General features: G+C 41.7%; 390 protein-coding genes, 2 tRNA genes, 1 rRNA gene, 1 other RNA gene, 12 pseudogenes and 2 riboswitches (1 of these 408 only partly in view). Of the genes and pseudogenes, 101 read left to right on the top strand and 305 right to left on the bottom strand.

Features of this window, described 5'->3' with window-relative positions:
- Together BQ4305_RS16450 and BQ4305_RS16445 are read right to left on the bottom strand one after the other, a co-directional pair.
- Nucleotides 1–217 (bottom strand): 16S ribosomal RNA (locus BQ4305_RS16450); the annotation flags it as partial.
- A 443-nt stretch (nucleotides 218–660) separates the two neighbouring features.
- A complete protein-coding gene (locus BQ4305_RS16445; protein ID WP_110928780.1) occupies nucleotides 661–1,572 on the bottom strand; it encodes a DMT family transporter in 912 nt (303 codons plus the stop codon).
- 132 nt (nucleotides 1,573–1,704) lie between these two features.
- Here BQ4305_RS16445 and BQ4305_RS16440 point away from each other — a divergent pair, with 132 nt between their 5' ends.
- The 3 genes from BQ4305_RS16440 to BQ4305_RS16430 all read left to right on the top strand — a co-directional run bounded on the left by BQ4305_RS16440 (nucleotide 1,705) and on the right by BQ4305_RS16430 (nucleotide 3,782).
- Nucleotides 1,705–2,412 carry an MgtC/SapB family protein gene (locus tag BQ4305_RS16440; RefSeq protein ID WP_110928779.1) on the top strand — a complete coding sequence of 236 codons (708 nt, stop codon included), beginning with the start codon at nucleotides 1,705–1,707 and terminating at the stop codon, nucleotides 2,410–2,412.
- A 124-nt stretch (nucleotides 2,413–2,536) separates the two neighbouring features.
- Nucleotides 2,537–2,609: transfer RNA gene (locus BQ4305_RS16435), tRNA-Ala, on the top strand.
- 132 nt (nucleotides 2,610–2,741) lie between these two features.
- Nucleotides 2,742–3,782 (top strand): tyrosine-type recombinase/integrase, encoded by a 1,041-nt coding sequence (locus BQ4305_RS16430; protein ID WP_110928778.1) that lies wholly within the window; start codon nucleotides 2,742–2,744, stop codon nucleotides 3,780–3,782.
- 35 nt (nucleotides 3,783–3,817) lie between these two features.
- Here BQ4305_RS16430 and BQ4305_RS16425 read toward each other — a convergent pair whose 3' ends face one another.
- The 20 genes from BQ4305_RS16425 to BQ4305_RS16325 all read right to left on the bottom strand — a co-directional run bounded on the left by BQ4305_RS16425 (nucleotide 3,818) and on the right by BQ4305_RS16325 (nucleotide 14,636).
- A complete protein-coding gene (locus tag BQ4305_RS16425; RefSeq protein WP_110928777.1) occupies nucleotides 3,818–4,057 on the bottom strand; it encodes a YolD-like family protein in 240 nt (79 codons plus the stop codon).
- A 60-nt stretch (nucleotides 4,058–4,117) separates the two neighbouring features.
- Nucleotides 4,118–5,041 carry a tyrosine-type recombinase/integrase gene (locus BQ4305_RS16420; RefSeq protein ID WP_110928776.1) on the bottom strand — a complete coding sequence of 308 codons (924 nt, stop codon included), beginning with the start codon at nucleotides 5,039–5,041 and terminating at the stop codon, nucleotides 4,118–4,120.
- A 705-nt stretch (nucleotides 5,042–5,746) separates the two neighbouring features.
- Nucleotides 5,747–6,046, bottom strand: a complete 300-nt coding sequence (locus tag BQ4305_RS16415) for an HU family DNA-binding protein (RefSeq protein WP_110928775.1) — start codon at nucleotides 6,044–6,046, stop codon at nucleotides 5,747–5,749.
- 46 nt (nucleotides 6,047–6,092) lie between these two features.
- Nucleotides 6,093–6,374, bottom strand: a complete 282-nt coding sequence (locus BQ4305_RS16410) for a hypothetical protein (protein WP_110928774.1) — start codon at nucleotides 6,372–6,374, stop codon at nucleotides 6,093–6,095.
- Nucleotides 6,374–8,056 (bottom strand): hypothetical protein, encoded by a 1,683-nt coding sequence (locus tag BQ4305_RS16405; RefSeq protein ID WP_110928773.1) that lies wholly within the window; start codon nucleotides 8,054–8,056, stop codon nucleotides 6,374–6,376. Before BQ4305_RS16405 ends, BQ4305_RS16410 begins: the two co-directional genes overlap by 1 nt.
- Before the next feature lie 358 nt (nucleotides 8,057–8,414).
- Nucleotides 8,415–8,645 (bottom strand): hypothetical protein, encoded by a 231-nt coding sequence (locus BQ4305_RS16395; protein WP_110928771.1) that lies wholly within the window; start codon nucleotides 8,643–8,645, stop codon nucleotides 8,415–8,417.
- Entirely contained in the window at nucleotides 8,642–9,100 is a 459-nt protein-coding gene (locus tag BQ4305_RS16390) for a hypothetical protein (protein WP_110928770.1), read from the bottom strand. Before BQ4305_RS16390 ends, BQ4305_RS16395 begins: the two co-directional genes overlap by 4 nt.
- Nucleotides 9,100–9,711, bottom strand: a complete 612-nt coding sequence (locus BQ4305_RS16385) for a hypothetical protein (RefSeq protein ID WP_110928769.1) — start codon at nucleotides 9,709–9,711, stop codon at nucleotides 9,100–9,102. Before BQ4305_RS16385 ends, BQ4305_RS16390 begins: the two co-directional genes overlap by 1 nt.
- Nucleotide 9,712: 1 nt before the next feature.
- Nucleotides 9,713–9,913: a hypothetical protein gene (locus BQ4305_RS16380; protein WP_110928768.1), complete on the bottom strand. Its 201-nt coding sequence runs from the start codon at nucleotides 9,911–9,913 to the stop codon at nucleotides 9,713–9,715.
- On the bottom strand, nucleotides 9,906–10,334 hold the full coding sequence (locus BQ4305_RS16375) for a hypothetical protein (RefSeq protein ID WP_199880718.1): 429 nt from the start codon (nucleotides 10,332–10,334) through the stop codon (nucleotides 9,906–9,908). The genes BQ4305_RS16380 and BQ4305_RS16375 overlap by 8 nt, the downstream gene beginning before the upstream one ends.
- Before the next feature lie 40 nt (nucleotides 10,335–10,374).
- A complete protein-coding gene (locus BQ4305_RS16370; protein WP_110928766.1) occupies nucleotides 10,375–10,554 on the bottom strand; it encodes a hypothetical protein in 180 nt (59 codons plus the stop codon).
- The gene (locus BQ4305_RS16365; protein WP_110928765.1) at nucleotides 10,548–10,757 is read right to left on the bottom strand and encodes a hypothetical protein; all 210 of its coding nucleotides are present in this window, start codon (nucleotides 10,755–10,757) and stop codon (nucleotides 10,548–10,550) included. Before BQ4305_RS16365 ends, BQ4305_RS16370 begins: the two co-directional genes overlap by 7 nt.
- 114 nt (nucleotides 10,758–10,871) lie before the next feature.
- Nucleotides 10,872–11,270, bottom strand: a complete 399-nt coding sequence (locus BQ4305_RS16360) for a cysteine-rich VLP protein (RefSeq protein ID WP_199880717.1) — start codon at nucleotides 11,268–11,270, stop codon at nucleotides 10,872–10,874.
- A 47-nt stretch (nucleotides 11,271–11,317) separates the two neighbouring features.
- Nucleotides 11,318–11,533, bottom strand: a complete 216-nt coding sequence (locus BQ4305_RS16355) for a helix-turn-helix domain-containing protein (RefSeq protein WP_110928763.1) — start codon at nucleotides 11,531–11,533, stop codon at nucleotides 11,318–11,320.
- 64 nt (nucleotides 11,534–11,597) lie between these two features.
- On the bottom strand, nucleotides 11,598–12,254 hold the full coding sequence (locus tag BQ4305_RS16350; RefSeq protein WP_199880716.1) for a hypothetical protein: 657 nt from the start codon (nucleotides 12,252–12,254) through the stop codon (nucleotides 11,598–11,600).
- Between the two features lie 250 nt (nucleotides 12,255–12,504).
- A complete protein-coding gene (locus BQ4305_RS16345; RefSeq protein ID WP_110928762.1) occupies nucleotides 12,505–12,993 on the bottom strand; it encodes a helix-turn-helix domain-containing protein in 489 nt (162 codons plus the stop codon).
- Between the two features lie 15 nt (nucleotides 12,994–13,008).
- Complete coding sequence (locus tag BQ4305_RS22315; RefSeq protein WP_110928761.1) at nucleotides 13,009–13,221, bottom strand: helix-turn-helix domain-containing protein; 213 nt, start codon at nucleotides 13,219–13,221, stop codon at nucleotides 13,009–13,011.
- A 305-nt stretch (nucleotides 13,222–13,526) separates the two neighbouring features.
- Nucleotides 13,527–13,850: a DUF3102 domain-containing protein gene (locus BQ4305_RS16335; protein ID WP_110928760.1), complete on the bottom strand. Its 324-nt coding sequence runs from the start codon at nucleotides 13,848–13,850 to the stop codon at nucleotides 13,527–13,529.
- A 197-nt stretch (nucleotides 13,851–14,047) separates the two neighbouring features.
- Nucleotides 14,048–14,290 carry a hypothetical protein gene (locus tag BQ4305_RS16330; RefSeq protein ID WP_110928759.1) on the bottom strand — a complete coding sequence of 81 codons (243 nt, stop codon included), beginning with the start codon at nucleotides 14,288–14,290 and terminating at the stop codon, nucleotides 14,048–14,050.
- A 64-nt stretch (nucleotides 14,291–14,354) separates the two neighbouring features.
- Complete coding sequence (locus tag BQ4305_RS16325; RefSeq protein ID WP_110928758.1) at nucleotides 14,355–14,636, bottom strand: hypothetical protein; 282 nt, start codon at nucleotides 14,634–14,636, stop codon at nucleotides 14,355–14,357.
- A 245-nt stretch (nucleotides 14,637–14,881) separates the two neighbouring features.
- Here BQ4305_RS16325 and BQ4305_RS16320 point away from each other — a divergent pair, with 245 nt between their 5' ends.
- Nucleotides 14,882–15,097 carry a helix-turn-helix domain-containing protein gene (locus tag BQ4305_RS16320; protein WP_110928757.1) on the top strand — a complete coding sequence of 72 codons (216 nt, stop codon included), beginning with the start codon at nucleotides 14,882–14,884 and terminating at the stop codon, nucleotides 15,095–15,097.
- Between the two features lie 16 nt (nucleotides 15,098–15,113).
- On the opposite strand, the gene BQ4305_RS16315 is transcribed toward BQ4305_RS16320, so the two are convergent.
- The 3 genes from BQ4305_RS16315 to BQ4305_RS21600 are packed head-to-tail and all read right to left on the bottom strand — an operon-like array spanning nucleotide 15,114 to nucleotide 17,037.
- Entirely contained in the window at nucleotides 15,114–15,767 is a 654-nt protein-coding gene (locus tag BQ4305_RS16315) for a replication-relaxation family protein (protein ID WP_110928756.1), read from the bottom strand.
- Entirely contained in the window at nucleotides 15,764–16,867 is a 1,104-nt protein-coding gene (locus tag BQ4305_RS16310; protein ID WP_199880715.1) for an FtsK/SpoIIIE domain-containing protein, read from the bottom strand. Before BQ4305_RS16310 ends, BQ4305_RS16315 begins: the two co-directional genes overlap by 4 nt.
- Nucleotides 16,864–17,037, bottom strand: a complete 174-nt coding sequence (locus BQ4305_RS21600) for a hypothetical protein (protein WP_199880714.1) — start codon at nucleotides 17,035–17,037, stop codon at nucleotides 16,864–16,866. The genes BQ4305_RS16310 and BQ4305_RS21600 overlap by 4 nt, the downstream gene beginning before the upstream one ends.
- A 210-nt stretch (nucleotides 17,038–17,247) precedes the next feature.
- Here BQ4305_RS21600 and BQ4305_RS16305 point away from each other — a divergent pair, with 210 nt between their 5' ends.
- Nucleotides 17,248–17,487 carry a helix-turn-helix domain-containing protein gene (locus BQ4305_RS16305; protein ID WP_110928754.1) on the top strand — a complete coding sequence of 80 codons (240 nt, stop codon included), beginning with the start codon at nucleotides 17,248–17,250 and terminating at the stop codon, nucleotides 17,485–17,487.
- A gap of 36 nt (nucleotides 17,488–17,523) precedes the next feature.
- Here BQ4305_RS16305 and BQ4305_RS16300 read toward each other — a convergent pair whose 3' ends face one another.
- From BQ4305_RS16300 to BQ4305_RS16275, 6 genes are all read right to left on the bottom strand, one after another.
- On the bottom strand, nucleotides 17,524–18,072 hold the full coding sequence (locus BQ4305_RS16300) for a hypothetical protein (RefSeq protein ID WP_110928753.1): 549 nt from the start codon (nucleotides 18,070–18,072) through the stop codon (nucleotides 17,524–17,526).
- A 660-nt stretch (nucleotides 18,073–18,732) separates the two neighbouring features.
- The gene (locus tag BQ4305_RS16295; protein WP_199880713.1) at nucleotides 18,733–19,068 is read right to left on the bottom strand and encodes a phBC6A51 family helix-turn-helix protein; all 336 of its coding nucleotides are present in this window, start codon (nucleotides 19,066–19,068) and stop codon (nucleotides 18,733–18,735) included.
- A 443-nt stretch (nucleotides 19,069–19,511) separates the two neighbouring features.
- Nucleotides 19,512–19,937 carry an endonuclease domain-containing protein gene (locus tag BQ4305_RS16290; RefSeq protein ID WP_110928751.1) on the bottom strand — a complete coding sequence of 142 codons (426 nt, stop codon included), beginning with the start codon at nucleotides 19,935–19,937 and terminating at the stop codon, nucleotides 19,512–19,514.
- A gap of 149 nt (nucleotides 19,938–20,086) precedes the next feature.
- Nucleotides 20,087–21,370: an FtsW/RodA/SpoVE family cell cycle protein gene (locus tag BQ4305_RS16285; protein ID WP_110928750.1), complete on the bottom strand. Its 1,284-nt coding sequence runs from the start codon at nucleotides 21,368–21,370 to the stop codon at nucleotides 20,087–20,089.
- Nucleotides 21,367–21,783 carry a PadR family transcriptional regulator gene (locus BQ4305_RS16280; RefSeq protein WP_110928749.1) on the bottom strand — a complete coding sequence of 139 codons (417 nt, stop codon included), beginning with the start codon at nucleotides 21,781–21,783 and terminating at the stop codon, nucleotides 21,367–21,369. The genes BQ4305_RS16285 and BQ4305_RS16280 overlap by 4 nt, the downstream gene beginning before the upstream one ends.
- Entirely contained in the window at nucleotides 21,773–22,315 is a 543-nt protein-coding gene (locus BQ4305_RS16275; protein WP_110928849.1) for a sigma-70 family RNA polymerase sigma factor, read from the bottom strand. The genes BQ4305_RS16280 and BQ4305_RS16275 overlap by 11 nt, the downstream gene beginning before the upstream one ends.
- A gap of 907 nt (nucleotides 22,316–23,222) precedes the next feature.
- On the opposite strand from BQ4305_RS16275, the gene BQ4305_RS16270 reads away from it, so the two are divergent.
- Nucleotides 23,223–23,369 (top strand): BH0509 family protein, encoded by a 147-nt coding sequence (locus BQ4305_RS16270; RefSeq protein ID WP_110928748.1) that lies wholly within the window; start codon nucleotides 23,223–23,225, stop codon nucleotides 23,367–23,369.
- A gap of 272 nt (nucleotides 23,370–23,641) precedes the next feature.
- On the opposite strand, the gene BQ4305_RS16265 is transcribed toward BQ4305_RS16270, so the two are convergent.
- Genes BQ4305_RS16265 through BQ4305_RS16255 form a run of 3 tightly spaced genes read right to left on the bottom strand, consistent with a single transcriptional unit; the run spans nucleotide 23,642 to nucleotide 27,375 of the window.
- On the bottom strand, nucleotides 23,642–24,988 hold the full coding sequence (locus BQ4305_RS16265) for a glycoside-pentoside-hexuronide (GPH):cation symporter (RefSeq protein ID WP_110928747.1): 1,347 nt from the start codon (nucleotides 24,986–24,988) through the stop codon (nucleotides 23,642–23,644).
- A gap of 51 nt (nucleotides 24,989–25,039) precedes the next feature.
- Nucleotides 25,040–26,566 (bottom strand): FGGY-family carbohydrate kinase, encoded by a 1,527-nt coding sequence (locus BQ4305_RS16260; protein ID WP_110928746.1) that lies wholly within the window; start codon nucleotides 26,564–26,566, stop codon nucleotides 25,040–25,042.
- 32 nt (nucleotides 26,567–26,598) lie between these two features.
- Nucleotides 26,599–27,375, bottom strand: coding sequence for an SDR family oxidoreductase (locus BQ4305_RS16255; protein WP_110928745.1), 777 nt, complete (start codon nucleotides 27,373–27,375; stop codon nucleotides 26,599–26,601).
- 216 nt (nucleotides 27,376–27,591) lie between these two features.
- Between BQ4305_RS16255 and BQ4305_RS16250 the strand changes: the two genes are divergently transcribed.
- Nucleotides 27,592–28,716, top strand: coding sequence for an ROK family transcriptional regulator (locus BQ4305_RS16250; RefSeq protein WP_110928744.1), 1,125 nt, complete (start codon nucleotides 27,592–27,594; stop codon nucleotides 28,714–28,716).
- A gap of 404 nt (nucleotides 28,717–29,120) precedes the next feature.
- On the opposite strand, the gene glpX is transcribed toward BQ4305_RS16250, so the two are convergent.
- The 6 genes from glpX to BQ4305_RS16220 form a co-directional block, all read right to left on the bottom strand.
- Nucleotides 29,121–30,089, bottom strand: coding sequence for a class II fructose-bisphosphatase (glpX, locus tag BQ4305_RS16245; protein WP_110928743.1), 969 nt, complete (start codon nucleotides 30,087–30,089; stop codon nucleotides 29,121–29,123).
- Nucleotides 30,090–30,306: 217 nt separating this feature from the next.
- Nucleotides 30,307–30,957, bottom strand: a complete 651-nt coding sequence (gene dhaL / locus BQ4305_RS16240) for a dihydroxyacetone kinase subunit DhaL (protein WP_110928742.1) — start codon at nucleotides 30,955–30,957, stop codon at nucleotides 30,307–30,309.
- A gap of 14 nt (nucleotides 30,958–30,971) precedes the next feature.
- On the bottom strand, nucleotides 30,972–31,976 hold the full coding sequence (locus BQ4305_RS16235) for a dihydroxyacetone kinase subunit DhaK (protein WP_110928741.1): 1,005 nt from the start codon (nucleotides 31,974–31,976) through the stop codon (nucleotides 30,972–30,974).
- On the bottom strand, nucleotides 31,973–32,443 hold the full coding sequence (rpiB, locus tag BQ4305_RS16230; protein WP_110928740.1) for a ribose 5-phosphate isomerase B: 471 nt from the start codon (nucleotides 32,441–32,443) through the stop codon (nucleotides 31,973–31,975). Before rpiB ends, BQ4305_RS16235 begins: the two co-directional genes overlap by 4 nt.
- Nucleotides 32,444–32,655: 212 nt before the next feature.
- Nucleotides 32,656–33,987, bottom strand: a complete 1,332-nt coding sequence (locus BQ4305_RS16225; protein ID WP_234396977.1) for an MFS transporter — start codon at nucleotides 33,985–33,987, stop codon at nucleotides 32,656–32,658.
- Nucleotides 33,988–34,024: 37 nt separating this feature from the next.
- The gene (locus tag BQ4305_RS16220) at nucleotides 34,025–35,140 is read right to left on the bottom strand and encodes an MDR/zinc-dependent alcohol dehydrogenase-like family protein (protein ID WP_110928739.1); all 1,116 of its coding nucleotides are present in this window, start codon (nucleotides 35,138–35,140) and stop codon (nucleotides 34,025–34,027) included.
- Between the two features lie 464 nt (nucleotides 35,141–35,604).
- Here BQ4305_RS16220 and BQ4305_RS16215 point away from each other — a divergent pair, with 464 nt between their 5' ends.
- Together BQ4305_RS16215 and BQ4305_RS16210 are read left to right on the top strand one after the other, a co-directional pair.
- Nucleotides 35,605–36,399, top strand: a complete 795-nt coding sequence (locus BQ4305_RS16215; protein ID WP_110928738.1) for a DeoR/GlpR family DNA-binding transcription regulator — start codon at nucleotides 35,605–35,607, stop codon at nucleotides 36,397–36,399.
- Nucleotides 36,400–36,752: 353 nt separating this feature from the next.
- Nucleotides 36,753–37,520 carry an SDR family oxidoreductase gene (locus tag BQ4305_RS16210; protein WP_110928737.1) on the top strand — a complete coding sequence of 256 codons (768 nt, stop codon included), beginning with the start codon at nucleotides 36,753–36,755 and terminating at the stop codon, nucleotides 37,518–37,520.
- A 204-nt stretch (nucleotides 37,521–37,724) separates the two neighbouring features.
- Here BQ4305_RS16210 and BQ4305_RS16205 read toward each other — a convergent pair whose 3' ends face one another.
- The 3 genes from BQ4305_RS16205 to BQ4305_RS16195 are packed head-to-tail and all read right to left on the bottom strand — an operon-like array spanning nucleotide 37,725 to nucleotide 40,619.
- Nucleotides 37,725–39,152 carry an amidohydrolase gene (locus tag BQ4305_RS16205; protein WP_110928736.1) on the bottom strand — a complete coding sequence of 476 codons (1,428 nt, stop codon included), beginning with the start codon at nucleotides 39,150–39,152 and terminating at the stop codon, nucleotides 37,725–37,727.
- Nucleotides 39,153–39,164: 12 nt separating this feature from the next.
- Entirely contained in the window at nucleotides 39,165–39,890 is a 726-nt protein-coding gene (locus BQ4305_RS16200) for a small-conductance mechanosensitive channel (protein WP_110928735.1), read from the bottom strand.
- Nucleotides 39,891–39,911: 21 nt separating this feature from the next.
- The gene (locus tag BQ4305_RS16195) at nucleotides 39,912–40,619 is read right to left on the bottom strand and encodes a DUF5058 family protein (protein WP_110928734.1); all 708 of its coding nucleotides are present in this window, start codon (nucleotides 40,617–40,619) and stop codon (nucleotides 39,912–39,914) included.
- 449 nt (nucleotides 40,620–41,068) lie between these two features.
- Here BQ4305_RS16195 and BQ4305_RS16190 point away from each other — a divergent pair, with 449 nt between their 5' ends.
- Both BQ4305_RS16190 and BQ4305_RS16185 read left to right on the top strand, forming a co-directional pair.
- Nucleotides 41,069–41,530 (top strand): DUF2243 domain-containing protein, encoded by a 462-nt coding sequence (locus BQ4305_RS16190; protein WP_110928733.1) that lies wholly within the window; start codon nucleotides 41,069–41,071, stop codon nucleotides 41,528–41,530.
- A 19-nt stretch (nucleotides 41,531–41,549) separates the two neighbouring features.
- Nucleotides 41,550–42,362, top strand: coding sequence for a cytochrome c oxidase assembly protein (locus BQ4305_RS16185; RefSeq protein WP_110928732.1), 813 nt, complete (start codon nucleotides 41,550–41,552; stop codon nucleotides 42,360–42,362).
- A gap of 94 nt (nucleotides 42,363–42,456) precedes the next feature.
- Here the strand turns inward: BQ4305_RS16185 and BQ4305_RS16180 are convergent, their stop codons facing one another.
- Nucleotides 42,457–42,666 carry a Fur-regulated basic protein FbpA gene (locus BQ4305_RS16180; RefSeq protein WP_110928731.1) on the bottom strand — a complete coding sequence of 70 codons (210 nt, stop codon included), beginning with the start codon at nucleotides 42,664–42,666 and terminating at the stop codon, nucleotides 42,457–42,459.
- A gap of 292 nt (nucleotides 42,667–42,958) precedes the next feature.
- Between BQ4305_RS16180 and BQ4305_RS21595 the strand changes: the two genes are divergently transcribed.
- Nucleotides 42,959–43,114: a hypothetical protein gene (locus tag BQ4305_RS21595; RefSeq protein WP_199880712.1), complete on the top strand. Its 156-nt coding sequence runs from the start codon at nucleotides 42,959–42,961 to the stop codon at nucleotides 43,112–43,114.
- An 86-nt stretch (nucleotides 43,115–43,200) separates the two neighbouring features.
- Here the strand turns inward: BQ4305_RS21595 and wrbA are convergent, their stop codons facing one another.
- The 16 genes from wrbA to BQ4305_RS16100 all read right to left on the bottom strand — a co-directional run bounded on the left by wrbA (nucleotide 43,201) and on the right by BQ4305_RS16100 (nucleotide 56,574).
- Nucleotides 43,201–43,866 carry an NAD(P)H:quinone oxidoreductase gene (gene wrbA, locus BQ4305_RS16175; RefSeq protein ID WP_110928730.1) on the bottom strand — a complete coding sequence of 222 codons (666 nt, stop codon included), beginning with the start codon at nucleotides 43,864–43,866 and terminating at the stop codon, nucleotides 43,201–43,203.
- Between the two features lie 205 nt (nucleotides 43,867–44,071).
- Nucleotides 44,072–45,019: a ring-cleaving dioxygenase gene (locus BQ4305_RS16170; RefSeq protein WP_110928847.1), complete on the bottom strand. Its 948-nt coding sequence runs from the start codon at nucleotides 45,017–45,019 to the stop codon at nucleotides 44,072–44,074.
- A gap of 29 nt (nucleotides 45,020–45,048) precedes the next feature.
- Nucleotides 45,049–45,657, bottom strand: coding sequence for a flavin reductase family protein (locus tag BQ4305_RS16165; protein ID WP_110928729.1), 609 nt, complete (start codon nucleotides 45,655–45,657; stop codon nucleotides 45,049–45,051).
- 20 nt (nucleotides 45,658–45,677) lie between these two features.
- Complete coding sequence (locus tag BQ4305_RS16160) at nucleotides 45,678–46,613, bottom strand: ring-cleaving dioxygenase (RefSeq protein ID WP_110928728.1); 936 nt, start codon at nucleotides 46,611–46,613, stop codon at nucleotides 45,678–45,680.
- A 22-nt stretch (nucleotides 46,614–46,635) separates the two neighbouring features.
- Nucleotides 46,636–47,256, bottom strand: a complete 621-nt coding sequence (locus BQ4305_RS16155; RefSeq protein ID WP_110928727.1) for a nitroreductase family protein — start codon at nucleotides 47,254–47,256, stop codon at nucleotides 46,636–46,638.
- Nucleotides 47,257–47,302: 46 nt separating this feature from the next.
- Nucleotides 47,303–47,701, bottom strand: coding sequence for a DoxX family protein (locus BQ4305_RS16150; protein ID WP_110928726.1), 399 nt, complete (start codon nucleotides 47,699–47,701; stop codon nucleotides 47,303–47,305).
- Nucleotides 47,702–48,359: 658 nt separating this feature from the next.
- A complete protein-coding gene (locus tag BQ4305_RS16145) occupies nucleotides 48,360–48,527 on the bottom strand; it encodes a Fur-regulated basic protein FbpA (protein ID WP_110928725.1) in 168 nt (55 codons plus the stop codon).
- 112 nt (nucleotides 48,528–48,639) lie between these two features.
- Nucleotides 48,640–49,191, bottom strand: coding sequence for an NADPH-dependent FMN reductase (gene ssuE / locus BQ4305_RS16140; protein ID WP_110928724.1), 552 nt, complete (start codon nucleotides 49,189–49,191; stop codon nucleotides 48,640–48,642).
- Nucleotides 49,192–49,371: 180 nt separating this feature from the next.
- On the bottom strand, nucleotides 49,372–50,133 hold the full coding sequence (locus BQ4305_RS16135) for an ATP-binding cassette domain-containing protein (RefSeq protein WP_110928723.1): 762 nt from the start codon (nucleotides 50,131–50,133) through the stop codon (nucleotides 49,372–49,374).
- A 10-nt stretch (nucleotides 50,134–50,143) separates the two neighbouring features.
- Nucleotides 50,144–50,908, bottom strand: a complete 765-nt coding sequence (gene ssuC, locus BQ4305_RS16130; RefSeq protein WP_110928722.1) for an aliphatic sulfonate ABC transporter permease SsuC — start codon at nucleotides 50,906–50,908, stop codon at nucleotides 50,144–50,146.
- 5 nt (nucleotides 50,909–50,913) lie between these two features.
- Nucleotides 50,914–52,059 carry an FMNH2-dependent alkanesulfonate monooxygenase gene (gene ssuD / locus BQ4305_RS16125; RefSeq protein ID WP_110928721.1) on the bottom strand — a complete coding sequence of 382 codons (1,146 nt, stop codon included), beginning with the start codon at nucleotides 52,057–52,059 and terminating at the stop codon, nucleotides 50,914–50,916.
- Nucleotides 52,060–52,083: 24 nt separating this feature from the next.
- Entirely contained in the window at nucleotides 52,084–53,058 is a 975-nt protein-coding gene (locus BQ4305_RS16120) for a sulfonate ABC transporter substrate-binding protein (RefSeq protein ID WP_110928720.1), read from the bottom strand.
- A 128-nt stretch (nucleotides 53,059–53,186) separates the two neighbouring features.
- Nucleotides 53,187–54,080 (bottom strand): sulfite exporter TauE/SafE family protein, encoded by an 894-nt coding sequence (locus BQ4305_RS16115; RefSeq protein ID WP_110928719.1) that lies wholly within the window; start codon nucleotides 54,078–54,080, stop codon nucleotides 53,187–53,189.
- Nucleotides 54,081–54,340: 260 nt separating this feature from the next.
- The gene (locus BQ4305_RS16110) at nucleotides 54,341–54,877 is read right to left on the bottom strand and encodes an NADPH-dependent FMN reductase (protein ID WP_110928718.1); all 537 of its coding nucleotides are present in this window, start codon (nucleotides 54,875–54,877) and stop codon (nucleotides 54,341–54,343) included.
- A gap of 13 nt (nucleotides 54,878–54,890) precedes the next feature.
- Entirely contained in the window at nucleotides 54,891–55,877 is a 987-nt protein-coding gene (locus BQ4305_RS16105) for an NAD(P)/FAD-dependent oxidoreductase (protein WP_110928717.1), read from the bottom strand.
- A 73-nt stretch (nucleotides 55,878–55,950) separates the two neighbouring features.
- Nucleotides 55,951–56,574 carry a superoxide dismutase gene (locus tag BQ4305_RS16100; protein ID WP_110928716.1) on the bottom strand — a complete coding sequence of 208 codons (624 nt, stop codon included), beginning with the start codon at nucleotides 56,572–56,574 and terminating at the stop codon, nucleotides 55,951–55,953.
- Between the two features lie 249 nt (nucleotides 56,575–56,823).
- Here BQ4305_RS16100 and BQ4305_RS16095 point away from each other — a divergent pair, with 249 nt between their 5' ends.
- Complete coding sequence (locus BQ4305_RS16095) at nucleotides 56,824–57,456, top strand: helix-turn-helix transcriptional regulator (protein WP_110928715.1); 633 nt, start codon at nucleotides 56,824–56,826, stop codon at nucleotides 57,454–57,456.
- 152 nt (nucleotides 57,457–57,608) lie between these two features.
- On the opposite strand, the gene BQ4305_RS16090 is transcribed toward BQ4305_RS16095, so the two are convergent.
- A complete protein-coding gene (locus BQ4305_RS16090) occupies nucleotides 57,609–58,463 on the bottom strand; it encodes a pirin family protein (protein ID WP_110928714.1) in 855 nt (284 codons plus the stop codon).
- A 53-nt stretch (nucleotides 58,464–58,516) separates the two neighbouring features.
- Nucleotides 58,517–58,762, bottom strand: a complete 246-nt coding sequence (locus BQ4305_RS16085; protein WP_110928713.1) for a YuzB family protein — start codon at nucleotides 58,760–58,762, stop codon at nucleotides 58,517–58,519.
- Nucleotides 58,763–59,060: 298 nt separating this feature from the next.
- Between BQ4305_RS16085 and BQ4305_RS16080 the strand changes: the two genes are divergently transcribed.
- From BQ4305_RS16080 to BQ4305_RS16070, 3 genes are all read left to right on the top strand, one after another.
- The gene (locus tag BQ4305_RS16080) at nucleotides 59,061–60,791 is read left to right on the top strand and encodes a methyl-accepting chemotaxis protein (RefSeq protein ID WP_110928712.1); all 1,731 of its coding nucleotides are present in this window, start codon (nucleotides 59,061–59,063) and stop codon (nucleotides 60,789–60,791) included.
- A 175-nt stretch (nucleotides 60,792–60,966) separates the two neighbouring features.
- Nucleotides 60,967–61,311 carry a hypothetical protein gene (locus BQ4305_RS16075; RefSeq protein WP_110928711.1) on the top strand — a complete coding sequence of 115 codons (345 nt, stop codon included), beginning with the start codon at nucleotides 60,967–60,969 and terminating at the stop codon, nucleotides 61,309–61,311.
- Nucleotides 61,312–61,380: 69 nt separating this feature from the next.
- Complete coding sequence (locus BQ4305_RS16070; RefSeq protein ID WP_110928710.1) at nucleotides 61,381–62,370, top strand: 3-oxoacyl-[acyl-carrier-protein] synthase III C-terminal domain-containing protein; 990 nt, start codon at nucleotides 61,381–61,383, stop codon at nucleotides 62,368–62,370.
- Nucleotides 62,371–62,614: 244 nt separating this feature from the next.
- On the opposite strand, the gene cysI is transcribed toward BQ4305_RS16070, so the two are convergent.
- From cysI to BQ4305_RS16055, 3 genes are all read right to left on the bottom strand, one after another.
- Complete coding sequence (gene cysI, locus BQ4305_RS16065; RefSeq protein ID WP_110928709.1) at nucleotides 62,615–64,333, bottom strand: assimilatory sulfite reductase (NADPH) hemoprotein subunit; 1,719 nt, start codon at nucleotides 64,331–64,333, stop codon at nucleotides 62,615–62,617.
- 25 nt (nucleotides 64,334–64,358) lie between these two features.
- Nucleotides 64,359–66,176: an assimilatory sulfite reductase (NADPH) flavoprotein subunit gene (locus tag BQ4305_RS16060; protein WP_110928708.1), complete on the bottom strand. Its 1,818-nt coding sequence runs from the start codon at nucleotides 66,174–66,176 to the stop codon at nucleotides 64,359–64,361.
- Nucleotides 66,177–66,426: 250 nt separating this feature from the next.
- Nucleotides 66,427–66,624, bottom strand: coding sequence for a YezD family protein (locus tag BQ4305_RS16055; protein WP_110928707.1), 198 nt, complete (start codon nucleotides 66,622–66,624; stop codon nucleotides 66,427–66,429).
- A gap of 292 nt (nucleotides 66,625–66,916) precedes the next feature.
- On the opposite strand from BQ4305_RS16055, the gene BQ4305_RS16050 reads away from it, so the two are divergent.
- Nucleotides 66,917–67,996 (top strand): inorganic phosphate transporter, encoded by a 1,080-nt coding sequence (locus BQ4305_RS16050; RefSeq protein ID WP_110928706.1) that lies wholly within the window; start codon nucleotides 66,917–66,919, stop codon nucleotides 67,994–67,996.
- A 271-nt stretch (nucleotides 67,997–68,267) separates the two neighbouring features.
- Here the strand turns inward: BQ4305_RS16050 and BQ4305_RS16045 are convergent.
- The 4 genes and pseudogenes from BQ4305_RS16045 to BQ4305_RS16025 all read right to left on the bottom strand — a co-directional run.
- Nucleotides 68,268–68,915: pseudogene (locus BQ4305_RS16045) on the bottom strand (transposase); the annotation flags it as partial.
- Nucleotides 68,916–69,431: 516 nt separating this feature from the next.
- The gene (locus BQ4305_RS16035) at nucleotides 69,432–70,997 is read right to left on the bottom strand and encodes a BCCT family transporter (RefSeq protein ID WP_110928704.1); all 1,566 of its coding nucleotides are present in this window, start codon (nucleotides 70,995–70,997) and stop codon (nucleotides 69,432–69,434) included.
- Nucleotides 70,998–71,170: 173 nt separating this feature from the next.
- Nucleotides 71,171–72,799, bottom strand: coding sequence for a zinc ribbon domain-containing protein (locus BQ4305_RS16030; RefSeq protein ID WP_110928703.1), 1,629 nt, complete (start codon nucleotides 72,797–72,799; stop codon nucleotides 71,171–71,173).
- Between the two features lie 18 nt (nucleotides 72,800–72,817).
- Nucleotides 72,818–73,303, bottom strand: a complete 486-nt coding sequence (locus tag BQ4305_RS16025) for a zinc ribbon domain-containing protein (RefSeq protein WP_110928702.1) — start codon at nucleotides 73,301–73,303, stop codon at nucleotides 72,818–72,820.
- Nucleotides 73,304–73,646: 343 nt separating this feature from the next.
- Here BQ4305_RS16025 and BQ4305_RS16020 point away from each other — a divergent pair, with 343 nt between their 5' ends.
- The 3 genes from BQ4305_RS16020 (at nucleotide 73,647) to BQ4305_RS21590 (ending at nucleotide 76,499) form a co-directional block, all read left to right on the top strand.
- Entirely contained in the window at nucleotides 73,647–74,900 is a 1,254-nt protein-coding gene (locus BQ4305_RS16020; RefSeq protein ID WP_199880711.1) for a TcaA 3rd/4th domain-containing protein, read from the top strand.
- The gene (nagZ, locus tag BQ4305_RS16015; protein WP_110928700.1) at nucleotides 74,900–76,207 is read left to right on the top strand and encodes a beta-N-acetylhexosaminidase; all 1,308 of its coding nucleotides are present in this window, start codon (nucleotides 74,900–74,902) and stop codon (nucleotides 76,205–76,207) included. The genes BQ4305_RS16020 and nagZ overlap by 1 nt, the downstream gene beginning before the upstream one ends.
- Before the next feature lie 148 nt (nucleotides 76,208–76,355).
- Complete coding sequence (locus BQ4305_RS21590; RefSeq protein WP_199880710.1) at nucleotides 76,356–76,499, top strand: hypothetical protein; 144 nt, start codon at nucleotides 76,356–76,358, stop codon at nucleotides 76,497–76,499.
- A gap of 164 nt (nucleotides 76,500–76,663) precedes the next feature.
- On the opposite strand, the gene BQ4305_RS16010 is transcribed toward BQ4305_RS21590, so the two are convergent.
- On the bottom strand, nucleotides 76,664–76,843 hold the full coding sequence (locus tag BQ4305_RS16010; RefSeq protein ID WP_110928699.1) for a hypothetical protein: 180 nt from the start codon (nucleotides 76,841–76,843) through the stop codon (nucleotides 76,664–76,666).
- A gap of 252 nt (nucleotides 76,844–77,095) precedes the next feature.
- A complete protein-coding gene (locus BQ4305_RS16005; RefSeq protein WP_110928698.1) occupies nucleotides 77,096–78,556 on the bottom strand; it encodes an aldehyde dehydrogenase family protein in 1,461 nt (486 codons plus the stop codon).
- 169 nt (nucleotides 78,557–78,725) lie between these two features.
- On the opposite strand from BQ4305_RS16005, the gene BQ4305_RS16000 reads away from it, so the two are divergent.
- Nucleotides 78,726–79,619 carry a LysR family transcriptional regulator gene (locus BQ4305_RS16000; protein ID WP_110928697.1) on the top strand — a complete coding sequence of 298 codons (894 nt, stop codon included), beginning with the start codon at nucleotides 78,726–78,728 and terminating at the stop codon, nucleotides 79,617–79,619.
- 128 nt (nucleotides 79,620–79,747) lie between these two features.
- Here BQ4305_RS16000 and BQ4305_RS15995 read toward each other — a convergent pair whose 3' ends face one another.
- Both BQ4305_RS15995 and BQ4305_RS15990 read right to left on the bottom strand, forming a co-directional pair.
- On the bottom strand, nucleotides 79,748–80,026 hold the full coding sequence (locus BQ4305_RS15995) for an IDEAL domain-containing protein (protein ID WP_110928696.1): 279 nt from the start codon (nucleotides 80,024–80,026) through the stop codon (nucleotides 79,748–79,750).
- A 523-nt stretch (nucleotides 80,027–80,549) separates the two neighbouring features.
- The gene (locus BQ4305_RS15990) at nucleotides 80,550–80,987 is read right to left on the bottom strand and encodes a peptidylprolyl isomerase (RefSeq protein WP_110928695.1); all 438 of its coding nucleotides are present in this window, start codon (nucleotides 80,985–80,987) and stop codon (nucleotides 80,550–80,552) included.
- 258 nt (nucleotides 80,988–81,245) lie between these two features.
- Between BQ4305_RS15990 and BQ4305_RS15985 the strand changes: the two genes are divergently transcribed.
- The 5 genes from BQ4305_RS15985 (at nucleotide 81,246) to BQ4305_RS15965 (ending at nucleotide 85,387) form a co-directional block, all read left to right on the top strand.
- Nucleotides 81,246–82,058, top strand: a complete 813-nt coding sequence (locus tag BQ4305_RS15985; RefSeq protein ID WP_110928694.1) for an amino acid ABC transporter substrate-binding protein — start codon at nucleotides 81,246–81,248, stop codon at nucleotides 82,056–82,058.
- On the top strand, nucleotides 82,042–82,746 hold the full coding sequence (locus BQ4305_RS15980) for an amino acid ABC transporter permease (protein WP_110928846.1): 705 nt from the start codon (nucleotides 82,042–82,044) through the stop codon (nucleotides 82,744–82,746). The genes BQ4305_RS15985 and BQ4305_RS15980 overlap by 17 nt, the downstream gene beginning before the upstream one ends.
- A gap of 28 nt (nucleotides 82,747–82,774) precedes the next feature.
- Nucleotides 82,775–83,509, top strand: coding sequence for an amino acid ABC transporter ATP-binding protein (locus tag BQ4305_RS15975; RefSeq protein ID WP_110928693.1), 735 nt, complete (start codon nucleotides 82,775–82,777; stop codon nucleotides 83,507–83,509).
- Nucleotides 83,510–83,682: 173 nt separating this feature from the next.
- Entirely contained in the window at nucleotides 83,683–84,237 is a 555-nt protein-coding gene (locus tag BQ4305_RS15970) for a shikimate kinase (protein ID WP_110928692.1), read from the top strand.
- A gap of 154 nt (nucleotides 84,238–84,391) precedes the next feature.
- The gene (locus tag BQ4305_RS15965) at nucleotides 84,392–85,387 is read left to right on the top strand and encodes an NADPH:quinone oxidoreductase family protein (protein WP_110928691.1); all 996 of its coding nucleotides are present in this window, start codon (nucleotides 84,392–84,394) and stop codon (nucleotides 85,385–85,387) included.
- A gap of 105 nt (nucleotides 85,388–85,492) precedes the next feature.
- Here BQ4305_RS15965 and BQ4305_RS15960 read toward each other — a convergent pair whose 3' ends face one another.
- From BQ4305_RS15960 to BQ4305_RS15950, 3 genes are all read right to left on the bottom strand, one after another.
- Nucleotides 85,493–85,921 (bottom strand): cell wall hydrolase, encoded by a 429-nt coding sequence (locus BQ4305_RS15960; RefSeq protein WP_110928690.1) that lies wholly within the window; start codon nucleotides 85,919–85,921, stop codon nucleotides 85,493–85,495.
- A 221-nt stretch (nucleotides 85,922–86,142) separates the two neighbouring features.
- The gene (locus BQ4305_RS15955; RefSeq protein ID WP_110928689.1) at nucleotides 86,143–86,448 is read right to left on the bottom strand and encodes a DUF3243 domain-containing protein; all 306 of its coding nucleotides are present in this window, start codon (nucleotides 86,446–86,448) and stop codon (nucleotides 86,143–86,145) included.
- Nucleotides 86,449–86,554: 106 nt separating this feature from the next.
- Nucleotides 86,555–86,818, bottom strand: a complete 264-nt coding sequence (locus BQ4305_RS15950; protein ID WP_110928688.1) for a DUF1292 domain-containing protein — start codon at nucleotides 86,816–86,818, stop codon at nucleotides 86,555–86,557.
- A gap of 502 nt (nucleotides 86,819–87,320) precedes the next feature.
- Here BQ4305_RS15950 and BQ4305_RS15945 point away from each other — a divergent pair.
- The gene (locus tag BQ4305_RS15945) at nucleotides 87,321–87,737 is read left to right on the top strand and encodes a helical membrane plugin domain-containing protein (protein ID WP_110928687.1); all 417 of its coding nucleotides are present in this window, start codon (nucleotides 87,321–87,323) and stop codon (nucleotides 87,735–87,737) included.
- A gap of 38 nt (nucleotides 87,738–87,775) precedes the next feature.
- Nucleotides 87,776–88,957 carry an NAD(P)/FAD-dependent oxidoreductase gene (locus BQ4305_RS15940; protein ID WP_110928686.1) on the top strand — a complete coding sequence of 394 codons (1,182 nt, stop codon included), beginning with the start codon at nucleotides 87,776–87,778 and terminating at the stop codon, nucleotides 88,955–88,957.
- Nucleotides 88,958–89,193: 236 nt separating this feature from the next.
- Here the strand turns inward: BQ4305_RS15940 and BQ4305_RS15935 are convergent, their stop codons facing one another.
- The 3 genes from BQ4305_RS15935 to BQ4305_RS15925 form a co-directional block, all read right to left on the bottom strand.
- The gene (locus tag BQ4305_RS15935; protein ID WP_110928685.1) at nucleotides 89,194–90,015 is read right to left on the bottom strand and encodes an STAS domain-containing protein; all 822 of its coding nucleotides are present in this window, start codon (nucleotides 90,013–90,015) and stop codon (nucleotides 89,194–89,196) included.
- Between the two features lie 251 nt (nucleotides 90,016–90,266).
- Nucleotides 90,267–90,647 (bottom strand): nucleotide excision repair endonuclease, encoded by a 381-nt coding sequence (locus tag BQ4305_RS15930; protein WP_234396993.1) that lies wholly within the window; start codon nucleotides 90,645–90,647, stop codon nucleotides 90,267–90,269.
- A 91-nt stretch (nucleotides 90,648–90,738) separates the two neighbouring features.
- Nucleotides 90,739–90,891 carry a YpzG family protein gene (locus tag BQ4305_RS15925; RefSeq protein ID WP_110928683.1) on the bottom strand — a complete coding sequence of 51 codons (153 nt, stop codon included), beginning with the start codon at nucleotides 90,889–90,891 and terminating at the stop codon, nucleotides 90,739–90,741.
- Between the two features lie 153 nt (nucleotides 90,892–91,044).
- Here BQ4305_RS15925 and BQ4305_RS15920 point away from each other — a divergent pair.
- Nucleotides 91,045–92,435, top strand: a pseudogene (locus tag BQ4305_RS15920) (amino acid permease).
- A 185-nt stretch (nucleotides 92,436–92,620) separates the two neighbouring features.
- On the opposite strand, the gene purT reads toward BQ4305_RS15920, so the two are convergent.
- The 4 genes from purT to BQ4305_RS15900 form a co-directional block, all read right to left on the bottom strand.
- Nucleotides 92,621–93,778 carry a phosphoribosylglycinamide formyltransferase 2 gene (gene purT / locus BQ4305_RS15915; protein WP_110928682.1) on the bottom strand — a complete coding sequence of 386 codons (1,158 nt, stop codon included), beginning with the start codon at nucleotides 93,776–93,778 and terminating at the stop codon, nucleotides 92,621–92,623.
- 148 nt (nucleotides 93,779–93,926) lie between these two features.
- Nucleotides 93,927–95,117: a M14 family metallopeptidase gene (locus BQ4305_RS15910; protein ID WP_110928681.1), complete on the bottom strand. Its 1,191-nt coding sequence runs from the start codon at nucleotides 95,115–95,117 to the stop codon at nucleotides 93,927–93,929.
- 240 nt (nucleotides 95,118–95,357) lie between these two features.
- A complete protein-coding gene (katA, locus tag BQ4305_RS15905; RefSeq protein ID WP_110928680.1) occupies nucleotides 95,358–96,812 on the bottom strand; it encodes a catalase KatA in 1,455 nt (484 codons plus the stop codon).
- Nucleotides 96,813–97,342: 530 nt separating this feature from the next.
- Nucleotides 97,343–98,848 carry a DHA2 family efflux MFS transporter permease subunit gene (locus BQ4305_RS15900; RefSeq protein WP_110928679.1) on the bottom strand — a complete coding sequence of 502 codons (1,506 nt, stop codon included), beginning with the start codon at nucleotides 98,846–98,848 and terminating at the stop codon, nucleotides 97,343–97,345.
- A gap of 179 nt (nucleotides 98,849–99,027) precedes the next feature.
- On the opposite strand from BQ4305_RS15900, the gene BQ4305_RS15895 reads away from it, so the two are divergent.
- The 5 genes and pseudogenes from BQ4305_RS15895 to BQ4305_RS15880 all read left to right on the top strand — a co-directional run bounded on the left by BQ4305_RS15895 (nucleotide 99,028) and on the right by BQ4305_RS15880 (nucleotide 105,105).
- On the top strand, nucleotides 99,028–99,924 hold the full coding sequence (locus BQ4305_RS15895; protein ID WP_110928678.1) for a TetR/AcrR family transcriptional regulator: 897 nt from the start codon (nucleotides 99,028–99,030) through the stop codon (nucleotides 99,922–99,924).
- Nucleotides 99,925–100,077: 153 nt separating this feature from the next.
- Nucleotides 100,078–100,221: a hypothetical protein gene (locus BQ4305_RS21585; protein ID WP_199880709.1), complete on the top strand. Its 144-nt coding sequence runs from the start codon at nucleotides 100,078–100,080 to the stop codon at nucleotides 100,219–100,221.
- 617 nt (nucleotides 100,222–100,838) lie between these two features.
- Entirely contained in the window at nucleotides 100,839–102,206 is a 1,368-nt protein-coding gene (locus tag BQ4305_RS15890; RefSeq protein ID WP_110928677.1) for an amino acid permease, read from the top strand.
- Nucleotides 102,207–102,317: 111 nt separating this feature from the next.
- A complete protein-coding gene (locus BQ4305_RS15885; protein WP_110928676.1) occupies nucleotides 102,318–103,646 on the top strand; it encodes an IS3 family transposase in 1,329 nt (442 codons plus the stop codon).
- Between the two features lie 114 nt (nucleotides 103,647–103,760).
- Nucleotides 103,761–105,105: pseudogene (locus BQ4305_RS15880) on the top strand (IS3 family transposase).
- Nucleotides 105,106–105,166: 61 nt separating this feature from the next.
- On the opposite strand, the gene BQ4305_RS15875 reads toward BQ4305_RS15880, so the two are convergent.
- The 4 genes from BQ4305_RS15875 to BQ4305_RS22040 form a co-directional block, all read right to left on the bottom strand.
- Nucleotides 105,167–106,006 (bottom strand): GNAT family N-acetyltransferase, encoded by an 840-nt coding sequence (locus BQ4305_RS15875; RefSeq protein ID WP_110928845.1) that lies wholly within the window; start codon nucleotides 106,004–106,006, stop codon nucleotides 105,167–105,169.
- A 95-nt stretch (nucleotides 106,007–106,101) separates the two neighbouring features.
- A complete protein-coding gene (locus BQ4305_RS15870) occupies nucleotides 106,102–106,422 on the bottom strand; it encodes a YnfA family protein (RefSeq protein WP_110928675.1) in 321 nt (106 codons plus the stop codon).
- A gap of 45 nt (nucleotides 106,423–106,467) precedes the next feature.
- Nucleotides 106,468–109,647, bottom strand: coding sequence for a DEAD/DEAH box helicase (locus BQ4305_RS15865; protein WP_110928674.1), 3,180 nt, complete (start codon nucleotides 109,645–109,647; stop codon nucleotides 106,468–106,470).
- Nucleotides 109,628–109,753: a hypothetical protein gene (locus BQ4305_RS22040; protein ID WP_267888117.1), complete on the bottom strand. Its 126-nt coding sequence runs from the start codon at nucleotides 109,751–109,753 to the stop codon at nucleotides 109,628–109,630. The genes BQ4305_RS15865 and BQ4305_RS22040 overlap by 20 nt, the downstream gene beginning before the upstream one ends.
- 100 nt (nucleotides 109,754–109,853) lie before the next feature.
- Here BQ4305_RS22040 and BQ4305_RS15860 point away from each other — a divergent pair, with 100 nt between their 5' ends.
- Entirely contained in the window at nucleotides 109,854–110,555 is a 702-nt protein-coding gene (locus BQ4305_RS15860) for a Na-translocating system protein MpsC family protein (protein ID WP_110928673.1), read from the top strand.
- 658 nt (nucleotides 110,556–111,213) lie between these two features.
- Nucleotides 111,214–112,434, top strand: coding sequence for an ISL3 family transposase (locus tag BQ4305_RS15855; protein WP_199880708.1), 1,221 nt, complete (start codon nucleotides 111,214–111,216; stop codon nucleotides 112,432–112,434).
- Between the two features lie 384 nt (nucleotides 112,435–112,818).
- On the opposite strand, the gene BQ4305_RS15845 is transcribed toward BQ4305_RS15855, so the two are convergent.
- Nucleotides 112,819–112,977: a YvrJ family protein gene (locus BQ4305_RS15845; protein ID WP_110928670.1), complete on the bottom strand. Its 159-nt coding sequence runs from the start codon at nucleotides 112,975–112,977 to the stop codon at nucleotides 112,819–112,821.
- A gap of 159 nt (nucleotides 112,978–113,136) precedes the next feature.
- Between BQ4305_RS15845 and BQ4305_RS15840 the strand changes: the two genes are divergently transcribed.
- Nucleotides 113,137–113,760 (top strand): sigma-70 family RNA polymerase sigma factor, encoded by a 624-nt coding sequence (locus BQ4305_RS15840; RefSeq protein WP_110928669.1) that lies wholly within the window; start codon nucleotides 113,137–113,139, stop codon nucleotides 113,758–113,760.
- Nucleotides 113,753–113,974 carry a hypothetical protein gene (locus tag BQ4305_RS15835; RefSeq protein ID WP_234396976.1) on the top strand — a complete coding sequence of 74 codons (222 nt, stop codon included), beginning with the start codon at nucleotides 113,753–113,755 and terminating at the stop codon, nucleotides 113,972–113,974. The genes BQ4305_RS15840 and BQ4305_RS15835 overlap by 8 nt, the downstream gene beginning before the upstream one ends.
- A 104-nt stretch (nucleotides 113,975–114,078) precedes the next feature.
- Here the strand turns inward: BQ4305_RS15835 and BQ4305_RS15830 are convergent, their stop codons facing one another.
- Nucleotides 114,079–114,945 carry an STAS domain-containing protein gene (locus BQ4305_RS15830; RefSeq protein WP_110928668.1) on the bottom strand — a complete coding sequence of 289 codons (867 nt, stop codon included), beginning with the start codon at nucleotides 114,943–114,945 and terminating at the stop codon, nucleotides 114,079–114,081.
- A gap of 162 nt (nucleotides 114,946–115,107) precedes the next feature.
- On the opposite strand from BQ4305_RS15830, the gene BQ4305_RS21580 reads away from it, so the two are divergent.
- A complete protein-coding gene (locus BQ4305_RS21580; protein WP_199880707.1) occupies nucleotides 115,108–115,275 on the top strand; it encodes a hypothetical protein in 168 nt (55 codons plus the stop codon).
- 65 nt (nucleotides 115,276–115,340) lie between these two features.
- On the opposite strand, the gene BQ4305_RS15825 is transcribed toward BQ4305_RS21580, so the two are convergent.
- The 4 genes from BQ4305_RS15825 to BQ4305_RS15810 form a co-directional block, all read right to left on the bottom strand.
- A complete protein-coding gene (locus BQ4305_RS15825; protein ID WP_110928667.1) occupies nucleotides 115,341–115,709 on the bottom strand; it encodes a DUF2512 family protein in 369 nt (122 codons plus the stop codon).
- 259 nt (nucleotides 115,710–115,968) lie between these two features.
- Nucleotides 115,969–116,295: a hypothetical protein gene (locus tag BQ4305_RS15820; protein ID WP_110928666.1), complete on the bottom strand. Its 327-nt coding sequence runs from the start codon at nucleotides 116,293–116,295 to the stop codon at nucleotides 115,969–115,971.
- Nucleotides 116,296–116,390: 95 nt separating this feature from the next.
- Nucleotides 116,391–117,584, bottom strand: a complete 1,194-nt coding sequence (locus tag BQ4305_RS15815) for an MFS transporter (RefSeq protein ID WP_324611593.1) — start codon at nucleotides 117,582–117,584, stop codon at nucleotides 116,391–116,393.
- A gap of 110 nt (nucleotides 117,585–117,694) precedes the next feature.
- Nucleotides 117,695–118,519: an undecaprenyl-diphosphate phosphatase gene (locus BQ4305_RS15810; protein ID WP_110928665.1), complete on the bottom strand. Its 825-nt coding sequence runs from the start codon at nucleotides 118,517–118,519 to the stop codon at nucleotides 117,695–117,697.
- A 155-nt stretch (nucleotides 118,520–118,674) separates the two neighbouring features.
- Between BQ4305_RS15810 and BQ4305_RS15805 the strand changes: the two genes are divergently transcribed.
- Nucleotides 118,675–119,412: a glycerophosphodiester phosphodiesterase gene (locus tag BQ4305_RS15805; protein ID WP_110928664.1), complete on the top strand. Its 738-nt coding sequence runs from the start codon at nucleotides 118,675–118,677 to the stop codon at nucleotides 119,410–119,412.
- Between the two features lie 41 nt (nucleotides 119,413–119,453).
- On the opposite strand, the gene BQ4305_RS15800 is transcribed toward BQ4305_RS15805, so the two are convergent.
- Nucleotides 119,454–119,663 (bottom strand): alpha/beta-type small acid-soluble spore protein, encoded by a 210-nt coding sequence (locus BQ4305_RS15800; RefSeq protein WP_110928663.1) that lies wholly within the window; start codon nucleotides 119,661–119,663, stop codon nucleotides 119,454–119,456.
- A 162-nt stretch (nucleotides 119,664–119,825) separates the two neighbouring features.
- Here BQ4305_RS15800 and BQ4305_RS15795 point away from each other — a divergent pair, with 162 nt between their 5' ends.
- Both BQ4305_RS15795 and BQ4305_RS15790 read left to right on the top strand, forming a co-directional pair.
- Complete coding sequence (locus BQ4305_RS15795; protein WP_110928842.1) at nucleotides 119,826–121,112, top strand: glycoside hydrolase family 18 protein; 1,287 nt, start codon at nucleotides 119,826–119,828, stop codon at nucleotides 121,110–121,112.
- A gap of 199 nt (nucleotides 121,113–121,311) precedes the next feature.
- On the top strand, nucleotides 121,312–122,301 hold the full coding sequence (locus BQ4305_RS15790; protein WP_110928841.1) for a potassium channel family protein: 990 nt from the start codon (nucleotides 121,312–121,314) through the stop codon (nucleotides 122,299–122,301).
- 102 nt (nucleotides 122,302–122,403) lie between these two features.
- Here BQ4305_RS15790 and BQ4305_RS15785 read toward each other — a convergent pair whose 3' ends face one another.
- Both BQ4305_RS15785 and BQ4305_RS15780 read right to left on the bottom strand, forming a co-directional pair.
- Nucleotides 122,404–123,750, bottom strand: coding sequence for a glucose-6-phosphate isomerase (locus BQ4305_RS15785; RefSeq protein WP_110928662.1), 1,347 nt, complete (start codon nucleotides 123,748–123,750; stop codon nucleotides 122,404–122,406).
- 80 nt (nucleotides 123,751–123,830) lie between these two features.
- On the bottom strand, nucleotides 123,831–124,994 hold the full coding sequence (locus BQ4305_RS15780) for an iron-containing alcohol dehydrogenase (RefSeq protein WP_110928661.1): 1,164 nt from the start codon (nucleotides 124,992–124,994) through the stop codon (nucleotides 123,831–123,833).
- A 145-nt stretch (nucleotides 124,995–125,139) separates the two neighbouring features.
- Between BQ4305_RS15780 and BQ4305_RS15775 the strand changes: the two genes are divergently transcribed.
- Nucleotides 125,140–125,373 (top strand): DUF378 domain-containing protein, encoded by a 234-nt coding sequence (locus BQ4305_RS15775; protein WP_110928660.1) that lies wholly within the window; start codon nucleotides 125,140–125,142, stop codon nucleotides 125,371–125,373.
- A gap of 79 nt (nucleotides 125,374–125,452) precedes the next feature.
- On the opposite strand, the gene BQ4305_RS15770 is transcribed toward BQ4305_RS15775, so the two are convergent.
- Together BQ4305_RS15770 and yugI are read right to left on the bottom strand one after the other, a co-directional pair.
- Entirely contained in the window at nucleotides 125,453–126,649 is a 1,197-nt protein-coding gene (locus BQ4305_RS15770) for an ornithine--oxo-acid transaminase (RefSeq protein ID WP_110928659.1), read from the bottom strand.
- A gap of 194 nt (nucleotides 126,650–126,843) precedes the next feature.
- A complete protein-coding gene (gene yugI / locus BQ4305_RS15765) occupies nucleotides 126,844–127,254 on the bottom strand; it encodes a S1 domain-containing post-transcriptional regulator GSP13 (RefSeq protein ID WP_110928658.1) in 411 nt (136 codons plus the stop codon).
- 321 nt (nucleotides 127,255–127,575) lie between these two features.
- On the opposite strand from yugI, the gene BQ4305_RS15760 reads away from it, so the two are divergent.
- A complete protein-coding gene (locus BQ4305_RS15760; RefSeq protein WP_110928657.1) occupies nucleotides 127,576–128,919 on the top strand; it encodes a sodium-dependent transporter in 1,344 nt (447 codons plus the stop codon).
- A gap of 484 nt (nucleotides 128,920–129,403) precedes the next feature.
- On the opposite strand, the gene BQ4305_RS15755 is transcribed toward BQ4305_RS15760, so the two are convergent.
- Nucleotides 129,404–130,570: an aminotransferase gene (locus BQ4305_RS15755; RefSeq protein ID WP_110928656.1), complete on the bottom strand. Its 1,167-nt coding sequence runs from the start codon at nucleotides 130,568–130,570 to the stop codon at nucleotides 129,404–129,406.
- A complete protein-coding gene (locus BQ4305_RS15750; RefSeq protein ID WP_110928655.1) occupies nucleotides 130,567–131,067 on the bottom strand; it encodes an Lrp/AsnC family transcriptional regulator in 501 nt (166 codons plus the stop codon). Before BQ4305_RS15750 ends, BQ4305_RS15755 begins: the two co-directional genes overlap by 4 nt.
- Nucleotides 131,068–131,288: 221 nt before the next feature.
- Between BQ4305_RS15750 and BQ4305_RS15745 the strand changes: the two genes are divergently transcribed.
- Nucleotides 131,289–132,134, top strand: a complete 846-nt coding sequence (locus BQ4305_RS15745; protein ID WP_110928654.1) for an alpha/beta fold hydrolase — start codon at nucleotides 131,289–131,291, stop codon at nucleotides 132,132–132,134.
- A gap of 32 nt (nucleotides 132,135–132,166) precedes the next feature.
- On the opposite strand, the gene BQ4305_RS15740 is transcribed toward BQ4305_RS15745, so the two are convergent.
- Nucleotides 132,167–132,427 carry a DUF1871 family protein gene (locus BQ4305_RS15740; RefSeq protein WP_110928653.1) on the bottom strand — a complete coding sequence of 87 codons (261 nt, stop codon included), beginning with the start codon at nucleotides 132,425–132,427 and terminating at the stop codon, nucleotides 132,167–132,169.
- 76 nt (nucleotides 132,428–132,503) lie between these two features.
- Here BQ4305_RS15740 and BQ4305_RS15735 point away from each other — a divergent pair, with 76 nt between their 5' ends.
- A complete protein-coding gene (locus tag BQ4305_RS15735) occupies nucleotides 132,504–133,670 on the top strand; it encodes a MalY/PatB family protein (RefSeq protein ID WP_110928652.1) in 1,167 nt (388 codons plus the stop codon).
- Between the two features lie 60 nt (nucleotides 133,671–133,730).
- Here the strand turns inward: BQ4305_RS15735 and BQ4305_RS15730 are convergent, their stop codons facing one another.
- Complete coding sequence (locus BQ4305_RS15730) at nucleotides 133,731–134,489, bottom strand: TraR/DksA C4-type zinc finger protein (protein WP_110928651.1); 759 nt, start codon at nucleotides 134,487–134,489, stop codon at nucleotides 133,731–133,733.
- A gap of 141 nt (nucleotides 134,490–134,630) precedes the next feature.
- Between BQ4305_RS15730 and BQ4305_RS15725 the strand changes: the two genes are divergently transcribed.
- Nucleotides 134,631–135,488, top strand: coding sequence for a manganese catalase family protein (locus BQ4305_RS15725; protein ID WP_110928650.1), 858 nt, complete (start codon nucleotides 134,631–134,633; stop codon nucleotides 135,486–135,488).
- A 371-nt stretch (nucleotides 135,489–135,859) separates the two neighbouring features.
- Here BQ4305_RS15725 and BQ4305_RS15720 read toward each other — a convergent pair whose 3' ends face one another.
- The 7 genes from BQ4305_RS15720 to BQ4305_RS15690 all read right to left on the bottom strand — a co-directional run bounded on the left by BQ4305_RS15720 (nucleotide 135,860) and on the right by BQ4305_RS15690 (nucleotide 142,133).
- On the bottom strand, nucleotides 135,860–136,474 hold the full coding sequence (locus BQ4305_RS15720; protein ID WP_110928649.1) for a PH domain-containing protein: 615 nt from the start codon (nucleotides 136,472–136,474) through the stop codon (nucleotides 135,860–135,862).
- 35 nt (nucleotides 136,475–136,509) lie between these two features.
- Nucleotides 136,510–136,986 (bottom strand): GNAT family N-acetyltransferase, encoded by a 477-nt coding sequence (locus tag BQ4305_RS15715; RefSeq protein ID WP_110928648.1) that lies wholly within the window; start codon nucleotides 136,984–136,986, stop codon nucleotides 136,510–136,512.
- A 300-nt stretch (nucleotides 136,987–137,286) separates the two neighbouring features.
- Entirely contained in the window at nucleotides 137,287–138,579 is a 1,293-nt protein-coding gene (locus BQ4305_RS15710; RefSeq protein ID WP_110928647.1) for a CitMHS family transporter, read from the bottom strand.
- A gap of 138 nt (nucleotides 138,580–138,717) precedes the next feature.
- Nucleotides 138,718–139,410, bottom strand: a complete 693-nt coding sequence (locus BQ4305_RS15705; protein WP_110928646.1) for a response regulator — start codon at nucleotides 139,408–139,410, stop codon at nucleotides 138,718–138,720.
- Nucleotides 139,382–141,013, bottom strand: coding sequence for an ATP-binding protein (locus tag BQ4305_RS15700; protein WP_110928645.1), 1,632 nt, complete (start codon nucleotides 141,011–141,013; stop codon nucleotides 139,382–139,384). The genes BQ4305_RS15705 and BQ4305_RS15700 overlap by 29 nt, the downstream gene beginning before the upstream one ends.
- Nucleotides 141,014–141,212: 199 nt before the next feature.
- Nucleotides 141,213–141,431 (bottom strand): hypothetical protein, encoded by a 219-nt coding sequence (locus BQ4305_RS15695; protein WP_110928644.1) that lies wholly within the window; start codon nucleotides 141,429–141,431, stop codon nucleotides 141,213–141,215.
- A 111-nt stretch (nucleotides 141,432–141,542) separates the two neighbouring features.
- On the bottom strand, nucleotides 141,543–142,133 hold the full coding sequence (locus BQ4305_RS15690; protein WP_110928643.1) for a peptidylprolyl isomerase: 591 nt from the start codon (nucleotides 142,131–142,133) through the stop codon (nucleotides 141,543–141,545).
- A 173-nt stretch (nucleotides 142,134–142,306) separates the two neighbouring features.
- Here BQ4305_RS15690 and BQ4305_RS15685 point away from each other — a divergent pair, with 173 nt between their 5' ends.
- The gene (locus BQ4305_RS15685) at nucleotides 142,307–142,693 is read left to right on the top strand and encodes a kinase-associated lipoprotein KapB (RefSeq protein ID WP_110928642.1); all 387 of its coding nucleotides are present in this window, start codon (nucleotides 142,307–142,309) and stop codon (nucleotides 142,691–142,693) included.
- A gap of 40 nt (nucleotides 142,694–142,733) precedes the next feature.
- Here BQ4305_RS15685 and kapD read toward each other — a convergent pair whose 3' ends face one another.
- Nucleotides 142,734–143,354 (bottom strand): 3'-5' exonuclease KapD, encoded by a 621-nt coding sequence (gene kapD, locus BQ4305_RS15680; RefSeq protein ID WP_110928641.1) that lies wholly within the window; start codon nucleotides 143,352–143,354, stop codon nucleotides 142,734–142,736.
- A gap of 236 nt (nucleotides 143,355–143,590) precedes the next feature.
- On the opposite strand from kapD, the gene BQ4305_RS15675 reads away from it, so the two are divergent.
- Nucleotides 143,591–145,453 (top strand): transglycosylase domain-containing protein, encoded by a 1,863-nt coding sequence (locus BQ4305_RS15675; protein WP_110928640.1) that lies wholly within the window; start codon nucleotides 143,591–143,593, stop codon nucleotides 145,451–145,453.
- Between the two features lie 426 nt (nucleotides 145,454–145,879).
- On the opposite strand, the gene BQ4305_RS15665 is transcribed toward BQ4305_RS15675, so the two are convergent.
- Nucleotides 145,880–146,437 (bottom strand): DUF5366 family protein, encoded by a 558-nt coding sequence (locus tag BQ4305_RS15665; RefSeq protein ID WP_110928638.1) that lies wholly within the window; start codon nucleotides 146,435–146,437, stop codon nucleotides 145,880–145,882.
- A 494-nt stretch (nucleotides 146,438–146,931) separates the two neighbouring features.
- Between BQ4305_RS15665 and BQ4305_RS15660 the strand changes: the two genes are divergently transcribed.
- Genes BQ4305_RS15660 through mnhG form a run of 7 tightly spaced genes read left to right on the top strand, consistent with a single transcriptional unit; the run spans nucleotide 146,932 to nucleotide 152,667 of the window.
- Nucleotides 146,932–149,325 carry a Na+/H+ antiporter subunit A gene (locus BQ4305_RS15660; protein ID WP_110928637.1) on the top strand — a complete coding sequence of 798 codons (2,394 nt, stop codon included), beginning with the start codon at nucleotides 146,932–146,934 and terminating at the stop codon, nucleotides 149,323–149,325.
- A gap of 2 nt (nucleotides 149,326–149,327) precedes the next feature.
- Entirely contained in the window at nucleotides 149,328–149,753 is a 426-nt protein-coding gene (locus tag BQ4305_RS15655; RefSeq protein WP_110928636.1) for a Na(+)/H(+) antiporter subunit B, read from the top strand.
- Nucleotides 149,753–150,094 carry a Na(+)/H(+) antiporter subunit C gene (locus BQ4305_RS15650; protein ID WP_110928635.1) on the top strand — a complete coding sequence of 114 codons (342 nt, stop codon included), beginning with the start codon at nucleotides 149,753–149,755 and terminating at the stop codon, nucleotides 150,092–150,094. Before BQ4305_RS15655 ends, BQ4305_RS15650 begins: the two co-directional genes overlap by 1 nt.
- Nucleotides 150,087–151,568: a Na+/H+ antiporter subunit D gene (locus BQ4305_RS15645; RefSeq protein ID WP_110928634.1), complete on the top strand. Its 1,482-nt coding sequence runs from the start codon at nucleotides 150,087–150,089 to the stop codon at nucleotides 151,566–151,568. Before BQ4305_RS15650 ends, BQ4305_RS15645 begins: the two co-directional genes overlap by 8 nt.
- A 4-nt stretch (nucleotides 151,569–151,572) precedes the next feature.
- A complete protein-coding gene (locus BQ4305_RS15640) occupies nucleotides 151,573–152,049 on the top strand; it encodes a Na+/H+ antiporter subunit E (RefSeq protein WP_110928633.1) in 477 nt (158 codons plus the stop codon).
- Nucleotides 152,049–152,333 (top strand): Na(+)/H(+) antiporter subunit F1, encoded by a 285-nt coding sequence (locus BQ4305_RS15635; protein ID WP_110928632.1) that lies wholly within the window; start codon nucleotides 152,049–152,051, stop codon nucleotides 152,331–152,333. Before BQ4305_RS15640 ends, BQ4305_RS15635 begins: the two co-directional genes overlap by 1 nt.
- Nucleotides 152,317–152,667, top strand: coding sequence for a monovalent cation/H(+) antiporter subunit G (mnhG, locus tag BQ4305_RS15630; RefSeq protein WP_110928631.1), 351 nt, complete (start codon nucleotides 152,317–152,319; stop codon nucleotides 152,665–152,667). Before BQ4305_RS15635 ends, mnhG begins: the two co-directional genes overlap by 17 nt.
- A 63-nt stretch (nucleotides 152,668–152,730) precedes the next feature.
- Here mnhG and BQ4305_RS15625 read toward each other — a convergent pair whose 3' ends face one another.
- From BQ4305_RS15625 to pxpA, 5 genes are all read right to left on the bottom strand, one after another.
- Nucleotides 152,731–153,114: a hotdog fold thioesterase gene (locus tag BQ4305_RS15625; RefSeq protein ID WP_407640169.1), complete on the bottom strand. Its 384-nt coding sequence runs from the start codon at nucleotides 153,112–153,114 to the stop codon at nucleotides 152,731–152,733.
- A 115-nt stretch (nucleotides 153,115–153,229) separates the two neighbouring features.
- On the bottom strand, nucleotides 153,230–154,222 hold the full coding sequence (locus BQ4305_RS15620; protein WP_110928629.1) for a 5-oxoprolinase subunit C family protein: 993 nt from the start codon (nucleotides 154,220–154,222) through the stop codon (nucleotides 153,230–153,232).
- Nucleotides 154,219–154,962, bottom strand: coding sequence for a 5-oxoprolinase subunit PxpB (gene pxpB / locus BQ4305_RS15615; protein WP_110928628.1), 744 nt, complete (start codon nucleotides 154,960–154,962; stop codon nucleotides 154,219–154,221). The genes BQ4305_RS15620 and pxpB overlap by 4 nt, the downstream gene beginning before the upstream one ends.
- A 33-nt stretch (nucleotides 154,963–154,995) precedes the next feature.
- Nucleotides 154,996–156,138: an NRAMP family divalent metal transporter gene (locus BQ4305_RS15610; RefSeq protein WP_110928840.1), complete on the bottom strand. Its 1,143-nt coding sequence runs from the start codon at nucleotides 156,136–156,138 to the stop codon at nucleotides 154,996–154,998.
- Between the two features lie 84 nt (nucleotides 156,139–156,222).
- Nucleotides 156,223–156,990 carry a 5-oxoprolinase subunit PxpA gene (gene pxpA, locus BQ4305_RS15605; protein ID WP_110928627.1) on the bottom strand — a complete coding sequence of 256 codons (768 nt, stop codon included), beginning with the start codon at nucleotides 156,988–156,990 and terminating at the stop codon, nucleotides 156,223–156,225.
- Between the two features lie 359 nt (nucleotides 156,991–157,349).
- Here pxpA and BQ4305_RS15600 point away from each other — a divergent pair, with 359 nt between their 5' ends.
- Nucleotides 157,350–157,820 (top strand): DinB family protein, encoded by a 471-nt coding sequence (locus BQ4305_RS15600; RefSeq protein ID WP_110928626.1) that lies wholly within the window; start codon nucleotides 157,350–157,352, stop codon nucleotides 157,818–157,820.
- Here the strand turns inward: BQ4305_RS15600 and BQ4305_RS15595 are convergent.
- The 6 genes from BQ4305_RS15595 to BQ4305_RS15570 all read right to left on the bottom strand — a co-directional run bounded on the left by BQ4305_RS15595 (nucleotide 157,806) and on the right by BQ4305_RS15570 (nucleotide 162,076).
- Nucleotides 157,806–158,030, bottom strand: coding sequence for a hypothetical protein (locus BQ4305_RS15595; RefSeq protein WP_110928625.1), 225 nt, complete (start codon nucleotides 158,028–158,030; stop codon nucleotides 157,806–157,808). The two genes, BQ4305_RS15600 and BQ4305_RS15595, sit on opposite strands and share 15 nt — an antisense overlap.
- Before the next feature lie 94 nt (nucleotides 158,031–158,124).
- A complete protein-coding gene (locus tag BQ4305_RS15590) occupies nucleotides 158,125–158,532 on the bottom strand; it encodes a GNAT family N-acetyltransferase (protein ID WP_110928624.1) in 408 nt (135 codons plus the stop codon).
- Entirely contained in the window at nucleotides 158,529–159,302 is a 774-nt protein-coding gene (locus BQ4305_RS15585) for an IclR family transcriptional regulator (protein ID WP_110928623.1), read from the bottom strand. The genes BQ4305_RS15590 and BQ4305_RS15585 overlap by 4 nt, the downstream gene beginning before the upstream one ends.
- 315 nt (nucleotides 159,303–159,617) lie before the next feature.
- Entirely contained in the window at nucleotides 159,618–160,202 is a 585-nt protein-coding gene (locus BQ4305_RS15580; RefSeq protein WP_110928622.1) for a 5' nucleotidase, NT5C type, read from the bottom strand.
- Nucleotides 160,202–161,329: a bifunctional diaminohydroxyphosphoribosylaminopyrimidine deaminase/5-amino-6-(5-phosphoribosylamino)uracil reductase RibD gene (gene ribD, locus BQ4305_RS15575; protein WP_110928621.1), complete on the bottom strand. Its 1,128-nt coding sequence runs from the start codon at nucleotides 161,327–161,329 to the stop codon at nucleotides 160,202–160,204. Before ribD ends, BQ4305_RS15580 begins: the two co-directional genes overlap by 1 nt.
- A 12-nt stretch (nucleotides 161,330–161,341) precedes the next feature.
- Nucleotides 161,342–162,076: a GTP cyclohydrolase II gene (locus BQ4305_RS15570; RefSeq protein ID WP_110928620.1), complete on the bottom strand. Its 735-nt coding sequence runs from the start codon at nucleotides 162,074–162,076 to the stop codon at nucleotides 161,342–161,344.
- A 193-nt stretch (nucleotides 162,077–162,269) separates the two neighbouring features.
- Between BQ4305_RS15570 and BQ4305_RS15565 the strand changes: the two genes are divergently transcribed.
- Entirely contained in the window at nucleotides 162,270–162,647 is a 378-nt protein-coding gene (locus BQ4305_RS15565; RefSeq protein ID WP_110928619.1) for a YuzC family spore coat inner layer protein, read from the top strand.
- 60 nt (nucleotides 162,648–162,707) lie between these two features.
- On the opposite strand, the gene BQ4305_RS15560 is transcribed toward BQ4305_RS15565, so the two are convergent.
- Nucleotides 162,708–164,210 carry a leucyl aminopeptidase gene (locus BQ4305_RS15560; RefSeq protein ID WP_110928618.1) on the bottom strand — a complete coding sequence of 501 codons (1,503 nt, stop codon included), beginning with the start codon at nucleotides 164,208–164,210 and terminating at the stop codon, nucleotides 162,708–162,710.
- 208 nt (nucleotides 164,211–164,418) lie between these two features.
- Here BQ4305_RS15560 and BQ4305_RS15555 point away from each other — a divergent pair, with 208 nt between their 5' ends.
- Both BQ4305_RS15555 and BQ4305_RS15550 read left to right on the top strand, forming a co-directional pair.
- The gene (locus BQ4305_RS15555) at nucleotides 164,419–164,901 is read left to right on the top strand and encodes a divergent PAP2 family protein (RefSeq protein ID WP_110928839.1); all 483 of its coding nucleotides are present in this window, start codon (nucleotides 164,419–164,421) and stop codon (nucleotides 164,899–164,901) included.
- A gap of 7 nt (nucleotides 164,902–164,908) precedes the next feature.
- Nucleotides 164,909–165,709 (top strand): cobalamin-binding protein, encoded by an 801-nt coding sequence (locus BQ4305_RS15550; protein ID WP_110928617.1) that lies wholly within the window; start codon nucleotides 164,909–164,911, stop codon nucleotides 165,707–165,709.
- Between the two features lie 113 nt (nucleotides 165,710–165,822).
- Here the strand turns inward: BQ4305_RS15550 and BQ4305_RS15545 are convergent, their stop codons facing one another.
- The 4 genes from BQ4305_RS15545 to BQ4305_RS15530 all read right to left on the bottom strand — a co-directional run bounded on the left by BQ4305_RS15545 (nucleotide 165,823) and on the right by BQ4305_RS15530 (nucleotide 169,373).
- Nucleotides 165,823–166,479: a 3D domain-containing protein gene (locus BQ4305_RS15545; protein ID WP_407640160.1), complete on the bottom strand. Its 657-nt coding sequence runs from the start codon at nucleotides 166,477–166,479 to the stop codon at nucleotides 165,823–165,825.
- Between the two features lie 111 nt (nucleotides 166,480–166,590).
- Nucleotides 166,591–166,908, bottom strand: a complete 318-nt coding sequence (locus tag BQ4305_RS15540) for a YuiB family protein (protein WP_110928616.1) — start codon at nucleotides 166,906–166,908, stop codon at nucleotides 166,591–166,593.
- Between the two features lie 227 nt (nucleotides 166,909–167,135).
- On the bottom strand, nucleotides 167,136–167,543 hold the full coding sequence (locus BQ4305_RS22310; protein ID WP_407640168.1) for a methyl-accepting chemotaxis protein: 408 nt from the start codon (nucleotides 167,541–167,543) through the stop codon (nucleotides 167,136–167,138).
- Nucleotides 167,544–168,155: 612 nt separating this feature from the next.
- A complete protein-coding gene (locus tag BQ4305_RS15530) occupies nucleotides 168,156–169,373 on the bottom strand; it encodes an NAD(P)/FAD-dependent oxidoreductase (RefSeq protein ID WP_110928614.1) in 1,218 nt (405 codons plus the stop codon).
- A 401-nt stretch (nucleotides 169,374–169,774) separates the two neighbouring features.
- On the opposite strand from BQ4305_RS15530, the gene BQ4305_RS15525 reads away from it, so the two are divergent.
- Entirely contained in the window at nucleotides 169,775–170,773 is a 999-nt protein-coding gene (locus BQ4305_RS15525) for an NAD(P)/FAD-dependent oxidoreductase (protein WP_110928613.1), read from the top strand.
- A gap of 168 nt (nucleotides 170,774–170,941) precedes the next feature.
- Here the strand turns inward: BQ4305_RS15525 and BQ4305_RS15520 are convergent, their stop codons facing one another.
- The 3 genes from BQ4305_RS15520 to BQ4305_RS15510 all read right to left on the bottom strand — a co-directional run bounded on the left by BQ4305_RS15520 (nucleotide 170,942) and on the right by BQ4305_RS15510 (nucleotide 172,264).
- Nucleotides 170,942–171,367: a MaoC family dehydratase gene (locus tag BQ4305_RS15520; RefSeq protein ID WP_110928612.1), complete on the bottom strand. Its 426-nt coding sequence runs from the start codon at nucleotides 171,365–171,367 to the stop codon at nucleotides 170,942–170,944.
- Nucleotides 171,368–171,530: 163 nt separating this feature from the next.
- The gene (locus tag BQ4305_RS15515; protein WP_110928611.1) at nucleotides 171,531–171,893 is read right to left on the bottom strand and encodes a HesB/IscA family protein; all 363 of its coding nucleotides are present in this window, start codon (nucleotides 171,891–171,893) and stop codon (nucleotides 171,531–171,533) included.
- A 134-nt stretch (nucleotides 171,894–172,027) separates the two neighbouring features.
- Nucleotides 172,028–172,264, bottom strand: a complete 237-nt coding sequence (locus BQ4305_RS15510) for a YuzB family protein (RefSeq protein ID WP_110928610.1) — start codon at nucleotides 172,262–172,264, stop codon at nucleotides 172,028–172,030.
- Nucleotides 172,265–172,559: 295 nt separating this feature from the next.
- Here BQ4305_RS15510 and BQ4305_RS15505 point away from each other — a divergent pair, with 295 nt between their 5' ends.
- The 3 genes from BQ4305_RS15505 (at nucleotide 172,560) to BQ4305_RS15495 (ending at nucleotide 175,779) form a co-directional block, all read left to right on the top strand.
- On the top strand, nucleotides 172,560–173,627 hold the full coding sequence (locus BQ4305_RS15505) for an NAD(P)/FAD-dependent oxidoreductase (RefSeq protein WP_110928609.1): 1,068 nt from the start codon (nucleotides 172,560–172,562) through the stop codon (nucleotides 173,625–173,627).
- A 219-nt stretch (nucleotides 173,628–173,846) separates the two neighbouring features.
- Nucleotides 173,847–175,067, top strand: a complete 1,221-nt coding sequence (locus BQ4305_RS15500) for an ISL3 family transposase (protein WP_199880705.1) — start codon at nucleotides 173,847–173,849, stop codon at nucleotides 175,065–175,067.
- A 217-nt stretch (nucleotides 175,068–175,284) separates the two neighbouring features.
- Nucleotides 175,285–175,779, top strand: coding sequence for a hypothetical protein (locus BQ4305_RS15495; protein WP_110928607.1), 495 nt, complete (start codon nucleotides 175,285–175,287; stop codon nucleotides 175,777–175,779).
- 143 nt (nucleotides 175,780–175,922) lie between these two features.
- Here BQ4305_RS15495 and BQ4305_RS15490 read toward each other — a convergent pair whose 3' ends face one another.
- Nucleotides 175,923–176,249: a YuzD family protein gene (locus tag BQ4305_RS15490; RefSeq protein ID WP_110928606.1), complete on the bottom strand. Its 327-nt coding sequence runs from the start codon at nucleotides 176,247–176,249 to the stop codon at nucleotides 175,923–175,925.
- A 151-nt stretch (nucleotides 176,250–176,400) separates the two neighbouring features.
- Between BQ4305_RS15490 and BQ4305_RS15485 the strand changes: the two genes are divergently transcribed.
- Complete coding sequence (locus BQ4305_RS15485) at nucleotides 176,401–176,637, top strand: NifU family protein (protein WP_110928605.1); 237 nt, start codon at nucleotides 176,401–176,403, stop codon at nucleotides 176,635–176,637.
- Between the two features lie 80 nt (nucleotides 176,638–176,717).
- On the opposite strand, the gene thrB is transcribed toward BQ4305_RS15485, so the two are convergent.
- The 4 genes from thrB to yutH form a co-directional block, all read right to left on the bottom strand.
- Complete coding sequence (gene thrB, locus BQ4305_RS15480; protein WP_110928837.1) at nucleotides 176,718–177,662, bottom strand: homoserine kinase; 945 nt, start codon at nucleotides 177,660–177,662, stop codon at nucleotides 176,718–176,720.
- Nucleotides 177,662–178,723, bottom strand: a complete 1,062-nt coding sequence (thrC, locus tag BQ4305_RS15475; RefSeq protein ID WP_110928604.1) for a threonine synthase — start codon at nucleotides 178,721–178,723, stop codon at nucleotides 177,662–177,664. The genes thrB and thrC overlap by 1 nt, the downstream gene beginning before the upstream one ends.
- Nucleotides 178,720–180,018 carry a homoserine dehydrogenase gene (locus BQ4305_RS15470; protein ID WP_110928603.1) on the bottom strand — a complete coding sequence of 433 codons (1,299 nt, stop codon included), beginning with the start codon at nucleotides 180,016–180,018 and terminating at the stop codon, nucleotides 178,720–178,722. Before BQ4305_RS15470 ends, thrC begins: the two co-directional genes overlap by 4 nt.
- 242 nt (nucleotides 180,019–180,260) lie before the next feature.
- A complete protein-coding gene (gene yutH, locus BQ4305_RS15465) occupies nucleotides 180,261–181,262 on the bottom strand; it encodes a spore coat putative kinase YutH (RefSeq protein WP_110928602.1) in 1,002 nt (333 codons plus the stop codon).
- Nucleotides 181,263–181,453: 191 nt separating this feature from the next.
- On the opposite strand from yutH, the gene BQ4305_RS15460 reads away from it, so the two are divergent.
- Nucleotides 181,454–181,951 carry a phosphatidylglycerophosphatase A family protein gene (locus BQ4305_RS15460; RefSeq protein ID WP_407640159.1) on the top strand — a complete coding sequence of 166 codons (498 nt, stop codon included), beginning with the start codon at nucleotides 181,454–181,456 and terminating at the stop codon, nucleotides 181,949–181,951.
- A gap of 68 nt (nucleotides 181,952–182,019) precedes the next feature.
- Here the strand turns inward: BQ4305_RS15460 and BQ4305_RS15455 are convergent, their stop codons facing one another.
- The 3 genes from BQ4305_RS15455 to BQ4305_RS15445 form a co-directional block, all read right to left on the bottom strand.
- The gene (locus tag BQ4305_RS15455) at nucleotides 182,020–182,787 is read right to left on the bottom strand and encodes a TIGR01457 family HAD-type hydrolase (protein WP_110928601.1); all 768 of its coding nucleotides are present in this window, start codon (nucleotides 182,785–182,787) and stop codon (nucleotides 182,020–182,022) included.
- 120 nt (nucleotides 182,788–182,907) lie between these two features.
- Nucleotides 182,908–183,342 (bottom strand): DUF86 domain-containing protein, encoded by a 435-nt coding sequence (locus BQ4305_RS15450; protein WP_110928600.1) that lies wholly within the window; start codon nucleotides 183,340–183,342, stop codon nucleotides 182,908–182,910.
- Nucleotides 183,330–184,634: an EAL domain-containing protein gene (locus BQ4305_RS15445; RefSeq protein ID WP_199880704.1), complete on the bottom strand. Its 1,305-nt coding sequence runs from the start codon at nucleotides 184,632–184,634 to the stop codon at nucleotides 183,330–183,332. The genes BQ4305_RS15450 and BQ4305_RS15445 overlap by 13 nt, the downstream gene beginning before the upstream one ends.
- A gap of 248 nt (nucleotides 184,635–184,882) precedes the next feature.
- On the opposite strand from BQ4305_RS15445, the gene BQ4305_RS15440 reads away from it, so the two are divergent.
- Nucleotides 184,883–185,149, top strand: coding sequence for a DUF3055 domain-containing protein (locus tag BQ4305_RS15440; RefSeq protein ID WP_110928598.1), 267 nt, complete (start codon nucleotides 184,883–184,885; stop codon nucleotides 185,147–185,149).
- Between the two features lie 65 nt (nucleotides 185,150–185,214).
- Nucleotides 185,215–185,505 carry a cytosolic protein gene (locus BQ4305_RS15435; RefSeq protein WP_110928597.1) on the top strand — a complete coding sequence of 97 codons (291 nt, stop codon included), beginning with the start codon at nucleotides 185,215–185,217 and terminating at the stop codon, nucleotides 185,503–185,505.
- Between the two features lie 101 nt (nucleotides 185,506–185,606).
- Here BQ4305_RS15435 and BQ4305_RS15430 read toward each other — a convergent pair whose 3' ends face one another.
- Complete coding sequence (locus BQ4305_RS15430; RefSeq protein ID WP_110928596.1) at nucleotides 185,607–185,882, bottom strand: YutD family protein; 276 nt, start codon at nucleotides 185,880–185,882, stop codon at nucleotides 185,607–185,609.
- Nucleotides 185,883–185,993: 111 nt separating this feature from the next.
- On the opposite strand from BQ4305_RS15430, the gene BQ4305_RS15425 reads away from it, so the two are divergent.
- A complete protein-coding gene (locus tag BQ4305_RS15425; RefSeq protein ID WP_110928595.1) occupies nucleotides 185,994–186,647 on the top strand; it encodes a YhcN/YlaJ family sporulation lipoprotein in 654 nt (217 codons plus the stop codon).
- 165 nt (nucleotides 186,648–186,812) lie between these two features.
- Nucleotides 186,813–187,805 (top strand): M23 family metallopeptidase, encoded by a 993-nt coding sequence (locus tag BQ4305_RS15420; RefSeq protein WP_407640158.1) that lies wholly within the window; start codon nucleotides 186,813–186,815, stop codon nucleotides 187,803–187,805.
- Nucleotides 187,806–187,811: 6 nt separating this feature from the next.
- On the opposite strand, the gene BQ4305_RS15415 is transcribed toward BQ4305_RS15420, so the two are convergent.
- From BQ4305_RS15415 to BQ4305_RS15395, 5 genes are all read right to left on the bottom strand, one after another.
- Nucleotides 187,812–188,690 carry an HD-GYP domain-containing protein gene (locus tag BQ4305_RS15415; protein WP_199880703.1) on the bottom strand — a complete coding sequence of 293 codons (879 nt, stop codon included), beginning with the start codon at nucleotides 188,688–188,690 and terminating at the stop codon, nucleotides 187,812–187,814.
- Nucleotides 188,691–188,934: 244 nt separating this feature from the next.
- Complete coding sequence (locus tag BQ4305_RS15410) at nucleotides 188,935–189,228, bottom strand: YunC family protein (RefSeq protein WP_407640167.1); 294 nt, start codon at nucleotides 189,226–189,228, stop codon at nucleotides 188,935–188,937.
- Between the two features lie 69 nt (nucleotides 189,229–189,297).
- Nucleotides 189,298–190,686 carry a bifunctional metallophosphatase/5'-nucleotidase gene (locus tag BQ4305_RS15405; RefSeq protein ID WP_110928592.1) on the bottom strand — a complete coding sequence of 463 codons (1,389 nt, stop codon included), beginning with the start codon at nucleotides 190,684–190,686 and terminating at the stop codon, nucleotides 189,298–189,300.
- Between the two features lie 14 nt (nucleotides 190,687–190,700).
- Nucleotides 190,701–191,531 (bottom strand): sulfite exporter TauE/SafE family protein, encoded by an 831-nt coding sequence (locus tag BQ4305_RS15400; RefSeq protein WP_110928591.1) that lies wholly within the window; start codon nucleotides 191,529–191,531, stop codon nucleotides 190,701–190,703.
- Nucleotides 191,532–191,563: 32 nt separating this feature from the next.
- On the bottom strand, nucleotides 191,564–192,409 hold the full coding sequence (locus tag BQ4305_RS15395; RefSeq protein ID WP_110928590.1) for a DUF72 domain-containing protein: 846 nt from the start codon (nucleotides 192,407–192,409) through the stop codon (nucleotides 191,564–191,566).
- 383 nt (nucleotides 192,410–192,792) lie between these two features.
- Here BQ4305_RS15395 and BQ4305_RS15390 point away from each other — a divergent pair, with 383 nt between their 5' ends.
- The gene (locus tag BQ4305_RS15390) at nucleotides 192,793–193,860 is read left to right on the top strand and encodes an acetamidase/formamidase family protein (protein ID WP_110928589.1); all 1,068 of its coding nucleotides are present in this window, start codon (nucleotides 192,793–192,795) and stop codon (nucleotides 193,858–193,860) included.
- A gap of 100 nt (nucleotides 193,861–193,960) precedes the next feature.
- On the opposite strand, the pseudogene BQ4305_RS15385 reads toward BQ4305_RS15390, so the two are convergent.
- From BQ4305_RS15385 to BQ4305_RS15305, 17 genes and pseudogenes are all read right to left on the bottom strand, one after another.
- Nucleotides 193,961–195,268: pseudogene (locus BQ4305_RS15385) on the bottom strand (MFS transporter).
- Nucleotides 195,269–195,382: 114 nt separating this feature from the next.
- Nucleotides 195,383–196,526, bottom strand: a pseudogene (locus tag BQ4305_RS15380) (aminotransferase-like domain-containing protein).
- A gap of 175 nt (nucleotides 196,527–196,701) precedes the next feature.
- Nucleotides 196,702–198,099 (bottom strand): Fe-S cluster assembly protein SufB, encoded by a 1,398-nt coding sequence (gene sufB, locus BQ4305_RS15375; protein WP_110928588.1) that lies wholly within the window; start codon nucleotides 198,097–198,099, stop codon nucleotides 196,702–196,704.
- A 54-nt stretch (nucleotides 198,100–198,153) separates the two neighbouring features.
- Nucleotides 198,154–198,582 (bottom strand): Fe-S cluster assembly sulfur transfer protein SufU, encoded by a 429-nt coding sequence (gene sufU, locus BQ4305_RS15370; RefSeq protein ID WP_110928587.1) that lies wholly within the window; start codon nucleotides 198,580–198,582, stop codon nucleotides 198,154–198,156.
- The gene (locus BQ4305_RS15365; RefSeq protein ID WP_110928586.1) at nucleotides 198,572–199,801 is read right to left on the bottom strand and encodes a cysteine desulfurase; all 1,230 of its coding nucleotides are present in this window, start codon (nucleotides 199,799–199,801) and stop codon (nucleotides 198,572–198,574) included. The genes sufU and BQ4305_RS15365 overlap by 11 nt, the downstream gene beginning before the upstream one ends.
- Complete coding sequence (gene sufD, locus BQ4305_RS15360) at nucleotides 199,801–201,108, bottom strand: Fe-S cluster assembly protein SufD (protein WP_110928585.1); 1,308 nt, start codon at nucleotides 201,106–201,108, stop codon at nucleotides 199,801–199,803. The genes BQ4305_RS15365 and sufD overlap by 1 nt, the downstream gene beginning before the upstream one ends.
- A gap of 15 nt (nucleotides 201,109–201,123) precedes the next feature.
- Nucleotides 201,124–201,909: a Fe-S cluster assembly ATPase SufC gene (sufC, locus tag BQ4305_RS15355; RefSeq protein ID WP_110928584.1), complete on the bottom strand. Its 786-nt coding sequence runs from the start codon at nucleotides 201,907–201,909 to the stop codon at nucleotides 201,124–201,126.
- Between the two features lie 731 nt (nucleotides 201,910–202,640).
- A complete protein-coding gene (locus tag BQ4305_RS15350; protein ID WP_110928583.1) occupies nucleotides 202,641–203,474 on the bottom strand; it encodes a MetQ/NlpA family ABC transporter substrate-binding protein in 834 nt (277 codons plus the stop codon).
- Between the two features lie 18 nt (nucleotides 203,475–203,492).
- Nucleotides 203,493–204,161, bottom strand: a complete 669-nt coding sequence (locus BQ4305_RS15345; protein ID WP_110928582.1) for a methionine ABC transporter permease — start codon at nucleotides 204,159–204,161, stop codon at nucleotides 203,493–203,495.
- A complete protein-coding gene (locus BQ4305_RS15340; RefSeq protein WP_110928581.1) occupies nucleotides 204,154–205,188 on the bottom strand; it encodes a methionine ABC transporter ATP-binding protein in 1,035 nt (344 codons plus the stop codon). The genes BQ4305_RS15345 and BQ4305_RS15340 overlap by 8 nt, the downstream gene beginning before the upstream one ends.
- A 143-nt stretch (nucleotides 205,189–205,331) precedes the next feature.
- A riboswitch (SAM riboswitch) is annotated at nucleotides 205,332–205,444 on the bottom strand.
- Between the two features lie 151 nt (nucleotides 205,445–205,595).
- Nucleotides 205,596–205,907, bottom strand: coding sequence for a thioredoxin family protein (locus BQ4305_RS15335; RefSeq protein WP_110928580.1), 312 nt, complete (start codon nucleotides 205,905–205,907; stop codon nucleotides 205,596–205,598).
- A 3-nt stretch (nucleotides 205,908–205,910) separates the two neighbouring features.
- Complete coding sequence (locus BQ4305_RS15330; RefSeq protein ID WP_407640157.1) at nucleotides 205,911–206,279, bottom strand: toprim domain-containing protein; 369 nt, start codon at nucleotides 206,277–206,279, stop codon at nucleotides 205,911–205,913.
- Nucleotides 206,280–206,380: 101 nt separating this feature from the next.
- Nucleotides 206,381–206,764 carry a glycine cleavage system protein GcvH gene (gcvH, locus tag BQ4305_RS15325; protein WP_110928578.1) on the bottom strand — a complete coding sequence of 128 codons (384 nt, stop codon included), beginning with the start codon at nucleotides 206,762–206,764 and terminating at the stop codon, nucleotides 206,381–206,383.
- A gap of 99 nt (nucleotides 206,765–206,863) precedes the next feature.
- Complete coding sequence (locus tag BQ4305_RS15320) at nucleotides 206,864–207,220, bottom strand: arsenate reductase family protein (protein WP_110928577.1); 357 nt, start codon at nucleotides 207,218–207,220, stop codon at nucleotides 206,864–206,866.
- A 295-nt stretch (nucleotides 207,221–207,515) separates the two neighbouring features.
- A complete protein-coding gene (locus tag BQ4305_RS15315) occupies nucleotides 207,516–209,300 on the bottom strand; it encodes an acyl-CoA dehydrogenase family protein (RefSeq protein ID WP_110928576.1) in 1,785 nt (594 codons plus the stop codon).
- A 63-nt stretch (nucleotides 209,301–209,363) separates the two neighbouring features.
- On the bottom strand, nucleotides 209,364–210,542 hold the full coding sequence (locus BQ4305_RS15310) for an acetyl-CoA C-acetyltransferase (protein ID WP_110928575.1): 1,179 nt from the start codon (nucleotides 210,540–210,542) through the stop codon (nucleotides 209,364–209,366).
- Between the two features lie 64 nt (nucleotides 210,543–210,606).
- Nucleotides 210,607–212,994 (bottom strand): 3-hydroxyacyl-CoA dehydrogenase/enoyl-CoA hydratase family protein, encoded by a 2,388-nt coding sequence (locus tag BQ4305_RS15305; protein WP_110928574.1) that lies wholly within the window; start codon nucleotides 212,992–212,994, stop codon nucleotides 210,607–210,609.
- Nucleotides 212,995–213,193: 199 nt separating this feature from the next.
- On the opposite strand from BQ4305_RS15305, the gene BQ4305_RS15300 reads away from it, so the two are divergent.
- The gene (locus tag BQ4305_RS15300; RefSeq protein ID WP_110928573.1) at nucleotides 213,194–213,322 is read left to right on the top strand and encodes a YuzL family protein; all 129 of its coding nucleotides are present in this window, start codon (nucleotides 213,194–213,196) and stop codon (nucleotides 213,320–213,322) included.
- An 88-nt stretch (nucleotides 213,323–213,410) separates the two neighbouring features.
- On the opposite strand, the gene BQ4305_RS15295 is transcribed toward BQ4305_RS15300, so the two are convergent.
- Nucleotides 213,411–214,328: a proline dehydrogenase family protein gene (locus BQ4305_RS15295; protein WP_110928572.1), complete on the bottom strand. Its 918-nt coding sequence runs from the start codon at nucleotides 214,326–214,328 to the stop codon at nucleotides 213,411–213,413.
- Nucleotides 214,329–214,500: 172 nt separating this feature from the next.
- On the opposite strand from BQ4305_RS15295, the gene BQ4305_RS15290 reads away from it, so the two are divergent.
- Both BQ4305_RS15290 and BQ4305_RS15285 read left to right on the top strand, forming a co-directional pair.
- A complete protein-coding gene (locus tag BQ4305_RS15290) occupies nucleotides 214,501–214,776 on the top strand; it encodes a hypothetical protein (protein ID WP_110928571.1) in 276 nt (91 codons plus the stop codon).
- Nucleotides 214,777–214,789: 13 nt separating this feature from the next.
- Complete coding sequence (locus tag BQ4305_RS15285; protein WP_110928570.1) at nucleotides 214,790–215,125, top strand: spore coat protein; 336 nt, start codon at nucleotides 214,790–214,792, stop codon at nucleotides 215,123–215,125.
- A gap of 197 nt (nucleotides 215,126–215,322) precedes the next feature.
- On the opposite strand, the gene BQ4305_RS15280 is transcribed toward BQ4305_RS15285, so the two are convergent.
- The 3 genes from BQ4305_RS15280 to BQ4305_RS15270 form a co-directional block, all read right to left on the bottom strand.
- Nucleotides 215,323–216,507 carry an FtsW/RodA/SpoVE family cell cycle protein gene (locus BQ4305_RS15280; RefSeq protein ID WP_110928569.1) on the bottom strand — a complete coding sequence of 395 codons (1,185 nt, stop codon included), beginning with the start codon at nucleotides 216,505–216,507 and terminating at the stop codon, nucleotides 215,323–215,325.
- Between the two features lie 114 nt (nucleotides 216,508–216,621).
- Nucleotides 216,622–216,978 carry a metal ABC transporter permease gene (locus BQ4305_RS15275; protein ID WP_324611591.1) on the bottom strand — a complete coding sequence of 119 codons (357 nt, stop codon included), beginning with the start codon at nucleotides 216,976–216,978 and terminating at the stop codon, nucleotides 216,622–216,624.
- 205 nt (nucleotides 216,979–217,183) lie between these two features.
- Nucleotides 217,184–218,281 carry a mechanosensitive ion channel family protein gene (locus BQ4305_RS15270; protein WP_110928567.1) on the bottom strand — a complete coding sequence of 366 codons (1,098 nt, stop codon included), beginning with the start codon at nucleotides 218,279–218,281 and terminating at the stop codon, nucleotides 217,184–217,186.
- 472 nt (nucleotides 218,282–218,753) lie between these two features.
- Between BQ4305_RS15270 and BQ4305_RS15265 the strand changes: the two genes are divergently transcribed.
- Both BQ4305_RS15265 and BQ4305_RS15260 read left to right on the top strand, forming a co-directional pair.
- Nucleotides 218,754–219,725 carry a LacI family DNA-binding transcriptional regulator gene (locus tag BQ4305_RS15265; RefSeq protein WP_199880702.1) on the top strand — a complete coding sequence of 324 codons (972 nt, stop codon included), beginning with the start codon at nucleotides 218,754–218,756 and terminating at the stop codon, nucleotides 219,723–219,725.
- 133 nt (nucleotides 219,726–219,858) lie between these two features.
- Nucleotides 219,859–220,040, top strand: a riboswitch (Lysine riboswitch).
- A 101-nt stretch (nucleotides 220,041–220,141) separates the two neighbouring features.
- Nucleotides 220,142–221,620, top strand: a complete 1,479-nt coding sequence (locus BQ4305_RS15260; RefSeq protein WP_234396990.1) for an amino acid permease — start codon at nucleotides 220,142–220,144, stop codon at nucleotides 221,618–221,620.
- A gap of 138 nt (nucleotides 221,621–221,758) precedes the next feature.
- Here BQ4305_RS15260 and BQ4305_RS15255 read toward each other — a convergent pair whose 3' ends face one another.
- From BQ4305_RS15255 to BQ4305_RS15210, 10 genes are all read right to left on the bottom strand, one after another.
- Entirely contained in the window at nucleotides 221,759–223,438 is a 1,680-nt protein-coding gene (locus BQ4305_RS15255; protein ID WP_110928833.1) for a glycoside hydrolase family 13 protein, read from the bottom strand.
- 76 nt (nucleotides 223,439–223,514) lie between these two features.
- Nucleotides 223,515–224,600: a Ger(x)C family spore germination protein gene (locus BQ4305_RS15250; protein WP_110928565.1), complete on the bottom strand. Its 1,086-nt coding sequence runs from the start codon at nucleotides 224,598–224,600 to the stop codon at nucleotides 223,515–223,517.
- On the bottom strand, nucleotides 224,597–225,700 hold the full coding sequence (locus BQ4305_RS15245) for a GerAB/ArcD/ProY family transporter (protein ID WP_110928564.1): 1,104 nt from the start codon (nucleotides 225,698–225,700) through the stop codon (nucleotides 224,597–224,599). Before BQ4305_RS15245 ends, BQ4305_RS15250 begins: the two co-directional genes overlap by 4 nt.
- An 18-nt stretch (nucleotides 225,701–225,718) precedes the next feature.
- Nucleotides 225,719–227,236: a spore germination protein gene (locus tag BQ4305_RS15240; protein WP_110928563.1), complete on the bottom strand. Its 1,518-nt coding sequence runs from the start codon at nucleotides 227,234–227,236 to the stop codon at nucleotides 225,719–225,721.
- A gap of 195 nt (nucleotides 227,237–227,431) precedes the next feature.
- Nucleotides 227,432–228,697: a glutamate-5-semialdehyde dehydrogenase gene (locus BQ4305_RS15235; RefSeq protein ID WP_110928562.1), complete on the bottom strand. Its 1,266-nt coding sequence runs from the start codon at nucleotides 228,695–228,697 to the stop codon at nucleotides 227,432–227,434.
- Nucleotides 228,698–228,723: 26 nt separating this feature from the next.
- Nucleotides 228,724–229,842 carry a glutamate 5-kinase gene (gene proB / locus BQ4305_RS15230; protein ID WP_110928561.1) on the bottom strand — a complete coding sequence of 373 codons (1,119 nt, stop codon included), beginning with the start codon at nucleotides 229,840–229,842 and terminating at the stop codon, nucleotides 228,724–228,726.
- A 41-nt stretch (nucleotides 229,843–229,883) separates the two neighbouring features.
- Entirely contained in the window at nucleotides 229,884–230,726 is an 843-nt protein-coding gene (gene proC, locus BQ4305_RS15225; RefSeq protein ID WP_110928560.1) for a pyrroline-5-carboxylate reductase, read from the bottom strand.
- A gap of 298 nt (nucleotides 230,727–231,024) precedes the next feature.
- Nucleotides 231,025–231,531 (bottom strand): YhcN/YlaJ family sporulation lipoprotein, encoded by a 507-nt coding sequence (locus BQ4305_RS15220; protein ID WP_110928559.1) that lies wholly within the window; start codon nucleotides 231,529–231,531, stop codon nucleotides 231,025–231,027.
- A 111-nt stretch (nucleotides 231,532–231,642) separates the two neighbouring features.
- Nucleotides 231,643–231,972 carry a DUF948 domain-containing protein gene (locus tag BQ4305_RS15215; protein WP_110928558.1) on the bottom strand — a complete coding sequence of 110 codons (330 nt, stop codon included), beginning with the start codon at nucleotides 231,970–231,972 and terminating at the stop codon, nucleotides 231,643–231,645.
- 163 nt (nucleotides 231,973–232,135) lie between these two features.
- A complete protein-coding gene (locus tag BQ4305_RS15210) occupies nucleotides 232,136–232,978 on the bottom strand; it encodes a manganese catalase (RefSeq protein WP_110928557.1) in 843 nt (280 codons plus the stop codon).
- Between the two features lie 153 nt (nucleotides 232,979–233,131).
- Here BQ4305_RS15210 and BQ4305_RS15205 point away from each other — a divergent pair, with 153 nt between their 5' ends.
- A complete protein-coding gene (locus BQ4305_RS15205) occupies nucleotides 233,132–233,758 on the top strand; it encodes an RraA family protein (RefSeq protein ID WP_110928556.1) in 627 nt (208 codons plus the stop codon).
- A gap of 73 nt (nucleotides 233,759–233,831) precedes the next feature.
- On the opposite strand, the gene ltrA (BQ4305_RS15200) is transcribed toward BQ4305_RS15205, so the two are convergent.
- The 9 genes from ltrA (BQ4305_RS15200) to BQ4305_RS15160 form a co-directional block, all read right to left on the bottom strand.
- Nucleotides 233,832–235,091 (bottom strand): group II intron reverse transcriptase/maturase, encoded by a 1,260-nt coding sequence (gene ltrA, locus BQ4305_RS15200; protein WP_110926455.1) that lies wholly within the window; start codon nucleotides 235,089–235,091, stop codon nucleotides 233,832–233,834.
- Between the two features lie 158 nt (nucleotides 235,092–235,249).
- Entirely contained in the window at nucleotides 235,250–235,420 is a 171-nt protein-coding gene (locus tag BQ4305_RS21575; RefSeq protein WP_199880500.1) for a hypothetical protein, read from the bottom strand.
- A gap of 296 nt (nucleotides 235,421–235,716) precedes the next feature.
- Nucleotides 235,717–236,976: a group II intron reverse transcriptase/maturase gene (ltrA, locus tag BQ4305_RS15190; RefSeq protein ID WP_110926134.1), complete on the bottom strand. Its 1,260-nt coding sequence runs from the start codon at nucleotides 236,974–236,976 to the stop codon at nucleotides 235,717–235,719.
- Nucleotides 236,977–237,134: 158 nt separating this feature from the next.
- Nucleotides 237,135–237,305, bottom strand: coding sequence for a hypothetical protein (locus BQ4305_RS21570; protein WP_199880500.1), 171 nt, complete (start codon nucleotides 237,303–237,305; stop codon nucleotides 237,135–237,137).
- Nucleotides 237,306–237,568: 263 nt separating this feature from the next.
- Entirely contained in the window at nucleotides 237,569–239,503 is a 1,935-nt protein-coding gene (locus BQ4305_RS15180; protein ID WP_110928555.1) for a lipoteichoic acid synthase, read from the bottom strand.
- Nucleotides 239,504–240,164: 661 nt separating this feature from the next.
- Nucleotides 240,165–241,118, bottom strand: a complete 954-nt coding sequence (locus tag BQ4305_RS15175) for a siderophore ABC transporter substrate-binding protein (protein WP_110928554.1) — start codon at nucleotides 241,116–241,118, stop codon at nucleotides 240,165–240,167.
- Between the two features lie 200 nt (nucleotides 241,119–241,318).
- Nucleotides 241,319–242,077, bottom strand: a complete 759-nt coding sequence (locus BQ4305_RS15170) for an iron ABC transporter ATP-binding protein (RefSeq protein WP_110928553.1) — start codon at nucleotides 242,075–242,077, stop codon at nucleotides 241,319–241,321.
- Nucleotides 242,071–243,018 carry an iron chelate uptake ABC transporter family permease subunit gene (locus tag BQ4305_RS15165; protein ID WP_110928552.1) on the bottom strand — a complete coding sequence of 316 codons (948 nt, stop codon included), beginning with the start codon at nucleotides 243,016–243,018 and terminating at the stop codon, nucleotides 242,071–242,073. Before BQ4305_RS15165 ends, BQ4305_RS15170 begins: the two co-directional genes overlap by 7 nt.
- The gene (locus BQ4305_RS15160; RefSeq protein WP_110928551.1) at nucleotides 243,011–243,961 is read right to left on the bottom strand and encodes an ABC transporter permease; all 951 of its coding nucleotides are present in this window, start codon (nucleotides 243,959–243,961) and stop codon (nucleotides 243,011–243,013) included. The genes BQ4305_RS15165 and BQ4305_RS15160 overlap by 8 nt, the downstream gene beginning before the upstream one ends.
- A 334-nt stretch (nucleotides 243,962–244,295) precedes the next feature.
- Between BQ4305_RS15160 and BQ4305_RS22305 the strand changes: the two genes are divergently transcribed.
- The 3 genes from BQ4305_RS22305 to putP all read left to right on the top strand — a co-directional run bounded on the left by BQ4305_RS22305 (nucleotide 244,296) and on the right by putP (nucleotide 248,562).
- A complete protein-coding gene (locus BQ4305_RS22305; RefSeq protein ID WP_110928550.1) occupies nucleotides 244,296–244,568 on the top strand; it encodes a DUF1450 domain-containing protein in 273 nt (90 codons plus the stop codon).
- Nucleotides 244,569–244,690: 122 nt separating this feature from the next.
- Nucleotides 244,691–246,661: a squalene--hopene cyclase gene (gene shc / locus BQ4305_RS15150; RefSeq protein ID WP_324611590.1), complete on the top strand. Its 1,971-nt coding sequence runs from the start codon at nucleotides 244,691–244,693 to the stop codon at nucleotides 246,659–246,661.
- Between the two features lie 416 nt (nucleotides 246,662–247,077).
- The gene (gene putP / locus BQ4305_RS15145) at nucleotides 247,078–248,562 is read left to right on the top strand and encodes a sodium/proline symporter PutP (RefSeq protein WP_110928548.1); all 1,485 of its coding nucleotides are present in this window, start codon (nucleotides 247,078–247,080) and stop codon (nucleotides 248,560–248,562) included.
- A gap of 42 nt (nucleotides 248,563–248,604) precedes the next feature.
- On the opposite strand, the gene BQ4305_RS15140 is transcribed toward putP, so the two are convergent.
- From BQ4305_RS15140 to BQ4305_RS15075, 14 genes and pseudogenes are all read right to left on the bottom strand, one after another.
- The gene (locus tag BQ4305_RS15140) at nucleotides 248,605–249,084 is read right to left on the bottom strand and encodes a tetratricopeptide repeat protein (protein ID WP_110928547.1); all 480 of its coding nucleotides are present in this window, start codon (nucleotides 249,082–249,084) and stop codon (nucleotides 248,605–248,607) included.
- Nucleotides 249,085–249,332: 248 nt separating this feature from the next.
- Complete coding sequence (locus BQ4305_RS15135) at nucleotides 249,333–249,860, bottom strand: PepSY domain-containing protein (RefSeq protein ID WP_110928546.1); 528 nt, start codon at nucleotides 249,858–249,860, stop codon at nucleotides 249,333–249,335.
- A gap of 91 nt (nucleotides 249,861–249,951) precedes the next feature.
- On the bottom strand, nucleotides 249,952–251,286 hold the full coding sequence (locus tag BQ4305_RS15130) for a sensor histidine kinase (protein ID WP_110928545.1): 1,335 nt from the start codon (nucleotides 251,284–251,286) through the stop codon (nucleotides 249,952–249,954).
- A complete protein-coding gene (locus tag BQ4305_RS15125; RefSeq protein WP_110928544.1) occupies nucleotides 251,283–251,975 on the bottom strand; it encodes a response regulator transcription factor in 693 nt (230 codons plus the stop codon). Before BQ4305_RS15125 ends, BQ4305_RS15130 begins: the two co-directional genes overlap by 4 nt.
- A 240-nt stretch (nucleotides 251,976–252,215) precedes the next feature.
- Nucleotides 252,216–252,734, bottom strand: coding sequence for a peptide-methionine (S)-S-oxide reductase MsrA (gene msrA, locus BQ4305_RS15120; RefSeq protein WP_110928543.1), 519 nt, complete (start codon nucleotides 252,732–252,734; stop codon nucleotides 252,216–252,218).
- 77 nt (nucleotides 252,735–252,811) lie between these two features.
- The gene (locus BQ4305_RS15115; protein WP_110928542.1) at nucleotides 252,812–253,738 is read right to left on the bottom strand and encodes an alpha/beta hydrolase; all 927 of its coding nucleotides are present in this window, start codon (nucleotides 253,736–253,738) and stop codon (nucleotides 252,812–252,814) included.
- Between the two features lie 123 nt (nucleotides 253,739–253,861).
- Entirely contained in the window at nucleotides 253,862–254,461 is a 600-nt protein-coding gene (locus tag BQ4305_RS15110; RefSeq protein WP_110928541.1) for a response regulator transcription factor, read from the bottom strand.
- Entirely contained in the window at nucleotides 254,458–255,585 is a 1,128-nt protein-coding gene (locus BQ4305_RS15105; protein WP_110928540.1) for a sensor histidine kinase, read from the bottom strand. The genes BQ4305_RS15110 and BQ4305_RS15105 overlap by 4 nt, the downstream gene beginning before the upstream one ends.
- 184 nt (nucleotides 255,586–255,769) lie before the next feature.
- A complete protein-coding gene (locus tag BQ4305_RS15100; protein ID WP_110928539.1) occupies nucleotides 255,770–256,828 on the bottom strand; it encodes a Delta(5) desaturase DesA in 1,059 nt (352 codons plus the stop codon).
- Between the two features lie 114 nt (nucleotides 256,829–256,942).
- Nucleotides 256,943–257,347: pseudogene (locus BQ4305_RS15095) on the bottom strand (cytidine deaminase).
- A gap of 287 nt (nucleotides 257,348–257,634) precedes the next feature.
- Entirely contained in the window at nucleotides 257,635–257,943 is a 309-nt protein-coding gene (locus tag BQ4305_RS15090; protein ID WP_110928538.1) for an iron-sulfur cluster biosynthesis family protein, read from the bottom strand.
- A 54-nt stretch (nucleotides 257,944–257,997) separates the two neighbouring features.
- The gene (gene moaA, locus BQ4305_RS15085; protein WP_110928537.1) at nucleotides 257,998–259,017 is read right to left on the bottom strand and encodes a GTP 3',8-cyclase MoaA; all 1,020 of its coding nucleotides are present in this window, start codon (nucleotides 259,015–259,017) and stop codon (nucleotides 257,998–258,000) included.
- A 39-nt stretch (nucleotides 259,018–259,056) separates the two neighbouring features.
- Entirely contained in the window at nucleotides 259,057–259,854 is a 798-nt protein-coding gene (fdhD, locus tag BQ4305_RS15080; protein ID WP_110928536.1) for a formate dehydrogenase accessory sulfurtransferase FdhD, read from the bottom strand.
- 81 nt (nucleotides 259,855–259,935) lie between these two features.
- Entirely contained in the window at nucleotides 259,936–260,280 is a 345-nt protein-coding gene (locus BQ4305_RS15075) for a Na-translocating system protein MpsC family protein (protein ID WP_110928535.1), read from the bottom strand.
- Nucleotides 260,281–260,628: 348 nt separating this feature from the next.
- Here BQ4305_RS15075 and fdhF point away from each other — a divergent pair, with 348 nt between their 5' ends.
- From fdhF to BQ4305_RS15060, 3 genes are all read left to right on the top strand, one after another.
- Nucleotides 260,629–263,571, top strand: coding sequence for a formate dehydrogenase subunit alpha (gene fdhF / locus BQ4305_RS15070; protein ID WP_110928534.1), 2,943 nt, complete (start codon nucleotides 260,629–260,631; stop codon nucleotides 263,569–263,571).
- 15 nt (nucleotides 263,572–263,586) lie between these two features.
- Entirely contained in the window at nucleotides 263,587–264,087 is a 501-nt protein-coding gene (locus BQ4305_RS15065) for a helical membrane plugin domain-containing protein (protein ID WP_110928533.1), read from the top strand.
- Nucleotides 264,088–264,178: 91 nt separating this feature from the next.
- On the top strand, nucleotides 264,179–265,228 hold the full coding sequence (locus BQ4305_RS15060) for a P-loop NTPase (protein WP_110928832.1): 1,050 nt from the start codon (nucleotides 264,179–264,181) through the stop codon (nucleotides 265,226–265,228).
- Nucleotides 265,229–265,362: 134 nt separating this feature from the next.
- Here BQ4305_RS15060 and speB read toward each other — a convergent pair whose 3' ends face one another.
- The 6 genes and pseudogenes from speB to BQ4305_RS15025 form a co-directional block, all read right to left on the bottom strand.
- Complete coding sequence (gene speB, locus BQ4305_RS15055; RefSeq protein ID WP_110928532.1) at nucleotides 265,363–266,358, bottom strand: agmatinase; 996 nt, start codon at nucleotides 266,356–266,358, stop codon at nucleotides 265,363–265,365.
- 109 nt (nucleotides 266,359–266,467) lie between these two features.
- Nucleotides 266,468–267,841: a sigma-54 interaction domain-containing protein gene (locus tag BQ4305_RS15050; protein WP_110928531.1), complete on the bottom strand. Its 1,374-nt coding sequence runs from the start codon at nucleotides 267,839–267,841 to the stop codon at nucleotides 266,468–266,470.
- A 174-nt stretch (nucleotides 267,842–268,015) separates the two neighbouring features.
- On the bottom strand, nucleotides 268,016–268,666 hold the full coding sequence (locus tag BQ4305_RS15045) for a cyclase family protein (protein ID WP_110928530.1): 651 nt from the start codon (nucleotides 268,664–268,666) through the stop codon (nucleotides 268,016–268,018).
- Nucleotides 268,667–268,702: 36 nt separating this feature from the next.
- Nucleotides 268,703–270,076, bottom strand: coding sequence for a purine-cytosine permease family protein (locus BQ4305_RS15040; protein ID WP_110928529.1), 1,374 nt, complete (start codon nucleotides 270,074–270,076; stop codon nucleotides 268,703–268,705).
- A 22-nt stretch (nucleotides 270,077–270,098) separates the two neighbouring features.
- The gene (locus tag BQ4305_RS15035) at nucleotides 270,099–271,550 is read right to left on the bottom strand and encodes an aldehyde dehydrogenase family protein (RefSeq protein WP_110928528.1); all 1,452 of its coding nucleotides are present in this window, start codon (nucleotides 271,548–271,550) and stop codon (nucleotides 270,099–270,101) included.
- Between the two features lie 523 nt (nucleotides 271,551–272,073).
- Nucleotides 272,074–273,275, bottom strand: a pseudogene (locus tag BQ4305_RS15025) (MFS transporter).
- 269 nt (nucleotides 273,276–273,544) lie between these two features.
- On the opposite strand from BQ4305_RS15025, the gene BQ4305_RS15020 reads away from it, so the two are divergent.
- Nucleotides 273,545–274,174: a LysE family translocator gene (locus BQ4305_RS15020; RefSeq protein ID WP_110928527.1), complete on the top strand. Its 630-nt coding sequence runs from the start codon at nucleotides 273,545–273,547 to the stop codon at nucleotides 274,172–274,174.
- Between the two features lie 91 nt (nucleotides 274,175–274,265).
- Here BQ4305_RS15020 and BQ4305_RS15015 read toward each other — a convergent pair whose 3' ends face one another.
- Together BQ4305_RS15015 and BQ4305_RS15010 are read right to left on the bottom strand one after the other, a co-directional pair.
- Entirely contained in the window at nucleotides 274,266–276,383 is a 2,118-nt protein-coding gene (locus BQ4305_RS15015; protein WP_110928526.1) for an MMPL family transporter, read from the bottom strand.
- A gap of 113 nt (nucleotides 276,384–276,496) precedes the next feature.
- Nucleotides 276,497–277,072 (bottom strand): TetR/AcrR family transcriptional regulator, encoded by a 576-nt coding sequence (locus tag BQ4305_RS15010; RefSeq protein WP_110928525.1) that lies wholly within the window; start codon nucleotides 277,070–277,072, stop codon nucleotides 276,497–276,499.
- A 392-nt stretch (nucleotides 277,073–277,464) separates the two neighbouring features.
- On the opposite strand from BQ4305_RS15010, the gene BQ4305_RS15005 reads away from it, so the two are divergent.
- Nucleotides 277,465–278,823, top strand: a complete 1,359-nt coding sequence (locus tag BQ4305_RS15005; RefSeq protein ID WP_110928831.1) for an IS1182 family transposase — start codon at nucleotides 277,465–277,467, stop codon at nucleotides 278,821–278,823.
- Between the two features lie 132 nt (nucleotides 278,824–278,955).
- On the opposite strand, the gene ltrA (BQ4305_RS15000) is transcribed toward BQ4305_RS15005, so the two are convergent.
- The 7 genes from ltrA (BQ4305_RS15000) to secG all read right to left on the bottom strand — a co-directional run bounded on the left by ltrA (BQ4305_RS15000) (nucleotide 278,956) and on the right by secG (nucleotide 285,470).
- A complete protein-coding gene (ltrA, locus tag BQ4305_RS15000; protein WP_110926047.1) occupies nucleotides 278,956–280,215 on the bottom strand; it encodes a group II intron reverse transcriptase/maturase in 1,260 nt (419 codons plus the stop codon).
- A gap of 158 nt (nucleotides 280,216–280,373) precedes the next feature.
- Nucleotides 280,374–280,544, bottom strand: coding sequence for a hypothetical protein (locus BQ4305_RS21565; RefSeq protein ID WP_199880500.1), 171 nt, complete (start codon nucleotides 280,542–280,544; stop codon nucleotides 280,374–280,376).
- A 313-nt stretch (nucleotides 280,545–280,857) separates the two neighbouring features.
- Nucleotides 280,858–281,219, bottom strand: a transfer-messenger RNA (tmRNA) gene (gene ssrA / locus BQ4305_RS14990).
- Nucleotides 281,220–281,341: 122 nt separating this feature from the next.
- Nucleotides 281,342–281,809, bottom strand: coding sequence for an SsrA-binding protein SmpB (smpB, locus tag BQ4305_RS14985; RefSeq protein WP_110928524.1), 468 nt, complete (start codon nucleotides 281,807–281,809; stop codon nucleotides 281,342–281,344).
- A 60-nt stretch (nucleotides 281,810–281,869) separates the two neighbouring features.
- Nucleotides 281,870–284,224 carry a ribonuclease R gene (gene rnr / locus BQ4305_RS14980; protein WP_110928523.1) on the bottom strand — a complete coding sequence of 785 codons (2,355 nt, stop codon included), beginning with the start codon at nucleotides 284,222–284,224 and terminating at the stop codon, nucleotides 281,870–281,872.
- A 49-nt stretch (nucleotides 284,225–284,273) separates the two neighbouring features.
- Entirely contained in the window at nucleotides 284,274–285,020 is a 747-nt protein-coding gene (locus BQ4305_RS14975; RefSeq protein WP_110928522.1) for an alpha/beta hydrolase, read from the bottom strand.
- A gap of 216 nt (nucleotides 285,021–285,236) precedes the next feature.
- Entirely contained in the window at nucleotides 285,237–285,470 is a 234-nt protein-coding gene (gene secG / locus BQ4305_RS14970) for a preprotein translocase subunit SecG (RefSeq protein ID WP_110928521.1), read from the bottom strand.
- Between the two features lie 142 nt (nucleotides 285,471–285,612).
- On the opposite strand from secG, the gene BQ4305_RS14965 reads away from it, so the two are divergent.
- Complete coding sequence (locus BQ4305_RS14965) at nucleotides 285,613–286,161, top strand: hypothetical protein (protein ID WP_110928520.1); 549 nt, start codon at nucleotides 285,613–285,615, stop codon at nucleotides 286,159–286,161.
- A gap of 101 nt (nucleotides 286,162–286,262) precedes the next feature.
- Nucleotides 286,263–287,087, top strand: coding sequence for a M15 family metallopeptidase (locus BQ4305_RS14960; RefSeq protein ID WP_110928519.1), 825 nt, complete (start codon nucleotides 286,263–286,265; stop codon nucleotides 287,085–287,087).
- Nucleotides 287,088–287,148: 61 nt separating this feature from the next.
- On the opposite strand, the gene BQ4305_RS14955 is transcribed toward BQ4305_RS14960, so the two are convergent.
- Together BQ4305_RS14955 and BQ4305_RS14950 are read right to left on the bottom strand one after the other, a co-directional pair.
- Nucleotides 287,149–287,754 carry a nitroreductase family protein gene (locus tag BQ4305_RS14955; protein WP_110928518.1) on the bottom strand — a complete coding sequence of 202 codons (606 nt, stop codon included), beginning with the start codon at nucleotides 287,752–287,754 and terminating at the stop codon, nucleotides 287,149–287,151.
- Between the two features lie 131 nt (nucleotides 287,755–287,885).
- Nucleotides 287,886–288,737: a VOC family protein gene (locus tag BQ4305_RS14950; protein ID WP_110928517.1), complete on the bottom strand. Its 852-nt coding sequence runs from the start codon at nucleotides 288,735–288,737 to the stop codon at nucleotides 287,886–287,888.
- 357 nt (nucleotides 288,738–289,094) lie between these two features.
- On the opposite strand from BQ4305_RS14950, the gene BQ4305_RS14945 reads away from it, so the two are divergent.
- Nucleotides 289,095–289,664: a hypothetical protein gene (locus tag BQ4305_RS14945; protein ID WP_110928516.1), complete on the top strand. Its 570-nt coding sequence runs from the start codon at nucleotides 289,095–289,097 to the stop codon at nucleotides 289,662–289,664.
- Nucleotides 289,665–289,834: 170 nt separating this feature from the next.
- Here BQ4305_RS14945 and eno read toward each other — a convergent pair whose 3' ends face one another.
- From eno to rpoN, 8 genes are all read right to left on the bottom strand, one after another.
- Nucleotides 289,835–291,130 carry a phosphopyruvate hydratase gene (gene eno, locus BQ4305_RS14940; protein ID WP_110928515.1) on the bottom strand — a complete coding sequence of 432 codons (1,296 nt, stop codon included), beginning with the start codon at nucleotides 291,128–291,130 and terminating at the stop codon, nucleotides 289,835–289,837.
- Nucleotides 291,131–291,157: 27 nt separating this feature from the next.
- Nucleotides 291,158–292,690 (bottom strand): 2,3-bisphosphoglycerate-independent phosphoglycerate mutase, encoded by a 1,533-nt coding sequence (gene gpmI, locus BQ4305_RS14935; RefSeq protein ID WP_110928514.1) that lies wholly within the window; start codon nucleotides 292,688–292,690, stop codon nucleotides 291,158–291,160.
- Complete coding sequence (tpiA, locus tag BQ4305_RS14930) at nucleotides 292,683–293,444, bottom strand: triose-phosphate isomerase (protein WP_110928513.1); 762 nt, start codon at nucleotides 293,442–293,444, stop codon at nucleotides 292,683–292,685. Before tpiA ends, gpmI begins: the two co-directional genes overlap by 8 nt.
- Before the next feature lie 46 nt (nucleotides 293,445–293,490).
- A complete protein-coding gene (locus BQ4305_RS14925) occupies nucleotides 293,491–294,675 on the bottom strand; it encodes a phosphoglycerate kinase (RefSeq protein WP_110928512.1) in 1,185 nt (394 codons plus the stop codon).
- Nucleotides 294,676–294,964: 289 nt separating this feature from the next.
- Nucleotides 294,965–295,972 carry a type I glyceraldehyde-3-phosphate dehydrogenase gene (gene gap, locus BQ4305_RS14920; protein WP_110928511.1) on the bottom strand — a complete coding sequence of 336 codons (1,008 nt, stop codon included), beginning with the start codon at nucleotides 295,970–295,972 and terminating at the stop codon, nucleotides 294,965–294,967.
- A gap of 29 nt (nucleotides 295,973–296,001) precedes the next feature.
- A complete protein-coding gene (locus BQ4305_RS14915; protein ID WP_110928510.1) occupies nucleotides 296,002–297,033 on the bottom strand; it encodes a sugar-binding transcriptional regulator in 1,032 nt (343 codons plus the stop codon).
- A 139-nt stretch (nucleotides 297,034–297,172) separates the two neighbouring features.
- On the bottom strand, nucleotides 297,173–297,415 hold the full coding sequence (locus BQ4305_RS14910) for a glutaredoxin family protein (RefSeq protein ID WP_324611595.1): 243 nt from the start codon (nucleotides 297,413–297,415) through the stop codon (nucleotides 297,173–297,175).
- A gap of 5 nt (nucleotides 297,416–297,420) precedes the next feature.
- Entirely contained in the window at nucleotides 297,421–298,740 is a 1,320-nt protein-coding gene (gene rpoN, locus BQ4305_RS14905) for an RNA polymerase factor sigma-54 (RefSeq protein ID WP_234396988.1), read from the bottom strand.
- Between the two features lie 583 nt (nucleotides 298,741–299,323).
- Between rpoN and BQ4305_RS14900 the strand changes: the two genes are divergently transcribed.
- Nucleotides 299,324–300,967, top strand: a complete 1,644-nt coding sequence (locus tag BQ4305_RS14900; protein ID WP_110928508.1) for a catalase — start codon at nucleotides 299,324–299,326, stop codon at nucleotides 300,965–300,967.
- 164 nt (nucleotides 300,968–301,131) lie between these two features.
- Here the strand turns inward: BQ4305_RS14900 and BQ4305_RS14895 are convergent, their stop codons facing one another.
- From BQ4305_RS14895 to BQ4305_RS14890, 4 genes and pseudogenes are all read right to left on the bottom strand, one after another.
- Nucleotides 301,132–302,490: an IS1182 family transposase gene (locus BQ4305_RS14895; protein WP_110928829.1), complete on the bottom strand. Its 1,359-nt coding sequence runs from the start codon at nucleotides 302,488–302,490 to the stop codon at nucleotides 301,132–301,134.
- Nucleotides 302,491–302,655: 165 nt separating this feature from the next.
- Nucleotides 302,656–302,793 (bottom strand): annotated as a pseudogene (locus tag BQ4305_RS22300) (DUF6241 domain-containing protein); the annotation flags it as partial.
- Nucleotides 302,794–302,803: 10 nt separating this feature from the next.
- Nucleotides 302,804–302,980: a DUF6241 domain-containing protein gene (locus tag BQ4305_RS22030; protein WP_199880701.1), complete on the bottom strand. Its 177-nt coding sequence runs from the start codon at nucleotides 302,978–302,980 to the stop codon at nucleotides 302,804–302,806.
- Nucleotides 302,971–303,162, bottom strand: coding sequence for a hypothetical protein (locus tag BQ4305_RS14890; RefSeq protein WP_110928507.1), 192 nt, complete (start codon nucleotides 303,160–303,162; stop codon nucleotides 302,971–302,973). Before BQ4305_RS14890 ends, BQ4305_RS22030 begins: the two co-directional genes overlap by 10 nt.
- A 329-nt stretch (nucleotides 303,163–303,491) precedes the next feature.
- On the opposite strand from BQ4305_RS14890, the gene BQ4305_RS14885 reads away from it, so the two are divergent.
- Nucleotides 303,492–304,250: a PAS domain S-box protein gene (locus BQ4305_RS14885; protein ID WP_110928506.1), complete on the top strand. Its 759-nt coding sequence runs from the start codon at nucleotides 303,492–303,494 to the stop codon at nucleotides 304,248–304,250.
- 166 nt (nucleotides 304,251–304,416) lie between these two features.
- Here the strand turns inward: BQ4305_RS14885 and BQ4305_RS14880 are convergent.
- Nucleotides 304,417–304,488, bottom strand: a tRNA-Arg gene (locus BQ4305_RS14880).
- Between the two features lie 257 nt (nucleotides 304,489–304,745).
- Between BQ4305_RS14880 and clpP the strand changes: the two genes are divergently transcribed.
- Nucleotides 304,746–305,348, top strand: coding sequence for an ATP-dependent Clp endopeptidase proteolytic subunit ClpP (gene clpP, locus BQ4305_RS14875; protein WP_110928505.1), 603 nt, complete (start codon nucleotides 304,746–304,748; stop codon nucleotides 305,346–305,348).
- A gap of 41 nt (nucleotides 305,349–305,389) precedes the next feature.
- Here clpP and BQ4305_RS14870 read toward each other — a convergent pair whose 3' ends face one another.
- From BQ4305_RS14870 to BQ4305_RS14800, 15 genes are all read right to left on the bottom strand, one after another.
- Nucleotides 305,390–305,647: an HPr family phosphocarrier protein gene (locus tag BQ4305_RS14870; RefSeq protein WP_110928504.1), complete on the bottom strand. Its 258-nt coding sequence runs from the start codon at nucleotides 305,645–305,647 to the stop codon at nucleotides 305,390–305,392.
- A gap of 21 nt (nucleotides 305,648–305,668) precedes the next feature.
- The gene (gene whiA, locus BQ4305_RS14865; RefSeq protein WP_110928503.1) at nucleotides 305,669–306,622 is read right to left on the bottom strand and encodes a DNA-binding protein WhiA; all 954 of its coding nucleotides are present in this window, start codon (nucleotides 306,620–306,622) and stop codon (nucleotides 305,669–305,671) included.
- 48 nt (nucleotides 306,623–306,670) lie between these two features.
- A complete protein-coding gene (locus BQ4305_RS14860; protein WP_110928502.1) occupies nucleotides 306,671–307,633 on the bottom strand; it encodes a gluconeogenesis factor YvcK family protein in 963 nt (320 codons plus the stop codon).
- Entirely contained in the window at nucleotides 307,623–308,519 is an 897-nt protein-coding gene (rapZ, locus tag BQ4305_RS14855) for an RNase adapter RapZ (protein ID WP_110928501.1), read from the bottom strand. Before rapZ ends, BQ4305_RS14860 begins: the two co-directional genes overlap by 11 nt.
- 39 nt (nucleotides 308,520–308,558) lie before the next feature.
- The gene (locus tag BQ4305_RS14850; RefSeq protein WP_110928500.1) at nucleotides 308,559–309,017 is read right to left on the bottom strand and encodes an NUDIX hydrolase; all 459 of its coding nucleotides are present in this window, start codon (nucleotides 309,015–309,017) and stop codon (nucleotides 308,559–308,561) included.
- A 319-nt stretch (nucleotides 309,018–309,336) separates the two neighbouring features.
- Nucleotides 309,337–310,287 (bottom strand): thioredoxin-disulfide reductase, encoded by a 951-nt coding sequence (trxB, locus tag BQ4305_RS14845; RefSeq protein WP_110928499.1) that lies wholly within the window; start codon nucleotides 310,285–310,287, stop codon nucleotides 309,337–309,339.
- A gap of 90 nt (nucleotides 310,288–310,377) precedes the next feature.
- Nucleotides 310,378–311,880, bottom strand: a complete 1,503-nt coding sequence (locus tag BQ4305_RS14840; RefSeq protein WP_110928498.1) for a tetratricopeptide repeat protein — start codon at nucleotides 311,878–311,880, stop codon at nucleotides 310,378–310,380.
- A 374-nt stretch (nucleotides 311,881–312,254) separates the two neighbouring features.
- Nucleotides 312,255–312,899 (bottom strand): bifunctional phosphoribosyl-AMP cyclohydrolase/phosphoribosyl-ATP diphosphatase HisIE, encoded by a 645-nt coding sequence (hisIE, locus tag BQ4305_RS14835; protein WP_110928497.1) that lies wholly within the window; start codon nucleotides 312,897–312,899, stop codon nucleotides 312,255–312,257.
- Nucleotides 312,896–313,654: an imidazole glycerol phosphate synthase subunit HisF gene (hisF, locus tag BQ4305_RS14830; protein WP_110928496.1), complete on the bottom strand. Its 759-nt coding sequence runs from the start codon at nucleotides 313,652–313,654 to the stop codon at nucleotides 312,896–312,898. The genes hisIE and hisF overlap by 4 nt, the downstream gene beginning before the upstream one ends.
- Entirely contained in the window at nucleotides 313,655–314,389 is a 735-nt protein-coding gene (gene hisA / locus BQ4305_RS14825; RefSeq protein ID WP_110928495.1) for a 1-(5-phosphoribosyl)-5-[(5-phosphoribosylamino)methylideneamino]imidazole-4-carboxamide isomerase, read from the bottom strand. It lies immediately after the preceding gene.
- Complete coding sequence (gene hisH / locus BQ4305_RS14820; RefSeq protein WP_110928494.1) at nucleotides 314,386–315,018, bottom strand: imidazole glycerol phosphate synthase subunit HisH; 633 nt, start codon at nucleotides 315,016–315,018, stop codon at nucleotides 314,386–314,388. The genes hisA and hisH overlap by 4 nt, the downstream gene beginning before the upstream one ends.
- Entirely contained in the window at nucleotides 315,019–315,606 is a 588-nt protein-coding gene (hisB, locus tag BQ4305_RS14815; protein ID WP_110928493.1) for an imidazoleglycerol-phosphate dehydratase HisB, read from the bottom strand. It abuts the gene before it with no gap.
- A 27-nt stretch (nucleotides 315,607–315,633) separates the two neighbouring features.
- Nucleotides 315,634–316,899: a histidinol dehydrogenase gene (gene hisD, locus BQ4305_RS14810; RefSeq protein WP_110928492.1), complete on the bottom strand. Its 1,266-nt coding sequence runs from the start codon at nucleotides 316,897–316,899 to the stop codon at nucleotides 315,634–315,636.
- Nucleotides 316,900–316,918: 19 nt separating this feature from the next.
- On the bottom strand, nucleotides 316,919–317,551 hold the full coding sequence (gene hisG / locus BQ4305_RS14805; RefSeq protein WP_110928491.1) for an ATP phosphoribosyltransferase: 633 nt from the start codon (nucleotides 317,549–317,551) through the stop codon (nucleotides 316,919–316,921).
- Nucleotides 317,544–318,728, bottom strand: a complete 1,185-nt coding sequence (locus tag BQ4305_RS14800; RefSeq protein ID WP_110928490.1) for an ATP phosphoribosyltransferase regulatory subunit — start codon at nucleotides 318,726–318,728, stop codon at nucleotides 317,544–317,546. The genes hisG and BQ4305_RS14800 overlap by 8 nt, the downstream gene beginning before the upstream one ends.
- Before the next feature lie 464 nt (nucleotides 318,729–319,192).
- Between BQ4305_RS14800 and BQ4305_RS21555 the strand changes: the two genes are divergently transcribed.
- The gene (locus BQ4305_RS21555) at nucleotides 319,193–319,336 is read left to right on the top strand and encodes a hypothetical protein (RefSeq protein ID WP_199880700.1); all 144 of its coding nucleotides are present in this window, start codon (nucleotides 319,193–319,195) and stop codon (nucleotides 319,334–319,336) included.
- Between the two features lie 34 nt (nucleotides 319,337–319,370).
- Here the strand turns inward: BQ4305_RS21555 and BQ4305_RS14795 are convergent, their stop codons facing one another.
- The 5 genes from BQ4305_RS14795 to hprK form a co-directional block, all read right to left on the bottom strand.
- Nucleotides 319,371–319,886: an acyltransferase gene (locus BQ4305_RS14795; RefSeq protein ID WP_110928489.1), complete on the bottom strand. Its 516-nt coding sequence runs from the start codon at nucleotides 319,884–319,886 to the stop codon at nucleotides 319,371–319,373.
- Nucleotides 319,883–320,536: a pyrophosphatase PpaX gene (gene ppaX / locus BQ4305_RS14790; RefSeq protein ID WP_110928488.1), complete on the bottom strand. Its 654-nt coding sequence runs from the start codon at nucleotides 320,534–320,536 to the stop codon at nucleotides 319,883–319,885. Before ppaX ends, BQ4305_RS14795 begins: the two co-directional genes overlap by 4 nt.
- Complete coding sequence (locus tag BQ4305_RS14785) at nucleotides 320,526–321,470, bottom strand: nucleoside recognition domain-containing protein (RefSeq protein WP_110928487.1); 945 nt, start codon at nucleotides 321,468–321,470, stop codon at nucleotides 320,526–320,528. The genes ppaX and BQ4305_RS14785 overlap by 11 nt, the downstream gene beginning before the upstream one ends.
- A gap of 31 nt (nucleotides 321,471–321,501) precedes the next feature.
- Nucleotides 321,502–322,314, bottom strand: a complete 813-nt coding sequence (gene lgt / locus BQ4305_RS14780) for a prolipoprotein diacylglyceryl transferase (protein ID WP_110928486.1) — start codon at nucleotides 322,312–322,314, stop codon at nucleotides 321,502–321,504.
- 100 nt (nucleotides 322,315–322,414) lie between these two features.
- On the bottom strand, nucleotides 322,415–323,350 hold the full coding sequence (gene hprK / locus BQ4305_RS14775; protein WP_110928485.1) for an HPr(Ser) kinase/phosphatase: 936 nt from the start codon (nucleotides 323,348–323,350) through the stop codon (nucleotides 322,415–322,417).
- A gap of 189 nt (nucleotides 323,351–323,539) precedes the next feature.
- Here hprK and BQ4305_RS14770 point away from each other — a divergent pair, with 189 nt between their 5' ends.
- Nucleotides 323,540–324,220: an N-acetylmuramoyl-L-alanine amidase gene (locus tag BQ4305_RS14770; protein WP_110928484.1), complete on the top strand. Its 681-nt coding sequence runs from the start codon at nucleotides 323,540–323,542 to the stop codon at nucleotides 324,218–324,220.
- A gap of 35 nt (nucleotides 324,221–324,255) precedes the next feature.
- Here the strand turns inward: BQ4305_RS14770 and BQ4305_RS14765 are convergent, their stop codons facing one another.
- The 4 genes from BQ4305_RS14765 to BQ4305_RS14750 all read right to left on the bottom strand — a co-directional run bounded on the left by BQ4305_RS14765 (nucleotide 324,256) and on the right by BQ4305_RS14750 (nucleotide 331,013).
- On the bottom strand, nucleotides 324,256–325,356 hold the full coding sequence (locus BQ4305_RS14765) for a DUF4097 family beta strand repeat-containing protein (protein WP_110928483.1): 1,101 nt from the start codon (nucleotides 325,354–325,356) through the stop codon (nucleotides 324,256–324,258).
- Between the two features lie 374 nt (nucleotides 325,357–325,730).
- Nucleotides 325,731–328,601 carry an excinuclease ABC subunit UvrA gene (gene uvrA, locus BQ4305_RS14760; protein WP_110928482.1) on the bottom strand — a complete coding sequence of 957 codons (2,871 nt, stop codon included), beginning with the start codon at nucleotides 328,599–328,601 and terminating at the stop codon, nucleotides 325,731–325,733.
- A 7-nt stretch (nucleotides 328,602–328,608) separates the two neighbouring features.
- Nucleotides 328,609–330,597 (bottom strand): excinuclease ABC subunit UvrB, encoded by a 1,989-nt coding sequence (gene uvrB / locus BQ4305_RS14755; RefSeq protein ID WP_110928481.1) that lies wholly within the window; start codon nucleotides 330,595–330,597, stop codon nucleotides 328,609–328,611.
- 176 nt (nucleotides 330,598–330,773) lie between these two features.
- Entirely contained in the window at nucleotides 330,774–331,013 is a 240-nt protein-coding gene (locus tag BQ4305_RS14750) for a CsbA family protein (RefSeq protein ID WP_110928828.1), read from the bottom strand.
- A 465-nt stretch (nucleotides 331,014–331,478) separates the two neighbouring features.
- On the opposite strand from BQ4305_RS14750, the gene BQ4305_RS14745 reads away from it, so the two are divergent.
- Nucleotides 331,479–332,984 carry an N-acetylmuramoyl-L-alanine amidase family protein gene (locus BQ4305_RS14745; RefSeq protein ID WP_110928480.1) on the top strand — a complete coding sequence of 502 codons (1,506 nt, stop codon included), beginning with the start codon at nucleotides 331,479–331,481 and terminating at the stop codon, nucleotides 332,982–332,984.
- Between the two features lie 385 nt (nucleotides 332,985–333,369).
- Nucleotides 333,370–333,903 (top strand): YceI family protein, encoded by a 534-nt coding sequence (locus BQ4305_RS14740; RefSeq protein WP_110928479.1) that lies wholly within the window; start codon nucleotides 333,370–333,372, stop codon nucleotides 333,901–333,903.
- 56 nt (nucleotides 333,904–333,959) lie between these two features.
- Here the strand turns inward: BQ4305_RS14740 and BQ4305_RS14735 are convergent, their stop codons facing one another.
- From BQ4305_RS14735 to secA, 11 genes are all read right to left on the bottom strand, one after another.
- Nucleotides 333,960–334,337 (bottom strand): hypothetical protein, encoded by a 378-nt coding sequence (locus BQ4305_RS14735; RefSeq protein WP_110928478.1) that lies wholly within the window; start codon nucleotides 334,335–334,337, stop codon nucleotides 333,960–333,962.
- An 87-nt stretch (nucleotides 334,338–334,424) separates the two neighbouring features.
- A complete protein-coding gene (locus BQ4305_RS14730; RefSeq protein ID WP_110928477.1) occupies nucleotides 334,425–335,621 on the bottom strand; it encodes a PDZ domain-containing protein in 1,197 nt (398 codons plus the stop codon).
- 231 nt (nucleotides 335,622–335,852) lie between these two features.
- Nucleotides 335,853–337,277: a S41 family peptidase gene (locus BQ4305_RS14725; RefSeq protein WP_407640166.1), complete on the bottom strand. Its 1,425-nt coding sequence runs from the start codon at nucleotides 337,275–337,277 to the stop codon at nucleotides 335,853–335,855.
- A 196-nt stretch (nucleotides 337,278–337,473) separates the two neighbouring features.
- The gene (locus BQ4305_RS14720; protein WP_199880690.1) at nucleotides 337,474–338,694 is read right to left on the bottom strand and encodes an ISL3 family transposase; all 1,221 of its coding nucleotides are present in this window, start codon (nucleotides 338,692–338,694) and stop codon (nucleotides 337,474–337,476) included.
- A 161-nt stretch (nucleotides 338,695–338,855) separates the two neighbouring features.
- Nucleotides 338,856–340,202, bottom strand: a complete 1,347-nt coding sequence (locus BQ4305_RS14715; protein ID WP_110928475.1) for a murein hydrolase activator EnvC family protein — start codon at nucleotides 340,200–340,202, stop codon at nucleotides 338,856–338,858.
- A gap of 146 nt (nucleotides 340,203–340,348) precedes the next feature.
- On the bottom strand, nucleotides 340,349–341,242 hold the full coding sequence (gene ftsX / locus BQ4305_RS14710) for a permease-like cell division protein FtsX (RefSeq protein ID WP_110928474.1): 894 nt from the start codon (nucleotides 341,240–341,242) through the stop codon (nucleotides 340,349–340,351).
- Nucleotides 341,232–341,918 carry a cell division ATP-binding protein FtsE gene (ftsE, locus tag BQ4305_RS14705; protein WP_110928473.1) on the bottom strand — a complete coding sequence of 229 codons (687 nt, stop codon included), beginning with the start codon at nucleotides 341,916–341,918 and terminating at the stop codon, nucleotides 341,232–341,234. The genes ftsX and ftsE overlap by 11 nt, the downstream gene beginning before the upstream one ends.
- A 276-nt stretch (nucleotides 341,919–342,194) precedes the next feature.
- Complete coding sequence (cccB, locus tag BQ4305_RS14700) at nucleotides 342,195–342,539, bottom strand: cytochrome c551 (protein WP_110928472.1); 345 nt, start codon at nucleotides 342,537–342,539, stop codon at nucleotides 342,195–342,197.
- Nucleotides 342,540–342,598: 59 nt separating this feature from the next.
- Entirely contained in the window at nucleotides 342,599–343,462 is an 864-nt protein-coding gene (locus BQ4305_RS14695) for a YitT family protein (protein ID WP_110928471.1), read from the bottom strand.
- Nucleotides 343,463–343,820: 358 nt separating this feature from the next.
- Nucleotides 343,821–344,919 (bottom strand): peptide chain release factor 2 gene (gene prfB, locus BQ4305_RS14690; RefSeq protein ID WP_234396975.1). Its coding sequence is split into 2 segments (ribosomal slippage): nucleotides 343,821–344,855 and nucleotides 344,857–344,919, totalling 1,098 coding nucleotides; the frame shifts between segments, so codons are not numbered across the junction.
- A 245-nt stretch (nucleotides 344,920–345,164) separates the two neighbouring features.
- Complete coding sequence (gene secA, locus BQ4305_RS14685) at nucleotides 345,165–347,678, bottom strand: preprotein translocase subunit SecA (RefSeq protein WP_110928469.1); 2,514 nt, start codon at nucleotides 347,676–347,678, stop codon at nucleotides 345,165–345,167.
- Nucleotides 347,679–347,990: 312 nt separating this feature from the next.
- Here secA and BQ4305_RS14680 point away from each other — a divergent pair, with 312 nt between their 5' ends.
- Nucleotides 347,991–348,314, top strand: coding sequence for a helix-turn-helix domain-containing protein (locus BQ4305_RS14680; RefSeq protein WP_110928468.1), 324 nt, complete (start codon nucleotides 347,991–347,993; stop codon nucleotides 348,312–348,314).
- Between the two features lie 70 nt (nucleotides 348,315–348,384).
- Here BQ4305_RS14680 and BQ4305_RS14675 read toward each other — a convergent pair whose 3' ends face one another.
- The 12 genes from BQ4305_RS14675 to tcuA form a co-directional block, all read right to left on the bottom strand.
- Nucleotides 348,385–348,516 (bottom strand): anti-repressor SinI family protein, encoded by a 132-nt coding sequence (locus tag BQ4305_RS14675; protein WP_110928467.1) that lies wholly within the window; start codon nucleotides 348,514–348,516, stop codon nucleotides 348,385–348,387.
- Nucleotides 348,517–349,146: 630 nt separating this feature from the next.
- On the bottom strand, nucleotides 349,147–350,757 hold the full coding sequence (locus BQ4305_RS14665; protein ID WP_110928465.1) for a gamma-glutamyltransferase family protein: 1,611 nt from the start codon (nucleotides 350,755–350,757) through the stop codon (nucleotides 349,147–349,149).
- Between the two features lie 109 nt (nucleotides 350,758–350,866).
- Nucleotides 350,867–351,421 carry a ribosome hibernation-promoting factor, HPF/YfiA family gene (hpf, locus tag BQ4305_RS14660; protein ID WP_110928464.1) on the bottom strand — a complete coding sequence of 185 codons (555 nt, stop codon included), beginning with the start codon at nucleotides 351,419–351,421 and terminating at the stop codon, nucleotides 350,867–350,869.
- Nucleotides 351,422–352,021: 600 nt separating this feature from the next.
- A complete protein-coding gene (locus BQ4305_RS14650; RefSeq protein WP_110928462.1) occupies nucleotides 352,022–352,393 on the bottom strand; it encodes a DUF8042 domain-containing protein in 372 nt (123 codons plus the stop codon).
- 8 nt (nucleotides 352,394–352,401) lie between these two features.
- Entirely contained in the window at nucleotides 352,402–352,740 is a 339-nt protein-coding gene (locus BQ4305_RS14645) for a flagellar protein FliT (RefSeq protein ID WP_110928461.1), read from the bottom strand.
- Nucleotide 352,741: 1 nt separating this feature from the next.
- Nucleotides 352,742–353,143 (bottom strand): flagellar export chaperone FliS, encoded by a 402-nt coding sequence (gene fliS / locus BQ4305_RS14640; protein ID WP_110928460.1) that lies wholly within the window; start codon nucleotides 353,141–353,143, stop codon nucleotides 352,742–352,744.
- A 24-nt stretch (nucleotides 353,144–353,167) separates the two neighbouring features.
- Nucleotides 353,168–354,643: a flagellar hook-associated protein 2 gene (locus BQ4305_RS14635; protein WP_110928459.1), complete on the bottom strand. Its 1,476-nt coding sequence runs from the start codon at nucleotides 354,641–354,643 to the stop codon at nucleotides 353,168–353,170.
- Between the two features lie 12 nt (nucleotides 354,644–354,655).
- Nucleotides 354,656–355,009 carry a flagellar protein FlaG gene (flaG, locus tag BQ4305_RS14630; protein ID WP_110928458.1) on the bottom strand — a complete coding sequence of 118 codons (354 nt, stop codon included), beginning with the start codon at nucleotides 355,007–355,009 and terminating at the stop codon, nucleotides 354,656–354,658.
- A gap of 102 nt (nucleotides 355,010–355,111) precedes the next feature.
- The gene (locus tag BQ4305_RS14625; protein ID WP_110928457.1) at nucleotides 355,112–355,549 is read right to left on the bottom strand and encodes a YaaR family protein; all 438 of its coding nucleotides are present in this window, start codon (nucleotides 355,547–355,549) and stop codon (nucleotides 355,112–355,114) included.
- Between the two features lie 38 nt (nucleotides 355,550–355,587).
- The gene (locus tag BQ4305_RS14620) at nucleotides 355,588–355,884 is read right to left on the bottom strand and encodes an EscU/YscU/HrcU family type III secretion system export apparatus switch protein (protein WP_110928456.1); all 297 of its coding nucleotides are present in this window, start codon (nucleotides 355,882–355,884) and stop codon (nucleotides 355,588–355,590) included.
- Nucleotides 355,881–358,373, bottom strand: coding sequence for a hypothetical protein (locus BQ4305_RS14615; RefSeq protein ID WP_110928455.1), 2,493 nt, complete (start codon nucleotides 358,371–358,373; stop codon nucleotides 355,881–355,883). The genes BQ4305_RS14620 and BQ4305_RS14615 overlap by 4 nt, the downstream gene beginning before the upstream one ends.
- A gap of 185 nt (nucleotides 358,374–358,558) precedes the next feature.
- Nucleotides 358,559–360,070 (bottom strand): FAD-dependent tricarballylate dehydrogenase TcuA, encoded by a 1,512-nt coding sequence (tcuA, locus tag BQ4305_RS14610; protein WP_110928454.1) that lies wholly within the window; start codon nucleotides 360,068–360,070, stop codon nucleotides 358,559–358,561.
- Nucleotides 360,071–360,243: 173 nt separating this feature from the next.
- On the opposite strand from tcuA, the gene BQ4305_RS14605 reads away from it, so the two are divergent.
- The gene (locus tag BQ4305_RS14605; protein WP_110928453.1) at nucleotides 360,244–361,128 is read left to right on the top strand and encodes a LysR family transcriptional regulator; all 885 of its coding nucleotides are present in this window, start codon (nucleotides 360,244–360,246) and stop codon (nucleotides 361,126–361,128) included.
- A gap of 14 nt (nucleotides 361,129–361,142) precedes the next feature.
- Here BQ4305_RS14605 and BQ4305_RS14600 read toward each other — a convergent pair whose 3' ends face one another.
- The 4 genes from BQ4305_RS14600 to BQ4305_RS14585 are packed head-to-tail and all read right to left on the bottom strand — an operon-like array spanning nucleotide 361,143 to nucleotide 365,120.
- A complete protein-coding gene (locus tag BQ4305_RS14600) occupies nucleotides 361,143–362,219 on the bottom strand; it encodes an isocitrate/isopropylmalate dehydrogenase family protein (protein ID WP_110928452.1) in 1,077 nt (358 codons plus the stop codon).
- Between the two features lie 17 nt (nucleotides 362,220–362,236).
- Nucleotides 362,237–363,520, bottom strand: coding sequence for a TRAP transporter large permease (locus BQ4305_RS14595; RefSeq protein ID WP_110928451.1), 1,284 nt, complete (start codon nucleotides 363,518–363,520; stop codon nucleotides 362,237–362,239).
- Complete coding sequence (locus BQ4305_RS14590; protein ID WP_110928450.1) at nucleotides 363,498–364,037, bottom strand: TRAP transporter small permease; 540 nt, start codon at nucleotides 364,035–364,037, stop codon at nucleotides 363,498–363,500. Before BQ4305_RS14590 ends, BQ4305_RS14595 begins: the two co-directional genes overlap by 23 nt.
- A 36-nt stretch (nucleotides 364,038–364,073) precedes the next feature.
- Entirely contained in the window at nucleotides 364,074–365,120 is a 1,047-nt protein-coding gene (locus BQ4305_RS14585; protein ID WP_110928449.1) for a DctP family TRAP transporter solute-binding subunit, read from the bottom strand.
- A 313-nt stretch (nucleotides 365,121–365,433) separates the two neighbouring features.
- Here BQ4305_RS14585 and BQ4305_RS14580 point away from each other — a divergent pair, with 313 nt between their 5' ends.
- Complete coding sequence (locus BQ4305_RS14580; RefSeq protein ID WP_110928448.1) at nucleotides 365,434–366,642, top strand: 2-methylaconitate cis-trans isomerase PrpF family protein; 1,209 nt, start codon at nucleotides 365,434–365,436, stop codon at nucleotides 366,640–366,642.
- A gap of 251 nt (nucleotides 366,643–366,893) precedes the next feature.
- Here the strand turns inward: BQ4305_RS14580 and BQ4305_RS14575 are convergent, their stop codons facing one another.
- From BQ4305_RS14575 to BQ4305_RS14550, 6 genes and pseudogenes are all read right to left on the bottom strand, one after another.
- A complete protein-coding gene (locus tag BQ4305_RS14575) occupies nucleotides 366,894–367,337 on the bottom strand; it encodes a site-specific integrase (RefSeq protein WP_234396974.1) in 444 nt (147 codons plus the stop codon).
- Nucleotides 367,338–367,765: 428 nt separating this feature from the next.
- The gene (locus tag BQ4305_RS21920; RefSeq protein ID WP_234396973.1) at nucleotides 367,766–367,903 is read right to left on the bottom strand and encodes a hypothetical protein; all 138 of its coding nucleotides are present in this window, start codon (nucleotides 367,901–367,903) and stop codon (nucleotides 367,766–367,768) included.
- A 14-nt stretch (nucleotides 367,904–367,917) separates the two neighbouring features.
- Nucleotides 367,918–368,374 (bottom strand): annotated as a pseudogene (locus BQ4305_RS14565) (JAB domain-containing protein).
- 216 nt (nucleotides 368,375–368,590) lie between these two features.
- Nucleotides 368,591–369,229, bottom strand: a complete 639-nt coding sequence (locus BQ4305_RS14560) for a hypothetical protein (protein WP_110928447.1) — start codon at nucleotides 369,227–369,229, stop codon at nucleotides 368,591–368,593.
- A 69-nt stretch (nucleotides 369,230–369,298) separates the two neighbouring features.
- A pseudogene (locus tag BQ4305_RS14555) lies at nucleotides 369,299–369,415 on the bottom strand (flagellin); the annotation flags it as partial.
- A 343-nt stretch (nucleotides 369,416–369,758) separates the two neighbouring features.
- Nucleotides 369,759–370,871, bottom strand: a complete 1,113-nt coding sequence (locus BQ4305_RS14550; RefSeq protein WP_234396972.1) for a flagellin N-terminal helical domain-containing protein — start codon at nucleotides 370,869–370,871, stop codon at nucleotides 369,759–369,761.
- Between the two features lie 250 nt (nucleotides 370,872–371,121).
- On the opposite strand from BQ4305_RS14550, the gene BQ4305_RS14545 reads away from it, so the two are divergent.
- A complete protein-coding gene (locus BQ4305_RS14545; protein WP_110928446.1) occupies nucleotides 371,122–371,925 on the top strand; it encodes a S1 family peptidase in 804 nt (267 codons plus the stop codon).
- A 141-nt stretch (nucleotides 371,926–372,066) separates the two neighbouring features.
- Here the strand turns inward: BQ4305_RS14545 and BQ4305_RS14540 are convergent, their stop codons facing one another.
- The 7 genes from BQ4305_RS14540 to BQ4305_RS14515 all read right to left on the bottom strand — a co-directional run bounded on the left by BQ4305_RS14540 (nucleotide 372,067) and on the right by BQ4305_RS14515 (nucleotide 379,111).
- Nucleotides 372,067–372,837 carry a hypothetical protein gene (locus tag BQ4305_RS14540; RefSeq protein ID WP_110928445.1) on the bottom strand — a complete coding sequence of 257 codons (771 nt, stop codon included), beginning with the start codon at nucleotides 372,835–372,837 and terminating at the stop codon, nucleotides 372,067–372,069.
- Between the two features lie 16 nt (nucleotides 372,838–372,853).
- A complete protein-coding gene (locus BQ4305_RS14535) occupies nucleotides 372,854–373,711 on the bottom strand; it encodes a tyrosine-type recombinase/integrase (protein ID WP_110928444.1) in 858 nt (285 codons plus the stop codon).
- Nucleotides 373,712–373,851: 140 nt separating this feature from the next.
- The gene (locus tag BQ4305_RS14530; protein ID WP_110928443.1) at nucleotides 373,852–376,419 is read right to left on the bottom strand and encodes a hypothetical protein; all 2,568 of its coding nucleotides are present in this window, start codon (nucleotides 376,417–376,419) and stop codon (nucleotides 373,852–373,854) included.
- A gap of 97 nt (nucleotides 376,420–376,516) precedes the next feature.
- Nucleotides 376,517–376,993, bottom strand: a complete 477-nt coding sequence (locus BQ4305_RS14525; RefSeq protein ID WP_110928442.1) for a hypothetical protein — start codon at nucleotides 376,991–376,993, stop codon at nucleotides 376,517–376,519.
- 631 nt (nucleotides 376,994–377,624) lie between these two features.
- Nucleotides 377,625–378,218 carry a tyrosine-type recombinase/integrase gene (locus BQ4305_RS22100; RefSeq protein WP_324611589.1) on the bottom strand — a complete coding sequence of 198 codons (594 nt, stop codon included), beginning with the start codon at nucleotides 378,216–378,218 and terminating at the stop codon, nucleotides 377,625–377,627.
- Between the two features lie 56 nt (nucleotides 378,219–378,274).
- A complete protein-coding gene (locus BQ4305_RS22095) occupies nucleotides 378,275–378,493 on the bottom strand; it encodes a site-specific integrase (RefSeq protein ID WP_324611588.1) in 219 nt (72 codons plus the stop codon).
- 249 nt (nucleotides 378,494–378,742) lie between these two features.
- Nucleotides 378,743–379,111 (bottom strand): hypothetical protein, encoded by a 369-nt coding sequence (locus BQ4305_RS14515; RefSeq protein WP_234396971.1) that lies wholly within the window; start codon nucleotides 379,109–379,111, stop codon nucleotides 378,743–378,745.
- Between the two features lie 278 nt (nucleotides 379,112–379,389).
- Here BQ4305_RS14515 and istA point away from each other — a divergent pair, with 278 nt between their 5' ends.
- Nucleotides 379,390–380,913 (top strand): IS21 family transposase, encoded by a 1,524-nt coding sequence (gene istA / locus BQ4305_RS14505; protein WP_234396927.1) that lies wholly within the window; start codon nucleotides 379,390–379,392, stop codon nucleotides 380,911–380,913.
- Nucleotides 380,910–381,668 (top strand): IS21-like element helper ATPase IstB, encoded by a 759-nt coding sequence (istB, locus tag BQ4305_RS14500; protein WP_110927700.1) that lies wholly within the window; start codon nucleotides 380,910–380,912, stop codon nucleotides 381,666–381,668. Before istA ends, istB begins: the two co-directional genes overlap by 4 nt.
- Nucleotides 381,669–381,860: 192 nt before the next feature.
- Here the strand turns inward: istB and BQ4305_RS14495 are convergent, their stop codons facing one another.
- The 13 genes and pseudogenes from BQ4305_RS14495 to BQ4305_RS14440 form a co-directional block, all read right to left on the bottom strand.
- Complete coding sequence (locus tag BQ4305_RS14495; RefSeq protein WP_110928441.1) at nucleotides 381,861–383,405, bottom strand: protein kinase domain-containing protein; 1,545 nt, start codon at nucleotides 383,403–383,405, stop codon at nucleotides 381,861–381,863.
- A 473-nt stretch (nucleotides 383,406–383,878) separates the two neighbouring features.
- A pseudogene (locus BQ4305_RS22295) lies at nucleotides 383,879–384,181 on the bottom strand (flagellin); the annotation flags it as partial.
- Between the two features lie 876 nt (nucleotides 384,182–385,057).
- A pseudogene (locus tag BQ4305_RS22290) lies at nucleotides 385,058–385,414 on the bottom strand (flagellin N-terminal helical domain-containing protein); the annotation flags it as partial.
- 149 nt (nucleotides 385,415–385,563) lie between these two features.
- Nucleotides 385,564–385,797: a carbon storage regulator CsrA gene (gene csrA, locus BQ4305_RS14485; protein WP_110928439.1), complete on the bottom strand. Its 234-nt coding sequence runs from the start codon at nucleotides 385,795–385,797 to the stop codon at nucleotides 385,564–385,566.
- Complete coding sequence (gene fliW / locus BQ4305_RS14480) at nucleotides 385,797–386,240, bottom strand: flagellar assembly protein FliW (RefSeq protein WP_110928438.1); 444 nt, start codon at nucleotides 386,238–386,240, stop codon at nucleotides 385,797–385,799. The genes csrA and fliW overlap by 1 nt, the downstream gene beginning before the upstream one ends.
- Before the next feature lie 7 nt (nucleotides 386,241–386,247).
- Nucleotides 386,248–386,823, bottom strand: a complete 576-nt coding sequence (locus BQ4305_RS14475; RefSeq protein ID WP_110928437.1) for a DUF6470 family protein — start codon at nucleotides 386,821–386,823, stop codon at nucleotides 386,248–386,250.
- 45 nt (nucleotides 386,824–386,868) lie between these two features.
- Complete coding sequence (flgL, locus tag BQ4305_RS14470; protein WP_110928436.1) at nucleotides 386,869–387,750, bottom strand: flagellar hook-associated protein FlgL; 882 nt, start codon at nucleotides 387,748–387,750, stop codon at nucleotides 386,869–386,871.
- 23 nt (nucleotides 387,751–387,773) lie between these two features.
- Entirely contained in the window at nucleotides 387,774–389,333 is a 1,560-nt protein-coding gene (flgK, locus tag BQ4305_RS14465; protein WP_110928435.1) for a flagellar hook-associated protein FlgK, read from the bottom strand.
- A gap of 21 nt (nucleotides 389,334–389,354) precedes the next feature.
- Nucleotides 389,355–389,843, bottom strand: a complete 489-nt coding sequence (locus BQ4305_RS14460) for a flagellar protein FlgN (RefSeq protein WP_110928434.1) — start codon at nucleotides 389,841–389,843, stop codon at nucleotides 389,355–389,357.
- Nucleotides 389,844–389,982: 139 nt separating this feature from the next.
- Nucleotides 389,983–390,261 (bottom strand): flagellar biosynthesis anti-sigma factor FlgM, encoded by a 279-nt coding sequence (flgM, locus tag BQ4305_RS14455; protein ID WP_110928433.1) that lies wholly within the window; start codon nucleotides 390,259–390,261, stop codon nucleotides 389,983–389,985.
- Nucleotides 390,262–390,393: 132 nt separating this feature from the next.
- Entirely contained in the window at nucleotides 390,394–390,804 is a 411-nt protein-coding gene (locus BQ4305_RS14450) for a TIGR03826 family flagellar region protein (protein WP_110928432.1), read from the bottom strand.
- A gap of 67 nt (nucleotides 390,805–390,871) precedes the next feature.
- On the bottom strand, nucleotides 390,872–391,564 hold the full coding sequence (locus BQ4305_RS14445; protein WP_110928431.1) for a ComF family protein: 693 nt from the start codon (nucleotides 391,562–391,564) through the stop codon (nucleotides 390,872–390,874).
- Nucleotides 391,557–392,002, bottom strand: the final stretch of a protein-coding gene (locus BQ4305_RS14440) for a helicase-related protein (RefSeq protein WP_110928430.1). 511 nt of this gene lie beyond the right edge of the window; only the last 446 of its 957 coding nucleotides appear in the window; the start codon falls outside the window, past its right edge; its stop codon occupies nucleotides 391,557–391,559. Before BQ4305_RS14440 ends, BQ4305_RS14445 begins: the two co-directional genes overlap by 8 nt.

Genomic DNA, 392,002 nt, shown 5'->3' with positions numbered 1-392,002 from the left:
AGACCGTCTTTCCATCTTCCCTCATGAGAGGGAAGAAACTATCCGGTATTAGCTCCGGTTTCCCGAAGTTATCCCAGTCTTACAGGCAGGTTGCCCACGTGTTACTCACCCGTCCGCCGCTAATCTCCGGGAGCAAGCTCCCTTTGATTCGCTCGACTTGCATGTATTAGGCACGCCGCCAGCGTTCGTCCTGAGCCAGGATCAAACTCTCCGAAGAATGTTTGACTTGCTCATAGAAGTGCCGGCATTGATATTAATCAATGGTCAGCATTACTTTTTTTTGAATAGTGTTAGTTCACTATATATCGTACGTTTACGCTTTGTTTTGTTCAGTTTTCAAAGAGCAATTTCGATGTCGTTTCTTGCCGAAGCGACTCGTTTAATATATCATATCCTCTTAATCTTCGTCAACTATTTTTTTGAAATAATTTTTGAAGCAGTGATTCAGGAGGATTCTCAAGTCGTTTTAACGACAAGAAATAATATACCATGATTAAAATATGATTGCAATATATTTTAATCATTTTTTTATAAGGATTAAATTTCTTATTCACAGCTTTCTATCTTCATATAAATTTAACATATTTTTCATTGATTTGTATAGGCTGGACGGTAGAACTCTGCCTGCCGATTTGATGGTCAAAAAACAAAGCAGCAAACTTAAACGTTTGCTGCTTTGTCTGTTACATTATTGATACGCTGTTTCTTTCCATCCATAAGAAATAAGAACAGCCCCATGAAGATGATCATTCCTCCTGCAGCCTGAGCCCATGTGATAAACTCACCAAAAATGAAATAGGCCAGGATTGTAGCCCCTACAGGTTCTAAAAGAATAGCCATCGATAAGGTTGTTGTACTGATAAACTTCAGGGACCAATTGAATAATGAATGGCCTAGTAAATTTGGAAAGACTGCAAGCAAAAGAAAATAAAGCCAGTCCGATGCCGGGAAAGGACCGAACGACTCTCCCGCTAACCATACATAAAAAAATAATGTGACTGTACAAAAACTGTATACAATAAAAGTATACGTTATAGAAGAAACCCGTTTTCTCACGTCCTGACCAAATAATAAGTAACCTGTAACTAAGGCACAGGCAATAAGTGCAAGAATATCCCCCCAAAGAGCCATTCCGCTTATTCGAAAATCTCCCCAGCTAATCACCAGGCTGCCTCCGATAGCAATTAAACTGCTGAAGATCGCTTTCAGTGAAAATCTTTCTTTAAAAAACAGAAAAGCACCCGCAAATGCAAACAAAGGCTGCAGCGTCACTAAAACAGTTGAGCTCGCAACTGACGTGTAATGAAGTGACTCAAACCATAAGATAAAATGAAAAGCCAAAAATACTCCTGCAAGTAAGGAAAAACAAAGATCTTTCCCCTTAACAGCCTTCCATTCGTGGCGATACTTTCTAAAAAAAACGGGAGCCATCAGAAGAACAGTAAAAAACAAACGGTAGAAGGCAATCGTTCCCGAAGGCGCTGAAGACAGCTTCACAAGAATGGCAGAGACTGAAACAGAAGCCACTCCAACAGCCAAAACTAAATAAGGATTGCTTTTTATTAATTTCATAAGGTACCTCTCTATTTCAGTAATTCAGTACTATTGTACCGTATAATCCCTGTTATAATGGTGAACATATAAACTTTTCTAAAGGGATAGGCCAAAAATTCTTTACATATAATAAATCAGGTGGTGAAACAGATGGAATGGAACTTTGACCTTCAAACAGAAATACCTATTCTCATTAAACTGGGAATATCAGCATTATTAGGACTTATAATTGGATTAGAAAGAGAAATGAAAAGAAAGCCTGTTGGACTGAAAACGAGTTTAGTTATTTCTATTGTCAGCTGCCTTTTGACTGTCGTTTCGATGGAGTCAGCTTATAAATCTCCCGGAAGTGAATACGTAAATATCACAATGGATCCTTTACGTCTTGCCGCTCAGATTGTTTCCGGTGTTGGTTTTATTGGAGCAGGAGTCATCCTGCAGCGCAATAACAACAGTATCTCAGGTTTAACGACTGCAGCCATTATTTGGGGAGCAGCCGGCATCGGAGTGGCTGTGGGGGCAGGCTTTTACATAGAAGCATTTGTTGGAGTTGTACTATTAATTACAAGTGTGGAATTAATCCCCTATCTTTTCACTATCATCGGCCCTAAGTCTTTGAGGCAAAAAGAAATCATCCTTAAATTGCTGATTACCGAAAAAAACGATATACAGCTCGTGCTGAAAAAAATCAAAGACGACAATATAGTAGTTAAAAATCTAAGAATTAAAGATCTAGAGGAAAATCTGCATCATCTCACTCTTAAAATCCTCGTAGATCAAAAAAGGAAAACATCCGAAGTTTATTACTCTCTGTCACACATCCAGGAAATCTCAAAAATTGAAATTGAAAATGTCTAACCAACAGAAAAACCCCATGATTTTGAGGTCCTCTCATTATGGGGTTTTTCTATGTGTATTATTTTCAAAAAAATATTATTGACTTTTCATGAAATTTCGCTAAAATATTTCTTGTACCTATTTCGGGGCATTAGCTCAGCTGGGAGAGCGCTACGCTGGCAGCGTAGAGGTCAGCGGTTCGATCCCGCTATGCTCCATACCGCGTTATATCAACGTTCCTTTGCCGGTGACTTCCCGGTGACGCAACGCTCCTATATCGCACAGAGTAACGCTTCCTTTTTCCGGACACTTTACGGTGACTTATTCGGAAATTGGAGGCGTTTTTTGTTATGCATTCGGAAAACAGACGAGGTAAAAAAATAAAAGGGACGCGGACTGCCGCCGCCAAACGCTCACGGCCGTATTCCCTCGAAGTATTGACGGAGAAAGTAAAAAGCGCCAAGCGAGCGAAAGGCTTAGCGGAAAGTACATTGTGGCGTTATCAGCACGCCTTCAACTTATTGACGGAGTTCTTAGAGAGCGACGATGCCCGCAAGTTATCCATAGAGGTTTGCCGCGACTTCTCTTCGTGGCTCCTTCATGATCGCATCAAGTTCAACGGTCACAAATATAAGAAGGGCGAAGATAAGACACCCGGATTATCTCCGCGAACAGCAAACGATATTCTAAAATTACTCAGGACATCTTTCCGCTTCCTCGTTAACGAAGGGCTGGTCGTTGAGAACCCTTTCGAACAGGTCGAAAGCATTAAGCAACATGAAAAGGTTATCGAAATACTGAGCGTCGACGAATTAAAGGCATTATTAAATGCTCCGAACCAACGCGATTACGCAGACTTTCGTGATTACGTACTAATGAACGTACTAATCGATACGATGGCCCGCATTAATGAAATACTTTCGCTGACCACTTCGGACATTGATCTAGCCAGTCGGACGATCACCCTTCGTCCAGAAATAACAAAGACGCGTAAAGGCCGCTTTCTTAATATATCGAAGCTAACGGCGCGTTTGCTGCGGGAATTAATGTCTGAGGTGGCTGAATTTGAGACGGAATACATATTCCTCGCAAACTATGGCGAGCCATTGACGTCCAATAATTTTCGTAATCGCCTAATCAATTTCGCCACAAAGGCCGGTATTACTAAGAGAGTCCATCCGCACTTATTTCGTCACACTGCCGCTACCCTTTTCCTAGAGAACGGCGGAGATATTCGTAGCCTGCAGATCATACTCGGCCATAGTGACTTACGGATGACGATGAAATATACGCATCTTTCCCATAAAGCAATTACGGTGCAGCATGAGCAATTTTCCGCATTGAATCTCGTCATGGACAAGCTGAATAAACCTCGTAAGATTAAGCGTTAAACAGCGGGCGGCCATTACGGTCGCCTCTTTTCGGATTACCCGACAACCTCAACGCCAACCAGCGACGCAAACTCTACACGCGCCACCTCTCCCGTCTCCGCCAACACCAGGCGCAGCTCCTTCGTAATCTCGTCGATATAATGTATGTATCCGAATATGTCCGTGCTCGGTCCGTTGTCGTACGTCGTCAGCACGACCGGCTTGTTCTCCGCAATGGCAAAGTGTAGCTTCGCTTCAAACTCCGCAAGCTGGTATTCGTCAATAAGCGTAATCATTTAAGTCATCCCTTTCAGTGAGATAACTACATTATATACGAACTAATGTTCTATATCTATTTAAATTTCTATATCGTTTAGCGGATTATACTTTTCGTTCTTTTCTCTAAGATCGGAGCCCCACATATTTACATAGCGCTCAGTCATCTGCGTAGATTCGTGACGAAGCATCCGCTGCAATGTTATAGTGTCCATTCCTTTCTTTATAGCGCGTGAGGCGAATGTATGACGGAAAGTATGGGCGGATAAACGAACGTCATCAAAATTCATTTTCTTACTGAGACGCTTAAATACAGAGCCGATGGTGTCTGCCGTTATCTGCTCTTTACTTGTGCTGCAGAACACATACGGTCCTGGCTCACCGTCGAAGAATTCCTTTAGATATACGTAGTAAGCTACAAGCTCATCGCTCAATTTATTAGCAATCGGAATACTTAGCACCTTGCGCTTTTTTCCGAATACGCAAATTAATCGATTTTGAAAATCGACGTCTTCCCAACGCAAATTCGATAACTCTCCACGCCGCAGGCCAGCAGACAGCATGGTTAACGTTAGAATTTTATTCCGATATGCATGAAAAGGCTTATTGCGGGATTCTTTATCGAAATATTTAAGTATCTGTTGGAGATGTTTATCCGAAAACGTACTGATTCTGTCGTCAATTTTGGCGTATCTGATATTCTTAAATATATTTCCTTCAGCTTCGTACATATCTTCTGCAACAGCGTAATTAAAAAACACTTTCAAAATGCGCAACTTGGAGTTTATCGTTCGAGGTCCGTTATTTTTAGACGATCGCAAGTAATTCAAATAGCGCTTTATGATGTCTCGATTAACCCTACTAATGTCAGCAATCCCCTCAATATTAATGCAGTAATCTACGAATCTTATCAAAATTCTTTTGTAGGTTTTTATGGTGTAGGGTGATAAGTTTGCATGTTTTCGTTCTTCTAAAAAGTCGTTAACAGCAATCTTTATTATCATTTATTTAACCACCATTCTTAAATAAATAAAAACCCCGACATAATGTCGGGGCCTGTTGTTATTTTTTCTATTCAAGTTGAATTTAAATACAATCTAAAAAATAACAAAATAAAAAAGACGAAATTGTTGCACATTTCACCCAAATATGTTATTCTTTTCATAGGGCGAGTTTTGTCTACAAGTTAAGACCTTTCTCGCTTGCTGCTTCTTGATGATATTGGTAGTATCATCTTTAGCATTTGTTTCAATTTCTATACTTATGCGTTTACTTGTCTGGTTTTTTTAAACTTTGCATTTTGAATTATACTAGACTGCAGTAATCAATGCAAGCCCGAGTTTGCATTTTGAATATAAATTTTAACATTGCGGAAACAGCACGGTAGGTTTCGGACAATCCCTCGCCCGAGTAATTTCGGGAAGGAGGGAACGCACAGTGTGTAAACTAACGCCTCATTTGCGTAAGGGTCATATGGTTCGCGGACATTTCCGTAAGGGAAGATGGATACCTGAACATTTCCGTTCAGCTACAATCGTGAACGACCATTGTATATTGGAAGATTAACTTCCTTGTGTTGAAAAGTAACTAATGCCACGTGATTTTGTGTAAGGGTTAGAGTTTATCTCTACCCTTCTTTTTTTACCATTAAACGGACAACCTACCGCACAATCAATTCTAATTCGCTCAGAATCGCCCTCAGCAACATCCTATTTTTGGAAATCCTCGTATTTCAATCCGCCGACAGCATCCTTCAGGCTTTTTCCCGGAGTAATCGCCACGCCAACCTTAGCCGGAATGTCAACCAGTATTCCCTTTCCCGGGTTTCGTCCTTTTCTCGCAGCCTTAGCGACTGGCTTGGCTGTCATGAATCCGATCAGTTGAACCTCTTCTCCCGACTCTAACGTTTCAACAAACGTCTTTTCTAGCGAAGCTAGTACCTTACCAACGTCTTTCTGCGTAAGCCCTGCGTCCTTTGCAACTGCTTTAATTAGTCCCGATTTAAACATCTTGCTTCCTCCTCAAAGTAAAAAGCCCGCCGAAGCGAGCCCAATTTTAATGTGCGGTGTCCATTACGTAAAACACCACATCTTCGTCCGAAATAAGGATAACCTTCTCACCAACTGACGGATTATCCTTTAAAACAGTTCCCGAAACGTAGAAATCATCCCGATCAAGCGTAAGGTCTTCGTGTTGGATTTTTAGAGTCATATCCGGAAGTGGCGAAATAACCGTAGCAACTTCAATCGTTAAATCTTTGCTATATCCGTATTTTCTCATTAATTGGACCATTTTAGAGGCCGGCGTCCCCTCTATTCCAAGTCTTTTTTCTACCATTAAGCACCGCCCTCCCCGGCCGCCATTACTTTCCGCGTAATAATTTCCAGGAATTTATCCGCAGACTTTTCCATATTTCCAGCAACGTCGTGAAGATGAATCCCGCCGTTAATAACCACGGTCCCTCTTCCTCCTCCGCCTCCCTTATAGCGACGCGCTTCTTCGCTAGTCAGTACGCGTTCCCCTTTATGGAGTGACATCGGATAAGAATCGTAAGGGACGTATTTTAGACCCGAAGATGCCGCACGTCTTGGCGCAGGAGCTACGCTCGTATTCGACTTCGATGACGACTTACTTCCGCTACTTTTCTTTCCTGACGATTTAGAGGAAGACTTAAATATTCCCGTAAATCCATCCCATAGTTTCATCCCGTATTTAATCGTAGGCATCCCCGGAAGATTCCATAGCGAGGCGGTTAACAACTCCTTACTAGCGTTACTAGCCATTGCTTTTCCTATAGCTATCCCAATATTTGCCGCCGCTTCAACGAGCGGCCCCTGTGCATCTGATAGGGCAGACGCTCCAACATCAATGACAAATTTCATCGCTTTCTCCAGCTGATCCCGGCCGGTCGTATTCATCCAGCCGCTAAATCTATTAAATAAGTCCTCGATGACAAACTTAACTTGTGCAGATAAAGACGTCTTGGACTTAAACTCTTCGGAAGCGGTCAATGCGTCAAACCAGTCGTAAACACGCATAGACTCATTCGTCAGTCCAGTCAGTATCGACTGAATCCAGCGCGCGCCAACGTTAGCGAATCGATTAAGTTCTCCGTTTTGAAGTTTATCGAGTATATTCACTAAAAAATTTTTAACAATTTTTAATGAGGGTTCGCCCATACCGGCAAGCACTAGCTGGAATTTCTCTTGCACTTGCGCCCATAATCCGAGTGCCGAACCGCCCATTTCGTCAATCAATTTTGTCGTCATGCCTATACTGTTGAAGTATTTGTCCAATCGCGTTAATTGCTGATCCAAAGGTAACTTCTTAATTTCGTTCATGATTTTCCGTGGCATCTCGAAACGCTCGACCATCGAGACAGCATCACCAGAGAATAGTTCACGCAAAGCGAAAACAGAACCTTCAACACCTTGTACCGGATCGATTGCAGCCATTCGCTCTGTTAGTGACCACATCTTTTCAAGTTGCTTAACATTTTTTGACACGGTAATGAACGACTTAGAGTTCCCGTACATATCTTGCGAGTTCATGACCGGAGAATCCGAACTGAATCTATCCAACATGTTTGTATACTGCTTCGTCAATTTCTTATCATCGAACATCGCGCCGATAATAACATTGCTTTGTTCCCGACGGGCTGCGTTTAGAACCGTAGCATCGAAGATTTTCTTCGCACCCTCAACGCCCAGATAGGCCGCTGTTACTCCGCCGATGGCTCCCGCAAGTAGGCCGAACCCTTTAATCGCCGAGCCGAAGCCTTTGCCCGCGCTTCCCAACGAGCGTGTGAACGAACTATTAGAACGCGAGGCAACGTCCGCCTGACTCGCATAACGGCCCATCGAATCGCGAAGGCGCCCCTGGCTGTCACGGAATAAGTTTGCCTGCCTGTTCGCCCGTTCAATTTCACGCTGCATTCGTCGAGTGGCGTTTTCAGCTCGCTGCGCACCTCGGGTGAAGCCTCGGTCCTCCATGCGGAGTATCGCGCGTAAATCAATCAATTTTTGTCATCCCCCTTTCTGTTATCGAGTAGGAATTTAAGCGATTCTCGTAGAAACCCAATTCCCCCCAATATAAATTCAACTTTCTCAACTCCTCCATGCCCCCTACTATTGAAGCAAGCAAGTAACGCCTCACAATATTCCGCTACCAGACTTAGATTTTCGTGCGACTTAGCGCGACCGATGGTAATACGGTACCGATTCAGCCTATACCGCTCTTCCTGCGTATATATTCCGCTTTGTCTGGAGGCTACGACGAAAGTTAGTTCGTTTGCAAAGTCGATCAACTGATATAGCAGCTTTTTCTCTGAATTTGTCATTATTCCGCTCTCCTTCCGTATAAAAATAAAAAGACGCTCTACTTTGAGAACGTCTCGAGATATTTCTGCTTCATGAGCGCATACCGCTTGATATTCGGCTCATCTTTCCTAGCTTCCGCGATCAGGAAGAGTGTCGCCAAGCTGTCGGCACATATCCGATAATCAGATACGCTGATACCGGCTAAGCTCGGATTAGCCTCGATTTTCTTTAAAAGAGCCTCGTCGCCGCTGATTACAATTTTCCCGTCTTCTCTAGTGTTCATATTCATTCCACATTACCTCCAGTTTCTATGTGTCGCTTGATAGTCGAATACAGCACCATATTTTCAGGGCTCCCGTTCTGCCTTGCGAGTTTCTCCGCGGATATTAAATCCGATTTAGAAAGGCTGCCTTCACTTAGCTTCAGAAACAAGTCACTTTTCAATACTCGCCGATCTATGTGCGCCGTCTTTTCAACCTCTCGGACTGCGTCCCGTTCTTTTTGAAGCATGTAACGGACCTGGGCACTTTCATCATCTGGATTTTCTTCTGCATAAGCTTTAAGTGATTTCAGATATTCTGGCTTGAATGATCTAAGGAAAGGAAATTGCTCACCAAAATGCTCTTCAATCAGTGATTTTAATTCATGATTCTTCACGGCCACTTCCGCCAGTTTCATTGGATTACCCGAAGCCATCAACTTCATATCTTCAAGATTGGCGAGCTGTTTAAAGTTATATTCCATCACTTAAACTCCTCCGGCTTTACGTATTGAATACTCTGCAAAGGCTGTCCACCTCTTAAATCGAACAAATCACTTTCAGTTATGAAGTACCGTTCGTGTTCTTGACGAGTCTGTAGATCCGCATCGTTTAATTTATAGTAATAATGATCCGATAGTTCACTTCGGGCAGCCGTTCTCACGTCCTCGAATTCACTTATCGCCGATTTATAATCAAGCACAGCCTGTTCATATTCCTTCTTCGCCTGTAACAAACGCTTAAGCACTGCATCAAAACGCTCCGTCCTAAATTGCTGAATTATCTCCGAATTAAATGATTTCACTACGTCCTCTGAAGATATTTTGGCGAGTGGCTGGACTGCGGAATAAATATGATATTCTTTGGATCGGCGCTCTACAGCTGCCTTGGCTTCCTGAATTTCTATGTCTAGTCTATCTAACGCTTCTGTCATGTCCTTTCCGTCAATAACTCCTTGTGTTACCACCTTCTCATATTCAGCCAATTTTGCATGATAGACTTCTTTCGCAGCAATTTCGCGTTGACGCATCTCGGCGCTCGCAGTTTCGATAGCCTCTCTTTGCTCAATTAGCTGATCTAAGATTTCAAATTTCATATCATCGCTCCTCCCTGTCTTTTAGCCATTGGTCGTATTTAACGATTTTATCTTCGAACGCTTTCTCTTCTTCGCGTAATCTTTGTAACGATATTCGGAAAAATACACTGTAATCCTCTGCTTCTTTTTCCATATCAGCGATTTCTCTTTTCTTTTTGAAATAATCTTGTCTGGGGTCGTGTAAAAATGTATCTTTAACCATATATTCCATCTCCTTTTAATTTGTTTGCTAAATTTTGAATCAAACCAAAAAGCCATCGACGCCATTTCGGTAAGAGAGGCAAAGGCTCTCTTAGTGGTATTTCGTATATTTCCCTCAGTACATCTTCCACCTGTTCAATAGCTCGTTTTGTATCTGAAGTTTGGTCCCGGTGTTTTAATGAGGCAAACACACCTGGTACTGCAATTAACTCACCAAATAGCTTCGGCTCAGATGTCCAGGCATCGAAATGAATCTTATTAATCACGTACATCTCATCCCGTATCAATTCGACGGTCTGCCGGTAACTTTCAAATGGTTTGATCGTTTGCTCCACTAACTGGCCGGAATCATCGTAGATATTCAGTACGATAAAATCCACTGTTTCCAATCGCTCAACGTTTGCGGATATTAAATATGTCATAGCCAATAGCCTGCCTTTCTGACGTATTTTAAGAAAAGCGTCATTCCAATCTTCCTTTCATTTTGCTTATTTTCCGCTCATATCGATCAATTTTCTTGCGTTGCTTTTCGTACCACTCTTCGTCCTTTTTCCAACCGTTTATGGCATCAAGCTGCGTCTGCCCTTCGATCATATCCTTTGTAATAGCAATCATTTCACCGTAATACTCCGCCGTCAGCATGCCTTTTTACCTCGGTTGTATTTCCGCCCGAATTGCTCACTGACGAGGGTTGGTAACAAGTGCTCGATTCGCTTACGAGTTACATATGGGCCGATAGTAAATTCAGCCGTCTTCCCGTCGTCAAATATGACTCGAATAGTTTGAGGCGACCGGGCTGCCGTTCCTTTGATAATTTCGTATTTATACGCTGGTGTTCTGCTCATCGGTAACTCCTCCTTGTCACGCAATAAACGTGCATATTTTAGCCAACGAAGGTGAAAGGTGCGCCCCATCGTTTTTTGCATTTAAAAACCTTATATATCAACGTTTCCAAGCATCTAATTCCGTGACATTCCTCTCCGCTCTTTCTGCTTCCTCGCCCTTGCTTTATCCCGTTCTGTTATCCGCCTGCAATCATCGCAATACTTGGCCGCATTTCCTCGTTTTTCGAATGGATCGCCGCATCTCTTGCAATCAGACAGCTTCGGCTTTTTCTTCCGGAGTATATGGCCTTTCGGAAATGTTTCTGCATATTCCGACTGCAACGATAGATCAGCTGGCAGTACGTGGCGCATGAAGTAAGGACAAACATTTCCCGGCAGCGTGACCGTTTCGATAGTAACGACACACTGTCCGCAACTTTGAATCGGGCAGGAACCTTCGTTATAATTTGTGCATTTATTGCGGGCCAGCCTTCCTAACTTACTTCGAATAGATTTAACTTTGCGTTGGTTCATTTCATATTGACTCCCTCCCAAAATTGACATATGATTATATTGGATATTTACATGCTTACTTTGAATTTATCATGAAAAATATTAAACTCTTCCGGTAACTCCGATTCAAGACGAACCAGCTTAGCCCGTACATAATCTGTTATCTCACGTTGCTTTTTTTCTATTGCGCAAATTGTAGATGCAGAAACACCGATCCTCTTCGCAAAATTTTGTTGGGACTCTCCGATAAAGTATCGAATAGCTTTCGCTTTTATAGCATCCAATCGTATAGCCTCCTTTTTATCCCGTTTTAGTCCTAAAAAATATACGAGCCTGCAGTGGCTCTTCCTATATATACTCTTTTTTACTGCGCCTAAAATGTTCAGCTCTCCTTCGCTCTAGTTGCAGATGTCTTTCGCTATACTTACTTTTGAAATAACCTTCTTCCAATCTCGAAACTCCTACCGGCCCATACGCATGTTTATGACCAAGTCCCTTTACGAATACTCTACCGGATCCATCCGTCGGCGTTCCGGCTGACTTCCGCTTATATCCTCTCTGAGTAGCCGCGTCAATTAGCGCTAACTTGTCCGGTGAAAACGGCGATTCCCAGCGATGCGCACGCTTAAGCATGTAATGTTCACTTAGATAAAACGGATATTCTAAGTGATCAGCATAATAAGTGTATTGATTACGCTCAAATGACATGGGCTTCGGATTCGTCAGCGCCGTTTCCGCCTTCTTAACAGCCTTAGCGAAATTATCCTTCGCATATTTGCAGCCCGGCGAACATGTTTTTGAATTGTTCGGCTTCGTTTTATCTCTATACGGATATGCACACCAGCCGCAACGTTTAATTCTTTTATCCGCAATGTCGTATAATTTTCCGGCCAATATGTCAGCAATGACCGGTAGGGCTTGCACCTCGCTAAGATTAATCGTAAACTGACTTGCGAACTCAACTGCACCAGCCCCAGGATTTCTATATCCGCGCTTCTCCTCCATCTTTATTCCCCCATGTTATAAAATTGGTATACGTATCATTTTGAACCGTAGCAGTTATTTTATATTGTTCTTTGAACTTCTCTCTCTTCGAATAAGATATATAAATACAGCCGTTGTTGGCGCCGTTCTTTGGCGCAAATGTATATTTCTTTCGGTAAATTTATTTCGGTAAATTTCTATAACGTATCAAATCGACACGTATCCACGTATCAATATGAACTGTATATACATATCAAAATGATCTGTAGGATTAAAACCAATTTTCTAAATCCCCCGTCTCACCTGTCTTCACTTTCCCAGGGACCTCATCGCTTTGTTTGTTGCCCCACCTAGACCTACTTTTCATTTCACTATCATCAATTATTTTTCTCCGTTTTTTGTCATGCTCTTCTACCTCGGGAAATTTTTTTTTCAATTCTTCAACCGTTTCTACCGGCCTCTTAAACTTATATACATTGTTATTCGCCACTTCCGAACGCTCTTTCTTAATTAGATCCAACTGAACTAAGGTGACTATGCAACGCTTAACAGTTGACTCCCCTAGTCCACTGTCCCTTGCTAAATCCCAAATTGTCGGAAAGGCATATCCATAGTTAGGATTCCAGTAATCGAATAAAAGCTCATAAATAAGCAGCACATTACCGTTGTACTTCGGATGTTGAGTATATATACGCCTAAGACTATTTGGACTCGGGATGTAGTGCTCCTTAATTTGGTACGGATATTGATTTTCTCCCATGTTTTTGCCTCCAATTTAATTTCTTATTTCACTAAGGAATGACCGGCAAGTTTCGATGTAACCCCCGCCAAATTCTTGAATGACTTTTAACCTCACTTTTTCGCTAACTGGCTTGTAATTGATTTCTATCAAACTAATTAGTGTCTTACTAACTCCTAACACTTCCGCAAACTGCCTTTGCGTCAATCCTTTCGACTGACGTATCGTACGGAATAAAACAGAATCCATTTTCTCAACTCCCGGTTAATATTTGCCTACCCCCACATTAAAAAAAGAGGCGAAACATGGGGAAATCGCCTTCCTATATATAAATAAATTAACTGTGGCTAAATCCACTCACTTGTTTGCCGCTTTACAACTCAATAACGCGCATAAGTTATGACGTCTCTATATAATATCTGACGTTTGAGCAGCCTTTTTCGGACGCTAAAAAATTTCTTTTCTACATAAAAATAAGATCTAGGAGTACTAACCGCGCACATTTTACGCAAATAAAAAAAGCCGGGTTTCCACCAACCAAGCCATTTACTCTTCTACAGTTCGACTGTCTTCGTTTCTCCGGTTGAAGGGACGGTGTGATGTCGTAGAATAAATTCCTGACGATCAACCTCCGCGGGGAGCGAGAGCATCTCGAATACTTTACCTGCGGGCAAACCCGACGACGTCGTCGTATTTCCGAACTGCTCGTGCGCTTGCATAAATCGTTGGGCCGTTCTTTCAGCCAGATCAACAGTTCTTAGCCACTTCCCGAACTCACCGTGCGCCAGGTCATGCTCCTTGACGTGCTTCAGTCTGCGGCCGATTTCGAAAATTGCCTCGCCCGCAACGCGCTGGTATGCGTTAATCTCTGCTGTGATGACGTGTAAGTCCTGGTCCGGTTGCCGCCGGCCAGACTAGTACATATTCGTCCATTTTTCGTAGCATGCCGATAGCCAACGGCGCCGTACACAACGAACTGGTTGCCGCCAGGGTTCGCTCCATAAGGCGTCGCCTATCTCTGATGTCCGGATAGATGCGGCTGCCTAAACCGCACCTATTTTTCGGACTTACACGCTTAGGCGATTAAATCGATGACCGACGTGACTCCAACAAGATAATCCTTGTCATTCTCGTCCAAGTTGACGATATATACGTTTGGATCTTCGGTCGGCGTCGCTTGGTAAAGGCCGAGGCTTTCCCTTGCGACCAGGACTTTATTGCCGGAAAGAAGAAGGCCGGGTTCGTTTTCGGATTCAAACATTTTTCCTTCGAAGATGTATTTGACGGTTACTTTTCTTAGATTTGATTTTAATGACATGATATAATCATCCTCCGCATGTTTTGTATTTTGCTCGCCAAGTGTTGTAGCACCCGCGGGCTTTTTACTTTGTCGCCAATTTTTCTACGATTTCCTTGAACGTCGCGTCCATCAGCCAGTCCAGATTAATTTTGTAGCTCCACGCTAGATAAAACGCATAACAATCACCAACATTTACGACAAGCGTTCCATCTGAAAGTTCTCCGGTAATTTTCCGGAAAGTGACTTCTCCACATGTTTCTTCGAAAATCCATTCTCCGTTATAGACGGGAACTTCTCGAGAGTAATCTTCGCCCCATTCAGGATCCTCTGGATTAGTGTAAAGTACGTTTATTATTTTCCACATTGCGACTCGTCCCCCTCGCTTTCCGCCATTATCATGACTGGAATAAATGCGACGATACCGGCCGCCATAAACCAAACACAAGCTACAATGTAACCCATCTATATTTTCCTCCTCGTTTGTTTCTTTTGCTTGTACTAATACTACATTATGCAATAGTGCATAGTCAATACCTAATACCGAATTTTTTTTAGTTATTGCATATTCATTATTTATTAGTGCATAATTTGTTTAAGGAGGGGAACTGAATGTATGAAGTAAAAGCACGGCTAGGAGAAATACTTAAAGAAAGAAATATGACCCAAATTGTTCTAGCAAATAAAGCTAATGTGCCACAATCAGCAATATCACGCTTTGATAGAAACGAACAGCACAAGGACGTTCACTTAGTTTCAATTAGCAAGGCTTTAAATTTACAAATTGAGGACTTATTTCATATAACAAAAAAGGAGGACGCGGAATAAACCGACGTCCTTTTTTTCATCCTATTTTTATCCGGATTCCCCCTACTTTCTTCTTCTGAAGCGGAGCAGGCACACTCATCGTCCGCATAAACTCGTCGATACTGGCCGCTTGTATGATCGGAAATTTATCGCTTTTGACCGCGTATCGAGTCTGCGTAATCAGGAGAACGCCCGGAAATACTTTGCGATCCTTCGGTTGCCAACCTTCGCTTTGGATCACCCCGGAGAGAAAGAGCGTTTCATACCGAGCAATCTTCTCCGCCATCACTTTCTCCGAATAGACGGACCTCTGGACTTCAATAAATAGCGGGCTTCCTTTAAATATCGTAAAAGCATCCGGTTCCGCCATCCCTTTTCCATACTTTGGCTCTACAACGAATATGCTCGGCTTCTCAAAGCGGCAGAGGTCGATATAAGCATCAGCAATCGCTAGGAAATGCGGTATCTTGGCCGAGTCCTTCTTTATCGTCCCTTCCGTCGGAAAGTAGAGGTACGGCTGATACTTCGCGGACCGTTCCAACATGCCCTGACGGTACAAACGAAGCAAGGCCGAATTAGCGGCTGTGACCGGATTCTTTACATTGGCAAAGTGTAAAGCGGCAACCTGATCCCGCGTTAGTACCCGAAAACGCTGTAGGTCTGCGGTGATGTCACGGTCCCGCTGTCTCATTCCGACACCTCCTCGTCCAGCTGCCCGAAAGCGAATTGTGTCTCGGTTGATTCAACTTCCTTTTTATCGATGATTCGAACCTTTAACGGCTGTAGCAAACGTTTGGCCTCTCCGTAATCCAGCGACGGTGCCTGCACCTGCTCCGGTTCATCCATAACAAGCACCATCCGCCCCTTCTCCGACTTCTTGATAAATTCTGCGCCAGGCACGCCAGCCACCTTTGCGTTTGTCTTATCGGACTGCCGGCCGGAGATTCGTACGGTTAGATTGTTTTTAAGACGCCCCTCCAGTAGCTTCGAGTCCGGCCGCTGCATTGATAAGATTAATAGAACGCCCAGGCTCCGACCCACGCTCGAAATGTCTTCAATAATCGCCATGCTCTGCTTATCAGACCGCAATAACGCCACTTCATCTATAGCGACAACGATAAACGGCAAGGGATCCGCCAGCTCGCTAATATGCGTGGCCTCGTTTTTATCAAGCAGATCCCCGCGCCTCTCCATCTCCGTCTTCACATTCTTCAGTGCTAGGAATAGGGCCGCAGGTTCTACATATACACCGTCAACATGCTCGATACTACGAAGCAGCCCGAATTCGCTACGTTTCAGGTCTCCTAAGACAAATCGCACTTTCTCCGGCGGCAAGGTTAACATTTGCGTCGTAAGGACGGCCCTCAGCAATGATGATTTACCGGATCCAGTTTCACCGGATAACAGAACGTGAGGGTGTACTGCCATATCAAAGGTCACCGGCTCATTATGCCTGTTTCGTCCAACGATAAACGGAAGGTCCATGCCGGCCATGCTCTCGCTCCAGTCCGCTAGTTTGTAAGGAACCTTTTTCGGAAGGACCTTCTGATAGACCGTCAGCTTGAAGCGCTTGGAATCGCCGGTCAGTTCAATATTTTCGGAGAACACTTGCTTAAAAACGAAGATATTGTCGTGTAAGATGGCGGGATTAGTGCCGTTTGGAAGAGTAAATACGTAGCTGGTTTCGTTAGAGGAAATAAAGACGGATCGAATACGAGGAATCTTATCGGTCATCATCCGGAAAGCATAAACGAATTTCTTGCGGGCCCTATACTGCGCTAACATACTCATAGTAAAAACCCCGTGGCACATGACGCAAGAAACCAGGCAATCGTTCCGGCAGCCACAACCGCCATCCCCCCGCGAACGATCATTCCTATCGCCGGATTGCCTGAATCCTCTGCTATCTTATCGACGATCGATGCCAACATTACCCCGCCCGCTCCTATTACGAATATCATTCTTCTTCCTCCTTTTATAAACACTTCCGCCCTTTCCCGCTGCGCACACGGTTATGTCCGGAATACTCTAGTAAGGCTACTGCAGTAGTTACTTGCTAATAGCCTATTACATACTGTTTGTCCGTGATACCAAGTTTTTGGGAAAGTTTCGTATATTTTTGCGAAAGATGGACGAGACTGCTAGTACAATAATTGATAGGAGGATCCGTCATGTTCAGTATTTTCGGATTTGGGAGCAGTAAAAAGCGCAGCAAAGTCGGGAAGCTAATCGATAAGCACGGATATACGCAGGAGGAACTCGTTGAGGCTTCCGGAGTCAGTCGGAACACAGTCAGCAAGGTATGCAATGATCCGGACTATGTTCCGTCGCCTAACGTATTAAAGAAGCTGATGAAAGCGATCAGAAGTATCGATGCCAATGCGAAGGCTGACGACTATTTCAACATATAAAAACGCCCTAGCTCATCGTCCGGGGCGCTATTTTATTTAATCCCATTCATTAGGAAATCGTTTAATATTATCGGTTAGGAAACGCTCATCAAAGTTGATTTCGTATCCTATTCGAGTTGGATCTATCCGTATATCGTCCGTAAATGTTATTCCTATTTCCTTCTCAACATCTTCGATTGATTTCGTCGATTCAATTTTTAAATTTACTAATTTGCCTTCATAAAAAATTGCTGAAGCATAATCAAACGCTTCTAAACCTAAGTATTGAATGTAATCAGCATTTACTTTTGAATCATCTTTTAAAAGAAATAAGCCATCCATGTATGATTCAGATTCAGAATCCCTTTTATACTTAGCATCGAACTGTGAGAATGTTATGGTTGTCGTTTTAGCTGGAGTATTCTCGTTGGTCGGCTTCGAAATTTCTATATATTCAACTTCAAATGCTTCCTCCGTATTGTCCCCTTCAATATTTGCGACTTCTTTCGGCTCCGACTTCTTCTGGTCTGTAGTTTCCCCACTGCATGCCGCTAAACTAACAGCCGAGATAATACCGATTAGTAGCTTTATTATTTTCCCCACCATTTCGCCCCCTCCCTTTTCATAAGTATAGCGGCTATCTAGCGAGTTATGATAGGTTTTTTTTCCAAAATAATCCAACGTTATAGTTTCGTCAGACCTGCGTAAAACAACGCAAAGTCAAAGTGATTTTTTAATACGGAGATTCTCTCGTCACCAAATTCGGCTATTTCGAGATGTGGGCTTGGGGGCTGGCGGATACTGTGATTACTTATTCATTTTAACTAATTATTATACAATATTTATATACATAATTACGCATAAACACAACATTTCTAGTTTACATAATAGACACTATAGGAAGTAACCACCTCCGAATAACCCCTCCGTATCAACGTTTTTATAACTTCCGTTTTTATCTGTTATACACGAATTCATACATCGTTGATTTATCGGGCTTTCTGATCGCCCTTCTTACGTACACCTGCGCCCAATACTGCATACTCCTTTCCGCCCCAACGACTCTGTATTATGCAACAAATATACCCGCCTCCCCAAAATGTTTTAGGCCCGTGTCCATCCGAAGCATCGTGCTGGTAAAAAGTTCAGAAAAGTCGCCTTTTGTAACACCCCTTCGCTTGCTGTCAAACGTTGATATAGCGCGGTGTAGAGGCGTTTCCAGGCTACTTTCCATGTTTCGGTACTCATTGGACTCTCTTTACACGACTAGCCATTAAAATGAGCATTAATAATTCGTACAGTGGCCGCCAAATCACCCCCTAGTGCTCTCTTTATATATGTGTCTTTACCACGACGACTAGCTAACGATTTTCTTAGGCGTTTCTCATGTTCCTTCTGATAGTCCTTCCGCTGTTCCCAACGATATAATGTCATGCGAGATACCCCGATCATATCCGCAATCTCTTGGCGAGTAAGCCACCGTTTACGCCCGTATTTCTCATCGTAGTAAGGTCTGATTTTCAATTCTATCGACATGTAATGTAGTTCATTCAGCGGTGGCACTTGCGAAGGTTGTTTGCTGCGTTTCTTTTTACGAGTCATTCCGGACTCCCCTTTCATATATAAATAATCGCCACCCTTTTGAGTGACGTATGTATACCGCTGCTCCATTAATTTCCGGACGGCGTAACGCGATATTAACTTGTATCGTAGCGCTCCTGTGGCGTATAATAACATTTATAATCGTATATGTACGGAATCAGGAAAGCGTTCGAACCCTTTTGAACGCATGACTTTACGGTGACTTTCCGTCTGACTTAACCAATGTCTGGCGTAATTGAGTACGCTGGCAGCGTAGAGGTCAGCGGTTCGATCCCGCTATGCTCCATACCAAAACTCTTAGAGGCACTTGGCTTCTAGGAGTTTTTTTCTTTATAATTCTGAATATGGGATTAATGTAAAAAATCATCTTTTCCACTAAATATCTAAACTAAAAGCATTCCCTATTACAAACAAACTTTAAAAGAATCCAGTTATCTTAAACTCTATACACCCTTCTCCTTTTCAATTTTAGCTAATACTATATCTAACTTTCCATTTATAGATGAACCAGTAAATCTTAATACTTTCCATCCCTTCTTTCTTAAATATAAATTCTTTCTCCTATCGTATGCCTTTTGATCCTCAGAAGAATGATAGGCTTTGCCATCACACTCAATAGCTATCCTGTATTTTCTTAGAACTAAGTCAATACGGTAAAAACCACACGACACCTGTGCTTCAACTTTTTCCCCTCTCAATACCAACGCTCTATATAACCGACTTTCTATGGGAGATTCACACTTTTGATACTCAAACTTTGGTGGTATTTGTTGATTTGTTTTCCTTACCCTTATTTCATTTAGAATGTAAAAAAGTATTCCTACAAAACACAATGAAAAAAAGACTATATACTCAATTAACAAAAACACCACCTCCTTTAATGTGTTTTAAATTAAGCACAGTCTCTCCTCATTGGAAAGATTACATACTTCATCACAAAGAAAAGAATCCATCCGGATTAAACTTGTTCCAAAATGGATTCTTCTTACCACTCTATATTTAGATCCCCTACCAAGGTTCATTTTGCTTCTATCTTCTTAATCCGGATTATGTTCTTTTTGCGGTAAACACTTAAGATCAATCCAAATAAGAAGGCATTGATCATTACTGGTAAAGTGCCGTAGCTCATAAATGGCAGGGATACGCTTACGATCGGCAATACACCGAGAGACATGCCGATGCTGATTGTTACCTGTGCGGTGAATAGAGCAAAACTGCCAAAAATCAGCATTTTTCCAAATGGGTCGATTACTGTTGTGAAAATACGGGAAATTCGCCAGATGATCCATAGAAACAACAGACCTGCAAAGATCGCTCCGGCCCAGCCAAATGCATAGGTGATGGAGACAAAGATAAAGTCTGTCATCATTTCATTATAAAGATCAGCCAATTCAAGAGAATGAATATGCCCAAACCAGCCGGCACCCTCCACCAGCCTTTCTAACTTCAAGTACATATATCCAGACGTCTCGCTGTTTTTTTCAGGCATAAGGAATCCATACAGTCTTTCTAATTGATAGGTCTTTATACCATCCCGAAAGATAAACAGCAGGGATACGCACACAGCAAGCATGGCAAAAGCTGTCTTAATGATTTTCTTTTTATTCAGCCCGCTCTTCCAAACCATTGCAGCAACCATTAATGAATAGAGACCAAAGGCCGTCCAATTGCTAGAATACATCAGTAAAAAGACAGACCCTATGTATAAAATGGCAGCCAAATACACATTCATCCTTTTGGACTGGAGCATGCCAGCCCATGCAAGCAGGAATAGAGGCAGAACAATCGTAGAATCAGCCGAAAACAGACCAAAAATATTGATTTGAGGCTGCCCGTTGATTATTAGGCCGGAAAAGGGGAACTGAACAAGAATCAGGCATCCGATCGTGAAGAAAACCCAGCCCCATTTCTGTAATTTTCGATAATCGAAGAAAAGAAGGAGGAACGTTACAATAATGCTGCCTGTTACAGAATACACCTGCTTCAGCACTGAAAAGGAATTGCCATCCTTAAAGAAGAACCAAAACAGCAATAAACCGCTCACTGACATGAATAGATACATACTCATTAATGTCCAGTCAATCTTTGGTCTGTGCAGCCTGTCCATTTTTCGGCCGATATCAAATGGGCTTCCCATATTGCGGACAGCTAGTTCCTCTGCTTCATCCTCTTTATATCCTTTTTTCATCCATTCTTTTTTCGTCTGATTTAAATGAGCCTTTAATTCGATTTCAACATATTCTTTTGCTTCTTTTGAACGAATGCAGGATATAACCTCTTCTAAAAAGTGATGGCTTTTCAATCGTTACTTCCTCCTTCAAAGGCTGTCCGCCAATATGAAGCTGAATCACCGGCAGATTCCATTTTCTTCAGCCACTTTTTCGCCCGTTCATCCAAGGAATAGACCTTCCTCTCTCCCGCCTCCCAAAAAGTCTGCAGGTATCCTTCCTGTTCAAGTTCATGCAGGACAGCATACAAAGCCCCTTCGTTAGATTCAAATTTCCGGATGCCTTTCTGATAAAGAGATTCGCTGATTTCATAGCCGCTTTTTTCCTTATCCAAGGATCTAAAAATACCAATTAAAATATCTTCCCTGCTTACATTTTGTTTTTCAATAGCTGAATGAATGGCCTTTTTATGAGCTTCCGTGAAGGTCAAATCAAGAAATGTATGCTTTTTCATCGCCGATTTCAATCGTTTTAATTTATCTTCCATCGGTGGATTCCTCCAAATAGGTTTTTAATCTTTTTTTCGCCTGGCGTATCCGGGTCTTGACTGTTCCAAGTTTGACCCCGGTGACTTCAGAAATTTCCTTAAGCTTCATTTCCTGAAAATAATGAAGGTAAATGAGCTCTCGGTATTGAATCGGTAAAGCCATGACAGCATCAGCGAGCTGCCTTTCTTCGTCCTGCTGCACAATCTCATTTTCTACATCATTGGCAGAAATCCACTCCTGCTCCTCTTCTGCAGCTGAAACTTTTCGGAAGTACCAGCTCTTCCTGTAATCTTTACAATGATTAATCGCAATTTTCCAAAGCCATGTCCTCATATTTGATTGTTGGTTGTACCCGGGCAGCGCTTTATAGCATTTAATAAAAATCTCCTGTGTCAAATCCTCTGCTGTCGCTGTCTCTTTTACATACGAATAGACCAATTGCAAGATATCCTGACCGTATATGGACATGATTTCATCTAATAGGGATTCATCATCTTTCACATGCGGCCGTTTCAGCACAAACTCTTCCAAAACCACTCACACTTCCTTTCCTAGATATATAGACGACAGTATGTATCAAAAGGTTTTCTTTTCTGATGACTTATTGTGTGAGACCTAATTCTTCTATACTTTAAAAATCCAAGATCTATTATACCAACATTTACTGATTTTTTAGAGACCTCCCCTTTTTATGAGGAAACGACTTAACAAATTCGTATTGGTAAACCAATAGGATGGTTTTCATTTTTAGGAAGGAAATCGGCTACCTTCATAGAAGTGGTAATATATCACAAAGATCACTTTGCCCGGTTTGAGGAGGATCGCCAATTCTGCTTGTTTTCAAGCAGACATGCAGTATATAAGGAGAGTCTTCATATAGGAAAGCTGCACAAAATTTAATTTTTCTTATATTCACTTGATTATGACAGTCTTGTTATTTTCAACTAAGTTTACAGAGAAGGACAAGGTTCTTTTCATAACGATTGCTTGCTCGTCAATTTTGCTTGTTTTTCCAACGAGTATTTCTTAATAAAACACTGCGAAAAAAATCCGCATAATAGAAATACAGGATATCTGCTATTTGTTATTTTTAGATACTATTTTTAATAAGGATTCTAAAGCGGCAAACGATAAGGATAAATATACAGAGGAGTATCCAGAGGATTTTCGCATCTAGATTTTAAACGCTGTTGGAGCTCACCCGGAGTGTTCCCCAACAGGCTAATGCCTTTGTACCCAAATATCGAATCACCTTTCTCCCCCTTTAACTGTTCCAGCATCATGATAAATAACATTTCTATATTATTTCTCGAAAAATCATCTAATTTTGATATTTGTTTAATTACATATTGAGATATATAATAGAAACAAGAAATAAGAAAACGCTTTCAAATTACAAAAATACTTATTACTTCTTATCTTATAGGGAGGGTTTAACATGAGCCGAGCAGAAAGAAATTTCAAAGCGCAGAAATTAATTGAACAGCAAAAATTTAATGAAAAAGAAATTTCCAAGATGACAGATCCACAGATTGAATATTACCACTGGCTCTATTTTGATGATTCCATTTATGATCATATGTAACCAAAAAATTATAAGATAACAAGCGGGGAAAACATTGTTTATTCAAGGTTTTCCCCTTTTACTTTCCAGCCGTTTTCAGTCCCTTTCCCCCTTTATATCTCATAACCCTATTACTTGATCCTCCTCTCAAAAAGAATTCATGGACGCTGACACTATTTCCCCAATGTTCAGGCGATGCTCGCCTATCTGTAATTAAAAACCTTCATTATATATAAAAAGACTGCCGGCAAATTTGCCGGCAGCCTGCCAATCTTATAGCGAAATCTTTCTCTCTAAATATTAATCACCTTTTGGTCAGCTATTGTACGGCGGCGTTCAAGCTCGACATCCATCGCTGCCCGTTTACCGTCAAGGTTATAGAACCATATGGTAACACCAATGAGTAAACAAATAGCCAATGGCACCCAGATAAAGGTCATTTCAATATAAGATAATGACTTGGCTGATTGTACGGCATTCGGTACATACCCGCCCATTTTGAGGATGACCCCGATCAGCGCACTTCCCAGTCCAAGACTCACTTTTACAAAGAATCCTTGAAAAGCAGCAATCATTCCTGCAATACTTTTACGATTTTTATACTCTGAATAATCAATGACATCTGGCTGGATTGCAAATGTAGTGCCAAAGATGCCGTAAATTCCAAGTCCTGTTATGGCCAGGCCGGCAATAACTAATGGCGCAGAAGATTTACCGAAATAGATCAGTAAATCACCGGCAATATAGATGGCGGTACTAAAGAGCAATACATTTTTCTTCGTCATCTTATTTTGAAGCCAAGGCAAGATTAATAACATCGGCAGCCCTGAAAGAATCCCGAACAGCCCGACAAATGTCAGCCAGTCTTCCCGTCCAAGGTTATACGTAAAATAATAGATGACCGTCGTATTTCTGATTACAAAAAGGCCAAAGTAAAGAAAATTCAAGATAAAGAAGATTACGGCTTGGTCTGTCAGTCCTTTAAAGTCTTCTTTAAAAGAGCGTTTCCCCTCTTGAACTGCAGGCGGTACAACCTCTTTTGTATTCATAAAGGTAATCACAAATATTATGACAGCTGCAACACCATAAATGCTCATGGTAATCAGAAAACCTTTTTGTGTATCGCCCTGCCCGAAAAAATTTACTAACGGTGTGGTAATGGACATGACTAAAGCTGTTCCGATTAATGCGCAAATCATCCTGGTCGACACTAAACAGTTTCGTTCATGATTATCTGAAGTCAGTCTCGGTACGATTGTATTTAATGGGATATTGACCACTGTATAAGCAATATTTAATAAACAGTACGTAATATAAGCCCAAATGACTTTTCCTGTCATATCGAAATCAGGAACAATAAATGTCATCACCGTGAAGATAGCAAAAGGGATGGCTCCGATAAGGAAATATGGCCGTCCCTGCCCCCATCTTGTCTTGGTTCGGTCTACCAGAAGTCCCATTCCGGTATCGGCAAAAGCATCAATAATTTTAGTGACTAACATTAGCGTTCCGGCCACAGCTGCTGTGATGCCAAATACATCTGTGTAAAAGAACAAAAGGTAAGATGCCATCGTGCTGAACACTAGATTGCACCCTAAATCTCCAACACCATATCCGATTCTTTTTTTCCATTTATCCATGTACATTACCTCACAATTTTAAATTGTTATTTGTAGTACACGTGCTGCAGATTACATAGAAAGCCTTGTTAACGTTTTCATATCTTCCTTTAAATTTTTGTAGATAGATTTGTAAACTTTGTAGTATTCATTATATTTTTCATGATTTTGCTTATTGGGCATGATCTTCTGATCTAACACTTGCCACTTCTTTACTTCTTCATAAGATAGCAGCCCTGTTCCGATACCAGCCAGCATAACGTCTCCCATATTGGCTTCGGCATCATGTACGGGGCAGACGACTGAATAACCCGTCACATCAGCAAAAATTTGTCTCCATAACTTCGACTTTGTCACACCGCCGGCAATTAAAATCGATTCTCCAATTTGGTTCCCAGTTGCTTCAATTGCATCCCGGAGAGAGAATGCGACCGCTTCCAAAAAGGCACGGTAGATATGAGCCTTTGTATGGGCTAATGAAAGGCCGACAATCGTACCTTTTGCATCCGAATCCCAAACAGGGCTTCTTTCACCCATAAAGTAGGGGAGGACAACAAGCCCTTCACTTCCAGCCGGAATCTCTTCAGCAAGCCGATTTAACACATCATAGGCATTTTCCCCGCCAGCTTTTTCAGCTTCAATTTCGAATTCGCACATCGTCTGCCTGAACCATTTGACAATGGCACCTGCCGTATTCCCTCCGGCAAAATAATAGGACAATCTTTTTGCATCATACAGATACGGCCAGACAATCAAGCCATCACCTTTGACTGGTTCGTCTGAAATAAGCGCTGCACACATCGAAGTTCCTATCGCCGCTGCATAAATACCAGATTCCAGTACACCAAGTCCAATATTGGCAGCACCGCAGTCAATGCCGCTGGCGATGACAGGCATTCCTTCAGAAAGACCTAATTCTTCCGCGGATGCTGTAGTCAGTCCGCCGACCACTTCGGTGGATTCAACGATTTTCTCCGGCATCATCGAAAGAGGGATTCCCAGGGCATCCATCATCTCTTTAGACCACGTTCTGTTATTCATATCAAAAATCCCGCCGATATTTCCTGCTGAAGAGTAGTCAATCGCGATTTCCCCCGTCAGTTTATAAATGACATAATCATTTGGAGGCAAAAAGAGTTTCGTCTTTCTCCAGTTTTCCGGTTCATGATTTTTCATCCATAAAATCTTCGTATATCCGTAATATGGATCAGCGCCATTATGAGTAATGTCTAAAAGCTTTTCTTCCCCAATATTCTCCAAAACCCATTTAGTTTCTTTTTCGGCTCTCCGGTCCATCCAAATCATGCACGGCCTGACAGGTTCCATATTTTCATCTAACGGAATACCTGAACCTCCATATAAGCCGCTAATGGCCAGTCCGCGTATTTGCTCTCCTAGAATTCCTGACTTCTGCACCGTATTCTTGATAGAAGCCTTCGCAGCATTAAGCCATACCTCTGGCCATTGTTCAGCCCACAGCGGTTTTGGTGTGAGTACATCATATTCCTGTAAATCTTGAGCGATGAGATTTCCTTCCGTATCCATCAGAATTGTTTTTGTACCCGACGTTCCAATATCTGTACCGAGTAAATAATTCATCGACAGTCCTCCAATCCAAATCTCTCAGTCTATTAGATGCAAGTAAAAGCTCCGTCTATCACAAAGTCTGATCCGGTCGTAAAACTGCTTGTATCTCCCGCAAGATAGACACAAATGGACTGAAGTTCTTCCGGTCTGCCCATTCTCTTAAGAGGTGCCATCTGATTCCATTGTTCAATCAGCGGCTGCAGGCTTGGAGAATTTAATGTCAGTTCAGTCCCCATATATCCTGGACTGATGCAATTCACACGGACATTTTTCTGAGCCCATTCCACAGCCAGAGATTTTGTCAGCTGGATTACACCTGCTTTAGAAGCATTATACGAACACTGCGGCTGCGGGACATTTACAATGTGTCCGGACATGGAAGCGGTGTTAATAATAGAGCCGCCGCCTTGCTTAATCATTACTTTTCCAGCTGCCTGAGCTGTTAAAAATACACCTGTAAGATTAATATCAATGACTTTCTTCCATTGTTCAAAAGTCATTTCTTCTGCGGGAACATTCAAACAGATCCCGGCATTGCAGAAAGCTACATCAATACGTCCAAATGCTTTCAGTATTTGATCAATCATCCCATTCACATCTTCTGGTTTCGTTACGTCTGCTTTAATAGCAATCGCTTGAACACCATGATTTTCCTTTAGTTCTTCTGCCGTCTTTTGTGCTTCTTCAATATCTAAGTCAACAATGGCTACATCTGCTCCAGCCTCACAGAAAGCGGTTGCAACACTCTTTCCAATTCCCCGCGCTCCGCCCGTGACAAAAATCTTCTTTTCATCCAATCTCATTTTCTCAATGATTCCCATATTTTCAGTCATCTCCATTATGAAAATTGATTTTGTAAAATGCTTTTATAAAATTAATTTATATATTATAGCGTTTTCATACAGCCGTCAATAAAATAATCAAAAAAATAGAATTTTCATACTTTTCATGAAATTTGTTTCAAACATAATCCCTGTGATATATTGAGATTAAATAAAATAATTTTATAAAATTTATTTATATAACGAGGTTTTTCTATGGAAAATAATATTACATTTAAGGATATTAAAAATAGCAACTATTCCGCAATCTATCATCTTGTTTATCAAAATGAGAGAATCTCCAAACAGGAAATTGCCAACCAGCTGAATTTGAGCCTGCCGACTGTCACTCAAAATCTAGTGCGTTTAGAACAGGAATACTTGATCAAGAAGAGCGGACAATTTGAATCCTCTGTCGGCAGACGGGCAGCAGCTTATACCATATGCCCGCAGGCCCGTGTCAGTATCGGTGTAGAAATTCTAAAAAACGCCGTATCTATTTTAGCGATTGATTTGCTCGGCCATACATTTGAAAAATCGGTGCTAACCATCAAATATTCCAATACAGATTATTATTTCAAAGAGGTAAGCCGCGCTGTTGATACCTTCATCTCCTCGCTTCATCTAAAAAAAGAACAAGTACTTGGAATTGGTTTTGCCGTTCAGGCTTTGACGTCCACAGACGGCCAATATATCACTTATGGAAAAATATTAAACTCTACTGGCTTAAACATTCAGGTCTTCTCACAACATCTTGATTATCCCTGTATGTTTTTGCATGATGCAAAATGTGCCGCAACCGCAGAGCTATGGATGAGAAAAGATATTGGAGATGCTGTCTATCTGTCGATTGGCACACATCTCGGCGGGGCACTCATAATCAATGATCAAATTTATATGGGCGATGAAGGGCATAGCGGTACAGTCGAACATATGACAGTAGATCCCAACGGCGCGCCTTGCTATTGCGGTAAAAAAGGCTGTATGGAAACGTTTTGTTCGGTCAGTGCCCTTCTTAAAGAAGAGGAATCATTAGATTTTTTCTTCCAGGAGTTACGTTCTGAAGCTCCGTCCTATGTAAAGCTATGGAATACTTTTTTGGATAACTTAGCTTTCTCCATCAATAACATTAATCTTGTGATTAACCGTGAATTTATTTTAGGCGGCCACATCTCCGCTTACTTAAAAAAAGCAGATCTTGATATTATCCATCAAAAGGTATATGACAAAACGGCCTTTCCTAATAATAAACCATTTATTCATATTAGCCGTTCACCTGGAAATGGAGTTCCCAAAGGTGCCGCTATCCCATTTATCCAAACATTTTTGAATGATATTTAATCGTAAGCGGTATTAGGAATACAATCAAAAAAGAACCTTGCTATTTAGAAGCACGGTTCTTTTTAATAGTTTGGCATCAAAATAATAAAAGCTGCTTTTGGAAATGTGAAATTACATTTTCAACGGTGAAACCGTTTCTCGAATGCTCCTTATGACCAGAACCTAAGCTCTAAATTGATCAATATCAAAGATATCTCCATTGTCACCACGAATCTATTCCAGCCTAAAGATAATCCCATTTCAATTCCCAAACAAGGCTTTTTATGTTGAGGGGGTATACGTTCTTTGTAACCTTGAGGTTGTTTTCAAAACGAGCCTAGTTTACGCGGGTTCCTTCAAGTTTGCCGGTTAGGCTTCCAGATATTTATCCCATTACTTTTCTCTAAAAATATAAATTATCAATATTAATGACGGGACTCAATAAACTGAAAGTTATTTATTTTACCGCCAATTGCAACAAAAGAATGGGTAAACAGGCACCTTTCCTTTCTTTTAACACCCTTTAAAAGGGTCCCGTCTGTAATTCCTGTTGCCACAAAGAAACAGTCCCTGGTCTTAACTATTTCATCTATAGTTAAAGCCTTTTCAGGAACCGTTATCCCCATTTCCTTGCAGCGATTATATTCATCTTGATTTTGAGGAAGCAGTTTAGCCTGAAAATCTCCGCCCAGACACTTTAGAGCAGCCGCCGCAATTACCCCTTCGGGAGCACCGCCTGTTCCTGCTAATATATCAATTTCTAATTCATCAATCGCTGTAGCAATCGCACCGGTAATATCTACATCAGAAAATAATTTAACTTTCGCTCCGATCTCGAATACTTGTTTTATTAATTCGGTGTGACGCGGGCGATCCTGAATCATGACCGTTAATTCCTTTACATCTTTTCCTAATGCTTTCGCAACTAATTTCATGTTATCCTTCAAAGAAAGATTAATATCTATGCTTCCTTTTGCTTTAGGGCCTACAGCTATCTTTTGCATATACATATCAGGGGCGTGAAGTAAACTTCCCTTTTCGGCAACTGCAATAACGGCTAAGGAATTATCCTGGCCTTTTGCCATTAAACTTGTCCCTTCCACTGGGTCAACTGCAATATCTACCTGCGGACCTTCTCCGGTTCCCAGTGCTTCACCAATATAAAGCATAGGAGCCTCATCCATTTCTCCTTCTCCAATAACTACTAATCCCTTCATGTTAATAAGATTCATCTGATTTCTCATGGCTTGTGTGCCCGCTTCGTCTGCTTCATTTTTATTTCCCTTTCCTATCCACGGATAAGAAGCAATGGCAGCCTGCTGGGCTACTGTAAGAAAATCCATTGCAAGCGTTTGGATATAATCGCGATAAACAACGTCTGATTTTGCGTTCATATATTCCTCTCCTTAAAAGATCGAATAGTATAAATATTGATAAATTAGTATAAATATGCATATTCTTCGTTGGAGTGGCCAAAATCTCCTCAAATTTTGCAGAAATATAGAAAATCTTTTTAAATAAGAAAGTCCATCTAACTATTAAACTGATATTTTACTTTTTAACAGCAGATGAACTTTTCAATTCTTATTTATTTTTTCCCGTTAATATTTATCAAACTGTTTGAACAGCATTAATTGTCGTTAAGAATGAAGAGAGGATTAAAAATGCGGATGTAGCTCCTGGATCTTGATAGCCTAAGGATCTTTCGCCTAATCGACTGGATCTTCCTCTTTTAGAAAGTAAATCTTTGGTGGATATCATGCCTTTTTCCCCTTCCGAAACCGCTTGCAAAAAGGATGATTGAAAATCATTTGTTTTAGAAAAATGACTCTTCAAGCTGTCTAATGCAGGCTGAAGTGTATCAATCATTGTTTTATCTCCAACCTCAGCTTTTCCTCGCTCTTTAACCCCTTCGATAAACGCAATCCAGAAATCAGTTAAATCCTTATCTGTTAATTCTGATTTATTTTGAAAAACTTTTGCCCCTCTTAAAAAACCTGTTGCATATAATGGACCGACTGATGAGCCTACCGCACTTAAAAATGTACGGCCTGCAGTTATACAAATTTTTCCGCAATCCTGTTCACTTTGCAATTCACCATGCAACTTTTCATTAATGGCTTGCCAGCCAAGCGACATTGTCACCCCATGATCGCCATCTCCCAATTTACGATCAAGATCTGATAAATACTCTTTATTTTCTTCGATCACATTAACAACATCTTTAAGAAAAGTCTTTAAATCTTCAGCCGTAAATTTCATGGTCAACCTCCTCCTTATTTCTGAACATACATTGGACAATCTGCTGGATGATCAACAAGCTCCATCAGTTCATCATCTAATTTCATTAATGTAACTGAGCATCCGCCCATTTCTAATGATGTACTATAATCCCCTACATATGAAAAATGAATTTGTATTCCTTTTTCATTAAGGATTTGCTCCACTCTTCTAAACATAATATATAATTCCATTCGTGTTGTAGAGCCTAGACCATTTACCAGAACTGCTACTTTTTCTCCCTTTTCAATAGGCATATCAGCCAAAATATCATTTACCAAACGGTCCGTTACCTGATCGGCTGATTGAAGTTCACCTTTTTCTACTCCCGGTTCCCCATGGTGGCCAAGCCCAATTTCCATTTCATTTTCTGCAAGCTCAAAACTTGGCTTTCCGGTTTGAGGCAAGGAACAAGGGGTTAAGCCTACTCCCATTGAACGCGTGTGATCATTTGCTTTTTTAGCCACTCTTACTACATCTTCTAAATTGTATCCTTTTTCTGCAGCTGCACCTGCCGCTTTCGTTACGAAAAATTCTCCTGCAATTCCCCTGCGTTTTTCCTTTTCTTCTTTGGGAGCTGAGGCTACATCATCAGTTACCAGTACCATCCCTACTTGTGTACCATACTCTAATTCTGCCAGTTCTGCTGCCATCCCAAAATTCATTACGTCGCCAGCATAATTGCCATACACATAAACTACACCAGCTCCTTTATCGATAACTCGTGTTACTTCTACAATGGGGTCTGGCGGAGGGGATGCAAAAATGTTTCCTATTGCAACTCCATCTGCCATGCCATTTCCCACATATCCCATAAAAGCAGGTTCATGTCCCGAACCTCCTCCAATTAATATTCCAACTTTTCCTTCAGGATGTTCTTTTGCAGTAACAAGAGATCTTTTATTTTCAGGTAATTGTTTTACATATTGAGGATGAGCTTTAATATAGCCTTCTATCATTTCATCTACAACATGATTAGGATTATTCATTAGTTTTTTCATAGTAAACTACCTGCTCCTTTTAAAAATTCTTGTTCTTTATCAATAATCTGCTGCACCTTTCTAGCAGAATTACCGCCAGGAAAACTAGATTCTAAGTAAGCCTTTACAATATGTTTCGCAGGTTCAATGCCAATAACTTGTGCACCCATTGTCAGAACTTGTGCATTATTACTTTTTTGGGCACGTTCAGCAGAATATGTATCATGGCATAACGCCGCTCGAATACCGGGGACTTTTCCAGCTGCAATAGCTACTCCAATCCCTGTACCGCAAACTAAAATCCCTCGATCCAGCTTTTCTTCCTTTATATCTCCCGCTACACGAAAGGCTACTTCAGGGTAATCCACCTCAGTGCAAGAATCTGTACATCCATAATCATACACTGCGTGGCCTAATTCTTTAATATATTTTTTTAAATTTTCTTTCATTTCAAAAGCGTTGTGATCTGAACCTAAACCAATCTTCATTATAACCCCACCTTTATTTTATTATTTTTGCACCCCAAAAAATTTTCGTTATTTTTCATTTATAGTATCATTTTTCCATCATTATTATTTTTTGTCAATTATTTATTTTTGTTTGTTTTTATTTTCTTTCATTTAACTTCATTCTCTGTATGTTTCTTGTAAAAAAGAACATCCTTAAAGGACGTTCTTCTCTAACAATTCCAATTAAAAGATTAATTAACAGCCTCAAGATTTTCTTTACCAACAGATGTACTTTTTGCATGCTGTTCAGGCAATTTAACAAATTTCATTAAGAAAGCGCTAAATAAGTATAATGCTGTATATATCCAAATGATTCCTACGGTTCCTACAGACCCAATGAAAGCGCCTACAATAGCAGGTCCCACAAAAGTACTTAAGCCTGCTCCCAGATTTAGAATAGACATAGCAGCCCCTTTATTCTCTGGAGCCAACGATGGAATTAAAGCAGATAGAGGCACATATCCTGCTAAACATGCTCCAAACCCTGCTGCTACTGCAGTTGCCACCCAATAATTAGGTCCGGCTATTAATGGAATATAATAGAATGCTGCCGTAAATACTGCACAGCCAATTCCTCCAAACCACATTACTGTATTGCGCCAGCCAAGTTTATCTCCAACGATTCCAAAAATAAGATTAAAAATAAGATTACTTGTCCAAAGAGAACCATAAATTTGCAGCCACTCTGTTCTTGAGAAACCAATTTCCATCATGAATGCTGGCATAAATACTACGAAGCCATATGCTGCAGATGTATTTATTGTTCTAACAATACCGCCAAGTCCGATTTTTGGCCGTTCAAACGCAATAGTTATTCCTTTTATTAAGTATTTCATTGCTTCTTGTTTACTTTGAAATTTTTGATTATGTGTATCTTCCTTATTAAGAAAAATAGCCACTGCTGCACCTATAGTCACAAAAAGTATAGCACTCCACAAAGTCCCCATTTCACCTAAAATTGGCAGTGCAAAACTAGAATAATAGGCACCTAAAACACTTAATCCCCCGCTATAAGCGAACCAGAACCAGCCTACAGCCGTACCAAGCTTATCACTAGGTGCATAGTATGTTAACCAGACTAAGAATGAATAAGCAAAAAGCGGATAACCTAATCCTCTCAAAGAGTATGTCGGAATCATTATAGCAAGATTCATAGTTGGCAAACCGACAGTTAAAAAGATGGCGGATCCGATAATAAATAAAGAAAATCCTAATATCATCGCTTTTCGAGGGCCCAAAATTTCTGCCAGCACTCCAGAAAGCCAAGCTGCAATAGCCGCTGCTAAACCATAAACCGAAAATAACAGAGCTGATTGCTGTACGGATAAACCATGATCCATTAAATAAGAAGAAAGCCACCCTTGTTCAAGTCCGTCTCCCATCATAAAAATTAGAACACCGCAGTAACCTAATGCCATCTTGGAATCCATTCCCAGTTTACCTAATAATCCTTGCTTCACTCTTTTTCCCCCTTTTAATTTCGCCATTAACATACAAGAAATAGGTTCTTGATCTTTAAACAAGAACCTATAATTCTAATTGATTGTACTGACAGTTTACTTACAAATTAGGGTTAAGAACGACTTTCAATGATTCCGCTCCATTTTTCACAAGCTGGAATCCTTTTTCAAACTCTTCTAATGGTAACTGGTGAGTAACGACTCCTTCCGTTGGAAGATCACCGTTTGAAATCCCTTTAATTACAGGTTCATAGCAATAAGGTCCTAAATGTGAACCTAATACATCAAGCTCTTTCCGGTCGCTGATAATACTCCAGTCAACTGTAACAGGTTCTTTAAAAACACTGAATTCTACGAATGTACCCAGTTTTCGTATCATCGTTAACCCTTGTTCAACGGATTTTTGAGCCCCCGTCGCTTCAATATAAACATCACATCCATAGCCATCTGTCAGGTCTTTTACGATGGAAATGACATCTTCTTTTGCAGGATTTAGAACCATATCAGCACCAAACTTTTTAGCCAATTCCAAACGATCATCAAACAAGTCTAATACAATTAATTTTCCAGGGCCTGACTTTTTAATAGCGCCAATCATTCCAAGACCCAAAGTACCTGCTCCCGCTAATACAACTACATCTTCAAGTTTAATATTGGCCCGTTCGACAGCATGATAAGAACAAGCATATGGCTCAATTAAGATTGCTCTCTCAATCGGCAAGTCATCCGGCACCTTATAGTTAATTCCTTCTTTTGGAAATTTCATATATTCAGCCATTCCGCCATTTACGTTATTTTGGAATCCATATAAATCATGCTTTTCACACATCCAATATTGACCACGCTTACAAAAACGACATTTTTCACAGGGTACAATTTGCTCAGAAATGATGCGATCACCAATCTCAAAACCCTCTACCCCTTCTCCTAAAGCGACAACATGACCAATGAATTCATGACCGGGAATCATCGGAGCTTTAATATAAGCCGGCTGAGTTTCATCTCCCCAGAAACTAGGTGCCCCGTCAAACGCTTTCAAATCTCCTGCACAAATTCCGCAAGCTTCTACCTTTACTAAAATTTCACCTTCGCTAATCTCAGGAACAGGCACTTCTTCTAAACGATAATCTCCAGGCTCATAAGCAACCACTGCTTTCATCGTTTTAGGAATACTTACCTTTTCAGTTTTTTGAATTGTATTAGTATTAGTAGACATAAATTACTCTCTCCTTATCCTATATAATAAAAGCTTCTTCGTTTAGATCTATGTAACCCATCTTTTCGAATGATGGATAACAATACTAAATAATGATCTAACAGTTTATTTAACCTTCCCAAATTAATATAGCGCTTACATGAAGTTGATGGAGAAATAAAAAATTCAATAAAACTCTAAACTGCTAAGCAGAGGTGCTTTGTTATGATTTCTCGCGAGAATCAATTGATTTTTTTCATTGTATTACGTTTTCTATCGATTATTCAATTTATATTTTTGTTTTTTATTTATTTTATTTTCATTTATTTTTGTTTAGCAAATATCTCACATTAATTTTAAAAATGATGTAAGATTACTATAATAAATAATATTTTTTTGTTTTTCTGTTTATTCTTTCGAAAACTTTAACTTTTAAGTATAAAATAGTTAAAACAATAAAAAAACTGAAACATGTAGGTGATAATATGGAAAAAATGTTTGCTCCGGAAAGAAGAAAAATAATATTAGAAAAATTAAATGAAAAACAAAGAGTTACAATAAAAGAACTTTCTAAAGAAATTAAAGTATCAGAGGCTACCTTACGGACTGATTTAACGAAGATGGAAGGAGAAGGTTTACTCCAGCGAACACATGGCGGAGCAATGCTCTTGGAAAATTCCGACACTGAAACAAGCTTTTCAACTAGAGAAAGAAAGAATAAAAATGAAAAATATTCGATTGCTAAAAAAGCGGTAGAGTTAATCTCAGATGGGCAATGTATCACACTGGATGCCAGTTCCACAGCTCTAGAACTGGCACGGATTTTAAAAGAAACGCAAATTCGTTTAACAGTGGTTACAAGCGGGATTAATACTGCTCTTGAATTACATGACCATCCTGATATTACTGTAATCCTGCTGGGAGGAATCGTCAAAAGAGGCTCCTATTCTCTAGAAGGAAGCCTAGGAATAAACATTTTGAACCAAATTCATATTGATTTAATGTTTACCTCGGCTAATGGCTTTTCCCTTGAATCTGGATTAACAGATTTTAGTGTATATGAAGTAGAACTAAAAAAAGCAATGGTTAATGCTTCAAATAAGGTCGTTGCTTTGCTTGATCATAGTAAAATTCATAAAAATTCTATTGCTTCTTTCGCTTCATTAGATCAGATTGACACAATAATAACAAATTATGTTTTTGAAGATACTGATGCGGAAAAGTTAGCGGAAAAAGAAATCAAAACAATATCTGTCTCAACTGATGAAAATATTTTTTAACTGATACTCAAAAGGGCGCAATAAATGCGTCCTTTTAAGTATTTCTCAAACTTATCAAACCAAGAATATAATACATTTAGAACGGCCTATACTACATCATTACATTATTAAAACAAACAGAGAATCTACCTTGTTCTCATAGATATACATAACTTTACTCAAATACCTTTTATCCAAAAATCCATCCATTCTTTCTCTTATCTCCTAATTTAAAATAAAAATACAAAAAGAAATAAAAGAAAATAAAAAAAACCAATAATATCAATATTGCGAAAATGATTGTATTTTATTAAAATAAATATCACAACTTGTAAATGAATGCGTTTTCAATAAATTAAAGGGAGATGTATTAAATGACGTTTCAAGGGTTCGATAAGAATTTTAACATTACAAATAAGGTAGCCATTATTACAGGCGGGGCAAGCGGGATTGGCAAAGCTATAGCAGAATTATATTTGGAAAAAGGCGCTAAGGTCGCTATCTTCGATCAAAAGGATTTTGTACAAGAAGTGGCTAAAGAGCTTAGTAATGAAAATGCTATTGGCTTACAATGTGATGTTACCAAAAGTGAAAGTATGGACAACGCAATCCAGAATACTAGGGAGTATTTTGGGAAAATTGATATTTTAGTTAACTGTGCCGGTATTGCATTACTAGATGATGCAGAAAATATCTCTGATGAGTACTGGGAAAAAACTATTGATATTAATTTGACCGGGTCTTTTAAAATGTGTCAGAAAGTAGGATCAGTAATGATTGAGCAAGGAGTTGGAGGAAAGATTATTAATCTAGCATCCCAAGCAGCCCTGATTGCGCTAGATAATCATGTGGCTTATGCTGCAAGTAAAGCAGGAATTCTTGGAATGACTAAAGTGCTTGCCTATGAATGGGCACAATTTGACATTAAAGTGAATGCTATCTCTCCAACTGTCATTTTAACTGAATTAGGGGAAAAAGCTTGGGCGGGAGAAAAAGGAGAAAAAGCAAAAAAAGAAATCCCGCTTGGACGTTTTGGTTATCCTGAAGAAGTTGCGGCTATTGCATTATTCTTGGCCAGTGATGCAACAAATTTAATCACAGGGGAGAATATGGTGATTGATGGCGGCAATACGATAAAATGAGAGTTTATTATAACTGCTAATGTAAGCTGTTCTCTTATGGCTGCTACCTCCTCTTAAAAACTTGAGCAGTGAGCAATACCAAGAGACATTTACCTCTGTTTAGACAGAAATGATAGATTTGCTGTATCCTGCCTTCAAAAAAGGGAGAAACATTGCGAATCAATGTTTCTCCCCTTTTTTATAAGTTGGTCAATTTTCATTCCATTAAACAATAGGCTTCAGACCTTCAGGGAGCGGAGAACGGTATTCACCTCTTACGTTGATTTCTTTTGATAATTCTTCTTTTGCTTCTTGTACGAACTGAGAGTTTTCCATTAAATCAATCACGCTTAAACCTAATATTTTTGTTGCCATCAGCATGCCTTTTTGACCAATCTCAGAGCCGACAGATACAACATTTTGCCAGGAATGACCCGGTGTTCCAATTGGAGCGCAGGCCGTTGTAAACTGAGCGGTTGGTATATTCCACGATACATCCGCAACATCAGTAGAGCCTGACATACACTTCTCTTCATCGTATGGAGCAATCACCTCATCATGCAATGTTTTATCAGCAAGACTGCTTGGGGCACCTGATGCCTTTAACACGACTTCCTTTATACCTGGATCAAAAGTTTTAGTAAGCTCAGCAGCTAATGCATGATCCTTCTCATCAAAATTCGGAGAACCTACCTTCTTCATATTCTCTAGTAAGACATTGCCCAAAATTTTATTTGGAATCATGTCATAGCAGCCTGTAATAAATTCAATTTCATAATCAGTTCCAGTCATTAGTGAAGCACCTTTAGCAATATTGATCAGTTTTTGATAGGTTTCTTCTACTTCAGATCGCCTCGGGGCTCTTATGTAGTACCAAATCTGAGCTTCATCCGGAACGACATTCGGTCCCCCTCCTCCGTTAGGAATGGTGGAATGAATTCTGATTTGATCAATTAAGTGCTCTCTTAAAAAGTTGACTCCGATATCCATCAGCTGCGCAGCCTTAAGTGCGCTTTTTCCTGCCTCTGGATTGGCCGCTGCATGGGCCGACTGCCCAAAAAAGTTAAACTTCACAGAGTTCATAGCCAATGAACTGCTGGCCCATAAGGAATTGATACTGTTCGGATGCCATGTTAAGCACACATCAGCATCATCAAAAACTCCTTCACGGACCATAAATACTTTTCCCACTAGAATTTCCTCAGCAGGACAGCCGTAAAACTTAATCGTACCTGGTATTCCTTCTTCTTCCATCATCTTTTTTGCTGCAATGGCTCCTCCCGCTGCTGCAACGCCGTAAATGTTATGACCGCATCCATGTCCGCTTCCGCCTGCTGTGATTGGCTCTTTCTTCGGTTTAAGTTTCTGGGAAAGTCCCGGCAAGGCATCATATTCTCCCAATATTCCAATGACCGGCTTGCCGGTTCCCCAAGTAGCGACAAATGCTGTCGGCATATCCGCCACACCCATCTCGATTGTAAAACCTTCTCTTTCCAGCTCATCCGCTAATAGTTTAGAAGATTTATATTCCTGCAGCCCAAGTTCTGAAAACTCCCATATTCTTTTCGACCAATCAATGAGCTTTTCCTGATTATCGTTCACCCAATCCAGTACTCTGCTTTCTGTTTTTTCCTTTTCGATAAAATTTGCCATTCTCCCATCTCCTTAGTTTTTTTGTAATAGAACTTCTTCCGTGACAGCCTGCTTAGAATCTTTGTATTTTTCATAGAAGTATGTCATGGCAATGGTTCCCCCAACACATAAAATGACTTTTATAAAACTAGGTATTGGCAATAACGTAATGACAATACCTAAGGAGATCCCTATTACTCCATAAACGGGGCGCTTCATCGCAAATTGAGCGGTAACGCCGCCAAAGATAGCAGGAAGAACAAATTGGAAAGCTGTTTGAACCGCAGGAGGCAAAACTGAGACAATGAAGGCTCCTCCCAATATAACGGGAACCAGAACAATAATATGAACTAATGAAGCTGCAGCAATACCAAGTGTTGCTGCCAGCTCTGCTTTTTTCGAACCTGGTTCTGCACCGATTGCATTTTGAGCAGCAGCCGAGCAAGGAAGACACATATTGGAAATATTGCCTACAAGAAAACTCATGTAGGTTCCGGAAATACCGAGGCTCGGGAAATATGAAATAGGTTCCAGAAACCACATAATCCCTACAAAAGCAGCTACACCTATAACAGCTGTTGCTATAATACCCCATCCCGGGTGATACCCCAATCCGAATGATAAATATAAAGGAGGAATTAAGGTAATCAGAATAACCGTCCAAAGGGTTAAGCGTCCCCAAAAATGGGCTTTCCGATGAAACCCAGCCATATCATTGCTTTCTTGTGCCGCTCCCATTGCTTTTTCATTCATAGACATCTCATCTCTCCCATCTTTTATTTATAGGACAGTCGTTAAATAGCCTACTGACATCCCTACAACAAGAGTAATCCCTAGCGCCCATTCCTTTAACCAATTCATCTTCCACTTTTCTGCTGCCACCATAAGGATGATAATGGTCAAAGCGGATATCAGAACTACCATGGTTTCACTCATGCCTAATACAATTTGTCCTGCCGCAAAATAGCCAAAAGCCCCCATCATGGCTGCCGTAGAGATTAATGCCATAAGCTTAGCATTCCGAGACCGAATCTTCCCCTGAGCTTTTCCTAAAGATTTTGTAAATAACGCTGCAGATAATAACCAGCCCAATCCGCCAATACACATGGCCCATACAGCAGTGGTAAAAGCGTTAAGATTATAGCCTGCCTTTCCCAGTTCGACGCCGTATGCTTTGGCCCCTATTCCGGCGGCCGTTAACTCATAGGCAGCCGACCCAATAATTCCTATTCTCATTAATGTTAAGGGCGCGCCTATTAAGGTAATCAAAGATACAGCTACAATAATAATTCCCAATGAAGGTCCTAAAGCACTGATTACACCGGTTCGTAAAGCCCTGCTCACTTCATCCCGGCTCATTTCTGCCTGAGGAGCTTGTTTATTCACAAGACGAATAAAAACAAAAGCCTGGAAAACTACCACGGAAATGACAATCATAGAGAAAATCCAGAATGCAGGACTGTTCGCCACTGTTAATATTTGATCCAACCGTATCCTCACCCTTTCCTTAACAAAAATATAATTTTAATTTTCTGATGTTTTGTAAGATATTCTTACACACTATAGAGTAAATAAAACTATCAGCCTCCTTTTAAGAGTAAAATCGTGAATAAACATTATGATTTATTACATTGTGAAGAGATATAAGATAACAATGTAACAATACCACACTTGAAATTTCTGGGAAAACAGTGAATAGGAGAAAGAAAGCGTTTAAATTGTTGATTTTCTTTAAATTATTCCTTTTTCTTTCAATTTTCATTATTTTTCTAAAAATTCAAACTTTTTAACGCGCGGCTATATCACTGTATATATAACCAACAAAGACAAAAGGAGACAAAATCCAGCTTGCCCTAATCTTTCTCCATCACTTGTTTTCTTTAAGGGTTTTAAAGGAATAATAGAACAACAGGCTTCTTAAAAGGAGGGGAATTTCAATGAAAACGAAATGCTCTGTCTATTCAGGACGGAACTTACTGTCAGGGGCTCTATTTGGTATCGGCCTGGCTGCTTTTATTGATGAAACCATTTTCCATCAATTATTGCGCTGGCATCATTTTTACGACAAGTCCACTACGGATATAGGACTGATTTCAGACGGACTGTTTCACGCTTTCAGTTGGTTTGCTACCATTGCCAGTTTATTTCTTCTCGCCGATCTCAGAAGAAGAAATGCTCTATGGCACAAGCGCTGGTGGGGAGGAATGCTCCTTGGGGCAGGAGGATTTCAATTATACGATGGGATCATCCAGCACAAGCTGATGAAGCTGCATCAGATCCGTTATGTGGATAACGTTTTCGTTTACGATATGATCTGGAATATTGCAGCCTTTATTATAGTGGCTGCCGGCCTCATCCTCATTGTCCAAACAAGAAGAAAAGGTAACGCTCCACACTAAACGAAAAGAGCTGGCTAATATGAATGTTTATTTTTATCATGCAGGCGAAACACACATTCACTCTGGAAGCGAAATGTTGACACAGCTAATTTTATCGGGACCGTTTGCGTTGGCATTCGTTCTATATTTTCTTGCTGCAGTTCTTTCAAGCAGAAAGTATAGACCATGGCCAATCTATCGGACGGTTTGCTGGACTTTTGGCCTGTTTTTGGCTGTTTTAGCCGTTGCCGGGCCAGTGGCCGATGCTGCTCATGCAGATTTTACTGTGCACATGCTCGGCCATTTATTGTTAGGAATGGCTTCCCCTTTACTTATGGTACTCGGTGCTCCAATGACCCTGCTAATGCGGTCGCTCCGTACATCGGCAGCAAGAAAGGTTTCAATGTTTTTAAGGACCTGGCCGTTTGTTTTATTATCTAACCCGATTATAGCCTCCATCTTGAACATCGGAGGGCTTTGGTTATTGTACACCACGAGTCTCTTTTCACTTATACATACGTTTCCTCTCGTGCATCTGCTCGTCCATTTCCATGTCTTCCTTGCGGGCTATTTGTTTACCATGTCGATGATTTATATAGATCCCGTACATCGCCGTTTTTCTTTTTTGTTCCGTTCCCTAGTCCTTATTGTCGCTTTGGCCGGACATGGGATTCTCTCTAAGTACATTTATGCTCATCCGCCTGACAGAGTCCCCACAGGACAAGCACAGACTGGAGCTATGCTTATGTATTATGGCGGTGATCTGATTGACATCGCTCTAATCAGCATTCTTTGTTTCCACTGGTTTAAAGCATCCAGGCCCAGATCAGCGGCAGCAGAAACTTCTTCATAACCTTTTAAAAGGCTCACGTAAAAAGATTTCTTCTGCAGGCGGAACCCCAGGATGACCCAAGGGTTCCTTCTTCCTGCCTCTTTTCTGTCCTAATTTAACATTTTCTGCTTATCCATCTCAGAGAATCCAAGCTATCATGCGGATGACTTTCGGAAAGAAACTTTCGATATTCGATTTCTGCTTGCTTTAACGTTAAATCATTAAAAGAAATAAAACCGTCTTTCTTAAACCAGTTACATGCAATTAATTGATTTACTAATGAGTTCCGCTTATCTTCCACACCCTTCCACTCCTTTTCCTCCATGAGCACCTCTCCTTTCTTTTCAATCACAAATAAAAAGGCCCTTTATCGAGGTGAAAAAACACCTTAATAAAGAGCCTCCAAAAGCCTTATTGACATTCCAATTAGTTACTATTTATTATAGCCAAAAGTAAACGAATCTCGCTGCCGACAATATAGAAGGCAAACGGAAGGATTGCAGAAATATTCCTCTTTTCTTCACTAATCCTTCTATATATAGCGTGGTGTCTTTGAATAAATCGATTCTTTTTGCGGAAAATAAAAGCAAACGATTCCTTACTCGAGGAGGTTACGTATGCAGCAGGACGAACAAGCTAAAAGGACTTCAGGCACTTTGAAATCAGAAGATCTTACAGCCCACGCCAAAAAAGTAAAACAGGAAATTCAAAAAGATGTAAGCGAAGGCCGGGGGGCCATGACTTCCCGGGAGGCAGGTGCCATGAGAGAGTAAACACCTTATGTTGTGTTTTTTATTTGCCGCTTCAACGAAAGCAATAAAAAAGAGCCAATCCCTATAATGATTGGCTCTGGAAACGATTATTGATTTCCTTTTTTCACCCATTCAGCCACTGTAACAGTGCGTTTAGCCTGATGCTTAACAGCAGCTTCTACGTCTTCGACCATTTTTCCGTCTTGGCCAACAGTAACACTTGTGCCATAAGGGTTGCCGCCTGCTCCAAATGTAACCGGATCTGTATAGCCGGGAGTCGCAACGATAGCACCCCAATGGTACATCGTTGTATATAGAGATAAGATAGTGGCTTCTTGTCCGCCATGTGGATTTTGGGCAGAAGTCATCGCACTGACAACTTTATTGACAAGTTTCCCATTAAACCAAAGTCCGCCGGTTGTATCTAAAAATTGTTTCATCTGGGATGGCATATTTCCAAAGCGGGTCGGGACACTGAAAATAATGGCATCTGCCCACTCCAGATCCTCTAATTTCACTTCTGGCACATCTTTTGTAGCCTCCACATGCTCTTTCCAGGCCGGGTTTCCATCAATGGCTGACTGCGGGGCAAGTTCAGGCACTTTTAATACTTTTACTTCAGCCCCTAATTCTTTTGCACCTTCTTCAGCCCATTTAGATAATTGATAATTTGTGCCGCCCATACTATAATATATGACCGCCAGATTAATATTTCCCATTTTTTCAGTCTCCTTTATAGTTGATTTTCCGAACCACTTATTCAAAAAGCCCATCATTAAGCACCCCTGCATTTTCTGTCATCCTATGTTTTCCCTATCACTCCTTCCAGAGAACTCCTACATATAATGCCCGAACAGTCTGTATTAGAAACATAGCTTAATGGTTCAAGTGTCTCTAAAGGATTCCCTCAAAAAGGGGTAGGTCATCTGTTACCCAATAGGAAAACGTTAGTAGGATTAATAAATTTAAGATTTTTTCTCATTTCCTCAATGTCTTCTGACCGTGGGCTTTTATGCTTGGGAGACTGGCCTCCAATTCGTCCCTTTTAGACTCAAGCCACGATGGCAGCATAAGCTTCTCTCCAAGTTCATCAAGCGGTTCATCCACGGTAAATCCCGGCAAATCGGTTGCGATTTCAAAGAGGATTCCTCCGCCTTCATGGAAATAGACCGCTTTAAAGTACTTTCGATCGCGAACCTCTGTTGGAGAATAGCCCTGATCTTCAAGAACTGATTTGCAACGGAGCAGTTCCTCTTCATCCCTTGCTCTCCAAGCTATATGGTGAATGGTTCCCGCCCCCATCAAGCCCCTGACAGAAGGGCTTAATTTTATATCAATCATATTGCCAAGCTGTGATTCTGATTTAAATCTGAGGAACCCTTCTTCGTCTCCCGCACATTTCATGCCTAATACATGTTCAAGCACATCTGCTGTTTTATTAGGATGTGCCGAAAGCAGCGTCACTCCGCCAAATCCTATAATCGCATGCTTGGTTTGGATTCCGCCAAACGTCTGCTCATTCACCGGACCTTCCTGCCGTTCGATTATCTGCAGTTCAAGACCATCTGGATCCTGAAACGTGAGCGTCCTATCTTCAAAACGAAGAGCCGTGACATATTCGATTCCAAATTGCTGCAGCCGGCTTTTCCAAAATTCCATAGATCCTGCAGGGACGAGATAGCTGACAGTGCCGACCTGGCCAGTACCAATTCTGCCTTTTAATTGTTTAGGCCAAGGGAAAAAGGTAATGACCGTTCCCGGCCGGCCGGATTCGTTACCGAAATAGAGATGATAGACTTCAGGACGGTCATAGTTTACCGTTTTTTTTACCAGGCTCAGTCCAAGTACACCTGAATAGAAATCAATCGTTCTTTGCGCATCATTGACCATTGCTGAGATATGATGAATCCCTTGCGTTGTTTGCACTGCCACCCTCTCCATTCTCCAGATTCGGACTATTTGGGACGCTCGAGAGAAAATAGTTCCCCTATTTTGGCATAGTTTGTGCCAGCGAGCCGGCTTACCGCTGCCAATCCAGTCGGATTAATTCTTCCTTTTTCATAAATATCGCTTTCAATATGATATTGAACCACTTTACCAATAATGAAATCACAACCCGGAGAATCAGAATCCCCTAATTCTAATGCATGTTCTAACGTGCACTCCATTCTGATTTTTGCTTCTTTAACTCCCGGAACGGCAATTTTCACGCTTTCTTCCGGCGTTAGCTGTGCCATTTCAATCTCACTTTGATCAGCCGGAAGTGAAGCCGCTGTTAGATTGACTTTTTCTACATTTTTTTCATCGACAATATGAACCACAAATTCTTTTGCTTCAATAATATTTCGGGCTGTGTCCTTCTGGCTTCCAGCTGATCGCTGTATCGATAAGGAAATCATAGGAGGGTCTGCAGAAACTATATTAAAATAACTAAAGGGCGCACCGTTTAACGTTCCCTCTTTGGAAATGGTTGTTACAAAAGCGACCGGCCTTGGGATAATACTTCCCGTTAAAAACTTATAGTTTTCTCTCTCCGTATTTTGGGCTGGATCAATCGAAAGCATAGACATCCTCTCCTCACTGATTAGTCTAATTCTCTTACTTCAACCGGCAGCAAAGTCTGTTCTAAACGGCCTCTGTACTGTTCATATTGTTCAGGAAGCATTAAGGCTTCTCCCATTGTTTCTTGTGACTCATCAATGGCAAAACCCGGAGGATCTGTTGCAATTTCAAACAAAATTTCTCCATGTTCTCTAAAATAAATCGCATTGAAATAATTCCGATCCTGAACCGGTGTAACCCGATATCCATTGTCTGCAATATATTTTTGCCATTCCAGCTGATCTTGGTCATCCTCAGCTCTCCATGCAATATGATGGACGGTTCCTACTCCCATCCTGCCATGTCCGGATGCGATTGTTTTAAGATCAATAATATTCCCGATATCGGCCGGAGACTGAAAACGGGTCATATTCCCTTCTGCTCCAACAGCCTTCAGCCCCATGATATTTTCTAATAAATCTGCTGTTTGAGTCGGCTGTGAGGAGAATAGGGTTGCTCCTCCGAACCCTTTGATCGCTGTTTCCGGTGTCACATCGCCAAAGCTCCAATCATTATTTTCCCCTTCTCGTTCCACAAGTTCCAAGTGAAGTCCGTGCGGGTCATCAAAACGTAAGTATTGTTCTCCAAAACGTTCGTTTTTTTCAAAAGGAACCTGAAACTTCTCCAGCCGTTTTTCCCAGAATCCTAAGGCTCCAATGGGAACAGCATAAGACGTTACGCCAACTTGCCCGTCTCCAATCTTCCCCTGATGTGCATTTGCCCATGGAAAGAATGTGATAATAGTACCTGGTTTCCCGCCTTCATTTCCAAAATACAAATGGTATGTGCCCGGGTCATCAAAGTTTACTGTTTTCTTCACTAACCGCAATCCTAAAACTCCGGCATAAAAATCTACATTCTCCTGCGGGTGACCTACAATTGCTGTAATATGATGGATTCCCATCGTTTGTTTAGTCATTTTTCATACACTCCTATTCATCTCAAAGAAACGTAACAAATTCACTTACTGGTTTTCGATAGCCGCGCGGCTGTCTGCTTTGTACTTTTTCTTTTCCTAAAGCAATCATTAATACCGCTTCATAACGATCATCAATGTGGAAAATATTTTTCAATGCTGCTGGTTCAAACCCTATCATCGGACATGTATCCCAGCCCTTATCCTTAGCGGCCAGCATAAAAAGCATAGCTGAAAGAGACGCATTCCGAATGGCTTCATCCTTTTCGAATTCCTGCCCTCGTGTATCATAAAAAGAGACCGTATCACGAACCATGTCCTCGTATTCCTGCCTATTAACTATTCCTAACATTTCTAAACCTTCATAGATTTTAGGCGCCTGCTGCACAGCCTTTCTGTCTCCCAGAACCAGGATGACGGCTGAAGCACTCGATACTTTATATTGCCCATTTGCCGCTCCCCTTACTTTCTCTTTAAGATTATGATCCGTTACAGCAATATAATTCGTATGCTGAAGATTGAAGGCAGATGGGGCAAGCTTGGTTAATTCAAAGATTTCTTCCAGTTCTGGTTGTGTAATTTTATAACCCGGAAGAAAATTACTGGCCGATCTTCTTTCTTTTATCAACTGGGTAAAGTCTGTCATGTCAAACACTCCCTCTTTAATTAAAACATATTTAATTCAAGATAGATTAGAAAAAGAGTGCATCTAATGAGTATTGCCCAGGACCGATCAGTGCAATACCAATAGCAACTGCGAGTACAGTTAGGTTATATTCATATCCATTGGCCGTTGCCCATAATCCATTAGGTGCATGCACTTTCACAATAGCCATGATCATCGTTACAGCAATCATAATTCCGGCAATCGGAGTGATAAGTCCTAAAGTAAATAAGATTCCTCCCACGAGTTCAGCCAAACCAGCGAATAAAGCCATTGTTACACCTGGTTTCATACCAATGGAATCAAACCAGCCACCAGTGCCTTTTAATCCATAGCCGCCAAACCAGCCAAATAATTTTTGAGATCCGTGTCCAATAAACAATACCCCAATAACTAATCTAATCAATAATAATCCAATATTTATCATTTTTATTCCTCCATATTTTTATCTCGAATTCGAGATATTAGTAAAAAATTACGAACTCTTGCTTCCTTACTCTCAAAAGAATCATTTCATATATTTTATAAAAAACTGTAATGTTTGCAATTCATATTGACAAAAAACCACGAGGCCTCCTTCAAAATAATTTTAATTAAGATATCTCGAACTTGAGATAATTATATCGCCTGCATGCTGTCCTGTCAACACTGTTTTTCTTGCCCTCTCTTAGCGATCTATCAAAAAAGAGTAGCCTGTTCAGCTGCCTGATCTATTAGCTTCCGAAATATGAATGCTGACTCCTCAGAAATTCGTCTAATACCTTCTTCAATCCTCCAGGGAGAAATTTTATGAATTTTTGTGAGTTCAGGGTCAAATGACTTTCCTTACCCTAATTGAGAAGTGAGAATATAGATCCTTCTGGAAAGAATATGGATGATGTCCTATTCATAAAACCATTGATCGATCGTATTAAAAACCCCTCTGTTAATACATTTGTTGACATCTGTGGAAGAATTTCAAATCTGTCTGATTTAAATAGCTGTTTTCTTGGAGCTTTTCTCTTGTTGTTTGAGTAAGTTTCTCCAATATCCCTGCTTTTCAGACATCCTCCTTCTTCCTCCTATATAAAATAAAGTGTCGTCAGCTATCCAGTTGACTTGATCTTTTCTCTTACTTTTATATATTCTTTCTCAATTTCAGTTAAAGTGAGTTCATATAAGTGGTGATCATCTTTTTTATAGATTCCTAAATCGAGCAGCTGCTGAATCAGCTCTTCCTTTCTTCGAGTTACTGCATTACGTAAATGAGTCATTCTGAAAGCCTCCCTTATTCCAGTAATAGGTGAGAAGTCAGATAGAAAAATGATTATTTCTCTGTAGATGTTTTTCAAAAACATTGATTTAAAAATAAATTTCTGTGAGAACCTATTTAAGCTGAAGAGGCCTATCGTTCTTGATTAATCCAGCAAATGTATCAAGAGATGTTTTCAGTCTTTCTTGTAGCTCATCATGTATAAAAAATTGATTTCCCTCTGTCCGTTCAATCTGTTGATCAAGTGTATAAACAGCGTTCACAAATTGATTCGCTCCCAATACAGACAGGACCGGCCGAAGTGCATACTCAATCATTAATAAATGAGCATAAGAGCCTCCTATAGCAAGAGGAAGAATGGTCTTTCCTTCCAATCCCTTTTGGGGCAGCAAATCCAAAAATGTTTTCAGTATCCCAGAATAGGACGCTTTATAAACCGGTGTCAAAATAAGAACTCCGGATGATTTTTTTACAACTTCAGCAGCCTGAATAATCGCTTCACTGTCAAATCTCGCTTTAATCAGATCTTCAGCAGGCAAATCGTGCACGTGAATTGTTTCAAAAGACACCTTTTTTTCTTCTAAATACTTGCTTGCATAGTCTAAAATTCCGTTTAAACGAGAAGTATCATTCGGCTCCCCAGTAATGATTGCTGCTTTTGACATTTAATCGACTCCCTTACATTATTTTTTGTGAATCGTTATACCAGGATTTTTTTAGTCTTCCTTCTAAAAGAAGCAACCTAACCAAATACGATCAGTCCTTCGTTAATACGATCGGCAGCAATAAACTTATAAAACACATAAAATTACTATGATAAGAGGGTAAAAAATAAAGCTTATGAATTAATTTGAAATTTTATATTCGTCTGTTGAAATAGCCTTTCCCCCTACTATACGAGATAAAATTTTGCTTACTAACTTCGTATATAACGGATGATCCCTTTGCCTTGGATAGGAAAGATTAATCACCTGTTCCATTGCAATTTCACCATCTTCAATGACAATGACCCGGTTTGCAAGTGCCACCGCTTCTTCTACATCATGGGTAACCAAGATTGCTGTAAACTTTTTCTCTTTCCATAAATCTCCGATTAGCTGATGCATTTCCATTCGGGTCAGTGCATCCAATGCGCCTAACGGTTCATCTAGCAACAGCAGTTCCGGTTCATGTACAAGGGCTCTGGCAAAGGCGACTCTCTGCCTCTGACCGCCCGATAAAACACTTGGCCAATCTTGAGCCCGATCGGCCAATCCTACTTTCTCTAACAGGCTGACAATCTTATCTTGACTTCCTTTTTTTAAACCTAGGCCTACATTTTGCTGTACGTTTTTCCAGGGAAGCAGCCTGCCGTCCTGGAACATGATTTTAGCTGGTGAGTTCTTTTCCTTTAACGGTTTCCCATCTATCAGTAACTCCCCTCCGCTTACTGATTCCAAGCCTGCTATTAATCGAAGCAACGTACTTTTCCCGCAGCCGCTCTTCCCAACAATCGCAATAAAGTCCCCTTTGTTCACTTTAAGTTCAATATTTTTTAAAACATCCTGCCGGCCAAAGGATTTTTGGACATTTGATAACTCAAGCTTTGCTCTTTTCCCTGTATTCACGGCGATCCTCCTATTTTTGAAAATTCGGATTCCATTTTAAAAATCGCCTTTCTGCCAACTTCGCTGTATAATCAGAAAGTTTTCCTAAAATGGCGTATAAAATGATGCTCAGGACAACAACATCCAGCTGCATAAATTCTCTGGCGTTCATGGCCATATAGCCAATCCCCGAGTTTGCTGCAATCGTTTCAGCAACAATCAGCGTCACCCAAGTCACTCCAAGGGCAAATCTCACGCCGACTAGAATCGAGGATAAAGCACCTGGTAAGATAATATGCCAGAACAGCTGAAACCCTTTTAGCCCATATACCTTCCCCATTTCAATTAAGGATGAGTCCACAGAACGGATCCCATGAAATGTGTTTAAATAGATGGGGAAAAATGTACCTAAAGCTACTAAAAATAATTTTGCTTCCTCCTCAATCCCAAACCACAAAATCACGATTGGAATTAAGGCAAGGTGAGGAATGTTACGAATCATTTGGATGGAAGTATCAAACAGCGTTTCTGCCGTTTTCGATAAACCGTTCCACAGGCCAAGCGCCAGCCCAATCCCTCCCCCTGTAAGAAAGCCTAAAAAAGCTCTCTTTGTACTGACATTGATATTATGAAACAGCTGGCCAGACTTCCCAAGCTCGATGGCTGCTTTTACAATATCCATAGGATTAGGCAAAACTCTGGATGAGATGACTCCTGTCGATGAAAGAATTTGCCAAGAGACTAAAAGCAGCACTGGAACAAGCCATGGCACAAATGGATTCAGACTTTTCTTCATTTCTATCACCTTTTTGCTTCTAATTTTTTTGGTAAAAGTCCATTTGCTACGATTTCTCCAAAAGGACTGACAATTCCCGGATTTTTTACCTCATTCGGTTTTTCCATATCTAAATATGGAAACAGGAGCTCAGCTACCCGATAGGATTCTTCAAGATGGGGGTAACCTGACAGAATAAATGTTTCAATTCCTATTTCTTCATATTCTTTCATTCTCTGTGCCACTGTTTGCGGATCTCCAACTAATGCCGTACCAGCTCCGCCTCTGACCAATCCCACTCCAGCCCACAGATTCGGACTGATTTCTAAGTTATCTCTGCTTCCCGAGTGTAACTCCGACATTCTTTTCTGGCCTTCTGAATCAAAACGGGAAAATACTTTTTGCGAAGCAGCGATTAAATCATCATCTACATATTTAATTAACTCATCTGCTGCCTTCCAGGCCTCTTCTTCTGTTTCTCTTACTATCACATGAAGCCTGATACCGAAGCGCAGCGTTCTTCCTTCTTTTTCAGCTAACTCCTTCACTTGCTTTATTTTCTCTGCCACCTTTGCAGGCGGTTCGCCCCAGGTCAGATAAACATCAACATGCTTCGCAGCTACCTCTTGCCCTATCTGTGAGGAACCTCCGAAATATAGGGGCGGATACGGGGTTTGCACCGGCGGATATAACAATTTCCCGCCTTCCGCGCTTAAGTACTCTCCTTCAAAATCGGCTTCTCCCTTTTCTAATAAATCGCGCCAAATGGTTAAATACTCGTCCGTCAGCTCATATCGCTCTGTATGTCCTAACTTTAATCCATCACCAGCCAGTTCAATCGGGTCTCCGCCTGTAACAACATTAACGAGCAGCCGTCCGTTAGACAAACGGTCGAAGGTAGCCGCCATTCTTGCTGCCTGCGCAGGAGAAGATAATCCCGGACGCACGGCAACAAGAAATTTCATCTGTGATGTAATGGGAATAAGTGAGGATGCGACCACCCAGGAATCTTCGCATGACCGTCCAGTTGGCAATAAAGCACCTGTATATCCTAATGAATCCACAGCCTGCGCCACTTGTTTAAGGTAAGGCAAATTCACTTCTCTTCCTCCAGCTGTCACTCCTAAATATCTAGAATCTCCATGTGTTGGAATAAACCAAAATACGTTCATAACTTCCATCTCCTTTTCATTTATTTAATGAATGGCTGCTTCTTTCACGTTTATTTCTTCCGGTATTAATTGAAGATTATGAAATTGATCGGCAATTTTCTGCTGATCACTCAGTACTTCCGGTGTCACTTTCTCTAATCCAAACGTTCTTCGATTTAACGTTCGTTCCAATGTTTCTACATTCATTCCAATTTGCGGAGATAAAAATTCTGCCGCTTTTTTTGGATTTTCCGATACCCATTCTTCTGTTTTTTTTACTTCGTCAAAAATAATATCTAATGCTTCCGAATGGTTTTCTGCGAATGTTTTCGTAGATAAGAAGAATTCCCTATTGGCCGCTAAGTCTGTTGCCTCCGCAATAATCCTTCCCTTTAATGCCAGCTCTGCATCGGCTAAGAATGGATCCCAAATGACCCAAGCATCCACATTTCCTTTTTCAAAGGCTGCCCGGGCGTCGCTTGGCGGAAGAAAAGCCGTCTCGATATCTTCATAGTTAATTCCTTCCTTTTCCAGAGCTTTAACAAGCAAATAATGGACGTTTGACCCTTTATTTAAAGCAATTTTCTTTCCTTTTAAATCTTTTATGCTTTTAATTGGTGAATCCTCGGGTACAATGATGGCTTCTCCTTTTGGGTTCGGCGGCTCATTTGCAAAATAGACGAGCGGTGCTCCTGCAGCTTGCGCAAAGATGGGGGGCGCTTCTCCCGTATGTCCAAAATCAACGCTTCCCACATTCAATGCCTCCAATAACTGGGGACCCGCAGGGAATTCCGTCCAATTTACGGAATACCCTTTTTTCTTCAGCGCTTTATCCAGGCTTTTTTCTGCTTGTAAAATATTTAACGTGCCAAATTTTTGATAACCTATATGAATGGTTTTATCATTTTCATCTCCCCCAGATGCCCTAATCTCTTCTTTTGAAGAAGAAGCACTGCAGCCCATTAACCCTATTATGACTAAGACGCTTAGTGCCATCGTCCATAAAAAACGCAATTTCATCCCAGTACCCCCTGTTCAGACTAAAATACTTACCTTGTGCCTTCGGCCGTCCGATCAGCAATACATATATAGAAAGAGGCCCCCGTTTCAAAGCAATAGATTACTTATCTGCGAGAGCCTCTAGTTGTCTAGTCAGAGTTAACTTTTTCCTGATTCAGATTTTTATCATTTCCAATTTTTCTTGCGGTATAAATAATCGAGATAATCCAAAGAAGAGCCATTCCAATATAGATATAGGGATAGACAGCTGTATTTTCCATCCATGTACTCAGAAGAGTCTTTGCATTAACCAGAACAATAAAGCCTCCCACCAACACACCCATTAATTGCGCATGAATCTTTTGCACGAGCCAGGCGGCAATAGGAGCGGCAATAATACCGCCGATCATCAAGGATCCTACCCAAAGCCAGTTTACCTCTTCCCATCCAAGCGAGATAAGGAAACCGAGTGTCGCAGAAACAGCAATGGCAAATTCACTAGTATCAACAGTTCCCACCACTTTACGAGGAGCCATTCCTTTTTTTGATAACAAGACTGGAGTCGTGATAGGTCCCCAGCCTCCGCCGCCTGTTGCATCAGCAAAACCGGCAATTAAGCCTAATGGAATAGATTGTTTACGGCTTAGCTCTGCGCCTTTCTTCTCCTCTTGCGGACGGAATCTAAATAAGAATCGAATGACTACATAAACACCTAATAGAAGCAGAAATAAAGATATGTAGGGCTTCGCCAAATCACCAGGCAAATTGCTTAAAAAGGCTGCTCCTAAAAAGGCTCCGATTGAACCGGGTATGATCAATCTATAAACCGTTTGCTTATCCACATTCCCAAATTTGATATGGGAGGCACCGGAAGTTGCAGTCGTGACAACTTCTGCCAAGTGGACAGAAGCAGAAGCAACAGCCGGAGCAATACCGAATGTTAATAATAGTGTAGTAGACGTGACGCCATAAGCCATTCCTAACGCCCCGTCAATTAACTGTGCAAACAAGCCAATAAAGGCAAAAATAAATAATTTCTTCAACAGGCTGCACCTCTCTCCTCTTTAAATCGTAATAAAAAAAGGCATAATCCTCTTGAGTCATAGGATTATGCCTTCGGCGGTCCGATCGGCTGTATGATTTCTTTTTCTAATATACATGATTTTAATCCACATTATCCCTACCTGTCAACTTGAAAATAAAATTTTTCATTCATTCTCTGCTAAAATATACACCCCCGCTTAGTCAGCAGTATAAAAAATAGCTGCTCTGTGGATGAGGGCAGCTATCAGAACTTATATCATTACTCATGAAGATTGCGCTGCAGAAGAACCATTTCTTCAGCCAGCTTTTTGATCCGATTATTTATACCAGAATTAATAATTTCATTTTCTTCATCAAAATCATTGTTATGCACAAAAACATTCCCTGTGGGAACCAGCCCCTTTAAATACGTAAGGATTGGCCGCAGATGATATTCCGTTACGAGAAGATGCTTATCTGTACCGCCTGTTGTAATCATAGCGGTTACCTTTGATTTGAAGGCATCAATCGGCAGATGATCGAAAAGATTTTTTAATGCTCCTGTAATGGAGGCTTGATAGACCGGTGTCCCAATGATTAAAAAATCAGCAGCTAAAATCGTATTAACTACCTTTATCGTATCATCGTTATAATAACTTAGCGGGGCTCCATTCACAAATTCGACTTCATAGTCCTTCAAATCTACCAATTCAATTTGCAGATCCGAATCAAAGGTCTTTGCTTCCATCAATACTTCATGAACAGCCTTGGATGTTTTGGAACCGATTAAGGAACCTGAAATGCCAACCAGTTTCATTTCTTTTTTCCTCCTATTTAAAGATGCTGGTACTGTGAAGAGGCTGAACCCTGGAAGATGGATCCACATATTTTTTCGCATTGTTAATCGCAATAGGTGCTTCTCCTAAACCGACAGCAATTAGTTTAACTTTTCCTTCATAAGCAGCGATATCACCTGCTGCATAAATCCCCTCGATATTCGTTTCCATTTTTGAATTCACAAGGATGCTGTTCTTTTCCATCTCGAGCCCCCAGCTCTTAATCGGGCCCAGTGAGGAGATGCTCCCGTAATTTACAATTACATGGTCAGTTTCTACCGTTTCTTCATTTCCCTCCTTATCAGCCAAAATAACCGAATGAATTTGTTCTTCATCCCCTTTTAGCTCTTTAACTGTATAGGGAATTTTCACTTCAACATCTGACTGGTATAACGTATCAACACTGCTTTCATGTGCTTTAAATTCCGCTCTTCTGTGGACCAGCGTCACTTTTTCCGCTATATCATTAAGCATTAAGGACCAGTCCAAAGCTGAATCGCCGCCGCCGCATACCAGAACTTTCGAATCTCTGAACAAACTTAAATCCTTTACCGCGTAATGGAGATTTTTGCCTTCATAATCCGCTGCATGTTCTACATTCAGCTTTCTTGGTTCAAATGCTCCGATTCCGCCCGTAATAAGGATCGATTTAGACAGGTGATTGCCTTTGCTGGTTGTTAAGGTAAAGATCTCTTCTTGCTTTTCAACATTCAAAACCGTCTCATTCAAGCAAATTTCAGGTGAAGCATAATTCGCCTGCTCAATTAAATTTTGAATAAAATCTTTTCCCAGGATCTTTGGAAAACCGCCAATGTCATATATATATTTATCCGGATAAAGTTCTCCAACCTGGCCGCCAAGCTGGCCAAGACTGTCGATGATTTTTACAGACATATTGCGCAGCCCCGCATAGAAAGCTGCGAATAATCCGGCTGGTCCGCCGCCAATAATGGTTATGTCAAATATTTTTTCGTTTGTCATATCCCTGCCCCTTTACTATTATTTTGATCATGGAATAAGGAACCTATCCGGCACCTTATTCCTCCTATTTTTATTATTTCAAAGCTTCCTCATATTTTTCAGCCACAACTGCCCAATTAATGATGGTAAAGAAGTTTGTAATATATTCCGGTCTCCTGTTTTGATAATTCAAGTAATAGGCATGTTCCCAAACATCCAAGCCCAAGATTCCACGGTCGCCGTCCATGATTGGATTATCCTGGTTTGGAGTGCTTGTTACCTTCAATTGGCCGTTTGCATCAACTGCTAACCAAGCCCATCCAGACCCAAATCGTTTGGCCGCAGCCGCTGAGAATTCTTGTTTCCATTGATTGAAGCTTCCAAATGCCTGATTGATTGCTTCCAGCAATTTGCCGGATGGCGCATGGCTTTCTCCTGAAGAAGGAGCGATTACTTCCCAAAACAATGTATGATTTAAATGTCCGCCCCCGTTATTTCTAATAGCAGTTCGAATGGATTCAGGCACAGCTTCCAGATTCACTAATAGCTCTGAAAGTGTTTTTTCTTGGAGTTCTTTTTGTCCTTCTAAGGCTGCATTTAAATTGTTCACATAGGTCTGATGATGTTTTCCATAATGAATCTCCATTGTTTTCTGATCAATAACTGGTTCCAATGCATTAAATCCATATGATAATTCAGGTAAAGAATAAGTAGTCATTTTTAGTTCCTCCTAATAGTATGTACTTTTTATACTTAATAGTTTAATAAGTATAAAATCATATTAGCGCAGTTTCTTTTCTAAATCAAATTTATTGCTTAAAGCCTAAACTATTTTTGAAGACCATCCTGACACACACTCCAGAATCCTTCAGCCCTTTCCCTTCCAACTTTTTATACTTTATTGTATAATTAAAGGAATTCCACTATGAATTTTTTCTCCACATCTTTGAATGGAGGTTATATAAAGATGAATACGACACACAAAAATACGAAGGAAAAGCTTCTTCATCTATTGAAAAGAGAAGGCTCCCTCACAGTAAATGAATTAACAGAACGTTTGAATATTACCCATATGGCCGTAAGAAAACATCTTGCTGCGCTGGAAAAGGATCATTTACTTATTGCAAAAGAAGTGAAACAGCCGCTTGGAAGACCGCTTCAAACCTATTCCTTATCAGAAAAAGCGGAGGAGTTTTTCCCTAAAAACTACGAAGGAATCGGCATTGAATTCCTTCAGGACATTAAAGAACTGTATGGTGAAGAATCCATTCAGGAATTGTTCAAAAAAAGAGAATCCCGTCTGATTCAGGAATATTCGGACAGGCTTCAGAAGAGAGGAACACCTGACGAGAAGCTTGATGAAATGGTGACCATTCAAAATGAGAAAGGATATATGGCTGACCTTTCCAAAATTGATGACAGCACATATGAATTAACGGAATATAATTGTCCGATTCTTTCTGTGGCTAAAGAATTTAAAGTCGCGTGCCGCTGTGAAACAGATTTATTTAAAAATATTCTGGGAACCGATAACGTGACCAGAACCTGCTGCCAAACTCAAGGAGACAGCCATTGTAAGTTTTTGCTTAAGTTAGGCTAAAACCATTTATTCAGACAATCCTGAAGAAATTCGGATTGTCTTTTTTATTTGATAAGGCGTGCAAGCGTTCCCGGTATCAGCATAAGCAAAAAAAATATCAAATTTCCCTTGAAGGAAAATTTGATATTTTGATTTGTCCCAGACTTTTCTCCTTAAACAGCCGGCGGTCCAAATTTACCATCTCGGAAATCTTGAAAGGCCTGTTTAATTTCATCCACCGTATTCATAACAAAAGGTCCATAAGGAACGACTTCTTCTTTAATAGGAGTGCCCGAATAAACGAGTACTTTTGAACGACGGCTTTTAGCTTTGATAACCAGTTCACTCATATTATCCTTATTGTCCCCATCTTTGTAGGTAAGTGTAGCAACTCCATGTTTTTTTAGATTTACCTGATTTTCCCCAAAGTCCATCTCTCCTGAAAGAACATATAGAAAGGCGTTATGCGTTTCCGGCAGAAACAGGCTGTAGGAAGCGCCTTCTGTTAAATTGATTTCTGAAATCGTAATGGGCACAATCGATTGTAAGGGACCCTGAACACCCGCAATGTCCCCCGAGAATACTTTTATAGACCCGCCTTCAAAATTCACAGTCGGTGCCTCTTCACTGTAAATATTTTGATAAGTGGTTTCTGTATGCTTAAGGTGTTTTGGCAAGTTCAGCCACAGCTGTAGTGTATGGGCGATATCATCGCCTACCCCTTCTTCCGCATGCCTTGCAGCCCAGCCCGCATTCATATATTGCACATCTCCAGGCTCGAGGATATCACGGCCGCCTGCATTATCAATATGTTCAAGTCTTCCATCCACCACATAAGTTACCGTTTGGAATCCCCGATGCGGATGGTCTGAAAAAGTCCCTCTCTTAAACCAATCTTCTGCCATCAAAATAAATGGATCAAACTCTGCATAGCGGTCCACAGGCAGCACCCAGCCCTTTTGTATCGCAGGGAACCCTGCTTCTTCGTATTGAACAGACCAATGATCTTTTACGCTTCTTTTAAACATATTCATTCCCCTTCCCTTATCATTTTTTTATATTGTCATTCCCATCCAGCCTCTTATTGAAAAACAGACAGCTCGGATTCTATATGCTCTTTAATTAACTCCAGGCATTCAGCAGGCGTTTTGGCAAATATCCTTTTTCCATTCACAATCGCATAAGGTCTCTTAGCGCACATCCCGCAAAATGAAAGACAGCTATTCTCAATGACTGAAACCTCAGGGTATTGTTCTTCTAAAATTTCTTCTACTTTTAAAACAGTTATTAAACTGCCATCGCAAATTTCCACGATTACAATCCCCATCAAACATTGCCTCCAAACAAGTTTCTTTATGCCTTCAGGTTTATTATTATTCACGTTTCCTTAGTTGTTATAGCAACTATCGAGCAATAATGTATATTTTATACAAAAAAGTATAAAAAGTAAGATATCCTTATTAGACCATACTCTTTTTGAATAATCAATGGATTTGCTCTTATTTAATCCCTTGAATCAGGCATTTAATATTTTCAAAATCTGCCGATACATAAAAAAGCAGACATCTTCTTACAAAGGAGACTCTTACCTAAACTTTTATAAAAGAGGAGCATCAAAAAGAACTATGGAAGAAAATACAAAAAGCACATTCAAGCTAAGCCAGTTTGAATGGAAGCTCAATTTAGGAGCTAAAATAAACTTTATTGTTTTAGGGATTGTCCTGCTCTTTTCCATCATTGTCGGAAGTGTAGTAGTTCAGCAAGTAACATCTGGTATTAAATCAGTATCTGTTGAAAAGGCAAAAGGAGACTTGGCTTCCGCCTATCGATATATCGATGCCAAATACCCAGGTGAGTGGAAAATTGAGAACGGCCAGCTTTTTAAAGGCACGGAAATCATGAATGATCATTCTGACCTCGTCGATACCATCGGAAAAGATACCGGAGACTCCGTCACCGTCTTTCAAGAAGACACACGTATTGCTACAAATGTCAAAATTGACGGTGAAAGAGCTGTCGGAACAACGATGTCTGATCAAGTCAATAAAGTTGTCTTATCAGACGGCCAGCATTATTCAGGCGAAGCTGAAGTAGCAGGAAATATGTTCCAAACAGCTTATATGCCGCTGACAGACAGTAATGGCCAAACAATTGGCGCTCTTTATGTCGGAGCCTCCCAAGAAATCATTGATACAACATTAGATTCTTTTTTCAATATTTTCTTTATTGTACTGTCTATTATCATTATCCTGGCCGTGCTCTTTACCTTCTTGTTTACACGCAGACTGAAGAAAAGATTATTGGATGTATCAGCTGCTCTGGAAGCTGCCGGTAACGGAGACTTCACCACAGAGATTACCGTTAAAGGAAAAGATGAAATAAGTGCATTAGCACGGAGCTACAATCTAATGAAGGATAAACTACGTGAGCTGATTCAGGAAGTCCTCAGGACTTCCGAGTTGGTGGCTGCTTCTTCCGAACAGCTGACAGCAGGTGCAGAGCAAACAAGCAAAGCAACGGAGCAAATTACAGAATCCATCCAGGAAGTAGCATCAGGAGCCGAAACGCAGACAGATGTTGTTGAAGAGACCGGGGAAGCGATGGAAGAAGTATCAGAGGGAATTCAGACAATGACAGATAATTCAGCCCAGATTGCAGCGGCAAGCGCTCAGGCAACGGATAAAGCCCATGATGGAGAAGGGTTTGTTAAAAAAACCGTACATCAAATAAACGCCATCCATGAATCCGTTAATGAAAGCGGTGAAGCGATTAAATTACTCGGTAAAAGATCGGCCCAAATTGAAGAAATCACAAAGGTAATCACTGATATCGCCAACCAAACCAATCTTCTTGCCTTAAATGCCGCGATTGAGGCAGCACGGGCAGGCGAACAGGGCAAAGGATTTGCAGTCGTAGCAGATGAAGTTCGCAAACTGGCGGAACAATCACAGAATTCCGCAACCCAAATTTCTGAGTTGATCAAAGCCATCCAAGTCGATATGGATCGTTCCGATGTATCGATTAATCAAGTGAAAAAAGACGTAGATGAAGGATTAGGGATTGTCCATCAAACCGAAGCAAGTTTCAATGAAATCCTCCAGGCAATGAAAAATGCCGGGGAACTCATTGAACAAATGGCCTTCACATCTGAAATTGTATCAGCAGGCGTACATGAAGTTGCACTGACCGTTAAAGATATTACCCACATATCCAAAGAAACCTCCATGCATTCTCAAAGTGTAGCTGCAGCAACAGAAGAACAGCTAGCTTCCATGCAGGAGATCACTTCTTCCGCAAATGCTTTAACAAATATAGCGGTAGACTTAAACGAACTGATGAATCGCTTCAAAATCTAATAAGAAAAGGCAAAGAGCTAAAAATCTCTTTGCCTTTTTATATATAGGACTGTCGTACCTTTCTGTTTTATTTTTATTAAAAAGATTATTCTATAATCCGATATATATGTAGGTCAGAAGATTCACCCTTATCTTTTTTAAAATGAAATTCAAATTAAAGGAGCTCTTATTTATTATGTCCAAAAAGTACAGCATTAATATTAATTCAAATAGAAAAGTAATTGAAATGTACGTGGCCGGATCATTCACTCCTGCTGATGCTCAGGCATTCATGAGTGATTACAGCCGAACGGTCAGCTCAATTGATGCACCAAGCTATACCCTTGAGGTTGATTGCACAGAAATGAATGTCGTCACCCCTAAAATGATTCCTGAGTTAGAAGGTTCTTATCAGCTCTATAAACAATCTGGCTTTCATAAAGTGATCTTCAAAATTAAAAAAAGTACCATTTTAAAAATGCAGCTGTCCCGTTTGGCACGAAACACTGGTCTTACACAAGCTGAAGTAATCAAGATTTAATTGCCGCTTATCAGGCCCCTCTAAATCAACTCTTAATTAATAACCATGACACAAAGGAGTTTATATATCATGACAAACATCTTCATTAATAATGTTGCAATTTATCATCCTAAAAAATTGGTTAGCAATGATTTTTATCATGAACATTTTCAGAAAAACAGCGGAAAAGACATTTCTCATTTTATGGAAGTTATGGGAAGAAAGGACCGTTACCTAATTGACAATGAAAAAGAAAACGGCCTGACCATGGGGATTGAAGCCTCAAAGAAAGTTCTGGCGAAATCGGGCCTTGCTGGTACAGACATCGACATGATTGTTTTTAGCACTCAAATCCCTGAAACAACATTTCCAACAAACTCTATGAATATTCACCATGCAATAGAAGCAGGCCATGAAACCATTACGATGGACTCAAATGCAAATTGTGCAGGGATGACATTAGCTGTGGAACAAGCCAGCCGCTATATGATGTCAAATCCGCGTGTGAATCGTGCTTTAATCGTTGGATCAGATTATAATTCCTTAATCAGCGATCCACAAGATGCAATGACCTATGCAAACTATGGCGATGCGGCAGCAGCGGTCATTTTGGAAAAAACGGATACAGACACCGGATTCATTGATTCTGCATACTATTGCGATTCCGTGCAAAGAGACATGATTCGCTATCCAGCGCAGGGACTGGCAAATGCAGTCAGGGGAAATGGAGATGATAAATATATTCAATGGCTTCCATTCGATGGTGCTATCGCTTTGCCTCCTGCATATAAAATGATTGATGCCTTATTAACGCGCAACAATCTGACTTCGAGAGATATAAAAGCATATTGCCTATCTCAATACGCGCTAGTCAATATAAAACGAATACAGGAACATTTTCAGTTAGATGATAATCAGATTGTTTATGTTGGCGACCGATTCGGTTACACAGGCACCAGCAGTCCATTTATCGCCTTGCATGAAGGAATAGAATCTGGACAGATCAGCCGGGGAGACTATGTAGTATTCTGGACTGTCGGCGCAGGATTTGAACTTACTGCTATGCTATTTAAATATTAAAATCAAAAACAGGCTGGGGAAGAATCAGCAAGACAAATGGGAGCAAAGGGACAACTCCCGAAAAGCAGTATGAGAGAGAGCCTTCAAGCTTGAGCCGTGCCCTCGGAAATCACCCCTGAAACGGAATTCCATTGAGAATAAGCAAAAAAACAGAAAATTTCTCTATGAGAAATTTTCTGTTTTTTATTTTGCAGTCTTCTACTTTTGGATCGAACACCTAAACCAAGAATATCTGAAACTTGGATTACTCATGAAAATTGGTGCCGTCTGTTGTCGCTTTGATGATGCCTGCGCGGATAACAAAGTCACCAAAATGCTCGCCTTCCAGGCGTTCCTTCGCATAGCGCGGAAGAATACCCTGCAGTTCATGAAGAATTTCTTCTTCACCAATGTTTTCCCGATACATTTTGCTGAGCCGGGAACCGTCAAAGGCTGCTCCAAGATACATATTATACTTGCCGGGAGCCTTTCCGATAAAGCCGATTTCCCCTAAAGCATGTCGGGCACATCCGTTTGGACATCCTGTCATGCGAATGGTAATCTCTTCATTCTTCAGGCCGTTCTCTTCTACAATCTTATCAATCTTATCAATAAGAGACGGCAAATAGCGTTCTGCTTCTGCCATAGCCAATCCGCATGTTGGAAGAGATACACATGCCATTGAACTTCTGCGCAGTGCACTGTAATGCTTCCCATCCGTTAAACCGTACAGCTCAATCAGTTCACTGATGATTTTCTTCTTCTGGGTCGATACATTGGCAATTATCAGGTTTTGATTAGCCGTCAGGCGGAAGTCCCCAGTGTGGACCTTCGCAATTTCACGCAGACCGGTCATCAGCTGATAGCCATCAAAATCTGTAACACGTCCGCCTTCTACAAAAAGCGTGAAGTTCCATTTCCCTTTTACACCTTTTACCCAGCCATAACGGTCGCCATTATGGTCGAATTGGAACGGTTTTGCTTCTTCAAGGCTCCAGCCCAATCTGTTCTCCAGTTCAGCTTTGACATTTTCCAGGCCAAGGCGGTCAACCGTATATTTAAAACGTGCATTTTTACGGACAGATCGGTTTCCATAATCACGCTGAATGGTGATAATTTTTTCTGCCACATCATATATTTGTTCCGGTCTGCAGAAACCAATCACCTTTCCAAGCTGTGGATATGTGTTTTTATCCCCATGTGTCATTCCCATACCGCCGCCAATGGAGACATTAAAACCAATCAATTTGTTATCTTCCACAACTGCAATATAGCCAAGATCTTGAGAAAACACATCAATATCATTGGATGGAGGCACGGCAATTCCAATTTTAAACTTACGCGGAAGGTATAGCGGTCCGTACATCGGCTCCACTTCCTCTGTATCCGGCGTGCCGGCTACCCTTTCTTCATCGAGCCAAATCTCATGATACGCTCTGGTCCGCGGCAATAAATCATTGCTTAATTTCTTTGCCCATTCATACACTTCCATATGAATATCAGACTGGTACGGATTCGGATTGCACATGACGTTCCGGTTTACATCACCGCAGGCAGCAATTGTATCCATTAACGCCGCATTGATTCCTTGAATCGTTTTCTTCATGTTCCATTTTAAAATTCCGTGAAGCTGAAAGGTCATCCGTGTTGTCAGCTTCATCGTACCGTTCCCATATTTATTTGCCAGCTCATCCATCGTCATCCATTGCTCAGGAGTTGCAACTCCGCCCGGAAGACGGACACGGAGCATAAATTGATAAGCAGGCTCCAATTTCTGTTTTTGACGCTCATTACGAAGGTCGCGGTCATCTTGTAAATAGCTGCCGTGATGCTTCATCAAGCGGTTATCATCGTCAGAAATTCCAGAACTTAAAGGTTCCAGCATGGATTCCTTCAGCGTACCGCGCAGATAGTCACTTTCTTCTTTAATGCGCTCTACATCACTCGGCGGTCCTTCAGGCGCTTTTAAAATTTGGTTCACCATCTTGAAAATCTCCTTTCCATTCCTGTCAGTATACATCACGCTGATATCGTTTTTGCTGCTGCATTTCCGCCAAATAGCGTTCCGCTTCTTCACGGCTCATGCTGCCTTCTTTTTCAATAATAGCAATGAGTGTATGGTGGACATCATGTGCCATATTCTTTTCATCGCCGCATATGTAAAGGGCCGCCCCTTCTTGAAGCCATTCAAACAACTCTTTGCTATGCTCTAGCATACGATGCTGGACATACACTTTTTCTTCCGTATCCCGTGAGAAGGCCACATCCATCTTAGTGAGCACTCCGTCTTTGATCCACTTCTGCCATTCAGTCTGATACAGGAAGTCTGTCACGAAGTGTTGGTCACCAAAGAACATCCAGGACTTCCCTGTTGCTCCTGTTTCCTCCCGCTCCTGCATAAAAGAACGGAATGGTGCGACACCTGTGCCCGGTCCAACCATAATAATCGGTGTCTCCGGATTTTCGGGCAGCTTAAAGTTTTGATTATGCTGAATATAAACAGGCAATGTATCTCCAGGCTGCAGACGGTCTGCACATAGGATGGAGCATACGCCATTCCTTTTGCGTCCATATGTCTCATAACGAACAGCACCAATTGTCAAATGTACCTCGTCCGGATTCGCCTCAAGGCTGCTTGCAATCGAATAAAGTCTTGCAGGCATTTTTCGTAAAATCGCAACAAATTCCTGGGCAGAAACTCCCCATGGCCCAAAATCACGTACTAAGTCAAGCAAATCCCGCCCTTCAAGATAAGCTTTTGCCTTAGCTTCATTCCCAGGAGCTAAAAGCTCAGTGAGCTCAGCATTTCCTGATAACCGGGATGCCTGTTCAAGAAGCGGTTTTGTCAAAGTCGTTATTTCGTAATGAGAAGTAAGCGCCTCTTTTAACGACCGGACGTCTCCCTGTTTATTAATCGTAATCAATTCTTCTGGATTCCAATTCATTTCTGCTATCAGCATCTCAACAAGAGAAGGATCATTCTCCGGATAAATCCCTAAGCTATCACCAGGCTGATAAGTCAGCCCCGATCCTTCCAGGGACAGTTCAATATGACGTGTTTCTTTATTGGAGCCGCGTCCATTTAAGTTTATATTTTCAAGCACTTCTGCTCTAAAAGGGTTGGTTCTTGAATAAGCACTCTCCCCTGTCTGCGGTGCAGCAGAAGGAGCCTCTACCGTGTTTCCTCCGCCCTGTACGTCACTTAAACCGCTGATTACACCCTGGAGCCACTCTGCAGCCGGTTCATCGTAGTCAAGATCACAGTCAACACGCGGCTGAATGCGTGTCCCGCCCAGCTCTTCCAAGCGCTGATCAAACTCCTTTCCTGTCTGACAGAAAAATTCATAAGAGCTGTCCCCAAGAGACAGGACAGAGAAATGAAGATTTTCTAGCTTTGGCGCACGTCTGCCGTGAAGGAATTCATGGAAGGATAATGCGTTATCAGGCGGCTCTCCCTCCCCATGCGTACTGACCAAAATCAGAAGGTTTTCGATCTTCTTGAGATTATTTGGTTTGAAATCGCTCATGGATGAGACGGTTACTTTATAGCCTTTTCCTTCAAGTTCCTTGCCAGCATTTTCTGCCAGCCCCTGAGCATTGCCTGTTTGGGATCCAAACAGAATCGTGACTTCTTTGGAAACTGGCTTGCCGGCCGCCGGAGTGCTTGCTTCCGGAGATCCCTGGGTTCCGTCAGCAGAAACCGATGGAGATGCAGCAAGATAGCCGCTCAGCCAAATTTTTTGCGACTCGGTCAAGCTCGGCAGAAGACGATTAAGGAGCTCTGCCTGCTCCTGATTAAAAGGACTGTTCAATACCTGAAGTTGCAACAAAATCCACCTCACATAGGAATAATTCATCTACCGTTTTATTAATCTGACTGTTTACTAAAATCTCTGCCATACTTTTCAGTAAATTCACGTATAACTTAATGATAGAATCACTATTCCTATAAGTCAAATAAGAATTATAAATGCTTATCATTATAAAAACCTATCTTGAATAGAAAAAAATAAAAGCAGTAAAAAACAGCTTTTTCCTAAGCAAATGCGTTTATGAAAAGGTTTGGTTCAAATTTCACTACTTGCTCCCATTTCCATAGGACTTCTTTTCTTTTTCATGATTCTTTTTTAATGCAAAGCGGTATTTCTCACCTTTTTCTATTTGTGTTACCTGGGAGTCATGTACGGTAATTTGTACCGTTCCATATTCAATCGTTTCTAACAAGTGAATGATTCGATCCAATACTTCTTGCTGGATCTTATTTTTTGAAGACAAGCCGTTTCTCCCCTTCCCATTCCATTAAAGTGCAGAATTCATTCGGATTAATCCCTAGTATTTATATAAGTTTAATTGTTTTTTATCATAATATGTTTCTCTGGTGAAATCAATCACTGATTCTATAATCTTTCAGAAATGAGGATTCAGCCAGGCAATACATAATATTCTAAAATTTCCTCTTGTAGATGCACTTATTTAAGCATATAATCATAATATTACTAAATTCACATAAGCTTACTCGGTTTTATATACCTTATTATTATGAATAATCAGAAGGGTTTGGTTTTTAATGCTGACTTATATTGCAATAGCTGTTGCCCTCTTTTTCGCCATGAATATTGGTGCAAGCGGAACAGCAGCATCCATGGGAGCTCCTTACGGGGCAGATGCTATTAAGAGTAAACCTCTGGCTTTGCTTTTAGTTGCTGTGTCCGCCTTTTTAGGAGCTGTTCTCGGCGGAGGAGAAGTAGTTAAGACCATTGGCAATGGCATTATCCCTGCTGATATTTTATCGGTTCAGATTGTAATCATCATTCTTGTCGGGGCGACCTTCACTTTGTTTTTGGCCAATCTGCTCGGCATCCCGCTTTCAACAAGTGAAGTCACGGTCGGATCGATTGTCGGAGTGGGCATAGCCTATCAGGCCGTCTATACCGATAAAATTTTTTTCATCATGATCTTTTGGGTAATCGTTCCACTCGTCTCTTTCCTTATTACCTTTCTATTAGGTAAAATCATTATTCGCTGTGAAAAGCGGTGGCCTCTTCTCGTCGGAAAAGGTCCTTGGATGAAATGGCTGGCGCTTTTGCTCGTGATCGGCGGCTGCCTGGAGGCATTTTCAGCAGGAATGAATAATGTCGCCAATGCAATCGGCCCGCTTGTCGGCGCAGAAATGATTTCGGCCAATAAAGGAATTCTGATCGGAGCCCTTTTCACATCCATCGGAGCTTTGCTGCTGGGAAGCAGAGTGTTAGAAACAAATGGGAAGAAAATCACCAAAATGTCTCTATTACAAGGAAGTTCAGTCTCCTTCACCGGAGGTACTTTGGTGATCATTGCCTCTGTATTTGGATTGCCCATCCCTTTAACACAAGTGACAACATGCGGAATCCTTGGCATCGGGACAGCGAAGGACGGCATTGCGACTCTGCAAAAAGATGTCATTAAACGAATCGCAATGGTATGGCTGGTGTCTCCTGTAGCCTCACTCGTTGTCGCCTACTTTTTAATCAATATTTTCGTAAAGTTTAATGGCTACAATGTTTTAATTATTGCCAGCACGCTTATTTTTGCACTTGGTTCCATTAAGCTTTCTCAAATTGTACGTAAAGAGAAAAGGTCGATTTATGATAATGGCGGCGGCATATAAAGTTCAATACCTGCTTTGGCGGCTTTCCCATATAAGGGATGCCGTCTTTTTATATCTTTAAAGATGAAGTCACGTATCCATTCACGTTCCTCTCACCCTTATAACTTGTAATAAGCAAAAAAGGCACAATCCTTTTAATGGGATTGTGCCTTCAGATTGTCGACAAAAGGCCTTCAGAATGGTCTCATTCTGAAGGCCTTTTGTCTTTTTGAGATTTTCTTAGGTATTTTATGGTCTGATTTTAAGCAAAATGCTCTTCGAGTATTCTATTTTAGACCATAGCTGAAGCTTGCCATGTCCAATTGGCAAGCTTCTTTAAATTCATAGCAGCAAAAGTAAGCATCGCCTGCATGGACAATTTTTTAATCCCTCGAAGGGTTGTCCATCGCATACCATGCTTTTCTTTCGCATCCGCAAAGACACGTTCAATCGTTTCTTTGCGTCTTGCATATATTTGTTTGATATCGTTTTGATGACGAAGATGATCTGCTTCCTCCACATACTGCGCCCAAATATGACGTTCAATCATTTTTCTGTGCTCCTTACTATTTGTACATTGAGCGAGTAAAGGACAATTGGCACATTGAACTGGGTTCGACTTGTATTGGCGTTTGCCTTCTTTGGTGGTAGTTGAATATTTTAGAACCTGTCATTCCGGACATAGGTAGCAATCATAGTACTCGTCTTATACATAATCGTGCTTGCGTAAAAACCCATCTTTTGTTTTGGGTCTTGTATAAGGAAGTGCTGGTTGAATCTCATGTTCAAATAAGAATTTAGTAATCGCAGGAGTTTTATAAGCAGCATCGGCAGCAACAGCAAGTGGCTTCTTCACTTTTTCCATAACCTTTTCAGCAAGTGGCTAAAGCATATGATTATCATGAACATTTCCAGGTGTCACAATCGCCCCAAGTATAAACCAGCTGATTCAAGCTTTGACCAGATGATTCTGTGATACAAGTTGCTCTATTGTAATCATGTGAATTTATCACGTTTCTTATTTGATTATTCGGCATCCTATCCATTCACCTCAGACATTTATTTAGAAAGGAGTTGATTGTAGTGCAGGCGGCGACTCCTGCGGGAAAAGCATGAAGGCCGATACCCCGCAGGAGCAAAGCGACGAGGAGGATTGGGCCACGCCCGCGGAAAGCGTCCGCCGAAACGAAAATCAACTAACACTATTTCAAAAACTATTACTATTATTTAAAAAGAAAAAAGACTGTAGGCACAATCCTTTTAATGGGATTGTGCCTTCAGTTTACCGATCAGCTATTATATTTTCTTATTAATCTGATTATATATCTTATTATTCCCACTGCCAACTGACCATTCGGTCGAAATCTTCTTTTTTCTGCCTGCTGCCTGTGAATTCTTACAGCTAAACTATTTAATAAGGAAGAAAGCTGGTTCGTCGCTTTCTTCCTTATTATTATTAAGCGTTCTTCTTTTTATGAGTATCTTTCTTTGCTTCCATTTCAAGCTTTCTGAATCTCTTCACATCTGCTTTACGAATAGGCAGCGGTTCCTTTTTGAGATATTTTATTGCAGAGACAACCAAAATCAGCAGAAGAACTGTAAAGGGCAGCGCTGCAATAAGGGATGCGGTCTGCAAAGCCTCCAGCCCGCCGGCATAAAGCAATACTGCGGAAATGGCTCCCATCAGAATTCCCCAGATCCATTTGCCCATCCTCGGCGGGTTCAGGCTGCCGTTAGACGTCATGCTTGCCAGGATATAGGTAGCCGAATCGGCGGAAGTAATAATAAATGTGAAGATTAAAATAATGGAGAGAACAGACAATACATTGCTCATAGGAAGATAATCAAACGTCTGAAATAAGGCAGCAGTCAGATCAGAATGAACCGCTTTCGCAATTCCTGTCCCATTATTTAAATCATTCCAAAGTCCTGTTCCCCCAAACGTTGCAATCCAGATGCAGGCAATCGCCGGAGGGATAACCATCACACCAATAATAAATTCACGAATCGTTCTACCCTTTGACACTCTTGCAATAAAGGCACCGACAAATGGCGACCAGGCAATCGCCCAAGCCCAATAAAAGATGGTCCAGTCACGGACCCAGGTTCCGTTTTGATAAGGCTGCATGCGGAGGCTGTATTCAATAAAATGAGTAAAGAAATCACCAATAGCCAGTGTGAAAGTATCTAAAATGAATACGGTCGGCCCTGCAATAAATACAAAAACGAGGATGGCAAGCGCCAGTCCTAAGTTTAGATTGCTTAAAATTTTTATTCCTTTTTGTAATCCTGTAGTAGAAGATATCATATAGGCAATGAACATGAAGGCAATAATGCACATTTGAATGCCGACTGAGTTTCCGATTCCGAATACAGCATTCAGGCCGCCATTCATTTGAAGCACCCCAAGCCCAACGGAAGTGGCAATTCCCAGAACGGTCGCTATAACTGCCAATGTATCAATGGTATGTTTCACTGCAGGCTTTTTTCCCGTTACATCTTCGAGGGCTGTAGAAATCAGCGCATTTTTCTTTTTCCTAAATTGCAGAAATCCAATAATAAGACCTACAATTGCAAACACAGACCACTGACTGACTCCCCAGTGAAAGAAAGAATAGCCCATAGCAATCCTGGCTGCTTCCCTTGTCTCTCCTTCCACACCCGCAAACGGGGTCGAGTAAAAATGGCTCATTGGCTCAGCAATCCCCCAAAATACAAGCCCTGCCCCAAAACCTGCTGAAAACAGCATGCCAATCCAGGTAAAGAAGGAAAACTCAGGACGCTCATCTTCTCCGCCCAATCGAATTCTGCCATATCCGCTAATAGCTAAGCCGATTAAAAATACGACAATGATAAAAACGGCCAGCAAATAAAACCAGCCAAAATTATTGGTTGTTAGATTAAATAAATAGTTTGCTGCACTTTGAAATTTTCCTGGGACAGCAGCCCCGAGCAAAACTAATAATGAAATAATAATAACTGAAATTGTAAAGACTGGGTTTTTCCAAACACTTTTCTTCATAGACTCCCCCTACTAATAATAATGCACGAAACTTTAATTCCCTCCATCGCCCATCCATAAACATAATTTTCTGATATATCCAGAAAAAAAACAGAAAATAGAAGCAATACACTTGCTAAAGCCACCTATATTTCATAAAAAACCCCCTGCTTTTACAGCAGAGGGCTCGAAAATTATTTTGATGATCTGTGCAAGAACTTTGGTATGCAGCTCCCTGCAAAAGACGCAATGTACGCTATAATGAAACCAAATATAAACACCCGGAAAGTGCTCACAGCCAGAGAGAAAGAAAATGCTTCATCATCGTCACCCTTTACCTGGAAAAGCCCTTCAGCAGATATGGCGGAAAATGAAGCCAATGCCGCTGTTAAAAGACCATACACAATGCTTAGAATGGCAAGTGAAACATAACTGGACTGTTTAGATTTTGCCATGGCGCAGCCTCCAAAAATCAAGAGGGCAACCGGCAGCAAAGTTGCCAGTTTCAGCATTACATCAATATTGCTTGAGCTGAAAAGGAAATTCATGAAGGTTGTATCTCCGCTGGATGCCTCGCCTGTCGTCTTAAATCCAGAGAAAATGGAATAAGCAATTCCCACGCCATCGTTCTCTTTTTCCATCATGAAAGAGAGCGGTGAAAAATGGAGCATGCTGTATATCATAGAAGACAGCTGTACACCGATATACCCTGCAGTCATAGCCGACTTTTCAAAAAGTGCATCAATTCCTGGTATATCAAGGTAGGCAAGGCCTTCTTGCCAATCCTTCAACTTACCGGCTATAAAAATGACTGTGATAAGTGATAAAATAACGAAGCCGCGGGTAAAAGCCGCAATCCCCTGATGTACCGCATTTCCATATGGAATCGTTTTTTCGAGGTGTTTAGTCACTCTGCGCTTATCAATGCTGAACAACATGCCCGCCATGCTGAAACTGATTCCAAAAATAAGACCTTTCAGGAAAGTTCCTATTATTGGATAGGAAGAAGAAATCTTAACCATAAAGTCTTCTTCTGGTAAATCTAACTTATAGTGATATCCGCTGAAAATGGAGAAAACAGTAAGAATTAAGCCATAAATCAAGCCGATTCCGACAGCGCCGCCCAAAAAGGATTGAAGGTTCTTTTCTCCATTCTTTCTTCCGTATAAAAGGCCGCTGATAAATAGACCGATAAACGGAAACAAGATGAATACAACATAGGAAAAACCAATTTTCAGGTCACCTGATACTTCAAAATCATCATATCCTTCATGAATTTCCGCCTGAAGTTTATACTTTGGAGAGAGCATATGTGCCATCATAACCGTATCCGTAAAGCCAAATATCTCTCCAGGTTCTTTAATATCGGTGCCGAATTCAGCTGATGCCTGATCGGCAATTTCGGAAGGCGTGATTCCTAATGACTCATTGAAAATGTCTTCATAAAACTGGTCATTGACTGTAAATCCTACAAAACTCAGAAGAAGAGTAATGACAAATGCCGCCAATGCCGGAATAATAGCTTTTTTCACATAATGGATCGAAAAGATAGAAGATAAAGAGATACCTACCCTCTCGCGCTCCTCACCCCCAACAGACTTTTCAGCTCTTTTTGTTACCTGATAGGTAAGCAAAGTCTGTCCGCATGTCATACAATAATTATCAGTCTTGGCTGTTTCTGATCCGCATCCTGAGCAAAAATGTTTCTCTCTTTTCACTAGATCTGCCCGCTGCCCCGTGCAAGGATGCAGCAAAGCTGTTCCGTCCTGTGAACAATAATTGCTCCAGTCTGGATTAGATGTTCCGCATGTCTTGCAATACATGATGATTTTCTCCTTTCATTACATTTTAGACCCGCAGCAGCTGCAATAAGCTGCATTCACGGAGATTTTCTCTTCACATGCAGGACATGCTGTCTGTTCTGTTGTTTCTTCCTGCTTTGGCAGTTCTACCTTTGACCCGCAGCCGCCGCAGAATTTATCATCCGGTGTAATGGGAGCCCCGCACGATCCGCAGGAGAATCTTGCATCAGACTGAGCTTGGAGTTCAGCAACTGCCTGCTGTGCTTTATACAGTTTCTTATCCAGTTCAATCAATGAAGTAACCTTCCCGGACATCTCCTCAGACTGAATTTCATTCCTGCGCAGTTTTTTATATACTTCCTCCCCCAATTGGAGCAGGATATCATGCCGTTTAGCGCCTTCCTCCTGGATAATCCGTTTATACTGGCTGGCTGTTTGGGCATTCTGCAATTTTTGCTTGTTCGATTGCAGGCTGTCCTGAATTTTGTTAAGGCCGCTTCCAATCTTCTCTTGAAGTTCGCTCATTTTATCCCTCTCCTTTTTGCTCACATCATAAAAAATAGATAATTAGAACTACCATCCTTCTTAATAAATGAGTCAATATTTATATATGTTATTGTGTAACCAAGTTACATATTATAATATTATGGAAGAATTATGTTGTATTTATTAAAATTTTTTCTATTTTTTTAAGTAAAAAGGAGGATAAAAGACTTTGAATTGCACGAATTGCGGAAGTAAATTAAAAAATAAACAGTCTTTTTGTACCAACTGCGGCGAGACAATCAAACTATCGGCTCCTGAACCTTCCACCAGGACAAATAGTCCTAGTTCAGGATCTTATTTTAAAACTAAAGGTTTTATCATTATGGCAGCATCCATATTTATATTGTTGGTCGGTGGGTTCACCGCCTATACCGTCCTTCAAAAAATGAACAGTCCAATTAAAATAGTAAAAGCATTTGAAGATGCTGTGGAACGTGACCAGCCTAAGGAACTTGCTAACCTATTAAATAAAGGACAGCAGGAAATGGATGTAGAAGAAGCCGATGCGAAAAAATTCATTGCCTATTTCAAAGAAAATCCGGATATTCTGGCGGAAACAAAGAAAGAATTAGAAAAGTCAGTGCAATATCTGGAGAACGATCAAATCACAAGCTCAAAAAACAATCATTTTCTATATGTAGGAGAGCATAAAAAGAAATGGGGGATCATTCAGCAATACGGAATCGGTTTCCAGCCTATTTATTTACAAATTTCATCGAACCAGCCTGACACCTCTGTTTCCATCAATGGAAAAGATGCAGGAAAGCTTAAAGATGGAGAGGTAACAAAGTTTGGTCCATTATTGCCGGGCAAACATGAGGTGGAAGGATCGTTTAAAGGGGAATATACGACCGTTACAGCCAAGGAAGTCATTGAGTCCAGCAACCAGGATTCACACAAATTCCCTATTGAGTTTGATTTGACGGGAGACGAGATTAACTTAACCTCCAACTATGAAAATGCGATTGTCTTTATAGATGGAAAGACGACCAATAAAACTGTAGCCCAGCTTGAATCCTTCGGTCCTGTTTCTCTGGATGGGAAAATGGAGATACAAGCAGAACTAAAAGTACAGGGAAAAACGCTGAAGAGTGAAACGGTGCCGCTTGACAGCTCATACATCGATTTATGGATTGATGATTCTCCTCTTCTTGAAGCCGAAGCACGAAAAGCTGAAACGGAAGCACGGAAGGCAGAAGCAGAAGCGGCTGAAATGGACGCTATTGAGTCAGCCCAAGAAGATATCAAAAATGTGGTGTATGAACACTATCAGGATATTTCCAGCGGAGATTACACAGCCGCATATGACCTATTCAGCAAAGATCGAAAAGGGAAAGTTAAATTGAGCAATTGGGAAAAGGGCCTAACAGATACAATACGCGATGAGGTTACATACCTTACTGTAGAATCTATTGATGACAGTACAGCGACTGTCTCCTTTGAAATGGTATCTGAAGACTGGAAAGATGAAGAAACACTGACACAAACTTGGCAAGGCAAATGGCACTTAACCAAAGAATCAACCGGATGGAAACTTCATAAGCCGGAAATAAAATTAGTGGGACCTGACGCATAATGAAAAAACGATATCAAGTTACAGGTCTTCTTTTAATCGCCCTGCTGTCATGCTGGGCTGTAATCTTTTTCATGGGCGATACAACGAGTGATACTGTCAGTGAAAAAGAGAAGAAATCCACTGAAACAACTGTGGCCGATTCAAAAACAGAAGCCGCAGAGAAACAGGAGAAGAAGACAGAACCATCCGTTGAAGAAACAACAGATGTGAAGGTGAAGAAACTTCTGAAAAAGATGACACTTGAGGAAAAGATTGGACAGCTGATGATGGTTGGCTTTTCCGGGACTGAGAAAAGCGATGAAATCAAAGAACTGATTGAAGATAAGAACATCGGAGGCATCATTTACTTTGATCGTAATATGGCGTCCCCTGTGCAGGTAGCCGAGCTATCGAATTCCCTTCAGAAATCAGCAAAAAAGACAACTCATTCCCTCCCTCTCATGATTGCAGTTGACCAAGAGGGCGGAGAAATTATTCGAATGAAAAATCAGGTTTCCCCGCTCCCTTCCCAGCAAGATCTTGGAAAGCAGGCGTCTGCGGAAGAGACGTATGAAGTGGCGAATATAAACGGCAGAGAGCTTAGCTCCATGGGAATTAATATTAACTTTGCGCCAGTTTTGGATCTTTCTAAGACAGATACCCGTTCGTTCGGAACGGATCCAGAAAAAGCCTACCAATATGGGGCTAAATCCATCCAGGGCCTGAATGATGCCTCTGTTACAGGAGCACTAAAGCATTTCCCTGGAAACGGCCGGAGTGAAATCGACCCTCATGTCGATACTTCCTCTGTTGAGGCAAATCAGTCTGACCTCGAGAATTCAGACATGTATCCTTTTAAAAAAATGATTAGTGAAATGGATAACGAAAAGTTCTTTGTGATGGTTACTCATATTAAATACCCTGCTTATGATAAAGAACAGCCTGCAAGTCTGTCAAAAATCATCATACAAGACCTCCTGCGTACAAAACTTGGCTATAAAGGAATCGTCGTCACTGATGATCTTGAGATGGGAGCAGTCAATAAGTATTTCTCTTATAAAGATATGGGCAGAGAAGCGATTATTGCGGGTGCCGATCTTTTGCTTGTCTGTCATGAATATGACCATCAAACAGAAGTATATGACGGTATAATGGAAGCTGTTAAATCCGGGGAAATACCATTGCAAAGAATCGACGAAGCTGCTGAACGCGTATTAACATATAAATTAGAAGAAATCGAAAAGACTTCTGTGAACCCTAAGCAAGCAGGGGTAACGGTAAAAAGTCAGCCACACATAAAGTACCTTGAAAACTTAGCAAACAGATAATATTATGCAGCTGTCTTAGTTCCATTAAGGCAGCTTTCTCTTTATTTCTGTGTCCGCTGACTCTTTGTTTTCTTCTTTCGTCATTTTACGTTTTTCACCGCTTAAATAGGGAATATGTTCAATATCTTGAACTTTAGGAGGGATTTTCATGAGTGACAACCAACAAGTTGAACGTCTTCAGGAATATGAACGCAAAGTTTTGGATAAGCAGCGGAACAACGATGATGAGAAGAACAAGGGACGGCTTCCTGATCAGCAGAACCGTATGAAGGATCAAGAAAGACGGAGCTAACTTAGCTGAACTTAATGTTATTATAGAGAAACTGCCGTACAACCCTACTAAAAACATCGGGAGAACACTTTCGATGTTTTTTAGTGCGTGATCGTTCGCTTTTCCAAATAACAGCAGACAGCCATCGGGCTGCCTGCTGTTATTTGGCTTAAAGAAAGCCAGCTCTATTGAGCTTGAGTTTTAGACTTCGATAAATTCTGGAACTTCCCTTTCACTTTTTCCATCATTTGCGGATCCATATAGGATTTTAATTGACTCATCGTTTTTTCCCTTGTTTTCTTGTTACGCATTAAGAAGGCTGCTGCTCCTAAGGCTACCGCACCGACCATTTTATTTGATGGCAATGTACATTCCTCCTTTTAATAGTATGTTATGTTATTCCCTTCTGTCTCATCCTTAAACAAACAGACTGCAGAAGATGCCAAGTCGTTAATTCAAGCGCATCCTGACATACGTATATTATTACAAACAATAAAGTGTATTACGCGAAGGCAAAGTTTAATTTCTAGCAGCAATAAACTTTGAGAAGAAAATAGCCAACAAAAAAAAGAGCATCCAATTTCTCTGCGAGAAATTGGATGCTCTTGATCTTATTATTAGAATGGGTATTCACGATATTTAGATTGAACAGAGATCCATTTTGTTACAGTGAATTCTTCAACAATCCATGGGTTGCCGAAACGGCCCATTCCACTCATTTTATTACCGCCGAAAGAAACATTCGGAGCATCATTGACCGTTTGATCGTTGATGTGAGTCATACCGCTGTCAATCTGCAATCCTAGCTTCTCTCCTCTTTCAAGATCTGTTGTAAAGATTGCTGAACTTAGGCCATAAATTGTATCATTGGCAATCTCAATGGCTTCTTCATCGGTTTCAGCCTGAATAAGCGAAACGATTGGAGAGAACATTTCGATTTGTGCGATGTCATCTGAGTTTTTCACATCACGGAAAACAGTAGGTGTTAAGATATTGCCTACACGTTCTCCCTCTAATGCTACATTGACTCCAGCTTTTTTCGCATCACTGATGAATTGAAGGGCTTTTTCTAATTGGCGTTCGTTGACAAGCGGCCCTACAACTGTTTTAGGATCTGTTTGATCTCCGTAAGGTAATTCTTTCGCACGGGCAATAAATTTCTCTGCAAATTCTTCGTACAAATCTTTATGAACGATGATACGGTTGATACACATACAGATTTGTCCTTGGTGAATGAATTTACCAAAAATGGCTGCATCCACAGCACGATCTACATCTGCATCTGAAAGAACGATAAATGGATTATTTCCGCCAAGTTCAAGCGCTACTCGTTTTAAGCTTTTTCCAGCAATTTCGCCGATATGCTGGCCGACCGGGGTAGAACCTGTGAAGCTGATCAGTCTTGGAATTGGATTTGTCAGCATGTCATCACCGATTTCTTCCAAATCAGTAAGAATCATATTGAATACGCCTTTTGGAAGTCCTGCATATTCAAACGCAGCTGCAATGATGATACCGCCGGAGAATCCAACCTGCACATCCGGTTTGTGGACAACAGCGTTTCCGAGTGCAATCGCCGGGGCAATTGTTCTCATGGAAAGATTCATAGGGAAGTTAAATGGTGATATAGAAGAGATAACTCCCAATGGAAGACGGTGAATATGGTTTACCTTTCCGTCCATTGCAGAAGGAACTTCACGAACTTGGTAGATTTCGTCTGTAATTTTTTCAGCTTCTTCTAAAATTTCCAATGTCAATTGAAGCTCAACATTTGCTTTAATTTGTGAACCGCCAGTCTCACGGGAAATCATATCAATGATTTCTTCACGGTTTTGTTTCAGATATTCAGCCGCTTTGACCATTATCTGGCGTCTTTCTTCCGCTGAAGATTTTGCCCAGTCTTTTTGAGCTTGTTTTGCTACTTCAAAAGATTCTGCAAGCTGTCCGGAAGTTGCTAATGTCACCGTTGAGATAACGGAATTATCATATGGATTTAATATATTATAAGAACGGCCGCTTTGCCCCTCTGTCCATTCTCCATTAAGGTAGCTTTGGTTTTTATTGATGAATTTCTCCATTACTAAACACCCCTTTTGCTTTTTTAGAAGACCCCAATGTCTCCATTCGTATCATTATAGCCTTTTTCTATCAAAGACAAACTTATCATAGCATCACTTGTCTTTAGTTCAAAATATCTATATAATATCTTAAATATACTTTTTTAATATACTGTATCGAGGTAAATGAATGGACATTAGACAATTGCGTTACTTTTTAATGATTGCAGAAGAAGGACAAATCTCCAGTGCAGCAAAAAGACTCCATATGGCACAGCCTCCGTTAAGCCAACAGCTGCGTCTCATGGAAGAAGAGCTTGGCGTTACTCTTGTGGACCGCAGACGAAATGGAAAACCATTAGAATTGACGGAAGCCGGAAAACTTTTATCTAAAAAGGCACAGGATATTTTGCAGCTGTTTGATGAATCAATGCTCGAAGTGCAGGAGACAAATGAAGGGATCAAAGGCACATTATCCATCGGTGCTGTTCTATCGTGCGTTAATTATCTGCCTTTAAAAATCGAGACCTTTCATCATCGCTATCCCAATGTCTCATTGAAATTGCTTGGCGGGGATCCTTATGAAGTAAACTCCTACTTAGAGAATCATGATATCGAACTGGCTTTGGTCCATCCTCCAATTGAAGCACAGGAAATTTCCAGTATCTATCTTGGCAGCGAACCTTATGTTTTTGTTGCCCCTGCACGCTGGGACCAGTTCGGCTCTCAGAAAACAATAAATATGAAAGAGATTGAAGGGATTCCCCTGCTGCTTATTCACCGTACAGAAGGCGGCGGCATTTATGATAAAATTCTTGCTGAATGCAAAGAAGCCGGGATCCAGCCGAATATCTTATGCGAATGCCCGGATGTCAATGTCCTTCTCTCGCTTGTAGCATCCGGTATTGGTGCCAGTATTGTACCCAAAACGGCAATACCTGAGTTTATTAACGGAATAAGAACTCTCGAAATTCAAGATTCTTCCCTTCATTCTGAGACAGCCTTAGTCTGGAAGACTGACAGATATCTCTCCAAAGCAGCTAAGTCTTTTATTGCCTTATTTAAAAACGACAAGTCAGAATAACATAGCTGCCCGCTTTGTTATTCTCTCTTCTGTAAACCGGGCAAAAAAAAGTTGCATAGCCTGAAGACTATCCAACTTTATCTAAATCATGCAATTGTTCATTTTCTTTTCCTCACTCATTTAATCTTTTATAATTTCTTTTCCCATCCTTTTGACGTTAAGGCGAGGAATCTTTCTTCATCCTTATTATCTAACGCTTTATTGATTTCTTCTTCCCGTTTCCCTTCAAGGAATTGTTTTTGGACCATTTGTATGACCAGGTTCGTTTCCTCTGTGTATTCTGTGCAGTCCTCTTCTAAGATCCTTCTTGTTCTTCTTGCGTCTTTGTCGATCAGTCCGTCCGTTTCAATAATAGATTTTAAATATTGATCTTTCTTATATCGGTTTGATTTGTATTCATGATTCATGTCTGCATCTTCCTTTCTTTATCATTAGATATACATACCTTGTCCGCTGCCAAATGACCCAGAAATTTTACTTAGCTTCCTAACCGAAACATAATCTGTAAGAGTGAAAAATTGCATTACCCCTGATCAAAGAAGCTATTTTTTTATGAAGATGATGTTATTACATGTATTACCCGAATTTTAGAAAGATACTCTACTAAATTTTTTATAGACCCTATTTTCGCTTATTTTCGGGACCATGTTACTAGACTGAGGTCCTTCTATGTTTACTATTATGAAGATAAATGTACGAACTCATTCACACTTTCATTAAAGAGGCCGCAAACTGAAGCTTCTGCTTTTCTATAGAAAACCTGATACATCTTCCTGATTTTTCTTCAGAACATTTCACAGCGGTGCCATTCATATAAGATAAAAAAACAAAAAGGCATGAGTCCGGATAACATTACCGAACTCATGCCCAAAAACTAAAACTCCCTGCTTCCCGCAAGAATTTATATCCTTCTATTTACAAATAAAAAAATTAAGCATCAAACACTTCTACTTTTTCCATAATATCGCCATTCACCATAGCCTTCGCCACTTCAAGACCTGATGTTACCTGGCCGAATACAGTATGAACCCCATTTAAATGAGGCTGCGGCTCATGAACGATGAAAAACTGACTGGAGCCAGTATCTTTCCCAGCATGTGCCATTGAAAGGCTTCCGGCAACATGCTTATGCGGATTGCCTTCTGTTTCACATTTAATGGTAGTGCCAGAACCGCCTGCTCCTGTTCCTGTCGGATCTCCTCCTTGACTTACAAATCCAGGAATCACCCTATGAAACGTTACTCCATTATAAAACCCTTCATTCGCAAGTTTTTCAAAGTTCGCTACTGTATTTGGTGCTGCTTCAGGGAAAAGATCGAATTCAATTCTGCCGCCGTCCAGCATTTCTATGTATCCTTTTTTAGCCATGTTAGAACATCTCCTTTTTTACATGCAGTATAGTCTCTTATTTTACATGATGACAGGCCTAAAGAAAAGAAAAGTCCTCATGGACATGAAAGAGTATCAGAAAGCCATTTTATTTCCGCGCAGGGAATCCTATAAGTTGAATATTTTTGTCGAAAAATGCAACAATAGGAAGGTAAGTTTCTTGACTTCTTTAGTAGCTTCTCATATTATCACTATGATGTTATAAGGAAATCAGATAAGGATACTGGGGGTTATACTATGAAAAAAGCATGGGCACTCATGTCTCTTCTGCTTGCATTCAGTTTAGTTTTAGCTGCATGCGGTGCAAAAGAGAAAAATGAGGCAGATAATAATTCATCAAAAGAAGACGTATATTCAAAAATCCAGGATGAAGGAGTCATTCGAATTGGAACAGAAGGAACGTACCCTCCTTTCACTTTTCATGATGACGCCAACAAACTGACAGGATTTGACGTAGAAATTGCCCAAGAAGTGGCCAAACGCCTCGGCGTAAAAGCAGAATTTAAAGAAACACAATGGGATGGCATGTTTGCCGGACTGGATGCAAAACGCTTCGATATGATCGCTAACCAAGTTGGAATCCGTGAGGACCGACAACAAAAATACGATTTTTCCGATCCTTATATTGAATCAGCCGCCGTCCTGGTCGTTCATGAAGATAATGAAGACATCCAATCATTTGAAGACCTTAAAGGCAAGAAAGCAGCACAGTCCCTTACAAGCAATTACGGAGATTTAGCTAAGAAATACGGCGCTGACCTGCAAGGAGTAGAAGGCTTCACACAATCTGCAGAGCTTATTGCCACCAAAAGAGTAGATGCCACTATTAATGATAAAATTTCTTTCTTAGACTATAAAAAACAGCGTCCGGATGCACCAGTCAAGATTGCCGATGAAGCGGATGATGCAGCAGCAAGCGGACTGATGTTCCGTAAGGACAGCGATAAGTTAGTGGAAGAAGTTAATAAAGCGTTAGCCGACATGAAAAAAGACGGCACATACGCAAAAATTTCAGAGAAATGGTTTGGCGAAGATGTTTCTCCTAAGTAATATTTTTCAAGACCCGGAGCGCATTGAACGCCTCCTGACCATTGCCCGGACCTCCCTCTTTCCAATGATAGAGGGAGCTGTCCAATATACACTGCCACTGACACTGATTTCATTTATTATCGGACTTATACTGGCTGTTCTTACAGCTTTAGCACGTTTATCCAGTTTTAAATTTTTGAACATTATTGCACGGGTATATGTGTCAATCATCCGAGGGACACCGTTACTTGTGCAATTATTTATTATTTTCTACGGATTGCCGAACCTTGGGGTGACACTGGATCCGTTTATATCTGCGATTATTGGTTTTTCATTAAGCGTAGGTGCCTATGCTTCGGAGATTATCCGCGCAGCCATTCAATCGGTTCCGAAAGGACAGTGGGAAGCAGCTTATTCCATTGGGATGACTTATACCCAGGCATTAAAAAGAGTCATCTTGCCTCAAGCGGCACGTGTCTCCATACCGCCGCTTTCCAACTCTTTTATAAGCCTTGTCAAAGATACATCTCTTGCTTCACTTGTATTGGTTACTGAAATGTTTCGCCGGGCCCAGGAAATCGCCGCAACTAATTATGAATTTCTATTGATTTATACTGAAGCCGCGCTTCTTTATTGGGTGATGTGCACAATCCTGTCCATCATTCAAGACAGAATTGAAACAAGGCTTGACCGTTACGTATCCAAATAGAAGTGTCTAGTTTAAAGGAGTTAACCCGATGATAAACATTAAAAACCTTCATAAATCATTTAATGATCTGGAAGTCCTGAAAGGAATCGATTTAAATATCGAGCGCGGCAAAGTCATCGTGCTGATCGGTCCTTCCGGTTCCGGCAAGACCACATTCCTGCGCTGCTTAAATCTCCTGGAAATCCCGACAGATGGCACAGTAGAAATTGATGGGAAAATCGTTGATTTCAAACAGCGGGTCAGCAAACGGACCATCACTTCTTTTCGCAGTTTGACAGGAATGGTTTTTCAAAATTATAATCTTTTCCCACATAAGACAGCAATGGAAAATGTGATGGAAGGTCCCGTTATTGTTAAAGGAGAATCAAAACAGCAGGCACAGGCAAAAGCTGAGGCGCTGCTTAAGAAAGTCGGACTGGGTGACAAGACTGACTTTTACCCGTTTCAATTGTCAGGAGGACAGCAGCAGCGGGTTGGCATTGCAAGGGCAATGGCCATGGAGCCTAAAGTCATGCTTTTTGATGAGCCAACCTCCGCTTTAGATCCTGAACTTGTCGGAGAAGTCCTTCAAGCCATGAAAGACCTTGCCCGGGAAGGAATGACCATGATTGTCGTGACCCATGAGATGCGTTTTGCAAAAGAAGCAGCAGATGAAGTGATTTTCATGGACCAAGGTGTGATTGTAGAACGCGGGCTGCCCGAAAAGGTATTCGTACATCCCTCGGAAGAACGCACCCGCCGCTTTTTGAATATGATTCAATAAATTGCATTCCATATCGTGAAACAGGCTGCTTCCAAATAGCAGCCTGTTTTATATTCCAGCCCATCGTGTTTTTTACAAATAGAGTGAATTATATTATAATTTCCCTAACTTAAAGCAAGCTTTTTAGAGCTAGCGTTTTGCAGGATCATTCTATTGTTGAAAGAGGACTTTATATGAGTAACGAGAATATTGCTTTACAAGAGAAGAGCTTAGTTTTTATCGGTTTCATGGGGGCGGGAAAAACAACAGTCGGAGAAGCAGTCGCCAAGGAACTCGGCCGAGAGTTTATTGATATAGACCAGGAAATCGAACAGGAACTTAAAATGCCGACATCAGCCATCTTCGAGAAAATTGGAGAAAAGGCGTTTCGCGAAAAAGAAAAAACGACCATCCATAAATTTTGTATGGAGAAACAAAAAGTTATTTCTGTAGGAGGAGGAGCTTTTCTTCAGCAGGAAATCAGAGACATTTGCCTGTCCGAGTGTGTCGTGATCTTTTTGGATATATCCTGGGATGCCTGGAAAGACAGAATCAGCTTGATCATGGACAGCAGACCCATCCTCCAGGGAAAAACAACGGAGCAAATGAAAGAGCTTTTCACCAACCGGCAGGCCATATACTCTAATCACCATCTCAAAATCCAGACAGACGGCCTGGAGGTAAAAGACATAACAAATCGGATTATCGAAACATTACGGCTTAACCCGGATGTCAAAACAGCAAAATAATGTCTAGAAAAGGCCGGCTGTATCACTCTTCATCTGGCCTTTTCTTTTTGCAGACATTTACTACTTTTCACAATTAAAACGAATTATTAGCCGACGCTCTTCTTCATCTTCTATAATGAGTATGGATGATCATTCGGAAAGGGGATTGGAGAAAATGAAGGATTCATTTGAAGCATTGGTTGTCAATAAACAAGATGGAGATTTTTCTGCAGCAATTCAAACGATAACAGGGAATGATTTGCCTGATGGCGAAGTAGTGATCCAGGTTCATTATTCAGGAGTAAACTACAAAGACAGTCTGGCAGGCATTCCAGATGGGAATATTGTCAGCTCCTATCCAATGGTGCCCGGAATCGATCTCGCCGGGATTGTTGTTTCATCACAGGATCCGAAATTCAAAGAAGGCGATGAAGTCATTGCCACTTCTTATGAAATAGGGGTTACTCATTACGGAGGATATAGTGAATATGCCCGTATTCCTTCCAAATGGGTCGTTCCGCTTCCAGAAGGACTTTCTTTAAAAGAAGCCATGATTATTGGCACTGCCGGATTCACCGCAGCCCTCTCCGTTCAGCGTCTTGAAGATAATTCGGTTTCGCCGGAAAAGGGAAGTGTACTTGTCACCGGAGCAACCGGAGGAGTCGGAAGCTTCGCAGTATCCATTTTATCGACGTTAGGATATGAAGTGGAAGCAAGTACAGGCAAGGAATCCGGGCATGGCTATTTAAAAGGGCTGGGTGCACACACCATCCTTTCACGGGAAGATGTTTATGATGGCAGGCTCCGTTCTTTAGGCAAACAAAAATGGCAAGCGGCTATTGATCCTGTCGGCGGTGAGCAGCTTGCCTCCATATTAAGTCAGATTCGTTATGGAGGTTCAGCTGCCGTCAGCGGACTGACTGGCGGAACCAAACTGCCGGCAACTGTTTTCCCTTTCATTTTAAGAGGTGTAAATTTATTGGGAATCGACTCTGTCTATTGTCCAATGGAGACGCGCCTTAAGACATGGGAGCTTCTTGCAGGCAAATTCAAACCGGCAAACCTTGAATCCTTTATTCAAAAGGAAGTAAGCCTTCACGAGCTCCCGGATATTTTGCCTACCCTCCTTAAAGGACAGGCAAGAGGAAGAATTCTTGTAAAATTGATCTAAGCAGCTGGGATAAATCAAAAATATCAAATTTCCTCAAAGGGAAATTTGATATTTTTTATGCTTCATGGGTTTCCGTTTCAGAGAAGATTTCCAGGCTCTGCCTTATCAGTACGTATTATAAATGTTTTCACACTCTTCTCCCGTAGGCTCATAGAAGCAATGCAATTTATAGCGTCCTACCAGCGGCTGCCCATACCATGTAGACGGACAGTCGCCCGGCGGACGAAAATACCAAAGACTGAATTTAGAAGGCCACACCCGTTCTCCTCTTACCGCTCTTCGGGCAAGCCGTCTCTCACTCTCCCTCGCCCGTTGATAAAAATATCCCTTTTGGGTTGCTTCAAAAGCATGCTCTTGGTAAATCATCTGAGGAATCGTTCTGAGTCCTTTGAAATCTGAACAATTTGAGCGAATCCGGTTGATTCCGACATTCCCAATCATCAGCATTCCCTGTGTCCCTTCCCCTTCACCTTCCGCTCTTAGCAGCCTCGCCAGCAAATCCAAATCGGACTGTGTATGCTTAACTACCGCCATCTGTCTCACCCCCGCTGAATACCTTTATCCTATGCCGGTAAAATTGAAAGATGCTATGGACAGCCTAAAAAATGGAGGGAAGCGTAAAATCGCTGTATTCAAAAAGCAGCTGAGCTAAAAAATATCAAATTTCTCACTGAGAAATTTGATATTTATACACAGATTTTCGTTTCAGTTATCCTGCTCTCTAAGAATGATCTACTTCTGTCCGGTCTCTTTTACTATTGAACTAATTTCACCAGCATATGTGCCAGCTTATGCTGTTCCTCCTCAGTGCCCACCTTCCAGAGCTCCTGAAGAAGTTTTTCCTCCCGATTCCTGGGCTCTTCATGCTTCGCTAAATAATCAGCTGCCTTTTGAGCCGCTTTAGCAAGCTGTTCTTCATTCATTCCCAGCATCTCACCTTTTTCTACTTTTTCAGCAAGATAATTTTTAAATTTTTCAAAGTTTTGCAGGACGTCTTCTTTCTTGTCATCTCCCATGGATTCCAGCTGGGTCTCCACTTTTCCTTCTGTATCATTCGCCATTGTACATCTCTCCTTTCGACGTACCTACTTAATCCCCCAAAACCGCAGCCCTGAAACCATCAAAAACCCACAAAAAAAAGACACATCCCTGTGTCTCATTTCTTTATTATGCTTCCATATTTGCTTCAAAAACTCCAGCGACTTTTTGAAACTCTTCTTCGCTTTCGATATCCTTAAGTTCTCCTTCAGCATCTACTTTAAAGAAGAAAATATCGATATCTTCTTCAGTTTCTCTTTCGATTTCCTCAACCAATCCAACTGCGACATATTCTGTTCCTTCTACTTCAAGGGTGCCAAGAACCTCCAGTTCCTGTTCCTCTTCATTTTCATCTGCAAAGATCAGAATTTCGCCCACTTCAATTTTATTCATTATACCTGCTCCTTTATATATGTATTTGTCCACCCAGTATATCCATTATCATACGGAAAGACAAATAATAGTTGATAAATTCTTATCGAATTTTCCATTTAACCAAAATTAAATAGGCCGGCAAAATCCTGCCCGCCAGAACCACACTAAAGATATCAAAAAAAATGATGAGATCATGAGCAAACAATGCAATTGATATTATAAGAAAATGGGAGTATATTAGTTATGCAAGCAAGTATGGTATGTATTAACATACTCTGTTATAATGTCTTTGGGGAAATATCGGCTAGTATGTGAATAACTAAACAAACTTTAAATTGTCACTGAAATAACCTCATGCTCCCTTACAGAATTCATCACAACAGGAAGCAGTGAACGGTATAAATCAGCCGCAATTCTTAGTCTTCTTTTTTATGGAAGCGAATTCTTTTTCAATAAGTAAGGACCTTTTCCCATTGGTTACACATCTAGCAAGAATACTTATAGTAGAGGAGAATTGGATATGTCAGAAACAACTACTGAAACAAACTCTGAGCTAGCCCGTCAACAAGCAGACATTCTTGATCAGCTATTAAAACCTGAAGTTCAAGAATCACTTACAGCATTGGTAGAGCAGCTGCCAAAATTGACTGAGCTTGTAAACGTATTAACAAAATCATATGACTTTGCTCAATCCGTTGCGACAGATGATGTTTTGAAAAGCGATACTGTGGGAGCCATTAAAGAAATTGTGGAGCCTGTTAAAGATTCAGTAAAAAACATTGCTGCCACTGCTATTGAAGCTAAAGACCGCGCTGAACAAAGCAATGAAGTAATCGGTGTGTTCGGTCTTCTTCGCATGATGAAAGACCCTCAAGCCCAAAAGCTTTTCCGCTTCTTAAATGCTTATCTAGAACTTAATGCAAACCGTGTAAAATAATAATCGTTTCATTAACTAGTAAGGACGGAGGAATAATGATGTCAAAACATATCGTCATCTTAGGTGCAGGTTATGGCGGACTTCTTACTGCTTTAACCGTTCGTAAATATTTAAATGTATCTGAAGCAAAGGTTACAGTAGTTAACCAATATCCAACTCATCAAATCATTACAGAACTTCACCGTTTAGCTGCCGGGAATGTCTCTGAACAAGCTGTTGCTATGCCCCTGGAAAAACTTCTTAAAGGAAAAGCCATTGATTTGCGCATTGCTAAAGTGGAATCTTTCTCTGTAGACAATAAAGAAGTAAAGTTAGCCGGCGGCTCTACTTTAACTTACGATTCTCTTGTTGTCGCTTTAGGCAGCAAAACAGCCTACTTCGGTATTCCAGGATTGGAAGAAAACAGTATGGTTCTTAAGTCTGCAGAAGATGCTAAGCAAATCTTCAGGCATATTAAAGAACGTATCCAGGAATATTCCAAAACGAGAAAAGAAGAAGATGCTACGATCGTAATTGGCGGCGGCGGTTTAACTGGCGTTGAACTTGTAGGCGAAATTGTCGATACTTTCCCTAAAATCGCTGAAAGCTATGGTGTAAACTTTAGCGATCTTAAAATTAAATTGGTTGAAGCAGGTCCTAAGATCCTTCCTGTTCTTCCAGATGTTCTTATTGAACGCGCAACAGCCAGCCTTGAAAAACGCGGTGTTGAGTTCTTAACAGGTCTTCCTGTCACAAATGTTTCTGGAAATGTCATCGATCTAAAAGACGGACAAAAAATCATAGCCAATACATTCGTTTGGACTGGCGGCGTACAAGGCAATCCACTAGTGGGTGAATCAGGAATCGCAGTAGACCGCGGACGCGCTACCGTGAACGAGTATTTACAATCCACATCTCATTCAGATGTTTTCGTTGTCGGCGACAGTGCCGTTGCTTTCCCTAAAGAAGGCGGGCGCCCATATGCTCCAACCGCACAAAACGCTTGGCAGATGGGAGAACTTGTCGGATATAACCTTTTCGCTTCTTTAAAAGGACAAGCCATGAAAGAATTCGCACCTGTAAACTCAGGGACTCTTGCAAGTCTTGGACGTAAAGATGCCGTAGCCACAGTCGGGGCTAATGAGACCCAATTAAAAGGTCTTCCAGCTTCCTTAATGAAGGAAGCTAGCAATGTTCGTTATTTATCACATATTAAAGGACTTTTCAGTCTAGCTTATTAAATCATCAATAAAAAGGTTGGCACAGCAACTGTGTCAGCCTTTTTTTCATGCTTCTCAAGTTCATCCATTACATTATCTCACGAAAAATGGACAAACAGGTTTGCAAAATCTGAATATTTTATGACAACTGCCAGCAGAAGACGAAAAAAAACTTGACTTCCTGCAAAAAGGGATCCAACCTGGATTCCATCCTTCTTAGAAACAAAAAAGGCAGCATTTACACACTGCCGCCTGCTTCACTCATCGTTCATGCTCTCTATAGCTTGCTTGACCGTTGCATATGTGGTCAATGTAGATAAATCAATTCCGCTTCTGACTACCTGATTGGCTAAATCAGGACGAATGCCGGTAGCAATTACATGAATCCCCAGCAGACGAAGGGCATCATACATATTAAATATATATCCTGCAATTTCGGCATCAATGGTCTCTATCCCGGAAAAATCAATAATCAGGCATTCTATATTCAGCCCGGCAATTTTGGAAACCACACTGGTCACAAGATGCTCTACCCGATCATAATCAAAAGAACCGACAAGCGGAAGAACCGCAATGGAATCCTGAATCGGCACTATGGGAGCAGACAATTTATTTATTTCTTTTTGGCGATGCTTAATAAGGTCCTGAGTAAATCTTTCAAATTCACGAACGGTTTCTGTGATGCTGACATCCAGAATACAATTCACCCACTTCGTTACTCGAATAACATCCTTTGTAGAGAGTCCATGGTCAATCGCGATATCTGTCATCCGATCAATAAACACCAATCGTGTATCGTAATACCGTTCTATAATATTTGAAATTCTCCCCCTTAAGGAAGCCTCTTGCTCAGCATTCTGTTTACTCCAGTCCAAAATCTCCTGCGGCACGATGATTTCAGGAGAAGTCACAGCCTCTCCAATAAATTGAATAAATTGGAAGTAAACGACTTTTGCCTGTTCAATCTCAGGCTTCGGGACAGTAAAAGTAAACCGATCTACAATCTCATCTACTATCTCATTTGCTAAATCTTTTGCATTTTCATTAAGATATTTACCTACTTTTGAAATGGAACTCATCCTTCTTTTCCACGTCCTTCACTCTCTAACAATGTATCTGATTTCTAACTCTACAAAACCATAGACATCATTATTTCAGTATGTTTCATTAAATATCTTGTTTTATACGATACACTAAAACAAATTGACTGTAAATTGCTGTGTTTCGCCAGGCTTGAAGCAAACACTAAAGTTTTGAAATATGGACCAAATTATCCACTTAAAAATAAAAAAGCTGATTGCCTTTTTCGCATTCAGCTTTACTAAATGAATTACCTAAAGAAAACTTTATCCACATTATACTTTGCCTGCAGATGATTAATGATATATGTTTCGTAAATCTCCCGCTCCACCGGTTCTTCTACATAGGCAATTTCGATTCTATTAACTTCTCCGCGATGGTTTTTGATCGGGGATACATTATCTTCAAAATGTTTCTTAATTCTTTGGCGAAGCTTTCGAGCCTTACCGACAAATAATAATTCATCTCTGTTGTTATAAAACATAAAGATGCCGCCTCTATCCCGCGGAATAAGGTGAAAATCAATAAATCCGTATATATCCTTAATAAGCGGTTCGCCTTCTTTTACTTCCTGTTTTCTTTGAGAAATGGTTAAATCGATATGAGGCATTTCTATATTAATCATAAATATCACGTCCTATTCAAGTTAAGACTTTATGTTACCATAACAACGAAAGAAAGGAAAGAAGCCTCACGCTTCTTTCCTGTTTTTGAAATACCCGTCACCATCTGTGAGCCTTCGCATTGCTCCTCAAGATAATATTTGTTTGGGACATCATGGTGTGGCCATTTACTTGAGACTTTGAGCGTTTAGGTCTTGTCCAATTGTGGTGAAATTTCTGAGAATGTGGATCTAACTGATCTTTATAACTCATTCTGTATCACCTCATCGATAGGATAGATATTTCACTCTTTAGTATGTAACTGAAAAACTTGATCATGTATGAAACTGCTGCCCAGTTCCTTCCTTATTTTCATCTACATATTTTCTCTCTAACCATGAACACTATAAGTATGGAGGGATATATATGAGCAAGAAGAAAAAGAAAGCCGCAAATCATAAAAGTAAAAACCAACATACAAAGCAAAAACAAGGTGACCTGGAATGGTGGCAGCTCTCATTGATCGGCGTGGGCTGTACGATTGGGACCGGTTATTTTCTTGGATCCAGCATTGGAATCATGGCCACTGGACCTTCTATCATTTTTTCCTTTATCTTGGCAGCTTTAGGCACTTATATCGTTTTCAATTTACTGGCTAAAATGACAGCCGCCGATCCCCAAGAGGGTTCTTTTTGTTATTATGCCAATAAGGCCTATGGAAAATGGGCTGGATTTAGCTGCGGCTGGAATTACTGGTCCTCGAACATCCTGATTATGGGAAGCCAGCTGACTGCACTCTCTATCCTTTCCCAATTTTGGTTTCCGAAGGTGCCTTTGTGGATATTCGCTGCCGGTTTTGCCATCCTGGCCATTCTCGTTGTTCTATTAGGCACAAAAGGGTTCGACCGAGTCGAAAACATTCTGGCAGTAATTAAAACTGCCGCTATTGTCATGTTCATCATTTTAGCTGCCTGCGGGGTTTTTGGATGGATTGACTTTAAGGGACATATACATTCAGATTGGCCAACTTCTGCCGGAGAATTTTTCCCTCATGGGTGGAAAGGCTTCTGGACATCGCTGATCTATGCCTTTTATGCATTTGGCGGGATAGAAGTCATTGGTTTAATGGCAATGCAGCTTAAAGAAAAGGAAGAAGCGCCTAAATCAGGAACAGTTATGCTCATTTTATTGACCATCATTTATGTTGTATCTCTCGGCCTCGCCACAGCAATGGTTTCCCTTGAGGCTTTCACTGATAAAAAAAGCCCGTTCGTTACAGCCATGGAGGGATTCCACTTACCTTTTTTCCCGCATGTCTTTAATGCAGCTATTATTATTGCCGGTTTCTCTACGATGACTGCTTCACTTTTTGGCGTGACAAACCTGCTTGTGACAATGGCAAACGATGGGGATGCACCTTCTTTTTTTGCAAAAAAGTAAAGAAAATGAAGGACCTTCCATTGCCTTCACTCGGTTTAGGGGCAGCCGGATTACTTGTATCCATCATTACCGCCTTATTGCTTCCGGGTAAAATTTATGAATACATCACGACAGCAGCCGGAATATTAATTTTATATAACTGGGCTTTTATCATCATATCTTCTTTTAAAACCTTAAAAAACACGTTTATGAATAAGCTTTTTGCTTGGATAGGGTTGCTCTTGCTTCTGGCAGGAGTCGCAGGAACCCTTTTTGAGAAACATATCCGTCCTGGATTTTATGCCAGTCTGCTTGTCGTCGTACTGATTGGAATTGCTTCCTTCATCATGCGCAAAAAGGTATGGAAAAAGAACAGTCCCGGCAAGGCCACAAGCTGATCTCAAAATATAATCGTCTAGGACATAAAAATATCCAATTTCCCACGAGAAATTGGATATTTTCCACTTATTCTTTATAGATGTTGATTCTAGAGCTGCTTTACGGGGCACGGCTTAAGCCTCATGTTCTCCCAGAGCCCGCCCCTTCAATCCATTTGGAAAGGATTCTAGGCTTCTTGTCGGAGTTATGCTTTTACTTCAAGACAAGATAAAGCCTGCTTTGCAACTTTTCGGGCCTCTTCCGCTGAATCAGCAGCTGCTAGCGCAACAGCCACTCTGCGTCCTGGCTTAGTATTGGGCTTGCCAAAAATCCTAATCTGAGTATTCGGAAGGGAAAGTGCCTGTCCCGCTCCTTCAATAGAGTATTCCGCGAGCTCTTCAGGTGCTTTCAATGGCTTACTTGCCCCCGGACTCAAGAGTTTGATTTCCGGAATTGGGTAACCGAGTATGGCCCTGATATGAAGCGCAAATTCAGATAAATTCTGGGTAGCCAGTGTAACTAATCCCGTATCATGAGGGCGGGGAGAAACTTCACTGAAATACACCTTATCGCCTGACAGAAATAATTCTACGCCGAATAATCCGAGTCCTCCAAGTTCATCTGTGATAGCCAGGGCAATTCTTTCCGCTTCTTGGATTTGCGCCTCATTCATGGCATGCGGCTGCCAAGATTCAATATAATCTCCGCCCTGCTGGATATGGCCGATCGGCGGACAAAATTTTGTTCCTTCGACGGTACGGACAGTCAGCAGCGTAATTTCAGAATCAAACGTGATAAATTCTTCAATAATCACTCTTCCATTCTGCACCCGGCCGCCTTCCTGGGCAACTTTCCAGCATTTCTCCAAATCCTCTTCTGTCCGGCATACACTCTGCCCTTTGCCGGAAGAGCTCATTAATGGTTTCACAACATTCGGAAACCCAATTTCATGAGCGCTGCGTATGAATTCTTCGTATGTATCGGCAAAGCGATATTGGGCAGTAGGAAGCTCCAGCGTTTCTGCTGCCAGCCTCCGAATGCCTTCCCGATCCATTGTTAACCTGGCTGCGCGGGCTGTCGGAATCACATCGAATCCTTCTTTCTCCAATTCAATCAGTTCAGAAGTTGCAATGGCTTCAATTTCCGGAACGATCAAATCAGGTTTCTCTGTTTCGATGATTTGACGTACCTTTTCTCCGTCCAGCATATCCACTACATAGCTTTTGTGGGCCGCCTGCATAGCCGGCGCATGTTCATACCGGTCCACAGCTACAGTTAAAACTCCTAATCGCTGAGCTTCAATAATGACTTCTTTTCCTAACTCTCCTGATCCAAGCAATAAGATTTTTTTCGTCTTTAGCATTCTCCATCCCTCTTCCCTTCTATCAGTCACCTCCATTATATACGAACTATAAAACATATTAAATAATTATTTATTCGTATTTTGTACAAAATCATCAAAGAAATTCTAAATATCAGCTTTAAATAACACTTAAAATCGAATTTTATCTTCACATATACAATCCAGCTAAAAAGATTCCCAATGCCTCTTCATATATTTCCGGAAATTGAGTAAGCGGCAGCGGGTTGACCCCTTGTCCTAACTCCACAGTAAACCCCGGCCTTCTCCAGTCTTGAATAAACCAATCTTTATATCCTGCATAGCTGTCAATGGACTGAATCGGTTCATAATTACTTACCCTTGAAAATTCTGCAGCAATTGAACGGCTTTCTGAAGGTTCCAAGTTTTCGAATCCCCAATAAATCACTTTTCCCTGTGTATGGAATGCGAGCACTTTATCGAAGTCTCTTTTTCTTGTTAAAGTGGCCATCGCAATCGCTTCAGGTTCCGTCAGCGGTTCTTCTCCTGGATAATCCCTCGGTCCTAGATTTGGCGGATTTCTCTCTTTTTCCAATTCCCATCTTGCAGGAAATTGATCATTCAAATCGACACCGTTAATATTAGCCTTCCATCCCGAAAAATCATCATTGCCGCCGTTCATATCAAGCACCCTGCTTCTGTAAGGTTCATCTTCAGGCGGACCATTCAAAACAAGGTCCACACCATCTGGATTGACCATCGGGACAATCGATAAGGAAGTTTGCTGGTAGTACTGATTCATCCAGACGCCCCGAATTGGATTTTGATTTGTCAGCGAGAGCAGATAATCATTTAAAAAAGTCATGACTGTAAGAGTCGTAATCCACTCATTTGCATGAAACGAGGCATTATAGTGGACTCTCTTGTCTCCCTTTCCAAGAAGGACCTCCGGAATCGACTTTCCAAGGACTGTTTCTCCTGCCGATGGCATTTTCAAAAATGGATAAACCTGTCTGAGCCGATTTAAGTCATTAATCATTCTTGCATAGCTGTATTCCTGATTCGCTGTAACAAGACGCCATGTAATCCTCAGAGGAAGGAATATAACCTGTCCGATTTGAAGTGTATTCACATTCAGGGATGGATTCAGCAGAAATAAAGCATCTAAAGAAATGGTGCGGTTTCTGGCAATCGACCATAAAGAGTCACCTGCTTTGAGCTGATAGTCAGAAGCCACAAAGCCAGGGATCTTAACACGCTGCCCAATGGCAAGCTGATTCGGGTCAATCCCCTCGTTTGAATCATGAATCAGTTGGAGATCTATACTGAACAGCCGGCTGTAGTACCAACAAGAATCACCGCGCCTGATCATAACGTCCATATCTTTTCCCCCTCCTATTAAATAGAATAATTGGTGTGATGTAGAATAGATCAATCGATATAAGTTATCAGAATAGGAAATCTCTATTAAACTATGCAGGACGAAGCTGAAATAGGACAAAGTTCTGAACTATCCTCAATACGGCGGCGATTTTATGCCGGCAATCTGAATACTATAAAAAAGCAGGCAGCCTATTAATAGACTGCCTGCTTTGTATTTAGAATAAAGTGAGAAAATGAATTAAACTTCTTGCGGTACAGCTAATCCTAAGCCTTCTGCAACACGAGTTCCGTATTCCGGATCTGCTTTGTAGAAGTGAGAGATTTGGCGAAGCTTGATTTCTTCTAACTCAACCGGCTTCATAGCTCCCACAATGTTCGCTACAAGACGGGCACGCTCTTCTTCGCTTAATAGTCTGTACAGGTCACCTGCTTGAGTATAATGATCGTTATGATCATATGCTACTTGAGCTGCTTGTCCAGATACTTCAAACGGAGTCAATTTCGCATCAGCGTTTTCGTTTGGACCGCCGAAGCTATTTGGCTCATAGTATACAGAACGTCCGCCGTTATCGTCACCGGCCATGAAACCATCACGCTGATGATTAGACACTTCTGTTTTTGGACGGTTAATCGGAAGCTGATTATGGTTAGCGCCAACGCGGTAACGATGAGCATCTCCATAAGCAAACAGACGGCCTTGAAGCATTTTATCCGGAGAAGCTTCTACACCTGGTACAAATGAACCTGGAGAGAATGTTGCCTGCTCCACTTCAGCGAAATAGTTTTCAGGGTTTCTGTTCAATTCCATCCGGCCTACTTCGATTAGAGGGTAATCCTTTTGAGACCATACTTTTGTGACATCAAATGGATCAAAACGGTAAGTATTCGCATCTTCTAAAGGCATGATTTGAACATACAAAGTCCATGATGGGAAATCCCCGTTTTCGATTGCATTGAAAAGATCTTCTGTATGATAGTCAGGATTTTCTCCTGCAAGTTTAGCAGCAAGGTTCACATCAAGGTTTTTAACGCCTTGGTTTGTTCTGAAATGGTATTTCACCCATACAGCTCGTCCTTCAGCATTTACCCATTTGAATGTGTGGCTTCCGTACCCATGCATATGGCGTAATGTAGCCGGAATACCTCGGTCAGACATCAATGTTGTAACCTGATGTAAAGACTCAGGAGAATGAGACCAGAAATCCCAAACAGCAGTTGGGTTCTTCAAGTGTGTTCTTGGATCTCTTTTTTGTGTATGGATAAAGTCAGGGAACTTAATAGCATCACGGATAAAGAATACAGGTGTATTGTTACCGACGATATCGTAGTTTCCTTCTTCAGTATAGAATTTAACAGCAAAACCGCGTGGGTCGCGAACTGTATCCGCAGACCCAAGCTCTCCAGCTACTGTAGAGAAACGGATAAACATCGGAGTTTCTTTTCCAGCACCGTTGAAGACTTTTGCTTTTGTATATTTAGACATGTCATTCGTTACAGTGAAAGTACCATGGGCACCCGCACCTTTCGCATGTACAACACGCTCAGGAACACGTTCACGATTGAAGTGTGCAAGTTTTTCTAACAAATGTACATCTTGAATCAATACAGGGCCGCGCTGGCCAGCTGTCATAGAATTTTGGTTGTCGCCAACTGGGGCACCCCAGCTAGTCGTAAGGTTTTTCTGGTTTGTCATCAATGAATCACCTCTTATTATTTTTACTAACATATATAATGATAAACCATATTAAATAAAAATCAATACTTATTTATAATAATTTTAAATAAATTCATACAAGTCTTTTTAGTTGACAAGAAGTATTCATATACGTATATACCTATAACCAAACAAGCCAAATGAATCAGGACTGTTTACTCAAGAACCAGGACAAACTGGTTTTCTATTATCAATAGACATTATTAATCGAGAATAATGTTTTTTTACATTTGAACAATTCTTTCTAAAATGCTTCCCAGTCCGGCCTTCTTGCCGCACTATCACTTATTTCTGGAACAAAAAGGTTTTTTCTTTATGTTTAAATCATACCAAAATTGGGTATTTAGAGAAACTTTCTAAACTCCAAAAAAGAATTTTTACAATTTTTACAATTTTTACAATCATGCAGGAAAAATGTCTAAAAAGATAAAGGTTCCATTCTCTTACTGCCTGCTTGACGCAAAAAAAGACCCAGTCCTCTATGGACGGGGTCTTTTGAGCAGTATTCCTTAATCCGCTTGCTTCTCTTTCATTTTCGTCATTTCTTCTGCACGTACGGGCCTTTTAACGAAAAAGGCAAGAAGAAATGCAACAGCTGCTATGAATGTTGCCACAAAGAATGCATCATTAATACCTTCCACCATTGCCTTCGAAACGAGCTGATTTTTCATTTCATTCATGACTTCCGCAGTCGGCTGCTCAGTCATTTTCCCCATTGCCGATTTCATAAGTTCCTCCGCATGGGTCTCTGTGCGCTGAGACATTACCGTAACCAGCAAGGCCGATCCAATCGCACCTGATACTTGGTTAAGCGTATTGTTCATCGCTGTGCCGTGAGGATTTAGTCTTCCCGGCAGCTGATTCAATCCGTTTGTCATGACAGGCATCATAACCATGGACATACCAAACATCCTGATAGAGTACAAAATAATCAAGTGCGTGTATGAAGTGGACATGGAAAGCTGACTGAACTCATACGTAGTCGCTACGGTAATAAATAAACCAATCAAAGCAAGTACTCTCGCACCGTATTTATCAAATAATTTCCCTGTAATCGGCGACATAATTCCCATAATAACCGCACCCGGAAGCATTAACAAACCTGAATGCATAGGGGAAATGTCCCTGATATTCTGAAGATATAAAGGCATTAAAATCATAGCCGAGAATAAAGCCATATTAAGCACAATCGAAATGGCAGATGACAGGGCAAACATTGGATACTTATAGACACCGAAATTCAGCATCGGTCTTTCTAGTTTAGATTGACGGATAATAAACAGGATTAATGAAATTACGCCTGCAATCAGTGTTCCGTACACTTCTGGAGAATCCCAGCCCTTGCTTCCTGCAGAACTGAAACCATACAAGATCCCGCCAAAACCTATGCTGGATAATATTAAAGACAGGATATCAAGATGAATATCCACTTTTTCTTTTTTATCCTTAAGTTTAAACAAAGCAAAAATAAGAACGATAACAGAAAACGGAGTAATCATATAGAACAATGTACGCCATGTATAATGCTCGACAATCCAACCGGATAAAGTCGGCCCGATAGCCGGAGCAAAAATCATAACAAGACCGAATATTCCCATTGCAGATCCGCGTTTTTCAATCGGGAAGCTCGTTAACATTACGTTCATTAACAGCGGCATCATAATAGCAGAACCGGCTGCCTGAACCATACGTGCCGTTAATAATACAGAAAAGGTCGGTGCCAATCCTGAAACAATCGTTCCGATCGTAAATAATAGGATGGCTGTCAGGAACAGCTTACGCACTGAATATTTCTCAATCAGAAAGGCAGTAGCCGGAATCAGTACACCGTTGACCAGCATATATCCTGTCACAAGCCACTGGGCCGTGGATGTTTCCACATCAAGATCCTTCATAATAGAAGGAAGTGCCACGTTCAGCAGTGTCGAATTCAATATGGACACAAAAGCACCGGCAAGAAGAATCGCTATGATGCCATAAGGCGGCTTCTTGTCTTTCATAGTTGTCTCACTCATTTATCTTTCCTCCATTGTACTTATAGTTCATTTTATTGTACACTCATTACAATAAACAATATCTTATCTTTTCTCATTCAATTTGGCAAGAGAAAAATTTCAATTTTTTTCTGGTTTGTCATGCCCAGGAAAATAAGATACGATGTTTTCTAGAAATCAATATTGCCGGAGTTGATGTCATGAATGAAAGAAAGCGGCAAGTAGTATTACAAGCCCAGAAGTTATTTGTTGAAAAGGGATATCAGGCTACTTCCATCCAGGAAATTCTGGAAAAAGGGAATGTATCTAAAGGAACTTTCTATAATTACTTTCCATCTAAAAGCGAACTGCTTAAAGATGTGTTCCGCATCATGTATGAAAAACTGATTAAAGAACTTAATGAATTAATGATCGGTCAAAATCGGAGTGATACGGAAGTATTCGTCAAGCAAATAGAATTAATGATTCTTTTTAATAGAAGAAATAACTTATCTATCCTCATTGAAGAGATCTTTTCTTCAAGTGAAAAGGATTTGAAAGATTTCCTGCTAAAAAAGCAGATGTTTCAAATCAAATGGATCTATCATCGATTTGTTGATATTTATGGCGAGGAAAAAGAGCCATATCTGCTGGATTGTGCGATCATGTTCCAAGGGATTATCCAAAAAGTCTTTCATTATAACTATATTGTAAAGAAAAATCATTTGGATCATCACCTTGTAGCCAGATACTGTGTAGACAGAATCAAAACACTGGTAGATGATGTGGCAAAATCACATGCCCAGCTGCTGACTCCCGACAATTTGAATGCATGGCTTCCCGGACGCACCAATCAAGAAGAAGAAGACATCATGCAGCAGTTAAATCACGCTACGGTTGAGCTCCGGAAAGCAATACTGACGAAGGTTACCAAACAAGATGAACAAATCACGTTTATTAAGCTTGTCGACTTTATTAAGGAAGAAATTCTACAAAAACAGCCGACCCGTAAATTCCTCCTTGAAAGCGCCTTACTTTCGCTTCGGCAATCCGAAATGGTCAGACAGACTAAGGAATTTGTTAAGCTTGAGAAACTTGTCCAAAGCATTAAACAATAAGGTTGTGCAAAGACTTTCCTATTATACCCTTTTGGTTTTAAATTAATATGTTCCAAGGCCGGACCCTTATAATATGGGTCCTTTTATTTATCCTTAAGCATGTGGGCATATTATTACTCAAGATGTTCAAAAATACAAAAGAGGTGATGATTAATGAAAAAAGAGGATAAGCGGGTAAAAGAACATCATGCAGTGCAACATGATCAGCATGATGAAAGCCAGACTGTTCATTTAGAACATACTCCTGAACCTCGGGGAAGCTATGGCCTGCAGGTTGATCGCGATGCAGAATTTTAAGGGATTTCTAATTAAAGGAGGAGACGGAAATCGATAAAAATAATCCGAATCAGAATCGAAGCAAGGAAACAGCTGGCTTAGATTACAGTGCCAATGACTTTACTGAGGGGATGAAGATCGCCTCTTCTCATGTCATGAATGCAATCAAAGAATCATTTTCGTCTGATGGTCTGGATGAAAAAGCGGAGCACAAAAACAATGATTAAAACACCCACTAAACAGTAATCCATCTAGTATACGCAAAAATAACAAATTTCTCTGTGAGAGATTTGTTATTTTTTGTTTTGCCCCGCCTTATTTTACTACAATATTTCTTCTATATATGTAAATTCAGGACAGAAGACAGACCATCTATCCTTCCACCTCCGTTAAGTCTATAATAGCAGAATAGGGAACCGTTGATTTTATTCATTATCTTTAATGTCTGCGTTTTGATAAACAAATAAAAAGCAGGTCTGAACATTCTTTTATATAACTATTTCGATAAATAATTTGAATCTTTTTATTCTTGTTTACAAATGATTATTTTCATAATATATTTTTATAACGGTTTTCATTTACATAAAGTTTCTGGAAGATTTGCTTCATGAAAAATCAAAAAATGAAAAGGTGAGATTATGAAAGACTCAAAAGAGACTCAGCTCCACAGAGGCTTGGAGGAAAGGCATATCACTCTTATGTCATTAGGAGCCGCAATCGGAGTTGGATTATTCCTCGGTTCTGCATCAGCAATTAAATTAGCCGGTCCCGGGATTTTATTTTCTTACGCAATCGGCGGAATTGTTATTTACCTGATTATGAGAGCGCTTGGCGAAATGGCCATTCAAAATCCAGTGGCTGGTTCATTCAGCCGATATGCCCGAGATTATCTTGGCCCGCTGGCTGGATTTATTACAGGCTGGAATTATTGGTTTTTATGGGTCGTGACCTGTATGGCTGAAATCACTGCCGCAGGTATTTACATGCAATATTGGTTCCCTGGAACTCCTCAGTGGGCGTGGGCATTGGCTGCTTTGGTCATTATGACCATTGTCAATTTTCTTGCTGTAAAGGCCTATGGAGAATTAGAATTCTGGTTTTCATTAATCAAAATCGCTACAATCATTCTGATGATTATAGTAGGCTTCGGGATGATTCTTTTTGGATTCGGAAATGGCGGAGATGCCGTAGGATTCAGCAACCTGTATAAACATGGCGGGTTATTTCCAAATGGTATTTCAGGCGTATTGCTTTCCTTTCAAATGGTTATGTTTGCTTACCTCGGCATTGAGATGCTGGGGGTAACTGCCGGAGAAGTTAAAAATCCGGAGAAATCACTGAAACGGGCTATTGATACAGTCTTCTACCGGATCATGATTTTTTATGTAGCCGCTTTACTGGTTATTCTGTCTATTTATCCATGGGACCAGCTCACTGGGGAGAACAGCCCCTTCGTTCTGACCTTTGATGCAATCGGTATCCCTGCTGCAGCCGGAATCGTCCAATTTGTCGTTTTAACAGCAGCTCTCTCTTCTTGTAACAGCGGTATTTTCAGTACAGGACGAATGCTGTTCAACCTTGCGCAGCAAGGAGAGTCTCCCAAGGCTTTTGCACGAACAACTAAAAGCGGAGTACCCGGAACAGCCATTATTGTATCTGCCTGTGTACTGTTATTTGGAGTCTATTTAAATTATATCGTTTCGGAAAAGGTATTCAGTTATGTCACAAGCATAGCGACATTCGGTGCCCTGTGGACATGGGGAACCATATTAGTCACTCAATTAGTTTTCAGAAGAAAATCAAAAGTGTCTCGGCCTAAAGGAAGCTACACAATGCCATTTTTCCCTTTTTCCAACTACCTGGCCCTGGCCTTCCTGCTTTTCGTAACTGTTATACTGGCCTTCTCGCCGGATACTCGAATCGCTCTGATTGTCGGCCCGTTATGGCTCTTGGCACTTGTCATTTTCTATTATGCACTAGGTTTGCATAAACAAAAAAAGAAATAACGATACAATAATATGGTACCAGTGGTTAAGACACTCAAAAAAAGAGTGTTTTAACTACTGGTATTTTTTTATATACTTGAATTTTAAGATATGAAGATGAGGTGAGACAGGATGAGTAAGAGTACATTTTCAGCTAAAGAGATCAAAGCACTTCAACAGAATCCAAATGTTCAACGTGTTAGTGAAAAGGCAATTACCTATACTGACACCTTTAAAAATAGATTTATGGATGAGTATTTGTCTGGTAAACTTCCGCGTCAAATTTTTATGGAGAACGGCTTTAATATTGAGATCATAGGACAAAGCAGAATAGAACAAGCAGCTTGCAGGTGGAAGAAGGCATATAAAAAAAATGGAATAATTGGACTTACAGATTCAAGGAAAGTAAGTTCTGGCAGACCATTAAAACGAGAGCTTACCCCTTCTGAGGTGATCGAAAGACAAAAAGCACAAATTAAGTTACTTGAGGGACAGGTAGAACTATTAAAAAAGCTAGAAGTGACAGAAAGGAGGCTGCTAAAAGGAAGAGAAAATCTAGCCCCGAGTAAAGTATATCAGTTGATTTATGAGACCATTGAACAGAATCGTTTTAAAGGAATGACCTCATATTTCTGTCAGCTATTAGATGTATCTCGTTCGGGATATTATAGCTACTTAAAGGCATCCAGCAGCCGAGATGCAAGAGAATTATTAGACCTAGAGGCAAAAAAGATGATAGTAAAGGCATTTAATCATCGAGGATATAAGAAAGGGTCACGTTCTATAAAAATGATACTGGAAAAGAACGATGGCATTATCTTTAGTCGTAAAAAGATACAGAGAATCATGAGGAAATATGGAATTGTCTGCCCACATAGAAAATCGAATCCTTACAAAAAGATCGCTAAAGCAACTAAGGAACATCAGGTCGTGCCAAATAAATTAAACAGAGAATTCAAGCAAGGAGTTCCTGGAAAAGTATTATTAACCGATATTACCTATTTGCCATATAACAGAAATTGTATGGCTTATTTGTCGACCGTAAAAGATGCCTCCACTAACGAAATCTTAGCTTATCATGTTTCCGATCGTATTACTTTAGACATCGCAACTAAGACGATACAGAAATTAATGAGCAACAAGAAAGTAACGCTACATCCAGAAGCCTTCATTCACTCAGATCAAGGAAGTCATTACACTAGTCCAAGATATCAAAAGCTATTAAACAAGTATGGTCTTAGGCAATCTATGTCTCGTAAAGGCAACTGTTGGGATAATGCTCCTCAGGAGTCATTCTTTGGTCATCTAAAAGATGATGTGGATTATAAATCGGCTAAAACGTTAAAAGAATTGAAGGCAAAAATCAATCATTATATGGTTTACTATAATAATTATCGATATCAGTGGAACTTAAAAAAGATGACCCCTATTCAATACAGGAATCATCTTCTCGTTGCTTAAGCTCTTTTTTTATAGTGTCCTTGACATAGGTGCCAGTTTACAAAAGACGCCCTCTTAGTGAACTGCACCTCCAATTGTTAGACACATCTAACAATTGGAGGTGCAGTTTTTTATATGGCTAAATTTACAGCACGACAGAAAACACAAGCTGTACAGAGGTATTTAGGAGGAATAGAGGGACAAAAAACTATAGCTAAGTCCATTGGTGTTCACCCATCAGTATTACTTAATTGGATTCATCAGTATAATCATCATGGAGTGCGTGCATTTGAAAACGCTATACAACTTATACGGCAGAAGATAAACTGAAAGTACTTGAATATATGAATGAACAAGGGACGTCAATCCGTGAAACCGCTGCGTTATTCAATATTTCTTCTCCTTCTACCATCAGTCAGTGGCGAAGCCAATATGAAGCAGGAGGAGTAGACGCCCTTATAACAAAGAAAAAGGGGCGTCCATCTATGGGGAAAGAAAATAAGAAACCATTTGAAGAAGGGTCGTTAGAGGCTTTAAAGGCAGAAAATGAACGGTTACGTGTGGAGAATGCCTATTTAAAAAAGTTGAGAGCCTTAGTTCAGGAAAAAGAGGAATTAGCACGCAAGAAAAAGCGAAAATAGTACACGAACTAAGGGCAGAATGTAACTTAAAGCTACTTCTATCTGTCGCAAATATCGCAAGGAGCACTTATTATTATTGGATAAACGCCTTTCGGCGTCAGGATAAATACGCAGAGATCAAGCCTGTCATTGAAGAAATCTTTCATTCACATAGAGGAAGGTATGGATATCGACGAATTACTTTAGAATTGCGTAATCGGGGGATTAAGGTGAACCATAAAACAGTGCTTCGGTTAATGAATAAGCTGGGGTTAAAATGTATGGTAAGGATGAAGAAATATCGTTCTTACAAAGGCAAGGTGGGAAAGGTTGCGCCTAATCTACTCCAAAGGGATTTTAAGGCCACCAAGCCTCATGAAAAATGGGTGACGGACGTGACGGAATTCCATTTATATGGTGAAAAATTGCACCTATCTCCCATCCTTGATTTATTTAATGGAGAAATCATCGCCTACCAAATAGAGTCACGTCCTACCTATTCGTTAGTCCACAAGATGTTGGACCAAGCCATCAAGCATTTAGAATCAGGAGATACACCCATTCTCCATTCAGATCAAGGTTGGCATTATCAAATGAAATCCTATTCCCAATCCTTGAAGACACATGGCATTACACAAAGTATGTCCCGAAAGGGAAATTGTCTCGATAACGCCGTTATAGAAAATTTCTTTGGGCTACTAAAATCTGAATTACTTTATTTACAAGAGTTCGACAGCATGGAGCATTTCAAACAAGAACTAGAGGAGTATATCCATTATTACAATCACCAACGTATTAAAACGAAATTAAAAGGCATGAGCCCGGTTGATTACCGAGTTCATGCCCTCAAGGTTGCCTAACTAAATAAAGTGTCTAACTTTTTGGGTTCACTTCATAGGAGGCGTCTTTTTTTCTTATCAGCTACCCCTTCTTTCCTTGTTCCGAATTGGGGATATATCTATAATAATCCTGCTGCTCATAGGCCTCGAATCCGCACGATTCATACAGGGTCAGTGCATGTGCATTGGTGGCTTCTACTTCGAGAAATAGATCATACTCCTCATCTTGATGGGCATGAAGAATGGCTCGGAGGGCTTTCCTTCCAATCCCTTTCCCTTGGCATGACGGCAGAACCGAGAAACCATAAATCCAGGCTTCTTTCTTTTTCCGATCAATCCAGACCTTCCCGGCCGCTTTTCCCTCGGCTACAATCATATATCCCTGTAAGCTCTGTTCATTTCTCAGACGCTTGTTATAATTTCTCGCATCTCTTTCAGAAAAACCAAAGCAGAGAATATCTAATTGGATATTCAGCTCCTCATCAGTTGGTTCCATTTCCCGTAAAAACACAGCTGGATCAGGTATCACATCTGTTTTTTTCCATTTCATCCGATGTTCTGCCACGAGAAATTCACAGCTGAACTGCCGTAAAAATTGCCGGGCAGCATCAGAAGAAGCAGGAGTATTAAGCAGGATACTTTGATAGCCCCTCTTCTCTGCTTCTGCAATCCCCTCATGCATCAGGTGTGTAAAAATCCCCTTTCTCCTATATTCCGGATGAACCATCCCGCATATTTCCAGACGGCTGCCAAAATGATACATACCGAGAAATCCAACCAGACAATCCTCTTCATAATGAAAAAAATCATTTTTCATATGTCCTCTTGTTCTGAGGGTTTCCCAATTGAGTTTCAATGTCAGCTCTTCTTGCTCACAAATATTCTGCAGTTTCTTTACTTCCGCCAACTGCTTTTCAGTCATAGGCACTTTCATTTCCCCCGCCCTGATCCTATATTTACAAAAATCCCGCCGATTTCTCCTGTTTTTCCGGCATTGTTGTCCATCATGCTTTCTTTTTAGTTTCTCGGCCCCCATAACATGAGAGAAACACCGCCCAAGCAGATAAGTGCCCCAGCCCAGTCATAAACATCAGGTGTTTTCCGATCCACGCCCCAGCCCCATAAGAGAGAAAGAATAATAAAGATTCCTCCATACGCGGCATAAACGCGGCCAAAAGAAGAAAAAGATTGGAAGGTGGCAATTATTCCATATAAACATAAGAAAAGACCTCCAAGCACCGACAGATAGAACGGTTTCCCTTCTCTCAGCGTCTGCCAGATCAAATATCCCCCGCCGATTTCTGCTAATCCTGCGGCTAAAAAAAGGACAATTGCCATATTCTTATACTCCTTCATCCATAGTCATACAGAATACGGTTTTTTCTATAATTGCAGCAAATCCCGTATATCATCATCTGTAAGCTTCAATAGTTCCTTATCATCTTGGTCGATTACTTCTTTAATTAAATCTCTTTTCTTTTCCTGGAGCTCGCTCATTTTTTCTTCAATCGTACCGCGTGCGATGAGCTTGATGACTTGCACTTCTTTTTTTTGACCGAACCGATGAGCCCGTCCTGCTGCCTGTTCCTCAATAGCAGGATTCCACCAATTATCATAGAAAATCACCGTATCGGCTCCTGTCATATTAAGCCCTGTACCGCCCGCCTTTAAGGAGATCAGGAAAACCTCCCGTTCTCCGCCATTAAATCGATTACTGAGATCCACTCTTTCTTCAGAAGGAGTCTGCCCATCCAGATAAAAGTAAGGAATCCTTTCCCTCGATAAGGTATTGCCTATAAGTTTCAGCATGGAAGTGAATTGAGAAAAAATCAAGACTCTTCTCCCCGATGCCATGGATTCTCCAATCAATTGCTTCAGCTGCTGAAATTTAGCGGACTGCCCCTCATATTGGTCAATAAAAAGGACAGGATGGCAGCAAATTTGCCTCAGTCTTGTCAATCCAGCCAAAATTCTAATTCGATTTTTCCGTAATGTATCCTTATCCAAATGCTTAAGGGTATCATGACGCAGCTTCGCCAGATAAGCAGTATATAACCTCTTTTGTTCTGGCAGCAGATCAGAGAAGGCCGTAATCTCCTTTTTGGAAGGAAGCTCAGAAAGGACATCCTGCTTCACTCTTCTCAGCATAAATGGCCGAACCCGCCTTGCCACCTGTTTCTTTGAAAGATGGCTGAATTCCTTCAATCCCTTAAAAAGTTCAGGAAAGACAACATAAAAAATAGACCATAGCTCCTCCAATGAATTTTCAATAGGGGTGCCAGTCAAAGCAAAACGAGAACCCGCCTGAATCTTTTTCACAGCCTTAGCTGTCTGTGTGGCTGGATTTTTGAAGGCTTGGGCTTCGTCCAAGAAAACAGCATGATACTGATTTTTCTTCATTAAATCAATGTCTTTTCTTAATAAAGGATAAGAGATAATCACGGCATCCAGTTCGCTCATCTCCGCTATCTTCTCTTCCCGCTCTTTTTTTTCGCCATCAATTACTTCTGCTTTGATTTCAGGTGAAAATTTGATGATTTCATTAAACCAGTTATATGTCAGAGAAGAAGGGCAGACAATCAGCACCGGCTGTTTCGCTTCCCTGATTTCTGAAAGCTCGGAGGTCACGAAGGCGATGCTTTGAAGCGTCTTTCCAAGTCCCATTTCATCTGCCAAAATACCTCCAAATCCACATTCTGACAGCATTTTCATCCACTTATATCCAGTTGCCTGATAATGCCGCAATAAAGGAGAGATTGCATCCGGAATCTGATATTCCAGCCGTTCAGGATGGTGCAATTTATCCAGCAGTGCACGAAAGGATTCTTCCATGGCGAATGTGTTCGGATCCTGCACGGCCCCCAAAAGCGGAATGCCTGCAATAAGCGGAACGTGCCAACTATTTTCAAGATCATCATCCTGAACCGGCAGTTCCTTCAGAAAGCGGTTGATTTCATCCAATTCCCGAGTTTCCAAGGAAAAGAGAGAGCCATTCTTTAAACGGTAATACTTTCTCTTTTCCTCCATGGCCAAAAGGATTTCTTTAATCTCCTCATCAGGAATGCCTTTCATTTCAAAAGTAAATTCCAGCCAGTTCGTTCTCTCCTTATTCACCTTTACCCTGATCTTCGGCCTGGCATTTTTTCTGAATATACGGTTCCTGACAGCCAAAGTCGCATGAACTTGAAGCAGTTTTTGAAGCTTAGGGACAAGGTGATATAAAAACTCATACTCCAGTTCCTCGTTTTGAAGAACGTAGCCTCCGTCTGTCTGAGCAAAAGAGCTCTCCTCCATCAATTCCAATATGGCTTTTTCCTTCTCTTCTTCTCTTAACAGCAAAGGAACCTCTGATGTCCGATCCAGGGGATTAATAACAAGATGTCCATAATGAAATTCAAGTCCCGCCAACAGACGGTTGTGCACGCGATCTAAAAATAGCTTGGCTTCCAAAGGAGTATGATGAAAGCGATTATTCACCTTTTCCGAAATCCTAACATCACCCAATTTCCGCAATCCAGGGACGACTTTATCAAGAAATAGTGTGACTTGATCAGAAGATACAGGTATACGGTCCGTCCCTGTTGTTTTTAGCATGTGCTGTAACTCTGAAAGTCTCCGGCAGTCATCGCTAGTTAGACGGAACATCTCGCCTTCATAAAAAACGGAATGATAGGCATCCAGTACGAAGACATTACGTATTCCAGTTATCCTTAATTGATATCTGCTCTGCCCATTTTCTTCGAACCAGAAATGAAGCGGAAGCCGTTTATCTGTAAATTTAATGCCTTCATACCTGACGCTATCATGATTAAATTTCACAGATTGGACTTTGGGGAGCAGCAGAGCCATTTCCTCCCAAGCTGTGGGCGGAATGATTAGGATATCTTCCCTTGATAAGGCGGAAGCGTCTTGATAACCCGTTTGATAAAGCCGTTCATCCTTTGCTGCCCGGCATAATTGTTTCATAACATCATCTGATTCTCTTTGAAAGCAATGAACACTTGGATCAAAGGTAAATCGTTCGGAAACCTTAATCGGCTGTCCCTTCTCAAGATCCTGGAGAAAAGAGTGAATCTTCCTGATCGGAGAAGATGCAATCTCTAAGGAAATCCCCAGCATTGGACGGCTATGCTCCGTTAAAACAGGTTTGCATATAAAGGCTGCCTGAATCGTTTCTCTGTCTTCAAAGTGCATCTGTGCAGCACTTGGGCGGGCTGGGTGGTTCTTAAATAACTCTATGAAACCTTCTGCAAGGTTTTCCTCATCAGATTCATCTCTCCTTTTTCTCCATTCTTCCAGATAAAGAAGCGCTGCAGCAATATGCTGACAGCTTTTAGAGAATGACATCAGCTGAGGACAGCTGCATTCAGCGGAAAACCCTTCCTGTCCACCGGGCTCAATCAGAACAGTAAACTCTTCTGTTCCCTGAACAGAAAACACACATTGTTCCTGTGAAACGTCCTTCAATGTGACCTGTCCAGCCCGAAAATAGGCGTCCCCTCTTTTCAAAGCGGCCAAGCCGCACATGTCTTTTATTGTTTTCCTATCTATATGGATGTTCAAATACAACCGTACTCCCTTCAATCAGCTGCATACATCGAAAGAGGTCTTCCTCCATGCTTTTTTTTTCAATCATTATATCTTCTAATGTATCATATTCAACCTGCATGAGCACTCATCCCCTGTTGATCCGCCTCTCTGAATTCCAGCAAGGTTTTAAAATTTAGAACTATGGGAATGTATTAAGAAATCGCACCCGGAGGTAGTTTATGGAAAAAATAATAGAAGAGAAAGATATTGGAGGGTATATCGGTCGCCTTCTTCGTGAAAACTTTGGCAGGGGCCCAGGCAATGTGATATGTACTTTTTCCCATCCTTTTATCACTGTCTACATAACCAATTTTTTGTCCCCTGTCGAAAAGTCTTTATTGAATAATCAGCAGGAAAGCTATGTACATAAAACAAGGGATTTGCTTATGCAGTCTATCATTAAAGAATCCTCTTCCTATATTGAACAGAACATCTCAGAACATGTGAAAGAGTTTTATTATGACTGGGATCTGAAGAACCAATCGGGAATCTTCATTATTATTCTTTCCAATCTTTCTGAAAAAGGCCTTCTTTCTGATCAGCTGTATAAAAACAAGCAAGGGGTTCATACAGAAATCATAGAAGCAAGTAAAGAATCGGAAAAGCCTCCTGCTGACATTGCCTCCTTTTTTCTTAATAAGCGCCAGCTGCTTATACGCCGTGAAGGGATTCTTGTAAACATCGAAAAAGAACTAATTGAACAAGGCTATGAGGAACCTTTAAGACTTGCCAAGCGGAAGCTCGAGAAGAGATTGCTCATACAAAAAATACCTCAATTGAACGAATACTTGCATTCCTGTATTGAAGATGTATTTGTTGATTGGGATTTTAGGAAAGACAAAAGCTATATCTGCCTGATTCTTCGTCCCCCAAGGACTTGACTTAATATACTGCGGGTAGTATGATAGTCATAATTTATTTCATTCTGATAGCAATGGATGGGCATAGAACCGGACATAAGTCAGAAAAGGAAGTGATCCTGCTCCTTTTCTGACTTTTTTTATGGTTTTTTCCCGATAAAACAGGATTGGAAGTGTTTCCTTATTTTTAAAAATTGTACGCCCGCAGAACAAAAGCTCTTGGAATGTATAGATTCTTTTAAAACCCTAAAAGAGTCCGAGTTTAATGCTCAAGGGAAGCCAGTCATTATTAAAAAGCAGGAGTTGGAGACAAATTTAGAAGAAACCGCGGTGCAGCTTGCTTTTTCCTTTAAAAAAAATTCATTGCCCACTACATCCACCTATATATTCTGCTTACAGCACTCTACAGCAGAAATCACCATATTCTATAGATACGGAACTTACTATACAAGACACAGAATCAGCCTAACTGAATAAGGACCAGTCAAAAGGACTGCATAGATCTCTGAACGGCTCCTAAATGGTTAGACATTCATTCTAACGATTTAGGGGTGTTTCTTTTTTAGGCTCTATACTATTTGTTGGGGTATCCATACAATTTGTTTGCATAAAAAATGCACGCAAACATCCAATTCATTTATACTTGAGTTGACTAGAAACAAGTAGAGAATGGAGTTGCGTGCATATGAATTTTACCATGAATATTCCCGGTTTAAAAGGGGTTACCATTTTAAAAGTAGAGCAGGTGGAGGAAACGATGAGGGTATATGTGGAGATGGAACGCAGCCTCCAGCAGTGCCCTGACTGCGGAGCTCCCACCTCCCGTGTTCACGACTATCGGATCCAAAAGGTTAAGCACTTAAAGTGGTTTGAGAGGAAGACGGATTTATTCTACAAACGCAGACGGTATGTCTGTGCATGCGGGAAGCGTTTTTCGGAACAAAACCCGTTCGTACAGCGTTACCAGCGTACATCTATTGAATGGAATCAGGCCGTGGGCATACGGGCGATTAAAGGAAAGACCTTTAAAGAAACGGGAGAAACCTACGGTTCTTCGTCTTCTACTATTGTCCGCCGGTTTGACCGTTTGGCTAGGAGTGAAATACGTTCTGTGGAAAAGCTGCCTTCTGTGATTGCCATTGATGAGTATAAAGGGGATACACGGGAAGGAAAATACCAGCTCATTATAGCGGATGGGATCACCAAGAAGCCGTTGGATATCCTGCCAAACCGTTATAAGAATACGATTAAGCACGATCTTCAGAAGCATGGGGACCAGGTTCAGGTTGTCATTATGGATATGAGCCATTCATTCAAGTCGGCGGTTCAAAGTGCCTTAAGCCGCCCTGTGATTGTGGCCGATCGCTTTCATTTCTGCCGGTATATCTATTGGGCGCTGGACGGTGTCCGAAGAAGGGTACAGAAAGAGTTTCATCCATATGACCGCAAGAAGTGCAAACGTATGAAGCATGTCTTTCACAAGGCCTCCGACCGCCTGACAGAAGAAGACAGATGGCATTTGAATCGGTATTTGGATATGTCGGAAGAGCTTAAAAAAGCATACGAATTAAAGGAAACCTATCGTGGCTGGTTTGTTCAGGCGAAGGAATCAGAAGCGGAAGATGTAGGGAAGGTCAAACAGGGGCTGAGAGACTTTTATCGACGGGCCCAGGATTCTGGCATTCCTGAAATGGAGAAAGCCATTACCACGCTCCAAAACTGGCAGACAGAAATCTTAAACAGCTTTGTTTATGGGTATTCGAATGGTTTTTTAGAAGGGATCAACAATTCAACGAAGGTTCTTAAGCGAAATGCGTATGGATTCAGGAATTTCAGCCGTTTTCGGGCCAAAATATTATTAACTCATCAGTTTAAAGGAATTGAGATACATATTGGTTAGGAATGGCGATCAGAGTCGCCACCCCAACATTTGACGGAGAACCCTTTTTTATCCCCCTCTTCTCCATTCGCTTACATTAAGGACTTATTTATCACACACTATTCATCTTTCCTGCAAAAAATTTTCTGCCATAATAAAAAAGGAATTGTTTTTTCTGCTTCACTAAACACTTTATATACTAAAATGAGTGGGATACACAGAAGTCCTAGCCCTATTCCACCAAAAAATGAATCCATTTTCCCGCTTATTTTTTTACAATTTATGTTATATTCCGAAATAAGGATGTTATCCAACGAATAAGGAGGGATCCTATGTAAACCGGAAATTCAGAAGCCTGTAACAAGCTCCGGAAAACCGGTGGAAAAATGGTTTCTTATCTGACACTTATCTTCTTTTTCTGCTTGAGGCATTTTTCACTTTTTCTACATCTAAAGCCAATTCCCTCAATTTTTTTTCGAAGCGAAAGAGTAAAAACGTGGAAATGATTAAAGGATAACCAAATTCGCTCACCAATGACATCCACATTGCAGCTTCCTCCATCATTCTTTCTCACCTCGCTTTTATGTGTCTGATAAGTATAGTGAAATAAATTCAGAAAAGTAAATATGGCTCTATTGATCGATAGAAACAGAACGCTTGTTCGATTATAATTGATTTATTCCCCTTTACCATCACTTATATAAATCAAGGGAGGGATAATACATGAAATCTCAAACAGCACAATTCTTTTCTGAATCTTTCGAAAGGTTAGTTAACCAGCATTCAAACTTTTTTGAACAGCCTATCATCCAATTGTTTCTGCACGACGAAGAGAGGCTGGACATTTTCACCAAAGCCTTAGAACAGCCTACTGCCTCAAATATCCAGGAGCTTAATGAATCCTTTCAGGTCTTTTACTACAGAGCCCGAATTTACAAATACCTTTGCTCGTTAATCTACTACTTCTCTATAGATTTTGATAAACGGCTCCGAAAGCAGCGGGAACGTTTTCCAATAATCTTAGATCAGACTTTCGACGGCAATCTTTCCATAAGCGAACGGATAGGATATATCGATCCGCAGTTGGAAAAAATCGGGGAAACGGCCACCCTGTCTTCACTTGTCAGCGACGAAGGGCTGCTTCATGCGATTCGGAAATTAACAGACAAACAGGAGAAAATCCTTACACTGTCCTTTTTCTTTGGCTTCTCTAATAAAGACATTGCGGCTTATTATGGAGAAACGCCTCAGAACATTTCAAGCATTCGAAAACAAGCCCTAAAAAAGCTGCGGAACAACTTTAGAAAGGGCAACTATTCAGGAAAGAAGGAAAAACACTGTGGATAAACTTTCCAAACAGGAATTGATGGAGATCATTCATTCCTTAGAACCTAAAATCAAGAAATCCTTAAAGAATACACAGCCACAGGACCGCAGAGATTTGGAGCAGGAAATCAAACTGAAAATCGTGGAATCATACGAAAAAATATCTGCTATGAAGGCTCCGAATTTTGAAGAATTCCTGCATGACTATCTTACAAACCAGCAAAAAGATCATTAAATCGTATAAAAAAGCGGGCGTCATCATCCATTGTATGGATGTTAGCGCCCGCTTTTTGTATAAAGCATATTTGATCTATTTCAATTTGAAAGCCTTTCTCCGTACTATTTTAAAGGCTGGAGTGCCAGTCCTCTCTGCTTAAAGAGATGATTCATCGCCTGGCTGAATGACAGGAATGTCTTAAAATTGGCTACCATATCATTCTCTGTTATTTTCCGGACAAGTTCTGGATTAAAACCAACATAAATCGTTTCCGTTCCCATTAATTTCAAAGCACCGTTCATTTGGACGAGGAAGAAAAACAAATGCTCATCTGTCACATGAGTAATTCCTGAAAAATCCACAATGACTGTTTCTGCACTTATTTCAGAACTTTTTTGCAGAACTTTTGGAATCATACTGTTCATTCTTTCTTCATTTATTCGGCCTATGACAGGGACAAGAAGTACATCATATAAGACGGTCTGCACAATTGGGGTCGACAATTCTTCTATAACTGTTTGGCTTTCCTGTATTTTTCTCAGAGATTCATTTGCCACATCAGCAATTTTTTTATAGTGATTCACAAAGCTTCTGCTGACAAAATGAATAAATACATCCAACACTTCATCTATAATAGAAATGGCTTTCAGCAGGACCTCCATAGGATAATAACGGTTGCTGACTTCCTCTTCAATGAAACTCCAGAACAAGTTTCTTGTAAATTGGGTCTCTTCAATCAGAGATTCCAAGGAATAGTGAGCAGAAACCAGTTTGTCCCCGATTTTCCCTCCCATTTGTTCCATCTTCCGCAGTGCTTTTTCCTTGTCCTTCCACAAAGCGTCGGCATGGATCTGGATTAAATGAGCCCGGATTTGCTTTCCTTTTGTCATATTAAATGTATCATCATCGTCCGTGAACAATTCGAGATGCTCCGCCAGAATATATTTATTCTTTTCCAATTTTTCTCCTAGTAATTTCAGTTCTTCCATTTGTTCCTCCGGCTACATCAAGGGATTTTTTATTTCATTGTAACAAAAATAAATCTAAGAAGTCATTGACGGTTTATTTTTCCATACACTAGTTAATGTGGACTATGTTTACCCCCGCCGCCTGCGGGGTATTGATTTTTTATGATAATAGGGAGGGGTTCTATGAATAGAAATGAAAAAGATTATGAAGCTGAAAATATGACTGACCTAGTTGAGTTTATCAATTGTAATAATAACAGCCGCAAAATGAATAAGATTCTCAAAAAGCATAAAAATGAAAAAGAACAGCGGAAGTCAGCCAATCAAACGGATGCTCAAAAGCCTGAATAACAGTCAAAAACCCAACCTGTCAAAGGGCTGGGTTTTCTATTTTCCATTCCCGGCAAAGATTCAGCTTATTCAATATAATCTTCATCAGCCTTTACTTTCAGAGCATGCTCCTCTAGCCACATATGATAAAACCATTCACCGACTGCCAGAACAGCAGCAGTAACAAGTGCAGCAATATAAGGATGTTCATACCCGACTAATCCTAATCCAATCCATAAAACCGCCAAGGCTAAAAAGAAATCCCCAATTGTTCCTATCACATTGCCTGCACGCGGAAATAAATATAAGTCTCCGGCAGTATAGGCCAGTACCAGTAAAATTAAGGATAAGAGTAAAAACGAAGTGAGTGATACGTTGAAGAAAAGCCAGAGCATGATAAACATTACAGGTAAAACGATGGCTGCTTTCACTAGAAGATTCAACCCATGATTCATTTTTTTCCCTCCTTCTATGTTTATTAATTATCCTTTTATAGGAATTTTAAACAAGATTCCTCATACTTATAATCTCCTCTGCCTTCACAGCTTACCCCTAAAATGATACAAAAGAGATAAAATAAAAAGATATCAAATTCCCTGTAAGAAACTTGATATCTTTTTATCGTTCTATATTGATTTACGTTCGGAGACGCTTTCCGGGACACGGTCCCTCATCCATTCATAAAGGAATTTCTGTTTTTGTCTCTGGCATGACTTACTTTTTTCTTCTGATTTCTGTAATTTCTTTTCCTGAATACTTAATATAAACCGTTTCATCGACTTTATAGTTCAAATACCTGTCACAGTCGATCTCAAGGATTTGCCCATTACTGAACTTCATCGCACAATTATCCCCTTCTTCTGTCTTTGAAACATCAATCACTTCATCTGTTTTAAAGCCAATTGCTTTTCCATCGGAAAAATGAGGATAATACTTTTCAACAATTTCTACTTCCTGAAAACGGATAGGCTTGGTCATATAAAAGGTTAAGAATACAAGTACGGCTATTAATCCCAATAAAATGAAAATTTTTCTATTCACCCTATTATTTCTCCTTCTCTTTATACTACACTGCTAATACCCTTCGTTTTCTACTATATTCAGAGAATATGAAAATATGAAATTGCCTTCATTGATTAATGGCTTTTTTCCCGAATGAAAAAAGACGAGATAACAGCCAGTCCAATCAAGAGCAAAACCATGATCGTTACACCCATCCAGCCAAAATCATGGAGAAATACTCCCCCTACTGCTCCAACCAAACTGGAGCCTCCATAATAAAATAATAAATAGAGAGAAGATGCCTGCGCCTTTTCATCTGAATGGGCCAGCCTGCCAACCCAGCTGCTTGCAATGGAATGGGCTCCAAAAAATCCAAAAGTCATCAGGGCCAGACCGATAATTTTCAAGGCCAAGAAAGGAGCAGCTATCAGCAAAACGCCGCAGCCCATAATCAGCATCCCTGATAATATCGTTCTCTTCCGTCTATATTTGTCAGCAAGTCTTCCCATCCAGGCTGAACTAAATGTTCCAACAAGATATATCATAAATATCAGCCCGACCCATGTCTGCGACAATTGATAAGGCGGTGACATGAGAGGAATTCCAATATAGTTATAGATCGTTACAAATGAACCCATCAGCAAAAAACCAATCATGAACAAAAGGACGAGACTGGGACTCCGAAGATTGTTTCTGAAGGATTGTTTAATTCTATGTATGGAAAGTGAACGCTTCACTGAATGCCTGGAATCCGGAAGCATTTTCCAAAAAGCAAGACTCATCGTCAGACTGATGATTCCCAGTACCCCTATCGCGATATTCCATGAAAAGAAATCGGTCAATGTTCCCACTATAAGCCTTCCTGCGAGTCCTCCTACCGTAGATCCGCTGACATAAATACCAATGACATACCCTAGACTTTTAGGGTGAAACTCTTCATTAATATAAGCCATCGCAATAGCCGGAAAACCCGCTAAAACAGCTCCCTGAACAGCTCTAATAAAAATTAGCAGATGCAGTTCATCCACCAGGCTCACACAGATACTGAGAATGGATGAAAGAAGCAATGCTGTTCCCATCAATTTTTTTCTGTCTATCTTTTCTGCTAAAAAAGAAACAAGAAGCAGACATACAGCAAGCATACCCGTGGAAAAAGACAAGGTGAGACTTGCGGTTGCCGGCTTAACCCCGAAGGTTTTCACAAATTCAGGAATAACCGGCTGTGTGCTGTACAAGTCAGCAAAAGTGACAAAACTGCCCAAAAATAATGCCCATAATGTCCTTCTGAATGCTTTCCCTGATGGCTCAATATACTCCACTACACTCATACCTTTCCTTTAAAGCTGTTTTGGGGGTCACGCCTTTCATGCTTCAGCACAGGTCAACCAGAAAAAGCGATTCATCTTATCTCTCGATAACGAAGAATCGCTTTGGGTTCTCACCACACAATAATTAATAATATGATGGCAATTATAATGCGATAAATCGCAAATGGTTTTAATTTTACTTTGTTGATCAAACGCAGGAAGAAGCCGATAACAATTAAGGCTACAATGAATGCACTGATAAAACCGGCAATAAAAAACGGCAGTGTATCCATTGTGAAATAATCCCAATATTTTACGACTTTTAATAAACTTGCTCCTGCCATGATAGGGACCGCCATAATAAAAGTAAAATCTGATGCAGCCCGATAGCTCATTCCAAGAAGAACCCCTCCTGAAATGGTAGATCCTGAACGGGAAAAGCCAGGCCACAGCGCCAAACATTGGAAAAGGCCAACCAAAAAGGCCTGTTTGTATGTAATCTGGTCAACTGTTTCTGCAACGAGTCTAGGGCGAAATTTGTCTGCAGCCAGCATAAGAAATGCCCCTACAAATAAACCGACGATTACGGTATTGATAGAAAAGAGGTATTCATCAATATAGTCCTCAAATAACAGACCTAATACAGCAGCCGGCAGAAGGCCGACAATAATCTGCAGCAAATTCAGCTTTGAAGACGCAGGACTTGCTGTTTTTATCTTCCTTAATCCAAGCAAATCTAAAAATCGGCCCCAAAACAGAACCACAACAGCCATGATAGACCCTAATTGGATAACTACTTTAAAAGCATTCGCTACTTCATCACCAAAAAGCTGGTTAGACTGAAGCCATAAATCATCCACAATAATCATATGCCCTGTAGAGGAAACAGGAGCAAATTCTGTCAAACCCTCCACAATTCCAAGAATGATTGCAACAATAATATCCCATAAATTCATGTCATCAGCCACCTCAACACCCTTTTTAACAAAATGTACCTTACCATGCTTGATTCTACCCTTTGACTGAATATTTGTCTAATAAAAGTTAACTAAAGAAGCCCTTCAGAGGGTATCATGAAACAAGAGCAGTTTTAGAGGAAGGACGTGATTTTTTGAACAGAGATATACAAATTTTTGCACACAGAGGCTCTAAAGGAACCCATCCTGAAAATACGATGGCCGCTTTCAAAGAGGCTGAACGGGCAGGAGCAGATGGCATTGAATTCGATGTACACATGAGCCGGGACGGCCAACTGGTTATTATTCATGATGAAAAGCTTGATCGAACCACTTTTCGGCATGGGCTTGTGAAGGATTATGATGCAGAGGAGCTGACAGGCATGGATGCCGGCAGTTTCTTTGCAAAAGAGTATGAATCAGAGAGGATTCCATTGCTGGAAGAGGTATTTGAATGGGCTGTAAGCAATAAACTGAAAATGAATGTGGAAATCAAGACTGATAAAATTGCATACGAAGGTATAGAAGAAAAAATTATTGACCTGATTGGCAAATATCATCTGGAGGAACGAATCATTTTATCTTCCTTTAATCATACTTCACTTGATAAAGCGAGATCCATCAATCCACAGATTGAAAGGGCTCTATTATTTCAAGGACTCCCAGCTAACATTGTTGATGTTCTCAAACATGCCCGTGAAAAAGGCTTTCACCCTGACAGAAAAAGTCTGACCAAAGAAATCATTCAGAACGCCCGAGAACTTGGATATAAAGTCCGTCCATGGGTCGCCAATAAAAAAAATGACCTTTTATTGATGAAGCAATATGGAGTCGATGCAGTGATAACTGACTATCCTGAAAGGGCACTCGCCCTCTTAAAAGATCATCAGTGAAGAAGGGGGAAGTCCCCCTTCTTTTTATCCATTTTATTTAATTAGCGGGAGAAATTAGATCCGCCCATTTGCTGTTCAGCCATTTGAACTAAACGTTTTGTGATTTCGCCGCCGACTGAACCATTAGCACGAGATGTTGTTTCAGCTCCAAGATTCACGCCAAATTCGCTTGCAATTTCATATTTCATTTGCTCAAGAGCTTGTTCAGCACCTGGTACTACAAGTTGATTGCTGTTATTGCTGTTTGCCATGTTTATCACCTCCTTAATACTATTATCCTGCACTGTCCATAAATTATTATTGGGAATAAAATGCATTTTCCTGCCTGGTTTGGCCTCTCGTAACGAACATGTTTTTCAGTCACCTCACATATAAATGGAATATCCTTATGTATGCAGGGAGGTATGATTTCTGTGCAAATTCATGTCATAAAGCCAGGCCAATCCTTATTTACTATTGCACAAACCTATAGTATTAGCGTTGACCGCCTGGTGGAGGCAAATCAAATTCCAAATCCAGGCCAACTCGTTGTAGGGCAGGCTTTAGTGATACCGATCATTGGAAGTTATTATTTTGTTCAGCCAGGAGATACCTTAACAAGTATTTCCCAAAAAACAGGTTTTTCCGTTCAAGAGCTGGCACGAATTAATGGATTATCCGAACAGCAGCCAATAAATGCCGGTTTTAGGCTTTATATTCCCGCAAGAAGGAAAGTGACTGCAGAATTTTTAGGATATGTGGAACCAAGCGGTACAGAGGTTTCTCCAGAACTTATAGCAGCAGCAAGAGAAGCGGCCCCGTATCTGACCTACCTGACACCTTTCAGTTTTCAGGCCCAAAGAGACGGCTCTTTAAAACCTCCTTTATTCGACGATTTTCCGACGATTGCCCAGCGTCATCGCAATTCCTTAATGATGGTGATTACAAACCAGGAAAATGATCAATTCAGTGCGGAACTTGGGCAGATTCTGCTTAATAATACGAGCGTACAAAATAAATTTTTGAATAATATCGTTCAAACTGCCAGACAACGAAATTTCAAAGATATCCACTTTAACTTTGAATATATTCGGCCTGCAGACAGGGAGGCCTACAATCAATTTCTCAGGAAAGCAAGAGACCGCTTCAAAAGAGAAGGCTGGCGCATTTCCACAACTCTCGCGCCAAAGACAAGCGCTGAACAGCAAGGAGCATGGTATGAAGCCCACGACTATAAAGCGCATGGAGAAATTGTTGATTTTGTCGTCATTATGACTTATGAATGGGGATACAGCGGCGGTCCCGCACAAGCTGTATCTCCGATTGGCCCAGTCCGAGATGTTCTGGAGTATGCCCTAACCGAGATGCCGGCAAATAAAATTTTGATGGGCCAAAATCTCTATGGCTATGATTGGACGCTTCCATTTGTCCAAGGATCGGTTGCCAGGGCCATTAGCCCGCAGCAGGCCATTGAAATAGCTGCGGCTAACAATGCAGCTATCCAGTATGACGAAACCGCTCAGGCTCCCTTTTTTAGATACAGGGATAACGAAGGTAAGGATCATGAAGTATGGTTCGAAGATGCGCGGTCCATTCAGGCTAAATTTGATTTATTGAAAGAACTGAACCTAAGAGGGATGGCTTATTGGAAAATCATCTTTTCATTCCCGCAAAATTGGCTTTTGCTCAGTGATAATTTCAATGTTCGCAAGCGGGTGTAACTGAAAAAAATTCTTCTTATTTCCCGGGCAATCGACTTAAAAAGAGCAAAACTGACAAGTAAATAGAGCGTACTTAAACGGATTCGCCAAAGCGGATCCGTTTTGTTTGTTCTTCATAAAAGCAAGAGTTGCTTATGCCATTATGTATATCTCTTTTTTTGTCTATACTGGTAAAAGATTTCGGAAAGGCGTGACAGATATGCTGAATCTTAAGGCATTGCCGCACTCTTTTAGGTGGCCCCGCCTTATCAGGCTGCTGATTATCATTTCTGTTTTTCTATTTGCTTTCGGACTTATCATCCATATGATGGAGCCTGAAACGTTTCCCAGCTTGTTTGAAGGAATCTGGTGGGCGATTGTAACCATGTCTACCGTTGGTTTTGGTGATTATGTTCCCCAAACAGCTGCCGGGAAATGGATTGGAATCATCCTCATTCTATCCGGAGCTGGATTGATTACCTCTTATTTTGCCTCCATCGCCAAGCTGTCTATTTCAGCAGAACAGCAATTTATGACAGGGAGCAAAGCATTCACAGGTGAAGAGCATATTATAATAGTTGGCTGGAATGAACGTTCCCGGCTGATCATCGAAGAAATTCACGATAAACATCATCAGCAGCCGATCATTCTGATAGATGACAGTTTAAAGAATCATCCGCTGCCGAGGACCAATATTCACTTTGTCCACGGAAAAGCTACAGATGATGCAACTCTTCTAAAAGCGAATATTAACCAGGCAGCCCTTATCCTCATTACAGCGGATCTTAACCAAGATGAATTCCGCACAGATATGTTCTCCATCTTATCCTTGCTGGCTGTCAAAGGAATGCATCCGGAAATAACCTGCCTCGTTGAAATTTTGACCGGTAACCAAAGGGAAAATGCAAGAAGAGCGGGAGCAGATCATATCATTGAAACCAATGCATTTGCCAGCTATTATATGATGAATTTGCTTCTTTCCAAATTAGATCATGGGGCCGAGGCTTCATTCCACGGACTTTTTATCACACCGGCCGAGCCAGATGAAAACCAAAAGGGCCTTACCTTTTCAGAGGCGGCAAAAGAATGTATCAATCAGGGAAAACTTCTGATCGGTATTAGCAGAAAAGGCAAGAATCTAATTAAACCGGACGGTAACACGATTCTTCAGTCATCTGATACCTTATTATTTATTAATGAAAATAGCTAAGGATCTTCCTCCCTATCTATCTGGCCCTTGCAGTACGAGGCCACTTCATTTGAAATAGAAAAGGCATCGGGAATTTTCCCGATGCCTTTTCTTATCTATCTTTTACAGTCTTTTTTCAAGCTCGGCCTTTTTCTCCTCAAAGCCTGGCTTTCCTAATAAAGCGAACATATTCACTTTATAAGCTTCAACCCCTGGCTGATCGAAAGGATTGACACCCAGTAGATATCCGCTCATAGCACAAGCCTTCTCGAAGAAATAGACTAAATATCCACATGTATATGCATCAAGAGCCGGTACATTCACAACCAGATTAGGAACTCCTCCGTCTGTATGAGCCAAAAGCGTACCTTCAAATGCCTTATTATTAACAAAGTCCACAGTTTTTCCGGCAAGATAATTCAAGCCGTCAAGATCATTTTCCGCTTCAGGAATCGTTAATTCATGGCGGGCGCTGTTGACTTTAATAACCGTTTCAAACAAATCTCTGCGTCCTTCTTGAACATATTGTCCCAATGAATGAAGATCTGTTGAAAAATTAGCTGATGACGGAAAAATACCCTTTAAGTCTTTTCCTTCGCTCTCCCCAAATAACTGTTTCCACCATTCTGAGAAATATTGAAGACCTGGTTCATAGTTAATCAGCATTTCAATTGTTTTCCCTTTATTATACAGAGCATTTCGGACAGCTGCATATTGATAAGCAATATTTTTCTCTAATTCAGAAGAAGAAAAATCCTCTCTCGCCTGAGCTGCCCCAGCCATCATGGCTTCTATATCAGCACCGCTTACTGCAATTGGCAAAAGTCCAACTGCTGTCAGAACAGAATAGCGGCCTCCCACATCATCAGGAATCACAAACGTTTCAAATCCTTCTTCATCAGCAACAGTCTTTAATGCCCCTTTTTCCTTATCAGTGGTAGCAAAAATTCTTCCTTTTGCCTCTTCTTTACCGTATTTCTCTTCAAGCAGGCTGCGGAAGATACGGAACGCCAGCGCCGGTTCAGTCGTTGTACCTGATTTGGAAATCACATTGATGGAAAAGTCTTTTCCCTGAAGAAGATCCATTAAATCCTTCATGTATGTTGAGCTGATATTATTTCCGACAAAAAGAACCTGGGGGGTACTCCTTTGCTCTTTATCCAAAATATTATAGAAGCTGTGCTGCAGCATCTCAATAGCTGCTCTTGCACCTAGATAAGAGCCCCCGATTCCAATCACCAAGAGAATATCAGAGTCCTCTTTGATCTTGGCAGCAGCCTTTTGAATTCTCGCAAATTCCTCTTTATCATAATCGACAGGAAGGTCTACCCAGCCTAAAAAGTCACTGCCTTGACCTGTTTGCTCATGAATAGAATGATGAGCTACTTTGACAGCATCCTGTAAGTAAGTTACTTCGTGTTCCCCAATAAAAGGCAATGCCTTAGAATAATCAAATTGAATATGACCCATGAAAAGTTCCTCCTTAAATTAATCTATTGTATGTAAAAGGACAAGTCTGTCCTGTCCCTTTAGAAACAGGACGCCTGCCATTATAGAGATGCCCTTAAAATGGAAAGTACATCCTCTCGCTTCAAGACCTTAAATTTTCCAAATTCACCGTTTGCCATAGCCTTGTCTGCGATTGTTTCTAATTGAGAGTCGTCAATCTTATAGTCCGCCAAGCGGGAAGGAGCGCCTAAGCTTTTCCAGAATTCCTGAAGTTTCTCAATTCCTTCTAAAGCTGTTTCTTCATCCGTTTTTCCTTCTGCGTCAACATTAAATACCCTGACAGCAAGCTGTTTAAAACGTTTTGTGTTTTCAGGAAGAACATGTCTCATCCAATTAGGGAAAAGAATAGCCAGTCCTCCTGCATGCGGGATATCATAAACAGCCGATACTGCATGTTCGATATTATGTGTCGCCCAATCCCCGCGATATCCAACACCAAGAGAACCATTTAATGCAATCGTTCCGGAATATAAAATGGTCTCACGATATTCATAATTCTCCAAATCGTTGATCAGCTTTGGAGCTGTCTCCATGACTGTTTTCAGCAATGATTCACAAAAACGGTCTTGGAGCGGCGCATGTACAGGGGGATGGAAATAAGTTTCAAATACATGTGACATCATATCGACCATGCCGTATACCGTATGATTCAACGGAACACTGAAGGTATTAGCTGGGTCCAAAATAGAAAATTGAGGGTATGTATAAGGGCTTCCCCATCCATATTTCTCTTTAGTTTCCCAGTTTGTAATAACAGAGCCCGCATTCATTTCAGAGCCGGTTGCAGCCAGAGTAAGTACGGTTCCGAAAGGCAGAGCACTTTCGACAGCAGCCTTTTTAATCACAATGTCCCAGGCATCTCCATCATATTTTGCTCCGGCTGCTATCGCTTTTGTACAGTCAATGACACTTCCTCCGCCAACTGCAAGGATGAAGTCCACATCATTTTGCTTACAGATTTCTACGCCTTTTCTTACTGTAGAAATCCTTGGATTTGGTTCAACTCCTGCTAATTCATGTACCTCTGCATCCATTTCTTTCAACAGATTCTTCACGGTATCATACAGTCCATTTTTCTTAATGCTGCCTCCCCCGTATACAAGCAAAATCCTTTTGCCGTATGCAGGAATTTCTTCTTTAAGCTGTTCAATCTGTCCCTTGCCGAAAATCAATTTAGTTGGATTTCTGTAGATGAAATTTTCCATATGCACACTCCTTTTTTCTTCATTATGCCGAAAAGTGAAGGTAAATACAAAATATCCGTTTAGAAAAATTTCAAAGGTGTATATATTATATAAACACCAAGCACAATAGTTATAGAAGTCAGCTTTTCAAAGGAGGATTTCAAATATGAATGTATTACAGAGGATCGCTCTTGTGCTGACAATCATCGGAGCCATCAACTGGGGATTAATTGGTTTTTTCCAATTTGATTTAATCGCTGCTATTTTTGGAGGCCAGGCTGCAGCAGTATCCCGAATCCTTTATGGGTTAGTCGGTCTTGCCGGACTCATCAATCTTGGACTGCTGTTCGTGCCGTCTGAGGAGACAGTTCGCGACCCTGAAACAAGGACTACTCGCTAAACAGCAGGCATTAAAATGTAATAAAGCCGGTTCATGAGGTTTCTTTCTTCGGAAGGACCTGCTCATGTCCCGGCTTTTTTTATAGCACTTTCTTTATTTTTTCCAGAGCCCAATCCAATTCTTCCTTCCTGATAATAAGCGGAGGCGTGAATCGAATCACATAGTCATGTGTTTCCTTGCATAAAAGGCCTTCTTCTTTTAACCGTTCACAATAGGGTCTCGCAGGCTCTGTCAGTTCAATTCCGATAAACAGCCCTCTTCCCCGCACTTCTTTAATAATTGGGTTGGAGAGGGTCTTCAATTCCTTTATAAAGTACTCTCCCATTTGTTGAGACCGCTCTGCCAGCCCTTCTTCAACCAACACATCAAGAGCTTCCATTGAAACGGCGCACGCCAGCGGGTTTCCTCCAAAGGTCGACCCATGGGAACCCGGGTTAAATACCTCAAGCACTTCTTTATCTGCCGCGACACAGGAAATGGGAAACACTCCCCCTCCAAGCGCCTTTCCAAGAATATACATATCCGGTTCAAATCCTTCCCATTCACAGGCAAACATTTTCCCTGTCCTTCCAAGCCCCGCCTGGATTTCATCGGCTATGAATAAGACATTATTCACTTTGCATAAGTTGAATGCTTCCTTCATAAACCCTTCCTTCGGAATATTGATTCCTGCTTCCCCTTGTATCGGTTCGATAAGAAAGGCAGCTGTATTTTTCGTGATAGCAGCATTTAGAGCCGGGAGATCTCCAAAAGGAATCAGTTTGATTCCAGGCAGCATCGGACCAAAACCTCTTTTGTATTCCGCTTCAGAAGACAAAGATACGGCCGCCATCGTCCGTCCGTGGAAATTCCCCATACAAGCAATAATTTCTGCCTGGTCCTGCACTGCTCCCTTTTTATCATAGGCCCAGCGCCGGGCTGCCTTTATCGCCGTTTCCACAGCTTCAGCCCCTGTATTCATCGGCAGGATCATTGGTTTTTTCGTTAAGGATGACACTTTTTCATACCAAGGCCCCAGCTGGTCATTATGGAAAGCTCTCGAAGTCAAGGTGACACGGTCTGCCTGCTTTTTTAAAGCCGCTATGATTCTTGGATGCCGGTGTCCTTGGTTCACTGCCGAATACGCACTGAGCATATCCATATACCGCTGTCCATTCGGATCCTTCACCCATACCCCTTCGGCCTCAGAAATAACGATAGGGAGGGGCTGATAATTAGGTGCCCCGAATTGCTCCGTTTGTTTAATTATGTCTTTCGATTGTCGATTTAAGGTCATATAGCTTCCCTCCTGTCCTTTCCAAAACAATACGACCCGGCACACCCTATTTCCTTTCCAGGAAAAATAGTAGGAATATTCAGAATTTATATATTGCAGTATGGCCTTATTCATCCTGTTTCTAAAAAACATCGGACGCTCTCAAAAAAAAGCCTAAAAAAACCAGTTGACCAATTGATCAACCGGAGAAAAAATTATTTTTTGATTAAATCTTCACGCTGTGATTGCTCAATCCACTCTTGAAGCTTATCCTTCAAAGTGTTGAAGCCTTCTGCAGAGTCATTTGTAGACATGGCTTTTACAGCACCTTGACGTTTCTTTGGAGCAGCTTTTTTAGCTGATGCTGCCGGACGCTCCGGAGCTTCTTCAGTAGCACGGATAGAAAGGCCGATCTTTCCAGATTCTTCATTAATGGAAAGGATTTTAACCTGTACTTCTTGTCCAACTTTAAGATGCTCATTAATATCTTTTACAAAGCCGTGTGTAATTTCAGAAATATGCACTAAACCTTGGGTAGAATCGTCCAAAGCAACAAATGCACCATAAGGTTGAATCCCTGTTACTTTACCAGCAACAACGGCACCAGTTTCGAATTTTTCAGACATGGTAACACTCCTATTTAAATTGAATTTTTTCGTCTTTTTCACGCAATATAAAATTCTATCATACATTTCGAAAAAAATCAAAAAGCCTTACACCATTAAGAGCAGTGAATAATTTCCTATTTTGATTTTTCCCCAAATCCCGAAAAGTAAGCATTAAATCTCCTTTTCAATAAAAAAGTTCGAAATAAACAGAATTATTATTTTAAAATTTTGAAATACCCTTGTTCTTACTCTGCTTTCCATAGTAAGATGAATAAATTATTATACTTTACTCGATTTTCTATAATCGTAATTTAACTATTTTAGAGGAGTTTGAACATTATGCCAAAACAAGAACAATGGACATCAAAACTTGGCTTCATCCTGGCTGCCGCCGGTTCGGCAATAGGATTGGGAGCTATTTGGAAATTCCCATATATGACAGGGACAAACGGAGGAGGCATCTTCTTTTTGATCTTTATTCTTTTTACACTGCTGGTCGGCATGCCGATTCTCATAGCTGAATTCTTAATCGGGCGCCATACTCAGAAAGATGCAGCAAGAGCCTATCGGGAAATCGCTCCGGGCACCCCTTGGTCTCTTGTTGGATACGGCGGGATTATTGCCTCTATCCTTTTACTTTCATTTTACAGTGTAGTAGGAGGCTGGATTGTCTCCTATCTATTTCAAGCAGTAACCGGTTCATTATCTAATTTGAGCCAAAATGGATATGAGAACCTGTTTGAATCAACAATCGGCAACTCTTACGGTGTCATAGCAGCCCAGTTTATTTTTATGATTATCACCATCGTCGTTGTTCAGGGCGGCATTGGCAAAGGCATTGAAAAAGCAAATAAATATATGATGCCGGCTCTTTTTATTCTTTTTCTAGTCTTATTAATTCGATCTGTCACGTTAGAAGGGGCGATGGAAGGAATTAAATTCTTCCTAATGCCAGATCCGGCAGATTTATCAGCTTCGACGATTTTGCTGGCCCTTGGGCAATCCTTTTTTGCACTCAGCGTCGGTATTTCCGTCATGGTTACTTATGCATCTTATTTAAGTAAAAAGGAAGATATTACAAAGTCGGCATTTTCAGTTGTCGGGTTAAATATTTTTATTTCTCTTCTTGCCGGACTTGTCATATTCCCTGCTGTTTTCGCTCTTGATTTCGATCCATCAAGCGGTCCCGGTCTTGTATTTGTCGTACTGCCGGCTGTTTTTAATGAATTAGCTTTAGGCAATATATTCATGATCATCTTTTTCATCTTATTGCTGTTCGCTACACTGACATCCGCATTTTCGATTTTGGAAATTACAGTTGCTGCCATTTCCAATAAAAAACCGGAAAAACGAAAAAAAGCTTCCTGGATCGCCGGAATTTTGGTTTTCATTGTTGGTATTCCAAATGCTTTATCATTTGGGGCTCTGTCAGATATAAAACTTTTTGGAAAATCGATTTTCGATTTCTCTGATTTCTTAGTCAGCAATATCGCCCTCCCAGTCGGAGCTTTATTCATTTGTATCTTTGCGGGGTACCAAATGAAACGGATGGCAGCCATTAAAGAACTGCAGCTTGGATCTACTCTTAACGGGAAGTTTTTTGCTGTTTGGCACTTTTTGATTCGTTATATTATCCCTGTTGCCATCCTGTTAGTTTTTCTGAGCTCGCTGAACATTATCTAAAATTCAAGACCCTATGTATATAAATCACCATAACGGGAATAATGTAACTAACGTTTCTCTGTTAACCCAGAGGATAGCAAGTTACAAATTCCCCCTATAGGTGAGACTGTCCTAATTCGGACAGTCTCTTTTTTAGTTAAAGAATTCCTCTCAGGCTTAAACAAAAACTTATGTTCCAGATTGTCGACAAAAAGTATTGAGAACACCTGCCATTTGTCATTTTCGGATGAGATTGCGGTAAATCCATGGATTCAGGCTCCGGGGACGGAGGCGGGAAAGTCGAGACCCTGGTCTGAGCGAGCTAGAGAAGCGGCTTGGCCCCGCCCGAGGAAAGCCCCCCCCCCCCCGGAGCGAAGATTAACCTGCGCTATTTACAAATTCCAATAGAAAAAAGCGTGCAGACAAACTCAAAAATCTTAGAGTCTGTCTGCACGCTGAAACGTAGGCTTATGTTCTTCTGCCTTAGAACAAAGTCTGCATCGATTCATTCATATTGTTTCATGAATCTCTCTATTCTTCTTACCGCTTCCTGAAGCTGTTCCATAGAGGAAGCATAGGAGCAGCGGATATGTCCTTCTCCGCTCTCCCCAAAAACATCTCCCGGTACAACAGCGACCTTTTCTTCTAAAAGCAGCTTTTCCGCAAATTCCTGCGATGTTAATCCTGATTTTCTGATAGAAGGAAAAGCATAAAAGGCGCCGCCTGGGTTATGACAGGCAAGCCCGATATCATTAAAGGACTTCACAATATAATTTCTTCTTCTTCGGTAGCTTCGCTTCATATCATCCACTTCACTGATGCCGTTTCGCAATGCTTCCAATGCCGCATGCTGAGCCATTGTTGAAGCACACATCATGGCATACTGGTGGATTTTGAGCATTGCTTCAGAAATTTCCTTAGGCGAACAAACAAATCCTAAGCGCCATCCTGTCATCGCAAATCCTTTAGAAAATCCATTAATCAGAATCGTCCTCTCCCTTAGACCGCTGATGGCAGCAAATGAAGTAAACGCTTCATCATAGGCAAGTTCACTATAAATTTCATCGGAAATAACGAGTAAATCATGTTTTTTCACAATTTCTGCAATGCTCTCAAGGTCTTCTTTGCCAAGCTGCGTACCTGTTGGATTATTGGGTGAGCAGATCATCACTGCCTTTGTTCTTGGCGTGATGGCTGCCTCAAGCTGCTCAGGGCGCAATTTAAATTCATTTTCCTGTGTCGCCTGAACGGTCACCGGCACCCCGCCCGCCATGATGACAAGCGGTGCATAGGCGACAAAACAGGGTTCTACCACAATCACTTCTTCACCAGGATTTAGAATGGCACGCAGCGCAATATCAATTGCCTGGCTGGCCCCTACCGTGACGATAATTTCATCCTTCGGACTGTAATCAACGTTAAAACGGGTTCTCATATAATCAGCAATTTCAGATCTGAGTTCAAACATCCCCGCATTGGCGGTATAAGAAGTGTATCCTTCTTCCAAGGAATTAATCGCAGCCTCCCGCACTCCCCAAGAAGTGACAAAGTCAGGTTCTCCCACACCAAGGGACACGACACCTTCCATATTTGCTGCCAAATCAAAAAAACGGCGGATTCCTGATGGCTTAAGCTCTTGTACCGTCTTTGATATGTAATTGGTCTTGATCATGGGGACACCACAATTCTCTTATCATCATCAGTTTGTTCGTAAATGTTTCCATCATGCTTATATTTTTTCAATATAAAATGGGTTGTCGTTGAAATCACTGAATCCAATGTAGACAGTTTTTCCGAAACAAACTGTGCTACTTCATTCATGGAACGGCCATGGATGGTCACCGAAAGATCATATACACCTGACATTAAATACACTGATTCTACTTCTTTAAAGCGGTAAATTCGACGGGCGACATCATCGAAGCCTACGCCTCGCTTCGGTGTTACTTTAACATCAATCATAGCTGTAACACCTTGATGCTCATCCACTTTAGCCCAGTTAATTAAGGTCGCATAGCGGACAATTACCCGCATTTCTTCTAATTTCTTCAAAGTTTCTTCAACCATGTCTTCTGATAATTCAGTCATTTTAGCCAAATCTTTAAGTTCCATTCGGCTGTTGTTTTCAATAATCCGGAGCACTTCTAATTCCTGTTCATTCAAGTGCATCTAGATCCCTCCTTTTTCAGCAATTTTGGTTAGGCTGGCAGAATAAAGCAGTTTCTATATTCAATCCGGGTCATTATCCTCAAATTGAGTTCTGTCAGGATAAACTTCTAACATTATACCAAAATTAAAAGTAAACTGTTATATAAATTGATGATTTCCTTAGAGGAGTTCTCACTTGTGTTGTGCAACAGTAACTACATGCTTACATAAAAGGAAGGAATATGAATATGGCCCTTCAAATGGTTAAAAATCTGCAAAAGGTAAATGCCACGGAAGTCTATTACGAGTTATATCGTCCAGATCCTGCTTTTCCCACTGTCGTTCTGATCCATGGCTTCCTGTCATCCAGTTTTTCATTTCGGAAACTCGTCCCGTTATTGACTAAAACCTTCAATGTCCTCTTAGTTGATATTCCTCCATTTGGCCAAAGCGGAAAAGGAAAGGGCTTCCAATATTCTTTTTCAAACATGGCCCATACCATCGCCATGCTTTTGGAAGGATTAGGAATAAATCGATGCGGTATTATCGGCCATTCGATGGGAGGCCAAATTTCCCTTCAACTTGCTAAAGAAAAGCCTGAGCTGATTGAACATATCGTTTTGCTCTGCAGTCTCGGGTATTCGCAGGATTTCCCTAAAAGGATGAAATATTTAAGTTATCTGCCTTTCTTTTCAGCGGGCGTAAAACTCTATTTGCAAAAATCAGGTTTAGAAAATAATTTGCAAAAGGTCGTCTATAATCGGACCCTTATTGACGATGAAATGCGCAGCGGGTATCTGGCGCCATTCAGCAGCCGGCAAATATTCGGTGCCTTGGGTAAAATGCTGCGTGATAAGGAAATAGATTTGAATGAAGATGAGCTTTCAGCGATCAAAACTCCTTGTCTGCTCATTTGGGGAAGGCAGGACGAAGTGGTTCCCTTATCGATTGGCAGGCGGCTGCAAAAAGATTTGCCAAACAGTGAATTAATCATTCTGGAAGATACAGGTCATCTTCTTCCTGAAGAAAAACCACTGGAGATTTATCATTTTATTCGAGAGTTCCATCAAAAAATGCCGCTGGATTAACCAGCGGCAGACTAATCAAAGCAAGGATAGGATTAAAGTGTACAGCTTGCATTATTTTTTATTTGAAGAAGCTGCAGAGCCATTTTCCGGCATTCATCCAGATTAAGTTCTTCTTCAAATGAGAATTCATAAATAGCCTTTATACTCTCAGCAATCTCTTCTATATCATCAAGTTTTCTGACAGCAACAATGCTGTCGGCGATTTCCGGTTCATAAAAATCCGGACCAAGCTTAAAAGGGTCCCAATCCTGAAGGAGGAGCGCCATTGCTATATGCATATCCTGCGTTTCCATGTTATCATCACCTTCTATAAGAACATGTTATCATAGTAACATAATTCCAAAAAATTTATAAATGGCGGTGAGTGTCTTGAGTCAATTTTTTGATGAACTTTATGAAAGAAGAAAAACAGGAGCAATCAAATGGGATGCCTTGAAGACAATTTATGGGACAGAAGATATTCTGCCAATGTGGGTCGCAGATATGGATTTTTCTTCTCCCCCAGGTGTCCAGGAGGCCTTGCTGAACAGGGCCCAGCATCCGATTTTCGGGTATACGTCTCTTTCAGATAAAGCAGTGGAAGCGATTACTGATTGGGTCCTTTACCGCCATCAATGGAAAGTCCAGCATGAGTCGATTCTGTTTTGTCCAGGTGTTGTTACAGGAATAGCCACAGTGATTCAGGCTTGTACAGAACCAGGAGATAAAGTCATGCTCCAGTCGCCGGTCTATACTCCTTTCTTCACCATGATTAAAAATAACGGAAGAGAAGTTGTGAACAGCCCCTTGCTCGTGGAAAACAATCAGTTTTCGATTGATTTTAAGGTTTTTGAAGATAAATTAAAGCAAGGGGTCAAGTTATTTTTATTATGCAGCCCGCACAATCCTGGAGGAAGAGTCTGGACAAAGGAAGAACTTTTGAAAATCGGCGAGCTGTGTAAAAAATATGAGGTAACGATTGTCAGTGATGAAATCCATGCTGATTTATATTTTCCAGGACATAAACATGTACCGGCGGCCTCCATCAACCCGGACCTTGAAAATCAGACCATCACTTTGATGGCTCCAAGTAAAACCTTTAACATTGCTGGTTTACAGGCCTCTTTCATGGTTGTCAGCAACCCCGAACTGCGCAAAAAAATCTCTGCTGTTCAAGGAGCCATCGGGTTTCATGGCTTGAATTTATTTGCCATTACAGCGTTAGAAGCGGCTTATCGGGAAGGAGCTGATTGGTTAAACGAACTGCTTACGTATATCGAAGAGAATGTTCGGATTACCCAGGCCTTTATCGAAACGGAGATTCCTGCTCTAAATGTATTCAAGCCTGAAGCATCTTACTTAGTATGGATTGACTGCAGAACATTGGGCCACAATGACAAAGAAATTCAAAGATTGCTGGTTGAGAAGGGAAAATTGGGATTAGAACCTGGAAATAAATATGGACAAGGCGGAGAAGGCTTTGTTCGAATGAATATCGGCTGTCCGCGTGAAGTTCTGATGGACGGACTGAATCGGCTGAAAAAAGCATTTACTTAACTATGAAAAACACCAGCCTGCGAGACAAGGCTTCCTTTTCCGCAGACTGGTGTTGTCATTTTATTCTTTCTTCTCTTCGACATAAGGATCCCGTTCTGAAGGCGGCAAGTCACCAAACGAGGTCATAATTCCTTCCTCATCCAAGGCTTCCTCATAGCCTGCCAGCTGGCTTGTCGGATAAACTGTCACATTTTTCCCGGTGATATCCACTCCAACGTAATTCTCATAATCCTCTACATATCCTATATTTTCATGGGATTCTACATACATATCATCATAATCAGCAGGCGGATCGGCAAAATCAGAAGGGCTTTCTGATGTACCGTACAAGGCCACATCCTGCCAGGAATCTTCTGCATCAAAAGCCACATTTTCTTTTCTGTCGTCCATATCAAACTTACCGAATGGAGGCATCAGCACCTCTTCTTCTACTGGCCGATCTTTTGGGACTTCTCCAGAAGGCGAATGTTCTTTGCAATACAAAGTGGCCGGCAGTATTTCCAGCCGTTCAGCCGGTATTTCTTCTGAGCATGTCTTGCACTTCCCATATGTTCCATTATCCATGGCCTCCAGCGCTTTATTAATATCACGGATTTCATTTTGATAATGTTCATATAAAGCAATATCCTTTTCCCGTTCATACAATTCTGTTCCTTCATCCCCCGGATGGTTATCATAGCTCGAAAGATCTCCAGTTGCATCATGAAAATGACTGCGGAGCAAATCAAAGTTTCCGCCTTCCCCTATAGCACGGTCCAGCTCCTCTTTCGTATTTAACAGACGTCCCTTGAATTCATTAAGCTTTTTTTCAGAAAGCATAATTCAGCATCCTTTCTTATTCATTATTTGCTTAGTATCTCTCCAGGTCATTCTTTTAAGTGAAGGGAATTACTGCCTAGAACAACAAAGAATAAGATGGGACTACTATTTGCACATTAAAAAGAGAAGGGGGAGTGACCAATGTATTTTTATAAAGAAGACTTGATCAATATGATTGTGCCTGATAAACCAGACCCTCATGCTGCAAAAGTCCTTCAGGAAGCATTAGGAGGACAGTTTGGCGAAATGAGAACAATGATGCAGTTTTCCTTTCAAAGCGCTAATTTCCGCGGCAAAGCCAAACCATACCGCGACTTAATCAGAGGGGTGTTTCTTGAAGAATTAAGCCATGTTGAGCTCGTCCAATCGACCATTAATCAATTATTGAATGAAGCTGGCGGAGATATGCCGGGCAACCAGGCTGCCGACGGAGCTCCATTGGATGGCGTTATTCAGGGAGGAGCAAATCCGCACCATTTCATTATGGGGGCAAAGTCTTCCCTCCCCGTTGATGCAGGCGGAAATCCTTGGAATGGATCATGGGTGTATGACCATGGCAACCTCGCTGCCAATCTTCTGAATAATGTGGTTCTTGAATCCACAGGCGTTCTTCAGAAATCAAGGATTTATGAAATGAGTTCAAATAAAGCGCTTCGCGAAACAATCGCTTTTTTAATTGTACGGGATAACGCCCATCAAAATGCGTTTGCTAAAGCGCTGGAGACTCTTGGTGTAGATTGGGGCAAATTATTTCCAATTCCAAATTACGATTTAAATAAATACCCTGAATGCCAGAAATATGTGGATATGGGCTTCCATAATGCCCAGTTCAATTTCAGACTCGATGATACGCGGATCGGCGAGATTTTCCATGGAAAAACACCGAGCCAAAATGGTGGGGATCTGGCTGTCACAGAACCGCCGAAAGGGTACCCCGTTCCGGAAATGCCTGATATGCCGAATGAACATGCCCCTGGACTGTATGATTTGAATAACTAAGTTTTGGTACTGCCCCCAAAAAGTTAGAGAAAATCTAACTTTTGGGGGATTTTTTAATATGGGGAAATATACATAAAGAAAGTAAAGGCGGGTCAATAATCCTTCTTAATTGGACGAGTAAAATGGAAGAATTAATGCCGGAAGAGTGCATAGACTATTATAAAAACATACGGATCAAGCAAAAATTGACTGGCTTAAGTCCAAGTGCAATACCGAACTTAAACCAGCCAATTTAGCTGCATAATATAAACTCTAACTTTGTGGGTTCATTACCATTCCACAAAGCAATTTGATTTTTATTTGCTTAATGCACGGGATTTCTGTTTCAGTTATGCTTGACTGTGTTACCGGCCGAGCCTCACAGAAAACCCTTAATTATTTATATATTTTTCAAACACATAACCGAAATCTTTGACATGATACTTCTCACGGCTTTCCATCAGCCATTCGAATGCCACGCTGTTTAATTCAGCCAGCTGTCCGCCTAGCTTATGTTCGTCAGACCTGATATATTTCAAAGTATCCGCTGCAAGATGGATGCTTTTCTCGGCATATTGCAGGGAGAATTCGTTCTCCTCACAAATTTCAGCAATCTTAATAAGCGACTTGAATAGATCCTTCAGCTCTTCAATGAACTTCTTATGCACATCAATAGAGAAATCCATTTCACCGATTTTGAATTTAATTTCTGCATCGAGGTCAACCGTTCCTGCTGTTTCAAGGGATACATCCGATATTCTGTACTTACTGTAATGATATCTTCTTAGTGTCCGTTTTTTGCTTATAGCGCTCGTTCCGTCTAAATGGATAAAGGCTTGGTTTGTAAAACAGTATTCATCCGTTTTGGATTTAATGAGGAAATAAATTTTTTCTTCATCTTCATGCATAATATAATCATCAGCGTCCACCTTGTCATAATCAGCCGGTTTGATGACACTGCCGATATCGCTTAATCCCAATACATCTGAAGCCATTTTTTTAAACAATATATACTTCCCCCTTCTTATTTTTACATCTTTTGTTACAGCTGTTTAGTTAATATCATTTCATCCTTAATCGGAATTCCGTTAGGACTGTAATAAGGGATCTCCGGTTTAATCTTTCTGGATTCCGCAACAGCATCCTTCACGATCTTATCCATCGAGTAACCCCGTTTTTGTAAAAATTTCAGAGCATCTAAATTATCATTCGTTGTAACGACCTTGATCGATTTACATCCCTGCTCATAAGCAATATTTTCGATGACATGCAGAAGAGAAGTGCCTATCCCCTTCCGCCATTCGTCACTGTCCAGTGTAACGATTTCAAGTTCATCATCTCTTAATACATAGGTCCCCAGCCCAATAATAAATCCTTGTTCATTCAGCACGGCGAAGCCATCCAGTTCCGCGTAATTGTATATCCCCTGTGAATTGACCTTCTCTGAACCATTCCAGTGGCTGACAAAAAAACGGTGCACCTCTGTTGATGCAAGCTTCTGTTTCGCTACTATTTGCATAACATTCCCGCCCCTATTAAACTTTCTATTCTATTTCTATCTGTATACAGTATAGGAAATTTTTCACCTTAAATAAAGATGCAAATTTTTTCCGTCGAAGCACATAGAAACCAGGACAAAAATAAAAATATCAAATTCCACAGAGAATTTGATATTTCCATCTTCTAAAATGGGTGTTGATTTCCGCTCAAGGTGTTTCGCTTCAGCCAACTCTCTTTTTAACGTAATCTGAAAGTTACCTCCATTCTATTTTTAATATACGTGGCGGTCTATAGGGAATTCTTTTCAGTTAAAGCAGATTTATAAAGGAATGATACCAAGGACAACAACTACGGCAATCATGACAAGGGTCGACCCGCAGGCCCATTTTAAAAAGGTGCGCTGCAGCTCTCCAAAGTCCGCTCCGACCATTCCTACCAGCAAATAGGTAGATGGAACAAGAGGACTGAGCAAGTGAACCGGAAGTCCCAGTAAGGAGGCACGCCCGATAAAAGCAGGATCAATATTGTAAGCAGCTGCCGCTTTCGCAATCAATGGGAGCACTCCATAATAGAAGGCATCATTCGACATGAAAAAGGTGAATGGTGCACTGATTAAAGCCGTTAAGACTGGGAAGTGAACTCCGAGTGCATCCGGGATATGGGTGATCATAGAATTGGCCATGGCATCAACCATTTTTGTGCCAGAAAGAATGCCTGTAAAAATCCCCGCTGCGAAAATCATGGAAATGACAGACAAGGCATTATCGGCATAATTGGCAATTCTCTCTTTTTGCTCCTCCATCCGCGGATAATTAACCGTAATGGCAATCGCAAACCCAATCATGAAAAGAGCTGCCGCCGGAAGCCATTCTGAAATAAGCGCGACCAAAAGCAGAAGAGTCAGGGCATAGTTAAAGTAAATCAGTTTAGGTCTCTTAAGGTACACATCCTCTGCAGTTGCTGCCTGAAGCGGAGAAGAAGAAAAATCGACTGTAATGATTCCAATGCGTTTTCGTTCTTTCCTGCCCATCCAGTAGGACATGAATAGTACAAAAAGCACTCCGCCAATCATAGCCGGGATAACTGGAGTGAAAATATCTGACATCTCCAGATTCAAAGCAGTCATCGCTCTTGCTGTCGGTCCTCCCCATGGAAGCAGATTCATTACTCCCGAAGCTGAAACAGCAATTCCTGCGAGGATCAGCGGTTTCATGCCAATCCGTTTATACAGAGGAAGCATGGCTGATATCGTAATCATATAAGTTGTTGTTCCGTCTCCGTCAAGAGAAATCATTAGTGCTAGTACAGCCGTGCCAATGGCGATTTTCATCGGATCCCCTTTCACGATTTTAAGAATCGTTTGAATGATTGGATCAAAAACTCCCGCATCTATTAAAATTCCGAAATACAGAATAGCAAATAAAATCATGATTCCGGTCGGTGCCACACTCTTGATGCCTTCCAGCGCCATCGGCCCCATTTCGCTCCCAAATCCCCCGATCAAGGCAAAAATCACTGGAACAAGAATCAGCGCAATCATGGCAGAAAGCCGTTTGGTCATAATCAGGAACATGAATACCAGAATCATTAAGAAACCTAATAATGCGAGCATGTAAATCCCTCCTATTTCAATCTGTTACTTGGATTTTACATGAATTGAATGTATTTGTAAGCGTTTTCAAAATAAACGTTTTAAAAACCATTTTGCATCTTTTGTTTATTTTGTTCACATAAAAAGAAGCGTGTTACTTCACGCCTCTACAGAAGTTCTTTTCATATATTTACGTTCAGGACGTCCGATTCCATACTCTACTTCTGCCTTGCATAACTGTACAGATATCAGGTATTCCAAGTATCGTCTGGCGGTTGTTCTCGAGGCTCCTATCAGGGCTCCTGCCTGTTCGGCAGATAAGCCTCCCGCTGTTTGTTCCAACACCTTTATTACCTTTTTCAACGTAATTGGATCAATTCCTTTCGGCAGCTCTTTCTCCCTTTCTTTCATTTTGGGAGCATGATTAAATAAATCATCCACAAATTGCTGGTTGAGTTCTTTAGAAGAACTCAACAGCCTTTTCTTATTCAAATAATCCTGTATAGCCTGATTGAACGTTTCGATGGATACAGGTTTAATCAAAAAATTTTCCACTCCATATCCTAATGCTTTAGAAAGAACCTTTTTATCAGCAGCCGCTGTAATCATAATAATATCCAGTTCTTCAAACCTTTCTCTTAAAACAGGAAGAAGATCAGATCCAAGCTCATCCGGCATATATACATCTAAAAGCAGCAGATCAGCCCTTTCCTTTTCCAGCACTTCCAAGGTTTCCTTGGCTGTCAGTGATTTAGCTACTACTTCAATCTCCCCGAATCTTCCTAAAAACTTCTCATGAAGGCCGGCCACACGAAAATCATCCTCAGCGATCACTGCTCTGATTCTCTTCATCCATTCCCCTCCCCATCTTTTTCGGCAGATATACGGTAAAGACTGTCCCATCATTTTGAGAGCTTTGCACTTCAATAACGCCCTTCAGTTCCCGTACAGCTTTATTTGCATTAAAGAGACCATATCCACTGGGACTTTCTTTATCCCTGGAAGAGAATCCTTTTAGAAATATGGAGCTTTTCTCTTCATCAGATATTCCATGCCCATTATCACTCACCTCAAAAATGATGTCTTCACCGATATCTGTTGCAAAAAATGTGACATGCGGCTCCTCTTTTTCTGTTACTGCCTCAAATGCATTGTCAATCAGATTTCCAAGAATAAGGATAAGCTGGCTAATGGATATATGGGCGGGAAGCTCTTCTAAAAAACTCTCGGCATCCATTTCAAAATTTACTTTTTTCTCAGATGCCTTACCGAATTTACCTAATAAAATGGCTTGGATTTTTCGGTCTCTTATCTGCTCAAACAAAATTTCATTTATATGCTGCAGTTCCTCCGTTTCATGCTGAATCATGGAAATAGCTTCCTCATATTCCCCCAGCTGGAGCAGTCCTGAAAGCACATACAGTTTATTTTTAAATTCATGGTTTTGAGCTCTTAAATCCTCTGAATGCATCCTTACCTCAGAAAGGGTATTCACCATGTGTTCAAGCTCTGTCTTATCCCGAAAGGAGGCAACCACCCCCTGGATCTTGCCTTCTCCATATATAGGTGTGCCGTTTACGATAATCGTTTTATCTTTCCAAACCAATTCCTGATCGGCCTTTTGATTCCCCGTTTTCAATACTTCATATAATAAACCGGATGGAAACAGGCCATCCACCTTCAAACTGCGCACCCGTTCATGAATGCCAAGCAGTCTTTTAGCAGGCATATTCATACTGGTAATCATTCCTCCTGCGTCAATAGAAATGATCCCTTCCTTTACGGAATGCAGTACCGCTCTTTTCTCTAGATATAGATTGGCAATTTCATACGGTTCCAGTCCCATTGTTTCCTTTCTAATGTTCCTCGCAAGAAGAGCACTGCCGATGAAGGAAAGAAGAACTGCTGCTGCTGAAAATAAAAGCTCTCTCGATAGATCCTTCATAATTTGGCCGTTCACCTTTTCCACAAGAAATCCGGCCGACACGATGCCGATCACCTTTCCTTCTTTATCAAAAATGGGAGATTTTCCTCTTAAGGAAAGACCGAGCGATCCTTGAGCCTCAGATATATAATAAGTACCGGCAAAAGCCCGGTCATTGTCACCGCCCATCATTTTTTTCCCAATTTGAGTTTGATCCGGATGTGAATAACGAACTCCATCCAGATTTCCAACCACAATAAATTCGGCTCCTGTTTCCTTTCGGATTTTATCTGCAAGAGGCTGAATTTCAGCTGATGGGTTCTCACTGTCAAACGCTTGAATAACAGTCGGCATAAAAGAGACGGTTTTGGATATTTCTAAGGCAAGCCTCCCCTTATCTTCCTTGATTTGCTGACTTTCCATATAAGCATAAAAAGCAGTTAACAATATGATCAGGAGCAGACTTAATGTCATGACCAGCCCTAAGATTTTATGCCGAAGTGATAGTTTTCGGTTCTGTTTCGCTTTCATCCAATGGGTTCCCCCGTTTTCCATATAACCTTTCTAAAAAGCATACATTTATCGCAGAGTTCAAAAGGAAGCGCATACAGAAAGCGTTTCCTGTCTTGCCTGCTTTGAAAGTATGCTGACTCTCTACTGTTTCCTAATCTGGATTACTGACTTTGAAAATTGTTTTTAGCTAATAAAGCTGTAAACATCCAATCGAAGTTTATTCATGGCGTTTTTTTCTTTGATGACGGTATCTTTTATTGATCTGTTCTTCTATTAGTTTGGTTTTTTGCTCTTCTTTTTTTGAATAATTCATAATCAGCTTCATTGTCACCACTGCAGCAAGCAGAAAGATGATGCAGGTGATTGCGGCGGGAATATACTCTGTTTTATCTTCAGGAAAATATAGAAATAAAGCCAAATTAGCCTGATAAGCCATATTCAGCACGTCCCCCCTTTTACTTGCCATTTCCATTATTATAACAATTCAGATAACAAGAGACTAGAAAATCAGGCAATAAAAAAAGAAAGGCGATTGCCTTCCTTCTTCTTATACCAATTTAATCCCTTTAATAACAATATCCTCGGCGGGTCTGTCACCAGCTGCTGTTTCTGCATTAGCAATTTTATCAACAACGTCCAGCCCCTCAACTACTTGTCCGAATACTGTATGTTTATGATCAAGCCAAGGTGTGCCGCCTTTTTCCATATAAGCTTTTATGATATCTTCAGGATAGCCAGCCTGTTTCATTTGTTCACCCATCCGGACATCAACATGGGGTGCCTGTACGATAAAGAACTGGCTGCTATTTGTTCCAGGGCCTGCGTTTGCCATGGAAAGGGCACCTCTTAGATTAAAAGCATGCATAGAGAATTCATCTTCAAAAGGTGCTCCCCAAATGCTTTGTCCTCCCATTCCGGTTCCTTGAGGATCTCCGCCCTGAATCATAAAGTCCTGAATGACTCGGTGGAAAATGATTCCTTCATAATAGCCATTTTCAGCATGTGTAAGAAAATTTTCTACTGCTTTAGGAGCGATTTCAGGGAACAATTTAATATGAATATCCCCCATTGTTGTCTGCATGATGACAGCTTTTTCATTTTCAGCCACTGCAGCCGATAATTGCGGATAATTTGTCATTTGACTAACCTGCCTTTCCTTTTCACCATAATTGTTACTTCATCATTGTTAACCTACATTTGACACTTTACACGATTTCCCTTTAAAAATCATCTTTTGGAAATCAGGCTGGTTTATTGTAAAATTCCTGCAAGCTTATGTATGATGGACATAAATAGAAAGGTGGAATACATATGTCAGAAGAAACGATTCAAATCGGCCAAACAGTCCAGGCATTTTATAAAACGGGGAAATATATCGGCGAAGTAACAGCCATCAAACCTTCTGCCTACCTGGTGAAGATTCTCGCTGTCATCAATCATCCCATGCAGGGAGATCTGCACAATCCTAAACAGACGGATGTATCCATGTTTCATCAAAGACGTGCTCTGGCTTATCGAGAACAAACAAACGTCCCTCTAAACATGGTTAAACCATACACAGAAGAGATACCAGAATACGAAGAATCATTGAAAGCTGCCGTTGCAAAAATGAAAGGAAAACTGACGGCTGAGGACACAGAGTGGAACCAAATGAGTCTCAGGCAAATCGAAGAATTAGAGAAAGATTACTTTAAATAATTCCATGATAAAAGCCAAATCATCCATCATGATTTGGCTTTTATAGAACCAGCTGGTTCATCACCTTTGATAAATCGACCCGATCCCCAATAGTAGTCGGTTCATAATTCTCCATATAGCTTTTATCCTTTTCCACCAGTTTGAATATATTATAGGTGGTCAGCGCATCATCAAGCGCCCGGTGATGCTTGCCTGTCCCCTCTTTCCCATAGGCCTGTACCGCTTTCCATAAGCCCGTTTGATTTTGATCCCCAAAAAAGCGTTTGTATTCCATACACAAATCAATTTGCTTTCCTTTGAACGGGAATTCCAAGCCGGCTTTATAACAATTCTTCTTCAAAACTTTCATATCCATATTTCCCCATGTAACGATCGCTGTTTTGCCATTGTGATCATGTTTGCTCAGCACGGCGACAAGCTCTTCAAGCGGTATTCCCTGTTCAACCTGTGCTTGGGATATGTTCAAAAATTTTTTACACCGCTCGCTCAAGGATGGAAAGGCCGATGGAGCAACAAAGGAGGAAAACTGTTCGATCACCGTCTCGCCTTTGACCAGTACATAGCCAACTTCAATGATTTCAGGATAAAAACCAGCCGGATTGGCTTTTCCTTCTGGCATCGTAAATTCAAAATCAATGAACAAATACTGTCCTTCTGTCATCTTTCTCCCTCCATTTCGATTAAATTCATGTTGGAAAATCTTTAATTAAGTGCTTTTTATTATAACAGAATATTTAAAATTCATAGTCATCTTTTTTAAAAAACAAGGACCTTTTAACCATGAAAATATTCCTTTATATGGATGTGATTTTGAATTATGATAGGTTCATATGTCAAAAGTTTTATCATAGAATGTATTCACACATATTAAAAATATATTAGTAAGGAAGTTGGACTATGCGTAAGGTTCTTGGTTTCCTCATGATTGGCACATTTATTCCCATTTTATCCGTGTTTATATATCTAACCCTGAAGGAATGGTCCCAGTCAGTCAGCCTGAATGACCAATTGGATAAGAAAATATCTCCCTCCACACTCTCTCTTCCCGAAACAAGTCAGATCCTTGCCGGGAATGGACAAGTTATCAGCGAGATCAGCCTGGAACAAAAGCGGATCATGCTTGAGGATCAGGAAATACCTGCTTTCTTAAAAGACCTATTCATCATCAGTGAAGACCGAAAATTCTACTCCCATGCCGGAATCGACCTATCAGCTGTAAGCCGGGCATTGATTATCAATTCCCAAAGCGATTCCATTGAACAGGGCGCCAGTACCATTACACAGCAGCTGGCCCGCAATATTTATCTAAATACAGAAAAAACATATAATCGGAAGCTGTCTGAACTGCTTTATGCTTACCAACTGGAGAGAGTCTTGTCCAAACAGGAAATTCTCAGTCTCTATATCAATACTATTTATTTCCAAAATGGCGTTTATGGAATCGAAGCAGCATCACAGTTTTACTTTAGCAAGAAGACCCAGGAATTAACTCCTGCTGAACTTGCTTTTCTTGCAGCTATTCCGAATAACCCTGAACTGTATAACCCATTAAAGCGTTTTGATTTGACCAAGAAGCGGCAAGAACGTCTTCTTTTGCAAATGCAGCAGGAAGGAAAGCTGTCCAAATCAGAGTACTCGCAATTGGTCAAAGAGAAAATCGTGCTGCAGCTTCAGCAGAAGAAGGATGAATATCCAGATTATGTGACATATGTTCACTATGAGCTTAAAAAACTGGTCGCCCAGAAGGGGGGCCTATCCAAGCAGCTTGCTTCCAAGAACAGTCAAGAGAGGAATCTCGCTGAAAAGCAGCTGGATGATAAAGTTTCCCAGCTATTAAACTCTGGCGTCAATATCCATACTGCACTGGATATCAGACTTCAAACAACAGCCAAGCAAGCCATACAGAGCAGGCTGCAGCACTCAGATATTGAGGGTGCTTCAGTGGTTATACAGCATCATACGCACCAGCTTGTCTCTTTGATTGGGGGAAAAGATTATAAAAAAAATTCTTTTAACCGTGCTTACCAAAGCTATAGACAGCCTGGTTCAGCCATCAAGCCGCTGCTGGATTATGCCCCATACTTTGAAAAAACGGAAGCCCCTGTTTCCCAGCTTGTCAGCGGCGGGCGCTATTGTACACAAGAATTCTGCCCCCAAAACTATGGAGGCGGAGTATACGGCATGGTATCACTTAAAAAGGCATTTGCCAACTCATATAATACACCTGCCATCCGGCTTCTGGAACGGACCGGAGTTAAAACCAGCTTTGGCTATCTTCAGCCTTTCCAATTTAAAATGGTAGATGAAGAAGATTACAGACTGACTGCCGGCATTGGGGGATTTCGCTATGGGATGAGTCCCCTTGAGCTAACAGATGCTTTCACCTCTTTCGATAATGGTTTATATCAGCCTGCCCATGCGATCCGTAAAATCACAGACCGGAAAGGCAAAACGATTTATGAATGGAAAGAAGAGCCTGTGAGGGTTTGGAGTCAAGACACTGTGAGCAAAATGAGAGTGCTTCTCCATGAAACAATGGTCGCCGGAACAGCCAAGAAAGCCTATTATTCTTCAGACTATATTGGAGGAAAAACGGGAACAACAAATGACATTAAAGATATTTGGCTTGTCGGTTTAACGGAAGACTATACAACCGGAGTCTGGATGGGAAAGGACACACCAGCGACCCTTCAGTCCATATACTCCTCCGCTCCGCATATGGCAGCCTGGAAACAAATCAGCCAAGCGGCCGCAAAGTGAAGATGCCTGCTCTCACTAACGGCCGGCAATAAGCAGGACAAAGGAAAGAAAGCTTCGCTATTCATACTGAGGTTACAAGCAGAATTCATTCATTTATGGTTCTGCTTTTTTTTATAGCCTTTAACTTTGTTGAAAGCCGCAGGAGCCCGCGGAAAGCGAGCCCTGAAGCGAAAATCAGTAATACTGCTCTCCTCTTTCATAACACTAATTTGTTGAGATCTATAGAAGATTTGTGACTTTTTATCGTTGAAGCGGAAGGAGCGAGACTCCTGCGGTATTAGCGAGTCCATGGGAGATCCCGCAGGAGCCCGCGGCGAGGAAGCTCCCGGGACCGCCCGCGGAAAGCGAGCCCCTGAAGCGAAAATCAGTAATACTGTTCCTGCACATACACCTCAAACAGTCCTCCTTTCATAAGCCGGACTGTTTTTATATAGGCAAGCTTGCCATTAAACCATTGTATAGCTTAACTGCTGTATACGTTACAATAGACAGAAAAGCGGACCACAAGAAGATATGAAAGAAAATCACCCCGACAATCCCCGCCAGACCAAGACTGCCGCTCACCTTATATACAAAATAAAAAAAGGCAATCAAATTCGTCAAAAGAAAGATACAGACCATCCCTATTATGGAGGCAGCACTCATCAAACAAACAGCCCCGCCCAATACATAAATGACAGCTCCCAATCGGAAGCTCGTTAAAGATTTCCCCTCTGATTCCTTTGAAAAAAACAATAAAGACAATTCAATATTCGTATCTGAAATTAACTTCAGAGCAGAAAACAGCATAAAGAAAATCAGCAGGAAAACGATTAATAAAGATACTTTAATTCCTGTTTCAGAAAAGAACTCAAGCATGCCCTGATAAACTCCTAATTTATCAAACCATATAAGCACCTGTGACTCACCGTAAATCGCAAACGAAAGACTGAACAACAATATAGAAAATAAAGGGAAATAACCAATTAAATATGTATTCTTCATCACTAAACTCCATTTTTATTCTTTATGGTTATATTATCGTCTGAAGATAAAAGAATATAAATATTAAGTTTTTTTTCAAAAATAATGGTTATTTTCATGAATAAACAAAAAAATTTTAAACAAAAATCGCTATGTTTCTACCTATTTAATAAATTTTAAAAGGGCGGCCATCTAGCGGCCTGCCAATCATGCAAACTATTTTTTTATACGTTATACTTTTAATAAGGCTGTAAAGAGAGCATGTTTTTAAATAACTTTGCTCTAAAAGGAGGGAGTATCTTAGAGAGAAAGCTAAGCATCCATGAAATAGTGATGGCTCCTCTTGCTCAGGCTGCATCCAAGTTTACAAAATAAAGCCTTTAATAATGAGAGCTGTCTATACAGGTAATAAAATAGCGGGTCTTGCTTTATTCTTGGTTGTTTTCATAATTTCTTCCCAAAGGCACACAATATATGGATAAACAATCGGAACAAAAAAAAATAGGAGGGAGTCTATGTCTATACTTCATTGGGCTATTTTTTCGCCCTTTATACTGGCCATACTAGTGCCTTTGTTATACAAAAGGGTCGGCCGAATACATACGGGATGGTTTGTCCTTGTTCTGCCAGTTTTACTTTTTATTTATTTCTTTCAATTTATCTCTGTAACAAGCATGGGGGATTCGATAAGAGAAAATGTTTCTTGGATCCCAACTCTTGATATTGGCATTGATTTCTATATTGACGGTTTAGGGCTCTTATTCGCTTTATTGATAACTGGAATTGGATCGCTTGTTATCCTGTATTCCATCTTCTATTTATCGAAAGAAAAAGAGAAACTCAATCAATTTTATGTGTACCTTCTCTTATTCATGGGTGCCATGCTTGGAATCGTCCTTTCTGATAACCTGATTGTTCTCTATATGTTCTGGGAATTCACCAGTTTGTCTTCTTTCTTGCTGATTGGCTATTGGAATGAAAGGGAGAAATCAAGAAACGGTGCCCAAAAGTCCATGCTGATCACTGTATTTGGCGGTTTAAGCATGCTCGGTGGTTTCGTCATGCTGGGATTAATGGGCGGGACCTTTAGCATCCGGGCCTTAATTGCGGAATCAGGATCATGGACAAGTCATTCATTATTCATTCCTGCCATGCTGCTTATCTTACTTGGTGCTTTCACGAAATCGGCACAATTTCCTTTCCACATCTGGCTCCCAGATGCAATGGAAGCTCCTACACCGGTAAGTGCCTACCTGCACTCAGCTACTATGGTTAAGGCAGGAATCTATTTGGTAGCCCGGCTCAGTCCGATTTTTGCCCAAATAGAGCTCTGGTTCTGGATTGTTTCGATAGCCGGGCTTCTCACCTTATGCTGGGGTTCCTTCTTTGCTGTTAAACAAACTGATTTGAAAGGAATTCTTGCCTTTTCAACTGTAAGTCAGCTTGGACTTATCATGTCACTGCTTGGCTTAGGGGCTGCCGCACTCCATTATGATGGACTGGACGACCAGCTTTATATGGCGGCAACCGTTGCAGCCGTTTTTCATCTGATCAACCATGCGACCTTCAAAGGCAGTCTCTTTATGGCCGCAGGTATAATCGATCATGAAACAGGAACCAGGGATATACGAAAGCTCGGCGGATTAATGACCTATCTGCCCGTTACTTTTACCATCACGGTTATCGGTGCTTTCTCAATGGCCGGGCTTCCGCCATTTAATGGTTTTCTTAGTAAGGAAATGTTTTTCACCAGCATGGTTAATGTAGTAAACCTGAACATATTTGATATGGAAACGTGGGGCTATCTCTTCCCTGCTGCAGCCTGGATTGCCAGTATTTTCACTTTTATTTACAGTATGATCCTGCTGTTTAAAACCTTTACAGGGAAAGCGCAGCTGGACAAGCTAGAGAAGGAACCGCATGAAGCGCCGATCGGGATGCTTATTTCTCCCATAGTGCTTGCAGCACTCGTTATCACGTTCGGTCTCTTCCCGAACATTTTGTCAACAACGCTTATTGAGCCGGCTGTTTCCAGCATCCAGCCTGCGGCAGACCACTTGCATGTGCATATTTCGTTCTGGCATGGTTTTGGAACCGAAGTATGGATGACCATCGGAGTAATTGTGCTGGGCATTCTTTTGTATCTGTCACTGTCTAGATGGAACAGCATCTACCATATCGTTCCGGAACGTTTTTCTTTAAATGCATTATATGATTCCATCTTGAAAATGGTAAACAATGGATCCGGTTTTATTGCGAAAGCTGTCATGAAAGGTTCCATCCGCTCTTACTTAATCTATATTTTTGCATTCTTTATTTTGATGATGGCTTTTTCGCTTTACCACAAAGGTGCTTTTCGTATGAATACGGAAAATACGGCTCCAATCGGAGTGTATGAAATTATTTTGGCCTTGGTTATGATTATTGGTTCAATATCGATTTTATTTGCTAAATCCCGTTTGACGTCCATCATTATTCTTGGTGCAGTCGGTTATACGGTTGCTTTGTTTTTCGTCATTTTCCGAGCTCCGGATCTTGCCTTAACTCAGCTCGTTATTGAAACGATTTCTGTCGCACTGTTTCTTCTGTGCTTTTATCATTTACCAAAGCTCGCCAGCCGAAAAGAAGAACGGATGACCTTCAAGCTGAATAATGCTGTCATTTCAATCGGCGTCGGTCTTGTGGTTGCTTTAGTGGCCCTGTCTGCCCAAAGCCAGAAATTTTTTGCTCCGATTTCCAGTTTCTATTTGGAAAATGCATACAAAGAAGCGGGCGGCAAAAACGTAGTCAATGTTATCCTTGTTGATTTCCGCGGTCTCGATACAATGTTTGAAATCGCCGTTCTCGGAATCGCTGCCTTGGGTATCTTCGCTATGATAAAACTGAGGCTGACAAGGGGGAACAAATAACTGTGAGAAAGAATGACTTAATTCTCCAAACTGTAACGAAAGTCGCTGTTTTTATCATTCTGCTCTTCTCCGTCTCCATCTTTTTTGGGGGACATTATTCTCCCGGGGGCGGATTCGTCGGCGGGCTGATGACTTCAGCGGCGATTGTGCTTCTATTATTGGCTTATGATATTAAAACCGTTGCTGGAATACTTCCTTTTGATTATAAAATCGTGCTGGCTGTCGGTCTGTTTATCGCAGCCGGCACAGTGGCCAGTTCAATATTTTTTGATCTTCCTTTAATGACCCACGCCTACAGATACTTTGATCTGCCGCTGTTAGGCCATACTTCCTTGCATTCTGCCGTACTGTTCGATTTAGGGGTCTATCTGGTTGTGGTCGGTGTAACAATGACCATTATTCAAACGATAGGAGATGATGATGAATAATGGAGATCGTAATGGCAGCCGTTATCGGTATTTTGTTTATGTGCGCTACCTATCTAATGCTTTCCAAAAGTATCTTACGCATTATTATAGGTACATCGCTATTAAGCCACGGAGCTCATTTGCTTATTTTAACCATGGGGGGATTGAAAGGCGGATCAGTACCGCTTTTAGGTGAAGGAGCCAATTCATACGCCGATCCCCTCCCGCAGGCATTAATACTGACTGCAATTGTAATCAGCTTCGGCGTCACTTCGTTTTTGCTGGTTCTCGCCTATCGAACGTATCAAGAACTGGGGACAGATGACATGGAGCAGTTGAAAGGAAACGATACTCATGAGTAACTTAGTCTTCATGCCTGTTTTATGGCCTTTATTAACAGGCATTATCCTAGTATTTTTCTCTAAGCAGCCGCGAATTCAAAGAATTCTCTCCACAATTTCATTTCTTATTGGAATTTGGATTTCAGGAGTTCTCATCTACTCAGTTCATAATCTAGGCGTTATGACATTGGAAGTAGGAAGCTGGTCGGCACCTTTTGGAATCGTCATTGTCGCCGACATGTTAGCTGTACTGCTAGTATTAACAACCAATCTAATAGTGACTGCGATTCTTTTTTATTCATTCCGGTCCATTGGTAAAGAACGTGAATCCTTTTACTATTATCCTATGCTTCAATTTTTGATTGTCGGAGTAAACGGCGCCTTTTTAACAGGCGATATCTTCAATCTGTTTGTTTTCTTCGAAGTTATGCTGATGGCATCGTACGTCCTCCTAGTTCTGGGAGGAACCAGACCTCAGCTGAGAGAATCATTGAAATACATAATCGTCAATGTCCTTTCATCTGCGTTCTTTGTTATTGCGGTTGCCTTTCTGTATTCAGCCGCCGGTACCTTGAATATGGCTCAGCTGAGTCAGCGGATTGCAGAAGCCGGCCAGCCAGGAATATTTTCTGTGATAGCGGTCTGCCTGCTTATTGTATTTGGCTTGAAGGGAGCTATTTTTCCTTTATTCTTCTGGCTGCCAGGCTCTTATTATGTACCGCCTATTCCCGTCATTGCTTTATTCGGAGCGTTGCTTACAAAAGTCGGGATCTATGCCATCTTCCGAACGTATACCGTTATCTTTTATCATGATCAGGGCTTTACACACCAACTATTAATGGGGCTTTCCATCTTGACTATCATCGCCGGAGTTATCGGCGCCCTTGCTTATTGGGATGTAAAGAAAATCATCCTCTATAACATTGTCATTGCTGTGGGTGTCATTACCTACGGTATCTCACTGATGAATGAGGCAGCTATAGGCGGCGCCATCTTTTACATCATTCATGATATGCTGATCAAAGCGGCACTCTTCCTTCTGATCGGAATGATGATTAAAGCAAGCGGTACAGCCGACCTCCGGAAAATGGGCGGTCTTATACAGCAAAATCCTTATCTTGCGTGGACCTATTTCATAGCCGCCATCTCACTGGCTGGAATTCCTCCCTTCAGCGGCTTCACCGGAAAGCTTCTGATCTTGCAGGGAGCTGTTGAGGCAGATTCCTATATCGGATTTGCTGTCATTTTGTTATCAAGTTTAATGGTGCTTTACTCTGTCTTTAAAATATTCATGTATGGCTTCTGGGGGAAACCTTCAGAGACTCTGCTGCAGGTGAAAGAAAAGGATTGGGCACTTTTCATTCCGGCAGCCGCCCTGACTGGACTGTCCGTTATTTATGGTGTCGGAACCGAAGCTGTTTACCCTTATATCTCCCAAGCCGTTGATACACTGCTGGATCCGCAAATCTATATTGATGCCGTATTAAAGGAGTAATGATATGTCCTTTCAATTATTATTGAATGTTTTTCTTGCATTCATCTGGATGTTCTTAAAAAGTGATTATCATTTAAGTACGTTTGCCGTAGGCTACATTTTAGGTTTCTTAATCATGCTGGCCTGCAGAAATTTTTTCAATCAGCCCTTCTATTTAGGAAGAATTGTTGCGATCATTAAGCTCATTCTCATTTTTTTCAAAGAGCTTATTTTATCTAACATCAGTGTCACTAAGCTTGTCCTGAAACCAAGACTTGATATCCGCCCAGGGATTTTCGCTTTGGAAACCGAGCTTACTAAAGACTGGGAAATCACTACCCTGGCTAATCTTATTACCCTGACTCCTGGGACACTTGTAGTAGATGTTTCCTTAGATAATAAAATTCTCTATATTCATGCTGTTGACATTGCTGAAAAAAGAGAAGTCATTGACAGTATCAAAAATTCCTTTGAAAAGGCTATTATGGAGGTGAGCAGATAATGTTTGATCTTATTTTAAAAATCGCTTTAATTGCCATCTCTCTTGCTACTTTATGCTTGGTATACAGATTGGTTAAAGGTCCTTCTATGCAGGATCGAATCATAGCGCTCGACACAATTGGAATCAATTTAATCGCCATTGTGGCACTCACCTCAATTGTGCTGGACACTTATGCCTTTCTCGAAGCGATCCTCCTGCTCGGAATTCTAGCTTTCATTGGAACCATTGCTTTTGCAAAGTTTCTTGAGAAAGGAGAGATCATAGAACGTGAACGAGACCTTTAAAATTGTCTCCATGATCCTTATTCTGCTTGGCACTTTCTTAATCTTGGTAGCCACTTTCGGTATTTTGCGGCTCCCTGATGTTTATACACGCAACCATGCAGCCAGTAAAAGCACTACATTAGGAATCATGTTCATCCTGCTCGGTACTTTCCTATACTTTTACTACGAACATGGTCACTTCAATTCGCGGGTTCTGCTTGCCGTCTTCTTTATTTTGCTGACCAGCCCTGTAGCAGGCCATCTTTTAAGCAGATCTGCCTATTATTCCGGGGTGAAAATGTGGGACAGAAGTGTGGAAGATGATTTAAGTAAGGAGAAAGAAGAAAAAGATTAGCGTACAAATAGAAAAAGGGGGTTCAGAATCATCATTCTGAACCCCTTTTTCTATTTGTATAGGCTATTCCGGCTTATCAATCACTGCAAGAGTGCAGCGGGACACACTGATCAATCGATTTTGTTCATCCCTAATTTTGATATCCCAAACCATTGTCGTTCTTCCCTTGTGCAGGATATTTGCTTCTGCTGTCACTATACCTGAGCGTTTTCCTTTTAAGTGATTTGCATTGATTTCGATTCCTACACAGGCCTGTTTTTCCTGATCAATTAATTCAAAACCGCCTAAACTGGCAACGGTTTCTGCCAGAGCAACCGATGCGCCTCCATGGAGAAGTCCAAACGGCTGCCAAGTCCTTTCATCCACAGGCATTGTACCAACGACTCTCCCCTTTTCCAGCTCAGTAATTTTAATTCCAAGAGAATCAAGCAGCGTCCTGTTAACCATTCCCATCCTAAACACCTCTTCTAATCATACTTTTCTTCCATTTTAACAAACGATAAAAGGAAAGTGTGAAGAAATAGTTAGTTCAGGTCCTCTCATGGCCATGATGAAGGGTTTCTTATCCTTTCAGTTTCAAAGAAATAGCTGCTTTAAGCAGTCTTATCTTATTTTCCTGTTCAATCAATACACGTTCCGCCTCCTCCAAAGAGCAGAGAGCGAACCGCATGGATTGGCCAGGTCTCATCTGCCCAATTAACGGCAGATCAGCCGAAAGAATTTGAGCAATTTTCGCGTATCCCCCTGTTGTCTGCCTGTCTGCCATCAGAATGATTGGATTGCCGTCTGAAGGAACCTGAATCGATCCAAAGGACACTGCCTCTGATAAAAGCTCCTTCTCATCTATCCGTTTCAGCTCAGGACCCGAAATCCGATACCCCATTCGGTCTGATTGATTGGATATGGTAAATTTGCTGCTTTGAAAAAGCTGAGTGCTCTCCTCCGTAAAATCCTTGAATTGTCTGCCTTCAGTCACACGAATCACCGGTTCGTGACCAATCGGCAGAAATTCCGAATAGCGAACAGCCCAGTCAGCTGCTGCCTTTCCCGCTTTCTGCATTCTTTCAATATATATGTCAGCTGCAGCAGATGGATAGACATTCAGCCGATCGCCTGTTTGAAGAGCTCTTCCCTTAAATCCGCCTATTCCCGCTTTTAAGTATGTACTTCTGCTTCCCATTACTTCAGGTATTTTAAAACCGCCTGATACCGCAATGTAAGCTCTGCAGCCTGATTTGCAAAGGCCGAATTGAAGAATGGAACCTTTTTTTACAAACACCGGTCTCCACATAGGCAGCTCACAGCCGTCAACAGCGGGGGATAAATCGCCTCCTGTTACGGAAATTAGACAGTCCTTTTCGATTTCAATGACCGGTCCGATCAGCGTGACTTCCAGCACAGCCTGATTTTCCGGATTTCCCGTCAGAATATTTGCCATTCTGAGCGAAAAAGAATCCATAGCGCCGCTGACGATTACGCCATGCTGCTGATATCCGCTTCTGCCCAGATCCTGGACACTTGTCAAAAGCCCAGGTTTGAGGATTTTCATGCTCATACCTTCTCCCCCTTTTGTAAGGCTTCTTCATATTGGCGGGGAGTAATAGGATAAAATTCGACATAGTCTCCTGCCTGTATAAGGCTTGGCGGGTTCTCATCAGGCAAAAATAAGGCAGTTGGAGTTCTGCCGATCAGCTGCCATCCTCCCGGTGTGGAAATCGGGTAAACCCCTGTCTGCTCGCCTGCAATGCCTACAGAGCCTGCCGGAATCGATTTTCTCGGGGAAGAACGGCGCGGAGCTGCAATCTTCTTAGACATTCCTCCCAAGAATGGAAATCCTGGAGCGAAACCAATCATATAGGCCAGATACTTTCCTTGCGAATGTATCTCAATCACTTCTTCCGCTGTTAAGCCATTATGCCTGGCCACATCCCCCAAATCAGGGCCATACTTCCCTCCATAACATACAGGTATGGCAATCGTCCTGGAATTAAATTCATGCACTTCAGTCTCCCGGCTCAGCCTTGTCTCCAGCGTTTGCTGTACTGTTTCATAAAGGGTTTCAGCACCTGTCTGTTTCTTTTTGCGTTCTGTATAGACATGAACCGGATCATAAAAAACCGTGACATTCAGAAAAGCCGGAACACATTCTATGAAACCTGCAAATGGATGATCCTCAAGAGATTTCATGAATCCCTTAATCCTTTTCAGTGTGTCCTCATTGATTTCCTTACCAAAGGTCACCACAATCGCTGAATCACCAAGAGGAGTCATATCATAAGTATGCCGTGCTGTCATTATTACTCCTCCTTTCTTTAAAGAGAAATCATTTTAACTAAATAACAACGGAAGCTGTTTGCTGATTGTATAGATCCCCATTAAGGCCATAGCGATGACTACCAGGACTCCTCCAATAGATAGCCATAAAGGATGTTTATAGTCACCGACAATGCTTTTCTTATAAGCAGCTATCAATAAAGTGCCTAACGCAATCGGAAGGATAAGTCCATTAAGAGCTCCTACCAGCACCAAAACCTTTACGGGCTGTCCAATGAAAAGGAAAGCCACACAAGAAAATAAAATGAAACCGATGGTGATCCAGTTCGAATTCCGATTCAATTTTTCATGGAAGGTTTTAATAAAACTCACAGAGGTATAAGCAGCTCCTACTACCGAAGTAAGGGCAGCCGCCCACATAATGATCCCAAAAATTTTGTATCCGACATTCCCTGCTGCAAGCTGAAAAACAGAGGCGGGCGGGTTATCTGGGTTAATCGCAAGGCCTTGCGATACCACCCCAAGCGCTGCCAAAAATAAGGCAATCCGCATGATTGATGTAATCAGAATCCCTGTTACAGAACTCTTTGTGACTTCCGGAATAGCAGCCTTCCCCTTTACTCCGGCTTCAAGCAGTCTGTGCCCGCCGGCAAAGGTAATATATCCCCCTACTGTACCTCCGACTAACGTAACGATCGCAATGATATCAATCGTATCCGGTGCAAAGGTTTTCACCACGGCTTCCCCCACTGGAGGAGAAGTCTTCCAGGCAACAAAAACCATTAATGCAATCATGACAAATCCGGCAATCTGAGTAACACGGTCCATTACTTTTCCGGCTTCTTTTACGACAAAAATCAGGATGGCAATTACCGCACTGATTGCCGCACCCACTTTTGGGGATACCCCTAAAATGACATTCAGCCCTAAGCCTGCTCCTGCAATATTCCCGATATTAAAAGCAAGCCCTCCTAATACGATCAGCCCGGCGATGACAAATCCAAGTCCCGGGAATACCATATTGGCAATATCCTGTCCGCGTTTCTCGGATACAGCAATAATCCGCCAAACGTTTGTCTGTGCAAATATATCAAGAATAATAGAAATCAGGATGACAAATCCAAAGCTTGCTGCAAGACTCTGGGTAAATACCGTTGTTTGTGTTAAAAAACCAGGCCCGATTGCTGATGTTGCCATCAAAAAGGCCGCACCAAGCAATAAAGACCAATTTATTCTTATTTTAGAGTCCTGCTTTCTCTCCAATAGTTTCCCGCTCCTTTTTTATAATTTCGCCGATATCGGTTTTATCGATATTCCGGCCTCTTCAAGAGATTGTTTAATATTTTTTGCAAACGACAGGGCATGCTCCCCATCTCCATGAATGCAAATCGTATCTGCTTTCAATACTACTTCACTGCCTTGCTGTGAAAGAACTTTGTTCTCTTTCACCATCCGGATCACTTGTGCAGCTGCTTCCTCATCTTTATGAATCAGTGCTCCCTTTTCATTCCGGGATGTCAACGAACCATCTTTCTGGTATGTACGGTCTGCAAATACTTCACTGGCTGTCTGCAAACCCGCTTCCTTGCCTGCCTTGATCAATTCACTGTTGGACAGGCCAAACAGAATCAAGGCAGAGTCAATTCGATAGACTGCCTCCGCAATGGCCTTGGCCAGAGCAGCATCCTTCGCCGCCATATTATACAGCGCTCCATGGGGCTTTACATGCTGTATACGGCCGCCTTCAGAACGGACAAACCCATATAGAGCCCCTATTTGGTAAACTGTCATGTCATAGGCTTCCTGAGGTGTAATATTCATGTTCCTTCTGCCGAAGCCAATTAAATCTGGAAGCCCTGGATGAGCCCCGATCTGAATCCCTTTTTCCAAAGCAGTTTTTACGGTTTTTCGCATGATGGAAGGATCACCCGCGTGAAAGCCGCACGCTATATTAGCAGAAGTGACATAGTCTAAAATCTCTTCATCATTCCCTATTGTATACGCGCCGTAGCTTTCTCCCAAATCACAATTCATATCTACTCTTTTCATGCCTCTGCCCCCTTAGTTCCGAAATTCGGAATTGAAGAATCGTTTTTTGGATTATAAATAATAGGCTACCACGATTTTTATTTTTCGACAATGTTTTATCAGAATATTGTCTTTATTCTTACCCTTTTCCTGAAACTGGATACAGACTGTCAAAAATGGTACCTGGAGTCCATATGGAACTGACATTCACTTATTAGCAAAAAACTCCATCATCCCGTTCTGCTTCTAAAAACAAGAAAAAAAGGATCCGCGGACCCTTTTTCTAGTATCTTTATATTGGACAGAAATATAACCGTAAGCCTTTAGTTAGTATATAATCATGTAAAAGGAACAGAAATCAGCAGATTAAGGAGGAACCGATGAACATTTACTGTAAAAGCGCATTAAACCAAATTAAAATAGCCATAAATAGTACGGCCGAAATCATAGACCAATTAAACGAAGAGGATATGGAAAAAAGGCCCTCACCCGATAAACATTCTATAGGGGAATTATTGGAGCATATTGCGATGATTTGCAAAGCAGATCTTCTGATTGCAAACGGAGCGACTCAAGCAGAAATGAATCAATTTTATTCATCGGTTTCATATGATCATTTACATGCCATAAGGGACAGTCTCTTTGAAAATTATCAGCTGCTTAAAGAAACCTACATGCAGTGCACCGAAACAGAACTTCAGCAAACTGTTACTGCTTATTGGGGGACAGCCTATTCAAGATATGAATGGCTGTTAGAAATCGCAGCACATATCTATCATCATCGAGGCCAATTACACGCCATACTTGTTCATTGTTACAAGAAAGACCCGCATGTATTACTGTTTGACTAAAGATTCATCCTTGTCGCTTATTTTCATAATGAAAGGTACCAGTATCAAAAATAACAGACTGATAGATCCTAAAGACATGACAGCCAGAGTATCAGAGGACATATATTGTTTAGTCCCGCATGCAGGACATGCTTTTCCATACTTTGAAAACCCAAGAGACCAAATATCTTTTACTTTCCATTTATGATGACAATTCGTACAGCGTGCCAATAAAACCCCACCTTATTATTTGAATAACATGGATGAATCCAAAAAGGATTTAAAGCTGTACTTTCATCCATGTGATAAAAATCCCCGGCTCTGCTTACCTTTCTTTTTGTGTCAGGAAGCCACATCCCTTATACAGATTAATTGCAGGAATATTTAAAGATCCTGTACTTACCCATACACTGCTTCCTGCTTCTAGACTTTGAAGAAAATGATATAAAAGATTAGAAGCAATACCTTGTCTGAAGTACTGAGGGTGCACAGTCAATCTGCAAATCTGATATACTCCTTCACCGTATAAGTAAGATAAAACTCCTTTCAATTTGCCCGCAGCCATCCATCCTATAAAAATTTCCTCCGTGTTAACAATCGTATCAACCGTATCTTTTAAAGCTGGTATCTCATTGAAGCCGATGAGCTCTGCTTCCACTTGATATGCAGGGGTTTGAACAGCAAGGATTTGTTCAGCAATATTTCGATCACATGTATCCAGTGCCACTATCATTCTTCATTCCTCCCGCCGTCCTTTCTTTGTACACCGCCCATCCTTTTAGAAATCTTTTCTGCACTTTCCTTCACTTGTCTGATTAATTTCGGAAGCCGCTCCTCTTGATACCGTGCTTCTATCCCGGCAATACTGATGCCTGCAATAACCTGTCCATCACTGTTAAAAACAGGTGCACTGACGGATGCCGTATAATTTTCAAGTTCGGAACGACTGATGGAATATCCGAAGTCCCTGGCTTCACTCAGACGTCTTTTCAGTTCCTTTTTGTCTGTAATCGTGCCAATTCCAATCGGTACAAGATCCACCCGGCTCAGGTAAGACTCTAACTCATTATCTTCCAAATAGGCCAGAAGGATTCTTGAATCTCCTGCATACAGAGGAGATCTTCTCCCTACAGAAGTATAAAGCCGTACCGGCTGCAACGTATCAAGCTTTTCAATATAAATGGCTTCATCTCTTTCTCTAACCAGCAAATTGACTGCTTCTTCTACCTGATCCCTCAGTTCTTTCATAACCGGCAGAGCTATTTCCCTGATATCCAACCGTTTTGATACTAGCTGTCCAAATTGAAGAAACAGCAAACCAAGTGAATAAAATCCATCCTTATTCTTTTCAAGGAAGCCCATTTCCTCCAAAGAACGTACCATCCGATGCAATGAGGTCTTAGGCAAAGCAGAATGCTCCACCATCTGATTGAATGTTAACTTAGGATGATCCAGAAAAAGATTTAGAACCTGCATGGACTTTACAACGGTTTTATTTGGCATTTTCCAGTCTCTCCTTAGAAGATAAATTCCGTCTATTTCCACTCTTTCTGCCCTTATTATAATTGTTTAAATGGAAATGAGGAAGATACAGCTCTAAAAAAGTAAAAGCGCTTTCTTGCTGTGTGCACCTTATTTAATAAGTGCGGAAGGTCTTGTTCTAAACAAGATAGGAAGCGCGGATATATCATCATGGAAATGGGCTTTATTTCTCTTCTTAACAAAATAGGCCTGGACATAAAAATATCAAATTTCTCACAGAGAAATTTGATATTTTGGGGCTTATGCTGTATGAAATTCCATTTCAGAATGGCTTACTTAGGGGGTATTCTGCTTTTGATTTTCAGTAACTAAGGTTTTTAATTCCGACCACCGTCTCAATCTGGGAAGGTCAATCATCTGGTTATATCCATTGTCGATGGCAATTATGGCTGTCGTTAATCCTCCCAGTGTGCTCAGTACAGCCGGTTTATCATCGAAGTAATAATCCAGCTTCAGATTGCGGATGATCTCAATCTTTTCTTCATCCTTCATCCCGCAATAAAAATGACTGTCCTTCACAGGGAATCCATTCTTTTTCATCCACTCTCTTGTCCGGACAGCATGTTCAGCCTTTCGGGCCGTAATATAAAAAATGTCGTGCCCATCCTGTTGCAGCTTCTGGAGAGCCTCAACAGCTCCCTCAAAGGCCGGACAGTCCGTATAATAAATCTCTTCAGAAAGGCTTTGCCACATTTCACTGCCTTGCTTCGAATCCAACCCAAACGCTTCATGGATTTCAATCGTTTTAAGAGCGTGAAAAACGTCTTTTCCCACAGATTTATTTAATTTCTTATTATATAAATCGAAAGCATGACCGCGCAGATCGATTAATGTATCATCAATATCAAAACCGAATCTCATTATCCCTCATCACTTCCGATCTCCTCAGATTCTTTTACCGGATAGGCAGTAATACAAAGATCCTTGCCAACCATCTCCACTTTTTCAATATGCAGATCAGCTGCTGACTCCATGGAATTAACATCTGCGCCGGCGAAAGGAGATAAAGAATTCCGGCCGCCAAGTATTTTAGGTGCGATATAGATAAGAAACTTATTAATAAGGCCTTCCCGAAGGAAAGAGGCATTTATTTCTGCTCCGCCTTCTACCAAGATATCTGTAATCCCGTTCGCATACAGCTTTTCCATAGCGGCATGCAAATCAAGAACCCCCTCTTTTTCTGGGACATGAATCAAAACAGCTCCCTTTTGCCTAAGGAGTTCCGCTTTTTCCGGGTCAGCATTTTCTCCGGTAACAATCCATGTCTTGGCATCTGAAGCATCCATGACTGCGGCATGCAGCGGCATTCTCAAACGCCTGTCCATAATCACACGGATCGGGTGTTTGCCATTGCCCTCGGGAAGACGCGTGGTCAAGGATGGATTATCCGCTAATACCGTTCCTATTCCTACAAGAATAGCATCCACTTCATTCCGCAGCCTATGGACCGAATGACGCGCCTCTTTCCCCGTCACCCATTTAGACTGACCATTATGTGCTGCAATCTTTCCATCTGCAGTCATCGCATATTTTGAAATGATGAACGGACTGCCTGTCTGCATATTATGAATAAATCTTTCATTCAGCTTTTTTGCCTCTTCTTCCAGAATTCCGACTTCCACTTCAATCCCGGCATTCCGAATCAGTTCAATTCCCCGGCCGGCCACTTCAGGATTGGGATCCTGGGCTGCCACCACCACCCGGCTCACTCCTGAATCCTTCACCAAGTTGGCACAAGGGGGAGTCTTTCCATAATGGGAACAAGGCTCTAATGTCACGTATAGAGTCGCACCTTTTGCATAGTCGCCTGCCATCCTGAATGCATGGACTTCTGCATGGGGTTCTCCCGCTTTCCTGTGAATGCCTGTACCGGCTATCACACCGTCTTTCACAATCACCGCTCCTACAACAGGATTAGGATTGGTCTTGCCTTTCGCGCTGGAAGCTAAGTCCAGCGCCATCTGCATATAATATTGATCCATTGTCATGAACAGCACTCCTTATACCGGAAGCGGAATATGTCCGGATTTCTGTACCTTTGTATCTAGATAAAAGCGGTTATCATCTGTAAGTCCGCCCCATAATGGAATATGGGAGTCTGCGGTCAGTCCATGCTTTTTCAGAGCCTCCAGCTTTTTCGGATTATTCGTAATGAGTGTTACGGGCTTTTTCCGAAGCACCTGCAAAATCTCGATTGCATACTCATAGGAACGGGTATCATCCTCAAAGCCTAATGCCTGGTTAGCTTCGACTGTATCATAGCCCTCTTGCTGCAATAAATAAGCCAATGATTTAGAGAACAGGCCGATGCCTCTCCCTTCATGGTCGGCTAAATAGAATAGCGCTCCGCTTCCATGCTCCACAATCATTTTCATCGATTGGTGCAGCTGGTATCCGCAATCACACCGCTTACTTCCGAAAATGTCCCCTGTATGGCAGATACTGTGCATACGGATCAGCGCCTGTTCAGATTTTTTAAAATCACCAAATACAAGAACAGACGACTGCTGCCCAAATGCTAAATTGGCAGAGGCAAGCGATTCAAGCACGGCTTCTTCATTTGATAGATCCGCACTGACTTCCATCCAGGTATACCATTGGAATACGGCAGAGAACTCCCCTTGCTGAACTGGAAGCTTTACCGGACCTACAAGACACAGTTTCTTTCCTGCCTCCGTCTCAATCATGTTCATTTTATCTATTAAAAGGTCTTTCGTTTGTTCCGTTATATTCATATAATCACCTTATTTTTATAGTATGGACTCGCATGAATCAAATGTAAGAAAAAGTATATTACTATACAATTTAAACGTCAATGAAACAGCATATGCTGCTTCATACTGATCTATACTCGATTTCATCCAGCATATTCAGCAGCATCTACTCATAGTTTAATGTAAAAATAGTTGTGAAGGGGAGAATAATTTTTTGGAGAATCTTCCTGATTTTTTTCATTATCATTTCACAGAAGAAAAGAGGAGCCTTCAGTCAATCGATTTTCATTTCCGGCCGATGCCGGCGGCCAATCCCGATTTGCTGATTCAGGCAGCAAAATCGGCTCAAGTTCTTTTAGATGACATAAGAAAAGTCATTAATACTTTCGCTTCTTCCAAAGATTTTTCAAAGCGGGTTATGGAAGCAGCACAAGATTCAAAAAAAGACACAGTGACGAATATGCTGCGAAAAACTGGTATTAAAACCGTGCCGGATGTTTCTTTCACCCCTGATGGCCTTCGAATGGATTTTCGTGCACAGGCCAAAGATAATGTGCGTATGATTATCAGTCTGAAATGGAATGAATTTTAACTATTTATAATAAAGACGACCGGAGCCCGGTATTTGAACCGGTTCCGGTCTTCGATAGCTTTATTCTTCCGTTCCAAACCTTTCAACAGCCAAGGCAAGTGTCCTTGCCATAACACCGGTTGCTCCTGAAGGACCCAAATCAGAGCTTTGGGATGCAACAGAGGTTCCTGCAATATCAAGATGCACCCATGGCGTCTTCTCGGCAAATTCGCCAATGAAGGCTCCTCCCATGATGGCATGCCCGGCACTTCCTGGCGAATTATTTAAATCCGCAATCTTGCTGTTCCGCACACGTTCTTTATCCTTTTCCGTGATCGGCAGTCTCCACATTGGTTCTCCTGCTTCATAGGACGCCTGCAGAACTTCCTCGAACCATTCTTCGTCATTTGTCATCGCACCGGTCATGTCGTTTCCTAACGCTGTAATGACGCCCCCTGTTAATGTGGCGACATCGACAAGATAATCCGCCCCATGCTGTTTCGCATATGTAACGGCATCTGCCAGCACCAGCCTGCCTTCCGCATCTGTATTAAGCACTTCAATGGTTTTTCCGCTCATGGCTGTAATGACATCATCCGGTTTAAATGCCGTGCCGCTGATCATATTGTCTGTAGAAGGAATAACCGCTACGACATTTTGCTCCGGCTGAATTTCACCAATGATTTCCATGGCTCCAAGCACAGCTGCGGCACCTCCCATATCTGTCTTCATACCAACAATCCCGGATTTCGTTTTAATCGAATATCCGCCTGTATCAAAAGTAATACCTTTACCAACCAGGCCGATAACATCTTTCCATTCATCCTTGCCCTGATATTTCAGAGTAATCATTTTGGGCGGTTCTGAAGATCCTTGATTTACAGCAAGCAGTGCTCCCATGCCCAGCTTTAGCATATCTTCTTTTTCAAGAATTTCCGCTTCAAAACCATATCGTTCTGCCAATTGAATCGCATAGTCTGCCATATCAGTAGAAGTAAGTAAATTCCCCGGTGTATTCACAAGGGTTCTGGCTGAATTGACCGCTTTGCCGAATACCCGGCCGACTTTAAGAGAAGCAAGGATCTCTTCCTGATCATATTCAGTTACAATTGCAAATTCCTCGATCGTTTTATCAGCCAGATTCGTTTTCTGTTTATAGCCGGTAAATTGATAAGCTGCCAATTCAAACCCTTCTGCAAAAGCATGAGAAGCATCCAATTCCTCGACTTTTTCTGTTACAAATGAATCAAGCGCAAGCAGAAGTTTTGTCAGCCGCATCTCTTTAACTGCTTTGGCAGCCTTTCCGAAGGCCTCCCGAATCGTTTCGAATGTCAATTCCTTCTCTTTCCCCAAACCGACAAAAACGAGCCGTTTTATTCCTAATTTTCCAAGGGTATGTACTTTCACAATCGATTTTTTCTTTCCTTGGATATCTCCCGCTTTAAATAATTCAGTCAACTGTCCGTCCATTTTCTCGTCAGCTGTTTGAATCACTCCGGTGAATGGAGCCGGTTTATCAAAAACACCTACTACCATACATTCTGCAATCGTATCCAAATTAAATTCTTTGCTAACTGTATACATCGCCATCACTCCTTATTTTCCCTTTCATTATAGTCGATACTTTCTATAAATACGAATCATAGCGAGCAGAAAGGCCTCCAATTGTTTAGAGTAGGGAAAAATGGAGAAAAAGAAAGTATAGCTTCCTTTTGAAATCCAGGCAGGAATTATGGATCAGGAATGGAAGTATTACATTCAACCGATATTTTTGGAGAAAGTAGGCGAACTTTTGGAACTTTTATTTAATTTTCCTTTAATAGCAGCATTGGCTGCCATCTTCTTTGCTCAATTTGTTAAAGTCCCTATTCATTTCATTGCTCTGCGCAAGCTGGACTGGTCCCTGCTGACATCCACCGGGGGCATGCCAAGCTCTCATTCAGCAGCTGTCACAGCTTTGGCTACCGGAGTCGGTCTCGAAACAGGATTGGATTCACCCATCTTTGCAGTTGCGACCATTTTTGCTGTCATCACGATGTTTGATGCCACCGGCGTCAGACGCCAGGCAGGTGAACAGGCCGCTGTTTTAAATCAATTGGTCATTGATTTTAACCTTTTTGTAGAGCAGGCTAAAAACTGGCAGAAAAAAGAAGAAGAGCAAAAACAAAAACAGCTTAAGGAACTGTTAGGCCATAAACCGATCGAAGTATTTTTCGGGGCACTGACCGGAATATTCATCGCTCTCTGCCTCCATTTTTTTGTCTTTGAAGGGTAGGGTTACAATGAAACTTATATCTATCTGTCCGAGCAATACGGAATTATGTGCATACTTAGGGATTGAAGATCAGCTGATCGCAATTGATGATTATTCGGACTGGCCAGAATCTGTCCAATCCCTCCCGAAGGTTGGCCCAGATTTATCCATCAATATGGATGCCGTGGAGGCGTTGCAGCCTGATTTAGTCATCGCCTCTTTAAGCGTGCCAGGAATGGAAAAAAATATCGAGGCATTGAAGGTGCGGGGAATTCCCCACATCGTCCTCAATCCCCAGTCGCTTGAAGATATTGCCGGTGATCTTATTATATTAGGCGAGGCAGTCGGACAGCGGCAGAAAGGAGAACAATGCGCCGATCATTTCCGTTCTGTGATCATGTCGTATCAAACGATTGCCGATACCGTCAAAGAGAAACCTTCCCTGTACTGGGAATGGTGGCCAAACCCGCTATTCAGCCCGGGAGGCGTTAATTGGCTTTCCGAGATAAGCCGGCTTGCCGGAGCCAGAAATATACTGGAAGATATTGATTTGGCCAGTATTCAAATTGACCAGAATGACATACGAAAACGCAACCCAGACCATATTTGCCTGGCTTGGGTCGGAGTGCCCCTCAGCAAAATCAAACCAGACCTCATCTTGAAGCGGCCTCATTGGAATGAAATAAAAGCCGTTAAAGAGGGAAATATTCACATTATGGAGGAACCGCTGTATTGCCGGCCTTCCCCCCGGCTTTTAAAGGGACTGGAGAAGCTGGCAGCGCTTCTTCATCCTGATGCTTTTCATACAGTAAAGAGAATGACTTTTTGAATCCCCTAATGCCTTGCAAATAAAAAGACCTGAACAAGGTCATATACCAGGTTCAGGTCTCTCTCGCAGGCAAAACGGCTATCTGCCCATTAATGCAGCCCCATATGAAATGATCATTTAGAACTCCGTCCCTCAATCTGTCTGCGGAAAACTTGCATATCTTCTTTTTCATTCAGTGCCTGTAATTCTTCTTCCGTCAGGGTTCCATCCCCTTTTTTCACTATGTATACATCCAGTGTCTTTTTTCCCCAATCATTATACACATCATCAACGGTCTGATAATATAAATCGAGATGATTACCCTTTATAGCACTGCCTTTATCCGCTACTACTCCATATCCGTACCCAGGGATAAACAGGACCGTCCCAACAGGAAATACATTTAAATCAGCTGCCACAGTGGAATATAAATCCCTTTTCACCTTTACACCTGAATAGGTAATTCCATATGAAGGATGGCCAGGTTTTTTTCCTGTAGATTCGTGCCCTGCCGTATAACCCGTTGCTAATACTTTTTGAGTTGGATACTTTGAAAAATCTTCATACTCCTCTAAACTTTTTTCCTGTTCTATAAACTCACTTGCCAGAAGACCTGAAAGCGGATGATGAATTTTCTCAACAGGCTCAAAATCTACTGAACTGACTTCCTTATTTTCTAATTCAGGGATGATTGAAAATCCCGTTATGTAAGTAACTGTTGTCAGCATTGCTAATAAAAATAATAAAAATAAGATCATTTTTGTCCATAAGCTGCTCTGAAAGCTCGTCAAAAGTTATTCCACTCCTCTCATGAATAATACTTTCCCTATTGAATGAAAAGTATTCATAAAAGAGAATTCAGAATAAAAAAACAGACCCCTTCATCCAAGGCCTGCTTACTTCTAGAACATTTGATATCCCTTATTTCTAAGCGTTTTGATGACAATGCCAGCCAGCACCGCCCCTACCAGGCCGCTGGAAAGAATTAAAATATCAGCTGTATGTAAGGCTGTGAAACGGCTGCCTAGCTGACTGAACGAATCACTGGGTGTTCTAATATATTCGATTAACTTGGACTGATTAACAACCAAAATCGCTGCAATAGGAAATAAGATGACCATAATCCATGAGGACCGAAAGAGCATATTCAACAAAAAGCCTATCCCAAAAAATAAAATGAAGAATAAAACGATGGATATGACCAGCACTGGTAATGGCATCTGTTTCCCCCTCCTTTGCCCTTGCAATACTAGTTTACTAAAATGAAATCAGACTAGTCAACGAACATTATCCATTTTTTCCAAATATATCAACAGGGGTGCAGACCCGCTGAACAAAAATAATAACATCAAATTCACGGAGAAATTTGATGTTATTTTACTATGCTGTATGGATACCCGTTCCCGGAATGCTTTTCCGAAGTACAGACAAAGCATCTTCAGCATATTTATTCATTTGTTTCGCCTTTTAAAGATTTTTCGGCAATAACTGCCAGCTCTTTGGCATGATTGCTGATTTCCAGCATGGTAGCTGTTAATTCTTCACTGACAGCAGACTGATTGGCTGTTTCCCCATTGATAGCAGAGATAGAAGAATTAAGCTTGGAAATCAGCTGATCAATATCAAAAACTGCTTTACTAATGATTTCTGTCTGGCTCTTAGAGTCATTAGCCAGCTTCCTGATTTCATTGGCAACAACCGAAAAGCCTTTTCCGAATTCCCCGGCTCTTGCAGCTTCAATTGCCGCATTCAGTCCAAGAATATTTGTATGGTCAGAAATTTTCCGGACTACACCGGCCACATTCTCGATACTCGCTACACTGTCCAGAACACTTTTCGATTGCTGGGAAATCATATTCATATTTTCAGAGAGGACAGATGTAGTGGTTGCAAGGTCCTCGACTGCGGCTGTCACCTGTTCGACAGACTCTGACAGCTTGGAAGCAACGCTGAATAAAATATTATATTGCTCCATGCTTGCTCCGATCCCTATCCCTCCGATGATTGTTCGATTTTCATCTACAATCGGCACGGCGCTGGCGATAATCGGAAAACCAAAAACTTCTTCCGGCACATGCATTTTAACTGTTTTTTCTGCTCTGATCGCTTCCGTAATCGCATCATTGGGCTGAAGCGGCGTACCCGGTTTAATTCCAAGTGAGAACGTTTTTCCGGGAACACTTAGCAAAAATTTCTCTGTATCGCAAACCCCAACTGTAATATCTTCCGGTACAAGTTCATTCAGCAATGGCGCTATTGTCACGAAAGCATCTAACATAGGGTGATTGGCTGTTTCATTCATTTCCCTTCCTCCTTTAGTCGCATACCTCTACGTTCTATATCGGTTTTTGAAGCAGAATATTGACCATGTTTTTTAAACAACAGTTAAAAAACCGCTCTGGATTCCCTGAACGGTTCTTTGAACACTGACATTACAGTCAGAGGACAAATATTTGAATATGACATTTTATAAAATATTGAACTTCCCTTTTTTCGCTACTAAACCGGCCCCTCCAATTAACAAAAGTGCCCTGTTGTCCACCATTTTCTTCATAAATGAAGCCCTTTTCCCCGTTACTTTCTTTCCAAAAACCACTCCAATGGCATCATCTTCTCCAAGTGAGCAAACCGTTCCTTTATTATCAAAAACAAATGTTTCAAGGCCGTTCTCTTTTCTCACCAGTTTTGTTAAATTCTTAGCAATCACTTCGCCCTGCTGCATGGCAATTTGTGCAGTCGGCGGGAACGGACGATTCGTTTCTTCATTGATGACAAGCGAGCAATCTCCCGCAACAAAAATATTCTCACGGCCCGGAACGCGCAAATCAGGATCAACCTTGATGCGCCCCCGCATAGCATCGAACCCGGATCTGTCAATAACCGAGCTCCCACGGACACCCGCTGCCCAAATAATCGTTCCTACTTTGATTTCTTCTGTTTCCTCTTCACCTTTCCCAACAATAATGCCGTCAGGATTTGCCCCTTTGATGGGTGTTCCTATCAGAAATTCGACCCCTTTTCTTTCAAGGAGGGAAACCGCATATTCCACTAACTCAGGATCAAATCCAGGAAGAACAGCCGGTGCAGCTTCTACACAGTATATACGGACTTTCTTAGGGTCTATATCATATTCCTTGCAAAGTTCAGGTATACGATTCGTCAATTCCCCAAGAAACTCAATTCCGGTAAATCCAGCTCCTCCCACTACAATGGCTAAGCGGTCCTCATTTTGTTCTGTTTCCGCATTATATGTTGCAAACTGATATTCGATATGCTCTCTGATCTGCCGGGCAGCATTCACGTTTGAAATGGTAAAAGCATACTCCTTTAACCCTTCAATGCCAAAAGTTTCTGCTTCTGGACCAAGCGCAATGACCAGAAAATCATACTCCATATCTCCCTTTTCTAACAGAACCTTTTTTTCATCCGCCTTTATTTCTAAAACGGCATCTTGGATAAACTCCACCTTGCCTTTATCAATCACGCTGGCAATTGGATAACGGACACGGTCATGATGCAATGTTCCGGCTGAGGCTTCATGAAGCCAAGTTGTTTCATAGTGATAATCATGTTTATTGATTAATACAATGTCTGCCTCATCCCTGCCCAATGACTTTTGCAGACGAGTGACAGTCATCAGCCCGCCATATCCAGCTCCTAACACAACAATTTTAGGCTTTTTCATTACGTTCAACCCCTTTTCTATTTTTCCTTATGGACTCTCTTTCTCCATAATCAAATTTTTATCTATCCTACTGTTATCATCCATAATAATAAAGAATTCTATAAGTATGTGAATTCTTTCACGATTAAACCCTGGATAATTCGTACATTATTCCAGATAACTTCCGTTTCTTTCATATAAATACTATGATTTCCCAGCCGTTTTTTCAAGACTTTACATCGAATTTACCTTTCTAATGTTGATAAAATTCTGCTTTATGAACGAAAACCAACTATCCTCTCCGCTTTAGAGCAGTTTTCTTTCCTTTTCCTTTTTCAAGCAGGCTTCTCGCGTGTTTTTTCTCGCTACTATGGTAAAATAAACAGAATAAGTTCCTGAAAAATGTTATTGGAGGGATCACGTTGAAAGCAGACGAAACAGTATATGACATTACCATTATCGGTGGAGGGCCCGTTGGTCTGTTCACGGCTTTTTATGGAGGAATGCGCCAGGCCTCTGTTAAAATTATTGAAAGTCTCCCGCAGTTAGGCGGTCAATTATCCGCATTATATCCTGAAAAATACATCTATGATGTAGCAGGGTTCCCTAAGGTACTGGCCCAGGATTTAGTCAATAATTTAAAAGAACAAATGGAACGGTTTGACCAGACAGTTGTACTTGAACAATCCGTACAAGACGTCGAAAAACAAGAAGACGGCATCTTTAAATTGACGACTGACAAAGAAGTCCATTATACGAAGACGATCATTATTACAGCAGGAAATGGAGCATTCCAGCCGCGAAGAATTGAAATAGAAGATGCGGAGAAATATGAACAAGGCAACCTTCATTACTTTATAAATAATATGAATCATTTTGCCGGAAAAAAAGTGGTCGTCTTCGGAGGCGGCGATTCAGCGGTAGACTGGGCACTGATGCTTGAACCTGTCGCTGAAAAAGTAACCATTATTCACCGGCGGGATAAATTCAGGGCACATGAGCACAGTGTAGAAAATTTAAGGAATTCAAAAGTTGAAATTAAAACTCCATACTTGCCTTCAGAGTTTGTAGGAAGCGAAGATAATATCAGCCAGGTTATTATCAAAGAAACAAATGGAGACGCTACAGAATCCATTGAGGCTGATGAAGTCATTGTCAATTATGGATTTATTTCTTCTCTCGGCCCCATTAAAGAATGGGGATTGGACATTCAGAAAAACAATATTGTCGTCAATTCAAAAATGGAAACGAACATCCCCGGAATATATGCTGCCGGAGACATTGCCACTTATGATGGGAAGGTAAAACTTATTGCGAGCGGATTCGGGGAAGCTCCGACAGCTGTTAATCACGCTAAGCAGTTCATTGATCCAAAAGCAAGGGTACAGCCGCTTCACAGTTCCTCTATGTTTGATAAATAAATCCCGCAGAAAGGTTCAGAATGATTTTATTCTGAACCTTTTTTCATCTTCACTGCTATGTATATTGATCAGCCTATGCAGTTCATGACTGGAAATGGCGCTGTCATTCGGAAACAAACCTCTCTCACCCACATGCATTCCCTTAAAAAATGATAGAGGCATTGGAGCTCATCGCTTTACCAAGACTGATAGCTCCCCTGTAAATACTTTTTCTTCCTTATCATTATAAGTGGATAATACTACCGTGATAATGCCTGCTTCTGGATTTTTCTCTTTCTTATCCATAACCTGAGCCACCGTACGCAATTCATCACCTGGATATACAGGCTTTATGAACTTTATGTTGTTCATTCCTGTTCCAGCAATGACTTCTTCGCCATACATACCCATTTCAATCCAAAGTTTAAATGACAGACTGATTGTATGGATGCCGGAAGCAATGATTCCATGAAATCTCCCCTGTTGAGCTCTTTCCTCATCTATGTGCATATATTGAGGATCAAATTCACCTGCAAATCTCATAACCTCTTCTTTTGTTAATTTGTAAGACTTTGTTTTAAACACCTGTCCAATTGAAAACTCATCAAACTTCATCCTTGCACCTCTCCTTGTAACCTTCCAATACATTGGATATAGATTTTCTGTTAGCCTCCTATGCTTATCCCGCCCATAAAAAAACCTCCTCAATAGTTATGTTTTAGACATAGACTATTGAGAAGGCCTATTCTTTCATACTTAACACACTGGGAAACAAATCTCAGCAATTTTCCGGTGTTCCTGCGTTCTTCGCTGTTCTGAAAGAAGATCCGCAGCCGCATGATGCAATCGCATTTGGATTGTCAATCGTAAATCCGCCGCCCATCATGGATTGTTTATAATCGATGGTTGTCCCATTCAGAATTTTTCCATCTTCTTGATCAACAAGGATATTAATTCCAAATTGCTCAAGCTTTTCGTCTTTTTCAGTTGCTTCCTGCTCAAATGCCATGCCGTAAGAAAGTCCGCTGCATCCGCCGCCTTTTATAGCAACTCTTAAATAAGATCCTTCTTCGCCATTGTGTTTCATCATTTCTTTTATTTGAAAAGCGGCCGCTTCAGTAATATTCACCAATTCACTCATAAGTATAACCTTCCTTCCATTTAAATGGGATTACATACTTATATTATATACCATCAAATTGATTCTGCTCAATTTTCCGGCTTGAAATTCGAAAGTCTGTCAGGATCCGCTCCCGGCAGGCCTTTTTCCTCTTATTAAAACATTGGATTTTCTTCCAGGTGTTTATAAATATTCTGAACCAGTTCATCTGCACTGTCAGCCGTCACCATATCACCATTCACTAAGGCATACATATGACTGGCACACTTACCGCAATAGCTTAGGCAGTCGTATTCAATAATATCGAGGTTCGGATCCTTTTCCAGAGCTAACATGGCCTCTAATGCCCCGCTTGCAAGATTGCTTACACAAAATTCAATTAGCGGCTTCATCTAATCACCTCACAATAATTAACTTTACATCATACCTTTTTCCTTTAAACAAATCAACCTAACAGCATAAAAAATGGCTGATTTTTTTAAATCCAGTTGTGATTTTGGTGTAGTTTCGTTATACTTTTGTGGGGTATTTAAAACGATAAAAAGTTTTTTTAGTTTATTGGGTTTAAGGGTGGATTTATTATTTTACTTTTTTATGAAAGGCCTTTCGGTATTCCCGATGGCCTGCTCTATAATCAAAAGTGAAATATTTAACAAATTCAAGAAATCAAACAAAGGGGATTTTCATATGAAAAATTTAGTCATACTCGGAGGCGGGTACGGTGGGATGCGTATCCTTCAAAGACTGCTTCCTCATCAGCTTCCCGAGAATGTATCCATTACACTTGTCGACCGCAATCCATACCACTGTTTAAAAACAGAATATTACGCTCTTGCAGCGGGTACTATTTCTGACCACGAAATCCGTGTAGCTTTTCCAGAACATCCTCGAGTAAAAAATGTCTATGGAGAGGTTGCTTCCATTGATTTGAAAAATAAACAAGTGATCATTGAAGACCAGGAACCCGTACAATACGATGACCTGGTAATCGGTCTCGGCTGCGAAGACAAATATCACAATATTCCTGGTGCTGATCAATTCACATACAGCATCCAGACGATTGATAAATCCCGCAGGACCTATTCAGCCTTAAATAACTTAGGAGCCGGAGCAACCGTTTCCATTGTAGGCGGCGGATTGAGCGGCGTCGAATTGGCCAGCGAACTGATTGAAAGCCGTACCGATTTAAAAGTAAAATTATTTGACCGCGGCCCTCATATTTTATCTGCTTTCCCAGAACGGCTAAGTATGTTTGTAGAATCTTGGTTTGATAAACATACAATTGAAGTGGTTCACCATTCTAATATCACGAAAGTTGAACCGAATATATTATACAATGGCGACGAACCAGTCCACAGTGATGTCATTGTATGGACTGCAGGCATTCAGCCAAGCAAAATCATCAGGGATTTGGAGATAGAAAAAGATCGTCAAGGACGGGCTGTATTGACTCCTCAGCATTTCCTTCCATCCGATGACAGTGTATTTGTAGTCGGAGACTGTGCGAGCCTTCCGCATGCACCTAGCGCTCAGCTTGCTGAAGCACAGGCGGAACAAATCGTCCAAGTTCTCGTCAAGAGATGGGCAAATGAGCCGATTCCTGAAAGTTTCCCTCCAATGAAATTAAAGGGAACGCTTGGTTCATTAGGAAAAAAACAAGGATTTGGACTTGTTGCCAACCGCCCAATCACCGGAAGGGTCGCCCGTCTTTTAAAGTCCGGTATCCTTTGGATGTACAAGTATCATAACGGCTGATCGATTATTTAATAGATTATAAAAAATAGATTCATCCGATCTAAATATAGTTAAATAAACAGGTCTTTGGCTGCATACATCCTAGGTTGTATGCAGCCATTTTTTTGGCTCTATACTATTTGTTGGGGTATCCATACAATTGTTCGCATAAAAAATACACGCAAACATCCAATTCTTTTATACTTGAGTTGACTAGAAACAAGTAGAGAATGGAGTTGCGTGCATATGAATTTTACCATGAATATTCCCGGTTTAAAAGGGGTTACCATTTTAAAAGTAGAGCAGGTGGAGGAAACGATGAGGGTATATGTGGAGATGGAACGCAGCCTCCAGCAGTGCCCTGACTGCGGAGCTCCCACCTCCCGTGTTCACGACTACCGGATCCAAAAGGTTAAGCAATTAAAGTGGTTTGAGAGGAAGACGGATTTATTCTACAAACGCAGAAGGTATGTCTGTGCATGCGGGAAGCGTTTTTCGGAACAAAACCCGTTCGTACAGCGTTACCAGCGTACATCTATTGAATGGAATCAGGCCGTGGGCATACGGGCGATTAAAGGAAAGACCTTTAAAGAAACGGGGGAAACCTACGGTTCTTCGTCTTCTACTATTGTCCGCCGGTTTGACCGTTTGGCCCGGAGTGAAATACGTTCTGTGGAAAAGCTGCCTTCTGTGATTGCCATTGATGAGTATAAAGGAGATACACGAGAAGGAAAATACCAGCTCATCATTGCCGATGGAATCACCAAAAAGCCCTTAGATATCCTGCCTAATCGCTATAAGAATACGATTAAACACTATCTTCAAAAGTATGGGGACCAGGTTCAGGTGGTGATCATGGACATGAGCCATTCTTTTAAATCGGCGGTTCAAAGTGCCTTAGGACGCCCTGTGATTGTGGCCGATCGCTTTCATTTCTGCCGGTATGTCTATTGGGCGCTGGACGGTGTCCGGAGAAGGGTACAGAAAGAGTTTCACCCGTATGACCGCAAGAAGTGCAAACGTATGAAGCATGTCTTTCACAAGGCCTCCGACCGCCTGACAGAAGAAGACAGATGGCATTTGAATCGGTATTTGGATATGTCGGAAGAGCTTAAAAAAGCATACGAATTAAAGGAAACCTATCGTGGCTGGTTTGTTCAGGCGAAGGAATCTGGATCGGAAGATGTAGGGAAGGTCAAACAGGGGCTGAAAGACTTTTATCGGCGGGTCCAGGATTCTGGCATTCCTGAAATGGAGAAAGCCATTACCACGCTCCAAAATTGGCAGACAGAAATCTTAAACAGCTTTGTTTATGGCTATTCGAATGGTTTTTTAGAAGGGATCAACAATTCAACGAAGGTTCTTAAGCGAAATGCATATGGATTCAGGAATTTCAGCCGTTTTCGAGCAAAAATATTATTAACCCATCAGTTTAAAGGAATTGGGATACATATTGGTTAGGGATGGCGATCAGTCGCCACCCCAACATTTGACGGAGAACCATTTTTTTCGATCAATAGACCGCCCCTGCCTGCAGTAAGAACCGTTAACCATTCTTTCTTGGCTGCATATAGTAAGTAAGCAAAAGACCTATACACTCATACGATAGCACTTCCCGCTGTCCAATATTCCCAGGGGACGAAAATTCCCTCTATATAAAAGGTTAGTAGGTTTAAACATGCGTAAATTCGATGAACATTTTCTAGATTTCCTGCCTGATGAATTAGGAATAAGAATTGATGTATTCGGCCAAATGCTTGTTTCCCTCGGCAATGTCTTCACTGTCATCGGAATTGCAACAGAGGCATTGGAAGTGGAAGAAATTGAAGAGGTGGAAGAGGGAGAGATCGGAACAGCAGAAACTGGATCGAATTCACAAGAAACCGATAACGAGTCGAATATAGGTTTCATCCTGGCTTTACTGGGAGCAAGCCTAATCACAATCGGTGACTTGATTTCCATACACGGAATGGTCCTTGAGAGTGAACAGACTGCCTTGCTGGAAAAACAAGCAAAGAAAGAATCCAGAGAGCAAAATAAAAGAATAAGAGATTTGGAAAGGGAAGTCGCCTCACTCCATAAACATATGAACTCTCTCCAATCCGTTACCGATTCTTTAAAAAGCGAACTATTTTTTCTTCAAAATTTTATTTCCTCTCAGCTCCGTTTTTGATCATTCACTTTATGAGTCAGGATCAGGAAAATTAAGTGAATCCGGCGTAAAGGCAGCGGCCGGATTCAGCTTATCGGTTCTTTCTTTTGGTTTTCTCTGCGAAATGGAAAAGTACTATGAAACAGTTCTTTGTTCCTCCTTTTTCATGCAGGCTGGTAACCGAGTTCAATCATTTTCTCATTTACCTTTTTTAAAGAAACTGTACCTTCCGCCACGATTTCTCCATTCAGTCTTACTAACGGATAAAACAAGTCTTCTACAATAATTTTTTCGGCTACTTGTTTCAGCACTTCCGTCTCAGGAGGCTGAAAAATATCCACATAGATCATGTTAAATGGCTGGCCTGGATATTTCCTGGATAAAGCCGCTTGCAGCCATTCGAAGGTATCCTTCGCTGATGGCTGATTCACACAGCTGGCACACAGTACCTCTGCGCCATATACTTCTATCTCAGCTATTTTATTATTCATTATGTCCTCCTTACTAGTAAATGCTGTGATGATAGTCTGTCTGTCACTCTCTGTCCCATTACAGAAATAAACTGATTATTTTTGCAAAGTTTGGGGTTGGATTTTTTGTAATCTACGCATTATAATATGAGTAGGAAAGGAGTCGATAACAATGACTGAGCAAACAATGGAAGGCCAAGTACAAGAAGTTCTTGATAAACTTCGCCCATTTCTATTGCGCGATGGCGGAGACTGTGAACTTGTAGATGTTGAAGACGGCGTAGTTAAATTACGTTTACTTGGAGCATGCGGAAGCTGCCCTAGTTCTACAATTACACTGAAAGCCGGTATTGAACGCGCTCTTCTTGAGGAAGTCCCTGGAATAGTAGAAGTGGAACAAGTTTTCTAATTTGTGATAAATAAAGCTGATTTTCTGCTTCAATCCTAGTCATGCTACGATTAAACAGGAAATCAGCTTTTTTGTGCTGTTTACCTCAGCATGGAAAAGTCCAAAGCAGAGAATTCTTCCGATGACAGAACAGATACCTGACTGCCGATATTATCCACTCCCAGCCTTCTTATATCATAGCTGGGAAAAGCTTTTTCAAAAGAGTGCTTGAGCGTTTCAGTCCGGTTTTCCTCAACGAGACTAAGAACGGTAGGACCTGCTCCGCTCAATGCAGTGCCATACGCTCCGCAGATGCCGGCAATTTCTTCAGCCTTCCGAAGATGCGGAACTAAACGGGCTCGATACGGCTGGTGATAAGGGTCTCTCTGCATCATCTTGCCTAAGATGCTCCAATCATTTGTCATTGCTGCTGCTACTAAGAGATTGGATGCAGCGCTCCCGCGAATAGCATCTTGATAGGTTAAATGTGCAGGAAGGACATTTCTGGAATCTTCCGTCAGCAATTCAAAATCAGGGATGACTGCCATCACTGCAAGATCCTCAACTGGAAAGTGAATGACTTTTGTATAATCTGCAGCATGATATCCAACGACAAGTCCGCCAAATACCGAAGCTCCCGCGTTATCGGGATGTCCTTCAAAAGAGGAAGCATGTCTGCTTTTTTCTTCTGCAGATAAATGAAGAGCCAAAGCTGTATCCGCCAATTCTATTCCGGCGACAATGGCCGATGCACTGCTTCCAAGGCCGCGGGCTAATGGTATTTCGCTTGAAACGAATAATCGGCAGGGCGGAAGTTCTTTTCCATAAAACGCAGCCGTTTTCATAGCAATTTGAACAATAAAATTGGTTTCGTCAGCAGGAAATTGTTTCATATCCTCCGTTAATGGAGTAATCTCCCATTTATCTGAGAGCGATCCATAGACTTCTAAATATAAGTTAAGAGCCAAGCCTATTGAATCAAATCCAGGCCCTAAATTAGCTGTGCTAGCCGGCACCCGGATCCGAAACATCCCCGCTTCTTGAATCATGGCTGATTCACACCTTGTAAGTGGTCAAGAATCACTTTTTCATCCATTGGCAGTAAGACTGGACTGATTGAACTTGTATCGACCGCAACATTGGGATCTTTCAGGCCATTCCCGGTAAGAACAGCAACAATCTTGCTTCCCTTCTTAATCTCACCGCTCTTCAGCTGCTTATAGATTCCCGCAATAGAAGCGCAGGAGGCAGGTTCAGCAAAGACCCCTTCTGTTCTGGCAAGTAAATGATAGGCTTCAAGGATTTCCTCGTCTGTCACCTGATCAATCTTACCATTGGATTCATTCGCAGCTTCTTCCGCATAACTCCAGCTGGCTGGATTACCGATTCGAATAGCAGTGGCGATCGTTTCTGGATTTTCAATCACTTGGCCTCTGACAATGGCAGCCGCTCCCTCCGCTTCAAACCCTCTCATCTCAGGTAGGCCTGTTTTATTACGCTCATTGTACTCTTTGAATCCCTTCCAATACGCCGTAATATTCCCGGCATTACCGACTGGAAGAGCCAAAATATCAGGAGCTGATCCTAAGGCATCAACAATTTCAAAGGCCGCCGTCTTTTGTCCTTCAATACGATATGGATTGACTGAATTCACTAGGGTAATAGGCGAACTCTCACTGATTTTCCGTACAATCTGAAGGGCATTATCGAAATTCCCTTTAATTGAAATAATTTCTGCACCGTACATAACCGCCTGCGCCAGCTTGCCCATTGCAATTTTTCCATCTGGAATAACAATGATACAGCGCAAATTGGCACGTGCTGCATATGCAGCAGCAGCCGCCGAAGTGTTGCCGGTAGAAGCACAGATAATCGTATCACTGCCTTCTTCAATGGCCTTTGCGACAGCCATGACCATTCCCCGGTCTTTAAATGAACCTGTAGGGTTGGCCCCTTCATATTTTACATGGAGATCGATTCCCCATTTTTCAGAAAGACTTTTACAAGGGATTAAAGGCGTATTCCCCTCTAGCAGTGTAAGTCCCGGGGTATGTTCCGAAACAGGAAGATATGGTCTGTATTGAGCGATCAAGCCTTTCCATGTCATTTATTGTCCTCTCCTTCCACTCGATATGTACTCTTGATTTGATTGACCATCTCAAAGTCATTCAGCTTTTGTTTAATTTGCTCAAAGGCAGCCATAGAAGCCTTATGGGTGACTAGAACAATTTCCGAAGCCCCGTGATCGGTTAAAGGAAGCTGAAGAATCTTATCAAAGCCTACCCCATGCTCCGCGAATATATTCGTGATCTTGGCCAGCACGCCGACTTCATCTTTCACATGAAGTCTGATAAAAAACTTGGCGAATATTTCGTCACTTCTTTTTAATGACTTAGGAAATTGCGGGGAAATGGCACTTCTTCCATTGACACCCAGCCTTAAATTTTTAAGCACTGCGACAAGGTCTGATACTACAGCAGTAGCTGTCGGAAGGCTTCCTGCACCAGGACCGTAAAACATAGTCTCCCCTACTGCCTCACCGTATACATATACCGCATTATATTCATTATTTACAGATGCCAGCGGATGACTTTCAGCAAGAAGGGCAGGCTGTACACTGACTTCCACATTGTTTCCGCTTCTTGAAGCCATTCCAATCAGTTTCATCGTATATCCCAATGTTTTGCTGTATTCCAGATCTTCCTCTGAAATGTTCGTAATCCCCTCAACCATTACATCATCAAGCTCAACATTCATTGAAAAACCGAGCGTTGCCAAAATAGCCATCTTCCTTGCAGCATCCAGTCCCTCTACATCTGCCGTAGGATCACTTTCGGCAAATCCTAATTCCTGCGCTTCTTTCAAAACCTCTTCATAGGGTCTTCCTTCCTTGCTCATCTTTGTCAAAATGAAGTTCGTCGTCCCATTAACGATTCCCATCATTTTAGTAATCCTGTCTGATGATAGACCGTCTGTTAATCCGCGGAGAATCGGGATCCCTCCGGCTACACTTGCTTCATAGAAAAGATCACATTCATTTTCGGTGGCTGTCTGTAAAAGCTCTGCGCCGTACAATGCCATCAAGTCTTTATTCGCTGTTACGACATGCTTTTTATTTTGAAGGGCCTGAAGTATATATTCTCTCGTTTCTTCAATACCGCCCATTACCTCAATAATGACGTCAATTTCAGGATCTTCGAGCACCTCTTCAGGCCTTGATGACAATAAATTCTTATCAATCGCAACAGCCCGCTCTTTCTCCATGTTTTTCACTAAAACTTTACTGACTTTTACCGGGCAGCCAATCTGATGCATGAGTTTATCCTGATGGCTTTCAATGATTTTGACGACACCCGATCCTACTGTTCCTAACCCTAATAAACCAATCGAAATGGCCTTCATAATGAACCCTCCCCTAACTGTATCCCTGATACAAACAATTGTTTATGTATAGTAGACATTATAGGTCTTTTATTAATAATTATCAATAGTTAGAAAATATACAATAGAGTATTATTTTGAAGTTTACAATATATGAGTCAATTCCTTTAAACACAGCCGCCCAAAAAGCGGAAACCGATCATTTAAAAAAGCCCCCTTATCATGATAACATAGGGAGGCTTACAAAAAGAGGGATTTTTCAGTTAAATCCAATCAATTGCGGGAAGACTTAGATACTTTGCCGGAATCTGAGCCAAATCATAAAAATTTTTCAAAAACTGCTCATAGCCTTGGGATCCCCGAATATATTGCTTCATTCTATCCTCCAGTTCATTCGACCTTGATTCATCATTATTAGCAAAATAAGCTTCAACCGTCTCAAAATAATGAATAGGAAAAAGCATTCTTGAATATAACAGCCGAGCTGAAAAACTCGAGAATGGAATCACGCTCTGATAATCATAAAAAAATTGGGCCAGCCACCTCTGATGGGTGTGGACATTCTGAAAATAGTGTTCCCTCGTCACTTCTGCTACATCTCTCGTACCATGGTCGATCAGCCAGTCAAACGGATTTTTTATACATTTCTCTGTTCCCCATGTCTTAGCGGAAAACCTTTCATAACAAATGGTTCCGCTGTCAACTGCTCCCGGTTCATCATCAATCTCCGTATCAACCAAATATTGGATCGCATTTTCACCAAGCACCATATAATAAGGGAAAGTCTCTATAAATAACCTTTCAAATTCATTACTCGGGTGGGTATGAAGTTTTTCGCTCCAAAGCTTCTCAATTTGGTCGATTCTATGTTCCCACAGTGTTTTCCATTGACCTATTCGTGAGCATCTTTTCATCGGTTCATTGATACTCCGTCCCCTTTGATGGAATTTGGCCATCCTGCGGCCAAGATGCTGATTTCTTGGTGCTTCCCTTATCTCGTTCATGAGCAGAATGAACAATTGCTCTTCTGCTTCTGACACATAGCTTCCATGCTGTGCCAAGACAAATGCCGAAACATATCGATCCCCTTGCAGCAGCAAATGCTCAGACATCAGCTGCCTTTCATAAAGCTCATCTTCATCCAATGTTTCCAATGGGATAATCGTATATAAATTATTGCCAGAAATAAAGCTTGGGAACCGATTATCAGGCTCTTCTCTTTCCACCTGTATCCCGTAGTAGTGATAAATGATTTCTTCAATCATAAACAGGCCGCCCTTCTATGGGTTGAAATAGTAAGTGCTGGACAATATATGTATATGTCATGGTTATTGGAATCTGTATTTTTTCATATAGAAATGAAAGATTGAGCTGTATGAGATTACAGCTGTATTCCAGTTCACCGCTTCTGTACTTTTTTAAGGAATCACGAAAAATAAAATAAAAAGGTGATAATATGGATATGAATGAATTATCTCTTTCCGAACAGACAGCAAGAAAATGGCTTCAGGACAGAGGGGTCCGTATTGAAGACATCGCTGAACTGGTCATGTACCTCCAATCCAGCTACCACCCAGACCTCCAAATGTCTGAGTGTATTCAAAACGTAGAGAGAGTCCTCTCAAAACGGGAAGTGCAGAACGCTATTTTAACCGGCATTCAGCTGGATATACTTGCAGAAAAAGGGATGCTCGAATCCCCTCTCCAAAACACAATACAGATAGATGAAAGCTTATATGGTGTGGATGAAATTCTAGCGCTCTCCATCGTGAATGTCTATGGCTCCATCGGCTTTACCAATTACGGTTACATCGACAAGCAAAAGCCTGGAATCCTCCAATATTTAAATGACAAAAGCACGGGGAAAATCCATACATTCCTGGATGATATAGTAGGAGCAATCGCTGCTGCTGCCTCGAGCAGGCTTGCGCACAGTTCGCGGAAAACAGAATAAAAAAGGAGAATAAAAAAGGCATGAATTCGGTCTGTACCGGAATTCATGCCTTTTTAGCGAATAACGCATTATTCAAATTTCCACTGATCCAATGTATCCACCGCATGCACAGGCTGAATATCATACCCTTTAAGATGTTCCCTGGATGTTACGCCAGTATGAACAAGGAGCGTATCAATTCCCGCGTTAATGCCTGCCAAAATATCAGTATCATAATTATCCCCTACCATAAGAACTTGGTCTTTAGGAACACCAAGCACCTTCAGAGCCTGCTCCACAATAATCGCTTCAGGCTTTCCAATGAATATAGGTTCTACTTGAGTGGAAACAGTAATAACAGAAGTTAAAGCTCCATTTCCTGGAAGGAGCCCTCGTTCAGTCGGTATGGCAATATCCCCATTCGTTGAAATGAATTTGGCCCCATTGCGGACACCAAGGCATGCTATTGCAAGCTTTTCATATGTAATGCCCCGGTCGATTCCAACAACCACAAATTCCGGTTTTTCCTCTGTTAAAGTTAAGCCTTTTTCTTTCAGTGCTTCAAGAATGCCTTCTTCCCCTATCGCATAAACCGCGGCATCCGCCTTTCTTTCCGCAATGAAATTTGCAGTTGCCATACTGGTCGTGAAGACTTGTTCCTCTGTTGTTGGTATTCTAAAATCACGCAGTTTACTCGCTACCTGAGCGGGTGTGCGAGAGGAATTATTGGTTACAAATAAATAAGGGATCTCTCTTTTTCTTAATTGTTCAATAAAGTTCGCAGCTTCCGCAATCTCTTCTGTGCCGCGATACATCGTTCCGTCCAAATCAATAAGGTATCCTTGATATGATTTCAAGATTTACCCTCCTTTCCAAACTCCTTTTTTGGCTGTTCCTGCTGTAACGTCTGCCTATAATGGTGAAAATGAGTGAACAGGTCTTTAAACGTCAGCCCACAGCACAGTTTATGATACAGCTTAGTTTTTAAAGGCTGATACAGGTCCCAATTCAGTCGTTAAATAGTTTCGGACAACTTCCGGAAATGTTCGGAAAGCGGGAAGACTCTTGTTAAAACCTTCTTCCAACCTTTCATGGGATACTTCCATGTAATCCTGAACAAGCATTTTCCGCAAAGGGAGGATCGACTTAAATTGATTTGCTGCATCAGCAGCAATTACTTTTTCATCTAATAAAATATCTATGATATCCTCATAACTTCCTGGATCACGCATAATAAAACCATCAATAAGAGCATTCCCAACATCAAGGACAGCGTCAATTGACGTTTGAACAGCCCTTTCCATCGCAAGCTTAGAATAATCATCTTTCATTTCTCTTTTTTCAAGAAAGTCTAGCTGTTTTTCCAGAAAACATAAGATTTGTTCAATTTTTTGCCTATCTACAAAGTACATTTGTCCAGATCCTTTCTGTTCTTAGGTGACAGCGGAATATTTCTTACATTCGAAGGCTTGGCATAAAAAAAGCCTTGTGCCAGATCAACCTTATTCTTTGATAATACCATAGCTTCTCCTGCAGTCTCAATTCCTTCTGCCACTACAGTGGACCCTGTTTCTTTGGCAATCAGCAAAATCCCTTTTAACATCGACTCTTTAATCGGGCTTTGATCAATCTCTTGGATGACTGAACGGTCTACCTTAATAATATCCGGCATGATTTCAATAATGGAATTTAAGTTGGAGTAGCCGGCTCCCGTATCATCCAACGCCAAACGAAAGCCTAATTGCTTCAATATTTTGATGTTTTCAGAAAAGCCCTTTTGATCATCCGCCCTTTCCCGTTCTGTCACTTCAATGACAATTTGATCAGCCGAAACCTTCGGAAATCTCTTTAAAGAGCTTATAATATCTGAAATAAATTCTTGTCTCCCTATCGTCAGAGGAGAAAAATTAATAAACACAGTCTGCCCAGATTCATTTTGAGATATTTGTTCAAATGATTTTTTCATGACAAGCTTTTCTACTTCATAAAGAGTTCCGGTCTGCCGCGCTAAAGTAAAGAGGGTTAGCGGATTTTCAAGTTCCGTATTAGCCGGTCCCCTTGTCAAAACTTCATACGCTTTGATACTTTTCGTTTCAACATCGAATATGGGCTGAGCCAATAACCGGATATTCTCTTCCTGAATCATATGGCGTATGGCAGAAAGTGTATCGTAATGGGTTTTACCTTTGGCTTGTTCCGCCATAGCCTGAGCTTGGTGCTGTGCTTTATTCAATGACCTTTCTACAATAGGTTCCTTTTCCAAGAACATGTAGCCTCTCCGTATGCTCAGTCTTTTCAGCTCTGGAGAAAATCCGCTCATCAACCGCTGTACCTGTTCTTCTATATCGAAAAGGATGCCATCCATCTCAGCAATCGTCTTTCTGCAATTTTCCGTTCGGTGAATCAGCGTTAAGCCAACGCTGTTATGATCATGAAGATTCAGGATATCCTCTGCCTTCATCACAGCAAGCACAGACTCTTTAAAGGCAGCTCTCAAGGCAGCTAAAAAAAGAGGATATTCTTTCGAAGAGAGGTTTTCTCTTATTTCAGTAAGATTGTGCAGATTAAATACACTGACGATTACATGAAATCCTTCATCAAAGGACCTTTCTACTATGCGAACAACTGGATTTCTGATGATAAATTTTGGCGGGTAAAACTGCAATCTAGAAAGAGGCATAAAAACCTTAAACCAATTAGTCATATTTTCCTCCTTTCTCATTAATAGGACAAACTGGAAACAATACCTATTTACCGGGTTATATTACCTATATTTTAGCATAAATTGTTGAAATTTATCGAATTTAATCCATAATTCCCATGAAAAAATAACGAAAGAAGAGCATGGAACCTGGCTATAATTTTTCAGCCGGATTATGTACTATAGAAGAAGGAGTTTTGATATGATAATACTCAGCAAAAGCTTATGGGTTAGAAAAAGGAGAGGAATAAATGAACGAACGGTTTTTCCTATATAATGATTTATTAGATACAAAAACACGCTTTGTCAGCTTTATGGGAGAAGAATCCCGATTTGATCTGGCAATCATGATGACAGATCGATTTTATGGTAAAAAATTGGTTTTAAACATGCAGGGAAGCAGATTTGCCATAATAGGGCCGGATGATTTAGAGGAAGAAGGGTATCTTGAACACGCTTTTCAAATCTCTGAAGCCGAAGCTAAAGAACTGGCGGGCTTTTTGCTGGAAATCATTTAATAAAGAAAGCTTTTCTCTTTCTTTGGGCACCCTGATACTAGACGGTGCATAAAGGGGGAACAGCTATGAGCAAGAACAAGAAATATCATGAATTGTCTAATGTGGAAAAGCAAAGAAACTTTTTGGTGCCAGAGGAATTTCCCGAAGGTCCATATGGATCGGCATTGGGAGCTGAAGCACCAGTTGAAAATAAAAGTACAGATTGGGAAGAGGGGCAGCGCTATTACACAGCATTCAATTGGGAAAATAAATCCCTTCATGAAGGAATGCCCCGTGAATTCCCGGGAGCCCACCAGCCTCATGATGCTCCTGACAGAGACTCACAGTCACCGTATGATGGATATGGCAATGATTAAAAAAGGAGCCCGAATCTCTTTCGGGCCCTGTTTATCATCCCTGTACCCTGTCCGGATCTTCTCTTTCGATTCAGACAGTCTCGGCTCCTAACAGGGAATCATTACTTGCGGATTTTTTTAGCTACAAAATAGGGGCAGCCAAAATTGCAGTATTCATATAAGTATTCAGACAATGTGCTTATTTTTGTATCAAAGGTAGCCTTCGGATTTTGGTCATCAAAAAAGCCGCGCAGCCTTAGCTGACCGTACCCCCAGTCTCCCACAATATAATCATATTTTGTCAGGATTTCACTATGTCGGGTTTTGAATGCCTCTTCATTAAACCCTTCCCGATAATCCTCAATGATTTCATATGACAAATTATTGATGCTGATCATTTATTTCACCTCTCAAATGCTTGCCTTTTTTAAATTATAACTGATTCCCCATCAATTACTAAGCGAATTCCCGATAAAAAATGTCTATCCTATCTTCAAGGGGGTGGCCAATTGCAAAAAATAATAGTAACAGTCGGGATAAGTTCTATTTTAGCTTTAACAGCCTGTTCTGAAAACAAAGGCAGCGCAGGATTGAAGGAAAGCGAATCCATTAACCCTGCAAATATGGGAAATCCCATCCGCTATTATGATGAGGATTATCAAAATACAAATCGTTCAGCCGAAGATTTCGGGTTTGTTCGGATGAACAGTGCCGCCATAGAGGGACAGGATCCAGGTAAAAGCACACCTATGCTCAACAGAGAAGAACTTGCAAAAGTCATTTCTTCACTCTGTATCCAGATACCGAATGTGGAGGATGTATCTGCCCTTGTAACAGATGAAGAAGTTCTCATCGTCTATCAAACAGATTCAAACAATCGGAACGAAACGGCAGATCAGGTAAAAAGAACCGCCATGTCAGCTGTTCCCCGCTTTTACCATGTCTATGTCAGTGATAATAAAGCATTAGCCCAAAATGTAGAAAACTTTGCGACATTAGGATCCAATAACCGGGATATCGAATATATGATCGAAAAAACGGTGGAACAAATGCTGAAGTCACCGCAAGGATTCACTATGAGTGAAAGCGAGAATGAAAACGGAGAACTGACTGAAGAAAAAAATAATCATGAAAACATTCATGAAAACACAAAAAATTTCTGACCGATATGTTCTTTTATTGTAGCTTATACACGGCTCCTGCAAAAGAAAAAAACCACTGCAGGAGCCTATTTTCAAACCCTGAATAGGTATTTTCCATAAATTAATTTTCATGATTCTTGCTGAATTTGTAAAACTATAGGAAGAACGAACGAAGGGAGCTTCCTTGTGAAAAAAAAATATTTATCATTTTTTATCGCCATCTTCCTTATCTCCGGGGTATTTCAAAGTAAGGCACAGGCCAATACAGCGGCGGCTTCAGATAACTATACGATAAGAATGCAGTACTACAAAAATATAGAAGCCGTTCTGCAAATTCCATGGTATTATATTGCAGGCGCGGACCAATATGAACATACCTTGCGAAAGGCCCTTCATGATCGAGAGGATGCAAAAGGACCAGTAGGCATTTATATGGATCCAGTCAGGTGGACGGGTCCTCTTAACCCTGATAAAACAGATATCAATCCTCTGTCTATCAGCTTGTTCGAAGGCCTAGGATTAGATGGGGACGGAGATGGAAAAGCGGACCTGAATAATGATTTTGATCGGCTTTACTCTTTTGCTAAACACTTAATGTATTATGGAACCGATGAAGAAAACATCAGAATCGGGTTATGGGATTATTACAAACGGGACAAAGCAGTCAGTATCATAATGAATAACGCCAAAATCTACAAAGCTTACGGCAAACTGGATCTTCAGCAAAAAGCTTTTCCGCTCCCTGTAAAATCGGAATATACCTATCGGGATACATGGGGTGATCCCAGAGGCTGGGGCGGACGGCGAATTCATGAAGGAACAGACCTTTTTGCTGATTATGGTCTTCCGGTTCGTTCTACATGCTACGGCGTGATTGAAATGAAAGGGTGGAATAAATACGGCGGCTGGAGAATAGGCATCAGGGACTTGAATAATACCTACCATTATTTTGCCCATCTCAGCGGTTTTTCAAAAGACCTAAAGGCCGGCCAGACTGTGAAGCCAGGTCAAGTGATTGGCGGAGTCGGCAGCACCGGCTATGGTCCTCCGGGCACCTCCGGAAAATTCCCGCCGCACCTTCACTTCGGATTGTATAAAGATAATGGATTTACCGAATGGAGTTTTGATCCTTATCCATCTCTAAAGCTTTGGGAACGGCAAGAACTGACCCGAAAATAATTTTTCTTATATGGCAGCTTTTACGATGTTGAGGTGCGGCTGTGCCAGCAAATCAACATCAGGCTGTCTTTCTGCATCACATGCTTCTATTTCAATCTGAATAATGGGCCGATCTCCCTGCAGACTATTTTGGGCAATCACTTTTCCTTTTCTGCCATCGTTCAATTCCACACGCAGCCCATTTGGATAAAAAGCAACAGATTTTCTAAACGCGTTAAGGATTGTCTGGCTAAATTGAATCCCAGCTCCTGCATTTAATATTTCTAGTCCTTCAAATGGAAGCATAGCTGACCGATACACCCGATTCGAGGTGACGGCATCGTATACATCTGCGATCGCAATAATCTGGGCAAATGGATGAATTTCCTCAGCCGTAAGTCTATTGGGATAGCCTGATCCGTCAAGACGTTCATGATGCTGATGGGCACAGATGGAAATCTCAGGACTCAGAAACGGGATACTCCTAATCAGTTCGTAACCATATTCTGCATGTTTCTGAATCTGAATAAATTCCTCTTCCGTTAATTTCCCAGGTTTCATCATAATCTCACAAGGAATAAACATTTTCCCCACATCATGCAAAATGGCCCCCATTCCCAATGTCTGTAAATCCTTCTCATTCATATTGGTTTTTAAACCGATTAAAAGGGAGTAGACGGTCACATTTAATGAATGGGTGAATACATTAGAATCATACACGTACACATTCGCTAACAGCCTCATAATCTCTTTATTGCCTTTCACTTCTTGAAGCAGGGCTTCCGCCAGTAAACACACTTTATCAGCAGTTTTACCTAAAAGTACTGAAGCATCAACAGAGCTGTGATCCCGGACATTTGAAAGAGCTTCTTCTATTTTCTTTTCCGCTTCTCTTAAGCTATTCATATTTTGGGCACCCTTTTTCATCATCTAAAAAATAGACCGGCAAAGCATCCTGCCATTCATGAAATCAGCCAGAAATTTAAAAACTTTGCCTGTTCCCTATCATCAATGTTTTTTCATAAGTCAGTATGTATATATATCCTTTATCGGCCATATCTCTAAAATATCAACTTGTATTCGGCAAATTTCTGGACAGAAAACAGGAATAAAAAACCAGGCTCATCACAGGCCTGGCTGGAAATTTTCTTCATATCATTTTTAATAACGCTTGTTTGCCTTGCAGTCCCGGTTCAATTCCTAACCTGCGGGCTTCATGAGTAACGGACTCCAAAGGGGCCTCAAGCAGCTGTTCGATCGTTTTAACTCCGGTGGCTCTTCCGGCAATGATTTTTCTGTCCGACAGCTTCTCATTCAATAACTGCACATCCAGGGCTCCGCACATAATATACCCTTTCTCCGAGGTAACAGCGAGCAAATTCGTTTTAGGCAGCTGAACAGAAATAGCCAGGAATGTATGGCCTTTTATAACAATTGGCTCCATTTGTATCAAGTCGATTCGCTCCTTTCCTTCCACCATCATTTTATGAGGAAAGTACGAAATCGTGACAGGCTATCTGGAAACAGCATATACTTTTTTTAATTTCCACAAAAGAATGTCCCGCAAAAACTCCGGCATCATATATTCCTTCTGGACAGATCTTTGTATTTGCGGAAAAAAATAGCCGAATGTAAACATATCCGGAATCGCCAGTCTGTACCTTTTTTTCGGGTCAAGTTCGATTCCATCTATCATGATTTGCTTCACGATTCCTTCTGGAGTCTCCACAAATCCTATACGGTCATACACCATCATGCCCATAACTTTTCCTCGAAACCCGAAGCCTTTAACCTGCATATGCGGCCAATCTGAGTCTCTGGACTGCAGCAAAATTTCTTTCAATTCCGTTCCGCTCAATTTCACGATACAAGGATTGATTGGGTGAGGGAGGATATAATGGATATCCCCAATTGTAACTGGCCCTTTCTTCAGTCCTTCCAACAGAAGGCCTGCATTTACAAAAGCGCAGTCCGCATTCGTCCACTCCCGCAAAGCCTCACATAGTAATCTGGAAAGCTCCTTGCTTTCAAACCAATCGCTTTCTAAATCGCAGGGAAGAACAAGCACTTCTTGCTGAAGCTTTTTTCTTCCAGTCTGATACATTCCGTCAATCCATTCCTTTTCACTTTTCGATTCAGGAAGCTCATTTGTATCATATAAATAGGCATTTCTTTTGGTGATTTTTCCTGCAGAGTCCCTTTGAATTTCAGCCTGTCCAACAAAAAAACCATGTTTTCCGGCTCCGCCAATCAGAGAATTTTTCACCATTTTCCCTTGATGTAGCACATGGTGGGTATGTCCTCCCAAAATGACATCCACTTCCGGAAAATCTTCAGCCATTTTTTCATCGTCATGGATGCCAAGATGGGAGAGGATCACAATCATATCCGCTTTTTTCTTAATCTCATCCAACTGTGTATGCAATTCTCCAAACGGTTCACGAATTTCCCAGTCAAGGGCAGAATAAAACTTTTGAAAATAAGCAGTCAGTCCGATTATGGCAATTTTTGTCCCTTTTTCAGTTTTATGTATCCAATAAGGCTGCGCCCAATCAGGACGCACACCATTTACGTTATAAAGATTAGCAGCCAGCACTTTGAAATCAGCGTTCTCATAAAGGGAATCCAACGCTTCATGCGGGAGGGTGATGCCTTCATTATTGCCGATGGTTACATATTGGTATCCGGCTTCATTAAGCAGCTCCACATTAATCTTTCCAAGGGTTCCTTCAGAATAGGGATGCCACCGATCGACATGGTCCCCTATATCCACAATAATGGCTTCTTCCCCGGTTTCTTTATGCAGTTTTTTTCTTTCTTTTAAAAATTCCCGTATTCTCGGCCAGTTTTCAAAATGGCTGTGAAGATCATTTGTATGATATAAATGGATAATCTCCTCCATTGTATTTCCACCTTTCATCCTGTCAGTCCTTGGTATATCAGGCGCAAGCCAATCAAAACCATCGCTGCCTTCAGTATGGTTTCAAGGGACTTGCCTGCAATTTTGGAATTTATATATGCTCCCAGTTTTGCCCCTGCCCAGGCACTTGGTATGAGAACCAAGGCATACGGCCAATAAACATTCCCAAGTGCCACATGCGTAATTGAATTTGTGACAGACGTCAGGAAAACTAAAAACATGGACGTTGCTACAGCCACGTGCGGAGGGAAGAAAAACAGCAAAATCATGGCAGGAACAATGAGAGATCCTCCTCCAATTCCAAAAATCCCCGATGTAAAGCCGACAATAAAGGAGATTAGAACAGCAGCAGCGGGATGATAACCATATACGATAGACTGGTTTTTCTTTTCATCTATATATGTATTCAGCACTTTGCCTTTTCCTTCTTTAAAAACCATAGGGCGCAAACGATTTTTAACCAGTAAAACGACAGCCATAAGGATCATGAATATTCCAAAATAAATATAAAATGACTCAACATCCAAAATTTTATTCACATGGGCGCCCAATATTCCGCCGGGTCCGCTTCCTATGAAGAATATTAGTCCTGCTTTGTAATCGACAATTTTTCTCTTCAAATAAGAAAGCGTCGATGCCAGCCCTGTAAAGATCATAATAACGGTTGATATTCCGACCGCAGTCCTGGGAGCGAGATCATGAAGCCAGTCTGTTGCTGTACCAAAATATAAAAGAGCCGGAACGATGATAATTCCGCCGCCAAGACCGACTAATGCCCCCAAGGTGCCTGCGGCTGCACCGATAATCACCAATAATACCCATTCCATACTATCCCGCCTGACCTATAGGATTTATTCTTCTAAAATAAATTTAGCTGTTTCGGAGCCAACCCTTCATACTCAATTTCGAGCAGTTCAATCATTTGCTTTGCGTTGTCTGCCGCATCCCCGCCGGAATTATTATTGAAAAGAACAAAGATATCCTTACTTCCTTTCTCCAGCTCCTTTAATTTACCCTTCCACTCTTCTAATTCCTTCCAATTATATCTGTATAAATACCGTACCTCCCGCCAATTTCCTGACGAAGGCTTCTTCCACCCATGAACATTCCGCCCATGAAAACGAACAAGCGTCTTTAACGGATTTGTTGATTTGAGAATAATGGGAACAGACCCCTCTCCCGCCTGCGGTTCGTCACACACTGTATGAATCCATCCTTCATCCGCAAGAAATTTCAAAGTCTGCTGTCCGTATTCTTCGCTGTACCAGCTTTGATTCCGGAACTCAATAGCTGCCGGAATATCCTCCATCTCAGCCTTGCACCATCTTAAATACTGGACATTTTCCTTTGTACAATTAAACCAAGGCGGAAACTGAAAAAGAACCATCGCAAGCTTCCCTGCCGCTTGATAAGGCTCTAATGAATCCCGAAATGCAGCAAACATCTCCTTTTTGCTTTCAAAAGGAATTTGTCCTCTCTGATGGCCGGTCATGCCCTGATAGGCTTTTACAATGAAACGGAAGCCAGCTGGAGTCTCCGCTGTCCATTTTTCACTATTCCGTTTAGGCTGTATCGCATAGAAGGAGGCATCCACTTCAACAATCGGGAAGTGTGCAGCATATTCCCTCAATTTATCACGGGCGGATATCTTATCAGTATAGAGAGATTCATGGTCGCCCCATCCCGTTAATCCAAGAAATATCATATTCTGCTGCCCCCCTTCTCTTTCTTATTCTTCTACCCTGCAATCTTCTTATTAACCTTCTAGATTTTCCTCTTTTAATCCATATTCTATCACATATAAATGGAACTGCCGATTTGAAAAGATCTGCAAAAATAAAGGCAACCTAAACACTTATTTACAAACTGAACGAATAACCGTTTTTTTCACTTTCCCATTTAAAGCGCAAAAACCATGTAAGAAAACCTCACATTTTTTAATAAAATTCTCAAATTTGTTTTTATAATGAAAGTATGCTCGGCCCAATGGCGGAGGGAGAGGGATCTTGGCTGTCTGGGACAAACGCAAATACCAGTTTGGAGTGCATAGTATGAAAAACAAGAACATTGATAAAGGGGGATTTAAGCATGAATAGTATAACAAAATCAGGATTATCAATCGGGGAAGATACTGTATTACATACATTGCCAGCCAATCCGCAAACCGTACATTGGGGATACTTTGACCAATCGATCGCACCAGTGTTAACAGTTAAATCAGGAGATTTAATACATGTTGAAACCATTACTCATCATGCTGGAGATGCACCTGATTTATTAATGGATGAGACCATTGAAGAAATTTATCGTGCTATCCCTCCGGAACAAAGAAATCCAGGCCCGCATCTTCTAACTGGGCCGATTTACGTACAAGATTCAAAGCCTGGAGATACTTTAGAAGTAGAAATTCTTCAGCTGACCCCACGCTTTCCTTATGGCTCAAATCTTACAGCCTCATGGGGGTATTTACATCAGGAAATGAATGAGAAAGAAAGGGTAACCATTTACGAAATAGACTCTGAAGGTCAATGGTTAACGGCGAAATTTGCATACGATTACCCTGGTCCATACAATGTAAACGGAAAAATTATTGAACCCCATTCTATTGGACGTGTGCCTGCATTGCAAAATATGCAGATACCAGTACGCCTTCATATAGGCACGATGGGCGTTGCACCTGAGAAACACGGACGTTTCAGTACCGTCCCTCCCGGTGTACATGGGGGCAACCTTGACAACTGGCGAATCGGTGCCGGCTCCACTATGTATTACCCTGTATGGAATGAAGGAGCACTTCTTTCATTAGGCGACTGTCATTTAGCGCAAGGGGACAGTGAATTAAGCGGGACTGCTATCGAAACCTCGATGAATTGTTTAATCCGTGTAAAAGTGCGCAAGGATTGTTCATTCTCCTCCCCGCTTCTCGAAACGTCATCCTCGTGGATTACTCATGGATTTGATCCTGATTTAAATCTTGCGACTCGCAAAGCTTCACTGGAAATGCTGAAATTTCTTCAGCAGCATTACGGGCTCTCACGCGAAGACGCCTACTCGTTTATAAGTGTTGCTGCCGACTTCTCCATTACCCAGGTGGTTGATGAATTGCAAGGTGTCCATGTCTCCATTCCTAAAAAAGCTGCTTTGCCCAAAAAATGATGTAACCCTGTATCCCGAAAAACGGCATTCGAATACGTCTGTTCGGATGCCGTTTTCATGCTTATTTAGCTGATTTATAACCGCCCGGCCATTAACCATTCTATTTTTCTTTTAACACCCTGTCTCCCCGATACCAAATGACTGCCGGAATAAGCAATAGGGATACTAAACCCCCAGCAATGGATAATGCTGAATAACTTGAGCCTGCCACAATCATTCCTGACAAAACCCCGCTGGCAGCTCCTGACAGGGCAATAAAGACATCAACAGTACCTTGCGTTTTAGCCCGTTCGGAAGGGGCAGCTGAATCAACAAGGAATGCGGTTCCGCTTATCACCCCAAAGTTCCACCCTAATCCAAGTAGGGAGAGAGCGATGACAAAAAGGTTCATGGAGTCTCCCGGTGCAACTGCTGCTATAAGACCTGCAAGAAGCAGTGTGATTCCAGAAGCAGCAGCCATAGCCTTACGTCCAAGCCTGTCAACAAGGACACCTGTGAAAAGTGACGGAAGATACATAGCCGCTATATGAAATCCAATCACAAGACCGACCGCATCCAAGCTATGACCATGATGTTTCATTTGCACCGGCGTCATAGTCATAATGGCAACCATGACTATTTGTGTAAGAATCATCACAGCTGCCCCGACGATGATCCCCCTTTTATTTTCCGCATGAACGGCTGCTGCTTCTTGTCCTTTAGTATGATCTTGTTTGGCTGTATCAATCATTCTTGTAATAATGAATGGGTCCAGCCGAAGAAATAGGAAAAGAATAAGTCCTGCTAAGAGATAGGCAGCTGCCGCTAAAATAAATGGACCGGCAAGGGACGGAATACCGACAGAGACTGCGACATCGCCCATTACACCCACTAGTTCGGGCCTGCGGCTGCACCAAAAGTTGTAAAAACCATCGTAAGACTAACCGCAGTTTGCTCTCTGTTTGCTATTTGCTAAGTCCGTACCAGCGTAACGTGCCTGTAAATTCGTTGCGGAACCTGCACCATACACAAGAAGAGAAGCAAATAACAGATAAATACTATGTATGATTGCTGAAATAATCACTCCTATTGCTCCGAGTCCTCCCAGTATAAAGCCGGTTCCAAGACCCATCCTACGGCCCCAGCGCTGTGAGAGTCTTCCTACTAATAATGCGGCTCCTGCTGATCCTAATGTAAATAAAGCGGAAGGAATGGGAATGCCAGCAAACGCATCGGTGCCAAGCATATGCTGTGCAAGAAGTGTCCCGACCGTTACGCCTGCTGCTAAGCCCGCCCCTCCAAAAATTTGCGAGATACTTACAATGAATAATGTACGTTTGTATAATTTTTCTTGCTTTTCCGAAGATTGAATATAGCTTTGCAGACTTGCAGACTGAACGTCTGCCTTTTTCGCCGTCTCATTTTTCACCGTTACATACCTGCCTCTCCCCAAAATCACATTTATGAAAATCTTCCATTGTTTGCATCATCATAACACGCATAAAAAAAGCCGCACAATATCATAATTGTGCGGCAAACAATATTAAGCCAGCGCCTTTAACAAACGTTTAAGGATTTTTAATCCTTGCTCCAGCTCCCCAATTGTATCAGGCGCACATACGGAAACTCTCACAGCCCTTTCCGGACACCTGTTTCCAACTACAAATCGCTCTGCTGCATATACTTGAACTCCCTGCTGTGCAGCTACCGTTTCAAATTCAGCCCCCGTTATTTTGCCCGGTAAAAGCAGCCAGCGAAAGTTGCCTGTCTTAGCACCCAAGCACGTATAATTTGCTCCGGGGCAAATGATGCGACTGCCGGGAGCGGTTCACTGCTGAGAAGATGGTAGGATGCATCTTCAATAACGAACTGATTATACTTTTTGGCAACAGCCGCAATTCTTTTCCGATTCTCAACAGACAAAAAAGAAGCGGTCGGATTATGACAATCAGGAATTAAGTAAACACCTTTAATATTTTCATTTTTACATGCATGTTCAAATGCAGCCGGACTCATTTCACCGTTCTCTGATTTAATCGGAACAATCTGCACACTAAGCATGGCTGCTGCCGTTTTTAACCCAGGGTATGTATGATCATCACACCGATGCGATCACCTGGCTTGCAAAGGCTGGCCAGCGTAGCAGCAATCGCATTTTGGCCTCCGTTTGCAAATAAAATATGATCAACGGTTGTCTCAAAACCGCCTCTTTGGATTAGCTTGATTGCAGCATCCTTTTGCCAAAGGCTTTCTCCTGCCCGGCCATAGCCAAACCATTTTTCATAATCGGTTTCTTGCAGCATACTCTTAAGCTGGAGCTGCAGCGGTTCATAAGAAGCATTGTCAGGGAGCGTAGCCCCCATTTCGATTAAATGCTTCGGTTTGGTATCTTCCAATAAATAAGCATTCGACAAGGCATCATAGGAAACAAAAGTACCGCTCCCAACAGCCGCACTCAACAAGCCCTTTAACTCACACGCTTTAAAAGCTTTCGAAACGGTGCTTACATTTACATCTAAATAATCAGCAAGTTCTCTCTGAGGCGGAAGTTTCGTTCCTGGCAATAAAACTCCTTTTACAATATCCTGCTCTAATTGTCGGGCAAGTGCACGATAAATAGGCTTTTCCATTTTATTAAGAGTTGGCTTCCAGCTCATCGGGTAGTTTTCAAATGAATTAATCGGCATGAGACGCATCCTTTTTTCACACCATTATATGATTAGGCCCGTTATAAAACAATGATCATTTTTCTTTAATTTTTCTGCTGTCACTGAATCATCTAACAGGAGACTTTTTAATTTTTGCAAAAAAGAAGAAGGCGAACATCAAAGTCCGCCTTCTTCGTATAAAAACTACTATTGATTAACCGATTGAACCTTCCATTTCAAACTTGATCAGACGGTTCATTTCAACAGCGTATTCCATTGGTAGTTCTTTTGTGAATGGCTCGATGAAGCCCATTACGATCATTTCTGTAGCTTCCTGCTCAGAGATACCGCGGCTCATCAGATAGAATAATTGTTCTTCTGATACCTTGGAAACCTTCGCTTCGTGCTCAAGAGAAATGTTATCGTTCAAGATTTCATTGTACGGGATTGTATCGGAAGTAGATTTATTATCCATAATCAGCGTATCGCACTCAATATTTGCACGAGCGCCGTCTGCTTTTCTGCCGAAATGTACAATACCGCGATATGTTACTTTTCCGCCTTGTTTCGAAATAGACTTAGAAACAATGGTAGAAGAAGTATTTGGAGCCAAGTGAGTCATTTTAGCACCCGCATCCTGATGCTGGCCTTTACCGGCAATGGCGATAGAAAGAGTCATTCCTCTTGCTCCTTCGCCTTTCAGGATAACAGCTGGGTATTTCATCGTTAATTTTGAACCGATGTTTCCGTCAATCCATTCCATCGTAGCATTGGCATCACATACGGCACGCTTTGTAACAAGGTTATATACGTTGTTTGCCCAGTTTTGGATCGTTGTGTAACGGCAGTAAGCATCACGCTTAATGACGATTTCAACAACCGCACTGTGCAATGAATTGGTTGTATAAACCGGAGCTGTACAGCCTTCTACATAGTGTACATGCGCACCTTCGTCCACAATGATCAATGTTCTTTCGAATTGACCCATGTTTTCAGAGTTGATGCGGAAATAAGCTTGAAGCGGTGTATCCACTTTTACGCCTTTCGGTACGTAGATGAATGATCCGCCTGACCATACTGCTGAGTTCAATGCCGCAAACTTGTTATCAGTTGGCGGAATTGTTTTTCCGAAGTGTTCACGGAAAATATCTTCATTTTCTCTTAAAGCTGAATCGGTATCCTTGAAAACAATACCCATTTCTTCAAGATCTTCTTTCATGTTGTGGTAAACCACTTCTGATTCATATTGGGCAGAAACCCCAGCCAAGTATTTTTGCTCAGCTTCAGGAATTCCCAGCTTATCAAATGTTTGTTTGATTTCATCAGGAACTTCATCCCATGATTTCTCTGATTTCTCAGATGGTTTTACATAATACGTGATTTCATCAAAATTCAAGCTGTTTAGGTCTCCGCCCCATTGAGGCATTGGCATGTTGTAAAAATGCTCCAATGATTTCAAACGGAAATCAAGCATCCATTGTGGCTCTTCCTTCATACGTGAAATTTCTTCAACGATTTCTCTAGTCAAGCCGCGCTTAGAACGGAAAATCGAAACGTCTCTGTCCGCGAAGCCATATTTATAATCACCGATCTCCGGCATTTTCTTAGCCATAGCTCGTATTCCTCCATTTCAAAATGGCTGAAATAAACCAGCACATTCATTTTGTTATTCCTGTAATCCTTTTTCCATTGCTTTCCATGCTAAAGTAGCACATTTGATACGCGCAGGAAACTTAGATACACCTTGAAGGGCCTCAATGTCACCAAGGTCCATATCGCTTTCATATTCTTTCCCTTGGATCATGTCGGAAAAAATATGAGAAAGTTTTATCGCCGTTTCGGTATCTTTCCCTTTAATGACTTCTGTCATCATGGAAGCTGAACTCATGGAAATAGAACATCCTTCACCATCGAACTTGACATCCGTTACCTTATCGTCTTCCACCTTCATCGTTAAACGAATACGGTCGCCGCACGTAGGGTTATTCATATCGATTGTCAGGCTGCTGTCTTCCAGCATTCCTTTGTTACGAGGTTTTTTATAATGATCCATTATGACTTGTCGGTAAAGTGTATCTAGGTTTTTAAAAGACATTACTGAAATACTCCTTTGTTTTGATAAGACCTGAAACAAGCTTATCAATGTCTTCTTCTGTGTTATACAGATAGAAGCTTGCCCGGGCAGTTGCCGAAACATCCAGCCATTTCATTAAAGGCTGTGCACAGTGGTGCCCTGCACGGACAGCAACTCCTTCTGCATCCAAAACAGTCGCTACATCATGCGGATGTACGTCATCGATATTAAAGGTAATGACTCCGGCCCTTCTTTCAGGATCCTTCGTGCCGTAAATCGTAAGTCCTTCAATCCCAGACATTTTCTCCATGGCGTAAGCGGCCAATTTATGTTCGTGCCGTTCAATTTCATCAAGTCCAATTTGTTCAAGGAAATCAATCGCAGCCCCAAGGCCGATAGCACCTGCAATAATGGGGGTACCGCCTTCAAATTTCCATGGAAGCTCTTTCCATGTAGATTCATAAAGGCCTACAAAATCAATCATTTCGCCGCCAAATTCAATCGGCTCCATTTTCTCCAGATGTTCCTTTTTGCCATACAGAACACCGATACCGGTAGGACCTGCCATTTTATGTCCTGAAAAGGCAAAGAAGTCACAGTCCAAATCCCGGACATCCACTTTAATGTGAGGAGTGCTTTGGGCACCGTCGACAACCATAACAGCTCCATGCTGGTGAGCGATCGCTGCAATTTCCTTAATCGGATTGATGACGCCCAGCACATTGGAAACATGCGCTACAGACACAATTTTGGCAGAATCAGTAACAGTTTCTTTGACATCTTCTAATGAAATCGTACCATCTGGCTGAAGCGGAATATATTTTAGAACAGCTCCAGTTTCCTTTGCAATTTGCTGCCAAGGAATAATGTTACTGTGATGTTCCATATAGGAAATCACAATTTCATCGCCTTCCGATAAATTCGCTTTGCCATAACTTCTTGCCACCGTATTAAGGGATGTAGTTGTTCCTCTCGTAAAAATGATTTCTTCAGTAGAAGAAGCATTAATAAATTTACGAACTTTTTCACGTGATCCTTCATACGCATCCGTAGCTTTTGTTCCGAGTGTATGCACTCCGCGGTGTACATTCGAGTTGTATCCGCGGTAGTATTCTGCAATTACATTGATGACAGACTCCGGCTTCTGGGAGGTGGCTGCGCTGTCTAAATAGACTAATGGCTGACCATTCACTTCTTGATCCAATATAGGGAAAAGCTTACGAATTTCGTATGGATTCATTACTTAACTTTCCTTTCAATAACCTCGACCAATTGCTTTTTAACTCCTTCAATAGGAAGTGCGTTAACAACAGGTGCAAGGAATCCATGAATAACCAGACGCTCTGCTTCTTTCTTCGAAATACCGCGGCTCATTAGATAGTAGAGCTGAAGCGGGTCTACACGGCCGACAGAAGCTGCATGGCCTGCAGTAACATCATCTTCATCGATCAAAAGGATTGGGTTTGCGTCTCCGCGCGCTTTCTCACTCAGCATAAGAACTCGTGATTCTTGCTCAGCATTCGCTTTTGTAGCACCGTGTTCAATTTTGCCAATGCCGTTAAAGATACTGGAGGCACTGTCTTTCATGACACCATGCTTCAAAATTTGACCATCTGAACGTAAACCGTGATGAATGACCTGTGTTGTAAAGTTTTGCTTTTGGTCACCGCGCCCTACAACAACAGATTTCGTATCTCCTACAGAACCGTCCCCAATAAGGTAAGTTGTGTTATCCGAGATTGTGTTTCCGTCATTCATTAGGCCAAGCGCCCACTCAATGCGTGCATCTCTGCCAGCAGTACCTCGGCGATTTACATAAGTTGTATAACCTTTATCCAATGTATCTACACAGCCATAAGTAATGCTGGCATTATCATTGGCAATTACTTCTGTAACAATGTTTGCGACGCCGTCTGTTACGGCAACACTTGAGAAATAGTTCTCCACATATGTTACGGAACTGTTATCATCCGCTACAATCAATACATGATTGAAAAGAGTTGTTTCCGGATTGTCAAGCACGAAAATGGATTGAATCGGCTCAGCCACTTCCACATTTTTAGGGACATACAGGAAAGCTCCCCCGTTCATCAAAGCTGCATGAAGAGCTGTTAAACGGTGTTCATTGACTTTAACGCCGTCCTTCATGAAATATTTTTGCACAAGCTCCTTATGGTCACGGGCCGCTGTGAAAATATCTGTAAAGATAACACCTTGAGCCTTTAATTCATCAGAGATACTGATATAAGCAGGTGTGTTGTTGCGCTGAATATAAATGTTTTTATTTTCTTCAGCATGAACAAGGGAATTTACTTCCTCAGGAAGCTCATTCAATGACGTGTATTTGTCACTTTCCACTGCGTGAGTCTTGAATTGAGTAAAATTCCATTTATCAATTTTTGTTTTATCCGGTTTTAGCATTGGGAGATTTTTAAGTTCAGAAAACGCCTGAACCCGTAGCTCAGAAAGCCAAGCCGGTTCGTTATTTTTAGTTGAATAAGAGCTGATTTCCTCTTGTCCAAGCGGTAATTTCGTTTCTGTAGTCATTGCAAATCCTCCTACTTACGCTTCTTCGCCAACAGTTTCGTCTTCAATGCCCAATTCTTGTTTAATCCAATCATACCCTTCAGCTTCCAAACGGGCTGCCAATTCTTGACCCCCTGATTTAACAACACGTCCCTGCATCATTACGTGCACGAAATCAGGAGTGATGTAATTCAATAAGCGTTGGTAGTGAGTGATGATCAGGCAGCCAAAGTCTTCGCCGCGCATTTTGTTGATTCCTTTAGAAACAACTTTAAGAGCATCAATATCAAGACCGGAATCAATTTCATCAAGGATTGCAATTTTTGGTTCAATCATCATCAATTGAAGAATTTCATTACGCTTTTTCTCGCCGCCCGAGAATCCTTCATTTAGATAACGCTGAGCCATATCTTCATCCATTTCAAGGAATTCCATTTTTTCGTCCATTTTACGGATGAATTTCATCAATGGAATTTCGTCGCCTTCTTCACGGCGGGCATTAATAGCCGAACGCAGGAAGTCTGCGTTTGTAACACCGCTGATTTCGCTTGGATACTGCATCGCAAGGAATAAGCCGACTTGAGCACGCTCATCCACTTCCATTTCAAGAACGTCTTCACCGTCAAAAGTGATGCTTCCGCTTGTTACTTCATATTTAGGGTGTCCCATAATAGCAGATGAAAGAGTGGATTTACCAGTACCATTAGGTCCCATGATCGCATGGATCTCTCCGCCTTTCACTTCTAGGTTAACACCTTTTAGAATTTCTTTTCCCTCGATGGAAACATGTAGATCTTTAATTGTTAATGTTGAACCTGACATAGTAATACCTCCGTGAACTTAATTCCATAATTTTATAGCTAGAAGGCAAAAGCCTCCTTAGTACTCATTCTCACTTTATTCTCATTATAATCTTATAACAAATCCAACCTTGAATCAACTATCTAGACCGAGGTTTCTATTATGCAGACACCAACCATCTATTTTGCTGATTCTCAGTCTGCCTGTCCCAGAAATACCAGATAAACATACTTCCTATATCTTTCGGTATTCCAATATTTAATATGCAGGAACCAAAAAGGAAAATAAAAAACCGCCCCAAAAATAAGTGGAACAAAACGAGGGATTCCTCCCTGCTTACCATGTACCATTTTACTCTTTTGGAGCGGTCTTTTAAAGTTATATACATTCAAATTTCTTATCGGGAAGTGTGATTTAGTTCATTCACAAGTTCCAAACTTTTCGCATAGTCTTTTTCCCTCTCCTGTTCAACCTCAATACGGACATCCAGCTTTCTATTATATTCTGCATATCCTACCCCATGAGATTGCTGAAGAGCCTTTTCCATTTCACTGGTGACATGAAGATCTAGCGAATTAATAATGAATCATTCCTTTCGAATTTTCAACTGTTTAAATTCTACAATTTTTATACCCTGTCCCTTATACTTTAAACAAATATCGGGCATCATTCAAGGATCTGTCCTAAACATGCTGTATTTTCTGTCTTTTACATAAAGAAGGCACCCAAAAACGGATGCCTAGCTTTGCACATTACTCGTTTACAGGAACGACAGCGCCTTTATATTCTTTTAGGATAAAGTCTTGAATTTCTTTTGAATGAAGAACTTCGACTAACTTCTTCACCGCTTTATTATTTTCATCTTTTTTATTAACCGCAATGACATTGACATATGGTGATTTTGAATCTTCAATCGCGATTGAATCTTCTGTTGGATTCAATCCTGCATCAATGGCATAGTTAGAGTTAATTAAAACAGCATCGCCTTCGCCATTGTTATAGATTTGAGGCAATAATGACGCTTCGTAATTCGCATCAAACTTAATGTTCTTCTTATTCTCCACAATGTCTTTCACTTCTGCCTTTGTTTTATCGATTCCATCTTTTAATTTAATTAATCCTTCGGCTTCAAGAAGGGACAGTGCACGTCCGTGGTCTGCAACAGAGCTGCTCATGATAAATGTTGCACCTTCCGGAAGATCTTCCAGACTTTTATACTTCTTCGAATAAACACCAATTGGTTCAATATGGATTCCGCCGGCATTTACAAAATCGTACCCATTTTCCTTGATTTGAGACTCAAGATACGGGATGTGCTGGAAGTAGTTAGCATCTAGGTCTCCTTCCGCTAACGCCTTGTTCGGCAATACATAATCTTGGAATGTCTCAATTTCCAATTTAACGCCTTCTTTTTCAAGAATTGGCTTTGCCTGTTCCAAAATTTGCGCATGAGGCACATTAGAAGCGCCTACTTTTAATGTCGTTTCTCCGGAACCATCACTGCTGTCCTTTTCATCGCTGTTTCCGCATGCTGCAAGAACCACTGATAATACAAGCAATAAAGCTAAACTCCATACTTTCTTCATTGATACCCATCTCCTTTTTTATCTTTTATCTAATTTTGAAGTAATGAAATCTCCAATAAATTGAAGAATGAAGACAATAATTAAAATAACAATAGTTGCGACAACCGTCACATCATTTCTGGAGCGCTGATAGCCATCCAGGTATGCCAAGTTTCCAAGACCGCCCGCACCAATGACGCCCGCCATTGCGGTATAGCCCACTAAAGCAATCGCTGTTACGGTAATTCCTGAAACAATCGCCGGCATTGATTCTGGAATCAGTACCTTAAAAATGATTGTACTTGTCTTGGCCCCCATCGATCTGGCAGCCTCAATGACACCTTTGTCAATTTCCCTTAATCCGATTTCTACCATTCTGGCATAGAATGGTGCAGCTCCTATAATCAGGGCCGGCAGCGCCGCATTTTCACCAATCATAGAGCCCACAAGAACTCGTGTGAATGGGATTAGTAAGACAATTAATATTAGGAATGGGATGGAACGGAATATGTTCACAAATGCACTTAAAACAAGGTTTACTGCCCTGTTCTCCCAGATATTCCCCTTTGAAGTAAGGAAAAGGAGCAATCCAAGCAGAATCCCTAAAAAGAAAGTAGCTAAAACAGAAATTCCTGTCATATAAAGCGTTTCAATTGTTGCATCTATTATTCTGTCCCATTCAACATTTGGCAATAACTCCTCAAGCATGAGTAATCACCTCCACGCCAACCTGCTCTGCATTAATAAATTCAATGGCCTGCTGCATTTCTTCTTCGTTCCCATCCATATGAATGAACAATGTTCCATACGAGCCATTTCTTGTTTGAGAAATCTTTCCTTGGACAATGTTAACTTCCAAATCGAAGTTTCTAATAAGCTTTGAAATCAGCGGGCTTTCTGCATGGTCACCGACAAATGTAAGCTGGACGACCTTGCCTTTTGGATATCTTTCGAGAAGGTGCTCCACTGTTTCTTTCGTGTCGTCCGGCTCGGTAACCTGCTGCACGAACCGCTTCGTAATATCCTGCTCTGGATTTTTGAACACTTCCAGTACAGGACCCTGTTCCACGATTTGACCTGCTTCCATCACGGCCACCCGATGGCAGATCTTTTGAATCACATGCATTTCATGTGTGATCAGCACAATCGTTAAACCCAGACGCTGATTAATATCAACAAGCAAGTCCAATATTGAATCTGTTGTTTGCGGGTCCAAGGCAGATGTTGCTTCATCACACAGCAAGACCTTAGGGTTATTCGCCAGTGCCCTGGCAATCCCCACTCTCTGCTTTTGCCCTCCGCTCAACTGTGAAGGATACGCCTGCTCTCGTCCTTCCAATCCAACCAGCTTGATCAGCTCATGCACTCTCTCCAATCTCTTGGAAGAGGGTACGCCCGCTATTTCTAGAGGGAAAGCGATATTTTCTTCCACTGTTCTGGACCAAAGAAGATTAAAATGCTGGAAAATCATGCTGATTTCTTGGCGGGCCTTCCTGAGTTCAGCTCCCTTTATACGGGAAACTTCTCTGCCACCGACTGTGACACTTCCTTCAGTAGGTGTCTCTAAGCCATTGAGCATACGAATCAATGTACTCTTTCCAGCGCCGCTGTATCCAATGATTCCAAATATTTCACCTTTATCTATTGAGACATTTACGTCCTTCACAGCCTGTATCGCTTGCCCGTCCCGTTTAACTGAACGAAACAGCTTGTTTACATCTGTTAACTTTATCATTGCCTTCACCTCTTTATCACTTGAACCTATGAAACTCTAAATTACACTCAATAAGAAGATGCCTTAAACTTCACTTGTAATATCCGTATAAAATAAAAAAACCTTTCTGCATGAGCAGAAAGGCAAATGAAATCAAAGCCTTCCTCTCATCTGCCAGAGCCAGCTGCTCTGTGTGAATTGGCACCTATGCAAGTTCAAAGACCTTGCCGGTTGCCGGGCTTCATCGGGCACATCCCTCCACCTCTCTTGATAAGAGTACTTATATACGTTCAATAATGTTCAAGTTAATATGCTAGGATTTTATCATAGATAAAAAGGGTGTGCAATGTATATCCCTTGCTTTTTATCTTTATTTTGGAAAAAAACTCGAAAAAAGCCGAGAAATCTGAGTCTTCCCCCCTATTCTCCTATCCGGCTATTTCTTTCAATTCTTGAAAAAGAAATGGCACGGATTGAAAAGCATAAATTTTCTTGACCAGCTGCCCCTTACTAAAAAGGAGCAGACAAGGCACACTTTCAATTTCAAACTGTTCAGCAACTTCCGGTCCATAATTTAAATTCATTTTCCCCGCTTTAAATTCAGGGAACAGCTCCAAGGTTACCCCAAGCATTTTCGAAGCAACCTGACAGGTTCCGCATAAGGGCGTATATAAATAAAAACAAAAATTCTCCGTATTTTCCATTGCTTCGTTCAATTCTGTTCCAGTCCATTCAAGCATATCTTAATGATTCATCCTCTGCTCTAAATATTTCAGTTTCACATCTATATTAGCCGATAACAAAACGGTAGCCAAATGATTGGATGGGGCGTTTGCCACTTCCCGATATACTCTATTGATATATAAATGCTTCGCTTCGGGCAGTTCGCGCTTAAACTGCCTGCGCAATTTTTCTCCCGATTCATCTGCATCCACCAGTATATATACATTGCGGCCAATCAATTCTTCAACTAATTCATCTAATTTAACAATGGATATTGTCCCATTCGTGCAAATGATATCTATTTCCTCATTCACAACGGCCGATACTTTCTTTTTATCAGAAGAACCTTCAACAATGATGACTTTCTCATCTCTTCCCTCAATATTCAACTGAATCACCCCATCTTCATTCAACATGAAAGAAATATATACCAAAAGGAATCAAAAAGTTTTAAAAAGAGAGAGCAGGCATAGCCTCCCCTCTCTTTCTCTCAGCCTTCGTTCAGCAAAGCATCATACTCATCTGCAGACAGCAGCTCAGCTGCTTCGTTTTCATCCGCAGGCTCCAGAACAATCATCCAGGCACTTTCGTATGGAGATTCATTGACGAATTCCGGATTATCAGTCAATTCTTCATTCACGGCAACCACTTTTCCGCTGACAGGAGCATACAGTTCTGAAACAGTCTTGACAGATTCTACGCTGCCAAATGGTTCCCCGGCTTTTACTTCGTCGCCGATCTCTGGAAGCTCGACAAATACGATATCTCCAAGCTCTTCCTGTGCAAAGTGGGTAATGCCGATTGTCACTTTTCCGTCTTCTTGCTTTAGCCACTCATGATCCTTGGAATAGCGAAGTTCCTTTGGTATAGTCATCTCATTTCCCTCCATATTTGTCTATGCAATGGTTTCAATTCAATCTTATTATAAGATAGATTCAGTCAATATGGTAAGAATAGTGCGACATTTTCTGGATTATTTCCAGGTGCCGGAGAATTCCTGCTCCTTAAAGCCAACCGTTACTTTATTTCCGTCCGTAATAAGAGGCCTTTTCAGAAGCATCCCGTCACTCGCAAGGATCTCCAGCATGTCATCTTCTGAAGCTTCCTTTAATTTGTCTTTTAATCCAAGTTCTCTGTATTTTTGACCGCTTGTATTAAAGAACTTTTTTAACTCCAGCCCGCTGTTTTGATACATTTGTTTAATTTCATCTTTTGTTGGAGGATTTTCTACTATATGAATGGCTTCATACTCTATCCCCTCTTGATCTAGCCACTTTTTTGCATTTCGGCATGTCCCGCATTTTGGATACCAATACAAAGTCAGACTCATAAATATCACCACCTACACAAAGAATACCTTTTTTTAAAATGGAAGACAACAAATGAACTTTTTTCTAAACCCGAGGTATTGGTAGTATGCTCTTTCTTTCGGCTGAAACATGCAGATGAACCTAAAAGGGGGTTTTTTATCGAGCTGACAGCACGATAAACGGTGGCGGGCGGCTGATTCGCTTCAGACTTTTCCTTTCACGCAAGCTTATAAATAAAGCGGGATCATCCTAAAATTCCTTGAATAACAAAACAGGCAGAAAAAATCTCCGCCTGTAATTTCAGTTTTATTCCGTTTATAGGACATATTTTTCGGCATCAATGATTTTGGCAGCAGCTTCACGTTTTTTTGCAATCACATTCACTGGTGTATGACGTGTCAGCTTACGGAGTGAGGATAAGAAGATGCGCAGGGTATCACCCGTTTCGACCGCAATAAGCGTTTCTTTTGCATGCTTTTCAATTTCATTAAATGCTTCCTGTACAAAAATTTCTGTATAAAGTAATTTTTGTTTGTTTTTCTCCAGGCCGCTTTTGGCAATTGCTTTTTCTGTACGCAGAACAACCGATTCAGCTGCATAGGCTAATGAAGCAATATCTGCGATGTTCACAAGGATTTCCTGTTCTTGATCTAATTGCTTTCCATATTTTTGGGCAGCCAGGCCAGCAGCAAGAATGCCGATTTTCTTTGCATTTCGTACAAGCATTTTCTCTTTGGCCAATGGCTCATCACCCGCTTCTTCAGGCATCATCATCATGAGTTCCTCTTGCAGTCCTTGCGCTTTCTGGAGAAGAGGAAGCTCGCCTTTCAGTGCCTTTTTAAGGAATGTACCAGGTACTAGCAAACGGTTAATTTCATTTGTCCCTTCAAAAATTCGGTTAATACGGGAATCCCGATAAGAACGCTCGATTGGATATTCCTGCATAAACCCATATCCGCCATGAAGCTGAACGCCTTCATCCACAACATAATCCAAAACCTCAGAGGCGAAAAATTTATTCATAGAGCACTCAATGGCATATTCGGCAATAGATGCAGCTACTGCTTTGCCGTCTTTGATCTGTTCGTCAGTAAGCTGCCCCATTCTTTGTTCGAATAAACCAACGGTGCGATAGGAAGAACTTTCAGACGCATAAATTTTGGATGCCATCGTCGCCAGCTTTTCCTTCGTTAAATTAAATGAGGATAGCGGAGTTTTAAATTGCTGGCGTGTATTAGTATAAGCAGCCGTTGCAGCAAGGGCGCTTTTCGCTCCTCCTACAACGCCGACCGCTAATTTATACCGTCCGATATTCAGGATATTAAAAGCAATGACATGCCCTTTCCCTTCTTCGCCCAGAAGATTCTCAGCCGGTACAGGAACATCTTCTAAGATTAAGGTACGTGTTGAAGAACTTTTAATCCCCATTTTCTTTTCTTCCGCTCCAGTAGATACCCCCGGGAAATCACGTTCAACGATAAAGGCTGTAAATCTCTCGCCATCAATTTTCGCATACACGATAAATACATCGGCAAAGCCAGCATTGGTGATCCATTGTTTTTCTCCGTTTAGAATATAATGGGTGCCTTCTGCATTTAATTTAGCCGTTGTTTTAGCACCGAGTGCATCTGATCCTGAACTTGGCTCAGTCAATGCATAAGCAGCAATCTTTTCTCCAGTGGCGAGCAGCGGAAGATATTTTTGCTTTTGTTCTTCATTTCCAAAAAGTACTATCGGCAGCGACCCAATGCCGACATGGGCTCCATGAGTGATCCCAAAGCCGCCGGCAGGAGCCAGTTTTTCAGCAATCAGGGCTGAACTGATTTTGTCCAGTCCCAATCCGCCGTATTCTTCTGGCACATCCGCACCAAGAAGGCCTAAATCTCCCGCTTTTTTCAATAGTTTCACAGACCTGTCAAATTCATGGTTTTCCAGATGTTCTACTTCAGGCATCACTTCATGATTCAGAAAATCTTCAGTTGTCTTGGCAATCATTAATTGTTCGTCTGTGTAATCCTCAGGCGTGAACACTTGATCATACGTGATATCCTCAACTAAAAATCCGCCGCCCTTTATGAACTTTTCCGTTTGATTAGACATTTCATAACCTCCTGCTATTGATTTTACTTTCCTATTGGAAAGAAGCTTTGAACTATTTTCTTTCTAAGCCAGCAGTTCGAAAACGCCCGCTGCTCCCATTCCGCCGCCGATACACATCGTTACAACACCAAACTGCTGATTCCTGCGCTTCATTTCATGCAGAAGACTTAACGTCAGTTTCGCCCCCGTGCACCCAAGCGGATGTCCCAGTGCAATAGCCCCGCCATTTACATTCACAATATCTTCATTTAAATTCAGTTCCCGTATGATTTGAATCGATTGAGAAGCAAACGCCTCATTCAGTTCAAATAAACCAATATCTGAAATTTCAAGCCCGGCAAGCTTCAATGCTTTCGGGATTGCAGCGACCGGTCCAATTCCCATGACTTCCGGCGGTACACCGGCAACCGCAAATGAGCGAAACTTCCCAAGCGGCTGTAAACCGAGTGATGCTGATTTCTCCCGATCCATAATCATAACTGCCGCTGCCCCATCACTCGTCTGAGAGGCATTTCCGGCTGTTACAGACCCTGTCACAGAGAATGCCGGCCTTAATTTCCCAAGCACTTCAACGGTTGTTTCAGGCCGGACTCCTTCATCCTTTGAAAACCTGAAAGTTTTTTCTTGCAGTTTATGATCTGCATTAACTGAACGGAGCGTAACATCCACTGGAACGATTTCATCCGCAAATTTACCGGCAGCTATCGCTTTCGCGGCTTTTTCATGACTGCGGACTGCAAATGCATCCTGGTCCTCCCTGGAAATCCCATACTGTTTTGCGACTTCCTCCGCCGTATGCCCCATCCCCATGTAATATTCCGGTGCCGACTCCGCTAATTGGGGATTCAAGCGGGTCACATGTCCTTGCATCGGAACCAGACTCATGGATTCAGCTCCGCCGGCAATGACCGTATCACTATGTCCGAGCATGATTCTTTCTGCCCCATACGCAATACTTTGAAGACCGCTTGAACAATATCGATTAATCGTGATGGCAGGCACTGTATGCGGCAAGCCTGCTAATGCGCCAATATTTCTTGCCATGTTCAACCCTTGTTCTGCCTCTGGCATTGCGCATCCCATTATCAGATCATCTATATTGCCCTCATAGTTTCCAGCCCTCTTTAAGGTTTCTTTTACAGCCAATGCTCCGAGATCATCAGGACGCACATTTGCCAGGGAACCTTTTTTGGCTTTTCCTACCGGAGTCCGGGCTCCAGCCACTATAACCGCTTCTTTCATAAAATCCTCCCCCTGCCTTGATTTTTAGTAAATCTAAGAAACAAGCAATCTTGTAAAAAACAGATCAGTTACGCAATGGTTTTCCCTTCAGGAGCATGTGCTGCATCCTTTGCTGGGACTTTGGCGTCGATATCAGTTTTAGGAAGGCCTTTTTTTCAAGATCAAGCAAGTACTCTTCCTCTACTTTTGTTCCGTATGGCAATTTCCCGCCGGCAATGACATAAGCCAGTTCTTTTGCGATCACCATATCATGCTCAGACAGGAATCCTGAAAGACGCATTCCTTCGGCACCAAGCAATAGTGTTGCATACCCGCTTTCTCCGACTACCGGAATTTTCGCCTTGGCCGGTGCTTTATACCCTTCTTCGTATAAAGTCAGCACGGACTGTTTGGCGTCATATAACTGATGATCTGGATTCACGCTGATTCGATCTGTGAAATTCAGGAAATGATTATCGCGGGCTTCCTCTGCCGATGTAGAGACCTTCGCCATCGCCACTGTTTCAAATACGTTCATGGCAATTTTCATCAGGTCAAAATCAATCCCTTTCGGCATGCTTCTCAACGTTTTACAATACAGTTCCTTCGCACCGCCTCCGCCTGGTATCAGACCTACTCCTGCTTCTACAAGGCCCAGATAGGTTTCAGTTGACGCCTGGATTCGTGCAGCAGGAAGACAGACTTCTGCTCCCCCTCCAAGTGTCATATTGAACGGAGCCGCCACTACCGGCTTGGAGCTGTACTTAATGCGCAGCATCGCTTTCTGGAACTGGCTGATGACCATATCGAGTTCAAAAATATTATCATCCTGGGCCTCCATCAGCATCATGGCCAGATTTGCGCCAACACAGAAGTTTTTTGCCTGGTTGCCGATCACAAGACCTTTATAATTCGCCTCCACTTCGTCAATCGAGGCATTGATCATTTGAATGATATCAAGGCCAATCGCATTGTTAGGAGAAGTAAATTCAAGTAAAGCGACGCCGTCTCCAATGTCAATGAGGCTGGCTCCTCCATTTTTCTTTATCACTTTTCCCTGTTTTTTAAGAGATTTTAAATGGATCACCTTTGGATTTTGCTTATACTTTTTGAAGGCGCCATCATGATAATAGGAAAGTGTACCGTCTTCTCCGGTTTTATAAAAAGCTGTATGTCCGGCAGCGGCAAACTCCTTCACCCACGCAGGGATCACGTCCCCTTCCTGTTCCATTCTCGCGATAGATGATTCAATTCCTATTGCGTCCCAAATTTCAAAAGGTCCGGCAGACCACCCAAATCCCCATTTCATTGCCTGGTCAATCGCCATGATGTCATCAGCAATTTCGCCCAGCAGTTCTGCTGAGTAGAGAAGAGCCGGCTTCAAAATGTTCCAAAGCAGCTGACCTGCCCGGTCATCACTGTAAACAAGCGCTTTCATTTTGTTGGAAAATCCTTTTGCTTGCTTAGCTATTTCCATGCCAGGTGTCTTTAATCTTTTTCGCTCTTCATATTGAAGGGTCTCAGGGTTCAGTTCCAGAATTTCTTTTCCTTTTTTAAGAAAGAATCCCTGTCCTGACTTGCTTCCAAGCCATCCCTTTTCAAGCATTTTCGTCATGAAAGGAGGGATGGTAAAAACATCCTTTTCTCCGCCTTCTACCTGTTCATAAACATTTTTGGCAACGTGGGCGAATGTATCGAGGCCGACTACATCCAAGGTCCGGAATGTAGCACTTTTAGGCCGGCCAATCAGCGGACCAGTTACCGAATCTACTTCTCCGACACTGTATCCGCCTTTTAGCATTTCACGTACGGTTACCAAAAGGCCGTATGTACCGATTCGGTTCGCGATGAAATTAGGCGTATCTTTCGCTTCTACAACTCCCTTGCCCAGAACGTCTTCCCCAAATTGTTTCATAAAATCCAAGACTTCTGGATCGGTATTTTTGGTTGGAATGATTTCCAATAGTTTTAAATACCTTGGAGGGTTAAAAAAGTGTGTACCGAGAAAGTGCCTTTGAAAATCCTCTGAGCGGCCTTTCGCCATAGCCTCCACGGAAATTCCCGAAGTATTGGAAGAAATGATGCTTCCCTTTTTCCGATGTGCATCGACTTGGGCGAACACTTTCTGTTTAACATCCAAATTTTCAACAACTACTTCTATCACCCAGTCAACTTCGTTTAAACGGGATATGTCATCTTCCAGGTTGCCCGCTTCAATCAAGACGAGATTATCTGCCGAGGTCAGCGGGGCCGGTTTTTGTTTCAGCAGCTTTGAAATGGCTGTTTGGCTTATTCGGTTCCGCACCGATTTATCTTCTAATGTCAGTCCTTGTTTCTTTTCCGCTTCGTTCAACTCACGAGGCACAATATCCAATAATAAAGTCGGAATTCCAATGTTAGCAAGGTGCGCTGCAATCCCTGATCCCATCACTCCTGACCCTAGAACAGCAGCCTTTCGTATTTGTCGAATCAAGTTTATATCCCCCTTACGCAATGTATTGAATGAATACTCATTCATTTTTATTCCAAAAAAAAGCGAATGTATTTAACTACTATTAATATAGAATATTTTTAAAATTTTCGCAACGATTAATACCCAAAATTTTCATCTATTTTTTTAATCATTTATCCTGCTGTTAAGAAGAGAATAACAATAGGAGGTGAATAATGAAATGAAAAGAAAAGAAAATCCCTCAAAAGGTGCAGTGAGTGCCGCCAGCATGAAAGGCAACGCAGGCCCTGGTGAAGAAAGAAGCCGCAAGAACAAAGTGAACAGTCAAAACAATCAATTTAAGAAATAACTCCCTTGTATCCGCTTCCCGAAAAAGATCGTCACAATCTAAGCTCTTCATAAAAAAAACAGGAAAGCGGCCATAATCCCCCGCTTTCCTACCTTGAAAAAATCCCCTTCATGACAAATAGGACATTAGCCGGCCTTTCAGCCATCCTTCGCATAAAATATCCAAACCAATCCGTCCCGTATGGAACATATACCCTCATTTTATATCCTTCACTTACTAATTGAAGCTGTTTACGGCTTCTAATCCCAAAAAGCATTTGAAATTCAAATTGATCAGATTTTATTTTATAGCGATTCACAGCCTCCTTGGCATATTCAATAATGGAATCATCATGTGTAGCGATTGCTGTATAGTTTCCTGATAATAATTGTTTATCAATGATTTTCTTGAAATTTTCATCTACGTCCTTTTTAGAAGCAAATGCAACATCCGCTGATTCTTTATAAGCTCCTTTAACCAGCCTGAGAGCAGGATTAAGGTATTGCAAATGCTCTAAATCCTCTTCAGTCCGGTAGAGATAAGCCTGTAAAACTGTGCCCAAATCGCTGTATTCTCTTTTTAATTCTTTAAATATTTCCAATGTCTGCTGACAATGTGAATAGTCTTCCATATCAATTGTGACCCCAATATTATACTTCTTGGCTTCATCCAAAATGAAACGCATATTTTCTAATGCCAGATTCCTTGGCAAATCAAGACCCATGGAAGTCAGTTTAAGAGAAAGTTCCGCATCCAGTCCATTTGTATGGATCGCTCTTAACATGCGGACACATTCTTCAGACATTTCTCTGGCATCCCGTTCGGACTGAATGAATTCTCCCAAATGATCCACAGTTACACAGAGACCAGCTTCATTTAATTTTCGAATCGCCCTGACAGCTGAATCCAAGTCCTCTCCCGCTACAAAACGTGAGGCTCCTAAACGGCGGCCATGCTTCCGCGCCCATTCAGTGAAATACCGATTGTTTGACAAATATAACAGGACATTTCTTAAAATTCGGTCCATCTTTATTCCCTCCAAGGTACAAAAGTATGACCCCATCATCACTGTCCGTTCATTAATATGTATTTAGTTTTCTGGTGAAGAATGCACAACATTCATGCCGTATCTTGCATAAAACATGCGATTTTGGCAAACAGTATCATTAGATTGCATTTTGTAATAGGAGGAATGAAATATGCAAGAACAAACATCTAACAATCAGCAGCCGGGCATGCAGGGCTATATGCAGCAGCCGCCCCATGTGATTACAGTAAAAGACAGCCTGTACCTTACCGACATGCTTTCCTGGAACCTGCTCGCCGCTAAGAAAGCCCATTTTTTCGCAGCACAGTGCCAAGATCAGCAAATAGCCGACGCCCTAAACCGATGCGGCCAAATGCACCAAAGACATTATCAAACCATTTTAAGCCAATTAAATTCTACAGGAAGCCAAAATCAGACTTTCCAATAAGGAGGCAATCATCATGACGAACCAAAATAAGATTCAAAATCCAGAAAAACAAGTACCGAAAACTCCTCAAATGAATGAAAGAGATTTCACGAATGATATGCTTTCCACTGAGAAATATTTCGTTACATCCTATAGAGTTGCTCTGAATGAAGCCAGCAACGAGGCATTATTCCAAACAATCAATCAAGTGGCAAACGAAGCCCAAAATATGCAGAGAGAACTTTATACCCTTATGTTTCAAAAAGGGTGGTATGGACTTGAAAAAGCGCAGCCAGAAGAACTCAGCCAATCTTATCAGCAGTTTTCCGGCTACCAAACCCAGCTCCCTTATGGAACTCAGCTTCAATAACCCTCTTCCAAGGGACATCCCCCTTATTTGAAAGCATAAAAAACTGGACTGAAGAAGAACTTACGACCGTAAGCTTTTATAAATGGAATAAGGGGTGACAGACCCGCCCGATGGCCCTAGAAATCAAGCCCGAAGCGGAAAACGCAAAAACATCCAATTCCCGAAAGAATTGGATGTTTTTACTTTGTAAAGCCTCTTTAATTATTGTTTGAAAACATATATTTCTTATAGTGATACCGTATGCTAAAAATTAATCCCATCGCCATCATATTTCCCATCAGCGAGCTTCCTCCGTAGCTTACAAACGGAAGCGGAATCCCCGTGATCGGCAGAACTCCTATTGTCATTCCGATATTTTGAAAGACATGGAATGTAATCATACTGATAACCCCTACACAAAGATACGTATAGAAATTATTTTTCGTATTCATCCCTGTTTTCGTAATATGGTAAACAAGCAGGAAAAAGAGGCTGATAACAATACTTGTGCCAATGAAACCAAACTCTTCACCGATAACGCTGAAGATGAAATCCGAGTGTGCTTCCGGCAAGTAGACTTCTCTTGCCCCAACACCGCCTTCTACCGCTTTTCCAAGCGTCTGCCCTGAACCGATGGCAAGAAGAGATTTGGTCAGCTGGAATCCTTCGGCACTTGAATAGTTATAAGGGTCAAGCCAAGAATAAATCCTGCCGAATTGGTATTCCTTAACGCCTAAGTACTTTGTCAGAATTTCCGGCTGCCAAATAACAAAATACAAGACAATCGAAGCAAATGCCGCTCCGCCGGCAAAAATCGGCAATAGAATTCTCCAGGTAATGCCTGAAATGAAAATCATCCCTAAGAGGATGGAACAAAGAACAAGTGAAGTTCCTAAATCCGGCTGCTGCATGATTAAAAATAAAGGAGCAGCTGTTACTAAACCAAGTTTGGCCAGAAGCCAAAAGTCCGTTTGTGTAGTCTTGACTACATGTTTCACGTGATGATTTGATATAACATTCGCAAGTGCGATAATTAAAAACACTTTCATAAACTCAGATGGCTGGATAGAGCCTAACCCCGGCAGAATGAACCAGCTTCGTGCCCCGTTCCTTATCGGAGCAATGCTGTCCGGAACAAGAAAAATCAATAGGAGCAGGAACAGTCCAAAACCATAGGCATACCAGGACATTTTCTTCAATTGATCTGAATCTAACGTAATGACTCCCAAGATAATTCCTACCCCAACCATATACCAAACAATTTGCTTGAGCAGGAAATTCTCCTGATACTGACCAGTCAACTGTGCACTATATATAGCCAGACAGCTGGCAATACATAATAAAAACAGGATGGTAGCCAAACCAAAGTCGATTCTCGACGAAAATTTCTGTTGTTCTTTCATTGATTACTCTCCCTCAAAAAGGTTACTGCAGACTCTCCATATAAATACACTTATCCATTATACTTTATATGGGTAAAATCACAACTATATCGTTGGATAGGAAACCTAGGCGAGCTATTCCGATATAAAAAACGCTTTTTTTCGGCTTTTCCTTTGGTTCATCGCCCGTGATACTAAACCATGCTTTGGGGAGAGTACAAAAGCTATGGCAAATAAAAGGGCCGCTGCTGCAATCATACATCCTGAAATCGAAGAATTAAGCCAGAAGGCAGCAAAGTAGCCAAGAATTGAGATTAAAGCCCCAATCAGGATGCTTATACAAATCATGCTGCTGAGACGGTCAGTCAGTAAATAAGCCGTTGCTGCAGGAATGATCAGCATCCCAACAACCAGGAATGCTCCAACACTTTCAAAAGAAACGACTGTCCATCCTAAGCCCCTCAACCACTTTTTAAGATCACTCTTTTTCATTCTATTCATCCTCCTTTTATATATTTCTTGTACGCCAAATTGTTTCTTTGACGCAAATTTAAAATATCTTTTAGCAAGACAGACAAAATGTTTTCACATTCCAACTTTATTTATACATGCACAAATGACAAAAATCATATTCATCCGAATTCCTCATGCCTTACTCCATAAAAAAAACCGCCCACATAGGACGGTTTTCATTTCCTTAAGAATCTTCTCTCTCCTCCGAGAAAACTTTTCTTGCACTATTATCCGCTTCAAAATAAAGTTTTCTGCCCGGTAAGGCAATTTCTACCTCTTCGTTCTTCAGAATATCCAATATTTCAAAATTGACAGCTTCTTTGATCTTTAAATATTCGGACCACACAGTTGTCTCCGTAAAGAAATAGACCATGATTCCGTATCCATAATCCTGATACTCATCAAATCTGACCAGAATCGTTTCTTGATCGACCCCTTGGTAGTTTTTCAACAGATACTCGATCTGCCGGACCACATTTTCCAACCGGTCTTTCGGTGTATCATATTCAACCCTGAGTTTAAAAGATACCTGTCTTTTTCTCATCTGGCTCCAGTTTGTAATCGATTCACTGGCCAGCGTTGCATTAGGCACAGTTACCAGTGCCTGGTCAAATGTCCTTACCCTTGTACTCCTGAAACTGATATCTTCAACCGTTCCCTCTACACTGGCCGTTTTTATCCAATCACCAATCGTAAAAGGCTTCTCAGTAATGATAATGATGCCCCCAAACAGATTGCCAATTGCATCCTTGGCAGCAAGGGCAAAAGCAAGTCCTCCTAATCCCAATCCGGCTACAAAACCGTTCACATCATATTCAAATTCCTGAGCAATAATGCTGAAACTGATAGCAACAATGACTACACGCAAAGCTCTCGAAAAGAAAGGAATCAGGATTTCATCTATTTTAAAGTTATATTTTTCATTAAGCTTCGCAAAAAGCAGTGAAGATGAAGATGACAGATTATACAGTCCCCAGCTAATGACGAAAATAATAGAAGCCCTGACTAATCTGAGAAACAGTTCATTTTTATGATCAAAATAAGGAAAATACCTGGCGGCCGCATAGATGCCGATAATGATAAACAGAAACTGAATCGGCTTTTTAAAAGATAAGAAGATATGTGTGAAAAAATCTGTTGGCGATTTCCTGCTAAATTTTAATAAAAGGGCAAAAACATATTTAGTAAAAATCTTCCGGAAAACGAGAAATAATACGAAAATACCAATCGATATTCCCAAATCCTTCAAGCTTTCAACCGAAGTAAACATCTCCCATCTCATAACGTGCTAAACCTCCTAATAAAACTCTCAGGTAATAATACCATAAACCTGATGAATTTCTATTAAAAACCCTTATTCATCTAAAAAGAGGGGCGGCTTTACACTATAAGAGGAGAATAAAATAAGACATATGGGGAATGCAAAGGAGAAAGCGAGACAGCAAAGATGGAAGAACAGAACCGGCAATCTGTTTAGCAGCCGGCAGGTCCCTCATACATGCAGACAGATCTTTCGAATTATGCTTTTTCCTTTGTCGCAAGGTAAGCGAGAGTTAATTCAATCGTGCAAAGCAGCGCAAGACTTAGTATTCCCTGAAGCATCCCGTTCAACCCCTTTCCACTGGCGCTATACGTCTAGTTTACAGAGTGAAACGGATACCAGAGCAACCCATTCTTTTAAGCTTCTGATTATAGCAAGACTATTTCATCTTGTTATGAAATGGGTTTCATATTTTATAATAAGGAAAACGAGAATGGTGATAAGCATGCCAAATATTAAAATGATAGCCAAACAGGCCGGCGTCTCTGTTTCCACTGTCTCCAGAGTGCTGAATGATCACCCGTATGTCAGTCCCGAAAAGAAAAAGGCTGTCCTTCAGGCCATTAAAGAACTTAAATACACGCGAAATATAAACGCTGTTCATCTCTCCAGAGGCAAAACCAATCTGGTCGGCGTTGTGATTCCTTTTTTAAATCATCCATATTACGGTTCTATTGTTGAAGGGATTGCAAAGCGGGCAGAATTGAGCGGGTATCAAATTGTCCTTTTCCAGACAGCCTATGACCGGAGCAAAGAAGTACATGCTTTAAATATGATGAAAATGAAGCAGCTTGATGGCATCATTTTTGTGTCAAGAAGCTCTGAAATGCAAATCCTGCTTTCCTATAAGTCATTTGGGCCAATTATTTTATGCGAAGATACTTCACAAAAGGAATTTTCTTCTGTCAGTATCGATCATTACGGTGCTTTTACCACTGCCATCAGCCACTTAGTCCAGAGAGGAGCTTCGAAAATTGGCTGCAGTCTGGGAAGAAAGCAAGGAATCAACAGTCTTTACAGAATCAAAGCAATCAAAGATCTTATGGAATATTATTCATATATGTCCAAAGACGAATGGATTTTTGAAGGCGGACTCACCATGCAGGATGGGGCCGACTTATTTAACAGATGGAATATGTTAGAAGAAAAACCTGATGCCTTCATTATTACAAATGATGACACAGCTGCTGGCTTTATATTAGCAGCCGGGAAGGCCGGAATACATGTACCTGACGATATAGCCGTCATCAGTTTTAATGATGATCAAATAGCCCATATGCTGGAAATCACTACAATTGCCCTGCCTCTCGAGTGGTTTGGCCGTTTAGCACTGGATTTATTCAGAGATTCGGACAAGAAGCAAATTCAGCTGGACCATCAGTTGACAGTCCGTAAAAGCACCTGATTAGATTTATCCAAAAATAACTTTTTTCCGTCTATTAAAACCCAAAAAGCCCATAGATTAAAATCTTCCATTGAAATATGAAAGGGATTCCTTTATAATTTTACTATAATAAAATTTTATATTCCTCATTAACCGATGAGGTAGAGGCTGCAGCATATAAGAGTAAACCGGACGAGATACAGGAATATCCCCGACTCCGGCTGAAAGGATAGGCTGCCGAAGCATAGATGCATTCCCTGGGTATGTATGCTGGTCGTGTTTTCGAATAGGAACACTACTGTCACGCTGGTTTATGCGTGGAGAGCTATCTTCGGAAGGATTACACGGGTTTATGCATATAAACAGCCGTCGATCTTTTTCGACGGCTGTTTTTTATTGATTTTGCTCAGATTAATAACTGAACTCCGTCCCTTCCAATAAAAAAGGAGTGTTATACAGTGTCAAATTCAGAAAATACTTCAAATGTCCCTAAATTAAAAAGACATTTAAAGGCGAGACATTTGATGATGATATCTTTAGGAGGTACGATCGGTACCGGATTATTCCTGGCCAGCGGCGGTGCGATTCATCAAGCTGGACCTGGCGGCGCATTGGTTGCCTATGCTGCCATTGGTTTAATGGTCTTTTTCCTTATGACAAGCCTGGCAGAAATGGCTGCCTATATGCCCGTTGCAGGATCTTTCCGGGTGTATGCGTCCAAGTTCGTCGATCCCTCTTTCGGATTTGCGATTGGCTGGAATTATTGGTATAACTGGGCCATCACGATAGCCGCTGAACTCGCTGCCGTCGTGCTTATCATGAAGTTTTGGTTTCCGGAAACCCCCTCTATCCTGTGGAGCGGTTTAGCTTTAATCCTTATGTTTCTCTTTAACTATATGTCCGTAAAGGGCTTTGGCGAGGCTGAATTCTGGTTCTCCATGATCAAAGTCGTCACCGTTATCATTTTTATCATTACAGGTTTTCTGATTATTTTAGGAATCATGGGCGGAGATGATCCAATCGGCTTCTCGAATTTCCTTGCCAATGAAGGACCTTTTAACGGAGGCTTCTTTACCATTTTAGGTGTATTTATGGTTGCCGGTTTCTCTTTCCAAGGAACGGAGCTTCTCGGAGTTACTGCAGGGGAAAGTGAAGACCCTGAAAAAAATATCCCGCGGGCGATTAAATCTGTTTTTTGGCGAATCCTATTGTTCTATATTTTGGCTATCTTTGTCATCGGCATGATTATTCCTTTCACTGATGATCGATTATTGAGTGAAAACATTGCAGTCAGTCCTTTTACCCTTGTCTTTGAACGGGCGGGTCTTGCCTTTGCTGCTTCCATCATGAATGCCATCATCCTGACATCTGTCCTGTCTGCAGGAAATTCCGGGATGTACGCTTCTACAAGGATGCTCTGGGATTTGGCCCGTGAAGGAAAAGCCCCGAAATTCTTAGGGAAATTGGATAAAAGAGGCGTTCCAGTCAACGCACTTGTTGTTACTGCCTTAGTCGGAACCTTAGCCTTTCTGACTACATTTTTTGGCGATGGTGTCGTTTATACATGGCTATTGAATGCATCCGGTATGGCCGGTTTCGTGACTTGGGTCGGCATAGCCATTGCCCATTACCGTTTCCGGCGTGCTTATATTACCCAAGGTCATGATCTGAATAACCTGCCATACCGCTCAAAGCTTTTCCCGGCAGGGCCGCTTTTAGCCCTGATCCTTTGCCTCTTCATCATTATTGGACAAGGATATCAAGCATTCAGTACCACTGGAATTGATTGGGAAGCGATGACAGTTTCTTATATTGGACTCGTTCTGTTCTTTGCTGTCTGGTTGATTTACAAAGTGAAACACAAGTCAAAATTAATCCCATTAAAGGATTGCGACTTAGACAATAAGGATATGTAATACCATTCTTTATTCCCTGGACTACGTGGATTTCCACGAAAAGCGGCTCGCATGTCTTATTCTTATTAAACAAATAACTATTTTGCAAGAGACAGGCCGGTATGGTCTGTCTCTTGTATCTTTTAACAATCAATTCCCCTATTTATTAGCTAAAAACACCCTGCATTCATATGGCCGCAATGCTCCGCTTATAAACTCTTCATCCTCTCGATAATTAGACAGCAACAGCCTGCAGGCATCTATTCTTTCCTGATTGGCAACAGGAGAAGGCACTTCATACTCTGTAAAATTGCAAAGCACCCATAATTTTTCTGCATCCAATGTCCGTGTATAGGCGAAAATATTCTCATCGTCCGGACAGAGCAATTCATACTCCCCATAAACGATAACCTTATACTTCTTCCTAAGTTCAATAAGTTTTCTATAAAAATGGAAAACAGAATCAGGGTTGCTCACTGCCTCTTTCGCATTGACCGATTGATAATTCGGATTGACCGCAATCCATGGGGTACCCTTGGTAAACCCGCCATGACGGGTGCTATCCCATTGCATGGGCGTCCGCGCATTATCCCGGCTTCGTGCATGAATGGCTTTCATCATTTCTTTTTCCGTCCAGCCTGATTCAAAAACCAGATCCTGATAAGCATTTCTCGTTTCAATGTCCCGGTACTCTTCAATGCTGGAAAATCTGACGTTGGTCATCCCAAGCTCCTCCCCTTGATAAATATAAGGAGTCCCTTTCATTAAATGGAGACAGGCAGCAAGCATTTTAGCGCTTTCCACCCTATATTCTTTATCCTGTCCAAACCTGGAGACAACCCTGGGCTGATCATGATTATTCCAGTACAGACTGTTCCAGCCGTCATAAGCCAGATCCTCCTGCCATTTGGACAGGATTTTCTTTAAATCTGTCAGCTTCCATGGTTCATTGCTCCATTTTCCATGAGAATCATTGCCAATTTCTGTATGTTCAAATTGAAAAATCATCTGAAGTTCATGCCGGCCGTCACCAGTATATTTGATTGCATCTTCTGTCGTTACTCCGGGTGTCTCTCCTACTGTAATAATATCCCGTCCTTCGATGACCCTCCGATTCATTTCCTGTAAATATTCATGAACCTTCGGACCGTTCTTAAAATAAGGGCTTCCGTCTCCATATTTTTTTCCTTTAGGGACTTTTCCGTCCCGAAAGGATCGGTCCTTAGAAATAAAATTGATGACATCCATCCGGAAACCATCTACACCCTTGTCGAGCCACCAGTTCATCATTTTGTATATTTCTTCTCTTACCTCAGGGTTTTCCCAATTAAGGTCAGGCTGTTTTTTGGTAAAGAGATGCAAATAGTATTCACCGGTTTCTCCATCGTACTCCCAGGCTGACCCTTTAAACATCGATTCCCAATTCGTCGGCTCTTTGCCGTTATCCCCTTTTTTCCAGATATAATAATCTCTTTTCGGATCGGTTTTGGATGTTCGGGAAGATTGGAACCATTTATGCTCATCTGATGTATGGTTCACAACCAGATCCATCATCAGTTTCATTTGTCTGCGGTGCAATTCAGCGAGCAATTCGTCGAACTCTTTCATTGTTCCAAATTCGCTCATAATGGCGTAATAATCACTGATGTCATATCCATTATCATCATTTGGCGACTGATAAACCGGGGACAGCCAGATAACATCTATTCCAAGCTGTTCGAGATAATCCAGCTTAGAGATAATCCCTTTTAAATCGCCAATGCCGTCATTGTTGCTGTCCATAAAACTCCGCGGATAGATTTGATAAACTGTTGCTTCCTTCCACCACTCGTTTTTCAGCATGTCCACATCCTTTAATCTGAATATTAGGATAAATCAATTATAAAGGAAACATAGCTGAATTCAACCAACCTGTTTACTCGGAAATTCCTTCCTGGATAAATTGGATATTCACCTTCACATCAATGGGGATATCAGGGTAAACTTCCTCCCAATGTTTAAAATTAAAACCGCGTGTTTTGCTTCGGGCGCGGTCTCCTATCGCAAGCGGATCAATATGATTTTCCTGAAAAAACCTCACCATTTTTTTTATTCTCTCTTCAAATTCCTTTTGCGCTTTTTTCTCAATTTTCCCCAATGAAACTTCTTTATTAATATCGTATCCCTGCGCTTCAAGTAAGCCGCCTTTCATGTTAACCTCGATCCTAACCCGAGGGTTTTCATTTGCATTCTCTATCCTATAGCGAACTTTTGATTTGATATTATTTATATTGATATAATCGTTATTTTTCCATTTTAATTCGTATGTCCCCTTTCTAAAGCTTTCCATGATCATTTTGAATAAAAAACCGTCCATATATGAAACATGCTTGCCTATATAGCGATCATCCCTAAAAAGAGCAATCCCCTTTATCCTAATCTCTCCTTTTTTCGTAATGTCCAGCAATGGCAGTACAGGATCCAGACCCTTTCCTCCCCAGGAATATAGAAATCGCTGCAGGCTTGAAGCGGGCAAATTAGTAACATTGTTTTGTTCAATCAGTTCCTTCGTATGAATTCTGGGCATGTCAGTCGATTCCTTTTCTACTTTTATAACATCTTCTGCCCTGCTGTCCACAACAGCCAGAAATAAATCAGTGCCTATATTTGGATCGCGCCGATACGTGTCCACGTAATCCCGGAGTCCTTTCTTTGCCAGTTCTTCCCCATATAAAATAACTTCGAGTCGTCCTGCCGCAATCGGCAATGGAGATTTACCCTTATTTTCCTGCTTTACATTCTTCAGACTGTGCGTAACAGACTGAATCATTTCCTTTGACATAGTCGCCTCTTCTCCAGGCTTAGCAAAACTAACAATAACGCTTCCCTTGACCTTATCCTGACCCTCTGCATCAAACCCAACAACTTCAGCCATATAGATATCTTCCAGAATACTTGTCTCCGTTCCGCACCCAATCAGCAATAAGGGAATGCTCAAGAGTATCATCCATTTCTTTTTCATCGGTCCGCTCCTCTCACTTTAAGTACAATCGTCTGCACAACGAATAAAAAAGGAAGATAGAAATAGATCAAATAAAAGCCAATCTGAGAAATAAGGGTATTTATCTCATTGATATTTTGGCGGGTTTTCCCAAAAAAGGTAGTGACCAATAAAAGCACCAGAAAAAAAATGACGGTTTTTCTCTGGCTGACTTTGCACATCCTCTTCATACATCTGCTTGCCGCCCAAACCCCAAGGCAAGCATTCGGAAGAATCATAAACAGCCAAATAGAAATCCCGATATATTCAAACCTTTCTACAAAAGGAAGATCCACAATCTTCCATAATGTCAATGTTGCCCAAATGACGGTCTTTAATTGGTCATGGTGGTAATACACCAGAGAAACCACAACGGATATTACATAAATCATCGTGGAAAATAAAGATCCGAAATGCGCCCATTTCTGCGAGGATTCCGGCTTTCTAAGAAAGGGGTAATACACAAGCAGCATTTCAAAACCCAGTAGATTTAAGGCCATAGCCTTTACGCCCCTCATGATATCGCCTGCTGAATGAGCAAATACGGGCGTAAGATTATAAAAACGGGCCTCTTGAATAGGAAAATATTTTAACCCAAGCAGTGTCAGCCCCAGTAACGTGCCAATCACACAAAAGCCTACTAAAGTCCTGAATCCGCCTGATATAAAGCCATACATCAAGATCAGAAGAATCGCCATAATAACCGGGATGTTAATGCCTGGGAACATCCAAACCTGGATGACCTCCAAATATGTTCTTAATAACACGAAGGATTGAAATAGAAAATAAATGACAAAAAGGAAGGTCAAAGCATTTCCAATCCATAAACCGAATGTTTCTTGATGGATAGAGATAATGTCTCTGACTCTTCCTCCCCCGCCTAGCATTTTGTAGCACATCCAAATAAGCAGGTTTATGGTCAGCCCAGATATGATCACAGATATCCAGGCATCATGTCCGGCCTCCTTCGTAATAAAACGCTCGAATCCCAGTATTCCTACGCCGACTTGCATCTTATATATTAAATAGAAGACGAAAAAGGCAGTCACTTGCTTATCTATAGTCGGTCTTATCTCCAACATTCCTCACCTCCTGCTTTGTCATTCATCAATATCCCTGTGACTTTTCTTTTCTTTCGGTTTTGCCCTGATTGGATCTTCCGGTCTCATGAACAGCGGGCGTTTCCCCATCGATTGAAATCCTTTTCTGATAAAGGTATCTTTTAAGTCCTGCATTCTTAATGGATATAAGGGCTCAAGATAAGGCCTGCCTAACGATTTAAGTCTCAATAAATGGCTTAGAAAAAAGGCACTGCAGATAGCAATTCCAAACAGCCCATATAATTGTGCTGCTACAAGAAAGGGGAATCGAATTAAACGGACCGTATTGCCAATCTGATAGATCGGAGTTGTAAATGACGCTAATGCCGCCAGGGCAATCATCATTAATAAAACGTTACTGACAAACCCTGCCTGTACAGCAGCGGTTCCGATTACGATACCTCCTACAGTACCAATGGTTGTACCGACCTTGGTCGGCAGGCGTACAGATGCCTCTCTTAACAGCTCAATCGTCCCTTCGAGCAAAAGTGCTTCAAGAATAGGCGGGAGCGGGATAACAGCACGGGAAGCAATCAGCATGGGCATTAGGTCTGTAGGGATAACTTGGTAATGGTAGGTCAAGATGGCGACATACAGAGGAGAGGAGAAAATCGAAAATGTCACGGCGAACAGCCGAAGCATTCGGAAGAAGGTCCCGATATTCCATGGCAGATAATAATCCTCGAAGGATGAAAAAAAGGTTGTGATTGTGCTTGGACCGATAAGGGTGTGAGGAGCCCCATCTGCCATAATCCCAATTTTCCCTTCAGCCAAAACGCTCGCCAGCCGGTCTGGCCTCTCGGTATCCACCAATTGCGGAAACATTGAGTTTCTGTCATCCGTAATCATCTGCCCGATGAAAGAAGTATCCACAATGACATCAAAATGAATTTCTTCTATTCTTTGGACAACAGTATCTACAAGCTGTTGATCCGCAATCCCTTCTAGATAAATCACTACTACTCTTAAATGCGATAAATCACCGACCCTGAATTCTTTCGTTTTCAGCTGTGGAATAGGCAGCCGCTTACGGATTAAATTAATATTCGTTTCCAAAGATTCAACAAATGCTTCCTTCGGACCGACCACACTAAATTCTACTTCTGGCACAGACGGCTGTCTTTTTTCACTGCTTGCACAGGGCAGCAAAAGGCAAACATCGGCTCCTTTATAAGGCTGAATCACCACAGCCCCTGTCATAACCGATTCCTTTATGACTTTCAAATCATCTGTCAGTTTCATTTCTTCTACAGGCAGCAGCTTTTTAAGTTCCTGCAGCTTCTCTCTTGGATGCTTTGCAAGCAATGGGAAAATGTCTTGGTGCATTTGATCGGGATTAACGACCGATTTATAATAAGAAACAACATATCCATTCTTGTCAGGGTACGGAAATGAAAGGAAGTCAGCGGAACCTTTAAACTTCTCAAAAAGCTCATTTATATTTTTAACAGGCTGCTTGACGGAGGCATTTGCCGTTTGCGAGTTTTTCGTTTTATTTTTTTTCTTAAAGAAATTCATCTTAGACCTCCTGCACTGTTAGATGTCACTTATTGTATCCTTTGATGAAAATGTTACTCTTGAAAATCAAGCAAAAATTTATGATTCATTTCTACGCAAAAAAGCGAGAGGAAAAACTTAAATCGTTTTTCTTCCCGCTTTTTATATTTATTCTATTATGATACACAGAAGTTTTTTTATAAAAAGAACGCTTCCTTACCTGATTTGCCCATTTCCGGTCATGATATATTTTGTCGTAGTCAGAGCCGGCAGTCCCATAGGGCCTCGTGCATGAAGCTTCTGTGTAGAAATCCCAATTTCTGCACCGAATCCTAAAGCTCCGCCGTCTGTAAACCTTGTAGACGCATTATGGTAAAGGGCGGCTGCATCTACTAATGCTGTGAACTTTCTCGCAGTCATTTTATCTTCCGTAATAATCGCCTCTGAATGTTTTGTTCCATACTTTTCAATATGTTCAATGGCTTCATCTACATTCTTCACCGTCTTAATAGCCAAATCCAGACTTAAATATTCATTCGCCCAATCTTCTTCATTGGCAGGAAGAACATTTGGCAGGGCCTCTATTGCCTCCCGATCACCATGAAGGATAATTCCGGCCTTCTTTGCCGCATCGGCGAGCTGTTCTTTATGTCTCTCCAGCCATTCACAGTGAACAATGATCGTTTCGACAGCATTGCAGACAGCAGGGCGGTCCGTTTTTGCATTCACAATAATGTCTAATGCTTTATTCACATCAGCTTCTTTATCCACATAGATATGGCAATTCCCGACTCCGGTTTCCAGAACAGGCACTGTTGCTTGTTCCACCACTGTTTGAATCAAGGAGGCCCCTCCCCTTGGAATCAGAACATCTATAAAGTTTTTCATAGTGAATAACTGTTTGGCCGTGTCCCTGTCTGTGCTCTCAATAAATTGAACAGCCTCTAGAGGCACTTTCGTTTTGCTGATTGCCTTACGCAATACCTTTACAATGGCCTTGTTAGAATGGATTGCAGAGGATCCGCCTTTCAGGATAATGGCATTTCCAGATTTGAGAGCCAGCCCCGCAGCATCCACTGTAACATTTGGCCTCGCTTCATAAATCATACCGATTACTCCAAGCGGCACCCTGACTTCTTCTACTTTCAATCCATTTTCTAACTTCCAGCTGGAAAGAACATCACGGATTGGATCCGGAAGTTCTGCTACAGTCCTTAAACCATCTGCAAATTCGTAAATCCGTTCTGCGGTCAAAGCCAGCCGGTCCATAAATGCCTGCTCATAGCCTTTATTCTTGCCTTCCTGCAAATCCTGCTGATTTGCATCCAATATGAACTGCTGATTCATTTCTAAAGCTTCTGCCATTAGGTACAGTGCTTCATTCTTTTCTTTTGCGGACAGGAGACCCATAGATTTGGCAGCCTTTTTTGCAGCAATTGCTTGCTCTTCCACTGCCGACATTTTTTTCATTACCGTTGTCATAATACACACCTTCTTTTCTATTTTTTCTACAACTGTGCCGGCAGCCTGTAATCGAGGAAGCAGACGAAGCTGCCTTGATCTATTATGACCGCCTCTTGATTTTCACTGGATTCTCTGTCTATCCAATCCGAAGAACAATTCATTCTTCCAAGGCCCAATTCTTTCTCATTTTCATCATAAATCCGCACAACTGCTCCTTCATGAAAAGAACCGCTTACTTTAATCACATCTCCCGGCTCAATGTCCCCCTGTTGATTCACAAGCGTCTCTCTTCCTTCAAGAGAGATGATGATCTTTCCTTCAGGACCGGAATGAAAAGCAATCCATTGGCGCTCGTTATCAAGATTGGCAGCATTGGGTTTCAATTCAAAGTAAGTCCCTTTGGCCGTTCCCGCTAGAGCATTCATCAATATATCAGGAGTGCCCGCTTTCCCCAAAAAGGAGTTTATCCCTGAGGCCATGGCGATTTTTATCGCGGAAATCTTGGATTTCATACCTCCTGTGCCGACAGTGCTCCCTGAATCTCCAGCTGCTGCTTCAATTTCGGGTGTAATGGTATGTACTTTTTTTACTAGCTTAGCATGAGGATTTTTTCGGGGATTATCACTATAAAGTCCATCAATATCAGAAAGAATGATCAGCCTGTCAGCATCTATCAGAGCCGCCACCTTGGCAGACAAAGTATCATTATCCCCAAACTTTAAACGATCGACCGTAACCGTGTCGTTCTCGTTAATAATCGGAATGATCCCCCTGCTTAACAGCATATTTAAGGTGTTTTTCATATTGGTATACCGTACTTTATCTGCAAAATCTCCTCTGGTAATCAAGATTTGTGAGGCAACATAGCCATGAGATAAAAAGAGTTCTGAATAAGATTCCATTAATAAACCTTGACCAATCGAAGCTGCCGCTTGCTTTTCAGGAAGGGAAGACGGGCGTTCCAGGCAGCCAAGTTTCCGATATCCCGCTGCTACCGCTCCTGAAGACACCAGAACGGTTTCATATCCAGCATCCTTCAAAGAAACAATTTGATCAGTCAATTTTTCTAATTTTTTATGGCTGATTTCACCATGCATGCTCGTTAGCGAGCTGCTCCCTATCTTAATGACAACTCTTTTTACCTTTTTTTGCTGCTTTGACATCCTATCCCTCCATGTAATTTCTCTTGAATCCATTTCCTTGTTTATGATTCTACAAGACTGCTGTCTAACTCTTGACTAATTTCTTTAGAACGTTCCGCTGCGTAATAGATAGCCTGAGTAATGGCTTCTCCTCCGCGATATTTCTCCAGTGCTTCCAGCCCAGATGCCGTCGTGCCATTAGGCGAGGTTACATTTTTCCGAAGAACCGCTGGATCTTCTCCTGTTTCCAGTACCATTTTTGCCGCACCATACAAAGTCTGGGCCACAATTTTCCGGACAGCCTCGTCTTCCAATCCAGCTGCTTTTCCTGCACGTTCCATCTGTTCCATTAAATAATAAAAATAGGCTGGACCGCTTCCTGCAATACCGGTAAAGACATCCATTTCTTTCTCATTGATCAAGAAAACCTTTCCCATACATTCAAACAATTCACGGACCGTCTCTATATGATCCTTTTGAACCGCAGACCCTGGGCTTAATGCAGTTGCAGATTCTCGGACACTGCTGGACGTATTTGGCATAATACGCACCACCTGCTGTCCTTGCTTTAACCTTTTTTCCATAAAATCGATTGAAATTCCAGCCAGGACGGAAATTACTGTCTGTTCGGGGGAAAGATTATCTTTTATCTCTCGGAGAATCCCTTCTGCTCCCTTAGGTTTCATCGCCAAAATGATTAAATCTGCTTCCTGGTAAGGAATTTCATTTTTGGGGAATGTCCTGACTCCGTACCTTTCCTTTATTTCGCCAAGCCTTTCATGATTTGTGGCATTTGTTACGTGAATTTGTTCGGCAGGCAATTTCTGAGCGTTTATAATTCCCGAAATCATTGATTCAGCCATCGAACCAGCACCTAAAAATATAACAGTTTTATTCTTCAGCATCTTTTCACCTCGTCATTAATGAATGCATTTTCTTCAACAGTATTAATCCTAACATCCCAAAAATCAGATGCAAGCAGTTAGCGCAAATAACGAGGAAACGAAAGAGTGAGACAGTGAAAACGTTTCCAACTAGAGGTAAGAGCACCCTCATCCTGATAGAAGGGAAATAAACCTGAATTATCGGAAAATATGGTAACCGTTTTTTCCTGAAAGCAATGAAATACCTTTTATAGAATGTTTGAGAAAATAAAAAAAGCTTGATGACGTTTCCGCTGAAACATTCATCAAGCTCATTTCATTATTTAGAGTCGGGAAATACCATTTTTACAACCTCATGGAAGTCATTCTCCAGTTCTTTAACAGACTGTCCGCCTCTCATCTCATTTACGAAGCTGTCCATCCGGTGGACAAAGCTTGGATTTGTAGAGATGTATACGTCACGAACCGATAAATCTCCGCTTTGAACAGCAGCAGCCATCTTTCCTTCCAGTTCCTTTGTCAGATGTTTTCCTCTGTTCAGGACAGCGGCAACATATACCTGTTTTCCCGAAAGAATAACCTCCGCTCTTTTTACTTCTTTCATTCCTTCAAGCCGATTCGTGATATCTTCAGAAGTTTGTAATGCTTGAGAGGCATGCTGATTCCTTCCTTCTTCAGCCCTTGAAACTCTTTCTGTATCATGAACATTCATCAGTATATCCTTCTGCTGCCCCGGTTGTTCCAGACCCAGATCAGCATCTTCATTCTTCGCTGCACAGCCAGTCAGAATCACAAGGAAGCAAATAGACAGCCATTGAATTTTCAAGTATTCCACTCCTTATTTTGAATGTTTTGTCCTTACTATTTGCAAAATAGGACAATTTATTCAAACTGAAGTGAAATCCCTTACTTATCTTCCATTTAAACCCAGATTCTGTTATGCCTCTCTTCTGATTTTCTTTTTATATTTTTCTCCTTTAACAGCCAGCCAGATGTCTTTAAAACCTTTAGGAGCATTTTTCGCAGCATCTATCGTGATTTGCACTTTCTCCTTTTTGACTTGGATATCCTCGGTAATTTCCTGCTGATTTTTTGTCAGCTGGTCAGTCTCATCTGTTATTTGTTCCGCTTTAGCCTGCATTCTCTGTACAGTTTCTTTTGCACTGTCAATAGAAGGTTTTGTCTCCTTATAAGTTTTAAACCCAATAAATCCAAGATACAATAATGAGCCAACAATGACAGCAAGGCTCGCATAGACAATGATCATCTGAATCCCTCCGTTACGTTGTTTTACGTATTATACCCTTAATTACGAACCAAAAACGAATAATACTATAGTAGAAATCAATCTGTTCAGAGGGACTTAGAATATGTCCGTCCCAAACAAAATCCCCAATCTGAAAAGGACTGGGGATTTTTTATTTATCTGATTACCATTTTGTTTTAGTGAAGTCCTCATCTGGCAGTGTATTATGCAGACTAGGCGGAGCCGGTGAAAGAATTGGTTTTGGTGCTTCCGGCTGAGGATTCGGTTCATACTTATATTCACCTTGTCCATCAAGTGCCGCTCCGTTTGCCCAGCGGCCGGCTGCAGCTTCTTCTCCCTCTGAAAGGTTGTACAATGTATAAGCGATATCAAGTCTTTCTTCTTCACGCGGGAAGGTGCTTGGCACTAATAGACCTTCTTTTTCTTCAAGCTCGGCAATAGCTGCGGCCCATTGATTCTGATGATAGGAATCGCGCGCTAATAATACAGCAAGCAGATCTTTTACCCCACGGTCTTCAGTCATCTCATAAATACGGGCAGCCTGAAGGCGTCCCTGCGATTCAGCATTGAGGTTAGCACGGAAATCAGCAAGCAAGTTTCCGCTTGCGATAATATAGCTTCCCATCCATGGGTTGCCCACACTGTCTGCAGGTCTTGCTCCAAGTCCGGAAACGATGGCATGCTGAGGATTCATGCCCCCCATTATAGAACCGATAACTGGATCTTTGGCCGCTTTTTCTTGCTCCTCGATTGATGTGCCCTCTAAAAGACGCGCAACCATGGTAGCAAGCATTTCAACATGTCCAATTTCTTCTGTTCCGATATCCAATAGAAGGTCACGATATTTTTCATTTCCTCTGGTATTCCAGCCTTGGAATAAGTATTGCATCGTCACGCTCATTTCACCGTACTGACCGCCGATCAGTTCCTGAATCTTTTTGGCGAGCAACGGATCAGCTTTGTCTGGTTTTGCTTCGAATTGCAATTCTTTTTTATGAAAAAACATATAATCAATCCCTCCTGTATTGTAATGAATCACAATATCTTGAATACCCCGGAGTTCTTCAAAAGAAACAACTTAAGCAGAAAAAAATTCCGCTCATTCAGAAAATTCATGTATAATCTATTATATAACAGGTTAGCAAAAGGAGGATGAAATATGAATAGTAATATAACAGAAGTAAGATTTATTCCGACAACAGCAATCTCAGATGCAATGAAAGGGATTTATAATCTTCATCATACTATCAAACCTTTAAAAGAGGAGTATATCTTGGCCGGCAGAGCCTTTACCGTTCAAGTTCCGCGCGGGGACAATCTTGCAGTCCTTCAAGCGATTGGAGAGGCAAAGCCAGGAGATGTCCTGGTTGTTGACAGCAAAGGTGATTGTGAGCGTGCCATAGCAGGAGACTTTGTTATAGGCATGATGAAAACGATGAATTTAGGCGGACTGGTCGTTGACGGAGTGATAAGAGATCAATTGGCCATTAAGGAGCTGGATTTCCCTGTCTTCAGTAAAGGTACAACGATGGCCTCCAGCGGTAAAGCCGGAGGAGGAAGTACTAATTCCCCCATCTCTTGCGGAGGGGTTGCTGTCCATCCAGGCGATCTTATTTTTGGCGATGCGGACGGTGTGACAGTGGTGCCGAAAGAAAAAGAAAAAGATATTATTGAGAAAGCCCGAAAAAAAATGGAAAGCGACGAACTTCGAGAACAAAAATATGCTGGAAATCCTGAAGCCATTAAACAATATATTGCCAAAATGCTTGGCCAGCAGGATGATTGATCGAGTAGGAGGGGGTGATTAACCCCCGACCTCTCACACCACCGTACGTACCGTTCGGTATACGGCGGTTCCATTAAGTTTGACGCAGAAATTCATATCGATTATATAAACTTTTCAACCCTCGGTGACTCCAATACAAGTTATTGAGGGTTTTGTGTAAGATTGGACTACAGGCTATTCTCCAATATTTCTTTCTGGAGTTTCCCCATTCATATGCCTTTTGGTCAGGGACACCTAGACCTTTGAGTTTTCTTACTCTTGTCCTCGGTTTCTTCCATTGTTTCCATTCAAGCATACGGAGTCTCCGTCTAATCCACTCATCAAATTCTTTAAATTTACTTGGTGTATCAGCCAATGCAAAATATCCACACCATCCCGTTAGATATTGATTTAGTTTCTCGATTCTAACTTCCATAGGAATTTGTTTAGAACGGGAGGTTAACTCCCGTATTTTAGCCTTAAGCCTTTTAATACTTTCATTGGCTATTCGAACCTTCGGTTTCTTATTGACCGTAAAGCTAAAGCCAAGAAACTTTCGTTTCCACGGGCGATCAACTGCTGACTTTTCTCTATTTACTTTGAGCTTTAATTTCTGCTCAATAAAGCATGTAATTGAGTTCATCACTCGTTCTCCAGCTTTCTTCGATTTCATGTAAATATTACAATCATCGGCGTAGCGGACAAACTTGTGACCTCTCCTTTCTAACTCTTTATCAAGTTTATCCAAAAGGATATTCGAAAGAAGGGGGCTCAGTGGACCTCCTTGTGGTGTTCCTTCTTCTGCATCATAGACTACACCATTCATCATAATTCCTGCTTGGAGATATTTCCGTATAAGTTTCAAGACCAGCCGGTCTTGGATTCTACTTGCTAATATCCCCATTAACTTATCATGATTGACTCTATCAAAGAATTTCTCCAAGTCCATGTCAATCACCCATCTATAACCTTCACTTATATATTCCCTTGCTTTACGAACCGCATCATGACCTCTTCTATTTGGTCTAAACCCATAACTATGTTCTGAGAAGGTTGGGTCAAGAAGTGGGGTTAGAACTTGGGCGATAGCCTGTTGAATGAACCGGTCTGTCACGGTAGGTATTCCTAGTAATCTTACTCCACCGTTCGGTTTCGGGATTTCGACTCGACGGACTGGGTTAGGTTGATAGGTACCTTCCCTTAATGAATCACAAAGAGTTTCCCAGTTCTCATAGAGATGTCTTCGTAGGGATTTTACGGACATTCCATCTATGCCGTGACTCCCTTTGTTCTTCTCCACACGTTTAAGTGCTTCTATTAAGTTTTCCCGTGACAGAATCAGATCCATTAACATGTGATATTTCCTTTCGACGTGAACGTAGAAATCTAATTATGTTATTCCTGCTCCACCCTCATGAAGTCCCCTGTGGAATTCACCACTTCCTCCTTCAAGTAAGTCCTTTCGGATTGTCTGCTTCTATACAGGAATTATATGCCTAGTTCTCGTTCTTCCTAATAGTTCAGTCCTTCCCATTCCATCTCGAGTTGGAATGGTACTATGACCTCGGCTGACTTCTGATTGTTCAGCTGTCCATCGCTGGATAGGTTACCAAGGGAACTTGGCGTTCCAATCAGACCTCCCCGGGTAAGAGTACAGTCTTTCCCTCCATCTATCTGCTTCATTTACTCTGTACCACCTTCGGCAGTAAGGACTTCGTTTTGTTGTGCAAACTCATCCAATGGTACCTAGCCTTATATGAAGTTCGTGTTCCTCAGACCGGAGGTTTGCCGCTCGCTTCCTTCAGATTCTGCGTCACCACAGACACCCTTGCGTTAAGCTAACCATTACTACTGCCTTCATGGTTCGGGACTCTCACCCTATAGACTGCACCCATGCCGGGCGNAATCGAGTAGGAGGGGGTGATTAACCCCCGACCTCTCACACCACCGTACGTACCGTTCGGTATACGGCGGTTCCATTAAGTTTGACGCAGAAATTCATATCGATTATATAAACTTTTCAACCCTCGGTGACTCCAATACAAGTTATTGAGGGTTTTGTGTAAGATTGGACTACAGGCTATTCTCCAATATTTCTTTCTGGAGTTTCCCCATTCATATGCCTTTTGGTCAGGGACACCTAGACCTTTGAGTTTTCTTACTCTTGTCCTCGGTTTCTTCCATTGTTTCCATTCAAGCATACGGAGTCTCCGTCTAATCCACTCATCAAATTCTTTAAATTTACTTGGTGTATCAGCCAATGCAAAATATCCACACCATCCCGTTAGATATTGATTTAGTTTCTCGATTCTAACTTCCATAGGAATTTGTTTAGAACGGGAGGTTAACTCCCGTATTTTAGCCTTAAACCTTTTAATACTTTCATTGGCTATTCGAACCTTCGGTTTCTTATTGACCGTAAAGCTAAAGCCAAGAAACTTTCGTTTCCACGGGCGATCAACTGCTGACTTTTCTCTATTTACTTTGAGCTTTAATTTCTGCTCAATAAAGCATGTAATTGAGTTCATCACTCGTTCTCCAGCTTTCTTCGATTTCATGTAAATATTACAATCATCGGCGTAGCGGACAAACTTGTGACCTCTCCTTTCTAACTCTTTATCAAGTTTATCCAAAAGGATATTCGAAAGAAGGGGGCTCAGTGGACCTCCTTGTGGTGTTCCTTCTTCTGCATCATAGACTACACCATTCATCATAATTCCTGCTTGGAGATATTTCCGTATAAGTTTCAAGACCAGCCGGTCTTGGATTCTACTTGCTAATATCCCCATTAACTTATCATGATTGACTCTATCAAAGAATTTCTCCAAGTCCATGTCAATCACCCATCTATAACCTTCACTTATATATTCCCTTGCTTTACGAACCGCATCATGACCTCTTCTATTTGGTCTAAACCCATAACTATGTTCTGAGAAGGTTGGGTCAAGAAGTGGGGTTAGAACTTGGGCGATAGCCTGTTGAATGAACCGGTCTGTCACGGTAGGTATTCCTAGTAATCTTACTCCACCGTTCGGTTTCGGGATTTCGACTCGACGGACTGGGTTAGGTTGATAGGTACCTTCCCTTAATGAATCACAAAGAGTTTCCCAGTTCTCATAGAGATGTCTTCGTAGGGATTTTACGGACATTCCATCTATGCCGTGACTCCCTTTGTTCTTCTCCACACGTTTAAGTGCTTCTATTAAGTTTTCCCGTGACAGAATCAGATCCATTAACATGTGATATTTCCTTTCGACGTGAACGTAGAAATCTAATTATGTTATTCCTGCTCCACCCTCATGAAGTCCCCTGTGGAATTCACCACTTCCTCCTTCAAGTAAGTCCTTTCGGATTGTCTGCTTCTATACAGGAATTATATGCCTAGTTCTCGTTCTTCCTAATAGTTCAGTCCTTCCCATTCCATCTCGAGTTGGAATGGTACTATGACCTCGGCTGACTTCTGATTGTTCAGCTGTCCATCGCTGGATAGGTTACCAAGGGAACTTGGCGTTCCAATCAGACCTCCCCGGGTAAGAGTACAGTCTTTCCCTCCATCTATCTGCTTCATTTACTCTGTACCACCTTCGGCAGTAAGGACTTCGTTTTGTTGTGCAAACTCATCCAATGGTACCTAGCCTTATATGAAGTTCGTGTTCCTCAGACCGGAGGTTTGCCGCTCGCTTCCTTCAGATTCTGCGTCACCACAGACACCCTTGCGTTAAGCTAACCATTACTACTGCCTTCATGGTTCGGGACTCTCACCCTATAGACTGCACCCATGCCGGGCGCACACATAAAAAAGCCCGGATTCAATGAATCCGGGCTTTCTTTTTATTCAGGCACTGTATTATAATCGTAGTCTTTCGGGTCGATTGGAGTAAAACCGTCAGGCGTATAGAAACGCAAGAGGTCTTCATTTACTACCTTATCTGAAAGGTTCAATCTTGTTTCCACGATTTTTTTGATATTCGTAATTTCTTCATTCGGTTCTACTGGTTCCCCGGTTTTCGTGTCATAATATTTCCCTTTGACAGAGGAAACATCAGGTGTGACAAAGTCGCCATTTCGGAAAGGTACAATTTCCTGATGATCTTTTGAAAGCAAATCTGTTCCAAAATGAATGTAATCCTTCGTATCCACTCCCAGAAGATGGAGCAAGGTCGGCATTAAATCAATTTGTCCGCCGTATTGATGCTGAACTCCGCCTTCCACTCCAGGAACATGAATTAATAATGGAACTCGCTGAAGCTGAGCATTTTCAAAATCTCCAACATCTTTGTCTAACACTTTGGACATAGCTTTCATATGGTTCTCAGAGATTCCATAATGGTCTCCGTACATAACGATAACAGAGTTATCATACAGCCCGGATTTTTTTAGGTAATCAAAGAAATCTTTCAGTGCTTCATCTGCATATCGAGCTGTCTGGAAGTAATTATCCACTGACGGATCGCCAGTCGTATGCTTTCCAATCGTTGTTAAATCTTGATTGATGGAATAAGGGAAATGATGCGAAACAGTTATGAATTTTGTATAGAAAGGCTGAGACAGTGTTTCCAGCATTGGAATGGATTCCTCAAAGAAAGGTTTATCCATCAAGCCATAGCTTAACACTTCGTCTTCCTTCATTTCATAATGGCTGGCATCAAAGAATGTATTAAATCCTAGTGATTTATACATTTTATCCCTGTTCCAGAATGACTTATAGTTCCCATGGAATACAGCAGAAGTATAGCCATGCTCACCTAAAATAGCCGGTGCAGCCTGATACGTGTTATTTGAATGAGTAGTAAAGGCCGCCCCTTGCGGCAATCCAAACAAGGAGTTTTCCAGCATAAATTCAGCATCGGAAGTTTTTCCCTGTCCTACTTGATGGAAGAAATTATCAAAATACATAAAGTCATTGCTTTTTGATAAAGAATTCAAGAAAGGAGTAACTTCCTCCCCATTCAATTTATAATCAATCATAAATTGCTGCATAGACTCAAGATGCAGATAGATAACGTTTTTCCCTTTTGCTGCCCCAAAGTACTTATCATTCGGTTCAGCATACATAGCTTTTGTATAGTTAACCACTTCTGATAAATCCGTGCTGTCTGCAGTGGCCTTCTGAGCGTATGTTTTTGTATTCTGTACGGCATCATAAACAGTGAAGTTATAGATTCCCAAGTATTTCACAATATAGTTGCGGTCAAAAGTACGGGAAAGCAGCTGAGGACGATCCTCTTCGGCCATGGCCAAGTTAGCTGCAAAAAACGCAAGTCCGAATAAAAAGGCAGCCGCCATAATTCTTCGCTTTGGCTTCGCTGTTTGCGCATTGATAAATCTTGACCTGTACAAAACAATTAATATGATTGTATCCAGGAAGTAAAGAATATCATGCCATTTAAATAGTGCCAGCACACTCGGTCCAAGATCACCGGCATTTTGCACCTGGGTTAATGTTGGGAGTGTGATGAAGTCTGTAAATGACCGGTAATAGACGATATTGGCAAAGAGCCAAAAAGTCAGTACGAACTGAATCCCAATCATCCATTTATATGCTCTTTTTCCTTTTGCCAATAAAGCAAACGATAAGAAAATAACAGCTGAGCTTATCGGGTTGATGAAAAGAAGAAATTTCTGTATTCCATTTTCAATACCCAGGTTAAACTCACTAACATATCCTATATAAGTTTTTAACCAAAACATGACTACCGCGATTAAGAAGAAACCCAGCAAATTGTTCTTCATGAATTGCCGGCCCTTGTTAAATAAGTTGTCCATGATTTCACCTCTATTAATCTAGTGGTTCTATATAATGAAAGTGCGGTTCCCACTTTCTAAAAAAGCATAAAACTCATGATACCACTAAGTTAAGATTTACGTCAATATTAATTAGATGCCCTGGTAAAACACCTTCTTAAATTATGAATCGCATTGTAAAAAAATAACCGAAAATTTATATAAACTTAATATCCTATCAACCAATATAACGAATTGGCCCGGGAAATGCCAACAAATATAATCATTAAATCCGGCACTTTTATCATTATAAAGGAATTGTAAATAAATATCCACCCAATTACAATATTTGTAAACCAGCACCGAAACGAATTTGCTTCAGCGGTTCTAAATTCATCTGTGCGGCGAACTTTATTTTAATGCAGGCAGCCGGTGTATTCTAGCAATAAATCAAAAATTGCTTGTAAACAGCGTTGAGATTTAGGAAGGAAAAAGGATTTGGCGTCTTAAGCCGGAAGAATTCCTGATGGGACAGTGTGTCAAACAGGATTTTTCACACTGATGAAGGAGGCCGGCGCTTGGGTGCTGTCAGCATCATAAAAGCAAAAAGATAACGAGAATTATCCCGTAACAACAAATAGAAGCCCTGTTTTCCATTATGGATAACAGGGCTTCCATGCATCATAAATAGTAAGGGTCCATTTTATTTTAGGCCGTCGCTGATCTCTTTTACCATCTCATTAACCGATTCTAAACCGCCGCCTGATAGGTACCAGTAATTAGGGTCAAGGTAAACAATTTTTCCATCTTTATATGCTTTTGTATTCTTTACAATATCATTTTCAACTGTTGCTTTTGCAGACGACTCTCCGCCAGAGCTTACAACAGCGTCACGGTCTACAACAAATAGATAATCAGGGTCTTTCTCAGCAATGTATTCAGGAGAAATGACTTGTCCGTGTGTAGAGACTTCCAGATTTTCGTCCACAGCAGGCACCCCAAACACATCATGAATGATGCCAAAACGTGAATCTGGGCCATAGGCGCTTATTTTGCCGCCAGTTGCAAGGACGACTAAACCTTTTTTATCTGCTGGCACTGAGCTTTTTAATTCTTCAATATTTTTGTCTACGTTCGCAAGTTCTTTTTTCGCTTCATCTTCTTTACCAAAAATTTCACCAAGCAATGTTACGTTTTCCTTGAATGATTCCATATATTTCGTAGTATCAACACCTACATATACAGTAGGGGCAATCTTGCTTAATTCCTCATAAGCATCTGACTGACGTCCAGAAATAAGGATTAAATCCGGAGCTGTTTCATTGATTTTTTCAAAATCCGGCTCTTTCAGTCCTCCGGCATTTTCAGTCGTATCCTTATACTTAGCCAGGTATTCAGGAAGTCCCTGATGAGGAACAGCCACAACGTTATCTACTCCTAATTTATCTAATGTATCTAAAGCACCCATGTCGAAAACGACTACTTTTTCAGGATTTTTATTGAAAGTTGTTTTTCCTAACTGATGTTCAACTGTCATTTCCTCTTTTTTTGCAGATGAATCTGATCCTTCATTTGTTTCTTTCTCCTTATCAGAACCGCATGCTGCCGTAAAAATGGCAATAAGGGCGATTAATAATAGTAAGGATAATTTCTTCATTCCATTCACCTCAAAATGTATGATTTTTTAAAACATATATTTTTAAATTGACAATCATTCTCAATGAAGGATGCACTTCGGCCATGAATTATACAAAAACCGACATGTCTTACTTGGGCGCCCGTCAGCAATATGTATCGTTTGCAGGCAAAAAGGCTCCTATTAAAAATGAAAGCAATCAAAAACCCGCATGAAAAAAATTATGCAAAGTATACACAGATCTTATTATCATTAATATCTTGGATTTCTATATCCATATCATAAATATCTTTTAATACAGCAGAATTAATCACTTGGCTTGTAGGCCCGTTATGAATCAGCTTTCCGTCTTTCAGTGCAACAATATAATCCGAATAAACAGAAGCAAAGTTAATATCATGGATAACGATGATGACAGTCTTGCCCAATTCGTCAGTCAATCTCCTGAGCACTTTCATAATTTGCACAGAATGCTTCATGTCAAGATTATTTAACGGTTCATCCAGCAGGATGTATTCTGTATTTTGAGCGATGACCATGGCAATAAAGGCTCGTTGCTGCTGCCCTCCGCTCAGCTGGTCAAGAAACTTATGCTGAATATCCTCTAATTCCATATAATTAATGGCTTCATCAACGAATTTCCAATCTTCTTTCGTTAATTTCCCCTGAGAATATGGAAACCTTCCAAACGCAACCAGTTCTCTGATTGTGAGGCGGATGTTCAGGTGATTAGATTGTTTTAGAATGGCAATCTTTTTTGCCAGCTCATTGCTTTTAATCTTGCTCATGTCTTCACCGTCAATAAGCACTTCACCGGAGTCTTTCGAAATGAGACGGCTGACCATCGACAGCACAGTTGATTTGCCAGCACCATTAGGCCCAATGAACGAAGTGATTTTCCCCTTCGCAATTTTCACAGAAACGTCTTCGACTACATGTTTATTATGATATTTTTTAAATAAATTTTTAATTTCTACCATTTTTTATTCTCCTTTAATAGAAGATAGATGAAATAGACACCGCCGACGAAATTTATAATGACACTCAGGGTCGTGGAAAAAGTAAAAATCCGTTCGACAATGAACTGTCCGCCTGCCAATGCAATAATACTGATCAGCATAGCACATGGAATAATGACCTTATGCTGATAGCTTTTAATATACTGGTACGCGACATTTGCTACTAAAAGGCCGAGAAATGTAATCGGTCCTATAAGCGCCGTGGCAATGGAAATTAAAACGGTCACAACAAACATTATTCTGCTCGTGACTAAGTCGTAATCGACTCCCAGGTTCACAGCCTGATCACGGCCAAGCGACATGACATCTAAATATTTTGCATATTTCATAAAATATAAGGTGGCCCCAATCATCAATACAAAAGATATTGCCAATAAATCCGTATTAATATTATTGAAGCTTGCAAACATTTTATTCTGAATCATTTGGAATTCATTCGGATCAATCAGTACCTGCATAAAGGATGACATGCTGGAAAACAGGGTACCGAAGATGATTCCAACTAACAAAAGGAAGAATATATTTCGGCCCCTTTTTAATAGAAACTTAAAGAGCAGACCTGCAAAAATCAGCATAAAAAACAAGCTGACAATGAAATTCAGGTTTTTATTTAAAATGACGATGCTGGTCGATCCAAAAAAGAAAATCACAGCTGTCTGAATCAGCATGTACATTGAATCAAGACCCAAGATGCTTGGGGTAAGGATCTTATTATTCGTAACCGTCTGAAAGATTACGGTAGAAAAGGCGATGGCACAGCCAACGATTATAATGGCAGCCATTTTCAGAACCCGTCTTGGAAGAGAATAATCCCAATTGGGGCCAAGATCCCAAAAAATATATAACAATGTCAGCCCTGCCGCTAATACGGCAAGTATCATCATCTTCCATGTATTATTCATATGCCCTTCTCCTCATTAACAGATAGATAAACACGACGCTTCCTATTACCCCTACAATCAAGCCAATCGGAACTTCAAAAGGGTAAATGATGATTCTGCCGAGGATATCACAGAAAAGAAGGAAAACGGCACCCAGCAAAGCGGTATGTGAAAGACTCTTTTTCAAATTATCTCCTAAATAAAGAGAGACAATGTTTGGAACGATTAATCCAATGAAAGGAATTGTGCCGACTGTCAGTAAAACAACGGTTGATGATAACGCCACTATAACCAATCCGGAATTAACAACCCATTTATAATTCAGGCCTAAATTAATGGCAAATTCTTCTCCCATTCCTGCCAGCGTAAACCGGTCGGCATACAGATAAGCAAGGATGACAAGCGGGATACTTAAATAAATTAATTCGTACCTTCCGGACATAATCATGGAAAAATCGCCATTCATCCACGTGCTGAGACTTTGAATCAAATCATATTTATAGGCAAAAAATGTCGATATGGAGCCTACTATACTCCCAAACATTAACCCTACCAGCGGGATGAAAATTGTATCCTTATATTTGACCTTTTCTAAAATCCGCATAAAAATGAAAGTTCCTGCAAGCGAGAAGATAAAAGCCATCAGCATTTTGTGAATCAAGGCAGCGGCGGGGAAAAAAATCATGGCCAAAAGCAGCCCCAAGCGTGCAGAATCCATTGTCCCCGCCGTAGTCGGCGAAACAAACTTATTTCTGCTCAATTGCTGCATGATCAGACCGCTAATACTCATAACAACGCCCGCTATAATGATGGTAACCATTCTTGGCATGCGGCTTTGAAACATTATTTGCACTTTATCATCACTTAAGTTAAAGACATCCAACGGTGTGATATCTTTTACACCCACGAAAAGCGAAGTGAACGATAATACAATTAAGCCAATAAATAAATATCTAATCTTCATCCGAAAATCCTACTCTTCCCTTGTCTTAGTGACTAAATACTCAGACTACTTTCAACAAAATGCTACTTTTGTAATAATGAAAATCATTATCAATTACTAGTTTATTTTATCATTCCATTCTCATCTGTCAACCAGCTCCGGACAAGTTTATGTATATTTTCTCATTTAGCAGTAGCTTATTCTGGATTCCAGTCCTAGTATGTACTGTTTGCAGTCTTTGCCGTCTCTTATAGACGCCTATTCTTACATATAGAAAATTCCCAGACTCTCAATGTCCAATTAATGGTAAAATGGTATTGCGATATAAATATATAGAGAAAAGGCAGCGATTCACATGAAGTCTTTATTCAAACGGGGCCAAAAAAGCCCAAAGGTAAGACTTGAGCTTTGTCAGAATAACCTCGACCGTTTTTATACAGAGGATGACCTTCACTCATTTGCAAACTTCCTTGAACATAAGGGCCTTAAACCAAAAGAATATCAATGTTTAAACAATTGCAGCCAATGCCGCATGACCCCCTACGTCAAAATGAACGGCCGTTTACTGTTGGAACAAACCCCGCAAGAATTGCTGAGAACAATGGAACTGCATGTAACTAACAAATGAAGTCCATAACATCTTTATACCCCCTTCCCTTTTCCCGGCCCTCAGCGCTTTCAGTTAAAAATAAGAAACAGATGGAGAGTACCTATTCCAGTTCTCCATCTGTTTTTTAGTGCAAAAACTTATTGGACAGATTCCCTTTGAATATATATGAAAGAGAGTCCCTGTTCATTTGTTTTATATCGCCTTCAATACGTGCAAAGGAGAAGTTGCCAATGCCGAATGCTATTAATATAGAAATAGAACGTCTTATTTTTCTATTAAAAAAGCAGCAATCCTCAGACGGTTCCTGGAAGCACCCCTTCGAATTGGGCATCACTCCGGATGCTTTTATGATTATTTTATTAAAATCCTTAGAGATGGATCATGATCCGCTGATCGATCACCTGGTCAAACGGCTGGAAAGCAAACAGGAGGAAAATGGAGCATGGAAGCTTTATCATGATGAAGAAGCAGGAAATCTATCCATCACTATTGAGGCTTATTATGCCCTTCTCTATAGCGGAAAAAGAAAAAAAAGCGATCCGCATATGCAAAAGGCACGCAAATTTATTATAGAAAAGGGCGGACTAAAAAAGGCAAAGAGCTTCACTAAGGTACTGCTAACTATTACGGGCCAGCAGCGATGGCCGCTCATCTTCCCAATTCCGCTTGAAAGCATTCTCCTGCCGCCCAGCTTTCCGCTAAATATTTTTGATATTTCCCTGTACGGGCGCACCCATTTGATTCCTATCCTTCTGCTTGGACATAAGAAGTTCCAGCTGCGAGTCAGCAGCACACCAGACCTAAGAGATTTGCAGGGATCCAGGGAAGAGGAGGCATGGGGGGAATTTCGTTCAGAAGAAGCCCGTTCTGTCATTTCAAGACTGCAGCAAGGAGTGCAGTCTCTGATTGGAAAGCCATTTCAGCTTCGCTCTATGGCAGAGGAATCCATCAAAAAATATATGCTCGGCCGGCTGGAAGAAGACGGAACCTTTTACAACTTCTTCAGTGCCACTTTCTTCATGATTTACGCCCTTCTTGCAAGCGGCTATTCCAATCGGGATCCAGTGATTTTGAAAGCCGTAGAAGGTTTAAAGGCAACTGCCTGTCAAATGGACAGCAGTGTTCATGTTCAGTTTACGACCTCCCATATTTGGAACACCGCCTTGGTGAGCTATGCTATGCAAGAGGCAGGCGTTCCTTACCATGATTCATCTATCACAAAATCGACAAAATACCTGTTATCCCGCCAGCATTTCAAATATGGAGATTGGTACATTCACAGTCCTCAGGCAAAACCAGGCGGATGGGGATTCTCAGATTATAATACGATTAATCCTGATATTGATGATACGACTGCTGCTTTACGTGCAATCTGGCCTTCCCTTCAGTCAGTCCCTTCCCACCAGTCCAACTGGGATAAAGGGGTTTCTTTTGTCCTCGCTATGCAAAATGAAGACGGCGGATTTCCCGCCTTTGAAAAAGATGTGGATAATATGTTCATCCAATATCTCCCCCTTGAAGGAAACAGATTAGTGCTGACCGATCCATCCACTGCGGATTTAACAGGGCGGGCTTTAGAGCTCCTGGGCAATTTCGCCAATCTAAAAAAAGAGGATCAGAGAATTGCAGAAGCTGTAAGATGGCTGCATCGAGATCAAAAAGGAGACGGTTCCTGGTACGGGCGCTGGGGCATTTGTTTTATATATGGTACGTGGGCGGCTTTAACAGGCCTGCAGGCAGCCGGGGAATCACCGCATCACCCTTCTGTCATAAAAGGAGTAAATTGGCTGAAGGGTATCCAGAATAAAGACGGCGGATGGGGAGAATCCTGTAAAAGCGATGCACGCATGAAGTATGTCCCGCTTTCCGCAAGTAATCTGACACAAACGGCCTGGGCAACCGATGCACTGATCTCCTCTTCACCCAATCCCACTCCAGAGATTGAAAAGGGGATTAACTTTCTGATTCGCGAAGCGGAGAATGATAACTGGACCTTGCATTATCCAGTAGGCCAGGGACTGGCGAATTACATCTACTTTCATTATCATAGCTACCGGTATATATACCCGCTTCTCGCTTTAAGCCATTACAAAAATAAGTATATGAGGTAACAAACCAGAGAATGGGACAAATAAATAAGGGAAATTTGATACAGATTGTCGACAAAAGGGCATTGAGAGGCTCCTAAACTGCCCTCTCGGTGTCTTTGTCATTTTGGGATGATAAATTACACGTTACCTCCGTTGATTTCTCACAATAGATTCTTAACTCTTTCTAACAATTTCCGTTTCTGTTTCAGCCGAGTTTTTCACGCAGATCATTAAATCTGACTATTCTAAATAATTTTATTTGTATTTTATTTGTAAACGCTATCATGTTCTTTGTGATGGGGCTTCTCGTCTTTTTCATTCTTTATTTATTTCCCATATTGCCTTGATGGATTACAAAATCTTTGTTAGGTTAAGTAACCATAACCACCTGCAGACATAAGTTTTTTATATGTCCTGCAGAAAAAGGGAGAGATTTTTTGGATTTCCAAGTTTATATTTCTTTAGCTATTTATTTTTTAGCCATGCTGGGTATCGGTTGGTATGCCTATAAAAAATCGACCGATGATATTTCTGGCTATATGCTGGGCGGCCGCGGACTTGGCCCTGCCGTAACAGCACTTTCTGCAGGAGCTTCAGATATGAGCGGCTGGATGCTTATGGGACTCCCCGGAGCCATGTATGTAGACGGATTATCAAGCTTATGGATTGCCGTCGGTTTAACGATTGGAGCCTACCTGAATTATTTAATCCTTGCACCTCGGCTTCGCACATTTACAGAAGTCGCAAATGATTCCATCACGATTCCAAACTTTTTTGAAAATAGATTCGGCGACACATCCAATGTCCTGAAGACCGTTTCCGCGTTAGTCATCTTCATCTTCTTCACTCTCTATACTTCTGCCGGGATGGTTTCAGGCGGAACATTATTCGAATCTGCATTCGGCCTTGATTACCAAACCGGATTATATGTAACAGCAGCGGTCGTAATCGCCTATACCCTCTTTGGAGGATTTTTAGCGGTCAGCCTGACAGATTTTGTTCAGGGGATCATTATGTTTGTAGCGCTCGTCCTTGTTCCTATTGTTGCGTTTACTAATTTAGGCGGCGTTGGAACAACTTTTGATATCATCCGTGATATCAATCCTGACTATCTGGAGTTCTTCAGAGGAACAACATTACTAGGACTTTTATCTGCGCTGGCCTGGGGACTGGGCTATTTCGGACAGCCCCATATTATCGTCCGCTTTATGGCCATTACCTCTGTAAAAGAATTAAAACCAGCCCGCCGGATTGGTATGGTTTGGATGATTATCGCGATTTTAGGCGCGATGCTGACTGGCTTAGTTGGGATTGCCTATGTACAGCAAACAGGCATTACACTGGCGGATCCGGAAACCATCTTCATTAAATTCGCCGAAGTGATGTTCCATCCGTTAATTACCGGATTCTTGCTTGCAGCAATATTGGCAGCTATTATGAGCACCATCTCATCTCAGCTGCTCGTTACTTCCAGTGCTTTAACAGAAGACTTTTATAAAGCCTTCTTCAGAAGAAATGCAACAGATAAAGAACAAGTGTTAGTTGGGCGAATTTCGGTGCTGGCCGTGGCCATCATTGCGATTCTGCTTTCCATCAATCCAAGTGACACGATTCTTGGTCTTGTCGGGTATGCCTGGGCAGGATTTGGTTCCGCCTTCGGACCTGCCATTCTGCTAAGCTTATATTGGAAGAAGATGACTCGGTGGGGTGCCCTTGCGGGAATTATCGTCGGTGCATTAACTGTACTCATCTGGGTGAACATTCCGGCACTTGCCGACCTTATGTATGAAATGATTCCGGGATTTTTCCTTAGTCTCCTTGCAGTCATCCTTGTAAGTATCTGGACCAAAGATCCATCTAAGAAAGTTCAGACGCAATTTAACGAAATGCAGGAAACTTTAGAGGAAGATACAAAGTCATAAATAAAAGGAACACGGGTTATGCCCGTGTTCCTTTTATTATATTTACCTGATCGGTTCAAGCTTATCGTGATAAAGGTCAATTGCTCTCTGATATTCCTGAATATCAGGATCCATGGATGTATCTGCCACTATCTTCAAAAGATTTTTAATGGATTCTCCATAATGCCCCAGGTTATAAAGGACCATACTGTAAAATACTTGAATAGCCCTATTTTCCGGGAATTTCTTCAAGCCTTCTTCCAGAATCGCCTTTGATTTTTCATACTCTCCTGATATCCGGTATGAACTTCCCAGACCAATATAGGCCCCTTGAGCCTCTCCAGATTCCAATCCCAGCGACAGTGCTTTCTCATAGTAAGGAACGGCCTCTGTTTCAAGACCAAGCAAATCATGGCTGCAGGCGCATTGATACTGGATTATGGCTGCTTCAGGATACTGTCTGGCCAATTCTTTCAGCAGCTTGTTTGAAGCTTGATGATCACTTCTCATCCTTAAATCAAGAGCTCTTTTTAATTCTTCCATTGCTTCTCCCCACGCTTCCTCAGTGAACTTAGACTTGATGAGTATAAATAGAAAACATGCACTCTATATAAACTATTCGCCAATTGATTGCAGACCCCTGCAAGAAATCGCTTTCATTTTCTTTTTTAAAGAAAGAACAGCAGCTCTGGACAGCCTTTTCATATTCATTCCAGCGGCGCTCTTTTCATTTAACAAAAAAAGCAGGACAGCTTTCGCATTCAGCGAAAGTCCAGTCCTGCCTCCGGTTCTTAATCTTGTATGTTTTTTAGCACTTTTCCGGTCACTGCATCAATTTCAATGTCATATTCTATACGGTCTTTTACGACTTCCAATTCATAGACAATGACGCCATTCTCTTCGTCTAAATCCATTTCTGTCACTTTCCCCGGAATTTCTTTAACAGCCATTTTCTCTGCCTCTTCAGCAGAAATTTTGACTTGATCCTTAGAAATCACTTCATCATTTTCATTTTCTCTGGATAAAATGTCTCCATTTTTGGCATCCACTTCTACATCTTCATACCCTTGATCTGTTTTAACAGTCATTTCGTATGTCATAGGATAGTCCCAATCCTTTTCCACTTTTGTTACTTCGCCGTTTAAATCTTCCCCAATGACTTTCACAGCTTCATTTTCTTTCAAATTCCCTTTATTGACCGCATATACAGCAGTCGCCGTTACACCGCTGAAAATAAGTAAAAATGCAACAATCCCAATCATGATCCCTTTTTTCCTTTTACTCAAACCATTGCGAATCTTCATCCATTTTTCTTTCATTCGGCATTCCTCCTATTTGTTATTACATACAGAATACCCGCAGAGAATGATAGAACAATGAGAGTAAGATTAAAATTTGCTGAGAGATCTTTTATATAGTCAAAATCGCCTTAGTGCCCTTCCCTTCTTCACTTTCAATAGCGATATTTATGCCAATGGAGTCTGCTATCGACTTAGCAATGGAAAGGCCGAGTCCTGTTCCTCCGGTTGCTCTTGTCCTTGATGAATCAACCCGATAGAATCTCTCAAAAACGCGTGATAATTCGGACGCAGGAATTCCGATTCCCCCATCCATTACGCTGATTCTGACATATTCCTCAGTCTTGCATAGGTGGATCATAATCTCTTTTTCACTATATTTTTTGGCATTATCAAGGAGGATAAACAGGATTTGCTCGATTTTATTCCGATAAATCGGGAGGCAGATTGATTGACGATCACTTTCAATCTTTATCTTTCTGCCGCTTGCAGACTGAAAGGTGTTTGCAATTCTTTTACAAAAAGCAATTATATCCGTTTCTTCAAGTGTTTCATTATCGAGTGAATTAGAGGCAGACTGAAGAAGATATTCTGTTAGCTCCTTCATCCGTTTGGATTCATGCTGGATAGTCTCAATCGCTTCCTCCTGTACGGCTGGATCATCCTTGCCCCATCTCTTCAATATAGAAGCATAGCTCTCAATGATCGTAATCGGAGTTTTCAGTTCATGGGAGGCATCCGATAAAAATTGCTGCTGGACAATATGATTTTCTTCAAGTTTATCCATCATCCTGTTAAAGGTTTCACCCATCTTGTGAATTTCATCATTCGACTGTTCTTCCAGCGTGATCTTCTTGAACTCCCCGCTTTTTTCGATTTCTGACATCGTTTCGCTCATCGCAGAAATCGGCCGAAGAATCAGTCCTGCAAATCTCCGCCCCGCTAAGATGAACACTAGAATCATCATAAGGGAAGCTCCTCCCAAAATAAAAGCAAGCGTCCATAAATTTTCAAAGACTGCTTCGATATTCTGCCCCATTTCAATCATCCCAGCCGCTTTCCCTTCCTCAGGAAATGGCAAAGAATAAACAAGCAGATACTCTCCGTCCTGCTTGTTTAAAGCAAAGTCTTCTTCCTGAGACATGCCTCCCTGGATTCTCTCAAGTCCTTCTTCATCCGCAAATGAACGAAGCATTTTTCCTGATTCATCATAAAGTCTGACAAAACCGTCATCAGGGGTGTACATCTCAAGCTGCTGAGAGCTGATTTGGCCTGGCTGCAGCGTTCCTATACTCTTTTCAAGAAGCTCTGCCTGCTGCTCTAGTATTTCCTTTTCCCGATCCAAAGAGATCCAAAAAAATGAAGCAGATACCAATACAGATAGTAAAAAAAGCAGAATGAAGAGAAAAATACCTGCATATAGCTGAATCTTTGTTCTGATTTTCATTTCCCTGGCTCCTTAATGCTGTAGCCGACACCCCTGAATGTATGAATCAGCGGCAAGTCATGCTCCTTATCAATCTTTTTCCGCAAGTAACGAATATACACATCCACCACATTCGTATCTCCTGCAAAATCATATCCCCAGACCTGGCTGATCATTTGCTCGCGTGTCAGAACTTGATTCTTGTTCTTCACCAAATACAGCAATAAGTCAAACTCGCGGGACGTCAGTTCCACCTTCCGGCCGGCTCTTTCAATATCTCTTGTCCCCTCATTAATCCGGAGATCATAAACAGAAAGACTGTCAGTGCCGGTAGGATCATCCACGGGGCTGCGGCGGAGGCATACGCGGATTCTTGCTAACAGCTCTTCGATTTCAAACGGCTTGGTTACATAATCATCAGCCCCATGATCAAGGCCGCTTACTTTATCCGGTACAGCATCCCGGGCTGTCAGAAGGATGACCGGAGTATGATTTCCTGCTCTTCGAAGTCTTCTCAGTACATCCATTCCATTTAGCTCTGGCAGCATGACGTCCAAAAGGATAAGATCCCATTGCCTTGCTTCCGCTTTTTCCAGCCCGATTTTCCCTGTATAGGCCGTATCTGTATCATAGCCTTCATATCTTAATTCCAGCGTCAGGACTCTGGCAATTTTTTCTTCATCTTCGATAATCAAAATACGATTGTTCATTCCAGTCACCACCTATTTTCTAGTGTATCTAATGAACATTAAAATAGCATGAGAAAAATGAGCGACAGCACCTGTTTTCTCGATTATTTGATATAGAAGATTTCCCGTGCTCTTTTTTCCATTTGATACTCGGTACTGCCGCCTGTTTTGTTCCAAGATCACCAAAGGTATGTAACGTAAAATAGAACCCTTGGTTTGTCCAAGGGTTCGCAATCACTCATGTATTCTGATGCCTGCCTATTATTTCTGCCAATTCTGCTCGATAAATTCATCCCGTCCGGACTGCTTCCGGTCTTCTTTATAATGCTTTGGATTTTTCTTATGAAAATCTTGATGATAATCCTCTGCCGGATAAAATGTTGACGCCGGCAGTATTTCAGTAACAATCGGGGCTTTAAACTTTCCGCTTTGAGCAAGTTCTGTCTTCGATTTCTCTGCAAGCTCTTTTTGTTTCTCCGTTGTATAGAATACAGCTGTCCTGTATTGACTGCCGCGATCCTGAAATTGGCCCCCGTCATCGGTTGGATCGATTTGCATCCAGAATAATTCGAGCAGCCGTTCATACGGGAATATCTCCGGATCAAATGTAATTTCAACGGCTTCATAATGGCCGGTTGTTCCCTTTTTTACTTCTTCATAAGCTGGATTTTCTACATGTCCGCCTGTATAGCCGGAAATAATCCCGCCGATTCCGGGCTGTTCTTCAAACGGAGTCACCATGCACCAGAAACATCCGCCAGCAAAGAGTGCTTTTTCCATCGTATTCACCATGCCTTTTTTCTAAGTTGATAAAAGAACTATATCATATCTTCATGAAAAATCCTTTATGGTAAAGCTTATATCTTTCCAAGAGCCTGCTTTAGCTCTTTTGCCCCTTCTTCCAATGCAGTAAGAGCAGCCGGAACGAATCCGATAAAACTGGCAAAACCGTGAATTAAATCAGGATAATTCAAGTATGTGACCGGCACTCCATGATTCTTCAGCTTTTCTCCATACGCTTTGCCAACATCTCTCAGCGGGTCATATTCAGCTGTTATGATTGTTGCCGGCGGCAATCCGGACAGCTTAGGATAAAGGATAGGGGAAGCATATGGATTCCTCTCATCTTCCTGATGAGTAAAATAGTGTTTTCTGAACCATTTCATTGTTTCTTTTGTAAGAAGGTACCCTTGTGCATTTTCTTTCATCGATGGAGGTTCTTCTGTATAACCAGTAGATGGATAAATCAGCAGCTGATGGAGTATTTCCGGTGTTTTCCTTTCTTTTGCCATGATACAGGCTACTGCAGCAAGATTGCCTCCCGCACTGTCGCCGCCTACAGCTATCCGCTTTTTGTCTATTCCAAGCCTGCCCGCCTCTCTATAGATCCATAATAAAGAATCATAAGCATCGTGTACTGCAGCAGGAAAAGGGTGCTCAGGAGCCAAACGGTAATCAACCGATATGACGGCACATTCTGCCGTATTGGCAATCACTCGGCATATAGGATCATGACTGTCGATACTGCCCGTCACCCAGCCCCCTCCATGATAATAGACAAGGGCAGGCATTTCTCCAGAACCCTCTGGCCTGTAAATCCTGACAGGAATATTTCTCCCCCCGAGCTGCAAAATCCGGTCTTCCGTTTCTTTAACAGGTTCTTTCTTTTGAGGATAGGATACTTGACCATTCCGAAATTCTTCAGGGGTAATTTCATCCATCGGCTTTCTCTTCACACTGTTATATTGATCTAGAAACTTTTGAATATCCGAATTGACAGGCATAAGCCGGTTCCCTCCTTTTATAAAAAAAGACATCTTCAGATTAAAACAAATTTGATCGAATTTTCAATTCATCCACCTGGATTTTCTCATAAAAAAAAGAAAGGAAAAGAACCTCCTCCTCTCTCACTTATGCCACCCTTTCTCCTTAGAACGCACAATGGCCTCAATTCGGTTGCTTACTCCAAGCTTGTCTAAAATAACCGAAATGTAGTTTCTGACTGTTCCTGTCGTCAAGTAAAGCTGACTTGCGATCTCTTTCGTGTTTTTACCGTCTGCTATCAGCCCCAGCACCTGACTCTCGCGCTCTGTCAGCGGGCTGGTCTCCTCGTAAGCAATGTCGACCAGTTCCGGAGAATAGACGCGCCTTCCCTCCATAATGACCCTGATTGAATTGGCCAGCTCCTCGATCGGGCTGTCTTTAAGCAGATATCCGCTGACTTCCGCTTTTCGGGCTCTGACAAAGTAGCCGCTTCGTGCAAAAGTGGTTAAAATGATGATCTTGCAATCTTTCCCTTTCATTTCTTCTGCCACTTCCAACCCTGTTTTCACCGGCATTTCAATGTCTGTAATACAGATATCAGGCTTGAGGCTGGCGATCATGCCTATTGCCTCTTCTCCATTCCTTGCCTGACCGACAACCTCCATATCTTCTTCTAAATCGAGCAGTGATCCAAGTGCCCCCAGCAGGAGTCTTTGATCTTCTGCTATCACAATTCTGATCATTTCCTCACCTCCTGACTTATATGTTTGATTGCACAAGGAATAAACATATTCAATTCGCTTCCCGATGCATGAGCAATCTCAAAGCTACCGTTCAAAAACTCCAAACGCTCGCGAATGCCCTGTAAACCGTTTCCCTCTTCAGAGTCTCCAATTCCGCAGCCATCATCGACTACCCGAACCATGATGCCGGATGGCTTCTGTTCAATGTCAATCATACAGCGGGATGCCCTGCTGTGTTTAACTACATTTGTAACAGCTTCTTTTATACACATGCATAACACACTCTCTGCCAGCAAAGGCGTATTCGAAAGCTTAGAGTCTCCCTTCAGGATGAACTGTATGCCTGCCGCTTCAAGAATTTCTCTGACATAAACCAGTTCTTCTTCCAGCCTGACTCCTCTCATTTCTGATACCATATCACGGACTTCTTTAAGAGCCAAGTGTGCTGTATGGCGAATATCTTCCATTTCCTTTTTGGCCTTCTCCGGATCGGCCTTGAGCAATTTTCCGGCCAGATCACTTTTCAGCCCAATCAATGATAATTTTTGTCCGAGTGTATCATGGAGATCTCGGGCTATCCTCTGCCGTTCTTCCAGCTTCCCTAATTCTGCGATCCGTTTATAGGCATCTTCAAGCTCATCTTCAAGCTCCACCTGCTTATTTCGATTGTACGCATTAAAAGGGAGCAGGATGACCGCTACCACACAGATGACGATAAAAGGAAACTGTGTTAAAAAAATCGGATTTTGCTGGATAAAGCCTATATTAATAACCGCAATGGTGGCTGCCAGATGGATACCGTAAAATAAATAAAACCCTACTTTATTTCTTATGTTCCCAATGAAAAAGGCAAGAAACAGAGAAAAATAAACGTATCCAAAAAGAATCGTCATCACAACTGAAATGATCAGCTGGACTGCTGTCCACAGATAAACGATGCCCCCTTTGGATATAAAGGCAAAACGATAGGAAATAAAAAAGATAATAATGATGGTAATCCCCACAAAAATCTCCCAAGTTGTCGATGATTTGAAAATAAAATAAAAAGGGAGGATACAAAAAATAAGCCATACATAAAGGCTGAGCCCCGTATTTTTAGGAAATATCTGATACCAATTTTGCATAAAAGCTTCCTTTCCTTCATGTTCTGCTCTTATTGTAATATGGAATCCGCCTATTTGCTATTTAAGCAGGCAGCGGGTCTTTTATAATTTGTCACTTTTTTATGCTTTTCTACAAATGAATTAAAGTCAAACGACCGTGTATCTGCCTACAGTAAAAAACCATTCAAAGAATGGTTTTTCAGCATTATTTCTCTTGTACGATCGGCCTTTTGCCGCCTGCAAGCCTGACCTGTTGTCTTTTTTCCTTTTTCAACAGAGGCTGAACCTCTTTGAAACTGACAAAGGTTTTTTTATCTCCATCCCATAAACGAAAACGGAGCGCTTTTAAGCTGGAACCGACCGTTATCGTTGTTGCACTTTGCAGAGGAACTGCAGACTCATGCACTTTTTCAAGATTATAGTTCGGCACCATCGGGCTTAAATGATGGACATGGTGGAAACCGATGTTTCCAGTCACCCATTGAAGCGGTTTCGGCAATTTATAATAAGAACTGCCGTCAATCGCCGCTTTAACATAATCCCAATTCTCTTCATCCTCAAAGTAAGAATCCTCAAATTGATGCTGAACATAAAAGAGCCAGATTCCTAATGCACCTGAGACAAACAAAATCGGTGCCTGAACTAAAATAAAAGCTTCCCAGCCGACAGCCCAGCACATCAGCGCATAAGAGATTACAATGGAAAGGTTGGTCGCATATAGATTGTTCCGTTCTTTTTTTCTTGCTCCTTTGCGATTAAAACGGTTCGTAATCAGAAATAGATAAATCGGTCCTAAACCGAACATAACGATGGGATTGCGATACATTCTGTAAACGAAACGCTCCTTAAAAGAGGCCGCTTTGTATTCTTCAACTGTCATAATCCAGATATCGCCCGTTCCCCGTTTATTAAGGTTGCTGCTGGTAGCATGGTGAATAGAATGACTTCTTTTCCACTGTTCATACGGGAACATAGTCAAAATGCCAGATATCGTACCGACAATGCTGTTCCATTTTTTATTTTTAAAAAAGGACTGATGGCAGCAGTCATGAAAAATAATAAAAATTCGGATGACAAAACCAGATGCCAGAACCGCAAAAAACAATGTCAGCCAATACGAAACAGTCAAACTTTGATACGCAGCAAACCAGAGCAGGAAAAAGGGCGGAAAAGTATTCAAAAGCTGGCGTATGCTAGACTTCATGTTGGAACCTTCAAAAGGGGCTACTTCTTTTTTCAGCGTTTTTAATTGATGTTTACTCATGTATTCCTCCTAAACAGGGCTACAATCGCCTTTTCTTACCCTTATTATGAGGAAACCAGAGCCTCTCCGACAGTCATAAACGTCAGAAAAGTGATATGACAAATGTCATGAATGTCAGTTATGGTTATAGGCCTTATACCAATGATAGGGCTGTATCTCCTTTAACATTTTATATTCCAGTTTGCCATTTGAATTTGTCACCGCTGCTTTTACCTGGTCTCCCCAGTAAAAAAGCCTTTCTTGGCATACCCCGCAAGGAGTTAGAATAGTAAATTCCGCATGTTCATTTTCTCTTACAACACAAATCGTATGCGTAATTTTTGTATTCAATTTATGCGCTTCAAGAATAGCACCTGTCTCCATACATAATTCTGTGGAGGCATTAATCACCTCCGGGGATACACTTGTTAAAATTTATCCATCTTCTGTATACATGGCTGCAGCCCCGCCCCAGCCGGCAGGATATCTTTTTTTGATCAGCTCTATGGCTGATTGAAAGAGCTTTTCTTCAATGTTCATCACCCGCATCCTCCGTTTCAAATATTTTCTTATTTAAATTAAGTATGTAAGAAATACCAACTTACGTTCCATCATAAACAATAAACGATCATGATGACAGCCGCTTGTTTAAGCACTGAAGTCTCCCATCTTACGAGCCCATTAAACAGATATTGTATATAGAACCTTTTAAACTGTTTTAAAACCCTCAAACATTTCATTCCACAAAAAAACCGGTTCGACGAACGAACCGGTTTTGCCCTCATACGTATTATACAAATTTCAGAGCAATCTTCTGACCGCTTAGATTATCGGACAATATTCAAATCATATCTGTATGTTTCTTCATCTGAAGAAAGTTTAAAACCAAGCTGGGGATTAAAATCCAGGGTGATTCGATGATATAAATACTTCCGGCTTTCTTCGGACACAAGCACCGGAATGCCCTCAAGCAAGTACAGTTCATCATCCGGCTTTTTTATATCAATTCGCAGGTGATACTCTACATAAACTGCACAGCTTCCGATAAATATTGCTTCAATCCTTAAGCCTTCGTTTTCCTCAAAATGGGTTTTCTTCAGCTCTTCAATTGCCTTAGGTTTCAAAGTAATTTCCATTCCGCTCACCTCTCCCCTTCTTTTCCCTTGCTGTAAACTGCTAAACAGACTAAATCAGCCGCCGATATGGGACATCTCTACTTTAGAATTTCTTCTGCGGACACGCAATTCTTCCGTTCTTTCATCTGAATAGCGGTCCCTTCGAAGATTCCAAATGTCCGTAAGCGTTGACGCAACGACCTGGTCGGACTCCTCAGTGCGAAGCAAAGTGCGAAGGTCAAAGCCTTTTTCCGCAAACAGGCAAGTATACAGCCTTCCTTCCGCAGATACCCTTGCCCTCGAACAATTAGAACAGAAGGAATCTGTCACTGACGAGATAATACCGATTTCCTGACCGCCGTCCAGATACTGGTACCTGGTCGCGACCTCGCCGATATAATTGGGATCAACAGGGCGAAGAGGCATCACAGCATGAATCGTATCTAAAATTTCCTTTTTCGACGTTACATCCGCCTTTGTCCAGCCATTTGTATTCCCAACATCCATATACTCAATAAAGCGGAGAATATAATTTTTCTCCTTGAAGAACTTGGCCATTGGAACAATATCCTGATCGTTCTTTCCTTTTTGAACCATCATGTTTACCTTCACTTGAAGCCCTGCCTTTTCAGCAGCTTCCATTCCTTCTAATACCCGTTTCACGGTGCTTCTCTTCCCGTTAAGGGCCTGGAACCGTTCTTCATCAAGGGAATCCAGGCTGACTGTTACACGGTTCAGCCCTGCCTTATACAGATCTCCCGCAAACTTCTTCAATAAAGAACCATTGGTTGTCATCGCAATTTCTTCGACACCTACAATTTGGTTCAGACGCTCAATCAGCTCCGGCAAGTTCCTTCTTAAGAGCGGTTCTCCTCCCGTGATACGGATTTTTTTCACACCTAAGCCTACAAAAATAGAAGTGAGGCGTTCCATTTCATCGAAGGATAAGATCTTATCCGAGGACAGAAATGAATAATCCGGCCCGAAAATCTCTTCGGGCATGCAGTACCGGCAGCGGAAATTACATCGGTCCGTCACTGATAAACGTAAATCTCTCAAGGGGCGCTGCAGCTGGTCGCGTATATCATTTTTCATCTATGGTTGCATCTCCCTTATTGTATGTTCCTTACTTCCCTAATTCTCAAGGACAATTCGTTCGGGGCGGGTATAAATATTCATTGAATCATGGCGAATGAATCCCACTGTAGTAATCCCAAGCTCTTCTGCCGACTGTAAAGCAAACTCTGTCGGTGCAGATTTCGATAAAATTACTTCACAGCCGATCTTCGCTACCTTCAGCAGGATTTCGGATGAGATCCGGCCGCTGAAGGCAATAATCTTACCGTCCATTGAAATACCGTTTCTCAAGCAATACCCATATATTTTATCTAAAGCATTATGGCGTCCAATATCCATCCTGCCAATGATGACTCCATTTACATCACAAAGCGCGGCATTATGGACTCCGCCTGTACGCTGAAAAATATCAGCCGATTGCTGAAGATCATTCATCAGCCTGAAACAGTCATCCGCTGTGATTTTCACTTTAATATCTTTCATTTTCTTCGCAGTCAAAGCGTCGTTCACAAAAACAAACCCTTGCCTGCTCATGCCGCAGCATGAGGTGATATAGCGTTTGTTTTGGAAGTTCTGGTAGAACGGATTCAGCTTGTCCGTTTTCACATGAACATAGCCTTCTTTTTCCTGTACCCAAATCTCCTTGATTTCTTCAAATTTACGGATTATACCTTCTGAGGCAAGATATCCGATCACCATATCTTCTATATATTCCGGCGAGCAAACCATCGTCACAAACTCCTGGCCGTTGATTTTAACCGTTACCGGCTGTTCCGTTACCACCGTATCGTCTATTTGCTCTGCACGGCCATTCTTCACTCGGATGATTTCCCGTTTCGTTTCAATCTCTTTCATGTGCTTATGCTCCTTTAGGCCCTGTTTTCCAAACCAGATTAAAGTATTTTTTTACCTGTATTACCAGAAGAATACTAGCTGTCATATAATGTTTTTATCAAAAACAAATACAGAAACAGCGATATTTTCTTCTACCTTTATATCTGAAAACAAATGGACCAGCTTCGCACCGACCAATTCCTCCATCCCTTCCGGAGGACTGATGTCATATAAATCCTGAATCATTTTTGTGCGTGCAGAATGGACCATTTCCTTCCCTTCTTGAGTGCCTGCTATAAACAGCTCAGTAGGGGTAAGGTTGCCGTAAAGCGTTGAAACCGCCATATTTTCAATGAAAACAGTATGAATGCTTTCCGGACCTTTTCCGAAAAGTTCCTTACGGAGCTTCCTGATTATATCATTAAATTCATGAATGACCTTTGACATAAAGCCGCATCTCCTATCCATGAAAAAATATCTAGATCAAATAGTTTATACTTACAATTGTCTATCATAAATCAACAGCCGGAAAATGAAAAGCGTAACGATCTGTTGCAATATGGTTGTTTCTTTTTATGTTACACGCTATAATAGCAGATGAATTGATGGGTATCTAATACTATGTGTTATGTATCTATCCTTTTAACCACAAAATTTTAATGGTTTGGATTGGTCTTATAGCAAGTTCTGCTATTTAACTATTCCACGATGAGCTACGCGTATTCCGTTATTGGGACACGTGTAATCATGGTGGTTTTTTTGTGTCTTTTTTTATGTCATCAAAGAGGGGGAAAAATGATGAATGAACATATAACAATCAAGATCAATGGTTCCGAGTATCAGGCGGAAGCCGGCAAAACGATCTTGGAAGTTATCAATCAGAATGGGATTCAGCATCCGCAAATTTGTTATGTACCGGAAGTAGATCCTATTCAAACTTGCGATACTTGTATCGTTGAGGTTGACGGAAAACTTGTCCGTTCATGTTCTACAAAGATCGAAAGCGGAATGGACGTTCTATTAAACTCTGACGGCGCGAAAGCAGCGCAGACAGAAGCAATGGACCGTATTCTTGAAAACCACTTATTATATTGTACGGTTTGCGATAACAACAACGGGAACTGTAAACTGCACAATACAGCGGAAATGATGGAAATTGAACATCAGAAATATCCTTACACACCGAAAGTGGATGTAAGCCAGGTTGATATGTCCCATCCTTTCTATCGTTATGATCCAAACCAATGTATCGCTTGCGGACAATGTGTTGAAGTCTGCCAAAGCTTGCAGGTAAACGAAACAATTTCTATTGACTGGGAAGCTGAGCGTCCTCGGGTTATCTGGGACGAAAGGGGCACTTCTATCAACGAATCATCATGCGTAGGCTGCGGACAGTGTGTAACAATCTGCCCATGTAACGCTCTTATGGAAAAATCTATGCTTGGCGAAGCCGGTTTCATGACAGGCTTGAAAGACGACATGCTTGATCCAATGATTGACCTTGTAAAAGAAGTTGAACCAAGCTACAGTGCAATCTTCGCTGTTTCTGAAGTCGAGGCTGCAATGCGCGATACACGTACAAAGAAAACAAAAACCGTTTGTACATTCTGCGGCGTAGGCTGCTCATTTGAAGTTTGGACAAAAGGACGCAAGATCCTTAAAGTTCAGCCAACACATGAAGGACCTGTTAACGCAATCTCTACATGTGTAAAAGGTAAATTCGGCTGGGATTTCGTTAACTCTGAAAAACGAATCACAAAGCCATTAATCCGTAAAAACGGCCAATTCGTAGAATCCAGCTGGGATGAGGCGCTTGACTTAGTAGCTTCTAAACTTGGTTCTGTAAAAGAACAATACGGCGGAAATGCTGTAGGATTCATTTCTTCATCTAAAATCACAAATGAAGAAAACTACGTGATTCAAAAATTAGCACGTCAAATGTTCGGAACAAATAACGTGGACAACTGTTCCCGTTACTGCCAATCTCCAGCAACTGACGGATTATTCCGTACAGTCGGAATGGGCGGAGATGCAGGTACTATTAAAGATATCGCTTCTGCCGGACTTGTTATCATCGTCGGTGCTAACCCTGCTGAAGGACACCCAGTACTTGCTACACGCGTAAAACGTGCTCATAAGCTTCATGGACAAAAACTGATCGTAGCGGATGTCCGCAGAAATGAAATGGCTGAGCGCTCTGATCTTCATATCAGCCCTAAACAAGGTACTGACCAAGTTTGGCTGATGGCTGTTACAAAATACATGATCGACCAAGGCTGGCACGATCAAAAATTCATTGATGAAAATGTAAACTTCTTTGATGATTACAAAAAGGTTCTTGAGAAATATACCCTTGAATATGCAGAACGAAACACTGGTCTTTCAAAAGAAACATTGATCCAAATGGCAGAAATGATTCGCGATGCTGACGGAACTTGTATCCTTTGGGGAATGGGTGTTACACAAAACAATGGTGCTTCTGATACTTCAGCAGCTATTTCTAACCTTCTGTTAGCAACTGGTAACTATCGCCGTCCAGGTGCCGGAGCATATCCGCTTCGCGGGCACAATAACGTACAAGGCGCTTGTGACATGGGAACATTGCCAACATGGCTTCCAGGATATCAGCATGTTACAGATGATGTAGCACGTGCTAAATTCGAAAAAGCCTATGGAGTTAAAATCAGCCCTGAACCAGGTATGCACAATATGCAAATGCTTGATGCCATTGAAAGAGGCGAGATGAAAGCTATGTATCTTGTCGGTGAGGATATGGCACTTGTTGACGCCGATGCCAACCATGTAGACAAAGTGCTTTCAAGCTTAGACTTCTTTGTTGTACAAGATATCTTCCTTTCTCGTACAGCACAATATGCAGACGTTGTACTACCAGGTGCGCCATCACTTGAAAAAGACGGTACATTCACAAACACAGAACGCCGTGTACAGCGCCTATATAAAGCATTGCCAACTTTAGGCGATTCTAAAGCAGACTGGGAAATCACTCAGGCAATCGCTCAGCGCTTAGGTGCAGACTGGAACTACTCTCACCCTAGTGAAATCTATGATGAAATGGCTAGCTTGTCTCCAATTTTCAGTCAAGCAAACTATGAAGTCCTAGAAGGCTGGAACAGCTTCTTATGGGGAAGTCTTGATGGAGCCAGCACACCGCTTCTTTATGTGGATGGATTCAACTTCCCAGATAAAAAAGCTCGTTTCGCTTTAGCTGATTGGACAGAACCGCATGAATTCCCAGAAGAATACGACCTTCATATCAATAACGGACGTATGCTTGAACATTTCCACGAAGGAAATATGACAAACAAGTCTAACGGAATTCAGTCTAAGGTACCTGAGATCTTTGTTGAGGTTTCTCCTGAACTTGCTAAAGAACGCAACATCAAAGATGGGGCACTTGTTCGATTGGAATCACCTTTCGGAGCACTTAAACTTCCGGCTCTTATTACAGATCGCGTAAAAACGAATGAGCTATTCTTGCCAATGAACTCTGTTGACAAAGATTCAGCGATTAACTTCCTTACTGGTCCGATTTATGATAAGCGAACAAATACACCTGCTTACAAACAAACAAAAGTGCGTTTGGAAGTATTAAGTGAAGGCGGAGAAAGACCATTGCCGGCGACAAACCACCGCAGTAAAAAACGTCATCCTCAAAATGGGGTTGAAGTTCAGCGCAAGTGGGCCCGTCCTGGTTATGTTCATTTAACAGATCAATAAGAAGGGGATGAAAACATGGCAGCTCCTATTACTCACATACACAGAGAAGTAAATGAAGAAGCAGCACAGCAGCAAAAGCTTGAAGAATTGAAAATGCTCGTTATGGAGAATGAAGAGACAGTAAGCAACCTTTTCAAAGTTCTGGGCGAACTAAGTGACTCCGGAATGCTGGAAGCAGCTACTTCCATGCTGAAAGGAAAAGAGCAAATTGCTAAAATTGCCCTTCAGCAGGTTGGACGCGAACCTGTCACTAACCTGATCAATACGCTTATGGGTGCAACCGGCGCCTTAATGAAAGCAGATGCTGAGCATATGACCAGACTTCTGTTAAGCACAATGTCAGGGATTGACGAAGCAAATAAATTCCTAGAGTCTGATAAGAAAATCGGCGTTATGAGCCTGATGAAAACACTGAATGATCCCGATATAAACCGAGCGATCGGCTTTGGTGTCCATTTCTTAAAAGGCATGGGCCGGGAATTAAAAGAAGAGAACCAAACAAAACAAGAACAATAATTATGAGAGACGCATGGACTGGGATCGCTATTTCTCCATTTCAGTCCTGCGTCCTCTTTTTGGCAAAAATCAGCAAGAAAGGATGGGTTCCATGCTAACAGAACAAAAAATTATTGATGCCTTGAAGCATGTCCAAGATCCTGAGCTGCATAAAAGTATCGTTGACCTAAATATGGTCCGAAACATTCGCATCAACGGCGGTCAAGTTCAGCTGGAAGTTGTTTTGACCATCTCTGGATGCCCTTTAAAAGCAAAGATTCAAGAGGATATTGAAACCTCTCTGAAAAATATTGGCGCATCAAGCGTGCGTTTGACGTTTGGAGAAATGACCAAAGAAGAACGGGCTGCATTGACCCAATCGTTAAAACAGAACGCCACAGCGGAAAACGGCATGCCCAAAATGCTGCGTCCGGATTCAGGTGTCACTTTCATCGCAGTTACAAGCGGGAAAGGCGGCGTCGGTAAATCTACCGTCACCATTAACCTGGCCGTGTCTCTCGCAAGGGCCGGCAAAAAAGTCGGAATTCTTGACGCCGATATTTATGGCTTCAGCATTCCTGCCATGATGCAGATTGACAAAAAACCGACCATGATCGATCAAACGGTTATTCCTGCTGAAAGCCATGGAGTGAAAGTAATGTCCATGGGCTTCTTCACAGACAATGACAACCCAGTAATGTGGCGCGGACCCATGCTTAACAAATGGATCAAGAACTTCCTCGTGAATACACATTGGGGTGAACTTGACTACTTGCTGCTGGATTTGCCGCCGGGCACTGGCGATGTAGCGATTGATGTAGCCGCTATGATTCCGCAATCTAAAGAGGTAATTGTCACAACACCGCATAATGTCGCTTCTTTTGTTGCTTCACGTGCCGGCGTAATGGCTAAGCATACAAAGCATGAAATTTTAGGCGTGATTGAAAACATGTCCTATTATGAAGAAGCTGACGGCACACGTAAATATCTCTTCGGCCAAGGCGGAGGAGAACTGTTGGCTGAGAAGCTGGAAACAGATATGATTGCCCAAATTCCTTTCGCTAAACCGGAAGAAACGCAAGGTGCAACGATTTATGATGCTGACACGTATGTTGGCGAGACTTTCGCTTCACTTGCAGAAGATATCATTAATCTAAAATAAAGAAGAAATAAGCTATTCACTTCTCTTATACGACACCCCCTGTTCATATAAGAAAGTTTTATATACACATTTAAGGCTATGGCACTGGGATTGCCATAGCCTTTTCTCATTTTATATTTCTTTCTCTTTTACCTTCACTGCTGCCCCGCTCCCAAAGGCAATGCCTGAGTTCCTTCTTTATTCCCACTCAGCCTTCTCTTTTTCAAAGCAACCAAGGTCATCATCTCAAACGCAACAGCCGATGCCAAAGCAGCTGTAATTTCTCCATGATCATAAGCAGGAAGGACTTCAACCAAATCGAAACCGACTAAATTGAGACCATCCAAGGCCCGGACATACTCCAGCGCTTCATGGCTTGTCGGTCCCGCTACTTCCGGTGTCCCTGTCCCTGGGGCATAGGCCGGATCAACAAAATCAATATCAAACGTAACAAATACTGGCTGTTCTGTCCCGACTCTCTCGTGTATGCGGCGAATAACTTCTTTCTGTCCCAATTTTCTCGTTTCACTCATGGTAATCACTTCAAAGCCCAGGTCCCTGGCATCCTGAATATCCCCCGGCCCATATAAAGGCCCCCTCATGCCAACCTGGATAGAATGTTCTGTATCAATGAGCCCCTCTTCCACTGCTCTTCTGAATGGTGTGCCATGTGTATATTTTTCCCCATAATATTGATCCCATGTATCTCCATGTGAATCAAAGTGGACAAGCGCCATTTTCCCATATTTCTTATGGAAGGCCCGCAAGTTTCCTAATGAGATAGAATGATCGCCTCCTAAAATAATTGGAACGACCCCTTTTTCCAGAATAGGCGTCAACCCTTCGACCATTCGGTCATATGTACGAAGAACATTTCCAGGAATAATATCAATATCTCCATAATCCACACCGGAACAATATTCGAAAACATCGATATCCTGCTCTGGATTATAAGGCCGCAGCAAAACAGAAAAGTTTCGTATATGCTGAGGGCCGTACCTAGTTCCGACCCGATTGGATGCAGCTGTATCAAAAGGAACACCTACAATGACAAAATCCACATTATCTGTTGTTCGAATATTTTCTAATCTCATAAATGTGCGAATACCTGTAAAGCGCGGTGACTGGGAAGCATCCTTTGGCTGATACATAAACACTTCATCTCCTCTTCATTTCATAGATTGTTAAATTGCAGCTCGATGCTTCTTTTCAAATAAAAAAGCATGATAATCAATTATCATGCAATCTGCGTGCCAACTTTTATTTAATTTGGTATTTATTAAGCTTTCGAATAGCAGTAGGCTGACTGATTCCTAATTTTTCTGCAATCAAAACGGAAGTATGATACTTTTTCTTTGCCTGCTTAAAAACTTGGCTTTCTACGTTTTCAATGATTTCCTTTAAACTGGATTTCTCTATATCCCAAGTGATTTCAATATCTCCATTGCTGCGGAACGTTTCTGGCAAATTATCCACGGAGATTAATTTCGCCGAGGTTGTGACCACTAAACGCTCAATCAAGTTCATTAATTCACGCACATTGCCTTTCCAAGTATGATTCACCAATATCTCCATTGCCGCTTCATCCATTTCCCGCGGCCGATTGTATTTGCTGCCGAAGTGCTTTAAAAAGTAAGAAATCAACGGCACAATATCCTCACTTCTTTCCTTTAAAGACGGGATGTGAATCGGTACCACATTTAACCGAAAATATAAATCTTCCCGGAATAGCTTGTTTTCAACCATTTTCTTTAAATCTTGATTTGTCGCCGCAACTAATCGGAAATCTACCTTTTTCAATTTTGTTCCGCCTACCCGGTAAAACTGTTTTTCCTGAATCAGCTTTAATAATTTTACCTGATTTTCCATCGAAAGCTCGCCGACCTCATCTAAAAATAAGGTTCCTTGATCTGCCAATTCCACGAGCCCTTCCTTACCCTTCCGGCTCGCTCCGGTAAACGAGCCCGATTCATAGCCAAATATTTCAGCCTCAAATAAGGAAGGCGGAATCGCGCCGCAATTCACTTCAATGAACGGTCCGTCTTTTCGCGCGCTTAGATTATGTATATACTTAGCGATCAAGGTTTTCCCTACACCGGACTCCCCTAACAGCAATGTATTTACATCTACTTCAGCGACTTGTCTGGCCATCTGCAGCGTGTTTCTCATCGTCTTATCACGGGAAATCAGCCCATCCGGAGCATCATTGTCCCCCTTTAACAGTTCCAGCTCTTCCCGTACACGCGTCATTTCATCTTCCATTTTTGCTAAATAATCCTTCATACTGATAAGGTCTGTAATATCATGTGAATAACTGATAATCCGATAGATTTCCCCTTCCCCGTTATAAACCGGGATGCCTGTTACCAGCAATCTCTTGCCGTCCGCCGTTGTCTGGACAATAGTCGCTTTTTTCTTTTTCTTAATGATTAACGGAGTTATAGCGGGCTTAAAGATTCCCTCCTTTTCCAAATCATAAACCGAACGTCCAATTAATTCATTCTCATCCATACCATAAATTTGGGAGGTTGTTTTTGTCGATCTTAATATCGTGCCATCGATGCCCGTTACTAATAAATCATTTTTTAAAGAGTTTAAAATGGCTTCTGCTTCTTCGTAAATGTTTTGTTCCATCGCTCTCCCTCCTCAAAAAATATTCATTATTGAATATCATATTCAAAATTAACTATTTTTTCAAACTATTTTTACAATATTGTAAGAAACTTTTCATTTGTCGCTGTATCCGAAAACTTCTCATGAAAAAGGCGAAGAGAACTAATTCGTTTTCTTCGCCTGTCTCATAGAATATTATTTTACCTGAATAGCCGCCGCTCTCACTGGCGATCCATCCAGGCCTTCGAGCTTTAATGGCAGCGCCACAATGAGGGGATCAGGAAAATCGATGAGCTCAAAGTTCGTGAAGTTTTCCCCAATCACTCCATTAGCTCCCAAGATGGCTTCATGGCCTAAAAAAGAGCTCCCATCAGGAGGATCGATATTCAAGGCATCGATAAAGATCGTACTTATTCCTTGCTCCAATAGCTTTTGGATGACGGATAGATCCAAATACGGATGTTCGAAATATAAATCTGTTCCTGCATATCGGGACCATCCAGTTAAAAACAGAGCAATATCACCTGTCCTGCACTTCTCAATCCCTGGCCTTACATCTTCTAAAGTGACGGCACTCCCTTTTTGTTTGCCCCTTACATCGAATACCTGTCCTCTCCCCATAAATTGAGTAAGGGGCAGCTCATCCATTTTTAACCCATCACTTTTAAAATGAAACGGAGCATCGACATGTGTTCCTGTATGCGAGCCTACTATAAGCTGACTGACGTTATATCCATCCTGATCAATCGCAGCCGCCTGTTTCACAGCAGGCTTCGGGTCTCCCGGATAAACCGGTGTGGCTGCTGTTATCGGAATCGATAAATCTACTATTTTACTTATCTTCATTACAGACTCCTTTTTTAAAATTAGAATATTCTGTTTTTATCCCGCGTGCTTGTCCCTTCTGATTTCTTCATGTCCCTTACGGCCGGATACATCATAAGAAACATACATTAATACCCAGTATACACCGCTTGAGATGATAAATGTAGGAATGGTTGCCCCGACGCTGAGCGGACTTACATAAGTGAAATAAAAGGCAAAACCCGCCCCAAGAATATAAGAAATATATGCTCTTATATTAATACCCTTTTGATATTGATACGTACCTTTCTTATTAGAGCAGATTTCCTCTGCATCATATTCTCCCTTTTTCAAAATAAAGAAGTCTGTCAGTACAATCGCGAACACAGGAATGAACAGGGTTGCAATCAATAAAATAAAATCATAAAAGTTAGCCATTAGAAGTTCCTTAAAAAGAGCACCGATTGTACAGATTACGCCAAGGATCATCCCAATTATCCAAAAGTTCATTTTAGGAACAATATTCATGAAGGACATGGTAGCACTGAACAATGCCATAACATTTGTGGAAATAACCGAAAAGAATACAACAAGGGAAGCGATTAACCCAAATCCATGCTGAGCAAGCAAATAGGTCGGGTCATAGGTTTGTTCCATTCCTCCCAGAATGCTGAATCCTCCGACAACCGCTCCCATTCCCATCGCAATCAGAGAAGCTAAAAGGTAGCCGGCAAATGTTCCGGCAATGCCTGCTTTCTCGCTTTTACAATAACGGTTAAAGTCACATACCGAAGACATCCAGGAGAAGGCTGTAGCCACTACAATATCAAACGCAATGATAGAAGTAATCGCAGGATTTTCACTAAGCTGCAATGTGATAAGGGAACCCGCATCATATTCTGTAAACAGCTTATAAAATACAACGGCAGAGAGTACCAGCATCGCAATAGAAATATATTTCTCGATTGCTTCGACACCCCGATGTCCATAAATCGTAATGGCTACTACCAGTACTTCTGCCAAAATAACGAATAAGTTAATATTGCTGTAGCCAAATGTATAGTGAACAGCATAATTCAGACTCAGACCGGCCATATAAGCCTGTATCCAGCTCCACCCAACCAATACGACAGTATTGACTAAAGCAGGCAATATAGCACCTTTTTGTCCAAAAGAGGCCCTTGCCATCACCATGGTGGATAAACCTGTCCGTGTCCCAATATACCCAGTCAGCGCTAAAGGAATCGCCCCGATAACAGAACCTGCTACAATCGCAAACATCGCCTCTTTGATTGATAAATCAGGAATGAACATCATCCCTGTCATAATGGAAGTGATGACCACATTGGCTGCCAGCCAGAGGGCAAACGTACTCCACAGCCCCATGGTTCTCCCGCTTCTTGTTACCGGCAGAATATTATCCCTGCCCATTCCCGCTTGACCATTCGCCATTCTCGTATCCCCCTTCATTTTTTTAAAAACCGCACCACCCAAGTTTCTCTATTTCTCTTCTGCTGTTGATATGCTTCGTCTCTGTAAACCCGTAGTATCCTTGCGGACCTAATTCCCGGCCAATTCCGCTTTGTTTATATCCGCCCCAGGATGTTTCTACGTATGGTGTATGATAGCTATTGATCCAAATCGTCCCGGCTTGGAGCTTTGCAGCGATTTCTGCCGCCTTCTCTTCATCTGCAGACAGAATGCCGGCTGCCAGTCCGAATTTTGTCCCATTGGCTAATCGAATAGCTTCCGCTTCATCCTGAAATGACTGAATGGTCACAACAGGTCCAAAAATTTCTTCCTGAACGATTTGCATGTCCTGAGTTACATCCGCAAATATCGTCGGCTGAAGAAAATAGCCCGGCTGCTTCAGTGTTTTTCCGCCATATAAGAGGCTTGCTCCTTCCGACAGGCCTTTCGAAATATATCCAGTCACTTTTTCAACATGCTCCGCTGAAATCAGCGGACCCATCTCTGTTCTCTCATTCAAAGGATCGCCTATCTGTATGAATGAAGCCTTTTCAGCCAGTCTTTCTATAAACGCTTGATAGATTTTATCCTGTACTAAAATTCGAGAGGAGGCCACACACACTTCTCCCTGGTTGAAGAACGCACCATATGCTGCCCATTCTGCTGCCAGATCCAAATCTGCATCTTCCAGCACAAGTAAAGGGGACTTTCCTCCCAGTTCCAGCGAGACCCTTTTTAGTGAACGGGCACATTGCTCATTGATCCGCTTCCCTGTTTCCGAACCTCCTGTGAACGAGATTTTGTTCACCTTATCACTTTCTACAATTGTTTTCCCAACAGGGTCTCCTGCCCCCAATATAAGATTGAACACCCCTTTTGGCATGCCGCTCTGATGGATCAGCCCGGCCAGCTTGATGAAAGACAGCGGCGTCCACTCCGATGGTTTAAAAACAATCGTATTTCCTGCGGCCAGAGCCGGTGCCAGCTTCCACATGCCCAAAAGCAAAGGGAAATTCCAAGGTACAATCAAACCGCAGACTCCAACCGGTTCCCGGATCACCCGACTGACTGTCCCATCTTCCATTTCCTTTTGCCAAGGAGTTTCTTCCTCAATAAAATGGGCATAATAGCGCAGGCAGGCAATGCTGTCCTCCACATCTATCCTCGCCTCTTTAATCGGTTTTCCTGTATTCTCTGTTTCGATTTTCGCCAGAGCTTCTTTCTCTAAATCCATTAAATCAGCCAATTGATTCATCACTTTGACCCGCAGTTTCTGATCCTTTGACCAGTCCGAATAATAAAAGGCCTGATGAGCCGCTTCAATCGCAGCCTCAGTTTGTTCCTCAGATGTTTCTTGAATCGTTTGCATGATTTCCCCTGTCGCCGGGTTAATCAGTTCCCGCCGCCTTCCTGCACCCTGAACCCACTCACCGTTAATCCATGCATGCTGTTCCATATGAATGGTATCCTCTCCTTTTGACAAACTATTTTTTATCACGGCCAGCCGTTTCTCTCTTTACTTTCTATGCAAGATTCATACCAAATCGACAAAAAAGGATATCCGTCAAGGACATCCTTTTGATCATCTTTTCATTTTTAAGCCCGCTATTATGTATTAAAGGTCTTTTCTGCTCTTATCATTGTCTCGGATTTTTGTATACAAATAAGACTGCCAAAACGCTAAACACGCCTGCTAAGAGAAAACCGCATGTATACGAATTAAAGAAATATTGTATATATGCCCGCCGCCAAAAGATGCTGCAGCTCCCCGCCTGATGGGGCGCAAAAATCCATCCATATACAATTCCGCTCTTTTTGATGCCAAAGACTTGTCATGCTATGCCGATAGTCGGCGGTACGGTGGCAATCCAGCCGAGACCGTAAAACACCCCAAAAGTTAGATTTTGAAATCTAACTTCTGGGATGCGGCACCATGCTGATTTTTTTATTTTGACCCCAGGCTCAGAAAAAGCAGCTCTTCAGCTAGCATCTTTCTTTTCTAAAGCAATACAAACAATAGTAAGGAGAGCACCTGCCAGTACCATAATGGCAGCAACCCAAGGCGAATGCTGCAGCCCCAAGCTGCCGGTAACCAACCCGCCGGTATATGATCCTAAGGCAATCCCTCCGTTAAATGAAGCAATATTTAAAGAGGAAGCAACGTCTGCCGCGCTCGGTACATAACGCTTCGCAAGACTCAGCACATAAGACTGAAGAACGGGGACACTCATAAACGCTAACAAGCCCATCGCTATAACAGTCATAAGACCAGATATCCTAAACGGAGCTGTAAAGGTGAAGATCAATAAAATAATGGATTGTACAACAAACATATAAAGTAAAGCTTTCAGCGGATTGCGATCTCCGTAACGGCCTCCAATCGTATTACCGATGGCAATCGCTACCCCATAAATAAAATCACACTAATATATTTAGGACTGATTCCCATGACTTCTTGAAGGATCGGCGACAAATACGTAAACGTTACAAATGTTCCCCCATATCCAAGAATCGTTACCGATAATACAAGTAAAATTCTTCCGTTAGACACTAATTTCAATTGTTCTTTAAAAGAGGGCGGCGTTTCTGTTTTTAACTGTTGGCCGGGAATTCCGATAAAGTTAAAAATAAGAGCAATGACACCTATAATGGCAATCCCGAAAAAAGGCAGTCTCCAGCCGAACATTTCACTTATATAGGTTCCTAACGGCGCTCCTATTGCTGTTGCGATTGTAAAACCGCCAAATACGAAGGCAATGGCGCTTGCCTGCCGAGTTTTCGGAACCAGACTTGCGGCAACATTAGAGCCTATCGCAAAAAATACTCCATGTGCGAATGCTGATAATATGCGTCCCGCTAAAACGATACTGAAAACAGGTGCTATGGCTGTGATAACATGTCCGATTATAAATAAAACGATGACAGCCAATAATATATTTTTCCGCGGAAACTTAGCAGTCAGTGAAGTTAAAACAGGACCTCCTATAGCTACTCCAAGAGCATACATGGAGACAATTAATCCAGCCATCGATGTTGTGATGCCAAATTCCTCAGAAACAGCAGGAAGAACACCAACGCTGATGAATTCCGTAACTCCAACGCCGAAAAATGTCACAGCCAAAGCAAATAAAGCAAGCTTATTTCCATTTGACTTTGACACAGTATGATTATGTACGTCCATATGAACGCCTCCTTAGATGCGATGAATTTCTTGAATAGAATACCATTTCAAGACAAATAAAGTGAAGGTATTTGATTGACTTCCCATATATGATTCTTCGTATAATATCCCCCTGCCTTCAATCTCTTTATGAGACAATGAATGGAATAGGCAGCAGAAAATGCAGGGGAATCAGCAAGCTATAGCGAAAGGTATCCCTTGGTGCTTTTGTCTTCATTATGACGGATCTCTCCTGTGCAGGTGCCAAATAACAAGAAAGGTGATAACAAATGGAAAACTTTTATGTATTTGTCCTTATGTGTATTTTACTCATTATTTTACCTGGCCCTGACACGGCCATCGCTACTAAAAACACGCTCGCATCCGGAAAAAGCGGAGGCTTCAAAACAACATTAGGAACGTGCTGCGCCCTTTTGATCCATACCTCTGCTGCGGTATTGGGGCTTTCAGCGATCATTGTGAAGTCGGCCTTATTATTTTCCATCTTCAAATATGTCGGTGCTGTTTACTTAATTTATCTGGGAGTGAAAACATTATGGTCTCTAAGAAAAAAGGAAACTGCAGCTGCAATTGAACATCCCAAAAGTCAGTTTTCTCATACCTCTTGTTTTAAACAGGGGTTCCTGACCAATATCTTAAATCCAAAAGTCGCTGTCTTCTTCCTGACTTTTCTGCCTCAGTTTGTGAATCCCGGCAGCGAGACTTTTATCCCTTTTTTAATGATGGGAATCACTTATACTGCCTTGACTGCCATTTGGTTTTTGCTTTATATCTTTTTGCTTAATCAAATTCGTTCATTCATGAAAAAGCCAAAGACACAGAATATGATCGAAGGAATCACCGGCACCATCCTGATTGGATTCGGCATTAAACTGGCTCTGGAAAAAGCCCACCATTAGAACGCAGCAGCAAACCTGTATAAGGCAAAAAGCCTTGGGAACCAAAATCAATGGTTCTCCCAAGGCTTCTTTACTGAGTACTCTCCCTGATTTACTCACGGGCTTTCTTTTTACTTGCGCCCTTATCCTTCTCCAAGAATACAATGAGCCCCGGCAGTAAGACTCCCCTGATTAAGAAAGTATCCAATAAAATCCCCACTGCAACTATGAAGCCAAATACAAATAGAAGCTGTACCGGCTGCGTCATCAGGACAGCAAATGTGGCTGCCAGAATCACACCGGCTGATGAAATAACCCCGCCCGTGTTGGCAACAGCGATTTCAGCCGCTTCTTTCACAGATTTATTCCTTCGTTCCTCCTGGAACCTGGAGATGAGCATAATGTTATAATCAATGCCAAGTGCAACCAGGAACACAAAGGCATACAGCGGAACTCTGTCACTGACGGAACTGATATCAAAGAATAGATTCGTTAAGAATGTTCCCAGCCCTAAAGCTGCCAGAAAGGAAATCAAGATCGTGCCCATCATGTAAATGGGCATTTTAACTGATTTAGTTAAAAAGATCAGCATCCCAAATATTAAAATGGTTTCAAGGATCACTATAAGGATGACATCCCGGTCGTTCACACTTCTGTCATCGACTTTTGAAGCCGTCTCACCTGCAAAATAAAGCTTTCCCTCTACATTGCCGGCTTCTGTGATTTCTTTGCTGTTTTGAATCATTTCTTCCATCGCATCCATCGTTTGGACGTCATAAGGATTGCCTTCAAATGTCAGTCTGTAATGGATTGCTTTATGGTCGTCTGTCACACCATTTATACGTACATTGCTGACCAGCTCTTGATCTGCCAATACGCTTCTTACTTTTTCCTGCTGTTCAGCCGTCAGTTCCTTCTTTGCTTCCAGCAGCACATTAGTGGGTGCAAGATCGCCTTTTTCAAATTTATTTTCTAAAATTTCATAGCCTTGACGTGAAGGCATATCATCAGGAAAAGACTTCATCGTATCAAATTCATAATGTAAAGAAAATACATTGCTTGCAGCTGCCAGTAATAGGATGCTGATCACCGCAACAGAAACACCTGGCCTTTTTCCAACAAATTGACCGACCTTCCCCCAAAACGTCTGTTTATGAACGTGTTGATCGCCGACTTTAGGAATTCTGGGCCAGAATGATTTCCTTCCGAATAAGGTAAAGAGGGCCGGAATCAATGTAACCGATGCCAACATAATAATCACCATGGCAGTCGCAAAGGTTGGAGCAAAATTGCGATAGTCGCCAGATTTCGCAAAAAACAAGACAAGCATAGCTGCCAGGACCGTCCCTCCCGAAAAGAATACCGGCATCCCGGTTTCCTTCATCGCTGCCTGCATGGCTTCATATTTGCTTAGATGGCTCTTCAATTCCTCGCGGTAACGGGAGAAAACAAATAAAGAATAATCAATGACAGCCGCAAATAAGAGTATCGACATGATGGAGACAGTTTGACTGCTTATCGCCAATCCGCCTTTCCCCATAATCCCCAGTACCTGTGTCACAACTTGATAGACAAATACGGCTCCTAAAAGCGGGATCAGAGCTAATAATGGAGAACGATAGATTACAATTAATAAGACTAAAATGATGCCGACCGTTGAAAAGATCAGAACTAAATCCGCCCGGGAAAACAGATCCAGCGTATCTGCTGCGATTCCGGCAGGTCCCGTTACATATAAGGATAGATCAGATGAATCTTTCACAATTTCACTCATCTGATCGATTGATTTTTTCATTTCCTTTGTTTCAAGGGAAGAATCGAAAGTTAAAGGAATGACTGCAGTCGTTTGATCCTTTGAAAAGAATTCAGCTGCCGCCTGTGGAGGAAGATCAGATATCGGAACAAACTGCTGTATCCCTTTACCCTTTTCAGTTTCAATCTGCTTTAACACATGAGCAAGCTCTGACAGGGGCAGTTCGCCGCTCTTTGACTGAAATACCAGTATAGCGGGGATTCCCTCATTATCCGTAAAATACTTATCTATTTTCTGTTGGGCAATCACCGATTCTGCCTCTTTTGGAAGTGTATCTATTTTTGAAACCTGATAATCCCGCACACTTGGCGCGAATAATGTCAACGCAATCGTTACCGCCAACCAAGCCGTTAACGTGATCCACATGCCTTTTTGGGTTGTCACACGATTCGTGACAGCTTGCAATAATGTTTTCATCCGCCTGCTCCCTTCTATATCTTCAATCCTAAAGTAACACTTTTGTCACTTTAATTATAGATAGGTGACACCTGTGTTACTATCATTATCTTTCAAAGTAACACAAGTGTCAATTAAGCCTTATTGAACATTCCATGACACAGGATCTCTTTTATCGAGCGAACCCATTCTGATTGCGGAACCCCAAAGTGATTGGGAATCAAGATGGATTGAAAAATCATCCCCAATAGTAAGGAGTCCGGTAAGGATGCCTTTAGCTTTTGTTCCTGCCTGCCCAGGTCGATAAACCCTTGAAGATGTTTATACATATCAAGATGCAGCTTTTCCAGCTGAATGATATTCTCTTTGACCTTGCTGTTTCCGTTAATTGGAATCCTCCGGCCAATTTCAATTAGTTCGGGGACCGATGTATGTTTAAAAATCAGATCCAATAAGAAGTCTAATTTCTCATCAAAGGAATCATATTCTTCAATTTCTTTTAACTCTATGAGAAAGAGCCTCATTTCATGCTGCATAAAGTTTGTAATCAGTTCCTCACGATTATCAAAATATTTATAAATGGCTCCTCTGGAAATATCGAGATGTTCTGCTAACAGACCAAAATTAAATCCTTCATAGCCATGCTGAAGTAAAATCTGCTTTGTTGCCTGATAGATATCATCTGTTGAGAATTTACGTTCACGTGCCATTGGGTACACCCCCTGCCATTATTATAAGGGAAGCCAAAGCGCAAAGAAATACACGTTTGTTCATTTAAGGATTAAGGGAAATCTATTATGGACCAAGAACTTCATTGAAACGCTGACACTTATTCACTGAACTAATTTGAACCTATACGCTTCCTCAACAATCATTGGGAATTCAGCCAATTATTCTCTTATCTCTTTGGATTTGGTTCATTTCTTTCTCGCAGAACAGATACGGAGCGAGACTCATTTAAATAAAAATCCCGGCATGAGACAACAAAAACAACCTCATAATGAGGTTGTTTCAGGCTGTAGACAAACTCGTGAAAATCGAGTTTATCTACAGCCTTTTTTATTTTAAAATGGAGGTAACAAATTTACTTGAGGTGACCAATATGCTTTCCAAATATTCTTCTACTCAAAGAAATCAAATTGAAATGATTGCGCTGGATGAACTTGTTCCTGCGAACCATTTGGTTCGCAAACTAGAAAAAGCGATCGATTTTTCATTTATTTATTCGTTAGTAGAGGATATGTATTCAGATGTAGGTCGTCCAAGTATTGACCCGGTAATTCTTATTAAAATGACATTTATTCAGTACATATTTGGTATCCGCTCCATGCGCAAAACGATTGAAGAAATCCAGACCAATATGGCTTATCGATGGTTTTTAGGATTCGGATTTCATGATAAAATCCCCCATTTTTCTACCTTCGGTAAAAACTACGAACGCAGATTCAAAGATACGGATTTGTTTGAACAGATTTTCTATCATATTATAAGCGAAGCTGCTAAGAAGAAGTTAATCAGTGCCGAACATATTTTTATTGACTCTACACACGTTAAAGCTAGTGCGAATAAACGAAAGTTTCAAAAGAAAGTTGTCCGTAAAGAAACAAAAGCATATGAACAACGTCTTCAAAAAGAAATCAATCAGGACCGAGAGGACCATGATAAGAATCCCTTCCCTCCAGATAAATTCGAAAAAAATGAAACGAAAGAAATCAAAGAAAGTACGACGGATCCTGAGAGTGGATATTATGTAAAAGATGAAAGAACGAAGCAGTTTGCTTATTCTTTTCACGCTGCTTCAGATAGGAATGGATTTGTATTAGGGACCATCGTAACTCCTGGTAATACGCATGATAGTCAGATACTTGAGCCTTTGGTTGAGAAAGTAATGGAAGAAGTTGGGAAGCCTGAAGCTGTTGCTGCTGATGCAGCCTATAAGACACCAGTAATCACAAATTATCTAATAGAAAATGACATCACGCCCGTTTTACCTTATACACGTCCGCGTACAAAAGAGGGATATTTTCGGAAACATGACTATGTTTACGATGAGTACCATGATTGCTATTTATGCCCGCAGGGCAATGTGTTGAACTACTCAACGACTACTAAGGAGGGGTATCGTCAGTATAAGTCTGATCCTAAAATATGTAAAGATTGTCCAGTGATCATGAATTGTACCCAAAGTAAGAACCACCAAAAGCTCATTCAGAGACACATATGGGAAGGGTACGTAGAAGAAGCAGATCATCTCCGACACCATCAAACCATAAAAGATATCTATGCCAAACGTAAAGAAACCATTGAGCGAGTCTTTGCGGATGCAAAAGAAAAGCATGGCATGCGTTGGACAACGTTAAGAGGTCTAAAAAAATTGTCCATGCAGGCGTTGCTTACTTTTGGTGCCATGAATTTAAAGAAGATGGCAAATTGGACTTGGGTCAATCCTCAAACCGGCTAATTATGGGGCTCGATGAGCCCTCAAAATTAAAAATACAACGATTAAATAGGAAAANGCAATCGAGTAGGAGGGGGTGATTAACCCCCGACCTCTCACACCACCGTACGTACCGTTCGGTATACGGCGGTTCCATTAAGTTTGACGCAGAAATTCATATCGATTATATAAACTTTTCAACCCTCGGTGACTCCAATACAAGTTATTGAGGGTTTTGTGTAAGATTGGACTACAGGCTATTCTCCAATATTTCTTTCTGGAGTTTCCCCATTCATATGCCTTTTGGTCAGGGACACCTAGACCTTTGAGTTTTCTTACTCTTGTCCTCGGTTTCTTCCATTGTTTCCATTCAAGCATACGGAGTCTCCGTCTAATCCACTCATCAAATTCTTTAAATTTACTTGGTGTATCAGCCAATGCAAAATATCCACACCATCCCGTTAGATATTGATTTAGTTTCTCGATTCTAACTTCCATAGGAATTTGTTTAGAACGGGAGGTTAACTCCCGTATTTTAGCCTTAAGCCTTTTAATACTTTCATTGGCTATTCGAACCTTCGGTTTCTTATTGACCGTAAAGCTAAAGCCAAGAAACTTTCGTTTCCACGGGCGATCAACTGCTGACTTTTCTCTATTTACTTTGAGCTTTAATTTCTGCTCAATAAAGCATGTAATTGAGTTCATCACTCGTTCTCCAGCTTTCTTCGATTTCATGTAAATATTACAATCATCGGCGTAGCGGACAAACTTGTGACCTCTCCTTTCTAACTCTTTATCAAGTTTATCCAAAAGAATATTCGAAAGAAGGGGGCTCAGTGGACCTCCTTGTGGTGTTCCTTCTTCTGCATCATAGACTACACCATTCATCATAATTCCTGCTTGGAGATATTTCCGTATAAGTTTCAAGACCTGCCGGTCTTGGATTCTACTTGCTAATATCCCCATTAACTTATCATGATTGACTCTATCAAAGAATTTCTCCAAGTCCATGTCAATCACCCATCTATAACCTTCACTTATATATTCCCTTGCTTTACGAACCGCATCATGACCTCTTCTATTTGGTCTAAACCCATAACTATGTTCTGAGAAGGTTGGGTCAAGAAGTGGGGTTAGAACTTGGGCGATAGCCTGTTGAATGAACCGGTCTGTCACGGTAGGTATTCCTAGTAATCTTACTCCACCGTTCGGTTTCGGGATTTCGACTCGACGGACTGGGTTAGGTTGATAGGTACCTTCCCTTAATGAATCACAAAGAGTTTCCCAGTTCTCATAGAGATGTCTTCGTAGGGATTTTACGGACATTCCATCTATGCCGTGACTCCCTTTGTTCTTCTCCACACGTTTAAGTGCTTCTATTAAGTTTTCCCGTGACAGAATCAGATCCATTAACATGTGATATTTCCTTTCGACGTGAACGTAGAAAACTAATTATGTTATTCCTGCTCCACCCTCATGAAGTCCCCTGTGGAATTCACCACTTCCTCCTTCAAGTAAGTCCTTTCGGATTGTCTGCTTCTATACAGGAATTATATGCCTAGTTCTCGTTCTTCCTAATAGTTCAGTCCTTCCCATTCCATCTCGAGTTGGAATGGTACTATGACCTCGGCTGACTTCTGATTGTTCAGCTGTCCATCGCTGGATAGGTTACCAAGGGAACTTGGCGTTCCAATCAGACCTCCCCGGGTAAGAGTACAGTCTTTCCCTCCATCTATCTGCTTCATTTACTCTGTACCACCTTCGGCAGTAAGGACTTCGTTTTGTTGTGCAAACTCATCCAATGGTACCTAGCCTTATATGAAGTTCGTGTTCCTCAGACCGGAGGTTTGCCGCTCGCTTCCTTCAGATTCTGCGTCACCACAGACACCCTTGCGTTAAGCTAACCATTACTACTGCCTTCATGGTTCGGGACTCTCACCCTATAGACTGCACCCATGCCGGGCGCACACAAAAAAGCGTAAATTTACATTTTGGGTAAATTTACGCTTCTGAATTCTTCTATTTTATAACAAAAATAAAAACCACCAACATATGTATTGGTGGAGACGGTGGGAGTCGAACCCACGTCCAGACATAACGGCACTTAAGCTTCTACGAGTGTAGTCGATATATTCGCAATTCGCTTACTCATTAGCCTATCGACAGGCGGCAGAGCAGCTAGTCTGATTGGTCTCTTCCTTCATCCTCAGACGGTGGATTCCGGCGTATCCCACTTAAAGTGAGTCCCTTACCCTACCACGTGGGCCATGGAGGGAGGAACAGCTATCGACTGTTGTTAGGCAGCGAAAGCTAGGTTGTTGTTTTGTTTGCCAGTTATAGGCTTTGACGTTTTAACGAGGCCGATCCCCTCGACTCGCAACTTAAGCTCGAACTATCCCTGTCGAATCCGTAACGTCCCCAATATAGAAATGGAGCGTACGAGAGATGAATTCAGCTTAATCGCTGATATTCAGTTGTCATCGGTACATAACTTATTATAACAGATTCCGTCTTAAAATCAATTGTAAGGTCTTGGAACTCCCTACATCTTCTGGCGTTCCCTGAAGGCTCTTTCGATATCGCGTTTGGCTTCTTTTCTCTTCAGGTCTTCACGCTTATCATATTGCTTTTTCCCTTTTCCAAGTCCGATTAAAACCTTTGCATAGCCATTTTTTAAATACATTTTCAATGGAACAATGGTGTAGCCGATTTCTTTTGTTTCGCCGATCAGCTTATTGATTTCCTTCCGGTGCAGCAATAGCTTTCTTGTTCTCAATGGATCATGATTAAATCGGTTTCCTTGCTCATATGGACTGATATGCATATTGTGAAGATACAGTTCGCCATTTTCAATTTTTGCATAGGCGTCCTTCATGTTCACTTTCCCGCTGCGGATCGATTTAATTTCCGTTCCCTGCAGAACGATCCCCGCTTCCCATGTTTCTTCTATAAAAAAATCATGATAGGCTTTTTTATTTTGTGCTAATTGCTTCCCTGCTCCTTTTGGCATCCTGTTCTCCCCTTTACATATGTTCAAGAGAGGGCAAAGGTTCACCCTCTCTGTTTCACTTTATCTCTTTTTAGGTTTTTTCTTTCTTTTTGCAGCAGGAGCGTTTTCGTAGAATTTCTTCTTTTTCTTTTTACGCTGCCCGGACGGAGAATCGCCGTTACGGCCTCTTTCTTTCTCTTTTCCCCGGCCTTCTCCGCTGCTTCCTTTTCTGCGGCGGCCGCCCTGTGCTGCTTTGATTACGCGCTTTTCACCGGTCGGCCTAGGCCTGCTTACTTTCATGCCGATAATTTCAAAATCAACGGCACGCTCATCTTTATTCACATTAGAGACACGGACTGAAATCTCATCTCCAATTCTGAAGACCTTACCGGTTCTTTCCCCGATCATCGCCAGCTGCCGCTCATCATAACGATAATAATCATCCGTCATATAGCTGACATGGACAAGTCCTTCAATCGTGTTCGGAAGCTCGACGAACATTCCGAAATTCGTAACGGAACTGATGATGCCGTCATATTCTTCCCCGATTTTATCCAGCATATATTCCGCTTTCTTCAGATCGTCCGTTTCGCGCTCGGCATCTACAGCCCTGCGCTCACGTTTGGACGTATGGTCGGCAATCTCAGGCAGACGGGCATCCCACTTTTGTTTTGTCGCTTCATTCAGCTTTCCTTCTATCAAGTACGTCCGGATCAGCCTGTGAACGATCAAATCAGGATAACGCCTGATTGGTGAGGTAAAATGGGTATAGAATTCAGTAGAAAGCCCAAAGTGTCCGAGACTTTCCGGATCATATTTCGCCTGCTGCATCGATCTCAGCATAACCGTTGAGATAACCATCTCCTCCGGCTTCCCTGCAACCGCCTCAATGATTTCCTGAAGGGCGCGCGGATGAACGGAATTGGCGGATCCTCTGACAATATATCCGAAATTCGTGATGAATTCAAAGAAACGCTGCAGCTTTTCTTCCTTCGGATCTTCGTGAATCCTGTATAGGAATGGAACATCCAGCCAGTGGAAATGCTCGGCAACCGTTTCATTGGCGGCAAGCATGAATTCCTCGATTAATTTCTCGGCAACAGACCGCTCGCGAAGAACGACATCAGTCGGATGGCCTTCCTCATCTACAAGAACCCTGGCTTCTTTAAAATCAAAATCAATCGCCCCGCGGTTCATCCTTTTCTTGCGCAGAATCGCTGCCAGCTCCTCCATGTCCCGGAACATCGGCACGAGCGGTTCATAGCGTTCGATCAGCTCTTCGTCATGGTCAACAAGAATTTTATTCACATTTCCGTAGGTCATCCGCTCTTTTGTTTTGATGACACTTTCAAAGATCTCATGGTTTACCACTTCCCCGGATGGCGTAATTTCCATCTCACAGGATAGGGTAAAACGGTCGACCTGCGGATTAAGTGAACAAATTCCATTTGAAAGCCTGTGCGGAATCATCGGAATGACCCGATCCACTAAGTAAACACTTGTTCCGCGATCAAATGCTTCTTTATCAATCGGTGAATTTTCGGTTACATAATGGCTGACATCCGCAATGTGTACACCTAATTTATAATTGCCATTGTCCAGTTTTTTCACTGTGACCGCATCATCCAAATCCTTTGCGTCTGCACCGTCAATTGTGACCAGTGATTCACCGCGCAAATCTCTCCGATTTCCAATTTCGCTTTCCTCAATCGTGTCGGGAACCGCATTCGCCTGCTGCATGACTTCTTCCGGGAATTCCATCGGAAGTCCATGTTTATAAATGACAGAAAGAATATCAACACCAGGGTCATTTTTATGGCCCAGTATCTCGATGACTTCTCCTTCTGCACTTGTACGGCCTTCCGGATAAGAAGTAAGCTTTACGACGACTTTATGACCTTCAACTGCGCCGCCTGAAGCCTGCTTAGGGATAAAAATATCACTCGCAATCTTCTTATCATCCGGAATCACGAAACCAAAATGCTTACTCTCAGAGTATGTACCGACGACTTCGGTTACACCGCGCTCGATAATCCGAATGACGGTTCCTTCTCTTCTGGAACCGGAAGTTTCTGTTGACACTCTGACGAGGACAATGTCACCATGCATCGCCGTTTTTGTTTCATTTGGCGGGATGAAAATATCATCCATTTCCGGCTCATCCTCCGGTGTCACAAAAGCAAACCCTTTAGCGTGCCCGGAAAGCTTTCCCCGAATAAGATTCATTTTTTGCGGAAGGCCGTAGCGGTTGCTCCTTGTACGGACAACTAAGCCTTTTTCCTCCATTTGTACGAGCGCTTTCACGAAGTCCTTGAAATCCGCTGAATCCTCAATCCCAAGGGCCCCTTCTAATTCCTGGACAGTCAGAGGCTTGTATGCCTCTTCCTTCATGTATTCCAGAAGCCTGTCTATATGCTTCTGTATCGTGTCTTCCATATCCAAACCCTCCTTGCTTCACAACTTTTAATGTACAGGGCATCCCCTTTTACTCATTCCAGTCCAAACTCTCCAAAAATGCGAATACATCTTCATGAAGCTGATTCTTTTCTTTGCCTAACGTAATCACATGCCCGGACTCTTCATACCATTTTAGATCCTTGACTGCCGATTCTACGGACTGATAGATAATATTGGCGCTGTCAGGATTGATCATTTTGTCATGTCTTCCCTGAACGACAAATGTCGGGGCATAGACAAGATCAGCATGTTCACGGACATCCTTGATTAATGCCTGCAATGCATTCAGCGTCTCCATTGGAGTCTCGCTGAACTTTTTCATTTCCGCTTCAATTTGCTCCTCTGTTTTCCCCTCGTACTTTTTAAATTCCCGGGCATAATCGAGAACTCCCTGATACATTGTATCGAGGGTCTTAATATACATGGGAGCACACATCGTTACGATACCCTTTATAGGTACAGTGTAACCTAATTTGAGAGAAAATACGCCTCCCAAAGACAGTCCGGCTACAGCAATTTCATCATAGCCAAGACTTTTCAAATGGTCATACCCCATCATCACATCCTTCCACCAATCTGAAGGACCGGTCTTCACAAGCTCCTCTGGGGGAACTCCATGCCCTTTATAATGAGGAGCATGGCAGGTATAGCCATTCTTTTCTAAAAAGCGCCCTAACATCCTTACATCGGAAGAATTTCCGGTAAATCCATGCAGCAGCAGAACGGCCCGTTTTCCTCCTTTAAATGTAAAAGGCTGCGGAAGTTTAATTCTCATATGTATAATCTCCTTCAAATGCAAAGTTTGCGCCTGCTCTTTTCAGGGGAAATAATATTTATTCCTTTTTTAGCAAGTATTACTTATTTTTCTCGGCTAATACTATTAAAGCATAAAAAACCGCAGGAACCAAAACGTTCGAATTATGTTTCACAAATGCACAATAGGCAATAGATAAGAGTAATAAAAAAAGCCTGGCCTCCGCCAGACTTCCTATTACAAACCTGCGTATGAAATAAGCAATGTAATGCCAAAGAACAGAATGGATAATACAACCGTTGCACGATGAAGGATTAAATCCAAACCGCGTGCCTTTTGTTTACCGAATAACTGTTCAGCACCGCCTGAAATTGCACCAGACAATCCAGCGCTCTTCCCGGATTGCAGCAGAACACAAGCAATGAGTGCGATTGAAACAATGACCAAAAGCGTCACAAGTAAAGTGTGCATGCCTTACACCTCCAAGTACATTACTTTAACTTTACCATATTGAAGCTGTGACTACAACGTTTCTTCCAGCCAAGGAATTACATTTTATTTTCGGGCTGAACTTTGAGATAATTTACCTAAATCATGGAAGGAAGGTGGACAGATGTTCCAAAACATTCTACGCACCTTGGATATCTTCATTATTATATTATCAGTGATGGCCGCTGTTTCCCTTTGGATGGGGGGCAGCAGCGTAATCAGCATTCTGTTAATCGTCCTGTCACCGGCCCTTCTTTTATTCGCCAAATATAAAAGGAATCGCTTATTACTATTTGCAGCTTACAGCACGACAACCGTTTATTTCACAGCCATTCTATACAACGGACTGACAGACAGTTCTGTGGATTTCTTTCAATCAGAGGCACGTGTTCTCTTGTATGGACTGGCCGCCATCCTGGTCAGCATCATTGCGGCCGTAGTGGGGTTTGGTACAAATACCCTGACTATTCTTTGGCTTTCTTTTTATATCCTGGTTATTTTTGAAACCGTCACTCACTATCCGCTGTCTTCATTCCTGGATCATTTTTGGTCACGTTCTGTCATAGAAGATGCCGTTCGCAAAGATTACCCGTTCCTTTTAATGGTGATTTGGATCGGTTTATTCCTGGATAAATACCAACGGGAATTGACGAGGGATTATTTAACAAGATGATTTACCATATTTTGATTTTCATTTATAGTCAGATGTGCTATAAAGACTAAGTACCTATTACCATAGTTTAATGGAAATATGAAAAACAAGGGGTCTTTTGCATGTTGAAACCAATGATTACAGCAGCAGCTCTTACGTCAATGATGGTGATTGCCTCGGGCTGTTCCGTCAATACCAACACAGATGAGCAGCAGCAAACCGAGCAGCACACGAAAGAAAAAGAGACAGAGAACAACAAACCAGCCGAAAAAGAAAATGGGAAAAACGAAAGTTCACCGCAAGTAGCGATTGATACATCTGTTACTCCCGCTCAAAAAGGGTTAAAAACCTTAGCAGAACCGGAAAGCATTCCTGTCTTGGTCAATAAGGAATACAGTCTTCCTGAAGACTATACGCCGCCGGATCTTGTTTATCCGAATGTACCATTCATTTTTGAAGGAAAAATGGAAAAGATGCTTATGCGTGAAGAAGCCGCCCGTGCTTTGGAAAAAATGTTCGAGGCAGCGGAGAAAGACGGCATGCCATTATCAGGCGTATCTGCCTACCGCTCCCACGAAAGACAAAAAGCCATTTTCGAAAATTATGTACAGAAGGACGGCTATGAAAAAGCACGGACTTACAGCGCACTCCCCGGGACAAGCGAACATGAAACAGGACTTGCAATCGATGTTTCTTCCCGCAGCGGTGTATGCCCTGCCCAAGAATGCTTTGATGAGACACCTGAATCCGCATGGCTGGCTGACAATGCTTATAAATATGGATTCATTATCCGCTACCCTAAAGGAAAAGAAGACATCACAGGTTATAAATATGAAGCCTGGCATATCCGATATGTAGGCAAAGATGTCGCCAGTGAAATCTATAAAGAAGGTTCGACCCTTGAAGAATATTATAATGCCCTGCCTGTTCAGGCAAAATCAGAATAAGACCTCTTCTGGAACATAAATGAACCCCCGCAGTGATTATGCGGGGGTTTTTTATCATTCATTATTTATAAACTTTCACTCTTTCTTCAATTGGCTGGAAATCTTTTTCCCCTGCCGGAGCTGCCGGCTTGCCAAATGGCATTTGGGCAATAAGCTTCCAGCTGTCAGGAATTCCCCATTCTGCTTTTACATCTTCATCAATCAAAGGATTGTAATGCTGCAGTGTGGCCCCCAAGCCTTCACTCTCCAAAGCCGTCCAGACAGCCAGCTGAACCATACCTGATGATTGCTGGGACCAAATAGGGAAATTATCTGCATACAATTCAAATTGCTTCTGAAGACCCTCTACCACCGTTTGATCCTCAAAGAATAGGACGGTCCCGGAACCTGCATTGAACATGTCCATTTTTTCCTGTGTACTTGAAAAACTGTCTGCCGGGACTACTTTCCGCAATGCTTCCGTTGTAATGCTCCATAATTTATTATGCTGTCCGCCAAAAAGAACAACAGCTCTCGCACTTTGCGAATTGAAAGCAGACGGCGTATATTTGACTGCTTCCTCCACGATTTCCTGAATCCGATCTTCAGACACTTCGATCTCGCTGCTGATTGCATAAATGGAGCGTCTTTCTTTAAGTGCTGATAAAAACGCATCTGTATTTGCCATATACATCTCTCCTTTTTCATTCTTTACCACAGATTAGTCTTTCCCTGATTTAAAAGGCTTTAATCTATGAAATGATTATTTTAAACCATGGCATTGAAAAATCAGAAGAATTCAGTAGATCTGTTCAGGCCTTACTGAGCTTTCAATATAATCCGGATACCGCTTGGATCCATGGCTATCCAAGCTTCCTCTTTTTTCTCCAGATGGGCGGCATATTCTTTAAGGCGGTGAACCGTTTGTTCCACGGACTCTTGATCCGGATACTGGATGGTAAACATGTTCATCCCTGCACTTTCAGAAGAGGGTGCGGAAGCATTTACACCATTCCATGTATTCAGGCCGATATGATGATGATAGCTCCCAGTTGATACGAAGAGTGCTTGATCGCCATAATGGGCCGCGGTTTCAAAACCAAGCCCTTTACAATAAAAAGCCTCAGCTTCTGCGAGATTTCCGACATGAAGATGAATATGCCCCATCACAGTCTCTTTGGGAAGCCCTTGCCATGTTTCATCCTTTCTTTCTTTGAGCAAATCTTCAGCATTCAGCTGCTCTGTGACCATATGTACTTCGCCATTGTTCCACTTCCATAAAGAAGAAGGCCGGTCAGCATATACTTCAATGCCATTTCCGTCTACATCCTGAAGATACAAAGCTTCGCTTACTTCATGATCGGCTGCTCCCAGCGGATAATTAATCTTGATTATATGATGCAGAAAGCGAGCCAGATCTGCCCGTTCCGGCAGCAGGAGGGCAAAATGGTAAAGGCCCGTCTTCCTCGGTTCCTTCGGCAAAGCATCGGCAGGCTGAATAAGACTGACAAGCGGCGTCTTTCCGTCAGCAGTCAAAACCGCTCTGTTTTCTTCTCTCTCAAGTAATTGAAACCCTATAATATTTTGATAAAAGGATAAAGATCTCTCTAAGTTTATGACTTTTAATTCAATATGAGTTGGATACACATTTGGAGCTTGATGGAAATTCAAACTTTCACCTTCTTTAATAAGTACTTGTTATCTAGACTTTGATTTTTAGAAGTCATTTAAGGATCATTAAATCTTTATTTCACAGCACGTTTGACAGCATATATCCTTTTTTGACTACGTAACTATATACCCCTTTCAGAAAAAAAAATCATTCTGCATGCGGAAATACAAAAAGCAGCAGCCTCTTTTTATTGAATTTTTGTTTTCTTCCATCTTCTTATCAGAATTCCCACTGAATAAAAAGTATCTAGTTGAATGTTATACTTACTTATATCTCTCTGCCTATTCTGTCTAATATATTTTCCAAAGTATGTTGTAAAAAGCTCATTGTATAACATCAAAAAAAGGAGTAATTGAATGAAGAACATAGTAAAGATTTTTTGCGGGAATGCCGCGGTGCTATTACTAATCCTTTTGCTAGCCGGTTGCATAAACGATCAGCATAAGGAATCAAGAACAGCTTCTACTGATAATTCCGTGCTCCCAGCTGATCCGGAAAATGCTGAATCCTACAATGATACGGAACAAGAAGCCACGCAATCTGAGCAACCTGCCACAACTGAAACAGTTGACCCTGAGAATAACCGCACTCAGAATGAGACAAGCCGAGGAGCTTCTGAGGACGAGCCGAATACCGACAATCATCATTCTACTACTCAAAACGAACCTCAAATTAAAACAGACACCGATGAAAAAGAGAAAGAAAAGGCGATATCCTTTGTTCAAGCCTACCTGCGTGAAAAAGGCGAATTGATTGAAGACGAGAATCATTTTGTTCAATATGACGGAGAAATCAATGGTTATATCATTGTAAGGTATTCAACATTAGCAGACGGGCATTCATCTACTAATGGGCGCTATGCAGCTGACCTTGACAGTGGAGAAGTCACAGATATTACCGCTGATCCAGATTTTTTAAATCAATAAAACGCTTTTTCGATTTTTTATTATGAGCTGCAACAGAAGCTGACCAGTCATTTTTTCGAATTCACAGGAGTCAGCTTCAGGAAACTCAAAAAGACAGGAGGCAATCTCCAGAGTTTGTCTCCTGTCTTTTAGTTATGCCTATAAATAGACATCCTGATTTTGATTTAGAATTATTTCTTCAAGTTGTAGAAAGATTTGATGCCGTCATAGATCGCCAATGCACCAAGCTCGTCTTCGATACGAAGAAGCTGATTGTATTTCGCAATACGGTCTGTACGGGACATGGAACCAGTTTTGATTTGACCGGCATTTGTCGCAACTGCGATATCTGCAATCGTCGCATCTTCTGATTCACCGGAGCGGTGAGATACAACAGCTGTGTAGCCAGCACGCTTAGCCATTTCAATTGCATCGAACGTTTCAGTCAAAGTACCGATTTGGTTCACTTTGATTAGAATAGAGTTGCCCACTCCCTGTTCGATTCCTTGTGCCAATTTCTTAGTATTGGTAACGAATAGGTCATCTCCGACCAATTGGACTCTGGAGCCAAGACGCTCAGTTAAAAGCTTATGGCCTTCCCAGTCGTTTTCATCCAAACCGTCTTCAATCGAGATGATTGGGAATTCATTAACCAGCTCTTCAAAGAAAGAAACCATCTCTTCAGAAGAAACGCCAGTACGTCCTTCTCCAGCTAGATCATATTTGCCTGTTTCTTTGTTGTAGAATTCTGAAGAAGCTACATCCATACCAAGATAAATGTCTTCACCAGCTTTGTAGCCCGCTTTTTCAATCGCTTCAATGATGACTTCAAGTGCTTCACGATTTGATCCCAAGTTTGGAGCAAATCCGCCTTCATCACCGACTGCTGTGTTCAGACCTTTAGAAGAAAGAACTTTCTTCAAAGCATGGAAAACTTCTGCTCCCATACGGATTGCTTCCTTGAAAGTCGGAGCACCAGTAGGAAGGATCATGAATTCTTGGAAATCCACGTTGTTATCAGCATGAGAGCCGCCATTGATGATATTCATCATTGGAGTCGGAAGCTGCTTCGCATTGAAGCCTCCAAGGTAACGGTATAAAGGAAGGCCGACAGATTGTGCTGCAGCGTGCGCACAAGCCAAGGAAACACCAAGAATCGCGTTAGCGCCCAATTTCCCCTTGTTTTCTGTACCATCCAATTCAATCATTGTACGGTCAATGCCCACTTGATCAGCAACATCCATGCCCATAATGGCTTCAGCGATAATTTCATTCACATTATCAACTGCTTTTTGAACTCCTTTACCAAGGTAGCGGCTTTTGTCTCCGTCCCGAAGTTCTACAGCTTCATATTCACCAGTAGAAGCTCCTGATGGAACAATGGCACGGCCGTAAAAACCGGATTCTGTCTGTACTTCTACCTCTACAGTTGGATTTCCTCGTGAATCTAGCACTTCAAGCGCGTTTACATGTTGGATATATGGCATGAATAATCTCTCCTTTTCCTATTCCATTTATTTAATTAGGGATGTCCCTGTCATCTCAACAGGTTTTTCAACTCCAAGCAAGTCAAGCATGGTCGGAGCCAAATCGCCTAAAATTCCATCTGTTCTTAATGTTACCTGATTTTTTGTAATAATAACAGGTACAGGGTTTGTTGTATGGGCGGTCATCGGCTTTCCTTCAAGAGTGACTACTTCATCCGCATTCCCGTGGTCAGCTGTGATGATGGCAGTACCGCCTTTTGACGTTATTAGGTTCACGATCCGGCCAAGACACTCATCAACTGTTTCAATAGCCTTGACTGTCGGTTCAAGCATTCCTGAATGTCCAACCATATCCGGGTTGGCAAAATTAAGAATGATAGCATCAAAACGGTCATTCTCGATTTGCTCAACTAAGGCATCTGTCACTTCATAGGCGCTCATTTCCGGTTTCAAATCATATGTAGCCACCTTAGGTGAATTAATCAGGATGCGTTCTTCACCAGGAAACTTCTCTTCACGGCCACCGCTCATAAAGAATGTAACATGCGGATATTTTTCCGTCTCTGCAATTCTCAGCTGAGTCAAATTGTTCTGTGACAAAACTTCTCCAATCGTATTATCAAGGTTTGTCGGTTTAAACGCGACATATCCGTCAACAGTCTCAGAAAAATGAGTCAGGCAGACAAAGTGAAGATTCTTCGGATGTCCAGGTCCGCGATCAAACGAACGGAAATCCTTATTCGTAAACGTATTAGAGATTTGGATCGCACGGTCAGGACGGAAATTATAGAAAATAACAGCATCATCATCTTTAATGGTTGCAACTGGCTTTTTATCCTCTGCTTTGATGACAGATGGGATGACAAACTCGTCAAAAATCCCGTTTTTATAGGAATCATCCACACACTCTAAAGCAGATGTGTAAGCAGGTCCGTCTCCATATACCATGGCACGGTAAGACTTTTCTACACGCTCCCAGCGCTTGTCACGGTCCATGGAATAATAACGACCTGAAATGGTTGCAAACTGGCCTACTCCATATTCCTTCATTTTTGCTTCGGCTTCTTCAATATAGCCTTTTGCCGTTTGAGGGCCGACATCGCGGCCATCCAAGAAGGCATGAACATATACATTTTTCACGCCATTGTCAGCAGCAAGCTTTAACAATGCATAAAGATGCTCAATGTGGCTGTGTACCCCGCCATCAGACAGCAAACCAAATAAGTGAAGATCGGTACCTTTTTCTTTTACATGCTGAATAGCATCCAAGAATGTCTGGTTTTGAGCAAATTCGCCTGTGCGAATCGCCAGGTTCACCCGAGTAAGGCTTTGATAGACGATCCGGCCGGCCCCAATATTTAAGTGACCTACTTCGGAATTTCCCATTTGTCCTTCCGGAAGTCCGACCGCTTCTCCGCAGGCAGTTAAGTGAGCATGCGGATAGGCGTCCCAATATCGGTCAAAATTCGGTTTTTTCGCATGAGATACTGCATTTCCTTTTGTTTCATTCCGGCAGCCGAAACCGTCCAGAATAATTAAAGCAACAGGAGCTTTACTCATGGCTGCCACCCTCTAATAATTGAAGGAATGAGCCGGCTTCGAGACTGGCACCGCCAACCAATGCACCGTCGATATCTGGCTGAGCCATGTATTCTTTGATATTGCCTGGTTTCACACTGCCGCCGTATTGAATACGTACAGCGTCTGCAGCAGATTGAGAGAATTTTTTCGCAACAACGGAACGGATATGGGCACATACTTCGTTCGCATCCTCGGCACTGGATGATTTTCCAGTTCCAATTGCCCAGATAGGTTCATATGCAATCACCGTTTGTTTAACCTGTTCCTCGCTTAAGCCTTCCAAAGCTTTTTCGATTTGTCCGCCTACAAAGTCAAAAGTCTGGCCAGCTTCCCTTTGCTCCAATGTTTCGCCGCAGCAAACGATTGGAACCAGCTGATGTCCAAATGCTGCATGTGTTTTCTTGTTGACAGACTCATCTGTTTCATTGAACATTTCCCTGCGTTCGGAATGTCCCAATATGACATAGCTCACGCCAAGATCTTGAAGGGCAGCCGGGCTGATTTCTCCTGTAAAAGCTCCGTTTTCCTCAAAATGCATATTTTGAGCGCCGATTTTCACTTCTTTGCCTTCTGTATCTTGAACCAGCTGCTGCAAGAATAAAGCAGGGGAACAAATGACTGATTCAATTTTTTCAGAAGAAGGAACCTGATCCTTCACCTCTTGTACAAATTGAGTCGCTTCCCCTAACGTTTTATTCATTTTCCAGTTTCCTGCAATAATTGGTTTACGCATATTCTCTAACACCCCTTCTTCGGTATTATCCTTCGATGATGCTATTTTACTTATCGTTCAATGCTACGACGCCCGGCAGCTCTTTGCCCTCCATAAATTCAAGGGAGGCTCCGCCGCCTGTTGAAATATGGGACATTTTATCCGCTAAGCCGAATTTTTCGGCTGCTGCTGCGGAATCACCGCCGCCAACGATGCTGTAAGTACCCTCAGAGTCAGCAAGGGCCTGGGCAACAGCCTTTGTTCCTTCTGCAAATTTATCAAATTCAAAAACTCCCATTGGTCCGTTCCAGATAACCAATTTAGAGTTTTTAATGACCTCTGCGTATCTGCTTCTTGTTTCAGGTCCGATATCGAGTGACATCTTATCAGCCGGGATTGAATCGATATCGCAGATCGCCGTAACCGCGTCTTTAGAAAATTCCGGTGTGATGACAGCATCAAGAGGCATATACAGCTTAACGCCCTTTTCCTCAGCTTTATCAATGAAAGATTTGGCCAATTCAATCTTGTCTTCTTCAAGCAGCGACTGACCAATTTCATAGCCCTGAGCTTTGATGAAGGTATAAGCTAAACCGCCGCCGATAATCAAGTTATCAACCTTTTCCAGTAAGTTTTCAATGACACCAATCTTATCCTTTACCTTCGCTCCGCCAATGATAGCTGTGAACGGGCGCTCTGGATTAGATAAAGCCGAACCGAGAACATCCAGTTCTTTCTGCATCAGCAAGCCTGATACTGCAGGAAGATGATGGGCAATTCCTTCTGTTGAAGCGTGGGCACGGTGGGCCGCACCAAACGCATCGTTTACATATATATCAGCGAGCCCGGCGAATGCCTTCGCAAGCTCGGGATCATTTTTCTCTTCACCTGGATAAAAACGTACGTTTTCCAATAATAGAATGTCGCCGTTTTCCATCTTCGCAATTTCTCTTTCTACCGTTTCGCCGTACGCTTCATCCACTTTCGTTACCTTCTTGCCGGAAAGTTCGCGCAATCTTTCAGCTACCGGTGTAAGCCGAAGCTCTTCCACAGCCTGTCCTTTTGGACGGCCAAGGTGGCTGGCCAAAATCACTTTAGCCCCTTGTTCCACTAAATAATCAATCGTTGGTAATGCCGCTCTGATCCTTGTATCATCAGAGACTTTGCCATCCTCCATAGGTACATTAAAATCCACCCTGCAGAATACCTTTTTACCGCTAACCTCGATATCTTTTATCGACTTTTTATTCATGAACCAAAGGACCTCCTCAAACGCTCAAGTTTTATGTTTTCTTTTCAGTCAAAAAGGGAGAGGGCCGAAAATCCCAACTCCCTTTTCATTTGTCATTATAATCCGCTTTCATTAAAATTGCCAAAAGAAACGATAGAATAAGACAAAACTGGATATACCCTCTTAAATAATACCATCTTTATCCAACAAATTCAGCAGAACAGAAAAAACCTCACCTGCGTGAAGTTTTTATATCAGCCGGCCCGAAGACTTAACCTGTCTTCGGGGTCAGCCGCTTTTTCAACCGTTCTTACAGACCTTTTTTAGCAAGATAAACAACTAAGTCTACTACGCGGTTTGAGTAACCGAACTCATTGTCATACCAAGAAAGAACTTTAACCATGTTGCCTTCCATAACCATAGTAGAAAGAGCATCAATAGTAGAAGAAGCAGTATTTCCATTATAGTCAGAAGAAACAAGAGGAAGCTCGCTGTATGCAAGAATACCTTTCAATTCTCCTTCAGCCGCTGTTTTCAATGCTTCATTAATTTCTTCAGCAGTTACGTCTTTTTCAAGCTCCGCTACTAAGTCCACTACAGATACATTTGGTGTAGGGACACGCATTGCCATACCGTTCAATTTCCCTTTCAATTCAGGCAATACAAGGGAAACCGCTTTGGCAGCACCTGTAGTTGTCGGAATGATATTCTCAGCCGCAGCACGGGCACGGCGGTAATCTTTGTGCGGAAGATCAAGAATTTGCTGATCATTTGTATAGGAGTGAACAGTTGTCATCATGCCGCGCTTGATTCCGAATTTATCAGAAAGAACTTTAGCGAATGGCGCTAAACAGTTTGTTGTACAAGATGCATTTGAGATTACATGGTGGTTTGCTGCATCATATTTATCTTCATTAACACCCATAACGATGGTGATATCTTCATCAGATGCCGGAGCAGAAATAATTACTTTTTTCGCACCTGCTTCTAAGTGTTTTGCTGCATCAGCACGTTTTGTGAAACGGCCAGTTGATTCAACAACCACTTCTACGCCAAGGTCTCCCCAGCCAAGCTGTGCAGGATCGCGTTCAGCAAGTACTTTCACTTTATGGCCGCCTACAATCAAGTAGTCTCCGTCTACAGTCACTTCTTGATTCAATGTTCCGTGAACACTGTCATATTGAAGCAAATGTGCAAGCATTTTGGCATCTGTTAAATCATTGATTGCCACAATCTCTAATTCTGAGTTTTCCATTGCTGCCCGGAATACGTTACGTCCAATTCGTCCAAACCCGTTAATACCAACTTTTACTGCCATGAAAAATTCCTCCTTTTATAAGTGAAAAATTACAGCCTATTTCCCTTTATTAATTCCATTGCTGCTGCCTCATCCGTAATCAGCACCGCAGAAGAAGGTGACCCCTTCATATATGATTGAATCGCCTTTGCTTTATGCTCTCCGCCTGCGACAGCAATCACTCTTTTTTCTGATGTAAGATCTTCAAGCTGGATGCCGACAGTGGGGACTTTATGCACCACTTGGCCTGACTCGTTAAAGTAATAGCCAAAGGCTTCTCCCACAGCTTTTCCATCTTCCAGTAATTTTATGATTTCATCAGAAGATTTTCTTCTTTCTGCCATTTTCATGGCTTCACCAATCCCATGTACAATCATCTCTGAAGAACGGATGATTGACATAACTTCCTTAATAGACGGTTCTTTCATGAAGGATGAATACGATTCATCGCTTAATTGATCGGGCACATACAGGACTCGGTAATCTGCCTTTAATTTCTGTGCCATCTTTTCGACAATGGTGTTTGCCTGGTTTTCTGCATTCTGGCCAATTCCTCCGCGTGCAGGGACGAATAAAACTTCTCTGCCTGATTCATCAGGCAGTAAGGAATTGGCTACATCCGCCATGGTAGATCCTCCTGTAACAGCGATAATCTTCCTTTCCTTCCATTCCTGTTTCATTCTCTGTGCACAGGCTTTGCCCATTTCTTTCTTCACCCAGATGGATTCTTCACAGTTACCATAGACAATAATAACCTCATCAACACCGAGCAAACGTTCAAGCTTTTGCTCCATTATGTCTATACCCGATACTTCCCTCATTATTCCGTCTAATTTTCCCAGAATTTCTTGGCCTTCTTCTGTTAAAGACATGCCAGAGCTCAGTACAGCGATTAAATGCTGTTCTTTCAGAAATTCCACTTCACTTCGAAGTGTCCGTTCTGTCAGATGAAGGCTGGCAGCAAGGCTGCGCCGTCCAACCGGCTGCATAAATCTGATGCTCCTTAAAACTTCATAGCGTTTTTGCATAGTTTTCAAAAAATCAGGTAATAATTTTCTTTGTACTTCGAGTAAGGAACGCATATAAAAACCCCTTAAATCACAGAAGGACACTTAGCGTCCCGCATAGACATTTTTTGTCCCACTTCTCTAAAAAAAATATCCCTGCTTTTATATTTGTATTCTAACAGGAATAATTTAGTTCTTCAAATAATTTAACCAATCATTTGATTAAATTTTGTAATAATTGATTTTTATTGATCTGCCCATATCCAATAACATCTCCATCCCTTTCAATGACCGGGATCATCAGCCCATATTTTTCAACTAGTTCATCACTGGAATGAATATCAATTTCTTCATAGTAAACGCTGTGTACCAGACGCAGTTCATCCAGAATTTTTTTTGCCTTTTGGCACAATGGGCATTGTGCTCTGGTATAAAAACGTACTTCCACTGCTCCCACTCTTTTCAATCGTATCTTTTCCTCTTTGTTGAAGAGGGTATACCTAATTGTTCTCTATATTTCGCAACTGTTCTTCTTGCCAGCAGAAGCCCGTGCTCATTTTTCAAACGTTTCATAAGCTCCTGATCGGATAAAGGCTTTCTTTTATCTTCGCCTTGTATAAAATCAGCCAACAGCTTCTTTGCCTTTTGCCCTGATACATCTTCTTCCTGATTTACCGAGGGCAGGGAGACCGTAAAAAAGTTTCTCATTTCAATCGTGCCAAATTGAGTTTGCACATACTTGCCTTTCACAGCTCGGCTGACTGTCGACTCATGAATTCCAAGCTCATCTGCAACCTCTTTCATTACCATAGGTTTTAAATAATCCATTCCATAGTAAAAGCATTCCGGCTGTCTGGCCACAATACAGCGCATAACCCGTACTATCGTCTCTTTGCGCTGCTGAATCCCCTTTGCTATCCAGTGGTATTCCTGCATTTTATCCTGAATGAAACGCTGAACCCCCGGATCCTGGTAGCTTTTCAACTTAGACATATACCCCTGATCCACCGTCAAAACAGGGATTGTGCCATCAGTATGCCCAACCAGCCACTGTCCACTCTTATATTCCACTACAACATCAGGGATTATGTAACTGGATTTTTCCTGATGAAAGCCTGAGGCCGGACGCGGGCTCAGCGTCTGAACATAGTCAGACACATCCTGGATTTCTTTCATGGAAACGCCAATCTTCTTGCTCAGTTCTTTCCATCGCCTTTCTGCAAACTCCAGAAAGTACTTTTCAAGAATCAGCTCAGCCAGCGGACTTTCTCCGTCTGCATAAGCTTGCAGCCAAAGGCATTCCTGCAGGTCCCTTGCCCCAATTCCATAAGGCTCGGCCTGGTGTAAGATTTCAAGACATTTGTCAAGCATCTCCTCTGTCACTCCCGGAAGAGAGATATCCTCAAGCCGGATACGCAAATAGCCGTTTTCATCCAGATTGCGAATCAGAAACAGCAATCCTTTATACTCATCCTTTGACAGTTTATTCAAATGAACCTGTGACAGGATATGCCGTTCCAGCGACGAAGTATCTTCGCTGACTTGCTCAATCCAATCATTTGAATCAAACTTTTTATCATTTCGTTTTCGTTTTTTACGTCCGAAAGACAATGGATAGGCAGAAGATGGTTCTTCAAGGGATAAAATTGGATTTTCAAGTATTTTATTCTCTAAAAATTCAGAAAGTTCTTGTGCTGAATATTGCAAAAGGGTGATAGCCTGAGTGAGTTCCTGTGTCATCGTCATCTTTAACGTTTGTTGTTGAAAAAGACCAGCTTTCATATTCACGTGCAAATCCCTCCCCTATTCATTCTACAATAACAAAAGGAAATACAATACAAAAAATAATGAAAGCGGTTGCTTTTTTTATTAAATCTCGTTTATTAACTATCTCCTCACCGCCCGCTTTTACAATTCGCCAAAAGTGGCAAATTTTTTCTGGGAACACGTTTAAGTTTCCTTTCTTTAAGGTAATCTTTATACTAATCAGCTTCTTTCCCAGCTTTGATTTTTGTATGCCTTCATCCAGCCGTTTTTACATAAGCCAAAACTTAACGTAGCCCCTTTCATTCTTTCCCAAGTGAATATCTAAAACAATCCACGGAAGGGAAACAGGGGCAGTGAAATATACATACATGATAAAAATCAAGCAAGAAGCGTCCGCAAATTCTTAGATAATCGACTTATTCTACTTAAAAGTAAAATTATCATATTATTTGCATTTATAAGAATTCATGGATTAAACTAGAAATGAACTAATAATAATCATTATATAATAATGATTATTATTAAAAGATTCTTATTTTGCATGAAATGACTTACGATTAGGCAAAATAAGGATGATTACTTTAAGGAGGTTTTATCTGTGGGTGAAAACAAAGACAAAAATGCTTCAAACGAACAAGAAGTGAAACGTGAAACGCTGACAACTCGACAAGGCCATCCCGTAAAGGACAACCAAAACATCCGTACAATCGGCAACAGAGGACCGGCAACTCTTGAAAATTACCATTTCATTGAAAAAATTTCTCATTTTGACCGGGAAGAAGTCCCAGAGCGTGTCGTACACGCACGTGGTGCCGGTGCGTTTGGTTATTTTGAAACATACGGAAAAGTCGGCGATGAACCTGTAGAGAAATATACCCGTGCAAAAGTTTTTTCCGGCGCAGGTAAGAAAACACCGCTAATGGTTCGATTCTCCACAGTAGCAGGGGCAAAAGACTCTCCAGAAACTGCGCGTGACCCTCGCGGTTTTGCTGTGAAAATGTATACAGAAGACGGAAACTGGGATCTTGTGGGCAACAATTTGAAAATTTTCTTTATTCGCGACGCCATGAAATTCCCTGATATGATTCACGCATTTAAAGCTGATCCAGCTTCAAACGTACCGAATCCTCAGCGGATGTTTGACTTCGTTTCCCGTTCACCTGAAGCTACACATATGATTACATTCCTATTCTCTCCATGGGGCATTCCTGCAACATACCGCCATATGCAAGGTTCTGGTGTAAACACCTATAAATGGGTAAATGATAAAGGCGAGGCAGTGCTGGTGAAATATCATTGGGAGCCAAAGCAAGGGATTCGCAATTTAACGCAAGAAGAGGCAAACGAAGTTCAAGCTAAGAACACCGGTCATGCGACACAAGATTTATATGAATCCATTGAAAGAGGCGAATATCCAGAATGGGAACTTTTTGTTCAAATTATGGAGGATGACTATCATCCTGAGCTGGATTTTGATCCGCTTGATGATACTAAACTTTGGCCGGAGGATAAATTCCCATGGCGTCCAGTAGGACGGATGGTTCTTGACCGCAACCCAGTTGATTACCACGCAGAAATTGAACAAGCTGCCTTTGGTACTGGGGTTCTTGTTGACGGAATGGACTTTTCAGACGATAAAATGCTCCAAGGCCGTACATTCTCTTACTCTGATACACAGCGCTATCGCGTAGGTGCAAACTATCTGAAATTGCCTGTAAATGCACCAAAAACCGATGTTCGTACAAACCAGCATCGCGGCCAGATGGATATCCGTGATCCTAAAGAGTCTGGAGAAAATCCACATATTAATTATGAACCATCCATGCTCGGCGGTTATCAGGAAGAAGGACAAGAAGTACTCCCTCCGCATCGGCCAACATATAATGCGGCGGCCATGAGTGCACCAATAGACCGCCCGAACAACTACGGCCAAGCCGGTGATACTTACCGCAGCTTTGAAGATTGGGAACGCGATGAATTGATCAAAAACTTGTCAGAAGCCCTTGCGATTTGTGACAAGAAAATTCAAGATGCCATGGTTCATCACTTCACACAGGCGGATGAAGAATACGGACGCCGAGTGAAAGAAGGCATCGATAAGGTAATGAAAGAAATACAGCAAATGGAAAATAAAATCCCAGGCCGTGAAGCCGGTAAAACAAGATTTGGCGAAGGTACATTAGCTGCCAAAGAAGCCACAGAAGATGCTGTGAAGAAAAGCCACGACGCAGACCCTTATTAAGCAGGCTGCATGTGGTCCATACTTAAATAAAGCACTGCCGAATAGGCAGTGCTTCAGATTGTCGACAAAAGGCCTTCGGAAGGAATCCCTTCCGAAGGCCTTTCTCTTATTTTTCCTATTTAATCGTTGTATTTTTAATTTTGAGGGCTCATCGAGCCCCATAATTAGCCGGTTTGAGGATTGACCCAAGTCCAATTTGCCATCTTCTTTAAATTCATGGCACCAAAAGTAAGCAACGCCTGCATGGACAATTTTTTTAGACCTCTTAACGTTGTCCAACGCATGCCATGCTTTTCTTTTGCATCCGCAAAGACTCGCTCAATGGTTTCTTTACGTTTGGCATAGATATCTTTTATGGTTTGATGGTGTCGGAGATGATCTGCTTCTTCTACGTACCCTTCCCATATATGTCTCTGAATGAGCTTTTGGTGGTTCTTACTTTGGGTACAATTCATGATCACTGGACAATCTTTACATATTTTAGGATCAGACTTATACTGACGATACCCCTCCTTAGTAGTCGTTGAGTAGTTCAACACATTGCCCTGCGGGCATAAATAGCAATCATGGTACTCATCGTAAACATAGTCATGTTTCCGAAAATATCCCTCTTTTGTACGCGGACGTGTATAAGGTAAAACGGGCGTGATGTCATTTTCTATTAGATAATTTGTAATTACTGGTGTCTTATAGGCTGCATCAGCAGCAACAGCTTCAGGCTTCCCAACTTCTTCCATTACTTTCTCAACCAAAGGCTCAAGTATCTGACTATCATGCGTATTACCAGGAGTTACGATGGTCCCTAATACAAATCCATTCCTATCTGAAGCAGCGTGAAAAGAATAAGCAAACTGCTTCGTTCTTTCATCTTTTACATAATATCCACTCTCAGGATCTGTCGTACTTTCTTTGATTTCTTTCGTTTCATTTTTTTCGAATTTATCTGGAGGGAAGGGATTCTTATCATGGTCCTCTTTGTCCTGATTGATTTCTTCTTGAAGACGTTGTTCATATGCTTTTGTTTCTTTACGGACAACTTTCTTTTGAAACTTTCGTTTATTCGCACTAGCTTTAACGTGTGTAGAGTCAATAAAAATATGTTCGGCACTGATTAACTTCTTCTTAGCAGCTTCGCTTATAATATGATAGAAAATCTGTTCAAACAAATCCGTATCTTTGAATCTGCGTTCGTAGTTTTTACCGAAGGTAGAAAAATGGGGGATTTTATCATGAAATCCGAATCCTAAAAACCATCGATAAGCCATATTGGTCTGGATTTCTTCAATCGTTTTGCGCATGGAGCGGATACCAAATATGTACTGAATAAATGTCATTTTAATAAGAATTACCGGGTCAATACTTGGACGACCTACATCTGAATACATATCCTCTACTAACGAATAAATAAATGAAAAATCGATCGCTTTTTCTAGTTTGCGAACCAAATGGTTCGCAGGAACAAGTTCATCCAGCGCAATCATTTCAATTTGATTTCTTTGAGTAGAAGAATATTTGGAAAGCATATTGGTCACCTCAAGTAAATTTGTTACCTCCATTTTAATATAAAAAAGGCTGTAGATAAACTCGATTTTCACGAGTTTGTCTACAGCCTGAAGCACTGCCGAATAGGCAGTGCTTTTCATCATGTATAAAAGAAGCAATCTGCCTCTCGATACCTCTTTCAAACTCTATTGCACATCAAAATGTTCCTCGATGAACTTTTTTTCTTCAGCCGTCGATAAAATACCAGTTGCTTTGCCAACATTTCCGTTCTGTAATCCCCATATGGCATTATGATCTTGATCCACCCGTGAAAAATCATTTTTCGACCAACGATTACCGAATACCTAGATATACATTTTTTTCCTTATACATACCAGCTTCTGTTACAGCCTTCAATCTGTCTACACGTTCTTCGGTTAACGGAATAAATCCCCATTTATCATTTGCTTTGATTTTTTGATGGGACATCCCATGAAGCGCATTTCTTAAAGCGTCTTCACTCATATCCATAGGAAACTCTCTTCGGCGGGTTTGGCGTTCGCTTCTTTTATTTCAATCATTTTACCGCCATCACGTTTTGATTCGGTCTCTTTAACCGATAGCGTTTCTTTAGACATTGGGTTAAATGCATACCACATGACGGCCCCGGCAACAGCAATAAAGCTAAAGGTGATTAACAGGACTTTCTTCAATTCTGATCACCCTTGTGTATCTTTATGTATATCATGCCATCCGCTCCCTTTAAAGCTTTTACTCTATTAAAATTCGGAAAATAATAACAATCTATTATTTTTTCCATAATCAATCATTCAAGTTCTAGAAACGATCAACCTGATTCAGCTTTCAGACTAAAAATTCACATAAAAAAATACTATCGCTGTATAAATAGCAGGGCCGAAACCAGATGATCTATCCGTGTCCAGTGGGAAATTCAGATCATCCAGAAAGAAATCTTTGGGTAATATTGAATCTTGAAGAAAGCATAGAAAAGCGTTAACCTACTATGAAGGAGTGAAGAATTGTGAACGATACTATTTCGAAAATTGATTATCGGCAAGTAATTGAATATTCTCTTGATCCGCTGATTATCCATACGGATTTCAAGATACTCTATATTAATAAAGCAGCAGAGAATTTCTTTAGAGCTGCAAAAGAAGAAGTTATTGGAAACAGTCCTTTAGATATATTTAAAGAAACTTCAAAGAAAGCTATAGTGAAAAGAATTGAGTCAGCATACGAAAAACCGGCAGATATTATTGAAGAAACGATTTATAAGATGGATGGTACAACAGTCGATGTTGAATTGTATTGTCATCCTCTATTAATCGGGGAAACCAAAGCCATTCAGACGTATGTACGCGATATATCAGAAAGAAAAGAAACGGAAAAAAGACAGAAAGAAATGATGAAGCAAGTAAACGAACTTTCATCTACCCTTGTCCCCCTCTTAAACGGTATTGCCGTACTTCCCTTAGTTGGATATATAGATGAGGAAAGAGCAAAACAAATTTTAGACACAGTACCAAATAAAGTTCAAAGACAATCCATAGACTGCTTAATTATAGATTTCTCAGGACTGTATACTTTAGACGAAGTTGTTGCAGATTACTTATTTAAAATATCCAGTGTATTATCCCTTTTAGGCGTGAGCTGTATTATCACCGGATTAAGACCTGAATTGACAATAGTCGCGACAAGGTTAAATTTAGATATGTCCTCCATACCAACCATGTCTACGGTTAAAGATGCTCTTACTTCTCTGGAAGTCCGATTAAAGTAAAAAATACAATAAAAAAATTCAAGGCTGGATAAAAAACCCGAACTAATTCAATAGTCAACAATGAGAATGTTGAATTAATTCAGATTTTTTCTATTGTATCCATTGAAAATGAGCATAAAAAAATATCACCGCGTTTATAAACGCAGTGATACCAATGATTTTTTAGCGCCCTCGGCAGGAATCGAACCCACATCTCAAGAACCGGAATCTTACGTGCTATCCGTTGCACCACGAGGGCAGAATATTTAACAACAAAACTCATTATATGATAAAACTAGCTAATTGGCAAGAGGCAATAAAGGTTTAAATGTCCGAAGAATGGGTATTATGGTTAAAAGCAGACGAAACTTTAGGCAAATGGAAAAGAAATAAGCGGAATGCTATCAAATTTGTTCCATTATTAGTTCCTTTCGTTTGACCTAAATTGACCAAAAGTTGTATCATACATACATAGAGAATTTTTTAGTATTCTTTTATCCAAAGGAGGAAATGAACATGAACTTAATCCCAACAGTTATTGAACAGACAAGTCGTGGGGAACGCGCCTACGATATTTATTCCCGTTTGTTGAAAGACCGGATCATTATGCTGGGCAGTGCGATTGATGACAATGTTTCTAACTCAATTGTTGCTCAATTGCTATTCCTGGAAGCGGAAAATCCGGAGAAGGATATTACTTTATACATTAACAGCCCAGGCGGAAGTATCACTGCCGGAATGGCCATCTATGATACTATGCAGTACATCAAACCGAATGTATCTACTGTATGTATTGGTATGGCAGCATCTATGGGTGCTTTCTTGCTTGCTGCAGGGGAAAAGGGAAAACGTTTCGCCCTTCCAAACAGTGAAGTCATGATTCACCAGCCTCTTGGAGGAGCACAGGGACAAGCGACTGAAATCGAAATCGCGGCCCGCCGTATCCTGTTCTTAAGAGAAAAATTAAACCAAATTCTTTCTGAACGCACTGGTCAGCCTCTTGAGGTCATCCAGCAAGATACTGAACGTGATAATTTCATGACAGCTGAGCGTGCCCTTGAATACGGCTTAATCGATAAAGTCATTACGCGTATCGAAGAAAAGAAAGAAGAAAAATAAAAACTCAAAAAAAGATGTCCCCAAATCGGGGGCATCTTTTTTTATCCTTCTTGCGCAACAAACTGTTCCAATCTGGCAAGCGCTTCCTCTTCATCTTTGCCATCTGCAATCAGTTTAACGGAAGAACCTGAGCTGACTGCCAGACTCATAAGTCCCATAATGCTTTTAGCGTTTACTTTTTTTCCATCCTTCTCTAAAAAGACCTCCGAATGAAAGCGGCTCGCTTCTTGAACGAAGAGCGCAGCAGGTCTTGCCTGCAAACCTGTCTTCAATTGTACTTCTATCTCTTTTTCTACCATGTTTCCCCCTCCTCTTCTCTTTTACTTTTTGGCAGAGACCGCTTCGCCGCCGCGAAGCTTGTCTGCTATTTCATCAATTTTCCTCAGCCTGTGATTGATGCCGGACTTGCTGATATTGCCGCCTGAAACCATTTCGCCAAGCTCCTTCAGAGTAACGTCCTGAAACGCCACACGCAGTTCTGCAATTTCTCTCAGTTTATCTGGCAATACACCAAGACCGACCGTATTCTCTATGTAACGGATATTTTCAACCTGCCTTAGTGAGGCTCCGATTGTTTTATTTAAATTCGCCGTTTCACAGTTTACCAATCTATTCACAGAGTTCCTCATGTCCCGGACAATCCGTACATCCTCAAAACGGAGCAAAGCTGTATGGGCTCCGATGACACTTAGAAATTCAGCGATTTTTTCTGCTTCCTTCAAATAGGTGATGAACCCTTTCTTTCTTTCCAGCGTCTTTGCTTTAAGGCCGAAATGGTTCAGTAATTCACATAATGCGTCATTATGCTCTTTATATAATGAGAAAATCTCCAGATGATAAGAGGATGTTTCCGGGTTATTTACAGATCCCCCCGCAAGGAAAGCGCCTCTTAAGTAGGAGCGTTTACAGCATTTCTTCCCTATGATGGCTTCCGAAGGTACATGAAGAATCTCAAAGCCTTCTCCCATTATTTCAAGGTCTGAAAGAATGGTCTGTCCGCCATTGGACATCCTGACTATATAAACATTATTCTTCTTCAATTTCATCTTCTTCCGAACAAGCAGTTCAACCTGAACGTCATAGCTCTTCTTTAAAAGGGTATAAATCCTTCTTGCAATCGCCGCATTTTCTGTTTGGATATCTACTACGAGCTTCCGATTGGAAAACGACAGCGAGCCATTCATTCGGATGAGAGCACATAATTCAGCTTTTGCACAGCAAGGCTTCGTTTCTATTGTTGTCAATTCCTTTTTCGTTTCTGATGCAAAAGACATATTTACTTTCCCTCCTGTCGGCCACTCTGCCATGCACAATCAGCATGCTTATTTTCTAATCATCTCATATAACAGCTTTGCCACTTTCTTGGCATCATGCCGCAAAGCATTTTTCTCATAACTGAATATACGGCCCTGTATAATTTCCAGACCAATCTTTTCAAGATTTTCCATATCATAAAAAACCGGCTTAGCATTTTCCATTTCATATCGTTTCTGGACCTCTTCTGGTATTTCATCAATATTCACCAAAATGCTGTCCAGATAGCCGTTCCCTAAATGGTCATAAATAGCCTGGACATGATTGCTCGCTGTATATTCCTGCGTTTCCCCAGCCTGCGTCATTAAATTGCATATATATACTTTTTTCGCCTTCGATTTTCCAATTTCCCGTCCGATTTTCGGCACAAGCAAGTTAGGCAGGATGCTCGTATACAGACTGCCCGGTCCGATGATGATCAAATCCGCCTGCTTGATTGCCAGAAGAGTTTCACTGAGAGGCTGTATATCTTGTGGCGTTAAAAACACTCTCTTGATTTTCTTTCCGGAGGAAGGAATCTTGGACTCACCGCTGATGATGGTGCCGTCTTCCATTTCAGCATTCAAAACCACACTTTGATTGGCAGCTGGAAGTACCTTTCCCCTGACATTCAAAAACTTACTCATTTCTTGGATGGCATGGACAAAATCGCCCGTCACCGAGGTCATAGCCGCAAGGATTAAGTTTCCGAGAGAATGGCCGGAAAGCTCATGGCTATTGGAGAATCTGTGCTGGAACATCTCTTCTACAAGCGGTTCCACTTCAGAAAGTGCAGCAAGCACATTTCGAATATCCCCCGGTGCAGGTATGCCAAGATCCTGACGCAGCCGTCCTGAGCTGCCCCCGTCATCAGCAACGGTTACAATGGCTGTAATATCGACTGGATGCTTTTTCAAACCGCGCAATAAGACCGGAAGACCGGTTCCCCCCCCAATAACGACTACCTTGGGCGTATCTTCGTTATTTGACATGAATGCTCCCCTTGCTTTTCTCCATATCACGGTGTGCAATATGTGTATTGTAATCCTTACTGAAATAATCAGCTATATATTCTGCTAACGCAACAGAGCGGTGCTGACCGCCTGTGCAGCCAATAGCTACTACAAGCTGTGCTTTGCCTTCCCGTTTGTAATGAGGGAGCATGAAGCCCAGCAAATCAATCACTTTTTCTAAAAATTTCTGAGTTTCCGTCCATTTTAATACATAGCTCGATACTTCTTCATCAAGCCCTGTTTTTGGACGCATATGGTCAATATAATGAGGATTCGGCAGGAATCGGACATCAAATACCAGATCGGCATCAATCGGCAGTCCATGTTTAAAGCCGAATGACATGACATTTACCGTGAAGCTGACCTGTTTATTGGCCGAAAATTCCTTAATGATTTTCTCCCTGAGCTCCCTTGGCTTCAGTTTTGACGTATTATAGATTAACTGGGCTCTCCCCTTCATTTCCTCTAAAAGGCTCCGCTCCTGTTTGATTCCCTCAAGCGGACGGTCTTGCGGAGACAAAGGATGTGTCCTTCTTGTTTCTTTATATCTGCTGACCAGCACAGAATCATCCGAATCAAGAAAAAGGATCTGCGGATTCAGCCAGGATACCTCTGACAGGTCATCTAAAGCGCGAAACAGGCTGTCAAAAAACTCCCTGCCTCTCAGGTCCATGACAAGTGCAACCCTATTCATCTTATTCCCGGAATCCTTCATCAGTTCCAAGAACTTAGGCAGCAGGGCAGGCGGAAGATTATCAACACAGAAAAACCCCATATCTTCAAAGCTTTGTACGGCAACTGTTTTACCTGCCCCTGACATTCCCGTTATAATAACTAATTGAGTCTCTCCTTGCATCTGATTCATTCCCCTGCCCCCTTGGCCATTTTTTTGAATAACGTTTCTTCAGCCCGGATCCAGTCTGTATGAAATCAAATGGAAATCAGGTGTATAGGTAAATGTTCCATATATAATACCTGAACCATGAATCATATATTCCAGGATATGGCGGTCTCCTTCTGCCATCTCAAGGTTCTTCACTTCATCAGCCTGATGCCAGGCAAGCTCTCCTTCTTCACATTCTTCCAGGTTGACTCCATCTGAATCATCTGCAAAGAACGTGAACATCATCCATTCAGACAGAACTTTATCTCCTTCTTTTATAATGAAGGTAAATATCCCTTTAATAGAGGGATTTTTCAAATACACACCTGTTTCTTCACGGTATTCCCGGATACAGGCATCCCTTACTGATTCTCCCGGCTCCATCTTTCCTCCCGGAGCCACCCACCAGTCTCGCCTCGGTTTTTTTAACAGAAGCACTTTATCATCTTTTATAAGCACACAATTTGTGACACGCTGCACGTTGTTCACCTCAATTACCTCTGCTCAACTAACAAGCCGTATTTTACGATTACTTTTCTCATAAAAACAGAATGGCATCCAAAAATCTTTTATATCTTCTTATTATACTATTTTTAAAATAACCTCACAATTAACATGCAGCAGTATTTTTATGCATTTTTCTCTCTAAGTTCCAGAAAAACAAAAAAAGACACAGATGCAAAACCTGTGTCTTCCTACGTTCTATAAATAAGGGGGTCAATTTCTATTCTTAATATACCTTATCTTTGTTTCACTTACGTTACATTCCAATTAAGGAGGAATTACGTTTTCAAATAATTTATGCTTTAATTTTCAACTTTTCTTTTAGCTCTTCTACATAATGCTGAGCAGCCTGAGCAGCTACACTTCCATCGCCTGTTGCTGTTACAATTTGGCGCAGATTTTTTTCACGGACGTCTCCCGCAGCAAAAATGCCGGGAACCTTGGTTTCCATTTGTTCATTTGTCTCAATATACCCTGTGGCATTTGTGATACCCAGGTTTTCAAACGGTTTTGTCAGCGGAAGCATGCCAATATAGATGAAGACTCCATCTGCCGGAAGCTCCTGTTCTTCCCCGTTTTCAGTAGAGACAAGAACAACACTGCCTACCTTGCCGTCCTTTTCCTTAATTTCCTTCAAAGTGTGGTTCCATATGAAATCCACTTTTTCATTTGCAAAGGCACGTTCTTGCAGGATCTTTTGAGCACGCAGCTCATCGCGTCGGTGTACAATCGTCACGTTGGATGCAAACCTTGTTAGATAAACACCTTCCTCAACCGCAGAATCTCCGCCCCCGATCACAAACAATTTTCTTTCTTTAAAGAATGCACCGTCACATACGGCACAGTAGGATACTCCCCGTCCGCCTAATTCCTTTTCTCCGGGAACACCGATTTTTTTATATTCTGCACCAGAAGAGATAATAATGGAGCGGGCTTTATACTCTTTTGAGCCGGCTACAATCGTTTTGTACTCTTCGCCTTCGATGACTTCTTTCACATCACCGTAAGCATATTCAGCACCAAATTTTTTCGCATGCGCAAACATCTTATTGGAAAGTTCCGGCCCTAAGATGGTTTCAAAACCAGGGTAGTTCTCCACTTCTTCTGTATTGGCCATTTGTCCGCCGGGCATTCCCCGCTCCAGCATTAATGTTGAAAGATTGGCCCGTGATGTATAAACAGCAGCTGTCATCCCGGCCGGTCCGGCACCTATAATGACAACATCATAAATTTTTTCTTCAGCCACGTTTTTCACTCCTCCACTGTCCTTACGATACTTTAGTATCTCCTATCTTACTATCCTATATAACAAACATATTCACGTCCAAATATTTGCTCATTGAAGCAGGTTCTGAACATTTTTTACATACTTAGAAAGGGTAGAAACAGATATAAAATGCTTATCCGCAATAGTCTGCAGGCTCTTTTTTTCATTGCGCAGCTTGTTCCATACATATTCGACAGCCGCCGCCCATCCCGTTGTGTTGCTGAGACGGGAGTTTTCCTTCACGGCTTCAAGGAAAACAGAAAACCACATTAAATAAAGTCCTGCTTCCGCCATTTGAATTGGCTGGAAATGCTGATATAAAAGTTCTGCAGTCCGGTCCGCAAACAAAATAGCCGAGTTTTCCCGCTCTTTGTGCGGAAATTTCACTAAATCCGCGTATTCCTTTTCCATGCTTCCGAAATGCTGATTCTTCATTAAGATCTCTTTATTCATCAGATCCTTTTTATGAGAAGAATGCTTCAAGAGGAATATTGCAAACAGACGCTCCTCTATATATTCGCTTTCGAGGCGCTTCACGATGGATGGCAAATGATGTTCAAAGCCATTTGCAGAAACATTCATTTCGCTCCACGGTTCCATTCCCTCTTTCTCGGGATTAATCTCCACAACCTTCTTCCATGCCTGTTCAGCCGTAGCCTGATGGCCTAAATGATAAGCGGAAATAGAAAGCCAGTAGTAAAAGGAGCCGTCGCCTTCAAATCCTTGCTTCAATAGCTGCTTAAGCCATTTATAACCAAGCGCATACTTTCCAACCAGAGCAAACGTTGCCCCCAGCTTAAAACGGTGTTCAGAAAGCATCGGCCTGATTTTATCCAATGTCTGAATCAGTTCCTCCACTTTTTCTTCCTCTTGCTGATAATGATGGAACACTACAAGATTGCAAAGCGCATGAAGATTCCCCGGACTCTTGCCAAGCACTTCTTCCAAGGTTTCGTATGCCTCATCAATTTGGCCAAGATAAAAATAGGCCAATGCCAAGTTATTGTACGCGGTCCAATAATCCTTATATTCGGCGATGGTCGCTTTCAATACCTCGATCGCTTTTGGAAAGTTTCCTGCTTCCAAGTATTCGCGTGCTTTTTCCTGCTGAAGAATCAGACCATCCTGCTGGAATAAAGATTCAGCCGGCTCATCCGATTCGAAGGTAATTAAATCCAGCAAGTCTTCAGCATCCTCGCTGAATTCTCCATCCTCCGCTTCATCCAAATATGTGCTCGCATGCCGGTAGGCCTCCTTGAACATTCCAAGGTGGGCATAGTTATTCGCCAAAAAATAATGGCACTCCGTCATCAGCGGGTCCATTACGTTCAGGATATTCTCAAGAAGACTGTTCGAGTAGTTATATTCTCCCATCTCCGTGCACGTGATGGCGAGCTGGCAGGCAATCATCGGTTCAGCTGGTTCGAGTTCCAACGCCCGTTCAAAATATTTTCTTGCTTTCGGCAATTCTCGTTTATGGTAAGCTTTCAAACCCTTTGCGAAATAATATTCGCCAGTAGGGTGAAAGGATAATATTTTTGCTTGCTGTGTCAGTTTAGAGTCTTTACCCATGCAATCCTCCATTTACAAGTTGATTAACTACAGTAGTATACCACATTTTCGACTTGGTTGAGGAACATTTGAAATTAATGGAAAACAAAGGTGTGAAAGACGTATTACATGCTCACCTTCATTTTAGCAGGAATCTGAAAGAATAGGGAGAATGAGGATTCAAGGGAGATTTTTACACTTAGCAGGTGCTTTTCTTTTAAAAGAAGAAGGTGGATATTCACCTACGGATGTCGCATTCCAGCAATGCTCACCGCCGGAATGCCTCACCCTTAGTTCAATCCACCTGATTTTCATGCGCTTTGTAACTACTGGATGTCATTGAGACTTATCTGTGCCCCATAAAGAATAAGCACCTGGTTTCAATAAGCCAAGCTTTACTTCTTCAGTTCTTCTTTGATTCCGTGCCTTTCTTTTAGGACATCCAATACTGCCTGGAAAGGAAGTTCCTGCTCTTGCAGCAGGACAAACAGGTGATATAGTAAATCGGCGCTTTCCATGGAAAGCTCTTGCGGGTCGCGGTTTTTCGCTGCAATAATGACTTCGGCGGCTTCCTCCCCGACTTTTTTCAAGATTTTATCGACGCCCTTATCAAATAAGTATGTCGTATATGATCCTTCCGGCATTTCTTCCTTCCGCTTACCGATCAGTTTTTCCAGTTCAAATAAGAACGCCGTATCATTTTCGTGCGGCTTCACTTGCTCGCCTTCAAACAATGTCGTTGTGAAACAGCTTGTTGTCCCGTTATGGCAGGCAGGTCCGTTTGGAATTACCTTTACGACAAGAGCATCCTGATCACAGTCATATTTCATTTCCGTAATTTTTTGGGTGTTTCCGCTTGTTTCCCCTTTATGCCACAGCTCGTTTCGGGAACGGCTGAAGAACCAGGTTTCTCCTTCGGCAATGGAACGGTTTAATGACTCTTTATTCATATAGGCCAGAGTCAATACTTCTCCAGTTTCTGCATCCTGAACAATGGCTGGGATTAATCCTTTTTCGTCAAATTGAATTGTTTCTATCATCGTACAACCACTCCTTGTTGTTTAAGAAACGCTTTGACTTCTTTTACGGACGTTTCTTTATAATGAAAGATTGAAGCTGCCAAGGCAGCATCTGCCTTCCCTTTCTCAAATGCCTCTTGGAAATGCTCAGCATTTCCTGCTCCCCCCGATGCAATGACCGGTACACTTACCGCTTCCGATACGGCTTTTGTCAGTTCAATGTTGAATCCTTTTTTCTCTCCGTCACAATCCATGCTTGTCAGCAGGATTTCACCGGCTCCCCGGCTGACCGCTTCCCTGGCCCATTCGACAACCTCCCATTGAGTCGGCGTCCTTCCGCCATGCGTATAGACTCTCCAGGAACCAAGCTCTGCTTCAAACCGGGCATCAATCGCTACGACAATGCATTGCGCCCCAAAATAATCAGAGCCCTCATTTATTAAGTCCGGCCGGACAACAGCTGCTGTATTCAGGGAAACTTTATCTGCACCCGCCCTCAAAATTTTCTTCATATCTGCAAGGGAATTGATCCCGCCGCCAACGGTAAAAGGGATGGCCAGGCTTCCGGCGACTGATCTTACGACATCAACCATCGTTTCTCTGCCTTCATGGGAGGCGGAAATATCGAGGAATACCAGCTCATCGGCCCCTTCTTGATCGTAAAAAGCTGCCAATTCTACAGGATCTCCTGCATCTCTTAATGAGACGAATTGCACTCCTTTTACGACACGTCCATCCTTCACATCCAGGCAGGGAATAATCCGTTTTGTCAGCATTTAATCACGCACCTTCTCTAATGCGTCTTTAACGCTAAAGCGGTTAGTATAAATGGCCTTGCCAACGATGGCTCCTGCTATGCCGTCCGCCTGATGTTCTTTCAATGCCGTTAAATCTTTCAGGGAACTGATGCCGCCAGAGGCAATCACTCTTTTACCCGTTGCACGGGCCATCGCCACAATTCCCTTCACATTTGGGCCGGACAGCATTCCATCTGTTGCAATATCCGTAAAAATGAATGTCTCTGCACCAGCATCCGCAAGAGCTTTGCCAAGATCAACCGCCAGCGTTTCAGAGGTTTCTATCCAGCCATGAGTAGCGACCCGTCCGTCTTTCGCATCTATGCCAATGGCAATATGGCGGCCGTACTTTTTGATCATCTCTTTCGTAAAGGCAGGATCGGAAACTGCTGCACTTCCCAGGATCACCCGTTCAACGCCGTTATCGAGGTAGTGCACAATATCGGCTTCGGAACGGATTCCTCCGCCAATTTGAATTTTCGCCTGGAGTTCCTTCGCAGCCCTGATGACGTAGGAGTCATTAATCCGGCTGCCTTCCTTGGCCCCGTCCAGATCAACCATATGGATCCAGGAAGCGCCTTGTTCATTAAAGCCTTTGGCCATATCAAAGGGCGAATCGCCGTACACGGTTTCCTGGTTATAATCACCCTGAATAAGGCGGACACATTTGCCTCCCCTCATATCAATGGCCGGGTAGATTGTAAAAGCGCTCATGTCTGTTCCCTCTTTTCCACTAATGAAAGATAATTTTTTAATAAGTTCATCCCCATTTGTCCGCTTTTTTCCGGATGGAACTGCATGCCAAAGACATTGCCCTTTGCGACGACAGCCGGAACGGAAATATCATATTCCGCAGAAGCAATAATATAGGAAGGATCTGCATCAGCATAATAGGAATGAACGAAGTACACATACTCTTCCTCAAGGCTCTGCAGCAGAGGCGACGGCTGGCTGAACCCAAGGCGATTCCAGCCCATATGGGGCACCTTATAATTGACTCCATTGGAATCTGTCCCTGAAAAACGGACCACTTTTCCCGGAATGAGTGAAAGTCCCTTTGCCGGTCCGTTCTCCTCGCTTTCATCAAACAGCAGCTGCATGCCAAGGCAAATGCCTAATAAAAGTCCGCCATCTGCCACATACTTTTTCAAAAAAACATCCAGTTTCTGTTTCTCCAGAAGGCTCATCGCATCGCGGAAGGAGCCTACACCAGGCAGAATAATCCCTGCTGCCTCAGCAAGCTTATTCGGATCATCTGAAATAAAAGAATCCGCCTGAAGCCGTTCCAGCCCTTTGCTTACAGAAAAAAGGTTCCCCATGCCGTAATCGACAATTCCGATCATTTATAACATTCCTTTCGTTGACGGAATCCCTTTCACGCGAGGGTCAATTGTCGTTGCCTCATCGAGAGCCCTTCCCAGTGCTTTGAAGATTGCTTCAATCATATGATGGGTATTGTGGCCGTAATGCACAATGACATGCAAGTTCATTCTGGCCTCAAGTGCCAGCTTCCATAAAAATTCGTGAACCAGTTCTGTATCGAATGTCCCTACCTTTTGAGAAGGGAAATCGGCTCTGAACTCCAGATGAGGACGATTGCTCAGATCGATTACAACCTGTGCCAAAGCTTCATCCATCGGGACAAAGGCATTTCCATAGCGTTTGATTCCCCGCTTATCTCCGAGCGCTTCCTGAAGAGCCTGTCCAAGACAAATTCCGATATCTTCCGTTGTATGATGGTCATCCACCTCAACATCGCCCATTCCGCTGACAATCATATCGAATTTCCCATGTTTCGTGAATAAATCCAGCATATGTGTCATAAATGGCACCGCTGTATCAATAGAAGAATTTCCTTCCCCATCTATCGCAAATTCGAGCTTAATATCTGTCTCATTCGTTTTCCTTGCAATGCTTGCCGAACGTTCCATTTCCTGATCCTCCTTATTACAAGTCTGTTATAAGCGGCGGGCCTCAACAGCCCGTGCATGTGCTTCCAATCCTTCCATCCTTGCAAAGGAGGCTATTTTTTCAGCATGCTGATTGAATTTGGTTTCACTGTACATAATAATGCTCGACTTTTTCTGGAAGTCATCCACATTCAGCGGACTGGAAAATCTCGCTGTTCCATTAGTCGGCAATACATGATTCGGACCGGCAAAATAATCCCCAATTGGTTCTGAACTGTACCGGCCGATAAAAATAGCCCCAGCATGTCTGATTCTTGCCATATTTTCCAGGGCATTTTCTGTGATGATTTCCAAATGCTCAGGGGCCAGTTCATTAACAGCGCCAATGGCCTGTTCCATTGTGCCGCAAATAACGATTCGTCCGTAATCTCTTATCGAGGCTGCTGCAATGTCGCGCCGAGGCAGGCTGTTCAGCTGTTTTTCTACTTCCGCTGCGGTTTCAGTCCCCAGTTTTGGAGAAGTAGTAATCAGTACAGCGCAAGCCCTTGGGTCATGTTCTGCTTGGGACAGAAGATCCGCCGCCACCTCTTTCGGATTAGCTGTTTCATCAGCAAGAACGGCAATTTCACTGGGTCCGGCAATCATATCTATCGCTACATCACCAAATACCTCACGTTTGGCTAACGCCACAAAAATGTTGCCCGGTCCGACAATTTTGTCCACCTTTTGAATTGATTCCGTTCCATAAGCCAGGGCCGCTACCGCCTGGGCACCGCCCGCTTTATAGATTTCCGTTACGCCGGCGATTTTGGCCGCCGCAAGCACAGCAGGATTCAAACTGCCGTCTTTCCCAGGAGGCGACACCATGACAATACGCTTAACGCCGGCAGCTTTGGCAGGCATGACATTCATGAGCACGGAAGAAGGATAGGCCGCTGTTCCGCCAGGCACATAGACACCGACCGCATCCAAAGGCGTAATCTTTTGTCCAAGCATTGTTCCTGTTTCATCCGTTGTCATCCAGGAATTTCGCAGCTGCTTCTCATGAAATGAGCAAATATTATCAGCTGCTTCCTGAATGACCTGCCACTGGTCTTTGGTTAAATCAGAAGCCGCTTTCTCCAGTTCCTCTTCAGAAACCCGCAGCGATTCAAGAAGCACTCCGTCAAACTTTTTCGTATATCGCTTCAGGGCTGTATCCCCGTTCTTTTTGACATCCTCTATAATTTCCTGAACAGCTCTTCTTTGATCTGCTGTACCTGAATCAACAGAGCGTTTTAAAGAAAGGCCTTCTGTAAATTGTTCCATTTTCATCTGTTCATCCCACCTTGGCTCATTGCTCAATAATTTCCGCTAAGCGGTCCACAATCTCTGAGATCCTTTTTTCTTTTATCCGATAGCTGACTGGATTCGCTACCAGCCTTGAAGTTACCGGAGCAATTTTGGCATATTCAATCAGGCCGTTCTCCTTGAGCGTCTGTCCGGTCGAAACGATATCAACAATTCTCTCAGCCAGTCCAATCAGCGGAGCAAGCTCAATCGATCCGTTTAACTTGATAATTTCCACTTGTTCCCCCTGTTCGCGGAAATAGGTGGACGCCACATTTGGATATTTGCTCGCAACCTTCGGAGCGACATCGCTGATCTTTGTATCTGGCAAACCGGCCACAGCGAGGTAGCATTCACTGATCTTTAAATCCAGCAGCTCATAAACGTCTCTTTCCTCTTCCAGCATAACGTCCTTCCCGGCAATGCCGATATCCGCAACACCATGTTCCACATAGGTCACAACATCCATTGGCTTTGCTAAAATAAAACGGAGATTTTCCTCTTCCACTTCAAGGATTAATTTCCTGGAGTCGTCGAATTCGGGAGGAAGACGAAAGCCAGCCTTCCTTAATAGCTCTGCCGCTTCTTCAAATATCCTGCCCTTAGGCATCGCAATCGTTAAAAAGCTGTTATTCATCTTTTCCTTTCCCTCCATTCCCTACAAAAAAATGAACTTCTTCAAACGTTTTTGTAAATATATCTACATTATCCACTGCAGTAATATCCTGAATGGTTACCGATTTCCCTTTTACTCTTTGAGACCTCGCAAACTCTACAGCTTCTCTTCGTCGCTGAGGGCTGAACAAAACACATTCCGCTTCCTCCGGCTGCCTTGGCTCCCCTAATGCTTCTACAAGCCTGTCCATCCTGACAGCAAAACCGGTCGCAGGTGCATCCCATCCGAATTTATCTAACAGATTGTCATAACGGCCGCCATTGCCGATCGGAGAACCGACCTGACCGGCATACACTTCAAAAAGCGTCCCGGTATAGTAGCTCATATGGCTGACAAGCGTCAGATCGAAGCTTACATGAGTATCAACCCCAAATTCCTTCAGCTGTGCCGCGAGCTCTTTCAATTCCTCCAGCTTACGTGCCCCCCGGCCGTTCTCTACCAGTTCAAATGCCTGTTCAACCGCTTTTTCACCGCCGCGGAGGGAAATGAACTCAATCAGACGCTGCTTGTCAATCGAAGAGAGCGGAAGCGATTTGACATGTTCACGGTAGCCTACATAATTTTTTTCATATAAAAACTTTCTGAGGACAGCAGCCCGCTCTTCATTTCCAAGAATGCTGATGAAAATTTCTTGTAAAAAGCCAATATGCCCTATCGAAATTTTAAAGTCTTCCAGGCCTGCCGCTTTCAGCACGTCCGCCAAAAGAGCAATCATTTCCGCATCTGCACTGATAGATCCATTGCCGATACATTCAATACCCATTTGTTCAAATTCCGCCGGCCGTCCGCCTTCACGCTGCTGTGCGCGGTAAACATTTGCCGAATAAGCAAGCCGATGCGGAATTCTCTGCATAAGCAGTTTGGAAGCTGCTACACGGGCAATGGGAGCAGTCATATCTGGACGAAGCACAAGCGTATTTCCCTGCTGGTCCAATAATTTGAATAGCTGCTGATCCAAGATGGCAGAAGCCTCGCCGATCGTTTCGTAATATTCTAAAGCAGGGGTCTCAATAAACTGGTAGCCCCATCTTTTTATGACTTCATGCATTTTATTTCGGACGGATGCTTTCGTTTCAAAAAGCACCGGAAGTGTATCTCTCATGCCTAACGGTTTTTCAAACATAAATGGCTTCGTCACAACTGCACATCCTTTTTCCAAATTTCAATCTGACTTTTTCTATTGACCGACATAAATTTACTTATTTATCAGAAATGATATGATGTCCGACATAATCAGCGAAGAAATATTAAAGGGATGGGCCGATTTATCATTCGCGCACCCAAAATCCTTTAGTTCGCTAATATACTACCAAGGTGAAGTTATTTGTAGTGTACTCCTGTACAGAAGAACAGTCAAGCAAAAGCGGCCTATTAAGCTTGTTATTTTTTCATTATCCCTACTTTTCTAAAAATTCACCATACTATTTTTGCAACATTTTGAAAATAAGTGATATATTTTGTGAGAATTTAGATGAAAATCGCCTCACCTTAAACATTGAAAAGCTTTCGTAACACCACAGCCAACAAATTCATATATTGATCATGATTACATGGATCTGTATTTAAAAAGTCATCCATTCTAACAATTAAGGAGTGTTCAAGATGGACAAACAAGCACAGCAGCACTTTTTCCTGCTTCTACAATCTGTTTATGAACGAGTGAAACAAGAAGAAAATTTATCAATGGAAGCCTTGCTTTCACAAATCAAAGGCGAATTATCCCATCTTTTTAAAGAGGCTAAATAAGAAGGGCATGCCCATTGAGCAAGCCCTCTTCCAATCATGTATTGTTTCGCTCCCTTTGTTCCATCTCTTCTTTTGTATAAATCACCTTCATAGGGTTTCCCCCAACAAAAGATCCGGCAGGCACATCTTTATGTACAAGAGTCCCTGCCGATACAATGGCTCCATCACCAATGATTACACCGGGAAGAATCGTGGTATTAGCTCCGATCATCACTTCATCCCCTATCGACACCTCACCCAATCGGTATTCTCTGATTAAGTATTCATGAGCAAGAATAGTCGTGTTATAGCCAATCACTGAATTTCTGCCGACCGAAATTTTTTCAGGAAACATCACATCCAGCATCACCATGAGGGCAAAGGAGGTTTGCCTGCCAATCTTCATTTTTAAAAATCGGCGGTACAGCCAATTCTTCATGCCTAAAAAAGGGGTATAACGAGCCAATTGGATGACGGCAAAGTTTTTAACCACCTTAAGAAAAGGGACCGTTTTATAGACGTGCCATAATGAGTTGGCACCCTTAACTGGATAGCGGACGGTTCTTCTCATGCCTGTGTCCTTTCCACTATATCCAGCAAATCAGACATTTTCTCAAGCATAAAGTCCGGTCCATATCCCTGAAGGAAGGCCCGCCCTTTTAATGACCAGGCTACAGCGGCAGTCTTTGTTCCAGCATTTTTCCCAGCCTGGATATCATGAAAATTATCACCGATCATCAGGGCTTCTTCTGGAGAAGAACCAAGCTTGGAAAGTGCCAGCTGTAAGGGAGCAGGATCTGGTTTTGCCTTTTCTGTATCTTCTCCTGAAACGATCACTTGAAAAAACTGTCCAAGGTTAGCAAGCCCCAATCCTTTCTCAGCAACATCTCTCAGCTTTGTTGTGACAATGGCCAATTTATAACCGGACTGCTTTAAAGATTGCAGTGTCTCATATACTCCCTCGAACTGAGTAACCAAGGCATCATGATTTTCCCAGTTATGCTTTCTGTAATGGGCGATCATTTCATCAGCCAGCTCCGGGTTGATGGAGGAGAATGTCTCCTTAAGCGGCGGGCCGTTAAAGAAGATAATCTCCTCCCTCGAATATTTCCCCGGATAATAATGGTTGAGGGTATCTGTAAAAGAGGCGATGATCAATTCATTTGTATTAATCAGCGTTCCATCCAGATCAAATAGCAAAGTTGTAATGTTATCGTTCATAGACTGCTTCCTTTCTTTCTATTCTGTTCGATCTGTTCCATAAATGGCCGATTGCCATCGTTAACAGAACCGCTGTAATTACCCTAATCAGCAGCAGGGGCAGTACCGGAATTCCCAACGGAATAAAGACCAATGTATCCTCTACCACGGCATGGCAGGCCACCAAAAATATAAAAGCGAGGGTCATGTCTTTTTTGGAGACATTTTCTTCTTTTGCGGCTTGAATCATGACACCTGCTCCATAAGCGAGACCAATGGTCAGTCCCGTAACAAAAGGAAGTGAGGCATTCGGTTTCATCCCGAGGACCTTCATGAAAGGAGCCAAGAACCGTGAAAATTTTTCAAGCCATTTCAGATCCTTCATTAGCTGCATAATCGCCATTAACGGAATGACAATAGCAGCCAGCTGTGCTATCCCGAGCAGTGCCTTCATAACGCCATGAAGAAAAATCGCCCACACTCCTTGGATCTCAGCCGTATCAGGGCTGATAAAGCCATACTGAGCCATATCAGATCCGCCGCTCCAAGCAAAATTTATGGCAGCCGCAGCTGTCAAAGCAAGACCAATTCTGACAGCAAGTATGACCCATAGCTTCACGCCAACCTTCATCGCCACACTTGTCTCAATCAGCAAATTATGAGAAAAAGAGAGCATAACAGCAAGAATGAAAACCTCTTTAACTGTTAAATCCAAAGAAAGAATCCCGGCAATCCCGGCATACAAATTAAGAAAATTACCCAAAACAAGAGGGATGGCAGCGTCCCCTGATAACCCGATCAGCCCCATTAACGGAGCAATCAAATCAATGACCCAGGGCAGTACCGGGGTGTATTGGAGTACTGAAACGATTAATGTAACCGGAAAAATCACTTTTCCCAACGTCCAGGTTGTCTGAAGCCCCGCTATCAGGCCCTTCTTAACAGATTCAATCATCACCCGTCTTCCCCTCTCCCTTTTTTCCTGCTTATTCGTCCAAATATTTTTTATTGGCAAATCCCAGAAGTCTTCGAAGAATAATAAGAGCAATCGCTACAATAATAAGTGTAATCGAGATGACCTGGGCCATCCGGAGCGATTCTGTCAGCATCAGGCTGTCCGTACGCATTCCTTCTATATAATAACGGCCGATGGAGTACCAGATTACATATGTCAAGAATAGCTCGCCCCTGCGCAAATTCACTTTTCTTAAACATAAAAGAATAATAACGCCCGCAATATTCCAGAGCGATTCATACAAAAAAGTAGGGTGATGGTAGGCTCCGTTGATGAACATCTGATTAATTATAAAATCAGGCAGGTGCATATTTTCTAAAAATGCCCGCGAAACTTCTTCCCCGTATGCTTCCTGGTTCATAAAGTTCCCCCAGCGTCCGATCGCCTGCCCGAGCAAAAGGCTTGGCGCAGTGATATCAGCCAGTTTCCAAAAGGAAATTTTCTTCACCTTTGCATATATGTATGCGGTCAAAACCGAACCAATCAGTGCACCATGGATTGCAATCCCGCCATTCCATATTTGAATGATTTCTCCGGGATTTTGAGAGTAATACTCCCATTGAAAGATTACATAGTAAATGCGGGCACAGATGATTGCAGCAGGCACTGCAAACAATATAAGATCTATGTAAGTATCCTTCGAAATTCCCCTTCTTTCCGATTCCCTTAACGCAATAATAAGTCCTAATAATAAACCGAATCCAATGATGAGGCCGTACCAATGGACTTCAAATGCCCCAAGCTGGATAGCAATCGGGTTTAACGGCTGCGGTCCTTGTTCCATTTCTTTCCCTCTTTTCTTAGCTCTTCATACAGAGTATTTTCATCAAAGCTGAATCTTCTCACCGCAATACGGCGCATCATCCAGCTTTTATAGCGATTTCTTACAAATCATCGTGGTCGCCTTCAGCGATCGCATGATTCAGCCGATTCGCGAACTGCTCCGCTGCATTGACACCCATCCGCTTCAGACGGAAATTCATGGCTGCCACTTCAATAATGACCGATAAATTTCGTCCCGGACGGACCGGCACTGTCATTTTCGTCAGTTCTGTATCGATGATCTTCATTTTCTCTTCATCCAAACCAACCCGGTCATATTGCTTGTTTTTTTCCCATAGTTCCAAATGGATCACAAGGGAGATTTTTTTATTACTGCGCACTGCACCGGCCCCAAATAGAGTCATCACGTTGATAATCCCCAGCCCGCGGATTTCCAGCAGATGCTCAATCAGTTCCGGAGCCTTTCCAACTAAAGTATCTTGATCTTCCTGGCGAATCTCGACTGCATCGTCTGCAACTAATCGATGTCCGCGCTTTACCAGTTCCAAAGCCGTTTCACTTTTACCGACACCGCTTTTTCCTGTAATAAGTACGCCAACCCCGTAAATATCAACTAATACACCATGTACAGCTGTAGTCTGGGCAAGCCGGCTTTCAAGAAAGTTCGTCAAACGGCTGTACAGCCGCGTTGTCTTCATATTTGATTTCATAACCGGAACAGATTCACGCTCAGAAGCTTCAAGCAGCTCTGCTGGCACTTCCAAACCTCTTGTGACAATAATTCCCGGCGTAAAATCCCGGCACAATTCCTCCATCCGCTGCCTTCTGTCAGCGGCATTCAGCTTATTAAAAAAGGATAATTCCGTCATTCCAAGCAGCTGAACCCGTTCAGCAGGATAATAATCAAAGAATCCGGCAATTTCCAGACCCGGGCGAGACAGATCACTGGTGACAATCGGCCGGTTAACCCCTTCTTCTCCGCTTACCAGCTCCAGATCCAACGCCTCGATTACATCTTTTATACGGACTTTCGCCATCTTTAAACCTCCTCATGAAGCCATTATGTCTTTATGTACATGCTTTTTCTATTTTAGCATTTTTCTAGACATAACCAAACTATGCATGATAATAAAGTGTGATTATTCAGATCGTTTTTTTGAAAGAGCAATACTTTATCTCTTGCTCCATTGATTATAGAAATGAAACCAGAAAGGAGAATGATGGAAATGAGAATCGTACTTGATGCAGGACATGGCTACTCGACGCCGGGCAAACGCTCACCAAACGGGATGAAGGAATATGAATTTAACCGGGCCGCTGCCAATCATGCTAAAAGCCTGCTGGCAAAATTTAAAGAGATTCAAATCCTCTTCACACATGAAGACACCCGGGATGTACCGCTGAAAGAACGGACTGATAAAGCCAATGCATCCGGCACAGACCTGTTTATCTCCATTCACGCTAATGCATACGGCAGCGGCAGCTGGAATGAGGCAAACGGAGTTGAAACTTATGTATATACTTCACAGCCTAAAAAAGCAGCAGAATTCGCACGCCTGCTGCAAAATAAAATGATTACAGCCACCGGTTTGAAAGACCGAGGGATCAAGACAGGGAATTTCTATGTATTAAAACAAACCAAATGTCCTGCCGTGCTGCTGGAATGCGGCTTTATGACCAATCGGACGGAAGCTGACTTACTGAAATCGGACAGTTATCGTCAATTATGCGGAAAAGCAATTGCCGATGCTGTTACAGAGTTTTTCAGCCTAAGCACAGTTGCTGCCAGTGATCACAGCAAGTTGTACAGAGTCCAGACAGGAGCCTTCAAGGATAAAAAGAAAGCAGAAGCCCTCGCAAAAGAGCTCATAAAAAAAGGCTATGATGCTATTATTAAAACAGACTAAACAAGAGCCGGGTCCTCCCGGCTCTTGTTTAGTCATCACGTGATAACAATTTGACCTGTTTTCGAATCAGCTGAAATGTGCAGCTGGGGCTGAGGTTCTTTTGCTGTCTTAAACCGCATGACCTTTTGAAGTGATTCACTTTTTTCCTCTATAATGGATATCCCTTCTACATTCACTGTAAAACCGCCCAAATTTGTCTTTAGTTCCCCTGAGACTGGTGTCCCCACAGGCAGAAACATCTGAATCTTTCCGGTTGTCGTTCTCACCTTCATGGACTCGCAATCGGTTTTTTTATTCAAAAGATGTACCTGCCCGCTAAACGATTGAACATCTGCCTTTTCAAACGAACCATCAATATGGATGGTGCCATTTAAAGTCTCTGCTTCAAGTTTGCCGTAAGTTGAACTGCCCAGTTCAATTGCACCGTTTCCTGTTTCGAGCTCGCAATCCTCTCCGGTTACTTCTTGGAGCTTAATAGCGCCATTAGCCGTTTTTGCCTTCAGCTTTTCCGCATTCAGTCTTTTTCCGCCGATTGAACCATTGAAAATCCTTACTTCAATTTCTTCATACAGCCGGTCTGGGACATAGATTGTCGTTTCTACTTTTATACTTTTTTCACGAACTCTAAACAGCAATGATCCATCATCTAAAGAAGCCTTGGTGTTCTTAAGGAACGTCTCCCTTGCCTCGTCAAGGTCCTCCATCCGATATACCTTGGCTCTGCACTCTATTCTCACTTCCTGCTGATCCCAGGCCACAATTTCTGTTTTACCGTTAGCTATATCAACCAACACCTTGGATAGATCTTGCGGGCCAAATTGAAAGATATGTGATACATCCACCGATTTGCCAAAATTGAAATCCAGATCCACTTCCTTAATCTTTTTAACCGCACTTTCAATAAAATCCATCACTTTATCCTTTGAAGATTGGATATTCTGCTTCCACTGTTCTTCCTTTTTCCCAGCAGATTCTACTTCCTTTATATCAGCAGATAATTCATTTTTAAGCAGCTGTCCTTTCTGTTCGTTCTCCTTCTCGGATTGTTCTAACTCCTCTAGTATCTTATACGCTGTTTCTGCGGTAATTTTCCCGTCCTGAAGCATGGTCAGGATCCTCTTCTTTTCTTCTTCCATCTGATTTCCCTCACTTTCAAAAACTGTTTGTTTAATAATACGCCCACAAGATGTTATAGTTTCAAAATTCTTTTATAAAGCCCGCAATACGTGGTTCGACACAGTTCCAGCGACAAGCTTCTCATGTTCCCCCTTCTTTATTTCCTTGGAAATAACCATTTTCCCACCCAATTAATCAAACGATTGATTAAACATCATGATACAGAATTCTACAAATCCATCATGAGTCCCTCTACACGACTTTATTCTAAATGCTAATATTTATGACATAAACGCCAGTCCCTTTTCATATAAATTGCCAGTCAGACTGATTTCCCTATAAGCTCAAGTGAAAGGCAATCAAAAAAGCAAGCCGGCCTTCGCCAGCTTGCTGTTTATACTCGTTCCGCAGCCTTTTCCATTCTCTGTTCCATCCGGGTTTTATCCCGTTCCAGCACGGATTTTAAATATTTCCCAGTATGGGAATCCTCTAATTTACAAATCTCCTCAGGCGTTCCAGTCCCAACGATTGTTCCGCCTTTGTCTCCTCCTCCAGGTCCAAGGTCAATAATGTAATCGGCAGTTTTAATCACATCCAGATTATGCTCGATAACTAAAACGGTATCGCCATTTTCCACAAGCCTTTGAAGGACAACAAGCAGCCTGGCAATATCGTCCGCATGCAGACCTGTCGTCGGCTCATCCAAGATATAGAAGGATCTTCCCGTCGAGCGGCGATGAAGCTCAGAAGCCAGTTTCACCCGCTGCGCTTCTCCGCCGGACAGTGTAGTCGCCGGCTGGCCAAGTTTGATATAGCTCAAACCGACATCATAAATCGTCTGCAGCTTGCGTTTGATCTTCGGGATATTCTCGAAAAATACAACAGCCTCTTCTACAGTCATATCCAGGATGTCCGCAATATTTTTTCCTTTATATTTCACTTCAAGCGTTTCACGGTTATACCTTTTCCCATGACAGACTTCACAAGGAACATAAATATCTGGCAAAAAGTGCATCTCAATCTTGATAATTCCGTCCCCCCGGCAGCCTTCACAGCGTCCGCCTTTAACATTGAAACTGAAACGGCCTTTTTTATAGCCTCTGATTTTCGCCTCATTCGTTGAGGCAAATACATCCCGGATATCATCAAAAACTCCTGTGTATGTCGCCGGATTGGATCGTGGTGTTCTGCCAATCGGAGACTGGTCGATATCAACTACCTTATCGAGATGCTCGGTTCCTTTGATTTCTCTAAACGCACCTGGCTTTATCTTCGCCCTGTTCAGCTTTTGGGCAAGTGATTTATGGAGAATTTCATTGATTAATGTACTTTTCCCCGATCCAGATACACCGGTGACGGCTGTGAAAACACCAAGCGGAAATTTCACGTTCACATTTTTTAAATTATTCTCTTTTGCTCCCTTAATTTCAATGAAACGGCCGTCCCCTTTTCTCCGTTCCAACGGAAGCGGCACAAATTTCTGACCGGAGAGATACTGACCTGTCAAAGAATTCTTATCCTTCATAACTTCTTCAGGCGTTCCTGCCGATACTATTTCGCCGCCGTGCGCACCTGCTCCCGGCCCTACATCGATTAAGTAATCAGCCGCAAGCATTGTATCTTCATCATGCTCCACAACGATCAAGGTATTGCCAATGTTCTTCATTTCTTTCAAGGTAGAAATCAGCCGGTCATTATCACGCTGATGCAGCCCGATGGAAGGCTCATCAAGGATATACAGCACACCGGTCAGCCTGGATCCAATTTGGGTCGCAAGCCTGATCCTCTGTGCCTCACCCCCGGAAAGTGTGCCAGATGCTCGGCTCAGCGTCAGATATTCCAAGCCTACATTGGCCAGAAAACCAAGTCTTTCTTCAATCTCCCGTAAAATCAATTTTGCAATCGCCTGTTCTTTCGGAGTCAGATCAAGCCCTTTAAAGAAGTCCAAAGCTTCTTCAATCGAATAGGAGGTAGTTTCACTGATCTGCTTTCCATTGATCAATACAGCCAGACTTTCCTTTTTTAGACGTTTGCCTTTACAGGTTGGGCAGGCCCGTTCTGACATGTACTTTTCCATTTGCTCCCGAATATAATCTGAGCTGGTTTCTTTAAAACGTCTCTCCACGTTTTTCAGGACGCCTTCAAACTTCATATATCCTTCCTGAACCCGGCCATAGTCATTTTTATAGCGGAAATGAATACTTTCATTCCCAGAACCATTCAGAATCTTATCCATTTGATCTTTAGGCAGGTCTTGAACTGGTGTATCCATATCGATATTAAAATGATTGGCAACAGCTTCCAGCAATTGAGGGTAGTATTGCGAACTGGTCGGCTCCCATGGTGCAATGGCATGCTGTCTCAGGCTGAGTTCTTTATTTGGCACTACGAGTTCTGGGTCCACTTCAAGCTTAGATCCTAATCCGTCGCAGTCTGGACAAGCGCCAAAAGGACTGTTGAATGAAAACATCCTCGGTTCCAATTTTTCGATAGAGAAACCGCAATAAGGGCAGGCATGATGTTCGCTGAACAGCAGCTCTTCTTCCCCGATTATATCGATGATGACTTTTCCTTCCCCAAGTTTCAAAGCACTCTCAAGCGAGTCAGCCAGACGGGAAGCGATCTCTTCCTTAATCACAATCCGGTCAATGATCACATCAATCGAATGTTTTTTGTTTTTCTCCAGATTGATTTCTTCTCCAAGATCATACATTTCCCCATCTATTCTTACCCGGACATAGCCTTCTTTTTTAACACTTTCCAGAACCTTAACATGTGTTCCCTTTCGGCCTGAAACGATTGGTGCCAGAATTTGCAGCTTCGTCCGCTCAGGATATTCTAAAATCCGGTCCACCATCTGTTCAATGGTCTGAGAGGTGATTTCTATATTGTGGATGGGGCATGTAGGCCGTCCGACTCTCGCAAAAAGAAGACGTAAATAGTCATAGATTTCCGTCACCGTCCCAACGGTAGAACGCGGGTTTTTGCTGGTTGTTTTCTGATCAATCGAAATAGCCGGCGACAGGCCTTCAATGGCATCTACATCCGGTTTATCCATCTGTCCCAAAAATTGCCGCGCATAGGCGGACAGCGACTCTACATATCTCCTTTGCCCCTCTGCGTATATCGTGTCAAAGGCTAAAGAGGATTTACCGGAACCGGATAACCCCGTTAAGACCACAAGCTTATCCCTGGGAATCGTGATATCTATATTCTTGAGATTATTGGCCCTGGCACCTTTCACTATGATTTTATCCATCGCCATGTCTTCGTCATCCTTCCGCTTTAAGCTCTATTAACAGGTCACGCAGCTCTGCAGCCCTTTCGAAATCCAGTGCCTTTGCTGCTCCCTTCATTTCCTTTTCCATGCTTGCAATCATTTTCTCCCGCTCTTTTTTTGTCATCTTGCCAAGAGCAGGCGTTTTTTTGCCTTTGTAATCTTCTTCCTCCTCTGCAACATAGGTGGCTCGAATCGCTCCCCGAATTTCTTTTTGAATGGTCTGAGGAGTAATGCCGTGTTTTCGGTTATACTCTTCCTGGATTGAACGGCGCCGCTTCGTCTCGCTGATCGCGAGTTCCATCGAATTCGTCATTTTATCTGCATACATAATGACATGACCATTTGCATTTCGTGCGGCCCGGCCAATTGTTTGGATCAGTGATCGTTCAGAACGAAGGAAGCCTTCCTTATCAGCATCCAAAATAGTGACCAAGGAAACCTCTGGAAGATCAAGTCCCTCCCTCAGCAGATTGATTCCGACAAGTACATCGTATTTCCCCATTCTCAATTCACGGATGATTTCAATTCTTTCTAATGTCTTTACCTCAGAATGGAGATATTGAACCTTAATTCCAATTTCCTTCAAATAATCTGTCAGATCTTCCGACATTTTTTTCGTCAAGGTTGTGACCAATACCCGTTCATCTTTCTTGATGCGGTCCTGAATTTCTCCAATCAAATCATCAATCTGTCCCTCAATCGGACGGACATCGATATTTGGATCCAACAGACCCGTCGGCCGGATAATCTGTTCGACCATTTCCGGCGTGTGTTCCAATTCAAATGGACCGGGAGTCGCAGAAACAAAAATGGCCTGTGAAACCTTTTTTTCGAATTCTTCAAAACGAAGGGGGCGGTTATCCTTGGCTGACGGAAGACGGAAGCCATGATCGACCAATACCTGTTTCCTTGCCTGGTCTCCATTGTACATCCCGCGAATTTGCGGCAATGATACATGGGATTCATCTACGACCAGCAGGAAATCTTCGGGAAAATAATCAATCAGTGTGTAAGGAGTGGAACCCGACGGTCTTAATGTCAAATGACGGGAATAGTTTTCAATTCCTGAACAAAACCCCATCTCTCTCATCATTTCTAAATCATATCTTGTACGCTGCTCCAGACGCTGTGCCTCCAAGAGCCGGTCATCTTCACGCAACTCCTTCAGCCGTTCTTCCAATTCCTTTTCAATATTCTGGATTGCAATTTTCATTTTTTCTTCCCGGGTTACGAAGTGGGAAGCAGGGAATATGGCAATATGATCCCGGTCGCCTTTGATTTCACCTGTCAAGGCATCCACTTCCCGGATTCGGTCGATTTCATCGCCAAAAAACTCCACACGGACACACTGTTCATCCCTTGATGCAGGGAAAATTTCCACTACATCCCCGCGGACGCGAAAAGTCCCCCGCTGGAAAGCAATATCATTTCGCTCATACTGTATGTCCACAAGCCTGTGAAGCAATTCATTTCGGCCGATTTCCATCCCAGTCCGTAAGGAAACAACCATCTCTTTGTATTCCTCAGGGGAACCTAAACCATAAATACAAGAAACACTGGCAATAATAATGACATCATCCCGTTCAAAGAGCGAAGAGGTCGCTGAATGGCGCAATTTATCTATTTCATCATTAATACTGGCATCTTTCTCAATAAACGTATCAGTCGAAGGCACATATGCTTCCGGCTGATAGTAATCATAATAACTAACAAAATATTCAACAGCATTGTTAGGGAAAAATTCTTTAAACTCACTATAAAGCTGTCCTGCAAGCGTTTTATTGTGAGCAATGACCAATGTCGGCTTCTTTACTTCTTTAATAACATTTGAAATAGTAAACGTTTTTCCGGTTCCCGTTGCTCCCAAAAGCGTTTGGTACCGTTTTCCGTCCTTTATTCCTTTTACAAGAGCTTCAATCGCCTTCGGCTGGTCACCCTGCGGTGAATACTTTGAAACTAAATCGAACGTGTGCTTTTCCAAAACGCAGCCCCCTATTTAAGAATCATCTATAATTAACATATACCTTCTATTTATTTCCAACGAAAAAGAATCTAATCTATATACTCATTCTACCACAAAGACTTGATCACAAACTAATAAAAGCGAACACTTATTCTTACCAATCGTTTTCCTTCTATTATAAAAAGCGCCCCCATTCAGGCGCTTTGTGACTTTTTCTTAATCATCCTCGAGGCAAGCCAGAAACCTACTGTCAGAGAAAGGGCATCCACGATGATCAGCCATAAAGTGTGAGTGTAGCCTTTATAGGAAGAAGCCGTAATTAAACCTACCGTTAACACAAGACCCACTACATGATGATACGTAACTCTGGTAAAAAACATAACTAGAAGTCCCGGCAAAAATAAAGCAGATAAAAACTTAATCAATGCGTTCATCTCCTTATCCCGAAAAATGTAGGATAGTGAATGTATGATCATTTTATACTATCGGCCTCAACATTTCCAAGTTTTTACTATCATTAGGATTTAAAAGATCCTTACATGGTGATGTCCCACCTTGCTTATTAACAGTCACCTTCTGTGATAATTTTCCATTTTCCACCGAAAACTAGATTTAAAAACATTTCAAAGCTCACCCTCATTAGGTATATAGATTCATTCCTGACATTCTAATACAAAAAAACGGGGATAGTCCGATAAAAACACGAGGGTCAAAGATTCAAAATATAGAGGATCCCCTGCTTTTATCCTATAAAAATGGATGAGAGATGAAAATTCTTGATTCAAAACTAGCATTTTCAGGGAACTGCCTATTCATTTTCCTAATAGTAGAATAATATACAAGTTGTCAGCTAGGTTAGGATCTTTGGCGAATCTTCATTTTTTAAGGAGGACAATTTATTGAAACATCGGAGAAGATTTGTTGCTCTGCTTTTAACTGCAGCTCTCTTTCTATCTAATCTTTCATTTCCAGACGGTCAGGCAGAGGCCGCTGCCAAAGAAGCAAAAGCAGCAGCCGACTCACTGATCATCAGGGAAAAGGCCAGCACTAATTCTAAAAGGCTGGGCGCCATTCCAAAAGGCAAGAGAATCACTATTATCAGTGAAAAAAACAGCTGGATGAAAGTGAGGTACGGAAAACAAATAGGATGGGTTTCAGCTAAATATTTGCAAGAGACAGCCTATGTTAACGTTCCTACTCTTATCTTAAGAAAAACCAGCAGTGCAAACAGCAGCCAATTAACAGCTCTTTCTAAAGGAACCGCACTAGATGTGACTTCCAGCAAAGGAAACTGGCTTAAAGTCTATGTGCCTTCAAAAAACAAAACAGGATGGGTTTCCAAAGCGTACATCAGTTACATAAAGCCTTCTGAAGCAAATCAAGACGGTGCCCAAAATGCCCAGAGCCCATCAGGCAACTATTATGTTATGGCATCATCGCTAAACATACGCAAGTCTGCAAGCAGCGAGTCCAACATCGTAACCAAAGCTCCAAAAGGGACAGCTGTAACAGTCTTAAAACAGAGCGGGAACTGGGCTCAGGTAATGACACCATCAGGCAAAACCGGGTGGGCTTCCATGGTCTATTTAAGTAAAACGAAGCCATCCGGCACAGTCTCTGCTTCCGTTGATGCTCCAGCTGTCCAGACAGCAGATTCCGGACAAACTTATTATGTAATCACAGATATACTTAATATCCGGAAATCTAATTCCACCTCAGCAGCCATTGTAACTAAAGCTCAGCGCGGCACTGCTGTAACATCTGTTCAAAGAAGCGGGAACTGGATCCAAGTCAAAACCGCTTCCGGAAAAACAGGCTGGGCCTTTTCGCAATACTTATCCAGTAAGCAAATGACAAACGGCCTTCAAGGTAAGACTGTCATTTTGGATGCAGGACACGGAGGAAGAGATTCAGGAGCAGTGGGAGTGTACAATAAAGAAAAAGATTTAACATTGCGGACCGCAAAAAAGCTGGAATCCAAATTGAAGGCCTCAGGAGTGAAGGTCATCATGACTCGTTCTGGCGATACCTATCCTAACCTATCAGAGAGGGTTGCCGTCTCGAAGAAATATAAAGCTGACGTATTCATCAGCATTCACAATAATTCAAGTACTGCAAAATCTGCAAAAGGCATCGATACATTTTATTGGAATACTTACGCAGATGAACGAGAATTGGCCGGACTGATACAAAAGAATGTAATCAGGGAAACAGGGCTAACAAACAGAGGAATCAAACCAGGAAATTTCCATGTGATTCGTCAAAACGAAATCCCTGCCATTTTAGTAGAACTCGGCTATATTTCCAATCCTATTGAGGAAAGAACCATTGCCAGCAATACTTTCCAAAATAAAGCTGCAACCGGAATTTATAATGGATTGAATGAATACTTTCATTTATTTTAAGAAAATTAAACTGGAACAAAGCAAAAAATATCCAATTTCTCACAGAGGAATTGGATATTTTTTTGCTTATGCTGCATGAATTTCCGATTATGACTGCTTTCCATAGATACGCTCGAGGCTTCATTCTCTCCCTTCCTCCCAATCCATTCTAAAGGATTGATTTCTTCCGATAGATTCTCCTCCTTTTCTAAAGAGTGTCTGCTTATGTTCCGACCTTCTTTATTTTCCCTTATTGCCCCTCGCTTCCCGGTATATAAAAAAAACTTTTTTAAACGATTGACAAAAGCAGGAAGGAGCCATATAATTACACTATATTCAATAATCTTTAATTAAAGATATTTTATTTTGAGACAAACTAAAACAATGTTAATGGAGGAATATTAAAATGACAAAAACAAAATGGACAATTGACCCGACCCACAGTTCTATAGAATTTTCAGTTAAACACATGATGATTGCAAAGGTAAAAGGAAGCTTCAACGATTTCACTGCAAACGTTACTGCAGACCCTGCTGATTTAACAACTGCTGACATCGAATTCACTATCCAGGCAGCAAGCATCGATACACGTAACGAAGACCGTGACAATCACTTGCGTTCAGCAGATTTCTTCGATACAGAAAACAACCCGGTCATCACGTTCAAATCGACTGATATTAAAAAGACAGACGAAGACGAGTATGATGTTACAGGAGACGTTACCATCCTTGGAGTAACCCGCCCCGAAACCTTCTCTATCACGTTTGAAGGTCAAGGACAGGACCCATGGGGCAACACAAAAGCCGGTTTCAGCGGCAAAGGTAAAATTAAGAGAAGTGACTTCGGCTTGACTTGGAATTCAGCGCTTGAAACTGGCGGCGTTCTTGTCGGTGACCAAATTACCATTTCACTAGAATTCGAAGCTGCTCCAGAAGCATAATAAAAAGGGCATTGGGAATGTTTTCCCGATGCCCTTTTTTATGACTAGAAAGATCCTTAGCTGTCCTTCTCTTCTAAGAAATTTTTTTCAACTTCACTCATATCAAAATTAAACACGGCAGCTGTTCCTAGAAATAAGCTAAAGAGATTAAGGAACCAATCCTTATTTCCCTTTCTTGTACCCATACACTTGAAGATTTCTTGGAACTGATACCTTTCATCAGGAAAAGCAATAGGAGCTGCACCAAAATATTTCAGGACAAAATCATATTCTAGATGCACGGCAAGTTCCAATAGATCCTTTAAGGTTTCTGTGTAGCTATTGATGTTTTTCTGTTGATAGAGGGTCAGAAAATCCGTATTTACTTTGGTTATAAGTGACTCCGTATCGATCTCCGTTTTTTCTGTCAGTTCAAACATTTTATTGAAATTCATTCAATCCGTCCTTACTTTAAATACTGAAATTAACTTTTATACGTTTACTTTCATTATCGTACGAATGGCGAAAAATCATTCTTCCTTTCACACACTTTCGGCACTTCCGATTTGTGAGGAGCTGAATCCTTCTATAAACAGCACGCCCAGTTCATAATGTTCGCCTTCAAATAAAGCTCTTTGGACAAAGCGCATCTGTCCATTTGTACCGATCACTTCCAATTTACAATGAGCCCGATTTTTTTGGAGAGCTAAATAGAATTCAGATTCGTCCTTCACTTTGGTACCATTGATTTTAGAAATGACTTCCCCTTTTTTTAACCCCATTTTATCAGCCGGAGAGTTTGGATAAACTCCAAGCACTTTGACTCCCTTGCTGCTTTTTGAAAAATAAAACCCGGATTTACGGTCAGCAGCATTTTGCAAAATAGCGATCAATGCACGTCCCAGCACTGCGATTCCAGCCGCTGCTATGGCAGCAATAACCGTCCAATAGGATAAAATGGCTGCTGCAGTGACAGCCGCTCCTAAAGTAATGATAAGCCTTCCGTGCGTGCGAATGGCTTCTTCCGGCAGCCTGCCCTTTACCTGCTGGGAGAAGCCCAGCATATATGGAAGAAGAAGAGGAGTGAAAGAAGTTTCACCTGCTGTAAATACAGGGTACCAATCAAAAATGGCTGACAGGCCTTCTCCTGGAAGAAGCACAAACATCGGCACCATCCAGAGCCGCTTGGATAAATAGACTCCTACAGGCTGGCCTCTGGATGACAGCTTCAGATGGGGAGATGGATTCTTTGCAGCATTTTTTTGGATAAGAACACCTTCCGCTATAATCAACAAGCCGATCAACAAGGCGAGGGCGGGATAAATTGCATCATTCATTTGTTCTGAAAAAGACTGAAGATAAGGAATTTCGATATCTAGAGCCTGTAAAAAATAAAGAAGAAAAAAAGTGATTCCTGCTGTGTATGCAGGAGACAGCAGCTTGAAACTCCATGATAGAAGAATACTGAGAGCTCCCATCACGATGACCGCTGGCCAGGTGATCACAATACCGATTCCAAGAGTTAAAATCGATAATAGTATTCCCAATAAGATGCCCCAGGAAAATAATGAACGGATTTCAAGTGTTACAGGAAAGACTTTAGCCGTAAACATTCTCCTCTCACGCTTTACTCGTAAATAGCCGATCAAACAGCTTAGGAGGATCGATAGATAAAACAATGGATGCAGAAATAGTTTACCTGCCCCTATTAAACATGCAATCAGCCAATCAGAAGTCAATTTTTCCCCACCAACCTTATCGTCAATAACTTAGTCTCTATATGCTATTCTATCAAAACAATCACTGCCCTGCATCTGATAGATGAGAAAAAAACCTGTGATTCCAAGGTTTATAAGCTTATAGTCATCTGTTGATTTCCGTATTAGGAATTTATTTCTCCGCTTGGAATGGATGGGCTTTTCTATGGAAACAAAAAAGTTCAGAATGCACCCATTCTGAACTTTTTCTTTCTATTCTTTTCCCGCAATATATTTCAAAGCAGTCAGGAGCTGTACATCATTTGACTCATCTTGAATTTTCTCTAAGACATCAGCTTGCAGCCTTGAAGCCGTTTTTTCATCCAGCTTTCCTGTTTCCTTCAGCTTTTCCCGCTTTTGAAAGGCCTTGACTGCAAACTCCGTTTGTTTGTCAAAATAGCCATCTGTTCTGCCCGTCTCGAAGCCCAGTCCTCTTAGCATATCCTGTGCATATTTCACTTGATCATCATTCATATCGCGCTGCATAGCCTTCTCTACTGTCAGTTGGTGCACATTAAAATAGGAAGGCTGCTTCACTGAAAGATCCGGCTTGATCCCTTTCTTGTGAATCCAATGCCCGTCCGGAGTCAGCCATTTATATAAAGTCAGTTTCAAATTGCTGCCGTCACCGAGGGGCATTGCTTGCTGAACGGTCCCTTTTCCGAAAGTCTTTTCTCCAATCAGCGGGTACCCTCCTGCTTCCTGCAGAGCTCCTGCCAATATTTCTGATGCGGATGCACTTCCTTTATCCGTAAGAACCGCAATCGGATACTCCTTTTTTTGCTTTAATTCAGTATAGAAGGATTGCGTATTTCCATTCCTTTCTGCAATCTGTAAATACGGCTTGTCTTTCGGTATAAGTTCAGAAAGAATTTCCTGGACACTCGAAAGCAGCCCTCCCGGATTGCCTCTTACATCAATCACTAAACCATCTATGCCCTCTTTTTCAAGATTTGTCAGTTCTTTTTTAAAATCGGCTGCCGTATTTTCGGAAAATGAAGTCAGCTCAATATAGCCAATGTTTTCACCTGCTTCTTTTTTCAAAGAAGAAAAGACACTCTGCAGGGGTATTTCCTCTCTCATAATTTTCATGACAATAGGGTCCGCTACACCTGAACGTTTAATCTCCAGCTCAACGGCCGTCCCTTTTTCCCCTCTGATTTTCAACCTGGTTTCGTACAGATCCAACCCTTCTATGCTCTTCCCGTCAATCTTAAGAATCTGATCCTTCGGTTTTAATCCAGCCTTTTCTGCCGGCGAATCTTTATACGGGGAAACGACGATAATTTTGTCATCCTCCATGCCGATTTCCGTTCCGATCCCTTCAAATGAGGAATCCAATGCTTCATTAAATTGCTTCGCTGTTTCTTTGTTCATATAAACCGAATAAGGGTCCTTCAATGTGGAGAGCATGCCTTGGATGGCGCCTTCCATCAATTGCTTGTCCTCTACCTTTTCCACATATTGATTTTTAATTAAGTTGTAAGCTTGTTCCATTTTGCCCCATTCTGCTTCTCCTTCCGTTTGCTTTTGTTCAGTTTGCTTCTCATCCTGTTCAGATGCCGTCCAATACATCCCGCCGGCCGCCCCCACAGTGAGAGAGACAGCCACGCTCAGGGGAATTGTCCATTTTCTCACCATATTACGCTCCTTTTCTCTTTCAATCTATTTCACTATATGATTTCTTTTCTGAAATTATGAGGAGAGAAAAGTGACGAGCCGCGAGTGGCCTAGATCCTGAAGGAAAAACGCCCTCTGACGAATGATTGCCAGACCGAAAAGACACAAAAAAAGGTTCTCCGTCAAATGTTGGGGTGGCGACTGATCGCCATCCCTAACCAATATGTATCCCAATTCCTTTAAACTGATGGGTTAATAATATTTTTGCCCGAAAACGGCTGAAATTCCTGAATCCATACGCATTTCGCTTAAGAACCTTCGTTGAATTGTTGATCCCTTCTAAAAAACCATTCGAATACCCATAAACAAAGCTGTTTAAGATTTCTGTCTGCCAATTTTGGAGCGTGGTAATGGCTTTCTCCATTTCAGGAATGCCAGAGTCCTGGACCCGTCGATAAAAGTCTCTCAGGCCCTGTTTGACCTTCCCTATATCTTCCGATCCAGATTCCTTCGCCTGAACAAACCAGCCACGATAGGTTTCCTTTAATTCGTACGCTTTTTTAAGCTCTTCCGACATATCCAAATAACGATGCAGATGCCATCTGTCTTCTTCTGTCAGGCGGTCGGAGGCCTTGTGAAAGACATGCTTCATACGTTTGCACTTCTTGCGGTCATACGGGTGAAACTCTTTCTGTACCCTTCTCCGGACACCGTCCAGCGCCCAATAGACATACCGGCAGAAATGAAAGCGATCGGCCACAATCACAGGGCGGCCTAAGGCACTTTGAACCGCCGATTTAAAAGAATGGCTCATGTCCATGATCACCACCTGAACCTGGTCCCCATACTTTTGAAGATAGTGTTTAATCGTATTCTTATAGCGATTAGGCAGGATATCTAAGGGCTTTTTGGTGATTCCATCGGCAATGATGAGCTGGTATTTTCCTTCTCGTGTATCTCCTTTATACTCATCAATGGCAATCACAGAAGGCAGCTTTTCCACAGAACGTATTTCACTCCGAGCCAAACGGTCAAACCGGCGGACAATAGTAGAAGACGAAGAACCGTAGGTTTCCCCCGTTTCTTTAAAGGTCTTTCCTTTAATCGCCCGTATGCCCACGGCCTGATTCCATTCAATAGATGTACGCTGGTAACGCTGTACGAACGGGTTTTGTTCCGAAAAACGCTTCCCGCATGCACAGACATACCGTCTGCGTTTGTAGAATAAATCCGTCTTCCTCTCAAACCACTTTAAGTGCTTAACCTTTTGGATCCGGTAGTCGTGAACACGGGAGGTGGGAGCTCCGCAGTCAGGGCACTGCTGGAGGCTGCGTTCCATCTCCACATATACCCTCATCGTTTCCTCCACCTGCTCTACTTTTAAAATGGTAACCCCTTTTAAACCGGGAATATTCATGGTAAAATTCATGTGCACGCAACTCCATTCTCTACTTGTTTCTAGGCAACTCAAGTATAAAAGAATTGGATGTTTGCGTGCATTTTTTATGCAAACAATTGTATGGATACCCCAACAAATAGTATAGAGCCCAAAAAAACAGCCAGGAGCAAGCTCCTGACTGATTTAAAATCATTTAATTAATAATTTACGTAGTTTAATGGATTCACTGCGTTAGATTTTGCAGCATTCCACTCGCCGTTATGAATTTCGAAGTGTAAATGCTGGCCAAATGAGTGACCAGTGTTACCCATGATTCCAATTTGCTGACCTTTTGCTACAACTTGACCTTGACTTGCCATTCTTTGTCTTAAGTGCGCATAGACAGTTGTCCAAGTCTTACCATTGATGCGGTGTGTAATAAATACAACATTCCCGTAAGAAGATGAAGTATAAGAACGGCTCACTACTCCATCAGCTGCTGCTACAACCGGCACAGTGCCAGCTTTCGCAATATCAATTCCTGCATGCTGCTTGTTCCAGCGCGGGCCCATTGAAGATGTTACAACACCCGCACTTGGGTTTGTGAACATACCAGATGATACGGCTGGTGCAGCAGAAACAGGTGCGCTGCTGCTTGAGCTGCCTGAGCTGCTTGAATTGCTGCTTGCACTCTTCTGAGATTCTGCTGCTTTTTGTGCGGCCGCTTCTTGTGCTGCGCGCTTCTTCGCTTCTTCGGCTGCTTTTTTACGGGCTGCTTCTAACTCAGCAAGTCTGCTTTTTTCCAGTTCAATCGCAGCTTTAACTGCACTTTCCTGAGCTGCAAGAGTCTCTTCTTCTTCTTGAAGACTCATTTTTTCATCTTCCGCATGTTTTTTCTGTTCTTTCAGTTTTTCTACTAATGCATCTTTTTCTTTCTTTTGATCATTTAGATCTGCTTTGATTGCTTCAAGCTCTTTCTTCATATCTTCCAGCTTAGCAAGCTTCTCCTCTACAGATGCCTGCTTTTCTTCCAAAGCCTTTTTATCAGCTTCCTGTTCTTTCAGAATCTGTCTGTCTGCCTCGGCAATGGTAGCCACTGCTCCGACACGTTCAATGAAATCACTGAAATCGGATGATCCAAATAGAACAGCTGTATAGTTGGCATTTCCGCCAGATTCTTGGAAAGAAAGGGCTCTCTCTTTCAAGACTTCATTTCTTTTTTCAATTCTTTCTTTAATGACTTCAATTTCTTTTTTCAGTTTCTCAATTTCTTCCTTTGTTGCTGCTATTTCTGCGTTTTTTGCGTCAATTTTCTTATTAGATTCATCAATTTTCGCTGATAATTCTTCAATCTGTTCTTCTGCTGACAGTTTCGAAGATTCAATTTTATTAATCTTCTTATCTGTCTTATTAATATCAGAATTTACGTTAGAACGTTTCTCCTGAATGGAATTCTTTTGATCATTTAAATCGGATAAGGACTCTGCTTTTGCAACCGGCAATGCTGCTACACTGCTCAGTCCAAGCAAAATCGCTGTACTGAATGAGATAATTTTCTTATTCAAGCTGCTGTTCCCCTTCCCCTGGCTTCTGTTTCTATATGTAGTAGAACTTGTTGTCAAAGGCAACTCTCGTTCAGTTACACCCACAACAGAGCATAATTTGGATTTTATTAGAAATTCCCTCCCGGATCACCGGGAGAGAGAGGCAATTAAACTTTCAAGAACTTGCGGACGGACATAACACTTCCCCATATCCCAATCAAGGCACCGATTGCAATCAATATCAAAGCAATTTGATAGATGAATGGGCTCGAAGGAAGCAATTCAATGAATTCAATTGTGATTTGCGGAGTAGCATATTCGTAAAGCTTCTTATAACCTGCTGCAATGAGTGCAATTGGAATAATAGAGCCGAGTATGCCCAACCATAAACCTTCCAGGAAGAATGGCCAGCGGATGAATGTATTGGTCGCACCGACAAGCCGCATAATCTCGATTTCTTTCCTGCGGGCCATGATTGTGATTTTAATAGTATTGGAGATTAAAAAGATGGCTGTGAATAGCAGGCCGATAATAAGGACAATTCCAATATTCCTGGCTATATCCACAAAGCTGAAGAGATTTTCAACATATCCTTGTCCATATTTAACGCTTTGTACATAGTTATATTTTTCTGCTTTTTTTGCAACACTGATCACATCATCCGGAGTTTTTGTCGTAACCACAAACACATCTCGAAGCGGATTATCCTGCTCGAATGGTTTGAATACATCTCCATTTTCTCCTAAATCAGAAATAAGGTTCGATAGCTCTTTTTCCTTCGGAGAGAATGTCACGTTTTGCACACCGGCCAAGGAATTCAGTTTATCCTCTATCGCTTTTCTATCTGCATCATTTGCTGCATTGTCGATATGCACCCTGATTTCTACATCATCTTCAACATTTTTCGCCATATGATTAAGGTTCAGCATGATGACGGCAAATACACCGACTAAAATTAATGTTACTGTTACTGCACTAACTGAAGCAAAGGTCATCCAGCCGTTTCGGCGGATGTTTTTAAAACTTTCACGGAAGTGCCGGAGCAATGTTCTAAATTTCATAACCATAATCTCCTTGCTGCTCATCACGAACAATTTTTCCGCCTTCTATAGCAATTACGCGGTGTTTCATATTATTTACGATATCTCTGTTATGAGTTGCCATAATGACTGTCGTGCCGCTGTTATTAATGGTTTCGAAAATATTCATAATTTCCCATGAAGTTTCCGGATCCAAATTTCCTGTCGGTTCATCAGCGATGACTACCTTGGGTTCATTGACAATCGAACGGGCAATGGCCACCCTCTGCTGCTCTCCGCCGGATAACTCAGATGGAAGCATTCTTGCTTTATGCTTGATTCCCACCAAATCAAGAACTTCCATAACGCGGGTTTTAATGGATTCTTTGTCTTTTTCAATAACTTCCATCGCAAAAGCCACATTTTCATATACTGAATAATTCTGCAATAGTTTAAAATCTTGGAAAACCATCCCGATATTCCGTCTGAATAACGGAACTTTAGAGTTTCTAAGTTTAGTAAGATTCAGCCCATTGACAAGGATACTGCCGCTTGTCGGTTTTTCTTCCCGGTACATCAGTTTAATGAATGTCGATTTTCCTGCACCGCTTTGGCCGACGACATATACAAATTCACCAGGCTTGATTTTGACATTCAGACCATTGATAGCCGAAACGCCATTCGAATACGTCTTCTTCACATCTATCATTTCTATCATTTAAAAACCACCCAACCATTTATAGAAAAAAATCTATCAATCTTGTTCTGGCTAACTACTACTAATTCGACAAAAAATTATATAATCTACCCTTCTTAAGTAACCAACAAACATTATAACATCATTTTTTGACAAAAAAAGCATATTAATATTACAGTTTCATTTCAAAGGAATCGCGTAAATGTAAGAGAGGGATTTCTTCTTTATAAAGAACATAAATAGAGGAGAAGCGCCCCTATCACAGGGACGCTGCAGAACACCTTATCAAGAGGGATTTTACTTCTTTTCAGAAAGCCACTTTGCTGTCTGTTCCAGCGCTTCGCCTTCCAGCAGGCCTCCAGGCATGGCTCCTTCCCCTTCTTCGATAATTTTTTCAATTTCTTCTTTCGACATTCTTGACCCGACATCCGTTAAATCAGGACCAACCCCGCCTTCCAGATTTCCTCCGTGGCAGGACATGCATTTATTTTCATAGATTTTTGCCCCGGCACTTCCATCAGAAACAGCGGAATTATTGGAGGTTCCTGATGATTCTTCATTTTTCGCGGAATCTTCCCCGCCTCCGCAGGCAGCCAAAGCAAGGGACGTTCCAAGAAGTAACGTGATTAGTTTCTTTTTCATTGATCTGCTCCTTTCTGTCTTTGCTCACAATATTCACAGTATACCAACATTTTTAGCAATCAAGTGTGTTTGAACCCTTCTCCAAGTACTTCCGAGGCATCCATAACGACGACAAATGCTTTTGGGTCAACTGATTTCACTAATTGTTTCAATTTAGTGAATTCTGACTGATCAATGACGCACATAAGAATCGGCCGGGCATCATCCGTAAAACCGCCTTGTCCGGACAGCCTGGTTACCCCTCTGTCCAGCTCATAGATAATTGCATCCTTCACTTCTAATTCGTTATTGGTGATAATAAGCGCCATCTTCGACCGCTTCCAGCCAATTTGAACAAGATCAATCGTTTTACTTGTTACGTACAGGCCAATCAGCGCATACAGCCCTTTTTCAATGTCGAAAACAGCGGCTGCACTCAGAACGATCAAGCCATCAATCATCGCGACACAGGTCCCCAAAGATAAATGGGTATATTTATGAATGATTTGGGCAGCAAGGTCTGTTCCGCCCGTCGATCCTTTGCCCCGAAAAACAATTCCAAGACCAAGGCCCACACCAATTCCGCCGCAAATGGCTCCCAGAAGAGCATCCGTGGTCCACGCTTCCCAGCTTCTTGTCAAATACACGACAAAAGGCAAAAACAGGGTGCCTACAAGAGACTTGGCCCCAAACTGCATGCCCAGCAGGAGCAAGCCCAAAATAAAGAGTGGAATATTAAATGCCCATTGTATGTAAGCCGGCTCCCAGCCAAAAACTGAAACTAAAATCGTACTGATCCCGCTTACTCCGCCTGATGCAATTTGATTAGGCAGCAGGAATACATTAAAAGCAACCGCAATAATGGCAGAGCCGGCTAATACCCAGCCATATTCTGTCAGTTTCTCAATAATGGGATGTTTCGGTTCTTTGTACCTTTTTCTCATCATTCTTCCTCCCAGCTCACAGGCAAAAATTCCTTTAGACGTTTCCGGCTGCAATTCATTTACAGCATAAAAAATGAATCCTTTTGGAGATTGCTAAGCACCCTTCAGTGAGGGCTCTCATTAAATGTCATTTTTCTTATTATTCAACCGAAGGTAGTATAGCATCCCGTCCTATTTACGTAAACGATACTCAGATAAAGCAATAAAGGACTAATAGGATGAAGGCCCGCATACCATGAATAATGCCCTACCCGCTTTATTTGTTTGCCGTTCCAAAATAAAAAGGCGGCAAACACACCCCTCTGCAGGAGTTGGTTTGCCGCCTGAATCTTCCCCTCTCAGAAGAAGATGAAGAAGATTAAATTTTAGTCCGTAAATAAGCATCAATAAATGGATCAATGTCTCCATCCATAACAGCCTGCACGTTACCTGTTTCCGTACTTGTTCGATGATCTTTGACCATGGAATAAGGATGGAACACGTAAGAACGGATTTGACTGCCCCAGCCAATTTCTTTCTGTTCGCCGCGGATTTCATCCAGCTGCGCCTGCTGCAGTTCAATTTCACGCTGATACAGCTTTGACTTCAGCATGTTCATAGCCTGTGCTCTGTTTTTAATCTGTGACCGCTCTGATTGGCATGTCACGACTACGCCGGTTGGGATATGGGTAATCCGTACAGCAGAGTCAGTGGTGTTAATATGCTGTCCGCCCGCGCCGCTTGCCCGATACGTATCAATTTTTAAATCCTCTGTCCGGATATCCACTTCAATATTATCATCGAATTCAGGCATAACATCACATGAAACAAAAGAAGTGTGACGGCGGCCTGATGAATCAAACGGAGAAATGCGGACAAGACGGTGAACGCCCTTTTCCGCTTTCAGATACCCATACGCATTGTGTCCTTTAATCAGCAGGGTAACGCTTTTAATACCCGCTTCATCTCCAGGAAGGTAATCGAGTGTCTCCACTTTAAAGCCTTTCTTTTCTGCCCAGCGTGTATACATACGAAGAAGCATAGAGCCCCAATCCTGTGACTCCGTTCCGCCTGCACCCGGATGAAGCTCAAGAATGGCATTATTCTTATCATATTCTTCACTTAATAAAAGCTGAAGTTCAAAATCATTCATCTTTTCGCCTAAAGCAAGGATTTCTTCTTCCAGTTCGCTGCGAAGATCCGCGTCGTCCTCTTCTTTCACCAACTCGTAAGTCAAATCCAGATTCTCATACGTTTCTGTCATTTCTGCCAACTGATTCACGGCATCCTTCAGCGCATTCGCCTCATTAATAACCGTTTGTGCCTTTTGCTGATCATTCCAGAAATCCGGATCGGTCATTTCATTTTCCAGTTCTGCAATGCGAGCCTCTTTTTCATCTAAGTCAAAGAGACCCCCTAAAGTCCGCTAATCGCTTAGCTGTTTTTTCGAGCTCATTTCTAATTTCTGCTAATTCCATATCATTCACCTCGTAAATTATTAGAAAGCCACCCTGATAACGGATGGGTATGTTCTTTACTTAAATCTGTTTGACTCTTCTTCATTCCCTTAACTATATGCAAAAAAAGAGCCCGGTGCAAATCTCATTTAAAGGCTATATTACGTGAAAACGGGGCGCTGATTTCTGCAGATGCCTGCATACTTCACGCCCTGTCCCTTCAAACAGCTTTGAAAAAGGCGGAAAGTCTCCGCCTTTTTATCCGATCATACCAGATTGCCGTGGCAGTTTTTATACTTTTTTCCGCTTCCGCATGGGCAAGGTGCATTCCTGCGCGTATCATCTCTTTTACGTGCGGGCTTTTTCTTCACCTTTCCGTCTTCCTCACTTTTCGGATTAACGGCTTGTCCTTTGATTACCTCTTGGCGCTCAAGGTTGTTGCGGATTTCTGCTTTCATAATATATTTTGCAACTTCATCCTCCATGGAAGCAACCATCGCTTCAAACATCGCGAACCCTTCAGACTGATATTCCCGAAGAGGATCGATCTGTCCATAAGCACGCAAATGGATTCCTTGGCGCAATTGATCCATTGCATCAATATGATCCATCCATTTGCTGTCAACCGCACGCAGGACAATGACTTTTTCAAATTCACGCATCTGCTCTGAGGAAAGTTCCACTTCTCTTGCATCATAGACCGCTTTGACCTTGTCAAAAATGATATCGAACATTTCATCTTCATTTTTGCCTTCCAAATCAGCCTTGCTGATCGACTCTTCATCTAACAGGTTGCCGTGTACATAGTCGATGAGCCCTTGGAGATTCCAGTTCTCTTCGTCGCCCATCGGTGCAAAAACGGCAATATTTCGCTGGATAGAAGAAGTCAGCATGCTTTCTACGACATCACGGAGATTCTCATTTTCAATCACTTCGAATCGCTGCTTATAAATCACTTCGCGCTGCTGGCGAAGGACATCATCATATTGAAGAAGCTGCTTACGGGCATCAAAGTTATTACCTTCTACCCGTTTCTGTGCAGATTCCACTGCTCTGGTAACCATCCGGCTCTGAATTGGCTGCGTATCATCCATACCGAGGCGGGCCATCATATTCTTCATATTATCGGAGCCAAATCGGCGCATCAATTCATCTTCCATGGAGAGGTAGAACTGAGTGATACCCGGATCTCCCTGACGTCCGGAACGTCCGCGCAGCTGGTTATCGATCCGTCTGCTTTCATGACGTTCTGTACCGATTACGGCCAGGCCGCCCAATTCCTTGACACCTTCCCCAAGCTTGATGTCCGTTCCGCGTCCGGCCATGTTTGTTGCAATGGTCACTGCTTTTTGGTTGCCGGCGTTTGCAATAATGTCCGCTTCCCGCTCATGATTTTTCGCATTCAAGACATTATGCGGAATTCCTTTTTTATGAAGATATTCGGAAATGATTTCCGATGTTTCAATGGCAACCGTACCGACAAGAACAGGCTGCCCCTTTTCATAACGCTCTGCGATATCCTCTACGACGGCTCTGAACTTTCCGTCCATGCTCGCATAGATAAGATCCGCTTCGTCAACACGGGCAATTGGCTTATTTGTAGGAATGGCAATAACATTCATATTATAGATGTTTCTGAATTCCTCTTCTTCCGTTTTCGCGGTTCCTGTCATACCGGATAGCTTTTCGTACATCCGGAAATAGTTTTGGAACGTGATGGTCGCAAGCGTCATGCTTTCATTCTGAATTTCCAGGCCTTCTTTCGCCTCAATCGCCTGGTGAAGACCTTCACTGTACCGGCGTCCCTTCATCAACCGGCCTGTGAACTGATCGACGATGACAATCTCACCGTCCTGAATCACATAATCCACATCAAGATGCATGGTCACATGGGCTTTTAGAGCCTGATTTATATGATGATTTAAGGAGACATTGCTTAATTCAAACAGGTTATCTATATTGAAGGCCTTTTCTGCCCGGTTAATTCCTTCTTCTGTCAGCTGCACGCTTTTCGTTTTCTCATCGAGCGTATAATGCGTATCCTTCTGAAGAGTTCTGACAAAAGCATTCGCCTGAATATACAGCTGAGTTGACTTCTGAGCTGATCCGGAAATAATCAGCGGTGTCCTCGCTTCATCTATTAAGATGGAGTCCACTTCATCAATCACCGCAAAATGCAAAGGACGCTGTACCATCTGTTCTTTGTAAAGCACCATGTTATCTCTCAGGTAATCGAATCCTAATTCATTATTCGTGCTATATGTGATATCAGCGTTATAGGCAGCCTGCTTTTCTTCTTTAGACAGGCTGTTTAAATTAAGGCCGACCGTCAATCCAAGAAATTCAAATAGCTGGCCCATCTCAGTCGCATCCCGGTGAGCGAGGTATTCATTGACTGTCACAACATGCACCCCTTTTCCAGTCAGAGCATTCAGATAGACAGGAAGCGTAGATGTCAGTGTTTTACCTTCCCCTGTCTTCATCTCAGCGATATTGCCGTCATGAAGAGCAGCGCCGCCCATGATTTGGACTCTGAACGGGAACATGCCAAGCGCCCGCTTAGCCCCTTCGCGGACAACCGCAAATGCTTCGACAAGCAAGTCATCCACTGTTTCGCCGTTTTGATAGCGGACTTTGAACTCCTCCGTTTTCCCGCGCAATTCATCATCCGACAGAGCGGAAATCTGATCAGCCAATGCTTCTACTTGATCGGCCACTTTTTCCAGCCGCTTGATTTCCCGCTTATTCGGGTCAAACACTTTATTTAAAATATTAAGCATTTAATAACGCTCCTCTATTTAAGAATTATCTAAGCTAGAAAACACATTTATTCAACCGACAAAAATGGTATTCTCAAAAGAATAATATCCTTAATATTACCACTGATAGGCTTCACGTACAACTTACGGTCACTTTCCAGGAAAAAGGGAAGGGAGGAATTTCTAGAAAAGAATGGATAAAAAAACAGGCAAACTGTAAAATAAGGGGAGGATCATGGATAAATAGATAATAGAAAGCAGGGTTCCTGCAATTTTACAAATTTAATCCGATAAAAGTGATAGATTATAGAAGATTTCGAGGTGTAGTACATAATGATTGGCGAACGTGTAAAAAAGTTAAGAGAAGAAAGAAAAATGTCCATGACAGAGTTGGCTGACCGGGCGGGGGTTGCTAAATCCTACTTAAGTTCTCTGGAACGCAACCTTCAGCAAAATCCTTCTATTCAATTTCTCGAAAAGATATCTTCGGTGCTGGGAGTCCCTGTTGATGCTCTGCTGTATGACACTCCAAAGAAAGAATTCTTGGATTCCGAGTGGATGAAACTTGTGGAGGAAGCCATGAATTCCGGTGTTTCAAAAGAACAATTTAGAGAGTTCCTTGAATTTAATAAATGGAAGAAACAAAATGAGCAGTGATTTACCGCAATTATACGCCCATCAAACTATGGCTTTACACCCCTGTTAAGATGGGCTTTACTCTATTATTCTAGCTGTTCTTTGTACCGTTATCTTCATATTCTCCCTGCAGAAACTTCCTGATTTCTTCAAATGTAAATCCGATTTTCTTCGCCCTCAAGATTAACTCTACCCATTCACAATCGAGTGTTTCCCCTTCCATAGCTCTCCCTCCAACTTTATATAGACTTTTTACAGGAATCTCTTTATAAGTTATGTACATTTATATTCTGTTTGAATTATAAACCATCCTTCTTGTCTAGCTTTGTTGGAATCTGTCACTGATTTCAATAAGATATATATATGGATTTTTTTCCAAAATCCTATTTCCAAATACCCATTTTACCCTTTCTCGACTTTTATTGCAGTTATTTTGTATTTTTATATTTTAAATAGGGGAGCAGAGAAGAAAAAAAAGAAGGAACACCGCCAGACTCAAAAGCACGCTGGCTGCTTAAATCTTTTCCGCAGGATGGACAAACCCATTGTCCCCGATCATCGCTGCTAAAAGAAGGACGATTGCATGTATAACAATTTTTTTGAAACATAGGCATCTCCTTTATCGTTTTGTTCTTAATAGTGAATTTATTATATAAAGATTTCCAGCAGATTCAAAACATAAAATAAGCCAATTTTACCAGGTAAAAAGTAATTTCTCTCGCTTTTTTACTTAAATTCTTCCATTTTTATAAGTTTTAAGAAAATTTAGTTTTTAAAAAAGAAGCCACTTAACGATCTTGTTCCTTTCCAGTAAAAAAGGCACCGAGAAATGATCTCGGTGCCTTACATAAGCTTACCAGGCTGCAATACTGCCATCTGTTCTTGATTCCGTCCCGCCCATCAGGACGCCTGTTTCCGGATGCCGCCAAATGATTTGGCCGCGCCCGAAGCTGCCTGTGTCGAGCGCTCTTTCAATCCGGTGTCCCTTTCGGCTTAAGGCCAGGGCCAGATGGTTTGGAAATTCCGGTTCCACCTGAATCCTCCGCCCCTCGATCCACTGCCAGCGGGGCGCATCCAAGGCTGCTTGCGGATCCAGCTGAAAATCGATCGTATTCATAATCACCTGCATATGACCTTGGGGCTGCATGTATCCGCCCATGACTCCAAACGGACCAACTGCCCGTCCCCCCTTTGTCAGAAAACCAGGGATGATGGTATGGAATGTCTTTTTCCCTGGCTTCAGTGCATTCGGATGATCAGGATTCAAAGAAAAATCATGCCCTCTGTTCTGAAGACTGATACCTGTTCCCGGAACGACAAGTCCTGAGCCGAATCCCATATAATTACTTTGAATAAAGGAAACCATATTCCCTTCGCTGTCGGCTGCTGCCAAATAAACGGTTCCCCCGCGAGGCAGCTGATAAGGAGCCGGATTCAGGGCTCGATCTCCGATTTCCTTTCTTCTGGCCTCCCCGTACTCCTCCGTAAGCAGCATATCTGCTGTCATTTTCATATCCGAAGGTTCTGTGATATAGGCCTGGCCGTCTGTATAAGCAAGCTTCATCGCTTCCATTTGTTTATGATATGTATCCACTGTATCCTTCTCGCCAAATTCATAGCCTTTCACAATATTCAAAGCAAGCAGGGCAACCAGACCTTGGCCGTTCGGCGGAATTTCCCATACATCATAACCTCGGTACTTCACTGAAATGGGCTTGACCCATTCCGGCTTATAAGCCGCCAGGTCTTCTTTCGATAGAAAGCCGCCATACCGCTTCGAAAATGCATCGATTTGATCAGCCAGATCTCCGCGGTAAAAGCTTTCTCCTTTCGTTTCCGCAATGGAGCGGAGGGTGGATGCATGCCCCGGAGAACTCCATACTTCGCCGACTTTCGGAGCTCTTCCTTTTGGTGCAAACGTATCAAACCAAGACTGAAATTCATCAGCTGTCAGCAGCTGGCTGTATTTTTGATAGGCTGCCTCCCAGTTTTTTCCGAGAATGGGCGTCAGCGGATAGCCTTGTTCTGCATATAGAATAGCCGGCTCCAATACCTCTTGAAAAGGGAGCTTCCCGAACTTACGGGAAAGTTCTGCCCATGCGGCCGGAGCTCCAGGGACTGTCACCGGAATCCAACCGTGTGCGGGCATGCTTTCATGTCCTTTTTCCTTTACAGCTTCAATAGAGATAGACCGGGGAGAAGGGCCGCTCGCATTCAGTCCATACAGTTCCCCCTTCATCCAAACAAGGGCGAAAGCATCCCCGCCAATTCCATTGGAAGTAGGTTCCACTACCGTCAAAGCGGCCGCCGCGGCAATTGCTGCATCTACAGCATTTCCGCCTTTTTTTAACATATCCAAACCAGCCTGCGCCGCAAGAGGCTGTGAGGTAGCCACCATCCCGTTCTTCGCCATGACCGCAGATCGCTTGCTGGCATACGGCTGCATTAAATGATCAAATTGCATGAAAATTCCTCCTTTTCATACAATTTACTACATCTTGCTCGAGATTTGTACTTTTTTCACTAAAAAGGAAAAAACACAGCCCGGTTTTTAATCAGGCTGTGCAAGGTTCTTAATTCGGTTCGATCAGTCCGTATCGGCCATCCTTGCGGCGGTATACGACATTCGTTGAATTCGTTTCTGCATTGGTATAAACGAAGAAGTTATGGCCCAGCAAGTTCATCTGCAGAATCGCTTCTTCACTGTCCATCGGCTTCAGATCGAAACGCTTGTTGCGGACAACTTCCAGGTCGCTTTCTTCTTCCTCGATTTCCGGCTCAGCCGTTTCGGCAGCAGCGGCTGCAAAGAGTTCAGGCGGTGTATTGCTTCCTCTAAGCTTCCGGTTAATCTTTGTTTTATGTTTACGGATCTGCCGTTCCAATTTATCGTTAATTAAATCAATGGCTGCATACATATCAGGGTGTTCCTCTTCGGCGCGGAGTACAAGATTTTTCATAGGAATCGTCACTTCAACCTTAGCTGCTTCCTTATCCACCCTTAGGTTCACCTGGACGGTTGCATCCGGTGTGTTAGCAAAATATCGTTCTAGCTTTCCAATCTTCTTTTCTACGTATTCTCGAATTGCTGGAGTTACCTCAATGTTTTCACCGCGTACGTTGTAATCCATAAAGTGAGTCCTCCTTTAATAATTGCTTAACACATGCTTTACAATTAGTAGATTCTACAATACCCTTCCTTTTCCCTCCATTAAACCGGAGAAAAATATGTCGAATTTGCAAACGGCCTGTCGGAAGTTTAGAAAGAGAAGATCCTTTCTTGCCCTCAGTATAACAGATGAACAGATAGATTGATAACGAGAAGCAGTTGATATCCGCTGGCGAGTGCTCACTTTGTGCGGGCGGGCGCCAAGCCTCCGCGGCTGGATCTTTTCCGGCTCGCTGATCCCGCTGGAGTCTCGCACCCATCGTTCCAATCTTCTATCGTTTTTTGTCATAAATGGTCAATAACACCTTAAATGAATTTACTGTTCTCCTTCGCTTTAAATGACTTAGTTTTCCATGTCATCAGTGAATTACAATGTTCCTTTAACACTGTGATTGTAGAGGGGACTTTCTTTTCATGCTGCTTGCTTCCCGTGGGAGCATAAAGTTTTTGTAAAACATTTGTCCGGCAATTTTTATCGGTTTCTAACAAAAAAGAGGCAAAGAAAAGTAACTTTTCTCCACCTCTTTATTATGCTGTGTACATCTATCTTATTCAGAAATTGCTACGATATGATGATCGGACGGATGTGATCCTTGGCTGCTTCCGCCCATTCCGTAAAGACAGACAATAATCTGTCCCTTACGGCCAATCTTCTTGCTTCTGCATTTCCAAAATACCAGCCCAGCCTTTCTACTTCGTCCAGTACCGGAGAAAAAGGGGGCAGCTGCAGTACATCTTCCATTTCCTCCAAACGACGTTCGGCCTGCTCCAATCCCCCAAATGCCTGAAGGATTTTTCTCAATAGAACTTCTTCCTCTTCTAATGACAGCTGGTTAAAATGCTCAGCAATATATTGAAAGGTTTCTTCGAGTGTCAAAATAAGCTCATAAATGTCGTAAAAAAGCAGAAAATGGTTTTCTGTCAGAGCTTGCATACGTTCTCCTAATTTCGCCGGTCATAAAAAGCGCCGTCCACTGAAAGATCCCTGTACGGATTCGCATATTTATTCGACATATTTTTCTTTTTGTTCAGTCCGTTTATGTCACGCTGGATGGCCTTCTTTTCAAGCAACAGCAGGCGGTCAACCTCCTGATTCAGCTCGATTAACCGGCTTCCCGTCTGTTTCTCTTCAGCACTGAAGGGAGGCTGTATGCCGGATAACAGTTTCTCCCGCTGGTCAATCAGTTGGGTGATGCGGGTGATTCTGTCCTCGCGCTCTACTTGTTTGTCTTTTAATACGTGCAGCAATTCGACCGTCTTTCGATAAAAGTCCTGAAGCATCTTATATCTGTCCGCTGTCAGAAAATTGCTTTTTGCGGTTGATCTGGATTACTTCTTTCCAGGCGTCCCGGAATTCAGTAATCAACCCTTCCACTTCTTCAAGTGCTCTGATATCGCCTTTTACATTGGCGTCAATCAATCGACGGTTCATGTAATCATATAAACTCATCATATTTTTCGATACGTCAACCTTCATATTGAGGGTAACCATTAACTCTTGAACAATGTTTTGTGCTTTGATGATATTTGTATTCCTCGCTTCTATGTCTCCTGCTTCAATGGCTTTTTTACCGAAAGTAATGAATTTCAGGCAGCCATTATAAAGCATGAGCGTCAGTTCGCCGGGAGAAGCTGTAGTCACAGAATTCTTTTGATACGATTGATATGGATTATTGAGAGCCATCTTTAAAAACTTCCTTCCTGTTTGTTAACTGCTGAAATAGGATGATAAGGATGTACTTTGGCTGTTCGCTTTCTGAATTGCCTGTTCCATCGCCGTAAATTGGCTGTAATAACGAGTTTCAAGCTTAGCCAGCCTGTCTTCAAAGGCCGATATACTTGTATCCAGACCGTTCAGCTGTTTTCCGATGGTAAAGGTATTATTTACAGATGAGGCCTTCCCTGCTTTTTCCGTAATGGCCTTCATCGCACCGTCCAGGTCACTCCGCAGCCGCCGGGCAAGTCCCATTTCACCTTTTTCTGTACCGTTTGCCATAAACAACTGGTAAACCGCATTCGGATCCTCCGATATAGCAGCACGCAGTTTATCTTCATCAATGGTCAGCTTTCCGCCTTCCAAATAATTGCTTGTCGTAGTAATGCCGATTTTACTTAACGCATTCGTGCCGGATATGCCGCTGACTGAAGTATAAAGAGAAGAACGCATCGTTGTCAGGAGGTTTGACAGTGTGGAGTCATTTTTTAATGTTCCGCTCTTCGCTTTTTCTTCCCACAGCTTTATCTCATCTTCTGACATCTCTTTCTTCTGCTCGGCTGTCAGCGGAGCAAAATCACGGTATTTCGTTTCACTGGTTTTGTCTTTAATTTTGGCAATCAGTTCATTGTATTTGCTGACAAATTGCGTGACCGTATCCAAAATCGCATCCACATCTGCCGTTGAAGAAAATGTCACTGGTCCGTCAGTTTTGGCTTTTAAAGTGAATTCTGCGCCATTCAAATTAATTACATTGGAGCTGCGGCTGATTTCCAGGCCATTATAGACAACCGTCGCATTCACTCCAGCTGTCCCATTTGCCGTTTGGTTATCCGCATCCATCTTTAATGTATTGGCAAAGAAATCACCGGTCAGCTTGATCTCTGCTCCATCTGCAATATCGCCGGTATTTTTGGCGGTAAAGGAGAGTTGACCGGACTGCTGATCATAAAACGCTGTTACATCGGTGTTCGAATTGATTTTCGTGATGAGGCTGTTCAGTGTATCATCTGCCGTAATCGTAATTTTCTTGTTTTCACCGAGCACGCCATTTTTATCGATTGCCTGTATGGAAATCTCCTGTGCTGCCGCTCCGTCCGCAAGCAGCTTTACGGCAGGATCGATGCTGAGCTTTTCACTGTTTTTCATCATGGCTGATACAGCCAGGTTCTTTACTTCCATCGTTCCGGAGAAATCAGAAGTGGAATTAATATTTTTTATCGAAAGAGCATTTGGATCAGAAACTGACACGGTTTTCTTAATAAAAGAAGCCTGTTTGCCAATTCCGTCCCGAATTAATGTGTCCAATTCCAGTAAAGAGGAATTGATGGCCCGATAGTCATCACGCTGCCACTCTGTATAGGTTTTCTTTTGATTTAATTTATCAAGCGGAACCCGTTCCGCTTGCATCATGCTTTTTACAATTTCATCTATATCCATTCCGCTTGCCAATCCGCTGACACGTACCATTTTTTCACCTGCTTATCTTTTTTCATCCACCATGATCCCGACAAATTCGGTCATGGCTGCATAAAAGTCCAGTAATTTCTTCGGGGGAATTTCCCGGATCGTTTCTTCTGTATTCTTATCTACAACCTTCACGTAATACTCATGCAGCTTTTCGTGATATTCAAAGCGTACAGATGTTTCAGTAGGCTCCAGAAATAGATTCATGCTGTCGATGATTCCTTTCACCTCAGCGGCTGTCGGCTGTTCGCCGCTTTCTTCAGTATTTTGAAGAGCTTCGATTTCTCTTTGATAATACGAATGAACTCCTTCTGAGATAGCTGATCTAAGCTGTGAGGAAAGGATATTCGTCGATAATTTCTCCAGCATGCCTTTTCCCTCCAGATAAGGTTTGTTATTTCTTATATCGGAATCAGACAGCGAACATTTAGGAAAAAAGGCAAAGAAAAAGCCCTCTCCGGCTTGGATGGGCTACGTATATAAATTTATGATGATTCCTTTTATCTCGCCAACCAGACTCAAGATGCTCTGTCCGTCCTTTTCCTGTCCCAGCACCTGATTCGTCAGTTCCACCACTTTCCTATCCGCTTCCTTCACAAGCTTATACATCTTGGTCGATCCGCGCTGATTAAAACCGCGCTGTTCCTGAAGCTCCAGCCCGTTCTGAAGGGCATCATCCATAAAATCCTTCAGCATCTTCTTATATTTTCTTAGGTTTTCAACCGTCTGGTTGTCCGCCAGCTTCTCCCCCTGAGTTTCCAATGCCGCAAACTTTTTGCTTAACCGTTCATACGTCACATTATTTCGTGTGGTGTTCATTACGGACTGAAAATGCACAGAGCTTTTAGCCGTTTCCTCCGTATTACTCATTTTTGGCAATGAAGACGTTGTTACACGCTGTATTTCCAAATTGCATCACCTTTACCTTTTGTTTATGTCCAGCTATTTTAATATTTTTTCTCGATTTCTTCCAGTAAAATCAATATTTCCGCGATGGCTGCATAGAGCTGGGGAGGAATTGATTCTCCCAGGTCTATATTTAAAAGGGTTCCTAATAAGGATGCATCCGACTGGACTTCTATTCCGTTCCGCCGGGCTTCTTCCAGCATTTTTACGGCCAATTGTCCTGAACTTTGGGCTACGACCGTCGGAGAAGCATCCGGGGTCTCATATTTTACAAGGGCAGCAGAAGCTCCATTTAGCTGCCTCGCTTTTTTCGGGTTAAAATAGGATATATTTCTCATATCGTGAAATCAAACCCTTTCTCCGACTTTTGAACAGCCGGTATATGGCGGGAAATAGGCTGTTTTGGCGGCTGAAGATCACTGCTTTGGGAAGAGCTTGGCTTTGTTCCTAATGACTGTAACTGATAGCCAATTTCCTTAAAACGTTCCTTGGTCACTTCCGTCATTTCCTCAACCGCTTTCTCAAGCTTGTCCTTGTCATTTTGAAACGTTAGACTGACATTCCGATTAGCGGCGGTAAGGACTACGCCCACTTCTCCCAGTTTCTTCGTTTCCAAAGAGAACACCAAACTGCAGTTCTCCCAATCTACCTTTTCCCCATTCTTGCGGGACTGAATATAAATCTTCACATTCTCCACTTGCTTATCGAGTAAAAGCGGGAGCTGGAAGAATAAGTTTTGCTGACCGGAGGTGTCTTGCTTATTAAGCAGCTGCTGCCCTGTAATCTGGTTCAGCACCTGTTCAGCCTTTTGGTGCAGCTGAGGTTTAGTTTCCTCATCCCCCATCAGCCGCATTAATGCCGATTTCAAGTTTTCCTGCTGGGGGTTCCTTTGTCCCTGATCCTGACTGCCGGCTTGCTTCATCATGGATGAAACAGCATCCGTTTCATGCGTCAGTCCAAGACTGCGGACCAGTTCAAATGTTTGCCGGGCAGAAGGATTATTTTCAGCAAACGGCTTTGATACTTGCTGCATGAAAGCCGATACCTGCTGGGCCGGTGATGCCCCTTCGAACGCCTTCACAGACACATAATGCTGTACCTTTGCCACAGAAGGCTTGAAAATCAGCGACTCGATTTGAGTCTTCACTTCTTTGACGATTTGATGAGCCTGGTTCACTTCCCCCTTGGCTAAAAGGCTCTTTGCTTCTGCCAGCCGTGAGGAGGCCTGCAGCATGTTCTTCTCTGTTTTCATATCAGCATATAGAAGAAAATCACTTTGCATAATCGCTTTATCCAGCTTATGAATGGTAGAATCGATGATTTGCTTTACATTCGCCTGCGGAATTTTAGGACTTTCTAATAAGTGGAGCGTATTATCCAAATTCCGGGTGACTTCCTGTTTCACTTTCTTAAAATCAATCGCCATTTGGGACAGCTTCTCACTGATCTCTGTCACGAGGATATTTTTAGAATCCAGCGGCAAAGCTTGAACGGTCTCATTAATTAAATATCGTTCCGCTTCGGTCAGCTGTTCTTTCATAGGAACTGCTTTTGTCGCTATCTCGTTTTCCAGGCTCTCATTTTCCGGTATAAGCGGAGATGGCTCTGGATCATCTGCCAGAATGGGCTTCTGACCAGGGACTTGAGCATCCATCATTTTCACTGGATCTTTTGGAGCCCATAAATCGGGAGCGGGTTCTGACTTGGTATTTCTTTCCGGCAGCTTACTCAAGGAATCGACTTCCTTTTCATTGAATATATATCGATTCGCTTCCATTAACGGTTCCTTCACAGAGAATGCTTTAGTAGCTTCCGGGGCGTTTTCCGGTATAAGCGGAGATGACTCTGGATCATCTGCCAGAATGGGCTTCTGACTAGGGGCTGCGGCATCCATCATTTTCACTGGATCTTTTGGAGCCCGTAAATTAGGAACCGATTCTGACACATCCCTTCTTACTGGCAGCTTAATCGCGGAGTCGGCTTCCTTCCCATTGAATATATATCGATTCACTTCCGTTAGCGGTTCCTTAACAAGGAATCTTTTAGTAGCTTCCGGAGTGTTTTCCGGGTCATCATCTCCAGCTAAAAGCGGAGAGGGTTCTGGATCATCTGCCAGAACAGACTTCTGGCTATCCATCATTTTCACTGGATCTTTCGGAGCCTGTGGATGGTCAGCGAAAATAGGTTTCTGACTAGGAACAGCGGAATCTGCCATTTTCACGGAGTCTTTTAGCACCGGCAAATCGGGAGCTGGCTTGGATTCTTTGCTGCTTTCAGACAGCTTGATGATAGATTCAATTTCCTCCATCAAGACAGGAAGAGGATTGCCGTTCATCGCTTCTGTTACAGCTTTTACGGCTGCCAGCGTAAACGGAATCCCCTTTTCCGCCATCAGCTTGATAGTTTTCATTTTTTCCTCGATTGTTCCGCTGTCTTCTGATAAGTAGGCTTTAATGGCCGTAACATTTTCCTTCGTCACTTCCATTCCGCGGCTTTTGAATTCCCGGACCGCCTCACTTGTTTGATGATCCAGGACATTTGCCGGCACATTGCGTTGACTGGCACTATCCGGCACTTTTTGTTCCGCGACCCGTACAATCAGTTGGCCGTCTTCAGACGTGCCGCTTATGGCCACAGAAAGGCGGTCATCCTTTGGAACACCGCCCTCGAATTTCACCTTCACAAGACTGCCATTTATGGAAACAACAGCTTCCGTGTCACTGACCCTTTCCTTTACCGTCAGCTGAACCATATCCCCTGCTTTTGGCGCCTCTGCCTTAGCACCTGCCTGATTCATCATTTGATTCATCATTTGAAGAATTTGCATGAATACACGCTCCGATCACTTTCTCTTATTCTACATATCGGACAATCGGCCAAGTTTTGCACCATTTTAACAAAACAGAGACGTTCGGCCTATATGGAATACTTTTTAAATAGAATGAACACAATTTCCAGCAAAAAAAATAGCCCTCCGCAGCAGCAGGGGCTATTTTTGTTTTATGGACAACTTTATTGCACTGGATCCTTCTGTTTCTTTAGAGAATGGTCAGCTGCAGACTCCCCAGCCACTTTCCCGAAGACAGCGCCTGACATAAGGCCAGACCCGCCGGGATAATTTCCAAAGAAGATTCCGCCAACCATTTCTCCCGCTGCATATAGCCCCGCAATCGGTGTTCCCTCTTGGCTCAGTACTTCTCCTTCCGTATTTACACGCAGTCCGCCAAAAGTGAAAGTAATGCCGCAAGTCACCGGATAGGCATAAAAAGGGCCCATTTCCATACGCAAAGCCCAGTTTGTTTTTGGCGGCGTAATGCCGACCGTCCCTTTCTGGTCTTTCACTGTCGGATTGTATTCCCCTTCCTGCACTGCTTCATTGTACTCTTGGATCGTTTTCAGAAATTGCACCTTGTTGACTCCCATTTTATCAGCCAACTCTTCCAGGGTATTGCCTTCCAAAACGGTGGCTTCCTCCAATGTATACTCCTTGCGAAGCATCGGATATACTTGGGCGTCAAATAATTGGAAGGCAATATGGCCTGGCTGTTTCAATACTTCACGGCCATATTTCGCATACGTATAATTTCGGAAGTCTGCTCCCTCATCAACAAAGCGGTTTCCATCCTTATTGATCAAAAGTCCGAGCGGGAAGGATGATTTTTTGTATATATCACCAGGCTTATTAAAATCACCCACTTTCGGGGCATGTAAATCCGTTCCTATTGAATGGCAGCTCGACCAGTCTCCGTATCGCTGGGCACCAATCTCTAAAGCCATGGCCAGGCCATCTCCTGTATTATATTCTGTACCCCGTACGATCGCTTTTTCCCATTCATCCCCGATATATTGCGTGCGCATGTCCTTATTGGCTTCAAACCCGCCGCAGGCCAATATAATGCTTTCTGTATTGACCGTTATCGTTCTTTCGCCCTTCTCGATGATCACGCCTGTAATCTGCCCCTGATCCGTCATTAACTTTACGGCCTGAGAACTATACCAGACGTCTATCCCCAGTTCAATGGCCCGTTCATTTAATCGCTTGACAAGCCCTACCCCTTTATTATGTGTTTTTACCGGCAGTCCGCCCCAAAAATGGAACTTCCCCTCTTTCTCAAACGATTGATTTTCATAATTCAGTTCGAATTCAACCCCATGGCTTTGCATCCATGCAATCGTTTCATAAGAATTTGCCGTTAAATGATTAGCTAGTACTGGGTCACTTTTACCTTCTGTCACTCTCATCAAATCATTATAGTAATCTGTTTCGTCATATACAGGAATATGTAATTTTTCTGCTTCTTCATCCGAAATATTTGGGATAATCTTTCGAATCGCATCAGCTCCCCGGTAGGCAAAGCGGATGGCGCCATCTGTGAAAAACGAATTTCCCCCGCGCTTATGTATAGGCGCCTTCTCCAAAACTAGCACACTGGCTCCTTTTTCCTTTGCTGAAATCGCTGCACAGATCGCTGCATTCCCTGCTCCTACGACTACCACATCATAATTTTTCGTTTTATTTTCCATCCCTTATTCCTCCTCCAATTTGTATTTATACTTTTATTTTATGGAGTCATGACCGATAAATAAAATATCAAAATTCTATTTATCTAAATAAAAATAATTTATAGATTATTCAAATATTTATTCTCTTAGTGATAAAATAGGTGAAAAGAAGCCAATCAGAGAGAGGGATTTGTATGGATGAAAAGGATTGGAAGATTCTCCAAACCATTCATAAAGAACGGAATATTACAAAGGCGTCTGAGCGTTTATACATCTCCCAGCCCGCATTAACATATCGTATTAAACAGCTGGAAGAAACTTTGAATGTGAAGATCCTTATAAGAGGAAAAAAAGGGGTCGATTTTACCGCAGAAGGTGAATACCTTGTTCAATATGCCAATGCTATGCTTGCTAATCTGGTAAAAATGAAGGAACATCTCGAAAATATGGATAACAAGATTAAGGGTACATTAAGGCTCGGCGTATCCAGCATTTTTGCCCGTTATGAGCTGCCTATGATTCTAAGCGATTTCTTAAAAATCCATCCGGATATTGATATTGTCCTGAAAACAGGCTGGAGCATTGAAATGAATCAAATGATGCATAAAGAAGAAGCCCATGTAGGGATTGTAAGAGGTAATTACAATTGGCAGGGAAAACGATATTTGCTTGATGAAGAGAAAATCTATGTTGTCTCCAAACATGAGATTGAGTTAACGGAATTACCTAAATTACCCAGAATCTTTTATGAAACAGACCATTCTCTGATGACTTTAATTGATAGCTGGTGGGAAGAAAAGTTTGATGCCCCGCCTCATTATACGATGGAAGTTGATCGGATTGATACATGCAGGGAAATGGTCATTAACGGTCTAGGATTTGCTATTTTGCCAGGCATTTGTATAAAAGGCTTTAATCATCTGCACAAGATTGAAATTTCATCCATCTATAATAACGATGTTTCCAGAAAGACATGGCTGATTTATCGGGAGAACGCATTAGAATTATCGACGGTTAAAGCGTTTGTGGACTTTATACAGAAAAGGTATGCAAAAAAAGGCTATTCAAATAATGAATAACCTTTTCGCCTATTTTATACAAACTGAACGACACGTGAGATAATTTCGTCACATACTTCCTCTGTAGAAGCATTTCCTCCCAAGTCAGGCGTCTTAATCTCACTCTCTTCTAATGTATTCCAGACAGCTGTGGACAATAATGAAGCTGCATGGAGAATGTCCCCATCTTGATACTTATTGCCTAACCAGTTCATCAGCATTTGAATGGATAGAAGGAGCGCAATCGGATTAGCAATGCCCTGCCCTGCAATCGAAGGCGCTGAACCATGGGCTGCCTGGGCTGCCGCAAACTGATCTCCTTGATTTAAGCTTGGGGCAAGCCCTAAACCGCCGACTAACCCCGCTGCTTCGTCAGAGAGAATATCGCCGAACATGTTTGTCGTGACGATCACATCATATTTCTGCGGGTGAAGGATTAAATACATGGCAAACGCATCAATATGATAGTCGTCTATGGAAATATCTTTATACTGAGATTGAACCTTATAACACTCTTCCAAAAACAGCCCGCAGCCTTTTTTCAATACATTCGCTTTATGGACAGCTGACACAAGCCGTTTATCATTTCGTTCCTGTGCCAGCCGAAACGCCGCTTCAGCCACTTTTTTACTGGCCTTTCTGGTAACCAGCCGCATCGAGAGAACAGTATCCGGATCGGGCATAAATTCACTGGAGCCGTCCGCCATATTCCGGTCTGCGTACATCCCTTCTGTATTCTCCCTGACGATGACCAGATCTACGTCCTTAAATTTCCCTTCAGCTTTGGGGATAGAGCGAATCGGACGGATATTGGCAAAGAGATGAAAGTTCTTCCTGATTTTCGCGCTGGGATTGGCCATATTCTCCCCTTCATATTGATGAGTAGAAACTGGACCCAAAATCAGGCCATCGCACTCCTGTAAACGCTGGTTAGTGACATCCGGGTAGGTCGCTCCATACTTTTCAAAGGCCTTTAACCCGGCATCCAGGGGCATCGTTTCGAAAAACTCAACCCCCATCAGTTTCTCCAGTTCCCTGACTACTCTCAATGAGCCGTTTACGATTTCCGGCCCTATTCCGTCTCCTTCAATCACACCAATCTTATAAACCATGATTCGCCTCCACTAAATTAGAATGACATTTTGCCAGGCAGCCATAAAGTAATGCTTGGAAATAAAATAATCAGGATAAGACATGCAAGCATTAAGAAGATAAACACAACACTGCCTTTAAACACTTCACTTAATTTTTCTTTAGCTATTCCTCCTATGACAAATAAATTGAGTCCGACTGGAGGCGTAATTTGCGCGATTTCCATATTAATAATCATCGCAATGGCGAAATGGAAAGGATCAATTCCGACTGAAAGCATGATAGGAAGCAGCAATGGCAGCGTAATCAGCATGATGGAAGAGGACTCCAAGAACATCCCTAATATCAAGAATAAGATTGCTGTAGCAATGAAAAATGTTGCTTTACTTAGGAACTCACTTGATAGCATGCTGCTGGCGATTACCTGCGGAATTTGTTCCTGGGTCATATACAGCGAGAATACAGTGGCCGCTGCAATAATCAACATAATCATAGCGCTGATGCCAATGGTGTCTTTTAAAATTTGATGCCAATTACTAAGAGACGTTTCCCGATAAATGCACAAGGAGACAATTAAAGAATAGGCACAGGCAATAATCGCCGCTTCTGATGGAGTTGTAGCACCGCTATATATACAGCCCAAAATCAAGATGGGTAAAAAAGCTCCCCAAGAGGCTTTGCCTAATGATGACCATCTTTCCTTCCAGCCGGCTTTCTCAAGCTTTCCGTATCCCTTCCTCCGGGCGTAAATCACCGCATACAGAATCAGCATCAGTGTCATGAATACCCCTGGTATAACACCTGCAATAAATAGTTTACCGATGGAGATCTCGGTCACTACCCCATATACAATGAGCGGGATGCTCGGCGGGATGAGGATACCCAGTGTTCCTGCAGCTGCCACCAATCCCATGGCATATCGCTTATTATATCCTGCCGATACCATCGCCGGGATCATAATCGACCCTACGGCTGCAGCCGTTGCCGGACTTGAACCGCTGATAGCTGCGAAGAACGTGCAGGCTAAGATTGTTACAACAGACAATCCTCCTGAAATATGGCCGATCCATGCTTTTAATGCATTAATTAAATATTTGGAAATACCGCCTTTCGCCATGATGGTTCCCGCAAGGACGAATCCTGGAATGGCAATGAGGGTAGTCGAATTAAGCGCTGTAAACATTTTGTGCGGAATCGTCCAAAGGGTGAAGGTTCCAGAAAGTGAAAACATAATAACAGAAGCAAATACCAGGGCAATCGCAATCGGAATTCTAAGAAGAACCAAGACGGCAAATGAGCTAAAAAGCGTTGCTATATTCATCTGATTCCTCCTCGTCTATCTTCATTTGAATCACTGCATCTGTCTTTTTCCTGCTTTTTCTAACGACAATAAAGTTCTCAACAAAGCGGACCAGGAAAAGGACGCCAGATATAGGAACAGCTAAATAGTACATCCACAAAGGAATCCCAGTATCCATAGAGGTTTGACCTGTTTCCAGCGTGTGAATCACAAGGGCGATACCGCTCCAGGCATAAAACCCGCAAAATACAATTCCAACGAGGTTCGCAAAATAATCTACTTTTCTCTGCAAGAACTGAGGGAGCACCGAATATAGAATATCAACGCTAATATGATGTTTATCTCTAAGGGCTACAGAAAGTCCGAACAGAATTCCCCATGTCACCATAACGGTTGAGACTTCCGTAATCCAAGTGGAGGGTGAATTGAAAATATAACGCATTATGACCTCATAAAAGATAAGAGCAAGCCCTGAGAGGAGAAAGAATCCTGACAGTAAATCTTCAAAGAGAGAATAGGTTTTTTTCCATTTTTTCATAGTGAACCTCCCATTTTTCTAGTAAAAAAGGAACCCTTACTCGTTTGCTTCTTCCGCCTTTTTTAATACATCTGAGTCGATCTCTTTGCTCCATTTATTGAATACAGGCTCTAATTCTTCAATAAACGTTTGGCGTTCCCCCTCTGTTAATTCATGGAGCTTGACCTTCCCGCTCTTTTTGATAGCTTCCAATGCATCTTTCTCATATTGCTCTTCGACTTCCCTGCCTGTTTTCGTAGATTCCTTAACCGCTTCATTCATTAGCTCTTTCGTTTTTTCGTTTAAGCTATTCCACCATTCCTGATTCGCAACCAGGACATATTCTGAACGGGCATGCCCCGTGATAGTCATATACTTCTGCACTTCCTGATATTTTTGAGACTCAATATTTACTAAACTATTTTCCTGGCCATCTACGGTGCCAAGCTGAAGCGCCTGATAGGTCTCATTGAAAGCAATCTTCGATGACGCTGCACCTAATTTTTCATATACTTCATTAATAATCGTCCCGCCATGTGTTCTAATCTTTAATCCTTTTAAGTCTGAAGGTTCAGTGACATCTTTTTTATTATTTGTAATATGTTTAAAGCCGTTTGGCCAGAAGTCGAGGCCGACCATCCCCATTTGATCAAGCTTGCTCAGTAATTTCTTTCCGCCTTCTCCATCTTCAAATTGATATAACGCCTCTGCGTCTTTAAACATAAACGGTAAATCAAACACCTCAAAAGATTTTTCAAAACCGCTTAATTTAGCTCCAGACGGGGCAATAATCTGAACGTTATTTGCTTGTAATGCTTCAATTTCATCGTTATCACCGTACAGCTGTCCCGAAGGAAAAACGTCTACTTGAATCACGCCGTCACTTTTCTCTTCTACTATTTCTTTGAATTTAAGAGCGGCCTGCCCTTTCGGAGTATTATCTGTTGCAACATGTGAAAGTTTAATCTCCATTTTTTGATACCCATTTGAAGCTGAGGAAGTACCAGCCGCAGTATCTTTGTTCGATGAACAGCCAGCCAAAGAAAGCGATAACGCCAGTAAAGCAGTTCCGGCAATTGAAAGATATGAAGATTTTTTATACATGTTTTTCCCCCTTTTAAGTAATTGCCAAAAAGAAAGCGTTTTCTTTTTTGAGGTCCCCTAATTCCCCTTGTTGGCAACATTGTATTGACTCTATTATATGAATATTTTTAATAATATTAAAAGTATTGTTTTTTTATCTGCTGTAATAAAAACTTTTTATTTCTAACCAAAACAATAAAGAGCCTCTGCCCCGCTTGATCATAAATTTTATTAATCGATATGAATAAAAAACATGTATTTTTTTTATGGAACTAATCTTATTACACTTACTCCAAAATCATCTATTCCTATTAATTAAAAGGGGTGTGTACTAATGAACAGTTATCTGCAGCGTTACAAACTTCCTGCTGTAATCATGCGGGGAGGGACGAGTAAAGGGTTAATCTTACGTACAATCGACCTGCCATCAGACCAAGCACTTCGGAATCAAGTTATTTTACGGATTTTCGGAAGCCCGGATCCGGGACAGATTGATGGACTGGGAGGCGGAACCTCTTTAACAAGTAAATTAGCGCTGGTCGGCCCTCCTACTCACCCTGATGCTCATATCGATTACACTTTCGGTCAAGTAAGTATCGATCAAAACATGATTGATTACCAAATAACCTGCGGCAACATGGCCACTGCTGTCGGACTCTATGCGGCTGAAGAAGGATATCTGCGCCTAACAGAACCGCAAACCTGTGTACGGATACATAATACGAATACGAACACCATTATCCATGTTGAAATCCCAGTCAGAAATGGCCATATCCAATATGAAGGCGACTTTGCGATTGACGGAGTTCCCGGCCATTCTCCTAAAATTATGCTCAACTTTTTGGATTCTGGGGGCTCCTATACAGGGAAGACATTGCCTACCTCAAACCCGATGGATACAGTCCGCCTGCCGGATGGCAGAAAATTCGAAGTAACAATTATTGATTCTGTAAATCCCGTCGTTTTTGTCCGGGCAGAAGAAGTCGGAGCCACCGGAACAGAATTGCCGGCCGAAATGAACCAGAATAGCCATCTATTAAATACGATGGAACAAATCCGGATTGAAGCGGGTCTACTATCCGGTCTTTTACAAACGAGGGATGGTATTACACCGACCAGCCATGCCCTCCCTAAAATTGCCATGGTGGCTGCTGCAAAGGAATACAGCACGATCACGAACAATTTAGTTAAACCCGAGATGATCGACATTGCGTCGCGCTACTTTTCCATGGGAACGCTACACAGAGCTTTCGCAGTCAGCGGTTCCATTGCACTGGCAACTGCAGCCCAGATTCCCGGAACCATTCCTCACCAACTTAACCGGTCAGCCGGAACAGGGATTAGGATCGGGCATCCGTCAGGAGTCATTTATGCGGAAGCAAACGTTGAAAAAAAAGCGAACAACTGGGAAGTATCAAGAGCGGCCATTGGCCGAACAGCAAGGAGGATTATGGATGGCTATGCTTACGTGCCCATTTCCTTATTAACGGGTGAGCTTGCTGAAGGAGCAGAAACGAGTAAAGATGAGGTACAGAATGTGTAAGGGCATTGGAACCACAAAATCCGCCAAAATCATCAAACTTTGGCGGATTGCATTTGAATTAGCTTGGGTTCATTCCTACAAAAATCTCTAGAAATTTTCTTGGAAAGCTTTTATTAACGAAGCAATTACAGAACGGTCTTCCTTCATATAGTCCTTTACTAATTGCAGCACATCTTGTCTAAGTCCGATTTTTCCGCCTTTTCCCATACTGCGAATTGGCTTGTCAGAAAATCAATATCTACAATTACAATTCACTTACCCTTACACCCGTATAGAGCAACAAATAGATGATCAGCTTGACGTGTGCTAACCTTGTTTCTGTTTTCAACATAGAAAAGCAAATGTTCCACCCGTTCATCCGATAGTGCATCCACATTGTCCTCACTTCCAGCGGCGATTTTAATTCTATCCCGCTTCAACTGAATGAATGACTCTCTTAGGTGTCCTTTGGTTCTTAGAAAATCATTGTAAACCTTTAAACTATTAGTTTTTTTGTTAATCGTTGAAACGGCATAGTCCTCTTTCATCAGGTACTCCTTATACCTAATAAAAGAGAAGCGGGAAAGGACTGGAATGTCCTTCAACTTCTCTTGTAAATAGGATTGGAACCCTTTGACATCGTTCACATAGGACTCGATTGTTTTGGCTGCTTTTCCCTCCGCAAATAACCATTGTTCAAACTCTACTATTTCCAAGATTGATTAACCTCCAATAAAGAGAAAAGGCTATTGATGTACGCATTCATACACCAATAGCCCTTTACGGTTTCTTTATATTCATTTTCCAGTTCCCTTCCTTAATCGCTCACGACAGTTATATAATAATGTCATCAGTTTATTCATACGCAAATCATTCCATTCCCTTGCCGCTCATCCTTTCTGTTAAACATGATTCAATTCCTTTTAGTTTTGTCGTGAGATTGCAGAAAGAAATGTCGTGAATCTCAATTGAAATTAACTTAGTTGATATACATCTCATAAGCAATTTGTTCTCCATTCCTTATCCATACTTCATAAAGCTTCTTTCTCGTTCCTTTTTCTAGGACATAACCAGCAATCCACTCGTACCCTTTATCATCTACATACGAAAGTGTTTCAATGAGCAATGGGTTGGGTAGCTTTTCTTAGTGTTTAGCAGGGATGAGCAAATCATCTATTTCTTCATGATAGAAATCATAGGCTTCGTAGCCTACATCTTCCCTTTTAACCTCAATGTTAAATATCTTTTTCATTGTTCCTACAAACCAATCTATATGCATCATCGTTTCTTCTCCTTTCAAATGTAGCCTTTTTCTTTTAGTGAAACATAGTCTCCGTCACCCAGCACGATATGGTCAAGAACGTCAATCCCAATGATTTTACCTGCTTCTACTAATCTTTTAGTCACCTCCACGTCCTCCCTACTTTGGACGCTACTGCCGCTGGGATGGTTATGACCAACAAGAATTGATGCAGCATTACTCAAAATGGCAGGCTTGAAGCACTCCCTTGGATGTACTATGCTTGCGTTTAGGCTTCCAATGTGACAGATGTTAATGGCTGTTGGCTGATTTTTTGTATCCAAACAAACAAACAACAACAAAGTATTCCCTATCCACGTCTCCTAAGAACTGCTTCAACAATTGATAACCATCTTCCGGGCTTCGTACACTTCGATTTTTGTAAAGGATGCTTGATTCCTTCACCAGCTTTAGGCTAACAATGTTCACACGTTTTGCAGATTGTTTTTTCATTTCCACTCGTCTTTCAAGTAGTTCCAATTGTATGATAGGTTTCATTGCGTATTGATTCATGGTTTTTCCTCCCCCAAAATAGAAATAGCCCTAATTTCCGAAGGAATTAGAGCTTTTAATAAACTTATACATGATAATAATATATTCTTGTTTTTCCAATTCACCACATAGGAATTTCTATATACCACTTGACATCTAGCACAAAAATTTAAGTTTTTACCGAAAGGAAAAACTACTAGGATTCTCGTCTATTTCCAATAAGAATTCTGCTATAGTTTCCAATTGCATTTCTTTAGATGACTCAATTGTAATTCTACTCAATGTTTTTCTAGCCATCTGAAAAACATGATTAACCAACTGATTAGTAGTTGCAATATCGATAATTTCTCTTTCTCTTTCTGGAATAGTCCTAGCAATATCGTATAACCTCACACCTAATCCTTTCAGAAGGGTGGTACTATTTTCAAAATAAAGTTCTTCAATAACACTTGAAATTGTGCTCAAACTAGCTGCCCTTTCACTTAAATGAAGTTCACTTTCTATTTTATAATCATTCTTTAAGCCATTAATGAGAAACCAGTGAGAGATTGCATTATTTATTTCCAATACTAGAAACTCACTTTCTCCCTCATATTCAGAGACAACCATTAATAAACCCTGTTTATTTAATAGAATATGCATCAATTCGTGAGCTTCAGCTTCAACCTTTTCTTTTCCAGTCAATTTTGTGGAAATTACTATACTTCCATCTGGATACACAGCTGCGGCTGCCCCATAATCTAACTCACTATATGTTATAGATGGCAAATCATCTTGTAGGGCAAGTAAGTTTCTTCTTAATTGTTCAATATTCATAAGCTTCACCTCGAATAAATGTAAAAAGAGACCCTAGTAAAACTAGAGTCCCAAATTTGATTAAAAGTATTAACGAAGAAGTTGTAAAACTCCCTGAGGCTGCTGGTTTGCTTGAGCAAGCATAGCTTGAGCAGCTTGGCTAAGAATAGAATTCTTAGTTTGGTTCATCATTTCTTTCGCCATCGTGCGAACATTTACTTTCATAAATGACCAGACTATATCTTCACCCTCTAGTAATCTAGTAGGGGTCGGGCACTTCGGATTCACAATGCTGATGATCCATTGTTTCACCTATGGATTTCATCATCTTGAGCTTAGCCTTTAGATGGTCTATCCTAGTCGTTGAACCTTCTCCACTCTTTCGAGACAGGAGCTTGGCTGCTGATTGCCCAATCTTTTCTTTTTTCAAACCATCACGCCTGTCGTTTCCAACTACGTTGTGGCAAGAAAAGCTCTAAGGGGTTTCCAGCAATTCACCCGATAATAATCTCTAGCCGTTACCAGCTAGGACGACTGTGCTTGTCACTGCTTAAGCAGCTAAAGCATAATCTACGTCACGGATACGAGATTCCGCAGCAGTTAGGTTTTCGGAAGATGTGTTTAGGTTGTTGATTGTGTGTTCTAGACGGTTTTGGTAAGCACCTAATTTAGAACGTTCTGCTGATACATTATCAATTGCACTCTGAATTGCAGTAACAGCGTTACCAGCATTTGCTGCTGTAGATACATCTAATGCCGCTTCATTTGCAACATTATCAGTACCATCTGTAACTGTATCTGCTGATGTAAAACCAGTATTTCCTGCTGTACCAGTAATTCCTAAAGCTGCCGCACGCATGTCTTCAAATTCAAGCGTCATGGTTTGATTTTCATTAGCACCAATTTGTGTTGTAAATTGAGATTTTGCACCAGTTGCTGGTGTACCCGCAACAGCAGCAGTTAAATCAACGGTAAAAGTTCCATCAGCCGTTGCAGTACCAGTAAGACCACTTACATCTACTGTAACACCATCAATAGTTGCTGATGTCCCTGTCATGTCAGAAAAGTTAGTACCATCAGTAGATGTTTGCCATTTACTATTGGTATCATCCCACTTAACAGTTAAGGTAGCATCTGCTGCTCCTGTAAATGTTCCATTAGCTGTTACGTTACCAGTAAGGCCTGTAACGCTTCCAGTCATATTCTGATTTGTTAATGTTGTGGCTGGTGTCCCCGGAACAGCTGGTGTGCCTCCTACTTGAGTACCTGATGAAGCATTTAATAATTTTTGAGTATTAAATTCAGTAGTATTACCAATACGGTTAATCTCAGAAGTTAATTGATTTATTTCCTTTTGGATTTCGCCGCGGTCATCAGTAGTATTAGTATCATTTCCAGCCTGTACAGCTAGTTCACGCATACGTTGAAGGATGTCGTGAGTTTCGTTTAATGCACCTTCTGCAGTTTGAATCATTGATATTGAGTCTTGAGCATTTTTTCCAGATTGGTCTAACCCACGAATCTGTCCACGCATTTTTTCAGAAATTGCTAAACCAGCAGCGTCATCTCCAGCTTTGTTGATACGAAGACCTGAAGATAATTTCTCCATTGATTTAGATTGTGCATTAGAAGCACTATTCAACTGACGAAAAGCAACCTCCAAAATCAAAAATCTTCCTAACCGAGAACCCTATGTGACCCAAGGAAATTGCAGAAAGTGAAGATGCACCATTAGGAAAACCAAATATAATGGAAAGAACTCGTTCCAAAACATTAGGAAATCATAAAAAAATGGAGGATTGAAAAACAGTCAATCAATAGGAAAGCATTAGTTTGTATACTCCCCCCTATTTCTTCCACCTTGGGATAGATAAAATAATGTATAATAAGCTTTAAAAAAGGGGTGGGAATTTATGTCTAAACAGGACAATGCTTTATCCAAAGAAATAGGGTTCTTTACAGACACAGGTCTGGAAATCCATGGTAGTCAGCCGATATTCCCCATATGCCAATGGATAAACCCAGCAAATTCTGAATTTAAATTTGTTGGTACAGCCTTTTTTATATCTCAAAATATTTTTTTAACAGCTAAACATGTTTTGTTAGAGCCTTCTAATGATAAAGTGCTAGATGGAGTATTTGCTTTCTCTTTTCACGAAAATAATACATATTTTCAGAGAAGTATTTCAAAAATTGTAGCTCTCAACAAAGGTGATATTGCATTAGGAATATTAAGACCATTCGTTCATAAGGAGACAAAGGCACAGCTTCAAAATAAAGTCCTAACTCTTGATGTTAGCGATTGTGAGGTTCAGCATCCCGTAGCAACCTATGCATATCCTCTCTCGAAAATAATTTCATCGACTGAAAAAACAATTGCTGATTTTCAATGTAATTTTGAAAAGGGGATAATTACCGAGGTTTTACTTAATGGACGTGATAGAGTTATGCTTCCAGGACCTTGTTATCAAACCAATATGAATATTAGAGGTGGGGCAAGTGGCGGACCAGTATTCAATCAACATGGTAAAGTAATTGGTGTCAATAGTACTGGTTGGGAAGGTTTTGATGACACGATTTCTTATGTGAGTAGAATTCATGAAGCTCTGAATCTTACTCTAGACGATGTTAACATCCCGAATCAGAAAAAAAATCAGTTCAGTATAAGAGAACTAGCTGAACTAGGATTTGTAAGTATTAGTAATGATAACCAATAATACTTGTTATTAAAATTGCAAATTCAAAAAAGAGACTGTTGGTAACAGTGTGAAAACAACAAAAAAATGGAAGAAGAAAAACAGCAGGTCATCGGAAACCAATAGAACTGTTCATCATTTCTTCCATTAGAAATCCATTTGCTAATTCTGTTGTAACAACATCTCAACTTCTCGCTCATAACCATATTTCTGAAAGAACTCAATCAATGCAACCTCAAAGATTTCCCGCTGATTGATGTTCTTTTCCTTGCTAAAATCTCTAACCATTTGGTCAAGGGTGTTCGTCATATGAACCGATTTTGTAACAAATAAACCAGGAAGGGTAAAGCGGGGGATTTGTCCTGACGCTACTGACGCTCCCAAAAGGCTTTGTAAGCCCTCCTTGTTCGAAGCTAACCATTTGAGTAGAGGTAGAAATTGCTCACCGTCACCATTTCCAATGGAAAGGGAACCCTCTAATGAAGCGTCATTACTGACAGTAGCAACCGTTTCCTCTGCATTAGGCAATGTCGGGGAAGTAGAGAGATAATTCCCTGCCTCCTGTGACCATTCAAACCCTTTCGATTTCATATAAGAAGCCATTTCCAAATGATTTTCGAATCCTACTTTCAATGCAACCTTCTTCAAATCCGCTCCTTCCTTATTCAATTCCATTACAATTCTACGAACTCGGTCTGATGGAAAATTCGTCATTGTTTCTAGTGTAGCCTTGATAGAATCCGCGGGTACATACGTCCCTTTTCGCTTGTCCCAAACAAAATTCTTTCGGCTCATATAGCTATCCATTGAACGATAGGTTGAATAGCGATACTGTTCAGCCACGTCTTCCCTTGAAAATCCTTCCCCTAGTAGTTTTAAGATTCCTTTAACCTTTTCATCATAAATTGGTTGCAATGCTTCAGATTCAGCCATTTTTTTCATTCCTCCTTTACAGCGTGTTAACGGCATCTTTCAAATCATCCATGTTGCTATGGACATAGATACTGGTTGTTTTTAGGCTACTGTGCCCCAATAGCTTTGAAATCTTGACCAAATGAACATCATTTTTGACTAGCTTAGAAGCAAATGAATGACGAAGAATGTGTGCAGTCACATGCTTTTTCCATCCCAATGCCTGATTCGTATCCCTAAATATCTTGGACACCCTAGTTTTTGAAAAAGTGCCTGTGTTCCTCGTTGCAAAGAAGTAGTCAGAATTCACCCTCCAGTTCTTCGTGTAGTCCACTAGTAACTCCTTCAATTTCGAATTGATTGGTACAAAGCGGTCTTTGTTGCCCTTTCCATGCCTAATGTGAATCAGATTGTCTTCTAAATCGACATCCTCTACATGAAGGTTTAGGCATTCTGAAATACGCATTCCAGTGTAATAAAGGGTTTGTGCGACTAAACGAGCAAGGTCATGTTGGATAGCATTCACAAATTGATTAACCTCTTCCTCAGAAAGATATTGCCGCTCTTTTTGCTGGCATTTGATTGGCTCTAGTCTTGCGGTCACATTCTTGTCGCACCATTCGCTTTTGTACGCATAGCCAAAGAATGACCGCATGCTTCCTAACACACGTTTTCGACTAATCGGCTGGTACCTCTTAACATCCTTAAGATAATAAAGGTATTCCTCAACATCTTCTTGTGTGATGTCCTCTAAATAAACTGGACTGTTGTATTTTTCTTCCAGATAACGATTCAATAAGGATAAATCCTCATAATAGGCTTTGATAGTAACTACGCTCCGTTCAATGTTCGTTTGGTACTTTCCAAACAGTTCAACTGATTCCATCAATAACATGTCAATGTCCCCTTTCCAATTCATTCAAGTTAATAATATATTTTTGGATTCTTGTTTTGATTCGGGTAAAAATCCCCTCCAATAGCGTCAGTAGCAACTCTTCTTTCGCTACTGACACTACTGTTTGTAAAAGCGGATGATTACCATCCCTCAAATTCATCGTAATCTTCCGATAGTTCAATATCTTTGACTTGATTCGAATCAGTACCTGTAAGTTTCAATACCCCTTGTTGAGGACGAATTGGAATAACATTGCCGCCAGACTTTTGAATGGATACCTTTTTGGAATCTCCTGCATGGCGAATGTCAAAGGTAATCCCTACATCTTCTAAATTGGACTTTACTTCCTTTAGCCTTCTGCTTAGAATGTGAGCCGCTTTTGGGAATGTTTTGACTTTGGTATTAATCTTTTCTTGTTCGGCTACACGTTCTAGTTCACTAAGCAAACTAGCAACGGAACCTGACCATGATTGATTTTCCTTCATTAGAGCAACAACTGTAGCGGCTACTGGATGTGAAGAAATGGCTTCTTCATTGGATTGATTACGATTTTTGCGGTAGGCTTGTAAAAAGCGTTCTCCTCCATAGCCTAAGACTTCTGCAATCGCATATCCCCATCGGGTGAAATCCGCCATTCGTGGGAGCTTGTCTATTTTCACATCAGGGAAAATTGCCATTGCATTTGCCAATGCCTGCAACGCTCCACCAACTATGCGTGCTCTATCCTTTTCAAATGCTTCCCAAACATCTCGTTCTTCCTTCCGTTCAACCTCTGGAATACGGTCTAATTCAATGATAATGGAACGGTCAATCAAATCTGCCCTTGTCACCACTACATTGATACCTGTCAATCCAACACATCTGCGAAGGTCAAGTAGGGTTTCATCATCGTCTGTAAACAATGTACGTTTGCTAAACCCACCACCTGTTGAGGCAATGCATAAAAGGTCGCTTTTTTCGGCTGACAAGCCATCTAAATTATCAAAAGATGGCATATAGTTGTTAGACAATGACAATGCCAAGTCTTGCAAACTATTAGGCATCGTCAGTAAATCTTGTACAGCAGGGTCAACTACTTGTCTTGTCAATCGCATGGAAGTGGACTTGGACGCTCCTTTTTCACCACTAAATACAAGTACAGCATGCGGAATACTCGGAATATTGCATGTGACAAGATAGGTAAGATAAAGAATTTGGTCATCTTCGTTTTTAATTCGGATGTGTTTTAGTAATAGCTTCAAATCCCCCGCAAAATCGGGCAAAACTTGTGCTTTCATATTCTTGTTGCGAGTAAATAGGATTGGCGCATCTTTCAACACTTGGCAAGAACGTGGTTCCACCTTTACAACTTCCCAATCTTCATTCGCTAGGTCATAATAAAATGCACCATTTTTTTCTGTCACTCGTAATTGCAGTTTATGTTCATCACCCTCAAAGGCTGCTTTCATTTCCATGACACCAAGTGCTTGATTCATCGCATCACTGCCTGGTGCCTTTTTCGTAGCATCATAGAATTGCTTCGTTAACCACATTTTGAATTTCTTACTTTTCACCTTTAATACTTCTTTATGACCATTGATAGTTACGGCTGCAAAGGCTTCTCCCAAATCATTTTGAAAGAACTCGGCTTCATCACTCGCTCGAATTAAAATATCTGCTCGCGATTCCTTTTTTGGTTCTTCATTATGGGATGATGGATTCCAATTTGGTTCAAACTTTTTTCGTAATGTTTGCCAGTTTTCTTCTGAACAGCTGTTATGATGGCAACCTGCTGCAATCCCACCATTAGCAAAACGGATGATAAAAGCACTTTGATTTGTATGACTTTCATTCCAAGGACAAGTGGACAATACATACTTAGTTGCTCCATCCTTCCAAGGAGAGGAAAAGGCAATATCTAATTCGTGTTCTTCAATGAATTCTTCCAAATTAAACCCTTCTTCGGTGTTGCTCTTTTTGGAAGATGATTTCCCCTTGGTCTGCATCGTTGGACATAAATCTGCTAATGCCTTTAGCTGCTCCAACGACACTTCTTTCAGTTCTTCTGGATAAGTTAAAATTTGAGACAGCCGATGTGGTCGTTCCTCCGTGTGGTCACCTTTACAGGCCATTGTTCCATAGAGCTTCCAAATTCGAGCGGCATTAAACACACTCTTATCGACATTGACGGATTCGTTACTAAATAGAAAATCCAATGCTTCTAATACCGTTTTGATGAGCAAGGTACTTTCATCATCATTTGGAAGGTCAATAGGATATAATAGGTGTGCACCATTGCCACTGTCTGCCACAATCGGTTCACTCCAACCTCTATCTGTCAAAAACTGTTGTACTTTTTTTGCCATTGTTTGAGCGGCTTGGTGTTCTTCATCTGTTGATGAAATACCTGATGGACGGACAGGGTCAAAATCAATTGGAAACCAGCGTCTGCATTCAATGTCAGCATCAGCAGTCGTATTTTTTGCTCGTTGCACAACTCGGTTTGCCGCCCTTGAAAGTAAGTCAGGATTAACAGGATTTAATGTGAAATAGATAGATGGAACCTTTCCGTCATATTCTTCTACAACATCTGATAGCTTTTGGTAATCATTAAAGTAGCCACTAATTGTACCTCTTGGCGAATTTAGGATGCGTACCTCAGTTAATTCTTTTTCTGATTTAAGAATGGAAAGGGATTCTTCCGTTGTTCTAACTTCTATGTGTGTCATTCTAATGGCTCCTTTTATGTTTTTTGTCTCATGTAGCGTCAGTAGGGACTATAGCAACAACTGCCACTATAGTCGGTACTGTTGCTCCGTTAGGGTGTTACATGTCATCAAAGTCGATGTCATCAACATCAAACAGTTGATTCATCATTTCACTATCTTCTTGATTCGGCTTCTTAGCGTGAATGCCAGCTTCTCCTTTTTGGATTCTGACGATATTACTGTACACAATATCATCACGTTGGACGTTCTCAATCGTTGCTGTTACGTTCATACCGACCAGCCCATCAGTATCTAGTTCTTCCCCTTCCGCTGGAACAGCATCTAGGTCATCTAGCAATTTCATAAGTCTTCCTTTCGGTGACCATGTAATGGTTGGTGCATATTCTAAGTAGATAAATTCACCGTTAGGTTTAATAAATTCTACTTTAATAACTAAGGCATCTCGCTTGCCCGAATCGTGATAGATACTAGGAAACTCTTTAACTCTCACTGAAAAGATTTTCCCATTCTTGGCTCCGTCATCTAAGACATACTTGTTTGAAGGACGAACTAATTTTGATTGAAGTTTTTGCATTTTATGACCCTCCAATGAGCTTCATTTTTTTGAAATAGTTTTAGTAGCTATCTTGCAAGAGTTATCATAAAATAACAAAAAAGATAACGCAAATCGACAAAACCCTTATTTATCAAGGGTTTGAGGCACATCAAAAAAATATTTTTTAAGACGTTTGCACTTGGTCTCTAAGCGTGCACGTTTGAAGTTTTTGATTTCTTAATCATGATTTCCGAACTTTTTTTGTTCCAAAAACTTACTATTTTTACCTTTCAGACGTACAGACTAAGAGACTAAGCAACCCCGACTGACACATTTAGACACATTTCGGAAGAAAGCGAAAAATTTAAAAAAACATGAATCTTCTAATCACCTAAAGTAGCATCGAAGCGTCCCTATTTTCACATCTGACTCTTCATTAGGAGGTCAAAACGGTTCAAAAAAAAACAAGAACCTGCAATGGATTCTTGTTCATTCATAGAAAACAAATCACAATCATTTACCTTTTATTTTTCTTAGACAATTCTTCTAATGTAATTACTAAAATTGCACATACTACTTTTTTGATGATTAGGATTTGCTTAGTATTCATCGTTTTCACTCCAATCAAAAGTCATTTGGGAACAACATTGTGCAGTGGATGCCACCACCCTCATAGTAGATTGACCGCATCCATCTTCTCTTGTTTGGTTGTTTGAATGTAAAACCTTGCTGTCATATTTACAGTAGAATGCCCTGCCAGCTTGCTTACAGTTGTAAGGTCTACACCCTTTTTCAGCAATCTTGTACAGAACGTATGACGAAACAAATGAGGATGCAGCTTGAACCCTAGCTCTTTTGAAATCTTCGCTAGCCAATCCCTCACTGCATCTCGATGCATTTTTTCTGCCCTCTGGCTCACTAATAGATAGTCACTATGGCTGAAATTAGACGCTGAACGCTCTTCTTTCATGTAGCCCCCTACTAATTGAAGCACGTCCTGTCTAAGCCCGATTTCACGTCTCTTTCCTCCTTTTCCAATCACCGTCAATTGGTTCATCATAAAATCAATGTCTGCTATCTTGATTCCAACCAGTTCACTGACCCTTACACCCGTATAGAGCAACAAATAGACAATCAGCTTGTTACGAGTGCTAACCTTGTTTCTGTTTTCAACGAAAAATAGCAATTGTTCCACCTGCTCATCCGAAAGAGCATCCACATTTTCCTCACTTCCAGCGGCAATTTTGATTCTATCCCGCTTCAACTGAATGAATGATTCACTTAGAAGTCCTTTGGTTCTTAGAAAATCGTTGTAAACTTTTAGACTATTAATCTTTTTGTTGATGGTTGAAACAGCATGCTCTCCTTCATCAGATGTTCCTTGTACCTGACAAAAGAAAAACGGGATAGGACTGGAACATCCTCCAATTTCTCTTGCAAATATAATTGGAATCCTTTTACATCGTTCACATATGACTCGATTGTTTTAGCTGCTTTGCCCTCTGTGAAAAGCCATTGTTCAAATTCTGCTATCTCCAAGAATGATTCACCTCCAAAATGAAAAAAGGCTATTGATGTACGCATTTATACACCAATAGCCCTTTACGTTTTCTTAGTATTCAATTTTCCTTGCCATCCTTCCAACTCACGACAGTTATATAATAATGTCGGCAGTTTTTTCATATAGAAACCATTCCATTTCTTTGTCGCTCATACATTCTGCAAAACATGATTTAATTCCTTTTAGTTTTGACATGAGATTGCAGAAAGAAATGTCGTGAATCCCGCTTAGTCAACATAAATCTCGTAAGCAATTTGTTCCCCATTCTTAATCCATACTTCATACAGCTTCTCTCTCATTTCCTCCTCAAGTACATAACCAGCAATCCACTCATACCCTTTATCATCTATATACGAAATTGCTTCAATAAGTAATGGGTTTGGTAGTTTTTCTAGGTGTTCAGCAGGGATGAGCAAATCATCTATTTCTTCATGATAGAAATCATGGGCTTCATAGCCTACATCCTCTCTTTTAACCTCAATGTTAAATGTCTTTTTCATTGTTCCAACAAACCAGTCTAAATACATTATCTTATCTCCTCCTTCAATTGAAAAAGGACTTCCCTCAAAAGAGAGAAGCCCTGCATTTATGAACATCCGAAGCATGCATGTTCCAGTATATAATATATATTTTCGTTCTTTTTCATTACCTCTATATGTAAAAGAGACCCTAGTAAAAACTAGAGTCCCTTTCATATAATCTAAAATTAACGAAGAAGTTGTAGAACTGTATTTGATAATTTAATATTGAGCCACTTTTGAAGGGTTCGATCACATAAAAAATGAGCCACATGATTTCCAATTTTGATAACCTCTCTTATGATTGAAAGTGACCAAACTATCACTTTTAGAGAGAGGCACAAAGGATGATCGATATGGCTCAATTTTATAATATCAAATTCTTACATGAGGTAGAAGGACTATCACAAAGACAAATAGCTAAAAAGCTTGGTATTTCAAGGAATACAGTAAGTAAGTATTTAAAAGAACAGGAAGCTCCAACAACCATACAACGCCAAAGAATCTATGGTGGTACTAAAGATTATTCTGAAGAAACAAAACGGGTATTACCAATAATTGACCAATGGTTAGAGGATGACCTCAACCGATGGGGTAAGCAGAAACATACGGCTACCAATATATATAACAGATTAGTTAATGAATATGACTTTGAAGGTTCGGAATCTAATATACGAAAAATAGTAAGGAAACGCAGAAAAAAGCTTCAGGAAGTCTTCATTCCTCTTGATTTTCAACTCGGCCACCAATTCCAATTCGACTGGGGAGAGGCGGACATCATTCTACAGGGTCGAAAGAAACGTATTTACCTCTTTTGCATTCAGCTTTCCGCAAGTCGTGTAAGGTTTGTGAGAGCTTATCTTCATGAAAAACAGGAAGCTTTCCTTGATGGATTTGTTCATGCGTTTGAATTTTTTGGAGGAGTTCCAACTGAAGGTCTATTTGATAATTTAAAAACAGCTGTGGTAAAAATCCTTCAAGGTAGAGACCGATTGGAACAGGAATCATTTCTTGCCTTACAAACACATTATCTATTCAAATCTGAGTTCTGCAATGTCAGATCTGGAAATGAAAAAGGACGTGTAGAGGGATTGGTAGGCTATGTAAGAAGAAATGCCTTTGTACCTGAGCCGGAGGTTCAGACACTAGATGAATTGAATGATTATTTACAAGATTGGTGTTTTAACGAGGCAGAACGCAAAACCGTTCCTTATACCAAAGAAACAATCGCTGATATGTGGGCTAAAGAAAAGGAATATCTTCACCCACTTCCTGAACAACGGTTTGAAGCCTGTAAGCTAGTCTCTTGTCAGGTAAACAAGACTTCACTAATCTCAATCGAAACCAATCAGTATTCTGTCCCATGTGGTTATGTCGGCCAAGCTGTATGGGCAAAAATTTTTGTCGACCGAGTGATCGTTGTGGCTCAAAACCAAGTGATCGCAGAACATTTACGTTCAAATGAACGAAATCAAATGATTACTGTATTGGACCATTATCTAGAAGCGTTGATAAAAAAGCCTCGTGCGATACGTGATGCACATGCTTTCCAAGCTTCTGACATTCCAGCTGTGTTCAGGCGTTTTCATCGGAAGATGAGAGAACAAGAAGGAGCCATTGGAGATCGAAAGTTCATACGACTTCTCCTCCTTCATCGTGAAATTGGAATGGAAAAGTTAACACAGGCCTTGAGTGAGGCTGAGGAAGCACAAGTTTTTCGTTATGAAGTTGTGCATGAAATCATCCAAAGGCTAACGAATAACCATTTGAAGTCTCACGAGCTCTCTAAAGAGAAGACACCTACAAATCTGCTAGACTATAAAGTTAAAAAGTCAAATGTAGCTCAATATGAACAACTAACTGGAGGTCAGACAAAATGAATGCAGAAATCATGCTAGATCATATTGTAAAGCAACTTAGAATGCCGACAATCGGAAGACAGTATCGCTCTCTCGCTAGAGAAGCGGAGGAAAGAAACCTAAGTTATGAAGAATACCTATTGGCATTACTAGAAACAGAATTAGAAACAAGAGAAGAAAATCAGAGACAGAGGAGACTTAAGCAAGCTGCGTTCCCTGTCCAGAAAACATTAGATACCTATGATTTCAGCTTAATGCCAAGCTTGAATCGAAACCGCTTTATCACCATGGCTAAGGGTGAATTCGTAGACAAAAAGGAAAATCTAATATTTTTGGGGAATAGTGGTACTGGTAAAACTCACTTGGCAATCGCTCTTGGGGTAGAAATGATTCAAAATGGTTATAAAACTAAGTTTATTACAGCATCGGCGTTAGTAGAAGAATTACTTATGGCCAACGAGGAGCATAAGCTTGGGGCATTTGAGAAGAAGTGGCTCAAATTTGATTTGATCATTGTTGATGAGTTAGGGTATGTCCCCTTCTCCAAAATTGGAGCAGAGTTATTGTTCCAATTCTTTTCAAGTCGTTATGAACGCGCGAGCGTTATTGTTACAACTAATCTAGAATTCTCGGAATGGACAAACATATTTGGCGACGATAAAATGACCGCTGCATTACTTGATCGCCTTACGCACCGATCGCACATCCACCTACTTAACGGAGAATCCTATAGATTCCGTCAAAGTATGCAACATCGGGAAGTTGTCGAAGGGTAACAACGGCGGGCGAGGTGTTTGGGTGTCTTGCCCCTCTCCGGGGCAAGGCACCCAAACACCCAACTACTCCCAAATATGGGAGTTAACAGACACTAAGTGGCTCACTTTTAAAGTGATCGCTCTGGCTCAATATAATATTGACAAAAACAAGAACTCCTAGTGATTGTTGGTTCGTTTCTCCCATTCCCTTCATTACACTGAAAGAATATCTTCAATACTAGGTTCTATTCCATTTTCTATCAATTCTTCTATCAATTTTTGTGAATCAAAGCGGTTTACATCAGTAGCAATAGTATTTAATACCCTGGCAGATGTTTCTTTAGTCAAATATGAGAAGCCGTCAGATTTTAAAATTCGATACGCTAACTGTGAGAATACATCATAAGACGGATATGAAAAGCCACAATATTCTTGAAAGGAATCCTCGACCAATTTAATTATTTCTAAACTACGCTTTTCATTGTTTTCAATGAAACTCATAATTGAATTAATAAACTGGGGAATGTTAACCATGTCTCTACATAACTCTATCCCATTTAAACCATAAATATAATTTTCAACATCTTCATCATAAATACCATTTTTAATCTTTTCTTTTACTTCTTGGATTTTTTCACTATTCTCATGATACGAAATTGTTTTTTCTACAGCTTTCAGTAACTCCCTAGCATCTTGAAATCTGTATAAAGGATTTTCATTAGTTGCTTTTTCAGTAACACTTCTAAGTATGTGATTATAAATTCTAGGGTCACCAGCGATTATAAAGTTTATTAATCTTCCTAGAGAATAAACATCACTTTTCTTATCCCCCTCTTTCAGTTGCATAAACTGTTCAGGTGCACAATAGAATAACTGTCCAAATGAGTTCGTATAAGCAGTTCTATGTGAATGGAACATATCTAAATCTTTACCTAAGCCAAAATCGGAAATATGTAGCATTCCATTCACTATCAAGATATTATGAGGACTTATATCTCTATGTATAATATTTCTGTCATGTACCTTATTCATTACATAAAGTATTTGACGTATCATAGTTTTCTGACTATCGAAGTCATGTGTGAAATTAGAAATATAATCAAATAAACTTTGTTCAGCAAATTTCATTGTATAGGAATAATCATCCATATTAAAATCATAAACTTCAATAATTCCTGGTACATCATTTAAGGATTTTGTTATATTATACTCTCTTTTAAATCGGCTTTTAATATCTTGCTTTACAAGAAATTCTTCTCTTAACTTCTTAACTATTAATCCGTTAGACTTTCTCCTGTAAACTGTAGCAAATCCACCCTCTCCTACATATACCAAATCATCATCTTCACTAACTAACTCGAATTTATCTTCTTTTTTAACGATTACAAATCCACTTGGCTTTAGATAATTATTTAACGCTTGAAGTATCTTTTCGCTTAAAATTACAGCCTTAACTTCAGTAATTTGCTTTTCAAGCATGAGGTACCTTTTACTTAGAACAATATCAAAGAAACTATTAATCTTTTTCTTATTAATTAGGTCTATTAGTTTATCCATAGTAAAATACCATCTTGATGGGAAACCTTGCCCATATGAATCTTCATAACCAAAACGGGAGTTAAAAAAATTAACCAACTGAGGTCCAGACTTATATTTAAAGAAATCTCCCTCTATATCTCCATTAAAAAGGTCAGATATATTTCTTAAAGTTTCTTCAGAAATCAATACTATCCCCCCCATAACTGCTAAAGCTATCAACTATTTATTCTTCCTACAAGGTCAATTTTATACTGTCGATTATCAAAAAGAAAGAGACCCTAGCAAAACTAGAGTCTCCTGTATCAAAACTAAAATTAACGAAGAAGTTGTAGAACTCCTTGTGGTTGTTGGTTCGCTTGCTTTGCGACTGTATCTTTCGACTACAGAATAGACTATATCTTCATCCATGTTTTCATGGAGCTGGGCACTTCGAACAGCATTTGCTGCCCTACGAGATTCATAGCCATAGCTTTTTGCCTTAGACCGTTTTCTCTAGTCGTTGAACCTTCTCCATCCTTTCGGAACAGGAGCTTGGCTGCTGATTATCCATTGTGTCATGTGTCATCCTCATCATTTTCAGACCTTCACGCTGACCGTTTCCAGTTACGTTGTGGTTGATGAAGCTTTAGGAAGTTCCAGCAATTCACCCAGTTATACTCTTATCCATTACTAGATAAGACGCCCTTCGTTCATTACCTTAGAAGTTGCAAAACTCCTTGAGGCATTGAATTTGATTGAGCCAACATTGCTTGTGCTGCTTGAGAAAGAATAGAATTCTTAGTTTGTTCCATCATTTCTTTCGCCATATCTACGTCACGGATACGAGATTCCGCAGCAGTTAGGTTTTCAGAAGATGTGTTTAGGTTGTTGATTGTGTGCTCTAAACGGTTTTGATATGCACCAAATTTTGAACGCTCAGCTGAAACAGTTTCAATTGCATTGTTAATTGAAGTAACCGCAGTGTCCGCAGCAGATTGAGAAGAAATATCAATACCTGCTTTCGCCACTGCATCACCAGTTTTTTCGTTACTAGCAAATGTTGCCGCAGTTGCTGCTACAGTTGTAATATCAAGGTCAATAGAATCTGCACCAGAAGAAAGAGCAGTAGCATCACCTACTTCGAATGATAGACCATTGAATGCTCCAGATGTAACGGAAACCTTTGTAGCAGTATCTGCTACTGTAACAGTTTGAGTATTTGAACCGCCATCACTAATTGTAATAATAGTTTCAGCTGCGTTTGCCGCTGCTCCTCCACCTAGAGTAATAGTTCCAGCGTTAGCAAAATCAGCTGCTGTAAATGAGCCTGATTCACTAAGAGTTACACCTGATAAGGATGCATCTGCTCCTTGAATAAGAGATTCAAGTGCAGCTAAGTTAGCAGGGGCATTAGTTCCACTGTTATCCCAGTCTCCAGTAATTGTTACTGTATCAGTACCATTAAATGATGCAGCTGCTGCTGAGTCATCATCTGCAGCAAAAACAATTTTCAAACCATTAAGTGCTGTACCAGCTGCACCTGCGTCAGCTGTAATTGTATTTCCGTTTACATCTAAAGTACCTGTAGCATTGACACCAGTATTATCAGCTGCATTAAATGTAATGTTTGCTCCATCAACAAGCGCTGCTCCTAAAGTATCTCCCAATTTCACATTTGAGATTTCAGAACCATTAGCAGTAGCTGTAGCAGTAGTTGCATCTCTTGCAACTCCTAAAGATGCAGCATCCATAGCTTTAATATTTAAAGTAATATTTTGACCTGAGTTTGCCCCAATCTGGAATACAGCTGCTTTTTCACCACTATCACTAACAGCACCGTTCAATAAAGATTTAGTATTGAACTCAGTGTTATTTGCAATACGAGTAATTTCTTCAGCTAATTGGTCAACTTCTTTTTGAAGCTCTCCACGGTCAGCATCTGTATTTGTATCATTGGCAGATTGAACTGCTAATTCACGCATACGTTGTAGGATATCATGTGTTTCATTTAAAGCACCTTCAGCCGTTTGAATGAAAGAGATACCATCTTGAGAGTTTTTAGACGCTTGGTCTAACCCACGAATTTGTCCACGCATTTTTTCAGAGATTGCTAGACCTGCAGCGTCATCTCCAGCTTTGTTAATTCGAAGACCTGAAGATAATTTCTCCATTGAACTTGATTGCGCTGTTGAAGCACTATTCAACTGACGATGTGTATTAAGTGCTGCGATATTGTGATTGATAATCATTTTTTGTTTCCTCCCTGAGTTTTAACTTCCACATCCGTGTGGAGTAATAAGCGGTGAAACCGATGAAGTCGGCCGCCTGTATCAGTTTCACCGTTCTGTTATTAATATCGTCAGGGAGTGATGTTTGTTAAGTAGGTTTTTATATTTTTTTACGATTTTTTATTTAAAAAAGAAGTTAAGTTAGAAAGCAATTGTACCTCTGTTTTACTTGCTTCGCTGTTTTCCTCTTGGATCGATACATAGACTTCTTTACGGTGGATATCGATCTGTTTTGGTGCTTGGATTCCGAGCTTAATCTGCTCGCCCTCCACTGCCAAAACAGTGATTTCAATCTCATCACCAATCATGATCGATTCGTTTTTCTTTCTTGTTAAAACCAGCATCATCTCGCCTCCCGTACAGTCAGAGGCTGAAGGAGCAGCTGCTTTGTTTCATAGAGTGCGTCATTCATAATGAACTGCTTGCCCAGCTTTTTCTCATTATTTAACACGAGAGGGGCCTTCAAATTAACCGTTGTCTGGCTAAAGGGTTCTCTCACTGTCAAAATAGCAAACACCCACACTTCTTGTTCTGATCCAATCTGCAACGCCGTCTGTGCTTCATCTGATAATTTCACCTCATACTCCGGGAAGTTCTCAAATGGATTTACGACAATAAACCCTAATTCTTTCGTCTGTACAGACTGCAATACCCAAAACGGGGTTTCCTCTATAGGCAGCAGACAGAAAGAGGTCTCGTCAATGAAACCCGGAATCCCTTTTTCAAATGTGTAGATTTCATTTTCAGCAACGCTGACTGGGCCGTGGAATTTTGTTTGAATCTCCATTACCTTATCACTCCTTTTCGTCTGGGAATAGGTTCACAAAATCAATGTCCAATGAATTCTTTTCTTCCAATTCAACATTCACTTTACCTGGTGTATATTCATGAACCGGTTTATGAGTTGTTGCGCTTATTTCCGGTTTTTGCTGCTGTACATCAATCTCTACCCGTGCTGGTTCGTATTGAATCTTGACACTGAAATGGGACGGAACCCAGCCGATATTAAATTGCTTCTTCTCTCTTGCGGCGTTTTGCTTGGCTTGTTCAGAGAAAGGGCTCCCGCCTTTTTCGATATGTCTCAGCTCACGGCCTTGCTCCGACCGTCTTGCCATTCCGGCGAGCCAGTCTTGATACCCCTGGTTAGCGGCTTCTTCTGTTCGTTTGAATATCGATTTCAAATCGACATCTTCTCTTGCTTTCGTCTGGTCGATCGTCAGCTTTCCCAGCATTGTTTCAATGTTCATAATGGCTTTCGGCTGTTCAATGGAAAGCTCTGCCGGTGCTTGCTCGATTTTTTGGACTGGATCTTGAATATCCAAACCGATTTTTGCCGAGTTGGATTGAAGTCTTATTTGCGGTATCTCCATTTTACTCACCTCTTATCAAAAAAAGCTATCCATAGCGGAATAGCTTTATCGTAGAAAATCTAATAATGATGGCTGAATGATTTTGGATCCGACACTTAAAGCAGCATTATGGACACTTTCCTGAGTCGTCAGATTCATAATTACTTTTTCAATATCCACGTCTTCATTTTTTGAAAGAATTTCGGTTGCGAAGATCTCCTGGTCACTCAGCCTTTCTGTCATCATATCGACCCGGTTCTGTCTTGCTCCTACCTGAGCCCTGACATTCAAAAAATCACTGATTGTCTGGTCCAGATCAGCCAGCCGGTCTCCAATGTTCGCATCATTGTTTTCCAGGGCGTCAATCGTTTTCTGAATGCTTCCATCCTGGGATAGAGCTGTTCCAAACAAGGCAGAGCCATCTGTATTGATCTCGATATTAATCCCTGAAAAGACTTCTAATTGAATCTTGCCTGACCCATATATGATATTTCCTTCTGCATCCTTATTGGAAGAAGGCTGCTTATTCGTTTCCAGACCATTGAAAATATATTTTCCGCCTATTTCGGTATCGCCGATATCAATCAAGTGCTCTTTCAGCTGTTTGATTTCTTCCGAGATGTTTTTCCTTTGTTCACCTTCATAGGTCCCGTTGCTGGCCTGAACCGTCAGCTCGCGGATCCGCTGCAAGGCATTAATTGCCTGATCGAGTGCATCGTCTGTACTGTCTACCCAGCTCTCTGCTTCTGCGATATTGCTTTTATATTGCTCGATTTGACTGAGGTCTGTCCGGTACCCCATGCCCATCATCGCAGCAACCGGATCATCCGATGGCTTTGTGAACTTCTTTTGGCTTGATACTTGTTCATTCAGTTTGGCCAGTTTTTCATAGCTGTTGCTAATGTTTCTCAATGTATTATTTGAGAGCATCGATTGCGTTATCCGCATGTGAGGTTCACCCCGTTACTGTTTTATCGTCCTACTAGCCCCATGCCGTTGATAATCTTATCCAGCAATTCGTCCATCATTGTGACCATCCGTGCTGAAGCATTGTAGGCCTGCTGGAACTTAATCATATCTGTCATTTCCTCATCCAATGAAACAGAGCTGACCGACTGCCGGTTGTTTTCAACGGATGAGGCAAGCGTCGTGGCATTCGCTGTATCCTTTAAAGCACTTTGGGAATCGACGCCCATCTGGCCAATGATCCCGGAATAATAGGAATCAAAGCTGCCAGTCAGCCCTTTTGCAGTAAATTCTGCACTGTTATATGTCTGATATTGAGTAAAGTCCAATTTCTTTAATTCAGCCAGTTTCAGCGCATTTTTATTATCACCCGAAGCACCGCTGTCTCCGCCTGCACGGATTAGGTTACTGTTATTCAGAATCTCTGTATTCACTTTAATCGATTTCGCAGGGTTCGTATCATCCATTGTAAAGAAATCTGTTGTCTCCGTTTCAATGTCTGCCAATGTATGCCCCTGGGCATGCTGGTAGTTGAATTCTTTTACAAAAGCCGCCGTCATATTGTTCAGATTCTCAATCATTTCCGGATAAATGCCTTTGACCTCGCCGTTTTCCATATAGCCGTAACTCTTAATGATCCCGGCGAATTCCCCCGAAAAGCTGATATCCTCGACAAGCTGATTCCCGAATTTCACTCCGGATACAGCACCGCTGTCTTGGTCATACTGAACTTCGGCTTTAGCTGTTCCGAGCCGGCCTGTCTCATTCACACTGACCAGATTAACAGGAGGCTGGTAAGAGGATCCGTCTTCACTGACAAGCTCGATATTATATAATCCGGCCGCCCCGTCACTGGCCTTCCCATAATTGGTCGGGATGACGTGGGAAACCTTGATATTGACCATTTTTGAAAGGTTATCAACCAGCAAATCGCGCTCATCATACAAATCATTTGGGATATAGCCATGCGGCTCTACCTTGCTGATTTCGCTGTTAATCCGGTCGATACTCTGGATCAGCGAGTTGATTTCGCTTTCTTTGACATTGATTTGATTGCCGATATCAGTCTGCACATTTGTCAGAGAGTTGTAATAGTAATTTAAGGTATCCGCGACCATTTGTCCTGTCGACGCTACGACAGAACGGGCACCAGAATTTTCAGCATTTGCCGAAAGTCCCTGCAGGGAACTCCAAAATTTGGACATGGTGGCCTGCAGCCCATTATCGGTCGGCTCATTCATGATGCCTTCCATTTTGGTTAAAGATTCACTGAGCGCGCCGTAATAGCCGATTTTATTGTTCTGTGTCCGAAATTGCGTATCCAAAAAGCTGTCGCGAATACGCTGAACCGTTTCCCCGGCTACACCTGTCCCGAGCTGCCCGGCTACGAGCGGACTGTTCATTCCGACGGTCGGAAACGCACTCGTCTGCACCAGATTCAGACGCTGACGTGAATATCCTTCTGTATTGGCATTCGCCACGTTATTTCCTGTTGTATATAATGCGCTTTGCGCCGTATTCATTCCGCGCTTCGCTGTCTCTAACCCCATGAAGGTTGAAATCATAAATGTAGCCTCCTTTTCCCGCTATGCCTTCGAGTCGAACATGCTTCTCCCATTGCCTTTAGAGCTCTGCATTTTATGGTCATACGTATCAGTTTGCCGCTGCGGCTGAAGAAGATCCAAGTTCAAATTGACGAATTGCAGGGATTGATAAATCAGCTGCTGATTCAAATCATTCTGTTCCTTCAGCTTCATCATCTCACCGAGAAGTTCTGTCTTAAGCCCTGTTAATAAAGCCGCTTCTTCCTGCTCCGCCGCGTCTATTACATCATCCAGTACGAATGCCGTTCTATGAATCCCTTTATCTCGTAAAAACGCCTTTACAGCCGATTCCCGCTCTGTTTCCGTCTGGCTGATGGCTTTAATATGCTTTTGTTCATTCATGAGCAGGGCCGTGAGCGCGTCCGTCTTTCCTTCTTTAATCATCCCTGTTTTTTTTTCGGCCAAGGCATTCAGGCTGCTGTGCAGCATGATCATCTTCTTCAGTATGTCAGCAATGTGCTGTGTGGACATATTTCTCTCCTCCTCTGCCCATGGATGAGGACGGCATTAGCCGTCCTGAATTTTAATCAATCGTTTGATTAGTTTAGCTTTGTTGCTTTTAACGATGAAAGACGAACGTTTTCGATCAATCTTGATGTCTTCGTGTCAATCAGTCATTATTTTTGGCGTAAAAATTGATGATTCCTTTAGCTGTTGCTTTTGCATCGATTTTATAGGTGCCGTTTTCGACCTGAACCTTCAGGCTGTTGATTTTTTCTTGTCTCGCCGCTGTTACATTAGCGGCTGAAGCACTTTGCATTTCTTTAGCAGCTGAAGAAATTTCCAGCTTGTCAGTTTTTTTAGCAGAAATCATGTTGGCCTTTTCCGCCTTTTGAGACTGGAGATGATATGGATTGATGCCTTGAGTTCCAATATTATTAATTTTCATTTGGCTTCCCTCCGTTTATTTGATCTCACTCATTTATTTTCATTCTATATGAAGCAGTATGCTTTGTGTTTGATTTACTCTATTATTATCGGCGGTTTAAGCAGAATTTTAACCGATTTTTTCGAATTTCTATCAGCGGCCTTTTGAAAGGTATGTGTTCTGTCTTAACCTCTCTTCGCGTTCTAAGCGTTCCTTCTCTTCTTTCTCAAATTGATTCAATTCACTGCGCAGGTCTTTGCTGCAAGCATCGCAAAGCTTCCCCGCACGAGTCGGTTTGCCGCATTTCTCACAAGGCACTCCAAGATTAGGAAATTGCGATAATCTCAGCTTTCCTGTCTTAATGAATTTAACTATCAGCATTTCTTCGACACCTGTCTCCTCGACTACTTGCTCCATCGTAGCTGTCCGGTTCTTCTTTTTTCGGATAAATTCATATACCTGATCAAATTGGGCTTCTTCTTCCTTATAGCATACTTCACATACGTCCCTGAATTTGGTCTGTACAAACAAGGCATCGCAATTAGGGCAATTCATTAATTCCATAAAACTTCCTCCTGAGTACCTGAGTATTGTATTACTAATATCGTATCCGGGAGGCAAATCTTTAGCATTACCGCGCCAATGTAACAGAAATGACTTTTTCCGCCCCTGCGTCCTTCAGCACCTTCGCAGCCTGTCTGAGTGTGGACCCGGTCGTGTAGACATCATCGATGATCAAAATTGTCTGTCCAATGATTTCCTCCGTTCTATTCAATTGAAAGACATTTGTTTGGGCAATTCGCTCTTTACGCGACTTTTTCGACTGCTTTTCTGTATGGTTTCGAATAAGAAGCGTTTCACTCTTCAAGCCAAGCACATGAATTAGAGCTTCCGCCTGGTTGAATCCTCTTTCCCCCAGTCTCTCTTTGCTAAGGGGAATAGCGGTCAGCAAATCATACTCCGCAGCAGCCAGGCATTCCTTAAGATAAGGTTTAAACACCTCTGCTAATGCATAGTCTCCTCTGTATTTGAATTTGGCAATCAGCTCTTTTAACGTCTCATCATACTGAAAAATGGACCAGTTGTTGGATAGAACTCCATTCCAATCCTTGTTCCCTTCCCATCTGACACAGTCAAGGCAGAGACGGTCTTTGCGGAAATCATCCTTCAATGATCTTGAGCAGATCTCACACCGTTCTCCCTTTATTTGCTGCAGGGTTTCTTTACAGGCCTTACAGAGCTTTTCTTCTTCACGATTAAATAAGAGTGTTTTCCATGTATCCGCTTGGCTTGTTTTTGCATGACATACGAAACAGTTAGACATCAAGGAGACCCCGTTTCGCTGCTTCCTTATTCATCATCTCAATATGCCGGGCAGCAGAAACCATTGCTTCACTTTTCCCATAATGAAAAAAGGTGACATTCCCTATTGGAAAAGAAGCGCTGCGGCCAACCCGCCCCGCTATTTGCACAAGAGCACTTTCCGTAAAGACTTCATGCTCCGCACCAATCACAGCCGCATCCAGCCGTTCAATCGTAACTCCCCTTTCAAGGATTGTCGTTGTCAACAGACCAGGGATTTCACGGTTCCGTAACGATTGAACCCGGCCTTTCCTTTCCGGGTGTTCGGAGTGAACCGATAACAGACGGCGGTCCAGCTTCTGAAACAAAGGAAGGGCGTACTCCATCATCGTGATACTCGGAAAAAATAATAAAAAGGGGATTTCTTTTTCTAGCCGGAATTCAATCCAGTGCTGAAGGG

It is taken from the genome of Bacillus massiliglaciei (assembly GCF_900098925.1).
Taxonomy (GTDB): Bacteria; Bacillota; Bacilli; order Bacillales; family DSM-1321; genus Peribacillus; species Peribacillus massiliglaciei.
The sequence above is the reverse complement of the archived record's forward strand: the minus strand, read 5'-3'. Positions and strand labels throughout refer to the sequence as shown.

Excerpts from the sequence above, each read along its gene's own strand:
- BQ4305_RS15365 (WP_110928586.1), bottom strand. The coding sequence starts at position 199,801 with ATGAATCCATACGAAATTCGTAAGCTTTTCCCTATATTGGATCAAGAA.
- cysI (WP_110928709.1), bottom strand. The coding sequence starts at position 64,333 with ATGGTGAACCAAATTTTAAAAGCGCCTGAAGGACCGCCGAGTGATGTA.
- BQ4305_RS15170 (WP_110928553.1), bottom strand. The coding sequence starts at position 242,077 with ATGGTAGAAATTAAAAATTTATTTAAAAAATATCATAATAAACATGTA.
- BQ4305_RS14445 (WP_110928431.1), bottom strand. The coding sequence starts at position 391,564 with ATGTCTAACTGTTTCGTATGTCATGCAAAAACAAGCCAAGCGGATACA.
- BQ4305_RS14860 (WP_110928502.1), bottom strand. The coding sequence starts at position 307,633 with ATGTCAAATAACGAAGATACGCCCAAGGTAGTCGTTATTGGGGGGGGA.
- moaA (WP_110928537.1), bottom strand. The coding sequence starts at position 259,017 with ATGAAAAATGATATACGCGACCAGCTGCAGCGCCCCTTGAGAGATTTA.
- BQ4305_RS15980 (WP_110928846.1), top strand. The coding sequence starts at position 82,042 with ATGTTTCTCCTAAGTAATATTTTTCAAGACCCGGAGCGCATTGAACGC.
- sufD (WP_110928585.1), bottom strand. The coding sequence starts at position 201,108 with ATGACTACAGAAACGAAATTACCGCTTGGACAAGAGGAAATCAGCTCT.
- BQ4305_RS15635 (WP_110928632.1), top strand. The coding sequence starts at position 152,049 with ATGTTTGATCTTATTTTAAAAATCGCTTTAATTGCCATCTCTCTTGCT.
- ftsE (WP_110928473.1), bottom strand. The coding sequence starts at position 341,918 with ATGATAGAAATGATAGATGTGAAGAAGACGTATTCGAATGGCGTTTCG.
- BQ4305_RS14975 (WP_110928522.1), bottom strand. The coding sequence starts at position 285,020 with ATGAGAATTAAACTTCCGCAGCCTTTTACATTTAAAGGAGGAAAACGG.
- BQ4305_RS15540 (WP_110928616.1), bottom strand. The coding sequence starts at position 166,908 with ATGCCATTACCAGTGCTGGTCATATCCATCGTTTTATTCTTCATTTTA.
- BQ4305_RS16090 (WP_110928714.1), bottom strand. The coding sequence starts at position 58,463 with ATGTTTAAAAGAAGCGTAAAAGATCATTGGTCTGTTCAATACGAAGAA.
- BQ4305_RS21595 (WP_199880712.1), top strand. The coding sequence starts at position 42,959 with ATGCAGCAGGACGAACAAGCTAAAAGGACTTCAGGCACTTTGAAATCA.
- BQ4305_RS16205 (WP_110928736.1), bottom strand. The coding sequence starts at position 39,152 with ATGGCAAATTTTATCGAAAAGGAAAAAACAGAAAGCAGAGTACTGGAT.
- BQ4305_RS14615 (WP_110928455.1), bottom strand. The coding sequence starts at position 358,373 with ATGCAAATTCTTCAAATGATGAATCAAATGATGAATCAGGCAGGTGCT.
- rapZ (WP_110928501.1), bottom strand. The coding sequence starts at position 308,519 with ATGAATCAGATGCAAGGAGAGACTCAATTAGTTATTATAACGGGAATG.
- BQ4305_RS15015 (WP_110928526.1), bottom strand. The coding sequence starts at position 276,383 with ATGAAAACATTATTGCAAGCTGTCACGAATCGTGTGACAACCCAAAAA.
- BQ4305_RS16300 (WP_110928753.1), bottom strand. The coding sequence starts at position 18,072 with ATGGTGGGGAAAATAATAAAGCTACTAATCGGTATTATCTCGGCTGTT.
- BQ4305_RS15130 (WP_110928545.1), bottom strand. The coding sequence starts at position 251,286 with ATGAAAATCAGAACAAAGATTCAGCTATATGCAGGTATTTTTCTCTTC.
- BQ4305_RS16110 (WP_110928718.1), bottom strand. The coding sequence starts at position 54,877 with ATGAAACTGGTTGGCATTTCAGGTTCCTTAATCGGTTCCAAAACATCC.
- BQ4305_RS15745 (WP_110928654.1), top strand. The coding sequence starts at position 131,289 with ATGAATATGGCCCTTCAAATGGTTAAAAATCTGCAAAAGGTAAATGCC.
- BQ4305_RS15725 (WP_110928650.1), top strand. The coding sequence starts at position 134,631 with ATGTATTTTTATAAAGAAGACTTGATCAATATGATTGTGCCTGATAAA.
- BQ4305_RS14580 (WP_110928448.1), top strand. The coding sequence starts at position 365,434 with ATGAACAGTTATCTGCAGCGTTACAAACTTCCTGCTGTAATCATGCGG.
- BQ4305_RS15600 (WP_110928626.1), top strand. The coding sequence starts at position 157,350 with ATGAACATTTACTGTAAAAGCGCATTAAACCAAATTAAAATAGCCATA.
- BQ4305_RS14450 (WP_110928432.1), bottom strand. The coding sequence starts at position 390,804 with ATGGAATTAATGAATTGCCCTAATTGCGATGCCTTGTTTGTACAGACC.
- BQ4305_RS15010 (WP_110928525.1), bottom strand. The coding sequence starts at position 277,072 with ATGGCACGTGAACGTAAATTCTCAACAGATGATATCTATCAGGCAACA.
- BQ4305_RS15290 (WP_110928571.1), top strand. The coding sequence starts at position 214,501 with ATGCAAGAACAAACATCTAACAATCAGCAGCCGGGCATGCAGGGCTAT.
- BQ4305_RS16050 (WP_110928706.1), top strand. The coding sequence starts at position 66,917 with ATGCTGACTTATATTGCAATAGCTGTTGCCCTCTTTTTCGCCATGAAT.
- BQ4305_RS15815 (WP_324611593.1), bottom strand. The coding sequence starts at position 117,584 with ATGAGTGTAGTGGAGTATATTGAGCCATCAGGGAAAGCATTCAGAAGG.
- sufC (WP_110928584.1), bottom strand. The coding sequence starts at position 201,909 with ATGTCAGGTTCAACATTAACAATTAAAGATCTACATGTTTCCATCGAG.
- BQ4305_RS15620 (WP_110928629.1), bottom strand. The coding sequence starts at position 154,222 with ATGAGCATGAAAATCCTCAAACCTGGGCTTTTGACAAGTGTCCAGGAT.
- rnr (WP_110928523.1), bottom strand. The coding sequence starts at position 284,224 with ATGGAAGACACGATACAGAAGCATATAGACAGGCTTCTGGAATACATG.
- BQ4305_RS15775 (WP_110928660.1), top strand. The coding sequence starts at position 125,140 with ATGAATGTATTACAGAGGATCGCTCTTGTGCTGACAATCATCGGAGCC.
- hisB (WP_110928493.1), bottom strand. The coding sequence starts at position 315,606 with ATGGAACGTTCGGCAAGCATTGCAAGGAAAACGAATGAGACAGATATT.
- BQ4305_RS14770 (WP_110928484.1), top strand. The coding sequence starts at position 323,540 with ATGAGAATCGTACTTGATGCAGGACATGGCTACTCGACGCCGGGCAAA.
- proB (WP_110928561.1), bottom strand. The coding sequence starts at position 229,842 with ATGTCAAAGCAGCAAAAAAAGGTAAAAAGAGTTGTCATTAAGATAGGG.
- BQ4305_RS15585 (WP_110928623.1), bottom strand. The coding sequence starts at position 159,302 with ATGCCAAATAAAACCGTTGTAAAGTCCATGCAGGTTCTAAATCTTTTT.
- BQ4305_RS15060 (WP_110928832.1), top strand. The coding sequence starts at position 264,179 with ATGCTAACAGAACAAAAAATTATTGATGCCTTGAAGCATGTCCAAGAT.
- BQ4305_RS16100 (WP_110928716.1), bottom strand. The coding sequence starts at position 56,574 with ATGACTACTTATTCTTTACCTGAATTATCATATGGATTTAATGCATTG.
- ssuD (WP_110928721.1), bottom strand. The coding sequence starts at position 52,059 with ATGAACGTATTTTGGTTTATTCCAACACATGGAGATTCTAGATATTTA.
- BQ4305_RS15405 (WP_110928592.1), bottom strand. The coding sequence starts at position 190,686 with ATGGAGGAGATTATCCATTTATATCATACAAATGATCTTCACAGCCAT.
- flgL (WP_110928436.1), bottom strand. The coding sequence starts at position 387,750 with ATGCGGATAACGCAATCGATGCTCTCAAATAATACATTGAGAAACATT.
- BQ4305_RS15175 (WP_110928554.1), bottom strand. The coding sequence starts at position 241,118 with ATGAAGAAATTATCCTTACTATTATTAATCGCCCTTATTGCCATTTTT.
- BQ4305_RS15780 (WP_110928661.1), bottom strand. The coding sequence starts at position 124,994 with ATGGAAAATTTCATCTACAGAAATCCAACTAAATTGATTTTCGGCAAG.
- BQ4305_RS15160 (WP_110928551.1), bottom strand. The coding sequence starts at position 243,961 with ATGAAGATTAGATATTTATTTATTGGCTTAATTGTATTATCGTTCACT.
- BQ4305_RS14540 (WP_110928445.1), bottom strand. The coding sequence starts at position 372,837 with ATGGCTGAATCTGAAGCATTGCAACCAATTTATGATGAAAAGGTTAAA.
- BQ4305_RS15970 (WP_110928692.1), top strand. The coding sequence starts at position 83,683 with ATGAGTAACGAGAATATTGCTTTACAAGAGAAGAGCTTAGTTTTTATC.
- BQ4305_RS15760 (WP_110928657.1), top strand. The coding sequence starts at position 127,576 with ATGCCAAAACAAGAACAATGGACATCAAAACTTGGCTTCATCCTGGCT.
- hprK (WP_110928485.1), bottom strand. The coding sequence starts at position 323,350 with ATGGCGAAAGTCCGTATAAAAGATGTAATCGAGGCGTTGGATCTGGAG.
- BQ4305_RS15050 (WP_110928531.1), bottom strand. The coding sequence starts at position 267,841 with ATGGAACAAAACATTTACGAAGAAGCAGAAGCCATTTTAAACTCTTTA.
- rpoN (WP_234396988.1), bottom strand. The coding sequence starts at position 298,740 with ATGAAAGCTGGTCTTTTTCAACAACAAACGTTAAAGATGACGATGACA.
- ribD (WP_110928621.1), bottom strand. The coding sequence starts at position 161,329 with ATGACAATGGATCAATATTATATGCAGATGGCGCTGGACTTAGCTTCC.
- BQ4305_RS16370 (WP_110928766.1), bottom strand. The coding sequence starts at position 10,554 with ATGCTGACGGCGGAGTATTACGGTGAAATGATTGCTATTACAAAGGAT.
- BQ4305_RS15945 (WP_110928687.1), top strand. The coding sequence starts at position 87,321 with ATGTCAGAAACAACTACTGAAACAAACTCTGAGCTAGCCCGTCAACAA.
- BQ4305_RS15180 (WP_110928555.1), bottom strand. The coding sequence starts at position 239,503 with ATGGACAACTTATTTAACAAGGGCCGGCAATTCATGAAGAACAATTTG.
- ppaX (WP_110928488.1), bottom strand. The coding sequence starts at position 320,536 with ATGAACGATAACATTACAACTTTGCTATTTGATCTGGATGGAACGCTG.
- ssuC (WP_110928722.1), bottom strand. The coding sequence starts at position 50,908 with ATGAAGAAAAGTCTGAATCCATTTGTGCCATGGCTTGTTCCAGTGCTG.
- BQ4305_RS16440 (WP_110928779.1), top strand. The coding sequence starts at position 1,705 with ATGGAATGGAACTTTGACCTTCAAACAGAAATACCTATTCTCATTAAA.
- BQ4305_RS14590 (WP_110928450.1), bottom strand. The coding sequence starts at position 364,037 with ATGAAAAAATGGAAAAAAACCTATTCTCTCTTTGAAGATTTACTGTCA.
- BQ4305_RS15515 (WP_110928611.1), bottom strand. The coding sequence starts at position 171,893 with ATGAGTGAATTGGTGAATATTACTGAAGCGGCCGCTTTTCAAATAAAA.
- BQ4305_RS16005 (WP_110928698.1), bottom strand. The coding sequence starts at position 78,556 with ATGGAGAAATTCATCAATAAAAACCAAAGCTACCTTAATGGAGAATGG.
- BQ4305_RS16365 (WP_110928765.1), bottom strand. The coding sequence starts at position 10,757 with ATGAGCAGAACACCAGCGTATAAATACGAAATTATCAAAGGAACGGCA.
- BQ4305_RS14895 (WP_110928829.1), bottom strand. The coding sequence starts at position 302,490 with ATGCTTTCCAAATATTCTTCTACTCAAAGAAATCAAATTGAAATGATT.
- BQ4305_RS15440 (WP_110928598.1), top strand. The coding sequence starts at position 184,883 with ATGAACGAACGGTTTTTCCTATATAATGATTTATTAGATACAAAAACA.
- hisG (WP_110928491.1), bottom strand. The coding sequence starts at position 317,551 with ATGAATAACAGCTTTTTAACGATTGCGATGCCTAAGGGCAGGATATTT.
- BQ4305_RS16145 (WP_110928725.1), bottom strand. The coding sequence starts at position 48,527 with ATGACTCATTTACGTAATGCAGTAACTCGAAGAAAGGAAGAGCTGATT.
- BQ4305_RS15660 (WP_110928637.1), top strand. The coding sequence starts at position 146,932 with ATGTCTATACTTCATTGGGCTATTTTTTCGCCCTTTATACTGGCCATA.
- hisA (WP_110928495.1), bottom strand. The coding sequence starts at position 314,389 with ATGAGCGCTTTTACAATCTACCCGGCCATTGATATGAGGGGAGGCAAA.
- BQ4305_RS15165 (WP_110928552.1), bottom strand. The coding sequence starts at position 243,018 with ATGAATAATACATGGAAGATGATGATACTTGCCGTATTAGCGGCAGGG.
- uvrA (WP_110928482.1), bottom strand. The coding sequence starts at position 328,601 with ATGGCGATGGATAAAATCATAGTGAAAGGTGCCAGGGCCAATAATCTC.
- BQ4305_RS15280 (WP_110928569.1), bottom strand. The coding sequence starts at position 216,507 with ATGAAAGAACAACAGAAATTTTCGTCGAGAATCGACTTTGGTTTGGCT.
- BQ4305_RS15560 (WP_110928618.1), bottom strand. The coding sequence starts at position 164,210 with ATGTATACAGTTAGCAAAGAATTTAATTTGGATACGATTGCAGAATGT.
- BQ4305_RS15320 (WP_110928577.1), bottom strand. The coding sequence starts at position 207,220 with ATGAGTCTGACTTTGTATTGGTATCCAAAATGCGGGACATGCCGAAAT.
- BQ4305_RS16410 (WP_110928774.1), bottom strand. The coding sequence starts at position 6,374 with ATGGTAGAAAAAAGACTTGGAATAGAGGGGACGCCGGCCTCTAAAATG.
- BQ4305_RS15650 (WP_110928635.1), top strand. The coding sequence starts at position 149,753 with ATGGAGATCGTAATGGCAGCCGTTATCGGTATTTTGTTTATGTGCGCT.
- BQ4305_RS15885 (WP_110928676.1), top strand. The coding sequence starts at position 102,318 with ATGAGTAAGAGTACATTTTCAGCTAAAGAGATCAAAGCACTTCAACAG.
- BQ4305_RS15875 (WP_110928845.1), bottom strand. The coding sequence starts at position 106,006 with ATGACTGAAAAGCAGTTGGCGGAAGTAAAGAAACTGCAGAATATTTGT.
- BQ4305_RS16190 (WP_110928733.1), top strand. The coding sequence starts at position 41,069 with ATGAAAACGAAATGCTCTGTCTATTCAGGACGGAACTTACTGTCAGGG.
- secA (WP_110928469.1), bottom strand. The coding sequence starts at position 347,678 with ATGCTTAATATTTTAAATAAAGTGTTTGACCCGAATAAGCGGGAAATC.
- BQ4305_RS15045 (WP_110928530.1), bottom strand. The coding sequence starts at position 268,666 with ATGAAGATAAGTAAAATAGTAGATTTATCGATTCCGATAACAGCAGCC.
- BQ4305_RS15910 (WP_110928681.1), bottom strand. The coding sequence starts at position 95,117 with ATGGACGTTATGATCAGGCGCGGTGATTCTTGTTGGTACTACAGCCGG.
- BQ4305_RS15335 (WP_110928580.1), bottom strand. The coding sequence starts at position 205,907 with ATGCTTGAATGGACTGGAACAGAATTGAACGAAGCAATGGAAAATACG.
- BQ4305_RS15645 (WP_110928634.1), top strand. The coding sequence starts at position 150,087 with ATGAGTAACTTAGTCTTCATGCCTGTTTTATGGCCTTTATTAACAGGC.
- hisIE (WP_110928497.1), bottom strand. The coding sequence starts at position 312,899 with ATGATAGAAACAATTCAATTTGACGAAAAAGGATTAATCCCAGCCATT.
- fdhD (WP_110928536.1), bottom strand. The coding sequence starts at position 259,854 with ATGAAAGAGATTGAAACGAAACGGGAAATCATCCGAGTGAAGAATGGC.
- BQ4305_RS15435 (WP_110928597.1), top strand. The coding sequence starts at position 185,215 with ATGAGCAAGAACAAGAAATATCATGAATTGTCTAATGTGGAAAAGCAA.
- BQ4305_RS21590 (WP_199880710.1), top strand. The coding sequence starts at position 76,356 with ATGAGTGACAACCAACAAGTTGAACGTCTTCAGGAATATGAACGCAAA.
- BQ4305_RS15550 (WP_110928617.1), top strand. The coding sequence starts at position 164,909 with ATGAAACTTATATCTATCTGTCCGAGCAATACGGAATTATGTGCATAC.
- BQ4305_RS15210 (WP_110928557.1), bottom strand. The coding sequence starts at position 232,978 with ATGTTTTTTCATAAAAAAGAATTGCAATTCGAAGCAAAACCAGACAAA.
- BQ4305_RS15020 (WP_110928527.1), top strand. The coding sequence starts at position 273,545 with ATGGAAAACTTTTATGTATTTGTCCTTATGTGTATTTTACTCATTATT.
- BQ4305_RS14595 (WP_110928451.1), bottom strand. The coding sequence starts at position 363,520 with ATGAATATAGCAACGCTTTTTAGCTCATTTGCCGTCTTGGTTCTTCTT.
- BQ4305_RS16070 (WP_110928710.1), top strand. The coding sequence starts at position 61,381 with ATGACAAACATCTTCATTAATAATGTTGCAATTTATCATCCTAAAAAA.
- whiA (WP_110928503.1), bottom strand. The coding sequence starts at position 306,622 with ATGTCTTTTGCATCAGAAACGAAAAAGGAATTGACAACAATAGAAACG.
- BQ4305_RS16020 (WP_199880711.1), top strand. The coding sequence starts at position 73,647 with ATGGCAGCATCCATATTTATATTGTTGGTCGGTGGGTTCACCGCCTAT.
- BQ4305_RS15505 (WP_110928609.1), top strand. The coding sequence starts at position 172,560 with ATGAAAAATTTAGTCATACTCGGAGGCGGGTACGGTGGGATGCGTATC.
- BQ4305_RS15310 (WP_110928575.1), bottom strand. The coding sequence starts at position 210,542 with ATGAAAGAAGCGGTTATAGTGGCTGGAGCCCGGACTCCGGTAGGAAAA.
- BQ4305_RS14620 (WP_110928456.1), bottom strand. The coding sequence starts at position 355,884 with ATGAGAAATATATCCTATTTTAACCCGAAAAAAGCGAGGCAGCTAAAT.
- clpP (WP_110928505.1), top strand. The coding sequence starts at position 304,746 with ATGAACTTAATCCCAACAGTTATTGAACAGACAAGTCGTGGGGAACGC.
- hisF (WP_110928496.1), bottom strand. The coding sequence starts at position 313,654 with ATGCTGACAAAACGGATTATTCCCTGCCTGGATGTGAAGGATGGACGT.
- BQ4305_RS15135 (WP_110928546.1), bottom strand. The coding sequence starts at position 249,860 with ATGAAAGAAAAATGGATGAAGATTCGCAATGGTTTGAGTAAAAGGAAA.
- BQ4305_RS14665 (WP_110928465.1), bottom strand. The coding sequence starts at position 350,757 with ATGCAATTTGATCATTTAATGCAGCCGTATGCCAGCAAGCGATCTGCG.
- BQ4305_RS14650 (WP_110928462.1), bottom strand. The coding sequence starts at position 352,393 with ATGCAAGCTCTGACAGAAAACCATTTTCTGCTTTTTTACGACATTTAT.
- BQ4305_RS16235 (WP_110928741.1), bottom strand. The coding sequence starts at position 31,976 with ATGAAAAAACTAATGAATAATCCTAATCATGTTGTAGATGAAATGATA.
- BQ4305_RS15460 (WP_407640159.1), top strand. The coding sequence starts at position 181,454 with ATGGATATGAATGAATTATCTCTTTCCGAACAGACAGCAAGAAAATGG.
- BQ4305_RS16025 (WP_110928702.1), bottom strand. The coding sequence starts at position 73,303 with ATGAGCGAACTTCAAGAGAAGATTGGAAGCGGCCTTAACAAAATTCAG.
- BQ4305_RS15975 (WP_110928693.1), top strand. The coding sequence starts at position 82,775 with ATGATAAACATTAAAAACCTTCATAAATCATTTAATGATCTGGAAGTC.
- BQ4305_RS16085 (WP_110928713.1), bottom strand. The coding sequence starts at position 58,762 with ATGGGGATTGTAATCGTGGAAATTTGCGATGGCAGTTTAATAACTGTT.
- BQ4305_RS15300 (WP_110928573.1), top strand. The coding sequence starts at position 213,194 with ATGAAAAGAAAAGAAAATCCCTCAAAAGGTGCAGTGAGTGCCGCCAGC.
- BQ4305_RS16030 (WP_110928703.1), bottom strand. The coding sequence starts at position 72,799 with ATGTATTGCAAGACATGCGGAACATCTAATCCAGACTGGAGCAATTAT.
- BQ4305_RS15495 (WP_110928607.1), top strand. The coding sequence starts at position 175,285 with ATGCGTAAATTCGATGAACATTTTCTAGATTTCCTGCCTGATGAATTA.
- BQ4305_RS15315 (WP_110928576.1), bottom strand. The coding sequence starts at position 209,300 with ATGTCTAATCAAACGGAAAAGTTCATAAAGGGCGGCGGATTTTTAGTT.
- fliW (WP_110928438.1), bottom strand. The coding sequence starts at position 386,240 with ATGGAGATTCAAACAAAATTCCACGGCCCAGTCAGCGTTGCTGAAAAT.
- flgK (WP_110928435.1), bottom strand. The coding sequence starts at position 389,333 with ATGATTTCAACCTTCATGGGGTTAGAGACAGCGAAGCGCGGAATGAAT.
- BQ4305_RS15250 (WP_110928565.1), bottom strand. The coding sequence starts at position 224,600 with ATGAAAAAGAAATGGATGATACTCTTGAGCATTCCCTTATTGCTGATT.
- BQ4305_RS14585 (WP_110928449.1), bottom strand. The coding sequence starts at position 365,120 with ATGTATAAAAAATCTTCATATCTTTCAATTGCCGGAACTGCTTTACTG.
- BQ4305_RS15940 (WP_110928686.1), top strand. The coding sequence starts at position 87,776 with ATGTCAAAACATATCGTCATCTTAGGTGCAGGTTATGGCGGACTTCTT.
- BQ4305_RS14475 (WP_110928437.1), bottom strand. The coding sequence starts at position 386,823 with ATGGAGATACCGCAAATAAGACTTCAATCCAACTCGGCAAAAATCGGT.
- BQ4305_RS14965 (WP_110928520.1), top strand. The coding sequence starts at position 285,613 with ATGTTCCAAAACATTCTACGCACCTTGGATATCTTCATTATTATATTA.
- hpf (WP_110928464.1), bottom strand. The coding sequence starts at position 351,421 with ATGGATTACAACGTACGCGGTGAAAACATTGAGGTAACTCCAGCAATT.
- BQ4305_RS14785 (WP_110928487.1), bottom strand. The coding sequence starts at position 321,470 with ATGATTGAATCTGTTAAGAAGGGCCTGATAGCGGGGCTTCAGACAACC.
- BQ4305_RS15125 (WP_110928544.1), bottom strand. The coding sequence starts at position 251,975 with ATGAACAATCGTATTTTGATTATCGAAGATGAAGAAAAAATTGCCAGA.
- BQ4305_RS16305 (WP_110928754.1), top strand. The coding sequence starts at position 17,248 with ATGTTCAGTATTTTCGGATTTGGGAGCAGTAAAAAGCGCAGCAAAGTC.
- BQ4305_RS15685 (WP_110928642.1), top strand. The coding sequence starts at position 142,307 with ATGTCAGAAGAAACGATTCAAATCGGCCAAACAGTCCAGGCATTTTAT.
- gpmI (WP_110928514.1), bottom strand. The coding sequence starts at position 292,690 with ATGAGTAAAGCTCCTGTTGCTTTAATTATTCTGGACGGTTTCGGCTGC.
- BQ4305_RS15090 (WP_110928538.1), bottom strand. The coding sequence starts at position 257,943 with ATGGAAATTACTTTGAAACCTAAGGCAATTGAAGAGCTGAAGAAAACC.
- BQ4305_RS14560 (WP_110928447.1), bottom strand. The coding sequence starts at position 369,229 with ATGAATATTGAACAATTAAGAAGAAACTTACTTGCCCTACAAGATGAT.
- BQ4305_RS15040 (WP_110928529.1), bottom strand. The coding sequence starts at position 270,076 with ATGGCGAATGGTCAAGCGGGAATGGGCAGGGATAATATTCTGCCGGTA.
- BQ4305_RS21580 (WP_199880707.1), top strand. The coding sequence starts at position 115,108 with ATGAATAGAAATGAAAAAGATTATGAAGCTGAAAATATGACTGACCTA.
- BQ4305_RS14535 (WP_110928444.1), bottom strand. The coding sequence starts at position 373,711 with ATGTTATTGATGGAATCAGTTGAACTGTTTGGAAAGTACCAAACGAAC.
- BQ4305_RS15770 (WP_110928659.1), bottom strand. The coding sequence starts at position 126,649 with ATGACCTTAAATCGACAATCGAAAGACATAATTAAACAAACGGAGCAA.
- BQ4305_RS15995 (WP_110928696.1), bottom strand. The coding sequence starts at position 80,026 with ATGAATCATGAATACAAATCAAACCGATATAAGAAAGATCAATATTTA.
- BQ4305_RS14740 (WP_110928479.1), top strand. The coding sequence starts at position 333,370 with ATGACAAAAACAAAATGGACAATTGACCCGACCCACAGTTCTATAGAA.
- tcuA (WP_110928454.1), bottom strand. The coding sequence starts at position 360,070 with ATGGAAAATAAAACGAAAAATTATGATGTGGTAGTCGTAGGAGCAGGG.
- BQ4305_RS14795 (WP_110928489.1), bottom strand. The coding sequence starts at position 319,886 with ATGAGAAGAACCGTCCGCTATCCAGTTAAGGGTGCCAACTCATTATGG.
- BQ4305_RS14600 (WP_110928452.1), bottom strand. The coding sequence starts at position 362,219 with ATGGTTTATAAGATTGGTGTGATTGAAGGAGACGGAATAGGGCCGGAA.
- dhaL (WP_110928742.1), bottom strand. The coding sequence starts at position 30,957 with ATGAAATTTACGGCTGAAGATTTAAAGACTTTTCTTAAAGATGTTGTT.
- BQ4305_RS14955 (WP_110928518.1), bottom strand. The coding sequence starts at position 287,754 with ATGGCAAATACAGATGCGTTTTTATCAGCACTTAAAGAAAGACGCTCC.
- BQ4305_RS16320 (WP_110928757.1), top strand. The coding sequence starts at position 14,882 with ATGTATGAAGTAAAAGCACGGCTAGGAGAAATACTTAAAGAAAGAAAT.
- BQ4305_RS16445 (WP_110928780.1), bottom strand. The coding sequence starts at position 1,572 with ATGAAATTAATAAAAAGCAATCCTTATTTAGTTTTGGCTGTTGGAGTG.
- BQ4305_RS14840 (WP_110928498.1), bottom strand. The coding sequence starts at position 311,880 with ATGGGTAAAGACTCTAAACTGACACAGCAAGCAAAAATATTATCCTTT.
- BQ4305_RS14695 (WP_110928471.1), bottom strand. The coding sequence starts at position 343,462 with ATGAGAAAAAGGTACAAAGAACCGAAACATCCCATTATTGAGAAACTG.
- BQ4305_RS15240 (WP_110928563.1), bottom strand. The coding sequence starts at position 227,236 with ATGAATTTCTTTAAGAAAAAAAATAAAACGAAAAACTCGCAAACGGCA.
- BQ4305_RS15810 (WP_110928665.1), bottom strand. The coding sequence starts at position 118,519 with ATGAATTTATGGGATATTATTGTTGCAATCATTCTTGGAATTGTGGAG.
- BQ4305_RS15065 (WP_110928533.1), top strand. The coding sequence starts at position 263,587 with ATGGCAGCTCCTATTACTCACATACACAGAGAAGTAAATGAAGAAGCA.
- BQ4305_RS15740 (WP_110928653.1), bottom strand. The coding sequence starts at position 132,427 with ATGGAAACGCAGGATATGCATATAGCAATGGCGCTCCTCCTTCAGGAT.
- BQ4305_RS15935 (WP_110928685.1), bottom strand. The coding sequence starts at position 90,015 with ATGAGTTCCATTTCAAAAGTAGGTAAATATCTTAATGAAAATGCAAAA.
- BQ4305_RS14545 (WP_110928446.1), top strand. The coding sequence starts at position 371,122 with ATGTCTAAACAGGACAATGCTTTATCCAAAGAAATAGGGTTCTTTACA.
- fliS (WP_110928460.1), bottom strand. The coding sequence starts at position 353,143 with ATGGCTCTCAATAATCCATATCAATCGTATCAAAAGAATTCTGTGACT.
- BQ4305_RS16150 (WP_110928726.1), bottom strand. The coding sequence starts at position 47,701 with ATGATAAATATTGGATTATTATTGATTAGATTAGTTATTGGGGTATTG.
- BQ4305_RS14680 (WP_110928468.1), top strand. The coding sequence starts at position 347,991 with ATGATTGGCGAACGTGTAAAAAAGTTAAGAGAAGAAAGAAAAATGTCC.
- BQ4305_RS15105 (WP_110928540.1), bottom strand. The coding sequence starts at position 255,585 with ATGCAAAATTGGTATCAGATATTTCCTAAAAATACGGGGCTCAGCCTT.
- BQ4305_RS15520 (WP_110928612.1), bottom strand. The coding sequence starts at position 171,367 with ATGAAGTTTGATGAGTTTTCAATTGGACAGGTGTTTAAAACAAAGTCT.
- BQ4305_RS16165 (WP_110928729.1), bottom strand. The coding sequence starts at position 45,657 with ATGCTTTCGATTGATCCAGCCCAAAATACGGAGAGAGAAAACTATAAG.
- BQ4305_RS15675 (WP_110928640.1), top strand. The coding sequence starts at position 143,591 with ATGCGTAAGGTTCTTGGTTTCCTCATGATTGGCACATTTATTCCCATT.
- BQ4305_RS21570 (WP_199880500.1), bottom strand. The coding sequence starts at position 237,305 with ATGAAGCAGATAGATGGAGGGAAAGACTGTACTCTTACCCGGGGAGGT.
- msrA (WP_110928543.1), bottom strand. The coding sequence starts at position 252,734 with ATGGAAAAAGCACTCTTTGCTGGCGGATGTTTCTGGTGCATGGTGACT.
- istB (WP_110927700.1), top strand. The coding sequence starts at position 380,910 with ATGAATGCAGAAATCATGCTAGATCATATTGTAAAGCAACTTAGAATG.
- BQ4305_RS14870 (WP_110928504.1), bottom strand. The coding sequence starts at position 305,647 with ATGGTAGAAAAAGAGATAGAAGTACAATTGAAGACAGGTTTGCAGGCA.
- nagZ (WP_110928700.1), top strand. The coding sequence starts at position 74,900 with ATGAAAAAACGATATCAAGTTACAGGTCTTCTTTTAATCGCCCTGCTG.
- eno (WP_110928515.1), bottom strand. The coding sequence starts at position 291,130 with ATGCCATATATCCAACATGTAAACGCGCTTGAAGTGCTAGATTCACGA.
- BQ4305_RS16385 (WP_110928769.1), bottom strand. The coding sequence starts at position 9,711 with ATGAAATTTGAAATCTTAGATCAGCTAATTGAGCAAAGAGAGGCTATC.
- wrbA (WP_110928730.1), bottom strand. The coding sequence starts at position 43,866 with ATGGGCTTTTTGAATAAGTGGTTCGGAAAATCAACTATAAAGGAGACT.
- BQ4305_RS16155 (WP_110928727.1), bottom strand. The coding sequence starts at position 47,256 with ATGACAGACTTTACCCAGTTGATAAAAGAAAGAAGATCGGCCAGTAAT.
- BQ4305_RS16120 (WP_110928720.1), bottom strand. The coding sequence starts at position 53,058 with ATGAAATTGCGTTTTTTATGGACGATGGCACTAAGCGTCTTAGTCATA.
- BQ4305_RS16000 (WP_110928697.1), top strand. The coding sequence starts at position 78,726 with ATGGACATTAGACAATTGCGTTACTTTTTAATGATTGCAGAAGAAGGA.
- BQ4305_RS15965 (WP_110928691.1), top strand. The coding sequence starts at position 84,392 with ATGAAGGATTCATTTGAAGCATTGGTTGTCAATAAACAAGATGGAGAT.
- BQ4305_RS22040 (WP_267888117.1), bottom strand. The coding sequence starts at position 109,753 with ATGCAGGTTGAATATGATACATTAGAAGATATAATGATTGAAAAAAAA.
- BQ4305_RS14460 (WP_110928434.1), bottom strand. The coding sequence starts at position 389,843 with ATGTCCACACAGCACATTGCTGACATACTGAAGAAGATGATCATGCTG.
- BQ4305_RS15100 (WP_110928539.1), bottom strand. The coding sequence starts at position 256,828 with ATGAGTAAACATCAATTAAAAACGCTGAAAAAAGAAGTAGCCCCTTTT.
- BQ4305_RS15350 (WP_110928583.1), bottom strand. The coding sequence starts at position 203,474 with ATGAAGAAAGTATGGAGTTTAGCTTTATTGCTTGTATTATCAGTGGTT.
- hisD (WP_110928492.1), bottom strand. The coding sequence starts at position 316,899 with ATGAAAATGGAACAATTTACAGAAGGCCTTTCTTTAAAACGCTCTGTT.
- BQ4305_RS16180 (WP_110928731.1), bottom strand. The coding sequence starts at position 42,666 with ATGGAGGAAAAGGAGTGGAAGGGTGTGGAAGATAAGCGGAACTCATTA.
- sufU (WP_110928587.1), bottom strand. The coding sequence starts at position 198,582 with ATGTCTTTTAAAAACCTAGATACACTTTACCGACAAGTCATAATGGAT.
- csrA (WP_110928439.1), bottom strand. The coding sequence starts at position 385,797 with ATGCTGGTTTTAACAAGAAAGAAAAACGAATCGATCATGATTGGTGAT.
- BQ4305_RS16270 (WP_110928748.1), top strand. The coding sequence starts at position 23,223 with ATGAGCCGAGCAGAAAGAAATTTCAAAGCGCAGAAATTAATTGAACAG.
- BQ4305_RS15345 (WP_110928582.1), bottom strand. The coding sequence starts at position 204,161 with ATGCTTGAGGAGTTATTGCCAAATGTTGAATGGGACAGAATAATAGAT.
- BQ4305_RS16360 (WP_199880717.1), bottom strand. The coding sequence starts at position 11,270 with ATGAACCAACGCAAAGTTAAATCTATTCGAAGTAAGTTAGGAAGGCTG.
- BQ4305_RS15640 (WP_110928633.1), top strand. The coding sequence starts at position 151,573 with ATGTCCTTTCAATTATTATTGAATGTTTTTCTTGCATTCATCTGGATG.
- BQ4305_RS14515 (WP_234396971.1), bottom strand. The coding sequence starts at position 379,111 with ATGTTCATAAATGCAGGGCTTCTCTCTTTTGAGGGAAGTCCTTTTTCA.
- BQ4305_RS22030 (WP_199880701.1), bottom strand. The coding sequence starts at position 302,980 with ATGGATATGAGTGAAGACGCTTTAAGAAATGCGCTTCATGGGATGTCC.
- flgM (WP_110928433.1), bottom strand. The coding sequence starts at position 390,261 with ATGAAAATTAATAATATTGGAACTCAAGGCATCAATCCATATCATCTC.
- BQ4305_RS14635 (WP_110928459.1), bottom strand. The coding sequence starts at position 354,643 with ATGGTACGTGTCAGCGGATTGGCAAGCGGAATGGATATAGATGAAATT.
- BQ4305_RS15115 (WP_110928542.1), bottom strand. The coding sequence starts at position 253,738 with ATGCCTGTCAATTCGGATATTCAAAAGTTTCTAGATCAATATAACAGT.
- BQ4305_RS16430 (WP_110928778.1), top strand. The coding sequence starts at position 2,742 with ATGCATTCGGAAAACAGACGAGGTAAAAAAATAAAAGGGACGCGGACT.
- BQ4305_RS16160 (WP_110928728.1), bottom strand. The coding sequence starts at position 46,613 with ATGACTAAACAAACGATGGGAATCCATCATATTACAGCAATTGTAGGT.
- BQ4305_RS15830 (WP_110928668.1), bottom strand. The coding sequence starts at position 114,945 with ATGGAAGAACTGAAATTACTAGGAGAAAAATTGGAAAAGAATAAATAT.
- BQ4305_RS15590 (WP_110928624.1), bottom strand. The coding sequence starts at position 158,532 with ATGATAGTGGCACTGGATACATGTGATCGAAATATTGCTGAACAAATC.
- BQ4305_RS14925 (WP_110928512.1), bottom strand. The coding sequence starts at position 294,675 with ATGAATAAAAAGTCGATAAAAGATATCGAGGTTAGCGGTAAAAAGGTA.
- BQ4305_RS15445 (WP_199880704.1), bottom strand. The coding sequence starts at position 184,634 with ATGACTAATTGGTTTAAGGTTTTTATGCCTCTTTCTAGATTGCAGTTT.
- BQ4305_RS21920 (WP_234396973.1), bottom strand. The coding sequence starts at position 367,903 with ATGATGCATATAGATTGGTTTGTAGGAACAATGAAAAAGATATTTAAC.
- secG (WP_110928521.1), bottom strand. The coding sequence starts at position 285,470 with ATGCACACTTTACTTGTGACGCTTTTGGTCATTGTTTCAATCGCACTC.
- lgt (WP_110928486.1), bottom strand. The coding sequence starts at position 322,314 with ATGGAACAAGGACCGCAGCCGTTAAACCCGATTGCTATCCAGCTTGGG.
- BQ4305_RS15490 (WP_110928606.1), bottom strand. The coding sequence starts at position 176,249 with ATGAATAATAAAATAGCTGAGATAGAAGTATATGGCGCAGAGGTACTG.
- ltrA (WP_110926047.1), bottom strand. The coding sequence starts at position 280,215 with ATGTTAATGGATCTGATTCTGTCACGGGAAAACTTAATAGAAGCACTT.
- katA (WP_110928680.1), bottom strand. The coding sequence starts at position 96,812 with ATGACAAACCAGAAAAACCTTACGACTAGCTGGGGTGCCCCAGTTGGC.
- smpB (WP_110928524.1), bottom strand. The coding sequence starts at position 281,809 with ATGCCAAAAGGAGCAGGGAAGCAATTAGCACAAAATAAAAAAGCCTAT.
- ssuE (WP_110928724.1), bottom strand. The coding sequence starts at position 49,191 with ATGTCAAAAGCAGCAATCATTACTGGGGAGCCGAATGATACTTCTCGT.
- BQ4305_RS16280 (WP_110928749.1), bottom strand. The coding sequence starts at position 21,783 with ATGGAAGATAAATTAAAACGATTGAAATCGGCGATGAAAAAGCATACA.
- ltrA (WP_110926134.1), bottom strand. The coding sequence starts at position 236,976 with ATGTTAATGGATCTGATTCTGTCACGGGAAAACTTAATAGAAGCACTT.
- BQ4305_RS15730 (WP_110928651.1), bottom strand. The coding sequence starts at position 134,489 with ATGCTTTCTGAAAAAAAGCTTAATGAATTCAAGGGACGTCTGTTAAAT.
- BQ4305_RS14675 (WP_110928467.1), bottom strand. The coding sequence starts at position 348,516 with ATGGAAGGGGAAACACTCGATTGTGAATGGGTAGAGTTAATCTTGAGG.
- BQ4305_RS16375 (WP_199880718.1), bottom strand. The coding sequence starts at position 10,334 with ATGACATATTTAATATCCGCAAACGTTGAGCGATTGGAAACAGTGGAT.
- BQ4305_RS15610 (WP_110928840.1), bottom strand. The coding sequence starts at position 156,138 with ATGGCAACATCAGCAATCGGGCCTGGTTTTTTAACACAAACAACGGTA.
- sufB (WP_110928588.1), bottom strand. The coding sequence starts at position 198,099 with ATGGCTAAGAAAATGCCGGAGATCGGTGATTATAAATATGGCTTCGCG.
- BQ4305_RS16105 (WP_110928717.1), bottom strand. The coding sequence starts at position 55,877 with ATGACAAACGAAAAAATATTTGACATAACCATTATTGGCGGCGGACCA.
- BQ4305_RS16325 (WP_110928758.1), bottom strand. The coding sequence starts at position 14,636 with ATGTGGAAAATAATAAACGTACTTTACACTAATCCAGAGGATCCTGAA.
- BQ4305_RS16250 (WP_110928744.1), top strand. The coding sequence starts at position 27,592 with ATGGAAAATAATATTACATTTAAGGATATTAAAAATAGCAACTATTCC.
- BQ4305_RS15990 (WP_110928695.1), bottom strand. The coding sequence starts at position 80,987 with ATGGCTAAAAAAGGATACATAGAAATGCTGGACGGCGGCAGAATTGAA.
- BQ4305_RS16215 (WP_110928738.1), top strand. The coding sequence starts at position 35,605 with ATGGAAAAAATGTTTGCTCCGGAAAGAAGAAAAATAATATTAGAAAAA.
- BQ4305_RS15075 (WP_110928535.1), bottom strand. The coding sequence starts at position 260,280 with ATGTCAAAGGTCATTCATGAATTTAATGATATAATCAGGAAGCTCCGT.
- BQ4305_RS15415 (WP_199880703.1), bottom strand. The coding sequence starts at position 188,690 with ATGAATAGCTTAAGAGAAGCGGAAAAGAAAATAGAAGAAGCTCTTTCA.
- BQ4305_RS16395 (WP_110928771.1), bottom strand. The coding sequence starts at position 8,645 with ATGAATATGAACACTAGAGAAGACGGGAAAATTGTAATCAGCGGCGAC.
- BQ4305_RS15625 (WP_407640169.1), bottom strand. The coding sequence starts at position 153,114 with ATGGTTAACAGGACGCTGCTTGATTCTCTTGGAATTAAAATTACTGAG.
- BQ4305_RS14525 (WP_110928442.1), bottom strand. The coding sequence starts at position 376,993 with ATGCAAAAACTTCAATCAAAATTAGTTCGTCCTTCAAACAAGTATGTC.
- BQ4305_RS15895 (WP_110928678.1), top strand. The coding sequence starts at position 99,028 with ATGAATGAAAGAAAGCGGCAAGTAGTATTACAAGCCCAGAAGTTATTT.
- BQ4305_RS15860 (WP_110928673.1), top strand. The coding sequence starts at position 109,854 with ATGGAAAAAATAATAGAAGAGAAAGATATTGGAGGGTATATCGGTCGC.
- BQ4305_RS15245 (WP_110928564.1), bottom strand. The coding sequence starts at position 225,700 with ATGTTGGAGATAAGACCGACTATAGATAAGCAAGTGACTGCCTTTTTC.
- BQ4305_RS15950 (WP_110928688.1), bottom strand. The coding sequence starts at position 86,818 with ATGAATAAAATTGAAGTGGGCGAAATTCTGATCTTTGCAGATGAAAAT.
- BQ4305_RS15215 (WP_110928558.1), bottom strand. The coding sequence starts at position 231,972 with ATGATCATTGTCTATGCGAGCCTTGCTGTCATTGTTGGCTCATTATTG.
- BQ4305_RS15470 (WP_110928603.1), bottom strand. The coding sequence starts at position 180,018 with ATGAAGGCCATTTCGATTGGTTTATTAGGGTTAGGAACAGTAGGATCG.
- BQ4305_RS16255 (WP_110928745.1), bottom strand. The coding sequence starts at position 27,375 with ATGGGAATCATTGAGAAAATGAGATTGGATGAAAAGAAGATTTTTGTC.
- BQ4305_RS15295 (WP_110928572.1), bottom strand. The coding sequence starts at position 214,328 with ATGGACCGAATTTTAAGAAATGTCCTGTTATATTTGTCAAACAATCGG.
- thrC (WP_110928604.1), bottom strand. The coding sequence starts at position 178,723 with ATGACATGGAAAGGCTTGATCGCTCAATACAGACCATATCTTCCTGTT.
- BQ4305_RS15870 (WP_110928675.1), bottom strand. The coding sequence starts at position 106,422 with ATGGCAATTGTCCTTTTTTTAGCCGCAGGATTAGCAGAAATCGGCGGG.
- ltrA (WP_110926455.1), bottom strand. The coding sequence starts at position 235,091 with ATGTTAATGGATCTGATTCTGTCACGGGAAAACTTAATAGAAGCACTT.
- BQ4305_RS16200 (WP_110928735.1), bottom strand. The coding sequence starts at position 39,890 with ATGTCTATGAATGAAAAAGCAATGGGAGCGGCACAAGAAAGCAATGAT.
- BQ4305_RS15785 (WP_110928662.1), bottom strand. The coding sequence starts at position 123,750 with ATGGGTCATATTCAATTTGATTATTCTAAGGCATTGCCTTTTATTGGG.
- BQ4305_RS15580 (WP_110928622.1), bottom strand. The coding sequence starts at position 160,202 with ATGAGATTCGGTTTTGATATTGATGATACATTAATCGATCTGCGCGGT.
- BQ4305_RS15140 (WP_110928547.1), bottom strand. The coding sequence starts at position 249,084 with ATGGAAGAATTAAAAAGAGCTCTTGATTTAAGGATGAGAAGTGATCAT.
- BQ4305_RS15270 (WP_110928567.1), bottom strand. The coding sequence starts at position 218,281 with ATGAGATGGGAGATGTTTACTTCGGTTGAAAGCTTGAAGGATTTGGGA.
- BQ4305_RS14645 (WP_110928461.1), bottom strand. The coding sequence starts at position 352,740 with ATGCTTCAGGACTTTTATCGAAAGACGGTCGAATTGCTGCACGTATTA.
- BQ4305_RS22305 (WP_110928550.1), top strand. The coding sequence starts at position 244,296 with ATGAAGTCTTTATTCAAACGGGGCCAAAAAAGCCCAAAGGTAAGACTT.
- BQ4305_RS16350 (WP_199880716.1), bottom strand. The coding sequence starts at position 12,254 with ATGGAGGAGAAGCGCGGATATAGAAATCCTGGGGCTGGTGCAGTTGAG.
- BQ4305_RS16420 (WP_110928776.1), bottom strand. The coding sequence starts at position 5,041 with ATGATAATAAAGATTGCTGTTAACGACTTTTTAGAAGAACGAAAACAT.
- BQ4305_RS21555 (WP_199880700.1), top strand. The coding sequence starts at position 319,193 with ATGGACAAACAAGCACAGCAGCACTTTTTCCTGCTTCTACAATCTGTT.
- BQ4305_RS16415 (WP_110928775.1), bottom strand. The coding sequence starts at position 6,046 with ATGTTTAAATCGGGACTAATTAAAGCAGTTGCAAAGGACGCAGGGCTT.
- BQ4305_RS16330 (WP_110928759.1), bottom strand. The coding sequence starts at position 14,290 with ATGTCATTAAAATCAAATCTAAGAAAAGTAACCGTCAAATACATCTTC.
- BQ4305_RS15825 (WP_110928667.1), bottom strand. The coding sequence starts at position 115,709 with ATGAATCATGGGTTGAATCTTCTAGTGAAAGCAGCCATCGTTTTACCT.
- BQ4305_RS22310 (WP_407640168.1), bottom strand. The coding sequence starts at position 167,543 with ATGATTTCCCAGCAATCGAAAAGTGTTCTGGACAGTGTAGCGAGTATC.
- BQ4305_RS14605 (WP_110928453.1), top strand. The coding sequence starts at position 360,244 with ATGGATGAAAAGGATTGGAAGATTCTCCAAACCATTCATAAAGAACGG.
- BQ4305_RS16185 (WP_110928732.1), top strand. The coding sequence starts at position 41,550 with ATGAATGTTTATTTTTATCATGCAGGCGAAACACACATTCACTCTGGA.
- flaG (WP_110928458.1), bottom strand. The coding sequence starts at position 355,009 with ATGCTGGAGAAATTATCGACGAATATCCTTTCCTCACAGCTTAGATCA.
- BQ4305_RS14915 (WP_110928510.1), bottom strand. The coding sequence starts at position 297,033 with ATGCGTTCCTTACTCGAAGTACAAAGAAAATTATTACCTGATTTTTTG.
- BQ4305_RS16095 (WP_110928715.1), top strand. The coding sequence starts at position 56,824 with ATGAATACGACACACAAAAATACGAAGGAAAAGCTTCTTCATCTATTG.
- BQ4305_RS15700 (WP_110928645.1), bottom strand. The coding sequence starts at position 141,013 with ATGAAAGCGAAACAGAACCGAAAACTATCACTTCGGCATAAAATCTTA.
- BQ4305_RS14750 (WP_110928828.1), bottom strand. The coding sequence starts at position 331,013 with ATGAACGCATTGATTAAGTTTTTATCTGCTTTATTTTTGCCGGGACTT.
- BQ4305_RS16345 (WP_110928762.1), bottom strand. The coding sequence starts at position 12,993 with ATGGGAGAAAATCAATATCCGTACCAAATTAAGGAGCACTACATCCCG.
- BQ4305_RS16265 (WP_110928747.1), bottom strand. The coding sequence starts at position 24,988 with ATGGATAAATGGAAAAAAAGAATCGGATATGGTGTTGGAGATTTAGGG.
- BQ4305_RS16425 (WP_110928777.1), bottom strand. The coding sequence starts at position 4,057 with ATGATTACGCTTATTGACGAATACCAGCTTGCGGAGTTTGAAGCGAAG.
- BQ4305_RS15390 (WP_110928589.1), top strand. The coding sequence starts at position 192,793 with ATGAATAGTATAACAAAATCAGGATTATCAATCGGGGAAGATACTGTA.
- BQ4305_RS16315 (WP_110928756.1), bottom strand. The coding sequence starts at position 15,767 with ATGAGACAGCGGGACCGTGACATCACCGCAGACCTACAGCGTTTTCGG.
- BQ4305_RS15800 (WP_110928663.1), bottom strand. The coding sequence starts at position 119,663 with ATGGCAAACAGCAATAACAGCAATCAACTTGTAGTACCAGGTGCTGAA.
- BQ4305_RS21575 (WP_199880500.1), bottom strand. The coding sequence starts at position 235,420 with ATGAAGCAGATAGATGGAGGGAAAGACTGTACTCTTACCCGGGGAGGT.
- BQ4305_RS14945 (WP_110928516.1), top strand. The coding sequence starts at position 289,095 with ATGAAGAACATAGTAAAGATTTTTTGCGGGAATGCCGCGGTGCTATTA.
- BQ4305_RS15750 (WP_110928655.1), bottom strand. The coding sequence starts at position 131,067 with ATGCACTTGAATGAACAGGAATTAGAAGTGCTCCGGATTATTGAAAAC.
- kapD (WP_110928641.1), bottom strand. The coding sequence starts at position 143,354 with ATGACAGAAGGACAGTATTTGTTCATTGATTTTGAATTTACGATGCCA.
- BQ4305_RS15005 (WP_110928831.1), top strand. The coding sequence starts at position 277,465 with ATGCTTTCCAAATATTCTTCTACTCAAAGAAATCAAATTGAAATGATT.
- BQ4305_RS16075 (WP_110928711.1), top strand. The coding sequence starts at position 60,967 with ATGTCCAAAAAGTACAGCATTAATATTAATTCAAATAGAAAAGTAATT.
- BQ4305_RS15410 (WP_407640167.1), bottom strand. The coding sequence starts at position 189,228 with ATGGAGCCAATTGTTATAAAAGGCCATACATTCCTGGCTATTTCTGTT.
- BQ4305_RS15845 (WP_110928670.1), bottom strand. The coding sequence starts at position 112,977 with ATGATGGAGGAAGCTGCAATGTGGATGTCATTGGTGAGCGAATTTGGT.
- BQ4305_RS21600 (WP_199880714.1), bottom strand. The coding sequence starts at position 17,037 with ATGATATTCGTAATAGGAGCGGGCGGGGTAATGTTGGCATCGATCGTC.
- BQ4305_RS15570 (WP_110928620.1), bottom strand. The coding sequence starts at position 162,076 with ATGAATATAACGGAACAAACGAAAGACCTTTTAATAGATAAAATGAAC.
- BQ4305_RS15340 (WP_110928581.1), bottom strand. The coding sequence starts at position 205,188 with ATGATAAAGTTAACAGATGTAAACAAGCTGTTTCGTTCAGTTAAACGG.
- BQ4305_RS21565 (WP_199880500.1), bottom strand. The coding sequence starts at position 280,544 with ATGAAGCAGATAGATGGAGGGAAAGACTGTACTCTTACCCGGGGAGGT.
- BQ4305_RS15285 (WP_110928570.1), top strand. The coding sequence starts at position 214,790 with ATGACGAACCAAAATAAGATTCAAAATCCAGAAAAACAAGTACCGAAA.
- purT (WP_110928682.1), bottom strand. The coding sequence starts at position 93,778 with ATGCTAAAGACGAAAAAAATCTTATTGCTTGGATCAGGAGAGTTAGGA.
- BQ4305_RS15395 (WP_110928590.1), bottom strand. The coding sequence starts at position 192,409 with ATGATATTTCTTGGATTAACGGGATGGGGCGACCATGAATCTCTCTAT.
- BQ4305_RS15035 (WP_110928528.1), bottom strand. The coding sequence starts at position 271,550 with ATGGAACAGCATGCATGGATTAACGGTGAGTGGGTTCAGGGTGCAGGA.
- hisH (WP_110928494.1), bottom strand. The coding sequence starts at position 315,018 with ATGATCGGAATTGTCGATTACGGCATGGGGAACCTTTTTTCTGTAAGC.
- BQ4305_RS15400 (WP_110928591.1), bottom strand. The coding sequence starts at position 191,531 with ATGGAATGGGTATTATTGGTGATTATCGGTGCAGCCGCAGGCACCTTG.
- BQ4305_RS15485 (WP_110928605.1), top strand. The coding sequence starts at position 176,401 with ATGACTGAGCAAACAATGGAAGGCCAAGTACAAGAAGTTCTTGATAAA.
- istA (WP_234396927.1), top strand. The coding sequence starts at position 379,390 with ATGGCTCAATTTTATAATATCAAATTCTTACATGAGGTAGAAGGACTA.
- ftsX (WP_110928474.1), bottom strand. The coding sequence starts at position 341,242 with ATGAAATTTAGAACATTGCTCCGGCACTTCCGTGAAAGTTTTAAAAAC.
- pxpB (WP_110928628.1), bottom strand. The coding sequence starts at position 154,962 with ATGACAGCACGGCATACTTATGATATGACTCCTCTTGGTGATTCAGCG.
- cccB (WP_110928472.1), bottom strand. The coding sequence starts at position 342,539 with ATGAAAAAGAAACTAATCACGTTACTTCTTGGAACGTCCCTTGCTTTG.
- BQ4305_RS15695 (WP_110928644.1), bottom strand. The coding sequence starts at position 141,431 with ATGGCTTATCAGGCTAATTTGGCTTTATTTCTATATTTTCCTGAAGAT.
- yugI (WP_110928658.1), bottom strand. The coding sequence starts at position 127,254 with ATGTCTGAAAAATTCGAAACTGGTGCCGTTGTTGCTGGTAAAGTAACA.
- BQ4305_RS14530 (WP_110928443.1), bottom strand. The coding sequence starts at position 376,419 with ATGACACACATAGAAGTTAGAACAACGGAAGAATCCCTTTCCATTCTT.
- BQ4305_RS15925 (WP_110928683.1), bottom strand. The coding sequence starts at position 90,891 with ATGAGTTATAAAGATCAGTTAGATCCACATTCTCAGAAATTTCACCAC.
- BQ4305_RS16310 (WP_199880715.1), bottom strand. The coding sequence starts at position 16,867 with ATGAGTATGTTAGCGCAGTATAGGGCCCGCAAGAAATTCGTTTATGCT.
- BQ4305_RS15265 (WP_199880702.1), top strand. The coding sequence starts at position 218,754 with ATGGTGATAAGCATGCCAAATATTAAAATGATAGCCAAACAGGCCGGC.
- BQ4305_RS15110 (WP_110928541.1), bottom strand. The coding sequence starts at position 254,461 with ATGATCAGAATTGTGATAGCAGAAGATCAAAGACTCCTGCTGGGGGCA.
- BQ4305_RS16295 (WP_199880713.1), bottom strand. The coding sequence starts at position 19,068 with ATGACTCGTAAAAAGAAACGCAGCAAACAACCTTCGCAAGTGCCACCG.
- BQ4305_RS15235 (WP_110928562.1), bottom strand. The coding sequence starts at position 228,697 with ATGACAACGGTAATGAAAAAAATGTCGGCAGTGGAAGAGCAAGCAATT.
- BQ4305_RS15710 (WP_110928647.1), bottom strand. The coding sequence starts at position 138,579 with ATGCTCGCATTATTAGGTTTCTTAATGATTCTGGTATTCATGTTCCTG.
- gap (WP_110928511.1), bottom strand. The coding sequence starts at position 295,972 with ATGGCAGTAAAAGTTGGTATTAACGGGTTTGGACGAATTGGACGTAAC.
- yutH (WP_110928602.1), bottom strand. The coding sequence starts at position 181,262 with ATGATTGAAGAAATCATTTATCACTACTACGGGATACAGGTGGAAAGA.
- BQ4305_RS22315 (WP_110928761.1), bottom strand. The coding sequence starts at position 13,221 with ATGGATTCTGTTTTATTCCGTACGATACGTCAGTCGAAAGGATTGACG.
- BQ4305_RS15900 (WP_110928679.1), bottom strand. The coding sequence starts at position 98,848 with ATGAGTGAGACAACTATGAAAGACAAGAAGCCGCCTTATGGCATCATA.
- BQ4305_RS15755 (WP_110928656.1), bottom strand. The coding sequence starts at position 130,570 with ATGATCAAGACCAATTACATATCAAAGACGGTACAAGAGCTTAAGCCA.
- BQ4305_RS15690 (WP_110928643.1), bottom strand. The coding sequence starts at position 142,133 with ATGACAAATTATCCGCAATTATCGGCTGCAGTGGCTGAAAATGAAAAA.
- BQ4305_RS14960 (WP_110928519.1), top strand. The coding sequence starts at position 286,263 with ATGTTGAAACCAATGATTACAGCAGCAGCTCTTACGTCAATGATGGTG.
- BQ4305_RS16260 (WP_110928746.1), bottom strand. The coding sequence starts at position 26,566 with ATGAATTATTTACTCGGTACAGATATTGGAACGTCGGGTACAAAAACA.
- BQ4305_RS15205 (WP_110928556.1), top strand. The coding sequence starts at position 233,132 with ATGAATAGTAATATAACAGAAGTAAGATTTATTCCGACAACAGCAATC.
- BQ4305_RS15715 (WP_110928648.1), bottom strand. The coding sequence starts at position 136,986 with ATGCAAATAGTAGCGAAACAGAAGCTTGCATCAACAGAGGTGCACCGT.
- BQ4305_RS16210 (WP_110928737.1), top strand. The coding sequence starts at position 36,753 with ATGACGTTTCAAGGGTTCGATAAGAATTTTAACATTACAAATAAGGTA.
- BQ4305_RS16080 (WP_110928712.1), top strand. The coding sequence starts at position 59,061 with ATGGAAGAAAATACAAAAAGCACATTCAAGCTAAGCCAGTTTGAATGG.
- pxpA (WP_110928627.1), bottom strand. The coding sequence starts at position 156,990 with ATGAAAAGAGTAGATATGAATTGTGATTTGGGAGAAAGCTACGGCGCG.
- BQ4305_RS15450 (WP_110928600.1), bottom strand. The coding sequence starts at position 183,342 with ATGTACTTTGTAGATAGGCAAAAAATTGAACAAATCTTATGTTTTCTG.
- BQ4305_RS16380 (WP_110928768.1), bottom strand. The coding sequence starts at position 9,913 with ATGGTTAAAGATACATTTTTACACGACCCCAGACAAGATTATTTCAAA.
- rpiB (WP_110928740.1), bottom strand. The coding sequence starts at position 32,443 with ATGAAGATTGGTTTAGGTTCAGATCACAACGCTTTTGAAATGAAAGAA.
- speB (WP_110928532.1), bottom strand. The coding sequence starts at position 266,358 with ATGTATCAGCCAAAGGATGCTTCCCAGTCACCGCGCTTTACAGGTATT.
- BQ4305_RS21585 (WP_199880709.1), top strand. The coding sequence starts at position 100,078 with ATGAAAAAAGAGGATAAGCGGGTAAAAGAACATCATGCAGTGCAACAT.
- BQ4305_RS16220 (WP_110928739.1), bottom strand. The coding sequence starts at position 35,140 with ATGTCTACTAATACTAATACAATTCAAAAAACTGAAAAGGTAAGTATT.
- BQ4305_RS15840 (WP_110928669.1), top strand. The coding sequence starts at position 113,137 with ATGAAATCTCAAACAGCACAATTCTTTTCTGAATCTTTCGAAAGGTTA.
- BQ4305_RS15430 (WP_110928596.1), bottom strand. The coding sequence starts at position 185,882 with ATGATCAGCATCAATAATTTGTCATATGAAATCATTGAGGATTATCGG.
- BQ4305_RS15890 (WP_110928677.1), top strand. The coding sequence starts at position 100,839 with ATGAAAGACTCAAAAGAGACTCAGCTCCACAGAGGCTTGGAGGAAAGG.
- tpiA (WP_110928513.1), bottom strand. The coding sequence starts at position 293,444 with ATGCGTAAACCAATTATTGCAGGAAACTGGAAAATGAATAAAACGTTA.
- BQ4305_RS15960 (WP_110928690.1), bottom strand. The coding sequence starts at position 85,921 with ATGGCGGTAGTTAAGCATACACAGTCCGATTTGGATTTGCTGGCGAGG.
- BQ4305_RS15790 (WP_110928841.1), top strand. The coding sequence starts at position 121,312 with ATGCTGAATCTTAAGGCATTGCCGCACTCTTTTAGGTGGCCCCGCCTT.
- BQ4305_RS15275 (WP_324611591.1), bottom strand. The coding sequence starts at position 216,978 with ATGAAAAAGAGTGATCTTAAAAAGTGGTTGAGGGGCTTAGGATGGACA.
- BQ4305_RS15705 (WP_110928646.1), bottom strand. The coding sequence starts at position 139,410 with ATGAAGAGAATCAGAGCAGTGATCGCTGAGGATGATTTTCGTGTGGCC.
- BQ4305_RS16390 (WP_110928770.1), bottom strand. The coding sequence starts at position 9,100 with ATGGAATATAACTTTAAACAGCTCGCCAATCTTGAAGATATGAAGTTG.
- BQ4305_RS15530 (WP_110928614.1), bottom strand. The coding sequence starts at position 169,373 with ATGAAAAAGCCTAAAATTGTTGTGTTAGGAGCTGGATATGGCGGGCTG.
- BQ4305_RS15665 (WP_110928638.1), bottom strand. The coding sequence starts at position 146,437 with ATGAAGAATACATATTTAATTGGTTATTTCCCTTTATTTTCTATATTG.
- BQ4305_RS16035 (WP_110928704.1), bottom strand. The coding sequence starts at position 70,997 with ATGAAGAAAAGTGTTTGGAAAAACCCAGTCTTTACAATTTCAGTTATT.
- BQ4305_RS15985 (WP_110928694.1), top strand. The coding sequence starts at position 81,246 with ATGAAAAAAGCATGGGCACTCATGTCTCTTCTGCTTGCATTCAGTTTA.
- BQ4305_RS14765 (WP_110928483.1), bottom strand. The coding sequence starts at position 325,356 with ATGGAAGAAGAAAAGAAGAGGATCCTGACCATGCTTCAGGACGGGAAA.
- glpX (WP_110928743.1), bottom strand. The coding sequence starts at position 30,089 with ATGAACGCAAAATCAGACGTTGTTTATCGCGATTATATCCAAACGCTT.
- BQ4305_RS14735 (WP_110928478.1), bottom strand. The coding sequence starts at position 334,337 with ATGAATTTCAATAAAATGTTTGAACTGACAGAAAAAACGGAGATCGAT.
- BQ4305_RS15955 (WP_110928689.1), bottom strand. The coding sequence starts at position 86,448 with ATGGCGAATGATACAGAAGGAAAAGTGGAGACCCAGCTGGAATCCATG.
- gcvH (WP_110928578.1), bottom strand. The coding sequence starts at position 206,764 with ATGACTATACCAAAGGAACTTCGCTATTCCAAGGATCATGAGTGGCTA.
- proC (WP_110928560.1), bottom strand. The coding sequence starts at position 230,726 with ATGCTGAAGAATAAAACTGTTATATTTTTAGGTGCTGGTTCGATGGCT.
- fdhF (WP_110928534.1), top strand. The coding sequence starts at position 260,629 with ATGATGAATGAACATATAACAATCAAGATCAATGGTTCCGAGTATCAG.
- BQ4305_RS15510 (WP_110928610.1), bottom strand. The coding sequence starts at position 172,264 with ATGAAGCCGCTAATTGAATTTTGTGTAAGCAATCTTGCAAGCGGGGCA.